This window comes from Haloarcula sp. CBA1131, assembly GCF_008728975.1.
In the GTDB taxonomy this organism is placed as follows: Archaea; Halobacteriota; Halobacteria; order Halobacteriales; family Haloarculaceae; genus Haloarcula; species Haloarcula hispanica.
This window is the reverse complement of the sequence record NZ_RPCY01000001.1, coordinates 1,828,713-2,282,357: the sequence shown is the minus strand read 5'-3', so window position 1 is coordinate 2,282,357 and position 453,645 is coordinate 1,828,713. Positions and strand designations below refer to the sequence as shown.

434 protein-coding genes, 7 tRNA genes and 7 pseudogenes (2 of these 448 running past the window's edge) are annotated in these 453,645 nt (G+C 62.8%); 219 read left to right on the top strand and 229 right to left on the bottom strand.

From position 1 onward, the window contains the following. From Har1131_RS11575 to Har1131_RS11550, 6 genes are all read right to left on the bottom strand, one after another. Positions 1–537, bottom strand: the 5' portion of a protein-coding gene (locus tag Har1131_RS11575; protein ID WP_023843219.1) for an ABC transporter ATP-binding protein. It extends 465 nt beyond the left edge of the window; the window shows 537 of its 1,002 coding nt (coding positions 1–537); it begins with the start codon at positions 535–537; the stop codon falls past the left edge of the window. Then, the gene (locus Har1131_RS11570) at positions 524–1,909 is read right to left on the bottom strand and encodes a nitrous oxide reductase family maturation protein NosD (protein ID WP_151146513.1); all 1,386 of its coding nucleotides are present in this window, start codon (positions 1,907–1,909) and stop codon (positions 524–526) included. The genes Har1131_RS11575 and Har1131_RS11570 overlap by 14 nt, the downstream gene beginning before the upstream one ends. After that, positions 1,906–2,706: a hypothetical protein gene (locus tag Har1131_RS11565; RefSeq protein ID WP_050037870.1), complete on the bottom strand. Its 801-nt coding sequence runs from the start codon at positions 2,704–2,706 to the stop codon at positions 1,906–1,908. Before Har1131_RS11565 ends, Har1131_RS11570 begins: the two co-directional genes overlap by 4 nt. Before the next feature lie 30 nt (positions 2,707–2,736). Continuing rightward, positions 2,737–4,719 (bottom strand): TAT-dependent nitrous-oxide reductase, encoded by a 1,983-nt coding sequence (nosZ, locus tag Har1131_RS11560; RefSeq protein ID WP_151146509.1) that lies wholly within the window; start codon positions 4,717–4,719, stop codon positions 2,737–2,739. A gap of 1 nt (position 4,720) precedes the next feature. After that, positions 4,721–5,233 (bottom strand): plastocyanin/azurin family copper-binding protein, encoded by a 513-nt coding sequence (locus tag Har1131_RS11555; protein WP_151146504.1) that lies wholly within the window; start codon positions 5,231–5,233, stop codon positions 4,721–4,723. A 242-nt stretch (positions 5,234–5,475) separates the two neighbouring features. Beyond that, complete coding sequence (locus tag Har1131_RS11550) at positions 5,476–6,201, bottom strand: hypothetical protein (protein WP_050037872.1); 726 nt, start codon at positions 6,199–6,201, stop codon at positions 5,476–5,478. A gap of 535 nt (positions 6,202–6,736) precedes the next feature. Between Har1131_RS11550 and Har1131_RS11545 the strand changes: the two genes are divergently transcribed. The 9 genes and pseudogenes from Har1131_RS11545 (at position 6,737) to Har1131_RS11505 (ending at position 16,036) form a co-directional block, all read left to right on the top strand. Beyond that, positions 6,737–7,543: an IclR family transcriptional regulator gene (locus Har1131_RS11545; RefSeq protein ID WP_014040113.1), complete on the top strand. Its 807-nt coding sequence runs from the start codon at positions 6,737–6,739 to the stop codon at positions 7,541–7,543. A 733-nt stretch (positions 7,544–8,276) separates the two neighbouring features. Beyond that, the gene (gdhB, locus tag Har1131_RS11540) at positions 8,277–9,560 is read left to right on the top strand and encodes a glutamate dehydrogenase GdhB (RefSeq protein WP_008309650.1); all 1,284 of its coding nucleotides are present in this window, start codon (positions 8,277–8,279) and stop codon (positions 9,558–9,560) included. A gap of 6 nt (positions 9,561–9,566) precedes the next feature. Continuing rightward, entirely contained in the window at positions 9,567–10,514 is a 948-nt protein-coding gene (rocF, locus tag Har1131_RS11535; RefSeq protein WP_049942903.1) for an arginase, read from the top strand. A gap of 176 nt (positions 10,515–10,690) precedes the next feature. After that, positions 10,691–12,012 (top strand): annotated as a pseudogene (locus tag Har1131_RS11530) (aspartate aminotransferase family protein). Positions 12,013–12,071: 59 nt separating this feature from the next. Continuing rightward, positions 12,072–12,860, top strand: coding sequence for a basic amino acid ABC transporter substrate-binding protein (locus Har1131_RS11525; RefSeq protein WP_151146501.1), 789 nt, complete (start codon positions 12,072–12,074; stop codon positions 12,858–12,860). A 4-nt stretch (positions 12,861–12,864) separates the two neighbouring features. Beyond that, positions 12,865–13,545, top strand: coding sequence for an amino acid ABC transporter permease (locus tag Har1131_RS11520; protein WP_014040117.1), 681 nt, complete (start codon positions 12,865–12,867; stop codon positions 13,543–13,545). Then, positions 13,542–14,294 (top strand): amino acid ABC transporter ATP-binding protein, encoded by a 753-nt coding sequence (locus tag Har1131_RS11515; RefSeq protein WP_014040118.1) that lies wholly within the window; start codon positions 13,542–13,544, stop codon positions 14,292–14,294. Before Har1131_RS11520 ends, Har1131_RS11515 begins: the two co-directional genes overlap by 4 nt. Continuing rightward, a complete protein-coding gene (locus Har1131_RS11510) occupies positions 14,291–15,277 on the top strand; it encodes an amino acid ABC transporter permease (protein ID WP_151146497.1) in 987 nt (328 codons plus the stop codon). Before Har1131_RS11515 ends, Har1131_RS11510 begins: the two co-directional genes overlap by 4 nt. A gap of 42 nt (positions 15,278–15,319) precedes the next feature. Further along, positions 15,320–16,036, top strand: a complete 717-nt coding sequence (locus Har1131_RS11505; protein ID WP_151146494.1) for a helix-turn-helix domain-containing protein — start codon at positions 15,320–15,322, stop codon at positions 16,034–16,036. Between the two features lie 352 nt (positions 16,037–16,388). Here Har1131_RS11505 and Har1131_RS11500 read toward each other — a convergent pair. Continuing rightward, a pseudogene (locus Har1131_RS11500) lies at positions 16,389–17,425 on the bottom strand (tyrosine-type recombinase/integrase). Further along, complete coding sequence (locus Har1131_RS11495) at positions 17,422–17,835, bottom strand: DUF5805 domain-containing protein (RefSeq protein ID WP_151103272.1); 414 nt, start codon at positions 17,833–17,835, stop codon at positions 17,422–17,424. Before Har1131_RS11495 ends, Har1131_RS11500 begins: the two are co-directional and overlap by 4 nt. Before the next feature lie 1,442 nt (positions 17,836–19,277). Here Har1131_RS11495 and Har1131_RS22540 point away from each other — a divergent pair. Together Har1131_RS22540 and Har1131_RS11490 are read left to right on the top strand one after the other, a co-directional pair. After that, a complete protein-coding gene (locus tag Har1131_RS22540) occupies positions 19,278–19,400 on the top strand; it encodes a hypothetical protein (RefSeq protein WP_004962120.1) in 123 nt (40 codons plus the stop codon). 597 nt (positions 19,401–19,997) lie between these two features. Further along, positions 19,998–20,594: a hypothetical protein gene (locus Har1131_RS11490; RefSeq protein ID WP_023843222.1), complete on the top strand. Its 597-nt coding sequence runs from the start codon at positions 19,998–20,000 to the stop codon at positions 20,592–20,594. Between the two features lie 174 nt (positions 20,595–20,768). Here Har1131_RS11490 and Har1131_RS11485 read toward each other — a convergent pair whose 3' ends face one another. The 3 genes from Har1131_RS11485 to Har1131_RS11475 are packed head-to-tail and all read right to left on the bottom strand — an operon-like array spanning position 20,769 to position 24,372. Further along, on the bottom strand, positions 20,769–21,191 hold the full coding sequence (locus Har1131_RS11485) for a hypothetical protein (RefSeq protein WP_050037879.1): 423 nt from the start codon (positions 21,189–21,191) through the stop codon (positions 20,769–20,771). A gap of 47 nt (positions 21,192–21,238) precedes the next feature. Continuing rightward, the gene (locus tag Har1131_RS11480; RefSeq protein ID WP_129755055.1) at positions 21,239–23,161 is read right to left on the bottom strand and encodes a HAMP domain-containing protein; all 1,923 of its coding nucleotides are present in this window, start codon (positions 23,159–23,161) and stop codon (positions 21,239–21,241) included. Positions 23,162–23,163: 2 nt separating this feature from the next. Next, on the bottom strand, positions 23,164–24,372 hold the full coding sequence (locus tag Har1131_RS11475; protein ID WP_064287930.1) for an ABC transporter substrate-binding protein: 1,209 nt from the start codon (positions 24,370–24,372) through the stop codon (positions 23,164–23,166). Positions 24,373–24,708: 336 nt separating this feature from the next. Here Har1131_RS11475 and kdgK1 point away from each other — a divergent pair, with 336 nt between their 5' ends. From kdgK1 to Har1131_RS11460, 3 genes are all read left to right on the top strand, one after another. Then, entirely contained in the window at positions 24,709–25,668 is a 960-nt protein-coding gene (gene kdgK1, locus Har1131_RS11470) for a bifunctional 2-dehydro-3-deoxygluconokinase/2-dehydro-3-deoxygalactonokinase (RefSeq protein WP_014040128.1), read from the top strand. A gap of 100 nt (positions 25,669–25,768) precedes the next feature. Then, positions 25,769–27,559, top strand: coding sequence for a pyruvate kinase (gene pyk, locus Har1131_RS11465; protein ID WP_014040129.1), 1,791 nt, complete (start codon positions 25,769–25,771; stop codon positions 27,557–27,559). A 52-nt stretch (positions 27,560–27,611) separates the two neighbouring features. Continuing rightward, positions 27,612–28,583, top strand: a complete 972-nt coding sequence (locus Har1131_RS11460; protein WP_014040130.1) for an ROK family protein — start codon at positions 27,612–27,614, stop codon at positions 28,581–28,583. 30 nt (positions 28,584–28,613) lie between these two features. Here Har1131_RS11460 and Har1131_RS11455 read toward each other — a convergent pair whose 3' ends face one another. From Har1131_RS11455 to Har1131_RS11440, 4 genes are all read right to left on the bottom strand, one after another. Beyond that, positions 28,614–29,789, bottom strand: a complete 1,176-nt coding sequence (locus Har1131_RS11455; protein WP_014040131.1) for a Cdc6/Cdc18 family protein — start codon at positions 29,787–29,789, stop codon at positions 28,614–28,616. Positions 29,790–29,851: 62 nt separating this feature from the next. Next, entirely contained in the window at positions 29,852–30,943 is a 1,092-nt protein-coding gene (locus Har1131_RS11450) for a hypothetical protein (protein WP_014040132.1), read from the bottom strand. A gap of 3 nt (positions 30,944–30,946) precedes the next feature. After that, entirely contained in the window at positions 30,947–32,479 is a 1,533-nt protein-coding gene (gene glpK, locus Har1131_RS11445) for a glycerol kinase GlpK (protein ID WP_023843226.1), read from the bottom strand. A gap of 128 nt (positions 32,480–32,607) precedes the next feature. Next, a complete protein-coding gene (locus tag Har1131_RS11440; protein WP_151146489.1) occupies positions 32,608–35,151 on the bottom strand; it encodes an extracellular solute-binding protein in 2,544 nt (847 codons plus the stop codon). 350 nt (positions 35,152–35,501) lie between these two features. Between Har1131_RS11440 and glpA the strand changes: the two genes are divergently transcribed. The 3 genes from glpA to Har1131_RS11425 are packed head-to-tail and all read left to right on the top strand — an operon-like array spanning position 35,502 to position 39,863. After that, positions 35,502–37,232: an anaerobic glycerol-3-phosphate dehydrogenase subunit GlpA gene (glpA, locus tag Har1131_RS11435; RefSeq protein ID WP_151146486.1), complete on the top strand. Its 1,731-nt coding sequence runs from the start codon at positions 35,502–35,504 to the stop codon at positions 37,230–37,232. Then, positions 37,222–38,496 (top strand): glycerol-3-phosphate dehydrogenase subunit GlpB, encoded by a 1,275-nt coding sequence (glpB, locus tag Har1131_RS11430; protein WP_050007398.1) that lies wholly within the window; start codon positions 37,222–37,224, stop codon positions 38,494–38,496. Before glpA ends, glpB begins: the two co-directional genes overlap by 11 nt. Beyond that, positions 38,493–39,863 carry an anaerobic glycerol-3-phosphate dehydrogenase subunit C gene (locus tag Har1131_RS11425; protein ID WP_151146483.1) on the top strand — a complete coding sequence of 457 codons (1,371 nt, stop codon included), beginning with the start codon at positions 38,493–38,495 and terminating at the stop codon, positions 39,861–39,863. Before glpB ends, Har1131_RS11425 begins: the two co-directional genes overlap by 4 nt. A 25-nt stretch (positions 39,864–39,888) precedes the next feature. On the opposite strand, the gene Har1131_RS11420 is transcribed toward Har1131_RS11425, so the two are convergent. Both Har1131_RS11420 and ppc read right to left on the bottom strand, forming a co-directional pair. Beyond that, complete coding sequence (locus tag Har1131_RS11420) at positions 39,889–40,341, bottom strand: universal stress protein (protein WP_008309612.1); 453 nt, start codon at positions 40,339–40,341, stop codon at positions 39,889–39,891. A 97-nt stretch (positions 40,342–40,438) separates the two neighbouring features. After that, positions 40,439–43,135: a phosphoenolpyruvate carboxylase gene (gene ppc / locus Har1131_RS11415; RefSeq protein ID WP_050037886.1), complete on the bottom strand. Its 2,697-nt coding sequence runs from the start codon at positions 43,133–43,135 to the stop codon at positions 40,439–40,441. 153 nt (positions 43,136–43,288) lie between these two features. On the opposite strand from ppc, the gene Har1131_RS11410 reads away from it, so the two are divergent. The 10 genes from Har1131_RS11410 to Har1131_RS11370 all read left to right on the top strand — a co-directional run bounded on the left by Har1131_RS11410 (position 43,289) and on the right by Har1131_RS11370 (position 53,896). Continuing rightward, positions 43,289–43,993 (top strand): helix-turn-helix domain-containing protein, encoded by a 705-nt coding sequence (locus Har1131_RS11410; protein ID WP_008309609.1) that lies wholly within the window; start codon positions 43,289–43,291, stop codon positions 43,991–43,993. Positions 43,994–44,101: 108 nt separating this feature from the next. Beyond that, positions 44,102–45,514, top strand: a complete 1,413-nt coding sequence (locus Har1131_RS11405) for an ABC transporter substrate-binding protein (protein ID WP_151146479.1) — start codon at positions 44,102–44,104, stop codon at positions 45,512–45,514. A 2-nt stretch (positions 45,515–45,516) separates the two neighbouring features. Then, positions 45,517–46,329: an ABC transporter ATP-binding protein gene (locus tag Har1131_RS11400; protein ID WP_151146475.1), complete on the top strand. Its 813-nt coding sequence runs from the start codon at positions 45,517–45,519 to the stop codon at positions 46,327–46,329. Next, positions 46,326–47,024, top strand: coding sequence for an ABC transporter ATP-binding protein (locus tag Har1131_RS11395; protein ID WP_151146472.1), 699 nt, complete (start codon positions 46,326–46,328; stop codon positions 47,022–47,024). The genes Har1131_RS11400 and Har1131_RS11395 overlap by 4 nt, the downstream gene beginning before the upstream one ends. Beyond that, on the top strand, positions 47,021–48,010 hold the full coding sequence (locus Har1131_RS11390; RefSeq protein ID WP_151146469.1) for a branched-chain amino acid ABC transporter permease: 990 nt from the start codon (positions 47,021–47,023) through the stop codon (positions 48,008–48,010). Before Har1131_RS11395 ends, Har1131_RS11390 begins: the two co-directional genes overlap by 4 nt. A gap of 139 nt (positions 48,011–48,149) precedes the next feature. Next, entirely contained in the window at positions 48,150–49,316 is a 1,167-nt protein-coding gene (locus Har1131_RS11385) for a branched-chain amino acid ABC transporter permease (RefSeq protein ID WP_146417327.1), read from the top strand. After that, the gene (locus Har1131_RS21765) at positions 49,313–49,465 is read left to right on the top strand and encodes a hypothetical protein (protein ID WP_186764073.1); all 153 of its coding nucleotides are present in this window, start codon (positions 49,313–49,315) and stop codon (positions 49,463–49,465) included. The genes Har1131_RS11385 and Har1131_RS21765 overlap by 4 nt, the downstream gene beginning before the upstream one ends. Further along, positions 49,462–50,316: an alpha/beta fold hydrolase gene (locus tag Har1131_RS11380; RefSeq protein ID WP_080510065.1), complete on the top strand. Its 855-nt coding sequence runs from the start codon at positions 49,462–49,464 to the stop codon at positions 50,314–50,316. Before Har1131_RS21765 ends, Har1131_RS11380 begins: the two co-directional genes overlap by 4 nt. Continuing rightward, positions 50,309–51,970, top strand: a complete 1,662-nt coding sequence (locus tag Har1131_RS11375) for an AMP-binding protein (RefSeq protein ID WP_050037891.1) — start codon at positions 50,309–50,311, stop codon at positions 51,968–51,970. Before Har1131_RS11380 ends, Har1131_RS11375 begins: the two co-directional genes overlap by 8 nt. Before the next feature lie 54 nt (positions 51,971–52,024). Next, the gene (locus Har1131_RS11370) at positions 52,025–53,896 is read left to right on the top strand and encodes a PAS domain S-box protein (RefSeq protein WP_151103283.1); all 1,872 of its coding nucleotides are present in this window, start codon (positions 52,025–52,027) and stop codon (positions 53,894–53,896) included. Positions 53,897–53,974: 78 nt separating this feature from the next. Here the strand turns inward: Har1131_RS11370 and Har1131_RS11365 are convergent, their stop codons facing one another. The 3 genes from Har1131_RS11365 to Har1131_RS11355 all read right to left on the bottom strand — a co-directional run bounded on the left by Har1131_RS11365 (position 53,975) and on the right by Har1131_RS11355 (position 56,689). Further along, entirely contained in the window at positions 53,975–55,225 is a 1,251-nt protein-coding gene (locus Har1131_RS11365) for a mandelate racemase/muconate lactonizing enzyme family protein (RefSeq protein ID WP_014040150.1), read from the bottom strand. Between the two features lie 212 nt (positions 55,226–55,437). Beyond that, positions 55,438–55,508: transfer RNA gene (locus Har1131_RS11360), tRNA-Pro, on the bottom strand. Between the two features lie 95 nt (positions 55,509–55,603). After that, positions 55,604–56,689 (bottom strand): nitrous oxide reductase family maturation protein NosD, encoded by a 1,086-nt coding sequence (locus Har1131_RS11355; RefSeq protein ID WP_151103289.1) that lies wholly within the window; start codon positions 56,687–56,689, stop codon positions 55,604–55,606. A gap of 108 nt (positions 56,690–56,797) precedes the next feature. On the opposite strand from Har1131_RS11355, the gene Har1131_RS11350 reads away from it, so the two are divergent. Then, positions 56,798–58,132 carry a DEAD/DEAH box helicase gene (locus Har1131_RS11350; protein WP_064288200.1) on the top strand — a complete coding sequence of 445 codons (1,335 nt, stop codon included), beginning with the start codon at positions 56,798–56,800 and terminating at the stop codon, positions 58,130–58,132. 90 nt (positions 58,133–58,222) lie between these two features. Further along, on the top strand, positions 58,223–59,800 hold the full coding sequence (locus tag Har1131_RS11345; RefSeq protein WP_151146466.1) for a DUF790 family protein: 1,578 nt from the start codon (positions 58,223–58,225) through the stop codon (positions 59,798–59,800). Between the two features lie 79 nt (positions 59,801–59,879). Here the strand turns inward: Har1131_RS11345 and Har1131_RS11340 are convergent, their stop codons facing one another. The 4 genes from Har1131_RS11340 to Har1131_RS11325 all read right to left on the bottom strand — a co-directional run bounded on the left by Har1131_RS11340 (position 59,880) and on the right by Har1131_RS11325 (position 63,150). Continuing rightward, positions 59,880–61,103, bottom strand: a complete 1,224-nt coding sequence (locus Har1131_RS11340; RefSeq protein ID WP_151146463.1) for a nucleotidyltransferase family protein — start codon at positions 61,101–61,103, stop codon at positions 59,880–59,882. Continuing rightward, positions 61,097–62,011 (bottom strand): hypothetical protein, encoded by a 915-nt coding sequence (locus tag Har1131_RS11335; RefSeq protein ID WP_151146460.1) that lies wholly within the window; start codon positions 62,009–62,011, stop codon positions 61,097–61,099. Before Har1131_RS11335 ends, Har1131_RS11340 begins: the two co-directional genes overlap by 7 nt. A 424-nt stretch (positions 62,012–62,435) precedes the next feature. Beyond that, positions 62,436–62,873: a lasso peptide biosynthesis B2 protein gene (locus Har1131_RS11330; protein WP_023843230.1), complete on the bottom strand. Its 438-nt coding sequence runs from the start codon at positions 62,871–62,873 to the stop codon at positions 62,436–62,438. Next, the gene (locus Har1131_RS11325; RefSeq protein WP_023843231.1) at positions 62,854–63,150 is read right to left on the bottom strand and encodes a PqqD family peptide modification chaperone; all 297 of its coding nucleotides are present in this window, start codon (positions 63,148–63,150) and stop codon (positions 62,854–62,856) included. The genes Har1131_RS11330 and Har1131_RS11325 overlap by 20 nt, the downstream gene beginning before the upstream one ends. Before the next feature lie 150 nt (positions 63,151–63,300). Here Har1131_RS11325 and Har1131_RS11320 point away from each other — a divergent pair, with 150 nt between their 5' ends. Next, the gene (locus tag Har1131_RS11320) at positions 63,301–65,109 is read left to right on the top strand and encodes an ABC transporter ATP-binding protein (protein WP_014040157.1); all 1,809 of its coding nucleotides are present in this window, start codon (positions 63,301–63,303) and stop codon (positions 65,107–65,109) included. Between the two features lie 31 nt (positions 65,110–65,140). Here the strand turns inward: Har1131_RS11320 and Har1131_RS11315 are convergent, their stop codons facing one another. Then, a complete protein-coding gene (locus Har1131_RS11315; protein ID WP_014040158.1) occupies positions 65,141–65,641 on the bottom strand; it encodes a hypothetical protein in 501 nt (166 codons plus the stop codon). Next, on the bottom strand, positions 65,638–66,549 hold the full coding sequence (locus Har1131_RS11310; RefSeq protein ID WP_014040159.1) for an RsmB/NOP family class I SAM-dependent RNA methyltransferase: 912 nt from the start codon (positions 66,547–66,549) through the stop codon (positions 65,638–65,640). Before Har1131_RS11310 ends, Har1131_RS11315 begins: the two co-directional genes overlap by 4 nt. A gap of 51 nt (positions 66,550–66,600) precedes the next feature. Here Har1131_RS11310 and Har1131_RS11305 point away from each other — a divergent pair, with 51 nt between their 5' ends. The 4 genes from Har1131_RS11305 to Har1131_RS11290 are packed head-to-tail and all read left to right on the top strand — an operon-like array spanning position 66,601 to position 70,286. Continuing rightward, complete coding sequence (locus Har1131_RS11305; RefSeq protein ID WP_079980829.1) at positions 66,601–67,374, top strand: proteasome assembly chaperone family protein; 774 nt, start codon at positions 66,601–66,603, stop codon at positions 67,372–67,374. Next, positions 67,374–68,369 (top strand): signal peptide peptidase SppA, encoded by a 996-nt coding sequence (gene sppA / locus Har1131_RS11300; RefSeq protein ID WP_050037941.1) that lies wholly within the window; start codon positions 67,374–67,376, stop codon positions 68,367–68,369. Before Har1131_RS11305 ends, sppA begins: the two co-directional genes overlap by 1 nt. Before the next feature lie 40 nt (positions 68,370–68,409). Next, positions 68,410–69,531 (top strand): DUF373 family protein, encoded by a 1,122-nt coding sequence (locus Har1131_RS11295; RefSeq protein ID WP_014040162.1) that lies wholly within the window; start codon positions 68,410–68,412, stop codon positions 69,529–69,531. Between the two features lie 35 nt (positions 69,532–69,566). After that, positions 69,567–70,286, top strand: a complete 720-nt coding sequence (locus tag Har1131_RS11290; RefSeq protein WP_151146457.1) for a diphthine--ammonia ligase — start codon at positions 69,567–69,569, stop codon at positions 70,284–70,286. Between the two features lie 28 nt (positions 70,287–70,314). Here Har1131_RS11290 and Har1131_RS11285 read toward each other — a convergent pair whose 3' ends face one another. Beyond that, the gene (locus Har1131_RS11285; RefSeq protein WP_151146454.1) at positions 70,315–71,283 is read right to left on the bottom strand and encodes a sugar phosphate nucleotidyltransferase; all 969 of its coding nucleotides are present in this window, start codon (positions 71,281–71,283) and stop codon (positions 70,315–70,317) included. Positions 71,284–71,367: 84 nt separating this feature from the next. Between Har1131_RS11285 and Har1131_RS11280 the strand changes: the two genes are divergently transcribed. Beyond that, on the top strand, positions 71,368–72,015 hold the full coding sequence (locus Har1131_RS11280) for an NUDIX hydrolase (protein WP_050037944.1): 648 nt from the start codon (positions 71,368–71,370) through the stop codon (positions 72,013–72,015). Positions 72,016–72,040: 25 nt separating this feature from the next. Here the strand turns inward: Har1131_RS11280 and mce are convergent, their stop codons facing one another. Both mce and Har1131_RS11270 read right to left on the bottom strand, forming a co-directional pair. After that, the gene (gene mce, locus Har1131_RS11275) at positions 72,041–72,430 is read right to left on the bottom strand and encodes a methylmalonyl-CoA epimerase (RefSeq protein WP_151146451.1); all 390 of its coding nucleotides are present in this window, start codon (positions 72,428–72,430) and stop codon (positions 72,041–72,043) included. An 81-nt stretch (positions 72,431–72,511) separates the two neighbouring features. Then, entirely contained in the window at positions 72,512–74,194 is a 1,683-nt protein-coding gene (locus Har1131_RS11270; RefSeq protein WP_050037945.1) for a methylmalonyl-CoA mutase, read from the bottom strand. Positions 74,195–74,322: 128 nt separating this feature from the next. On the opposite strand from Har1131_RS11270, the gene Har1131_RS11265 reads away from it, so the two are divergent. After that, positions 74,323–74,796: a peptidylprolyl isomerase gene (locus tag Har1131_RS11265; protein ID WP_014040168.1), complete on the top strand. Its 474-nt coding sequence runs from the start codon at positions 74,323–74,325 to the stop codon at positions 74,794–74,796. A gap of 19 nt (positions 74,797–74,815) precedes the next feature. Here the strand turns inward: Har1131_RS11265 and Har1131_RS11260 are convergent, their stop codons facing one another. Further along, the gene (locus Har1131_RS11260) at positions 74,816–75,400 is read right to left on the bottom strand and encodes a GNAT family N-acetyltransferase (RefSeq protein WP_014040169.1); all 585 of its coding nucleotides are present in this window, start codon (positions 75,398–75,400) and stop codon (positions 74,816–74,818) included. Positions 75,401–75,508: 108 nt separating this feature from the next. Here Har1131_RS11260 and Har1131_RS11255 point away from each other — a divergent pair, with 108 nt between their 5' ends. Next, positions 75,509–76,213: a helix-turn-helix domain-containing protein gene (locus Har1131_RS11255; RefSeq protein ID WP_014040170.1), complete on the top strand. Its 705-nt coding sequence runs from the start codon at positions 75,509–75,511 to the stop codon at positions 76,211–76,213. A 28-nt stretch (positions 76,214–76,241) separates the two neighbouring features. Here Har1131_RS11255 and Har1131_RS11250 read toward each other — a convergent pair whose 3' ends face one another. The 5 genes from Har1131_RS11250 to Har1131_RS11230 are packed head-to-tail and all read right to left on the bottom strand — an operon-like array spanning position 76,242 to position 81,180. Then, positions 76,242–76,979, bottom strand: coding sequence for an ABC transporter ATP-binding protein (locus Har1131_RS11250; RefSeq protein ID WP_014040171.1), 738 nt, complete (start codon positions 76,977–76,979; stop codon positions 76,242–76,244). Next, complete coding sequence (locus Har1131_RS11245) at positions 76,972–77,727, bottom strand: ABC transporter ATP-binding protein (RefSeq protein WP_014040172.1); 756 nt, start codon at positions 77,725–77,727, stop codon at positions 76,972–76,974. Before Har1131_RS11245 ends, Har1131_RS11250 begins: the two co-directional genes overlap by 8 nt. Position 77,728: 1 nt before the next feature. Next, positions 77,729–78,877, bottom strand: coding sequence for a branched-chain amino acid ABC transporter permease (locus tag Har1131_RS11240; protein ID WP_151146446.1), 1,149 nt, complete (start codon positions 78,875–78,877; stop codon positions 77,729–77,731). After that, complete coding sequence (locus tag Har1131_RS11235) at positions 78,877–79,821, bottom strand: branched-chain amino acid ABC transporter permease (RefSeq protein ID WP_151103296.1); 945 nt, start codon at positions 79,819–79,821, stop codon at positions 78,877–78,879. Before Har1131_RS11235 ends, Har1131_RS11240 begins: the two co-directional genes overlap by 1 nt. A 9-nt stretch (positions 79,822–79,830) precedes the next feature. Then, the gene (locus Har1131_RS11230; RefSeq protein ID WP_151146443.1) at positions 79,831–81,180 is read right to left on the bottom strand and encodes an ABC transporter substrate-binding protein; all 1,350 of its coding nucleotides are present in this window, start codon (positions 81,178–81,180) and stop codon (positions 79,831–79,833) included. A 245-nt stretch (positions 81,181–81,425) separates the two neighbouring features. Here Har1131_RS11230 and Har1131_RS11225 point away from each other — a divergent pair, with 245 nt between their 5' ends. Both Har1131_RS11225 and Har1131_RS11220 read left to right on the top strand, forming a co-directional pair. Beyond that, entirely contained in the window at positions 81,426–82,295 is an 870-nt protein-coding gene (locus Har1131_RS11225) for an SDR family oxidoreductase (protein ID WP_050037951.1), read from the top strand. A gap of 143 nt (positions 82,296–82,438) precedes the next feature. After that, positions 82,439–84,460: an AMP-binding protein gene (locus Har1131_RS11220; protein ID WP_151146440.1), complete on the top strand. Its 2,022-nt coding sequence runs from the start codon at positions 82,439–82,441 to the stop codon at positions 84,458–84,460. Here Har1131_RS11220 and Har1131_RS11215 read toward each other — a convergent pair whose 3' ends face one another. Further along, positions 84,461–85,651, bottom strand: a complete 1,191-nt coding sequence (locus Har1131_RS11215) for an MFS transporter (RefSeq protein ID WP_151146437.1) — start codon at positions 85,649–85,651, stop codon at positions 84,461–84,463. It lies immediately after the preceding gene. Between the two features lie 702 nt (positions 85,652–86,353). Next, a complete protein-coding gene (locus Har1131_RS11210; protein ID WP_005534748.1) occupies positions 86,354–87,331 on the bottom strand; it encodes a phosphoadenosine phosphosulfate reductase family protein in 978 nt (325 codons plus the stop codon). A 136-nt stretch (positions 87,332–87,467) separates the two neighbouring features. Between Har1131_RS11210 and Har1131_RS11205 the strand changes: the two genes are divergently transcribed. Next, positions 87,468–88,085, top strand: a complete 618-nt coding sequence (locus Har1131_RS11205) for a stage II sporulation protein M (protein ID WP_008309491.1) — start codon at positions 87,468–87,470, stop codon at positions 88,083–88,085. Positions 88,086–88,158: 73 nt separating this feature from the next. Here Har1131_RS11205 and Har1131_RS11200 read toward each other — a convergent pair whose 3' ends face one another. Further along, entirely contained in the window at positions 88,159–88,761 is a 603-nt protein-coding gene (locus tag Har1131_RS11200; protein WP_008309489.1) for a hypothetical protein, read from the bottom strand. A gap of 195 nt (positions 88,762–88,956) precedes the next feature. Continuing rightward, a complete protein-coding gene (locus tag Har1131_RS11195; protein WP_014040180.1) occupies positions 88,957–89,289 on the bottom strand; it encodes a 2Fe-2S iron-sulfur cluster-binding protein in 333 nt (110 codons plus the stop codon). 183 nt (positions 89,290–89,472) lie between these two features. On the opposite strand from Har1131_RS11195, the gene Har1131_RS11190 reads away from it, so the two are divergent. Further along, positions 89,473–90,891: a geranylgeranyl reductase family protein gene (locus Har1131_RS11190; protein ID WP_151146434.1), complete on the top strand. Its 1,419-nt coding sequence runs from the start codon at positions 89,473–89,475 to the stop codon at positions 90,889–90,891. A 243-nt stretch (positions 90,892–91,134) separates the two neighbouring features. Next, positions 91,135–91,587 carry a type IV pilin gene (locus Har1131_RS11185; RefSeq protein ID WP_079980830.1) on the top strand — a complete coding sequence of 151 codons (453 nt, stop codon included), beginning with the start codon at positions 91,135–91,137 and terminating at the stop codon, positions 91,585–91,587. Between the two features lie 5 nt (positions 91,588–91,592). Here Har1131_RS11185 and Har1131_RS11180 read toward each other — a convergent pair whose 3' ends face one another. Both Har1131_RS11180 and Har1131_RS11175 read right to left on the bottom strand, forming a co-directional pair. Then, positions 91,593–92,864, bottom strand: a complete 1,272-nt coding sequence (locus tag Har1131_RS11180) for an amidohydrolase (RefSeq protein ID WP_151146431.1) — start codon at positions 92,862–92,864, stop codon at positions 91,593–91,595. A gap of 64 nt (positions 92,865–92,928) precedes the next feature. After that, positions 92,929–93,261: an uS10/mL48 family ribosomal protein gene (locus Har1131_RS11175; RefSeq protein ID WP_008309480.1), complete on the bottom strand. Its 333-nt coding sequence runs from the start codon at positions 93,259–93,261 to the stop codon at positions 92,929–92,931. 95 nt (positions 93,262–93,356) lie between these two features. Between Har1131_RS11175 and Har1131_RS11170 the strand changes: the two genes are divergently transcribed. The 3 genes from Har1131_RS11170 to Har1131_RS11160 all read left to right on the top strand — a co-directional run bounded on the left by Har1131_RS11170 (position 93,357) and on the right by Har1131_RS11160 (position 95,908). After that, positions 93,357–93,788, top strand: a complete 432-nt coding sequence (locus Har1131_RS11170; protein WP_008309479.1) for a bis(5'-nucleosyl)-tetraphosphatase — start codon at positions 93,357–93,359, stop codon at positions 93,786–93,788. 367 nt (positions 93,789–94,155) lie between these two features. Beyond that, positions 94,156–94,821: a DUF4013 domain-containing protein gene (locus Har1131_RS11165; protein ID WP_225306753.1), complete on the top strand. Its 666-nt coding sequence runs from the start codon at positions 94,156–94,158 to the stop codon at positions 94,819–94,821. Positions 94,822–94,861: 40 nt separating this feature from the next. Continuing rightward, the gene (locus tag Har1131_RS11160; protein WP_050007300.1) at positions 94,862–95,908 is read left to right on the top strand and encodes a DUF5787 family protein; all 1,047 of its coding nucleotides are present in this window, start codon (positions 94,862–94,864) and stop codon (positions 95,906–95,908) included. Between the two features lie 23 nt (positions 95,909–95,931). On the opposite strand, the gene Har1131_RS11155 is transcribed toward Har1131_RS11160, so the two are convergent. The 3 genes from Har1131_RS11155 to Har1131_RS11145 are packed head-to-tail and all read right to left on the bottom strand — an operon-like array spanning position 95,932 to position 98,400. Next, positions 95,932–96,411 carry a DUF5797 family protein gene (locus tag Har1131_RS11155; protein WP_151103303.1) on the bottom strand — a complete coding sequence of 160 codons (480 nt, stop codon included), beginning with the start codon at positions 96,409–96,411 and terminating at the stop codon, positions 95,932–95,934. Positions 96,412–96,457: 46 nt separating this feature from the next. Next, positions 96,458–97,693 carry an ABC transporter permease gene (locus tag Har1131_RS11150; RefSeq protein WP_014040187.1) on the bottom strand — a complete coding sequence of 412 codons (1,236 nt, stop codon included), beginning with the start codon at positions 97,691–97,693 and terminating at the stop codon, positions 96,458–96,460. Further along, positions 97,693–98,400 carry an ABC transporter ATP-binding protein gene (locus tag Har1131_RS11145; protein WP_151103305.1) on the bottom strand — a complete coding sequence of 236 codons (708 nt, stop codon included), beginning with the start codon at positions 98,398–98,400 and terminating at the stop codon, positions 97,693–97,695. The genes Har1131_RS11150 and Har1131_RS11145 overlap by 1 nt, the downstream gene beginning before the upstream one ends. A 116-nt stretch (positions 98,401–98,516) precedes the next feature. On the opposite strand from Har1131_RS11145, the gene Har1131_RS11140 reads away from it, so the two are divergent. Then, entirely contained in the window at positions 98,517–99,536 is a 1,020-nt protein-coding gene (locus tag Har1131_RS11140) for a hypothetical protein (protein ID WP_014040189.1), read from the top strand. Positions 99,537–99,560: 24 nt separating this feature from the next. Here Har1131_RS11140 and Har1131_RS11135 read toward each other — a convergent pair whose 3' ends face one another. From Har1131_RS11135 to Har1131_RS11125, 3 genes are read right to left on the bottom strand one after another with little or no spacing between them, the layout of a single operon-like run. Then, positions 99,561–100,025, bottom strand: coding sequence for a Mut7-C RNAse domain-containing protein (locus tag Har1131_RS11135; RefSeq protein ID WP_023843238.1), 465 nt, complete (start codon positions 100,023–100,025; stop codon positions 99,561–99,563). Continuing rightward, a complete protein-coding gene (polX, locus tag Har1131_RS11130) occupies positions 100,018–101,754 on the bottom strand; it encodes a DNA polymerase/3'-5' exonuclease PolX (protein WP_151146428.1) in 1,737 nt (578 codons plus the stop codon). Before polX ends, Har1131_RS11135 begins: the two co-directional genes overlap by 8 nt. A gap of 1 nt (position 101,755) precedes the next feature. Continuing rightward, positions 101,756–102,208 carry a DUF5788 family protein gene (locus Har1131_RS11125; protein WP_008309469.1) on the bottom strand — a complete coding sequence of 151 codons (453 nt, stop codon included), beginning with the start codon at positions 102,206–102,208 and terminating at the stop codon, positions 101,756–101,758. 226 nt (positions 102,209–102,434) lie between these two features. On the opposite strand from Har1131_RS11125, the gene Har1131_RS11120 reads away from it, so the two are divergent. The 5 genes from Har1131_RS11120 (at position 102,435) to Har1131_RS11100 (ending at position 108,798) form a co-directional block, all read left to right on the top strand. Beyond that, a complete protein-coding gene (locus tag Har1131_RS11120) occupies positions 102,435–104,519 on the top strand; it encodes a caspase family protein (protein ID WP_151146425.1) in 2,085 nt (694 codons plus the stop codon). Positions 104,520–105,131: 612 nt separating this feature from the next. After that, entirely contained in the window at positions 105,132–106,076 is a 945-nt protein-coding gene (locus Har1131_RS11115; protein ID WP_064287970.1) for a response regulator, read from the top strand. An 86-nt stretch (positions 106,077–106,162) separates the two neighbouring features. After that, positions 106,163–107,107 carry a rhomboid family intramembrane serine protease gene (locus Har1131_RS11110; RefSeq protein ID WP_050037963.1) on the top strand — a complete coding sequence of 315 codons (945 nt, stop codon included), beginning with the start codon at positions 106,163–106,165 and terminating at the stop codon, positions 107,105–107,107. Positions 107,108–107,109: 2 nt separating this feature from the next. Further along, a complete protein-coding gene (locus Har1131_RS11105) occupies positions 107,110–107,931 on the top strand; it encodes an endonuclease V (protein WP_174878658.1) in 822 nt (273 codons plus the stop codon). A 42-nt stretch (positions 107,932–107,973) separates the two neighbouring features. Next, a complete protein-coding gene (locus Har1131_RS11100; protein ID WP_050037964.1) occupies positions 107,974–108,798 on the top strand; it encodes an SDR family oxidoreductase in 825 nt (274 codons plus the stop codon). 32 nt (positions 108,799–108,830) lie between these two features. Here the strand turns inward: Har1131_RS11100 and Har1131_RS11095 are convergent, their stop codons facing one another. From Har1131_RS11095 to mct, 6 genes are all read right to left on the bottom strand, one after another. Further along, positions 108,831–109,919: a TRC40/GET3/ArsA family transport-energizing ATPase gene (locus Har1131_RS11095; protein ID WP_151103310.1), complete on the bottom strand. Its 1,089-nt coding sequence runs from the start codon at positions 109,917–109,919 to the stop codon at positions 108,831–108,833. Positions 109,920–109,970: 51 nt separating this feature from the next. After that, positions 109,971–110,132, bottom strand: coding sequence for a hypothetical protein (locus Har1131_RS21760; protein ID WP_004516852.1), 162 nt, complete (start codon positions 110,130–110,132; stop codon positions 109,971–109,973). A 75-nt stretch (positions 110,133–110,207) separates the two neighbouring features. Then, positions 110,208–112,655: an ATP-dependent DNA helicase gene (locus Har1131_RS11090; RefSeq protein ID WP_151103311.1), complete on the bottom strand. Its 2,448-nt coding sequence runs from the start codon at positions 112,653–112,655 to the stop codon at positions 110,208–110,210. 146 nt (positions 112,656–112,801) lie between these two features. Continuing rightward, positions 112,802–113,362, bottom strand: a complete 561-nt coding sequence (locus Har1131_RS11085) for a TATA-box-binding protein (protein ID WP_004516850.1) — start codon at positions 113,360–113,362, stop codon at positions 112,802–112,804. A gap of 203 nt (positions 113,363–113,565) precedes the next feature. Next, positions 113,566–114,006: a TRAM domain-containing protein gene (locus Har1131_RS11080; protein WP_014040201.1), complete on the bottom strand. Its 441-nt coding sequence runs from the start codon at positions 114,004–114,006 to the stop codon at positions 113,566–113,568. Between the two features lie 70 nt (positions 114,007–114,076). After that, positions 114,077–115,267, bottom strand: a complete 1,191-nt coding sequence (gene mct, locus Har1131_RS11075; protein WP_050037966.1) for a succinyl-CoA:mesaconate CoA-transferase — start codon at positions 115,265–115,267, stop codon at positions 114,077–114,079. A gap of 121 nt (positions 115,268–115,388) precedes the next feature. Here mct and glmS (Har1131_RS11070) point away from each other — a divergent pair, with 121 nt between their 5' ends. The 5 genes from glmS (Har1131_RS11070) to citE are packed head-to-tail and all read left to right on the top strand — an operon-like array spanning position 115,389 to position 120,659. After that, positions 115,389–115,829 carry a methylaspartate mutase subunit S gene (gene glmS, locus Har1131_RS11070; RefSeq protein ID WP_050037967.1) on the top strand — a complete coding sequence of 147 codons (441 nt, stop codon included), beginning with the start codon at positions 115,389–115,391 and terminating at the stop codon, positions 115,827–115,829. A gap of 2 nt (positions 115,830–115,831) precedes the next feature. Continuing rightward, entirely contained in the window at positions 115,832–117,295 is a 1,464-nt protein-coding gene (locus Har1131_RS11065; protein ID WP_050037968.1) for a methylaspartate mutase subunit E, read from the top strand. After that, positions 117,285–118,553: a methylaspartate ammonia-lyase gene (locus tag Har1131_RS11060; protein ID WP_050037969.1), complete on the top strand. Its 1,269-nt coding sequence runs from the start codon at positions 117,285–117,287 to the stop codon at positions 118,551–118,553. The genes Har1131_RS11065 and Har1131_RS11060 overlap by 11 nt, the downstream gene beginning before the upstream one ends. Next, the gene (gene mch / locus Har1131_RS11055; protein ID WP_050037970.1) at positions 118,546–119,622 is read left to right on the top strand and encodes a 2-methylfumaryl-CoA hydratase; all 1,077 of its coding nucleotides are present in this window, start codon (positions 118,546–118,548) and stop codon (positions 119,620–119,622) included. The genes Har1131_RS11060 and mch overlap by 8 nt, the downstream gene beginning before the upstream one ends. Next, positions 119,619–120,659 (top strand): L-malyl-CoA/beta-methylmalyl-CoA lyase, encoded by a 1,041-nt coding sequence (citE, locus tag Har1131_RS11050; protein ID WP_014040206.1) that lies wholly within the window; start codon positions 119,619–119,621, stop codon positions 120,657–120,659. The genes mch and citE overlap by 4 nt, the downstream gene beginning before the upstream one ends. A gap of 15 nt (positions 120,660–120,674) precedes the next feature. Here the strand turns inward: citE and Har1131_RS11045 are convergent, their stop codons facing one another. Beyond that, complete coding sequence (locus Har1131_RS11045) at positions 120,675–121,793, bottom strand: pyridoxal phosphate-dependent aminotransferase (RefSeq protein WP_050037971.1); 1,119 nt, start codon at positions 121,791–121,793, stop codon at positions 120,675–120,677. A 38-nt stretch (positions 121,794–121,831) separates the two neighbouring features. Then, the gene (locus Har1131_RS21755; protein WP_004961837.1) at positions 121,832–121,975 is read right to left on the bottom strand and encodes a hypothetical protein; all 144 of its coding nucleotides are present in this window, start codon (positions 121,973–121,975) and stop codon (positions 121,832–121,834) included. Positions 121,976–122,054: 79 nt separating this feature from the next. On the opposite strand from Har1131_RS21755, the gene Har1131_RS11040 reads away from it, so the two are divergent. Both Har1131_RS11040 and Har1131_RS11035 read left to right on the top strand, forming a co-directional pair. After that, positions 122,055–122,564, top strand: a complete 510-nt coding sequence (locus tag Har1131_RS11040; RefSeq protein ID WP_050037972.1) for a CinA family protein — start codon at positions 122,055–122,057, stop codon at positions 122,562–122,564. A 36-nt stretch (positions 122,565–122,600) separates the two neighbouring features. Further along, the gene (locus Har1131_RS11035; RefSeq protein WP_050037973.1) at positions 122,601–123,107 is read left to right on the top strand and encodes a metal-dependent hydrolase; all 507 of its coding nucleotides are present in this window, start codon (positions 122,601–122,603) and stop codon (positions 123,105–123,107) included. On the opposite strand, the gene Har1131_RS11030 is transcribed toward Har1131_RS11035, so the two are convergent. Beyond that, on the bottom strand, positions 123,104–123,865 hold the full coding sequence (locus Har1131_RS11030; RefSeq protein WP_064287981.1) for a PHP-associated domain-containing protein: 762 nt from the start codon (positions 123,863–123,865) through the stop codon (positions 123,104–123,106). The genes Har1131_RS11035 and Har1131_RS11030 overlap by 4 nt on opposite strands. Positions 123,866–123,980: 115 nt before the next feature. Here Har1131_RS11030 and Har1131_RS11025 point away from each other — a divergent pair, with 115 nt between their 5' ends. Continuing rightward, complete coding sequence (locus Har1131_RS11025; protein WP_004516837.1) at positions 123,981–124,280, top strand: hypothetical protein; 300 nt, start codon at positions 123,981–123,983, stop codon at positions 124,278–124,280. A gap of 126 nt (positions 124,281–124,406) precedes the next feature. On the opposite strand, the gene Har1131_RS11020 is transcribed toward Har1131_RS11025, so the two are convergent. The 7 genes from Har1131_RS11020 to Har1131_RS10990 all read right to left on the bottom strand — a co-directional run bounded on the left by Har1131_RS11020 (position 124,407) and on the right by Har1131_RS10990 (position 132,973). After that, positions 124,407–124,844 carry a transcription elongation factor Spt5 gene (locus Har1131_RS11020; RefSeq protein ID WP_004516836.1) on the bottom strand — a complete coding sequence of 146 codons (438 nt, stop codon included), beginning with the start codon at positions 124,842–124,844 and terminating at the stop codon, positions 124,407–124,409. A 4-nt stretch (positions 124,845–124,848) separates the two neighbouring features. Continuing rightward, positions 124,849–125,028: a protein translocase SEC61 complex subunit gamma gene (locus tag Har1131_RS11015; RefSeq protein ID WP_004592944.1), complete on the bottom strand. Its 180-nt coding sequence runs from the start codon at positions 125,026–125,028 to the stop codon at positions 124,849–124,851. A 147-nt stretch (positions 125,029–125,175) separates the two neighbouring features. Next, positions 125,176–127,629, bottom strand: coding sequence for a methyl-accepting chemotaxis protein (locus Har1131_RS11010; protein WP_014040210.1), 2,454 nt, complete (start codon positions 127,627–127,629; stop codon positions 125,176–125,178). Next, positions 127,626–128,864, bottom strand: coding sequence for an ABC transporter substrate-binding protein (locus tag Har1131_RS11005; protein ID WP_225308108.1), 1,239 nt, complete (start codon positions 128,862–128,864; stop codon positions 127,626–127,628). The genes Har1131_RS11010 and Har1131_RS11005 overlap by 4 nt, the downstream gene beginning before the upstream one ends. Before the next feature lie 128 nt (positions 128,865–128,992). Then, the gene (ftsZ, locus tag Har1131_RS11000) at positions 128,993–130,153 is read right to left on the bottom strand and encodes a cell division protein FtsZ (RefSeq protein ID WP_004592941.1); all 1,161 of its coding nucleotides are present in this window, start codon (positions 130,151–130,153) and stop codon (positions 128,993–128,995) included. A 103-nt stretch (positions 130,154–130,256) separates the two neighbouring features. Continuing rightward, the gene (locus tag Har1131_RS10995) at positions 130,257–131,612 is read right to left on the bottom strand and encodes a D-aminoacyl-tRNA deacylase (RefSeq protein ID WP_151146422.1); all 1,356 of its coding nucleotides are present in this window, start codon (positions 131,610–131,612) and stop codon (positions 130,257–130,259) included. Beyond that, a complete protein-coding gene (locus Har1131_RS10990; protein ID WP_007190461.1) occupies positions 131,612–132,973 on the bottom strand; it encodes a sodium:calcium antiporter in 1,362 nt (453 codons plus the stop codon). Before Har1131_RS10990 ends, Har1131_RS10995 begins: the two co-directional genes overlap by 1 nt. Before the next feature lie 133 nt (positions 132,974–133,106). Between Har1131_RS10990 and Har1131_RS10985 the strand changes: the two genes are divergently transcribed. From Har1131_RS10985 to Har1131_RS10965, 5 genes are all read left to right on the top strand, one after another. After that, complete coding sequence (locus tag Har1131_RS10985; protein WP_050007128.1) at positions 133,107–133,904, top strand: shikimate dehydrogenase; 798 nt, start codon at positions 133,107–133,109, stop codon at positions 133,902–133,904. Positions 133,905–133,954: 50 nt separating this feature from the next. Then, complete coding sequence (locus Har1131_RS10980; RefSeq protein WP_151103321.1) at positions 133,955–134,569, top strand: helix-hairpin-helix domain-containing protein; 615 nt, start codon at positions 133,955–133,957, stop codon at positions 134,567–134,569. Positions 134,570–134,639: 70 nt separating this feature from the next. Further along, positions 134,640–136,109, top strand: coding sequence for an aminodeoxychorismate synthase, component I (pabB, locus tag Har1131_RS10975; protein WP_151146418.1), 1,470 nt, complete (start codon positions 134,640–134,642; stop codon positions 136,107–136,109). Continuing rightward, on the top strand, positions 136,106–136,855 hold the full coding sequence (locus tag Har1131_RS10970; RefSeq protein WP_014040216.1) for an aminodeoxychorismate/anthranilate synthase component II: 750 nt from the start codon (positions 136,106–136,108) through the stop codon (positions 136,853–136,855). The genes pabB and Har1131_RS10970 overlap by 4 nt, the downstream gene beginning before the upstream one ends. Beyond that, positions 136,840–137,712, top strand: coding sequence for an aminotransferase class IV (locus Har1131_RS10965; RefSeq protein ID WP_050037980.1), 873 nt, complete (start codon positions 136,840–136,842; stop codon positions 137,710–137,712). Before Har1131_RS10970 ends, Har1131_RS10965 begins: the two co-directional genes overlap by 16 nt. A gap of 75 nt (positions 137,713–137,787) precedes the next feature. Here the strand turns inward: Har1131_RS10965 and Har1131_RS10960 are convergent, their stop codons facing one another. Further along, positions 137,788–139,089 carry an alpha-amylase domain-containing protein gene (locus Har1131_RS10960; protein WP_014040218.1) on the bottom strand — a complete coding sequence of 434 codons (1,302 nt, stop codon included), beginning with the start codon at positions 139,087–139,089 and terminating at the stop codon, positions 137,788–137,790. A 259-nt stretch (positions 139,090–139,348) separates the two neighbouring features. After that, on the bottom strand, positions 139,349–140,407 hold the full coding sequence (locus Har1131_RS10955; RefSeq protein ID WP_050007126.1) for a trans-acting enoyl reductase family protein: 1,059 nt from the start codon (positions 140,405–140,407) through the stop codon (positions 139,349–139,351). 217 nt (positions 140,408–140,624) lie between these two features. Between Har1131_RS10955 and Har1131_RS10950 the strand changes: the two genes are divergently transcribed. Then, on the top strand, positions 140,625–141,041 hold the full coding sequence (locus Har1131_RS10950) for a Rieske 2Fe-2S domain-containing protein (RefSeq protein ID WP_050037982.1): 417 nt from the start codon (positions 140,625–140,627) through the stop codon (positions 141,039–141,041). A gap of 36 nt (positions 141,042–141,077) precedes the next feature. On the opposite strand, the gene Har1131_RS10945 is transcribed toward Har1131_RS10950, so the two are convergent. Then, positions 141,078–141,368 (bottom strand): transcriptional regulator, encoded by a 291-nt coding sequence (locus tag Har1131_RS10945; RefSeq protein WP_007190454.1) that lies wholly within the window; start codon positions 141,366–141,368, stop codon positions 141,078–141,080. Between the two features lie 131 nt (positions 141,369–141,499). Between Har1131_RS10945 and Har1131_RS10940 the strand changes: the two genes are divergently transcribed. Next, positions 141,500–142,366, top strand: coding sequence for a universal stress protein (locus Har1131_RS10940; RefSeq protein WP_151146415.1), 867 nt, complete (start codon positions 141,500–141,502; stop codon positions 142,364–142,366). A gap of 71 nt (positions 142,367–142,437) precedes the next feature. Here the strand turns inward: Har1131_RS10940 and Har1131_RS10935 are convergent, their stop codons facing one another. Then, positions 142,438–143,073 carry an FAD-dependent oxidoreductase gene (locus Har1131_RS10935; RefSeq protein WP_050037984.1) on the bottom strand — a complete coding sequence of 212 codons (636 nt, stop codon included), beginning with the start codon at positions 143,071–143,073 and terminating at the stop codon, positions 142,438–142,440. Between the two features lie 205 nt (positions 143,074–143,278). Between Har1131_RS10935 and Har1131_RS10930 the strand changes: the two genes are divergently transcribed. The 4 genes from Har1131_RS10930 to Har1131_RS10915 all read left to right on the top strand — a co-directional run bounded on the left by Har1131_RS10930 (position 143,279) and on the right by Har1131_RS10915 (position 148,411). After that, positions 143,279–145,039 (top strand): 2-oxoacid:acceptor oxidoreductase subunit alpha, encoded by a 1,761-nt coding sequence (locus tag Har1131_RS10930; RefSeq protein ID WP_151146412.1) that lies wholly within the window; start codon positions 143,279–143,281, stop codon positions 145,037–145,039. Further along, complete coding sequence (locus Har1131_RS10925; RefSeq protein WP_014040224.1) at positions 145,036–145,899, top strand: 2-oxoacid:ferredoxin oxidoreductase subunit beta; 864 nt, start codon at positions 145,036–145,038, stop codon at positions 145,897–145,899. Before Har1131_RS10930 ends, Har1131_RS10925 begins: the two co-directional genes overlap by 4 nt. Before the next feature lie 256 nt (positions 145,900–146,155). Next, positions 146,156–146,941 carry a methyltransferase domain-containing protein gene (locus Har1131_RS10920; protein ID WP_151146409.1) on the top strand — a complete coding sequence of 262 codons (786 nt, stop codon included), beginning with the start codon at positions 146,156–146,158 and terminating at the stop codon, positions 146,939–146,941. Between the two features lie 99 nt (positions 146,942–147,040). Further along, positions 147,041–148,411: a deoxyribodipyrimidine photo-lyase gene (locus Har1131_RS10915; RefSeq protein ID WP_151146406.1), complete on the top strand. Its 1,371-nt coding sequence runs from the start codon at positions 147,041–147,043 to the stop codon at positions 148,409–148,411. 22 nt (positions 148,412–148,433) lie between these two features. On the opposite strand, the gene Har1131_RS10910 is transcribed toward Har1131_RS10915, so the two are convergent. The 3 genes from Har1131_RS10910 to Har1131_RS10900 form a co-directional block, all read right to left on the bottom strand. After that, positions 148,434–148,919, bottom strand: coding sequence for a metal-dependent hydrolase (locus tag Har1131_RS10910; RefSeq protein ID WP_014040227.1), 486 nt, complete (start codon positions 148,917–148,919; stop codon positions 148,434–148,436). Beyond that, positions 148,919–149,467: a hypothetical protein gene (locus Har1131_RS10905; RefSeq protein ID WP_064287993.1), complete on the bottom strand. Its 549-nt coding sequence runs from the start codon at positions 149,465–149,467 to the stop codon at positions 148,919–148,921. Before Har1131_RS10905 ends, Har1131_RS10910 begins: the two co-directional genes overlap by 1 nt. A gap of 68 nt (positions 149,468–149,535) precedes the next feature. After that, complete coding sequence (locus Har1131_RS10900; protein WP_014040229.1) at positions 149,536–150,702, bottom strand: hypothetical protein; 1,167 nt, start codon at positions 150,700–150,702, stop codon at positions 149,536–149,538. A gap of 111 nt (positions 150,703–150,813) precedes the next feature. Here Har1131_RS10900 and Har1131_RS10895 point away from each other — a divergent pair, with 111 nt between their 5' ends. From Har1131_RS10895 to Har1131_RS10880, 4 genes are all read left to right on the top strand, one after another. After that, a complete protein-coding gene (locus Har1131_RS10895) occupies positions 150,814–152,049 on the top strand; it encodes a digeranylgeranylglycerophospholipid reductase (RefSeq protein WP_064287994.1) in 1,236 nt (411 codons plus the stop codon). Positions 152,050–152,103: 54 nt separating this feature from the next. After that, positions 152,104–152,817: an NAD(+)/NADH kinase gene (locus Har1131_RS10890; protein WP_064287995.1), complete on the top strand. Its 714-nt coding sequence runs from the start codon at positions 152,104–152,106 to the stop codon at positions 152,815–152,817. 41 nt (positions 152,818–152,858) lie between these two features. Then, positions 152,859–153,320 carry a hypothetical protein gene (locus Har1131_RS10885; RefSeq protein WP_008309394.1) on the top strand — a complete coding sequence of 154 codons (462 nt, stop codon included), beginning with the start codon at positions 152,859–152,861 and terminating at the stop codon, positions 153,318–153,320. Between the two features lie 233 nt (positions 153,321–153,553). Next, positions 153,554–153,730, top strand: a complete 177-nt coding sequence (locus Har1131_RS10880) for a UPF0175 family protein (protein WP_023843247.1) — start codon at positions 153,554–153,556, stop codon at positions 153,728–153,730. A gap of 39 nt (positions 153,731–153,769) precedes the next feature. Here Har1131_RS10880 and Har1131_RS10875 read toward each other — a convergent pair whose 3' ends face one another. The 8 genes from Har1131_RS10875 to Har1131_RS10840 form a co-directional block, all read right to left on the bottom strand. Next, the gene (locus tag Har1131_RS10875) at positions 153,770–154,039 is read right to left on the bottom strand and encodes a hypothetical protein (RefSeq protein ID WP_004517812.1); all 270 of its coding nucleotides are present in this window, start codon (positions 154,037–154,039) and stop codon (positions 153,770–153,772) included. A gap of 10 nt (positions 154,040–154,049) precedes the next feature. After that, positions 154,050–154,349, bottom strand: coding sequence for a hypothetical protein (locus tag Har1131_RS10870; RefSeq protein WP_014040232.1), 300 nt, complete (start codon positions 154,347–154,349; stop codon positions 154,050–154,052). A gap of 110 nt (positions 154,350–154,459) precedes the next feature. Beyond that, positions 154,460–155,224 (bottom strand): cytochrome bc complex cytochrome b subunit, encoded by a 765-nt coding sequence (locus Har1131_RS10865; protein ID WP_014040233.1) that lies wholly within the window; start codon positions 155,222–155,224, stop codon positions 154,460–154,462. Between the two features lie 4 nt (positions 155,225–155,228). After that, positions 155,229–156,032, bottom strand: a complete 804-nt coding sequence (locus tag Har1131_RS10860; protein WP_008309387.1) for a cytochrome bc complex cytochrome b subunit — start codon at positions 156,030–156,032, stop codon at positions 155,229–155,231. Positions 156,033–156,035: 3 nt separating this feature from the next. Next, entirely contained in the window at positions 156,036–156,902 is an 867-nt protein-coding gene (locus tag Har1131_RS10855) for a Rieske 2Fe-2S domain-containing protein (RefSeq protein ID WP_151146403.1), read from the bottom strand. A gap of 1 nt (position 156,903) precedes the next feature. Continuing rightward, on the bottom strand, positions 156,904–157,323 hold the full coding sequence (locus Har1131_RS10850) for a hypothetical protein (RefSeq protein WP_014040235.1): 420 nt from the start codon (positions 157,321–157,323) through the stop codon (positions 156,904–156,906). Then, complete coding sequence (locus Har1131_RS10845; protein ID WP_151146400.1) at positions 157,323–157,979, bottom strand: halocyanin domain-containing protein; 657 nt, start codon at positions 157,977–157,979, stop codon at positions 157,323–157,325. The genes Har1131_RS10850 and Har1131_RS10845 overlap by 1 nt, the downstream gene beginning before the upstream one ends. Positions 157,980–158,043: 64 nt before the next feature. Further along, positions 158,044–158,949, bottom strand: coding sequence for a hypothetical protein (locus tag Har1131_RS10840; RefSeq protein WP_014040237.1), 906 nt, complete (start codon positions 158,947–158,949; stop codon positions 158,044–158,046). Between the two features lie 87 nt (positions 158,950–159,036). Here Har1131_RS10840 and Har1131_RS10835 point away from each other — a divergent pair, with 87 nt between their 5' ends. Continuing rightward, entirely contained in the window at positions 159,037–159,519 is a 483-nt protein-coding gene (locus Har1131_RS10835) for a hypothetical protein (RefSeq protein ID WP_008309382.1), read from the top strand. A gap of 90 nt (positions 159,520–159,609) precedes the next feature. Beyond that, positions 159,610–160,116, top strand: coding sequence for a universal stress protein (locus tag Har1131_RS10830; RefSeq protein WP_050037992.1), 507 nt, complete (start codon positions 159,610–159,612; stop codon positions 160,114–160,116). Positions 160,117–160,131: 15 nt separating this feature from the next. Here Har1131_RS10830 and nth read toward each other — a convergent pair whose 3' ends face one another. Then, a complete protein-coding gene (nth, locus tag Har1131_RS10825; RefSeq protein WP_151147247.1) occupies positions 160,132–160,815 on the bottom strand; it encodes an endonuclease III in 684 nt (227 codons plus the stop codon). 117 nt (positions 160,816–160,932) lie between these two features. On the opposite strand from nth, the gene Har1131_RS10820 reads away from it, so the two are divergent. Then, positions 160,933–161,451, top strand: coding sequence for a GNAT family N-acetyltransferase (locus tag Har1131_RS10820; RefSeq protein WP_044951813.1), 519 nt, complete (start codon positions 160,933–160,935; stop codon positions 161,449–161,451). A 55-nt stretch (positions 161,452–161,506) separates the two neighbouring features. Further along, on the top strand, positions 161,507–162,046 hold the full coding sequence (locus tag Har1131_RS10815) for a GNAT family N-acetyltransferase (protein ID WP_151146394.1): 540 nt from the start codon (positions 161,507–161,509) through the stop codon (positions 162,044–162,046). On the opposite strand, the gene Har1131_RS10810 is transcribed toward Har1131_RS10815, so the two are convergent. Then, positions 162,047–162,502, bottom strand: a complete 456-nt coding sequence (locus Har1131_RS10810; protein ID WP_014040242.1) for a redoxin domain-containing protein — start codon at positions 162,500–162,502, stop codon at positions 162,047–162,049. 285 nt (positions 162,503–162,787) lie between these two features. Here Har1131_RS10810 and Har1131_RS10805 point away from each other — a divergent pair, with 285 nt between their 5' ends. After that, the gene (locus Har1131_RS10805; protein ID WP_008309371.1) at positions 162,788–163,087 is read left to right on the top strand and encodes a PRC-barrel domain-containing protein; all 300 of its coding nucleotides are present in this window, start codon (positions 162,788–162,790) and stop codon (positions 163,085–163,087) included. Here the strand turns inward: Har1131_RS10805 and Har1131_RS10800 are convergent. Next, on the bottom strand, positions 163,084–164,547 hold the full coding sequence (locus tag Har1131_RS10800; RefSeq protein ID WP_023843248.1) for a DHH family phosphoesterase: 1,464 nt from the start codon (positions 164,545–164,547) through the stop codon (positions 163,084–163,086). The genes Har1131_RS10805 and Har1131_RS10800 overlap by 4 nt on opposite strands. A 255-nt stretch (positions 164,548–164,802) precedes the next feature. Here Har1131_RS10800 and Har1131_RS10795 point away from each other — a divergent pair. After that, a tRNA-Lys gene (locus Har1131_RS10795) sits at positions 164,803–164,876 on the top strand. A 433-nt stretch (positions 164,877–165,309) separates the two neighbouring features. Here Har1131_RS10795 and Har1131_RS10790 read toward each other — a convergent pair. Both Har1131_RS10790 and Har1131_RS10785 read right to left on the bottom strand, forming a co-directional pair. After that, entirely contained in the window at positions 165,310–166,101 is a 792-nt protein-coding gene (locus Har1131_RS10790) for a YihY/virulence factor BrkB family protein (RefSeq protein WP_050037994.1), read from the bottom strand. Between the two features lie 136 nt (positions 166,102–166,237). Continuing rightward, positions 166,238–166,678, bottom strand: coding sequence for a GNAT family N-acetyltransferase (locus Har1131_RS10785; protein WP_050037995.1), 441 nt, complete (start codon positions 166,676–166,678; stop codon positions 166,238–166,240). Between the two features lie 87 nt (positions 166,679–166,765). On the opposite strand from Har1131_RS10785, the gene Har1131_RS10780 reads away from it, so the two are divergent. Beyond that, a complete protein-coding gene (locus Har1131_RS10780) occupies positions 166,766–166,990 on the top strand; it encodes a hypothetical protein (RefSeq protein ID WP_014040247.1) in 225 nt (74 codons plus the stop codon). A 205-nt stretch (positions 166,991–167,195) separates the two neighbouring features. On the opposite strand, the gene guaB is transcribed toward Har1131_RS10780, so the two are convergent. Further along, entirely contained in the window at positions 167,196–168,680 is a 1,485-nt protein-coding gene (gene guaB / locus Har1131_RS10775; RefSeq protein WP_050037996.1) for an IMP dehydrogenase, read from the bottom strand. Between the two features lie 413 nt (positions 168,681–169,093). On the opposite strand from guaB, the gene Har1131_RS10770 reads away from it, so the two are divergent. The 4 genes from Har1131_RS10770 to Har1131_RS10755 all read left to right on the top strand — a co-directional run bounded on the left by Har1131_RS10770 (position 169,094) and on the right by Har1131_RS10755 (position 171,470). Then, a complete protein-coding gene (locus Har1131_RS10770) occupies positions 169,094–169,981 on the top strand; it encodes a DUF5794 domain-containing protein (RefSeq protein ID WP_014040250.1) in 888 nt (295 codons plus the stop codon). Positions 169,982–170,022: 41 nt separating this feature from the next. Next, positions 170,023–170,250, top strand: coding sequence for a DUF5795 family protein (locus tag Har1131_RS10765; protein WP_004961693.1), 228 nt, complete (start codon positions 170,023–170,025; stop codon positions 170,248–170,250). 54 nt (positions 170,251–170,304) lie between these two features. Next, positions 170,305–170,485, top strand: a tRNA-Trp gene (locus Har1131_RS10760). A 304-nt stretch (positions 170,486–170,789) separates the two neighbouring features. Then, entirely contained in the window at positions 170,790–171,470 is a 681-nt protein-coding gene (locus Har1131_RS10755; RefSeq protein ID WP_151146391.1) for a carbonic anhydrase, read from the top strand. Between the two features lie 5 nt (positions 171,471–171,475). Here the strand turns inward: Har1131_RS10755 and Har1131_RS10750 are convergent, their stop codons facing one another. Together Har1131_RS10750 and Har1131_RS10745 are read right to left on the bottom strand one after the other, a co-directional pair. Further along, positions 171,476–171,769, bottom strand: a complete 294-nt coding sequence (locus tag Har1131_RS10750) for a chorismate mutase (protein WP_008309354.1) — start codon at positions 171,767–171,769, stop codon at positions 171,476–171,478. Continuing rightward, positions 171,766–172,644, bottom strand: a complete 879-nt coding sequence (locus Har1131_RS10745; RefSeq protein WP_014040253.1) for a shikimate kinase — start codon at positions 172,642–172,644, stop codon at positions 171,766–171,768. The genes Har1131_RS10750 and Har1131_RS10745 overlap by 4 nt, the downstream gene beginning before the upstream one ends. A gap of 140 nt (positions 172,645–172,784) precedes the next feature. On the opposite strand from Har1131_RS10745, the gene Har1131_RS10740 reads away from it, so the two are divergent. After that, positions 172,785–173,222: a hypothetical protein gene (locus Har1131_RS10740; protein ID WP_014040254.1), complete on the top strand. Its 438-nt coding sequence runs from the start codon at positions 172,785–172,787 to the stop codon at positions 173,220–173,222. Positions 173,223–173,322: 100 nt separating this feature from the next. Here the strand turns inward: Har1131_RS10740 and Har1131_RS22535 are convergent, their stop codons facing one another. Further along, positions 173,323–173,457: a hypothetical protein gene (locus Har1131_RS22535; RefSeq protein ID WP_014040255.1), complete on the bottom strand. Its 135-nt coding sequence runs from the start codon at positions 173,455–173,457 to the stop codon at positions 173,323–173,325. Positions 173,458–173,589: 132 nt separating this feature from the next. Between Har1131_RS22535 and Har1131_RS10735 the strand changes: the two genes are divergently transcribed. Next, positions 173,590–174,273, top strand: coding sequence for a TrkA family potassium uptake protein (locus tag Har1131_RS10735; RefSeq protein WP_151103339.1), 684 nt, complete (start codon positions 173,590–173,592; stop codon positions 174,271–174,273). Position 174,274: 1 nt separating this feature from the next. Further along, positions 174,275–175,969: a potassium transporter TrkG gene (locus Har1131_RS10730; RefSeq protein WP_151146388.1), complete on the top strand. Its 1,695-nt coding sequence runs from the start codon at positions 174,275–174,277 to the stop codon at positions 175,967–175,969. 16 nt (positions 175,970–175,985) lie between these two features. Here the strand turns inward: Har1131_RS10730 and Har1131_RS10725 are convergent, their stop codons facing one another. Continuing rightward, entirely contained in the window at positions 175,986–176,345 is a 360-nt protein-coding gene (locus tag Har1131_RS10725) for a hypothetical protein (RefSeq protein WP_014040258.1), read from the bottom strand. Positions 176,346–176,418: 73 nt separating this feature from the next. After that, entirely contained in the window at positions 176,419–177,954 is a 1,536-nt protein-coding gene (locus Har1131_RS10720) for a TrkH family potassium uptake protein (protein ID WP_050038002.1), read from the bottom strand. A 272-nt stretch (positions 177,955–178,226) separates the two neighbouring features. Between Har1131_RS10720 and Har1131_RS10715 the strand changes: the two genes are divergently transcribed. Together Har1131_RS10715 and Har1131_RS10710 are read left to right on the top strand one after the other, a co-directional pair. Then, entirely contained in the window at positions 178,227–178,667 is a 441-nt protein-coding gene (locus tag Har1131_RS10715) for a universal stress protein (protein WP_050007113.1), read from the top strand. Beyond that, entirely contained in the window at positions 178,664–180,928 is a 2,265-nt protein-coding gene (locus Har1131_RS10710) for an amino acid permease (protein ID WP_050038003.1), read from the top strand. Before Har1131_RS10715 ends, Har1131_RS10710 begins: the two co-directional genes overlap by 4 nt. 12 nt (positions 180,929–180,940) lie before the next feature. Here the strand turns inward: Har1131_RS10710 and Har1131_RS10705 are convergent, their stop codons facing one another. From Har1131_RS10705 to Har1131_RS10690, 4 genes are all read right to left on the bottom strand, one after another. Continuing rightward, a complete protein-coding gene (locus Har1131_RS10705) occupies positions 180,941–181,363 on the bottom strand; it encodes a hypothetical protein (protein ID WP_151103343.1) in 423 nt (140 codons plus the stop codon). Positions 181,364–181,385: 22 nt separating this feature from the next. Continuing rightward, positions 181,386–182,132 (bottom strand): cell surface protein, encoded by a 747-nt coding sequence (locus tag Har1131_RS10700; protein ID WP_050038005.1) that lies wholly within the window; start codon positions 182,130–182,132, stop codon positions 181,386–181,388. A gap of 45 nt (positions 182,133–182,177) precedes the next feature. Beyond that, positions 182,178–184,844 (bottom strand): alkaline phosphatase PhoX, encoded by a 2,667-nt coding sequence (locus Har1131_RS10695; RefSeq protein WP_151146385.1) that lies wholly within the window; start codon positions 184,842–184,844, stop codon positions 182,178–182,180. A gap of 289 nt (positions 184,845–185,133) precedes the next feature. Further along, positions 185,134–185,421: a hypothetical protein gene (locus tag Har1131_RS10690; protein WP_014040264.1), complete on the bottom strand. Its 288-nt coding sequence runs from the start codon at positions 185,419–185,421 to the stop codon at positions 185,134–185,136. A gap of 87 nt (positions 185,422–185,508) precedes the next feature. Between Har1131_RS10690 and Har1131_RS10685 the strand changes: the two genes are divergently transcribed. Continuing rightward, a complete protein-coding gene (locus tag Har1131_RS10685) occupies positions 185,509–185,799 on the top strand; it encodes a PadR family transcriptional regulator (RefSeq protein ID WP_023843250.1) in 291 nt (96 codons plus the stop codon). Between the two features lie 87 nt (positions 185,800–185,886). After that, entirely contained in the window at positions 185,887–186,141 is a 255-nt protein-coding gene (locus tag Har1131_RS10680) for a hypothetical protein (RefSeq protein ID WP_151146382.1), read from the top strand. On the opposite strand, the gene Har1131_RS10675 is transcribed toward Har1131_RS10680, so the two are convergent. Together Har1131_RS10675 and Har1131_RS10670 are read right to left on the bottom strand one after the other, a co-directional pair. After that, entirely contained in the window at positions 186,138–187,286 is a 1,149-nt protein-coding gene (locus tag Har1131_RS10675) for an acyl-CoA dehydrogenase (protein WP_050038008.1), read from the bottom strand. The two genes, Har1131_RS10680 and Har1131_RS10675, sit on opposite strands and share 4 nt — an antisense overlap. Positions 187,287–187,391: 105 nt before the next feature. Further along, on the bottom strand, positions 187,392–188,249 hold the full coding sequence (locus tag Har1131_RS10670) for a 3-hydroxyacyl-CoA dehydrogenase family protein (RefSeq protein WP_014040268.1): 858 nt from the start codon (positions 188,247–188,249) through the stop codon (positions 187,392–187,394). Positions 188,250–188,518: 269 nt separating this feature from the next. On the opposite strand from Har1131_RS10670, the gene Har1131_RS10665 reads away from it, so the two are divergent. Beyond that, positions 188,519–189,394 (top strand): class 1 fructose-bisphosphatase, encoded by an 876-nt coding sequence (locus Har1131_RS10665; RefSeq protein WP_151103345.1) that lies wholly within the window; start codon positions 188,519–188,521, stop codon positions 189,392–189,394. 16 nt (positions 189,395–189,410) lie between these two features. Here the strand turns inward: Har1131_RS10665 and Har1131_RS10660 are convergent, their stop codons facing one another. After that, positions 189,411–191,411 (bottom strand): PKD domain-containing protein, encoded by a 2,001-nt coding sequence (locus Har1131_RS10660; protein WP_151146379.1) that lies wholly within the window; start codon positions 191,409–191,411, stop codon positions 189,411–189,413. Positions 191,412–191,518: 107 nt separating this feature from the next. Here Har1131_RS10660 and Har1131_RS10655 point away from each other — a divergent pair, with 107 nt between their 5' ends. The 5 genes from Har1131_RS10655 to Har1131_RS10635 all read left to right on the top strand — a co-directional run bounded on the left by Har1131_RS10655 (position 191,519) and on the right by Har1131_RS10635 (position 196,962). Then, a complete protein-coding gene (locus Har1131_RS10655; RefSeq protein WP_151146376.1) occupies positions 191,519–193,282 on the top strand; it encodes an acyl-CoA carboxylase subunit beta in 1,764 nt (587 codons plus the stop codon). A gap of 128 nt (positions 193,283–193,410) precedes the next feature. Continuing rightward, entirely contained in the window at positions 193,411–193,794 is a 384-nt protein-coding gene (locus tag Har1131_RS10650; protein ID WP_050007112.1) for a DUF5658 family protein, read from the top strand. Between the two features lie 308 nt (positions 193,795–194,102). Further along, a complete protein-coding gene (locus Har1131_RS10645; protein ID WP_014040272.1) occupies positions 194,103–195,359 on the top strand; it encodes a Glu/Leu/Phe/Val dehydrogenase in 1,257 nt (418 codons plus the stop codon). Between the two features lie 63 nt (positions 195,360–195,422). Beyond that, complete coding sequence (locus tag Har1131_RS10640; protein WP_014040273.1) at positions 195,423–195,908, top strand: SRPBCC family protein; 486 nt, start codon at positions 195,423–195,425, stop codon at positions 195,906–195,908. 151 nt (positions 195,909–196,059) lie between these two features. Next, the gene (locus tag Har1131_RS10635) at positions 196,060–196,962 is read left to right on the top strand and encodes a DMT family transporter (RefSeq protein ID WP_050038012.1); all 903 of its coding nucleotides are present in this window, start codon (positions 196,060–196,062) and stop codon (positions 196,960–196,962) included. A 17-nt stretch (positions 196,963–196,979) separates the two neighbouring features. Here Har1131_RS10635 and Har1131_RS10630 read toward each other — a convergent pair whose 3' ends face one another. Further along, positions 196,980–197,774 (bottom strand): RIO1 family regulatory kinase/ATPase, encoded by a 795-nt coding sequence (locus tag Har1131_RS10630; protein ID WP_014040275.1) that lies wholly within the window; start codon positions 197,772–197,774, stop codon positions 196,980–196,982. An 83-nt stretch (positions 197,775–197,857) separates the two neighbouring features. On the opposite strand from Har1131_RS10630, the gene Har1131_RS10625 reads away from it, so the two are divergent. Then, complete coding sequence (locus Har1131_RS10625; RefSeq protein WP_014040276.1) at positions 197,858–198,997, top strand: acyl-CoA dehydrogenase family protein; 1,140 nt, start codon at positions 197,858–197,860, stop codon at positions 198,995–198,997. 15 nt (positions 198,998–199,012) lie between these two features. Here the strand turns inward: Har1131_RS10625 and Har1131_RS10620 are convergent, their stop codons facing one another. Further along, positions 199,013–199,429 carry a universal stress protein gene (locus Har1131_RS10620; protein ID WP_014040277.1) on the bottom strand — a complete coding sequence of 139 codons (417 nt, stop codon included), beginning with the start codon at positions 199,427–199,429 and terminating at the stop codon, positions 199,013–199,015. 55 nt (positions 199,430–199,484) lie between these two features. Further along, positions 199,485–200,948 carry an RtcB family protein gene (locus Har1131_RS10615; protein ID WP_151146373.1) on the bottom strand — a complete coding sequence of 488 codons (1,464 nt, stop codon included), beginning with the start codon at positions 200,946–200,948 and terminating at the stop codon, positions 199,485–199,487. 222 nt (positions 200,949–201,170) lie between these two features. Between Har1131_RS10615 and Har1131_RS10610 the strand changes: the two genes are divergently transcribed. The 4 genes from Har1131_RS10610 to Har1131_RS10595 all read left to right on the top strand — a co-directional run bounded on the left by Har1131_RS10610 (position 201,171) and on the right by Har1131_RS10595 (position 203,649). Continuing rightward, positions 201,171–201,695: a DoxX family membrane protein gene (locus Har1131_RS10610; protein WP_007187815.1), complete on the top strand. Its 525-nt coding sequence runs from the start codon at positions 201,171–201,173 to the stop codon at positions 201,693–201,695. 14 nt (positions 201,696–201,709) lie between these two features. Next, entirely contained in the window at positions 201,710–202,006 is a 297-nt protein-coding gene (locus tag Har1131_RS10605) for a hypothetical protein (RefSeq protein ID WP_004961612.1), read from the top strand. 191 nt (positions 202,007–202,197) lie between these two features. Next, positions 202,198–202,890 (top strand): metal-dependent hydrolase, encoded by a 693-nt coding sequence (locus tag Har1131_RS10600; protein ID WP_004961609.1) that lies wholly within the window; start codon positions 202,198–202,200, stop codon positions 202,888–202,890. 72 nt (positions 202,891–202,962) lie between these two features. Next, the gene (locus tag Har1131_RS10595) at positions 202,963–203,649 is read left to right on the top strand and encodes a protein sorting system archaetidylserine synthase (RefSeq protein WP_050038016.1); all 687 of its coding nucleotides are present in this window, start codon (positions 202,963–202,965) and stop codon (positions 203,647–203,649) included. A gap of 25 nt (positions 203,650–203,674) precedes the next feature. Here the strand turns inward: Har1131_RS10595 and Har1131_RS10590 are convergent, their stop codons facing one another. Next, on the bottom strand, positions 203,675–204,451 hold the full coding sequence (locus tag Har1131_RS10590; protein ID WP_151146368.1) for an alpha/beta fold hydrolase: 777 nt from the start codon (positions 204,449–204,451) through the stop codon (positions 203,675–203,677). Between the two features lie 147 nt (positions 204,452–204,598). Between Har1131_RS10590 and Har1131_RS10585 the strand changes: the two genes are divergently transcribed. Together Har1131_RS10585 and Har1131_RS10580 are read left to right on the top strand one after the other, a co-directional pair. Continuing rightward, on the top strand, positions 204,599–204,844 hold the full coding sequence (locus tag Har1131_RS10585; protein WP_008309302.1) for a hypothetical protein: 246 nt from the start codon (positions 204,599–204,601) through the stop codon (positions 204,842–204,844). Further along, entirely contained in the window at positions 204,844–207,117 is a 2,274-nt protein-coding gene (locus Har1131_RS10580; RefSeq protein WP_050038018.1) for a CDC48 family AAA ATPase, read from the top strand. The genes Har1131_RS10585 and Har1131_RS10580 overlap by 1 nt, the downstream gene beginning before the upstream one ends. A 77-nt stretch (positions 207,118–207,194) precedes the next feature. Here the strand turns inward: Har1131_RS10580 and Har1131_RS10575 are convergent, their stop codons facing one another. Continuing rightward, positions 207,195–207,947 (bottom strand): TrmB family transcriptional regulator sugar-binding domain-containing protein, encoded by a 753-nt coding sequence (locus Har1131_RS10575; protein ID WP_050038019.1) that lies wholly within the window; start codon positions 207,945–207,947, stop codon positions 207,195–207,197. A gap of 131 nt (positions 207,948–208,078) precedes the next feature. Here Har1131_RS10575 and Har1131_RS10570 point away from each other — a divergent pair, with 131 nt between their 5' ends. Continuing rightward, positions 208,079–209,614: a histidine kinase dimerization/phospho-acceptor domain-containing protein gene (locus Har1131_RS10570; protein WP_050007108.1), complete on the top strand. Its 1,536-nt coding sequence runs from the start codon at positions 208,079–208,081 to the stop codon at positions 209,612–209,614. Positions 209,615–209,675: 61 nt separating this feature from the next. Continuing rightward, positions 209,676–210,236, top strand: a complete 561-nt coding sequence (locus Har1131_RS10565) for a DUF420 domain-containing protein (protein WP_014040288.1) — start codon at positions 209,676–209,678, stop codon at positions 210,234–210,236. An 85-nt stretch (positions 210,237–210,321) separates the two neighbouring features. On the opposite strand, the gene Har1131_RS10560 is transcribed toward Har1131_RS10565, so the two are convergent. The 5 genes from Har1131_RS10560 to Har1131_RS10540 all read right to left on the bottom strand — a co-directional run bounded on the left by Har1131_RS10560 (position 210,322) and on the right by Har1131_RS10540 (position 213,885). Next, a complete protein-coding gene (locus tag Har1131_RS10560; protein WP_044951824.1) occupies positions 210,322–210,882 on the bottom strand; it encodes a GNAT family N-acetyltransferase in 561 nt (186 codons plus the stop codon). Positions 210,883–210,943: 61 nt separating this feature from the next. Next, on the bottom strand, positions 210,944–212,386 hold the full coding sequence (gene purF, locus Har1131_RS10555; protein ID WP_050007107.1) for an amidophosphoribosyltransferase: 1,443 nt from the start codon (positions 212,384–212,386) through the stop codon (positions 210,944–210,946). 14 nt (positions 212,387–212,400) lie between these two features. Next, a complete protein-coding gene (locus Har1131_RS10550; RefSeq protein WP_004517916.1) occupies positions 212,401–212,574 on the bottom strand; it encodes a 50S ribosomal protein L37e in 174 nt (57 codons plus the stop codon). Then, the gene (locus Har1131_RS10545) at positions 212,571–212,753 is read right to left on the bottom strand and encodes an LSM domain-containing protein (protein ID WP_004517917.1); all 183 of its coding nucleotides are present in this window, start codon (positions 212,751–212,753) and stop codon (positions 212,571–212,573) included. Before Har1131_RS10545 ends, Har1131_RS10550 begins: the two co-directional genes overlap by 4 nt. Before the next feature lie 73 nt (positions 212,754–212,826). Then, positions 212,827–213,885: a M20/M25/M40 family metallo-hydrolase gene (locus Har1131_RS10540; RefSeq protein ID WP_151146365.1), complete on the bottom strand. Its 1,059-nt coding sequence runs from the start codon at positions 213,883–213,885 to the stop codon at positions 212,827–212,829. Between the two features lie 114 nt (positions 213,886–213,999). Between Har1131_RS10540 and Har1131_RS10535 the strand changes: the two genes are divergently transcribed. Then, a complete protein-coding gene (locus Har1131_RS10535) occupies positions 214,000–214,281 on the top strand; it encodes a hypothetical protein (protein WP_050007106.1) in 282 nt (93 codons plus the stop codon). A 97-nt stretch (positions 214,282–214,378) separates the two neighbouring features. Beyond that, positions 214,379–215,329 carry a zinc-dependent metalloprotease gene (locus Har1131_RS10530; RefSeq protein ID WP_014040293.1) on the top strand — a complete coding sequence of 317 codons (951 nt, stop codon included), beginning with the start codon at positions 214,379–214,381 and terminating at the stop codon, positions 215,327–215,329. Positions 215,330–215,365: 36 nt separating this feature from the next. Here the strand turns inward: Har1131_RS10530 and Har1131_RS10525 are convergent, their stop codons facing one another. Next, complete coding sequence (locus Har1131_RS10525; protein WP_023843253.1) at positions 215,366–215,896, bottom strand: Rrf2 family transcriptional regulator; 531 nt, start codon at positions 215,894–215,896, stop codon at positions 215,366–215,368. A 76-nt stretch (positions 215,897–215,972) separates the two neighbouring features. After that, positions 215,973–217,517, bottom strand: coding sequence for an alkaline phosphatase family protein (locus tag Har1131_RS10520; protein ID WP_151146362.1), 1,545 nt, complete (start codon positions 217,515–217,517; stop codon positions 215,973–215,975). A gap of 121 nt (positions 217,518–217,638) precedes the next feature. On the opposite strand from Har1131_RS10520, the gene Har1131_RS10515 reads away from it, so the two are divergent. Then, entirely contained in the window at positions 217,639–218,064 is a 426-nt protein-coding gene (locus Har1131_RS10515) for a DUF5796 family protein (protein ID WP_050038025.1), read from the top strand. Positions 218,065–218,105: 41 nt separating this feature from the next. Here Har1131_RS10515 and Har1131_RS22530 read toward each other — a convergent pair whose 3' ends face one another. Then, entirely contained in the window at positions 218,106–218,240 is a 135-nt protein-coding gene (locus Har1131_RS22530; RefSeq protein ID WP_004517924.1) for a hypothetical protein, read from the bottom strand. Positions 218,241–218,325: 85 nt separating this feature from the next. On the opposite strand from Har1131_RS22530, the gene Har1131_RS10510 reads away from it, so the two are divergent. Then, positions 218,326–220,443: a CDC48 family AAA ATPase gene (locus Har1131_RS10510; RefSeq protein ID WP_064288019.1), complete on the top strand. Its 2,118-nt coding sequence runs from the start codon at positions 218,326–218,328 to the stop codon at positions 220,441–220,443. Between the two features lie 255 nt (positions 220,444–220,698). On the opposite strand, the gene Har1131_RS10505 is transcribed toward Har1131_RS10510, so the two are convergent. The 5 genes from Har1131_RS10505 to Har1131_RS10485 form a co-directional block, all read right to left on the bottom strand. Continuing rightward, positions 220,699–221,718 carry a DUF4349 domain-containing protein gene (locus Har1131_RS10505; RefSeq protein WP_151146358.1) on the bottom strand — a complete coding sequence of 340 codons (1,020 nt, stop codon included), beginning with the start codon at positions 221,716–221,718 and terminating at the stop codon, positions 220,699–220,701. 78 nt (positions 221,719–221,796) lie between these two features. Continuing rightward, entirely contained in the window at positions 221,797–222,615 is an 819-nt protein-coding gene (locus Har1131_RS10500) for a carbon-nitrogen family hydrolase (protein ID WP_151146354.1), read from the bottom strand. Beyond that, positions 222,612–223,043 carry an SRPBCC family protein gene (locus tag Har1131_RS10495; protein WP_008309269.1) on the bottom strand — a complete coding sequence of 144 codons (432 nt, stop codon included), beginning with the start codon at positions 223,041–223,043 and terminating at the stop codon, positions 222,612–222,614. Before Har1131_RS10495 ends, Har1131_RS10500 begins: the two co-directional genes overlap by 4 nt. Positions 223,044–223,110: 67 nt before the next feature. Continuing rightward, the gene (locus tag Har1131_RS10490; protein WP_004592831.1) at positions 223,111–223,338 is read right to left on the bottom strand and encodes a hypothetical protein; all 228 of its coding nucleotides are present in this window, start codon (positions 223,336–223,338) and stop codon (positions 223,111–223,113) included. A gap of 63 nt (positions 223,339–223,401) precedes the next feature. Further along, a complete protein-coding gene (locus tag Har1131_RS10485; RefSeq protein ID WP_004961543.1) occupies positions 223,402–223,605 on the bottom strand; it encodes a hypothetical protein in 204 nt (67 codons plus the stop codon). A gap of 114 nt (positions 223,606–223,719) precedes the next feature. Here Har1131_RS10485 and Har1131_RS10480 point away from each other — a divergent pair, with 114 nt between their 5' ends. Continuing rightward, positions 223,720–224,907, top strand: coding sequence for an LEA type 2 family protein (locus Har1131_RS10480; RefSeq protein ID WP_050038029.1), 1,188 nt, complete (start codon positions 223,720–223,722; stop codon positions 224,905–224,907). A gap of 24 nt (positions 224,908–224,931) precedes the next feature. Here Har1131_RS10480 and Har1131_RS10475 read toward each other — a convergent pair whose 3' ends face one another. From Har1131_RS10475 to Har1131_RS10450, 6 genes are all read right to left on the bottom strand, one after another. Then, positions 224,932–225,162 carry a HalOD1 output domain-containing protein gene (locus Har1131_RS10475; protein ID WP_151146351.1) on the bottom strand — a complete coding sequence of 77 codons (231 nt, stop codon included), beginning with the start codon at positions 225,160–225,162 and terminating at the stop codon, positions 224,932–224,934. 143 nt (positions 225,163–225,305) lie between these two features. Beyond that, a complete protein-coding gene (locus Har1131_RS10470; protein ID WP_004592822.1) occupies positions 225,306–226,340 on the bottom strand; it encodes a phosphate uptake regulator PhoU in 1,035 nt (344 codons plus the stop codon). A 106-nt stretch (positions 226,341–226,446) separates the two neighbouring features. Then, positions 226,447–227,517, bottom strand: a complete 1,071-nt coding sequence (locus Har1131_RS10465; RefSeq protein ID WP_050038031.1) for an ATP-NAD kinase family protein — start codon at positions 227,515–227,517, stop codon at positions 226,447–226,449. Positions 227,518–227,713: 196 nt separating this feature from the next. Then, positions 227,714–228,409: a molybdopterin-binding protein gene (locus tag Har1131_RS10460; protein ID WP_008309260.1), complete on the bottom strand. Its 696-nt coding sequence runs from the start codon at positions 228,407–228,409 to the stop codon at positions 227,714–227,716. Between the two features lie 80 nt (positions 228,410–228,489). Continuing rightward, positions 228,490–228,564: transfer RNA gene (locus Har1131_RS10455), tRNA-Glu, on the bottom strand. Between the two features lie 140 nt (positions 228,565–228,704). Next, positions 228,705–229,916: a hypothetical protein gene (locus Har1131_RS10450; protein WP_151146348.1), complete on the bottom strand. Its 1,212-nt coding sequence runs from the start codon at positions 229,914–229,916 to the stop codon at positions 228,705–228,707. 319 nt (positions 229,917–230,235) lie between these two features. On the opposite strand from Har1131_RS10450, the pseudogene Har1131_RS10445 reads away from it, so the two are divergent. The 4 genes and pseudogenes from Har1131_RS10445 (at position 230,236) to Har1131_RS10430 (ending at position 234,205) form a co-directional block, all read left to right on the top strand. Continuing rightward, positions 230,236–231,350: pseudogene (locus Har1131_RS10445) on the top strand (branched-chain amino acid ABC transporter permease). Further along, positions 231,347–232,630 (top strand): branched-chain amino acid ABC transporter permease, encoded by a 1,284-nt coding sequence (locus tag Har1131_RS10440; protein ID WP_151146345.1) that lies wholly within the window; start codon positions 231,347–231,349, stop codon positions 232,628–232,630. The pseudogene Har1131_RS10445 and the gene Har1131_RS10440 overlap by 4 nt, the downstream one beginning before the upstream one ends. Then, the gene (locus Har1131_RS10435) at positions 232,623–233,453 is read left to right on the top strand and encodes an ABC transporter ATP-binding protein (RefSeq protein WP_064288027.1); all 831 of its coding nucleotides are present in this window, start codon (positions 232,623–232,625) and stop codon (positions 233,451–233,453) included. The genes Har1131_RS10440 and Har1131_RS10435 overlap by 8 nt, the downstream gene beginning before the upstream one ends. Continuing rightward, on the top strand, positions 233,450–234,205 hold the full coding sequence (locus Har1131_RS10430; protein ID WP_014040306.1) for an ABC transporter ATP-binding protein: 756 nt from the start codon (positions 233,450–233,452) through the stop codon (positions 234,203–234,205). The genes Har1131_RS10435 and Har1131_RS10430 overlap by 4 nt, the downstream gene beginning before the upstream one ends. Positions 234,206–234,229: 24 nt before the next feature. Here the strand turns inward: Har1131_RS10430 and Har1131_RS10425 are convergent, their stop codons facing one another. The 3 genes from Har1131_RS10425 to Har1131_RS10415 form a co-directional block, all read right to left on the bottom strand. Further along, positions 234,230–235,597 carry an ABC transporter substrate-binding protein gene (locus Har1131_RS10425; protein ID WP_014040307.1) on the bottom strand — a complete coding sequence of 456 codons (1,368 nt, stop codon included), beginning with the start codon at positions 235,595–235,597 and terminating at the stop codon, positions 234,230–234,232. A gap of 188 nt (positions 235,598–235,785) precedes the next feature. Continuing rightward, on the bottom strand, positions 235,786–236,397 hold the full coding sequence (gene sod / locus Har1131_RS10420; RefSeq protein ID WP_008309249.1) for a superoxide dismutase: 612 nt from the start codon (positions 236,395–236,397) through the stop codon (positions 235,786–235,788). Positions 236,398–236,579: 182 nt separating this feature from the next. Next, entirely contained in the window at positions 236,580–237,977 is a 1,398-nt protein-coding gene (locus Har1131_RS10415) for a deoxyribodipyrimidine photo-lyase (protein ID WP_151146342.1), read from the bottom strand. Positions 237,978–238,020: 43 nt separating this feature from the next. On the opposite strand from Har1131_RS10415, the gene Har1131_RS10410 reads away from it, so the two are divergent. Further along, positions 238,021–238,878 carry an enoyl-CoA hydratase/isomerase family protein gene (locus Har1131_RS10410; RefSeq protein WP_014040309.1) on the top strand — a complete coding sequence of 286 codons (858 nt, stop codon included), beginning with the start codon at positions 238,021–238,023 and terminating at the stop codon, positions 238,876–238,878. Positions 238,879–239,027: 149 nt separating this feature from the next. Further along, positions 239,028–239,546 (top strand): Lrp/AsnC family transcriptional regulator, encoded by a 519-nt coding sequence (locus Har1131_RS10405; protein ID WP_151146339.1) that lies wholly within the window; start codon positions 239,028–239,030, stop codon positions 239,544–239,546. Between the two features lie 61 nt (positions 239,547–239,607). Here Har1131_RS10405 and Har1131_RS10400 read toward each other — a convergent pair whose 3' ends face one another. Beyond that, positions 239,608–239,889 (bottom strand): UPF0058 family protein, encoded by a 282-nt coding sequence (locus Har1131_RS10400; protein WP_004517945.1) that lies wholly within the window; start codon positions 239,887–239,889, stop codon positions 239,608–239,610. A 71-nt stretch (positions 239,890–239,960) separates the two neighbouring features. Continuing rightward, positions 239,961–240,176 (bottom strand): ribbon-helix-helix domain-containing protein, encoded by a 216-nt coding sequence (locus tag Har1131_RS10395; RefSeq protein WP_004517946.1) that lies wholly within the window; start codon positions 240,174–240,176, stop codon positions 239,961–239,963. Positions 240,177–240,443: 267 nt separating this feature from the next. On the opposite strand from Har1131_RS10395, the gene Har1131_RS10390 reads away from it, so the two are divergent. Both Har1131_RS10390 and menD read left to right on the top strand, forming a co-directional pair. Beyond that, entirely contained in the window at positions 240,444–241,781 is a 1,338-nt protein-coding gene (locus Har1131_RS10390) for an isochorismate synthase MenF (RefSeq protein ID WP_151146336.1), read from the top strand. Beyond that, positions 241,778–243,556: a 2-succinyl-5-enolpyruvyl-6-hydroxy-3-cyclohexene-1-carboxylic-acid synthase gene (gene menD, locus Har1131_RS10385; protein ID WP_151146333.1), complete on the top strand. Its 1,779-nt coding sequence runs from the start codon at positions 241,778–241,780 to the stop codon at positions 243,554–243,556. Before Har1131_RS10390 ends, menD begins: the two co-directional genes overlap by 4 nt. Positions 243,557–243,560: 4 nt before the next feature. Here menD and Har1131_RS10380 read toward each other — a convergent pair whose 3' ends face one another. Beyond that, positions 243,561–244,514, bottom strand: a complete 954-nt coding sequence (locus Har1131_RS10380; protein ID WP_151146330.1) for a J domain-containing protein — start codon at positions 244,512–244,514, stop codon at positions 243,561–243,563. A 58-nt stretch (positions 244,515–244,572) separates the two neighbouring features. Continuing rightward, entirely contained in the window at positions 244,573–244,887 is a 315-nt protein-coding gene (locus Har1131_RS10375; RefSeq protein ID WP_044951827.1) for a hypothetical protein, read from the bottom strand. A gap of 95 nt (positions 244,888–244,982) precedes the next feature. Between Har1131_RS10375 and Har1131_RS10370 the strand changes: the two genes are divergently transcribed. Then, a complete protein-coding gene (locus tag Har1131_RS10370; RefSeq protein WP_050038039.1) occupies positions 244,983–245,900 on the top strand; it encodes a 1,4-dihydroxy-2-naphthoyl-CoA synthase in 918 nt (305 codons plus the stop codon). A 39-nt stretch (positions 245,901–245,939) separates the two neighbouring features. Here the strand turns inward: Har1131_RS10370 and Har1131_RS10365 are convergent, their stop codons facing one another. Genes Har1131_RS10365 through Har1131_RS10345 form a run of 5 tightly spaced genes read right to left on the bottom strand, consistent with a single transcriptional unit; the run spans position 245,940 to position 250,628 of the window. Next, positions 245,940–246,290 carry a hypothetical protein gene (locus Har1131_RS10365; RefSeq protein WP_004517952.1) on the bottom strand — a complete coding sequence of 117 codons (351 nt, stop codon included), beginning with the start codon at positions 246,288–246,290 and terminating at the stop codon, positions 245,940–245,942. 27 nt (positions 246,291–246,317) lie between these two features. Next, positions 246,318–247,055, bottom strand: a complete 738-nt coding sequence (locus tag Har1131_RS10360) for an NRDE family protein (protein WP_151146327.1) — start codon at positions 247,053–247,055, stop codon at positions 246,318–246,320. A 51-nt stretch (positions 247,056–247,106) separates the two neighbouring features. Further along, the gene (locus tag Har1131_RS10355; protein ID WP_151146324.1) at positions 247,107–248,633 is read right to left on the bottom strand and encodes an AMP-binding protein; all 1,527 of its coding nucleotides are present in this window, start codon (positions 248,631–248,633) and stop codon (positions 247,107–247,109) included. Further along, complete coding sequence (locus Har1131_RS10350; protein WP_151146318.1) at positions 248,626–249,672, bottom strand: mandelate racemase/muconate lactonizing enzyme family protein; 1,047 nt, start codon at positions 249,670–249,672, stop codon at positions 248,626–248,628. The genes Har1131_RS10355 and Har1131_RS10350 overlap by 8 nt, the downstream gene beginning before the upstream one ends. Further along, positions 249,669–250,628, bottom strand: a complete 960-nt coding sequence (locus Har1131_RS10345; RefSeq protein ID WP_050038043.1) for a 1,4-dihydroxy-2-naphthoate polyprenyltransferase — start codon at positions 250,626–250,628, stop codon at positions 249,669–249,671. The genes Har1131_RS10350 and Har1131_RS10345 overlap by 4 nt, the downstream gene beginning before the upstream one ends. Positions 250,629–250,762: 134 nt before the next feature. Between Har1131_RS10345 and Har1131_RS10340 the strand changes: the two genes are divergently transcribed. Beyond that, positions 250,763–252,382 carry a long-chain-fatty-acid--CoA ligase gene (locus Har1131_RS10340; protein ID WP_151146315.1) on the top strand — a complete coding sequence of 540 codons (1,620 nt, stop codon included), beginning with the start codon at positions 250,763–250,765 and terminating at the stop codon, positions 252,380–252,382. A 162-nt stretch (positions 252,383–252,544) separates the two neighbouring features. Beyond that, positions 252,545–254,791: a PAS domain-containing protein gene (locus tag Har1131_RS10335; protein WP_151146312.1), complete on the top strand. Its 2,247-nt coding sequence runs from the start codon at positions 252,545–252,547 to the stop codon at positions 254,789–254,791. Positions 254,792–254,941: 150 nt separating this feature from the next. Here Har1131_RS10335 and Har1131_RS10330 read toward each other — a convergent pair whose 3' ends face one another. From Har1131_RS10330 to Har1131_RS10315, 4 genes are all read right to left on the bottom strand, one after another. After that, entirely contained in the window at positions 254,942–255,376 is a 435-nt protein-coding gene (locus Har1131_RS10330) for a hypothetical protein (RefSeq protein ID WP_014040323.1), read from the bottom strand. 225 nt (positions 255,377–255,601) lie between these two features. Then, entirely contained in the window at positions 255,602–255,904 is a 303-nt protein-coding gene (locus Har1131_RS10325) for a hypothetical protein (protein ID WP_050038046.1), read from the bottom strand. Further along, positions 255,897–256,913, bottom strand: a complete 1,017-nt coding sequence (locus tag Har1131_RS10320) for a PGF-CTERM sorting domain-containing protein (protein ID WP_129755760.1) — start codon at positions 256,911–256,913, stop codon at positions 255,897–255,899. Before Har1131_RS10320 ends, Har1131_RS10325 begins: the two co-directional genes overlap by 8 nt. 77 nt (positions 256,914–256,990) lie before the next feature. After that, positions 256,991–257,773, bottom strand: a complete 783-nt coding sequence (locus Har1131_RS10315) for a DUF2797 domain-containing protein (protein ID WP_151146310.1) — start codon at positions 257,771–257,773, stop codon at positions 256,991–256,993. A gap of 48 nt (positions 257,774–257,821) precedes the next feature. On the opposite strand from Har1131_RS10315, the gene Har1131_RS10310 reads away from it, so the two are divergent. Then, positions 257,822–258,277 (top strand): YbhB/YbcL family Raf kinase inhibitor-like protein, encoded by a 456-nt coding sequence (locus Har1131_RS10310; RefSeq protein WP_023843259.1) that lies wholly within the window; start codon positions 257,822–257,824, stop codon positions 258,275–258,277. Between the two features lie 8 nt (positions 258,278–258,285). On the opposite strand, the gene Har1131_RS10305 is transcribed toward Har1131_RS10310, so the two are convergent. Further along, positions 258,286–259,212 (bottom strand): NAD-dependent epimerase/dehydratase family protein, encoded by a 927-nt coding sequence (locus Har1131_RS10305; protein WP_151146305.1) that lies wholly within the window; start codon positions 259,210–259,212, stop codon positions 258,286–258,288. Between the two features lie 117 nt (positions 259,213–259,329). Here Har1131_RS10305 and Har1131_RS10300 point away from each other — a divergent pair, with 117 nt between their 5' ends. The 13 genes from Har1131_RS10300 to Har1131_RS10240 all read left to right on the top strand — a co-directional run bounded on the left by Har1131_RS10300 (position 259,330) and on the right by Har1131_RS10240 (position 269,003). Continuing rightward, positions 259,330–259,992: a thioredoxin domain-containing protein gene (locus Har1131_RS10300; protein WP_151146302.1), complete on the top strand. Its 663-nt coding sequence runs from the start codon at positions 259,330–259,332 to the stop codon at positions 259,990–259,992. Then, complete coding sequence (locus Har1131_RS10295; RefSeq protein ID WP_050007209.1) at positions 259,989–260,528, top strand: tRNA (cytidine(56)-2'-O)-methyltransferase; 540 nt, start codon at positions 259,989–259,991, stop codon at positions 260,526–260,528. Before Har1131_RS10300 ends, Har1131_RS10295 begins: the two co-directional genes overlap by 4 nt. A gap of 58 nt (positions 260,529–260,586) precedes the next feature. Continuing rightward, on the top strand, positions 260,587–261,939 hold the full coding sequence (locus Har1131_RS10290; RefSeq protein WP_151146297.1) for a sulfatase: 1,353 nt from the start codon (positions 260,587–260,589) through the stop codon (positions 261,937–261,939). Continuing rightward, complete coding sequence (locus Har1131_RS10285) at positions 261,936–262,490, top strand: dihydrofolate reductase (protein WP_151146293.1); 555 nt, start codon at positions 261,936–261,938, stop codon at positions 262,488–262,490. Before Har1131_RS10290 ends, Har1131_RS10285 begins: the two co-directional genes overlap by 4 nt. A gap of 96 nt (positions 262,491–262,586) precedes the next feature. Beyond that, on the top strand, positions 262,587–262,838 hold the full coding sequence (locus Har1131_RS10280; protein WP_151146290.1) for a hypothetical protein: 252 nt from the start codon (positions 262,587–262,589) through the stop codon (positions 262,836–262,838). Between the two features lie 192 nt (positions 262,839–263,030). Next, positions 263,031–263,561, top strand: coding sequence for a transcription factor E (tfe, locus tag Har1131_RS10275; RefSeq protein WP_151146286.1), 531 nt, complete (start codon positions 263,031–263,033; stop codon positions 263,559–263,561). Next, positions 263,561–264,235 (top strand): DUF2110 family protein, encoded by a 675-nt coding sequence (locus tag Har1131_RS10270; protein ID WP_151146282.1) that lies wholly within the window; start codon positions 263,561–263,563, stop codon positions 264,233–264,235. The genes tfe and Har1131_RS10270 overlap by 1 nt, the downstream gene beginning before the upstream one ends. A 10-nt stretch (positions 264,236–264,245) precedes the next feature. Continuing rightward, a complete protein-coding gene (locus Har1131_RS10265) occupies positions 264,246–265,028 on the top strand; it encodes a DUF5803 family protein (RefSeq protein ID WP_151146279.1) in 783 nt (260 codons plus the stop codon). 81 nt (positions 265,029–265,109) lie between these two features. After that, entirely contained in the window at positions 265,110–265,949 is an 840-nt protein-coding gene (locus Har1131_RS10260; protein ID WP_151146276.1) for an NOP5/NOP56 family protein, read from the top strand. Beyond that, positions 265,946–266,578, top strand: coding sequence for a fibrillarin-like rRNA/tRNA 2'-O-methyltransferase (locus tag Har1131_RS10255; protein ID WP_008309199.1), 633 nt, complete (start codon positions 265,946–265,948; stop codon positions 266,576–266,578). Before Har1131_RS10260 ends, Har1131_RS10255 begins: the two co-directional genes overlap by 4 nt. A 107-nt stretch (positions 266,579–266,685) precedes the next feature. After that, positions 266,686–267,765: a glutamate--cysteine ligase gene (locus tag Har1131_RS10250; RefSeq protein ID WP_146417233.1), complete on the top strand. Its 1,080-nt coding sequence runs from the start codon at positions 266,686–266,688 to the stop codon at positions 267,763–267,765. Positions 267,766–267,877: 112 nt separating this feature from the next. After that, complete coding sequence (locus tag Har1131_RS10245; protein ID WP_151146273.1) at positions 267,878–268,444, top strand: winged helix-turn-helix domain-containing protein; 567 nt, start codon at positions 267,878–267,880, stop codon at positions 268,442–268,444. 70 nt (positions 268,445–268,514) lie between these two features. Further along, positions 268,515–269,003, top strand: coding sequence for a phosphopantetheine adenylyltransferase (locus Har1131_RS10240; protein WP_014040340.1), 489 nt, complete (start codon positions 268,515–268,517; stop codon positions 269,001–269,003). Here Har1131_RS10240 and Har1131_RS10235 read toward each other — a convergent pair whose 3' ends face one another. Further along, the gene (locus Har1131_RS10235) at positions 269,004–269,312 is read right to left on the bottom strand and encodes a cyclin (protein ID WP_014040341.1); all 309 of its coding nucleotides are present in this window, start codon (positions 269,310–269,312) and stop codon (positions 269,004–269,006) included. Positions 269,313–269,398: 86 nt separating this feature from the next. Here Har1131_RS10235 and Har1131_RS10230 point away from each other — a divergent pair. Continuing rightward, positions 269,399–269,483, top strand: a tRNA-Leu gene (locus Har1131_RS10230). Between the two features lie 208 nt (positions 269,484–269,691). Then, the gene (locus tag Har1131_RS10225; RefSeq protein ID WP_014040342.1) at positions 269,692–269,919 is read left to right on the top strand and encodes a hypothetical protein; all 228 of its coding nucleotides are present in this window, start codon (positions 269,692–269,694) and stop codon (positions 269,917–269,919) included. A 266-nt stretch (positions 269,920–270,185) separates the two neighbouring features. On the opposite strand, the gene Har1131_RS10220 is transcribed toward Har1131_RS10225, so the two are convergent. Then, a tRNA-Leu gene (locus Har1131_RS10220) sits at positions 270,186–270,270 on the bottom strand. A gap of 130 nt (positions 270,271–270,400) precedes the next feature. Here Har1131_RS10220 and Har1131_RS10215 point away from each other — a divergent pair. The 3 genes from Har1131_RS10215 to Har1131_RS10205 are packed head-to-tail and all read left to right on the top strand — an operon-like array spanning position 270,401 to position 272,660. Then, positions 270,401–270,904, top strand: coding sequence for a multiprotein-bridging factor 1 family protein (locus tag Har1131_RS10215; RefSeq protein ID WP_014040343.1), 504 nt, complete (start codon positions 270,401–270,403; stop codon positions 270,902–270,904). A gap of 37 nt (positions 270,905–270,941) precedes the next feature. Then, positions 270,942–272,069, top strand: a complete 1,128-nt coding sequence (locus Har1131_RS10210; RefSeq protein ID WP_014040344.1) for an acyl-CoA dehydrogenase family protein — start codon at positions 270,942–270,944, stop codon at positions 272,067–272,069. A gap of 48 nt (positions 272,070–272,117) precedes the next feature. Continuing rightward, positions 272,118–272,660, top strand: coding sequence for an HAD family hydrolase (locus Har1131_RS10205; RefSeq protein ID WP_050038057.1), 543 nt, complete (start codon positions 272,118–272,120; stop codon positions 272,658–272,660). Here the strand turns inward: Har1131_RS10205 and Har1131_RS10200 are convergent. Continuing rightward, positions 272,639–272,866 carry a DUF5822 domain-containing protein gene (locus Har1131_RS10200; protein WP_005534398.1) on the bottom strand — a complete coding sequence of 76 codons (228 nt, stop codon included), beginning with the start codon at positions 272,864–272,866 and terminating at the stop codon, positions 272,639–272,641. The genes Har1131_RS10205 and Har1131_RS10200 overlap by 22 nt on opposite strands. 97 nt (positions 272,867–272,963) lie before the next feature. Between Har1131_RS10200 and panB the strand changes: the two genes are divergently transcribed. Then, on the top strand, positions 272,964–273,773 hold the full coding sequence (panB, locus tag Har1131_RS10195; RefSeq protein ID WP_050038058.1) for a 3-methyl-2-oxobutanoate hydroxymethyltransferase: 810 nt from the start codon (positions 272,964–272,966) through the stop codon (positions 273,771–273,773). A 27-nt stretch (positions 273,774–273,800) separates the two neighbouring features. On the opposite strand, the gene coxB is transcribed toward panB, so the two are convergent. Further along, on the bottom strand, positions 273,801–274,523 hold the full coding sequence (gene coxB, locus Har1131_RS10190) for a cytochrome c oxidase subunit II (RefSeq protein ID WP_151146270.1): 723 nt from the start codon (positions 274,521–274,523) through the stop codon (positions 273,801–273,803). 177 nt (positions 274,524–274,700) lie between these two features. Here coxB and Har1131_RS10185 point away from each other — a divergent pair, with 177 nt between their 5' ends. After that, positions 274,701–276,983: a DUF6789 family protein gene (locus Har1131_RS10185; RefSeq protein ID WP_050038059.1), complete on the top strand. Its 2,283-nt coding sequence runs from the start codon at positions 274,701–274,703 to the stop codon at positions 276,981–276,983. 3 nt (positions 276,984–276,986) lie between these two features. Continuing rightward, positions 276,987–277,511 (top strand): hypothetical protein, encoded by a 525-nt coding sequence (locus tag Har1131_RS10180; RefSeq protein ID WP_050038060.1) that lies wholly within the window; start codon positions 276,987–276,989, stop codon positions 277,509–277,511. Between the two features lie 22 nt (positions 277,512–277,533). On the opposite strand, the gene Har1131_RS10175 is transcribed toward Har1131_RS10180, so the two are convergent. Continuing rightward, positions 277,534–278,349: a heme-copper oxidase subunit III gene (locus tag Har1131_RS10175; protein ID WP_050038061.1), complete on the bottom strand. Its 816-nt coding sequence runs from the start codon at positions 278,347–278,349 to the stop codon at positions 277,534–277,536. Positions 278,350–278,454: 105 nt separating this feature from the next. On the opposite strand from Har1131_RS10175, the gene bioB reads away from it, so the two are divergent. Genes bioB through bioD form a run of 4 tightly spaced genes read left to right on the top strand, consistent with a single transcriptional unit; the run spans position 278,455 to position 282,631 of the window. Beyond that, a complete protein-coding gene (bioB, locus tag Har1131_RS10170) occupies positions 278,455–279,570 on the top strand; it encodes a biotin synthase BioB (protein WP_050038062.1) in 1,116 nt (371 codons plus the stop codon). 2 nt (positions 279,571–279,572) lie between these two features. Beyond that, entirely contained in the window at positions 279,573–280,676 is a 1,104-nt protein-coding gene (locus Har1131_RS10165; protein ID WP_050038063.1) for a transcriptional regulator, read from the top strand. A gap of 21 nt (positions 280,677–280,697) precedes the next feature. After that, entirely contained in the window at positions 280,698–281,900 is a 1,203-nt protein-coding gene (locus Har1131_RS10160; RefSeq protein ID WP_050038064.1) for an 8-amino-7-oxononanoate synthase, read from the top strand. Further along, complete coding sequence (bioD, locus tag Har1131_RS10155; RefSeq protein WP_050038065.1) at positions 281,897–282,631, top strand: dethiobiotin synthase; 735 nt, start codon at positions 281,897–281,899, stop codon at positions 282,629–282,631. The genes Har1131_RS10160 and bioD overlap by 4 nt, the downstream gene beginning before the upstream one ends. 198 nt (positions 282,632–282,829) lie before the next feature. On the opposite strand, the gene Har1131_RS10150 is transcribed toward bioD, so the two are convergent. Both Har1131_RS10150 and acs read right to left on the bottom strand, forming a co-directional pair. Then, positions 282,830–283,906 carry a phosphotransacetylase family protein gene (locus Har1131_RS10150; protein WP_014040355.1) on the bottom strand — a complete coding sequence of 359 codons (1,077 nt, stop codon included), beginning with the start codon at positions 283,904–283,906 and terminating at the stop codon, positions 282,830–282,832. Continuing rightward, entirely contained in the window at positions 283,903–286,008 is a 2,106-nt protein-coding gene (gene acs / locus Har1131_RS10145) for an acetate--CoA ligase alpha subunit (RefSeq protein WP_151146267.1), read from the bottom strand. The genes Har1131_RS10150 and acs overlap by 4 nt, the downstream gene beginning before the upstream one ends. Before the next feature lie 133 nt (positions 286,009–286,141). On the opposite strand from acs, the gene Har1131_RS10140 reads away from it, so the two are divergent. Together Har1131_RS10140 and dpsA are read left to right on the top strand one after the other, a co-directional pair. Beyond that, a complete protein-coding gene (locus Har1131_RS10140; RefSeq protein ID WP_151146264.1) occupies positions 286,142–286,531 on the top strand; it encodes a hypothetical protein in 390 nt (129 codons plus the stop codon). Between the two features lie 177 nt (positions 286,532–286,708). Beyond that, positions 286,709–287,242, top strand: coding sequence for a DNA starvation/stationary phase protection protein DpsA (gene dpsA, locus Har1131_RS10135; RefSeq protein WP_014040358.1), 534 nt, complete (start codon positions 286,709–286,711; stop codon positions 287,240–287,242). 135 nt (positions 287,243–287,377) lie between these two features. Here the strand turns inward: dpsA and Har1131_RS21750 are convergent, their stop codons facing one another. Further along, positions 287,378–287,527, bottom strand: a complete 150-nt coding sequence (locus Har1131_RS21750; protein WP_004961340.1) for a hypothetical protein — start codon at positions 287,525–287,527, stop codon at positions 287,378–287,380. A gap of 148 nt (positions 287,528–287,675) precedes the next feature. On the opposite strand from Har1131_RS21750, the gene Har1131_RS10130 reads away from it, so the two are divergent. From Har1131_RS10130 to Har1131_RS10120, 3 genes are all read left to right on the top strand, one after another. Then, positions 287,676–288,260: a hypothetical protein gene (locus Har1131_RS10130; RefSeq protein WP_014040359.1), complete on the top strand. Its 585-nt coding sequence runs from the start codon at positions 287,676–287,678 to the stop codon at positions 288,258–288,260. 79 nt (positions 288,261–288,339) lie between these two features. Continuing rightward, on the top strand, positions 288,340–288,819 hold the full coding sequence (locus tag Har1131_RS10125) for an HTH domain-containing protein (protein ID WP_050038069.1): 480 nt from the start codon (positions 288,340–288,342) through the stop codon (positions 288,817–288,819). 59 nt (positions 288,820–288,878) lie between these two features. Then, positions 288,879–289,019, top strand: coding sequence for a hypothetical protein (locus tag Har1131_RS10120; RefSeq protein WP_225306758.1), 141 nt, complete (start codon positions 288,879–288,881; stop codon positions 289,017–289,019). On the opposite strand, the gene Har1131_RS10115 is transcribed toward Har1131_RS10120, so the two are convergent. The 4 genes from Har1131_RS10115 to Har1131_RS10100 all read right to left on the bottom strand — a co-directional run bounded on the left by Har1131_RS10115 (position 289,020) and on the right by Har1131_RS10100 (position 292,601). Then, positions 289,020–289,400: a Zn-ribbon domain-containing OB-fold protein gene (locus tag Har1131_RS10115; protein WP_023843261.1), complete on the bottom strand. Its 381-nt coding sequence runs from the start codon at positions 289,398–289,400 to the stop codon at positions 289,020–289,022. Continuing rightward, a complete protein-coding gene (locus Har1131_RS10110) occupies positions 289,397–290,548 on the bottom strand; it encodes a 3-ketoacyl-CoA thiolase (protein ID WP_014040363.1) in 1,152 nt (383 codons plus the stop codon). The genes Har1131_RS10115 and Har1131_RS10110 overlap by 4 nt, the downstream gene beginning before the upstream one ends. Positions 290,549–290,612: 64 nt before the next feature. Further along, positions 290,613–291,440 (bottom strand): hypothetical protein, encoded by an 828-nt coding sequence (locus Har1131_RS10105; RefSeq protein WP_014040364.1) that lies wholly within the window; start codon positions 291,438–291,440, stop codon positions 290,613–290,615. Between the two features lie 6 nt (positions 291,441–291,446). Further along, positions 291,447–292,601 (bottom strand): ABC transporter substrate-binding protein, encoded by a 1,155-nt coding sequence (locus Har1131_RS10100; protein WP_151146261.1) that lies wholly within the window; start codon positions 292,599–292,601, stop codon positions 291,447–291,449. A gap of 142 nt (positions 292,602–292,743) precedes the next feature. On the opposite strand from Har1131_RS10100, the gene Har1131_RS10095 reads away from it, so the two are divergent. After that, positions 292,744–292,929, top strand: coding sequence for a hypothetical protein (locus Har1131_RS10095; RefSeq protein WP_008309156.1), 186 nt, complete (start codon positions 292,744–292,746; stop codon positions 292,927–292,929). Here Har1131_RS10095 and Har1131_RS10090 read toward each other — a convergent pair. The 3 genes and pseudogenes from Har1131_RS10090 to Har1131_RS10080 all read right to left on the bottom strand — a co-directional run bounded on the left by Har1131_RS10090 (position 292,926) and on the right by Har1131_RS10080 (position 295,563). Next, a complete protein-coding gene (locus Har1131_RS10090; protein ID WP_151146258.1) occupies positions 292,926–293,237 on the bottom strand; it encodes a hypothetical protein in 312 nt (103 codons plus the stop codon). The two genes, Har1131_RS10095 and Har1131_RS10090, sit on opposite strands and share 4 nt — an antisense overlap. A gap of 1 nt (position 293,238) precedes the next feature. After that, positions 293,239–294,818 (bottom strand): annotated as a pseudogene (locus Har1131_RS10085) (acyl-CoA carboxylase subunit beta). A 1-nt stretch (position 294,819) separates the two neighbouring features. Beyond that, the gene (locus tag Har1131_RS10080) at positions 294,820–295,563 is read right to left on the bottom strand and encodes a beta-ketoacyl-ACP reductase (RefSeq protein WP_014040367.1); all 744 of its coding nucleotides are present in this window, start codon (positions 295,561–295,563) and stop codon (positions 294,820–294,822) included. Between the two features lie 218 nt (positions 295,564–295,781). On the opposite strand from Har1131_RS10080, the gene Har1131_RS10075 reads away from it, so the two are divergent. The 6 genes from Har1131_RS10075 to Har1131_RS10050 are packed head-to-tail and all read left to right on the top strand — an operon-like array spanning position 295,782 to position 303,536. Further along, positions 295,782–296,945 (top strand): alpha-1 4-glucan-protein synthase, encoded by a 1,164-nt coding sequence (locus tag Har1131_RS10075; RefSeq protein ID WP_151146254.1) that lies wholly within the window; start codon positions 295,782–295,784, stop codon positions 296,943–296,945. 37 nt (positions 296,946–296,982) lie between these two features. Then, the gene (locus Har1131_RS10070) at positions 296,983–298,185 is read left to right on the top strand and encodes an extracellular solute-binding protein (protein WP_225308105.1); all 1,203 of its coding nucleotides are present in this window, start codon (positions 296,983–296,985) and stop codon (positions 298,183–298,185) included. 1 nt (position 298,186) lies between these two features. After that, positions 298,187–299,809 carry an iron ABC transporter permease gene (locus Har1131_RS10065; protein ID WP_014040370.1) on the top strand — a complete coding sequence of 541 codons (1,623 nt, stop codon included), beginning with the start codon at positions 298,187–298,189 and terminating at the stop codon, positions 299,807–299,809. After that, on the top strand, positions 299,809–300,939 hold the full coding sequence (locus tag Har1131_RS10060) for an ABC transporter ATP-binding protein (RefSeq protein WP_151146251.1): 1,131 nt from the start codon (positions 299,809–299,811) through the stop codon (positions 300,937–300,939). The genes Har1131_RS10065 and Har1131_RS10060 overlap by 1 nt, the downstream gene beginning before the upstream one ends. Further along, the gene (locus tag Har1131_RS10055) at positions 300,936–302,942 is read left to right on the top strand and encodes a glycosyltransferase family 39 protein (RefSeq protein WP_151146246.1); all 2,007 of its coding nucleotides are present in this window, start codon (positions 300,936–300,938) and stop codon (positions 302,940–302,942) included. Before Har1131_RS10060 ends, Har1131_RS10055 begins: the two co-directional genes overlap by 4 nt. Before the next feature lie 9 nt (positions 302,943–302,951). Beyond that, positions 302,952–303,536 carry a gluconate 2-dehydrogenase subunit 3 family protein gene (locus tag Har1131_RS10050; RefSeq protein WP_151146242.1) on the top strand — a complete coding sequence of 195 codons (585 nt, stop codon included), beginning with the start codon at positions 302,952–302,954 and terminating at the stop codon, positions 303,534–303,536. Positions 303,537–303,568: 32 nt separating this feature from the next. Here the strand turns inward: Har1131_RS10050 and Har1131_RS10045 are convergent, their stop codons facing one another. The 13 genes and pseudogenes from Har1131_RS10045 to Har1131_RS09985 all read right to left on the bottom strand — a co-directional run bounded on the left by Har1131_RS10045 (position 303,569) and on the right by Har1131_RS09985 (position 317,984). Then, complete coding sequence (locus Har1131_RS10045) at positions 303,569–304,282, bottom strand: dolichyl-phosphate hexose transferase (protein ID WP_014040374.1); 714 nt, start codon at positions 304,280–304,282, stop codon at positions 303,569–303,571. 49 nt (positions 304,283–304,331) lie between these two features. Then, positions 304,332–305,108: a winged helix-turn-helix domain-containing protein gene (locus tag Har1131_RS10040; RefSeq protein ID WP_014040375.1), complete on the bottom strand. Its 777-nt coding sequence runs from the start codon at positions 305,106–305,108 to the stop codon at positions 304,332–304,334. Between the two features lie 427 nt (positions 305,109–305,535). Beyond that, on the bottom strand, positions 305,536–306,588 hold the full coding sequence (gene trmB / locus Har1131_RS10035) for an HTH-type sugar sensing transcriptional regulator TrmB (protein WP_151146238.1): 1,053 nt from the start codon (positions 306,586–306,588) through the stop codon (positions 305,536–305,538). 179 nt (positions 306,589–306,767) lie between these two features. Next, positions 306,768–308,144 carry an ABC transporter substrate-binding protein gene (locus tag Har1131_RS10030; RefSeq protein ID WP_023843263.1) on the bottom strand — a complete coding sequence of 459 codons (1,377 nt, stop codon included), beginning with the start codon at positions 308,142–308,144 and terminating at the stop codon, positions 306,768–306,770. Between the two features lie 274 nt (positions 308,145–308,418). Further along, on the bottom strand, positions 308,419–309,486 hold the full coding sequence (locus Har1131_RS10025) for a glucose 1-dehydrogenase (protein ID WP_151146235.1): 1,068 nt from the start codon (positions 309,484–309,486) through the stop codon (positions 308,419–308,421). Positions 309,487–309,526: 40 nt separating this feature from the next. Further along, positions 309,527–310,603, bottom strand: a complete 1,077-nt coding sequence (locus Har1131_RS10020) for a Gfo/Idh/MocA family protein (protein WP_050038077.1) — start codon at positions 310,601–310,603, stop codon at positions 309,527–309,529. Positions 310,604–310,632: 29 nt separating this feature from the next. After that, complete coding sequence (locus tag Har1131_RS10015; RefSeq protein ID WP_014040380.1) at positions 310,633–310,836, bottom strand: hypothetical protein; 204 nt, start codon at positions 310,834–310,836, stop codon at positions 310,633–310,635. A 1-nt stretch (position 310,837) separates the two neighbouring features. After that, positions 310,838–312,034 (bottom strand): ABC transporter ATP-binding protein, encoded by a 1,197-nt coding sequence (locus tag Har1131_RS10010; protein WP_014040381.1) that lies wholly within the window; start codon positions 312,032–312,034, stop codon positions 310,838–310,840. Positions 312,035–312,038: 4 nt separating this feature from the next. Then, complete coding sequence (locus Har1131_RS10005; protein WP_151146231.1) at positions 312,039–313,040, bottom strand: carbohydrate ABC transporter permease; 1,002 nt, start codon at positions 313,038–313,040, stop codon at positions 312,039–312,041. A 1-nt stretch (position 313,041) separates the two neighbouring features. Further along, on the bottom strand, positions 313,042–314,022 hold the full coding sequence (locus Har1131_RS10000) for a carbohydrate ABC transporter permease (protein ID WP_151146227.1): 981 nt from the start codon (positions 314,020–314,022) through the stop codon (positions 313,042–313,044). Positions 314,023–314,100: 78 nt separating this feature from the next. Next, a complete protein-coding gene (locus Har1131_RS09995) occupies positions 314,101–315,624 on the bottom strand; it encodes an extracellular solute-binding protein (RefSeq protein WP_050007220.1) in 1,524 nt (507 codons plus the stop codon). Positions 315,625–315,857: 233 nt separating this feature from the next. Continuing rightward, positions 315,858–316,933, bottom strand: a pseudogene (locus Har1131_RS09990) (TrmB family transcriptional regulator). A gap of 61 nt (positions 316,934–316,994) precedes the next feature. Then, positions 316,995–317,984, bottom strand: coding sequence for an aldo/keto reductase (locus tag Har1131_RS09985; protein WP_014040386.1), 990 nt, complete (start codon positions 317,982–317,984; stop codon positions 316,995–316,997). 59 nt (positions 317,985–318,043) lie between these two features. Between Har1131_RS09985 and Har1131_RS09980 the strand changes: the two genes are divergently transcribed. The 5 genes from Har1131_RS09980 (at position 318,044) to Har1131_RS09960 (ending at position 321,911) form a co-directional block, all read left to right on the top strand. Continuing rightward, entirely contained in the window at positions 318,044–318,919 is an 876-nt protein-coding gene (locus Har1131_RS09980; RefSeq protein ID WP_151146224.1) for a hypothetical protein, read from the top strand. A 334-nt stretch (positions 318,920–319,253) separates the two neighbouring features. Further along, positions 319,254–319,892, top strand: a complete 639-nt coding sequence (gene gfcR, locus Har1131_RS09975; protein ID WP_014040388.1) for a transcriptional regulator GfcR — start codon at positions 319,254–319,256, stop codon at positions 319,890–319,892. 115 nt (positions 319,893–320,007) lie between these two features. Further along, positions 320,008–320,205: a DUF5800 family protein gene (locus tag Har1131_RS09970; protein WP_008309112.1), complete on the top strand. Its 198-nt coding sequence runs from the start codon at positions 320,008–320,010 to the stop codon at positions 320,203–320,205. Positions 320,206–320,361: 156 nt separating this feature from the next. After that, positions 320,362–321,528 carry a thiolase domain-containing protein gene (locus Har1131_RS09965; protein ID WP_151146221.1) on the top strand — a complete coding sequence of 389 codons (1,167 nt, stop codon included), beginning with the start codon at positions 320,362–320,364 and terminating at the stop codon, positions 321,526–321,528. Further along, the gene (locus Har1131_RS09960) at positions 321,525–321,911 is read left to right on the top strand and encodes a Zn-ribbon domain-containing OB-fold protein (protein ID WP_014040390.1); all 387 of its coding nucleotides are present in this window, start codon (positions 321,525–321,527) and stop codon (positions 321,909–321,911) included. The genes Har1131_RS09965 and Har1131_RS09960 overlap by 4 nt, the downstream gene beginning before the upstream one ends. 3 nt (positions 321,912–321,914) lie before the next feature. On the opposite strand, the gene Har1131_RS09955 is transcribed toward Har1131_RS09960, so the two are convergent. The 3 genes and pseudogenes from Har1131_RS09955 to Har1131_RS09945 all read right to left on the bottom strand — a co-directional run bounded on the left by Har1131_RS09955 (position 321,915) and on the right by Har1131_RS09945 (position 324,433). Next, positions 321,915–322,856: an alpha/beta fold hydrolase gene (locus Har1131_RS09955; RefSeq protein ID WP_014040391.1), complete on the bottom strand. Its 942-nt coding sequence runs from the start codon at positions 322,854–322,856 to the stop codon at positions 321,915–321,917. A gap of 100 nt (positions 322,857–322,956) precedes the next feature. Further along, the gene (meaB, locus tag Har1131_RS09950) at positions 322,957–324,015 is read right to left on the bottom strand and encodes a methylmalonyl Co-A mutase-associated GTPase MeaB (RefSeq protein WP_014040392.1); all 1,059 of its coding nucleotides are present in this window, start codon (positions 324,013–324,015) and stop codon (positions 322,957–322,959) included. Next, positions 324,012–324,433, bottom strand: a pseudogene (locus Har1131_RS09945) (cobalamin B12-binding domain-containing protein). Before Har1131_RS09945 ends, meaB begins: the two are co-directional and overlap by 4 nt. A 178-nt stretch (positions 324,434–324,611) precedes the next feature. Here Har1131_RS09945 and Har1131_RS09940 point away from each other — a divergent pair. The 4 genes from Har1131_RS09940 to Har1131_RS09925 are packed head-to-tail and all read left to right on the top strand — an operon-like array spanning position 324,612 to position 327,544. Beyond that, the gene (locus tag Har1131_RS09940; protein ID WP_014040394.1) at positions 324,612–325,286 is read left to right on the top strand and encodes a glycosyltransferase family 2 protein; all 675 of its coding nucleotides are present in this window, start codon (positions 324,612–324,614) and stop codon (positions 325,284–325,286) included. A 2-nt stretch (positions 325,287–325,288) separates the two neighbouring features. Continuing rightward, a complete protein-coding gene (locus tag Har1131_RS09935; RefSeq protein ID WP_050038083.1) occupies positions 325,289–325,675 on the top strand; it encodes a DUF2304 domain-containing protein in 387 nt (128 codons plus the stop codon). Further along, positions 325,668–326,525, top strand: a complete 858-nt coding sequence (locus Har1131_RS09930) for a polysaccharide deacetylase family protein (protein WP_064288079.1) — start codon at positions 325,668–325,670, stop codon at positions 326,523–326,525. The genes Har1131_RS09935 and Har1131_RS09930 overlap by 8 nt, the downstream gene beginning before the upstream one ends. Beyond that, a complete protein-coding gene (locus Har1131_RS09925) occupies positions 326,522–327,544 on the top strand; it encodes a lysylphosphatidylglycerol synthase transmembrane domain-containing protein (protein WP_151146218.1) in 1,023 nt (340 codons plus the stop codon). The genes Har1131_RS09930 and Har1131_RS09925 overlap by 4 nt, the downstream gene beginning before the upstream one ends. Positions 327,545–327,580: 36 nt before the next feature. Here Har1131_RS09925 and Har1131_RS09920 read toward each other — a convergent pair whose 3' ends face one another. The 3 genes from Har1131_RS09920 to Har1131_RS09910 all read right to left on the bottom strand — a co-directional run bounded on the left by Har1131_RS09920 (position 327,581) and on the right by Har1131_RS09910 (position 331,517). Continuing rightward, positions 327,581–329,368 carry a glycosyltransferase family 39 protein gene (locus Har1131_RS09920; RefSeq protein ID WP_050038086.1) on the bottom strand — a complete coding sequence of 596 codons (1,788 nt, stop codon included), beginning with the start codon at positions 329,366–329,368 and terminating at the stop codon, positions 327,581–327,583. A gap of 42 nt (positions 329,369–329,410) precedes the next feature. Then, positions 329,411–330,097, bottom strand: a complete 687-nt coding sequence (locus Har1131_RS09915; RefSeq protein WP_151146215.1) for a glycosyltransferase — start codon at positions 330,095–330,097, stop codon at positions 329,411–329,413. A gap of 70 nt (positions 330,098–330,167) precedes the next feature. Beyond that, the gene (locus tag Har1131_RS09910; RefSeq protein WP_079891635.1) at positions 330,168–331,517 is read right to left on the bottom strand and encodes an MFS transporter; all 1,350 of its coding nucleotides are present in this window, start codon (positions 331,515–331,517) and stop codon (positions 330,168–330,170) included. A gap of 74 nt (positions 331,518–331,591) precedes the next feature. Here Har1131_RS09910 and Har1131_RS09905 point away from each other — a divergent pair, with 74 nt between their 5' ends. Then, positions 331,592–331,819 (top strand): ribbon-helix-helix domain-containing protein, encoded by a 228-nt coding sequence (locus Har1131_RS09905; RefSeq protein ID WP_004518043.1) that lies wholly within the window; start codon positions 331,592–331,594, stop codon positions 331,817–331,819. Here Har1131_RS09905 and Har1131_RS09900 read toward each other — a convergent pair. Beyond that, positions 331,816–332,151 (bottom strand): hypothetical protein, encoded by a 336-nt coding sequence (locus Har1131_RS09900; protein ID WP_129755170.1) that lies wholly within the window; start codon positions 332,149–332,151, stop codon positions 331,816–331,818. The genes Har1131_RS09905 and Har1131_RS09900 overlap by 4 nt on opposite strands. A 40-nt stretch (positions 332,152–332,191) precedes the next feature. Next, entirely contained in the window at positions 332,192–332,737 is a 546-nt protein-coding gene (locus Har1131_RS09895; protein WP_014040403.1) for a hypothetical protein, read from the bottom strand. 216 nt (positions 332,738–332,953) lie between these two features. Here Har1131_RS09895 and Har1131_RS09890 point away from each other — a divergent pair, with 216 nt between their 5' ends. The 8 genes from Har1131_RS09890 (at position 332,954) to Har1131_RS09860 (ending at position 343,408) form a co-directional block, all read left to right on the top strand. Further along, entirely contained in the window at positions 332,954–334,573 is a 1,620-nt protein-coding gene (locus Har1131_RS09890; protein WP_225308103.1) for a hypothetical protein, read from the top strand. 2 nt (positions 334,574–334,575) lie between these two features. Continuing rightward, positions 334,576–335,193, top strand: coding sequence for a DUF4129 domain-containing protein (locus Har1131_RS22150; protein WP_225308133.1), 618 nt, complete (start codon positions 334,576–334,578; stop codon positions 335,191–335,193). Continuing rightward, positions 335,190–336,128 (top strand): hypothetical protein, encoded by a 939-nt coding sequence (locus Har1131_RS09885; RefSeq protein WP_151146212.1) that lies wholly within the window; start codon positions 335,190–335,192, stop codon positions 336,126–336,128. The genes Har1131_RS22150 and Har1131_RS09885 overlap by 4 nt, the downstream gene beginning before the upstream one ends. Continuing rightward, the gene (locus tag Har1131_RS09880; RefSeq protein WP_151146209.1) at positions 336,128–337,459 is read left to right on the top strand and encodes a DUF58 domain-containing protein; all 1,332 of its coding nucleotides are present in this window, start codon (positions 336,128–336,130) and stop codon (positions 337,457–337,459) included. Before Har1131_RS09885 ends, Har1131_RS09880 begins: the two co-directional genes overlap by 1 nt. Beyond that, positions 337,460–338,887: a glycosyl transferase gene (locus tag Har1131_RS09875; RefSeq protein ID WP_151146206.1), complete on the top strand. Its 1,428-nt coding sequence runs from the start codon at positions 337,460–337,462 to the stop codon at positions 338,885–338,887. A 108-nt stretch (positions 338,888–338,995) separates the two neighbouring features. Continuing rightward, a complete protein-coding gene (locus Har1131_RS09870; protein WP_151146200.1) occupies positions 338,996–340,204 on the top strand; it encodes a MoxR family ATPase in 1,209 nt (402 codons plus the stop codon). Between the two features lie 51 nt (positions 340,205–340,255). Beyond that, positions 340,256–340,651 carry a DUF2237 family protein gene (locus Har1131_RS09865; RefSeq protein WP_014040409.1) on the top strand — a complete coding sequence of 132 codons (396 nt, stop codon included), beginning with the start codon at positions 340,256–340,258 and terminating at the stop codon, positions 340,649–340,651. A 69-nt stretch (positions 340,652–340,720) separates the two neighbouring features. Further along, complete coding sequence (locus Har1131_RS09860) at positions 340,721–343,408, top strand: AAA domain-containing protein (protein ID WP_151146197.1); 2,688 nt, start codon at positions 340,721–340,723, stop codon at positions 343,406–343,408. Here Har1131_RS09860 and Har1131_RS09855 read toward each other — a convergent pair whose 3' ends face one another. Further along, positions 343,409–345,094: a PH domain-containing protein gene (locus tag Har1131_RS09855; protein ID WP_151146193.1), complete on the bottom strand. Its 1,686-nt coding sequence runs from the start codon at positions 345,092–345,094 to the stop codon at positions 343,409–343,411. It lies immediately after the preceding gene. After that, positions 345,091–345,552 (bottom strand): PH domain-containing protein, encoded by a 462-nt coding sequence (locus Har1131_RS09850; RefSeq protein ID WP_004961231.1) that lies wholly within the window; start codon positions 345,550–345,552, stop codon positions 345,091–345,093. Before Har1131_RS09850 ends, Har1131_RS09855 begins: the two co-directional genes overlap by 4 nt. Before the next feature lie 149 nt (positions 345,553–345,701). On the opposite strand from Har1131_RS09850, the gene Har1131_RS09845 reads away from it, so the two are divergent. After that, entirely contained in the window at positions 345,702–346,028 is a 327-nt protein-coding gene (locus Har1131_RS09845) for a hypothetical protein (RefSeq protein ID WP_014040412.1), read from the top strand. A gap of 63 nt (positions 346,029–346,091) precedes the next feature. On the opposite strand, the gene Har1131_RS09840 is transcribed toward Har1131_RS09845, so the two are convergent. Beyond that, positions 346,092–348,842 carry an ATP-dependent helicase gene (locus tag Har1131_RS09840; protein WP_151146189.1) on the bottom strand — a complete coding sequence of 917 codons (2,751 nt, stop codon included), beginning with the start codon at positions 348,840–348,842 and terminating at the stop codon, positions 346,092–346,094. A gap of 97 nt (positions 348,843–348,939) precedes the next feature. Between Har1131_RS09840 and Har1131_RS09835 the strand changes: the two genes are divergently transcribed. Next, positions 348,940–349,812 carry a dihydrodipicolinate synthase family protein gene (locus tag Har1131_RS09835; protein WP_151146186.1) on the top strand — a complete coding sequence of 291 codons (873 nt, stop codon included), beginning with the start codon at positions 348,940–348,942 and terminating at the stop codon, positions 349,810–349,812. A gap of 148 nt (positions 349,813–349,960) precedes the next feature. Next, positions 349,961–350,785 (top strand): winged helix-turn-helix domain-containing protein, encoded by an 825-nt coding sequence (locus Har1131_RS09830; RefSeq protein WP_050038099.1) that lies wholly within the window; start codon positions 349,961–349,963, stop codon positions 350,783–350,785. 23 nt (positions 350,786–350,808) lie between these two features. Here Har1131_RS09830 and Har1131_RS09825 read toward each other — a convergent pair whose 3' ends face one another. Beyond that, positions 350,809–351,423, bottom strand: a complete 615-nt coding sequence (locus Har1131_RS09825) for a class I SAM-dependent methyltransferase (protein ID WP_050038100.1) — start codon at positions 351,421–351,423, stop codon at positions 350,809–350,811. 273 nt (positions 351,424–351,696) lie between these two features. On the opposite strand from Har1131_RS09825, the gene Har1131_RS09820 reads away from it, so the two are divergent. Beyond that, entirely contained in the window at positions 351,697–352,455 is a 759-nt protein-coding gene (locus tag Har1131_RS09820) for an MBL fold metallo-hydrolase (protein WP_023843268.1), read from the top strand. Here Har1131_RS09820 and Har1131_RS09815 read toward each other — a convergent pair. The 9 genes from Har1131_RS09815 to Har1131_RS09775 all read right to left on the bottom strand — a co-directional run bounded on the left by Har1131_RS09815 (position 352,452) and on the right by Har1131_RS09775 (position 367,204). After that, complete coding sequence (locus tag Har1131_RS09815; protein WP_050038298.1) at positions 352,452–353,609, bottom strand: ATP-binding protein; 1,158 nt, start codon at positions 353,607–353,609, stop codon at positions 352,452–352,454. The genes Har1131_RS09820 and Har1131_RS09815 overlap by 4 nt on opposite strands. Positions 353,610–353,728: 119 nt before the next feature. Further along, entirely contained in the window at positions 353,729–354,796 is a 1,068-nt protein-coding gene (locus tag Har1131_RS09810) for an mRNA surveillance protein pelota (protein ID WP_151146182.1), read from the bottom strand. Positions 354,797–354,872: 76 nt separating this feature from the next. Further along, positions 354,873–355,571: a DUF4013 domain-containing protein gene (locus Har1131_RS09805; RefSeq protein WP_064288092.1), complete on the bottom strand. Its 699-nt coding sequence runs from the start codon at positions 355,569–355,571 to the stop codon at positions 354,873–354,875. A gap of 149 nt (positions 355,572–355,720) precedes the next feature. Beyond that, positions 355,721–356,752, bottom strand: coding sequence for an AIR synthase family protein (locus Har1131_RS09800; protein WP_151146174.1), 1,032 nt, complete (start codon positions 356,750–356,752; stop codon positions 355,721–355,723). Positions 356,753–356,797: 45 nt separating this feature from the next. After that, positions 356,798–358,951, bottom strand: a complete 2,154-nt coding sequence (gene rqcH / locus Har1131_RS09795; protein ID WP_151146166.1) for a ribosome rescue protein RqcH — start codon at positions 358,949–358,951, stop codon at positions 356,798–356,800. A gap of 36 nt (positions 358,952–358,987) precedes the next feature. Beyond that, positions 358,988–360,022, bottom strand: coding sequence for an NAD(P)/FAD-dependent oxidoreductase (locus Har1131_RS09790; RefSeq protein WP_050038104.1), 1,035 nt, complete (start codon positions 360,020–360,022; stop codon positions 358,988–358,990). Between the two features lie 71 nt (positions 360,023–360,093). Beyond that, entirely contained in the window at positions 360,094–361,590 is a 1,497-nt protein-coding gene (locus Har1131_RS09785; RefSeq protein ID WP_151146148.1) for a hypothetical protein, read from the bottom strand. A gap of 114 nt (positions 361,591–361,704) precedes the next feature. After that, positions 361,705–365,202 (bottom strand): CARDB domain-containing protein, encoded by a 3,498-nt coding sequence (locus tag Har1131_RS09780; RefSeq protein WP_225308102.1) that lies wholly within the window; start codon positions 365,200–365,202, stop codon positions 361,705–361,707. Between the two features lie 346 nt (positions 365,203–365,548). Then, a complete protein-coding gene (locus Har1131_RS09775) occupies positions 365,549–367,204 on the bottom strand; it encodes a tRNA uridine(34) 5-carboxymethylaminomethyl modification radical SAM/GNAT enzyme Elp3 (RefSeq protein WP_151146136.1) in 1,656 nt (551 codons plus the stop codon). Positions 367,205–367,311: 107 nt separating this feature from the next. Between Har1131_RS09775 and Har1131_RS22525 the strand changes: the two genes are divergently transcribed. Together Har1131_RS22525 and Har1131_RS09770 are read left to right on the top strand one after the other, a co-directional pair. Next, positions 367,312–367,446, top strand: a complete 135-nt coding sequence (locus Har1131_RS22525) for a hypothetical protein (protein ID WP_014040429.1) — start codon at positions 367,312–367,314, stop codon at positions 367,444–367,446. A 148-nt stretch (positions 367,447–367,594) separates the two neighbouring features. After that, entirely contained in the window at positions 367,595–369,487 is a 1,893-nt protein-coding gene (locus Har1131_RS09770; protein WP_050038108.1) for a methyl-accepting chemotaxis protein, read from the top strand. Between the two features lie 4 nt (positions 369,488–369,491). Here Har1131_RS09770 and Har1131_RS09765 read toward each other — a convergent pair whose 3' ends face one another. From Har1131_RS09765 to glmS (Har1131_RS09740), 7 genes are all read right to left on the bottom strand, one after another. Then, the gene (locus Har1131_RS09765) at positions 369,492–369,980 is read right to left on the bottom strand and encodes a cupin domain-containing protein (protein ID WP_014040431.1); all 489 of its coding nucleotides are present in this window, start codon (positions 369,978–369,980) and stop codon (positions 369,492–369,494) included. A 40-nt stretch (positions 369,981–370,020) separates the two neighbouring features. Then, positions 370,021–372,219 (bottom strand): DHH family phosphoesterase, encoded by a 2,199-nt coding sequence (locus Har1131_RS09760; RefSeq protein WP_050038109.1) that lies wholly within the window; start codon positions 372,217–372,219, stop codon positions 370,021–370,023. Positions 372,220–372,283: 64 nt separating this feature from the next. After that, complete coding sequence (locus tag Har1131_RS09755; protein ID WP_004592637.1) at positions 372,284–372,547, bottom strand: hypothetical protein; 264 nt, start codon at positions 372,545–372,547, stop codon at positions 372,284–372,286. A 26-nt stretch (positions 372,548–372,573) separates the two neighbouring features. Beyond that, complete coding sequence (locus Har1131_RS09750) at positions 372,574–373,221, bottom strand: YIP1 family protein (RefSeq protein WP_050038110.1); 648 nt, start codon at positions 373,219–373,221, stop codon at positions 372,574–372,576. A 90-nt stretch (positions 373,222–373,311) separates the two neighbouring features. Then, on the bottom strand, positions 373,312–373,890 hold the full coding sequence (locus Har1131_RS09745) for an NADPH-dependent FMN reductase (protein ID WP_050038111.1): 579 nt from the start codon (positions 373,888–373,890) through the stop codon (positions 373,312–373,314). Positions 373,891–373,999: 109 nt separating this feature from the next. After that, a complete protein-coding gene (locus Har1131_RS21745) occupies positions 374,000–374,161 on the bottom strand; it encodes a hypothetical protein (protein ID WP_162470422.1) in 162 nt (53 codons plus the stop codon). Between the two features lie 134 nt (positions 374,162–374,295). Next, complete coding sequence (gene glmS, locus Har1131_RS09740; protein WP_014040435.1) at positions 374,296–374,742, bottom strand: methylaspartate mutase subunit S; 447 nt, start codon at positions 374,740–374,742, stop codon at positions 374,296–374,298. A 248-nt stretch (positions 374,743–374,990) separates the two neighbouring features. Between glmS (Har1131_RS09740) and Har1131_RS09735 the strand changes: the two genes are divergently transcribed. After that, complete coding sequence (locus tag Har1131_RS09735; protein WP_014040436.1) at positions 374,991–375,530, top strand: GNAT family N-acetyltransferase; 540 nt, start codon at positions 374,991–374,993, stop codon at positions 375,528–375,530. A 21-nt stretch (positions 375,531–375,551) separates the two neighbouring features. On the opposite strand, the gene Har1131_RS09730 is transcribed toward Har1131_RS09735, so the two are convergent. The 3 genes from Har1131_RS09730 to Har1131_RS09720 form a co-directional block, all read right to left on the bottom strand. Further along, a complete protein-coding gene (locus tag Har1131_RS09730; RefSeq protein ID WP_014040437.1) occupies positions 375,552–376,559 on the bottom strand; it encodes a sodium:calcium antiporter in 1,008 nt (335 codons plus the stop codon). A gap of 47 nt (positions 376,560–376,606) precedes the next feature. Beyond that, positions 376,607–377,542 carry an A/G-specific adenine glycosylase gene (locus tag Har1131_RS09725; RefSeq protein WP_050038299.1) on the bottom strand — a complete coding sequence of 312 codons (936 nt, stop codon included), beginning with the start codon at positions 377,540–377,542 and terminating at the stop codon, positions 376,607–376,609. A 126-nt stretch (positions 377,543–377,668) separates the two neighbouring features. Further along, the gene (locus Har1131_RS09720; protein ID WP_050038112.1) at positions 377,669–379,534 is read right to left on the bottom strand and encodes an ATP-binding protein; all 1,866 of its coding nucleotides are present in this window, start codon (positions 379,532–379,534) and stop codon (positions 377,669–377,671) included. Between the two features lie 158 nt (positions 379,535–379,692). Here Har1131_RS09720 and Har1131_RS09715 point away from each other — a divergent pair, with 158 nt between their 5' ends. Both Har1131_RS09715 and Har1131_RS09710 read left to right on the top strand, forming a co-directional pair. After that, on the top strand, positions 379,693–380,019 hold the full coding sequence (locus tag Har1131_RS09715) for a hypothetical protein (protein ID WP_050007613.1): 327 nt from the start codon (positions 379,693–379,695) through the stop codon (positions 380,017–380,019). Positions 380,020–380,589: 570 nt separating this feature from the next. Continuing rightward, positions 380,590–382,644: a histidine kinase N-terminal 7TM domain-containing protein gene (locus Har1131_RS09710; protein ID WP_151146130.1), complete on the top strand. Its 2,055-nt coding sequence runs from the start codon at positions 380,590–380,592 to the stop codon at positions 382,642–382,644. Between the two features lie 119 nt (positions 382,645–382,763). Here Har1131_RS09710 and Har1131_RS09705 read toward each other — a convergent pair whose 3' ends face one another. Next, positions 382,764–383,039, bottom strand: a complete 276-nt coding sequence (locus Har1131_RS09705; RefSeq protein WP_004518082.1) for a PadR family transcriptional regulator — start codon at positions 383,037–383,039, stop codon at positions 382,764–382,766. A 209-nt stretch (positions 383,040–383,248) separates the two neighbouring features. Here Har1131_RS09705 and Har1131_RS09700 point away from each other — a divergent pair, with 209 nt between their 5' ends. Further along, the gene (locus tag Har1131_RS09700; protein ID WP_191907478.1) at positions 383,249–383,590 is read left to right on the top strand and encodes an amphi-Trp domain-containing protein; all 342 of its coding nucleotides are present in this window, start codon (positions 383,249–383,251) and stop codon (positions 383,588–383,590) included. Positions 383,591–383,767: 177 nt separating this feature from the next. On the opposite strand, the gene Har1131_RS21740 is transcribed toward Har1131_RS09700, so the two are convergent. After that, on the bottom strand, positions 383,768–383,914 hold the full coding sequence (locus Har1131_RS21740; RefSeq protein WP_004961170.1) for a hypothetical protein: 147 nt from the start codon (positions 383,912–383,914) through the stop codon (positions 383,768–383,770). A 59-nt stretch (positions 383,915–383,973) separates the two neighbouring features. Between Har1131_RS21740 and Har1131_RS09695 the strand changes: the two genes are divergently transcribed. Beyond that, a complete protein-coding gene (locus Har1131_RS09695; RefSeq protein WP_151146123.1) occupies positions 383,974–384,693 on the top strand; it encodes a TFIIB-type zinc ribbon-containing protein in 720 nt (239 codons plus the stop codon). Between the two features lie 4 nt (positions 384,694–384,697). Here the strand turns inward: Har1131_RS09695 and Har1131_RS09690 are convergent, their stop codons facing one another. From Har1131_RS09690 to glyA, 4 genes are all read right to left on the bottom strand, one after another. Then, the gene (locus Har1131_RS09690; RefSeq protein ID WP_151146121.1) at positions 384,698–385,180 is read right to left on the bottom strand and encodes an NUDIX hydrolase; all 483 of its coding nucleotides are present in this window, start codon (positions 385,178–385,180) and stop codon (positions 384,698–384,700) included. Then, positions 385,181–386,074, bottom strand: a complete 894-nt coding sequence (locus Har1131_RS09685; protein WP_151146113.1) for a bifunctional methylenetetrahydrofolate dehydrogenase/methenyltetrahydrofolate cyclohydrolase — start codon at positions 386,072–386,074, stop codon at positions 385,181–385,183. Positions 386,075–386,149: 75 nt separating this feature from the next. After that, the gene (locus Har1131_RS09680; protein WP_064288114.1) at positions 386,150–386,737 is read right to left on the bottom strand and encodes a hypothetical protein; all 588 of its coding nucleotides are present in this window, start codon (positions 386,735–386,737) and stop codon (positions 386,150–386,152) included. A gap of 83 nt (positions 386,738–386,820) precedes the next feature. Beyond that, positions 386,821–388,068 (bottom strand): serine hydroxymethyltransferase, encoded by a 1,248-nt coding sequence (gene glyA / locus Har1131_RS09675; RefSeq protein ID WP_050038115.1) that lies wholly within the window; start codon positions 388,066–388,068, stop codon positions 386,821–386,823. Between the two features lie 153 nt (positions 388,069–388,221). Here glyA and Har1131_RS09670 point away from each other — a divergent pair, with 153 nt between their 5' ends. From Har1131_RS09670 to Har1131_RS09660, 3 genes are all read left to right on the top strand, one after another. Next, positions 388,222–390,309, top strand: a complete 2,088-nt coding sequence (locus Har1131_RS09670) for a hypothetical protein (protein WP_014040447.1) — start codon at positions 388,222–388,224, stop codon at positions 390,307–390,309. Positions 390,310–390,680: 371 nt separating this feature from the next. Further along, the gene (gene tbsP / locus Har1131_RS09665; RefSeq protein ID WP_008309020.1) at positions 390,681–391,499 is read left to right on the top strand and encodes a transcriptional regulator TbsP; all 819 of its coding nucleotides are present in this window, start codon (positions 390,681–390,683) and stop codon (positions 391,497–391,499) included. A gap of 31 nt (positions 391,500–391,530) precedes the next feature. Further along, positions 391,531–393,240 (top strand): YcaO-like family protein, encoded by a 1,710-nt coding sequence (locus Har1131_RS09660; protein ID WP_050038117.1) that lies wholly within the window; start codon positions 391,531–391,533, stop codon positions 393,238–393,240. Positions 393,241–393,282: 42 nt separating this feature from the next. Here Har1131_RS09660 and Har1131_RS09655 read toward each other — a convergent pair whose 3' ends face one another. The 3 genes from Har1131_RS09655 to Har1131_RS09645 form a co-directional block, all read right to left on the bottom strand. Continuing rightward, positions 393,283–394,431 (bottom strand): DUF63 family protein, encoded by a 1,149-nt coding sequence (locus Har1131_RS09655; RefSeq protein WP_014040450.1) that lies wholly within the window; start codon positions 394,429–394,431, stop codon positions 393,283–393,285. A 102-nt stretch (positions 394,432–394,533) separates the two neighbouring features. Then, positions 394,534–395,373, bottom strand: a complete 840-nt coding sequence (locus tag Har1131_RS09650) for an inositol monophosphatase (protein ID WP_151146110.1) — start codon at positions 395,371–395,373, stop codon at positions 394,534–394,536. Between the two features lie 72 nt (positions 395,374–395,445). Next, positions 395,446–395,646 (bottom strand): hypothetical protein, encoded by a 201-nt coding sequence (locus Har1131_RS09645; RefSeq protein ID WP_004518094.1) that lies wholly within the window; start codon positions 395,644–395,646, stop codon positions 395,446–395,448. A 119-nt stretch (positions 395,647–395,765) separates the two neighbouring features. Here Har1131_RS09645 and Har1131_RS09640 point away from each other — a divergent pair, with 119 nt between their 5' ends. Further along, complete coding sequence (locus Har1131_RS09640; RefSeq protein ID WP_129755198.1) at positions 395,766–395,945, top strand: hypothetical protein; 180 nt, start codon at positions 395,766–395,768, stop codon at positions 395,943–395,945. Positions 395,946–396,540: 595 nt separating this feature from the next. Further along, the gene (locus tag Har1131_RS09635) at positions 396,541–397,755 is read left to right on the top strand and encodes a glycosyltransferase family 2 protein (protein WP_014040453.1); all 1,215 of its coding nucleotides are present in this window, start codon (positions 396,541–396,543) and stop codon (positions 397,753–397,755) included. A gap of 28 nt (positions 397,756–397,783) precedes the next feature. Here Har1131_RS09635 and Har1131_RS09630 read toward each other — a convergent pair whose 3' ends face one another. Then, positions 397,784–398,770 (bottom strand): hypothetical protein, encoded by a 987-nt coding sequence (locus Har1131_RS09630; protein WP_050007609.1) that lies wholly within the window; start codon positions 398,768–398,770, stop codon positions 397,784–397,786. 226 nt (positions 398,771–398,996) lie between these two features. On the opposite strand from Har1131_RS09630, the gene Har1131_RS09625 reads away from it, so the two are divergent. From Har1131_RS09625 to Har1131_RS09615, 3 genes are read left to right on the top strand one after another with little or no spacing between them, the layout of a single operon-like run. Beyond that, positions 398,997–400,442 (top strand): DUF58 domain-containing protein, encoded by a 1,446-nt coding sequence (locus tag Har1131_RS09625; protein ID WP_151146107.1) that lies wholly within the window; start codon positions 398,997–398,999, stop codon positions 400,440–400,442. Beyond that, positions 400,439–400,939 (top strand): hypothetical protein, encoded by a 501-nt coding sequence (locus Har1131_RS09620; RefSeq protein ID WP_050038120.1) that lies wholly within the window; start codon positions 400,439–400,441, stop codon positions 400,937–400,939. Before Har1131_RS09625 ends, Har1131_RS09620 begins: the two co-directional genes overlap by 4 nt. Further along, complete coding sequence (locus Har1131_RS09615; protein WP_050038121.1) at positions 400,936–401,892, top strand: hypothetical protein; 957 nt, start codon at positions 400,936–400,938, stop codon at positions 401,890–401,892. The genes Har1131_RS09620 and Har1131_RS09615 overlap by 4 nt, the downstream gene beginning before the upstream one ends. Before the next feature lie 14 nt (positions 401,893–401,906). Here the strand turns inward: Har1131_RS09615 and Har1131_RS09610 are convergent, their stop codons facing one another. From Har1131_RS09610 to Har1131_RS09580, 7 genes are all read right to left on the bottom strand, one after another. Continuing rightward, positions 401,907–402,917, bottom strand: a complete 1,011-nt coding sequence (locus tag Har1131_RS09610) for a MoxR family ATPase (RefSeq protein ID WP_050038122.1) — start codon at positions 402,915–402,917, stop codon at positions 401,907–401,909. Further along, on the bottom strand, positions 402,910–404,004 hold the full coding sequence (locus tag Har1131_RS09605) for a DUF4350 domain-containing protein (RefSeq protein WP_151146103.1): 1,095 nt from the start codon (positions 404,002–404,004) through the stop codon (positions 402,910–402,912). Before Har1131_RS09605 ends, Har1131_RS09610 begins: the two co-directional genes overlap by 8 nt. Further along, a complete protein-coding gene (locus tag Har1131_RS09600) occupies positions 404,004–404,279 on the bottom strand; it encodes a hypothetical protein (RefSeq protein WP_014040460.1) in 276 nt (91 codons plus the stop codon). Before Har1131_RS09600 ends, Har1131_RS09605 begins: the two co-directional genes overlap by 1 nt. 88 nt (positions 404,280–404,367) lie before the next feature. Next, positions 404,368–407,433 (bottom strand): FtsX-like permease family protein, encoded by a 3,066-nt coding sequence (locus tag Har1131_RS09595; RefSeq protein WP_151146099.1) that lies wholly within the window; start codon positions 407,431–407,433, stop codon positions 404,368–404,370. A 7-nt stretch (positions 407,434–407,440) separates the two neighbouring features. Continuing rightward, positions 407,441–408,142, bottom strand: coding sequence for an ABC transporter ATP-binding protein (locus Har1131_RS09590; protein WP_050038125.1), 702 nt, complete (start codon positions 408,140–408,142; stop codon positions 407,441–407,443). A gap of 99 nt (positions 408,143–408,241) precedes the next feature. Continuing rightward, positions 408,242–409,924 (bottom strand): hypothetical protein, encoded by a 1,683-nt coding sequence (locus Har1131_RS09585; protein ID WP_050038126.1) that lies wholly within the window; start codon positions 409,922–409,924, stop codon positions 408,242–408,244. 157 nt (positions 409,925–410,081) lie between these two features. Next, a complete protein-coding gene (locus tag Har1131_RS09580; protein WP_151147238.1) occupies positions 410,082–412,160 on the bottom strand; it encodes a hypothetical protein in 2,079 nt (692 codons plus the stop codon). 209 nt (positions 412,161–412,369) lie between these two features. Between Har1131_RS09580 and Har1131_RS09575 the strand changes: the two genes are divergently transcribed. Together Har1131_RS09575 and Har1131_RS09570 are read left to right on the top strand one after the other, a co-directional pair. After that, positions 412,370–413,383 carry a DUF1616 domain-containing protein gene (locus Har1131_RS09575; RefSeq protein ID WP_014040465.1) on the top strand — a complete coding sequence of 338 codons (1,014 nt, stop codon included), beginning with the start codon at positions 412,370–412,372 and terminating at the stop codon, positions 413,381–413,383. A 115-nt stretch (positions 413,384–413,498) separates the two neighbouring features. After that, positions 413,499–414,035 (top strand): metal-dependent hydrolase, encoded by a 537-nt coding sequence (locus Har1131_RS09570; protein WP_370455090.1) that lies wholly within the window; start codon positions 413,499–413,501, stop codon positions 414,033–414,035. 474 nt (positions 414,036–414,509) lie between these two features. On the opposite strand, the gene Har1131_RS09565 is transcribed toward Har1131_RS09570, so the two are convergent. From Har1131_RS09565 to Har1131_RS09555, 3 genes are all read right to left on the bottom strand, one after another. Further along, positions 414,510–416,174, bottom strand: a complete 1,665-nt coding sequence (locus Har1131_RS09565; protein ID WP_225308100.1) for a PGF-CTERM sorting domain-containing protein — start codon at positions 416,172–416,174, stop codon at positions 414,510–414,512. A gap of 326 nt (positions 416,175–416,500) precedes the next feature. After that, positions 416,501–417,778, bottom strand: a complete 1,278-nt coding sequence (locus tag Har1131_RS09560) for a hypothetical protein (RefSeq protein ID WP_044951851.1) — start codon at positions 417,776–417,778, stop codon at positions 416,501–416,503. A 623-nt stretch (positions 417,779–418,401) separates the two neighbouring features. Then, positions 418,402–418,485, bottom strand: a tRNA-Leu gene (locus Har1131_RS09555). Between the two features lie 206 nt (positions 418,486–418,691). Between Har1131_RS09555 and Har1131_RS09550 the strand changes: the two genes are divergently transcribed. From Har1131_RS09550 to Har1131_RS09535, 5 genes and pseudogenes are all read left to right on the top strand, one after another. Then, entirely contained in the window at positions 418,692–419,174 is a 483-nt protein-coding gene (locus tag Har1131_RS09550) for a DUF309 domain-containing protein (protein ID WP_014040469.1), read from the top strand. A 45-nt stretch (positions 419,175–419,219) separates the two neighbouring features. Continuing rightward, complete coding sequence (locus Har1131_RS09545) at positions 419,220–420,008, top strand: succinylglutamate desuccinylase/aspartoacylase family protein (RefSeq protein WP_014040470.1); 789 nt, start codon at positions 419,220–419,222, stop codon at positions 420,006–420,008. A gap of 147 nt (positions 420,009–420,155) precedes the next feature. Continuing rightward, positions 420,156–420,269, top strand: a pseudogene (locus tag Har1131_RS22650) (IS200/IS605 family transposase); the annotation flags it as partial. A 57-nt stretch (positions 420,270–420,326) separates the two neighbouring features. Next, entirely contained in the window at positions 420,327–420,806 is a 480-nt protein-coding gene (locus Har1131_RS09540; protein WP_151146090.1) for a YbaK/EbsC family protein, read from the top strand. A gap of 211 nt (positions 420,807–421,017) precedes the next feature. Beyond that, the gene (locus tag Har1131_RS09535) at positions 421,018–421,584 is read left to right on the top strand and encodes a hypothetical protein (protein WP_050038131.1); all 567 of its coding nucleotides are present in this window, start codon (positions 421,018–421,020) and stop codon (positions 421,582–421,584) included. Positions 421,585–421,636: 52 nt separating this feature from the next. Here the strand turns inward: Har1131_RS09535 and Har1131_RS09530 are convergent, their stop codons facing one another. Beyond that, positions 421,637–422,404: a hypothetical protein gene (locus tag Har1131_RS09530; RefSeq protein WP_175055158.1), complete on the bottom strand. Its 768-nt coding sequence runs from the start codon at positions 422,402–422,404 to the stop codon at positions 421,637–421,639. A 58-nt stretch (positions 422,405–422,462) separates the two neighbouring features. Then, complete coding sequence (locus tag Har1131_RS09525) at positions 422,463–422,984, bottom strand: metal-dependent hydrolase (RefSeq protein ID WP_050038132.1); 522 nt, start codon at positions 422,982–422,984, stop codon at positions 422,463–422,465. Positions 422,985–423,353: 369 nt separating this feature from the next. Here Har1131_RS09525 and Har1131_RS09520 point away from each other — a divergent pair, with 369 nt between their 5' ends. Further along, a complete protein-coding gene (locus tag Har1131_RS09520) occupies positions 423,354–423,593 on the top strand; it encodes an antitoxin VapB family protein (protein ID WP_050007776.1) in 240 nt (79 codons plus the stop codon). Positions 423,594–424,304: 711 nt separating this feature from the next. On the opposite strand, the gene Har1131_RS09515 is transcribed toward Har1131_RS09520, so the two are convergent. After that, entirely contained in the window at positions 424,305–424,892 is a 588-nt protein-coding gene (locus Har1131_RS09515; RefSeq protein ID WP_050007777.1) for a hypothetical protein, read from the bottom strand. Between the two features lie 1,351 nt (positions 424,893–426,243). Between Har1131_RS09515 and Har1131_RS09510 the strand changes: the two genes are divergently transcribed. Beyond that, positions 426,244–427,461, top strand: a complete 1,218-nt coding sequence (locus Har1131_RS09510; RefSeq protein ID WP_129755206.1) for a Cdc6/Cdc18 family protein — start codon at positions 426,244–426,246, stop codon at positions 427,459–427,461. Positions 427,462–427,555: 94 nt separating this feature from the next. Here the strand turns inward: Har1131_RS09510 and Har1131_RS09505 are convergent, their stop codons facing one another. Further along, positions 427,556–428,695 (bottom strand): glycosyltransferase family 4 protein, encoded by a 1,140-nt coding sequence (locus Har1131_RS09505; protein WP_151146083.1) that lies wholly within the window; start codon positions 428,693–428,695, stop codon positions 427,556–427,558. A gap of 134 nt (positions 428,696–428,829) precedes the next feature. Here Har1131_RS09505 and Har1131_RS09500 point away from each other — a divergent pair, with 134 nt between their 5' ends. Both Har1131_RS09500 and Har1131_RS09495 read left to right on the top strand, forming a co-directional pair. Beyond that, the gene (locus Har1131_RS09500; protein WP_151144778.1) at positions 428,830–429,465 is read left to right on the top strand and encodes an IS6 family transposase; all 636 of its coding nucleotides are present in this window, start codon (positions 428,830–428,832) and stop codon (positions 429,463–429,465) included. A 199-nt stretch (positions 429,466–429,664) separates the two neighbouring features. Beyond that, positions 429,665–430,789 carry a glycosyltransferase family 4 protein gene (locus Har1131_RS09495; RefSeq protein ID WP_151146081.1) on the top strand — a complete coding sequence of 375 codons (1,125 nt, stop codon included), beginning with the start codon at positions 429,665–429,667 and terminating at the stop codon, positions 430,787–430,789. Positions 430,790–430,797: 8 nt separating this feature from the next. Here the strand turns inward: Har1131_RS09495 and Har1131_RS09490 are convergent, their stop codons facing one another. From Har1131_RS09490 to Har1131_RS09475, 4 genes are all read right to left on the bottom strand, one after another. Then, positions 430,798–432,396 carry an alkaline phosphatase family protein gene (locus tag Har1131_RS09490; protein WP_151146078.1) on the bottom strand — a complete coding sequence of 533 codons (1,599 nt, stop codon included), beginning with the start codon at positions 432,394–432,396 and terminating at the stop codon, positions 430,798–430,800. A 126-nt stretch (positions 432,397–432,522) separates the two neighbouring features. After that, complete coding sequence (locus Har1131_RS09485; protein WP_151146074.1) at positions 432,523–433,923, bottom strand: sulfatase; 1,401 nt, start codon at positions 433,921–433,923, stop codon at positions 432,523–432,525. Between the two features lie 513 nt (positions 433,924–434,436). Beyond that, positions 434,437–435,321, bottom strand: a complete 885-nt coding sequence (locus Har1131_RS09480) for an IS1595 family transposase (protein WP_151146071.1) — start codon at positions 435,319–435,321, stop codon at positions 434,437–434,439. Between the two features lie 154 nt (positions 435,322–435,475). After that, positions 435,476–436,615: a glycosyltransferase gene (locus Har1131_RS09475; RefSeq protein WP_151146069.1), complete on the bottom strand. Its 1,140-nt coding sequence runs from the start codon at positions 436,613–436,615 to the stop codon at positions 435,476–435,478. A 134-nt stretch (positions 436,616–436,749) separates the two neighbouring features. Here Har1131_RS09475 and Har1131_RS09470 point away from each other — a divergent pair, with 134 nt between their 5' ends. Then, the gene (locus Har1131_RS09470; RefSeq protein ID WP_151146065.1) at positions 436,750–438,633 is read left to right on the top strand and encodes a hypothetical protein; all 1,884 of its coding nucleotides are present in this window, start codon (positions 436,750–436,752) and stop codon (positions 438,631–438,633) included. 196 nt (positions 438,634–438,829) lie between these two features. Continuing rightward, positions 438,830–439,732, top strand: a complete 903-nt coding sequence (locus Har1131_RS09465; RefSeq protein ID WP_191907477.1) for a glycosyltransferase — start codon at positions 438,830–438,832, stop codon at positions 439,730–439,732. A gap of 50 nt (positions 439,733–439,782) precedes the next feature. Here the strand turns inward: Har1131_RS09465 and Har1131_RS09460 are convergent, their stop codons facing one another. Continuing rightward, the gene (locus tag Har1131_RS09460; RefSeq protein WP_151146059.1) at positions 439,783–440,676 is read right to left on the bottom strand and encodes a glycosyltransferase family 2 protein; all 894 of its coding nucleotides are present in this window, start codon (positions 440,674–440,676) and stop codon (positions 439,783–439,785) included. A 203-nt stretch (positions 440,677–440,879) separates the two neighbouring features. On the opposite strand from Har1131_RS09460, the gene Har1131_RS09455 reads away from it, so the two are divergent. Both Har1131_RS09455 and Har1131_RS09450 read left to right on the top strand, forming a co-directional pair. Continuing rightward, positions 440,880–442,325 (top strand): flippase, encoded by a 1,446-nt coding sequence (locus Har1131_RS09455; RefSeq protein WP_151146056.1) that lies wholly within the window; start codon positions 440,880–440,882, stop codon positions 442,323–442,325. A 107-nt stretch (positions 442,326–442,432) separates the two neighbouring features. Next, on the top strand, positions 442,433–442,903 hold the full coding sequence (locus Har1131_RS09450; RefSeq protein ID WP_151146053.1) for a dTDP-4-dehydrorhamnose 3,5-epimerase family protein: 471 nt from the start codon (positions 442,433–442,435) through the stop codon (positions 442,901–442,903). 7 nt (positions 442,904–442,910) lie between these two features. Here Har1131_RS09450 and Har1131_RS09445 read toward each other — a convergent pair whose 3' ends face one another. Then, complete coding sequence (locus tag Har1131_RS09445) at positions 442,911–444,242, bottom strand: sulfatase-like hydrolase/transferase (RefSeq protein WP_151146050.1); 1,332 nt, start codon at positions 444,240–444,242, stop codon at positions 442,911–442,913. A gap of 101 nt (positions 444,243–444,343) precedes the next feature. Between Har1131_RS09445 and Har1131_RS09440 the strand changes: the two genes are divergently transcribed. Both Har1131_RS09440 and Har1131_RS22695 read left to right on the top strand, forming a co-directional pair. Continuing rightward, the gene (locus Har1131_RS09440) at positions 444,344–445,417 is read left to right on the top strand and encodes a glucose-1-phosphate thymidylyltransferase (RefSeq protein WP_151146047.1); all 1,074 of its coding nucleotides are present in this window, start codon (positions 444,344–444,346) and stop codon (positions 445,415–445,417) included. A 2-nt stretch (positions 445,418–445,419) separates the two neighbouring features. Next, the gene (locus Har1131_RS22695; RefSeq protein WP_151146044.1) at positions 445,420–445,599 is read left to right on the top strand and encodes a hypothetical protein; all 180 of its coding nucleotides are present in this window, start codon (positions 445,420–445,422) and stop codon (positions 445,597–445,599) included. On the opposite strand, the gene rfbD is transcribed toward Har1131_RS22695, so the two are convergent. Next, positions 445,596–446,510: a dTDP-4-dehydrorhamnose reductase gene (gene rfbD, locus Har1131_RS09430; protein WP_151146041.1), complete on the bottom strand. Its 915-nt coding sequence runs from the start codon at positions 446,508–446,510 to the stop codon at positions 445,596–445,598. The two genes, Har1131_RS22695 and rfbD, sit on opposite strands and share 4 nt — an antisense overlap. A gap of 56 nt (positions 446,511–446,566) precedes the next feature. Between rfbD and rfbB the strand changes: the two genes are divergently transcribed. Beyond that, positions 446,567–447,493, top strand: coding sequence for a dTDP-glucose 4,6-dehydratase (gene rfbB, locus Har1131_RS09425; RefSeq protein ID WP_151146038.1), 927 nt, complete (start codon positions 446,567–446,569; stop codon positions 447,491–447,493). Between the two features lie 64 nt (positions 447,494–447,557). Here rfbB and Har1131_RS09420 read toward each other — a convergent pair whose 3' ends face one another. Both Har1131_RS09420 and Har1131_RS09415 read right to left on the bottom strand, forming a co-directional pair. After that, positions 447,558–448,010, bottom strand: a complete 453-nt coding sequence (locus Har1131_RS09420) for a UPF0179 family protein (protein WP_151146035.1) — start codon at positions 448,008–448,010, stop codon at positions 447,558–447,560. A 32-nt stretch (positions 448,011–448,042) separates the two neighbouring features. Continuing rightward, positions 448,043–448,420, bottom strand: a complete 378-nt coding sequence (locus tag Har1131_RS09415; protein ID WP_151146032.1) for a DUF5820 family protein — start codon at positions 448,418–448,420, stop codon at positions 448,043–448,045. A gap of 612 nt (positions 448,421–449,032) precedes the next feature. Here Har1131_RS09415 and Har1131_RS09410 point away from each other — a divergent pair. The 3 genes in view from Har1131_RS09410 to Har1131_RS09400 are tightly spaced (each overlapping or abutting the next) and all read left to right on the top strand, a layout consistent with a single transcriptional unit that may run on beyond the window. Next, complete coding sequence (locus Har1131_RS09410; RefSeq protein ID WP_014040494.1) at positions 449,033–451,105, top strand: PrkA family serine protein kinase; 2,073 nt, start codon at positions 449,033–449,035, stop codon at positions 451,103–451,105. After that, positions 451,105–453,387 carry a PrkA family serine protein kinase gene (locus Har1131_RS09405; protein ID WP_151146029.1) on the top strand — a complete coding sequence of 761 codons (2,283 nt, stop codon included), beginning with the start codon at positions 451,105–451,107 and terminating at the stop codon, positions 453,385–453,387. The genes Har1131_RS09410 and Har1131_RS09405 overlap by 1 nt, the downstream gene beginning before the upstream one ends. After that, a protein-coding gene (locus Har1131_RS09400; RefSeq protein ID WP_151146026.1) for a YeaH/YhbH family protein crosses the window boundary here: on the top strand, positions 453,378–453,645 show its start. The gene runs 1,049 nt beyond the window's last position; the window shows 268 of its 1,317 coding nt (coding positions 1–268); the start codon lies at positions 453,378–453,380; the stop codon falls past the right edge of the window. The genes Har1131_RS09405 and Har1131_RS09400 overlap by 10 nt, the downstream gene beginning before the upstream one ends.

Sequence of the window (453,645 nt, the reverse complement as noted above, 5' to 3'; positions counted from 1 at the left end):
CAGGGATTCCACGACCTCGTGGAACGCCCGGATGCCGTCGGGGTCGAGCCCTGCCGTCGGTTCGTCGAGTATCAGCACGGCCGGTTCGCCGACGAGCGCCGTGCCGAGTCCGAGCCGACGGTTCATCCCGTTGGAGTAGCCGCCGACGCGGCGGTCCGCGGCGTCCGCGAGTCCGACGGTGTGCAGGATGCGCTCGACGTGGTGTGCCCGGTCTTCCCGGGGCACCGAGCGCATCCGGGCGTGGAAGCTGAGTATCTCGCGGCCGGTCAGGCTCGGCGGGAAACCGGCGTGCTCCGGCAGGTAGCGCACTCGCTCGCGGACGGTGGTCCCGTCGGTCGGGTCCGCGCCGGCGACGGAGACGCTGCCAGCGTCCGGTCGGTTCAGCCCGACGAGCAGTTTGAACAGCGTCGTCTTGCCGGCCCCGTTCGTGCCGAACACGCCGAGGGTGGCCCCCTGTTCGACAGACAGACTCAGTCCGTCGAGCGCCTGCACGTCGCCGTACGCTTTCGATACGTCGTCGACATCAATCACGTTCATAGTAGCTCCTCCAGTTCTCGTGGGGTGGTTCGGTGAGCGGGCGGGCGTCGACGACACCGGGCGACTGGACGACGGGCACGGACGACTCGGCCAGCCGAACGGCGTCGAAGGCCGGGCTACTGGCGAACACCCGCGCGGCGGGCTTTTCGGCAGTCACTTGCTGGACGGTCCCGGCCGGCTGGTAGCGGGTGTCGCCGACGCCGTCGTCGTCAACATCGGTCGGGTTCGCCCGGGACCAGTAGTTCCCGACGCTCTCGTTCCAGTGGACCTGGTCGCTCATCACCGCGAGCACCGGCCGGTTGTTGCGGATGAAACTGTTCTCGGTCACGGTTCCGTCGGTGCTCCCCGCGGCGATGTGGACACCGATATCGTTGCCGACGACGAGGTTGCCGACGATGCGATTGCTGACGGAGTTGTAGACGAACAGCCCGTTCTCGTTGTCGACGAGGTGGTTGCCGCGGATGTCCGTGTCGTCGATGCTCTTGACGAGGATGCCGTGGCCGGACTGCCCGCTGTTGTTGACCGCGACGTTGTCCTCGATGACGAGGTGTTTCGACACCATCAGCGCGTACCCGACGTCGTTGTCGAAGGCGGTGTTGTCCCGCAGGTGCGAGTCGTCCGAGTACATGTAGTGGACCCCATACCGGAGGTCCCACATCGTGTTCTCGCTGGCGTTGACGTCTTTGGCCCAGTTGAAGTACAGTCCGTCCCGGACGGTGGTGATGTCGTTGTTCCGGATGACGCTGTCCTCGGTCTTCCAGATCTGGACGCCGTTGCCGCGTTTGGTCAACTGCGTTATCTCCTCGCGGCCGACGATGGTGTTGTTGCGGATCTCGGCGTCGTCGACGCCGTCGAGCCAGATGCCGAAGGTCATGTCGGTCACGCGGCTGTCGCGGACGGTGACGTCGCTTCCGTTGACGAATATCGCGGCGTCGTTCGTCGCGGCGCTGTAGCCGCTGTTGCGGACCCAAAGGTCCGCCACGGTGACGCCCTGCGCTTCGACGGCGAGCACGTCGCCCTCGCCGTCGCCGTGCAGCAGCGCTGACCCGGGACCGTTCCCGGACAGCGTGACGTTCCGCGTCGTTACGACGAGAGTCTCGTCGAAGCGACCGGCAAGCGTGACGGTGTCGCCGGGGTCCGCCGCATCGACTGCCGCCTGTGCGCTGTCGTAGGTCTCGCCGTCGACCGTTGCGGTGCCGTCGGCCGACGGGGCGGTGAACGAGTCAGTCTCGGGCACGTCGGGGTTGAAGGCGAGGTCGTCGCTGCCGGTCGGGCCGGCGCTGGCCATCCCGACAGCCACGACCGACAGCACGAGCAGGACCGCGGTAGCGACGGCGAACACGCGCTCGAAATCGTGGGACAGTGGGCTCATGAGTGGGTTTCTGGTTGGTCAGATTTGACCGCGGTGGTCGTGGGGCGGTGCGGGGCGTCATCCTCGTCGTCGGTGTCGCCGTCACGGCCGAGGCGGTCCCGAACGGCGTCGGGAAGCCCGGTGAGCCCGCTACGGAATCGGGCCGGGAGTTCGCTGAACGTCGCCGCCTGGTCGCGGTAGTAGTACGAAACCGCGAGCAGTCCAACGGCAGCTGCGGCCATGTACGCGCCGAGGCCGAACCGGGAGACGCTCGTGATGTTGGCGACCTGATACTGGCCCCACAGCGGCGGCGTGAAGCCGTCGACGCCCATCACCGGCGCGCCCGGGTCGAGCGTGTGGCCGGCCTGCCAGAGCCGGTACTGGATATCGGCCAGCATCACGGTGAACACCAGCACGGTGCCGCCGAACTGGTATTTCAGGCCGCGCTTGAGCTTCTCGGTGGTCGGTGCGATTGCGACGAACACCGACAACAGTGACACGCCGATGAACGCGACCGGTCCCAGCGCCCACTCGGGCACGTCGATGGCGTTCTCCTCGACGGGGAAGTTGGGCTCGACTAACACCGGGTCGGGGAAGTAGAACCCGACGTAGTGGTTCAGCCGCGCCATCTCGATGAAATCCCCAGTCAGGTGGGGGTAGGCGTACAGGGAGACGTGCAGCGTCGTGCTCGGATACTGGACCGCGTCGACGCTGATGTGCCACATCGGGAACGCGAGCGCCGCGACGAACAGCAGCGCCGCTCCCACGGGGAGGCCCCGTCGAATCTCGCGGAAGTCGTCGATAGTGGGTCGTTGCATGGCTGAACACCTCCGAAATGGGTTGTGTCGCTACCCCTCCGCCGGTTCGACGATCATCCGGCTGCGCATCTCAAGGTGCAGGGCGCTACAGAAGTACGTGCAGTAGATCCAGTACACCCCGGGGTCATCGGCCGTGAAGGTGACCTCGCGAGTGTCCTGCGGGGCCACGGCGTAGTTGATGTCGTGCTCGGGGATGGCAACGCCGTGGATGATGTCCTGGATGCCCTCGATGTTGGTCGTGGAGAGTTTCACCTCGTCGCCCTCCTGGACCGTGAAGTCCGGCAGGCCGAACTCCGAGCGCTTGGTCGTCATCTTGACGTGGACGCTGTTGTCGCCCGTGCGCTCGACACCGGAGTCCTCCTCGGTGATGTACGTTTCCTCGTAATCGTCCTTGTCGTACACCTTCTTGGCGTCTATCTTGTCCTTGTGGGCGAACACGCAGTCGTGTGGCTCGGGGTAGGCCGGGTGGTCCGCGACCAGTTCCATCTCCTCCTCGCCCTGCCCGATGTGGATGAGCTGGTCGTTGTCGGGCATAATCGGGCCGACCGGAAGGAACCGGTCCTTGGACAGCTTGTTGAGGCTGACGAGCCACTCCCCGTCGGGGTCGGTCGTCATCGCCTCCAGCGCCTGAATGTGGCCCGGGTTGTAGTGGACGTCCTGCTTCTCGATGATGGGGTCCTCGGACCCTTCTTCGGCCTCGACGGCCGCCTCGATGTCCCACTTGACGGCCTGTGAGTCGATGAACAGCGACGTGTAGGCGTGTCCGTTGCCGTCGAAGGTCGTGTGCAGCGGGCCGAGCCCGACGCGCGGTCGCCCGGCGACGACATCCTCCGGGTCGGAGGAATCGGCCAGCGCGTTCAGGTCGATCATCGTCACCGTCGGCGAAAGCTTCCCCGCGACGAAGGCGTAGTCGCCGTTCGGGCCGACCTCGACACAGTGGGGGCTTTTCGGTGTCGGGATGTACTTCACGATGGGGCGGTCGCCCTGGTTGAGCGGACTTTCTTGCGTCCCGTCGACGACGGGGATGCCGTTGACCTCCTCGTAGTTCCCGTTCTCGACGGCCTGCTCGATGGCCGGGATGTCGAAGGCCTTGACGTTGTCCCGGTCGTCTTTCGTCATGCCCTGGATGTCGGTGGCCTCCTCGCTGTTGTACGCCGAGGAGATGGCCCACCGACCCTCTTTGCCGGTGTCGACGATGTCGAGGTTCCCGTCGACCTTGACCTGCCACTGGGTCTCCATCGACTCGGGGTCGACGGCGACGAACAGCGACGTGTAGTTGTCTGGGTTCTTCGCGTCGGTCCCGTCGTTGGGCAGCGGCACGCGGAACTCGCCGTTGCCCAGCACGTACTTCGTGTCCGGCGAGAGGACACAACAGCCGTGGATGGCCTGCATGTTCGGGACGTCCGTGATGGCGTCCGTTTCGAAGTACGTGAGATTCACGCGGGCGATGCGGCCGTTGGCCTTGTCGTTGACGTACAGGTATTCGCCGTCGTAGTCACCGTCCGTCTCCGAGAGGTTCGGGTGGTGATTGTCACCCCAGCTATACCCGCCGCCCTCTTCCAGCATTTCCTGAGTCCCGTCAGTGAACCCATAGCCCGACGCACAGTCGGTGTTGAACACCGGAATACGGGTGAGTTCCCGCATCGACGGGATGCCGATGACCCGCAGTTCGCCGGAGTGGCCGCCGGACCAGAAGCCGTAGTATTCGTCGTGTTCGCCCGGTTCGACCGTGTGGCTCGCGCCGCTGCCCGAGGGTGTCGACTGGCTGCCGGCACTGCCATCGCCACCGCCGGTCAGCGCTGAACAGCCAGCGACGGACCCCATCGCACCGGCGGCGACGCCGGCCTTCATGAAGTCTCGGCGACCGAGCGAGAGGCCGGGCAGTCCCAGCGAGAGGTTGTCGTCCGCAGTCGATTCGTCGGGGGACTCGACCTCCGCCAGTACCGAGTCGAGGGTTTCTTCGTACTCTTCGAGGACTTCGTTCGGATCGCGTGGGGTTTCGTTTTTGCTCATATCAGACCACCTTGATTGTGCCGACCATCCCGTTCATCTCGTGGGGGATGCAGTAGTACTCGTAGGTCCCCGTCGTCTCCAGCGTAACCTCGTAGCTCTCGCCTTTCGGAATGTTGCCTTCCTGCCCGTTACTGTAGCCGTCTTTCGCGGCCTGCAGGGAGTCGAACCCGCCGGACGCGAAGTAGTCCGCGCCGTCGGGGATCTCGTCCTCGTAGGCCGTCACCGTGTGGCCGATGCTGCCGACGTTCTCGAACGTGACCGTCGTGCCTGCCTCGACCTGGATTTTCTTCGGCTCGTATGCCAGTTCGTCCGTCATTTCGACGGTGCTCGTCTCGGTCCATTCGGACTCGCTCCCGCCGTCACTGGACTCGGTCTCGCCGCCGTCTGATCCGTCACCGCCGCTACCTGAGTCGCCGTCACCGCTACTGTCGGAGCCGCCGCCCGATGAACAGCCAGCTAGCGCGACTCCAGCCGCGAGACCCAGACCGCGAACGAATGTTCTACGCGTTTCCATGGTAGCTCACGGCTGCAACTCGAAGACCAACCTGTATATATAGGGAACCGCACTCTCATCTCGCAGGAAGCGGGGCGAATATGTTCGCCCGGAGATAGTGAATGGTGTCCTCTCGTGACGGTTGCCGCGGAATACAACGACTGTGTACTCGTCTCAGTACTCCTCAAGTTGGGAGGGTGTGCCGGCGTCCAGTTCACCGCGCTTCAGTGACGCCTACACCTGTCTGCCAGAGAGCCGCCCGTTCAGCTGTCCACAGATTCCTGTAACCGCGCGAGACTGGTCAACACCGGATACGTCCAGAGTTGCTCTTCGTACATGTACGTACAGAACTCGTGTGTCTCGAACCGGTAGACGCTTGAGTGGAGCTGGTCCTGGCGCTCCTGTAGAAGCGCAGTAACGTCACTCTGGAACGTCTCGCGATACCACTCGGGCACGACTGTGCTGTCGAGCGTCTCGATGATCTCCTGCAGACTGCTGCGGTACTCCAGCATCGACTCCTGTTCGATTTTGACAGCGCGGTCCAGCGAGGTCCGTTCGTCGATTGCTTGCTCGGTCGCTGCCACCAGCGAGCGTTTGAGCGGCGGCGAGAACCCGACGTTCGTCTCGGGGTGAAACAGCGCTGCGTAGTCCGGCCCAAACTCGATAGCGACGTTCTCGACCAGCGATTCGTCGTACACTGACTCGTAGTGGTCGACAGCCAGCACCGTGTCGGCGTAGGCGTCCCGTAGCGCTTCGACGGGGTCTGATGCGGACTGTCGACCTCGCGCACCGACGGGGGAGGAGGGCTGGTCGGCGGGGTCGACGGCACGCAGGCGCTGGAGGAAGTCTTCGAGACCACCTTGCTCGGCCGCGAGCTCCGTTTCCTCCACGTCAAGCACGGAGAGAGCCGTCTCGATCGGCTCGAGAATGTGGTCTCGCCATGTATGCAGGAACCACTGCGTGCCGTCCTGCGCAGGCGTCGTTGACATACTAGTGTCTCGTTCAGTAACAACAATAAGTGTTTTAGTTACCGGACAACACCCCCGTGTTCTGGACGACTATTTATATATCCTTGTCGGCTAGCACCACCGTCTCCGGGACCCATCGTGCGGTTTCGATCTAGCAGCGATTACGGTACTGTAGAACAGCAGCAGATTCCATCAGAGGTAATTATATCTGTATTCATCATTTCTGGATAGAAAAACGGACTATATTAGAGACGGTTCCGAACTTTCAATCTAGAAGTGCGATATACGATATTAAAATTGATAGCTCAAGGATAAATAACTCAATAGTAGGTGCAAATTGAGCGTTAATCTGAACACCTCGATAAGACAGCGCCCTACGGCTCACAGCACAGACACACTCACAGCTCGGCTGTTACCGATTCTGTCCGCAATGAGTCGGACGGTCATACTGTGCGTGGCATTACTCCCTGTCGGTCGGTAGCGTCCAAGCGGGTGTTCCGGTCGCTCATCGCTCACATCCGGGTTTTTAAATAATGACGGCAACTCTACTGGGGTAATGACCGACGACGCCGACACACAAAACACGGGCCGGCGGATACAGTCCGTGGAGAACGCCTGCGAGATCATCGAAGCCGTTCAGGAGTCAAACAGCGCGACGTTGCAGGAACTGAACGAGCGAATCGAGCTCTCCCAGGGAACGCTTCACACGTATCTTGCGACGCTGACCGACTGTGGCTTTCTCACGAAGGACGACGACACGTACCAGCTCGGTTTTCGGTTCGTCACGATGGGCGAACACGTCCGCAACGAGACGGAACTCTACACCGCTGGACAGGAGGAAGTGGACAAACTGGCGGACAGGTCCGGCGAGTACGTCCATCTGGTCGTCGAAAACGACGGGCGCGAAGTCGCCATCTACGAGCGGCGAGGGGAACACGCCGTCGGGATGGACTACCACCTCCAGTTGCGGGAGGCCCCACAGCACCTCCACGACAGTGCTTCGGGGAAGGCGATCCTCTCGTGTCTCCCGTCCGAACGCGTCGAGGAAATAATCGACCGTGAAGGGCTCTCGCGACAGACACAGCACACGATTACGGACCGAGAGACGCTCTGCGACGAGCTAGAGACCATCCGGGAGCGAGGGTACGCGACGAACGACGAGGAAGAGATTCGGGGCCTTCGGGCGGTCGGTGCGCCGATTCTGGACAACGACGGGACCGTCGTCGGCGCGGTCAGTGTGACTGCACCGACCAGCCGTCTGAAAGGGACCCGTTTCGACACCGAAATCCCAGAGATGGTGATGGAGGCCGCGAACCTCATCGAAGTCAATCTCGAAATGACCTCGTTTGACCGGGGCACGTAACAACGGCGTCGTACACTCGTCTCCATCTGTCGGCGACGACCACGAAACGACGACGGCGTCCGGTCTCCGACATTTGGATAGCTCAAATCTCGGCTGTGCTACTGTGACCGTCGAACGGAGCGATTCACCCGGCAAATGAGCCACAATAACAGTCGTACCATCGTTAGTAAGTGGTCGAGGTAGCGTATCAGGCCCGATAGCCATGCCTACAGGCTGTTTCCGGCGGGTCGCCGCGGGAGTTATACCTGTCGTGGGTGGTCTCTCCCAGTACAGTGCTCCGACACTGCCGTGCCAAGTCTATTTTTGAGATAGTCAAAACACTGGGCGATTCTCTGTTCAGTACTAGGCCATGGTATAGCACGTCTGCGTCGATATTCTGCTATCCGGCGTGGCTTCATCTGACCAGTGTGGCCTCGCCTATGTTGAGCATATCAAAGCTATATTTATCGGATATTCTGCAAATACGCCACTAATCTGGCCCATAATACTCTATAAGCGACGAATGAAGATGTCTGCTTGGTTTTGCTATGTTCAAACTATTTGTCCCGCAGACAGTCCCAAATATTTATTAACAATACCGGTATTGGTGCCGATACACTGTCTCACTCCAGCCGTCGGATGTTGACAGTCAGGACGGAAGCAGCGTGCTGAACGACGCAGCGTACTCGCCCCATTGGTCCCGAAGCGAACGGGCGTACGCACCGGAACCAAGAGCCGAATCCACCAACCAATCATGAGCACACAGAAGGAGCCATCAGAACAAGCACCAGACGACGATGAATCGCCAATCGCGACAGCCCGCCGCCAACTGGAGCGGGCGGCCGAACACCTCGATCTCTCCGAGGGGCTGCTTGAGCAGCTCCGTCACCCATCGAAAACCGTCGAGGTGTCTGTCCCGATCCGCCGAACCGACGGGAGCGTCGAGGTGTTCAACGGCTATCGCGTCCAGCACTTCGAGGTCAGAGGGCCGTACAAAGGCGGCATGCGATACCATCCGAGCGTCTCCGCCGAGGAGTGTACGGCGCTGGCGATGTTGATGACGTGGAAGTGTGCGGTGATGGACCTCCCCTTCGGCGGCGCGAAAGGCGGCATCGTCGTCGATCCGTCGACGCTCGACGCACAGGAGACCGAACAACTGACCCGTCGGTTCGCCGAGGAGCTCCGCGAAGTCGTCGGGCCGACGAAAGACATCCCAGCACCCGATATGGGGACCGACGAACAGACCGTCGCCTGGTTCATGGACGCGTATTCGATGCAGGAAGGCGAGACGGTCCCCGGCATCGTGACCGGCAAACCGACAGCGGTCGGCGGGACACACGGCCGCGAGGAAGCACCCGGCCGGAGCGTCGCCATCGTCGCCCGCGAAGCGCTCGACTACTACGACGGAACCGTCGAGGGTGCCACTGTCGCCGTACAGGGCTTCGGTGCTGTCGGCGCGAACGCCGCACGCCTCCTCGACTCCTGGGGCGCATCCGTCGTCGCTGTCAGCGACGTCGACGGCGGCATCTACGACGAATCCGGCCTCGATATCGAATCGATTTCGGCTGACGGCGACGAACACGGCCAGCTAGGGGACGTCGACGCACCACGGCAGATATCTAACGCCGAGCTGCTGGAACTCGATGTTGACGTCCTCATTCCCGCGGCAGTCGGGAACGTCCTTACCAAGGAAAACGCTGCAGACGTGCAGGCGAGCATCGTCGTCGAAGGGGCGAACGGCCCGACAACGACAGCAGCCGACGCTGTGTTCAAAGAGCGCGACATCCCAGTCATCCCGGACATCCTCGCCAACGCCGGTGGCGTCACTGTGAGCTATTTCGAATGGCTCCAGCACATCAATCGCCGGAGCTGGTCCCGCGAGGAGGTCAACGAAGAACTCGAAGCCGAGATGCTCGATGCCTGGGAGGCTCTCCGGACCGAAGTCGAGGACCGTGACGTCACATGGCGAACGGCTGCCTACATCGTCGCGCTCTCACGAATCGGTGAGGCTATGAACGCCCGCGGGCTATGGCCGTAGCAACGGATGTCCCTTCAGTCTACCCACTCGCGAGACCACAGTCGTTCCGTGTCACCTGTCGCGGTGCTCGGTGTCCCCTTCGCGCTCGGTGCCGACCGGCGTGGCGTCGACATGGGGCCGTCGGCGATTCGCTACGGCGGCCTCAGTACCGCCCTCGATACGGCCGGCGTCGAATACACTGACGCTGGGGACCTCGCACTGCCGACGCTACAGTCGCAGTCGGCGACCACCGACGACGGCGCGAAGTACCTCGATGCGATCGCCGAAATGACCGACACCCTCGCCGACCGGGTGGCGACGGAAATAGCCGACGGGAGCGTGCCGCTGGTGTTAGGCGGCGACCACTCTATCGCGATGGGCACGATGCGTGGCGCGGCCCAGACGGACGAACTTGGCGTCATCTGGTTCGACGCCCACGGCGATTACAACACCCCGACTACGTCGCCTAGCGGGAACGTCCACGGTATGCCGCTTGCGGCCGCCCATGGCTACGGCGACTTCGCAGAGATGCCGTGGGCGACCGCCCCGAACGTCGCCGAGGAGAACACCGCCATCGTCGGAGCGCGGAGCCTCGACGCTGACGAACGAGCGGTCCTCCGTGAGAGCGACATCTCCGTCTTTACCATGGAAGATATCGACAGGCGCGGTATCGGACCGGTCACCGACGAGGCGCTCGACATCGCGACCGACGGCGTCGACGACATCCACGTCAGCCTCGACCTCGACTGGCTCGACCCGGACGACGCGCCGGGGGTCGGGACGCCAGTCCCGGGCGGCGTCACCTACCGGGAGGCACATACGGCGATGGAACGGGTCGCCGACCGCGACGCTGCCGAATCGGTGCTGCGCTCGCTCGACGTCGTCGAGGTCAACCCTATCCTCGACCAGCGCAACACGACGGGCGAACGAGCGGCCGAACTCGCCGCCAGCGCGTTCGGCAAGCGGATCCTGTAGCGTATCGTAGCCATTGAAAATCAAGGCACACCTGATCGCATGACGGCAGTGCGATCAGTGTGTAACTCGTTTCAATTGTTACTATAGCTTCGAACCGCGGCACGCACCCAGTTGTGTGGCCGGCACGCGGGGCCGGAACACAGTGATTTATTACCAATGATGGCGATTGTGATAACATGGACCGCAATACTGCGGAGCCGCGTGTCGATAGCCTTCCCGGCCCACAGAGCAGCGAGTGGGTCGAGTACCACCACGAAACCGCCGCGCCGAGCACGTACGTGTACGATTTCGTCTGGGACATCACTGAAGACGCAATCGGTCCGTTCTGTACCGATGCGGACGGCAACGTCCTGCTCGATTTCACCTGCCACGTCGCCGCGTCACCGCTCGGCTACAACAACCCGAAAGTGCTCGACCGAGCCGACGAGTTCGACATGGTCGACCCGCTGAAAATAGCCGGCCAGGACTTCTACGTTAGCACCGGCGGCTCGCCCGACGAAACGTCGCTGCCGGGTCCCGCCCACCTGATGGATAGGCTGACCGACATTACCAGCCACTACGACTTCGACACCGTCTTCCTCTCGAACTCCGGCGCAGAGGCCGTCGAGAACGCGATGAAGATCTGCTACGACAACTGCGAGACGCCGAAGTACGGCATTACCTTCGACGGCGCGTTCCACGGTCGGACCCTGGGAGCGCTCTCGCTGAACCGTTCGAAGTCCGTCTACCGCCGGAAGTTCCCCGAACTCAGCGGGATCCACGACGTGGAGTACTCCGAGGCCGGGGTCAAGCGCCTCCGTTCGAAACTCGACGCAGACACCGGCCACATCCCGCCCGAGGAAGTCGCATTCCTCATCTTGGAGCCGATACAGGGCGAAGGCGGCTATCGCGTCCCGAGCCCCGAGTTCCTCTCGGCCGTCGACGACCTCTGCCGGGAACACGACATCCCGATCATCGCCGACGAAATCCAGTCGGGAGCCGGCCGCACGGGCGAGATGTGGGCTGTCGACCACTACGACATCGAACCGGACGTCATCACGAGCGCGAAAGCGCTCCGGGTCGGCGCGACCATCTCCCGCTCGGACATCTTCCCGTCCGAAACGTCGCGGCTCTCCTCGACGTGGGGGCCGGAGACATCCTCGGCTCCATGCGCGGCGCACTGACACTCGCCGCTATCGAGGACCACGACCTGCTGGACAACGCCGCCGAGAAGGGGACGTACTTCATGGATCGGCTCCGCGAGGTTTCGGCGGACCGTCAGCTGGTCGAGGACGTTCGCGGTCTCGGCCTGATGACCGCGCTGGAGTTCGACACGGCTGACCGACGCGATGCCGTGATGGAAACCGCGCTCCAACACGGCCTTCTCACGCTCGGCTGTGGCCAGAAATCCCTCCGGCTCCTCCCGCCACTCGACGTCACCGAGCGCGAACTGGAACTCTGTCTCGACATCCTCGATTCGGTGTTTACCGAGGTTGCAGACCCTGTCGCGTCGGCCTGACCCTCGCGACTTCTGCGGTAACCGAAATGTTAAAATATGATTGATTCGACTGTGGGACTATGCCACGAGAGGCACGCGTAGACAGACGGAGGTATCTGCAGGCAATCGGTGGCACTGTCGCGACCCTGTCGGTCGCTGGCTGTCAATCGGGCAGCGGGGACTCACAGACGCTCACCGCGGGAACAGCGCCGGGCTTTCCGCCGTTCGAGATGAAGCAGGACGGCGAACTCGTCGGCTTCGACGTCGAGTTGCTGGAAGCTGTTATCGCGGCGTCGGAGTACGAACTGAGCGGGTGGGAAGAACTGGAGTTCAAATCACTCATTCCGGCGCTGAACAACGGGAACGTCGACGTCGTCGCGGCAGGCATGACGATCAACGACGACCGCGACGAAGCGATCGACTTCTCCGACCCGTACTACAGTTCGAACCAGGCCATCGTCGTCCGCGAGAGCGGGTCGTTCTCGCCGTCGTCGTTAGACGACCTCTCCGGAGCGACGGTCGGTGCACAGAAGGGGACGACCGGCGAATCCGTCATCAAGGACCAGCTCATCGAAGCGGGAACGGTTCCGGAGTCGAACTACAACGCGTACGGCAACTACGTGCTCGCCGTCGAGGATTTGCTGAACGAAAACGTCGACGTCATCATCATCGACGTCCCCGTCGCGAACTCTTTCGTGGCAGACCGCCCCATCGAATCCGCGTTCGTCCACGAGACCGGCGAGCAGTTCGGCTTCGGGATTCAGTCCGGTAACGACGAACTCGCGGGTGCGCTCAACAGCGGGCTGACTACCGTCGAGGACGACGGGACGTACCGGGACCTGACCGAGAAGTGGTTCGGACAGAAGTGAGGCCATGGCAGCAATCCTACTCCAGACCGCTGACTGGCTGTTCGTCGCCAACAACTGGGGCCTGTTGCTCGGCGGGACAGCTGTCACCATCGCGCTCACCGTCTCCAGTATTCTCCTGGGATTCGTCGTCGGGTTCCCGGCCGGTGCGATAGAGGTGTACGGCTCGGACAGGGCCCGGCGGTTGGTCGAACAGGTCGGGGTCGTCCTCCGTGGCACCCCGCTGCTGGTCATCATTATGATTCTGTACTTCGGCCTCTCTATCTCCAGTAGCGCGTTCGTCACGGCGACCATCGCGCTCGGTCTCCGGAGCGCCGCCTACCAGTCACAGATCTTCCGCGGTGCGCTCCAGAGCGTCGACGACGGACAGCTGGAAGCGGCACGCGCCGTCGCGATGTCCCGATTCGAAGCGATTCGACACGTCGTCGTCCCGCAGGCGCTCCGCCGGAGCGTCCCGGGGTTCCAGAACGAGTTTACCATCGTCCTCAAGGACACAAGCATTGCCATCGTCATCGGAATCGGCGAGCTGCTGACGACGGGACAGAACCTCTACGAAGGCGGGCAGTCGACGGCGGCACTCGAAATATTCCTCGCCGTCAGCCTCGTCTACTTCGTGCTGACGTTCGCGACGAATCGGTCGCTCGACAAGCTCAGTGACTACTACGCCGTACCGGAGGGAACGACATGACACAGCCACTACTTTCAATCGACGACTTGCACAAGTCCTACGGGAACGAAGAGGTACTGGAGGGCGTGGGCCTCGAGATGGACCAGGGCGACGTGACGGTCCTCATCGGCCCCAGCGGCTCGGGCAAGTCCACGCTGCTCCGATGTGTGAACCGACTGACGGAGATCAACAGTGGCCGGATCGCCCTCGACGGGCAGGACGTGACCGGAGCCGACACTGACGTCAACGAACTCCGAAAGGAGGTCGGCATGGTGTTCCAGGATTTCAACCTCTTTGCGCACCTGACGGCGCTCGAAAACGTCACGCTCGGCCCGAAAAAAGTACTCGGCATGGACGCTGCTGACGCCGAGGAAGCCGGCCGGACCCATCTCGAACAGGTCGGATTGCTGGAGCAGGCCGACTCCTACCCCGCTGAACTCTCCGGCGGACAGAAACAGCGCGTCGGTATCGCGCGCGCACTCGCGATGGACCCGGAACTGTTACTGTTCGACGAACCGACCAGCGCGCTCGACCCGGAACTCGTCGGCGAGGTTGTCGAGGTGATGCGCGACCTCGCCGCCGAAGGAATCACGATGCTCGTGGTCAGTCACGAGATGGACTTCGCGCGGTCGGCCGCGTCGGACATCGTGTTCCTCGACGACGGTGAAATCGTCGAACACGGCCCACCGGAGCAACTGTTCCAGAACCCGACAGCGGACAGAACCGAACAGTTCCTGAGCAGATTGCACGCACACGAGGAGACGGCATGAGCACGGCCGAATCGACAACGTCGCCGAATCCGGGGCTCCGTGACCGCGTGGAGACGGTCTTCACCGTCCGCCCCCTCACAGTCGGCCTGGCACTGTTCTGGGTCTGGGTTCTCGCCCGCTGGACCACTGATTTCGTTCTCGCGGGGGTATTCGGGCTCGACCGCGGGGCACCGTTCGTCCCGGCGGCCCCGTTTCTGACGACAGCGGACACTGTCGCCTCGCTCGCCGCGTCACTCGGTGTTGCCGGAGCGCCGCTCGTGTGGTTCGCCGACGCGCTCCGGTTTGTCGCCGACGCGACGGCGTATCTGCCGGCACTGGCCCACGGCGTCTGGACGACGGTGCTACTGACGGTTTTCAGCGTCTGTCTCGGGTTCACGCTGGCGCTCCCGCTCAGCGTCGTCCGCGTGTACGGTGGGCGGTGGGCCCGCTGGCTCGCCCTGTCGTACACTGAACTCATCCGTGGGACGCCGCTGCTCGCCCAGTTGTTCGTGCTCTACTTCGCGACCTCACTGACGCAGGTTCTCAGAGGCGTCCCGGGGGTCGGCGTCGGATTCATTCCCGCGCAGGCGTTCTGGGTCGCTGTCATCAGTTTCACGCTGAACAGCGCCGCCTACCAGTCCGAGTATCTGCGCGCGTCACTGGAGTCCGTCGACGGCGGGCAGTTGACCGCTGCACGCGCCATCGGGCTCTCGAAGCTCGAAGGGATACGGTACGTCGTCGTTCCACAGGGCCTCCGACTCGCGCTTCCCAGCTGGACGAACGAACTCGTGTACCTCATCAAGTACTCCTCGCTGGCGAGTTTCATCACCGTCCAAGAGCTGTACGGCCGGACGAGTACCATCGCTAACGAAACGTACCAGTATACCGAACTCTTCGTGCTGGTGGCGATACTGTATCTGGCTCTGGTCGTGTCGGCATCAGCACTGATGGACCGTGTCGAATCGCACACTGCAACCGCCGGTGTCGGACACACCAGACAATGACCACTCTCTTAGGATCACCAACCAAAGAGTTCAGCACATCCCATGAGTCACGCTGAAAGCGCCGGAGCACGACTGACGCTCGACCTGTGGCACCCGAACTGCTGGGCTATCGAAGCAACCGACCACACCGATGGCGGTATCCTGGCACATACGGTGCAACAGACCGTCCAGTCGCCGACAGCATCGGTCAACGGCGTGTTTACGGCGTACGGAGCCACGAAGTCGGCTGTCGAGGACTGCCTCGACGCAGTCCGTGCGTCACCTCACGCCGGAGAGATACAGGAACTTCAGGCACGCATCGGACACAAGCGCGATGCACCGGGAACCGTCGTCAGACAGTTCCTGCTAGAGTACGACCCAGAAGAGTTAGTCTGCCCAACACTCCTCGAACACGGATTCGTCCACAGCGCGCCCGTTCGTATCGAAGACGGGCGCGAACGGTGGCAAGTGAGCTTCACCGGAGAGCGGCCCGAAATACAGTCCGCACTCGATGCCGTCGAAGCCGACGCCGACGCTGACGTGTCGGTCGAGTCCATCGTCACGCCTGACAGCGACTCCGAGCGGTCGGTGGGTGGGCTCCGAACCGACTCGCTAACGCCGGCCCAGCGGCGCGCGTTCGAAGCGGCCCGCGAGGCCGGCTACTATCAGTGGCCGCGTGGGATTTCGGTCCGCGAACTCGCCGACCAGATGGATATTTCGAAGACCACGCTCCTCGAACATCTCCGAACTGCGGAGTCGAAACTTCTGGACCCCGAGTAGCCCTCCCAGGGACCTGCATCCGGAAGGGTCTACGTCTGAGACGTGCGTGATCCCGGCATCTGCAGCCACCAGTAGGACGTTCCATTTCGAGCCGGTATGATCTCTTGTAGTCCGGTCGGGAGTCCCCCAACAAGCGCGTGCCAGAGCGCTGCTCGGTCGAGCTACCTGCTGGGAGGCCCCGCAGTGTAATCCGGCCGCACCTCCTGTCTCGTATGCGGCTATCGAAATCGTCCATTGAGACAACACAGCTGAGAAGCAGAATCCGCCCAGTTCTATATAGCGCTATATGATTTATTAGTTCAGCAGCCACCACCCGGAGTGCGGCAATAGTGTTGAATAGACAACAATAAAATCACAGTAGCGAGTAAATTTCGGCCTCGTACACATCCCTGACCCGAGTTCCCCATTCGTGGGTGTAGGTATCGATGACGTCCTGTGCCACGTCGCCTCTGAGGTATTTGACGACGCCGCGATCACCGGTCCGATCCCGAAGGTGTGTCGTGAAGAAGTGCCGGAAGTAGTGCGGCGTAACGTTCTCTTCGGCTCCCCCACCGTCCGAGTACCAACCGAACTCGCGCGCGTGGGATTCGACGATGTGGTGTACCATATTCGGCGTGAGTCGCTCCCCCAGCTGTCGCTTGTAGACACAAACAGCGGCGCTGCTGGGGACTGTGTGTCCGGCCGAATTGCGAGCCAGTGCCGCAGCACTGATGCCAGTTCGGCGTCGACAGGGATCGTCGTCTCCCGTTTCCGCTTGTTGGACGCTGTCCGCTCTTCCCCGTTACTGGCCTCGCCACGAGCCGTGTCTGCCGCGACGAACAACGAGTCCGGACGCCCGTCGAGCCCCGCTCGGACCGGGATCTCCGGTCTGGGGCCGGGGGTTTCGAGGTTGAGGTCACGGATATCGAGGTTACACAGTTCGCCGGCCCGCATACCCGTTTTCAGCAACGTCACTACGATAGCCCGCTCTAGCGGATGTGGGACGCTGTCGACGAACGTCCGCATCGACTGGAGGTCGATTTCGCGGCGGGTCGGGTCGGTATTGATGGACTCGTCCATCTCTTCCATGACCAGCGTCATCGGGTTCGATTCGAAGACACCTACCTGTGTCATGTACGCGAAAAACCGGTGTAGATAGGAGGCGTACGTCGCGACTGTACTTTCTTCGACGTTACCGCGGAGGCTGTGAACATATGCCATGCAGTCCCGGTGGGAGGCCTCCTGGACGGGAATGGGCTGGTGGCCGTCTGCCAGATAGGACTCGAAGTCCCGAAGGACGCGCTCGTAGGAGGCACGAGTTCGGTCGCTCTTTCCGTGGTACGTGATGTCATCGAGGAAATACCCGACCGGGTCCGACTCGGCGTCCGGCGTGGTCGTATCCGTGCTCATTCGTCCCGAACGTACCCTCCGTGTCGCCCGCTGTACTGCACTTCGTTGTTGGACTGCAGTTCCTGCAGCGTCTCTTCGAGGCGTTCCTCGATATCGTCGGTCAGTCCGGCGAGCAGGTCGTCCCACTCGTAGTAGTCTCCGTCAGCCAGAATCTCTCGGACCCGGTCTTCCAGCCCGTCACCCCCAGGGGTAGCGTCCGGAGAACGGGGTTCCTCGCTCTCGCTCTCAGCGGCGTCCGACTCGGTTGTTTCGGATGCTACTGGCTCGAACCCGCTTCGGCCCGCCTGTACCATCGTCCGGACGAACTCGCTTTGACTCATATCCAGTTCCTCGGCGTGGGCCTGCCACTGTTCTTTCTGGTAGGCCGGAATGTACGTCCGAACCGTCGTTCGTTCACTGTCACTGGACACATTTTACCCTGGGACGCCGGGGACTTCAATGTAGTCCCATACTCAGGGATAAACACACTTATTTGGGTGCGTGGTACCCTATTTGCGGGAGTTATGCGCCGATACTGATAGTAGTCTGTCATTTTAGCAGTAGATAAGGTCAGATACACAAATACAAAATGGGCGTAGATTTCTGTCCCTCATCTGATCGGTCCATTCCATTACCCGGATAAAGTGCTCTGTTGAATAGCGGTGTTGGTTGAGGTGGTCGGAATTTGAGTCGGCTTGTTAGTAGCTGACGCTAGTGGTCTCAAGACCGGGGTCGTCTCAGTGTAGCTCAGATGCCGCTATTCAACAGAGCAGAGTAGACTGCTGTGTTGAATAGCGGTGCTGGTCGGGACAGTGGAAATTTGAATTGACTTGTCAGGGGCTGATGCCGGTAATCTCAAAATCGGTGCCGCCTCACCGTGGCTCAGGAGACGCTATTCAACACAGCAGGATAAAGACGTATGGTAGCACAGTCACGGATTGTCAATACGAGGCAGTGTCGTTCTGATCTAGTGAGAGACCACTTCGAGTGGGTCCGAGACTATTCCGGCCTGGTTCAGCTACTCACCAATACTCAAACCAGTGGACCGGACAGTCTGTCGCAACCGCTCAGGTGTCGCAGACCCTTCCTGCATACTGTCCCCTTGCTCTCTCACGCTGCATACCGACAGCCGCGACTTTCCCGGATGACACGCGCGTCAGTTCTGGTGACGCGCCTGTTGGCGCTGTTGCCAAATGGAGAGGCCGTCTATGTCCCGCCGTAATCGCCATATTACGACTTTATTGGGGGAAGCCGTCGTTGCCTAAGTATGCCGGGACTGTTCTCTCTCGGACTCAAGGCCCCAAAGTGTACTCCACAAGCTGCTAAAGCGCGTACCCGTCGCTGCTACAGTGCCAGTCTTGGCGACCCTCGCTATCGTGACCCTACACACCACTGGTTCGCTGCAGTGGCCGAAAAGCGCCCTCTCGCCACGAGAACACGATTTGGTTCTGTTCCGTCGTGACTCGGTTGGGAAACACAGATCGCCATTAAAATACCCTGTCGACGGTTCCGTAGCCAAATGCAGAATGGCCTTCCTCAGAAGCGACCGCTGCGTACCGGTGACTTCGGTTACGGTCAGCCATATTCGATATTTCCGCTCCCGACTGAGCGGAATGTCCCGCTTTCCACCACCGTCCCTGAACGCTCTGTTCAGTGCAAGGTATAGGACGCTGTCAGCAACCAGATACGTGACCTACTCGAGCCTTGCTATCCCTTTTCCACATGGATCACCCAGGTATATCGAAAGTGGACCCAATATAAACCGCGAGTGCCAGAGAATGTCGGACTGAAACCCTACTTCATTAGCGTGTCCAGGCTGAAGCTAGCGACATGCGCGTTCGACGATACGCACTTTCTCAGGCGGGTGGGTCCGATGGCTAACGACGCACTTGTCCTTTTGTTCATGATTGCGATTGTACTCGTAGTCATGGCTGTTACCCTTATTGGTGGGTTCTATCTGGTCAAATACCTCGTCGAGCGGACGTTCAATTCGTGATCTCGTTTCCTCACCAGTGCGTGTCGGAAGTCTGTGGAGCTAAGTGGCTGAGATTACTGTCTGTAGTCCATCTACTGTCCTCGGACTCACCATCACACGGTCTGTTCCGAACACATAAACTGTATGCAGCTATATCGAATGGGGGTTGGTGGTCGAAACGACGTGAATTTAGCGGGCATGTCCCGGTCTCGAACACCTCGCTGGTTATGCCCGAGAGCGTCGTTTCACAGATATCCGTCGAGAAGTCGTCGATATGGCTGACGACTCGATCAACCGCGATCTCTTTGAGGAAACAGCGGCGGCTCGCCACTGGTTCCACAGTCAAGGGTAATCCTATTGCTCGTCGTCCGTGTTCGAAGCGCCGGAGCGACGGTCGTCAATTTGGTTCGTCTCGTCGGACGTAGGTGGTTCAACCTACTCAGTCTCACATGGAATCAGCCGATCCAACAACTACACTTCTGAATAGCGGGAACTCTCTTTATCTCTCGGCCACCGCATTTCAGAAGCTACTGATGAATTTGGTTCGTTCTGTGGCACTTTGCGCCCAAATGTCAGCATAAGATTATATATAGTGGGGACTTGGATGGGAAACGGAGTATGGGTGAGGTACAAAGTCAAACCGGTGGTGGACTGTCACCACTTCGGTTCATGGTACAGAAGTACAATGAAGTGATTGACCGCGTCGTCGAGGGCATACTAGTGCCGTACGGGACACGCATAGCATTCCTCACGTATGCCTTCGTTTTTTCATATTATGGGTTTCTGAAGGTCCAGGCACTGTTTAGCGGGCTATCGACACCAGTCCGTGGTGAGGTCCATGCGGTGGTCACTATCCTTGGTCTTCCGGAACTAGGGATCTCTCTGACCGCAGTGATGGTGTTCATTGGAGTGTATGAGCTGACGATCGGGCTGTTGTTCCTCCTCCAGAAAATTCGGGCCATATTTTTCCTGTTCCTTGGCCACCAGTTTGTCACCCTCGCGACGCTCGTGATTGCCCGATCCGCGTACTTCCAGGAACCGTTTCTACTAGGGACAGTTCCGTGGCTGTTTGACGCGTTCGCGGCGTACATTCTGAAAAACACGATATTCATCGGTGGCTTTCTTGTACTGGCTGCTGTGGAACTCGGACAAGGAAGCCCCGAGGCTGCGACAGCTAAATCCGCTAAGATGGAGTCAGCAGTGTCGACTGATTGACCGCTGGCGCTAAAACGGTTTAGCACGGTGAACGCGGTGGGGGTAGTTGTTGCCCCACCTCAGTGATGTCGAATGTTGTACCAGCGCTGGGTCGTTGCCGAACCGCAGTTGCCACCAGCCCCGGCGCTGTAGAGCAGCCTGTCTGTGGTGCAGAGCGTCCTGTAAAATAGACTACTACTTGTCTTCTCCAGTCGCCACTCCCAGAATCGTTGTCTCGGCGTCGAAATATGTCGGGGCATCGGTATCGATTTCGAATTCAAGAACGGTTTCAAGATCACCGGACCCCTCAGTGAGTTGCTCGGCGAGATCCGTATAGCCCTCTGCGAGCGTCCGGTATTCGTCGATTTCGTCCTGTTTCGCCTGCGCTCGCTTCTGCTTGGCCTCGATGTTTTCGACAGCGGCTTCCGCATCGGGTTCCGGTCGGCCTGAACTTTCAGACAATGTCGCACGAGCGTCGGCGGTGTCCTGTTCGATTTCTTCGAGCAAATCGGAGAGCTCCGCACTGCGCTGGTCCAGATGGCCAGCAAGAATCGCAGCCTGGGTTCGACAGTACTCGGCGAGTTCCGCCTGCGAGATTTCTCCTGCGTCGTCGCTCATTGAAAGAAGTACGTCGCCAGCGCGAAAATCGGTTTCGGTGAACCGGATTACTCTTCTTCCTCTTCGCCCAGACTCTGTGACGGACCGCCCGAGAAGACGAACTCGTGCTCGGCTTCGGTCTCGAAGCGGTTCAGGATGTCACCGAGTGGCTTCGCGTAGCGTTTGAGCTGTTCGGCACGCGAAGACACTTCGTTGAGCTCTGCGGCCTGCTCTTCGGCTGCGCCGGCCACGGTCTGGGTTTCGGCCATCATCTGGTCACTTGTCTCGGCTGCCGACTGTAGCGTCGTCGCCACCGTCCGGAACCGCTCGAGCGAGTCACCAAGGTCGATGTCCGGATTGTCCGCTTCCAGTTCTTCGAGCGTGTCCACGAGGGTATCGAGGTCCTCTGAGATGGTCGCGAGGCGGTCCTTCTGGTCGTAGGCGTCGTCGGAGATTTTCTGTGTCGATTCGGCCACCTGCTCGGACGCGTCACGGACGGACTCCGCACTCGACAGAACGACGTCTCCGGATTCCGCGACTTCGTCGGCGAAGCTGTTGAGCTGACCGATCGTCTTTTCGAGTTCGTCGACCATGCCGTTGAACTCGCTGGCGATCCGGTCCATCGACTCGTTCTCGCCGTCGGTTGCCATCCGCTCGGTGAGGTTTCCAGCGGCCGTCTCCTCCATCACGTCGGAGAATTCTTCGGCCTTCTTCTGGAGGTATTTGTTGACTTCAAGGGCTTCCGCGCGGGAAACCTCTGCCTCTTTCTGTGCACGCTCGGCCTCGTTGATCTGTTGTTTGAGCGCGTCGCGCATATCAGCGAACCCGCTGTACAGGCGGCCGATATTGTCGATACGACTGGTGGCGATCTCGACGTCGAGGTTCCCCTGTCGCATCTGGTCCGTCTTTCGGGTCAGGCGGTCGATGGACGTTGCCGTGTTGTACCCGAGTATCGCACCGACACCCGCGATGAGCAACACCATCAGTGCCGTGCCGATAAGTCCGTACTGCTGGACGTTCTGGACGAAGCCAAAGACCGCGGAGTTGGGTGCGTGTACGAGAACGACCCAGTCAGTGCCCTGAATCGGTGCATAGCCGACAGTGTAGCGCTCGTTGAGTACGTCAGTCGCCGGCATGTCAGCGGTGACGCCGGACTGTTGCTCCGACGAGCGGAGGTCATCTGCCGCGTCGATCGGTTCCGTGGCAGGGCTGTTCGAGCTATACGACTGCAGCATGTTTTCGCCGAGGCCGCGGCTCCCGTCTCTGGGTTCGTCGATCATGACGACCGCCGACCCGTTGACGACCTGCGTGAATCCGCCTTCGGCCCTGTTGTTCCCCTGAAGCGAGTTCGCGATTTCGTCGAGCGAGTACTCGATGAGGATATACCGGTTCTGTGAGGCATCGACAGGACTGGCGAAGCCGACGACCGGGCCGGAGTTCGTCTGGTACACGTCGGAGACGGCGACATCGCTTGCCGTTTCGAAGTTCGCACCGGTAAGCCAGGCCCTGCTCGTCGATTCGAGCGCCGAGTTAGTTAGCACCTGTGAGTTAGATGTGCTGGCGACAACCTGGGATTGGCCGGCATTCCGTTCGACCAGATGGATGTCGGCAGCATCTGCGGACAAGGCGGCTTTCCGATTGTTGAGTTCGATATTGATATCGTCTGTCTCACTACTGGCCCAAACGTCGTCAGAGGAGACAAACTGTGTTGACAACCTATTCCGGTCAACCCACTGTGACAGGATGTCAGCTTCCTGTGCGGCGGCGTTTTCGTAGTCGCTCAGAACCTGTTGTTCCGTGTAGTCCTTGACTTGCTCTGTCGCGGCAAGGCCGATGAGCCCAACCGACAGCGCCATAACGAAGAGGACGATACCGAATTTGAGTGCGAAGTTTCGCCGGATGAAATCCGGGACGACTGTTGCAAGAATCCCACCGGAGGCGTTCGAATCGTTTTCTGAACTGTCTGGTATCTGTGTGTCTCCTGAACTCATAGCTAGTTCCCTCCAAGCGAGCAGTTAGCCGCTGGACCGCTGTCGCATGCGTACTGTACATCCGCTGGTTCCCCAATCAGGCCGTAGTAGGTGCCGTAGGACTGCTGAACCTCTGGCTTTCCTTTCACGACTGGCACCTGGCGCATCGCTTGGTGGTCACAGGCTCGGAGCGTCTGCGGTCCGAGACCGGCGTCGTACTCGTGTCCTTCGAGCGCTCCGATGACATCGATCGGATTGAACGTTCCCACCCGCTCGGCTGCACTGGCGTATTGTAGCGTTTGCGTGTATGCGATGTGGGCTGCTCCTGATGGGGACGCCGATTTCGAGGTCCCCGTCGAACTGCCGTACTCCTCACGGAACGATTCTCGGAAGGTATCAGACAGCGGCGAGTTGATTGCCGGGCTCCAGGCGACCGTCCCGATAACACCCTCTATCGCATCGCCTGCGGTCCGGGCAATATCTTTCGAGGCTATCGGAAGGACGATATTCGACTCCGGGAACTCCTCCCGGAACGCTCTGAGTGCGTTTACTGCGTCGAGGCCCCCCAGTCCGAGCACTATCACGTCGAAATCGACCGACTTGATGTCTTCTGCGTACTGAGAGTAGTCGGTCGTCCCGACCTGTGCAGTTGTGTCCCAAACAGGTGCCCAGCCGAGATTCCCGAGGGCTGTATCCATCTCATCCCGGAGCGTCTGTCCCCACTCATTGTCCTGGGAGATCTTGACGTAATTGACGTCGTCTCCGAACTCGTTACTGAGGGCCGGAGCCAGCGCTTTGGCCGCCATGTGGTTGTTGTACATCTCGCGGAAGGAGTACCGGTTGCAGTCGATACCCGTCAGCGAGTTCGCGTTGGCCATCGTCGCCATGTACACGACCTGGTTCTGTGCGGCGACCTCCTGATTGGCCAGGCCGGAATTGCTGGACGTTCCGCCAGCAAGCATAATCACCTCCTCGCTATCAACAAGCCGCTGTGCGTTGCTCCGGGCGGTCTCCGAATTACCACCCGTGTCTTCGACAGCGAATTCGACATCCTTATCGAGAAGTCCGTCACCGTCTAGCGGTGACTCGTACTGCTCGCTCGTTACCCACCCACCACCGTTGTTAATGTGCTTGACCGCGAGTTTGAAACCTCGGAGCTCCTGCTTGCCGGCCGTTGAGTATGCCCCCGAGGAAGCGACGTTGAAACCGAACGTCACCGAATCCCCGGACACCGGAAAGTTTCCAACTGGCGTTGGGGTCGGCGTCCCGTCCCCATCTGTCACTCCCTCGCTGCCACCACAGCCTGCAAGTCCGGCCAGTCCGGCCGCACCAATCGAACGGAGTAGGTTCCGCCTAAAGACGGACGGCCCACCACCATCTCTCCCTGAATCCATACTGGCGTGTCTAAATTAGTATAGCACATAAACTTTTGGAGAAAACTTATACTGTCCATAACCCATGACGAAAAATACGAGCTAATGCCCTCCACCCCAGTAAGGTGTAATTAACAGGTCCGTTAGACGACGGGTTCTCCGGGATTTATACCCAGCCAGTGAGCAACGTCGGATATGACGGAGTTAGTTACGTTCGGTGAGACGATGTTGCGGTTGTCGCCACCTGACGACGAGCGACTGGAGACTGCAGACCAGTACACCGTCAGGGCGGCTGGTGCGGAGTCAAACGTCGCGGTCGCTGCTCAACGGCTTGGGCTCGATGCATTGTGGGCCTCAAAGCTCCCCGACTCACCGGTTGGTCGCCGAGTCACGGGAGAACTCAAACACCATGGCGTATCGGTCGATGTCGCCTGGGACGACTCAGACAGCGCCCGACAGGGAACCTACTATCTGGAGCAGGGTAGTCCACCGCGGGGCAACGATGTTATCTACGATCGCCAGAGCGCCAGTGTCACGACCGCCACACCGGGGGAGCTTCCGACGGAGACCATCGCGGACGCCGCGGGATTCCACACCTCGGGTATCACACCGGCGCTCTCAGAGACGCTCGAATCGACCACTGCTGACCTCCTCTCGCTCGCACAGGACGCGGGCACGACCACGAGCCTCGATCTGAACTACCGCTCGAAGCTCTGGACGCCGGCGGAAGCCCGCTCGGTCCTGACCGGGCTATTCCCGTCTGTCGACGTACTCGTCGTCGCCGAACGCGACGCGAACGTCGTGTTGGACCGGACCGGTGATGCGGAAACGATTGCCCGGGACCTCGCCGCCGAGTACGGGTTCGAAGCAACAGTAATCACCCGTGGCAGCGACGGGGCGCTCGCGCTTGCCGACGGGGCTGTAACGGAGCAACCGACGTTCGAGTCGACCGACGCCCATCCGGTCGGGACCGGCGACTCCTTCGTCGGCGGCTTCCTCTCGCAGTATCTCTCCGGTGGCAGCGTCGCGGACGGGCTCGCCTGGGGTGCTGCGACAGCCGCACTCAAACGGACGATTCCGGGTGACATTGCCGTCGTGTCACCCGACGAGATCCGTTCGATTCTCAGTGGCGACACGGAAGCGATTTCCCGGTAGCTACGCCGTCCAGCAAGGTTCTTATCCCTTCGCGGGGAACGGCAGGGTATGATTAACTATGAACGCTGTAAACTGTGGCTCCCCAGAGACGGAGGTCACAATGCGTAGCGCAAAGATTGTCTGTACCCTCGGCCCTGCGTCGGACTCGGTCGACGACATCGCGTCACTTGCAAAGGCCGGGATGTCTGTTGCCAGACTGAACGCGAGCCACGGTTCGCCGGAACACCGCCGTGAAATGATCGATCGCATCCGCGAGGTAGACGAGGCGGTCGAGGAACCGGTCGCGGCCATGCTCGATATGCCTGGGCCGGAAGTCCGGACCGCGGAGATCGACGAGCCGATTCAGCTCACGGAGGGGTCCACCATCCGCTACGTCGTCGGCGACGACGCGACGCCCGAGGAGGTCGGCCTCTCGCAGTCGATCACGGCGGTCGAGCCGGGCGACCGGGTGTTGCTTGACGACGGACGCATCGAGACGACTGTCGAACGTGTCGAGGACGACACGGTGTTTGCGACCGTCGAGAACGGCGGTGAACTGGCCGCCCGCAAGGGTGTCAACGTTCCCGGCGTCGAACTCGACCTGCCGACGATTACGGCAAACGACGAGCGAGAACTCGACGTGGCCGCCGAGAAGGAGCCGGATTTCGTGGCCGCGTCGTTCGTCCGTGACGGCGAGGACATCTACGAGATCAGCCAGGCGCTCGAAGAGCGCGGCGTCGACATCCCGATCATCGCCAAGATCGAACGGGCTGGGGCCGTCGAGAACCTCGACTCGATCATCGACGAGGCCTACGGCGTGATGGTTGCCCGCGGTGACCTCGGCGTCGAGTGCCCGCTCGAAGACGTGCCGATCATTCAAAAGCGCATCATCCGCCGGTGTCACGAGGCCGGCGTCCCGGTCATCACGGCCACCGAGATGCTCGACTCGATGGTCCACTCCCGGCGGCCGACCCGCGCGGAGGCCTCAGACGTAGCAAACGCAGTGCTTGACGGCACCGATGCAGTGATGCTCTCGGGCGAGACGGCGATCGGTGACCACCCGGCTCGCGTCGTCGAGACGATGGACCGGATTATCCGCGATGTCGAGAGCAGCGAGGAGTACGCCGAGTCCCGGGAACAGCGCGTGCCAAACGCCGGTGACACCCGGACAGACGCGCTCGCGCGCTCCGGTCGGTTCCTCGCTCGCGACATCGGGGCGTCGGCGATTGTCGCCGCGTCCGAGTCCGGCTACACCGCTTTGAAATCGGCCAAGTACCGGCCCTCGATCCCCATCGTCGCGTCGACGCCGAGCGAGCGCGTCCGCCGGAAGCTCGCGCTCTCGTGGGGTATCACACCCGTAACGACCGAGTACACCACCGAAGGCGCTGATGCCGTCATCCAGACGGCAGTGCAGGCGGCTCTCGACACCGAAGCCGCGGACAGCGGTGACACGGTCGTCGTTCTCTCCGGGATGATGACTGAACTGGAGGGGATGAACACGGCGAACATGCTGAAAGTCCACGTCGCGGCCGAAACAGTCGCTAGCGGTCGGTCCATCGTCGACGGCCTGGTGACCGGCCCCGTCCACCGGATTTCGACAGCGCCGCCCCGGGAGTCGCCGGGCGACCTCTCGAACGTCCCCGACGGGGCTATTCTGGCAGTGCCCGAAGGGTTCGACGGCGAGTTCGTCGGCGACACCAGCCGCATCGGGGGCATCATCGACGCCCACGAGGGCGTCACGAGCTACGCGGCCATCGTCGCCCGCGAGCTTTCGATTCCGATGATCTCGAACGCGGACTTGCCCGATGCTGTCTCCGACGGATCGACCGTCACGCTAGACTCCGAGCGCGGCGTCGTCTACGAGGAGGCCGTTGGCCGAGAGGACATCTCGGGCAGGGAGCGAGACTACTGACCGCGGTAGAATCTGTGTAGTTAAGTATCGGTGGGGCAACCCTTCGACCAGCATGGGCGCTTACGCAGGGGTCGACCTCGGAGCGACACATATTCGGGCTGTTATCGGTGACGAGACGGGTTCGATACTCTCGTCACACAAAACTGAGACACCGCGTGGACCGGCAGGTATCGCGGTCACGGAGGCGGTCCTCGACGCGATCCGACAGGCCTGTGACGCCGCCGATATCGCCCCCACAGACGTGGTTGCCGCCGGTATCGGGTCCTTCGGTCCGATGGATCTGGCCGAAGGGGTCGTCGAAAACCCCGCGAACCTCCCCGACACCATCGACCGGATTCCGCTGACCGGGCCGGTGGAAAATCTCATCGGCAGCGAGCGGGTGTCGCTGCACAACGACGCCAACGCCGGCGTCATCGGTGAGCGGTTCTACTCGGACCGGAGCCCCGATGACATGGTGTATCTCACAATCTCCTCCGGGGTCGGTGCCGGGGTCGCTGTCGACGGGAATATCCTCTCAGGCTGGGACGGCAACGCTGGAGAAGTCGGCCACTTGACGATCGACCCACATGGGTTCATGACCTGTGGCTGTGGGCACGACGGCCACTGGGAAGCGTACTGTTCGGGCGAGAACATCCCGCGGTACGCCACACAACTGCACCGGGAGGACCCCGTCGAGACGGCGCTCCCGATCGAGACTGAGGAGTTTTCCGCGGCGGATATCTTCGAATATGCCGGCGAAGACGAGTTCGCGTCCCACGTCCTCGACCAGATCTGTCACTGGAACGCGATCGGCGTCGCGAACATCGTCCACGCGTACGCGCCCCTCGTCGTCTACGTCGGTGGGGCCGTTGCGCTCAACAACCCCGAGCAGGTGCTAGACCCGATCCGAGACCGGCTCGACGACATGGTGATGTCGAACATTCCGGATATCCAGTTGACGCAGTTCGGTGACGACGTCGTAGTCCGTGGCGCACTGGCGTCCGCGCTGACTGGCGGCACAGGTGACCCGTCACAGCGCGTTTGAAAAGCGTCGACCTGACCGCGAAACGTCGGCCTACTGTTGCAGGTCGTACAGCCGCCGGAAGGCCGTCGGGGGGAACCGCGGTTCGACACGGCTCGGCGGGCGGCCCTGTCCGTTGGTGGTCGTCGCCTCGACACGGTCGACGACACCGGATTCGGCCATTTCGTAGAGGAACCGTTTGACCGTCCCGGCCGAGAGATCGACTGATTGTGCCGACGCAATCGCCTCCGTCGTTGCCGTTACCGAGGAGCGTTCGCTCTCCTCCAGGTCGATGAGTTCCCTGAGAACGGCCTGTCGGTTCGTCGGCAGGGAGAGGACGACGCCCAACGAAATGCAGGGGTCGGGCACCTCCGCGATGGCCGCGTCGACGTTGGCCTGTGTGATGCGGTCCTGGCCCCGTTCCTCGGCCAACTCCGCAGCGATAAACAGTGCGGCAAGGGCATCGTGGGCGTTTCCGTCCGCCCAATCGGCGATATGCCTCGCCAGACCGTGATCGAGTCCCTGCTGAGCCAGCCCGTTCGAGGTTCTGGTCATCAACACGTCGACGAGCATCTGCCGCTGATAGCGGTCGATACTGATCGACTCGGCGGTGTACCGCGTCAGTTCCGTTGTCGACGGGTCGTCGCGACCGATAGCGAGCCAGCTGACGTTGCTCGGTAAGCCAGCAAACAGGTCAACGAGGGCCGGGGCCTGGATGCTCTCCGGTTCGCTGATGTGGTCGACTGCAATGACGATGCCCGTACGTTGCTCTCGTACCAGTTCGTGGAGTCGGGATTTGAGCGTCTCCGTCCCGATCCCGTGTTCCGGCACCGATTCGTCCACGAGCGAGTCCAGCACTGCATGGTAGAACGCGAACTCGCTTGCGGTCTCTCGGGCGTTCACGTAGACGAACGACGGCGAGGTCGGTGGCTGTGCACGGGTCGTCGTGTGGATAATCGCCTGTTGTTCCGTCGGGAGCTGTTCTAAATTGGCGAACAGCGCCGTGATAACTGCGGACTTCCCTGAACCACGGGGGCCGTACACGTACGCGTTCGGCGGAAGCTGCCCATCGAACACCGGATCGAGGTGGTCGAGTAGGCGCTCGAGCACCGGACCGCGGTCAGCCGGCTCCTCTATGTGGACGACCGGTGAGATCGACTCGTAATCCTGAATGAGCCGTGGCTCACCGTTCCGGCGTTGTCGACGCTTGATTCTCGCTTCGATGTCCATGCTTGGAAATTAGATCGTGTGTATATTCGATTGGACCTGTAAATAAAAAGCCGTATGAGTTCTTACGGCAGGGGGATCGCTGCGGACGTCGTGAACACTCCAGCCAGTGCCAGAATGCCCAGGATGAGGGTCGTCGTGATGATCGAGGCGGCTGGCGGGTCAAAGTGCGTATCCGAGTGCGCGTAGAAGATGCGCTGGTAGACCTCACCGAACAGCGCACCCAGGATACCGAAGAATGCGCCCAGTCCGAGCGCGACTAGGACGCTCGCTCCATCCGTCATCGCCATACTAGCGACGAACGTTGCTGGGAGCGTCATGTGGTGTGTGACCGGGAATTTCTCCACGCCGAGGTTCAGGAACAGCAGACTCGCTGCTGAGATACCGAACGGGAGGAAGAGACTTCCAGTCTTCGCGAAGATGTACGCACCGAGGATGCCGGTGATGAGCCCGAGCATTGCGACGTGTGTCCACTTGTACTGGTGTGGCAGCCACGGCTCGACAGCCGGTCGCTCGGCAGCCATGGCTCCGCCATCCGTTGCGACTTCTTCACTGTTGCTCGACCGCATCTTTCCGCTCTCGAACGGCGACATATCGAGCAGGCCACTTCCGCGGGCACGGCCGATAACCGGGTAGCCGAAGACCAGACGGGCGATAACAGCCGTCAGGATAACGCCTGCTGCAGGCGGGTCGATTGGAATCCCGAGTCCGCCGGACGTCTGCCGGATTGCCATCCCCAGGATGCCGAACACACCACCGACGGCGAGGACGTCCGGTCGGGTACCGAGGGCGTAGGCGATGTCCTTCGCCGGGTGGTAGTCACCGTCGTCCGGCTCGTACATTCCGTCGTACTTCGCAGCGTAAGCGGCTGCTGCCACACCACCAGCGAAGGCGACGTGTGGCCCGAACACGGGACCGAAGGCCAGCGGGCCGACGATGCCGGCTCCGTACCCACCGGCGCCACCCGCGATGACGTCAGGAGAACCGCCGACGAACGACTCTGAGACGACGTTGCCGGCTTCTCCGATAAGCACCATGAAGCCGGTGAAACAGAACGCCGGGAGTGCACCGATAGATGCCCCGAACGCGCCGCCCGCGAACGCCGCGATGGCGAGGACGAGCATATCGACTGCCGTGAGTCCGAATGCGATTGCCATCTGTTATTCCTCCTGTGCCCAGTCGCGGGAACGGTCGACGGCGTCGTCCCAGCGATCGTACATCTTGTCTGCCTTCTCGGCGTCCATCTCCGGCGAGAACTCCTTGTCGACCTGCCAGTTGTCGCGGAGCTCGTCGACGGTGTCCCAGTACCCGACGGCGAGACCGGCCGCATAGGCCGACCCCAGTGCGGTGGTCTCGTCGACCTGCGGGCGGGCGATATCCGTCTGGATGATGTCCGACTGGAGCTGACAGAGGAAGTTGTTCTTGACTGCACCGCCGTCGACTCGCAGCGTCGTCATCTCGACACCGGAGTCTTCCTCCATCGCCTCCGCGAGGTCGCGGGTCTGGTATGCGATGGATTCCAGGGTCGCACGCACGATGTGCTCCTTTCGCGTTCCGCGAGTCATACCGACAATCGTCCCGCGGGCGCGGCCGTCCCAGTGCGGAGCGCCGAGACCCGTGAAGGCCGGCACCATGTAGACACCGTCGGTCGATTCGACCGAGCGGGCCAGTTCCGCTGTCTGGGCGGCGTTGTTGATGAGGTCGACGTCTTCGAGCCATTCGATTGCCGCGCCGGCGATGAAGATGGAGCCCTCCAGCGCGTACTGGACGGGTTCACCGGACATCTGGAAGCCAATCGTCGTCAGCAGGCCGTTATCGGAGGCGACTGCTTCGGAACCGGTGTTCATCAGATAGAACGCGCCGGTACCGTAGGTGTTCTTCGCATCACCCTTGTCGAAGCAGGTCTGGCCGAACAGCGCGGCCTGCTGGTCACCCAGCGCGCCCGCAACGGGGACTTCCTCTTCGAGGAAACCGTCCGCGTCGGTGTGACCGTACAGGCTCTCGTCGGAGGACGGGCGGACTTCCGGAACCATGGACTCCGGGACGCCGAACTCTTCGAGGAGTTCGTCGTCCCACTCCATGTCGTGGATGTTGTACAGCATCGTCCGCGATGCGTTCGAGACGTCCGTGATGTGGTTGCCGGTGAGCTTGTAGATGAGCCACGCGTCGATGGTCCCCATCAGGAGTTCACCGTCTTCGGCCCGCTCGCGGAGGTCAGCGCCGCGCGAGCTCTGCATCTTGAGTGGCTCCGCGTTGTCGAGGATCCACTCGGTCTTGGTTGCCGAGAAGTAGGCGTCACATTCCAGCCCGGTCTTCCCCCGGATCCACTCGACCTTGTCTTCCTCTTGGATCTCCTCGACGCGGTCGGTGGTTCGGCGGTCCTGCCAGACCAGCGCGTTGTGAACCGGCTTGCCGGTCTCTTTGTCCCAGACGATCGTCGTCTCACGCTGGTTCGTGATGCCGAGTGCCTCCAGCTGTTCGGCACCGACACCTGCATCCGCAAGCCCCTTGGTCACGACTTCCTGCGTGTTTTCCCAGATTTCGACGGGGTCGTGCTCGACCCAGCCGGGCTCCGGATAGATCTGTTCGTGCTTCTCGTAGGCGTTCGCAACGACCTGGCCGCTATGGTCGAATACCATGAAGCGAGTGCCAGTCGTTCCCTGGTCGATCGCGCCAACGTATGTGTCTGCCATTGTTGTGTTCTCCGTGGTGGAGGTAGCTTATTTATGAAAGCTACCACCTTGACAGTAAACAACATAGTGAACCATTATAAAGATTACTAATGGTGATGTTTGGCTAGTAAAGAAAGGACGGGGCGGCGCTACCGGTCAGATTCGTACCGCTCAAGCTGTTTCGTGACCTGTGTGTCGAGTCGGTCGAGCGCGGACGGGATCGAGTCGGGCCCGTCCATACTGTCGACCGCGTCTTCGATGATCGTTCGCACCGTATCGAACGGACCGATCTGTGCGCCCCGTGTCGCCGTGGTGTCGCGTGTGTCGACGAGCTGGTCGAACGCCGTTCTGTAGTGTGGGTTCTGTTCGAACCAGTCCGCCGACCGGAGCTGTGGAATCGCATCGGCGTGCACTGGGAAGTACCCGGTTTCCTGATGCCACCGACGCTGCTGGGCCGGTTCGGTGAGCCATGTGAGGAACTCGCCGACCGCGTCGTGCACGGCCTCGGAAACCGCATCACCGACCCAGAGGGACGCACCGCCGACGAGTACGCCGGTCCGGTCGTCGAGGACGGGGAACCGGCCGGTTCCGACGTCGAAGTCAGCGCTGCTTTCGATGCTGTTCAGCGACGATGTCGAGCCGATCAGCATCGCAGCGTTCCCCTCGGCGAAGTGGGTCCGAGCGGCTCCTCTGGCTTCGATGCCGGGGTCGTGGTACAGTCCGTCCGCTTCGAGGCCTTTCCACCACTCGAATAAGTCGTGGGCGAACTTCCCGTCGAGATGGCTCTCCGTTGGCGACCCGGACCGCCCGTTGTTCTGGTCCACGAGGAGCTGGTCAGCCTCGGCAAACCACTGTTCGACGAACCACGAGTAGTTCGCGAACGTGATACCTGTATCCACGCCTCTCCCGTCGACGAGCTGCTCGGCCGCGCTTCGTACGTCAGCGAGGGTTTCCGGCGGTGAATCGGGATCGAGCCCCGCCTCCCTGAACGCGTCGCGGTTGTACGCCATCACCGGGTTCGACGCGTTGAACGGGAGCGAGTGGAGCGTCCCGTCGAAGCGGTAGTAGTTCGTCACCGGGTCGAGCAGCGAGTCGATGTGGGTTGCGGGGAGGAGTTCCTCGACTGGCGTAAAGTGTCCACTGTCGCGCGCACGCGTAGTGCCGATCTCGAAGATCTGTGCGATCGCGGGCGGGTCGCCGTTTTCGGCGGCGTTCAGCGTTGCATCGAGGGTCCCGCGGTAGCTCCCTTTCGACCGCAGTGTGAGACTGATACCCTCGGTCTGTGATTCGAACTCGCGGACGAGTTCTTCAAGCAGTAGCGCTTTCTCGCCGCCCATCGCGTGCCAGAACTCGACGACGGTTCCGTCCGTGTTCGCCGCCGCCGAACCGGTCGCAAGTTCGAAGGAATCCAGCGACGCGTCCAGTGATTCGGCCCGCTCGGTGAGCGTCGACACCCGCGTCGAGACCTCTGCGAGTTCCGTCGTCTGGTCCGCTGCGGCGTCGGCGGCGATAGCCGCCTCTTCGGCCGTCCGGGCGCTGATGTCCTCGACGTCGTCGACCATCGACACGACTTCTTGCGTGGAGTCGGCCTGCGTATCCGTCGCATCGTCGATCTCCTGGACGCTCGAATCGACCTCCTCGACCATCGAGACGACAGAATCCAGTTCATCGAGCGCGCTGGCGACTGACGAGCGGGTGTCTTCGACACTCTCCCGCGTATCGTACATCTCCGAAACCGTCGTGTCGGCCTGTTCGTGGACCTCCTGAATGGAGGCTGCGATCTCGTCGGTCGCCTCCTTCGTCTCGGTCGCGAGCGATTTGACCTCCTCTGCGACGACGGCGAACCCGTCGCCGGATTCGCCTGCTCGGGCCGCTTCGATGTTGGCGTTCAGCGCCAGCATGTTGGTCTGGTCCGCGACGTCCGTGATGAAACCCACAATCTCCTCGATGTCCGACAGCAGGTCGTTCAGTTGCTCGACCTTGTCGACGGTCGCTTCGGCGTTGTCGGTCAACCGGTCGAGCGTCGTCATCGCCGAGGACGCCGACTCCAGTGCGGATTCGCCTCGAACGCTGGCTTCGCCTGACGTGTCCGCGACCTCGTTTGCGGCGCTCGCTATCTCCTCGATCGTCGCCGAGAGGTTCCGCATCTCGTCGGAGATCGACTGTATCTCGTCGCGTTGCTCGTCCGACCCGGTCGAAATCTCTCCGACAGCGCCACTCACGTCCCGGCTGGCGGACTTGACCGACCCGAGACGGGTGTCGACCTGTTCCGTTGCGGCGGTCACCTGCTCGCTGAACGACGCCATCCGGTCGACGGTGTCGGTCCATTCCCGGAGCAGTTCACTGTATGCGTCGTACAGCGGCTCAGCTGCCTCAGCTGGTGGCTGCCCCGGTTTCGCAGTGAGGTCGCCGTCGGCGTTCGCCCTGGCAACAGAAGTGAGACGGTCGACAGCGGTTTCGAGCGCTTCACGTTCCGCCCGCTCTTGTTCGAGTTCCGCCGCCAGTTGCTCACATCGTGCTTCCAGCTCCGCCTGTTCAGGACCGTTTCCGGTCTCTGTGTCCTTCTGGAGGGCTTCTGCTGACGGCGGTTCAGTCTCCGACTCGTTTCCGTCCCGCCCCTCTGTGACGCCGCCGTCGGTGCGTTCCCCGTCGGGCGGCTCGTCTTCTGAATCAAGTGGGTTCCATTTACTCATTGTCGCTCCCGTTGGCCGAACGGCCAACACGTTCTCGGGAATAGTCCACTATCAAAATATATAATAGTTACTGTCGAAACGGTAGGAGTGATAATTAATCCGTGAGCGCGGTTTCTATCCTGCAACGTCGTCTGTAGTACGTCAGTAATTGAAAATGTGGAGTTATCTCTCGAATTTGAGAGAATATGTTCAACCACTGCCTTGACCAATCAGTAAAAAATAATGTGGTGTGCGTTTCCGATTAACAGTGGGTGTCACCGGGATTCCTCATGATTACATAGAAAATTTACTGCCCAAGCACCAGCAACGGTAAAGTGAAGTGTATGCGCTCCAAACCCACGGAAAGATAGATGGGACCGACACCACACATCGCCGTCATCGGTGGCGGCTCGACTGGGGCGGGCATCGCGCGGGACCTCGCGATGCGCGGGCTCGACGTGACCCTGGTAGAACAGGGAAACCTGACCCACGGGACCACGGGTCGGATGCACGGGCTGCTCCACAGCGGCGGGCGATACGCCGTTTCGGACCAGGCCAGTGCGACCGAGTGTATCGAGGAGAACCGCGTCCTCCGAGACATCGCCAGTCACTGCGTCGAAATGACTGGCGGCCTCTTCGTCAAGCGGCCGGAGGACTCCGAAGAGTACTTCCAGAAGAAACTGAGCGGCTGTGAGGAGTGCGGGATTCCCGCGGAAGTCGTCTCCGGCGAGGAGGCTCGGGCGATGGAACCCCACCTGGCGAAAGACATCGACAAGGCAATCAGCGTTCCCGACGGGGCCATCGACCCGTTCCGGCTAGTCGTCGCGAACGCCGCGAGCGCACAGGAACACGGCGCACGCATCGAGACACACTCCAAAGTGACCGACCTCCTCGTCGAGAGCGGCGAGGTTGTCGGCATCGAGGTCGAACACGACTCCGGCCCCGGAAAACGCGTCCACGGCACGGAGGGCGGAACCGAACAGATCCGCGCCGATTACGTCGTGAACGCGACGGGAGCATGGGCCGGTCGCATCGGCGACATGGCCGGACTCGATATCGAAGTCCGCCCCTCCAAGGGCGTCATGACCATCATGAACATCCGCCAGGTCGACACCGTCATCAACCGCTGTCGGCCCAAGGGCGACGCCGATATCGTCGTGCCCCACGAGACCACTGCGATTCTGGGCACGACCGACGAGGAAGTCGAGGACCCCGAGGACTACCCCGAGGAGCAGTGGGAAGTCGACATGATGATCGACACCCTCTCGGAGCTGATTCCGATGCTCGACGAGGCGCGAACCATCCGCTCGTTCTGGGGCGTTCGCCCGCTGTACGAACCGCCGGACGTCGGCAGCGACGACCCGACGGACATCACGCGTGACTTCTTCCTGCTCGATCACGACGAGCGCGACGACCTGCCCGGCATGACCAGCATCGTCGGCGGGAAGTTCACTACCTACCGGATGATGGGCGAGCAGATCGCCGACCACGTCTGTGGGAAGTTCGGCATCGACGCCGACTGCCGGACCGCCGACGTGCCCCTGCCCGGCAGCGAGGACTTCTCGGTGCTGCGGGACTACATGGACGAGTTCGGGCTCCGCTCGCCAATCGGTCGCCGGAGCGTCGAACGGCTCGGCTCCCGGGCCGACGAGGTGCTCAAGACCGATGGGCCGAACCCGACGGTCTGTGAGTGCGAGGGCGTCACCCGGGCCGAGATTCAGGACGCCATCGAGGGGTCCGGCTCGGACCTCAACGCCGTCCGTATCCGTACCCGCGCGTCGATGGGGAACTGTCAGGGTGGCTTCTGCTCGCACCGGATGGCGAGCGAACTCCACTCGGAGTACGACGAGCCGGTCGTCCGCGAAGCCTGGGACGAACTGCTACAGGAGCGCTGGAAGGGCCAGCGACACGCCCTCTGGGGCGAACAGCTCTCCCAGGCGGCACTGAACTACGCACTGCACGCCACCACGCAGAACCGCGACCAGGACCCGGCTGACGGCGACCCGGTCGATTTCTCGGCGTTCGATTCGGGCCGCGGACAGACAGGCGGCAGCGTCGACAGCGCGGACGTAGCCGCCGACGGAGGGACAAATGGCTATTGAGTCGGAGGTACTCGTCATCGGCGGCGGCCTCGGCGGGCTGACCAGCGCGCTGGCGGCCGCTCGTGAGGGAGCCGACGTGCGATTGGTCTCTTACAAGCAGAGCACGCTCCGGCAGGCGTCGGGCCTTGTCGACGTACTCGGATACACACCGGACGGCGACGGCCCGCTGACTGACCCGTACGAGGCGATTCCGACCCTGCCGGCGGAGCATCCGTACCGGAAAGTCGGCGTCCAGACAGTCAGGGACGCACTGTCGCTGTTTGACGACGCTGTCCCGACTTACGAGGGCGAACACACGGACACGAACGCGCTGCTCCCGACCCACGGCGGGAGTATCAAACCGACCGCCCGCTACCCGGCCGGGGCCAGCGCCGGCCTCGCCAGCGATACCCGGGACACGCTGCTAGTCGGCATCGAGGAAATGGTCGACTTCGACGCCCCGCACGTCGCCGCCCATCTCGACGCAACGGGCGTGCCATTCGATGTCCGCGGCGAGACCATCCGGTTCCCGGGCGACCTGCGCGCGGACGCGAAGGTCACGCGGTACGCAAAACTGCTCGATACTAACAGCGAGGTCGCTGTCCGCGGGCGAATGGTCCCAGCCCGCGAGGCGCTTGCCCAGCGCGTGAACCCGTTGCTGGAGGACGAAGAGCGGGTCGGCTTCCCGGCGATTCTCGGCGACGACAACCCCGGTGCGATCCGTGATGCACTGGGCGACCACCTCGGCGTCGACGTGTTCGAGGTCCCGATGGGGCCGCCGTCGCTACCCGGCCTCCGACTGGAGGACGCGCTGTTCTCGGCGCTGGACGAGGCCGGCGCAAGCATCGAAACCGGTAATCCGGTCGTCGATTTCGAGGGCGATGACCGTATCGAGAAAGTGTTCATCGAGAAGAACGGCGCGAAGATACCCAACAGCGCCGACCAGTACGTCCTCGCGACCGGCGGCTTCGTCGGCAAGGGCGTCGAATCCGACCGCGAGGGCGTGTACGAACCGGTGTTCGACTGCCACATCCCCCACGCCGCGGACCGCTATGACTGGTTCGAGGGTGAACTGTTCGGCGACCACGAGTTCGCCCGCTACGGCGTGGCGACCGACGACGACCTGCGGCCCCTCGATGCGAGCGACGACCGAGAGTTCGAGAACTTACGCGCCGCCGGCTCAGTGCTTGGCGGCTACGATTTCGCCGCCGAGAAGTCCGGCAGCGGCGTCTCGATTGCGACAGGCTACGCGGCGGGCCAGCGCGCCGCACAGGAGGCACGATGAGCGACGCTGAAACCCCACCAGACTTTGACCCGGTTGCACCGAACACAGGCGAGGAGTTCGAACCCGTCGATGTCTTCCCCGACAGCGACGACTTCGACCTCCGACCCGGCGCGGACTCCTGTTACAAATGCTCGACTTGCGACACGAACTGCCCCGTCGCGGAGGTCGACGACGACTTCCCCGGCCCGAAGTTCCAGGGCCCCGAGCAGTGGCGGCTCAAGCAGTCCGACGACGATCACGAGATCGACGACTCGGTGATGGACTGCTCGAACTGCATGCGCTGTGACAACGCCTGCCCGTCGGGCGTTCCGCTCAGCCAGATGCACAACACCGCCCGCGGGGAGTACGTCAGCGAGCAGATGGACAAGCTCTCCGTCGAGTACATCCGCAACCGCATCCTCGCGAACTACCGCACCTCCGCGTTCTTCGCGAGCAAAGTGCCGCGACTCGCGAACTTCGCCATGAACTTCGGGCCGGCCCGCTGGGTCATGGAAAAGACGATGGGTATCACCAGCGAGCGTGACTTCCCTGCCTTCGCAAAACAGACCTTCCGCGACTGGTGGGCCGACCGCGGCGGCCAGGTCCAGTCACGGGAGAACGCGAGAGCCGCCCGCAAGCGCCGCGGCCTCCCCGAGGACGCCGAGAAGAAAGTGGCGTACTTCCACGGCTGCTACTCCAACTACAACACGCCGGAAGTCGGCAAGGCGACGGTCCGGGTGTTCGAGGAGTTCGGCTACGAGGTCGTCGCACCCGAGCAGAAGTGTTCGGGGACGCCGATGTTCGCAAACGGGATGCTCGACGACGCCCGCCGCCACGCCGAGACGAACGTCTCGTCGATGTCCGAACTCGTCGACGAGGGATACCACGCCATTGCCTCCTGTACCTCGTGTTCGATGGCGCTCCGACAGGAGTACCCCGAACTGTTCGACATCGACGGCATCGACAAGGTCGCCGAGAACACCTTCGAGGCCGTCGAGTACCTCCGCATTCACGAAGACCTCAAGGGCGAGGTGCAGGCGGCCGACGTTGACGGCGACCTCGCCGAGGAGTTCGCCTACCACGCGCCGTGTCACTCGCGCAATCAAGGACTAGACCGCCAGGCCGTCGAACTATTCCGCGATCTCGACGGCGTCGAAGTCGAGGACGTGGGCGACTCCTGTTCCGGCATCTCGGGGACCTACGGCTGGAAGGAAGAGAAGTACGAGAAGTCCATGGAGATCGGCGAGGAGATGTTCGAGCACATGGACCACGCCGAGGGCGAAACCGGTATGACCGAGTGTCCGACCTGCGCGATGCAGATGGAACACGGCAGCGGCTACGAGATCCGGCATCCGCTCGAACTGCTCGAAGCCGCGCTGGTGGAGTAACTGAAAAAACTCAGTTTCTGCGGTCTTAGTCCTCGCCGCGGACGAACGTGACCGGACACGGCGCGTTCAGCATGACTTCCTGTGCGGTGGAACCGAAGACGGCCTTCCCGGTCGGCGAGCGCTTGCGGCCGCCGACGACGACGAGGTCCGACTGCGTGGCCTCGGCGAGGCTGACGATCTGCTCGCCGTGGTTGCCCACGGCACCGCGCACCTGTGTCGACAGCCCGGCGTCGTCGAACCGCGAGACGAGTTCCCGGACGGTTGTGTGGCGGTCGGCGACCTCGTCGGGGTCGGCTTCGCCGGTCGATTCGAATTCGAGCCTGTCGACGACGCCGTCGTACTGGTCGTCGGTGAATACGTGTGCGACGATGACTGTCGCGCCGGCCGGGCTCGCGATATCGAGCACGGCGTCGGCGAGTTCGTCGATTCGGTCGGCGTCGTTTGGTCCAACTGCAAGAAGAACAGTTTCGAGTGCCATACCGGCTACTCCGGGGGAAGACGCCTAAATCCTTCGATGGGTACTACTTTTGTAGTAAGTCGTTCGCACGATGCCGCACCCAGTGTCGATCAGTGCCTCACCCGGTGTTTTTCATCCCGGCCGCGATACCTTGGACGGTCAGCCGCAGCGTCCGGCGCTCGGTATCGGTTCGGTGGGACTGTTTGAGCAGGCGGACCTGCAACAGGTTCAGCGGGTCGACGTAGGGGTTCCGGCGCTCGAGGTTCTCCTGCAGCCACTCACGCGAGAGCAGGCCGTCCTGCCCGGTGATTTCGAGCACCTTCTCGACGGTGTCCTCGTACTCCTCGACGATACGCGGGTAGATGCGCTCGCGGAGTTCGGGGTCGGCCAGGTCGGCGTACTCCTCGGCGATTTCGAGGTCAGTACGGGCGAGCGCCAGCGACGCGTTGTCGAGCTTCGTCCGGAAGAACGGCCAGTTCTCGTACATCTCCTGTAGCGTTTCCATGTCGCCGCCGTTTTCGAGGTAGGCGTCCAGTCCGGTCGCGATAGAGTACCAGCCGGGGATGATACATCGGGCCTGCGTCCAGGAGAACACCCACGGGATGGCCCGGAGATCCTCGACACTGCGGTCCTCGCTTCGGGAGGCCGGCCGCGAGCCCATGTTGAGGTTCTCGATGACGGTGATCGGCGTCGCCTGCTCGAAGAACTCGACGAAGCCGTCCGTTTCGAGCAGGTCCTGGTACTCGTTGCGGGCGGCGTCGGACGCTGTCTCCATCGCCTCCTCCCACTCGTCGGGAATCTCTTCGACGGGCTCCTCGATTGCGTTTTTCCGCGCCCGGATCTGGGCGTTGAGCATCTGTTCGAGGTTGCGCTCGGCGATGTCGTGGTTGGCGTACTTCTCGGCGATGGCCTCGCCCTGCTCGGTGAACTTTATCTGACCGGTCACTGTCTCGTTCGGCAGGGCCAGCATGGCGTCGTTCATCGGGCCGCCGCCGCGGGAGATGGAGCCGCCGCGGCCGTGGAACAGGCGCATCTCCACGTCGTAGTCATCGGTGATGTCCGCCAGTCGTTTCTGGTTGTTGTACAGCGACCAGTTGGCGGCGAGGAAGCCGTTCTCCTTGTTCGAGTCGGAGTAGCCCAGCATGATCTCCTGGATGTTGTCCCGGGCCTCAAGAGCCTGGGAGTAGGCCTCGTTCTCGAACAGCGTGCCCATGATGCGGCGGGCTCCGGAGAGGGCGTACTCCGATTCCAGCAGCGGCACCACGTCGAACCCGCAGTAGCCGGGCAGGTCGACGATGTCGACCTGGTCGGCGAGAAACAGGACCTCAAGGGCGTGGCTTGGCTCCTCACACCAGGAGATGGCGTAGGTGTCGATAGCGTCGATTCCGAACTCGTTTTGCCAGTCGGCGGCCGCGCGGAAGCGGTCGAGGACGCGGGTGGCGTCCTCCGAGAGCCCCTCGGTGTCTTCCATGTCGATGACGGGGTTGTCCTGGAGGATAGCCTCGGTCAGGAACTCGACGCGCTCGTCTTCGTCCATGCCGGCGTAGTCGATGCCCTCGCGCTCGACGGATTCGGCGATGGCATCGGTGTGCATCTTCCGGTGGTCGCGCAGGTCGAGGCTGGCGAGGTTGAAGCCGAACGTCTCGACCTTGCGGATCAGCGGGTCGACGTGGGCCTCGGCGATGACCTCGGCGTCGTTCTCACGGAGACTGTCGGCGATGACGCGGAGGTCGGTCAGCAGTTCCTCGTCGTTCTCGTAGCCGCCCTGGCGAACGTCGCTGACCCGGATGACGGACTCGCGCATCAGCCGGAGCTTCTGGCGGTAGGGCTCGTCCGGATACCGTTCCTCGGCCTCTGTGGCAATTCCGGGGAGCCTGGACTTGTGACGGTCCAGTCGCTCGTTGAACAGCGCGTCGGTCGCGATGTTCGAGGCGTCCTGACTCAGCACCCCGGAGAGTTCCTTGAGCTTGTTGCGGTACAGCGGCAGCACGGTGTCACGCTGGCGCTCCAGCGTCTCCTCGGTCACCTCAGTGGTGACGAACGGGTTGCCGTCGCGGTCGGAGCCGGCCCACGAGCGGAACTCGTAGAGTGTGTCGATATCGATGTCCTCGTCGTACACGTCTTCGAGGGTGTGTTCGAGTTCGTCGTACACCTCGTCGATAACGTCGAACAGGACGTTTTCGAGGTACCACTGGACGTTCAGCGCTTCGTCGGTGACCTCCGGGCGGCGGTCTCGGACCTGCGGGGTCTGCCAGAGACTCGTCACTTCAGCGTCGAGGTTGCGCTCGATGCGTTTCTGCTCGCGGTCCGTGAGCCGCCGCTCGTCGAGTCGTTCGATGTCACGGGCGACCGACCGGAGCTTCGCCTTCACCGTCTTCCGGCGGGCTTCGGTGGGGTGAGCCGTGAACGTCGGCTGGATGAGAACGTCTTCGAGCACCTGCTCGAACTCCTCCGGGTCTGCGCCGCGTTCGGCCAGGTCCCGGACGGCTTCCTCGACGCTGTCGGCCAGTACACCCTCCTCGCTCCCCTCTCGGATTTCGCGGACCCGTTCGCGCTCCTCGGCGAGATTGATAAGTTCGAAATAGGTCGTAAACGCGCGTGCGACGATATCCTGGGTCTCCGGGTTCAGTCGGTTCAGTGCCCGGTGGACTTCGTCCCGCGTCTCGGCGTCACCGCGCCGGTAGTCGATACACGACGTTCGAATGGTTTCCACCGTTTCGAACGCCTCGGTCGAGGTTTGTGCTTCCAGCACTTCGCCCAGGAGCGCACCCAACTCCCGTACGTCCTGGTTTATCTCTCTGGCGTGCAAAGTCATACCACTTCCTCCAGAACCGAGCCCTAAAACACTATTGAAACGGTGTATCAGGGATAGACGTTCGTGAAGAACCCGGTTTCGGGAAATAGCTATTATTAATCGTGGGGTTCTTTACCGTATCACACGAATCACACAGGATACAGTGGACTGCCAATGATAGATATCGCCCTGGACATGGAGCAGTACGACTGTCCCTTCATCGACACGACGGCAGACCACGACGTCGCCTTTGCAGCGGTACACTGGGACTTCGACCAGCGTGCGCGGGAGTTGGAGACGCGGATGGTTGTCGAAGCCGAGGACGCGGGGATACTCGATACGGGGCTGGACAGTCTGCAGGCCCACGAGAACATGAACGACTGTGCGCTGTTGCGCCGCGAGGACAACGCCGCCCACATCCGGACGACTATCGAGGAAACGGCGGCGATGCAGACCATCCGGGACAACGGCGGCTACATCACCGGCCCGTTCCACATTGAGGCGGGCAGCGAAACCTGGCACGTCGGATTCGACCGCGGCCGGGACGCCGATACGACGCTCTCGGAACTTGACCGCGACAACGAGTACGACGTGGTCGAACGCACGTCGACGACGCTCCCACAGCTCCAGGACCTCGTGCAGAACGCCGGCGCGGCGATGACGCTCGTCGACGGCTGCCGGGACCTCTCAGACACCGAACGCGAGACGCTGGAAACCGCCGTCTCCGAGGGCTACTTCGAGTCGCCCCGGGACGCGACGTTGGGGTCGCTTGCCGAGGACTTCGGCGTGTCCAAACCCGCCGTCTCGAAGAATCTCCGACGCGGCGAGCGGAAGATGATCGAGCGCGTCGTCGAGGCGCTGGACGACATCGAGGACTGATTCTGGCCGTGGCCGTCAGTCCAGTTATCTTATCGCACGAGAGAGTCGTCTCGCGTTAACATGTTAACTCAGCACACTATGTGGCCAGCGAGTCTACGATTATTTGTTATGCAGAATACGGCTACACGGAGGCGCGTTCTCGGCGCGCTCGGTGCCGGCGTTGTCGGGCTCAGCGGCTGTGTCAGTGACGACTCATCCATGACTGAACAGGACGATTCGGACGGCGGCACGACGGACAGTGGCACGAACGGCGAATCGGGCGGCGGTGACTCGACGCAGACGGTCAGCATCGGCGTGCTTCAGCCCCGCGCCGGCGACCTGAAATACTACGGCGACCAGTCGCTGTGGGGCTTCCTCTCCGGGCTGGCGTACAAGGGTGAGACCGATCCGCCGACCGACCCCGGCAGCGGCGAGGTAACCATTACCGCTGGTGACACGGAGTACCGCCTGCTAATACGGGACACGGAGTTCTCGGCGGACACGGCTCAGACGGCGGCGACGAACCTCGTCGAGAACGAGAGCGTGGACATGCTCGCCGGCTGTGCGTCCTCGGCGGTCGCCAGCCGGGTCGTCACGACGGTCGTCAATCAGGCGCAGGTCCCCATCATGCTCGGTCCGGCGGCGTCGGCCGACATCACGTCCAACTCCGAGACCTGTAGCGACCTCGTCTACCGAGCGAGCGAGAACACCGCGATGGACGCCCGCTCGGGCGGGAAGTACGTCGCCAGAGAGACGGACGTTTCGACCGTCTACCTGTTCGGCGCGGACTACAGTTTCGGCCGCGCGGTCGTCAACAACTACCGAGACGTGCTGGAGGCCGAAGGCGTCGATATCGTCGGCGAACGCTTCGTCGAACAGGGCTACGCCGAGTGGGATGGGCTGCTTGACAACGCCGAGGAGGCCGGGGCCGAAGGCGTCGTCGGCGGGTTCACCGTCGCGACACTCCCGGCGATGTTCAACGCATTCCTCTCGGGCGACTACTCCTATCGGGTGTTCGGCGGGTTCGCCACCAGAATCACCAACAGCGTCGTCGGCGGGACGATGCAGAGCGTGCTCGGCGAACCCCTGACCGAGGAAAAGATCAGAAACTCACAGCTCGGGCCGTTCACGACTCGCTACCACTGGAACCAGTACGACAACCCGATCAACGACGCGTTCGTCGAGAGCTACACCAACGCCTACGGCGTCGTCCCGGACCTGTTCTCAGCGGGGACCTTCACCGGCGCGTCAGCGATCCATCAGGCGGTTCAGGAGAGCGGGTCGACCGAGGGTACGGACATCGCCGATGCCCTGAAGGGGATGACAGTCACCGACACGCCGAAAGGCGAGAACGGCTACACCTTCCAGGAGTACAACAATCAGGCACAGTCGGCGATGACCGTCGCGAACCCGATTCCGACGACCGACGAGTGGGCCGACAACTGGGGAGCCGCCATCATGCCCGGCGAACCGCTCGCTCGCATCAGCGCCGACGAGACGACCATCCCGCAGGACAGCGACCAGATGGACTGTTCACTGTAGGTATGCTCAGAACACAGGGACTGACCAGAGAGTTCGGGGGACTCACTGCTGTCGACAGCGTCGACTTCGAACTCGACGCGGAACTGTGCTCGCTCATTGGCCCGAACGGGGCCGGCAAGACGACGTTCTTCAATCTGCTGACCGGGAGCCTCTCGCCCACCGAGGGGACGGTCGAACTCCGGCGTGACGGACAGTGGGAGGACATCACCGACGCGTCGCCCCACGAGACGGCCAGCAAGGGCATCCATCGGTCCTATCAGGTGACGAATGTCTTCCCCAACAGCACGGTGCTTGAGAACGTCCGGGTCGCCGAACAGGCCCACAGCGACGACGCCACGACGTTCTGGCGCAACGTCGACCACTACGACGAGTTCACGGAGCGCGCCCACGAAATTCTCGACCGGGTCGGGCTTGCCCACCGGGCCGAGGACCTCGCGAGCACGCTGAGCCACGGCGCAAAGCGCAAGCTCGAAGTCGCTATCGCGCTGGCCGGCGACCCCGCGGTGCTCCTGCTGGACGAGCCAAACGCCGGCGTCTCCTCGGAGAGTGTTGACGAAATCCGGGACCTCATCGAGGCGGTGGCAGAGGACTACCCAGTCCTGCTGGTCGAGCACAACATGGACATCGTGATGGGCGTCTCCGACCGCGTCGTCGTCCTGCATCAGGGCGCGGTCATCGCAGACGGGCCACCAGCAGAGGTGCGAGCTAACCCCGACGTACAGTCGGCGTATCTCGGTGGCTACGAACCGGGCAGCTTGGACGATGACACGACAGCGACCGGGTCCGGAACGGACTCGGAGGAGGGGACGGCGTGAGCCTGCTCGAACTGAGCGGCGTCCACACGTACTACGGCGACAGCCACATCCTCGAAGGCGTCGACCTCTCCGTCGAGGAGGGTGAGGTGGTCGCGCTGGCCGGCCGCAACGGCGTCGGTAAGACGACCACGCTGCGGACGATTCTGCAGCTGACGCCGCCCCGCGAGGGGTCGATCACCTTCCGCGACGAGTCGCTGGTCGGGCTGGAGACACACGAGGTCGCCGAGCGCGGACTGGGATGGATTCCGGAGGACCGTCGGATGTTCAGCCAACTCAGTGTCGAGGAGAACCTTCGGGCGGCGATACCGGACCCGGACGACGTGAGCGACGGCCTCCGCCTGGCCTTCGACTCGTTCCCCATCCTCGAAGAGCGGCGGGGGCAGGACGCCGGCACGCTGTCGGGCGGCCAACAGCAGATGCTCGCCATCGCCCGCGGGCTGGTCGGCGACAACGACCTGCTGCTGGTCGACGAACCGAGTGAGGGGTTAGCCCCCCAAATCGTCGCCGACGTGGCCGAGGCGCTGTCGAAAGCAAGCGAGGATGTGACGATGCTGCTGGTCGAGCAGAACCTCCCGCTGGCGCTCGACTTGGCCGACCGGTTCTACATCCTCGACAAGGGCTGCGTCGTCGACGACGGCGACACGGCGGCGGTGACGGCCGACGACGAGCGGTTCAGGAGGTATCTGTCGGCATGATACTCGAAGCGCTCGTGGAGTTCCTGACGCTCGGCGAACTCGGCGGTGTCATCGTCAACGGGCTCGCCAAGTCAGCGCTGTACGTGATGATTGCCAGCGGTCTGACGCTGATTTTCGGCCTTATGGGCGTGTTGAACTTCGCCCACGGGTCGCTGACGATGGTCGGGGCGTACCTGGGCGGCCTCCTGATGGTCGTGACGGTCACCGGCGGGACAGCGCCGCTTACCCGCCTCGGCCTGTTCTTCGTCGCCATCGTCGTCGTGTTCGCGCTGCTGACGGTGCTTGGCGGCGCAATCGAGACGACCATCATCCGGCCGCTGTACGACCGGCCGCCGATATACCAGATTCTGCTGACGTTCGGCCTGACGCTGGTCATTGAGGAAGTCGTCCGCATCGTGCTGGGCATCTACGACCTCCAGCCGCTGTCGGACTGGCAGGCCGCGCTGGCGACCAAGCCCCAGTTCCTGCGCGAGCCGGTCGCGCTCGGTCCCGTTAGCGCCGGCTGGATGTCGCTGTTCCAGATACTCCTTGGAACTATCACGGTGGTCGGCATCTGGGCGTTCCTCACAAAGACCCGCTATGGCCTGTACATCCGGGCCGGGAGCGAGGACACGGAGATGGCATCGGCGCTTGGCATCGACGTTCGTCAGGTGTTCACCGTCGTGTTCGCGCTGGGTATCGGGCTGGCCGGCGCGGCCGGAACGCTGCTGATGTGGGACCCGACGTGGGGCGCGAGCGTCCCGCTGGCGGCCGAGACGCTGCTGCCGGCGTTCATCGTCGTCATCGTCGGCGGCCTCGGGACGTTCCGGGGCACCGTCGTCGCCGCGCTGGTCGTCGGGATGGCCGACGCGGTGACGACCTGGTGGTTCCAGAACGTCATCGAGTTCACGGGCCTGCCGGAACTCGTCCTGTTTCTGGTCCTCGTGGTGACGCTCATCGTCCGCCCGCAGGGCCTGTTCGGCGTCGAGGAGGTGGGGGGCCATTAGCGCCGAGACCGAGGCCGACGCCGAGGCGGCGTCCGAGCCACAGACCCCCACGACTGTTGAGACGGGCTGGCCCCGCGAGTACCTGCGGGACCACACCGCTCACATCCTCGTTATCGCCCTGCTGGCGCTGTACCCGCCGGTGTATCACACGCTGTTGAACTCGCCTGTCGGTGCCGAGACGCAGATGCTACTGCCGACCGTAGAGACGATGGTCGGCGTCCTCTATTTCGGCCTCTTTGCTATCTCCTTTGACTTCATCAGCGGCTACACCGGCTACCTCTCGTTTGGCCACGCGGTGTTCTACGGCACCGGCGCGTACACCGTCATCCTCATTGCTAACGGGAAGCTGCCGTTGCTTGGCCCCGGGACGCCGTTCATGCTGTCCCTGCTGGTCGGCGGTCTCATCGCCGTCGTGCTGGCGATGCTCGTCGGCCTCGTCTCGTTCCGCCTCTCTGGTGTCTACTTCGCGATGATTACGCTCGGCTTCGCGCAGGTGTTCTACGTGTTCGTCCGCGGCTGGGACTACGTGGCGACCAACCCCCGGGACGGCCCCGCGGTCGGGCCGAGCCACGCCGAAGGCTTCCAGATTGGGGTTCCCGGCATTGACCAGCTATCCCTGTCAATCGGCGTACTCACCGGCGACGAGGTGGCCCTGCTTGGGTCGACGCTGTCCGGGACGGAAGTGTCCTACTACATGATCGGCCTCGTCGTCCTCGCATGCTACTTCGCCATGCAGCGAATAATCCACTCCCCGTTCGGGCGGGTGCTGATTGCCATCCGGGAAAACGAGGAGCGCGCTATCGCCATCGGCTACAACACCTACCTCTACAAGCTCGGAGCCTTCGCCATCAGCGGCTTCTTCGCCGCCGTCGCCGGCGGACTGTTCGCCGGCTTCAAGCGGTCGGCCAGCCCGGAGAACTCCTTTTACTTCCTGGTGACCGGCGACGCCCTGCTGGCGAGTATCATCGGCGGCTTCGGGACGCTTGCCGGTTCGCTGTACGGGCATCTATTCGACGAGACCGTCCGAGAGTTCCTCTCGAAGGCCGGGCAGGGTGGCGGCCTGTTGCCCTATCTCCGCGCCCTGCTGGGCCAGGAAACGCTGGACGCGACGCTGGTCGGCGAGACGACCATCGGCGGCCTCATCGACCTGCTGTTGAACGGCCACGCGAGTCTCTACGTGGGTCTCGTGTTCGTGCTGTTCGTGCTCTACGTCCCCGACGGGCTACTCGGAACGTTACGAGCGCGTCTCGGCGGGACGTTCGCCGAGGCGCTGCCGGAGAAACTCTGGGGTGATTCCGACCAATGAAATCTGTGCAAACGACCATCGAACGGCCGTCCCGAATCACGACTTGGGCGTGGGGCGGCCGCTTCCGACCCGGCTACCCCACGGCGGTGCATCGCCAGCGAAACGACACGCAGTGTGACAAATCGAACGCAGAGCCAGCAGAGCAATGACCGCGGAACCGGACCACTTGAAGGATATCCAACCAGAACCTGCCAGTATGCAATACGCGACTAACGACGGCGTCTCGCTCGCCTACGAGCACGAGGGGCCGTCAGACGCCGAGACTGTGGTCTTCGTCGAAGGCATCGGCTACGGCCGCTGGATGTGGCTGTGGCAACAGGAGGCACTCGTCGACGAGTACCAGACCCTCGTATGGGACAACCGCGGCACCGGCGACTCCGAGGAGCCCGACGGGCCCTACACGATGCGCGAGATGGCCAGCGACCTAGAGGCCGTACTCGACGACGCCGGCGTCGAGCAGGCCCACGTCGTCGGGGCCAGTATGGGCGGGATGATCGCCCAGCAGTACGCACTGGAGTACGATCGGGCGCAGTCGCTGACGCTCATGTGTACCTCGCCAGGCGGGCCGGAAGCCAAGGCGGTCCCCGAGGAGACCCAACAGCGGATGTTCAACGTACCCGAGGACCTCGACAAGCGCGAACTCCGGCGGTACAAAATGCAGCCCGCGCTTTCGGATCGGTTCATGGGCACCCACGAAGACCTCATCGAGCGCATCATCGACTGGCGCATCGACAGCGACGCCAGCGACCAAGCCCTCGAATGGCAAGGCGCGGCTGTGCAGGCCCACGATGTGTCGGACCGCCTCCAGCAGATTACGGAGCCGTGCCTGGTCATCCACGGGACCGCTGACGAGGTCGTCCCCTACGAGAACGGGAAACTGCTGGCGCGGGGCTTGCCAAACGCCGACTTCATCACCGTCCACGGCGGTCCGCACCTGTTGTTCATTGAGGAGTACGACCGCGTCAACACACAGATACGGGAGTTCATCGACGATGTCTGAGGGGACGCCACAGGAGTGGGTCGGTGCCTGGAGCGAGCGCCGGGCCGCGCTCACGCCGGACCGCGAGGGATTGGTGGATGCGACCACCGGCGAGCGGTTCACCTACGCCGAACTGGACCGGCGAGCGAACCGGACCGCTCGCCTGCTCCGGCAGTACGGGGTCGGTGCGGACGCCGACGCCGCCCGCACTGCGACGGACGCCACGGCGGCAGCCGGCACCGTCGCCGTCGTCTCGCGGAACCGCCCCGCCGTCGTCGACCTGTTCTTCGCCACGGGCAAGACCGGGAGCCGACTCGCCCCGCTGTCCCATCGGCTCGCGCCCCCTGAACTCGCCGAACTCCTTGACCGCGTGGACCCTGAAATCCTCGTCGTCGAGTCCCCCTTCGCAGAGACTGTCTCGACCGCTCTGGAGACAGCCGACGCGACTGCGCCCGAAATCATCCAGCTCGAAACCACCGACGGCGCGTCCTCGGATTCCACGCTCGACAGCACGCTCTACGCTTCGGCCCTCCCCCAGGATGACGCGCCCGTCGAGACGGCGACTCCCGCCCCCGGCGACACCCACCTCCTCCTCCACACCGGCGGGTCGACGGGGACGCCCAAGGAGACGGAAATCACGCATCGCGGCATCGTCTGGAACTCCCTGAACACGATCACGGCCTGGGGGCTGCGGGCCGACGACGTGACGCCGATGGTGTTCCCGATGTTCCACACCGGGGGCTGGAACGTCCTCACCGTCCCGCTGTGGCATCTGGGCGGAACGGTCGTCATCGCCCGCGAGTTCGACCCCGGCGACGTGCTGGAGACCATCGATACTGAGGGTGGGACCGTCCTCGTCGCCGTCCCCGCAGTGCTGCGAATGATGACGGACCACGACCGCTGGACGGAGACGGACCTCTCGACGCTGCGCTTCGCCAAGTCCGGCGGCGGCCCCTGCCGCAAGAGCGTGATGGAGGCGTGGTGGGACCGCGGTGTCGACCTCTCACAGGGCTACGGCCTCACCGAGTGCGGCCCGAACAACTTCGCGATGCCGGAGGGCTGGCCCCGAAAGAAGGCCGATTCCGTCGGCAAGCCGGCGATGCACGTCGACGCCAGAGTCGTCGAACCCGACGACGGTGACAACGGCGATGGTCCCTCCGACGCGCGAAAGACGGTCGACCCCGGCACCGTCGGCGAACTCCAGTTGCGCTCGCCCCACGCCGCGACGGGCTACCTCGACAACCCCGAGGCCACCGCCGAGACGTTCGGCGACGGCTGGGTGTCGACTGGCGACCTCGCCCGCGCCGACGCGGACGGCTACTACTACATCGAGGGTCGAACCAAGCATATGTTCGTCAGCGGCGGCGAGAACGTCTATCCCGCGGAGGTCGAGGACGCTATCGCCGACCATCCGTCGGTCGGTGAAGTCGTCGTGATTCCGGTGCCCGACGACAGGTGGGGCCAGGTCGGCAAGGCCGTCATCGAACCTGCGACCGATAGCACGACAGGCGGGGCCAGCGACCGGTCGCTGACACTCGACGGCCTCCGGACGTTCCTCGACGACCGACTAGCCCGGTACAAACACCCCCGTGAGATTGCGTTCGTCGAGGCGATGCCGACCAGCGGTCCGGACAAGATCGACCGGGGTGCAATCTTGGACCGGTTCGGGGCGTAATCCGTCAATGCAGGCGTATCTTCAAGAGGGGTGATGCAGTTCCACTTACACAAGATGGCTGACACATATGCGACGACGGATTCGATACATGTGTTGCAGGTGGACGACACCCCGCTACTCGACGAGACTGTCGAGTTCCCGGATGGACGAGACCCGGACTCGCTTACCCTGACTACGACTGACCGGGCTGACAGTGCGCTCGAACGTCTCGAAGACAACGCTATCGATGGTATCGTTACCGCGGACGACCTCCCGGACCGGTCCGGCCGTGAATTCGCTGAGATAGTCCGCGAGCGGGATAGCAATGTCCCGGTACTGCTGCTGACCGAGTCGGAATCCGTCGCCAGTGACGCGGTCTCGAACGGAGTCACCGACGTTTTCAGCAGAGACACGGCTCTCGGGCGTGGCGATCTCCTCGCCAATCGGATTCGGCTGCTCGTCGAACACCACCAGTCGACAGAAATCGCTAGCCGGACCAGACGGCGACTCACGGAGCTGGCGGAACAGTCGAACGAACTGCTGTGGGTGTTCTCCGGGGACTGGACCGAGATACAGTTCGTCAATTCGGCATACGAAACGCTCTACGGCCGCTCCGTGGAGTCCCTGCAGGCTGACCCCGCAGAGTTCATGACAGCGATTCACCACACGGACCAGGAGAGAGTCATGCAGGCGATGCAACGCGTGTCAGCCGGCGAATCCGTCGACCTCGAATTCCGTATTACCAAACCAGATGGCGAACAGCGCTGGGTGCGGGCCGAGGCGCAACCGATCGTCGACGACGGCACAGTCACCAGAATCGTCGGGGCCTCGTGCGACATCACCGAGCGGAAGCGACGCGAGTCCGAACGCGTCACGGAACTGGATAGCCCCGACGCGCCGGTCGATGCAGTGCCGGATCTGTTCTATGAACTCGACGAGAACGGCGATCTGGTTCGCTGGAATGATGCACTGGCGGCAGCCACCGAGCACGAAGACGCTGACCTCGAGTCGATGGCTCTGACAGCCCTCTTCGCCCCGTCCGACCGCGAGACGGTTCGTCAAGGTATTGAGACGGCGTTCGAGACCGGTGAGGCGTCGTTCAAAGCCGACCTGCTGACCGCCGACGGAACGACAGTCCCGTACGAATTCACTGGCGGCCGGATAACGGCTGCTGACGGCTCGACGCTCGGCGTGGCCGGTATCGGACGGGAGATCTCTACCCTCGACAGCCGTCAACAGGCTCTCGAACAACAAAACGAGCGCCTCGACGAGTTCGTCAGCGTCGTCAGTCACGACCTCCGGAACCCGCTTGACGTCGCCCGGGGCCAGCTAGAACTCGCACAGATGGAACACGACAGCGAGCATCTCGATGCAGTCGAGCGAGCCCACGACCGTATCGGCCAACTCATCGAGGACCTCCTGTCGCTGGCCCGGAACGGCGAGGCCGCGCTCGACAGCGAGTCAGTGCCGCTCCAGACCGTCGTCGAGCAGTGCTGGCAAACCGTCGAGACCGGCGACGCGACACTGGAGCTACGGACCGCTGCCGTGGTCCGCGCGGCCCCCAGCCGGCTCCGGCAACTGTTCGAGAACCTCATCCGCAACAGTGTGGAACATGGACAAACGCCACACACCGAGAAACAGGGAGACACCGGCGAGCAGCGTGCGACAACCTCGATATCACAGTCGCAGGGAGCGGCCACCGACCTGACGATAACTGTCGGCGAACTGAACGACGGCTTCTACGTCGCGGACGACGGCGTCGGGATTCCGGCCGACGAGCGCGAGGACGTGTTCGAGGGCGGGTACTCGCTGGCTTCGGGTCCCGGGTTCGGCCTCCGAATCGTCGATGAGATCGTCGACACCCACGGCTGGTCGATAACGGTCGCAGAAAGCGACGCCGGCGGTGCTCGCTTCGAGATCACCGGCGTCGAATTCGATGCGGCGTAACTGTGCCGCCGTGATATCGGGTGACCACCACGTCACCCGGTGCCGTCCCAGTCAACACCAACAGATGGGGGGCTGAACTTACGCTTCGTCGAAGACGGTGTCGCCCTCGACGACGTGCTCTTCGACGGCGTCGAGATCGAGCGTCAGACCGAGACCCGGCTCTTCCGGAATCTCGATGTAGCCGTCCTCGATGACGGTCTCCTCGACTAGGTCCTCCCACCAGCCGAGTTCGTAGGAGTGGTACTCGACGGCGAGAGAGTTCGGGACAGACGCCCCGACGTGGGCGCTCGCCATCGTCGCAATCGGCGAGGAGACGTTGTGCATCGCGACCGGGATGTAGTACTGGTTCGCCACATCGGCGACCTTGCGCGTCTCGCGCATCCCGCCGACCTTCGGCATGTCCGGCGCGATCATGTCGACGGCCTGGTTCTCGATGAGCCGCCGCTCCTCGGTGACGCGGTAGCGGTTCTCGCCCACGGTAATCGGCGTGGTCGTGGACTTGGTGACTTCCTCCTGCACTTCGAGATTCTCCGGCGGAACGGGGTCTTCGAGCCACCAGACGTCGTACTCCTCGATGGCGTCGGCGAGGCGCTTCCCGGAGCTGCCCGAGAACGTCCAGTGACAGTCGAAGGCCACGTCGGCCTCGTCTTTGACCTCCTCGGTGACCTTCTCGACGATCTCGGCCTTGTGGCGGATTTCGCCCGGGCGGAGGTGGCGGTTCGCGCGGTCCTTTTCGAGGCCGCTCGGCACGTCGAGATCGAACTTCAACGCGTCGTAGCCCAGTTCGTCGACGACGCGGCGCGCCTCCTCGGCGCAGGCGTCGGCGTCAGCCTCTTCCTCGGTATGGCAGTCGCAGTACACGCGCATCTCGTCGCGGTACTTGCCGCCCAGGAGCTGGTAGGCCGGCACTTCGAGGATCTTGCCCGCGAGGTCGTGCAGTGCGACCTCAATGCCAGCGATGGCCGTCACGGTGACGCCCTCGACGCTCCCCTCGCCGCTCATCTTCTGGATGAGGTGCTCATAGAGGCGGTCGATATCCAGCGGGTTCTCGCCGACGACGAACGGCTTCATCCGCTCGATGAGTTCCGGGACGCCCGCGCCCCAGTATGCCTCGCCCGTACCGACGATGCCTGCGTCGGTGTAGATCCGGACGAGCGTCCACGGGAAGTTCCCGTCGACCATCGTCGTCTGAACGTCTGTGATCTCCACGTCACGGCCGCCACCGCGCTTGGCGGTGACGCCCATTGTCTCCGCAGAGAGCTCCCGCATGGTGTACTCTGCGTTCGGGTCGTGCAGGTCAGCGTAGTCTACGTCGTTTGCCTTTCCCATACCCCTCGCTTGCTATCGGCATTACAAAAGTGTAGAGGAAATCGGTCTCGTTCTGGCAGGGCCGCACAAATCACAATTTGGCTGTCAGCCTTCCTCTGCTTCCGCCTTGGGTGTCTGATTGATGCTTCCGTCAACCACTGTGGCAGCGCAACCCTCGCGGCCCGTATGAAACCGCTGCTGTCCAGTTGTATTCCTTGCACAAAGCCTTGAAGTGGGACCGCCGAGATTCGAACTCAGGTCCGACGGACCCCATCCGCCGAGGATACCGCTACCCCACGGTCCCGCACTCTGGGAGAAGAGGGTGTTTTAATTAAGGGCTTCGCTTTGGTGGCGAGAGTGCCATCCCGTGACGGGGTAGGCAATGCCGGCGTGTCTGCTTCACTCGGCGACTTTGATATCGGGGCTGTCGATGGTGACGTTCTCAAGCGACCAGCCCTCGCTCGCGGAGCGGGCGTCGACACCGATGGCATTCTGCTCGGCGGTCACGGAGACGGTCGATTCAGAGACAGTCCACGACGCGTTGGTCTTGACGGCGTGGATTCCCTGTTGCCGGCTTTCGATGGTCGTATTCTGGATGGTCCACGCGCCGGTCGTTCGAGCGCTGAAGACCCCGATATCCCGGGTTTCGAGGGTGGCATTTTCGAGCGTCCACGCACCGCCCGAGAAAGCGGTCACGAGGCCGGTGTCGCTCCGCCGGACCGTCAGGTCGGCCACCGACCAGTCGCCACCGCTGTCGATAGCTTTGACGCCGGTATCGCTTCGGCGGACCTCCGTGTTCTGGACCGTCCAGTCGCCAGTTGTCCCGGAGGCGTCGACGCCGTCCGCGCCGGACCGGTCGACGACGACCGCTGCGACCGCCCAGTCGCCGGAAGACCTGCGGACGTCGGCGCCGTCGCCGCCGACAGCGACGAAGCGAGTGTCGCGAATCGTCCAGTCGCCGCTGGTCTCGCGGGCGAACACGCCGCTGTAGGTCGTGCTGGCGACGGCGGCGTCCTCGATAGTCCAGTTCCCGGACGAATTCGGCGCGTAGACGCCGACGTCGGCAGCGATAACGGTCGTATTACTGACCGTCCAGTCGCCATTGGTCCCGTTGGCCATGACACCGAAGCGGTAGTTCCGCACGGTAAATCCGGTGACGGTCGGTTCGGCTGGGCCGGCCACCGTAACGCCGGTACCGTTGACGAACCGCGAGCCGTCCAGTATCGCCCGGTCGGGTGCGACGAGGGAGATGTTCTCGTTGATTCGGACTTCTTCGTAGTAGGTGCCCGGCCGGACCTCGACGGTGTCACCGCTATCGGCGGCGTCCACGGCGGCCTGTATCGACCGGTAGTCGGCACTCCCGTCTTTGTCGACGGTTAGTGTCTCCTGTGCCGTCTGTGTTCCTGCTACGCTTGCCGGTACCACGGCGAGGGTCAGCACTGCCGACAGCAAGAGGGCAATTACTGCTGCTCGTGCGTCGTCCATACTAAGAATAGTGGGTGCGAACGGACGTAAACTGTATTGGTATTTTACCCGGTGGTGCCCGCAGCGGCCCGCGAAAGCGTTATCGGCCGGACCGGCGAACCCCGGAGTGTGCTGGAGTTGACGTACGAGTCGGGGACCATCCGCGTGACGGGGGACCCGCCGTCGGACCTGCCCGGCGTCGAGTACGACGAGCGCTCGCAGACAGATCGAGCGCCGGCCTACCGGTACGCCGAACTCCGGGCCGCGCTCGACGAGCGCGGGCTGGCATACGAGGACCACGTCAGTTCGCTCCCGTCGCTGTCGCTCTCGACGACGTACGACCTCAGAGCCTACCAGCAGGCAGCGCTGGACGCTTGGCGAACGACCGGCGATAGAGGCTGTCTGGAACTCCCGACGGGGAGCGGCAAAACCGTCATCGGCATCGCGGCGATGGTCGCGCTGGGGACGCCGACGCTGGTCGTGGTCCCGACTATCGACCTGCTGGAGCAGTGGCAGCGCGAGCTACAGCGGGAGTTCGACCAGCCGGTCGGCCGCATGGGCGGGGGCGAACAGCGCGTCGAGGACATCACGGTGTCGACGTACGACTCGGCGTACCTGCGGGCCGACGAACTCGGGGACCGATTCGGACTCGTGGTCTTCGACGAGGTCCACCACCTCGGCGGGGAGGGGTACCGGGACATCGCTCGGCTGCTCGCCGCGCCGGCACGGCTCGGGCTGACGGCGACGTTCGAGCGCCCGGACGGAGCCCACGAGGTTATCGAGGACCTCGTCGGGCCGCTCGTCCAGCGAGTCAGCGTTGACGACCTGGCGGGCGAGCACCTCGCGGACTACGATATCAAACGAATCGAAGTCGCGCTCACGCCGGACGAGCGGGACCGCTACGAGGAGTCTCAGAGGACGTTCACCGACTACCTGAAGCAGTCCAACATCCAACTCCGGTCCGGCAGCGACTATCAGGAACTCGTGAAGCGGTCCGGCAACGACCCGGCGGCCCGCGAGGCGCTGCTGGCGAAACAGCGCGCCCGCGAGGTGATGATGAACGCTCAGCGGAAGGTCGACCGGCTGGCGACGATTCTGGACCGCCACCGCGAGGACCGCATCATCGTCTTCACCGCCCACACCGACCTCGTGTACCGCCTCTCCGAGCGGTTCCTCATCCCGGCGATAACACACGAGACCGGCGCAAGCGAGCGTCGAGAGATCTTAGAGCGGTTCCGCGACGGGACCTACTCCCGGGTCGTGACGGCGAACGTCCTCGACGAGGGTGTGGACGTACCCGACGCCAACGTCGCCGTCGTCCTCTCGGGCAGCGGCTCCGAGCGGGAGTTTACCCAGCGACTCGGCCGGATTCTGCGGCCAAAAGCCGACGGCGGTCGGGCACTGCTGTACGAACTCGTGACCGAGGAGACCGCGGAAGAGCGCGTCGCCAGGCGACGCAGATAGCGGGCGTCGCAGCGTCGAGGTGCCCCTGAGCGTGCTGAGTGGGTGCCCTGACTCCCCGTGTTTTTGTCGCTCCGTCGCGGAGACGCATCTGTGCTGACGAAAGACCTCCTGCGGGTGTCTCGGGCGGGCGGCGGCTATTACCTGCAGTTCGCCGATGCCGATGTGGAGCGACTGGCGGCCCGCGTGCTCGGTATCTACCAGGGCCACGTCGGTGAATCCCGCGAGACGCTGGAGACGGCGCTCGCGGACGTAGAGCGAGAGGCCGACGATTTCAAACTGGTCCGCGGGCTGGCGAAACTCGTCGAACGGGAGGCTACCTTCGAGACGCAAGCTCCGGTCGACCCCGTTCGCGCCCGTCGTCGGGTGTTCGAAGCCGCCGCGGACGTTGGCGTCGTGACCGAGGCCGAGCGCGAGCGAGCACTCTCCGAGGCGGCCGACCACTTCGGCACGGACGCCGAGACGCTGGCCGACACACTGTACGCCGACCGCGACTCACGACAGATTCTCACCGATGTCGACTCGCGCTGGGGGCCGGCCGAACTGCGGACCCAGTACGACCTCTCGCTGGCGCAAACGGCGCTGTTCGACGCCACCGAGGTACGGGTCCGCTCCTCCGACCCGAAGGCGCTCGTCTCGGCAGTCAAGCGCCTCCGGCTGATGTACGAGATTCGACAGACTGCGAACGGTCGGGAGGTCATCGTCACGGGGCCGGACGCGCTGTTCTCGAATACACGCCGGTACGGCACCCGCTTCGCTCGTCTCCTTCGGACGGTCGCGGCCGCGAGCGAGTGGGAATTGACGGCGACCATCGATGACCGGGGTACCGAGCGGGAACTCACCCTTTCAGATGCGGATGTCTCCGTTCCCGGCGTCGAGCCCGTAACTGAGGTCAGCTACGACAGCGGTGTCGAAGCCGACTTCGCCGGGCGGTTCGCCGCGCTGGACCTCGACTGGGACCTGATCCGGGAACCGGAGCCTCTAGCGGCAGGGGAACACGTCATCATCCCGGATTTCGCCTTCGAGTGGCGACCCGGCGCTGATACCGGCGTTCGGGACACCGGGCGCAGTGGCGGGGGCTCGGACGGGGCTGACGGGGCCGCCAGTGACGCTCCCTTCCGGATTTTCTTCGAAATTATGGGTTTCTGGACGCCGGAGTACGTCGAGAAGAAGCTCGCCCGCCTCGACGCGCTGGCGGACGTGGAGATGCTGGTCGCCGTCGACGAATCGCTCGGTGTCGGGGACGAAATCGAAGCGACGGATAACCGAGCGATTCCGTACGCCGGGACGGTCAGCGTGAAAGACGTGCGGGATGCCCTGCGACCCTACGAGGAGCGGCTGGTGCGCGAGAGCGCCGCGGAGATACCCGATGAACTCCGGCCGGATGCCGACGTTACCTCGCTCGCTGACCTCGCCGCGGAGTACGGCGTCAGCGAGGATGCGCTGGAAGACGTGGCCTATCCGGCCCACGAGCGCGTCGGGCGCACGCTCGTTTCCCCTGCCGTGTTAGACGACCTGGCCGAGGAGATCGAGCCCGGAATGGCGTACGAGGCGGCGAGCGACAGACTGGCAGACTACGGTATCGAGGATGACAGCGCCGCCCTCGCACGCCTTGGCTACCGCGTTGCCTGGGAAGGGCTGGGTGAGGGGACAATCCAGCCACGGGAGTGAGCCGCCTGTGGGATACCGCTGAGAATCAGCCCCCAGATACAGCGAATCGTCGCCGGAACGAAGCGAGCGACTCGGCTGTTCAGGTCGCTTCGTCAAGTGGCTCTTCGGACCGCTGTCGCTGCCACTGTGGCACTTCGAGGAGGAGTCGGAGCGGCCAGATGACGTAGTACAGCGGATGCAGCGGACCGGGGAGCGGGCAAAACTGGTACTCCGAGTAAGTCGGGTGAAGCGACGAATGCAACAGCAGGAGCGGCACCAGCGCAGTTGCCGAATCGCTGGCAGCCAGGTGAAACTGAGCGGCCTCGAACTGCGTGGGTGCCTGTGGCGTCCCAGCGGCCAGCGATTCGACGACGGCCTCGGTTAACTCGGTGACGCGGTCGTCCGTGCGAAGGCGATCCAGTATCGGCGCTGGGAGGGCATACCCGAAGACAGTACGGGCGAGCGCGGCCCCGAGCAGTAGGTTCCGCTGGACGCCAGTTTCCCGCGCCCGAGCGAGGACGTGTGACCAGTCGGCTTCCGTCGACTCCAGCGCCGCAACGAAATCACAGAGCCACTTCAGGAGATACCAGCGGTGCTTGGTTCCGTGGAACGCTAACACGAGTAGCCGGTCTGGCTGTGCAAGCGCCGGAAGCGGTTGGCCGCCGACCGCGACTGTGTCGCGGCGGTCCCAGAGTTCACTGAACGGTGTGGTGAACGGTCGCTCGGCGTCGCCCACGCGCCAGCGGAGTTCCACGTCGAACTCCGGACCTCGCATCTCGTACTCGTGAACGATTGCCTTCGTCACGGGACCGCCCAACAGCGCGGCGTCGTCCAATCGCGGCGTGCCCCCGCGCCACTCGTAGCCTCGCTCTTCCAGAATATCCGCGGCGACGGTGATATCTTCAGGATGGACGAGCAGATCCAGATCGTTGTACTCCCGCACCGTTGCGTCGTCATAGGCGGCGGCGGACAGCGTCGGTCCTTTGAACGGTACCGCGCGTACACCGCGTGTCTCAAAACTCTCGATTATCTCCTGTAGCTCGGTCGTGAACGCGAGATTCCGCATCCGCTTTCCCTGTACTGTGCTGTTAAGTCGTGTCAACACGGACTCTGGCACGGTGAACTCATCACCGCTCTCGCGTGCTATCGGTTCCAGCCCCTGATAGAGGAGTTGCACGACGCCATGATACTGAGCGAGTTCAAGGACGCGGTCCCAGTCTGGCGTGTCATCCAGCGCGGGAAGCTCGGGGGAAGCGTCGGTGACGATTGCGGTACGAACACAGTCGACTACCAATTGGAGCTCGGGTTCAGCCTCCGTTAGCATGGCTCACTCTCGAGATCAGACTGAATCCGGTCTACGACCTCCGGGAGCATATCGAGATCGAACGGCCGGCGGAGCCATTTTATATCTGTCATATCGACGATCTCCCCGCAAGCACTGAAATTGGCCACGGCCTGGCCGTCGGCATCCAGCGCGCCCAGCGTGTACGTGTTATCGACGAGCGCCATGACCTGTTCGTCCGGCCTGACTGAGTCCACCCCGATAGATTCACCGTCTTCGAGCAGATAGATGCGTTCTAGCGGCACCGGAGTCGCGGGCTGGTCGTGTCTGAGCCCGTAGAAGTGTCGCGGGCGCCCGCTGTGGACCTGTTCCGGCGGCTCGACCGGGGGGTCAAACGCCGCAACTGCCTCCGGGTCGAGTTTCATCGATGGGTAGCCGCTCCGAACGACTGGTCCCGCATTATCCAGCGTTATCGCAGCCACGTCGTCGCTCAGGACACGGTGCCCGTCAAGCAAACAGGCCATCGCAGTCGTCGTTTTTCCGACCCCGGACTCCCCGACGAACGCCACTGCACGCCCGTCGATGCTGACAGTACTGGCGTGCAGTACGAAGTAGCCCCGCTGGTCCAGCAGGTGGTTCAACGCCGGGCCGACCAGTACGTGGCGGAGGACTTCGCTTGGCACGTCCGAGGCCGGGTCTACAGCGATGGACGTCCCGTCGAGAATTCTGACCGTTGCGGCGTCGTATAGAAGGTAGTATTCGCGCTCGTCTACCGCGTGAAAGGTCGATTCGGAGTCAGCCGACAGTGGGCGAGGGAGCCGTTCTTCAGTGATGGTGACGTCGGCCCGCCCGTCGGGCTCTGTCTCAGCGGGCGGAAGCTCCGGTATGTCGAATGCCGAGCGGACTGTCAGTCCAAAAGCTTCGTACGTGGCTGTGCTTACTGTTGCCATCCTGCTAGGTCCCTCCCTGCGTAGTTGTCCATCGATTCCGTCCGTGCTGAAACACACCCCATCTACGACACCCCTGGTTCATACCAGATCGCTTGACTGCTGTGGTGGATAAGAATGCGCTCTCTACTTCCGACACACAGCCACGAAACCGTCACGACGTAGCCATTGACCGGTGCCAGTGTCGAGGATCAATAAAGGAGGGATCAGTTAGATACGTGAACCGACTGCGGACTTTAACTCCACTTCCCGTATCCGTCGTCGTGGTCCCACCAGTTCGTCTTTTCTTCGACAGTTCCATACGTTTCGACCGACGGCGTTTCGTATTCCTTCATGGGTTACCCCCGCCTCTGGTTTCAGATGTAGGTGTATTTGTTATAGTATCCATTACCGTTGAATTCACACAGAATAGCGTGTTTACTATCCGTTAGCCACGTACTTCGCGTTCCGTGAGTGTGCGGAAGCGCCCGAAGTCGTCGACATCCCCGATAAGGACAGCCCCGTTAGACTCGATCCAAGCGTGAGCCTCGAACGTCTCGGACTGGGTGTCCACGCCGAAGCGGAGACGATGCGGCAGGTTGTTGGCTACCAGCAGTGTGCTACCAGTGAGCGCTCGGTCAAGACAATCGTAGGTACCCGGAAGACGTGATCCCGCTGTCAGAACCGCCCACCGCACTGACTCTGGTGACCCGGACTGACGATGACACGGGAGGTACTGAGAGACTATACCGAAATATCGCTCTGCGTCCTCCAGCCCAGCGACTGCAAGCAATACCTTGCTCGCAACGATCAGTACCACAGCTTCACAGAGCAATAGCTTCTGCGCCCGTGGCAACGCCCTGAACTCACGGAGTCGGGCTCGCATCGATCTTGACGAGTTGCTCCGCGGCAAGCGTTTCCAGGAATCGTTCCACGTCAGTTGCCACTCGGTCTCTGTCGACATCGTACTCCTCGACTAGCGTTGAAACGATAGCCGCTGGTTCCGTCGGTTCCTGGATTCGGTCCCAGATGTCCGGGCCGACGCCCGACAGGCCCTGGTACCGCCCCGTCTCGTTGTTGAGCAGCACGATCTCGCCGTCGATAGTCGTGGTCACACAGTTATCAGTTGCGACGACAGTCGATCCAGAATCTATCGCGACCATATGAGGACTCCAGGGATACTCGCACTATTTGTTATGGCCTCTTTTCGTCGCCGTCACAACCCAGACAGGTGGTAGACGCTCCCTTCGCTCCCGTACTGCCCAACCGTAGTGAGTCGGTAACTATGTTACATAGCACTCGCATCCGGAACAATGACTGATACTCCCTCCGTCAGTGAAAAATACGCATCGCTGCGCCGTGTGGCACTGTATCGTCCGGCGCTGACGGGGAGTATCGTCGCCGCCAGCCTCTTCGTGATGCTGCTGGAGGGCGTTGGCCTCTCGTTCCTGTTTCCCATACTCGACGCTGCACAGGGCGGGCAAGGCCTCCCACTGCAGGCGGACGGCGTCACCGGCCAGTTCCTGTCCGCGTACGCCGCCGCCGGACTGCCGCTCACGCTCGAATCCCTGTTACTCGGTCTCGCGTGCGTGATGGTCGTCCGGTTCACGGCATCGTTTGCGGTGAAGTGGCTCGCGGCGAAGCTTACACAGACGTACGAACGCGATCTCAAGAACAGGGCCTATGAACTGGCGATGGGCGCGTCGGTCGCCTACTACGACGACAAGGGCTCCGACGACATCATGAACACGATTCTGACACAGACCCGGTACGCTGGCCGTGTCATCGGCCGGATTATCCAGTTCTTCCAGCAGGCAATCCTCTGTCTAGTGTATATCGGGATCGCACTCGCTATCGCTCCGGTGCTGGCAGTCGGTGCAGCTGTCGCTCTCGGCGGTGTCACGGCGATCATCAGATACGGCATCGAGCCCGGGTACGCCGTCGGCGACCGTGTGGCGACGGCAAACGAACGGCTGCAGGAGACAACACAGGCGGGGACACAGGGTATCCGTGACGTGAAGCTGTTCGGTATGCGCGACGGACTGCTTGCCGAGTTCCGGGCCACGCTCGACCGATACACCTCGACCAGCATCGCCGTTCGCCGGAACGAGGTCGCAATCGGTAGCTTCTATCGGCTCTCGGTCTCGCTGCTCCTGTTTGGGCTCGTCTACGTCGCAATCAGTTTTCGGGCGCTGTCTATCGCGGAACTCGGCGTGTTCCTGTTCGCGATGCTCCGACTCGCGCCCCGACTGAGTTCGCTCAATTCTACCATCTACGCCGTCGAGGGAGAGCTCCCACATCTGGTTCGCACCCACCAGTTCATCGACCGCCTCGAAACCCAGCAGGAGCCCACTGGCGGGCAGCCAGTCCCGGACTGCATCGAGGAAGTCGCGTTCGAGAACGTCTCGTTCGCCTACGAGGACGAGCCAGTGCTCGCGGACTTCTCGATGGCTGTCGAGCGAGGCGAGTTCGTCGGTATCGTCGGTGAGTCCGGTGGTGGCAAATCGACAGTCGTCTCGCTGCTCACTCGGCTCTATGCGCCGGATAGCGGTGACGTTCTGGCGAACGGGACGCCGATTTCGACCTATGCCCTCGACGAATGGCGTGACGCTGTTGCGATGGTCCGACAGGACCCGCATATCTTCAACGACTCCTTGCGGTACAACCTCACCGTCGGCAGGGATATCTCCGACGAGACGCTGTACGAGGTCGCCGAGAAGGCCCTCGTCCTCGAATTTCTCGATGACCTTCCGCAGGGGCTCGACACGGTGCTGGGCGACGACGGCGTGAAACTCTCCGGCGGGCAACGCCAGCGCGTCGCACTGGCCCGCGCGCTGCTGACGGACGCAGAGATACTCGTACTCGATGAAGCCACCAGCGACCTCGACTCGAACCTGGAACGGCAAATCCATCGAACCGTCGAGACGCTCGACGGGGACCAGACCGTGATCGCAATCGCCCATCGGCTCTCGACCGTCTCTAACGCCGACCGAATCTACACCGTCGAGGACGGGCAGGTCACAGAACGGGGCAGCCACGCCGAACTGCTTGACGACGACGGCACGTACGCGGAGTTGTACGCGATGCAGGGAACGGCAGCCGCACAGTCTTCCAGTGGCTAATGGTTCTCAGTGGGACGGGTGGGTCCTCGGGTTAGACCTCTCGGCGACGTCCTTTCGGCACCTGGGACCTGAGTTCGCCGTACACGTACAGGCCGACGCCGACCGGTTCGGCCTCGCCGGCGAGGTCGTGGGTGACGACGAGATACCCCCAGTCGCCGTCCCAGTCGAGTTCCTGATCCTCGCCCGCGACGAACGCTCGGGCAGTGTCCTCGTCGAGGTGAATGACGTTCTGGCTGGCGTGCTCGCCGAATCGCTGGACGGCCTCCAGCGTCGGCTTCCAGTGTTCCTGGCGCGTCCGCAGGAACGTCATTCCAAGGCCCTCGATGTCGACAGGCGATGGCGGACTCCCCTGATACAGCCACAGTTTGCCAGCGCCGCGTTCCCAGAACGTGTATCCCTCGAAAGTCTCCGGCGGGACGCCGAACCGCTCGGTCCAGAAGTCGAGGACTTCCTCGCGGGTCGCCCGCTCGGGGTCTTCTCGCTCTTCGTCTGTCTCTGGGAGCCGTGTGAACTCCGTGCTCTGGTCGCTCATTCCGCGGGTACCTCCAGTTTCGCACAGAAGAACCCGCCCGTGTCGTTGTGATGCGGGTAGATGCGCTTGGCGTCGGCGACGCTGGGGTCGAATGTCTCGTCCTGCCACTCGGTGATGCCGGGGGCGTGGTCGAGTGGGAGGTCGTAGTCCACAATTTCGCAAGCCGTCTCGCCGAGAACGTAGTCCAGTACGGCCTCGTTTTCCTCCGGGGCGAACGTACAGGTAGAGTAAACGACGGTTCCGCCGGGTTCGGTCACTTCGACGGCTCGCTTGAGAATGCCTTTCTGGACGCCGGAGATGCCTTCGACGTGCGAGAGCGTCCAATCTTCCAGCGTATCGGGGTTCTTGCGAATGGTCCCTTCACAGGAACAGGGGACGTCAACGAGTGCCCGGTCGTATCCCTCGCCGCCGAAGGGCTTGAGCGAGTGGTTGCGCCCGTCCTCGTGGGTGACAGCGACCGTGGTCGCGCCCAGCCGCTCAGTGTTGGTCCGTAGCGCCGAAATCCGTCCGAGGTTGTTGTCGGTCGCGACGACTTCGCCGGTGTCCTCTATCAGCGCGGCGAGCTGGGTCGTCTTGCTCCCCGGTGCCGCACAGGCGTCCCAGACTCGCTCGCCAGGCTGGGGGTCCAGTACGGTCGCCGGAATCACGGACACTTCCTCCTGCCCGTGAATCCAGCCGTGGAAGTACGGCCAGTTCGCGCCGGGGGAGTCCTCGGGCAGGACGAACAGGCCGTCGTGCCAGTCGACGGGTTCGTAGGCGATGTCCGCGTCCGCAAGCGCCGTTCGGACCCTCTCGACGGAAGCTTTGATGGTGTTGACCCTGACAGCCGACGGTAGCGGGCGTTCACATGCGTCGATGAACGCCTCGAAGTCGTCGATGATGGGTCGGTAGCGGTCGAGTGGTTCCATTGTCCGGCGTTCGCTGGCGGTCGGTTTGTGGGTTTCGAACGGCACCGGCCCATGGCTTTCAAGCCGCCGGCGGCCGATACCACAGACATGGCACACATACAGGTCCACCGCGACGACATTTCGCTCGATTCCCCGACACTGGTCGAGGGGCTCCCGGGCGTCGGACTCGTCGGCAAGATAGCCGCCGACCATCTCGTCGACGTCTACGATATGGAGTACTACGCGTCAGCCCACTGCGAGGGACTGCCAGAAATCGCCGTGTACGGGACGGACGATCCGGACGTTCGCCCGCCGGTCCGACTGTACGCGGATGAGGGCCGTGACCTGCTCGTCCTCCAGAGCGATGCCCCGATCTCCCCGTCCGGCGCGAAGGAGTTCGCCGGCTGTATGGTCAGCTGGTTCGAGGCCAACGACGCGACGCCGATCTACCTCAGCGGCCGTCCTGCCGAGAAAGACGGTGTACCGGACGTGTACGGCGTCTCAACCGGCGACGGGGCGGCGATGCTGGAGGAGGCGAACGTGGACTCGCCCTCGGAGAACGGCGCGATCACCGGGCCGACCGGGGCGCTGGTCCACGAATCACAGCGGGTCGGGCTGACGAGCATCGGGCTCATCGTCGAGGCCGATCAGCGCTTTCCTGACCCGGAAGCGGCGCGGGCGCTCCTGCAGACGGCGATAAGCCCGCTGGCCGACTTCGAGGTCGATACCGAGGCACTGGTCGAGCAGGCCGAGGAAATCGGTCGAGCCAAGGCGCAACTCGCACAGCAGCTTCAGGAAAATCAGGAGGAGAGCACGAGCGCACAGCCGCTCGGGATGTATCAGTAATGGCGGGCACAGACGACATCGTTCGTGGGTTACTGGTCGTAATTGTGGTCGGTATCGGCACGGTCCTGGGCTGGGTGCTGTTCGTCAGAACGCCCGACAACCTCGCCCAGTTGCTCGGCGTCCTGCTGGTCGTCGCTGTCGCCGTCGCCACCGCCCGTATCGGCAGCAACATCGCCGGTTCCCTCCTCCCGGCACACAACGTCGCGGAGGTCGCCGTCGAAGGGCCGATCAGCCGTGACGGCGGTGGCGGCATCACCAGTCCACCGGTGGGCGCGTCGGCCGACGACATCGTCGAACAGATAGACCGTGCCGACGCGGACCGGGGCTCAGAGGCGCTGCTCCTGAAACTGAACACGCCGGGCGGCGAAATCGTCCCCAGCGAGGACATCCGCATCGCCGCCGAGGAGTTCGACGGCCCGACCATCGCCTACGCCACGGACGTCTGTGCCAGCGGCGGCTACGACATCGCCGCCGGCTGTGACGAGCTCTGGGCGCGCGAGGGCTCTATCGTCGGCTCGATCGGCGTCGTCGGCTCGCGGGTCAACGCCAAGGAACTGGCCGACCGGCTTGGCCTTTCCTACGAGCAGTTCACCGCCGGCGAGTACAAGGACGCCGGCGTGCCGTTGAAGGAGATGACCGAGGACGAGCGCGAGTACCTCCAGGGTATCGTCGACGACTACTACGACCAGTTCATCGACACCGTTGCCGAGGGCCGCGAGATGGACGCTGAGACGCTCAAAGATACCGAAGCGCGCATCTTCCTCGGCGACGAGGCGGAAGAACGTGGGCTCGTCGACCGGCTCGGCACGCGTGATGACGTCGAGGCGAGCCTGGAGCAACGGCTGGGCGAGGCTGTGACAATCAAGGAGTACGAACCCGAGCGCGGCCTGACCGGCAAACTCCGCGGAGGCGCACAGCAGGTCGCCTTCGCCCTCGGCGCGGGTATCGCCGGCGTCGCCGACGGCGATATCGAGGGCCTCTCCTTCCGGCGATAGCTCGGGAGGTTTTTTATTCGGGGACCGCCTTCGCCGTAGTGTGACTACGCTGGTGGTGTGTATCGACAGGGACAGTCCGGCCGCAGCGGCGTGTCCCGTCGTCGGCCGCGACGCCGTCGAGTCACTCATCACGCAGACGGGCGTCGTAGACCCGGAAGACAGCCGGGTCAACTGTTTGCTGGAAGGGCTCGCGGTCGCGGACGAACTCGAAGCCGAGGGGTCCTCGCCGGTGCTTGCCGTCGTCGGCGGCGGGAGCGACAGTGTCGGCTCGGACCGGGAGATCGCCAGCCAGATCGACGACCTGGTCGCCAAGCACGACCCGGACTCCGCGGTCGTCGTCGTCGACAGTGCCGACGACGAGCGGCTGGTTCCCATCATCGAGAGTCGCGTCCAGGTCGACGCCGTCGACCGGGTCGTCGTTCGTCAGGCCCGCGACATCGAATCCACGTACTACCTGCTCAAGCAGTTCCTGGCCGACGAGGAACTGCGCAAGACGGTGCTGGTCCCCGTCGGGATCATCATGCTCGCGTTCCCGCTGTTGCTCGTCGTCACCAGCCCGACCATCGCCGTCGGCGCTATCGCGGCCGCCATCGGCGTATTCCTCATCTACAAGGGACTGGGTATCGACGCATACCTCTCCCGACTTCCCAGCCAGACCCGGGAAGCCCTGTACTCGGGACAGGTGTCGCTCGTGACCTACGTCGTCGCCGCCGGCCTCTCGCTCGTCGGCATCTTCGCCGGCGTGCTGGGCGTCTCGGCGGTCGGCGATATCAGCCCCTTCCTGCTTGCGAACCGCTTTGCCTTCGCGTCCGTGCCGTGGCTGACCGGCGCGGCGCTGGCCGCTTCGCTCGGTCGCCTGCTGGACGAACTCATCCAGCAGGAAGGGGTCCGGAGCGCGTACGTGAACCTCCCCTTCGGTGCGGTCGCGGTCGGGCTGGTCGTTCGCGGCTTTTCTGCGTACTTCCTCGAACGCGGTGGCGTGTTCGAGCCGTTTCAGGTGCCGGAGACGAACCTCGGCATCGTTCAGGTCCAGGGGTTCATACTGGAGGCGGGGACCCGCCTCGGGCTGTTCATCCTCGCAGGTATCCTCATCAGCATCGTCGGCGTCCGGGTGGCGACCTACGTCAGCCACACCGATATCGAGGACGAACTGGTGGAATAGACAGCGATTTACGCCGCCGCCGGCTACCGGCGGCTATGACAGACGGCGCGTGGGTTTCGCTGTTCTCCGGCGGCAAAGACTCCTCGTGGGCGTTGTACCGGGCACTGGAACGGGGCCACCCTGTCGAACATCTGGTGACGGTCCACCCGGAGGGCGACTCCTACATGTACCACGTTCCGGCGACTCGACTGGCCCGCTTGGCCGCCGAGAGTATCGGTATCCCACTGGTGGAAATCGAGCCCGATGACTTCGAGGCCGACGACGTGCTCAACTCCGGCGACCAGGGCGACGCCGAACTCGAACCGCTGGAGGCCGCGCTACGCGAACTCGACGCCGAACTGGACGGCGGCATCACCGGCGTCACCGCTGGCGCAGTCGAGAGCGAGTACCAGACGACCCGCATCGAATCGATGGCCGACCGGCTCGAAGCCAACGTGTTCGCGCCGCTGTGGCAAGAGAACCCACGCGACCTCGCCGACGCGATGCTCGACGCCGGCTTCGAGATACGGATCATCCGCGTGGCCGCCTACGGGCTCGATGAGTCCTGGCTGGGTCGCACGCTCGATGCCGACGCGCTCGACGAACTGGAGGCGCTCAACGAGGAGTACGGCGTCCACATTCTCGGGGAAGGCGGCGAGTTCGAGACGCTCGTCACCGACGGCCCCCACATGGACCGCCGGATCGAACTTGAGTACGAGACGGAGTGGGACGGCAGTCGCGGGACGCTACAGATCGAAGACGCGTGGCTGGCGTAATCGGGAGAATCAAGACGGCTAGGCGGAGTCAGTCGCCGTTCGTCAACTGTGTGTGTGCACCGATGAGCGCTCCGGCGAGGTCCAGACTCTCGACCTGCGTATCCCGGTCGATAATCGACTGGCGGATGTCCGAATCGAGGATAGTCGTATCCGGGAACACGATGGCCCGGTCGAGACTGGAGTTGACGACCTCGGCCCCCGAGAGGACGTGTACGTTCTCGCCGAGCGTGGTGTTCTCGATGGTGGCGTCCTCTGCGACGACGTTGTCGCCGTCGAGTTCCCACGCGACGGCCTCCAGATAGCTTTCGGGCGTCCCGATGTCGTACCAGGCGTCGTCGAAGGTGAACGCCCGGACCGGACCGTCGTCGACGAGCCACTGGATGAACCAGCCGGGTTCGTCGGGGTTGTTTCCATCTTCGAGATACTCGTTGAAGCGAATCGCATCGGCCGGGAACGCGTAGCAGGCAATCGAGACGAGCGTGCTGTTGGGGTCGTCGGGCTTCTCTTGAAAGTCCATGACTTCCTCGCCGTCCAGTTCGATGAGGCCGTAGGAACTCGCCTTCTCCCGCGAGCCGACGTCGTAGGCGGCCAGCGTGGGGTCGTCGTACTGCTCGAAGTAATCGACGAAATCGGCGATGTCGAAGCTGATGAGGTTGTCGCCAGCGATGACCAGCAGGTCCTCGTCGCCGAGCCCCTCCCGGTCGACCAGTTGGGCGAGCGCGCCGACGACGCCGAACTTCTCGTCCTCTTCGGCGGTTTCCTCGACGGTCAGGGACGGCTTCTCGAAACTACTCGCGGCGATGTGGTCCCGGAAGTCGTCGGCAAAGCGCTGATTCGTACTGACGAACACGTCCGAGATGCGATCGTCCTTCTCCAGTTCGCCCAGAATCCGGTCGATGACAGTCGTCTCACCGACTGGAAGCAGCATTTTGGGCCGGTTCTTGGTGACAGGCCAGAGCCGGGTGGCGTACCCGCCTGCGAGGACAATCGCTTTCATGTCCGGAAGCAGACAACCAGAATACAAGTTCTTTTTCATCGGCTGGACCGCGGCACTTATCGGTGGCCCGCAGTATCACCTCGTATGACTGGCGACGACACCCCGGCCGACGCGGAGGCCGGCGACGCGAACCTCACAGAGAAAATCAACCAGACGAACGTCGACAAGCGCATTGCGAGCCTGGAAGCGGCCTACGACGAGGTTCCGGTCACCGAGGAGGCCTTCGAGCTGTCGCCCGACGAATACGCTAACGTGTTCGCTGCGACACGCGGGACCGGCTACTCCGGAAACAGCGTCGTGTTCGTCACTCGGGACGGCTCCGAGTTCCCGGAGCTAAGCGACCAGATACCCGATCAGGCGGCCGGCGACACCCGCAACCGCGTTCTGCTGGTGCTGGGCCGCGGCGCTGATATGTGGGCGCTGCCGGGCGGCGGCAAAGGCGACGAATACGAATCGGTACAGGGGACCGCCGTCCGCCGCGTCAACGAACAGACCGGCATCCGCTGTACGGTCACCGGCGTCGCAGAGGTCGTTCACTCGAAGTACTATCCGGATACCGACGCACAGGGATCGGTACACACGCTAGACATCTACCTCGAAGCGGAGTACAAGAAGGGAAGCCTCGATGTGGACGAGTCGGAACTCGTTGGAGCGGCGTGGTTCGCGGAGCCGCCCGAGCGGCTCACGCCCGGTGCCGAAGAACGGTTTGCAGCGTTGCTCGACGACGAGTGAATCCGGGCCCGGGACGAGAAGCCGATTAGTGTTCGACTAACTCCACGAGCACCCCGCCGGTCGTCTTCGGATGGAGAAAGGCCACGTCGTGTCCCCACGCGCCGGGCCGCGGCTTCTCGTCTATGAGGTCGATGCCGCAGTCACTGACTGTCTCTAGCGCGGCAGCGATGTCGTCTGTCTCCAGGGCGACGTGATGGATTCCCGGGCCGTTGCTGTCGAGATATCTGGGAATCGCGCCGTCGGCGTCCGGCAGCGGTTCCAACAGTTCGAAGTACCCGTTGCCCATCTCCAGAAACGTCACCTGCAGGCCGTCGAACGTCTCCTCGTGGACGACCGGTGCTTCGAAAGCCTCGGCGAACAGTTCCACGAGCGGAGCGGCGTCGTCAGTTGCGATACCGGCGTGGTCGAATCGCATGGACGGCCGTACACCGGGGTAGCTTATAATTCTGGAGCACAGATGGCTCGAAAACAGGACGGTCCCGCGTTTCGACCGACCTTACATCGACGAACCGGGCTGATACTCGCCGAACACGTCCCGGAGCACGTCACACACCTCGCCGGTCGTGGCGTACACCTTCACGGCGTCGATGATGTAGGGCATGACGTTCTCGTCGCCCTCGGCGGCCCCCCGGAGCGCGTCGAGTTTCGCCTCGACGGCCTCCTCGTCGCGCTCCTCCCGGACGGTGGCCACGTTGTCTTGCTGGGCCTGTTCGACGGCCTCGTCGACCTCTTCGATGTCCTGTTCTCCTTCTTCTTCGACCTGATACTCGTTGACGCCGACGATGATGCGCTCGCCGGCCTCCTGTTCGCGCTGGCGCTCGAAGGCCACGTCCTGGATCTGGCGCTGGACCCACTGCTCCTCGATGGAGCGGCGCATCCCGCCGCGGTCGTCGACCTCCTCGATGAGGTCGCGGGCCTCGGCTTCGAGTTCGTCGGTCAGCGACTCGACGTAGTAGCTGCCGGCTAACGGGTCGATTGTGTCGGCCGCGCCGGATTCGTGGGCGAGTATTTGCTGGGTCCGCAGCGCAGTCCTGACAGACTGCTCGGTCGGCAGGCCGATGGCCTCGTCCTTGCCGTTGGTGTGGAGGCTCTGGGTCCCGCCGAGGACCGCCGCGAGTGCCTGGTAGGACACGCGTACGACGTTGTTCTCGATCTGCTGGGCGGTCAGCGTCGAGCCGGCGGTCTGAGTGTGGAACTTCAGTTGCTTGGACTTGGGGTTCTGGGCGTCGAAGCGCTCGTCCATGATTTTCGCCCAGAGGCGACGCGCGGCCCGGAACTTCGCCACCTCCTCGAAGATGTTGTTGTAGGAGGCGAAAAAGAACGACAGTTGCGGGGCGAACTCGTCGACATCGAGGCCGGCCTCGATGGCTGCCTCGACGTACTCGATGCCGTCCCCCAGCGTGAACGCGATTTCCTGAGCAGCCGTCGAGCCGGCCTCGCGGATGTGATACCCCGAGATGGAGATGGTGTTGAACTTCGGCGTCTCGGCGGCGCAGAACTCGAAGATGTCGGTGATGAGCCGCATCGACGGCTCCGGCGGGTAGATGAACGTGTTCCGGGCGATGTACTCCTTGAGAACGTCGTTCTGGATGGTCCCGCGGAGTTCCTCGCGGTCGACGCCCTGCTTGTCGCCGACGGCGATGTACATCGCCAGCAGCACCGACGCGGGGGCGTTGATGGTCATGCTGGTCGACACCTCGTCCAACGGGATGCCGTCGAACACGGTCTCCATGTCGTCCAGCGAGTCGATGGCGACGCCGGTTTTGCCGACTTCGCCGGCAGCCATCGCGTGGTCGGAGTCGTAACCCATCTGCGTCGGGAGGTCGAACGCCATCGAGAGCCCAGTCTGGCCCTGGTCGAGTAGGTAGTTGAACCGCTCGTTGGTCTCCGTCGCAGTTCCCATCCCGGCGTACTGGCGCATCGTCCAGAGTCGGCCTCGATAGCCGGTCGGATACACGCCGCGGGTGTACGGTTCCTGGCCGGGGAAGCCCAGATCCTCTTCGTAGTCGAGATCGGAGATGTCTTCAGGGGTGTACAGACGGTCTACTTCGTGTCCCTCGGTGTCCGTGGTGAACGTCTCCTTGCGTTCGCCAAAGCGGTCGACGGTGGGCTGGACGTCGTCTTCCTCCCACTGAGCCTTCGACTCCCGTATCTCTTCCAGCTCGTCGGGGTCAAACATGGACGGATTGTCGGACGGCGGAGGCTTAAGGGTTCTTAAATCCTTCACGGTTTGTAATGCATCCCGTCACGATACGGCAGCGCGCTGTTCCGAGGTGGGTTTATATCGTCGGTATCTATCGAGGACGTATGCCAATCGAACCGGGAGACGGCGTCACCATCGAGTACGTCGGCCGCTTCGAGGACGGGAGCGTCTTCGATACGTCACGTCCCGAAGTCGCCAGAGAGCACGGACTCATCGAGGCACAGGGCGTCGAGGCGAGCGAGTACGCACCGCTTTCCTTCACCGTCGGTGCAGGGGATATCATCGAAGGGATCGACGAGGCCATCGTCGGAATGACTGCGGGTGAGGAGGCCACTGTCACGGTGCCTCCGGCGAAAGCCTACGGGGAGTTCCAGGCCGACCGCGTCCGCGAGTACGACCCCGAGACGTTCGAGGGTATGGTCGGAAAAGAGCCGGAGGTCGGGCTCCACGTCGAGGCCGAGAACGGCCTGCACGGGGACGTGACTGCGGTCCGTGACGACGCTGTCGAGGTGGATTTCAACCACGAACTGTCCGGCAAGACGCTCGTGTTCGATATCGAAGTCGTCGACGTCAGATAATCCGTCCGTCGTCGGATAATCAGTCGCCCGTGTCGTACTTGTAGGTCGCTTCGTCGGGATCGATGCCGAAGTCCTCGGGTCCCTCCTCCGGCTCGGGTTCCTCGGACTCGCCGGCACTGGCCTGCTTGAACCGTTTGCGGAGGTGCCCCGGTACTTCGAAGCGGTCGATGGCCACCCGGAGCGGCACCGCGTCGGGCTGGATGTTCTCCTGTTTGGTCGCGAGCCGGTCCCGGAGCCGGTCGGGGAGTTGCGCCGGTTCGATGCGCTCGAAGCCGAACTGGGAGAGATACTCCGAGGCGTTCGTCAGCGAGTAGACTGTGTCGAACCCCTCGTCGCCGGCGTACTCGACCAGGCGCTCGATGACGTGTGCGCCGACCCCCTGGTTGCGCCACTCCGGCAGCACGCCGATACTGGTCAGTTCACAGACGGACTCCTCGTCGCCCTTGTGGATACGGATACGACCGAAGCCCGCCTTTTCGTGGCTCTCCTCGTCGATAGCGACGACGTAGTCCCGGGATCTGAAAGCCGTCTCGTCCAGCCCCATCTCCTCGATACGGTCGAGCAACCAGACTTCCTCTCGGTTTTTCGCATCCCGGACGTACATACTCGAAAGTTAACTGCCGCAGTCAAAAGGGTTTGCGGCGTAACTGGCACGGTCGAGTTACGTAGCGGATAGGCAATCACTAAGAGAGTTCAACATGATTGATTACTCATGATCTCGCTCGAGATGGACATGGTCCAGTACGACTGTCCGTATATCGACACAACACGGGACTACGAAGTGTCGTTTCTGGCCAAGCAGTGGGATTTCCACCCTGTCGAGCGGGAGTTGGAGACGCGGATCATGGTCAACGGCGCAGACCGGGAGGAACTGGATCGCGGGCTGAACGCGCTCGAAGCACACGACCACATGGAGTCCTATCAGCTCCTCCGCCGGAAAGGCGACCTGGCGCTCATCCGCTCACGAATCGACGAGACGAACGCGATGAGCGTCATCCGCGACCACAGCGGCTACATTACCGGGCCGTTCCGCATCCGGAACGGGTCGGAAATCTGGCACGTCGGCTTCGATACCGAACGCGTCGCGGAGGGCACCCTGTCGGAACTGGAGCGGGACAACGACTACACCATCCGGTCCCGCGAATCGGTCGATCTGGAGGACTACTACGACCTGCTGCAGAACATCGACTCGGCAAAGCGGCTGGTCGATGGCTGCCGGGAGCTGTCGGATGTGGAGCGGGACACGCTGGAGAAAGCCGTCGAGGGCGGCTACTTCGACACGCCGCGGGACGCCACCCTGTCGTCGCTCGCCGAGGAGTTCGATGTCTCTAAGATGGCTATTTCGAAGAATCTGCGCCGCAGCCAGCGGAAAATCCTCGACCGCGTCACGACGGCGATGAACGACGTGACCGAGTAGGCCACCGATCCGGCGCTCCGGTTTTCCGCTACTCCGTACCGCTCCCCTGCATCAATTTCTGGATGTCTTCGTCGGCCGCCAACTCCTCCGGGTCGCCGCTGGCGACGATGTCGCCCCGTTCGATGACGTACAGGCGGTCGACGACATCGGGGACGTGCGTGACGTTGGACTCCGCGATGAGCACCGCGATGTCGCGGTCGTTAATCTCCCGGATGTAGCGTTTGAGGCTCTCGACGACGACCGGGGCTAGCCCCTCTAGCGGTTCGTCGAGGATGAGCAGGTCGGGCTGAAGCGCTAGCGCCCGGCCAATAGCGACCATCTTTGCCTGGCCGCCACTGAGGTTCTGGACCTTCGCGTCCCGGCGGTCGTCGAGTTCGGTCAGCACGTCGTAGACGCTCTCGATGACCGCGTCCTCGTCGTCGATACCGCGGGCCTTCCCACTGGTCCAGATGGGGAGCCGGAAGTTTTCGTCGACAGTCATCCCGGTGAACAGCTTCCGGTCCTCGGGCTGGTAGCCGATGCCCCGCTTGGGAATCAGCTCCGATCGGATGTCGGTCAGCTCCTCGCCGCGGAACCGGACCGAGCCGCTCCAGACTGGCGTCAGGCCCATGATGCCCCGGAAGGTACTCGTCTTGCCGGCCCCGTTCCGGCCGACGAGGCCGACCGCCTCGCCGGCGTTTACGTCGAGGTCGACGTCCTCGGTCACCTGAAACCCCTCGACGGCGGCGTTGAGACCGCGGACGGACAGCAGGGCGTCGCTACTCATCGTCACCCACCCCCAGGAGGAGCCGTCGGAGTTCGTCGTCCGTTTCGAGCATCGTCGGCGGACCGACCCCGTGGACGGTCCCCTGATGGAGGGCGACGACGCGGTCGGCGTACTCGGTGACGATGTCCATGTCGTGCTCGATGGTGACCGTCGTGACGCCCTCGGCTCGGCCGACCTCGACGATGGTCTCGATGACGTACTCCTTCTCGCGGGTCGACACCCCGGAGGTCGGCTCGTCGAGCAGGAGGTAGTCCGGGTCGAGACCGAACGACATCGCTACGTCCAGTAGCTTCCGGTCGCCGTGGGGCAGTTCCTCGGCAATGGTATCGGCCGCGTCTTCGAGCCGGAACTTCGCAAGCAGTTCATCGACCTGTTTTTCGACCTCCTCGTGACCGTCGGCCATCGAGAAAAGGCTCCAGGTCTTGCCCTGTTCGGTCAGCACCACCGTCCGGAGGTTCTCCCGGACCGTCATCTCCTCGAACACCTTGACGACCTGGAAGCTCCGGGCGATGCCGGCGTCGACGCGCCCGTTTGCCGACATGCCGGTGATGTCGTCGCCGTCGAGGACGATGGAGCCCTCGTCCGGCGAGAGAAAGCCGGTCAGCAGGTTGATGAACGTCGTCTTCCCGGCCCCGTTCGGGCCGACGATGAAGACGAGTTCGCCGTCCTCTTTCCCGAACTCAAGCGTGATGTCGTCAGTTGCGACCAGTTCACCGAAGGACTTCCGCAGATTGCGTGCTTCGAGCATATCAGTCGACTCCGAAGAGGATTATTCGCAGGCTGGTCAGCGACTCGGCCACCTTCTGCTCTATCGATTGCACGGCGGTCCGGCCCCACGATGACAGGACGGAGGGCTCTCGACGCAGTTCATTGAGCCGCGTGTTGACGATGCCGCCGGACCGGAGCGAGCCGACGATTCCCCGCGGGAAGCCGTACACCAGGATCAGGAGCACCACACCGGTCAGGAACTCGTAGTACTGGGTCACGTCTTGCCCCACGTCCTGCAGGAAGACGAGCACGACACCGCCGATGAGCGGGCCGGCAAGCGTCCGGAACCCACCCAGAATCGCCATGAACAGGATGTCACCGGACCGGAGGAAAAACAGCGTCCCCTCCGGACGGACGTACTGGCGGACGACGGCGTACAGCCCGCCCGCGACGCCGCCGTAGATGCCCGAGATGACGAACGCGGCCCAGACGTAGCGGCGGACCGGCAGGCCGATGAACCGCGCCCGGGTCCGTTCCTGCCCGATGGCGTCGAGGGCGTTTCGGAACGGCGACTGCGTGATGCGGTACATCACGAACAGGCCGATGAGGATGACGACCACTGTCAGGTAATACGTCAAGATCTGGTACACGTCGGGGCTAAACGCGGTCCCGAACAGGAGCGGCTGGTTCGCCGGCCCCGGCCGGATCGGGAGCCCGTCGCTCCCGCCGAGCGCGCTCTGGCCGAGCGCGATGGCGTACAGGAGCTGGCCGAAGGCCAGCGTCAGGAGGGCGAAGTACAGCCCGGTGTGTCGCAGGGATAGCACTCCGATGATGGCCGCCATCACCGTCGCGGCGGCGATGGCCCCGAGCAACAGCAGGCCGACGCTCTGGACGCCGGCGTAGCGGGCCAGCACTGCGGTCGCGTACGCGCCGGTGCCGAAGAAGGCCGCGTGGCCGAACGACGTGAGCTTCGTGTGGCGAAGCAGGAGGTTCAGCCCGACCGCCGCGAAGCCAAACAGCAGGCCCTGGTGGATGACGCTGAGCTGGAGGCTGTCCGAGAGGCTCGCGACGTCGGGAATGATGAACAGGAACACCACCCCGAGGGCGAGGAAGGCCGCCTCCCGGCGAGTCACTTCGACCCCGAGGAAGCGGTACGCCGGCGTCCCGTCGCGGTCGACGCGCTCCGGCATCACGCCGTCTCACCCCACGTCCCGAACAGCCCTTCGGGCTTGACTAGCAGGATTAGCGCCATGATAGCGAACGGGGCGGCGATCTCGCCCGGCGGGTACAGCGTAATCATCCAGCTCCGGATGACACCGACCAGGAGCGCGCCGACGAATGCCCCCCGGAGGCTGCCGAGGCCGCCGATGACGATGACGACGAAGGAAAGCACCAGCGGGTTGGTGCCCATTTCGAGCGTTGCCGACGTGGGCGGGACCGCCATTGCACCGGCGAAACCGGCGAGGAAGGCTCCGAGCGCGAACACCAGCGTGAACACGCGGTCGGTGCTGACGCCGATGGCGGTGGCCATCTCGCGGTCGATGGCCGTCGCGCGGATGATGCGCCCCGTCTTTGTGCGCTCGAAGAACCAGAACAGGCCCACGACGACGACCGAGCCGACGAGGATGACGAACACGTTGTAAGTCGGGTAGTTCAGCCCGACGAGTTCGCTCGTCGGAATCGTGTTGATGGCGCTGTACACGGCGTCGGTCCGTATCGAACTGTCCCCCCAGATGAACTTCTTCACGTCGAGGAGGATGAGCAAGAGGGCGAAGGTCAGCACCAGCTGGTACACCTGGTCGCGGTCGTAGATCTGCCGGAGGAACACCGCCTCGAAGAGGGTCCCGACGGGGAGGAGGATGGCTGCTGTCACCAGAACGGCTGCGAGAACCGCGAGAACGAACACGGCGGTACCGACGACGCCGCCGCCCGGCGGGCCGATAACGCCGATGATGAACCCGAACACGCCGATGGCAGTGTACGCGCCAAGCGAGAACAGCTCTCCGTGGGCGAGGTTCAGCACGTCCAGAATGCCGAGGATGACGGTCAGTCCCGAGGCGATCATGAACAGGATGAACCCGAACTGGATGCCGTTGAGCGTCTGGACGAGCGCGGCTGTGGGTGTTACGGCCATGGCTCGGTATCAGGCGCTCCAGCTGTCCAGCCAGTCGCTGCCGGTGACGCCCGGCGGCGGCGCGGTCTCGGTCGCCGCGTAGGTGTTCACGTCGTCGAGCCTGGCCGCGCCGAGGTCGTCGTCGTACACCATCTGGCCGGCGAAGGAGTTCGACGCGCCCTGGTGGTCCTCGGCCATGTTGTGGTAGCCGGCCGGTGTGAAGAAGCCGTGACCCTCCAGAACCTGCGCGATTTGCTCCTGGCTCGGGTAGGTGCCCAGCAGGTCGATGGCCTTCTCAACGGCCGTCGCCCACGCGGTGACCGCGCCGTAGCCGCTCATGTAGTGAGCCGTCGGGACCGTCACGCCCTCTTGCTGTGTCGCGGCGTCGAACAGCTCCCGGCCGGGCTGCCAGTTGCCCAGCGCCGGCTTCCCCCAGTAGTAGTTGCGCGACCCGGAGTAGATATCCGCCCCGGCCAGCGCGTCGCCCGGTACGTCGCCGGCCGCGCTGTACAGCGTCGTGCCGAACACCGTCGTGTTCTCGAACATGTCGTTGGCGTTCGCTTGTCGCACGAATGTCGTCACGTCGCCGCCCCACAGGCTGGAGAAGGTCACGTCCGGCTCCTCGTTGTTGATCGAGGTGATGTGGTTCGACATGTCGCTGGCTCCGAGTTCCGGGAACCCCTCGTAGACGATTTCGGCGTCCGTGAGTTTCTGGATTGCCTGCGTGAACACCCGCATCTCGTCCTCGCCGAAGGAGTAGCCGGGGTTGACCCCGGCGACGGTCGAGATGTTGTCCGCACCGATGCGCTCGACGGCCTCGCGGGCCATCGTCACCACCTCCATGATGTCGTAGTTCTGGAAACGGAAGGAGTAGGTCGGGTCAGGGACGGTCTCCTCGTAGAGCGTCGTCACCGTCCCGTCGGTGCTGACGTTGATGATCTCGTTTTTCTCGACTTCGGGGGCGATCTGGCTGTGCGTGCCGCTGGAAATCGGGCCGAACGTGACCTCTTTTCCCTCCTCGATGAACTGGTTGTAGCTGTCGAGCGGGTTCGACCCCTCGTTGACGACGTCCAGTTCGATTTCGCGTTGTCCACCGACACCGCCCGCTTCGTTGATGCGCTGGACGGCGAGTTCGGCCCCGCGCTGGGCCTGGATACCGAGTACGCCCGGTGCGCCACGCGTGAACGTCAACAACCCGGCCTGTATCGGGTCGTCGGAGATATCGCCACCGGACTGCCCGCCCTGGTCCGCTGTTTCACCGTCGCTCAGCAGCGTCGAGCAGCCAGCGAGTGCTGCGGCGACGGCCGAGCCGCCGACGGCGGAGAGCAGTTGTCGCCTGCCGATGCCACCAGTGTCATGGTCCGTTGTCGTTTGTTCCATAGGTGTGTCCCAATACGCCCCGGATGAGTCCGGGATGTCTGGTCACGCGGTGTGTGCCACGCTCACAGGGATGACTGATTCTTCCGACGTAACCCCCGAATAACGGGAGGTTTACACGTAAACCACGTCGTCGGTGAGACAGCGGAGCAGCGTTCTCGCGCCGGGCTGTGACAGCACCACACGGTCAGTCGGGTATACATGTCAACCCGCCCCTATTCGGACATGTCTAGAGAACGTGTGACTGAATGGCATCCAGCACCTCTCACGAACGGCTCGAAGTCGAGCCCATCGACGAGTCCTCGATCCTGTTCGTCGACGACGACCACTACACGAGCGACACGGTCTGTCTGGTGACCGGCGGCGGATCGGGCATCGGCCGGGCGACAGCGCTGGCGATGGCCGCCAACGGGGTGACTGCCGTCGCCACGGATATCGACGAAGACGGTCTCGCTGAGGTCGCGGACACGGCGGCGGACCTCGACCTTGATGGGGCCGTCGAGACCGTGGCCGGCGACCTCGCAAACGACGCGGATATCGAGTCCATCGTCGAGACCGCGGCCTCCCACGGCACCATACGGTATCTCGCGAACATCGCCGGCCTCCAGCACATCGACGCCATCGAGGACTTCCCGATGGAGACGTACGACCAGATGCACGACGTAATGCTTCGCGCGCCGCTCGCGCTGTCGAAGCGCGTCATCCCTCACATCCGCGGGACCGACGACGGCGTAGGTGCCATCGGGAACATGGCATCGGTCCACGGCCATTACGTTACCTCGGATAAGGTGGCCTACAACGTCTCGAAGTTCGGCCTGCGGGGACTGACACAGTCTATCGCCGCGGAAGGCGGTGACGGGCTCCGTGGGTTCTCTATCAGTACCGGCTACGTCAAGACGCCGCTGGTGGTCGACCAGATTCCCGACACCGCCGAGCAACGTGGCATCAGCGTCGACGAGGTCATCGACGACGTGATGCTGGGCCAGGCGCGGGTCAAAGAGATGATGGACCCCATTGACGTGGCGAACCTCTTCGTGTTCGGGCTCTCGACACACGCCGACCATCTCAACGGCGGGGACCTGCTGTTCGACGGCGGCATGACAACGACCTACGAGTGAGACAGTGGTGTGTGGACATGCACTGTCCCTGCGCCACACACAAGCGACGCGGAGTCGGGCTACCCCGACCGACCAACGGACGCACGGGGCAGCGGCGGTACGAGTTTATACCAGACGGCCAAACACTACGGAATACTGACGCTATGAGCGAACAAGACCACGTAGACTCCATCGTCCACGAACCGAGCCACGCGTTCGTCGAGTCGACGAACGTCTGGGAGTTCATGCAGGAATACGACATCGACAACTACGACGAACTCATCGAGCGAACGACCACAGACCTGCCCGAGGAACCCGACTCGGGCGTCGAGTGGTTCTGGGACCTGCTCCCGGAGTACCTCGACATCGAATTCTTCGACGCATACGATCAGGTCCGGGACAACAGTGAGGGTCCGCAGTTCACCGACTGGTACGCCGGTGGGACAATCAACGCTGCCCACAACGTCCTGGACCGCCACGCAGCACGGGACAGTCCGACACGAAACACAGTCGCGCTCATCTGGGAGGGCGAGCCCGGCGACGTGCGGGAGATTACGTACCACGAACTGAATCGACAGGCCAGCAAGGTAGCGAACTATCTGGAATCCGTCGGCGTCGGCACCGGCGACACCGTCGGCCTCTATATGCCGATGGTCCCCGAAGTCGCGTCGATACTGTACGGCTGTCTCAAAGTCGGCGCGATTGCCGTGCCGATTTTCTCCGGGTTCGGCGTCGACGCGACGGCGACCCGCATCGCCGATGCCGAGTGCTCCGTCCTGTTCACTGGTGACGGCTTCTATCGCCGGGGCTCCGGTGTCCACCTCAAGGAAAGCGCCGACGAGGCCATCAAGCAGGCCGGCGAGGAACTCGGGACGACACCGGTCGAACACACTGTCGTCTATGACCGCCTCGGTATCGCGGACGACCCCGACGAGACCATCCGCTGGACCCGCCGCGACGAGTGGTGGGACGAAGCGATAGAGACCGCCAACGACGAGTACGCGGCGAAGGAACTCCCGAGCAACCAGGAGTCGATGCTGCTGTACTCCTCCGGGACGACCGGGAAACCGAAGGGCATCGTCCACACGCACGCCGGCGCACTCATGCAGGCGGCCAAGGAGATCTACTTCGGCTTCGACCACAAGCCAAGCGACCGTTTCTTCTGGGTAAGCGACATCGGCTGGATGATGGGGCCCTGGACGCTGCTCGGGAACCACGCCTTCGGCGGCACCGTCTTCATGTACGAGGGTGCGCCGGACCACCCCGAACCGGACCGCTTCTGGGAGATGATCGACCGCCACGACATCACCACCTTCGGTGTCTCGCCGACCGCGATTCGGGCGCTCCGAAAGAAGGGAGACGAGTGGCTGGAGGGCCACGACCTCTCCAGCCTCCGGTTGCTGGGCTCGACCGGCGAACCCTGGGACCCCGAGAGCTGGCTGTGGTTCCACGAAAACGTCGGGAACGAGGACTGTCCAATCATCAACATCTCCGGCGGGACCGAGATAATGGGCTGTTTCCTCATGCCGATGCCGATTCAATCGCTCAAACCCTGCACACTTGGCGGTCCGGGACTGGGGATGGATATCGACATCGTTGATTCCGATGGCGAATCGATAGCCGACACCCACGAGCGCGGCTATCTGGTCGCGAGAAACTCCTGTCCGTCGATGACCCGGTCGCTCTGGTCGGGCGACGACCGCTACCTGCATGAGTACTGGTCGACCTGGGACGACGTCTGGGACCACGGCGACTGGGCGCAGAAAGACGAGGACGGTCTCTGGTTCCTCCACGGCCGGGCCGACGACGTGCTCAACGTCGCCGGGCGGAAGGTCGGACCGGCGGAGGTCGAGGGTGCGGCGATGGAACACGACGCCGTCAATCAGGCCGCCGCCGTCGGTGCGCCGGACGACACCACCGGCACTGCCGTCGTCCTCTACGCCGTGCTGGAACCCGGCTACGAACCCGACGACGACCTCCGGGACGACATCCGCGCCGCCGTCGGCGAGGAACTCGGCAAGCCGTTCCGGCCCCGAGAAGTACTGTTCGTCGATGAGTTCCCCAAGACCCAGAGCGGGAAAATAATCCGCCGGGCAATCGCCGGCGTCTACCGCGGCGAGGACCTGGGCGACATGTCCAGCATCGAGAACCCGGACGCACTGGACGAGGTCCGCGAGGCGTCGTAGTCAGCCCCCGACGGCGTCCTCGGCCGGCTTCTCCAGCCGGAGCAATCCAGGGAGCGCCAGCACCGCGAGGACGACTTCTGTCCCGCCGGCGACAAAGAACGCGACTGCGTAGCCGAAGGCTCCCGCGACGGTACCGCCGATGAGGATGCCGGCGAGGAAGCCGACGCTACCGAAGATGTTGAACCCGGCCATAGCGGTCCCGCGCTCCGTCTCGCCGGCGAGGTCCGAAACGAGCGCCATTGTCGCCGGAGCCATCAGTGCGCCGATGACACCGGTCAGTACCATCCCCGCACCGGCGATGGTCACCGTCGGCGCTTGCCCGACGCCGATAACGGTGAGCCCGTACAGTACCGATCCGGCGACGATGGGTGCGGTTCGACCGATGCGGTCCGAGAGCACGCCGAAGGGGTACTGCAGGAGGGCGAACGGCGCGAAAAACAGCGCCAGCATGACGCCGGTTTCGCCGGGTCCCAGTTGGAACGTCTCCCTGAAGTACAGGGTTCCGACAAGCGCGAAAAATCCCGCGGTGAGCCGGTCGATGAACCCGAAGGCGTACGGCACGCCGAGGGTCGGTCGCTGTTTGAGCCCGGACACGGTCGCAGCCAGGCCCGACCGCCCGTCCGACGGTGCGCGGTCGGTCACGAGCAGGGCGGCCACTGCGACGACGAGCGACAACGCGCTCGCCACGTACAGCGGGAGCGTGGTCTGGATTTCGTACAGTTGGCCGCCCAGTGGCGCACCGAGCGCCGTTCCACTGCCGATAGCGATGCCTGCCGCCCCCATGTTCTTGCCGTGGCCGCCGCCGAGATCCATCAGCATCGTCATCGCCAGCGAGAACGCCGCGATGGTGGCTCCGCCCTGAAGCGCTCGCAGGACCAGCACGCCGGCAAACGGGAGCGAGACAGCGCCGGGGAGCCACGCGATGAGGGCGTACAGCACTGCGCCGGCGCCCGCCCCGCCGATGATGAACGGCGTGCGCCGTCCGGTGGCGTCGCTGAGCACGCCCCATACGCCAGCGAAGACGACGAAAGACCCGAACTCAGCGGCCAGGAACCACATGCTCGCGTTCAGGTCCGTCGTCGCACCCAGCGACCGGACGAGCCTGTCGACACCCGGATACAGCAAGACCTGCGCCAGTAAAACGGCGAAGATAACGCCCGCGAGAACGCCCCGGTCTGTGCGGTCCGTCACAGACAACGGATACAGCGAGCCGAGAAAAATAGATGTCGACCCGAATACGTGACGCTAATCGTAGGATTCCACAACTATCTACCACAGAACGTCGCAGCCGCTAACTCGGGCCAAACCGCCTTACTCAGCGCTATGCGGCGGAACGAACCCGCAGTTCGAACAGCCGTTGTGCTTCGTCGTCTGGTAGCTCAATTCCGCCCCGCAGTTCGGACAGTTGTACTGGTCTGAACTCATTCACCTACTCGTATTGTTCGACAGTACCTAAACCTTTTCTCGACAATCGTCTATAACGTTTTTTCGGCCGCGTTACGGGACGTAGCGAGGCTTAGACTGCAATCAACCGGCTTGTGGGACGGATAATTGCATCGTTCAGAAAGGATGAACAAGGGTCTAAAACGGGTATTGGTCGCCGCCTGTAGCCGTTGCCGCGCACATAACGGCAGCCGTGTCCACTCTGTGCGTTCGACCACACCGGGTCCGGGATTGCTGCCGGCGCGGAATACATCGACTCCTGTCGAAGTGTTAGAGTGACAATATTCAGTGCTGATAGGGGCTTCTGTGCTCCGGGGGTCAGCTACCGGCGACCACTCGTCTCGGTCGACAGGCGGATTCGGCCGTGTATTTACTGTTTGTCGTGGCGAACGTCGCTACTGAGACAGCAAGAGAAACAGCGATACGGAACCGGCGTCGTTCCGTGGCCGTTTACATGTAGCCGAGGTCGCGCAGGCGCTCCATCAGGTCTTCCTTGTCCTGGGCGCGGCCGGCGCGCTCGGTCGTGTTCGCCATGTCCTGCAGCCAAGCGGGCTCTTCGGCGGACTTGTCGGTGCTGACCTCGCTCCCGAGCGAACGGAATCCGGCGAAGTACTTCGGCGAGACCGGCACGTCTTCCTTCTCGATGCCCTCAGGCAGGTCGTCCTGTCCCTGCGGGACGTAGCCGTCGTCCGGGTAGCCCTCGACGGTGTCCGGGACGACGAAGTTCCAGAAGGCCTCCCACACGTCGGCTTCCGCGAACTGGAGAATCGACTGGATGCGGTCGTGCGGCGGGTAGATGTCCGGGTCGTGACGCGGCGAGAAGAACGTCTCGTCGGCGCGGGACTCCTGCTCGTCCCAGCGGATGCCCGACAGGATGCCGTCGACGTCGTGCTCCTCGATAGTGTCGTTGAGCGCCACCGTCTTCAGGAGGTGGTTGCCGACGTAGGTGTCGAGCAGGAACGGGAACGTGTCCTCCTCGTATTCGAGGATGTTCCGAATGTGGTGCTGGTTGTGCTCAGAGAGTTCGTCGACGGGGATGTCGTCACCCGGTTCGAGGCCGTTTTCGTCGACGTAGTTGCCCACGTCCTCGTTGCGCGCCCAGATGACGTCGAGGTCCCACTCGTCGGCCCAGTGTTCGACGAAGTCGATGAGTTCGTCGAAGTGCTGATAGTGGTCGATGAAGACGACCGGGGGTACTTCGAGGTCGAAGCGCTCGGCGACTTCCTTGACGAAGTACAGCGTCAGCGTCGAGTCCTTGCCGCCGGTCCACATCACGACAGGGTTCTCGTACTCTTCGAGGCCGGTCTTCGTGACCTCGATTGCCTTCTCGATCTTGTGGTTGACAGTCGGGTACTCTTCGGGGTCTTCGCCTTCCCCGTCAGTGTAATCAACGTCCAGATAGTCCGGGAACTCTGCTGATTCGGACATAGTGTAATGAGATATAATTACGAGTGCCAAGTACTTTTTGGATGGCCGACAGGTGTGTGAGGCGGTGGCAAATAAAACGGCGGCCGCGCCCGTTCAGGTCACTCGGGTTTTTTGCTGCCGGCGCGAAAGGCGTGGTATGGACGACCGCCCAACCCTCCCGGCTCGCCTCTTTCACCGCTGGCTGTTGCGCTATGTCCCTGTAGCCGCGCTGATCCTGATAGTCAGTGGACTCCTCGGGTACGGACTCGGCAGTCAGGTACCCGCCGAGTGGCTTCAGAACCCCGGAACGACCGGCGAGAATCCCTTCATGCCGGCTGAGCTCACGACAGTCTCTCTGACCGTTAACAACCTCGGGGCGTTGCTCGTGATGGCACTCGGCGCTATCTCGCTCGGTTCGATGACGGTCCTGTCGCTCGTCTTGAACGGACTGCTCATCGGGGTCGTCGTCGGTATCGCACTCAAGCAGGTCTCGCCCGTCGTCGTCGCCGCGCTCATCGTCCCACACGGCCTCATCGAGATCCCCGCACTGCTCATCGTCGCCGCCGTCGGGCTCCGGTTCGGGTGGCGCACGATACAGTACATCCGCGGCCGCACAAACGAACTGGTTACTGGACAGGATCTCCGGGAAGCCGGCTGGCTGCTTGCGACGGCCGCCGTGCTAATCGTGATTGCGGCCTACATCGAAGCGAACCTCACAATCGAAATCGCGTCACGGTTCACGGACGCCGATCTCTCGGGCATCACGCCAGCGTAGCGGTTCGGACCGTCCGCTATTCTGTGTTGAGCTACGGCTCAGCAAAATTGAATCCGTGACCGGACTACGCGCGTTACGAGATGAACTCGTTGTCGCGCCAGTTGACGCCCTCTTCTTCCTCGCCGTCGCGGGGTTCCTCTGCAACGTTGATCGCGGCGGGTCGCTCTTCCCCATCGACGATGCGGACAGCTTCGAGTTCCTCGTCGACCGCCGCAATTGCCGTCAGCGTGCCCTTTTCCGCGACTTTCGCGACCTCACACAGGACCTCGAACATCGCGTACTGGAGCGCTGTGTTCTGGAGCACGGTCTCGCGGTCGCCCTTGAAGCAGGCGTACTCAACGAGTTCGGACTCGATTTCTTCCTCTTCCTCTTCGAGTGCGCCCCACTGGGGGCCACCGCCGGAACTCCCGGTACTTGCGGCCCCGGGCGGTCCCATCTCGTCGGGGTCTTCCTCGTACACCCGATTCTCCGTGACGCTGGCCTTGAGCTGGGCCGTCGGGGTGTACTTACTCATGGAGTCGTCTTTGGCGACAGCGCTGACGATTAGCGTATTGTTTCGACGGGTGATGTCGATGTCAGCGATTTCGGGGGGAAGGTCCGGATCCTCGAAGAAATCGTAGGCGTCTTCCAGTGGCAGTTCAAGTGTCGAGTGAAGTCTGTATACGCGGCTGGTCATGGTTGGGGAAGCGTGTATCAGTCGTCGAAGGCCGTCCGCTGACGCTGTAGTCACTACTCTATAGGGGCCACTTGCTTATATGACCTGTCCTTCATTCGCGGTTTCACCGCTCTATATCAGGCAATATATCAGGCGTATGTTAAAGGTATTTACAGACCTTCTAGCAGGCTATATGGTAGTGGTATTCAGTGCCTACTAGTCGTCCGCAGGCGTGGGATCGCCGTCCTCCAGGTCGACATCCGCTTCAATACTGGGCGGGTACTTCCCGCGGTCGAGTTTCAGGTCCGACTGCGGCCGCGCCATGCAAGTCAGTGCGTAGTCCTCCCGTTCCCGGTCGGTCAGTCCGCGGGCGGCAGGCTGGGTAACCGACCCCTCGACAATCTTCGCCGAGCAGGCCAGGCACATCCCCACGCGGCAGGAGTACTCCTGGGCGATACCCTCCTCGATACACCGCGAGAGAATCGTCTCCTTCTCGGAGACGGTGATTTCCTCGCCCGTCCCCACGAACGTCACCGTGTACTCGGTCATGCTCGGCCCTTTGACACCCCCCAGCAAAACTCTTTATCACCGCTGTCCCGGAGTGAAACGGACCGCTGTCCGTCAATGCCGCATGACGCACCCGTAGTCGGCTGTGCATCGCAGAAACAGTTATAGCAGTGCGTAAAACCGATAGTCGGAATAATTTTCTCTCTCCGGGCAGGACGGGAGTGCATGACCACACACCAGGACGGCAACGCCGGCGGAGCGTCGGCGACTGCACGGACCGTTTCCGTGGACGTTGTCGTCGTCGGGGCCGGGACATCCGGCTGTTACGCCGCAGCGACCATTGCGGACGCGGGCTACGACGTCGTCATCGTAGAGCGCAAAGACGAAACCGAGGCCGGCCACATCGCCTGCGGGGACGCACTAAAAGGAGCCAGCGACTTCCCTGAAGCGATTCCGAAGTCACAGCTCGAACCGGCGTTTACCAACACCGATGTCGACCACGGCCGGTTCGAGATTCCACAGGAGGACACCGTTCTCGAAATTCCCGTGCCGGGCGAACTCGCCGTCATCGACCGCTGGGAGTACGGTCGCTGTCTCATCGAGGGTGCAAACGACAGCGGTGTGGAGTTCCACTACGACACGGTCGTTCAGGACGTGTTGCAGGACGACAGCGGCCGCGTGACAGGCGTGAAAGCCATGCGGAAAGGCGACCCCGTCACATACGAGGGTGACATGGTCATCGACGGGGCCGGCGCGCTCTCGATTCTGCAGGACAAGACCGACCTCGAAGACGCGACCTTCGACACGAACGTCCAGTACTCGCAGTTTTGCTCCGCCTACCGGGAGATTATCGAGGTTGACGAGCCGGTCGAGTGGGACGACGCGCTCGTGTTCAAGCCGACCGAGCGCTCCGCCGGCTACCTCTGGTACTTCCCGCGTACGGACACGGAGATCAACGCCGGCCTCGGTTTCCAGATGAACGAGGAGCCGATGGAACTGGTCGACGACCTCAAGCGCGACCTGCAGGGCCGAAGCGAGTTCAAGGGCGCGGAGGTACAGGATAAACTCGGCGCTGCGCTGCCGACGCGCCGGCCATACGACTCCGCCGTCGCACCCGGATTCATGGCCGTCGGGGATGCCGCTGGACACGTCAATCCAACCACCGGCGGCGGTATCGCCGGTGCGGCCTACGCCGGGACCTACGCCGCCGAACAGGCAATCGAGGCTATCGAATCCGGCCGGACGGACGACGAAGCCGCGCTCTGGGAGTACAACGAGCGCGTGATGGAGCACTTCGGCGCCCGGTACGCGGCGCTTGACGTGTACAACATCTTCACCACCGCCTACGACGTCGACGACCTGATGGCGCTGCTGGCCGCGTTACCCGGCGAGAAGCTCGCCGAGGCGCTGTACGGCGGCTCGACCAGTATCGGGCTCGGACTCAAAATCAAGATGGCAGTCAAGAGCATCGGCCACTTGGGGACCATCCGGGACCTCTACCAGACGAAAAAGGCTGCCGACCGGCTGCTGGACCATTACCAATCCTACCCCAGCGACCGCAGCGGCTTCGAGGCCTGGCAGCGCGAGCGTGATTCGATTATGGACGATATCTACGAAGTCACTGGCGCAGAGCCCAAGTACTGATTCCGCGGCTCGTTGCGTTTTCCGTTTGATTCTGATATTCTGGCGCGGGGTTGCCAGCAGCAGCGACGGCGTTTCGAACAGCTATTCGGATAGTAGTTGCTGAAATCATGAACTATAGTTCTGAACAACAAGTTTTATTATTTAACAACATGATATCAAAATGAAGTCACACTGGGGTCGGTCGACCGGGGGGTCACCGAGACGGAGACAGCGTGTCGACCGTCGCCCGAGTGGGGGTCAATCATGCTAGCACGCAGATTCCAATCCGACGATAGTGCAGTCTCGCCAGTTGTTGGTGTCATTCTAATGGTTGCAATAACAGTGCTGTTGGCGGCGACAGCAGCGACGTTCTTCCTCGATTTCGGTTCTGGAAGTCTCGGCCAAAGCGCGCCACAGGCGGCGTTTACGTTCGATTACGACGCGGGTAGTCCCGACAGCCTGACAATCGAGCACCGGAGCGGCGACTCTATTCAGGCCGGGAATCTGTACATCACCGTTAGCGGGGCTTCAACCGCCAACGGACAGCACGATTTCCCGAGTCTCGGCGGTGCACCGGCGGCCGGTTCGGAAATCACAGCCGGGTCGAAGGTGACGTTTTCGAAGGCCGCTGATCTCTCGGATGCGACGGTCACGCTGAACTGGAAGTCGCCGGATAGCGGCAAATCGATCCAACTCGCCAGCTGGGAAGCGCCGTAGCGTATTCACTCACTCAGTTGGCTAATCGCTTTACTGACGACATCGATACCGATTGCCAGTGAATTCTCGTCGACGTCGAACGTGGGCGTGTGGTGGCCGCCGGGGTGGTCGGTCCCGATACCGACGAACGTCGCCGTCCCGCTGCGGCCCTGGACGCGGTCCATCAGATAGGTCGCGTCCTCGCTCCCACCGAGGTCGTCGGTCCGAAGGCGGCTTGTGACGCCGGGAACTGATTCTGCTGCGTCGTACACTACACCCGCAAGCGCGTCGTCGCTCACCGCACTCGGCGCTTCTGCGGTCGTCTCGACAGCGACTTCGCAGTCGTGCATCTCGGCCGCGGACGACATGACGGTGTCCGCCCGTTCGCTCATGTATTCCTTGAGCGAGGTCGTCTCACCCCGGACTTCTCCTTCCAGCGTCGCTTCCTCGGGGACGATGTTCGTGGCTGTGCCACCCTCGACGACCCCGGCGTTGACCTGGGTCGCGCCGTCGCCGTGCCGTCGAATCGCGTGAAGGTTCTGGACGGCAGTCGCCAACGCTTGTACGGCGTCCCGTCCCTGTGCGGGATGCCCTCCAGCGTGCGCCGTCTCGCCGGTGAACGTCGCCTCGAACTGCCGAACCGCGAGGAAGCCGCCGACGCCGGCGACGATCTCACCGGTCGGATGATCGAGACCGATATGTATCGCCAGCAAGTGGTCCACGTCATCCAGATGTCCACTCTCGGCGACGGCCTTCCCGCCGCCGATGACCTCTTCGGCCGGCTGGAAGACGACTTTGAACGTCCCCTTGAAATCACTCTCTTTCACTGCCTCCAGCACGCCAAGGCCAATCGTCGCGTGGGCGTCGTGCCCGCAGGCGTGCATGTACCCCTCGTTGGCTGAGCGGAACTCCTCCATCACCGGGGCATGTGCCACGCTGTCTGACTCCGTTATCGGAAGCGCGTCGATGTCGACCCGGAGCGCGACGGTCGGCCCATCGCCCTGTTCGAGCACAGCGAGGGCACCGGTGAATCCCCCAGTGGCGGCCTCCAGCACGTCCTCACGGGCCCCGGCCTCTCGGGCCTTCGCCTGCCAGTCTTCGAGTTCATCAGCGTCCGGGACTGCCATCCGCGCGTCGCCATCCACGACATCCTGACCGAGATGCAACTGGTCGACGCCGATCCGTTCGAGTTCGTCGACGATGCGACTGGTGGTGTAGAACTCCCGCCACGCGGGTTCGGGATAGCTGTGTAAGTCGCGCCGAACGGACCTGAGCCGTTCCTGTTGAGACTCGTTCATGCCGGCGAAACGGGGCACAGCTACTTATACGAATCCACAGGAGCGGACGACAGTCACTCCAGGGCTACGACCCGCTGCCGACCTGCGTCCGCTGTTCGACGCCGGCCTCGACGTGGATGGCGTTCGGGAAGGTTCGCTGAGTAACGTTCCGAGCGAACTCCTCGTACCCGACGATCTCTATCGTTCGGGTGTAGACGGTGTGAGTCCAGGACTCGAAGCGGCCGCCGCTTGGCCCCAGTGACTTCGACTGAGGAACCCGCAGCTCCTGTGGCTGCTTCGGATGCGGGCCTTTCAGTTCGACCCCCTTCTGTTCGGCGCTCTCTTTGATCTCTGTGACAATGTCCTCGAGGCGGTGTCGGTCCCCACTGGTGAAAGTCAGCGTCGTGACGAAGGGCATCTGTAGACGAACACTCAGCCGCGAGTGACAAAAGGCCATCTGTTTCCGTTGTGTCTCCGATATTCTCTTAAGTAGCGGTGTCATAAAATCCGATAATGATAGAGGCCACGAGCGCGGGAGCCATCCTCTTTCGCGATACGCGTGGCCGGCGGGAGTACCTCCTGCTCAAGAGCCGACCCGGCGATTGGGAGTTCCCCAAGGGCGGCGTCGAGGGCGAGGAAGAGCTCCAGCAGACCGCCATACGCGAAGTGAAAGAGGAGGCCGGCATCGGTGATTTCCGGCTTTTAGACGGGTTCCGCGAAGACTACGACTACGTGTTCGAGGCGAACGGCAACACCATCCACAAGACGGTCCACCTGTTCGTCGCGAAATCGTTCGAAGCGTCAGCCGAACTGTCCACAGAACACCGCGACCTGCAGTGGCGCGACTACGAGCAGGCCATCAACACAGTCACGCAGGACGGCCCCCGCGAGATACTCGAACAGGCAGACGAGTTCCTCGACGAACGAGCGGACGACGAGGAGTAGAGAGAGCGGCGACACTCGGCCGGATTCATCCAGCACCGACGCGGCGCTCTGGATAGCTACCGCTCCGTCGTCGCTTGCTGACCGGCTCAAGTGACCTCACCGGATAACCAGCCCATGAACACAGATCCCCTAAACTACCATATAAATTAAAATACAGAATTACATTCGATAGTAAAATGCACGACTGCCCACCCCATATGTAGCCTAACCTTTATTTCCGCGATATCATCTGCCGTTGAGATAATTACGAATTGGGATTTATTTTATAAACAGTATTTCCCCCAATACTAACAGTATTTTTAAATAGGATAAGATTACAGTTTTCAAAGAGGCGTCTAAAATGTTAGAAGACGGACTATCGTACCCAATGCAAGGCGACAGTTGGATAGCACAGATGTTGATCGGCGGCGTACTGCTGGTGTTCTTTTTCCTCCTGATCCCAGTGTTCGCGTTCAACGGCTACTTGCTTCGTGTGATCGGAACGACCGTCGAGGGCGAATCCGAACCACCTGCCTGGGACGACTGGGGTGAACTCATCATCGACGGAGTCAAGTTCAGTATCGTCGGTCTCGTGTACTCTATCGTTCCCATAGCTGTCATCTTCGGTATCGGGAGCGTCCTCCTCGGATTGGGTGGTGCTGCTGGGAACTCTGGCGGCGGAATCATCGCCGGCTTCGGGCTCATGACACTGCTCCTTCTGATTCCGGTAATGTTTCTCATTTACTATATTGTCCCGGCAGCACTCGCCAATATGGCGGTCGAAGGCAGCCTTGGAGCAGCGTTCGACTTCTCGCTGCTGAAAAATGTCGTCCTTACGAGTGACTACTTCATCGCAGTCCTGATGCCGATTGTCGTTGGCATTATTACGAACCTCATCAGCAATATTCTGGCGTTTACTGTCATCGGACTCGTTCTCGTTCCGTTCGTCACCTACTACGGGCAGGTCGCCGTCTTCCGTATGTTCGGAACGGCATTCGCAAGCCAGACGAACAAGAGCGCACAGCAGGTAACAGGTCCGACCACGTCAGCCTAACCCAGCAGTTCTTACGCGGCCGGCTATTTTTTCGAGATACGTGACATCGAGTGGTGGAGCCGATTCAGACTCCGAGTTCGCCTTCGAACTGGCCGTCTGTCAATGGGCCGAGCGAGCGTGGTCGCCGTCCGACGATGCGGCGGTGCTGATCGCCAGACAGTTCGGGACGAAACACCGACGCTGGGACACGATTGTACTGGAGTGTGACCCCGACGGACTCCGCGAGCGAGCGACGTTCGGCGGAGACGCGTTCGACTCGGACCTCCTGCACGTCCTGCAGAACGCGCCGGCCGACTGGACGTACTACCGCGACGCGCTGCCTGACCCGGGCTATCCGTGGCGGTACGTCCGAGAGTCGATTCACGAGGCGGCCGACCGGGACGCCATCGAGACCCGAAAGCGGGGCAACCGCATCGAAATCCGTCGGGTGCGACCCTATCCCGACTGGCTCCGTCGGGTCGTCGCCATCGAGAACAAGCCCGACCTGACGGCCAGCGCCGCCAGGAATCTCGTCCCACAACTGGAGCGGGACATCGCGCTGTCGCTGGCCGACGAGGTGTGGGTCGCGACGGCGACGACCGACGAGCGCGTGGAACCGGTCCTGCTGGCGGACCTGCCCGCGGCCGCCGGCGTGCTGACTGTCGATCCCGAATCCGGCACAGCCGAGGCGGTCTGGCAACCGCGGTCGCTGTCAGTGACCGACCCCGGAACGCGCATTCTGGACCGACCGGACGACGACACCAGCGCGGCGCGGTTCGAGTACGCGAGTCCTGATTGGAAGCAAGAGCGGCGGCTCGCCATCGCCGAACGGGCATACGATCGCGGCTGGCGCGCGTACGCGGACACGATGCGCCCCGACTGCAGGCACTTCCAACTCAGCGCCGACGAAACTGGCGTCTATCCACACTGCGCCGCGAAAGGGTGTCTCCCGACGGCGGCGGAGTGTCGGGGGCAGTGTCCGTCTTACGAGCCGGAACCGCCGGCGTGGCGGTCGAAGGACTGGCCGCTCGACGGCGGGCCGGGCAAAGCAATAAAACGGGTGTTAGCGCGGCGACGCCGCCGCCAGCGGCCGGGGCTGTCGGAGTAGCGGACCGACACCGCGACCCGGACTTATTCTTCGGATAGCTCGATGTCGAGTTCGTCCCGGGGAACGGCGAGCCTGAACGTCGGCACCGTCTTCTCGACCGTCTCCACGATACCTTTGTCTGCGAGGCTGCGGAGCGCGGAGCGAACATCGTCGGTGTCGCGGTCCTCACCGACCTCACGGAGGGCGTGTAACACGGCGACGACGCTCTGGCTCTCCTCGTCGGGGCCGGCAATCACGTCGACGATAGCCTGCTGAAGCGTGGTGACCGTCACCGTCTGTATCCGTTCGGAGTCCTCCCCGTCGATGAGCGTCGTCGCCTCCGGCGTCGCACAGATGAGGCTGTTGTCGTTGCGGTAGTAGTACTCCTTGAGTTCGGATTCGAGGTACTGGTGCACCTCGCTCCCGCTGTCCATGTCCCAGCGCTCCTGCAACTCGCCGTTTTTCGTCGGCTGGAGTTCGACGATGTCGGCGAGTCGCTCGCGGGCCTCCTCCGAGAGGGTCATGGCCCGTCGGTACGACGACCACGTATTTCGGTGTTCTGAATCCCGATCACTCGTGCCTGAGTGCGTCGATGGGGTCGACCCGCGCCGCTCGCCACGCCGGATAGAGACCGGCCACGACGCCGACAAGGACGCCCACGCCGACCGCGAGCGCCATCCACAGCGGCGCAAGCGAGAACGTGACCTCGGCGTACTGGGTCGCGCCGTAGCCGACGAGCAGTCCGAGCGGGACGCCGAGCAGCGAGCCGATAGTTCCGAGCAGTGCGGCCTCGACGAGGAACACCTGCATCACGTCGCGGTTGCGCGCGCCGACGGCTTTCATGATGCCGATTTCGCGGGTCCGTTCGGTCACGCTGACGAGCATCACGTTGGCGATACCGATAGCGCCGACGACCAGCGCGATGACGGCGATGCCGGTGACGAAGCGCGTGATGCGCTCGATGACGTCACTGATCTCCTCGACGAAGTCGTTGCCCGAGCGAGCGACCAGTTCCGTGTCGTCGGCCGACAGCGACCGCGCGTCAGAATTACCGGAGAGGTACGTCTGAATCGCCGACTGCGTTTCCGGGATCGCCCGAGGATCGACGACGAGGGTCACCTGCGGATACGCACGCTGTCGCACGCCCGCCGAAGGACTCTCGACGACGGAGTCGTAGAACGGGTCGATGGGGACGTACACCCGTGGCTGACGAGCGAACTCGCTGACCGGGACCTCGCCGCGGGTCCCGTTGACGACGCCGACGACGGTGACGTTCCGTTCGCTGCCGTCGGGCATCGTCATCGTGAGCCGCTCGCCGGTCGTGAGGTTCTCGGAGAACGATCCGGCCATGCGCTCGTTGACGACGACGGCTTCCTCGTCGGCCTCGAAGGAACGCCCCTCGACGAGGACGCCGTCGGTGATGCTGGCCGGCCGTGTCGCCGTGACCTGCTGTCTGGCGAGCGTCCGATTCCCGTGCTGTATCGATTGTGTCTGGACGATCCCGCGCGGGAGCACCGCCTGTACGCCCTGGATTCCTTCTAACTGCTGAATGTCGTACTCCGTGAACACCGGCTGGAGCGTCCGGTCGAAGTCGTCGTCGCCCGACGGCGTCCCGAACACGTAGATGTTGCCCGCGTTTGACGTCTCGATGTCACCGACGATCTCGGCCTCGACGCTGGCCCCGAACGTGGCGAAGGTGATGACCGACGCGATGCCGATGACGACGCCGACGACAGTCAGCGCCGACCGGAGCTTGTGCGCCCTGATAGATCGGAGCGTGATGCGGACACTCTCGCCGGTGTCCATCAGTGCTCGCCTCCGGAAACGTCCTCGACGGACTGGATGTGGCCGTCCTCGACGTGGACGATGCGCTCGGCCCGCTCGGCGACGTGGCGCTCGTGGGTCACCAGCAGGAACGTGTTGCCCGCCGCGTGGAGGTCGTCGAACAGGTCGAGTATCTGCGCGCCGGTGTCCGTGTCGACGTTACCGGTGGGCTCGTCGGCGAGCATCAGCGCCGGGTCGGTCGATAGTGCGCGGGCGATGGCGACCCGCTGGCGCTGGCCGCCGCTGAGTTCCGAGGGGACGTGGTCGGTACGGTCGGCGAGCCCCACCTCCGAGAGGAGCGACACTGCCCGTTCGCGGCGACGGTCGCGGTCCCAGCCGTCGAAGACGAGCGGCAAGGCGACGTTCTCCACCGCGGACAGGCGCGGCATGAGGTTGAACGTCTGGAAGACAAAGCCCACCTCGGTGCCGCGGATGTCAGCCCGTTCGGCCTCGCTAGCCGACGAAACGTCCTGTCCGTTGACCACGACCTGCCCCGACGACGGCGTGTCCAGCCCGCCGATGAGGTTCAACAGGGTGCTCTTGCCGGAACCGCTCGGACCCATCACCGCCGTGTACGACCCCGCCGACAGGTCCAGGCTCACGTCGTCCAGCGCCGTCACCGTCCCGCCGAGGTCGTACTGCTTGCTGACGCCGTCGACGCGGACAGTCGTGTTCGCTGACTCGCTCACAGCCCGGCGTACGGACTGGACAGCAATGAGGGGTTCGCCGGGTGCAGATTCCGCCGGATACAGTCCGTTTTCTGACAAGAGGAACCCACTTACCACTCCAGTCCTAAGCCCGGACAATGACAGCCGATACCGGACGGAGACTAGCTATCGTCGCGGTGTTCGTCACCATTGGACTACTGGCTGCTGGGGCGGTCGCCGGCGTGTCCGGCCTCAGCGAAATGGGGCAGCCGTCCGGCGACGACGTGCTCGACCGAACCGAGCAGCGCTACGATGCGGCCGAGACAATTACCGGGACCGCGACAGTGACCGTCACGAACGACTCGGAATCGAAGACTGCGACGGTGGAGTACGCTGCCGCTGAGCCGAACAAGACGTGGGCCGCCGTCACGAGTGAGAACCGGTCCTACGAGATGGGGACGAACGGAACCGTCGTCTGGGCGGTCGGCGAGAACCAGTCCTACGGCCGCGAACTGCCCGAGGAAGCCGCGGCGATGAACGACACTACGGACCCGGTTCCCGAGGAGAACGTCACTGCGACGCTCCGCGGGACCGCCGAAGTCGACGGCGAGTCGACGTACGTCCTGGACCTCGAACCGACGAACGAGAGCATCGACGCGCCGAACACGACGCTATGGGTCGATACCGAGGACTACCGGGTCCACAAGCTGACCACCGACGACGGGACGAACCGGACGGAACTCACCGTTGAGGAGACGAACTTCAACGTCAGCATCGACGACAGCCAGTTCGCTCCACCGGCTGACCGGGTCGCCGTCACGACCGTCGAGAGGTACGACTCCTACGACGCGGCCCAGTCCGCGACGGACCTGGACCTGCCGAAGTACGAGAACGGGACGTTCGAAGAGGCACGGTACATCAGCCGGCCCGAGAGTACGGCTGTGGCCCAGCAGTACGACGCTGACGGGGAGAACGTGACAGTTCTGACCGCTACCGGCGCGTCGAGCTATCTTGACGACGTGGAGAACGGGACGGCAGTGCAGGTGAACGGGCAGAACGCGACCGCAATCGAGCGCGACGACAGTGCTGTCGTCTACTGGACCGAGGACGATGTCACGACCGGCGTGGTCGTCGAGGGGACGACCGAGGAGGCCGTCGCCGCGGCTGAAGAACTGTAGCGACGCCCGCTGACTTTCTACGTTCTACAGGCCGTCCAGCGTCGCCTGAACTGACGCCCAGTGGCTCCCTTTCCAGAAGTGCTGTCCACAGTCGGTACAGCGCCAGACCGTCTCGTCGTCCGCGTTCGGTGCGTACTCCGGCGTCGGTGCCACCGGATCGACCTGTTCGACCGGCCCGTTGCAGACGCCACAGTGGGCCGGCTCCGGAGCGAGTGAAAGATGAAAGCCGGCATCGGCGAGTTCCCGCAACTGGTCCTCGACTGCCCGCTCGGTGAGGAGCACGCTCTCGGGTGCGCGGGCGGCGAGGTCGCTGTCCCGAGTAATCACCAGCCGGTCCTCACGTTCCGCTATAGCGAGGAGGTCGTCATCAGCCTCGGCGTCCCGGTCCAGCGCGTACGCCGTGTCGTAGCCACACATCCGCAGATAGGTGGCGAGCTTGCCGAGCATCGCATCGAGCACGAGCCGGTCGCTTGGGGAATTCTCAGGCATCGAGGAACTCGCGGAGGTCCTCGGCGTCGCGGGTGTTCAGCACGTCGTCCGTCTCGACCCAGCCCCGCCGCGCCGTGTGGACGCCGTAGCGCAGGAGTTCGAGATCGCGTGGGCTGTGTGCGTCCGTGTTGATGGCGATTGTCGCCCCGGCTTCGAGGGCCTGCTTGACCGCGCCGCCGCCGAGGTCCAACCGGGCGGGGTTGGCGTTTATCTCCAGCGCTGTGTCGCTGGCAGCGGCGACTTCCGCGAGGCGCTTGATGTCGACGTCCAGCCCCTCACGACGGTTGAGATACCGGCCTGTCGGATGGCCAATGACGTTCACGTCGGGGTGTTCCGCTGCGGCGACGAGGCGGTCCGTGCCGTCCCCGTCCAGCGCGGCATGTGGCGAGGCGACGACCACGTCCAGTTCCGCCAGCAAGTCGTCGGCAACGGAGATACTGCCGTCCGCGGCGATGTTGGCCTCGACGCCGGAGAACACGTCGATGTCGGCGTCCGCCGCGACCGATTCCACCTCGGCCAACTGTTCGCGGAGTTTCTCGTCCGGGACGCCGACGCCGCCGACCATCCCCGGTCCGGTCGCGTGGTCCGTGACAGCGAGGTAGTCGTGGCCGAAGTCGGCCGCGCCCGCGACCATTTCTGCGATGGTGTTGCCGCCGTCCGACCAGTTCGTATGGGTGTGGATATCGCCGCGGACCTCGCCCTCGGCGAGGAGGTCGGGGAGCGACCCGTCGGCGGCGGCTTTGACCTCACCGCGGTTCTCGCGGAGTTCCGGCGGCACCCAATCCATGCCCAGCGCGTCGTACACTGCGTCCTCGGTCTCGCTGGCCACCAGTTCGCCGGCCCGCTGGCCGTCGTCCTCGACGCCTTCGACATCAAACACGCCGTACTCGTTGACTTTGAGGTCCCGTTCGATAGCGCGGTTGCGGACCGCCACGTTGTGGTCCTTGCTGCCGGTGAAATACTGCAGCGCCGCGCCGAACTCCGATGGGTCGACGATCCGCAGGTCGACCCGAACGTCGTCCGCGTAGGCGCTCGCTTTCGTCTCGCCGGACTCGATGACCCGGTCGAGTCCCTCCCAGTCGGCGAACCGCTCGACGACGGCCTCGGGATCGGTGCTCCCGACGAGCACGTCCACGTCGCCGATGGTCGGTCGCCAGCGACGAATCGATCCACCGAGCGCGCACTCCTCGACGGCGTCGCCGCCGGTCATGTACTCTCGAATCCGGTCGCCGTACGGCCGCGCCTCGCCGAGCAGCGACCGCTCGTGGGCCTCGCGGGCGAAGTCGATGTTGTCGAGGATGTTCTGCTCCGTTTTCGCCCCGAAGCCCGAGACTTCCTGTATCTGGCCGGCTTCGGCAGCCGACTCCAGTTCGTCGAGAGTGGTGATGCCAAGCGCCTCGTACAGCGAGCCGACGGATTTCGGTCCCACGCCCTCGACCGCCGTGAGAGCATCCATCTCGACGGGGAGTTCCGCGCGGAGTTCGGTTACCTCCTCGATTTCGCCAGTGTTGACGTATTCAACGACCTTCGAGGAGATAGCGTCACCGACGCCGTCGATCTCGCCGACGCTGTCCTCGCCCTCGGTGGCCAGCCCCTCGATCGCCCCGGGGAAGTCCCTGATGTTCTCGGCTGCCCGGCGGTAGGCTCGGGGCTTGTACTCCACCCCTTTCGCGTCCAGCAGGTCGGCAAACTCTTCGAGCAGTGTCGCGATTTCGTCGTTCCGGCTCATGTTAGTAGCTCCGCCCGGCACGACCCGTGCCGGAGTCCGCGTCCTCGTGACCCAGTGCTTTCTGGAGGAACTTCATCCAGCGCTTCCTGTCGGCCGTCTCCTGGGTCTGCGCTTCCTGTTCGATGTTGGCCGCACCGAGCTGTTCGAGCGCGTTGAGCGCCCGGTCGATACCGATGATGGCCGTGGCAAGCTCTTCGCCGCGCTCGTAGCTCACTTTGTTGTCCTCGATCCGCTGCTTGCGCTGGAGGCGCTCGCGCCGCAGGTTCTTTTTCGCCTGCTCGACGCGTTCGCGCTCGCCCCGCGGAATCGTCTCCCGACGCTTGATTTCGAAGACGAACGACTGGAGTTCGATCTCCTCGCCCTGCACGGTGATCTCATCGGGGATATCCGCACCGACGGTCGCGCTGTCGCGTTCGATGCGCTCCAGCAACTGTTTGCGCTCGAACTCTTTCACTACCTGAGTGTTAGACCGGGGTGCCCTTACCCGCTTCGCCCATCGGCTACCAGGGTTTACACGGGAGTGCCTGCTTCGCACCACCCGACTGAGCCCGGTCAGCGCCCTGTTTCAGGCGACCCTCGTGGGCGGCCCCGACCGATAGAAAACGAAGTCGGCGATATCTTTTTCATGGTTTCTGTCGTTCTCATTGTACGAGAGTAATACCGTCCCCCTCGCTTATTACATGACTCTAACGTTCGAACCGCTTGACGACCGCCCTGGACTTGCGGTTATTGATCAGATCGAGCGCCAGCGCTACCGGATACACACGCCGACCCCCGTCGCGCTCCGGGAGGCAGCGACCGACGTGTTTCAGTACCCGGTCGGGGACGCTGTCCGGATCCGAACGCGCGCTATCGAACTGCCGACAGTGGTCATGGTGTACGTCCGTGACGATGCCGGCGCGATAGCCGCCGAGGTTGCCCAGTTCGAGTCTGAGACGCTGCCGGCGGATGACTACGTGCTGGACCCGCTGACCCAGATCAAGACGTATATGCGGGTCGAAGACACCGCGATGGAGGTCACCGTCGACTCGGACCGGACCCGTATCGAGTTCGACGCTCCGACAGACCTGCTCATCGGCGCTCGCTCCCAGCACGACCGGCCGGCGGCCACGGTCACGACGACCGAGCAACCGACCGACGTGATGGCCGCGGTCGAGACCTTCGGGTCGGCGCTCAAGGCCTACGACCCCGAGCGCTCCTACCCGACGCTTCGCGGCCATCCACCGGCGCTTGAGGTCGGAGACAGTCTGGACATCCCGACGGATATCGACAGGCCGGACACTGGTGTCACGCTCGAACTGCCGCCTGACCTCGCTTCGATCTTCGTCGCCGCACCGCTGTCGTACTACCTCGGGGCTTCGCTCGTTCCCGCGTCCGAGCCGCGGCTCACAACCGACACAGGATTCACGTACTCGCTCGATACCGCACGGGGTTTCGAATCCGAGGTCGGACGCACGCTCAAACGCCTCTTCTTCCTCGATTGTGTCACGCGCACCGAGGGATTCCACCAGATCGACTTACACGAGCGAGCGGCCATCGAACCGTACGTCGACCTCAACTTCCAGTCGCTGTATCAGCAGCCGCTGGCGGAGCAGGTCGCTACCTATCTGCAGGTCCCGTACGACGTCATCGAGGACCACATCCCGAAGTGGCGGTTGACGACGCACATCGACCCGGTGCCGGCGAACGCGGAACAGCTCCCGTACGTCGTCGACGACCTGGCTATCGTCCGAACGCATCAGCAACAGCGGCTGAATCAGGCGAGCGTTCCGGCGGAGGTCGAGGCCGAATTCACCCGGGACGACGTCATCACCCGCGCCGCGAGTTCCGACGCTGCGACCGCTCCATCTGAGGCGGACTACGTCGAACCGCAGGCCGAGGACTCATTGGAACAGGCCTGGATCGGGGACAGCATCCCGATCGGTGCGAGCAAGCTGACCAAAGCGGCGTTCGAACACCGACTCGACCGTGACACGAACGCCGAGGACATCACGATTCGCGTCGTCCAGAACGACGCCCGCATGGACGAGGAACGGCAGGTCGTCGACGACGTGTACGGCACCCGCGACGACTTGCCGTTCGATGTCACGGTCCACGACGACCTGACGACGGCGGAGCTCAGGACCGTTCTCACGACCGACGCGGAGTTCTTCCACTACATCGGCCACACCGAACACGACGGCTTCGTCTGCAGCGATGGCAAACTGGACGTGACGGCGGTCGACTCTGTAGGGGTCGATACGTTCCTGCTGAACGCCTGCAACTCCTACAACCAGGGGTTAGCGCTCGTCGAAAAGGGTGCAATCGCTGGCATCGTCACGCTTAACGAAGTGCTGAACGACGGCGCGGTTCGCATCGGTCAAGCGGTTGCTCGACTATTGGATTCTGGCTTCCCCCTCCGAGCAGCGCTTACTATCGCACGCGGTGAGAGTGTTCTTGGCGGGCAGTACATCGTTGTCGGCGACGGCGGTGTGACAGTTGCACAAACAAATGGCGGGATGCCGAACCTGCTAGAGGTTCAAACCAGTGAAACCGGCTATAGCGTAGAGATGAAGGTTTATTCTACAGATGATAAAGCGTTAGGGGCCATTATTTTTCCACACATTACGAGTTCTGAGAAGCATTACTTAGTACCGGGTAGAATAGGTACATTCAATCTTTCCAGTCAGGAGCTAGAAGAGTTTCTGCAGATGCAACAAATACCGGTTAGAAATAGTGGGAATCTGTATTGGAGTGATTCGATAGATCTGAGCTCTATACATTGAGTATTTGCGCCAACCAATAATTCCGTTAACACGAAGGGGCCGCTCGATTGGAATAACTTGCTCTACCTTTATGGACCAGGGTATGCACTATTATTAGCTGCTGCAGTCCCCGCCTGTGACAGTAGCATCAGGAGGGTGAACAGTGCGCCGGCCATTTTCGGGTGCTCTGCGAGGTATTCGCGCATGGTAGTATCGGACATGATACGATTTTGATGTAGTCGGGGAAATAATTAAATTTATCTGAAGTGTGCCTACATATTATATATTGTATTAAGTATAGAATTAAAAGATAAATCCAGAAATCAACACAGACAGAGCGTTTATCGCCCGTCTAGCGATTAAATAGCACGGACGGGTCGAACGTTCTCAAGAAGGCCCACAGCGATACACCCCATCAGTAGCGTTTAGTAGACTGGTATGTAACTACGGCCAGGATTAGGTATTGATGCCTAGATGGAACTCGCCTGACTATTATTTGAAATATATACGTCCTGCTGGCTCGCTTCGGGGACCAGACGTGGTGGGATCGGGGTATAGAACAATCACTACCAGCCTGACTGGATGGCTGATTGCGTTCGTCTTCTGTAGTATCGACAGCACCGGGGAAAAAAGATGACCTCTGAGGAGGAGTGGCGGCTCGGAGACAAGATAGTGGAACTCTCCAGCGAGGCCATCAGTGGAAGTCGCCGCGCGACGACGCGTCACACACCGCTTCTCCGGACCGAATCAGCGGATCAACACGACGAAATGCAGACAGAGGTACCGATTCCGCTGGCGAAAGTCGAGCAGTCCCAGCAGTGTACCGTGTTGCACGTCGACGACGATCCACAGGTGGGTGAACTGGTCGAGGTGTATCTCGAACGCATCAACGACGACTTCGACGTCGTGACGAAGACCAGCGCCGTCGCCGCGCTCGATTTCCTCCGGACCGAGCAGGTCGACTGTATCGTCAGCGACTACGACATGCCAAACACCGACGGGCTGGAGTTTCTGGAACTCATCCGCGAGCAGTACCCGGACATCCCGTTCATTCTGTTCACCGGCAAAGGGAGCGAGGAGATCGCGAGCGAGGCCATCGCGTCGGGCGTGACGGACTACATGCAGAAGGGAGGCCGGTCAGATACGTACGACGTCCTCGCCAACCGAATCGAAAATGCTGTCGAGCAACACCGCACCGAACAGCGGTTCTGGAACGCCCTCTCGTGGTATCAACGGCTCGTCGAACAGGAGCTCGCGGGTGTCTGTATCATTCAGGACGGGACGTTCGTCTACGTGAACCAGAAGCTGGCCGACATTTTCGGCTACGACCAGAGTGAACTCATCGACGAATCACCGACTATACTCACTCCAGAGGGCGACGAAAGCCGATTCCCCGGCGCACTCCGAACGGCAGAGTCAAACGAGCTTGATACGTTCCATTCGGAATTTGCGGGGCAACAGGCCGACGGCGAAACGCGCACCATCGAGGTGTCCGGCGGGTCAATCGAGTACGACGGCGAACCGGCGTGGATCGGCGTGCTCCGGGACGCTGAAAGCAACCCTGACATCGGCGAATAAGCCGCTGCGTCGCGAAACCCGTCACAGACTGACAGCCGACAGTATAAGCACAATCCCTTTCCACCGCCCACTCCTACCGTAGGACAATGTCGGAGTGCGATGCCTGTGGAAAGCAGGAGAACATGCCGTACCAGTGTGGGCACTGTGGCGGGACCTACTGTGCGGAACACAGACTGCCCGAGGCCCACGATTGCCCCGGACTGGATAACTGGAGCGATCCGGGCGGCGTGTTCGACAGCGGGTTCGACGAGAGTGTAAACACTGGCCAGACCTCCGGGGGCGGCGGCGTCGCCGACCGGCTCGGTATCGACACCGGACCCGGCGGGCCGCTGGCGTACTTCCGGGGGAACGTCACGTACCTGTTCCTGGCGATCATGGGTATCGTGTTCATCCTCGAACACGTCGTCATCCTTTCCCTCGGTCGCGAAGCCTTCCAGACGCTGTTCGTCCTCCATCCGAACAATCCAGAGTACGTCTGGACCTGGGTCACGTCGGTGTTCTCACACGCCCCATTTGGATTCTACCACATTTTCGGGAACGGGATTATCATCTACTTCTTCGGCCGACTCGTCGAGCAGCAGATCGGGTCGAAGAAGTTCGCGATTTTCTTCCTCGTGTCCGGCGCGCTGGCTGGCCTCGGACAGATCGCAATTCAGACCGTGCAGGGAACGTCCGCCGGCGTCCTCGGAGCCAGCGGTGCGGCGCTAGCTATCATGGCGTTCCTGACCGTCCTGAAGCCTGATCTCCGCGTGTACCTGTACTTCTTGATCCCGGTCCCGATCTGGGCGATCACCGGCTTCTACTTCCTGTTGAGCATCTTCGGGTCGCTCAATCCGATGGGGGCCGGCCTGCTCGGCGGGAACGTCGCCCACCTCGCCCACCTCATCGGCCTCGTCATCGGCCTCTGGTACGGCCAGAAAATCAAGGGGCAGACCCGGATGCCCGGCCAGATTCAGTTCGGCGGTGGCGGCGGCCCAGGCGGCCCCGGTGGCCCGGGCGGTCCCGGCGGTCCGGGCCGGCGTCGTCCGTGACGATGGACCCAGTTCGCCCCGATTTCATCCCCGACCCGTCGCTATCTCAGGCGGAGATGGAGGCGCTGCAACGCGACATTGCCGAGGTCGCGCGGTTCGAGGACGACCTGGATGTCTCGCCAGCGGCCATCGCGTCCGCTGGGGATGCACCGGACGACGACCAGACGACGCTGAGCGCCAGCACCGACGACACAACGAACCCGCCGCTCGTCGCCGGCGTCGACCAGGCGTTCGTCGACGACAGAGCCGTCTCGGCTATCGTCGTACTACGGAACGGCGAGGTCATCGAGCGGGTCAGCGCCGTCGAGCGAACCGAGATTCCATACATTCCCGGCCTGCTGTCGTTCCGCGAAGGCGGCGCAATCCTGGCCGCGTTCGCGGAGTTGGAGGCCGACCCGGACGTGGTACTCGTCGACGGCAGCGGTCGAATCCACTTTCGGGAGGCCGGCCTGGCGACACACATCGGCATCACACTGGACGTACCGACCGTCGGTGTCGCCAAGAGCCTCCTCTGTGGCGCGCCGGAGCAGTCCCTCGACGAGACGTACCCGGAAGGGACGCGGATTCCGATTGCAGCCGACGACAGCGTCGAGACCTGTCCCGACGGGACGGTCATCGGCCACGCACTCCAGACGCGGCAGTACGACTCGCCGAACCGGTATATCAATCCACTTATCGTCAGCCCCGGCCATCGCGTCAGCGCAAGTACGGCGGCGGACATCGTCGAAGCCACCGCCGACGGCTACAAGCTCCCCGAGCCGACCCGGGTGGCCGACAGCTACGCCGACGAGGCAAAGGCAGCCGTGAATAATCCGTCCGAATAACCGACAGTATAACTTCCCGGGGTGTGTTCTCCCGGCCAACACATGGCGAAGACGGTGCTGATTACGGGTGCGTCCTCGGGTATCGGGCGGGCGAGTGCCGAGGCGTTCCTGGCCGACGACTGGACTGTCTGGGCGACCGCCCGCGAGGAATCGGACATCGAAGACCTCGGCGAAGACGGCTGTGAGACTGCCGAACTCGACGTGACGAACCCGCGCGAATGCGAGCGGGTCGTCGAGGCGCTCATCGAGGCCGAGGGACGGCTCGACTGCCTGGTGAACAACGCCGGCTACCCGCAGTTCGGCGCGGTCGAGGACGTGTCGACGGCGGCGCTCCACGAACAGTTCGACGTGAACCTCTACGGCCCGCACCGACTCATCCGCGAAGCGCTCCCGCATATGCGTGCCCGGGAGAACGGGACCATCGTCAACGTCTCCAGCGTCGCAGGCCGTATCGCGTTCCCGAATCAGGGTGGCTACGCCGCTTCGAAGTTCGCCCTGGAGGGGCTCAGCGACGCGCTCCGGATGGAGGTCGAGGAGTTCGGCATCGACGTGGTGCTCGTCGAACCCGGACCGGTGGAGACCAACTTCGACGACCGCGCCGAGGAAGAACTCGACGAGCTCGACAAGTCCGGCGCGTACGACTGGCTGTACCAGGCCCACGAGGATTCGAACCTCGTCGGCATCCAGGACGCGCTGTCGGTCACGCCCGGCACGGTCGCGCTGACTATCCGTGACGCCGCCAGCGCCAGCGACCCCGAGCCGCGGTATCCCGTCGGTCAGGGCGCACAACTGCTTCTCATGCTCGATTACCTGCCGGCGCGGTGGCGCGACGCGGCCTTTGGCGTCATCCGGAAACTGACGAGTTAAGCAACGACTGCCGCCCGATACACCAATCCGTCTCAGTCCAGACAGGCCGCCACAACCGACAGCAACCGCTCGCCGCGCACTTCCTCGGCGAACAGCGGGACGCGGCGCACATCGTGGCCGCGGAACATGTCCTGTGACCGGGCCAGCGCGTCCTGCTGGACCTGCCAGCGCCGGGCACAGAACTCGCAGTCGGCGTGGTTCGGGCCGGCGATGTCTACGTCCTCGCCGAGCACTTCGCTCGGGTCCTGCATCACCCGGTTGACGACGACGGTGCTGACGGGAATGTTGAACTCGCCGAGCTGGGCGAGCAGTCGCTCGGACTCGACGACTGAGAGTTCTTCGGGCACCATCACGATGCGGAAGTCCGTCTTCCGGGGGTCCTGCAGAATCGACCGCAGGTGCTCGATCCGGTCCGACAGTTCCTGCAGGTCTTCGATGCCGGCCTCAGCATCCACGTCTTGGTCGTCGCCGAACATGCCGGTGAGATTGTCCATCATCCCCGAAAACCGCTCGCGGAGCTGGAGAATCTTCCCGACCATCGAATCCATCGTCTCGGGGAGTTCCAGCAGTCGGAGTGTGTGACCGGTCGGGGCGGTGTCGATGACGACGCGGTCGAAGCGGTCGTCGTCGACGTAATCCAGCAGGAGGCGGAGGGCCGCGGCCTCGTCAGCCCCGGGCATCGACCCGCCGAGGAGTCCCTCTTCGCCGCCGATGGGGTCCTCGGCCTGACCTGCGCCTGCTGCGCCGCCTGCGCCACCGCCGAACATGCCGTCGCCGCCGAGCAGTTCGCCCACGCCGCCGAGTGCGTCCTCTTCGACGCCGAGCGGCCCTTCACCGACAGCGGCCTCCGGGTCGATCTCCGCGGCGTACAGCGGGATGTCCTCGCGGATGCGCGTCGGTGTCGCCGGGATGTCCGCCTCCAGCGTGTCCGACAGCGAGTGTGCGGGGTCCGTAGAGACGACGAGCGTCGCCGTGTCGTCTCGCGCGGAGGCAAGCGCTGTGGCGGCGGCACACGTCGTCTTGCCGACGCCGCCTTTCCCGCCGTAGAGGACGTACTCCGCCGCGTCGATTCCCGCGGGTGCGTCGATGTCGTCGACCGCCTCGACGTCGAGTTCGCTCATGCCAGAAGCTACGCTCGTCCGGCCTTGAGTACTTCCCGAAAAGGAGTTGTCCTACTGCCTCGAGGAACGCGCTTCGCGGACATCCGCGCCGTCCCGGAGTTTGTCCTCGCAGTTCGGACAGACCCGGGGGCCATGGCCTTCGACGGCTTCTGGTGTAAAAACCCGTACGTACTGCTCGGTTACGAACTCGCCGCAGTTCTGACACTCGGGCATCTATAGGTACACTCGTTCCACGATGTAAATGCTTTCCGCTGACAACGAAATCTTCCGGTTAATCAACAGGCGGCACTACTGGTGGTCGGCCCAGAACGAATCTAGTTGGCTCGCGAGGAAATCGGGTGTCATCCGGGTGAACTCCTCACGCTCGCCAGCGGGCAGGTACTGATACACCGAATGGCGCGCGTCCGACGTGTATCGGCGGCCGACTAGCGCCCGCACGCCGACCTCGTCGACACCGCGGATGACGCGACCGATGGCCTGGCGCGCGCGCCGCACGGCCGGCACTGTCAGGGCGTACTCGAAGGCGTTGTCCTCGCCGAAGGCGTCGCCGTATGCTCGCTGGACACCCCGGACGCGGGGCGACCCGATATTCACCAGCGGGATGCCCACGACGGCACAGGTCGATAGCTTCTCGCCGTCGTAGTCGACACCCTCCGTCAGCGTTCCGCGCGTCGACGTGACCATGACTTTCCCGTCGCCGCTGAAGAACTCGCGTTTCAGCCGTTCGGTCTCCTCGTTGCTCGATGACTCGTCCACGAGGACCGACTTCTCGACGGCTTCTTGCAGGTATGCGCCGGCCCAGCGCGCTTCCCGATAGTTCGGCATCGCTATCATCACATTTCCGGGTGAGCGACCCAGCGCGCGCAGCGCCTGGGCGTACTCATCACGCGTCGGGTTCCAGCTGTCACCGAGCGGCCGCATCGTCTCGGGATCGCCGCGGTTGCGCGCGGTAAACGGCGTCGCATCGACGAGATACGACGCCCGGTTCTCGGACGGGAACGGCAGATCGTACGTGGTCGTGCGGACCGGTCGTCCGTCGCCGGAATCCTCGTCGGGGGCCGTCGACCCCGTCTCGGCCATCGAGTCCAGCCCGGAAACGCGGGTGAACACGTCCAGCGGCTCCAGCGTCGCGCTCATCAGGATACCGCCCCCGAGGTCGTCGAAGACGTTCCGCAGGGCCGTCGCGGGCATGCAGTTGTAACACAGCAGGCCCGGCGTGTACACGGTCTGGTAGTCGGCGTCGAGGCTCTGCCCGTGATTGGGCGAGTGCTCCAGTTCGATCTCCCGGAGGAACGTCGCGTGGTCGCGCTCCCACCACTGCCCGGCCAGCACGCCGACGGCGGCACAGACCGGCTGGCGGGTCAGCCCGAGCTGGTCGATCGCGTCCTCGACGGCGGCCCCGACCTGGGACAGCGAGCGCCAGAGCGACCCGTCGTAGCCCTTGCGCTCGGCCCACTCGGTCAGTTCGTCCTGCTCGACCGTGTCGGGGTCCCGCAGCGGGATTTCGCGGTCGTGCTCCGGCAGGGTCGACGGGTCCGCACGCCACCCCTCGTGTTCGGCGTCGAGAAACGCCTCGACGCGGTCGTCGAGCCACCGCACGAGGTCATCGTAGAACTTCCGGGCCTGGTCGACTGCGTCCAGCGGGACCTCGCGGGCCGACAGTACCTCGCGGACCTGCGCCTTGTGGTCGGCGCTCTGCTGGGCGCGCTGGATGAGCGTCGTGCAGTCGTTGCGCGCCTGGACGATGGTCTGGCGACCCAGGCGGTCCGACAGGAGGTCCCGCACGCGCTCTTCGAGTCGGTGGGCCTCGTCGACGATGACGAGCGTCTGGTCGTCGAGCACGTCCGACAGCAGGGGTCGAGAGCCCGGGTCGAACAGGTGGTTGTAGTTCCCGACGATCACGTCGGCCTCAGAAAGCATGACGCTCATGACCCGGTGCGGGCAGGTCCCGCGCTCCGTCGCCGCCGGGAGGTAGTCGTCCATCGTTACGACGTGTTCCTCGCCGGCCGAGAAATCGACAGGCGACCCCTTGTTGCGGGCGTACCAATCGGCTTCGAACGGACAGTACAGCGGCGGGTCCGATCCGTCGGCCATCGACTCCGGGGCGGTCGGCTGGGCCTGTCGGTACGGCGAGTTCGCACCCGCTGTCGAGAGCGTGTTGTCGCCCAGCGTCGCCTGGTCGGCGGCGTCGGGACGCGCGACCGCGGCGAGGTCCTGGCCCTTCCGCGGGTCCCACCACTGGTCGTCGTCGGCCTCACCGGCGATTGCGGCGTCCGCGACGGCTGCGCCGTCCGAGCGCCCGCCGTCCTCGACCAGCCGCGCCGTCGCCTCCCTGAGGTCCTCACAGCGGTCGTGCGTGCTCACGTCGTCGGGGAACTGCCCTTCACGACCGTACGGGCAGAGGTCGCGCTTGCCGACCAGCGAGATACCGTCGAAGGGCTCCTCTATTCCAGCGTTGAGCGTCCGAAGGTCGTCGACGAACTGCTGGAGCTGCTGTTTGACCGGGGTGACGACGACCATCCGTTCGTACAAATCCGTATCGCGGACCAGCGTCGCGCCGGCGGTGAGCGCGGCCATCGTCTTGCCGGTCCCGCAGGGCCCCTCCATCGCGAGAAAGCCGCGCGCCTTGCCCGCCTCGATGGCTCGTTCGACGGCGTCAGCCTGGTTCTCGTATGGCTCGTCGAAGCCGAAGTACGTGCGCCAGGACTCCGTACCCGTCGAGGCGGGGTCTGCCATTGGGCCGGGATTAGTCGTCCCGGTATTTGAACCGCGGGGTTCGAGTCCATCGCCGTCGCTCCCGCTCTGTGTGAACAGTGTCGAGACCGCAATGAACGGAAAAACGGGCAGTGACTGACCGCCGCCCAGTCACTAGCACCGAGCCGTTAGTCCAGCAGGCCGAGATCGCTGAGTCGCTCGACGATAGTGTCGACGGCTTCCTCCGCGTCCTCCTTTCGCTTCCCGCCGGTGACGACGAGCTTCCCCGAACCGAACAGCAGCGCGACCACGTCGGGCTCGTCCAGTCGGTAGACGAGGCCCGGGAACTGCTCCGGCTCGTACTCGATGTTCTCGAGGCCGAGGCCGATTGCGATGGCGTTGAGGTTGAGCGAACTCCCGAGGTCCGCGGAACTGACAATGTTCTGGACGACGATTTCGGGGTCGTCGTCGACCTGGATGTTCAGGTCGCGGAGTTTGTCGAAGACGATACGCAGGCTCTGGTGGACGTCGTCCGTGGATTTCGCACCCGTGCAGACGATCTTGCCCGACCGGAAGATGAGCGCGGCGGATTTGGGGTCCTGTGTCCGATAGACGAGGCCCGGGAACTGCTCGGGGTCGTAGTCGGCCCCCTCCAGGTCCATCGCGACGCTCTCGAGGTCGAGTTCTTGTCCGATACCGGTCGAAGCAACGACATTTTCGATGTCAATGCTCTCTTTTGGGTCGACCATATAGTGTTTTAAATACCGGATTTAAATCATATAAACGTTTGTGATGCTGTGATTACTAGTCGTTCTTCGACCTCTACCGCGTCCGACAGATTCCATTCAAGTAGGGGCACGTCGGCCGAGCGACCCGCTGTGACTGTTTGTTCCGGCCCTGTAAGGACTGCCAGCCCGGCGGTCACTGGGCCGCTGAAAACGGAACTGTTCCGCTATACGGTCCGTCCGTCGTTGTCGACGACGCTCGCAAACGCCACGTTCTCCTGTACGGTCTCGATCTCGACGGTCGGCGAGTCGCCCGGTTCGCCGTCGGGGACGATGACGACGTAGCCCCGCTCGACCTTGGCGATGCCGTCGCCCTGGTCGCCCAGCGATTCGATGGTGACGTTTCGGATCTCGCCCTCGTCGACCGGTGGTTGCGGGACGCCGGTGTCGGCTCGCTCCGGGTCGGTATCCTGTGTGGGCGTCTGTGGCTGGGCTGGCGCCGACGAACCGGCATCGACCTGTGATAGCAGACCGACGCGGTAAGTCTCGCCCGGCGAAATCGCGCCGTGGGACACTTCGCTTTTCGGAATCTCGACAATATATCGGTCCCCGTCAGTCTCTACTCGCGCACTGAACAATGTACTGAGTGCATCTGGAACTTCGACCATAGCCTATTCTACGGCTCATGATAGATAATGGTCCTGCCCTGATGTGGTGAAAATTGCCGGCAGTTGGCGATCAGTCGTCGCTTTCGACGCGATTGGTGCCCGTACCGACCCCGGCCTCGTCAAGCAGTTCCGCCCTGTGCTCGTCTAGCAGCGGCGCGCGACCACCGGGCGAGGGCATGGTTTCGGTCATCTTTATCGGACTGCCGGCGATGGTTATCTGTTCGTCGGCGCCGGGCTGGTCGACATCGGTGAGCATCTCCCGGTCGTGGATGTGGGGGTCGTCGAAGATGTCGGCGGTGTTCTGGACCGGCGCGGCCGGCACGCGCCCTTCAAGCAGGTTGAGGAGCGTCTCCGAATCGATGGTGGCTGTCCAGTCGGCGATTTCGCGGCGCAGGGACTCGCGGTTCGCGATCCGACTGCCGGCGTCGGGGTAGTCCGCGGCGAGGTCTGGACGCTCCATCGCCTCGCACAGCGTCTCCCAGTGGCCGTCGGCAAACGCCGCGATGACGACGTGGCCGTCGGCGGCCTCGAAGGAGTCGTACGGGAACAGCGTCGGGTGAGAGTTCCCCTGCCGGGTCGGCGACTCGCCGTCACAGGAGTACTGGTACACCGTTCGCTCACACAGCGACACCATCGAGTCGTACATCGCCGTATCGACGTACTGCCCCTCGCCAGTGCGTTCGCGGTGATGCACGGCCGCGAGGATACCGACGGCGTTCAGCACGGCAGTGAAGAGGTCGCCGACGCCGGGGCCGACCTTCGTCGGCGGGCCGTCCGACTGCCCCGTGATTTCCATGACCCCGCCCAGCGCCTGCGCGATGAGGTCGAACGAGGGCTGGCCCTGCCGGTGGGTTTCGCCCGTCCGCGGGTCGCCAAAGCCCCGGATGGAGGAGTAGATGAGGTCCGGGTTGTGTTCCCGCAGCGTCTCGTAGCCGCAGTCGAACTTCTCCATCGTGCCGGCCTTGAAGTTCTCGACCACCACGTCTGCGCGCTCAACGAGCGAAAGGAACGCCTCGCGATCTTCATCGGTCCCCAGATCGAGTTCGAGCGAGCGTTTCCCGCGGTTGACGCTCTGGAAGTAGCCGCCGTAGGCTTCTTCGTCACCGTCGCTCACGAACGGCGGGTTCGACCTGATGAGGTCGCCGCCGGGGCGTTCGACCTTTACCACGTCCGCGCCCATGTCTGCGAGCAACATCGTACAGTACGGTCCGGCGAGGACCTGTGTCAGGTCGAGCACACGCAAGTCGTCAAGCGCACCCATGGGAAAACCACGACGGGGCGGCCGCATAAACCTTCTTGAATGTCCGTTATAAATTCCTTAAGGCCATATTATCATGAAAGACCATTAGGTTTATCACTACCCGCCGATGACGGGGTAGTACATGCCCCGGACCGTTATCCTCGGCGTGATTGGCTCCGACGCGCACGTCGTCGGCATCACGATTCTAGAGCAGGCGCTCTCGGCCGCTGGCTTCGAGGTCATCAACCTCGGCGTCCAGACGTCACAGGACGAGTTCGTCTCCGCCGCGAAATCTCACGACGCCGAGGCAGTACTGGTATCCTCCCTGTACGGGCACGCCCGTCAGGACTGTGAGGGGCTTCACGACGAGCTCGACGACGCCGGGCTCGACGTGCTCACCTACGTCGGCGGGAATCTCGCTGTCGGACAGTCCGACTTCGAGGAGACGCAGGCGACCTTCCGACAGATGGGTTTCGACCGCGTCTTCGACGCGGAGACGGACCCGGAGGAGGCAATCGAGATGCTCCGCGAAGACTTGCAGCTATCCACAACAGAGGCGGAGCAGATCAGGGTTGACGGGTGACTATGCCAACTGACGAGCGACTCAGCGACGACCAGCTACAGCGCATCGCAAACGAACTCAGGGACAACTGGCACACGGGCCGGGAAGTCGACTTCGAGGAGGCCATCGCCTTCCACGAGTCGCTGCCGGCCTCGAAGCAGTTCGCCCAAGTGCTGGAGTCCGCCGACCAGCCGCTCCTCCAGCCGCGAGCGGGCGTCCCTTGCCTCGAAGAACAGATCGACCTGCTGCGGTATCTACAGGACGAGGGCGGTGCGGACCTCCTGCCGACGACCATCGACTCGTACACGCGCGACAACGAGTACGAGAAGGCCGAGGAGGGACTGGCCGCCTCCCGCGGCAGCGACGAGAACGAACTGAACGGCTTCCCCGCGGTGAACCACGGCGTCGAAGACTGCCGGCGGCTCATCCGGGCGCTCGACGCACCGGTCGAGGTCCGGCACGGCACGCCTGACGCCCGGCTACTGGCGATGGTCACGCTTGCCGGCGGCTTCCAGAGCTTCGAGGGCGGGCCGATTTCATACAACATTCCGTACACGAAGCGGCACGACCTCGCGACGACTATCGAGCACTGGCAGTTCGTCGACCGGCTCTGTGGGGCCTACACCGAGCGTGGCGTGACAATCAACCGCGAACCGTTCGGCCCGCTGACGGGCACGCTCGTCCCACCGAGCATCGCCATCGCGGTGATGCTCGTCGAAGGCGAGCTTGCTGCGACACAGGGCGTCCGGTCGCTCACGCTGGGCTACGGGCAGGTCGGAAACCTCGTGCAGGACGTGGCGGCGCTGCGCGCCCTGCGGAAGCTCGGTAACGAGTACCTCCGCGACGAGGTGACCGTCACGACCGTCTTCCACGAGTGGATGGGCGGCTTCCCGCCGGACGAGGCCCGCGCTAACGGCGTCATCAGTCTCGGCGGCGCGACGGCAGCCGTCGCCCAGCCGGACAAAGTCATCACGAAGTCCGCCCAGGAGTTCCAGGGCGTGCCGACGAAGGAGGCCAACGCGGCCGGGTTGCGGACGACGAGACAGCTTATCGATATGATGATCGAACAGGATATCGACCTCGGGGGTATCGACGAGGAACAGGCGCTCATCGAACGGGAGACACGGGCGCTGATGGACGCTATCTACGAGGCCGGCGACGGCGACGTTGCACAGGGGGTCATCAACGCCTTCGACAGCGGCGCGCTGGATGTTCCCTTTGCGCCCAGCGACGCCGCCAAGGGCGCGGTGCTGCCGGCCCGAGACGATGACGGCCGGGTCCGCATCTTCGAGTTCGCGGACCTCGCGCTCCCGGACGACATCAAGGAGATCCACGCCGCGCGGCTCGGCGAGCGGGCCGAGACCGAAGGCCGCGACCAGTCGTTCCGGATGGTCGCCGACGACGTGGACGCCATCAGCGACGGGAAGCTCATCGGCCGTCCGACCGGCGACAACAGCCCCGCAGGGGGTGCCAGCGATGCGGATTGAGGACGTTCGAACGGTTCCGGGCCTCTCCGGGTTCTTCTTCGACGACCAGCGGGCCATCAAGGACGGGGCGACCCAGAGCGGGTTCGCCTACGACGGCCAGCCGGTTACAGAAGGGTTCGACCGCATCCGCGAGGCCGGCGAGGCGCTCATCGTGGAAATCGAACTCGCCGACGGCTCCATTGCGACAGGCGACTGCGCCGCAGTCCAGTACTCCGGGGCCGGCGGGCGCGACCCGCTGTTCAGGGCCGAGAAGTACCGCCCCGTCGTCGAGGGCCCGGTCGCCGACGCGCTCCGCGGACAGGACGCGACGCAGTTCGGGGCCAACGCGACGATGCTTGAGGAGATGGACGCACAGCGGTCGGGCGGCGACCAGCTCCACACTGCGGTTCGGTACGGCGTTTCGCAGGCGCTGTTGAACGCCGCCGCGCAAGCGCGGGGAGTGACGCCGACGGACGTGCTCGCAGACACCTACGACACCGAGCCGGCGACCTCGCCGGTCCCGGTGTTCGGGCAATCGGGCGACGAGCGCCGTATCAACGCCGAGAAGATGCTCATCAAGGGCGTTCCGGTCCTGCCCCATGGCCTGTTCAACAGCGTCGAGAAGGTCGGCGAGAACGGCGAGGGGCTGCGCGACTACCTCGCCTGGCTCTCGGACCGGGCCACGGCGCTCGGGCCGGAGCCGTACTCGCCGCGCTTCCACGTCGACGTGTACGGCATCCTCGGGAAGGTGTTCGGGCCGCCGTACGACCGGACCGAAGTTACCGACTACTTCGAAACGCTGCGGGAGGCTGCCGCACCGTACCCCCTTCAGGTCGAGGGGCCAATGGACGCTGGCGGCCGGCAGGCACAGATAACCGCGATGGCCGAACTCCGCGAGGGACTGGCCGACGCCGGCGTCGATGTGGACATCGTCGCCGACGAGTGGTGCAACACCTTCGAGGACGTGCAGGCGTTCGTCGACGCGGAAGCGGCCGACTTGGTCCAGATTAAGACGCCGGACCTCGGCGGCATCCAGCGCTCGGCCGAAGCGGTGCTGTACTGCGATGGCACGGACACCCGGGCCTACGTCGGCGGGACGTGCAACGAGACCGTGACTTCCGCGCGGGCCTGTGCCCACGTCGCACTGGCGACCGATGCCGCCCAAGTGCTGGCGAAACCCGGAATGGGCTTCGACGAGGGGTTCATGGTCGTCACGAACGAAATGCGGCGGGCGCTTGCCAGGCGAGACGCCGCCCGGGAGGTGCCAGCCGATGACTGACTGGTCTGACCCCGACGCGCTGGACCTCTCGGACGGCGAGACGTTCGACTCGCTGCTTGACCGGGCCGATACCAGGGAGAAGGGCCACTTCTTCGAGTTCTTCGCGGAGGGCGACGAACTCGCTCACGACCCCGGTCTCCGACTCTCCCACCACGGCAGCGAGCAGTGGATGGGCCAGACACTCAATCACGACCCGGCGTACTGGCGGGCAGACACCGCCCGCGAGCGCGGCTTCGAGGAGCGCCCGGTTCACCCGGACTACCTGCTGGCGTGCGTGATGGGCATCACCGTCGAGGACCTCTCGGAGAAGGGCGGCTACTTCCTCGGCCGAGACGACGTGGAGTTCCACCAGCCCGCGACGGCCGGGACGCCGCTGTCGGTCACCTCGACCGTCGTCGACACCCGAACGTCCTCCTCCCGGCCGAAGTACGGCATCGTCACCTGGGAGACGGAGGGTCGGGACCGCGAGACTGGCGAGACGCTGGTCTCCTACCGGCGAACGAATATGATTCCGCGCCGCGAGCCTGCGGCGACCGACGGCGGCGCTGTCGGCGAACAGGACGAGGGCGGACCGGCAATGCCTGACACTCTCCTCTCGCCCGACGGCGAACGTTTCGGGGATTTCCAAGCGGCACTCGACACCGCCCGCGAGGAGAACGCCGCCGTCGCCTACCGCCACGAACGCGGGCGGACGATGGACGACCAGCTGGTCGCCGGCCTGCCGCTTTCGACGCTCAACACCGCTCGCCAGCACCACAACCGCGACGAGATGGCCGACTCGCCGTCGGGCGACATCGTCGCCTACGGCGACGTGACCCGCTCGATTGCGCTGGCCCACGCCCGCTCGGACGAGGCGACTTACCGCGAACAGCGGTTTGCTGACGAGCGGTTCCACGATTTCGTCACGCTGGGCGACACCGTCTACGGCTTCACCCGCGTCCTCGACTGCGACCCAGACGCCGGGCCGGAACGAGCCGGCGCGGTCACGTTCGAACACGTCGCGTTCAATCAGGAGCAGACCCCGGTCTACTCGGGCCGGCGAACCGCACACATTCAGCGACACCAATGACACGACTCTGCCGAACCTTCCAGACCGCACCGGCCGCGATACCGAACGACAACAGCGCGAAGTTCCTCGTCTCGGGACTCACCAGCGAGGGATTTCAGGCCCCCGACTGGCTCGTTCCCGACATTGAGGACGGCACCGCCCCGTCGATGAAAGACGAGGCCGTCGACAACATCGTCGAGCACGTCCCGGACCACGCCGACGACTTCGCCGGGGACATTCTCCCGCGGGTCGAGTGGGCCTACGACGACGCCGACGCCCGCGAGCGCGGCATCGAGCAGGTGACCCGCCTCGCGGCCGAGGTCGGCGAGGAACTGGACGGCTTCGTCTTCCCGAAGGTCGGCCGCCTCGACGACGTGCGCGACGCCGCGGGCGTCGTCGCCGACGCGGAGCGCGATGCCGGGCTTCCCGAGGGGACGCTGGAGATGGCGATCATTCTGGAGACCGCTCCCGGTCGCTCGGACCTTCGCGAGATCTGCCAGTACGCCACAGACTCCCGGCTCTCCGGGCTCGTGTTCGGGCCGGTGGACTACACAGCGGAACTCGGCGGCCGCGCGCTCAACGGCGAACGGCCCCGCTGGGACGGCCTGCTCGAAGCTCTCTCGAACGAGACGAGCGCCGCTGACATCGTCGCCATCGGCGGCCCCTTCGACCAGTTGTTCCACGAGCGCGCCGGCGTTACCTACTACAACGCCGAGGGGTACGCCGACCAGGTGGAACACGAGGCGACCATCGGCATCGACGGCTCGTGGTCGCTGCACCCCAAGCAGACCGAGCAGGCGAATCGCATCCACATGCCGACGGTGGAGGAACTGGAGCGAGACCTCCACAAGATCGAGTCGTTCAACGAGGCCAAGCGCGAGGGGACCGGCGCAGTCGTCGTCGACGGCCAGATGGTCGACGAAGCGACCTACAAGAACTTCGCCAACACCGTCAAAACCGTCCGGGCTATCGACGAAACCCATCCCGCCCAGACCGAGGAGTACTACGACGACGACCTGCTGGCGCGGGCGAAAGACGTCGAACTGATCTTCGGCTAAGCCGGCAGTCGCTTTTTACTCGAAATAGTTCGCCAGCCGTTGGGCTGCCTCGTCCACCCGAGGCGTCACGAGTGCGAATCGTATCCAGTCACGCCGAGACTCGCCGAAGGCCTCGCCGGGCATCCCGGCGACGCCGGCCTCGTCGATAAGTTCGTACACGTTCTCGAAGGAGCCCGGGAAGCCGGGGAACCGCGCCATCACGTAGAAGCCGCCATCGGGGCGGTTGTACTCGGCCCCGACTTCCGCCAGCGCAGCGCAAAAATCGTCGACGCGGTCTTCGAGTCGCCGTCGGCACGCGGCGTAGTAGTCGGGACTCGTGGTCTTCAGCGCCCGCAGGACGGCGTACTGCGCCGGCCGGCTCCCGGTAACGTTCGTGAGCATGTGCTGGGTGCGAGCGCGTTCCAGAAGTGCGCCGGTCGGGCCGTCCTCCGGCGGGAAGATTGCATAGCCGACCCGGAAGCCGGTGATCGCCATCGTTTTCGAGAGGGAGTTGGTGGCGACGACGTGGTCGGAGTCGGCGTGCAGCGCCGAACTGAACCGGCCCGCGTAGTCAAAGTGGTCGTACACCTCGTCGCTGAGCAGCAGCGCGTCGTACTCCTCGGCGATGGCTGCGAACTCGGCCATCGCGTCGGCGTCGTACACCGCGCCGGTAGGGTTGTTCGGCGAATTGACGACGATGACCGCCGTCTCCTCGCTTGCGGCCGCCCGAACGTCCGCGGGGTCCAGTCGGTTGCGCTCGTCGACTGGGACGAAGGAGATGTCCGCGCCGACGAAGTTTGCCCGGCCGGCGTAGTAGGGGTAGACCGGGTCCGTCAGGAGAATCTCGTTTCCGTCGAAGTGGTGGAGTCCGCCGGTCATCGCGAGGTGGTTTGCCTCACCCGCGCCGTTCGTGATGAGGACTCGGTTCCGGTCCACCCCACGCCGAGCGGCGATTTCATCGCGGAGGGGCGTCAGCCCGACGCTGGGCGGATACTGGTAGTCGTCGGCCGGAGCCTCGGCGTAGTCTCTGAGCCCGTCCCGAAGCCCCTCGGGCGGGTCCCAGTCGGGGTTGCCCGACACCATGTCCACCACGTCCCGGTCGGCCCGGGCCGCATACTGCATGACCCGGAAGAACTGGGGTTCCGTGTAGTCCATACCCGGTCTCGGGCTGCCGGCCCCGTTTGCTTTTCTGTCTACTGGCGGATGTACAGCGTCAGTCCGCCGAGGACCAGCAACAGCATCCCCCACAGGAGGTCCGACCCCGGCAGGACCCAGAGGAATAGCGTCACGAGACCCGAGGTAACAAGTGACCAGCCAAGCGTCGTCTGATAGCTCATACACGCAGTTGTGTCTCCGAACTGAAAGTATTCCGGCCCGCCCTGAACGCTTATTCGCCCATCGCGACAACTACCGCTAATGACAGACGATACAGCGGACCCAGTCGAGAAGCGCGTCGGCAAGCGTCTCCGAGAAGCTGATGCCACAGTCGCTACCGCGGAGTCCTGTACCGGCGGCCTTGTCGGGTCGAAAATAACGGACATACCCGGTTCGAGCGACTACTTCGACCGCTCGCTGGTTACCTACTCCTACGAGGCCAAGCGAGAGCTGCTCGCCGTCTCGCGGGAATCGCTGGACGCCCACGGCGCAGTCTCAGAACCGGTCGCTGTCGAAATGGCTCAGGGCGCTCGTGATACCGCCAGGACAGACTGGGGCGTCGCCACGACTGGCGTGGCCGGGCCGAGCGGCGGCTCGTCGGAAACGCCCGTCGGGACGGTGTACATCGCCGTCGCCGAGGCCGCCCCGTGGGGGACCAACGAGTCCGGCGTGACAGTGTCCCGCTACGAGTTCGATGGCACCCGTCGCGAGGTCAAGGCGGCCATCGCGACACAGGCGCTCCGGGACCTGGAAACCACCTTACAGGAGTAGTAAGCTCTTTCAGTTGGGACACGGACGGTCAGGTAGATGAACAAACGTGGGCACGTCCTGAACGCCGTCCTCTTGAGCATCGGACTGGGATACGTTCTTGACCCCTCGGGCGACGTGACGACCTTCGCAACAATCGCGGAAGTGTTCCTTCCCATCGTCTTGGGCGCACTGTTTCCCGATGTCGACACCGCCTTCGGCAAGCACCGCAAGACCCTGCACAATCTCCCCGTCCTCATCATATTCTTGGCCCATCCGCTGTATCACGGCGGCAATCTCCAGTGGGTGTGGCTCGGCGTCCTCACCCACTACGTGCTGGACTACTTCGGTTCCCGCCGGGGCATCGCGCTGTTTTACCCCATCTCGGACAAAGAGTACGGGTCACCGACGGGTGTGACGACTTCCAGTGAGTATGCGGAGGTTGTCACCGTCGCGATTACCATCTTCGAACTGGCCGCGGTCGGGCTGTTGATACATGTGCTCCCACAGTACCTGCCGCCGTCGGTCCGTACCTTCGTCGTCGAGAACAGCGCGTTTCTGGTTTAGTACACTTTCACGTCGTCGAACCGACCGCTGTACGCGACGTGGTCCGGATGAGTCGGCTCGGTCCCCTGCAGCATCAGCCGGTCGAACTTTCCCCAGGTGTTTTCCAGCCCCAGATGCGCCCACTCGACTGCCCGGCGGATGTCGTGTGAGATGCCGTCGCGATGGAACAGCGACCGCTCCACGTCGTCTTTCAGCGCCGCACTGAGCGCCGCCACGTCCTCGAACGCCTCGGTAAAGGTCACGTACGCCTCGCCGACGGTACCACGGACGTGGGCATACGACGAGACGAACGGCTCGTGGCCGGTCTCCGACGTGAACGACTGCGCGCGGTCTCGGTGGTGGGACAACTGCTTGGGGTTGTACACTTCCAGCGCGTCGATGCTGTCGTCGTACGCTTCGATGTCGTCCAGTCCGAGGCTCACGTTGAGAAATCCGGGATGGGGGACGAGCACAGCTGCGTCCTGACGGTCCAACTCTCGCATCGCGCCGTCGAAGGTAATGAAATCCGGGATCGGCTCTTCGAGTCCAATACCCAGTACGTGCCGGCGCTGTTGCCAGGTGCCAGTAAATATCTCTCTGGCTGGAAACACAGTCAGCTCTTCGTCGGAAAACGCCTCTGCTTGCCGCCGTATCTCCGGTAGCCGCGTGAAATGCGGCGCGTACACCAGCGCGTCGAGGCCACATGCCTTCGCGCGCTCGACGACCCCGTCGTCGAGCACTTTCACGTGGAGATCAACGGCGTACCCCTCGGGTTGCACGGTGAACGCTAACTCCGTACTGCCATTAGGGGTTTCCGTTTTGGCAGTCTGAGAGACAGACTTCTGACAGGTGGCAGCCAACGTTTTTAACCCCGCGTCGCCTGCCACTGAGCAAATGCCACGCTGGGAGTGCGACATCGAAGGGGACGACAGACAGTTCGACCGCGTCGAGGAGCTTATCATCCACCAGTCGGTTGAGCATGACCGCATCGAGTGCAAGGTCTGCGGTGCCGTCGTCCCCGACGGCTACTTCGCTATCAAGCACGCCTTCGACGAACACTCCCGCGCGGAGTACGTTCGCGCCTACGACGCCTCCGCCGCCGAGGTCCGCCGTCGTGAACAGATAAAAGAATCCGTTGAGGCCGCCGCCAACATGAGCGAGGTCATCGACCGATTGGAAGGCGGCGAAGCGTAGCAACTACCGCTGTTTTACGACGGTGCCTGACTTTGCTCGACAATGATTGCCAACTAGTCTGAAAACGCTTGATTGCTCCCTTGCGGGTCGCTACGCATCCGTTCGAATTGCACGAGACCCGTTCGCCTACCGCTCTTCGGAGTCGAGAACGCGAATCTGGTCGCCACGCACGGTGACCGGAATCGGGACCGTTGCCTCGTACAGTTCGACGGTGACCTGGTCCTTGCCCTCGTCGATGCGCTGGACCTGCGCCTTCTCGCCCTTGAACGGGCCGGCGATGAGTTCGACGATGTCGCCCTCCGCAATGCCTTCTACGTCCGGTTTCGGCGAGAGGAAGTGCTCGACTTCCGCCATCGAGGACTCCCCCTGCACGACGCCGTTGGCGTGGGGGATCTCGTCGAGGATGCGGTCGAAGACGTTGTGATCGTCCGCTTCGACCATCACGTAGCTCGTGAGCGAGTCCGGCGCGAGCGCGGCGTGGATCTCGTCTTCCTCGCGGGAGATGATCATGTCCGCGACGGTGCGTTCCTGGCTGGCCGTGGTTTTGACTGCGTAGATTCCCATCGGTTTACACCGGCTTGCTGCCAGGGATGAAGGTCATCACGGCGAAGATGATGAACCCGAGCAGTCCGACCAGCGCGATGCCCGCGCCGGCGATTTTCGCGATCTGGGAGAACTCCTCCCACGACGGCGTACTCGCCAGTTTGAGTACGCGGATGTAGGAGGTGAGATCGTATGGAACGTCCATAGCGGGTCGTACCCACTGGTGGCTTTTCTATATTGTGGTGCGCGGCGACGAGTCCGAACCCGTCACAGAGCGAGCTGTACAGCGTCACAGAAAAAAGTAGCCGACAGAACGGGGCGATAACCGGGACGAGCGTTCCCGAACGTTCGGTTAGTCGTCGGTCAACGCAGTCCCGTCCGATCCGTGTGTCCCCAGGTCGCTACCGTCACCGGCATCGCCGGTTTCGAACTGGTCGATGAGGTCCTTGAGGTCGGTCGCCTGACTGGAGAGCGACTGTATCTTCTCGGTGACCTCCGTGATCGACGCCGTCTGTTCCTCGGCGGACGCGGCGACGTTCTCGGCCTCTGCGGATGTCTCCTCGCTGATCGAGCCGACTTCCTCGGCCATCGAGACGACCTCTTCCATCGAGGCCGCCTGCTCGTCGGTCGCGTCGCTGATAGCCTGCACGCCGTCGTTTGCCTCGTTGACCTGCTGGACGATACTGGTCAGCGAGTCGGTCGCGTTTTCGACCGTTTTCTTCCCGGTGTCGACGCTCTCACCCATCTCCTGCATGTCCTCGACAGTGGTGTCGGTCCGGGACCGAATGTCGTCGATCATCGACTCGATATCGGTCGTCGCTTCCTGGGTTTCCTCGGCGAGCGTCTTGATCTCGCGGGCCACGACGGCGAACCCTTCGCCCGCCTCACCGGCCCGAGCGGCTTCGATGTTCGCGTTGAGCGCGAGCATGTTCGTCTGCTCCGCGATTTCGTCGATGAGCGTCGTGACTTCGCCAATGCGCTCCATCTCCTCTGCGAGGGACTCCACCTGTTCGATAGCTTCGGTGGACTTCCGTTCGAGCGCCTCGATTTCGGCGGCGGCCTGCTCGGCGTATTCGCGGCCGGACTCGCCGTCGTTGACGGCCTGCTGGGACTTCGACGCGACTTCGTCGGTCGACGAGGTGATTTCCTCGACAGTCGCCGACAGGTCGGTCATCTCGTCGCTCACCTGCTGGATGTTCCGGTTTTGCTCGTCAGCGCCTTCGGCGATCTGTTGCACCGACTCGCTCACCGACTCGCTAGCCGACCGCACTTCCTGTGCGCTCGCGGAGATCGTTTCCGTCGAACTGTCGACGGTTCCGGCGAACCCTTCGATGCGGTTGACCGTCCGTTCGAGCTCCGTGATCATCTCGTTGAAGCTCTCTGCGATGTCGACCATCGCGTCGTAGTCGCTGTCGGTGGCCATCCGCTGGGTGAGGTCCCCGGCCGCCGACTTGTCCATCACGTCGCTGAACTCGGCCGCCTTCGCTTCGAGGGCGGACGCCATCGCCTCGGCGTCTTCCTTCGCCGCCTCCGCCTCGTCTCTGGCGGCTTCGACGTCGGTAATCAACGTCTGGATGTCCTCGCCCATCTCCTCCAGCGCCGCGCCGAACTCACCGGGGATGCTCTCGTCGAGCGCCGGGTCGTCGAACCGCTTGTCAGCGAGCGCGTCGGCCTGATTCGCAGCGGTCGTCAGGTACGCCTGCATCGACGCGAATGAGTCGTACAGTTGCCCCATCTCGTCGACGCGCGTGGTCTCGGGGAGGGTGCTGTTGATCTCACCGGCGGCGATGTCCTCGGCGCTTTCGGCCACGCGGGAGAGCGCGTTCGCGGTTCCGCGCCCGATTGTCACGCCGACGACGAACAGTGCCCCCACGGCAAGCGCCAGGAGGAGCGCGATGTTCTCGGAGACAGCCGACTGCAGGGCGAACGCGCGGTCCTGCGGGACGTGATACAGCAACGCCCACTCAGTGCCGGTGACCGGCGTGTACGCCATCACGTACTGCCCGTCTTCCATGCCCGTTCTGGCGGAGACGGACTTGTAGCCGGTTTCGCCGTTCAGTGCCGCTTCGACGCTCGTGTCGGTCGCGTCCCCGGTTGCCGCGTACTCTTCGAGAATCGAACTCTTCCGGTTGTCGAGAATGATCTGTCCGTTCGACCCGACGACCTTCACGTCGCCGGTCGCAAACGGTGACGTGAACTCGTGGGAGCGCGCTTCGAGCGACGCCGTCAGCACGACGTATTCGTCGCTGCCGGAGACAGGCTGGACGAACGCAATAACCGATTCGTTACTGCTCTTGTACGCTTCGGACGTGCCCGTCGGACCCGACGAGACGACTGCACCACTCGCGTCGGTCCACGGATCGTCGACGTTGCTCAGTGCGACGCCGTTCAGTTCGTCGTCGGTGCTGGCGGTGACTGTACCGTCAGCGGCGTCGACGTAATGAAGCGCCCGGACGTCTCCCGGTAACCCAATGAGCTTCTGTTCGAGCCACCGCTGGTGTTCTCTGTCAGAGGTGGACTCGGACCGATCACCGATAGACGCCGCGAGAAACGACGCTGTCGACTGCTTGTTCGAGACCCAAGTTGAGACGGAACTCGATTGGGACTCCGCGACACCGCGGATTTGATCCTCTGTCTGTGACTCAACTAGCGCCCCCGTTTCGAGGTTGATGGCTGCCCCACCGAGTGCGAGCAAGACGACCACGCCGAGCAACAGGACGCCGAACTTCGCCGCGTACCGACGCCGAATGACGTCAGGGAGCGCACGCTCCGTTGCCTGAACCAGCCGGCTCGGGAGCGAACTCATCGGGACCCTCCCGATTTGAAGAACTGTGGTTGCAATAGCTCCAGCGACTCGACTGACCCGTTAGTGACCCGCTCGATCAGGTACGAACTCAGCGGTTCGAGGTCAGCCGTCAGGTCGACGCTGCCGGACGCACCCTGGTAATTCACTGCCCGGCCTGCTTCAGTGAGTGACCGAACACGACCGAAGTCGCCGACAGAGACAGTGTGTCCAGACCCGCCGGAGACTGACTGAATGGTCTCGGCGATTGCCGGACCGCTGCTTTCGCCGGCCTGTTCGGCGGCACACGCCATCAAAAACAGCGCGTCGTACGCGTTGACCGAGTACGCTCGGGGATCATCGATATCCGGGAGCCGGCGGACCAGTTCGAAGTACGCCTGCGTTCGCGCAGAGGACAGCGACGCGCTGTAGAACCCGTCGTAGTACGACGGGAGGTCACCGCCGAACATCCCCGCAGACAGCACCCATGGAACGTCGTACTCCGACTGGTTGTACGCATCAAGGATACCGCGCTCCTGGCCGGAGACGCTGGTGAAGCTGACGGCATCAGGGTCGTTCTGGAACACGTCTGCGAGCGTGTCGTCGAACGATTCCGACGACGGGTCATATCGGATATCGGCGACGATATCGGCGTTCAGTGCCTCACGCTGTGCGTCCGCCAGTCCGGCACCGAAGGAGTTGTCGATGCTCAGTAACGCGACGGAGTCCGCATCGATGTACAGCGGGTCGTCGACGGCCTTCGCCATTACCACCGCTTGCGTCCCGTCGCTCGGCACTGTTCGGCCGAAGTATTTCCGGCCGTTGGCCCGGCCGGCAGTCGATAGCTGCGGGGCAGTACTGGCGGGGCTGACCTCCATGATTTCGTCGCTGGCTGCTTCCGGAGCGAGAGCGAGCGACGCATCACTGACGAGGCCGCCGACGAAGCCGATGACACCACGGTCGACGAGTGATCCGTACTGCTCTACCGCGGTTTCGGCGTTCGCCTCGGTATCAAGAATGGTCACTTCGACGTCGTTACCGCCGATACCACCGACGGCGTTGACGTCGCTTGCTGCCTGCTCGACCATGCGCTTGCCGTGTTGTCCGAGTGGGGCGAGCGCACCACTGAGTGGGAGGAGTGCACCAAACTGAACAGTGTCACTGCCTCCGCTCAGAGAACCGAGACAACCGGATGAGAGTCCCAAGCTCCCAACGGCCAGACACTTTTTGAGAACATTACGCCTCGAATCTGAGTACATGCGAAGAGAGTTAGAATTTCCGGATAAACGCTTTTCGGCGAGAGTATCATTTATGATAGCAAACGTGTGGAGATAAATTCATTTACTGGCAGCTAGGGAGAGTCAGAAAACTGAGACAACGAGGCAGTTCAGTCGACGTAGTCGATGTCTTCACCGAGTTGCTGGGCGGCCTTCTCCTGTTCGGCCTCGCTCTGGCCGTATATCTGCGGGCTCTCGACGCCGGTGACGACGATCATCGTCTCCATCTTGCCCTCGAACTCGTTGTTGACCGACGCGCCCCAGATGATGCGAGCGTCGGGGTCGATGCGGTCGTAGATCTCCTCGACGACGCCCTCGGCTTCCTCGATGCTCATGTCGGGGCCGCCGACGACGTTGACGAGCGCGGAGTTCGCACCGTCGAACTCCACGTCAAGTAGCGGCGAGCGGAGCGCCGAGCGGATGGAGTCCTGTGCCTTGTTCTCGGAGTCGGATTCGCCGAGGCCGATCATCGCGACACCGCCGTTCTCCATGATGGTCCGAACGTCGGCGAAGTCCACGTTGACGAGGCCGGGCTTGGTGATCAGTTCGGTCATGCCCTTGACCGAGCGCATCAGCACACGGTCGCAAATCTTGAACGCGTCCTGCAGCGGCATCGACGGCGCATAGTCCAGCAGGCGGTCGTTCGGCACGACGATGACCGTATCGGAGACCGAACGGAGTCGTTCGAGGCCAGCGTCGGCGTTGGCACGGCGGCGTTCACCCTCCGCGGTAAACGGAATCGTGACGATAGAAATGGTGAGTGCGCCGGCTTCCTGCGCGGCCTGTGCGACGACCGGGGCCGCGCCGGTGCCGGTGCCGCCGCCGAGACCTGCGGTGACGAACACCATGTCTGAGCCGTCGATAGACTGCTGGATGTCCTCGATGTCCTCCTGGGCGGCCTCCTCGCCGATTTTCGGGACCGAACCCGCGCCGCGGCCGCCGGTGCGCTTGCGGCCGATGAGAATCTTGGTGTCGGCGGCCACCTCGTCGGCGAGGTGCTGTGCGTCGGTGTTTGCGGCGACGAGTTTGGCCCCGTGGATGCCCTCCTCCATCATCCGGGTGACCGTGTTCCCGCCAGCACCGCCACAGCCGACGACCGTGATCTTCGTTTCCAGGTCCTTGACGACGCTTGCCAGTTCCTCGTCGGACATCGTCCCGGACGTGGACATGTCTTGAGACGGCGTCGATGTCGTTTCGTCGACAGTTCCGCCAGCCGCGTCCTCCCCGTCTTGTTCTGCCTCGTCGATAGCGTCGTCAATTATCGAATCCATAATTTAAAACCCCCTTGCAGACGAACAGTTATTAGTTTTCCCCCTACGTCTGACGCACGTCTGACGTGTTGAGTCATAGTTTTACCGGCTGACGCGCCAGTGTTCACAGCGTATATCGACGTATACGCTCGCGCTGGAACCGCTCCGGGTCAATCTCTTCGCCGTCGATTTCGACGGATTGGCCCGAGGCGAGTTTCCCGAACTTGGGCCCTTCGGGGATACCGGCCGTTCGTGCGAGGTCCGGGTCGAACGCCGTCTCCCGGGCGACCAGTTCGTCCGCGGTCCAGTCGACGCTGTCGAAGCGCCGTTCGAGGATTTCGACCAGCGGTTCGACGACCGCTTCTATTTCTGTCGCCGCCGGACAGACAATCGGTCCGGTGAGGACAGTCCCGTTTTGCTCGGTCGCGTACGCGATGGACTGGCGTTCGATAGTCTCACGCAGTGCCTCGCTATCGACGCCGCGCACGTCGGAAATAAGCTCGTTCGGGAGGTCGATTACGGTCCATTCCCCGTCGTACCCGGACGCAAGCTCTCCGAACCTGAGACCATCGTCGACCGGCCGGACAGCGTCTTCCAGCGTCTCGACGAGGCCCAGGTCGACACCGGTCGTCTCCCGAACGAACGTCTCACTGACGACGCGGTAGCCCAGCGACTCGATGGCGGCCGTGAGGTCCGGCCGGTCGCCCTCCATGAGAGCGTAGTCGGCCGCGCTGGCCCGGAAGGCGCGGTCGAGCACTGTGTCGCGCTCCTCGTCGCTGTCGGCCCACTCCGCCAGCGCGTCCAACGACCAGTTGGCGGCGATGTGGCCGACCGCCCAGTCCGTCTCACGAACAACTCGCTCGAACCGCGGGGCGTAGTGGCCGCCGCCGACCCCGAGGAGGTGGCGGCGCGTCCCGTTCTCACGCGGCCTGTCAGCCGGTTCGTCGGCGAGGTCCAGTATCGCTCTGGCAGCGGCCTCGGCGGCGTCGGGGTCCTCCCACTGTGGCTCCGCACTGCCGACCTCGACAAACATCGACGGGACACCGACTGCTGTCGGGCCGTGGTGCGTACACTCCATCCCGACTTCGTAGTCCGGCGGAGCGTGGCGCTGGAGTGCCGACACCACGGCCTTGTGAGCCCCGGGACAGGCGCGGGCGAACTGCCCGTCTTCGCCGCCGTACTCCGCGGCACCGAAGTTTCCGGTATGGTGGGCCGTCAGGAGCTCGTCCGTCTCGCCGGCGTGTTTTGAGGCGAACACCAGCAGGTCCGGATCGTCGAACGCTGCCGCGACGTTTTCGATGTCCAGATGTAACGCCTCGAACTCGCGGAGTTCCACGCTGTCAATCTGGTACACCGTACCGCCGCCTTCGTCGTCGGGCCGCGTTTCGTCGCCGCTCGTTTCCCAGTCCCGCAATGAGCGCAGGTGCTCTCCGATGTGCATCGATGCCGCGTCGGCGTGTGAGACAACGATTCCGAGCATCAATCGGCGTTCTCCAGATGGACCGGTTCACGACCCACCGCGGACCGGACGGCGTCACCGGCCAGCCCAAGCAGGTGTTTCAGCGCTTCGCGGCGCTGGACGAACAGTCCGACCCCGAGGAGGACGTACAGCCCTGTATACGCCAGCAGAAGGTCGTGACTCGATATCGGCAGAGCGAGAAGGTCCCTGATGATGGCGAACTCCAGAACCACCTGCGAGATGAACAGCGCGAACAGCCCGATTGCTTCCCGGATACTGATCTCGAAGTTGACCAGAATGGCGAGCGCAAAGAAGGACTGGGCCGCTGTAATCCAGATCTCCGCGCCCTGTCTGGCGTCGAACGGCAGGACGCCGTACCCGCCGAGTGCGATGGAGTACACCACTGCGATGGTCCCGATGAGCAGCGTCCACTGATTGAGTTTCGAGGAAATGAGGGCGTTGAACCCCGCCGTCGAGCGGGCCTTGTTGACCAGCACGGCGACGACAATGAGCTCAGGTGACTCACTGGCCAGCGGGGCGACCCACTGGATCATGAAGAACTCGGGGATGCCGTTCGCGACGCCGATCTCTTCGAGGCCGTGGGCGAACGGCTCAACCGCGGTGAAAATCATTGCGCCGGAGTAGCCAAACAACGCCAAGACGACGAGTGGCCGCCACGGCAGCGACCACTCCTGGAAGTACTTTGGGACGCCGACGGTGTGCTCGCTGTGTTCGATATCGGACTTGAGCACGAGGCCGATGTACGCGACGTAGAGGCCGACCAGAAACAGCGTATCGAAGATACCGATACCGCCGCCGAGAGGGACAAGAAACGCCCACAGCGTCGCCAGAAAGAGGAAGGAGATCTCGGTTGCGATGTCGGTGTCCAGCTGGACGGCGTCTTTCAGGAAGCCGTCGCGTTTCGTGACTGCGGGGTCCCGTGTCTTTGCGGCGCGCCAGACGGTGAACACGGCGATACCCGCCCAGCCGATACCGATGAGGATGCGGTTCGCGCCGGTCATGTTCGCAATCGCGAGGTTCGCGTCGTGACAGGCGCGAGCGAGCCCCCCGCTTGCGGACTCGATTTCTGCCGCCGTGAACTGGCGACAGGCCTCCGTCGTCGCCCCACCAGCCCCGGCGTTCCAGGCGTACAGCGCGTCAACGGCGTACTCGGGAGCCACGGCGAGAATGGCGAGGACGGCGATAGCGAACGCCCTCGGTACGTCTTTCTCGGCGGTTTCAGCGCCCCAGGCCAAGAGGAACGACGCCCCGAGGACGGCGAGCCCACTGACCGCGACGGTGGTCACGTTCCCGACCTCAATGCCGGAGATAAATAGGTAAATCCAGCCGACAGTCAGGGCCAGCGCGACTGCGACTTGCATCAGTGGATGGCGAAAACGACTCACTGTCGGAAGTGTGGCTGGGTCTGGCTGAAAAGCTTGCGAAAGTGTCGGCTGCAGACCGTGCTTCCCACAGAGCGTGGCGTTCATACGACCGGGGCGCGCTGGCGTTGGTATGGACGTTTACGGACTCATCGGCAACCCGGTCGGGCACTCGCTGTCGCCCCCGATGCACGAGGCGGGCTACGAGGCACTGGGACTTGATGCACGCTACGTCACGTTTGAACCACCAGCGGATGCTGGTGCCGAAGCCATCGAAGCGGCAGAGACGCTCGGAGTCGACGGCCTCAACGTCACAATCCCGTTCAAGCAGGACGTGCTAGACGCCGTTGACCCCGCACCGCTCGCCGAGCGCATCGGCGCGGTCAACACCGTTGATTTCACCGGTGGGACGCCGACGGGCTACAACACCGACGCGGTCGGCGCGGTCCGAGCACTGGCACACCACGACGTCTCGCTGTCCGGCACTGCTGTCGTCGTCGGGGCCGGCGGCGCGGGACGCGCAGTCGCGTTCGGCCTCGCCGACGAGGGGCTGTCGGTGCGGATAGCAAACCGAACCGAATCTAAGGCGCACGCGCTGGCCGAGGACGTCCCGGACGCGACGGGCCACGGCCTCGATTCGCTCGCTGACCTGCTCGCAGACGCCGACATCCTCGTCAACTGCACCAGCGTCGGCATGGAGGAAGACGAGACGCCGGTCCCCGCTGACGCGCTGCACGGCGACCTCGCGGTGCTCGATGCGGTGTACACGCCGATTGAGACCCGTCTGCTACAGGACGCGGCGGCCGCGGGCGCAACGACCGTTGACGGCGCGTGGATGCTCCTGTATCAGGGGGTTGAAGCGTTTGAACGCTGGACTGGCGAGGACGCACCTGTAGACAGGATGAACGGCCGATTGCGCGAACACTTGTAACGGAGCGGTCACCAGCAAGAGATTTGTGTTGGGGATAAATACGTTCATGTATGGGTCTGCTTCAGAAATTGAAATCCGCCCTCGGGCTTGACGGGACTGGGTCATCCACGTCGGGAACCAATCGCGACGTGGACGTGACCGTCGAGCGAGAGCCCTCTACTGAAGACGAAGACGCTGTCAAGGGGACGAACACCGCGACGACTACCGAGACCCACACATCCGATACCGCGGACGGGGCCGGGACTGAATCAGGGGATGGGAGTGCAACATCTGCTCAGACGGCCGAGTCGGAGACTACTGAGTCACCGACTACCGACGACGAATCGACATCTGCGACCGATGACTCTACCACGGAGGCCGAACCAGAAACGGCGGGCGACGACGAGGACAGCGATTCGGCGGCCACCGCTAGCGAGGACTCGACCGAGGCTGATGCGGAGCCAGCCGCATCCGACGAAGAATCGGCTGAGGCCGACGATGATGGAAGCACTGCCCCAGTCACGGAAATAAAGGGTATCGGTCCCGCCTACGCCGACCGACTCGCCGATATCGGTATCGAGACGGTGGGCGAACTGGCCGCTGCGGATGCAGCAGCCATCGCCGCGGACACGGACCTCTCAGAGAGCCGCGTTTCGGGCTGGATCGAGCGGGCCGAAGACTTCTGAAACCGTTGACGTTCCGTCTTTTTGCGCCGAACCGCAAGGGAATTAGTCGCCGCACTGTTTTCGTTCGGTAATGCAATCGGTCGAAACCGACCGGACCACGTTCACCGACCTTGCGGCCGACGCGCATCCAGCGGCGCGCGTCCTTGTCGAGGTTCGAGTGGACGTCGATGACCCGTTTCTCGCCTATCGTCGGGCGCGCGACGAAACTGGCGGCGTGTATCTGGCGACGACCGGCGGCCAGTCGGGGTGGGGTTACTTCGGGACCGCTCCGGCGGACTTCCGCGAGGTCGACCCCCGAGCTGGCGGGACCCTCGCCGCACTGACTGAGTTTCTCGACGGCGAGCGGCTGGTCCGTGGTGACTGCGACGTACCGTATCCCTGCGGAGCCGTTGGATGGCTCTCCTACGACGTGGCGCGGGAACTGGAGTCACTGCCCGACAGCGCCGATGCCGACCGCGCGCTCCCAAACCTGCAGGTGGCCCGCTACGACCGCTTCGCCGCTTGGGAGGAACCCCGCGGTGAGTCGGTGACGCTGCGCGTGACAGCCTGCCCGCGGGTCGACGACTTTGAGACGCCCGAACTGGCCTACGAGTTCGGCAAGCAGCACGCGCTGGACTTGGCGCGGGCAGCGGCACAGGGCGACCCCAGTGTCGAGGATCCGCCGGTCGAGACCGATGAAGCAACCTTCGAGAGTGACTGCACGCGCGAGTCATTTGCTGACCGAGTCCAAACGGTCAAGCAGTACATCCGCGACGGCGACACGTTTCAGGCGAACGTCTCACAGCGTCTCCGCGCACCCGCCGCAGTCCATCCCGTCGAGGCGTTCGACGCGCTTCGAACTGTGAACCCCGCACCGTACTCTGCCCTGCTTGAGTTCCCTGGCGTTGACCTCGTCAGCGCCAGCCCGGAACTCCTCTTGCACCGCGACGGCGACCGTATCGAGACCGAACCCATCGCTGGCACCCGCCCGCGGGGCGAGACGCCCGACGCTGACGACCGACTGGAAGCGGACCTGCTCGACGACGGGAAGGAGCGGGCCGAACACGCGATGCTCGTCGATCTGGAGCGCAACGACCTGGGGAAAGTGAGCAAATTCGGGAGCGTGGAAGTGTCTGACTACCGCCGCGTCGACCGCTACTCAGAGGTGATGCACCTCGTCTCGGTCGTCGAGGGCCGACTCCGTGACGGCGCGTCCCTGCAGGAAGCCATCGCCGCGGTGTTCCCCGGCGGCACCATCACCGGCGCACCGAAACCCCGGACGATGGAGATCATCGACGAGGTTGAGGCCACGCGACGGGGGCCGTACACCGGCTCTATCGGCCTGTTCGGCTTCGACGGCCGGGCGACGCTGAACATCGTCATCAGGACCCTGGTCCGGTACGCCGAGGAGTACCACCTCCGCGTCGGCGCGGGCATCGTTCACGATTCGGACCCGGACAGCGAGTATCAGGAGACGCTTGACAAGGGCTGTGCGCTGGTCAACGCCGTCGACGAAGCGCTGGGGAGACGCGTCGACCTGGCGATGGAGGACCAGCAATGAGCGGCTCCCGTGGTAGCGACGGCAGCGACGATAGCGACACCAACGCCGCGGGTGGCCCGACGGCGGACTCGCTGGCTCCGACCGTGCTGGTCGTCGACAACTACGACTCGTTCGCGTACAACCTCGTCCAGTACGTCGGCGAGGTGGTCCTCCGACTCGGCGGGACTGAGGACGACGTCATCGTCCGGCGCAACGACGCCATCGACATCGAGGGTATCCGCGAACTGGACCCCGACGGCATCGTCGTCTCGCCGGGGCCAGGGACGCCCGAAGAGGCGGGCGTCTCGATGCCGATCTTCGAGGAGCTGGACTACCCGACGCTGGGCGTCTGTCTCGGTCATCAGGCGCTGTGTGCGGCCAACGGCGCGCCAGTCGGCCACGCCGAGGCGGTCGTCCACGGCAAATCGTCGTCGGTTACCCACGACGGAACAGGCGTGTTCGAAGACCTGCCGGACCCCGTCGAGGTGGGTCGGTACCACTCGCTCGCGGTCGACCGCGAGGACCTTCCCGACGTGCTGACTGAGACGGCGTACACTGTTGGCCACGACGATGCCGACGGAGCCACAGAGACGCCAGACTCGTCCGAACCTGCCACCGCCGACGGCACGGACGAGTCCCAGGTCGTCATGGGCGTCCGCCACAGCGACCGCCCGCACATCGGCGTCCAGTTCCATCCCGAAAGCATTCTGACCGACCACGGCAAGACCATGATCGAGAACTTCTGCCTGCTATGCAATACCACGTAGACGGCGACCTCGTCCCCGAAGACGAGGCGACGGTGTCAGTGCGCGACCGCGGGTTCATGTACGGCGACGCGGCGTTCGAAACGCTCCGGGCCTACGGCGGCGAGCCGTTCCGGTGGGACGCCCACCGCGAGCGCCTCCAGCGGACGGCCGAGACGCTGGGGTTTGCCGACGCCGTGCCTGGTGACCTCCGGGAGCGCGTCGACGAGACGCTCGCGGCCAACGACCTCGACGAGGCGTACGTCCGGCTGTCGGTCACGCGGGGCGTCCAGCCCGGGAAGCTCACGCCGGGGAGCGATGTCGACCCGACGGTCGTCGTCATCTGCAAGGGGCTCCCGAGGGGCGGGCTCAACGGCGAGTGCGTCTGGGACGAGCCGGCGTCGGTCCAGACGGTCCGGACCCGGCGGATTCCGAGCGAGGCCGTCCCGGCGGACGCGAAGACCCACAACTACCTCAACGGGATTCTCGGCCGGCTCGAACTCCGAAAGGCCGCCGCTGGCGGCGAACCAGCCGACGAGTGTCTCATCCGGGACACGGACGGGAACCTTGCAGAAGGGGCGACGAGCAACCTCTTTTTCGTCACGGACAACGGCCTCCGGACGCCGAGTACGGATCTGGACCTACTGCCGGGGGTCACCCGCGACGTGGTAATGGACATCGCTCGCGGCGAGGATTTCCCTGTCGAGACCGGTCACTATTCGCTCGATGCCCTGCGTGACGCCGACGAGGCGTTTCTCACCAACTCGACGTGGGAGATCCGCCCCGTTTCGACCGTCGACGGTATCTCCGTGGGGAGCGGGCCGATGACGAAGCTCCTTCAGCGGCTGTTCGACGAGCGAATCGAGGAGCGGTACTACTGATCGCGCTGAAGGTAGTGGAAAGCGAGCCAGCGCGGGTCGCTGGCGTGCCAGCTTACTGGTGTCCGCGTCCGCGGTCTACTCGGGTGCGTAGCAGACCCAACTTGTCGCGGGAACGGTGATCTGGACCCAACTATCGCCGTTGGTCGAGATATTGCCCGCGTTGCCGCTGTAATCGTTGAGTGTCTGGTTCGTCCAGCTCGTGGGGACCCACTTGCTCCGCTGGCCGCTCGCACGGTTCAGGCCGACGAGGAGGTTCCCCTCTCGCTCGTAGACGTACAGGTCCTGGTCGACGTGGCGGGTCTGTGAGCCGCCGCTCGCGAGGTTGTTCCGGATCCAGAGGAGGTTCCGGATATCGTCGTCGTCGACGCTGATACGGTTGCTGTACACGCGTGGATACCCCTCGTACGTGAGGATGTAGGCGTACGCGAGTTTCTCGTAGTCCGGCGGCCCGCTGTCGTGGTTTGAAACGAACGTAAACGCCTGGAACGGCGACTGATTCACCATGCCGGCGCCGTCGAGCGCCTGCATGTTGCCGTCGCTGTGGAACGCCTCCTCTTTCATCGTGTAATAGAGCGGGTAGTCGGTGACGGACATCCCCGTGTCGGCGTACCCTTGGCAGACGCCGATATCGCCGTCGAGCACCTCACCCACTGTCCAGAGATCGAGGTCGTCGGCCCACTGGTTCGCGTAGTCGGCGAAAAACGACTCGGGGACGTGTTTGGCGGCGTCCCAGCGAATACCGTCGACGCCGAGGTCCGCGTACTTCTGGACGTAGGCCTGCAACTCGCCGCGGACGTACGCGGACTCCTGTTTCAGGTCCTTCAGCCCGACGAGCCAGTCGTCCTCGACCGATTCCGGGTTGTCGTAGTTAATGTCGTCTTTCGGGTGGAAGTCGCGTTCGCTGAACCGGGGGAGGTCCGCGAAGGTAATGCCCGGCGCGTCCCGGAAGTCGTCGTTTGCGGCCATGTGGTTGATGACCGCGTCGGCGACGACGTCGAGGTCCTGATTGTGGGCCTCCTGCACCATCGCCTCGTACTCGTCCTCTGTGCCGAACACGCTGTTGAAATCCGTCAGGTCGACGGGCTGATAGCCAAGCGGTGGGTCGGTGACGCCGTTCTGATGGCTCCGGTCGAGGCGGCTCCGCTGGGCCGGTGGGACCTGAATCGCGTCGTAGCCCTGTTGTGCGACTGTTTCCAGCGTCGCTGTGATCTCTGTCCAGTCTGTGTGGTAGTACTGGTACACCGCGCTATCGCCGACAGCCGCGCTACTGCCGACTGAGGCGGCGGTGCCGAATACTGCGGCACCGAGCACTCCGATTCCTTTCAGAACGGTTCGCCGAGACGCCTGCTTACTGCCGGTAATTCGGGGTCGATTCATTTGCTCTCCGAGGTATGTCTCATGTTATCTACCATGCTTTTCCGCAAAAGATGATGAGATTCTACATCACAATAAATAGTTGGCATATATGATTTGTTACATATCGGAAGTCAATCACACCTGAACAGTAATATAGCGATGATACGGGGACTGAACCACTATCTCTACCGCGTTTCCGGCTCCCGGAAGACACACTTCGACGCTCCTATTTTATTTGTGATATATACCCGACTTTCTCACCAACCTCGAAGTAGTCCGTTCACACCACGTCTTCGCGCTCGACACCGTCGACAGCGAGAATGAGGTCGGGACCGTACGCGCCGGCGGGCGTCTGGAACCCGGCGGGCGCGTCACCGCTCAAGACCCGCTCGGTGATTTCGACCGCTGTCGCCGCCGTGAGATCGTAGGTGTGTGGCCCTCGCAGTCGGGACTCGACGCGGTCGCCGTCGTCAGTTCTGGCTTCGCCCCAGACGAAACTGGGCACAGTTGCGCGCTCTTCAGCGTCGGGTCCCTCGGTCGTCTGCTCGATAAACCACTTGAGCGTGGCTTTCACCGGTGGGAGACCGAGTACGGGCGCGAACAGCCCCGCAAACCGCTGCTGTCGGGCCGCCGACGGCGGCATCGACATGTACACGGTCACGTTCGGTATGCCGGTGGTGTGGTACGCCGTCGACACGTCGCCCCACGGGATCGAGACGGTGTTCATCCCATCGTGTCCCCAGCCGAAGTCTATCTCGCGCGATTCGCTCCCGACGGTCACTCGCTCTATGCGGCCGTCGCGGCGCACCGCCCCGCCTGCGTCGATGTGTTCGACCATCGTCTTCGCGGTTCCCTTCGAGACGCCCATCTCCGCGTGAAACGCCAGCGCCAGCGTGTCGGCGTCGGGCAGCCGGTCGGCGAGGTGTGCAGCGAGGCAGTCCGTCGGGACCACGTCGAAACCGACACCAGGCAGGAGCATGATCCCGGCCTCCCGTGCTTCGCTGTCCCGCTCGTGGATGGCCTCAAACACGTCGAGCTCCCCGGTGATGTCCAGGTAGTGCGTCCCGGTTCGCAGGCAGGCCTCGACCATCGGCTCCCACGTCCGGCTGAACGGGCCGGCGCAGTGGACGACGGCGTCGGCGTCGTCGAGCAGCACGTCGAGCACTTTGGGTTCATCCAGCCCGACGACTTCGGACTCACAGCCGAGTTTGATCGCCTGCGTCGAGAGTTCGTCCCGGTTCCGGCCGGCCAGTACGGGCTCTAATCCCCGGTCGATGGCCGCCTGTGCGATGATGTTGCCGGTGTAGCCGTACGAGCCGTAAATGACGACATCTCCCATAGCGTCGCGTTCGCAGCGTCCCCCGATAACAGTTGACACTGAATCGACAACCTGACCAGTGACCGCTGGCTACTCACTTCACGAGAGCTTTGGCCGCGCTCTGGCCTCGCTTCTTACTGCACGGTGCCGTTTCCGTCTGAATAGCCCGTGGCGCTTCACGCGGTTACTCGCCGGGATCGGCGGTTTGAAACGGGTTACGTCCGTACGGATGCGTAGTATGGACGAGGACAGCCGTATCGTCGCGCTGGACGAGGTGCCCGCTGACGGAACCTTTCTGTTCACTGTTCGCGACGGCTTCGACACGAAGGAGGCGATTATCGTCGAGTTGTCCGACGCGGTCGTCGCGTTCGAGAACTACTGTCCACACTGGACAGACGTCCGACTCGACAAAGGCAGTGGGGCGACTGTTCGGAATGGGGAACTGGTGTGTGAGAAACACGGGGCGACGTTCGAATCCGATTCGGGGCTGTGTAACTACGGCCCTTGCGAAGGAGCGGTTCTGGAGGAAGTTTCGATTACCACCGAGGACGACGTCGTCTACCTGACCGACGAGCGCTACGAGTTCGAAAACCAGGGGCCGTCCGGCGACCACGACCTCTCTTCGCGCGGTCGCATCGGCTTCTCCGGGAACTGAGCGGCTGGAATCGGCTTCTCCGGGACTCCGTACCGGTTAGCTGATCCGGTACGCCGGCTCTGAGACCGCTTCGCATTTACACTCCGGACACCGGCTTGGTCGGTTTGTCAGGTCGTCGAAGTCCGTGAAGCCGCACTCCTCGCACTCCGGCGGCGCGACGAGGAGCTGTTCGTCGGTCGATTCCAGGGATTTCGAAATATGCTCTACGTGCGTGAGCGCGTCGCTGGTCTGTATTTCGAACTCGTTTGCGATTGTCCCGGCGGCCATCGCTTTGTCGCGTAGTTGGTCAGCGATGCGCTGGCGCGTCGTCCGACTTGCCTCGCGCATGGGAAAAATTGGCATCCGACTGTTATAGGCTTTGTTCTGTTCTCGTGGCGCCACCGTTGCCGCCTCCCGGACAGTTCCTCGCTCCGTCACGGTACTTTATCACCGACGGCGGTGAACAGCGAGACCAACCGATGTTCGATAGTATCCTTGTGCCGACAGACGGAAGTCCCGGTTCCGAGCGTGCGTTCGAGGCTGCCGCGACGCTTGCACGCACTCACGACGCCACCGTCCACGTCCTCTCGGTCGTTGACGAGCACGGACCCACGGACGACTGGGACTACGACGGCGACTCTCCGGCGGAAGCCTTCATCGAGTCCCAGGCCGACCACGTCGACACCGAGGGCCTGTCCATCACCGCCGCCGTTCGCGAGGGAGTCGTCCACGACGCGGTCCTCGACTACGCCGACGAGACCGGTATCGACCTCATCATTATGGGAACGCACGGGCGAACCGGCGTCCGGCGGTTCCTCCTCGGGAGCGTCACCGAGAAAGTCGTCCGCCTCGCCGACGTGCCCGTCCTTTCTGTCAAAGCCGACGCGGAGCCGGGAACCATCTCATTCAACGACATTCTGCTCCCGACTGATGGCAGTAGCGGCGCGGAGGCAGCTATCGAGCCGACGGGCACACTCGCAAGCGAAACCGACGCGACAGTCCATCTCGTTTCGGTGGTGGACACGCGGTCGCTCGGTATCGATGTGGGGTCCACCGTCATCGTTGACGAACTGGAGTCGGTCGCGACGGATGCCGTCGAGGATGGCTCCGATCAGCTCACTAAGATGGGAGTCAAAGCCGTTGAGACAGCAATCACTCACGGTATCCCGTATCAGGCCATCCTCGACGCCATTGAGGACACTGATGCCGACCTCGTCGTCATCGGGACCCACGGTCGCACGGGTGTCGACCGCTACCTGCTGGGCAGCGTTGCCGAAAAACTGGTCCGAACCTCGCCGGTTCCGGTGATGACCGTTCGAGCGTCGGACGTCGGCGAGGAAAGCTAACACCGCTCCCAGCGGTGTATCGTGGAATTATAGCCAGCCGGCGAGACGACGCTCGGACGGCACTCGACCGCCTATCCGAAGTTCTCGACTTTCGCGTCGTCAGTGCTGACGCCGGCAGCTTCGAGCGCTTCCGTGGCGGCGTCGAGGAAGTCCGCGAAGCCGTAAATGAACACCTGGCCGCCGTCTTCGATGGCGTCGGCGACTGGCTCAGTCAGGGATTCCTCGCTGTCGATGACCGAGACGAGCGCCCCGGCCTCGGCGAGCGCGTCCAGTCGGTCCTCGTGGACCGGCGCATCGTCCTGATACACGACTGCAGCCTCGTTGCCGTCGTCCAGTGCGCGCTCGGCGATACCCACGGCTGGACCGACGCCGGGCCCACCGGCGAGGACGACAGCGCGACTCTCGCCTTCGTAGTAGTCCGACCCGAACGGCCCGGCGATGCGGACACCGTCGCCCGCTTCAAGCGCGCCGAGTTGGGGGGCTAGCTCGCCGTCGGGGTCGATGCCGACGGTAATCTCGAACGCCTCGTCGACTGTCGGCGAGGAGATTGTGTAGAACCGCGAGATGTCCTCCCCGTCGACGCCCAGCGTCAGCTTGACGAACTGCCCCGGCTGTGCGTCGAAGGCCTCCGGTGTCTCGAAGTCGATCGCCACGGTGTCCGGTCCGACATCTCGGACGGCAACCACGTCGAGGACTCGTTCATCCATACCTGAGAGTTGCCGTGACTGGGCAAGGGGGTTACGGTCGCGGAGTTTCACGTTAGCCAGCATATGTTGCCGGTGTTTTCCCACATACGGGGGATTATGCCGGTATTCCCTCGAAACTACGGCGGAATTCACTCGAAACCGAGTAGTGCGCGCGCGGGCGGTTACGGAAGGCTTTTCCTGCCACGCTGGCTACCCGAGGGATATAATGCCAGAGGACCTGAACTGGGCCATCGGCGGCGAAGCCGGCGATGGAATCGACTCCACCGGGAAGATTTTCGCGCAGGCACTCTCCCGGGCTGGTCGACACGTCTTCACCTCAAAGGACTTCGCCTCCCGCATCCGCGGCGGGTACACTGCCTACAAGGTACGGACGTCAGTCGACCGGGTTGAGAGTGTCGTCGACCGCCTGGACATCCTGATCGCACTCACCGAGCGCACGATCCACGAGAACGAGGACGAGCTCCACGAGGACTCCGTCATCATCTACGACGGCGAGCGCTCGACGATGCAGGACGTGGAAGTGCCCGGCGACGCGACGGCGCTCGAAGTACCGCTGAAACGACTCGCCGAGGACGCGGGTGGGGCCATCATGCTCAACGTCGTCGCCCTCGGTGCGGCGTGTGAGGTCACCGGCTTCCCCATCGAGAACCTCGACGAAAGCCTCGAAAAGCGCTTCGGCGACAAGGGCGAGGCCATCGTCGAGAACAACAAGGAAGCCGCCCGGAAGGGACAGCACTACGTCCAGGAGGAGTACGGCGAGTTCGACTACGACATGGAGACCACCGACGAGGACTACGTGCTCCTCAACGGCGACGAGGCCATCGGCATGGGCGCTATCGCCGCCGGCTGTCGCTTCTACGCCGGCTACCCCATCACACCGGCGACGGACGTGATGGAGTACATGACCGGCCGCGTCGACCAGTTCGGCGGCAAGGTCGTCCAGGCCGAGGACGAACTCTCCGCCATCAACATGGCCCTCGGTGCGGCCCGCGCCGGTGCCCGAGCCATGACCGCTACGTCCGGTCCGGGTATCGACTTGATGACCGAGACGTTCGGGCTTGTCGCCACCAGCGAGACGCCGCTGGTCATCTGTGACGTGATGCGTTCCGGTCCCTCGACCGGGATGCCGACCAAGCAGGAACAGGGCGACCTCAACATGACGCTGTACGGCGGCCACGGCGAGATTCCGCGCTTCGTCGTCGCGCCGACGACCGTCTCGGAGTGCTTCTGGAAGACCGTCGAGGCGTTCAACCTCGCCGAAAAATACCAGACGCCGGTCTTCCTCGTCTCGGACCTCGCAATGGCCGTGACGGAACAGACCTTCTCCCCCGAGACCTTCGACATGGACGAAGTCGAAATCGACCGCGGGAAGGTCGTCGACGAGAACGAGATCGACGCCTGGCTGGACGAGAAGGGGCGCTTCCAGGCCCACTTCGCGGCCGCAGACGGGGTCTCGCCGCGTGCGTTCCCCGGCACGACCGACGGCGCGCACATGACGACCGGCCTCGAACACGACGAACTCGGCCGGCGGACCGAAGACACGGACGTGCGTATCGAGCAGGTCGACAAGCGCCAGCGGAAAGTCGAGACCGCCCGCGAGCAGGAGGACTTCGACTACCGCGAGTTCGGCGACTCCGACGCCGACACGCTCGTCATCTCGTGGGGCTCCAACGAGGGGGCTCTGCGCGAGGGACTGACGCTGCTGGAGGAGGACGGCTACGACGTGCGGTTCCTCTCGGTACCGTACATCTTCCCGCGACCGGACCTCTCCGAAGAAATCGAAGCCGCAGAGGACGTCATCGTCGTCGAGTGTAATGCCACCGGCCAGTTCGCGGACGTCATCGAACACGACGTCCTCGAACGGGTCCAGCGCATCAACAAGTACAACGGCGTGCGGTTCAAAGCAGACGAACTGGCAACCGAGATCAAGCAAACGCTTGACACACCCCCGGAGGCAACACAATGAGTTCCGACGTTCGCTTCACAGACTTCAAATCCGACAAGCAACCGACCTGGTGTCCCGGCTGCGGTGACTTCGGGACGATGAACGGCATGATGAAGGCACTGGCAGAGACGGGCAACGACCCCGACAACACCTTCATCGTCGCCGGTATCGGCTGTTCCGGCAAGATCGGGACGTATATGCACAGCTACGCCCTTCACGGCGTCCACGGCCGCGCCCTGCCGGTGGGCATCGGCGTGAAGATGGCCAACCCGGACCTCGAAGTGATGGTCTCGGGCGGCGACGGTGACGGGTACTCTATCGGTGCCGGCCACTTCATCCACGCCGTCCGCCGGAACGTCGACATGAGCTACGTCGTGATGGACAACCGCATCTACGGGCTGACCAAGGGGCAGGCCTCGCCGACGAGCCGCGAGGACTTCGAGACCTCGACCTCGCCCGACGGGCCGAACCAGCCGCCGGTCAACCCGAAGGCGCTGGCGCTGGCCTCCGGTGCGACGTTCATCGCGCAGTCGTTCTCCTCGAACGCCCAGCGCCACGCCGAGATCGTCAAGCAGGCCGTCGAACACGACGGCTTCGGCTTCGTGAACGTCTACTCGCCGTGTGTGACGTTCAACGACGTGGACACCTACGACTACTTCCGCGACGCCATCGTCGACCTCGACGAGACCGACCACGACCCGTCCGACCGCGACCAGGCCAAGGACAAGATCCTCGAAAGCGAGAAGGAGTACATGGGCGTCCTCTACCAGGATGAGGACTCCGTCCCCTTCGAGGAACGCGAAGGCGTCGAAGGCTCGATGGCCGAGATCCCCGACGGCGCGCCCGAGGGCGCGATGGACCTCGTCCGCGAGTTCTACTAGTACCTTTTTCGACGGGGGGTTCGCGCTCGCCACTGGCGAGCGCTCAACCCCCGCCCAAAAATCTACGCTAAAAAGGCGACTTCGCGGCGCGCCGCGAAGTCGTGAAACGGCGGCCTGCGGCCGCCGTATACTGGTGGTTCTATTTGAACCGGTAACAGTGACGGTTTCTCAGTAGTAAATCCCAGGGCCGAGTTGAGTCGAGTGCAACGCTACCGAATGGTTTTATTTATGACAGCTGAATGGGCAGTGTACGGAAATGGGCGGCACACTCGACTACGACGAGGCGGAAGCCCGGCAAGAGGAAGCGATATACAGCACGCCGGCGGCCGTGGCGCGACGGGAGCGAGTACGGGACCTGTTCGCGCCCGAACCAGGCGACAAGGTTCTCTCTATCGGCTGTGGGCCGGGCTTTGAGCCGGCAGAGATCGGCTGGACGGTCGGCAATGCGGGACACGTTCACGGTATCGACCGGAGCAAGGCGATGCTCGAACTCGCCCGAGCGCGCTGTGCCCCGCTACCGCAGGTGACTCTAGCACAGGGAAACGCCGATGACCTCCCAGTGGCCGATGGATCGGTTGACGCGGCCGTCGCAGTACAGGTGTTTGAGTACCTCGAATCGGTTGATTCAGCGCTTTCGGAACTGGCCCGCGTCCTCCGACCCGGCGGGTCTGCCGTCGTCTGTGACGCCGACTTTTCTTCGCTGGTGTGGCGCAGCCCTAATCCCGAGCGAATGGCGCGCGTTCTCGATGCCTTCGACGACCACTGCCCGCACCCGCGGCTGGGCTCCCGCCTCGCCCCGCACCTCCGCGGGGCCGGACTGACGATTGACCGGGTCGAACCGAACGCCATCGTCAACACCAGCCTCGACGACACCTTCGCGGCCCACCTCATGGCGTTCATCGAGGACTACGCGGCCGACCACGAAGCTATCGGGCCAACAGCGGCACAGGCCTGGGCCGATGACCTCCGAGAACAGGCGGCCCACGGGGAGACCTTTTTCAGTTTCACGCAGTACTGCTACCTCGTTCACAAGCCCGCGTAGCGGTCTCAGTGTCCCGACCACAGACTGTGCTGTGGCCTTGACTCACACACACAATAGTATCGGGTTCGGACCCATATGCCGGTATCCCCAATGTGAGGTATGTACGTCTTCTGGCACCAGCGTGATCTCCGGATACCGGACAACCGGGGGTTGACTGCCGCCGCCGCAGACGACGAGGTGTTGCCGGTGTACGTTCTCGACACGGACCTGCTGTCAAGCGCCGGGAAGCGACAGCGGGCGTTCCTCCTGGCCGGCGTTCGAGCGCTGAAACAGGCCTATCGGGACCACGGTGGGGACTTGCTCGTCAGGAAGGGGGCCGCCGTCGATGTGCTTTCGGACGTCGTCGAAGAGTACAACGCTGACCGCGTGTACTACAACGAGCATTACCGTCCCGCGCGACGCAACCGCCAACGCCGCGTCGACGACGCGCTCTCGACGAAATCGCTGACCGACCTCGTGCTGGTCGACCCGGCCGGACTTGACCGCGAGTACGAGAACCACAGTCGCTTCTACGACGACTGGCAGGCCCACCACAAGCTACCGCCGGTCGGGAGTCCGGACTCGGACTCGCTCGTCGATGTGTCGGACCCGACGACGGCCCCGACCATCGATACGGATATCGACCTGCCGACGCCCGGCTACGAGGGCGCACGGCAGCGGTACGACGACTTCCTCACCGGCGGTATCGAGACCTACAACGACACCCGCGACGACATGCGGGCCGCCGTTGAGCGGCCCACCAGCGCCGTCTCGCGTATGTCGCCGTATCTCGCAGCGGGGATGATCGGCATCCGCGAGATGTGGCGCGACGCGTCCGACCGCCACGCCGAAGCCACCGGCGACGCCCAGCGGAACATCCAGAAGTACCGCTACGAACTCTCCTGGCGCGAGCAGAACTACCATCTACTGTACTACAACCCCACATTGCTGTCGGAGAACTGCAAGGCGTTCCCGAACCCCATCGAATGGGAAAACGACGCGGATGACTTCGAGGCCTGGAAGCGTGGCGAAACTGGATATCCGTTCGTCGACGCTGGCATGCGCCAGCTCGAACGGGAGGGATACATCCACAACCGACCGCGTCAGAACGTCGCTTCCTTCCTCACGAAGCATCTCCTCGTGGACTGGCGCGAGGGGGCCCGTCATTTCCGCCGGAAGCTCGTTGACCACGATCCCGCCAGCAACGCCGCGAACTGGCAGTGGACAGCATCGACCGGGACCGACTCCGTGGACGTACGTATCTTCGACCCGGTCGCACAGATGAGCAAGTACGACAGCGGGGCGGACTACGTCACGGATTATGTGCCAGAGCTTCGCGACGTTCCGGCGAACATGATCGTCGACTGGCCGACGCTCTCGAACGGCGAACGCGAGGAACTGGCACCGGAGTACCCACATCCAATCGTCGACCGGAACGCCGCCTACGAGCGAGCCCAGCGCGTGTTCGAGACAGCGCTGGGGAAACGCTGAGGGAGGGTCGAGGGAAGTGGCGCTACGCTCTGTACTGCACAAAGAGATAGGCCGCCACTGCAACGGACCCAGTGACGCCGGTGAGCCAGATATCCGTACTCAGATACAGCCCCGGCGTCGGCGGGTGGTACTGCGTCAGTGGCCACAGCACTTCGTAGGACCGCCCAGAGGCTTTCAACAGGAGCGCATCGGCAAACAGATGGCTGGTGGCTCCAAGCGACAGCAGACCGAACACGCGCCGTCGGTCGGAGCGGTTCACGACGACCACGCCAACGAGGACGGCGACGAGAGCGCCGCCGAGCGTATGGACGCCCAGCCAGTCGAACGGGATATCCAGTGTTGCCTCGACGGTTGCAGCATCCACGAGAAGCTTGATCTTCGCCATGTCCGGGATGAACGCGCCGGCCATCCCCACGGTGACGTACTCTCCAGAGAGCCAGTCGTACCGCAGTGACAGGAGGGTACAGATGGTGAACGCGATGAAAGCGTGCGAGAGCAGATCCGGCATCAGGCACGCACCTCCCGCATCATCGTAAGGAGCGCTCGTATCGGCCTGAGCGGCTCTTCACGCCGGCACAGTGCCCCCGTTTGCCAGTCAAGCCGCCAGCCACAGATCAGTCGCCCGAGGGTCCACAGGCCAGCGAGGGCGGACACGAGGTACATCGCAGCGTAGTTCATCGCCGGGACGCTCACACTGTTCTCCGCGGTGATAGTCCGGTCCGGGCCGAGCGTGCCATACACTTGCAGTGACTGGCCCTCGGCGACGGCTGTGTCGACGTTCCGGACCGTGACTGCGAGCGTCCCGCTGTGGCGCTCGCCGCCAGTAGCGTACTCGTACTCGACGGCGATTTCGACGGGGCTGGTCCCACTGACCGTGCCGGTCACCTGAACGTACTCGCCGACGTGGCTGTCGTAGTCCTCGGCCAGTGCGTCCTCGGCTGGGTAGTCACCCAGCGCCGGAGCGGGCGTGGCCGCCCCCAGTCCGACCATGAGCGCGAACAGCACGGCCAACAGTCCACAGATAGCGACGACCCTGCCCACCCACGAGTGAAGCATTCAAATCCCGGTGCGGGCGGCGGGATATAAACTCTGGCGCTTGGGTCGAGTCGCTGTCGTTCGTGCGCCTACTCGGGCTTGCCGGGTAGGACGTCCGGCTCGCCGGAGCGGTAGATGTACTCGACAGCGACGCCGGTCAGCGGCGAGTCGGCGACCGTCGCGTACGACTTCGCGAGGTCGAGATACTGTTCGGTCACGTCGACGACGCGCCGATAGGCGGCCTCGTCGTCGGGTGCGAGCAGGTACTCGGCGGTGACTGGCGTCAGTTGCCCCTCCGCGCGGTCGTCGCCGTAGTCGTCCACGTCGTCGAGCCACACCTGCGCGCCGATGATGGCGAGGACGATGGCCTTCGCGAACTCGTCGTCGATATCGAGGCCGGCGAGTCGGTAGAGGTCTAGCATCCCGTCGTAGAGGACGCCGACGCGCGCGTACTGGGTCTTGCTGTAGGGGAGTTCCTTTTCGGTCTCGGTGAGTGTCGCCGGCTCCTCGTCGTACTCGGCGAACTTGTACTCCTCGCGGATATCTGTCAGAGAGTCCTCGTCACCGTCCTCAGCCGCGGTCATCAGTTCCCGGAAGTAGCCGTCGCGGTCCTGATGGGCCTCGCTGTAGTCGACGGCCCACTGGTAGGCGTTCTCGACAACAGGCGGCATATCCTCCAACAGGCCGTCGAGGTGGGACTGGAGCGCGGATTGGGCGACCTCGGCGACGCGGCGGCGGTCGGCTTCACTCGCGTCAAAGTCGACCTCGAAATCTTCGAACTCGTCGTCGTTGATCGCGTCACGCATGTCGCCGTCGATAAGCGCCTCGATGGAGAGGCGAGTCATCTGCTCGGCGCGGACGACCATCTCGCGGGGGGCGAGGTCCTGTGCCGGCCCCTGTTCCAGTGCCGTCTCGTCGACAGTCGGCACGCCGTCGGCGATAGCGTCGATAACGGGGTCGCCGGGTGCTTGCTGACGAGCGTTGCGGTAGACGTAGCCCAGCGTTAGCTGCGCGGGCAGGATGAGCTTCGTGTCATAGGAGAATTCGACCGGACGGCCGAACTCGTCTTCGAGGGCGTCCTCGATGCGGTCGGTCACGTCGTCGACCATCGCCTCGGTGCGGTCGTCGATCTCGGATTTCAGCGAGAGGCTGCCGGCGTCGAACACGCCGGTGTCCGCGTAGTATCCCAGCACTGCCCGTAGTGCCGTGGGAAGCCGCCGCCTGTCCGCGAGCACGCCCGCGCCTGTCTTGAACATTGTATGTCGCCCCGGGTGTTCCCGTCATGGTAGTGGGGCCGTCTTTACCCTTTCGAGACCGCCCTCGGTGTATTCGGAAAGACTGATTACCGACAGGGAATACCCACAACCATGCGCGAGCGCTTTGACGTGGTGATAGCCGGAGCCGGGCCCGCTGGAGCGCAGTGTGCCCGTGATCTAGCGGAGCGAAACTACGAGGTGCTCGTTCTCGAAACCGAGTCCGAAGACGAGTTCCCGCGTCAGAGCAACAAGTCCACCGCCGGGACGTTCATGTCGGCGATGACGGGCTTTGCGATTCCCGATGACGTGGTGATGAACTACACGGACGACGTCGTGCTCGAATCCCCCAACGACCACTACGTCCGCAATCAGACCGGAGCGGTCCTGGAGTTCGCGGAGTTCAAACAGTGGCTCGTCTCGGAGGGTCGGAGCAAGGGTGCGACCTACCGCTTCGACGCCCGTGTCTCAGCACCGATCATGGAGAACGGGGAGATCGTCGGCGTCCGGTACGACGGCGACGAGGAGGTGTACGCCGACATCGTCATCGACGCCACCGGCCCTGCCGCGCCACTGGCGAAGAAACTCGACGTGTGTAACCTCAAGCGGGATCATCAGGCTATCGGTGTCGAGTACGAGTTCGAGGGCGTCGAAGTCAACCACGACGACTACGCCGACCTCCGGGACGCGATGATGCTCCGCCTGGATCACGACCTCGCCCCGGGCGGCTACTCCTGGATTTTCCACACCGGTGAAGACACAGCGAAGGTCGGCCTCTGTTACATCCAGAACGGCTCTCACCAGAAGTACGCGAAAGACGGGATGGGCATCGACGACTATCTGGAGTACTGGCTCGACTCGGACCCCAGATTCGACGACGCCGAAAAGATCGAGGGTACGCAAGCCCACCGCGGGTCGGCCCACATCCAGCCCCCCGATTCGATGAGCACGGACAACTTCATGGCTATCGGCGACACCGTCCCGACCGTCGACCCGCTGTGGGGCGAGGGCATCCACAAGGGGATGAAGTCGGCCCGCGCCGCCGCCGCGACAGCCGATTCGGCGCTCAAGCCCGACGAACCCGACACCTCCGCGGAGAACCTCTCTGTCTACGATCAGCTCTGGCACAGCGAGGTGGCCCCGAAACACAACGCCCGCCTGATGATGACGGAGCTGCTGTATCTCGCTCCTAACGAGCGGTACGATCAGCTGATGGACGACCTCCGGAGCACCGGACAGGACACCCTCAGGCAGATCAACGGCGGTGACCGTCGGGCGATTGCGAAGCTGACCCACCTTTCGGATATGCCGATTCTCATCGAATACGCGCGCCGTCGCCTCGATATTTGAAGTGACCGCGCGGAGTGCGGCAGGTTTTTTTCCGCCGGCCCGGAGTTTCAGATGATGGGAACCCCCGTTGGTGTGGTCGGTGACGACGCCATAGCAGACGAACTTCGAGACGCTGGCGTGGCTGTTGAACGGGGTAGTGACGGCACTGTTCCGAAGACCGACCGGGTCGTGGCAGTCGGTGAGGACGCCGTCGCTGCCGCGGCGCGGGTTGACGGTGACCCGCTCGTGTTGCCAGTCGCGGCTGGTCGCGGCGTCCGATCAGTACCGCGAGACGACGCCGTCGCCGCTGTGTCAGGGCTTGCTGACGCCCGGGTTGAGACGCATCCGGTCCTCCGCGTGGCGATGCCTGACGGAACGGTCGAACAGGCGTTCTGGGACGTGACTCTCGTTACCGCCGACGCGGCCCGCATCTCCGAGTTCACTATCGCGTCGACGGCCGACCGCATCGGCCAGTTCCGGGCTGACGGCGTCGTCATCGCTACGGCCGCCGGCTCGCCGGGCTACGCCCACCGCGTCGGCGGCCCGATTCTGGCACCGTCGGACCAGGCGGTGGTGGCACCGATTGCGCCGTTTGCGACTGATCCGGACCACTGGGTGTTGCCTGTCGCCGGACTCAGTGCTTCGGTGGAACGCGACGAGGCGACCGTCGAGTTACTCGTCGATGACCGCGTATCGCAGCCCGTGGGCTATCAGGAGAGTATCGCGATCTCGCTCGGCTCCCCCGTTCGGACCGCCGTCGTCGACGAGAGCCAGTCCAGGTTCGAGTGAGATTGGAAAGACACTAATGGACGGTGGACAGAGCTTTGCATATGCAGCCATCCGTAACGTTCTTTGGGCCACTGGATACCATTCTGGGGAGCCCCACGGTCGGCGGCGCGCTCCTCATCGAATACGTCATCTTCGGAGTGGTAATCGTCAACTTCCTGACCCGGCAGCTCGCCCACAGAAGCCACGTCAAACAGTACGAAAACGATGGCGCGGACGCGGTCAGCCGCCACCCGGCGCACACGTTCACCAACATCGCGCTGGTCGTGCTGTCGTTTTTCTACATGACGCTCCACCATCACGGCGGGATGGTCTTGTCGGTACTCGTCCTCGGCGCAGTCATCACTGACTTCTTCGAGTTCGAATCCCGGAAAGTCGAGGCGCGCCGTGACATTCCGCTGGAACGGCCGAAAGGGGCCATCGTCGCTGCCCTCGTAGTGTTCATGTACGCGGGCTACCAGAGCCTGTTCTGGGTCATCAAGGGTCCCTGGAGCGCCATCATCTAAACACGGTTTCTCGTTCTGTCGTCTTCGAGTGCCTATAATCCGCTAGTCGCGCGTACTGATAGCCCTACGTGTGTGGTCGGCAAGCAATACTGGGTTCAATATCTTACCTTTTACACATTCTTTCCTTTATTGGCCTCATATATTCACTTTTCTCCGGATAGCTTGGCCGATTGGCTTAGAAGTAGGCGAAATAGTTTAATACTCGCACTGTATTTGTATCGGTGTAGACGAAGATGTCACACAGGTCCCTCACAACGGCGCTGACACTGTATCGCGGGGAAACACTCACACTCGAAGAGGCGGCGACGTACAGCGGGGTATCACCGACAAAATTCGCTACGGCGCTTCGCTCGCGCGGCATTCAGGTGCGTGACGAAGACGGCGCGCCAGTCGACCGGACTCCGAACTGAGAGCGGCGTCGGTCCCGCAGAAAAGGCTACTGCGTACTGTTACGCCGACCGCTCGTTGAGATACGCCTGGAATTCACTGATCAGCGGAAGCACGACCCAGAAGGTCAGCGCGCCCAGCACCGCGAACCAGAAGAACGCGTCGCCCATGAACAGGGCGATCTGATCGAACGTGGTCGGTTCCTCGATAGTAAGTTCGCCGGTGAGCTGTGCCCCCTCGAAACTCGGCGTGTTGTACCAGCCCTTGATGGTCATCCAGCCCAGTCCGCCGACCATGAGGCACGCGAACCCCTTCATGAACTCGTCAGCCATTATCCGAACGTTAGGTAGCGTCGTCTTTAGACTTTCCCATTTCCTCGGTACGGAAGCGCGTCGAGAACGCATAGACGACTGTGCCAGCGAGGATGCACGCGATCCCGGCGATGCCGACCGGAACGTCGATCTCCGAGGCGGGCGCCGAGGCCCGCTGTGTCGCCACGTCGACGAGGATGAATCCGGCGACGACGCTGACGACCGCAAACAGCGTCGAAAACACCGTCACGGCCTTGTACACGCGCAGCGGCACCACAACGTCCCGCCGCTCCGAACCGTCCTCAGCCCCCGCTGACTGGTCCTCTGTCATCGTCGCTAGTACGGGCGGGAGCCACTTTACTGCGGCGAGATGCAGTCGCAACGCTCGCGGTAGTAGTAAGCAGAGAATGTAAAAACCGACGGAGAAATCGACCGGTCAGATTACTTCGGCGGCCGCAGCCGGTAGTACCGACGGTTGAGGTCGAACATGTAGCCCTCGCGCATCGTCTTGAGCACCGCGTAGGTGATGGTCGCGCTGACGATAGGGACGAGGAACGTCAGGTCGAACAGCAGGTGTGAGTCCATCGGGACGAGGTTCTTGATGGACAGCGCGGCGATGGTCAGGCTGAAGATGACGCCGGACATCCCGACCGCAGCCCAGAACGGCTGCTCGACGGGACGGCGCGCGGACCCCTTGTTCAGGAAGGGGACGATGGCAACGAAGCCGACGACCACGACGTTTGCCAGCACACCGTAGGTTCGGTCAGCCATGAGCTTCGAGCCGCCGAGGATGCTCAGCTCGGGGTTCAGCGGGCCGAGCTTGAGCAGGCCAAAGGACCAGTAGAGATACCAGTCCGGCAGGATAATTGCCGGCGTCACAGCGGAGTTAGCGGGGTTCGGCATCTCTGGCGGTAACGTCGCCGAGACGAACAGGATCATGCCCACGAAGAACGACGTCAGCGCGATGTTGCGCATCATCTCGTGGGGCCAGGCCGGGAACGCGAGCACGTCACGCTCGACGTAGTCCGACTGCTGGCGAAGGTCCTGGTCCTCGCGGCGCGCCCGCTCGAAGTACTCGTAGGTCAGCCGGGAGAGCCCCTGGGTCCGCTCCTTTCGCTCGGACCATGCGGGAGTCTCGTCGTCCGGCGAGACGATACCGGTGCCGGAACCGTCCGTGCGAACGTCGTCTGTGTCGTTGTCGCTCATAGTATTAGTGTGGCTCAGCGATCCCCTGCATCCAGACGATGCCGATGTGGACCGCGATGATGGCAGTCGTGATGAACGGCAGGAAGAACACGTGCAGGATGTACATCCGCTGTAGCGTGGCCTGCGAGAGCGTGAACCCGCCGAACATCAGCTGTGCGACCCACTCACCGATAAGCGGGATGGAGAGGGACATCTCGACGCCGATCTGGCCGGCCCAGAACGAGAGCTGGCTCCACGGCAGCAGGTAGCCGGTGTACCCGAACACTAGCGTCAGCGAAATCAGGACGATGCCGATGAGCCAGTTCAGCTCCCGCGGCTCCTTGTACGCTCCGGTGAAGTACACGCGGAGCATGTGGAGGAACACGGCGGCGACCATGATCTGTGCGGCCCAGCGGTGGACCGAGCGCAGGAAGTAGCCGAGGTTGAGCTGGCCCATGATGAGCATCACTGAATCGTACGCGACCGTCGGCGACCCATCGGCAGCTGCGGCGGCCGGTGCGTAGTAGAAGCCCAGCAGCGCGCCGGATATCGCGGCGACGACGTACGCAACTGTCGAGAACGATCCGAGTGCGTACAGTGGGTACCAGTACCAGAACTTGTTGTCGAGATTGTACTGTTCCGTGTGGCTCTTTGGCATCTGCATGTTGACCTTGTAGTAGAGATCTTCGAGGATCTCTAGGTAGTCAACGACGCGCAGTCGCCTGTCGAGCCAGATGAGCACGGTCAAGTACACCGATTCCACCGGCGTCAGCTCGCGCGATTCCATCCAGCCTTTGTGGTCGTGTTCGTCTTTGCGTTCGAGACTCATTGATTACTCCGTTTTTGGTGGGCGTGGCAGCGCCACGAACGTCGATTGCACAGGACTGAACGGGTCGTACACGGACTGGTGGCACTGACAGTAGATGTCGTTGGCTGCGGCGAAGTTAGCGCTTCCCTCCTGTGTCTTGAACCCGGGCACACAGCAGAAGTGTGTACATTTGTTCAGCCAAGCGATGAAGCCCTGGTCGGTTGCCTCGGAGACGAACGACTGGACGTTTCCGGGAAGGTTCGCGTACTCGCCCTCGCCGTTGGCCATCTTCTCGACTTCGACTGACCGGATTATCTGCACTGGGGCGCCGTTCTTGCCCTCGCTGTTGGTCCGCCAGACGACGCTTGCGGGCTTCCCGACGCCAGGGTCGCCGATGCCGTTGCCCCACTCCTGGTAGTCGTCGAACATGTCGACCGTCATCGGCTTGCCGGACTCGTACTCCCCTTGCCAGGAGAAGGATCCAGTACTGTTGAGGAACGTGTTGTTCCGTTCGGATTGCGGGTAGATAGCCGCAGTACTCTGGATACCGCAGTACTGGAACCACTGCGAGGAGTAGTCGATACCGCTCCCGCCGAAGTCGGATGCGACCGCCGCACCGGCGTTCTCGTCGTACTCCGGCCAGAGACCGCTGATTTCGCCGCCGTTGATCTCGATGGGAATGATCGGCATTCCCCGCGGGGCCGGTCCAGCGGTATTCTCGACAGCGACGAACGGCGTCGTCCCGCCACCTTCGCCGGCGGCGTCCGTCGTCGCGTCGACGGCTGCGGCGCCACCGACGCCGACGCTGGAGAGTGCCGCACTCCCGACGACGCCCTTTACGAAGCGACGACGGCCTGTTTCAGCCGGGTATTTGTCTTCATCAAGTGGCATATTATTTCTTGTAGTATGGGTACACTGCGCGTTTGAATGTCTCTGCGAACTTGTCGCCGTCCGCCATCGTCGTGCCGTCGACGTCTTCCTGACGGATATAGAGGTCTTCCCACTTGCGACGGCGCTTCTTGACGATCATTACGTCGGGGAGGAACTCCTTTCGGTACAGCAGCATGATGAACGCCAGGTCGATGAAAATCGCCGTCAGCACGCCGCCCATGAACATGTTGGCCTCGATGAGACGGACCGTCAACACCGTGCCGATGCCGGACGCCCATCCGGCGATCATGCCGTAGGTGAAGAGGCCGACGAGGCCGACCTGAATCACCGTCAGAAGTACGATACCGACAGCCGCTGCTGTGCTCTCGCGCGGCGGTTCGTACCGGTGGATATCACCGTACGTGGAGCCTTCGGACGCCATTAGTTGTTCCCTCCGCTAGTGTGGGGCGACTCGCCGTACTTCAGCTGGAAGAACGTGAATATCAGCGGGATGATGACTGCGAGGCCAGCGCCGAACCCGACGTAGTGTGGCTGAATCGGGACGCCGGCGTAGTGCGGGTCGACTTCGACCGGGCCGCCGCCACCGATTGTCTGCGTCGGGTACTCCTCGCCGACGACGATAGCGCCCTTCATGTTGAGTCCCTCGTGGGGGACACAGAGGTACGGGTAGATGCCGTCCTCCTCGAAGGTGTGCTCGTAGTTGACGCCGGCACTGGAAGTCGTACTGCCGGAGTCCAGCGGCCCGTCGCCATCCGAGACGACGTTGTGGCCGCCGCCGTTGCCCGTCCACTCGAATTGGACGGTCGCGCCGTTATCGACGTGGACGGCTGGCGGACCGAACCCGTACGCGCCGCCGTTGGCCTGCACGCCGACCTCGACAGTTACTGTATCCTGCCCGGTCGCGTCGACGGTCGACCCGTCGAAGTTCCCGACCGAATCCAGGAAACCGCCGTAGTCCGGGACGGTTTCGCCACCGTCACCGCCTTCCTCCTGTGCGGCGGCTGCGCCGGTGGCACTGAGGGTCGCCGCAGCACCGGCGGCCCCCCCTGCTGTCCGGACGAACTCCCGTCTGTTCATATACACTCTGGAATCAGGACTGAGTTTGTATAAACCCACCGAATACCACCCGCAGGAACCGTCATTACCCGGCTTCGTCAGTCTCGGTCGCCCCGTCTTCAGACCCCGAATTCTGTGGGTCGAGCTCCGGAACGAACTCCGGTCGTTCGCCGTCCTCGAGTCCGATAGCCCGGAGTCTGTCCCGGTACTCTTCGGCGCGGAACGTGTCCGAGAGCCTCGCGTTTGCGACGGTGAAAAAGAGGACGAGCGACACACCGATGAAGGCAGCGCCAGCCACGACCAGGAGCGCAATGCTGGTTCCCCTGTTGCCGATGACGCCAGCGGTCGCGAGCACTGCGCCCCCGAGCAGGGCAATCCCGGCCAGGAGCTGCGCCCCGGCAATCGCCTGTAACATCCAGTTACCGAGTTCGCCGCCACCCTCGGGAACTGACTCCGGTTCGGGAAGGGGCCTGTCGGGGACGTTCTCTGGCACGTCGTAGGAATCCATGGAACACAGCGCGACCGTGGGCTTCACGTCACGCATGACAGTCCCCTCGCCTTCGAGGCTGCCGTCCGGATAGACAACCGCGTAGCCTTCGTCGGAGTACGCGAGAACTCGCGGCGGGTCCCGATGGCGTTCGATGCGGGCGAACACGTCGCGGTTTGCAACGCGGTTCCGCAGGTCCCGCGTGACCCGGTCGAGCAGGTCGTCGCCGGTGATCCAGGAGTCCTCGTCGAAGGCAACGTCCCATTCCTCAGCAGTCATCTCGGCCATGTCCGCCGGGCCGAAGTTGTCGAAGTCGTACTTCTCTTCGACCTGCTTCCGGAGTGCCTCCGTGTCGAGTTCCTCGCCCGACTCTCCGTCGTCGGCCGTCTCGCCGCCGTCATCCTTGGCCCCGTGTTCGCCGGGCTCGGTTTCGGCAGCTACCGCGTCCGCAGGGGTGTTCCCGCGCTCGTCCTCCGTGGGAGACGTCGAGTCCGGGTCGGCCATTGCCCGGGTGTACGGACCGCGACGGCTTACAAGTTCTGACCTTCTGCATCCGGCAGTCTTTAGCGAGCACTGTCCCTAGGTCGGCCTATGGTGTCGGACGGCCTCGTGGCCACAGTCGTGTTACTGTCGGTGAGCCTCAGCCTCCCCTGTTTCCTGTACGGCGCGTATTACATCATCGAGACGGAGCCGGTCACCTGGGACGTGCTCGTGCACCATCTGAAGTTCGTCACGACGGGGCTGGTGTTGACCACAGTCCCGATGGTGTTCTGGATGATTCCACGCCTGCCGGACCAGCTCGGTGGCTTGTCCGCCGTCCACGCGATGCTCGGCCTGCAGGCCTACGCGCTGCTTGCCTTCGGCGGAACCGGAATCGTTCGCATCTTCCGCGCAAAGCGGGAACACGACCTCTACAACGAGTACGACGAAGACCTGTTACTGGACGAAATCGGGGACGAGACGTTCAGCCACTGGCGCTCGCGGCTCCGTATCGGCGTGTTCGGATACGTCATCTTCTGGCTGCTGGCGTATCTGGTCGGTATCGCTCGGTACGCCCTCCGCTACGTGGCGTGAGCGCCGTCGATAGCGGATCTGATTCTCGGAATCTGCGAACGGACTAGATGTTTCATTAGCATTGCATGTCCATCGCTAGCTGTGGTTCCAATGTACGAACACATCCTCTTTCCGACGGACGGTAGTTCCGGAGCAGAAGCCGCGCTGGCACACGCACGCACTCTCGCCGAAACGCACAACGCGACGTTACACATCATGACCGTCCTCGATACGTCGTCGCCGCATATCGGGATGACTGCCGCAGGCCCGGAAGGGGCAACGACCGGCATGACTGCGGAGGAGCACGACGAGTCGGAGTCGGGGATGGTCAACGAAGAACACAACATCGAATCGTCGCTGCGGGAGCGGTCACAGGCCATCGTCGACGCGGCGGCAGACGAGGTCGACGGAGTCGACACCGTCACCGCCGTCGAACACGGCCCACCGCACAGCGCGATCCTCGACTACGTCGACGAGAACGACATCGACCTCATCGTTATGGGGACCCACGGTCGAACAGGAGTCGAGCGATATCTCCTCGGTAGCGTCGCCGAAAAAGTCGTCAGAACGTCCGATGTGCCTGTTCTCACGGCGCGCCTCGGAGAGGACGACAGCTGAAGCCCTCGCGCGGGGCTACCACGCCTCGCCGCTAGCGAGGTCGACGTCGCTGTCTCCTTTCTCGGAGGGACAGATGTCCGCGAGCACGCACGCTCCGCACTCCGCGGAGCGCGCGCCACACACCGCTCGCCCGTGGTCGATAAGAAGGTGCGTGAACTGTTGCCACTCGTCGCTGGGCACCACGTCGAGCAGGTCCTGTTCGATGGCTTCCGGACGCTCTTCTTCGGTAAGGCCCAGTCGCCGCGACAGGCGCTGGACGTGCGTATCGACGACGATGCCTTCGACAATGTCGTGGCCGTGCTGGAGGACGACGTTCGCCGTCTTCCGGCCCACGCCCGGGAGGTCGGTCAGCGCCGACATCGTGTCAGGCACCTCGCCGTCGTGTTCCTCGGCCAGAATCTCACCGATGCCCTGGAGGTAGCCGCCCTTGTTGTTGTGGAACGTGATACCGTAGATGTCCTCGGCCAGTTGCTCCTCGGAGGCTTCGGCGTAGTCCTCGGCGCTCTGGTACTTCTCGAACAGGTCCGCCGTGACCTCGTTGACCCGCTCGTCGGTACACTGCGCGGAGAGGACGACGGCGATCAGCAGTTCCAGGCGGTTGCTGTAGTTCAGTGAGATAGCCGAATCGGGGTATTCTTCGTGGAGGCGGTCGACGACCTCTGTTGCCTGTTCTTCGCGTGACTCCAGCAGCGTTCCCATACCGCAGAGCAGTGCTGGGTTCCCTTTGGCGTGTCGTTCTTCGCTGTCTGGACTACAAATGGTATCATTACACATACCACGGCAACACCCTTGTGTCAACTATGAGTACTCTTGTACGTGCCAGGACCAGTGTTCATCCACGGCGAGCAGGTGACACTCCACCCACAGCAAGCAACCGACAGCGACCTGCTACAGCGACTATTAAACGAGCCGCAGGTCCGGCAAAACATCGGGTTCACCGAGCCACTCTCCGAGCCAGCCGCCGAAGACCTCGACAGCCGCGATGCCGACACGCACTTCGTCGTCTGTGTAGACGACGAGCCGGTGGGGACGTGTTCGCTTCACGAAGACTACCACCCGTGGGGGTTTGGTGTGCTCGGGTACTCGATGTGTCCGGACCGCTGGGGCAACGGCTACGCGACTGACGCTGTCGACTGCCTCGCACAGTACGCGTTTCAGGAACTGCGATTGAACAAACTCGGAGCGGACTGCTATGCCACCAACCCGGCTTCCGCGCGTGTGCTGGAAAAAGTCGGGTTCCAGCAGGAGGGTCGACGCCGCGACCACGCCTTCGTCGACGGCGAGTACGTCGACCTGCTGGAGTATGGCCTGCTCGCTGACGAGTGGTGTCCTTGAAAATATCTCACACACCTACCGAAGCTTCTTTCACCATCCCTTCGTCGGCTTGTGTATGCCCGGACCAACATTCCTCCGGGGCGAGACAATCACGCTCCGAACGGTCGAAGACGAAGACGTGTCGTTCCTGCAAGAGACCATCAACGACCCGGATGTCAGACACGGCCTCTCGGCCACGGAGCCGATCTCCGAACGGGCTGAACGCGAGTGGGTCGAATCCGTGGCCAGCGGCGAGTCCGATGACGTCCACCTGCTCGTCTGTGCTGACGGCGAGGCGGTCGGTATCATCGGGCTGAACGACGTCACGGACCGAATGGGTATGGCCGAGGTCGGCTACTGGCTCACGCCGGACGCGTGGGGCAACGGCTACGCGACCGACGCCGTCCGGACGCTCACCGAGTACGCCTTTCAGGAGCGGCGGTTCCACCGGGTGTACGCGAAGGTCTTCGCCGGCAACGAGGGGTCCCAACGCGTGCTCGAAAAGGCGGGGTTCAAGCGGGAGGGGACGATGCGGGACCACTGGTTCCGCGACGGCCGCTACGAGGACGTGTATCTCTATGGACTGCTAAAGGGCGAACTGGACCGCGGTGAGTAGCTACAACTCGGCGAGGCCACGCAGAACCGTGTCGAGGTCCGGTACAGTCCCGTCCAAATCATCGAATGCTGTCGCCGCCCGAACGCGACATCGCTTGTCAACGACGAACGCCGCTCGCTGCATGCTCCCGTCCTGTTTTCGGACGCCGAACTGCGCAGCGACGCCGTGGGTGTCGGCCAGCAGGGGGTAGGGAAGCGACAGCGCCGCCGCGAGTGACTGGCAGTCGTCGATACCCGCCGGGAGAACGCCAAAGACTGCTACAGCGTCCGAGACGCCTGCCCAGTCTGTCTCGGCTAACTCGGTGAGGAGGGTCCGCGAATCGGAGGCGTCGCCGGGAGCGAAGGCGACGACCGCCGGCGCGCGGTTCGTTGCGGCCGACAGCCGATAGGTACCAACACCTCCGCCAGCGGTCCCCTGCAGGTCGAAGTCCGGGGCCGGATCGCCAGGGCTGAGCATACCGAGCGAACGGGGAAGCGGGACAAAAGTCCCGCGACCTATAGTAGCCATTGAAAATCAGTGCACACCTGCTCGCACGACGGCAGTGCGATCAGTGTGTAATTCGTTTCAATTGTTACTATAGACAGGCGACTGCTCCCTGTGTAGGGACGCTGGCAGCGGCATCAGAGTGCGGCCAGCAGTCGTTGTCCGGGGGCATCTCGTAGCATTTGCTCCCCCGAGCTGGAGACGTTTCAGTCGCAAAGAAGCTTTATAAGCCGTCCGACCAACCACCGTCGTATGGGAATGGAGAATCTACCACAGGAGATTACAGCCCTCGTGGGTCGCGAGGTGTATTCGAAAAACGGCGTGTTCGTCGGCGAAGTCGAAGACCTTCGGCTGGAACTCGACCGCAAGGAAGTGACGGGGCTGGCACTCACCCAGCTCAACACGGAACTGTTCGACGAAGAAGTGAACACAGCCCGGGGCGTCATCATTCCGTACCGGTGGGTCCAGGCTGTCGGCGATGTCGTCATCGTCAGCGATATCGTCGAACGGCTCCGCCAGCCCGAGGCCGGCGACGAGGAAGAGGAAGTCCCCGCCTAGTTTCCGTTCGAACTCTCGCTACTGCTGTCGACACCCATCGCTTCGAACAGTTTCCGCTTGACTGCTTCTTCAGTGAGTTCTAGCAGGGTGTCTCTGTTGTCGTCGCTCGTATCTAAACCGGTGAAGATGCCGAGCGGTATCTCGACGCTGGCGTCCGTGGAGTGACCCGCCGTCTCGCCCATCCCGCCGAACGCGTCCGACAGCACTTTGCCGATGTTCATCCGGATATCCTTCGAGCGCGCGGCGAGGTAGATGGTGTCGTCGGCGATGGCAAACACGGCTGTGGTCGTGATGCCCTCCAGATTGAGGAGGTGCTGGGCCGCCTGCGCCAGCGCATCGCGATCCCGGATGAATCCGGCGTTGGAGACGAGATGGCTTCCCTGAACCTCGCGGTTCCGGATCGCTTCCGCGAGCACGTCGAGCGTCTCCGGACTCATCGACGGCGATTCGACCTGTTCGAGCGTGTCGTGGTCGGCGAAGGGATACAGGTACGCCGCGGCGGTCAGGTCCGCCGGCGTCGTGTCCCGTTTGAAATCCAGCGTCTCGGCGCGGATGCCGTACAGCAGCGCTGTGGCGACGCTCTGGTCGAGATTGAGGTCCAGTTCCTGAATGTATTTCGTGAGAATCGTCGACGTGGCCGAGATGTTCGGCCGGATATCGGAGAAGGCGGCGTCGTGTTCCAGTTCGTGTTCGTGCTCGTAGTGGTCGACGACGATGTCGACCGAGTCGATGGCCGGTTCGCCGCCCTTGGCAACGTCCACCAGCGCGAACGTGTCGTATTCGTCGAGGTCGACGTCCTCGTTCGATGTCAGTTCGATACCGAGGAGATTGACGAACGCGCGGTTCTCCTGGTGGCCAATCTCGCCCTCGTAGATGATGTCGGCCTCGACGTCGCGGCTCGCAGCGATGGCCCGCAACGCGGCCGCTGAAGCGATGGAGTCCGGGTCCGGCGACCGGTGGATAAGTATCGCCATGCGTTCCTCGGTCCCGTCGATGACGTCCCCGAGCTGTGAGGCCTTGTACTCCAGTTCCCCGGTTTCCAGCGCTCGAAGCGCCGAATCGGCGATGACCGCCGAGGGGTTGATGACCACGTCCGCACCGAGCTCAGTGAGGTCGTCGGCCGACACCGGGTCGTCGGCGCGGGCGACGATGAACTGCTCGCCGCCGGACTCCCGGATGTTCCGGACTGCTTCGGCGTTGGCGTTCACGTCCGGGGACATGATGAGCACCACGTCGCGGTCGGCGACCGTCTGGGCGACGTCAGTCTCGCAGATGTCTGCCTGCTGTGCGTTGAGGTCCTGATCGCGGAGCGCCTCGACTCGCCCCTCGTCCGCGTCGAGGATGAGTACGTCTTTCCCCTCCTCGACGAGTTCTTCCGCCACGGCGTGGCCAACACTCCCACACCCGAGGATGGCGTAGGTCGACATAGAGGCCATCGTGATGCCGCTGGCTGTACTCATTAGTGTCTGTATCGCTTGGCGTCAAGCCTCTTTAATGCCAGCTATTTCTCCAACAACTGGGAACGGCTCCCCGAAAGATCGGTTCGAGAGGGCGTCAAAGGGCGTCTAGTGTGGGCATAGTCGGACCCTGTGCGATTGGTCTCTCAGTTCAGCACCGCTAGCTGACTGGTGTGTACAAGAAACGTGAGACCGACCGACACGAGGCGTCCGAATGAAAACCTATTTTACCGGGCCGTCCAGAGCAATGAGTGCACTGGGCCGGTAGCTCAGTCTGGCAGAGCGACGGCCTCTTAAGCCGTCGGTCGAGGGTTCAAATCCCTTCCGGCCCGCTTTTGCGACGAACACTTCGTGAGGAGCAAAGCGGCTACGAAGCGGTTTTGAACGATGGAGCGAGCGACCTGTGGGAGCGAAGTTCCGGTGGTTCAAATCCCTTCCGGCCCGTATTCTTGCGCCGCGAACGAAACCGTGAGCGGCGCGAATTCGATAGGAATGGGTTTGAATGACGGCACGAGTGAGTGTCAACGAGCGAAGTGCAGGTAGTTCAAATCCCTTCCGGCCCGTTTTCCTGCGAACGACGGTGAGAAGTGAAAACTCCAGAAGGATTTGAAGTAAGGAGGGCGTGCACAGCGAAGCGAGCACGTCCGACCGTGGTTCAAATCCATTCCGGCCCGTTTTTGCGACGCCCTCTCTGTGAGAGCGAAGCAGCTACCGGGCGGAGTGAACGATGGAACGAGCGGCGGAAAGGGGGCGACGTTTACAGACTCAGCCACTCACGTCGTACAGGTCGTCAGTGTCGGTTGCGAGCACTGCGTTGACGACGACGCCGACCATCAGGACAATCGCGGCCACGTACGTGCTCGTGAGGATGAGGATGAGCCCGCTGAGAACGCCGTAGATGGCGTACTGTCCGGCGTTGGCGGCAAAGAACTGGATTGCCGCGTGGAGAGCGGTCCAGCCCATTGCGGTCGTCATCGCGCCGGGGAGGGCATCTTGTGGCGAACTCGCGACGCGTGACGGGACGAAATACAGGGGCAGCAGCGTAACGGTCAGCGCGACGAACAGGACGGCGAACCCGACGAGTACGCTCAGCGGGCCGGTAGCAAAGAGAGCCAAAAACACGCTCTGGACAAGTATCACCAGAACGGCGGCCGTAAGCGTCCCGAGGACAGTTGCGGCGTCACACACCTGCCGCGCGAGTGGCTGCTCTGTCACCGCCTCGATACGCTCGACGACGGTCAGGACGCCGACGGCGACGTTGGCACCGCTCCACGCCAGCACGACCACGGAGAGGACAGTCGCCGCTGTCCGGCCCGTCGCCGCCGTCAATCCCTCGTACAGCAGTTGCTGTGTGTCAGGGGTGAGAAACTGCGCGCCCGTGACTGAAACCACGCCGGCCAGTTGCCGGCCGAAGACGATGAAAACGAGCAACAGCACCGGCATGAGCGAGATGAACGCGTAGTACGCCAGCGACGTCGCGATGTACCTGATGTCGCTCTCGTACGCGATGCTGGCGACTGTCTTCGCAGTTGCCACCCACTCGGCTCGTCGCGCCATATCCCGAAAAGGGTGGAAGCAGGGAAACATGTTTGTGCTGAGATAACTGTGGTCGAGGGACAGCTACGACTGGTCGTCCGCAGACCGTCCTCAGCCCTCACGACGTACTGCGCCTGCAGGGCCACGTATGGTTAGCTCAGCCGTCCAATCGCTTTCGCATCTCGACGTGTGGGATGCCGGCTTCCTCGAATTCGTCGCTAACCGTTTCGTAGCCGAGTTGCCCGTAAAACGACTCGACGTGGGTCTGTGCGTGGAGTGTGAGCGTAGTCGCGCCGTCGTCGCGAGCGGCGTCTTCGACGGCTCGCATCAGCGCTGCGCCGACGCCGTCGCCCCGATAGGGCTTGCGGACCGCGACCCGTTCGACCTTGCCGACCGTGGACTCGGGGAACCGGAGCCGGGCGGTGCCGACAGGATACTCGCCGTCACGGGCCAGAAACTGGACGGCGTCCGAGTCGTTCCCGTCGAGTTCTTCGTCCTCGGAGACGCCCTGTTCCTCGACGAACACCGCTGTTCGGACGGCTGTTGCCGCGTCTTCGAACTGGTCCCAGGTCCCAACCTCGACAGCGTAGTCGCTCATGACCGCAACTTCGAGCGGGTCCCCTGTATGTGCTGTTACTGGGAATCGCCGAAACCATCAACACAGACCCGGGTGTAGCGGGCATGCATGACGTACGACTACGCTCGCGACCACGAGCACGAACTGTCGGCGGAGTATCTGTACGCCTCTGACGCAGAGGTTCTGGGAATCTACGACTCCGATGACTCTCTACAGGTCGACGTGGCCGTCATCTGCCCCGAATGCAGCGAGACACTCTGCCTGGAAACGACCGTCGACAAAGTCACGTCGTCCGGGACGGATCTGCCACTGGACGAAGACTACTACGACTAATCGACGTATCCGCAATAATTTTTTCCGCGGCGCGAGTACGGCCGTCCGCTATGTCCGACTTCGACACGTTCGAGTGTTCGAGCTGTGGTGAGTCGTTCAAAGCGTACCCCGACGCGAATGCAGCACGGAAAGAAGCGTGTAGTCCGACCTGCGAAACCGCGGTATAATCAGCTGCGGCTTTTTACATCCCCTTCGGTTGTCAGCGTTAGCTGTCGGGGCTGTAGTTGGGCGCTTCGTCCGTAATCATCACGTCGTGCGGGTGGCTCTCCTGCTGTCCGGCCGCGGAGACCCGCACGAACTCGGCGCGTTGCTTGAACTCGGGAATCGTCTCGGCCCCGACGTAGCCCATCCCGGACTGCATCCCGCCGACGAGCTGGTGGAGTTCGGAGGCCAGCGAACCCTTGTACGGCGTCGCGGCTTCGACGCCCTCGGGGACGAACTCCTCGCCCTCCTCGTCGTCCTTGAGGTAGCGCTCGCCGCCACCCTCGTTCATCGCGCCGACGCTGCCCATCCCGCGGTACTGCTTGTACTTCTTGCCGTTCATCGTGATGACGCGGCCCGGAGCCTCGTCGGTCCCGGCGAAGTACGAGCCAAGCATCACCGCGTCCGCACCCGCGGCGATGGCCTTGATGGCGTCCCCGGAGTAGCGGATGCCACCGTCGGCGATGACCGGCACGTCGTGCTGGCTCGCCACGTCAGCGACCTGCGCGACGGCGGTGATCTGGGGCATTCCCGCACCGGTGACCACGCGGGTCGTACAGATGGAACCGGGACCGATACCGACCTTGACGCCGTCGGCGAAGTCGACGACGGCCTCGGCGGCTTCCCGGGTGCCGATGTTCCCGACGACCACGTCGGCGTCTACTTCGGCCTTGATCTCGCGGGCGCTCTCGATGACGTTCGCGTTGTGGGCGTGCGCGCAGTCGATGAACAGGATGTCGACGCCGGCCTCGTCTGCGACCTGCGCGCGGTCCATCTCGAAGGGACCGACGGCGGCACCACAGCGGAGCGAGCCGTCGTCCGCGCGGGCGGCCTGGTCGTACTCGCGGCGCTGGAGGATGCCCTGCATCGTGACCAGCCCGACGAGCCGGTTCTCGTCGTCGACGATGGGGACGCGCTCGATCTTGTGGTCGTACATCAGTTCCAGCGCCTCACGGGGCGTCACGTCCTCGGGGGCGGTGACGACTTCGTCGGTCATCGCGTCCGTGACGGCGTCGTCCTCGCCGACCTCCAGATACGGCCGGATGTCCGTCCCGGAGATGATGCCCAGCACTGCGCCGTTGTCGTCGTCGACGACCGGCGCGCCGGAGACACCCTCGTGTTCCATCATCTCGTCGACCTCACTGACGGTCTGGTTCGGGCTGGCCGTCACGACGTCGCGGATGATGAGCTCGTCGGCGCGTTTGACTCGCTCGATCTCGGTCGCCATCTCGTCGGCGTTCATGTTGCGGTGGAGGACGCCGATACCACCCTGTCGCGCCATCGCGATCGCCATGTCGCTCTCGGTGACGGTGTCCATCGCCGCGGAGAGGACGGGAACGGTCAGCTCGACGGATTTCGAGACCCGCGTCGTCGTGTCTGCCTCGTCTGGTTCGACCCGGGACTCCTTGGGTCTGAGGAGTACGTCGTCGAACGTCAGCGCCTCCGGCACTCGGAGCTTCTCTGAGAAAGGCTCGGAATCGTTCGCCATGTAAATCGTCCACGACGGCCCGGCAAAAACGTTGCGAGACTCGGCGCTACGTGGGGTTCGATGCCACACTTGTCTCGGGAAGCCCGTTCCAGAAATACGCCCGTGATGCCGCACTTGTCATTCCCTGCTCTCGAAGGTGAGACATTCGTCCACAAACATCGAGGTATTTCGGAGAATCGGTGGCGTATGTGCGCAGTTCTCACGCAACGGTTATGTGGGAATGAAGGATAATTAAAAACATGCGACTCACCGAACCCGCACGGAACGGTACTGCCCGCCAGATGACGCCTACAGCGTCGGGCAACACAGCGTTCGCGTGGTTCGGTACCAAGTTCTGGCAGTTCTGTCGTGTTTGTCAGGACCGAGTGAGAACCTCCCGACGGGAGTTGGGTTACGCTCGACCGTAACACGACATGAGTATCTCCAGACACCCGATTGCACTCGACATCGAGCAGCAGGTCGGCCGCGGTGGCCGGCTTCTAGCGACAGTCATGGGTCTGCCGCTCGTCGACGGCATCTTCCCGGTGCTCGTCCTCGCGGGGGCACTCTCGACCTGGATGGGCGTCCTCGAAGTAGGCTTGCTGGTCTTCGGCGGGTCGGCCACCGTCGCCGTCGTGCTGGCCGAGCTCGAAGGCGGTCCCCGCCAGCAGGCCCGCGCGGTACTCATCATCGGAGCCGTATTGATGCCGATTGCGCTCATCGAAGCAGCGCTCGCACCGACGATTGCGGGGGTTGTCAAACTGGGCACCCTCGAACGATTCGCCGGCCTCGTCATCCTCGCCATCGCCGCACAGACCGCAAGCGCCCGGATCGGCGAGTACCTGCCGCGTCCAGCCGTCATCGTCGTGCTCGGCCTGCTGGCCAGCCTCGACCCCGCCGGCGCGACGCTGGTCACCGCCATCGAACCCGGCGTCTTGCTCCGGGCGGCCGCTACCACTGGCGTCGGTATCGGCTTCGCCCTCGCCGTCGCGCTGGCGAGTCCGTGGCTCCGCAACGCCGTCGACATAGACCGGTTCCGCTTCGGCAGCGCTGTCGCGCTCGGCGTGCTCGCCCTCTCCGTCCTCGGCGTGATGCCGACCGACGCACCAGTCGCGCTGGCCGTGCTCGCCGTCACGGCGCTGCTGTCGTTCGATCCGGAGAACGCCCGCACGCGCCACACGGAATACCGCCCCGACGCTGTGGACCTCACCGCCGCCTTCGCCGACGGCGGCGCGTCCCAGGGCGTCGCAGCCGACGAACAGACCGACGAAGGGGCCGCGGTCGAGTACGAACCGGATCAGGAACGCGCCCCGTGGCTGTGACGAGGGAGAACTTTTAGGCCTCTCAGGCCCGGTCGTCCGGTATGAGCGACAATCGCGTGGTCCAGGGTCGGATGCAGACCCCCGAGAGCCTGGCCGAACTCATCGAAGGAGACGGTGTTATGGACGCAGAGCCTATCGAAGACGCCGATGACGACTGCCCGGAATGCGGCGAGAACGTCATCTCCGTGGGGTACATGCCCTCTGCGCTGGAGTTTGTTACTGGATACAAGTGCCAAGAGTGCGACTGGTCCGACACCGACCGCGACTGAGCGCCGTCTGCCAATCGAAATCCCTTTAATGCGAGTCGGCTTACGCCGGAGTGCGGGGTCGTGGCCTAGTCCGGGAAGGCGGCTGACTCCAGAGGCCACGCGCCTGGGACGACACTTCGAGGGCTGATATACTGAGCGGCCGGCTGATCACCGGTTCGCGACGATGACCCTCTGGAGTTCCGAGGCGCAGGACGGAGATATCAGCCGATCGGGGGTTCAAATCCCTCCGACCCCATTTCCTGCCGCGAGCTATAACGCGAGCGGCAGAACTGTTGAGAGGTGGATTTGAGCCACGCGAGACGAACGAAGTGAGTCTCGCAGTCAGGTGAATAATCTCCGATCCCATACTGTTACTCTTCCGGATCCGTCTGTTCGTTTGTTTTCGCCGTAGTCGTACGTCTAAGCCCCTTCAGTCTCGGTTTTCACCCTCTCGACGCAGCCAGAGCGTTCCGAACACGGCTCCGAGTCGGCGTCAGGTTTGGGAGGGCAACACTGCCCCAGTCCAATGAGTTTACTTCATGGCGGCTATCTGCCCACGCATGAGCCAGTTATTACGCGATTTACTTGCCGGAAACGCCGACCACGCGGCGGAGTTCCGGGACCGGTTCGACCAGGTCCAGAACTCGCAAACGCCCGACGCCGTCACGGTCTGTTGCTCCGATTCGCGGGTGCTCCAGGACCATATGTGGGGCAACAGCGAGCCGGGACATCTCTTCACCTGTAGCAATATCGGAAACCGAGTCATCCAGCGGACCGCGTCCGGCGAGGCGGTCTCGGGTGACGTGTTGTACCCCATCGAGCACACGATGACCGAAACCGCCATCGTCGTCGGCCACACCGGCTGTGGAGCGGTGACGGCGACCTACGACGACCTGACGGACGGCCTCGATGAGCCGGCCGGGATCGAGCACTGTCTCGGCGTTCTCAAACCGCATCTCGAGCCCGCGCTGGAACACCTTCCCGAAGACATCGAGCGAGCGGCGGCTGTCAACCGACTCGTCGAGTACAACGTCGACAGGCAAGTCGAGTTCCTCCGCAGCAGCGACGACGTTCCCGACGCCGTCGAGGTATTCGGCGTCGTCTACGACTTTCAGGACGTGTACGGCGGCCGACGGGGAGAAGTCCACGTCATCAACGTCGACGGTGAAACCGATGTCGACGCACTCCGAGCGGCCCATCCCGATATCGACTCGCGGATTAACCGCCTCTGGGAGTACTAGTCCCGCTATCGACTCTCTCTTTGTTCGACCTTGTTCAGTTCGATCAGGAGTCGGAAAATCGCTTTCACGAGGTTCTCGTCAACGTCGAACTGCTCCGCGTTGTCGCCGGCGCGGTCCATGACGGCTTGCTCCTGTTGCTCGTCGGTCGTCGGCAGCCCCTTCTCGTCTTTGACCTGTGCGATGGTGTCGGCCACGTAGGTTCGCTGTGCGATCTTCTCGACGATCTCCTGGTCGATAGTCCGGATTTCGTCGCGCAGTTCGTCCAGCGACATGTCCTCTGGGTTCGGGTTCGTGCTCATACTGTGTGTGTTCCCTTGGTCTGTGTCGTCGTCAGCCAGGTCGCTCCGGGTCGCTCGTCCCAGGCGTCCTGTACGGCTTCGAGTGCGGCCCGCTCGCCAACGGCAGTGAACGACGGCCCCGTCCCCGACAGCGAGACGCCTTCGACGTGCTGGAGCGCGTCGAGTACCGGGTCCGTCTCGAAGTCCAGCGCGGCCGAGAACGCGAGGCCGTTGACCGTCATGGCCCGCTGATAGTCGCCGTCGAGTGCGAGGTCCTCGACGAGGCGGGCCATCGGTGCGATCTGGCGGCATCGCTCGACATCCGCGTCAGCACTGAACGACTGTTCCGGCGGCGTCCAGACGAGCACGTCCCAGTCGATTTCCTCGCGGGCAAGGAGCGCGTCGTCCTCGTTGTCGGTGACGGTGACACCGCCGAGCATCGACGCCGACGCGTCGTCGAAGGCCCCGGTGACGGTGACGCCCACGTCGCGGGCGGCCATGACGCCGAGGCGGGCCATGTCCTCGCGGCTCATCCGCTCAGTCGCGTCGAGTGCGTCGAGCGTCGCCATGACGGTCGCGTTTGCGGCCGCACTGGAGCTTTTGAGCCCCGACGCCATCGGAACCTCGCTCTCTGTGCGGACAGTCCCGCCGGAGACCGCCGGGACGCCCACGTTCTGTGGGCCGCCGTGGGCGTCGATAACGTACTCGACACACCGTTCGATGAGCCGCGTGTCGGCGTCCGGAGCACCATCCACCTCGCCAGTGACACCGTCGGTCTCAGTCGAGAGCGTGACGGTCGCTGTCGTGTACTCGTCGATAGCAAACGCCGCACCGCGGCCGGTCGCGAGCGCGTTGAGGACCGTCCCTGCTGCGGGCGCTGCTGCCTTCCCTTCCATCGACGTGTACTCCCTCGCGGACCTATTTACTAACTGCGATACCCCTGTAGCGGTCACGTTGACCGCAGTACGAAGCGATAGCGTCGCAGTAAGACGGGCAACACTATACCGATCAGTTCGAAGGGAACCAGCAACGGGAAATGAGCATCGGGAACGCACTCCGGGGAGTCACGGCAGGCATCGCGGTTCTGGGCTACGTCAGCCTGTTTCTGTTGTTGCAGGTCCGGGCGGCCTCAGTGTCAGTGCTGGCGGGAATTGCGGTACTCGCTACTGCTGCACTCGCCGTCGCTGGCGGCCGGCCCGCAGTTCGCCAGGTTCTGGGTCGCGGGTCGTCATCTCAGGAGGACGCGACCGGGTGGTGGCTCGCTCGCGTCGAACCCGCGCTCGAAGACGCCTGGAACACGTATGCGGACCTCGTGCTAACGGTCGGCCTGTGGGGCATCAGTATCGGCTCCTTCGGCGGACTCGTAACCTATCCCGGCGACGAACCGCCGTTTGGCCTCGCTATGACCGGGTTCCTGTCGATGGTCTGTGGACTCATCTCGCTCGGATTTCTCATCGATTCGAGGTACGAGTAGCGGCCGGTGGGACGGCTTCGACGCATACGGATTGTTTGCGCGATGTCCCGGTCTGTTCCGACGCCGGGAGCTACCCGGAAATAATCTACACTGTCCCGTCTCAGGCCGGGAAGAGGAGGTACGGGACGATGAACAGTAACAGAAACATGAACAGAAGGATGAGGCCGTAGCCGGCGAGTGTCCCGGCGGCTGTCAGCCAGGCCGGATGGTCGAACTGCTCGGTGATGTTTGCCATACCGAGCAGTTCAATCGGGGACAGTATAGTGGTTTGGGAGGAGAAGGCACTGACAGACCGAACTACCCGCAATGTCCTGCTTGTGATTGATAACGGTAGTCTTTCAACCATCGGTTCAGTACACTGGCAAAAATGTATATCGTCATCGTCGGCGCCGGTGATATCGGGTCGCCGTTGCTTGAAATCGCGACAGCAGGCGGCAACGAGGTCGTTGCCATCGAAAGGGACGAGGAGCGAGCGGAACGTGCGTCGAGACAGTACGACTGTCTCGTTATCAACGACGATGCGACGTCGAAAGACACGCTAGAGGACGCCGGTGCGGACCGTGCCGATGCGCTCATATCGACGACCGATCAGGACGCGACGAACATCATGGTCTGTCTGCTGGCACAGGAACTGGAAGTGCCGGACATCGTCTCGGTCGTCCACAACCCCGAGCACATGAACGTGTTCCGCCAGATCGGCGTCAACACGATGCAGAACCCACAGCGGCTCATCGCCGAGTACCTCTATCGGGCCGTCAAGCGGCCGTCTATCGTCGATTTCATGCGTATCGGCGACCAGGCGGAAGTATTCGAGATCACTGTCACACCCGGCGCACCGATTGCGGGTAAGACGTTGCAGGAGGCCAATACGGAAGGCCTCATCGGCGGCCAGACGCTCATCGTGGCCATCGAGCGCAACGGCGAGGGCGACCCGATAACACCCCGCGGCAATACACGTATCGAGGCCGACGACCTCCTCACGGTCTACTCGGGAGACGGCGCGACGCCGGAGGTGACCGACATCTTCGGTCACGCCGAGGACCACGGCTGATATGTCACAACGGAACGGTGGGCTGTTCCCGACGGACCTGCGGACCATCGCCCGCGATATCGGCTCGCTCCTGCTGATGGAGGCCGGGCTGATGACGATCACGGCCGCCATTGCGCTTGGCTTTCGGGAGTTCCACGCCGCTCTTGGGTTCTTCACCGCGGCTGGGATGACCGCCGCTGTCGGCGGTCTCGCGAACCGTGGGTTCACCGACGCGCCGGCCCCACAGATGAAACACGGCATGGTCATCGCCGCCGGCGGGTGGCTGATGGTCGCCACGTTCGGCTCGCTCCCGTTCCTGTTGACCGCGTGGTTCACGCCCCCCGCCGTCATGGATACGTTCGTCCCAGTCGGGACGGACACGAGTACATGGGAGCCGATCAGAGTCGGTGGGACGACGACGCTCTCCAGTCTGGCGTACTTCCGGAACCCGCTCCACGCCTTCTTCGAGAGCATGAGCGGGTGGACCGGGAGCGGCCTGACGATGGCGATTCACGAGCCGTCGCTTCCCCGCGCAGTGCAGTGGTGGCGGTCGTTCATCCAGTACGTCGGCGGCGTCGGCGTCATCGTCCTGACCGTCTCTATCCTGTCACGGCCCGGCAGCGGCAGTTACGCGCTCTACCAGAGCGAGGCCCGCGAGGAGAAGATCCACCCGAGCGTCGTCTCCACCGTCCGAACGGTCTGGAAACTCGTCGTCGGCTACACGGTGCTCTCGTTCGCGCTCCTGTTCGGTGCCATCCTCGCCAGCGATAGCGAGTACGCCGAGTCGCTCCCCCTGTGGGAGGTCGCCTGGCAGGCGCTCAACCACGCCATGACCGGGCTCACGACTGGCGGGTTCTCGGTCACGGACAACTCGATTGCGACGTACAACTCGCCGCTCGTCGAAACCGTTCTGTTGCCGATCATGATTCTCGGTGCGGTCGCGTTCCCGGTCCACTACGTCGTCTTGCACGACAGGCAGATTCGCGAACTGGTGTCGGACTTACAGACTCGCTGGCTGTTCATCCTGCTCGCGCTCGGCGTCGTCGCGCTCTCGGCACAGAACGTATGGTCCGTGCCCGCGACGACTGAGGCGTTTGCCACCCAGTCGTTCCTGCCGTTTTCGGTGCCGATGCTCGACGCCGCACAGCTCGATGCGGTCCGGGACTCGACGTTCCAGTGGGTCAGCGCCCTCAGCTGTACCGGGTTCCAGTCGGCCCCGATCGGCCGCTGGCTCGCTGGCGGGAAAGTGCTCGTGGTCGGCGCGATGGTGCTCGGCGGCGCTGCCGGGTCCACCGTCGGCGGCATCAAGATCATCCGTGGCTACACCATCGCTCGCGGCATCATCTGGCAGTTCTCGCGGGTGTTCCTCCCGACGAACGCGGTGATTACGGCCCGCATCGGGGACCGGACGCTTGACCGCGAGTCGATGGAACGGGAGTTCAGCGAAGCGGCCATCGTCACGCTGCTGTGGCTCATCATTCTGGTGACCAGCAGCGTCGTCCTCACCAACGTCGCGGGACCGGAGTTCGGCTACGCCGATGCCCTGTTTGAAGTCGCCAGCGCGCAGGGGAACGTCGGCCTCTCCTCGGGCATCACCGGCCCGTCGATGCCCCCGCTTGCAGAGGGGATGTTCGTGCTGAATATGTGGGTCGGCCGGCTGGAAATCATCCCGATACTCGTGTTCATCCGCGCTGGACTGTACGGGCTGGAACCGTAGTTGAGCGGGCGGCCCCTTACTCTCCGTCGTCGGGATAGACCTCGCCGAGGAACATCCAGCGTGCCTTCGTTCCACCCTCGGGCCGGGATTCCTGTTTGACGTGGTAGAGATACGGACCGTGGGGACAGTCGTCACAGCCCTGAGCACAGGAAGCCAGCTTTACCACCTCAGTGTAGCCGTCGCGTTCGGTTGCCCGGATGATGTCTTCGTTGGGACCCGGTTCTATCGGCGACGCCGTCTCGTCGTGGAACTGCAGCAGTTCCTGCGCGTAGATGATCGTGTTGCGGAGTTCTTCAGGCGTCAACTCCGGTAGGTCCGTCGCCACCCGGTCCGGAACCCCCTCAGGTGGTGTCGGTTCGTCTGCAGGACTGGTCATACCGAAGTCTCCGTCGGGTAGGTACATAACTGAACTGCCAGCTAGAACTGCCGACGGAACGAGTCTCCCGGACTCACTCGTTCCAGAACGCGCCGGTGAATATCACGAACACCGGGATGATCTCCAGTCGACCGATCCACATCAGGAATATCATCAGCAGTTTGCTGGTCTCCGGGAAGAGTTCGTAGGTCCCGAACGGCCCCAGAAACCCGAACCCGGGACCGATGTTCCCGATGGTCGCCAGGCTTGCGCTGATGGCTTCGAAGACAGTCAGGTCGAGCCCGACACGGCCCGCATCGAGGAGGAGAAACACTGTCGCGACACCGAACGTGAGCAGGTACAACAGCGTGAACCCGTATATCGCGTTGATGACGTCCTCGTCGATGACCTGCCCGCCGAGCCGAACTGGTTTGACAGCGCTGGGATGAGCTGTCGTGAACAGTTGGCGTCGGATGCTCTTGAGCACGACCAGCCATCGGACTATCTTGACACCGCCACCGGTCGACCCTGCGGAGCCACCGATGAACATCGCGAACAACAGGACTCCCTTTGCGGTGTTACCCCATTCGGCGAAGTTACTGGTCGCGTACCCGGTCGAGTTCAGCAGCGAGGCGACCTGGAATGTGGCTTGCCGGAGCGAGTTCTCCAGTGCTCCCTGTGTCACACCGCCGAGTTCGAGCGGCGGCGCGGACCCGGTAAAGAGCAGTCCCCAGAGGATGACGGCCACGCCGGCGTTCGCACCGAGGTACGCCTGGAGTTCGCGGTCCTGAAGGAAGGCGGCGTACTCGTCCTGTAACAGGAGGTAAAACAGCGCGAAGTTCATCCCGGCGATGAGCATGAACGGGATGACGACCCACTGGACGGCCGGTGAGAAGTAGGCGATGCTCTCGGCCTGGGGGGAGAACCCGCCGGTGGGCAGCGTCGTGAACCCGTGTGCGACGGCATTATACGCATCCATGTTCGGTGCGTAGCCCGTGTAATGGAGGCCGAGCAGAATGAGGATATACAGAACGGTAAAGCCCAGATAGAACAGCCAGAGGAGCCGTGCGGTTTCGGCTATCTTCGGCGTCAGCTTCTGGAGTTCGGGGCCGGGCGCTTCGGATTCGATCAACTGCGCCCCGTTGACGGCCGCTTCCGGAAGAATGGCGACCATCAGAACGATGATACCCATCCCGCCGAGCCACTGGGTGAGCTGTCGCCACATCAACAGCGCATGCGAGTGGCGGGCAAACGAGATTTCGTTGGTGACAGTCGCCCCGGTCGTCGTGAAGCCGGACATCGACTCGAACAGCGCGTTCACGGGTTCACCGAGCGCTGATTCGGTCCCGTACCCGGCGATAACGTAGGGGATCGCGCCGATAACCGCGACAGCACCCCAGGAGAGGCCGACGAACAGCAGCGCCTCGCGTGGCCCGAGTTCGTGACTGTCGCTGGCTTGCTCCAGCGCTATGCCGAGCGTGATGGCGATCGCGATAGAAATCAGGAAGACGACGGTATCTTCTCCGTACAGAAAACTGATCCCGAGCGGGACCAGCATTGCGACGGCGAGATACTTGATTACTGTGCCGGTCAGGGCGACACTCTGTCGCCAGTCGACGCGAACCGACATCACTGATCACCGACCATTAACTGACGCTCACACTCCCGATATGAAAAAGCCCCACGTTCCAACAGCGCTGCTTCTGACGGAGATACTCGGGAACAGCGCTGCTGTAGGGTTTTCCCTTCCGCCACGGAACTCGCTATATACTGACAGGTACCGATCCGAGTGTTCCGTTGACGACGATTGGTTTTCCGAATTCGAATATCTATATTTAAATAAGGTTCGAATATACGATATAAGTAGACACATTCTTACCGACCTATCTACTCCGTCTGTGTATGAACAGTAGCACCAACGAGACAACCACGGACATTCTTGCACATGTCTTGCTACCGGTTGCCAACGAGGACGACGGGCTTACGACGGCGACTGCGCTCGAACCGTACGAGCCGGAGCAGGTGACGGCGTTACACGTCGTCGAAAAAGGCGAGGGTGTTCCGGACAAGACGCCAGTCGAGCAGTCAGAAGAGCTGGCGGCAGAGTCGTATGCGGCCGTCAGGACGGTGTTCCCTGACGCCGACGACCGCACCGCGTACGCTCGGGACGTCGTCGAGGCTATCTTCGATGTCGCCGAGGAAGTCGAGGCGAGCGCCATCGCATACCGGTCCCGCGGTGGTGGTCGCCTCATGCAGTTCCTCTCCGGTGATCTCTCGTTGAAGCTTGTGACGAACGCGGAGGTACCGGTGATTGCACTTCCACAGGCGGACTCGAAGGAATGAGCGACGAAGAACTGGCGAAAGACCTCGGGCTGGTGTCGGCGATGACCATCGGCATCGGGACGATGATCGGTGCCGGTATCTTCGTCCTGCCCGGCGTGGCCGCGAACGCGGCCGGTCCCATCGTCGTCGTCTCGTTCGTCGTTGGTGGACTGATTGCGATGGTGAACGCGCTATCGGTCTCGGAACTCGGCACGGCGATGCCGAAGGCGGGCGGCGGGTACTACTACATCAACAAGTCACTCGGGCCACTGTTTGGCTCGATAGCCGGAATGGGTGACTGGATGGGCTTGGCCTTCGCCTCGGCGTTCTACTGTATCGGGTTCGGCCAGTATCTCGCCGTCTTCGTCCCACTCCCTGAAATCGCCTTTCTCAATCCCATTCAGATAGGGGCGCTCATCGCTGGGGCGATATTCGTCGCCGTCAACTACATCGGCGCAAAGGAAACCGGTGGCATCCAGACGGTGATTGTCTTTATCCTGCTCTCTATTCTCACCGTCTTTGCCATTGCGGGCTTCTTTTCATTCGACTACGCGACCCTCGCCGGCGAGGACGGGCTCGCCCCGTTCGGGACCGGCGCGATTCTCCCGGCGACGGCGCTCGTATTCGTCTCTTTCCTGGGGTACGCAAAGATTGCGACCGTCGCTGAGGAACTCAAAAACCCGGGTCGGAACCTGCCGATTGCTATCATCGGAAGCGTCGGCATCGTGACCGTCATCTACGCCATCCTCGTGTCGATGATGCTCGGCGTCGTTCCGTGGCCGGACCTCAGTCAGGATGCCCCGGTCGCACAGGCCGCGGAGGTCGCGTTCCCGGCATCTATCGGACCGATAGGCGGCGTGGCCGCCGGTGCCGCGGCGATTATGACCGTCGGCGCACTGCTGGCGACAGCGTCCTCCGCGAACGCGTCGATTCTCGCCTCGGCCCGGATCAACTTCGCAATGGGCCGGGACAAGATCGTCACGAACTGGCTCAACGAGATCCATCCCAACTACGCCACGCCCTATCGCTCGATTCTGGTCACCGGCGGGCTCATCATCGTCTTTATCGCGTTCCTCGGACGGGACATCGAGGTGCTGGCGAAGGCGGCCAGCGTCCTCCACCTCATCGTCTACGCCCTGATGAACGTGGGACTCATCGTCTTCCGCGAGGCCGACGTGCCGGAGTACGACCCGGATTTCACCGTGCCGCTGTACCCCATCACGCCGATACTCGGTGCGGTACTCTCGCTCGGCCTCGTCGCGTTCATGGACAGTATCGAGATTGCGCTGTCGGCCGGATTCGTCCTTGTCGCGGTCGCATGGTACTTCGTCTACGCGCGCGGCAAAACCACACAGCAGGGTGTGCTCTCCGACTACATCAGCAACCGCGAGGAGCAGCTCCCGGACCAGGTGGTGAACGCCGCCGACGCGGTCGCACCGAACGGAACCGGGGGACCGACGATCATGGTGGCACTGGCGAATCCCCGCACCGAGAGCGCGCTCATCACCCTCGCAGGTGCGCTGGCGAAACACGAAGGCGGACGGGTGCTCGCGACCCACATCGCGACGGTGCCGGACCAGACCGCGCTCGAAACCGCCGCCGCGAACCGGAACCAGATAGACGCTACCTCGGAAAGCCTTCTGGACGCCGCCAAGGCCGACGCGGAGGCCTTCGACGTGCCGATAGAGACGAAGACGATCCTCTCACACCGCGGCATCGGGGAGGTGTTCGACGCGGCCCGGACGAACAACGCCGACACCGTCGTGATGGGCTACGGCGGCACCCAGTTCGCCGGCGGTCGCGCCGAAGGCACGCTGGACGAACTGGCCCACGACTTGCCGTGTGACTTCCTCGTGCTGGACGGGCAGGACCTCGACCTCAGTGACGTCCTGGTTCCGACCGCTGGCGGTCTCTCGTCGGACCTTTCCGCGGAGGTCGCCAAAGCGCTCCAGGAAACTGTCGACGTAGCCGTCGACCTGCTCCACGTCGTCGACCCCGGTGCAGAAGAGAGCGGTCGCACGTTCCTGCGCGAGTGGGCGGCGGAACACGACTTGACCGACGCCGAGATACGCATTGAAACCGGTGACATCGAGAGGACCATCGAACGGATCGGCCGCGACTACAGCCTCGTCATCGTCGGCGCGACGGAACGAGGCCTGCTATCACGCATCGTTCGCGGCTCGCTAGTGTTCGACGTCATCGAGACGCTCGATACGCCGGTCCTGCTGACCGAGCGCCCGTCGTCGCGGTCCCTCCGAGAGCGGCTGTTCGGTCGGGAGTAGCCACACGGCGTGTCAGGCGTGGCCCTGTTCTTTCGCCCCTTCGCGGATTTTCTTCGACCGCTTGCGGACGCGTGAGACGTACCGTTCGATTTTCTCCGGTTTCTCGCCGTAGAACGACGCGGCCCAGTGAACGTCGACGCCGTCCTGCGTGAGGAAGTACGCCACGAGCGTATCACGGCCAGCCTGTATGACTGTCGGCGGCACGCCGCGGTCGCCGGTCCCGGCCTCCTGGAAGCCGTTCACGTCGAAGTACACGTCGGCGTACAGCGTCGCCATCTCGGGGTCGGCGAACTCGACCTCCTGGTGGTCCGGGGCCTCGAATCGGTAGCGCGTGTCGCCGTCGCCTGTCGTTCGCTCGACGATACGTACGTCGAGGATGTACTCGCGGTAGGTCGAGCTATCCGTCGGTGCAGCGGTGGTGTCTGGTTGTGGCATGATAGGTTGGACTGGTCTACGGTCATCGGCTCGTTCTGGCTGCGAGCGCCGCCACCGCGGCGAGTGCGGCAATGGCCAGCGCTATCGGGAGTGGACCGTTCGCTCCGGTCGTCGACTGGTCGCCGCCGCCCGCGGAGTCGTCCTCTGTGGCACCTGCAGCGCTCGCGGCGCCGGCTGACTCGGCTGTGGACTCGCTGGCGGGTGACGATGCTTCGGTCACGGCGGCCACTGTCTCCGTCGTCGCGCCCGGTGACACTGCGAGCGCCGCCGGTTCGGTCGCTGGCTCGACTGCGCCGCCGCCGTCGGCGTCGACCTGGTTCGATGCGACGGTCACCTGCGTCTCACCGCCGTCGACGCCGGTAAGCGAGACCGTCGCGAGTACCACGTCGCTGGCTCCGGGCTCGATCTGTCCGTCGAGGTCCGCCGCTTCGAGCGTGACCGTCCCGCCGTCTGAACTGACAACGGGGTCGGTCGTGAGTCCGAACCGGTCGGGGTAGCTCGCGTTCTCGAACCGGGCGACAGCGGGGTCGTCGACGGCGAGTTCGAGCTGGTAGCCGGCCAGTCCGTCCGGCGCGCTCGTCAGGACCACTGGAACGGTCGTTGTCTCGCCGGCGGCGACGGAGCCGGCCTCGATGCTGATTGTCGGCGTGCTCTGCCCTGTGGCGAGCGCGGGGACCGTCCCCGCGAGGAGGACGAGCGCGACGAGCGCGAGGGGGCGACTGGCGGTTCGGACGCGACCGCGTATCGAACAGGTGGTGTCGTCGGTCATTGTGTTGCTGTATCGAAAGATGGGAGGATGGCTCGGTCGCGGCAGTCAGTTGACCTCTTCGTAGAGCGCTGTCACGTCCGCGAAATCGATCTTGCCGTTCTCGTTGAAGTCGTACGCGCCGGTGTTCAACTGGATGCTGTCGGAGTCCATGTTCGAGAACAGCACCTGCACGTCCTCGTAGTCGAGACGGCCATTACCGTTGAGGTCCTCGAAGTGGCCGTCGCCGTCGGGATCGGTCGGCGCGGCGTCGCCGACGACCGTCTTCGGGCCGCCCACGACGATGCCGTTTCGGACCTCTGCCTCGATGGCGTTGCCGTTCTCGTCGTCCATCTGCTCGATGGAGACGGTCAGGTCGGTCGTGCCACCGCCGTTGGCGCGGACGTCAAGCGTTGCGAGTGGCACGTCCATCGCACCGGACTGGACGTTCGTGTTGACGTCGGCAACCCGGATTGTCGCCGACGAGCCGTCGTCGCTGATGGAACTCTCGGTGAGTCCGAGCGCGTCGGGGAAGGAGACACCGGTGATAGACGCGATTTCGGGGTTCGAGACGCTGACGGTGAGCCGAGCGCCGGAGAAGCCAGCGGGGAGCGACGAGGCGGTCAGCGGGACGCTACCCGTCGACCCGCTGCCGACCGCGGCGGAGTTGGCGCTGACGACGACGTTGGGCTGGTAGACATAGAGGCCATCGTTCGGATACGAGCGGGCGGGGCCGCCGAAGCCGTCTTCACAGCAGATGACGCGGCCGTCGCGCATCGTGTAGACGTTGTCGATGTTCCGGAGCGCGTCGTTTGCGTCTTCCGGCGAGTCGGTGAAGTCGGGGCCGGTGATGACCGGTTCGAGCGTCGAGACGTTGTAGTCCGATTCCAGCACCCCGCGGTAGACAACGCCGCCGTCGACGCGGTCCATCTGGATGTCGCCCTCGTCGTCCGCGAGCGCGTCGTTGAACTCCGAAATGCCGAAGTAGATGAAATCGCCGGGCTGGGAGTCGTCGACGCTGTCGACGCCCTCGGCCTTGTTGAACTCGATTGACGCGCCGATTTCCTTGGCGGCCGCGCGGGTCTCCAAGAACGGGACGCGCCGGAGGTCCTCGTCGACGCCGTCGGGACCGTTGGCCTCGTACTGCTCGGCCCACTTGACGATGTCCTCGTTCGTGATGTAGTTCTGATTCCCGTTCTCGATGACGGAGAGATCGGCTTCCTTGATGGCCGCTTCGGTCACCTCGTCGCCGTCTTCCCAGTCAGCGTGTGCGCTGAGGTAGTCGGCCTGGGTCACGTCGTCGTACTCGGCGACCCAGGACTCGACCTCGCCGTTCGTGGCGTGGCCGAGTTCTATCCACTCGATTTCGAGCGGGGTCTGTGCGGGGGAGTTCCGCTCCCCGGCTTCGGCGGCGTTGGCCGCGTCGTTCGTGATCTTCGGTGCGTACAGCGTCCCGGCGACGTCCATTGGGTCGTCGTACTCCGGAATCGGCTCGTCGGCAACGAACTTGTAGATGCCCTTGCTGTCGCCGTCGGAACAGCCGTAGACGGTCCGCTGGTCGCCTTCGATGTCGGGTGCCTCCCACGAGGCCCGCCCCATCACGTAGTACTTGACCGCTTCGGGTTCGTCGGCGGTCGGTTCGCGGAAGTCGACGAAGTAGCCGTACCGGTACGGGTTCGGATACACGTCATCGAGCAGCGTCGTTGCGAGGTTCTCGCCGTCGCCCTGGTCATCGCGCTCCGCGCCGAGGTAGTACGCGAGGAACTCGACACCGGTCAGCGCCCAGTAGCCCTGCGGGCCGAAGTTCTCGTCGAGGTCGCCGCTCTCGGCGTAGGACTCGATCGCGCCCGATATCTCGCTCGGGTTCGGCCGGTTCCAGAACTGACATCCGCCGATGAGTCCCTCGCCCGACCCCGCCTCGACGATGTCGCTCACCGTCGCCGTCAGACTGACGCGGGGGTGTGCGTAGTTCTCCTCGGCGGAAATCATCGTCTCCCACGGACTGAGGTCCCCGTAGCAGTTGATCCGCGTCCCGCCGTGTTCACGGAGGGAGTCGGTGTTGGTCAAGTTCATTGCGTTCCCGGTGTCCGCACTCCACTCGCCGTTTTCGTCCTGGCTAAGGGGGACCCGCGAGACGCATCCGGGGCTGTTCTCCCAGTTCGTGAACAGGTATCCCTCGGTCCCCTCGTCGTTGGTCGGGACGAACTGATTACAGTCGGGGTTCGTCGCCGCACCGCCGTACTGGGTGCCAGCGAAGTTCTCCTGGGTGATATCCGTCCCGTCGGGCGTCTGGACTACACCGAGCCGTTCCGCCCCACCGTTGATGGGTTCGCGTCCCTGCACGAGGATTTCGTAGTCGCCGGCTGCGGACCGGACCTGACGCTGTTTCTCCTCGGTGTCCGGAACCCCCACCTCCGGGAAATCGTCGTTACTCCCGTCGAACTCGAACTGGAAGCCGCTGAAATAGCCCACCGCAGCCCGTCCAAACGGTTCGGGGTTCTCCCCTTCCGGGTGCTGGAGACTGTACAGTAGTGACCCGTCTTCGAAGACGAACGGGCCGGTCACCTCCGCACCGAACGCCGTCGTCGAGAAGCGTTTGAGACTCCCGGCGACGCTCGGAGCGCCCGGTGTGTCTGTCTCTTCGACCTCTTCCCCACTTGCCACGCCGATGACGCTGGCCCCAAGCGCAGCAGCCACCGACTGTGAAAGCACCTGCCGTCGAGTGAAATCGACCATGCGAGTGAGGGGTAGCAGTGATTATTAAAGCAAGTTTATAATATTCGTATGATGTTTTTAGAGCGGTCATATTGCCTCGGTTCGATACGTACTGCTAATGAATTAGACGTATCAGAAATAGTGCTATTTTGTCGGGATGGGTACTGAATAGCTCTGATTGCAGTCGTTCACGCACTGATTCGTCCTCACCTACGTACCAGTCCGCTTCGAGTAGCTGGCACAGTGTCGCCCCACTCCCGACCGAGTCACGAGTCAAACAAGTAGTCGCTGTGGCGGGCGAGCCGGGTGGCTACATCCCCATGTCGGCAGCCGGCTCTGGGACCGGAAGCACATTCGGGGATACGCCCAGCAGTTCCGCCGCGTGGTCGAGCGCCATGTCGAAGCCGTAGTATCGCTCCAGTTCGTCGCCGTCCGCGGTCGGTCGGACCTTCAGCATCGCGTACCCCTCGATGTTCTGTGCGACCGCGGCGCTCCCGCCGTCGCTCTCGAATGTCAGCAGCCGTTCCTCGTCGGTCTCTCGATAGGTGGCCGTGATACCGTCCGCTGACGCCTCGACGGGGAGTTCGGAGTCGGTCATCGGCGGCTCTAGGGAGCGGGGGTATGCGAACCTGGCGGTCCGCTCGGAACCGCAAACGCGAAACCGGACGGCTGTGACGAGACACATATGGCGAAGTGGCTTCAGAGCGGCCGTCGGCGCGATATGTGCGTCCTGCTGGCCGCCGCCGAGGACGGCGAACTCTCCGGCCAGCGGCTGAAGACGCGGCTCGAACGCCGCTACGACACGCGAATCGAACCGAAGAGCTTCTACGGCGCGCTCGACGCGCTGGAATCGGCCGGGTTCGTTACCCACCGCGAGGACGGCATCGCTGACAAGTACTCACTGACCGACGCCGGTGAGCGGCGGCTTCGAGACCAGTTCGAGTGGATGCGCGAAGCGCTTGGTGAGGACGGTTGACGGCGCTGCTTGCCAGCCTCTGCTGGATTTCGTTGCGCCGCCGTTGATGGGGTACCCTTTTTGTGACCGCTCCCACAGAACACAGGTATGTCCCTGTCCCGCTCGCTCCTCCTGGCAGGCTTGGACGCCCTCCCGTTCGCGGCGCTCGCCAGCGTCGCAACGTACGTCTTCGCACGCACAGCTGTTCAGCCGTCGGAAATTGTCGGGATGCTCGCCGGGACCGTCGGCGTGGCGGTACTCCTCGCGCTCGGAACAATCAGTGCGAACCGCTACCGTGCGGACGGAAAGCCGTTTTACTTCACGCGTGCGGTGGTCGTCGAAGCGCTCCTCTCGTTTCCCTAATCGAGAAGCTCGCTGGCAATCGTATTACGGAGGACCTCGCTGGTGCCCTCGTAAATCTCGTTGAGTTTCGCGTCGCGGTAGAACCGCTCGGCCGGGAAGTCCTTCGTGTAGCCGTAGCCGCCGTGGACCTGAATGCCCTCGTTCGCCACTTCACGGGACACCTCTGAGGCGTACAGTTTGGCCTGGGCGGCCTCTTTGACGAACGACTCGCCGGCCATCTTCTTGTCGGCCGCCTGATGCATCAGCAGGCGGGCGGCCTGCGTTTTCGTGTCCATGTCGGCGAGCTTGTGCTGGATGGCCTGGAAGTCGCTGATGGGCTGGTCGAACTGCTCGCGGTCCTGCGCGTACTGCAGCGCCTCGTCCAGTGCGGCCTGGGCGATGCCGACGCCGCGGGCAGCGATAGTGATGCGGCCGCCGTTGAGCGTCTTGAGCGCGTGGACGAACCCGCGGCCTTCCTCGCCGAGCATACGGTCGGCGGGGATGCGCATATCGTCGAACCGCAGTTCGGCGGTCGGACAGCCCTTGTCGCCGAGTTTGTGCTCGGTCCCTTCGACGATGAAGCCGTCGTCCTCCTCGGGGCGGACGATGAACGAGGAGATACCCTTGTTGCCGGCCTCGGGGTCGGTCTTCGCGAACAGGACGACAGTGTCGGCGACGGAGCCGTTGGAGATCCAGAGCTTCCCGCCGTTGACCAGATAGGCGTCGCCGCCGTCGACCGGTTCGGCAGTGGTATCCATCGCCGGCACGTCACTGCCCGCGCCTGCTTCGGAGAGGGCGAACGCGCCGATTTCCTCGCCTTCGGCCAGCGGCGTGAGGTAGGTCTCTTTCTGAGCCTCGTTGCCGAACTCGTAGATCATGTTGCAGGCCAGCGAGATGTGGGCGGCGACGATTGTGCCGAGCCCGCCGCTTCCCCGCGAAATCTCTTCGAGGGCCATCGCGTAGCTGTGGTAGTCCAGTTCGGCCCCGCCGTACTCCTCCGGAATCGGCATTCCCATCAGGCCCAGATCAGCCATCTCGTCGACGAGGTCCCACGGGAACTCGTCGGTTTCGTCGATCTCCGCCGCCCGCGGCTTGACCTCGTCGTCGACGAACTCCGAGACCATTTCCTGTATCTGGCGTTGTTCCTGTGTGGGGCTAAAGTCCATGACAGATTCTAACGCGGGTTGGGTCTTTACTGTTGGCCAACGCGCGGCCCGTTGCCGGGTATGGTACTCGGCTCGCTACTATCTGTGCTCGCCACCGCAGATCTATCAGTCGTAGTCGTAGAAGCCCCGCCCGGACTTTTTGCCGAGGTCGCCGGCCGTGACTTTGCGTTTGAGCAGGTATGCGGGCTTGTAGCGGTCGCCCAGTTCCTCATACAGCGTTTCGGAGGCATCGAGGACCACGTCGAGGCCGATGTGGTCGGCCAGTTCGAGCGGCCCCATGGGGACGTTCGTTCCGAGAGTTAGCCCGCGGTCGATGTCGGCCTTATCCGCGACGCCCTCGTCGTACGCCCGGATGCCCTCGTTTATCCAGGGCATCAGCACCCGGTTCACGACGAACCCGGGCTTGTCGTCGGCCTCCCAGGTCTCCTTGCCGATGTCGTGTGCGAACTCGCGGCCCAGCGTCACCGTCTCGTCGCTCGTTTTCTCACCGACGACGAGTTCGACGCCTTTCATGATCGGTACAGGGTTCATGAAGTGCAGTCCGAGGACCTGTTCTGGCCGTTCGGTGACGCTAGCGATGGTCGTAATCGAGAGCGTGCTCGTGTTGCTGGCTAGCACCGTGTCCGGCCCGCAGACGGCGTCGAGCTCCTCGAACACGGACTGCTTGATGTCCATGTTTTCTGTTACGGCCTCGACGACGAGGTCGGCATCCGCGAGGTCCTCCATCTCTGTGGTTCCGGTGATGCGGGCTGTTGCCGCTTCTGCTTCCTGTTCTGTCACTGTGTCGCGCGCAACGAGCGTCTCGAAGCTCGACTGGATCTCCTCGAACCCGGCGGCAACCAGTTCGTCTGTTACATCGCGCATGACGACGTCGTAGCCGGCCGTCGCTGTGACCTGTGCGATACCGTTACCCATCGTTCCGGCTCCGACGACGCCGACGGTGTCGACTGTTTCAAGATGCATACCCGCGCCTTCGTCCGGCGGTCGTGTAAGTCTGCCGACGGTATCGGATCGGCATGGCGGCCCCAATCCGACCGAGTCAACCTGTCACAGGCTTACCGGCAAGCACTGCCCCGCGGCTGAATATTCACTCGAAATGTAGTAAATGTCAGCAAAAAGATACTTATGGTGTGCCGGGGAACCTACTGGTGATGAGAGACCCTGCGGGCAGCAGGCTCGGAGAAAAATTCGACTGGTCACCGGATGGCCAGTCCCTGCCCCTAATCTGACAAATGAGTAAGTCACTCGACATTTCGACCACCGAAGCCGAGCAGACAGTCACGGCAGTCATCGAGACCATCGCCGCGACGACACCGGACGTCCGCCGCGCCATCGCCGACCACCGTGGCCAGAGCAACTCGGTCAACCCCACCGGCGACGACCAGCTCGCGGCTGATCTGCGCGCCGACGAACTGTTCGAGGAGCGGGTGCTTGACATCGACGGTGTCGCCTCCTACGCCAGCGAGGAACGCGCGGACGTGAAAACGACAGACGGTCGCCTCCACGTCGCCATGGACCCGCTCGACGGGTCGAGCAACCTCGAACCCAACAGCGGGATGGGGACGATTTTCGGCGTCTACAGCGAACAGCCGCCGACGGTCGGCACCAATCTACTCGCCGCCGGGTTCGTCATCTACGGCCCCATCACCTCGATGGTCGTCGCCCGGGACGGCAGCGTCCGCGAGTACATCCTCGAAGACGGCGACAAGCGGGTCGTCGACGACGACGTGACGGTTCCGGAGGACCCCACAGTGTTCGGGTTCGGCGGCGGGGTCGACTCCTGGACAGACGAGTTCGAATCCTACGCCGAGGACGTCCGTCACGAACTGAAACTCCGATACGGCGGAGCGATGGTCGCGGACATCAATCAGGTGCTCACATACGGCGGTATCTTCTCGTACCCCGCACTGGAGTCACGCCCCGAAGGAAAGCTCCGGGTCCAGTTCGAGGGACAGCCGATGGCCTACATCCTTGAGTCGGCCGGCGGTCGGTCCTCCGACGGCGACCAGTCGCTGCTCGAAATCGAGCCCGACAAGCTACACGAGCGGACGCCGCTGTATCTCGGGAACGACGACCTGATCGACCGGCTCGAAGCGACTATCGACTGACGGCTCGGATATTGTTTCAGTAACCGAGATATATCGCCAGCGCTTTGAGAACGCCGTACAGCCCGACAGCGACGCCCAGGAGCCCGCCAAGAACGGTGCCGACGATGCCGTCGGGCCACAGCGAGAGCGGGTTCGGAATCCCGATGGACGGCAACGCGGGAATCGGCAGGCCACCGCTGCCGCCTGTCACGTTCCCGATGCGTTGCCCGTCGACCATTAGCTCACCAGTCTTGTTTGCGGGTACCGAGCGAGCAAACTCCGTCGTTCGTGTCTCACCGGCAGGGACCGTGACCGTCCGCGTCGTCAGTATCGAGGTGTTGAGCGCGACGATCACGTTGTGGTCCCCGCTCGCAGTTCCCCGGTTTTCAAGCTCGACGGCGATGACGGTTCGCTCGCCGGGGCCGAGTTCCGATGGAACTGCCGTGGCGTTCGTGACCACGATATCCGGCTGTCCGGGTTCTTCTGTCTGTGTCTCGGGTTCGGCCGTCGACGTTTCCGAGTCGGTTGTCGCCGCCTCCGCATCCATGTCTGTCGCTGCTGTCTGTTCGACTCCGACGACGAACGTCGAGAAGCCCGAAGAGTCAGCCCGGTAGACGATGTGTGACTCGCTCCGGCCGGCGATGTCGGTCGCTAACGGCGTCCACCCGTCGTCTTTCCGGAACAGCGTCACAGCATCGGGTTCCGCGTCGACCGCCGCCAGCGCGTCACGGTCAACAGTAAACGTGAACGTCGCGTCCTCGGCCGGAACGGAGCCGTGGTCGATATCGAACCGGCTGACGCCGGTGTGCCCGGTGGCAGTCGTAAACGCTGGCGTGGGCTGGCGGGAGCGGACGGTGAGTGTGGCGGATTCGTTACGCGGGAACGACGCGGCAAGCCGCTCCAGCGTTCCGTTCTCACTGGTGACGAGTGGCCCCTCCGAGGGCCGAATCTGCTGTGTCTGGCCGGATCCGTTCACCGAGACGTTCGCCACGGTCGCGTTCGGCTGCCGCACAGTCACGTTCCCGGCGGTTCCATTGCCCGTCACAGACACGACTCTGGTCACAATTTCCGTGTTCCCGAGCGGATCGGCGGCGGTCACTGTGACTTCGTGACTGCCGGGCGAGGCGAAGGCCACGGTGATGTTCTCGCCGGTCAGGATCGTATCGCTCCCCACCTGCCACCGGACCGACTCGACGCCCTGATCGTCTGTCGTCCCCGCCGCGGAGAAAGTCACCGACTCGCCGACCGTCGCGTTCTCCGGCCCGGCAACGGTGACGTTCGGTGCGGAATCGTCATAGAGGAACGTCCGCTGTCGGCCAAAGGAGTTCTCGTTACCGTTCTCGTCGGTCACCGACATCAGCAGCAGCGAGTACTCACCCTCCTCCGGGAACGTGTACTTTCGTGTGTACGTGATCGTGTTACCGGTGCGTTCGGTGAATCCCGAGATATTGAGTGTGTCTAGCGATGGGCCGCCGACGGAGATTCGAAGCTGCTGTATCGGTTCGTGAATCCCAACAGAGATGCGGGCGGTGGAGCTATTGACGCGGCGTACCTCGAACGACTGATACTTCGGCACGACGGCGTCCATCCCGGTGACGGTGACCGACTCGTGGGGAAGTTCGTTCCCCGCTTCGTCGGTGATACTGGCGGTGTCACGGAGGCTGACGGTGACGTTGTCTGTGTCGACTTTTCTCTCTAGCAGCAGGGAGACGCGCACCCCGGTCCTGTTTTCGCCGGAGGCGTTGATCGATGCGACCGAGACGTTCTCCACTCGACCCGCGGTTAGCTCAAAATCCGCTGCCTGAATCGTGCTCGTGTCCACCGACCCACCGTCGTCGTACAGGGACACCTCGATAGTCGTCGCGTTGCCCCGCGTCGCATTGCCCCACTCCGGCGACTCGGTGTCTTCGGCCGCGACCGTGCCAGAAGCGACTGCAATGAGCAGCGGGAACAAAAGGAATACCGCGAGAAGCAGGAGCCACCGGCGACGACGCCTGGCCGACGGCGGCGTCTCTCGGGGGTGGCCGGTGGCACTCATGGTACATGAGTAGTCCGGCACCCGATATCAATGGTGCGCCACCATTACGAGAGGTGATAATCGCACGCGGGGTAACTACTGTGATCCCCGGGTCCGTTGGGTGTGGTATGAAAGTGCATATCGCGGCCGAGGCCACGCGCGACGAGGCGTCGGCCATCGCGGCCGCCGTCGCCGAACACACCGGCCGAACTGTGGAAGTGTACGTCGGCGACGATGAAACCCCGACGTTAGTCCGCGAGGTGACCGATGAAGATGGGGCCGAAGATACAGCCGTGGACGGCGATTCGGCGGACGCTGCACCGACGGAACGAGAGAAACGCCTCCGTGAAGAGATCGCCGACATCGAACGTGGCGGGCCGCAGAAGTACCGCGACCGCCTCACCGAGCAGGGGAAGCTGTTCGTCCGCGACCGACTCGAACTCTGGTTCGGCGACGATGGCCTGGACTTCGAGGACGGCCGGTTCGCGAACTTCGACTCGTGGCATCCCAGCAGTCCCGACGTGGACGACGAGGACGACCGGCTGCCGGCTGACGGACTCATCACCGGCGCGGGGACCTTCGAGGGCAGACAGGTACACGTCGCCGCCAACGACTTCACCGTCAAGGCAGGATCAATCGCTCGCCACGGCGTCGAGAAGTTCCTCCGACTGCAAGAGCGCGGGCTGAAGAGCGGACAGCCGTTACTGTATCTGGTCGATTCCTCGGGCGGCCGTATCGACCAGCAACGAGGCTTCTTCGCCAACCGCGAAGGGATCGGGAAGTTCTACTACAACCACTCGCTGCTATCTGGCGCGGTTCCACAGATATGCGTCCTATACGGCCCGTGTATCGCTGGCGCGGCCTACACACCGGTGTTCGCCGACTTCACCGTCATGGTCCGTGGCATGAGCGCACTGGCAATCGCATCCCCCCGAATGGTCGAGATGGTCACTGGCGAGGACATCGACCTCGAAACGCTCGGCGGGCCGGACCTGCACGCCCGTCACTCCGGCAGCGCGGATCTGGTCGCCGACGACGAGGACCACGCCCGCGAGCTCGTGGCGCAACTCATCACGTATCTGCCCGATAACGCTGACGAGAAACCGCCACGGACCGACGGGACCGCGCCGGCAGTTGACCCTGCGGGCCTCGACTCGGTCATCCCCGCAGAACCGAACAAAGGCTACGATATGCACCGAGTTATCGAACACATCGTCGACGCCGACTCCTTCTTCGAACTGCAGTCGGAGTACGGGGCCGAAATTCTGACTGGATTCGCCAGAGTCGACGGCCGGCCCGTCGGTATCGTCGCCAACCAGCCGAGCCAGCGGGCCGGCGCAATATTCCCTGATTCGGCCCGCAAAGCGGCCGGCTTCGTCTGGACCTGTGACGCCTACAACATCCCACTGCTGTACCTCTGTGACACGCCGGGGTTCATGGCAGGCTCCTCGGTCGAAAAGGAGGGCATACTGGAAGCCGGGAAGCGGATGATCTACGCTACCTCGCAGGCCACCGTTCCGAAGCAGTGCGTCGTCGTCCGGAAGGCCTACGGCGCGGGCATCTACGCCATGTCAGGTCCCGCCTACGACCCCGAAGCGACCCTCGCGCTCCCGGGCAGCGAAATCGCGATTATGGGTCCCGAAGCCGCGATAAACGCGGTGTACGCGAACAAACTGGACGCAATCGACGACCCGGAAGAGCGGGCCGAGCGCGAGCAGGAGCTACGCGAGGCGTACCGCGAAGGCATCGACGTCCACCGGATGGCGAGCGAAGTCGTCATCGACGAGATCGTTCCGCCGGGTGACCTCCGAGACGAAACCGTTGCCCGGTTTGACCTATACGAGGACGTCGAAAAGGACCGACCAGAGAAGAAACACGGGACGATTCTCTGACTGTATTCGTGGCGGCCCATACACCCGTGTTTCTCGGGAGTAGACAGCCCCTACCCCTTCCGTTTCAGTAGTAAACACTGTGTATTTAATACACTGGGTGAAAACAGGATAACAGACCACGTGGGGGCGTGGTTGCGGAGGGTGACGTGTTCACAACGGACCGAACGGTCCCGATAGGGATCATCGACAGGTGGTGTAGCGCCCTGCTTGACGAACTAGCGGCCGTCGAGCGAGAGCTATGGCTGGTAGTCGCCGTGACGCTCATCGTCGACGTGTGGCTGACACACGTCGGCCTCCAGCACGGCCTCCACGAGGGAAACCCCGTGATGCGGGCCGCGATAGAGACGTTCGGGATCGCCGTTCTCGGAGCGACGAAAGTCGGCGTTCTCGGGCTTGCAGGGCTGACCCGCCAGCTGCTGAACGAGCAGCGCGGCGTCGTCGTGCCGCTCGGGCTAGCGCTCCCGTGGGTGGCGGCCGTCGTGATAAACGCGGTCCTCTTGATTAGCCTGTAGCCGTCTCGGGGTTTCCGTCCTCCGATTTCAGTCGTCTGCACGCTGGACAAAGGCCGTCCGCTCGAACGTACAGACGAGCGTGTCGCCCTTGCTGCAGCGTCGACCTGCATCGTAGCGATACCACGACTTCGTCGCCGGTCAGTCGCTTGTACAGGACCGCCGTTTCCGCACGGATCGTATCGCCATGGACGACCGTGCTCAATCGCCAGCAATCCATGTGGCCGACTAGTGCCGTTGTGGGTATCGCTCGTCTAGAGAATCCCATGGACGGCGGTACTCTTTTGCCCACAGTCTGAGACATTCCGCGTATGTCTCCAGAGGTAAACCCGTTTGAGAGTTTACAGGAGCAGATCGACGACGCGTCGGACTATCTCGAATATTCGACCGACGTGCTCGAACGGCTGAAACACCCCGAGCGAGTGCTGGAGACGAACCTCTCCGTGGAGATGGACGACGGCTCCGTCGAGGTGTTTCGAGCCTATCGCTCACAGTTCAACGGCGACCGAGGGCCGTACAAGGGCGGAATCCGCTATCACCCGCAGGTCACACGCGACGAGGTCAAGGCGCTGTCAGGCTGGATGGTGTACAAGTGCGCCGCCGTTAACATCCCCTACGGCGGCGGGAAAGGCGGTATCGAGATCGACCCGCGCCAGTACTCGGCCGACGAGATAGAGCGGATAACGCGGTCGTTCGCGAAGGAACTTCGCCCGATCATCGGCGAGGACCGGGACATCCCCGCGCCCGATGTCAACACCGGACAGCGCGAGATGAACTGGATCAAAGACACATACGAGACGCTGGAGAACACCACCGAGCCCGGCGTCATCACCGGCAAGGCCCCGGAGTCGGGCGGCAGTGCGGGCCGCGTCGAGGCGACGGGTCGTTCCGTGATGCTCACCGCACGCGAAGCGTTCGACTATCTCGGCAAGGACATCGAGGACGCAACCGTGGCCGTGCAGGGCTACGGGAACGCCGGCTCCGTCGCGGCGAAGCTCATCGAGGACTTGGGCGCGAACATTGTCGCAGTGTCCGACTCCTCCGGTGCCGTCTACAACTCCGACGGACTCGACGCACGCGACGCGAAGGCGTTCAAAAGCGAGACCGGGTCGCTAGCCGGCTACGAGGGCGCGACGGAAGAGCTGACGAACGAGGAGCTGTTGACGATGGACGTGGATCTGCTCGTTCCGGCGGCGCTCGAAAACGCCATCGACGGCGACCTCGCACGCGACGTACAGGCCGACATCGTCGTGGAGGCGGCAAACGGCCCGCTGACACCGAACGCGGACGACGTATTCACGGAGCGCGACGTGGCCGTGTTCCCTGATATCCTCGCCAACGCCGGCGGCGTCACGGTGTCGTACTTCGAATGGGTCCAGAACCGCCAGCGGTTCTACTGGTCCGAAGAGCGGGTCAACGACGAACTGGAGACCATCATTACGAACGCGTTTGACGACCTCGTCGAGACCTACGAGGAGACCGGCGCGCCGAACTTCCGGACGGCGATGTACGTCGTCGCCATCCAGCGCGTCGTCGCTGCCGCAGAGGAAGGCGGTATCTGGCCCTGACTCCGTCCCGGCATCGGTCGTGGCTATCGCGGGTGTTTTGCCGGCGCTTCCCCTACTGCGTGTATGAACGTTTACGAGCGGCAGGTTCGCGTCGAAGCCCCGCTGTCAGAAGTCTGGAAGTTCCACGCGACGGGCGATGGGCTGGTCGCGCTGACTCCCGACTGGATGAACATCCGCATCGAGGCGGAGCGGGGACCGGATGGCGAGCCGAATCCCGAGGAACTGACCGCCGGGTCGGTTGTCGAATCCTCAATCAAGCCGTTCGGCGTGCCGCCGCGCCAGCGCTGGGTCTCGAATATCGTTGCGCGGGAGGAGGGCGAGGACGAAGCGATGTTCCGCGACGTGATGGAGGAAGGGCCGTTCCCCCACTGGGAACACACGCATACGTTCAAAGCGCTGAGCGACAGGGAGACGCTCGTCCACGACCACGTCGAGTTCGAACTGCCTGGCGGACCGCTGGGCCAGGCGCTCGGCCCCTTCGGCTGTCTGGGGATGGAGCCGATGTTTCGGTATCGCCATCAGCAGACGAAGGAACTGCTCGAAGGCTAGCGTATTCGGGTCCGCGGACGGCACGGTCCCGACTATGGTCTCCGGTGTTTCTTTATCCCCGTGTCGGATACTGCCAGAGGATGAGTAGACGCGCCGTCGCGGTAACTGATGAAGTCGTGGTGTCTCCGCGCCACAACGGAGCGAAACGGACGTGACGGAGCCGCGAGTCGACCCGCGAATCGCGCTGGCTGTCGCCGTGCTCGCAGTCAGTACGAGCGCAATTCTCGTCCGCTGGAGCGCGGCAGCGGCGTCGGTCGCGGCCTTTTATCGCGTCCTGCTGACGACCGCGCTGCTGGCCCCGCTGGCGCTGGGCCGGCATCGGTCGGCGTTCGGACGGCTCTCCCGGCGGGATGTACTGGCGGCTGCGGCGACTGGCGTCGCGCTCGCGGTTCACTTCGCCGCGTGGTTCGAGAGTCTGGCGTGGACGAGCGTCGCGGCGTCAGTCACGCTGGTCCAGTGCCAGCCGCTGTTCGTCGCCGTCGGGGCGTGGGCGCTGCTGGACGAGCGCGTCACGCGCGGCACGACGGCGGGCATCCTCGTCGCTATCGGTGGCATCGTCGTGATGTCCGTCGGCGAACTGCTCGGCGGCGGAGCCATCGGCCCGCGTCCGCTGTACGGCAACGCGCTGGCCCTCGTCGGCGGTGTCATGGCCGCCGGGTACGTGCTCGCCGGGCGTTCGCTCCGCCAGCGGTTCCCCCTCATCCCCTACGTGACCGTGGTCTACGGCGTCGCCGCGATATGCCTCCTCGGCTTCGTCGTCGCGTCGGGCCACCCCGTGACCGGCTACCCGCCGCAGGAATGGGCCCTGTTCCTGGCGATGGCCATCGGTCCCGGCGTGTTCGGCCACACCGTCCTCAACTGGGCACTGGCACACGTCGAATCCAGTATGGTTAGCGTCTCGCTGTTGGGTGAGCCAGTCGGGAGCGCGCTGCTGGCGCTGCTGTTACTCGCGGAGATACCCGGGCCGTCGACCGTCGCCGGCGGGGCCGTCGTGCTCGTCGGTATCGGCGTTGTCGCAAGAAGCCGGGCGGTCGGGGCAACGCCGGCGGACTGACACTGTTCCGAGCCAGTCTATGCGCGTTTTTCCACGGCTCCACGGATTTCTGCGGCGGCGAAGTCGTGGTCCGGGCGGATGTTGACGAAGTCGAGGAACTCCTCCGCGGCCAGCAACTCGGACGTATCGTAGTGGCGTGCGGCGGCGGAGACAGCCGGCGGCGCACCGATGAGCGGCTCCAACGCGCCCAGCGCACAGGCAAGGTCGTAGGCGCGAGCGTCGCTGATCGCTTCCTCGCGCACGCTCGTGGCGTCGATGAAGTACAGGTCGTCGTGGGCCACGAGCACGTTCTCACACCGGAAATCGCCGTGAGCCAGGCCGTCCTCGTGCATCCGGTGAAGAAAGTCAAACACCGTCGGGCTGTGTCGCTCGACGGTCTCGGCCGGGAGGTCGTCCAGCGGTTCGAAGTCTGGGATGTACTCCAGCACGAGTACCCCCATCCCGTCGTATTCGAAGGCCTCTATCGGCTCGGGGGCGTTGACGCCGATCTCCCGCATCCGCCGGGTCGCCGCCAGTTCGTGTTCTGCCATCTCGTAGGGCGTCCCGAAATGCTCGAAAAAACCCTCGGTCCCTGACGAGAACGCGCCGATGTTTCGGCCGGCGGTCAACAGTGTATGAACCAGCGAGTTCTGCCCCGTGATGACTTTCACGAACCACTGATCATTGACGACCAGCGGAGTCGAGAGCCAGTTGTCCGCCTCCAGAAACGCCACATGGGCCGCGGGCTCGTCGTACCGCTCCATTACCGCTCGCACCACGCCTTCGAGTTGCTCCCAGGGGACCGTCCCGCGGAGGAGTCGCCGGAACGCCATTCCACCTGAGAAAAGCCGTGGACGGGCAAATGGCTTGTGTCTGCCTCCGTGTGCTATTTAATAACACAGGACATAGATTCGGTATGGAGTTCGACGTTCCCGGCGAACACCGGATGATACGGGATTCGGTCCGCGAGTTCTGCGAGAACGAGATTCAGCCGATAGCCCAGGAGATAGAGGACGAGCACCGGTTTCCGGCGGAAATATTCGAGGAACTGGGCGAGCTTGATGTCATGGGTGTGCCGATCAGCGAGGAGTGGGGTGGTCTGGGCGGCGATACGTTGATGTACGCGCTCGTCGCCGAGGAACTCGGGCGCGTTTCCGGGAGCATCGGGCTCTCGTACGTGGCCCATACCTCGCTCGGAAGCAAGCCCATAGAGTTGTTTGGCACAGATGCACAGAAAGAGCGCTGGCTCACACCGCTCGCTTCCGGCGAACACCTCGGCGGCTGGGCGCTGACTGAACCGGGCAGCGGGAGCGACGCCAGCGACATGGACACGACGGCCGAGCGGGACGGCGACGAGTACGTCATCAACGGCACCAAGCAGTTCATCACGAACGCCTCCGTCGCCGGGTCGGTGCTAGTCAAAGCCGTCACCGATCCTGAGTCCGGCTACGACGGCATCTCGACGTTCATCGTCGGTCCCGATGACGACGGCTGGGAGGTGACGACCGAGTGGGACAAAATGGGGCTGAACGCTTCACCGACCTGCGAACTCCAGTTCGACGACTGTCGGATTCCCGCGGACCGACTGCTCGGCGACGAAGGCGACGGCTGGGAGCAGACGCTGAAGACGCTCAACGGCGGCCGCATCTCTATTGCTGCGCTCTCGACGGGGCTCGCACAGGGGGCCTTCGAGGCCGCGAAGTCCTACGCCACCGAACGCGAGCAGTTCGACCGCCCCATCTCGAAGTTCGACGCCGTCCGGGACAAGATCGTCGAGATGGACCGCAAAATCGAGCGCGCCCGCCTGCTGACCCACAAGGCGGCGACGATGTACGACCAAGGCGAGGACGTGACGCGGCTCTCCTCGCTGGCAAAGCTCGACGCCAGCGAAATCTGTCGTGAGGTCGCCGAGGACGCCGTCCAGGTGCTTGGCGGGTACGGCTACACGACTGATTTCGCGCCACAGCGGTTCTACCGGGACGCGAAGCTCATGGAAATCGGCGAGGGGACAAGCGAGATTCAGCGAATGGTACTCGGCCGGGAACTGGGTCTGTGATACTCAGAGCGACGCTTACACGTCGGACGGGCGTTCGGGGACGATAGTAACGGGCACGTCGGCGGCGTCGATGACAGCGACTGCGGCGTCGCCTTCCCGGAGTCTGCCGGCCAGCCCCTTCGGCTCGTGGCCCATGACGATGTGCCGAACATCCACGTCGGCTGCGAGTTCCAGTAGTTCGTTGCCGATCCGCGTGCCCGAACGCATCGCGGACCGACCGACGTGTTCGATGGCGACCGTCGCCACGATGGTGGCGTCGCGGAACCGCTCGCGCATCTCGTCCCGGAGTTGCATGGCCGTGCCGTCGGCGGTGTCCTCGTCGACGAGGTGGACGACGTACAGTTCCTCGTCGAGCCCGTCAGCGAGTCGAACTGCCGTATCGATGACCGCCGGAGAGACCGAATCGTTGGCGATAGCCACGAGAATGGTCATACAGGACACAAGGCCTTCGCGTGCAAATCACTTTCTGCCGAACTAACAGGTCCGCTCACTCAGTCGCCTTCAGGTTGTGGACCGCGTCGACGTACTCGACGACCTCGGCAGTGGGCTGGATGGCGGAGAGAATTTCGTCGGCGTCCTTGTACGCCATCGGCGCTTCGTCGCGGACACCTTTGATGACGGACTCCGAGTAGACGCCGTCCATCGCTGCGGTGAACTCGTCCATGTCAATCTCGCTGTGGGCCTGCCGGCGGCTCATCACGCGGCCCGCGCCGTGTGGCGCTGTCTGGTGGTACTCGTCGTTGCCCTTCCCGCGGGCGATAATCGACCCCTCAGCCATGTTGAACGGAATCAGTAGCCGCTGGCCCTCGCGGGCTGGGGTCGCACCTTTTCGGATGGTCAGGTCCCTGAAATCTATATAATTGTGAATCGATTGAAACTGGTCAACGGGGTCGATCCCCAGCGCGTCGCAGACGGCGTCGCTCATCAGTTCGCGGTTCCAGCGGGCGTACTGCTGGGCGAACAGCATGTCGACGAGGTAGCCGTGAGCCTCGCGGCCTTCGAGCCAGTCTAAGTCCGTGTTGCGGTCCTCGTCGTCGCTGCTGTGGATGGCGTCCTGGACCTGTCCCAGCGCGTCGAAGGCGTCCTCGATTTCCTTGCCGTCGAGTTCGCGCCGGAGGCGGTCCTTCCGGATGTAGGACTCGCCCATGCCGCCGGTGACCCAGGCGTAGAGGTCCCGCGATTCGACTGTATCGGGGTCGAACTTGAGGTACTCGACGTACTCGTCGGGAATCTGCTCGCGGATCTCGCCGATTGTCCGGCGGTCCGTCGCCGTCGATTGCCAGTACTCGGCGACAGACTTACCCAGATACCGGGACCCGCTGTGGATGACCAGCCAGTAGTCGCCCGATTCGCGTGCCTTGCCGAACTCGACGAAGTGGTTCCCGCCGCCCAGCGTCCCCGCACTCTTGATTATGTACCCCATTCCCTGACGCTGGTCTGCCAGCACGCGGTCACAGAGCGACTCGAAGTACTCCTCGTCGTAGCCGTCGAAGTCGAACTCGACTGGGTCGATGTGCTCGCCGAACCGCTCGGCGTAGGCCGCGTCGAACTGCTCGAAGACGCGGTTGGCCCGCTCGAACGGGAACTCCTCGACGAAGTGGACCGCGTCGTCGTAGTCGTGAACCGACCGCCCCATCGGGACCGCCTCGCGGACGCGTCGCTCGCGTTCAGCGTCTTCTAGCGGGAGTTCCGGGCCAAGGTTCGTCGCGGCCATTCCACACCCCACGTCGACGCCGACGATGTTCGGCACGACGCGCTCGCTCAACGGCATCGTAAAGCCGATAGGTGCGCCGGCCCCCCAGTGCGTGTCCGGCATGATTCGAACCGGCTCAGTGAACGCCGGATGGTCGATGAGCGTCTCGATCTGCTCCCGACACCCGCTCTCGACGAGCGATTCGTCGTCGACCATCACCCGTGCTGTGGTGTGTTCGCCCGTCAGTTCGAGTACCATTGGTGTCGTACCGTAGTTGCATGGAGGGTTTGAACCTCACGGTGGCCCGTGGGTGGATCTCATCCCCGCGAAAGCTCCTAAAACCCACAGCCGAACAGGGCCCAATACACCCAGCCGCTGAAATCTGCCTTCTCAGCCGCTGAGATGGGTTTTCACTCTGTGGGAACACCCTCTCCCTTATATGCCACCGTGGTGCGGAACTCCATATGTGAGGTGACACAGATGTCCTATCAAGCGGCGAACCCCCTGGCAGACGACTTCGAGCTCGAGCTCGGCGGGGCCTGGACCGCATACTGGCTGGCGTTCCTGCGTGTCGTAACCGGCTGGTGGTTCTTCCACGCAGGCGTAACGAAGCTCATCGAAGACGGGCTGGCCTACAGCTACGGGCCGATGTATCTCAAGCAGATGACTGGCACGGCACTCGGTCCGATCCCCGTGCTGATGGGCGAACACTTGGGCTGGCTCATTCAGGCGATGGTTCCGCTGGGCGAGACGCTCATCGGGCTGGGACTGATGGTCGGCGCGCTAGTCAGGCTCGCATCCGTGTTCGGGGTCTTCTTCATGTCCCTGTTCTGGATCGGCAACGCGGGCTTCGGCCACGGGCTGGTCAACAGCGACTTCATGGGCCTGCTGCTGTTCATGACGATGATCGTGCTGGCCACCGGTCGCTACTACGGCCTCGACGCGATCATCGAGAAGACCAAACTGGTCAAACGACACCCGAAACTCAGGTACCTGCTCGGCTAAGGAGGTGACCACCAATGCAACAACACACCACCGTCATCGACAAAGCGGCGATGGCACTCAGCGGCGGACTGATGCTGCTGGGAGTCGTTGTCCTCGGCATCGTGGAGATACTGGCGGGTAAGCCCTACAGCGCGGCACCGCTGACGAACGACGCGGGCGAGATCATCGCGACCCCGATGGTCGATCCGACGCTCCGGACCGGGCTGGTCTTGGCCGGCCTCCTAGTCTTGGCCCTGTACGGGGTCTACAGGCTCGTCGCCCCAATGAAGACTGAGACGGCCACGACACAGCAAGAAATCACGGCAGACTGAGCAGTCCTCGTTTTCGCTGTTTTGACCCGACGTGTCGCTCTTATCTACAGAAATGATAGTGGGTGCCGTTCCACCCCACCGATTCCCCACTAACAATGTATTTACTGTGGCTATATTAATCAAGTGGGGTAGTTTCTAATTCTGATAGAGCCCACCACAACGCTCATTTCTGTGGTGGTAGTGATTATTATATGCCTTCGCTGGTGGTCCACTACGCTTTTGTTGGGTTACTCGCCGCAACGCTGCTGGGTGCTGCATTCGATAAGCGGTCGTTGCTCCTGTCGATACTCGTCGTCACGTTTCCCGATGTAGACGCGTTCCTCGGTCTCTACTGGCAGGCCGGTCACCGGGCCGCGACGACGAACCTCGTCATCCCGGCGGTGCTGGCGCTCCTCATCGGAGCCGACCTGTACCTGCGCGACAAATCGTATATTAAGCGCCGCTGGGGGGCGTACGGTGTTCGAGTCAGCTGGTTCTGTGTTGTGGTGTATGCGGTGGGTCACGTACTGCTGGACTTGATTACTGGCGGTGCGAACCTCTTCTGGCCGCTGTACGACCAGTTCTATCAGCTCAGCGGCCATCTGGAGCTGTCGAGCCAGCGCGGTATCGTCCAGACGTTCGTCGAGCTACCCGAGCCGCGCGCTCAGACAGCCGGTGGCACCGGTACGGGCGGGAGCGGTGGCTCGACCACGCAGTCGATGGGCAACTCCAGCGAGGTGCAGATGAGTACCGGTATCGACCCCAACCCGGGCCAGCCGGAACCCGAGACTGTCGACCGTGTGTTCCCAATCGCCCGGAGCGGCTGGGAACTGGTCGTCCTCGTCGTCGGGACGCTCGCCACCGCCATCCGTCTGCGCATCGGCCACGACCTCCCGGAGGAGTGATGGGCTGCCGGTCGGCACTGTGGAGCGTTCGCTTTCGAGTCCTTCATATACGCCGTGGCCAACCGGGGAACCATGGGCTTCGAGGTACGCCGACGACTCAGTGTCGCCGACACGGTGACGTTGTTCAACGCCGTCGTCGGGTTCGTCGCCGGAGCCATCGCCTTCACCGACCCGCATCTGGCCGCTCGGCTCATTCTGCTGGCTGTTATCGCCGACGCTATCGACGGGATCGTCGCCCGGAACGGCGACAGTTCGGCGGTCGGCCCGCTGCTCGACTCTGTGACTGACGTGGTCTCCTTCGGCGCGACACCGAGCCTCTTTCTGTACGTGCTGTTGACAGACGCCTACGGCGGCATCGAGTCCGCCCACCCGGCCGTGTTCATCGGCCTCGCCCTGCTCGCCTCCGCGTACGTCGTGTGCTCTATCGTCCGGACCGCGTTCTACTCGACGTACTTCGATTCTCCCGACGAGCGGCCGGGTATGCCGAACACGCTCGGGAGTATCATCATCGCGACGGCGTATCTGAGCGGCGTCACGAACCCGCTCGTGCTGAGCGTCGGCGCGCTCGGCCTCTCGCTTGCGATGATTGCGCCCTTCGACTACCCCAAGCCAGGGCCGAAACACGCCATCCCGATGGGTGTCGTGCAGGCCGTCGCCGTCGTCGCACCAGCGGCGTTCTTCCGGGCTGGGCCGCGGGCGATGCTCGCCATCGCGCTGCTGTTTTTCGCGCTCGGGCCGTGGGTCTACTCCGGAGAGTAACCCCTCTCCAGCCGCTCAGGCCCGCTCAGACCGTGTCATCGATGAACTCCTCTAGGACGTCGTTGAACGTCTCGGCCTGTTCGACCATCGCGAGGTGTGCAGCGTCGGGAATAAACGACACCGCTCCGTCTTGGACCTCGCGGGCCAGTGTCTCGTGATACGCACGCGGGGTCAGTTTGTCGTGTTCGCCACAGACGGCCAGCAGGGGCACGTCAATCTCGCCCAGTCGCTCGCGCACGTCGAAACCGTGACACGTCATGAAGTCGCGGCGGGTCACCGCCTGCCCGACCGCCGCCATCTGCTCGTGGGAGCGCGACACGGCCTCGTAGTCGGTGTCGTGGAACAGGCGGTCCCGTTCGTGCAGGAACTCGACGGCGCGGTCCCAGTCGTCCGCGAGCCACTCCTGTAATCCTTCGAACACCGGGAGTTCGGGGCCGGTCCCCAGCAACACTATCGCCTCGGGCGTCCAGTCCCGCTCCAGGGCGACCCACTGGGCAACGGCCCCGCCAAGCGAGTTCCCGACCAGCACCTCCGCGTCTGTCTCCCGCCCCACAGCGACCACGTCGTCCGCGTAGGCGTCGAGTGTCGTGGTCCCGGCGCCGGTGTCGATATCGTCCGAATATCCGTGCCCTGACAGGTCCAGTGCGACGGCGGGATGGGTCGGTCCGGATGGCGCGTACTGGCGACCCCACACGCGGTGTGTCGCCCCGCTGCCGTGGACATACAGCGCCGTCGGCCCCGATGCCGCAGGCTGTGTCTGTCTGTACGCCGTGACTCGCCCGTCGTGACTGACCCGTTCCATGCGATACCGTTCGGAAGCGGTGTGGATAAAAGGTTGGCGCGCTCAGATGAGGTGTGAACCGCATTCAAGCAACTACACTCATTTTTCCGCCGTACAGCGTATTTCAGCGATAGGTTTATATACTTATCACGCTTACTTTGAGTTAGCATGACTTCAGAACAGCAGTTGTTCGACGAGACGCCCCTCCGCCGATTCGAGTACGACGACAGCGTCGTGTTCGCGGCGGACGTGGGACCTGCCGCCGATGCGAGTGTCGATGTGGTCGACGGGACCGTCATCGTCGTCGCTGACGGCCACCAGTACGAACAGGAGATTCCCGCGAGGGACGCACGAGCGTTTATCAATCACGGGGTTCTCACTATCGAAGTGTCAGACGGCGAGGGAGATAACTAATGAGACTTACAGTTAAACCACTCAAACAGAAAGACGCTGGCCGTGGCCTCGCGGCGATTGACCGCGCCGCGATGGATGAACTCGAACTCGAGAACGGCGACTACATCGTTCTCGAGGGGAAACAGGACAGCCGCGCTGTCGCCCGGGTCTGGCCCGGCTACCCCGAGGACGAGGGGAAGGGCATCGTCCGCATCGACGGGCAGCTCCGCCAGGAGGCCAACGTCGGTATCGACGACCCCGTCAACATCGAGAAGGCCGACGTCAACCCCGCGACCTCGGTCACCGTCGCGCTGCCCCAGAACCTTCGGGTCCGGGGCAACGTCGGTCCGATGATCCGCAACAACCTCAGCGGCCAGGCCGTCACGCAGGGCCAGACGGTTCCGGTGAGCTTCGGCCTCGGACCGCTCTCCTCGATGTCCGGCCAGAAAATCCCGCTGAAGATCGCCGAGACCGAGCCCTCCGGCACGGTCGTCGTGACCGACTCCACGGACATCCAGGTCAGCGAGATGCCCGCCGAGCAGGTCCACAGCGGCGAGGGCGCACCTGAAGCGAGCGACACTCCCGACGTGACCTACGAGGACATCGGCGGGCTCGACCGCGAACTCGAACAGGTCCGCGAGATGATCGAGCTGCCGATGCGCCACCCCGAACTGTTCCAGCAGCTCGGCATCGAGCCGCCGAAGGGCGTCCTCCTGCACGGCCCGCCCGGCACGGGCAAGACGCTGATGGCCAAGGCCGTCGCCAACGAGATCGACGCGTACTTCACCACTATCTCCGGGCCGGAGATCATGTCGAAGTACTACGGCGAGAGCGAGGAGCAACTCCGTGAGGTCTTCGAAGAGGCCGAGGAGAACGCCCCCGCTATCGTCTTCATCGACGAGATCGACTCCATCGCCCCGAAGCGTGGCGAGACCCAGGGCGACGTGGAGCGCCGCGTCGTCGCCCAGCTGCTCAGCCTGATGGACGGGCTCGAAGAGCGCGGACAGGTCATCGTCATCGGCGCGACCAACCGCGTCGACGATATCGACCCCGCCTTGCGCCGTGGCGGCCGCTTCGACCGCGAGATCGAAATCGGCGTCCCGGACAAGAAGGGCCGCAAGGAGATCCTGCAGGTCCACACCCGCGGGATGCCCCTCTCCGAGGAGATCAACATCGAGAACTACGCCGAGAACACCCACGGCTTCGTCGGCGCTGACCTCGCGACCCTCACGAAAGAGAGCGCGATGAACGCCCTCCGGCGCATCCGCCCCGAACTCGACCTCGAATCCGACGAGATCGACGCCGAGGTGCTCGAACGCCTGGAGATCAGCGACAAAGACTTCCGCGAGGCGATGAAGGGCATCGAGCCCTCCGCGCTCCGGGAAGTGTTCGTCGAAGTCCCGGACGTCACCTGGGACTCCGTCGGTGGACTCGAAGACACCAAGGAACGGCTCCGGGAGACCATTCAGTGGCCTCTGGAGTACGAAGACGTGTTCGAGTCGATGGACCTCGAAGCCGCGAAGGGCGTACTGATGTACGGCCCGCCCGGCACCGGGAAGACGCTCTTGGCGAAGGCCGTCGCCAACGAGGCCCAGTCCAACTTCATCTCCGTGAAGGGGCCGGAACTCCTGAACAAGTTCGTGGGTGAGTCCGAGAAGGGCGTCCGCGAAGTGTTCAGCAAGGCCCGCGAGAACGCCCCGACCGTGGTGTTCTTCGACGAGATCGACTCCATCGCCGGCGAACGTGGCGGCGGCACGACCGACTCCGGCGTCGGCGAACGCGTCGTCTCCCAGCTCCTGACGGAACTGGACGGGATCGAGGACATGGAGAACGTCGTGGTCGTCGCGACCACGAACCGGCCGGACCTCATCGACGACGCGCTCCTGCGCCCCGGCCGACTCGACAGGCACGTCCATGTGCCCGTCCCGGACGAGGAAGCGCGCCGCGCCATCTTCCAGGTCCACACCCGCGACAAGCCGCTGGCCGACGGCGTCGACCTCGACGACCTGGCCAGCCGCACGGACGGCTACGTCGGCGCGGACATCGAAGCGGTCGCCCGCGAGGCGTCGATGGCCGCGACCCGGGAGTTCATCAACAGCGTGGACCCCGAGGACATCGGCGACAGTGTCAGCAACGTCCGCGTGACGATGGACCACTTCGAGCACGCGCTCTCCGAAGTCGGCCCCAGCGTCACCGAGGAGACCCGCGAGCGCTACGACGAAATCGAGCAGCGCTTCGACCGGGCCGAACCCGGCGTCACTGACGAGAGCACGGCCAGTCGCACCTTCCAGTAGCGACGGTCGGCACTCGATAGCGACGGTCGACACACCGACGCTGATTGTTACGTCTTACAGGCGATTTTCTCGCTGCGTTATTCGTCGTCAGCCCTGTCCAGCGTGATCTCGCGACACTCGTAGGCTTCCTTCGTCGCACCGGCCCCGCCGACAGTGACCGGTCCGGCATCGGTCTCGATAGTGAGTGACCGTTCGGCCGGGTTCGTGCTCGATGCGGGATAGACGACGCTCTGCCGGACGTTTATCACCGGTCCCGATATCGTCGTCTCCGTCCGGTCCGCAGTCGAGATGACCCGAGCGCGAGCAGTGATCGCCGTCCCCGCGCGCAACGCCAGCGCCGCCATGAGTACCGCGAACTGGAACGCGGAGAACGTCCGCGGGAACGCACACACGCTAGCGATGTAGTGTTCCGTCCCCATCAGCCAATGAGTGCCGAGAAACATCGCGAATTCGTCGTGAGCGAGGTTTTCGTTGTCGAACTCGGTCGCCTGATATTCTGCTATCGAGTCGGTCAGCAGTCCGGAATGCCCAGTGAGTCCGCGCTGGATATCTGCGGTCACGAGCAGTGGGGTAATACCGCTCTCGATTGTCCTGACCGCCGTTGCGATATCCTCGTATGCGGGCGTCGGTGCCGTCGCATCGCCGTGGACCAGTAACAATACCAGTACATCCCGCTCGATAGCGGCGCTGAGTTGCGGGACAAACTCCGGGAGGGACGATTTCGGGACCGCAACCGTGAGGCTCTCCTCGGCACTGTCGATAAGAGATTGTATCGCATCGATGACTGCCGACTGGGTCCGATGGATTTCCAGCCCCGGTTGTGCCATCATCAAAGGATACGGTGCCGTGTGTATAAATCGTCCCCTGAAATGGGCAATAGCGTCGCTGAGATGGTAGAGGTGTCAACAATGGAGTATTTCGTGGTGTAACTTCTTTATGCGTGTGTCTCCTCGGAAGGGTGATGAAGTCACAGCCCACCGTCCTGTTTGTCCGTAGTCCGAGCCAGGACAGGGCCGCGATTTCGATGCTCCGGGACAGTGATCTCACCGTCCACGAATTCGACGGTGTTCGCGATCTGGAGTGTGCGCTCGGCGACTACGACACGGACTGTGTCGTCACGAACTGCGAAGTGGAGAACCCGGACGGGACACAGTATCTCGGTGGGTTGACCCTTATTGATCGACTGCAACGAAATCACCCCGAACTCCCGGTCGTCCTCTTTGCCGAGGTGACAAACGGCGACATCGCCCGCGAGGCCTACAGCCGCGACGTGTTCGGCTACGTTCCGAGCACAGTGAGCGACGCTCACCAGCGGCTTCTGGCGCGGGTCGACGCCGCCGTCGCTTCCAGCCCGGCCCGTCAACGGGCGAACAAGCGAAAACAGCTCAACGAGGCCGTCCGGCTGGTCAATCAAGCGCTCGTCCGCTCACAGTCGCGGGTGGATATCGAACGCGACGTCTCGGCGGTTCTGGCGGGCACAGCCAGATACAGCGAAGCCTGTACGGTGACCTGTCAGCACGACAGGCCGGTCGTTCGAGCGCTGGGTTCACAGCGGGACCGCGTCTCCATCACCGTGCCGGAGCCGTTGTGCCGCGCCGAGTCGGAGGACCGACTGGTCGTTGCGGATATCGACCCAGCAACGTTCGCAAATGACACAGACGCACTGGAAACGGACTGCGCCCGAGTTCTCGCTGTCCCACTGGTGTACGATGGGACATCGTACGGCGTCCTCGGAGTGTACGCCGACCGCGTCGATATCTTCGACACGGAAGAACAGGACACGTTCCGGGAAGTCGGCCACAACATCGCGCTGGCTATCGACGCGAGCCAGACGAAAGACGCGCTCCAGCAGCGGACGACGGAACTGGAACGACAAAAAGAGCGACTCCGAGAGCTCGCACAGATAATCTCACACGAGCTCCGGAACCCGCTTCAGGCGGCGATGGGACGAGTCGAACTGCTAGCCGCGGAACACGCCGCCGAGGAGTTCGACGCCATCCAGCGCAGCCACACCCGCATGTCGTTTCTCATCGACGACCTCATGGAAATCGCCCGTCAGGGTGGCCGACAGTACACCGTCGAGCCGGTAACACTCTCAGACGTGATGGCGAACGCCTGGACGACGGTCGACACCGACGGGTCGACCATCGAAATCGACTGTACCGAGACGATACTGGCCGATAGTGGCCGACTGTGTCAGCTCGCGGAGAACTTCTTCCGGTTCGCGACGGAGCAGGGCAATACCGAGAAGATAACGATCACGGACACGGTCGACGGGTTCGCCCTCGAACACGACGGCACCCCGTTGGAGACGGGAAACGAGAAACCGTTTGAACTCTACTACGCCTCCAGTGACGAAGGGGTCGGGCTCCACCTCGCCGTGATCCGGGAAATCGCACACGGTCACGGGTGGGAAACCGCCCTCTCCAACGACTCGACCGGACGGGTCCGACTGGACGTAACCGACGTCGAGCGGCCGGCAGCGAAAACCACGTAGCGACCCCGCCTCGCCGTACGTGACTCGAAACCGTATTTTGCGTCCAGTCCGGAGTTGTGGTATGGATCTTCAGGCTCGGTATCGCGTGCCAGCACTCACTGGCCTGTTGACGGTCGTGTCGCTCGCGCTCGTGTTCGGGGCCGTTCTCGGGGCGATTCCACAGTCCGCTCTCCCGGCTGCACCCGCGAGCGTACTCGGGGCGATCCCCCACGCCAACGCCGTGGTCAGCGCCCTCGCTATCGGAACAATCGTCGGCGGTATCCGAGCGATCCGCCGCGGCGATGTCGCCCGACACCGGAAGCTGATGCTCTCCTCGTTCGGCCTGTTCGCTCTGTTTCTCGTCCTGTACCTCTACCGGATAACGCTTGAAGGGCCGACGGACTTCACCGGCCCGGCAGTCGTCGAGACGTACTTCTATCTCCCCTTCCTCGCTATCCACATCCTGCTTGCCATCATCGCCATCCCGGCGGTGTACTACGTCCTGCTGCTGGCCTACACGTACCCCGTCTCGGAACTGCCGTCGACGAACCACCCGCGGGCCGGAAAGCTGGCCGCGGGGCTGTGGCTGATCTCCTTCTCGATGGGGATCGCCGTCTACGCGATGCTGTATCTGGTCTGGTAACGTCATAGTGATTATTGCGAGTCAGTACCACATCGACCGCACGACAGCGTGCGGTCGGAGCGGCAACCAGTCGCAATACTCACTATCAGTCGCTCTCCGTTCGGAGCAACCCAAACCACAACATGTCACGCCACGCGCCGTCGAGATACCACTCTTCGCGGTGTGTCCCTTCCTTCGTGAATCCAAGCCGTTCGACCACCGCGACGGAGCGGTCGTTCCCGCCCACAATCTTTGCCGACCACTTCCGGAGCGCCCGCTGGTCGAAGCCGTACTGGACCAGTCTGCCCGCCGCCTCAGTGGCGTACCCCTCGCCCCAGGCGTCCGGGTCAAGCCAGTAGCCCAGTTCGGCTGTGCCCCGCTCCGGGTCGTGGTCAGTCATGGCGACGAGCCCGACCGGTTCGGTTCGGTCCTCGACCCGTCCGGGACTCCCGGCCGGGTCGACACAGACCAGCAGATGAACCGAGTCCTCATTGGAAAGTGTCTCCTCATAGAACGTCTCCAGTTGGTCGGCCGTTGAGGGTTTCGCGTACGTCCCCAGCCCCCAGACCTGTTCGTGGTGGAACACCTGCCGTATCCAGTCGAGGTCGTCGCGGTCTGGTGACCGGAGGGCTGTCCGCTCGGTTTCGAGAAACGCGGGACCAGGCATGGCTGGACGCTCACCCGGAGGCAGTAAAAACGTGATGCCCTTGTGGCCGCTCACAGCCGCCTTAGTCGTCAGCTGGGCGCGACTGCGTGCCGATGTCCGGGCGGGCCACGTCGCGGTCCGTCGCCTCGCCATCAATGTCGTAGGGGTATTCGCCGGTGACACAGCCGAGACAGAGGTCAGACCGGCTCTTGTCCAGCGTTTCCGCGATGGCATCGATAGAGAGATACGACAGCGAGTCCGCCTCGATTTCCTCACGGATTTCCTCGACGGACTGGTTCCCGGCGATGAGTTCATCGCGGGAGGCCATGTCGATGCCCATGTAGCACGGGGCGACGATGGGCGGCGCGCCGATGCGGACGTGGACCTCCTCGGCACCGGCGTCTTTCAGCAACTGAATCAGTTGCGTCGAGGTGGTCCCGCGGACGATAGAGTCGTCGATGATGGTGACGCTTTTCCCCTCGATGGTCGATTTGATGGGGTTGAGTTTCAACCGGACGGCCCGTTCGCGCTCGTCCTGAGTCGGCATGATGAACGTCCGGCCGACGTACCGGTTTTTCATCAGCCCCTCTGCGAACTCGATGTCCGAGCCGTCGTCCTGTGCGGCCTCTGCGTAGCCCGAGGCAAACGCGCGCCCGGAGTCAGGAACCGGGAGCACGACATCGGATTCGACGCCGGACTCCTCCCAGAGTTTCCGGCCCAGTTCGCGCCGGACCTCGTAGACGAGGTTCTCGTCGATGGTCGAGTCCGGTCGCGCGAAGTAGACGTGCTCGAAGAAGCAGTGGGCCGTGTTCTCGGGCTCGACGAGCTGGTAGGTGTCGTAGCCGGTGCCGTCGGCGTGCAAGACGACGAGTTCGCCGGGCTTGACGTCCCGGATGAGTTCGCCGTCGAGCGTATCGATGGCGGCTGATTCGGAGGCGAGGACGTAGCCGTCCTCGAGTTCGCCGATACACAGCGGCCGGTTCCCCTGCGGGTCGCGCACGCCGAGCACCGTCTCGTCGTGCATAATCGTCAGCGAGTACGACCCGTGGATACGGTTCATCGTTCGCTTGACAGCCCGAACCAGGTCCTCCTCTAAGAGATTACGCGCGAGGTCGTGGGCGATGACCTCGGTGTCGCCGTCTGAAGTGAAGGCGTGGCCGAGGTCGGCCAGTTCGTCGCCGATCTCGTCGGCGTTGACGAGGTTCCCGTTGTGGGACAGCCCCAGCGACCCCGACTTGAACGAGACGGAGAACGGCTGGGCACAGCAGGCGTTGACGCTCCCGGCGGTCGGGTATCGGACGTGGCCGATACCGTTCGCGCCGTTGAGCGATTCCAGGTCACCGGGGTCGAAGGCGTCACCGACGAGGCCCATCTCGACGTGGCTGTACTGCTGGAACCCGTCGTGGGTGACGATACCGGCTGATTCCTGACCGCGGTGCTGGAGCGCGTACAAGGAGTAGTAAAGCGGTCGGGCGGCGTCACGGTCCTCCAAAGAGATGCCAACAACGCCGCACTTCTCGTGCATTTGTGTTGAGTGTGTTATTCGCCCGCTTTCGACTGCCACTCGTAGTCACGCCGCTTGGCCGACTTGCCGAAACCGCACGACGAGCAGACCTTCTTTTTCGTGTGATACGACTTTTCGCCACACCGTCGACACTTCGTGTGCGTCGTGGTGTTTTTCTTGCCCTGACTCGGAGTTCCTGCGCCAGTCATGGAGTAATTGAGACGACGTTATCGCCGCGTATAATCGTTGTGTCTTCATCCTCGACGACGAGGTTCATGTGTTGATCGTAGCCGGTGAGTTCTCCTTCAAAGAGTTCGCCACCTTTCAGCTGTACGGTGACTGTCTCACCGAGGGACGCTTCGAGTACATCCAGCGGTCGTCCACTCATGTACGGTTTGGATAGTGACGGGCGCTTAAACGTACCGTTTGTATGGTGGCACGCGCGAGGCCGGTCCGCTTCCCTACACGTCGACGCTAAAGGGCGCTCGGTCGGCCGCTCGGACGGCGAAGCCGGCCAGCAGGTCCGCGAGCGCGTCGAGGTCGTCGGGATCGATGACCTCGACCGGCGTGTGCATGTAGCGGTTCGGAAGTCCGACGTTGACCGACGGAATCCCACCCCGAGAAGTGTAGAAGGCGTCCGCGTCGGTTCCGGTCCTGCTGCCCGTCGCCTGCAACTGAATGTCGATGTCCTCCTCTTTGCCGGTCTCTCGGAGAGCGTCGACGGCGACCGGATGGTTCGCGCTCCCGCGAGCGACGACCGGCCCCGCACCGAGTTCGACGCCGGTGTCGGCTTTGCCCGGCGAACCCGGCGAGTCCGTCGCGTGGGTCACGTCAACGGCGATAGCGACATCCGGCGCGAGATCGAACCCGACCATCTTCGCCCCCTGGACGCCGACCTCCTCCTGCACCGTGGAGACGGCGTACACCGTCGCGTCCGCCCCGGCCTCCGCCGCGCGCCGAAGCCCCTCAGCGGCCGCCCAGATGCCGATACGGTTGTCCATTCCTCGGGCCGCGAGGCGGCCGTTCTCCAGTTCGCTCAGCGTCTGGACGAACGTCACCGGGTCGCCGCGGTCGACGAGTGATTCCACCTCGTCACCGTCCTCGGCCCCCACGTCGACGTGCTGTTCGGCGATCTCCGGCACGGAGTCGTCGTCCGAATCCCGGAGGTGAATCGCGGTCTGGCCCACGACGCCCGATACCGGCCCGTCGGCCGTGTGAATGGTGACGTGTTGCCCGCGCGAGACGGTCTTGTCCGAGCCGCCGATGCGGCCCAGTTTGACGAAGCCGTCGTCGGTGAGGTCCCGGACGATGAAGCCGATTTCGTCGCCGTGGCCCGCGAGCGCGACGGTCGTGTCGCCACCTTCGACCTTCGCGACGGCGTTGCCGTAGTCGTCCGTTCGGACCTCGTCGGCGAACTCGCTGACGTAGTCGAGCCACACCCGCTGGCTGTCGGCCTCGTACCCCGACGGGCCGGGCGTCGTCAGAAGCGATTCCAGGAACTCGCGTCGTCGTGTGTCCATACGCGGGATAATCGCCCCGTGGTCATGAAAACAGCGGACGGCACGCGGTCTGGGACCGTCCCACCGTGGCTCTGGTACCGCCACGGCTAAGAGTCACGGCGTCGAACTGTCAGTATGGCCGAATTCACTCTCCTCGAACTGCATCTGGACGGCGCTGAGTTCACTGCGAACGCCCCGTTCAGTGCTCCCGACGATGATGACGAGTCGGACAGCAAATCACGGTGGTCCCGGTCCCGGACGAGCGAGACGACCAACGAAACGGACGCTGAGGCTGACGGTGGCCGTAACGTCGGTCGCCTCGCGCTCGCGGTACTCGGTGCCGTCGGGCTCGTTGCGGTCGTCCTGCGTCTGTACCTCGGCGGGTCAGACGGGGACGACCGCGACGAAGCCCTGTAAGGGACAGCGTCCAACTCCACAGCAAGGCCACGAACCGAACGCCGGTGGTCGTTTTCACAGGGAGAAGGCCTATTTTCTCCGGCCACATTTCAGACGTATGGGAATATACCACAGCGTTCAGGCTGTCGCCGGTGCGACCGGTGACGGCCCCATCGACTGGAGTGCCGTCGCCGACGCCGCGAAGGGCGCGACGGACACGGGCGACCTCACCGTCGAGACGCCCGAACGCGACGGCTACGCCACCGACGTTCGGGACGCCAGAGATCGCGTCCGGGAGGTCGGCGAACTCGCCTTCGACCTGCCCGAAACCGTCGAGATCCAGAACCGCCACCACTGGATTGACGCCAACGTCGCCACGTTCAGCCGCGTGATGGAGCCGATTGAACAGCAGGCCGAGTACATCCCCGGCATCGCCCGCGTCGTCAACACCGGATCGATGGCCGTTGCGCTCTCGTTTCTGGGGAACAACGTCCTGGGTCAGTACGACCCCGTCCTGCTCGCGGACAACGACGCCCACGCGCTGTACTTCGTGCGCCCCAACATCCATCGGGTCGCCGACCAGTTGAACGTCGAGCGGGACCGCTTCCGCCGCTGGATCGCGTTCCACGAGGTCACCCACGCGGCGGAGTTCGGCGCGGCCCCGTGGCTGTCCGACCACCTCGAAACGGCGATGGAGGACGCCATCGACAACCTCACCGACGGCAACATCGACCGGACGACGCTGGGCGAACTCGACACCACGATGACCGCCGTCGAGGGGTACGCGGAACTGCTGATGGACCGCGCCTTCGACGACGAGTACGACGACCTGCGCCGGAAAGTCGACGAGCGCCGGCAGGGGCGTGGCCCCATCGCGTCGCTCATGCGCCGACTGCTCGGCCTCGGAATGAAACGCCAGCAGTACGAACGCGGGAAGGCGTTCTTCGACACGGTCGCCGACGCCCGCGGCGTCGCTGCGGCCGGGCGCGTCTGGGACTCGCCGGACACCCTCCCCACCGAAGACGAGATAGAGACGCCGACGCTGTGGATAGACCGCGTCGACCCCTGAAAGAGCTACGACACGCCGCGTGGCCGCACGGACCGCTTATTTCTCCGGTTCTTCCACAGGCGCTTCGATCTTCGCGACGTCGAGGAGGATTTCGCTGTTCGATTCGTCGACGGCGACAACCGTCCCGGCGACGACGAGCTTCGAGATTGGCGTCGGCCCGAGAATGACGGCCTGTCCCTCGCTGAAGTCCTGCACCGAGCTCTGGAGGTGGAACCGGGCACGGCACTTCTCCGGGTCGTGGACGTTCGTGAAGTTGATTTCCTCGACGGTGACGTCGACGCGCTCGTAGTCGTGGGCAACGACGACGCTCTCGGCCTCGTCTATCTGTTGGCGGTCGATTGCGTCGAAGGCCTCGGACGTCGGCTTGTACCCGCCCGTCGGGCCGGGAATGCCTTCGACGAGTCCCAGCGAGGTCAGACTCTGCATCTGGTTCCGTACCGTTCCGGGGTTCCGGTCGATCTCCTCCGCGATTGTCTCGCCGGTAACTGCCTCACCGGTCTGTTGATACCTGTTTACCAGCGTCGTAAGCATTGTTCGCTGGCTGTTGTTCAGATCGATGCTAACCATACCGGTGTGTATCGGGAGCGGCTACTTATCCCATTGGGTTCACTCATTTGAACGCCGGTCGAACTCATAGACGGACCTACTCCATGTATCCCAGTTGTTTCAGCCGGTCTTCGACGGCGTCGCCGTCGTCGCTTCCGAGGGCGTCATCGATACCGAGCGGGTCGCGTTCGCCGACAGCAGGGTCCTCGGGGAACACCGGGAGCACTTCGCCACGCATGTCCGTCGGCACCGCACAGCCGTGGGCGGCCAGCACCGTCGGCGCGATGTCGAGGATGCTGATTCTGTCGAGTTCGCCCTGCGGCTCGAAGTCCGGCCCGCTCGCGGCGAAGATGCCGTGGGGCGTGTTCTCGGCCGCCCAGCGGTCCGGCCCGCTCTGGATAGTCCCGCCGCCGATGCCGTCGTTGACGTGGACGCCCGGGCGCTGGTCGACGACGACCTCCGGGCCGGCGTCGACGTAGGGACCGTTGTACACGTCTTCGCCCTTGTACACGTCAGTGAACAGCGGGCCGTGCTCGTCTTCCACCTCGCGGAGGTCGGCCATGAGCGACTCACGGACCGACTCCACGTCGAACCGGGGGTTGATGTACACCGGTCCCTGTCCGCTGGCGACGACCTTCGTCTGTTCCAGGTCGATGGCTTCGAGCTTTCGGTCCCGTTTGACGCCGTCGCGCTGCGGGACGAGCTGCTGGATGGATTCGGGGACAACGCGGGCGAGCGTGTCCACCAGTCCAGCCCGCTTTGCGACCGCAAGCAGGTTCTCGCGGTCGAGCCCGATTCGAGTGAGCACGGCGTCGACGCTCGTATCCCGGACCTGGTAGCCGTTCTCGGCCAGCCACTCGTTGATGTAGAACTCCGTCTGGGTCGCGTCACAGCCGTGGTCGGACATCAGGACGAGGTTCAGGTCCTCGCGGTCGTCGAGCCGGCCGACCCACTCGTCGACCAGTTGCCACGCGCGCAGACTGGGCTCGTCGTCCCAGAAGAAGTGATGCAGGACGTTCAGATAGAACAGCGTCACATGGACGAAATCGAGGTCCCGCTCGTCCAGTAGCGTCGTCGCGACCTCAAAGCGCTTCTCTAGCAGGTCCAGAATGGCCTCGACCTCCGCGCCGCGCTCGTCGTTCGAGGACAGCAGCGGGTCCGGGTGGACGCTGTAATCGAACCGTGATTCGAGTTCGTCGGCCAGTTCCGGCGGCGAGGTGTAGCCGGAACTGATCGAGCGGTACTCCCCTTCAACGGCGTCCGGGCCGCCGGCAACCACGAGGTCGTCGATGTCCCGCGGCGGGTACATCGTCGGCATGTTGACGACGCCGGCCGACTGCCCCTCGTCGTTGAGGTAGTCCCACAGCTCAGCGGTGTCGTAGTCGCCGCCGTTCATCACGTTGATCTCGCCCGCGGCGAGGTCGACGTTCTCGAACCAGAAGACGCCGAACCCGCCCGGGTCTTTGCCCGAGGAGTAGCACTTCCAGTTCGGGAACGTCACCGGCGGCAGACAGCTCTGCGTCCCCGCCCAGGTGCCGGTGTCCCGCAGCGCGGCCAGGTTCGGGAGCTCGCCGGCCTCGATCCACGGGTCGAGCAGTTCCCAGCTCGCTCCGTCGAGTCCGACGACGAGGGTCTTCGTCATGTTGCGACGGAGACAGGCGAGTCACTAGTCCCTTTCGCACCCCGTCCAAGGGGTTGGGAACCGACCGGTCGGCTGAAACGGACAACGCGTCACTTTTGAGCGCGCCGCCGGAAGGGCCGGTATGAGCAACCGGTCGGACATCGCACCGGACACCGTCTCGGTCGAGTTGACCGAGGACGGCGTCGTCGTGGAGTACCTCGACGGCCGCCAGGCGTTCTATCACGGCGTCCCAACGGCGGTCGAAGGGAGTATCCAGACTGCGCCGGGAAAAGACACACACGTCCTGATTACCGACGAGACGGAGACGTCGGGCATCCTCGTGTACGTCAACGACCTCCGGACCCACGACGATATTCTCGAAGAGACAGGCGTCGGACGGGTCATCCTCGACGACGGCGAGGAGGACGAACTGTTCCCGGGTGTTACGGTCCGAGACAATCAGATGCGGACGGAAGTAGACGTGGACTACGACGTAACGAACGGCCGCGTGTTCGTCTTCGAGGAGGACGAACTCGGCGAGCGGAGCTTCGAGATCGTCGAGGCGTGATGCCTGTGGTGCGGGTGGCGTGACTGCGAGGGCGAGGGCCGCTACTGGATGTAGGACGGGTCTTCGTCGTCACAGTTCTCCTCGTGCTGGCGCGCGTCGCTCTGGTCGTCGAACATCAGGCCACAGGTCTCGCACTTGTACCAAGTGACCTCGTCTCGCTCGGTTTGGACAACCATACCTGAAATTCCGACGGCCGACCGTATATTATTTTCCCGCAACACAACGGGAACCCTCAAGGGAGTCGGATTGCAAGAAGGCGGCATGAGCGGGTCCACTGACGCCGGTGTCGAACTCACCGTCGAGGGTGCGAACAAGCGCGACGCCGGGCGCGGTATCGCACGACTACCGGAGTCCGCACGGACCGAACTCGGGGTGTTGAGCGGGTCGCCCGTCATCATCGAAGGCGACGACAGAACCGTCGTGAAGGTCTGGCCCGCGGACGACGACGGCTCCTTCGTCCGCATCGATTCAGACACCAGAGCGAACGCCGGGGTCAACATCGGCGACACGGTTACAGTGACCAGCGGGTCGGTCTCCGAGGCCACTGAGATCGCCGTCCAGTCGGTCGAACCGATACCGGGCAGCGAGGACTACGAGAGCCTGGTCAGGAAGCGGCTGGTCGACCAGATAATCCAGGCCGACGAGCGGACCCACATCGAAGGGCTGGGCACGTTCCTCGTTCGCAAGACCTCTCCCTCGGGGCCGGTTCGCGTCACCGGCACGACGGCAGTGACTGTGCTGCCGGGCCTCGACGGTGGCAGCGATGCGGGCCAGTCGTCGTCCGGTGAGGCAACAACGGCGAACACACCGACCGCCGAGACGGAATCGGGGGTGAGCTACGAGGACATCGGCGGCCTCGACGAGGAACTGGATCGTATCCGTGAAATGATAGAGATGCCCCTCTCGGAGCCCGAGGAGTTCCGCCGTCTGGGTATCGACCCGCCCAGCGGCGTCCTCCTGCACGGCCCGCCCGGGACGGGGAAGACCCTCATCGCGCGAGCGGTGGCAAACGAGGTCGACGCCTACTTCGACACTATCTCCGGCCCCGAAATCGTCTCCAAGTACAAGGGCGAGAGCGAGGAGCGGCTCCGGGAGGCCTTCGAAAAAGCCGAAGCGAACGCGCCGGCTATCCTCTTCGTCGACGAAATCGACTCCATCGCCGGCTCCCGCGACGAGGACGCCGACATGGAGAACCGGGTCGTCGCCCAGTTGCTCACACTGATGGACGGCCTCGAAGACCGGGGCCGGGTCGTCGTCATCGGGGCGACGAACCGCGTCGACGCCATCGACCCGGCGCTGCGCCGGGGCGGACGCTTCGACCGCGAAATCGAGATCGGTGTGCCCGGCGAGCACGGTCGCCGCGAGATTATGGACGTCCACACGCGGGATATGCCGCTGCACGACGACGTGGACCTCGACCGCATCGCCGCACAGACCCACGGCTTCGTCGGGGCGGACCTCGCGTCGCTGACCACCGAGGCCGCAATGGCCGCGCTCCGGGCCGACCGCGACGACGGCGACGTCCACCAGGACGACTTCGAGACCGCGCTCGCCACCGTCGACCCCAGCGCGATGCGGGAGTACGTCGCCGAGTCGCCGACGGCGACCTTCGACGACGTGGGCGGGCTGTCCGAGGTCAAGCAGACGCTGACGGAGGCCATCGAGTGGCCGCTGTCGTACACTGAGCTGTTCACCGCGACCAACACCGACCCGCCGAGCGGCATCCTGCTGTACGGCCCGCCGGGGACAGGCAAGACGCTGCTGGCTCGGGCCGTCGCTGGCGAGAGCGACGTGAACTTCATCCACGTCGCCGGCCCCGAAATCATGGACCGCTACGTCGGCGAGAGCGAGGAGGCGGTCCGGGAACTGTTCGAGCGCGCCCGCCAGACCGCGCCGAGCATCATCTTCCTCGACGAGATCGACGCCATCGCCAGCCATCGCGGCCAGGGCAACGAGGTCACCGAGCGCGTCGTCTCGCAACTGCTCGCCGAACTGGACGGCATCACGGAGAACCCCAATCTGGTCGTACTGGCTGCGACTAACCGCCGGGACATGATCGACGATGCGCTCCTGCGACCGGGTCGCCTCGAACAGCACGTCGAGGTCCCGAACCCCGACCGTGAAGCCCGCGAGGAGATTCTCGCCGTCCACACCGACGGAAAGCCGCTCGCTGATGACACCGATATGAGGGACCTCGCCGAGGAGACCGACGGCTTCTCGGGTGCAGAACTGGAGGCCGTCGTCCGCGAAGCGTCGATGCTGGCCATCCGTGAGGTGGCGTCCGCCTACGGGCCGGAAGAGGCCACCGAGAACGCCGACGAAGTGGAGATCACGCCAGAACACTTCGGTGAAGCGCTGGAGCGGGAACGGACGCGGTAGCTCGCAGGATATCTTCGTCGCAGTAGCTGCTGAGTGGACGTTTTAGATCGATAGTATCCGAAAGACGAGGAGAGGCGAAAGGATCGACTCCGGGAGAGGAGTGAAAAGGCTGTCCGGACAGCCTTGGCGGACGAGCGACGCCGAGTGGCCGAGCAGCGAGACGGGCGTTAGCGCCGGCATCGACGTGAAAAGCGCCTTGCCGGCAGCTACTCGTAGCGAGTGCACACGCAAAAAAGGCCCGGTGTTCGGTTCCGGCTACGCGTCCCTGTCTGGCGACTCCATGTCCGATTCCTCAGTGGATTCCTGCTGTGGGGCGTCGCTTTCGCCTCCACCGGCACTGTCTTCTGTGGCGGGTTCCGACGCGCCACGTCGGCCCAGCAGCGGGACCGACCGACCGCGAAGGAGCCGTCGACCACCGACGACTGGGACGGCGAGGACGACGATCCACGGCGCGAGACTCGCAGCGGTCACGAGCAGCCCACGAGTGAACACGTACACGTCGGTCACTGACGAGAGGAACGCAGCGACAAGCGACCGCTCGTGGTACGGCACTTGCTGGGCCGACGGCTCGGGCGCTGGCTCGTGAATCTCGACGCGCAGCGTCGAGTAGGCGACCCGCTGTTCGAGCGAGCGCTTCTGTGCTTCGAGGCGTTCGATGTCGCTCTGGACCGACGAGAGTTCCTCTTCGATGCGGAGCAGTTCCGCCGTGCTGTTTGCCTGCTCGTAGAAGGTCCGCAGTCGGTCGCGGCGCTCCCGGAGGTTGGTTAGCCGCGCTTCGAGGTCGACCAGTTTGTCGGTCACGTCTTTCGTGGTCGTTTCCTCGGAGCGCACCGTCCCCTGCTCGCTCACCATCGACTGCGTCGGTTCGTACTCCTCGCTTGGCACTCTGACCACGATGTACCCGGTGTACCACGCCTCGCCGTCGCTGCGGTGGAGTTCGCGGTTGGAGTCGCTCACGTACCCGCCGGACGTGCGCGCCCGAGCAGCGATTGCGTCGGCTGTCGTGGAGTAGTTCTCCACTTCGACCACCATCCGACCGTTGCGGATGATGGCCCGGTCAGCCGCCGCGTCGCCGGCCTGAATATTCCCGCTATCCGCGGCGTTCGCCTCGGAGTCCGCTTCGACGGGTTGGCTCGACCCGCCGTCGCCGCTGGACATCTGTGCGCCGTCACCGCCGCCCTGTGCCTCGCCCGCATCGCCGCTCCCACCCATACCGGTACAACCGGCAAGGAGGAGGAGACCGACGACAGCGAGGACCCTGATTCGCGAAGCCATACGGGTCGTACTCGTCCTGAGAGCGGCATAACGACGGCGAACGCTCAAAAACCGCTTTTTGTAAAACAGCGACTGCAGTTACGGCCAGTCCGTCCGGCGGTCGGCGAGCGCCGGGAACTCCTCGCGGACCTGGTCGACGCGAGCAGGGTCGAGGGTGGCAGTCACCAGCGCCGGGTGGTCGTCGGCGCTGGCGAGCGTCGTTCCCCACGGGTCGTACACCGTCGACCAACCCAGCAGTTCCGCGTCCTCGAACTGGCCGACACCGTTCGCTGCGGCGACGTACAGCTGGTTTTCGACGGCGCGGGCGCGGCCGAATAGCTTCCAGTGCTCGACGCGGGGATAGGGCCACGCGCTCGGGACGAGCGTCAGCGTCACCCCCTCGTCGACGAGATGGCGATACAGCTCCGGGAACCGGAGGTCGTAGCAGGTGGTAATGCCGACGGTGAACCCCTCGAAGTCGACGGTCGGAATCCTCCGGCCGGCTTCGAGCAGTTGGGACTCCGCCGAGTCGTAGCCGAACAGGTGATGTTTGCGGTACACCGCCTGTCGCTCCCCATCGCGGTCGAAGAACACGGCGGTGTTCGCCATCCCCTCCGGAGCCGGCGTGTCGAAGCCGCTGTCGGCGCTGGCTTCGAGGTCCTCGACGATACTTCCGGCGAGCACCGCCACGTCGTTGTCCGCGGCGACGCCGCGGATTCGGGTGAGTGTCTCGCCCTCCAGCCCCTCTGCTTCGCGGGCGTAGCGGTCGAACGCGAAGTAGCCGACGTTGAACAGTTCCGGGAGCACGACGAGGTCCGCGCCGTCCGCGGCCGCGTCCTTGATGGCGGTGGTTGCGCGGCCGACGTTCTCTGCCACCGCGTCCGACGACACGTCTATCTGGGCAAGCGTGAGTCTCATGCTTCGACTTCGAGGTCGTCCCGCAGCGCCTGTTCGAGGTTCTGCATCTCGTCGTCGAGGTTCCGCTTGAAGAACCGCTCGACGCCCGGGAGCTTGCCGTCGACGATGAACCGGTTGGTCAGTTTCGTGCCGCCGTCGGCCGTCTCTTCGAGTTCGTGTTCGCCCTGGACGGTCATCACTTTCGAGCGACCGATGAAGCGGGCGTACTCCGGGCGGCGCTGTTCGACGTCCTCGGTTTTCACCGTCATCGTCTGGCTGACCACTGGAATCGGGAGTTCTATCGACCAGTTCGCGTGTGTGTCGTCGATGACTTCCCAGTCTGTGACGACGCTGATCGGCCGGGCCCGTTTATCCGGGTCGGTGATGAATTCCCAGACACGCTCCGGTGTGGCCGGCACAGTCATCGTTCGCTCGGCCCGGACAGTCATGGAAGGTACTCGGGACTACTGGCCGATGAATCCACCGATTGTCACAGTGCGTAAAACCCGGCAGCGGCTATCCCGTCGGTGTGACGCGCCACGTCGTCGACCGCGCTCGGCCCCACTTCTCGATTTCGACTTCGTCGGCCTCTTCAGCTAAGCGTGGCAGCCGCGCTCCCACTTGCTTCGAGGAGAGGCCGAGCTGCTCAGCGATGTTCTTCGCGCGGAAGTAGCTCTCTCCACGCGAGACGCTGTCCCGGAGATATTCGAGAATGCGTCGGTCTTCCTCGCTGTAATCGGCCATACAAGAGATACGGTCTCTGCGTTTTTAACGGTTCCCTTCACAGTCTTGCGGCTGATACCAGTATCAGGCGTCGTAGGCGTGAATCGCCACGATAGCCACAGCCGCGGCCAGCATTGCGAGCCCGAACGCGCCGCCGGACGTCACGAGCAGATTGCCGGTCTCAAGCTCCTGTGCGTGCAGAATCGCGTAGTTGTAGCTGTTGGTTGCTGTGACTACGGCCGCGCCGACCGAGACGAGTCCGAACAGCAGGGCCAGGCCCGTCCCCATGTCGCTTTTGGACGCCTTGGAACTCATGTACGACGCTTTCGGTGTTGCCCACTTAGTTCATTCGGGCTGGGGCCACAGGACATATACCGGCCCGTCGAAGATGGGTGTACAACTATGGGATGGTTGAAAATAGTTGGTGTACTGGTCGTCGCGGTCGCCGCTGTCGCAGGGGGCAGCGTCGCGCTCGGCGTTCTGGGCACACCCAGCGTCGCGTCCGTGGACAACCACTTCGCGGACGTCTCGAACCAGACGACCGCTGTGGCGACGAACCTGACCGTGACCAACCCCAACCCAGTCGGTGTCCAGCTGGGCGGTGTCGGACTCAATTACACCATCTCGATGAACGGCGTGGAGATGGCACAGGGCGACAGGCAGGGCATCGGCCTCGGGACCGGCAACTCGACGCTCGCGTTCAGCACCGAGATGCAAAACGACCGTATCCCGCCGTGGTGGGTCACCCACATCGACAACGGCGAGACGACGACGGTCGGTATCGACGCTACCGTCACCTCCTCAACGCTCGGGGGCCGGTCAGTGTCGTTCAGCCAGGAGCGGACCATCGAGACGGACCTCCTCAGCCAGTTCAACTCCACCGAGACGCGCCCCGTCGAGGCGGACCAGCCGCTTGTCTCGGACCCCGTCATCTACATCAACGAGACCCGCGGCGCGTGGGACCAGGAGAACCTCACCCAGTCCGAGACGCCGCTGAACCTCGCGTTCGACGTGTACAACCCCAAGCCGTACCCCTACACGATCACCAAAGTCGGTTACACCATCCGGATGAACGACGTGACCGTCGGCGAGGGCGAGACTGACCGTGGCTACGTCCTCAGCCCCGGCCAGGAGACGACACTCGAAGCGAACACCGCTATCCAGAACGGGAACCTCGACCGCTGGTGGGTGACCCACCTCCAGCGAAACCAGCGGACGGACCTCTACATCGATTTCTACCTCGTGCTGGAGGGCGGCGGGGAGCAGTTCCGGGTCGATCTGGACGCTATCGATTACCAACAGGAGATCCAGACGGATATCTTCGGCAACAAAGCGCAGTACCCGACCGGCAACGGAACGAGCGCTGAGCCCGACAACGGGTCGGCCGACGAGTCACCGGACGGCGACGAGGAAACTGAAACCCCGACGCCGACACCGACGGAGACCGAGACGGATGACGGGCTACTGGGTGGCGACGAGTCTGAGACGGAAACCGCAACGCCAACCGAGACGGAGACAGAATCGGAAACCGCGACGCCGACGGAGACAGCGACTGAGACCGAAACCGACGACGGCGGCCTGCTCGGGTAGCCAGCACTGCCAGTTTACTATCCCTCAGTTCTCGACACAGAGCGTCCCCGTGTCATCGACTGATACCGTGTAGCCACAGTACTGGAACAACATCGGCAACTCCTCTGGCGGGGCGTCCAGCACCGCGTCCAGTCGTTCACCGTCAACGACCATCTCAAGGCTCCCAAGTTGTGTAGGGTGGCAGTCCTCAAGTGCCGCGATGGTCTCTTTGACGGCGATATGAATGGGTGTCGATGGGTCGACAGGCCGCTTCATACTGGACCGTTCACGATGTCCGATGAAAGGTGCAGGTGTTTTTCACAGCAACCGATCGTGGTAGTGAAACTGCCAAATTACGTGGTAGAGTCGGAAAACAGGACTGTCGCTGCGAACCGCAACTGCGGGCAGCGGGAGCCGCCTCACTCGATGGTCGTGTGCTCGGACTCCTCGTTGAGCGCGAGGTTCGTCGCAATCTCGGCGCTCCGGACCGCGAACTCGGCCGTCTGCTGGAGGCTGACGAGCACTTCGCGCACTTCCAGTAGCGCCTCGTTGTCCATCTCCGGCAGGTCGTCGAGGATTTCGTGTTCCTTGTCGCCGATGTCCTTGTACAGCTCTCGGACCTGAATCGCGGTGTCGTAGTTGCGGTCGACAGCTGCCTGGACCGCAAGTTCGGTGATGTCGTTGACCTGGTCGGTGAACTCGCGGATGCGACGCATCGTCGAGCTGTCGACGTTGAGCGAGTGATCGTCGGTCTCTAGCGCGATCTCGGCGATGTCCTCGGCGTTGTCCGCCGTCAGTTCGAGGTTCTTCGCAATCGAACGGTAGCCGATGAGCGGGAAGCCGTCGTTGAGGCCGATAGCCCGCGCGAGGTTGGGGTTCTGGTAGGCCGTGAAGATGAGCCGTAGCAGGAGGACGAATATCTTGTTGGCCTGTCGCTCGCGGTTGAGCGCCCGCTGAGCGAGGTCGGGGTTGCCGTGGGCGAGGGATTTCACCGCCTCGTTTCGCATCGTCGAGCCGGTGGATTCCAGCCGTTCGAGGAGGTTGTTGAGCGTGAAGTCCTCCGGGTCGACGGAGCAGCGAATCGCGATTCTGTCCGGCGTCTCCTCGATGACGCCGAGGCCCATCAGTTGGGTTTCGGCGTTGTAGACGGCGTTAATGTGAGAGGATTCCAGCGTCTCGCCTTCCGGGGCTTCGACGTGGATGACGCGCCGTCCGAGCACGTACTGGGCGACGATGGCCCGCTCGACAGACGCGGCATCGAGGTTCTCTGCGTGGATGATAGCCTCTGATTCCTCGGTCTGGACGGACTCGGGCATGACTGTCAGCGTGCCTTTGCCGCCCATCCGTAGCGACACCTCGTCGCCCTTTTCGACGTCGTGCGCACTGGCCCACTCCGCCGGCAACGTCATCGCGAGCGTCGACGGCCCCAATCGCTGGACTTTCCGAGTTTCCATATGTCCTTTGTGGGGCGTGAGATACCTTAATCTTGACTATACATGATAAAATACCGGAGCCGATATATCATGGCTTACGTCTCTCGGCTGGGGAGGCCCATACAGATTAGACGACTTCGACGAGTCGACGCTCGTGACGGCCGATACGGACCCGCAGCCAGCCGCGCAGTTCCTCGTCGAGGTCCGAGTCACCGGTGTCGACCCGGAGCGTCCCGATACCGTCCAGTTTCCGCCGCGAGGCGACGACTTCGAGGTCACACTGCCTGATGACCGCCGGTGACAGTTGCTGATTCCCCCGGCCGAACACGAACCCCTGCCCACCGATGGGCGAAACCACGATGACGTTTCGGTCGCCGAGGGCGTCGAGAATGTCTGACTCGGCGGCGTCACGGGCAAGCACCTCTCCGTCGCGCCACACGTCCACGCCGAGCGTCGTCCCGTCGAATCCCAGGTGTTCCTTGATAGCGCCGACAGTGCTCCCCGGACCAAGGACGTACGTGACGCCCCCCTCGACGGCGTCGGCGACGCTCTCGGCGAGTGACTCGACGCTGCCGCCGCCCAACTGCTTGGCCGACTGGCGCTGGTCGGCAACGGGGACCGTCGCGACAGCCCGGAGTTCAGTGACCACTTCCCCGCCTCTGAAGGCGTCCTCGTCGATATCGTTGACCTCCGCACGCTCCGTCTCGGAGAAGCGGGCCACAATGCGCCCGGCCGCGCGCGGCGACACGCCGAACACGGAGGAGTACACCTTGACGCCCGCCGGGACGCCCAGAATCGGGATGTCGGCGTCCAGGTCGTCGAGGGTCGTCGCCACGTCGACGGCTGTGCCGTCGCCGCCGACGAACAGGATCGCGTCCACATCCGCCTCGGCGAACGCCCGGACCGCAGCTCGGGTGTCCTCGTTGGTCGTCTCGTCGGGAGTCGCCGGGGAGCCGACCACCGTCGGGTCGAACCCCGCCACACGAGCGATACCCTCCCCCATCGGGTCGCCGTAGGTAAGCAGTTTCACGTCCGTCCCCACATCGGCGAGTGACTCCAGCGCAGTCCGTGCGCGATCCGGTGCGCGTTGCTCCGCGCCGCGGCGGCGCGCCTCCGCGACTTTCCCGTCAGTGCCCTTGAGGCCGACGCGGCCGCCCATCCCGGCGATGGGGTTGACCACGACACCGATTCGTCGCATTCGCTTCCTCTTGGCGACCCCGCGGCAAAAGGGGCCCGGGAGCGTGCCTTTCAAGCCACCCCACGAAGAACGCACAGCTATGTCAGTCCTACTCCAGAGCGGCGTTCAGACAGGGATCATCAACGCGTCCGGCGCGGTCATCACGCTCGGTGGCCTGCTCCTGACGTTTCTCTGGCTGAACCACCTCTACCGGTAGTCACTCCGCCGTCGGTGACTCGACGCGTTCGCCGAACCACGCGGCCGCGTCCTCGACTAGCTCCTCCTCTGTTCCCTCGAACCGGACGGTTACGTGGTCGCCGGGATAGCTTCCGACCTTGACCGGGAACTGCTCCTGTACCTCCGCCAGTCGATCCAGCAGCGCGCTCTCGGGCTCATCGGCGTCGACGGTGCGAACGTACCGCTGCTCGCCGGCGAACTCACCCGCAATCTCCTCGAACATCCGCTTCATCTCGGCCGGCACGCCCGGTAAGACGTAACAGCTCTCGACGACACAGCCGGGCGCGACGCCCTCGTGGTTGGGCAGCACGCGGGACCCCTCCGGCACCTCGCCGGTTCCGTCGGTCAGATCCTCGCGCGTGTAGCCGCCGTGTTCCTCCAGCCACGCGATGGCGTCCTCGCTCTCGACGACGTCCCGGCCGAACGCCGCGGCGACGGCCTCGATGGTTTTGTCGTCGTGTGTCGGTCCAAGGCCGCCGGTGACGATGACGGCGTCGAACTCCGCATGGTACTCGTTGACCACGCGGGCGATATCCGATATCTCGTCGGGGACGACCGTCGTCCGGCCGACAGTGACGCCACGCTGCGCGAGCTGTTGTCCCAGCCACGCGGCGTTCGTGTTGACCGTCTCGCCACTGAGCAGTTCGTCTCCGACGGTGACTACCGCGACGCGCATACCGCCCGGTTGGACTGGGAGACACAAATACTGTCGGTCACAGAACGTGGTGACTGTGTATCCGTCGAATCGGAGAGAAATGCTCCGTCAGGGATTTGAACCCTAGTCATCACCGTGAGAGGGTGATATGATTGGCCGGACTACACCAACGGAGCGTACACAAATTCGTAGCGAGGAGATACGTATAATCATTGCGTTTCGGCCCCGCCCTGTGTTGGTTCCTCATACTGTTGGCTGTAACTATGGCACGGTATTCACAGTGGGAGAGTTCTGTACAGACGTACAGCCGGCGGTCTCACTCGTCGTCGAACGGTGAGCCAGCGGCGTCGGGCTCCTGACCGGCGAGGCTGATGATGTTCTCGCGGCCGACTCTGAGCTTCGAGATGTCGCCGTCGTCCTCCATGTCCGAGAGGAGCATGCTGACCTTCGACTTCGACCAGTCGGTACTGTCGACGATGTCGACCTGCTTCATTCGGCCGCCGTTTTCCTCAAGCAGTTTGCGGACGCGGTCGCTGTCGGTGAGCAGTTCCTCGTCGGGGACGGCCGGTTCGTCTGGTGTGTCGGTGGCCGCCGCATCGCCCGGCGGAGCCGTCGACGACTGCTCCGTGTCCGTAGCGGCCGACGGTGACGCAGCGGGCGGTTCGTCGTCGTCGGTTCCCAGGACCTGTCCCAGTGCGCCGGACCGCCACGCGGCCACACCGCCAGCAACGACAATGAGACCGACGATGGCGGCCGGGAGCATCCACGACGGCCCACCGGCGGCCTCGGAAGGTGTATCACCGCCAGCCGTGGTGCGCTGCTCAGTACCAGCGCTCTGCCCGGTTTCGCGCGGTTGCAGTTCCACGTAGGGCCGGCGGTCGTTGAACGACTGCTCGCCGTTCCACGTAACGCTCTCGCTGTTTTTGAGCGAGTCCGGGGTACTCTGTGAGTCAGGTTCCGGCTTGACATTGACGAATGCCAGTTCGGGGCCGCGCTCGAAGACGAACGACTGGCTCGACCCGATGTAGAACCCGCCGTCGAACACGTCGCTGACCACGATGGAGTCGCCCTCGACGACAGCGAAGTTATGCCAGCGGAACGACATCCGAACCGTGCCGGTGTTCTGGAGCGGGTCGACCGATGCCGACCGGTCGTAGTTGGTCGCACTCATGTTCCGGCCAGTCACGTTCGTCCCGTACTGTGTCAGCAGCGTCGACTGCTCGACGAAATTCTGGTACAGCGGCTGCTCCGATCGCTCGAACTCCGCGGCGAACTCCTCGAACTGCTGTTGCTCGGTGTCGTTTTCGAGCGGGGTCCTGTGGACGATTGCCCACTCGGCTGACCCGTTCTGATACAGCGTGACCTGGAACGTCGTCCGGTCGAACCTGTCGGGCGTCTGGACGCCGACGCTCTCGTCGGCCGGCTGTGACATCGCCAGCGGCGCGGCACCGCTCCCCAGCAGGAGAACCAGCACGAGACTGGCGACGACCAGGCGTACCATCTGTCGTATATCATCGATGGACCGCATAAAAGCGCTGTGAATAGCACCGTTCTCAGCCAGTATCCGGCCGGTGTCCGGTGATTTCTCGGTACGGGTACGACTCGAAGCGGTGGTGACCGAAACTGGTGGCGCGCGCTCTGCGGGCGCTCGAATTCATGATCCGCGCTGGGTTCGAAGTGGCGCTATTCGCCAGGTTGTACCGTGGTATCACTAATCTCTCGCTCGACACGCGACCATGGGAGGGGGCGATTCCTGTTTTGACAGCGGTGTCCTGGCTTCTACACGGTTATTTCGCACGAATTTCCGGTGGGTTATTTACACAGGAGGGTCCAACGAACGGTAACCTATGGGAATTGCTGAGTTCGCAAGAGACGGCCGCGTGGTGATGGGTGACCGGCCGGGGGCAGCGGTGGTGGCCGCCGTAAGTGGCTTCCTCTTGCTGGATTTAGTTGCAAAGCTCGCTGGGACAACCGTGTTCTTCCTCGGGACCAGGTTACTGGGGGGTCCCTCACCGTGGGCTCGTTGCTCTCGATGGTGGTGGACGGACTGCTCGTCGGACTGGCGGTCGGCCTCGCCGGAATCGGCCTGTCGATGACGTACAGCATCCTCGACTTCGCCAACTTCGCACACGGGGACACAGTGACGGTGGGGGCGTTCCTGGGGTGGGTCGCCGCGTACATCACCGCCGGTCTCGGGACCGGTGCCCCGATCGCAGAACTGTTCATGCTCAACTCTGGACGGCAGTTGAGCACCGTTTCGACGTTCGCTCCGGTGCTTCTCGGTCTCGTCGTCGCCGGGGTCGGGTCAATCGGTATCGTGTTACTCATCGACCGACTCACCTATCGCCCCATGCGCGATACGGACAACATCTCCTTGCTGATCGCGTCAATCGGTGTCGCACTCGCATTGCGATACCTCATCGCGTTCGTCTTTGGCACGCAGACCAGCGGGGTCGCAAGCGGCGGGCTCCGAGTGACGGTGTTCTCGATGATCTCGGTCACCGACAACGAAATCACCCTGCTGGTGGTGTCGCTCCTGTTGATGCTCGGCGTCCACCTGCTGCTACAGCGGACGAAGCTCGGCAAAGCGATGCGGGCGATGGCCGACAACGAGGACCTCGCACGCGTGACCGGGATTCCGACCGAGCGCGTGATCCGGCTCACCTGGATTCTCGGTGGCGGTCTGGCGGGCATCGGTGGCTACCTGCTCGTGCTGGAAAGCGGCACGATATCGTTCAACTTCGGCTGGATTCTGCTCCTGCTCATCTTCGCCGCTGTCATCGTCGGCGGTATCGGCTCGATATACGGGGCGATGGCCGGTGGGATCCTCATCGGGCTGGTCGATAGCCTGGCCCTGATCTGGCTGCCGTCCGGGCTGACGCGGGCCTCCGCGTTTCTGGTGCTCATCGTCGTCCTGTTGTTGCGCCCGTCCGGCATCTTCGGGGGGGTGTCGACAGCATGAGTACTGTTGACACTGTTCGAGACCGTCTGGACGCGCTCCCGGACGTGGGGCTGGTCGTCGGCTTCATCGCCAGTATCTGGGCCGTTATGCTCGTGCTGGCAATCGCTGTCGGCGGGGCGAACTGGGCGAACCTCGCCGCCGGCTTCATCGGCAGCGTGACCGTACTCATCGGCGGCTACGCAATCCTCGCGCTGGCACTGAATCTCCAGTGGGGGTACACTGGCCTGTTCAACATCGGCATTGCGGGGTTCATGGCCGTCGGCGCGTACACCACGGCGATTCTCACTGCGCCAACTGACCCGGCCGCCGGGGCGGTCCCTGGGCTCGGCCTCCCGCTGTGGGTCGGCCTCATCGGCGGTATGGTTATGGCCGCTATCGTCGGCGGTCTTGCGGCGCTCCCGGCGCTCAGACTGAAAGCGGACTACCTCGCTATCGTGACAGTCGCGTTCTCGGAGATAATCCGACTTGTCGTCAACTGGAGCGGCCTCTCCGAGTTCTCACTGTTCGGGGTGCCGGTCGGCACCGGCGGCGCGACCGGCATCTCGTTCAAGTCCGCGAACGACGTGGCGGCGACGCTCATCAACGGCGTCGGGCAGCCGATCGTAACCGCCGCGGAGGGCGTCGGCGTCTCCGGGCCGAACCTGGCGAATCTCACGTACGGAATACTCCTCCTGCTAGTCGTGGCCGGGAGCTACTGGGTGCTCGCCCGCATCACGAACTCGCCGTTCGGTCGCGTGCTGAAGGCGATCCGCGAGGACGAAACCGTGACTCAGTCACTCGGCAAGGATACCCGCCAGTTCAAAATCAAGACGTTCATGATCGGCTGCGCGCTGATGGGGCTGGCCGGCGTCCTGTTCCGCGGACAGGCGGGCTACGTCAGCCCCCAGCAGTTCAGACCGACGATCACGTTCTACGTGTTCGCGGCCCTCATCATCGGCGGCTCCGGGTCCAACACCGGCAGTATCGTCGGGGCGGCGACGTTCTCCGGACTGCTGTTCTATCTGCCGGCGCGGCTGGGGGAGAACGTCTCGCTGGGCGGCACTCGCGCACCCGGCAACATCGTCGACGCGGTCGCCGGGTTCGCGTCACTTGACCCGCTCCCCCTCCTCGCATACACCATTAGCAACGTCAGCACGCTCCGGTTCGTGCTCATCGGCGTCGTCCTGATATACATCATCCAGAACCAGCCAGACGGGCTGCTCGGCCACCGGAACGAACCCGCAACGAGCGTGAGTCTGGACAGACCGCAGTCCGGGTCCGGAGGTGAGGCCGATGAGTGAGCCCGACGTCGCAGAGCAACGGGAAACGGCCGTCACGAGCGACACTATCGACTCTCCCCTGCTCGTAGTCGACGGCCTCCGCAAGGAGTTCGGCGGCGTCGTCGCGGTCGACGGGGCGACGTTCTCCGTGGCAGAGGGGTCGCTCACCGGCCTCATCGGCCCGAACGGGGCTGGCAAGTCGACGACGTTCAATTGTATCACCGGCATTCACGAGCCAACTGGTGGCCGGGTCACCTTCGACGGCCAGAACATTACCGGGCTCCCGCCGTACACACTCGCAAACCAGGGACTGGTCCGGACGTTCCAGATCGCCCGTGAACTGTCCGAGATGACGGTCCTGGAGAACGTGATGCTCGCACCGGGCGGACAGGTCGGGGAATCAGTCGTCCGGTCGGTGACGCCGGGACTGCGCGGCGATGTCATCAGAAGCGAGGAGGCCGTCCGGGACCGCGCGTGGGAGACGCTGGAGTTCTTCGAGATCGACCACCTCGCCCACGAGAACGCCGGCAATCTCTCCGGTGGTCAGCGGAAACTGCTGGAGATGGCGCGGGTCCTGATGACCGACCCCGAGATGATTCTGCTGGACGAGCCGCTGGCCGGCGTCAACCCGACGCTGGAGGAGAAACTGCTGGAACGGATTCACGAACTCCGCCGGGAGCAGGGGCTGACCTTCCTGCTCGTCGAACACGACATGGACGTCATCATGAACAACTGCGAACACATCATCGTCATGCACCAGGGGAGCGTCCTCGCCGAAGGGGACGCCGAGACTATCACGTCGGACGAGCGGGTACTGGAGGCGTATCTGGGAGGTGACGTATGAGCCAGCGCGCGACGGAGTCCGAGGCTGTCACGCTCCCTGACCCAGCCGAGCGACTCCTCGCCATCCGGAACCTCGATGCAGGCTACGGCGACCTGCAGGTCCTCAGCGACGTCCACATGGACGTTGCGGACGGCGAGTACGTCGTCATTGTCGGCCCGAACGGAGCCGGCAAGTCGACGGTGATGAAATCCGTCTTCGGCCTGACGACGTACATGGGCGGGGACGTCATCTTCGACGGGACCGACATCAGCCGGCGCAATCCCGACGAAATCATTTACGAGGGAATCAGCTACGTCCCCCAGACCGGCAACGTGTTCGGCTCGCTGAGCGTGCGCGAGAACCTCGAAATGGGCGCGTACATCCTCGATGAAGTCCCAGAAGACCGCATCGAGGACGTGTACGAGCGGTTCCCCATTCTTCGGGAGCGGTCCGACCAGTCGGCTGGGACACTGTCGGGCGGCCAACAGCAGATGCTCGCCATGGGGCGGGCGCTGATGCTCGACCCTGACCTGCTGTTGCTCGACGAGCCTTCCGCCGGGCTGGCCCCGGACCTCGTCGACGATATGTTCGACCGTATCGACCGCATTAACGACGACGGGACGGCGATTCTGATGGTCGAGCAAAACGCCAAGGAGGCGCTCCGGCGGTGTGACCGCGGCTACGTGCTCGTCCAGGGACAGAACCGCTACGAGGACGAGGGGACGGTTCTCCTCAACGACGAGCAGGTGCGACAGGACTTCCTCGGCGGATAAAACGGGACAGCGGTTGCGGCCCCGTTACTGGTTCATCGCGCTGTTGATTTCGGACGTGTAGGAGGACTGCTGTTGCTCGAAGCCGACCTGGTTGACGATGGTCCCGCCTTCTGCTTCGAACGCGCCGGCGAACGCCTCCTGCAGTGCCTGGCCGTAGCTGTTGTTCACGTACAGCGTCGATGCGGTTGCGGCACCGAGCTCGTCCACACCGACTTGCGCCAGAACCTGTCCCTGCAGCGCGTCGCTGGGCGGGGTGCGGAACATGTAGTCGTTGTCTTCGAGGTCGGTAATCGTCGGCGACGTGGACGCTGGCGAACAGCCGACGACACCACTGTCGACGAGCACATTTCTGGCGACCTGTATCGACGTTTCGGAGCTGGCCGCTCCGGTAATCGACGGATATCCATCGCTGACGAGGGAGTTGGCCGCGTCGATGCCCGCCTGTGCCTGGGTCTGGGTGTCACCGACCTGGTAATCGAACTCGAAGTCGACCTCGCCTTCGAGTTGCAGGGCCGGGAGGATCGCCCCGTCGCGGATCGGCCTGCCGAGCGGCCCGAGATCGCCGGTCTCGGGCATCAGCACACCGAACCGGACCGTTCGTCCGGGGTCGCTCCCGGAGCCGTTCGGTTCCGGCTGCGGGATGTCGTCGCCCGCGTCGAAGTCGACGGTGTTGAGCGTATCGACGCCCCCACCGTCCTGAAAGCCGAAGACTTGGTACTGCGCCGAGGCCATGTCCCCGTTTTCGTCGAAGTCGACCGCGCTCGAAGCCCCCTCGTACTGAATGTTCTCGCCCGCGGCGGCCGCTTCGACGGCCGCTGGCAGTTCGGAGGGGCCGTACGTGTCGCCGCCCGGATTGGCGACGACACGCATATGATCTCGGACGGCCTGTCCGTCGTTTTCCCCGGCCAGCAGGTTGGCGAGAATCTGGACCGCTGTCGCATCGTAGGCCTGTGATGTGAACACGCCGGCCTCGTCGTAGTCGAACTCGGAGGTGAACTGCTCCGTGAACGTATCGACTCCGGGACCGGCCGCCGACGGGGCCGTGCCGCGGACGTTCGACATATCGTCGCCGACGTTACTCGGTAGCTCGCCGTCCTGCAGTCCGTCGGTGACGAGGATGTCAGCAGCGTCGTCGCCGTAGTCGGCGTAGAAGTCCTTGAACAGTTGCACACCGCTCTGTGGATAGCCGACGACCATCAGCACGTCCGGCGATTCCGGGCCGCTGTCGCCACCCGAGTCGGTCCCGGTACCGGTCATCCCACCATCACCGCCGTCGCCGCCGCCACCGTCAGTCTGTTCGGTTGAACAGCCTGCCAACCCACCAAGCAGACCCACGGTGCCTATCGCCCCAGTGCGCTTCATGAACGCTCGCCGATTGGTATCGCGACTCATACCACTTACCACTGATTCACATCTTATAAAACTATATCCTCCCGTAACCTTGCTGTTCCGTAGTCTGCTCCAGTCACGCCGATATTTTTTGTTGTCGGCGTTAGATATTAACGCCGGAGAAACCGCTATCGGCCCAGACGTCGCTCGGACTCTCAGCACATCCGCGAAAAAACGTCGAGTGTCGCCCCTTATTCGACGCGGCCGACGACCTTGTCGTACTCTTCAGCGGCCTTGTCCCAGTCGACAACCTCGAAGAAGGCGTCGATGAAGTCGCCGCGAGCGGGGCCGTAGTCGTAGTAGTAGGAGTGCTCCCAGACGTCGAGCGCGAGGATTGGATGGGAGCCCCAGAGCGCGCCCTGGTCGTGTTTGTCGACCGGCACGTTGCGCAGTTGCTTGGCAACGGGGTCGTACACGAGCAGCGCCCAGCCGCCGGCGGCTGATGCGGCGGCTTCGAACTCGCCCTTCCAGCCTTCGTAGGAGCCGAAGTCCTCCTCGATGCGGTCGAGAAGCTCGCCTTCCGGCTCACCGCCGCCGTTGGGGTCCATGTTCTCCCAGAACAGCGTGTGGAGATAGTGTCCACAGCCGTTGTGGGTGACGTTGCCCATCGCGGCCGCGCTCGAACCGAAGTCACCGGATTCGCGGTTCTCGGCGAGTGTCTCCTCGGCCGATTCGAGGCCGTTTACGTACCCCTGATGGTGGGTGTCGTGGTGCCAGGTGAGCACCTGCTCGGAGATGTGTGGCTCCAGCGCGTCGTAGTCGTACGGGAGCGGTGGCAGTTCGGGATTGGAATGTTCGGGCATATGAAAACGCCTCCATCAATACGTGTCGCGCGGCTGCCTGTTAAACGTTTAGGAGGCATTTGGTATCACTCTACAAGGACAGCGGGACGGGACCGTAACTGTCCGTTGTTGCACTGCCACATCTCGGCTCCGGCGCTGGTGTAAGTGTTCAGAAGAGTCCAGCACAGCAGAATGTTCCCATCCTAGTCGTCACCCCTGGCCCGCTCGAACATCGCCAGCGCCTGCTCGCGACGGTCGCTGTGCTTGACAACCGGGTCCGGATACTCCGGCGCGGCATTGCGCCGCTGCGTGAGCGAGCAGTCGTTCCAGTCGTGGATAACTTCTGGCGCGGCATCCCGCAGTTCCGGGACGTACTCCTTGATGTACTCGGCGTCCGGGTCGTAGTCTTCGCCCTGTGTCATCGGATTGAAGATGCGGAAGTAGGGCTGGGCGTCGGTCCCCGTCGAGGCCGCCCACTGCCAGCCGCCGTTGTCGTTGGCCGTGTCGTGGTCGACCAGTTTCTCCCGGAACCACTCGTAGCCGTGCCGCCAGTCGATGAGCAGGTCCTTCGTGAGGAAGGAGGCGACGATCATCCGGACGCGGTTGTGCATGTACGCCTCTTCCCGGAGCTGTCGCATCCCGGCATCGACGATGGGATAGCCCGTCTCGCCGTCCTTCCAGGCTTGCAACAGTTCCTCGTCGTTCTCCCACTCGATTGGGTTCTCGTAGGACTTGTAGTTCGAACTGACGACGTGCGGGTGGGCGAACAGCACCTGCGTGTAGAACTCCCGCCAGGCTAGCTGGGACTGGAACTCCCGGACTGACTCCCGTCGGTCACCGCCAGTCCCCTCTTTGGCGTCCTCGGTGCGGTCGTACACTTCGCGGATGCCGATGGTCCCGAATTTCAGGTGAGCCGAGAGCCGCGAGGTGCACTCGTCGGCCGGGAAGTCCCGGCGCTCCTCGTACTCGTAGACGTTCTCCGCGAGAAAGTCATTGAGCAGGGCCCGCGCTTCGTCGGTCCCCGCCGCAGGCACGTCCGCCTCTGGCTCATCGAAGCCGAGGTCGGCCAGTGTCGGGAGCGCGTCGCCGTCGACATCAGCCAGTTCGTCGGCTGGCGGGGGTTCGTAGGGAGTCGCTTTCTCTCGGTCGTGCCACTTCCGACCGAAGTAGGTGAAGACGCTGTAGGGGTCGCCGTCGTTCGTCGTAATCTCGCCCGGTTCGTGCAACACGGCGTTCTGGACCGCCTCGCGCGCAACGTCCGCGTCGTCCAGCGCCTGCCGGACGGCGGCGTCGCGCTCTCGTGCGAGCCCGGAGTAGTCTTTGCCCCAGGTGACTTTTTCCGCGCCGTACTCGGCTGCCAGTTCTGGCAAAACGGATGTGGGGTCGCCCTTGGCAACGACGAGGTCACTGCCGCGGTCGCGGTACCACTCGCGCAAACTGTCGAGCGCGTCCAGCATGAACGCGACCCGGGGCGGGCCGGCGTGGTCAAGAACGTCCCTGTCGAAGACGAACACCGGGACAACGGGGTCGGACGGGGTCGCCGCGGCGAGGCCGGCGTTGTCCGTCGCCCGGAGGTCACGGCGATGCCAGTGCAGGCGCATACCTAGTACACGGACTAGCCCGGGCAAAAGGTACTGCCCAACGATGTTGGTCTGGCAGGCGCTGACGGACACCACTGTTATCTTTCCGCCGGTCGAGAGCCACCACATGGAAGATGCGACAGTGACGCTGTCTGTCGACGACGGGATTGCCACAGTGACGCTGAACCAGCCGGAGTCGCGAAACGCTCTGTCGGCGGAGTTGGCCGAAGCACTCACTGCCCAGTTCGAATCGGTGACCGACAGCGACGCCCGGTGTGTCGTACTGGAGGGCGCGGGACCGGCGTTCTGTGCCGGCGGGGACATCAATGCAATGCTACAGGGAGTGAAGCACGACCGACCACCGGCCGCACAAGTCGAACTGGTGGTCTCGTCGCTCCACGAAGCGATCCGGACCGTCCACAGCTGCCCCCTCCCGGTCGTCGCAAAAATCGACGGCCCCGCCTTCGGTGCCGGTGCCGGTCTCGCGCTGGCCTGTGATATACAGGTCGCGAGCACTGCCGGCCAGATCGGCTTCGGCTTCCGCCAGGTCGGACTGGCGAGTGACTCCGGCGTCTCCTATTTCCTTCCGCGAATCGTCGGCCCGAACAAGGCCAAGGAACTGCTGTTTACCGGCGAACTGCTGGACGCCGAGGCGGCCGGAAAACTCGGGCTGTTTACCCGGGTGTTCGACGCGGAGACGTTCGAATCGGAGTTTTCGGAACTCGTCACGGACATCGCCGCTGGACCGACGGTCGCGCTCGGCCACGCCAAGCGGCTGGTCAACCGGAGTCTGGACAGTTCGCTGGAACAGGCACTCGAAAACGAAGCCACCGCACAGGGCGTCGCTTTCACGACCGACGACCACGAGGAGGGCGCAACCGCGTTCGTCGAGAAACGTGACCCGGAGTTCACGGGTCAGTAAACTGATTGCTGTGACCAGCGTCAGGACTGGTCCACCCGGCCACCACCGGAAAGACAGATGCCAGCTACGATCCATCTCACACCGGACCGAGCATCGACCGGAACCACGACTACCCGCTCTTTCACCCACAAGTGGAGGGCGACTGTAGCATGACCGACGACCCCCCGGACTGGGAGTTCAGCGAGCGGGACATGTACATTCTGCGCGAACTCTCGGCGGACCCACAGCGGTCGTCCCGCGAGCTTGCGGACTTGCTGGAGTCCGAGTACGGCATCGACGTGTCCCATGTGACGGTCAGCGAATCGATCCGGGAGATGCGTGACGCGGGCGTCTTCCGGGAGACAATCGTCCCGAACGAGGAACTGTTCAATTTCGCGCTGTTCGAGTTCAAGTTCAACCCCGAGCATTTCGCCGACTCCTGGCACGACGCGATGGTCGCCATCCGCAACGACCGACACACGCTGTTTTACTTCCTCTCCGACGGCGAATATCAGTGGAAGTCAGTGATGATGTTCCCGAGTCGGACGGCCGAATCCCGCTGGATACACGACTTCTACAAGGACCACGGCGACGTGATTCAGAACATCCGGAACTCAGTCGTCCACAACGTCCTGAAATTCAAGACGGACCCGGAGCTGTTCACCGAACTCGACGGGGAGCAATCGTAGCCAAGCGGGAGAAGACAGCCGAAATAAAGACGAGAGAGACTGCGACTCGATAGCGTCGTGCTTACAGTTTCCGCTCGGCGTCCTCGGCCAGTTCCTTCATTCGCTTGCTGACCCGGCCCGCGTCCGAGAACTCGTCTTCGCTCATCGCCGTCGCCAGGGAGTTCCCGAGCACGAACACGGCGTGTTTGTGCTCGCTTTTTGACTTGTGTACGTCCGATGGCCGCACGTCGAGTTCCTGATACGCGTCGAACAGGTCCGGATCGACCGAGTCCATGTCGTCGCGGAAGTACTCCATGATCGTCACCATCTGCTCGTGTAGCTCGAGAAGCTCGTCTTTGTGCATAGCTACAGTATGCGGTGGCACGTCCATAAGAATTGCTTGAGAAGGGATACCAGACGCTCACGCCCGTATTTTCAGAAGACGTACTCGTCGTCGTGGCCCATCATGCCGTCTTCTTCGAACCCTGGCTCCTCGTCTTCGTCCTGTGGTCCGGAGGTTTTGTACGCCTTGAGCCCGGTCGACAGGAGGTCCTCGATGGCTTCCTCGCGGTTGAGGAACTCGCCTTTCTCGACGAGCTGCGCGATCTGCATCTCCAGGTGTTCCGGGATATTGATCTCTACCTTAGGCATCGCAACATAGGGGGCTTCGACTATGCCCTATTTAAACCTGACGGGGGTGTGTTCGCAGATTGCAGAATTACAATTGTAGAACCGTGAGAGGAAATTCGTAAACTCAGAGATTAATTTCCGCGAATCTGAACCAATAGCCGGCAGAGTACGTGGCGGGCCAGAACGGCGTGAAATCGACAGTTCCACCGTGTCTCTCTGATTGATTCCGACTACGCAGAATCGAGCGTATAGTTAGGCTCAAAGGTGCGCAATCCTAAGGCATTGCTGATGGAACCACTGCGTGGTGACGAGACGACGGTTGGTGAGACAACGGTCGTCGCACGCGGGTGTCGCCTCGACGATGCACCGGTGCGGGCGGTACTGGAAACGGACGCTCGCCCCCGGTTCTTCTGGGCGGCCGGTACAGAGTCAATCGCGGCCCGCGGGAGCGCGGCGACTGTGACTGCCGACGGGCAGTCGCGGTTCGACGACGTGCGGACAGCGGTCGAAGCGCTGTTCGCTGACTGCTCAGTTCCCGACGACCTCCCGAGCGTCGCTCGACCGCGAGCGTTCGGCGGGTTCGCTTTCCACAACGGAACGCATGAAGGAGAGGACTCTCCCTGGGATGGGTTCCCCAGTGCGGCGTTTTTCCTCCCCGAAATACAGGTAACCAGAAGGGACGACGATGCCTGGCTCACAACGGTCGCGACAGGACCTGAGGCCGCGACCGAAGCGGAGACGCTGCTTGAGGAGTGGCGCGACCGGCTGGTCGCAGACTCCGAGCGCAATCCGGGTACACCGCCGGGAATCTCACACCGGAAGCGCACGCCAACACAGGACGGCTGGCGCGAGCAGGTGGCGGCCGCCACAGAGAGTATCGACCGGGGCGAGCTCCAGAAGGTCGTGCTCGCCCAGAGTCTCAGCGCCACACTGGACGCGGAGCTATCGGTCCCGGACGTGATGGCCCGGTTGTCGAAGACGTACCCGGACTGCTACCGGTTCATGTTGTCGCCCGACTCCGGCGGCACCTTCTTCGGGGCTACGCCGGAGCGGCTGGTGTCGGTCCGCGGGCGAACCGTCCGCACGGAGGCCCTCGCTGGCTCGACGGGGCGGGGCGACACGCCCGCCGAGGACGAGTGGCTCGCCGCCGAACTCCTCGACAGCGAGAAGGACCGTCACGAACAGAAGCTCGTCGCCGACGCGATACGGGACCAGCTGAAACCGTTCGCCTCGACGGTCCGCATCGGCGACCGGACCGTTCGCCGACTCGCCACGGTTCAGCACCTTCGAACATCGATAACAGCTGAACTGGACGACGACGAGCACGTCCTCTCGCTCGTCGAGGCGCTCCACCCGACGCCAGCCGTGGGCGGACTGCCCCCGGACGCGGCGCTGCGGACTATCCGCGAGACAGAGGCATTCGATCGGGGCTGGTACGCTGCCCCGGTCGGTTGGGTCGACGCCGCCGGCAACGGCACCTTCGCCGTCGGCATCCGCTCGGCCGTCGCCACGGAGCGCGAGGCGACGCTCTTTGCAGGCGCGGGCATCGTCGCGGACAGCGACCCCGACCGCGAGTGGGACGAGGTCCAGCTCAAATACCGGCCGATACTCGACGAACTAGAATGACCGCCCCGAACGTCAACACGCTGTGGGCGGAGACGCTCGTTTCCGAACTCGCCGCGGGTGGCGTCGACGCGGTGTGTCTCTCGCCCGGCAGTCGCTCGACGCCGCTGACGGTGGCATTCGCCGAGCACCCCGACATCGAAGTGTTCTCCCACCTCGACGAGCGCTCGGCGGCCTTCTTCGCGCTGGGTCGCGCCCGCCGGACGGGTGAGCCGACGCCGCTGGTCTGTACCTCCGGCACTGCCGCGGCGAACTACCACCCGGCGGTCATCGAAGCGAACCAGTCAGGTGTTCCACTACTCTTGCTGACGGCGGACCGACCGCCGGAACTCATCGACAGCGGAGCGAACCAGACCGTCGATCAGGAAAAGCTGTACGGCGACGCCGTGCGCTGGTACCGGGATATGCCCGAGCCCGAGGCCGAGCCGCGGAAGGTGCGAATGCTGCGGACCACCGCGGCCCGCGCGCTCGCAGAGAGCACCGGCGCCGACCCGGGGCCGGTCCACCTGAACTGTCGGTTCCGGAAGCCGCTGGAGCCGACGCCGATGCCAGATGACGACCCGGCGGGCGTTCCCGCTGGCTGGGCGGGCGGCGACGACGCGGCCGAGGTTGGCCGCGACGGCCCGTTCGTCACGACGAGCCAGGGCGTCGCTGCGCCGGACGAGCGGACGGTGCGCCGGGTACAGGACACGCTTCGGTCCGCCGAGCGGGGCCTCATCGTCGCTGGGCCGGCCGACCAGGGACTCAGCGCAGAGTCGCTTGAACGGCTGGCAACAGCCACGGGCTTCCCCGTTCTGGCGGATCCGCTGTCGGACCTGCGGTTCGGCCCGCACGTCGACCGCCTCGACGTGCCGGTGTGTGGCGGCTACGACGGCTATCTCGGAAGCGACGGCGTCGACGAGTGGAGCGACCCCGATGTCGTCGTCCGGTTCGGTGCGTCGCCGACCTCGAAGCCGCTGCGTCACTACCTCCGGGACGCCGACTGCCAGCAGTTCCTCGTTGACCCGGCCGGCGGCTGGTCGGAGGCCGAGTTCACGGCGACGGACCTGCTCGTTGCTGACCCCGACGCCACCGCGGATGCGCTCGCGGCAGGGTCGCTGGGTAGCGTTGCGGCGTCGTGGCGCGAACAGTTCGCCAGGGCGGAACAGACCCACTGGGACGCCGTGAGCGAAACCGCCGCGGAAACCTACTGGGAAGGCGGCGTCCTCTCTGACGTGGCCGCGCTGGCCCCGGACCCGGCCACGCTGTTTGTCTCCAACAGTATGCCGATACGGGACATGGACCGCTTTGGCCGGCCCCGTGACGCCGACCTGACCGTGCTTGGAAACCGCGGGGCGAGCGGGATCGACGGCATCACCTCGACGGCGCTCGGGGCCGGGAGCGCGACGGCGGACCCGCTCGTGCTCGTCACCGGCGACCTGGCGTACTACCACGACATGAACGGCCTCCTCGCGCTCGGTCGCTGTGCGGTGGACGCGACGGTCGTCTTGCTCAACAACGACGGCGGCGGCATCTTCCACATGCTCCCAATCGATGACCTCCCCACCTTCGAGGACCAGTTCCGAACGCCACACGGGCTCGATTTCGAGCCGACGGAGGCGCTCTACTCGCTGGAGTTCGAGCGGGTGGCCGACCGCCGGCAGTTCCGCGAGCGGTTCGGCGAGTCGGTCCGAGCCGATGGGACACAAGTCATCGAGGTCCAGTTCGACGCGGGCGACAGCCACGCGGTCAGAGCCCGGCTTGCCGAACGGGTCGCCGAAACCCTCGCTGGCGACTGATTTTTCAGAGCCGCAACACGGACGCCGTCAACAGCGACAGTCCGAACGGGAGCCACGTCCCCGACAGTGCGAGCGCCCCGATGAGCGAGAACGCGCTGATGTTCAGCGTGACCAGCAGCACCGTCGTCGTCAGGCTCCAGCTCCCGAATACCATGATCGCGATAGTGGGCTCGGACTGGAGATAGCCGATCATGAAGAGGGTGCAGACCCCGATTGTCAGATTGACCCACAGCGGGAACGCCGGGAGCAGCGCGCTGAACAGCATTACCGGATAGAGCGCAAAGGTAATGGCAAACAGTGTCAGCCCCCGGCCGGTTGGCTTCTCCAAAAGCGATCCGCGGGAGGGAGTGTCGGTCTGGCGGACAGAGTACACGGACGACGAACTCCAGGTGGCACCGCCGCCGGCGTTGTCGCTGAAGCCACTGGTCGCGGTTGTTCCGGATTGCCAGCCCGAATCTGACTCAGACGCTGTCGCCGTCTCGCTGGTCGTTTCGCTCGATTTGTCGTCGCTCGACGACGCCTCGGTGTCGTCCGTCGAGCGCTCGTGTCTGTCCTCTGCGACGCGGTCCCTGGCGGCCCGTTCGCGGCGTGCCCGCTCCTGGGCACTCGTCCGAGATGTACTGCGGTCAGTGCTCGCTTCGGTCCGGTCGCCGGCCGACGCAGACCCGTCGTAGCCCGCGCGCCGTGCCGCTTCGGCCGCGTCACTGCCGCCGCCGTCCGCTATATCGCTCTCACCCGCGACGTAGGCGTCGTGACACACCCGGTCGTATCGCGCCCGCTCGTCCTCGTCGGTGAGTACGTCGCGGGCTTCGATGAGTCGCTGTGTCGCCTCGCCGGCGTCGGCCGCGTCGCTCACGTCGGGATGGGTTTCCTTCAGCCGCTCCCGGTACGCCGCTTCGATAGCCGCCGTCGAGGCGTCGGTTGAAACGCCCAGTACCTCGTAGAACGTCTCCGTCATGCCGGGCGTAACACCTGTAAGCGCGCGACCGACGTTCGCTGCCAGCTACCGCACTCAATCACTCGTTCTCGACGCCCCCTTCGGTCTCCGTACCGCGTTCGTACGACTCGGACGGTCGCTGGTAGTCTCCAGCGGATCCAGACCCAGCCGACTCCGACTCACGGGCGCGCGCTGTCGCAAGTCGTTCCAACGCCGTCGCGATCCGTTCAAGCGTGAGAATGAACCGTACGACCAGATACAGGAGCCAGGGGACCACAGCCACGATCAGTCCGAGCAGAATCTGCTGGACGATGATGAGACTGTACAGGACAACAACGATGGAGAGGCCCGCGAGTATCCCCACCATTGCTTTCTTGTTCGATGTGGAGGGCATCGCTAGTCGGTTCAGGTGCGCGACACCAAAGGGTTTCCTCCGCTGTGGTAGCACGTACGAGGAATCTTTTTGCGAGGGCCGTCCCGAGCCACGGTATGGTCTCTGAAATATTCGACCCGGAGCGGTGGACGGCCATCGACCGGTTCGACTTCGCCGACATCACCTATCACCGCTCGACCGACACGGGCGCGGTGCGTATCGCCTTCGACCGACCGGGGAAGCGCAACGCCTTCCGCCCGGAGACGGTCGACGAACTCGCGACGGCACTGGATCACGCCAAGCGCCAGACTGACGTGGGCTGTGTCCTCCTGACCGGGAACGGCCCCTCAGAGAAGGACGGCGGCTGGGCGTTCTGTTCCGGCGGGGACCAGAGCATTCGGGGTGAAAGTGGCTACGAGTACAGCGGGTCCGAAGAAACAGATGAGAGCGACGGCGTGGCAGACGACGCGCCAGAGAACGTCGGCCGCCTCCACATTCTCGAAGTCCAGCGTCAGATCCGCCACATCCCAAAGCCCGTCGTCGCCGTCGTCCCGGGGTGGGCCGTCGGCGGCGGCCACTCGCTGCACGTCGTCTGTGACCTCACGCTCGCCAGCGAGGAGCACGCGAAGTTCCTCCAGACGGACCCCGACGTGGGGAGCTTCGACGGCGGCTTCGGCTCGGCGTATCTCGCTCGGCAAGTCGGCCAAAAGAAGGCCCGGGAAGTGTTCTTCCTCGGCAAGACCTACGATGCCGACGAAGCCGCTGACATGGGAATGGTCAACGACGTGGTGCCCCACGAGGACCTGGAAGACACCGCCATCGAGTGGGCCAAGCGGATGAACGAGAAGTCACCGACGGCGATGCGGATGCTGAAATACGCGTTCAATCTCGACTCCGACGGGATGGTCGGCCAGCAGGTGTTCGCCGGCGAGGCGACGCGGTTGGCGTACATGACCGACGAGGCCCAGGAAGGACGGGACGCGTTCAACGAGGGCCGCGACCCGGACTTCGACGACGTGCCGTGGCACTACTAACGGGCGTGGGCAGTTGCGGGACGATACCGCCAGCGACGGTCAGTCCTCGTAGGCGAGGGTCATGACCCACTGCGAGAAGGTGTCGTCGTGGGGGTCCACCTCTTCGTCGCCGATGAACGGCGAGAGCTGGTCACCGGCCATCAGAAGCGAGAAGTCGAGGTCGCGGGCCGCGGGCGTCAGGTAGTACGTGTTGTGCCCCTCGTACACCGTCTCCTCGCGCTGGATGAGGTCCTTCTCGAACAGGGACTCGACGATGCGACTCCCCTTCCGCGAGGAGACGTCGAGTTCCTTCCAGAAGTCGCTCTGGTGGATGCCACCGGACTCCCGAATCAGTTCGAGCCCGGCCCGCTCGCCGTCAGAAAGGTCCGCCTCCGACGCTGCTGAACTCATGTATTGTGTACACCGTGAGTCGGCCGCTTAAATCTGACCTTCGACCGGGCGGTAGGGCGTCCGGCACGGTGGCCCATCTGCGTACCGGTACTCCCTGTCGGCACCCAGCGTGATGAGCGACGACGACCGCGTGCCGAACCCGTTGCCGTGGACGCAGACACCGTACTCGTGGTCGCTGATGGTGTCGCCCGCACGGTCCATCCATTCGCCGGCGGATTCACAGGGCTCCGGAACCAGCGCCTCGCGCAACCGCGTTGCATTGTTCGCTTGCTCCTCGCCCGCGTCGGGTCGGTGGGCTGGAATCCGGTAGTCGCCGTCCGCCCCGACGTTGACAACGACGTGAACGCCGGGCTGGAAGTTCTGGACCGCGAGCTGGCCGTCCCATTCCAGCAGGACGGCAGCGTTCTCGTCTGCCAGCAGAAGGTTGAATCCCGAGTATTCGGCGTCTCTGGTCGCTTGCTCGACAGCGCGGGCAGCTGACTCCGCGCTCTCGTGACTCAGCGCGTCCCGGACAAGCAGGCCGCGCGAGCGGTCGCCGGCCAAGTCAGCGTCGACCCAGCGGTTCGTCACCGCCGCCAGCAGGCCGTGTTCGTTGTAGCCGATCCACGTCCCGTCGGCCTCCTCGTCGGCCGGCGCGACGACGTGACTCCCCCAGTGGCGCTGTTGTGGCGGCTGCGATGGCCTTTCAAGCCGCTCGTCGCGGTTCGCCGCGACCGCGACCGGCGTGCCGTCGAAGACCTGCCACGCGAGGACGATTGTACACACGGGACTGCATAAACTGCGGACGTAGAAAACCGCTTGGCTCGGCATCCCGAACTACCGGATCGAGTCGCTCGGTTCGTCATCCTCGGAAAGAAGCGACCGAACGGCGGACCGGTCGACAGTCCCGGACGCCGTCCGCGGAAGCGCGTCGGCAATCCGAACCGTCTTCGGGACTTCGTACGGCGCGAGTCGCTCGGCGCAGTGGTCGCGAACCGCCGCGGGCGAGATGTCCCCGACGACCAGCGCGGCGACGCGCTGGCCCCATTCCTCGTCGGAGAGCCCCACGACGGCAGCTTCGGCAACTGCTGAATGGTCACGAATCGCCGCGGCGACCGTGCTCGCGTCGACGTTCTCCCCGCCGGTCACGATCTGGTCGTCGACACGACCCTCGACCCAGAGATGGCCGTCCGCGTCCCGGTAGCCGATGTCGCCGGTCCGGAACCCGTGGTCGCTGAACGAGCCGCCGTCGCCGTTCAGGTAGCCCGGTGTCACCGTCGGCCCGTCGACGACGATTTCTCCTCGCTCGCCGGAGTCGCAGGGTTCGCCGTCCGCGACGACCGTTACGTCAGTGAAAACGAGCGGCTGGCCGACGGTTCCGGACCGCTCGAATGCTGTTTCAGGCCGTGCTGTCGCTATCTGGGACGCCGTCTCGGTCATCCCGTAGGTCGGACAGACAGGAACGCCCCGCTCCCGACATCGCTCGATGAGGCTCTCGCTGGCCGGCCCGCCACCGAGCAGGACGAAGCGGAGCGAAGACGGCGGTTCCCAGCCAGCGTCCAGCAGCCGCGACAGCATCGTCGGCACCAGCGAGACGCCTGTCACCCCGTGCTCCGCGATGACCCGCTGGGTCGCGTCGGCGTCGAACGACTGCTGGACGACGGCCGCAGTGCCGTATAGCGCGCTCCGGATGAACGGAGCCAGTCCGCCCATGTGGTAGGTCGGTAAGCAGACCAGCCAGCGGTCATCCGGAAGCACGCCGAGGCGGTACGACGACGCGACGGCGCTAGCGACGAGGTTGCCGACGGTCAGTCGGACGCCTTTCGGCTCGCTGGTCGTCCCCGAGGTGAAGATGACCAGCTGGGTGTCCGCCCGGGAGAGGGCTGCCGGGGTCACGTCGGTGGCTGTTTCATCAGCCGAACCCGCCGCTGCTGTCTCGTCGGCGACGGCAGCCGCTGACAGTTCCCTGTGGACCGAAACGGTGGGACAGCCGTCGATGTCGGCCGCCAGCGACGCGGTGCTGTCTCCACAGACCAGCAGGTCCGCGTCAACTGTCGAGAGCTGGCTTTGGAGCGTCGCCGCGTCGAGTTCGACGTTCAGCGGCGCGAGTGTCGCCCCCAGTCGCATCGCCGCAAAGAGGAGCGTTCCGACCGCCGGCTGGGTTGGCAGGAGCGTCGCAACGGTGGCGTCCGGGGCGTCGACCCGCCGGTCGAGTTCGGCAGCCACCGCATCGACGGCAGCATCGAGTTTCCGGTAGGTGACCGCGTTCCCGGAGGCCGCCGCGACCATCGCCGTTCGGTCGGGTGTCGTGTCGGCGCGGTGCGTTACGAGGTCCTGTGTCGGCCAATTGAGGGGGTCACGCATCGGTCCCCACCTCTGTCGGATCGATTCCCAGACCGGTCGACTGGGGGACCGACATCGCACCATCCGTTACTGTCGTCGGGTCCGGCGCGAGGTCGGCCGCCAGTCGGTCGCCGGTCGCCAGACCGCAGGCCGAAACGTCGGGAATCGCGGCGGCGACGTGCAGCGCCGCAAGGCGGGCAACGACGGCGTCGATGGTCGTCGTGACGACCGGCTCGACACCCTGTTCGCGTGCCCGGAGTGCCAGCGTGTGGGCGTTGCCGGGGCCGCCCAGCACCATCGGCTTCAGTATCAGCACGTCGGCTGCGTCGGCATCGAGGACGCTGTCGACCCGGCGGTCGACGAGGGACTCGTCGAGCGCAACGCCGACCCCGTTGCCTCGAAGCCCGGCGTGTCCCGTGAGGTCATCGGCCGGGAGTGGCTGTTCAACGTAGGCCACGTCCAGCGGTGCGAGCCGGTCGAAGGCGTTAGCGGCCTCCTTGCGGGACCACGCGCCGTTGGCGTCGGCGCGAAGCGTCACGTCGTCGCCCACGCGCTCACGGACGGCCTGAACGCGCGCGACATCTTCATCAACGGTGTGCTTTCCCACTTTGAGCTTACAGCAGTCGTAGCCGGCCTCGACCGCCTGCTCGACGGCGTCGGCTGTCTCGGCCGGTGACCCGTCGCCGACCGTCGCGTTGACCGGGACCCGGTCGCATCGCCTGTCGGGCTCGAACCACTGGTACAGCGGCACGCCGTCGGCTCTGGCGTCGGCGTCCAGTAGCGCGGTCGCAAAGCCGTGTCGGGCGGCGGGGACGGACGCGGCGTCCAGCGACAGGAGAATGTCGGTGTGGCCGCCGTCAATTGCAACCGTGGCAGCGTCGTTGAGCCCGCGCTGGCAGTCGTCGACCGACTCCGTCCAGCCCGGAAGCGGCGTGGCTTCGCCGACACCCGTTTCGCCGCGGTGGTCGTAGCGGACGACGAACCCCGAGCGCTGGCTGATGGTCTCGCGGGCGGTGGCGAGCGGACTCGACAGCGGGAGCGAGAACGGGTCGACCTTCATAGTAGCTGTGGGACGGCGAGTCCCAGCGCGAACAGGACGGAGTGGACAAAGAGCGTCTGCCCGACCCGTTCGAGTGTCGGATTCAGTGCCTCGCCGTCGGTCTGTGTGAGGACTGTCTTCGAAATAGTCGCCGCCAGTGGGAGGGTCAGCAGCGGGGCCAGTGCGGGCAGACCGTACCGGCTGTTGAGGGCGAACACGACCGGGACGACGTAGGCCATCCCGACCATCAGGAGGAACTCGACGCGGCTCCACCCGTAGCCCAGATAGACGGCCAGCGTCTTCTTGCCAGCGGCGCGGTCCGTCTCGCGGTCTCGGATGTTGTTGACGACGAGAATCGCCGTCGACAGCCCGGCCGCTGGGAGGCTTGCCGTGATGGCAGCAGCAGTGACCGACCCCGGCGGGAGCGTCATCGGGAACGTACCGACGCCGCTTGCGCTCGCCACGGCCTGCACGTAATATGTGCCGGTCACAGCGACGAGACCGAAGTAAACGAACACGAACAGGTCGCCGAGACCGCGGTAGCCGTAGGGGAACGGACCGCCGGTGTAGAGAACCCCGGCGGCGATGCCCGAGAGGCCAACCACGACGATGGGGAGACCGCCGACGGCGACGAGATAAACGCCGATGACGACAGCGAGGCCGTAGGTCGCTATCATCGCCCGTTTGACCTCCTCGGCGTCGATGAGGCCGCCAGCGGTCACACGGGTGAATCCCTCACGCTCGTCGGTGTCGGCCCCCTTTACCGCGTCGTAGTAGTCGTTCGCAAAGTTCGTTCCAATCTGGATAAGCAGCGCACCCACCAGCGCCGCGACTGCCGGCAACAGAGCGAAGACACCGGCGTGGACTGCCAGGCCCATCCCAACGATGACCGGCGCGGCCCCGGCAGGCAGTGTCTGTGGCCGCGCGGCCATCACCCACGCCTGCCGCTTCGAAACGTCTGCCGTCGCTGTACTCATTGCTCAAAACTGGGGACGCTATCCTCAAAGCGACTGTGGTTCGACAGGCACCCTAAATATAACCGGTGCCGAGACAGCAAAATCAGGGGAGTATCACAACCACTTTATCATGATTAACCATACGATAGCCTGAGATGCATAAGCCACTGCTTACCACGGATTTTCTCGACCGTGCGCGGGAATACTACGGGGACAAAGAGGCTATCGTCGCCACGACCGGTGAGCGCTTCACGTACGACGAGTTCGGGGAACGAGCCGACGGGTTCTCGGCGGCGATGGCTGCCCGTGGCATCGAGAAGGGGGACCGGGTGGCCGTCTTGGACCCGAACACGCACTACCAGCTCGAAGCGGCCTACGGAACCATGCAGCTGGGCGCGGTCCACACGCCGCTGAACTACCGGCTCGTGCCGGACGATTTCGAATATATCCTCTCGGACGCCGAAGTCGACGCCGTTTACGCGGACTACGAGTACGCGGATAAAATCGAGCCGATTCGCGACGAGGTGCCCACTGATATCTTCGTCACCAACGACACGGATGCCGTCGACGGCGACTGGGAGTCCTTCGACGAAATCATCGAGGAGGCGGGAACCGACTACGAGCGGCCAGAGATGGACGAGGACGACCTCATCACCATCAACTACACCTCGGGAACCACCGGCGACCCGAAGGGTGTCTGTCGGACCCACCGGACCGAGACACTCCACGCCTACATCGTTGCGCTCCATCAGGAAATCTCGGACGACGATGTCTACCTCTGGACGCTCCCGATGTTCCACGTCAACGGCTGGGGGCACATCTTCTCGGTCACCGGGATGGGCGCGAAACACGTCTGCACCCGCGGTGTTGATGCCGAAGGCATCTTCGACGCCGTCAGGACTGAGGACGTGTCCTATCTCTGTGGCGCGCCGACGGTGTTGAACATCCTTGCGGATCGCTATGCGGCCCACGACGGGGAAATCGAGACGACCGGTGCGAACGACGTGCGCATCGCGACGGCCGGCAGCGCACCGCCGGAGGCCGTCATCCGAACCGTCGAGGACGACTTCGGCTGGTACCTGAAACACGTTTACGGCGCGACCGAAACCGGCCCGCTCGTCACGACCTCGGACGCCCGGCGCTTCTTCGAGGACGGGAGCAACGCCCGCTTCAGCGTCAAGAAGCGCCAAGGTATCGGCTACCTCGGGACCGATGTCCGGGTCGTCGACGAGGACGGCAACGATGTGCCACACGACGACGAGACGCTGGGGGAGGTCGTCGTCCGCGGCAATCAGGTGATGGACCGCTACTGGAACAAGCCCGAACAGACGGAGGAGGCCTTCTCCGACCGCGTCGAGGGCTACTACCACATGGGTGACCTGGCGACAGTCGACGAGGACGGCATGATCGCCATCCGCGACCGCAAGAAGGACATCATCATCTCCGGCGGCGAGAACATCTCCAGCATCGAACTGGAGGACACCCTCTACGAACACGACGCCGTCAGCGATGTCGCAGTTATCCCCGCGCCGAGCGACGAGTGGGGCGAGACGCCGAAGGCCTTCGTCGTCCCGAACTCCGGTGACCCCGACAACCCGGGCGTGACGGCCGAGGATCTCCGGAACTTCACCCGAGAGGAACTGGCAACCTACAAAGTCGTCCGCCGCGTCGAGTTCGTCGAGGAACTACCCACGACAGCGACCGGGAAAGTCCAGAAGTACGAACTCCGCGAACAGGAGTGGGAAGACGAGGACGAGATGGTCGGCCAGGGATAGCGGCGCACAGCACCATTCGCCACAAATATCAATTATATAAGACTTATCCTGAATCGCGCGATAGCAGACATTTCGGTCCGGCGACGTCGGTAGGCCGGTTCTTGCCTCCAGAGGCGATCTATTAAGTCACTGTGCTGTAATGTATGGTTAACGGGCAGAGTTATGACTGATATCGCTGAGACGATGCGTATTCTCCACGTCGACGACGAGCCGGGATTTGCCGACATGACGGCGTCGTTTCTCGAACGTGAGGACGACCGGTTAGACGTGCAGGCCGCGACGAGCGCCGCGGCGGGACTGGAAATCCTGGCCGACACCGCCGTCGACTGCGTCGTCTCCGACTACGACATGCCTGACCGGAACGGGATCCAGTTCCTCGAAACCGTCCGCGAGGAGTACGGTTCGCTCCCCTTCATTCTCTACACCGGCAAAGGCTCCGAAGAGATCGCCAGCGATGCGATTTCGGCCGGTGTCACCGACTATCTACAGAAACAAAGCGGCACCGACCAGTACGCGGTGCTCGCGAACAGAATCACGAACGCTGTGGAGTCTCAGCGCGTCAAACGCGAGCGCAACCGCCAACTCGACGCCATCGAGACCGCACAGGAAGGAATCAGCATTCTCGACGAAGACGGGACGTTCATTTTCGTCAACGAAGCCTACGCCGACCTCTACGGCTACGAACCGGACGAGATGGTCGGTGAGCACTGGGAGCTACTGTATCAGGCGGAGGACATCCCGCGAATCTACGACGAGATCGTCCCGACTGTCGATGAAACTGGGTACTGGAGTGGGACGACGACCGGGCTCCGTGCCGACGGGAGCACGTTCACGGAAGACCACGTACTCGCGCGGACCGACCGCGGTGAACTGGTCTGTACTGTCCGGGATATCTCCGACCAGCGAGACGGCGAAGAGGAACTTTCCCGGATCAAACGTGCCATGGACGAGGCACCGGTCGGGATCACGATTACCAGCCCCGAACAAGATGATAACCCGATCACCTACGCCAACAGGCAGTTTCTGGAACTGACCGGCTACACGGAGTCGGAGGTGTACGGCCATAACTGCCGGTTCCTGCAGGGCGAGGAGACCGAATCCGAGCCGGTCGACGCGATGCGAGCGGCCATCGACGCAGACGAACCCGTGTCGGTCGAACTCCGGAACTACCGGAAGGACGGAACGATGTTCTGGAATCAGGTGACTATCGCCCCGGTCCGCGACGACGACGGAACAGTCGTCAACTACGTCGGATTCCAGCAGGACATTACTGAACGGAAGGAACACGAACACCGCCTCAGAGCTCTCAGTGAGTCTGTACAGAACCTCCTTCAGGCAGACACACGCGAGGAAGTCGCCGAGATCGGCGTCGACACGGCGTGCACTGTGCTCGGGCTCGAAGCGAACACGATCCACCTCTACGACGAGGGCGACCGGACCCTCGAACCGGTCGCCGCGTCCGACGCGATATACGACCTGCTAGACGATTTGCCGACCTTCACGCCCGGAGGCAGCATCGCGTGGCGTGTCTACGAGTCCGGCGACGCGCTCGCCGTCGATGGCGTCCATGCCGACCCCGACATCTACAACCCGGACACGCCGATCAAGAGCGAGCTATATCTCCCGCTCGGCGAGCACGGAATCCTGCTGGCCGGTTCGGAGACGGCCGCGGCGTTCGACCAGCGGGACGTCGTCCTCGGTGAGATCCTGGCCGGACACGTCACCAGCGCGCTCAAGCAGGTCGAAGGGACCGAACAGTTGCGCGACCACCAGCAGGAACTCGAACAGCACAACGACCGGCTCGAAGCGTTTACCAGCGTCGTCTCCCACGACCTGCGGAATCCGCTGACCGTCGCCGAGGGACGACTGGAACTAGCACGCGAGGAGTGCGAGAGCGAGCATCTGGCCGCTGTCGAGCGGGCACACGAGCGGATGGACACGCTGATAACGGACCTGCTCACGCTGGCACAGGACGGGGAGACGGTGACCGACCGCGAACCGGTCGCGCTCGCATCGCTCGTGGAAGATTGCTGGACGAACGTCGAGACAGCCGATGCCACGCTCGTCACCGACATCGACCGGACCGTCCTGGCAAACGAGAGCCGTCTGAAGCAGCTATTCGAGAACCTCGTTCGGAACGCGGTCGAGCACGCCGGGGCGGACGTAACCGTGACGGTCGGGGCGGTAGACGACGGATTCTACGTCGCGGATGACGGCCCCGGCATCCCCGAAGCCGACCGCGACACCGTGTTCGAAGTCGGCTACTCGACGAGCACGGAGGGGACCGGGTTCGGGCTCAGTATCGCCCGGAAGGTCGCGGAGGCCCACGGCTGGGAAATCAACGTTCGCGATAGCGCGGACGGTGGTGCACGCTTCGAGGTTACCGGCGTCTCGTTTGACGAGGTGTAGCGACTGTCGAGGAGTCGTTTGCGGTTTTGCTGGCACTCACTGGGAGCCGGTCGTCGCCTCGCCACTGTTCGATGGTGAGCGGACGCGATCTATCTGGAGGAGATGTCTCTGCCTCGTTTGTCTGCAAAAACGTCGGCAAGTCGTGTTCCGTTAGTCTTCGAGCGCGTCGGCGATGCGGTCGAGCGAGCGTCGCATGTCGTGGACTTCGTCCCGGAGCTTTCGCATCTCACGGGTGAGTTCCTCGTTGTCGTTGCCGCCCGATTCCTCGTGCTGCCCTGGCGGGCCGCCGCCCATGCCGCCGGGGCCGCCCGGACCGGGGCCGCCGGGGCCGCCGCCCATCATGCCGCCCATCATCTGCGCGAAGGGGTTGCCCCCGCCCATGCCGCCGGGGCCACCGCCACCGCCCATCATCTCTTCCATGCGCTCCTCGCGGCTCATCTCTTTGCCGTCGCCCTCGCCTTCTTCGCGCTCCTCGGCGCGCTGCTGTCGGATCTCCTCGACCCGCTCGCGGAAGGACTTCTCCTCGCCGCCGTCCTCGGTCGCGTCCGCCGATTCGTCAGCGTTTTCGGGTTCATCGTCTGCCATACGCCCGGTTTTGGTTGGCCCGCTGAAAAGGGTTGCCGTCCAGAGATAGCCCGAGTAGACAGCTGGTCAGCGGGGGCGCTGGTCCGGAGAATCGCGCTGTCTTCGGGGGGTTCGTCGCCCCGGTACAGTTAGCCGAACTCATATCAGCGATGGCGCTGCAACTCGCCTGAGACCTCGGAACAGTGAAACGGCGACTGCGGGCGCTTGACATGGATGGTGCCGGGCTCAGGCGAGCCGTCGGACCAGCACCGAGAGGCCGAGCCCACAGGCGAGCACCACGGCGAGGTTGAACGCCGCGTTGAACAGTGGCCGGTATCGGTCAGTCACGAACGTATCAATCGCCGACGACGCGGAGAAGTAGAACTGCAGTGTCGCGATGAGCGCCACGAGCGTGAGAATAGCGAACACTGCCCACTGCGCGTAGATAGCTATCGCCGGACCAGAGTCGCCGTCTGGCTCGTCGACAGTGTCGCCGGTCTCCGCGTCGATATCCTGTGCCACTGTGTCGGTGTTGGAGGTATCACTCATTGGTCTGTCTCCGTGCGATGAGGAGCGCGCTTGCGAGGACCGCAATCAGTCCGGCCAGCGCCGTGAAGCCGGGACCTTCTTCAGCCATCGTCTGCTGTGGCTCGTCCATATCCTGGCCCTCCGGCCGGTCCTGCTCGAAGTCGCTGGACTGGAAGCCGACTTCCTGTCGTGTTTCGTTCTCCTGGAGGCGCTCCGTCGGATGGAGGTTCGCCGGGGAACTTTCGGTCCCGACGATGACGCCGTCGGAGAGCAGCATGCCGTCGAGCCAGTAGTTGTAGCCGTCAGGCACCGTCAGCTGGGTTCTGACGATTTCCGTCCGGCCGGGGCGAATCTGGCCGACCCGCACGGTCGACTCGTCGGCGATGACGTTCGAGTCGGCCTGCCGCGCCCGGAGCCGGAGCGAAAGGTCATCAGACGGGTCGTTGCCGGCGTTCGTGACGTACACTGAGACGTTCAGTGTCGTCCGGTTGTCCGAGACGCCGTCGATTCGGTAGGTGATGGAATCGAGCGGGACGCCGGCGTTCTCGAACCGCTGGAAGGTCACGCTACTCCGGGCGTACGCCGGCGTGAGCGCGTCGACGTTCTGGACCGATTGCTGACCGGTCTCGACGCGGTCACCGTCCTCGTAGACGATTGTGTCGATACGATAGCCGCCTGCCCGCTCGACCGTGATGTTCGACCGCACCGATACCTCTCGTTCCCCTTCGATTGTGCCGACTGACTGCCGCGTCGTCGTCGCGACGAGGCCGGTGTCCGCGTCGATGGCCCGCGTCTCGACGGTGACGTTCTCGGCGGGACCGCCGCGGTGCGAGAGCCGGGCGTCGATAGAGAGCGTCACTGTCTGGCCGTCGACCGACGCCGGTTCGATGGTCGTCTCGCGGAGGTCGAGATAGCTCTCGCGAACGTCGTCCTGTGGTTCGGAGAGCGCGCCGGGGACCGCTGTTGCACCGATGAGCATGGTCAGGACGACCACGACCACGCCACCGGTCAGGAGGGTTTCACGTCGCACACGAGGATGGGCAACAGCCGCCACTAAATGTCTTCTGCACGGACAAGTACGGATTACAGCGACGCCAGTCTCGCGTGTTACCTGAACGCACCGAGACTCGACTGGAGGTCGCGGTCCGTTCCGCCGTCTGTGAGTTCGTAGCCGACGAGCTGTCGGAGGTCGACGGCGTAGACGCTGCTGTTGTTCTCAAGCACGGCGACTCGCCCCTTCGTCCCCCGGACAGTCCCCGTCGCCAGGGTTTCGGCCATCGGACGGTCCGAAAGGGACAGGTCGTACTCGAAGTCGTAGGTCGCCAGCGGGTCATAGCGCTCACAGAGCGACGCCCACCAGTCCGTGTCGACGGACTGGTCGAATCCCGATATCTTCGTGGGAACTCTGACCCGGTCTCCCAACTCGACGGCGATGTCGGCCTCGACCTGCCGGGCGATTCGGCCGTCGGCGACGGTCCGGAGGTGGGCGGCCCTGTCAGCCCCCTGCTCACGGAGCCGTGTTTCCAGCCGCCAGGAGCGGGTGACGCCGACCTTGATGACATCCGGCGCGAACGCCGCCAGATACACCGCGTGTTCCTCGTCGCAGGTGTCGAGGGGCTTGTTGCAGTCACCGGTACAGCGGGCACACGGCCAGATGTCGGTGTGTTCCGGGCAGTACGGCGCAGAGTCATTGTCGCAGTGAAAATGTCGGTCGCCGTCGACCGCGCCGGCGCAGTGGCGCTCCCCGAGCGTATAGGAGAGTTCGGTTCCCGGGTCAAGTCGCTCAGTAGTGACGCTCCCGCCCTCGGCTAACAGGAGCGCGGCGTGTTCGTCGACCCGCGCATGGTAGCCCACGACCTGCACGTCCGGCGGTTCGGTGCGGAGCCGCAAATGGCTGCCGGGACGACGTTTTTGTGTTTGTCTGTCATATCTCCCGACATGGCAGACCTACAGCTCCGTAGTCCGGCCTTCGACGACGGCGAGCGCATCCCCGAGGAACACGGCTACTCGGCAGCGAACACGAACCCCCCGCTGGAAGTCGAGAACGTCCCGTCAGCCGCGTCGTCGCTCCTCCTCATCGTCGACGACCCGGACGCCGAAGAGCCGGCCGGGAAGGTGTGGGACCACTGGCTCATCTGGAACATCCCGCCGGATATCGACCGGATTCCAGAGGGATGGGCACCCGACGAGGCCACAGAGGGACAGAACGACTTCGGCGAGGTCGGCTGGGGCGGTCCGAGCCCGCCGGACCGGGAGCACACGTACCGTTTCCTGCTGTACGCGCTAGACACGACGCTCGACCTCTCCCCGGCAGCGGACAAGGACGACGTGTACGACGCGGCCAGCGGCCACGTCGTCGAAAAAGCACAATTAAACGGTACGTACCCGGCCTGACGCCGCGCTCAGAGTTCTTCGAGTAGTTCGCGGGTCGACTGCCGCACCGCGTCGTCGCTCGACTGTTCGGGCTCCCAGCCCAGTGCCGAGAGCTTGTCGACGGAGAGGCGCATTCGCGGCACGTCACCCGTCCAGCCGCGGTCACCGCCGGTGTACTCGTACTCGGGGTTGATGCCCATCTCGTCGGCGACGATGCTGGCGATGCGGTCGACTGACGTGGTGGTCCGCGTCCCGAGATTGAACACGTTGTGGTCCTTGTCGGCGTGTTCGACGGCGAACAGCATCGCGTCGATGCACTCGGAGATGTGCATATAGGACTTCTCTTGACGGCCGTCACCGAGAATCGTCAGCGTCGACGAGTCTTCGGTGAGCTTCTCGATGAAATCGGGAATGACCGCGCCGCGCAGGCGCGGGCCGACGATGTTCGCAAACCGGAACACCCAGGACTGGATGTCGTGGCTGTGGGCGTACGTCGAGACGAGCGACTCCTCGGCGAGTTTCGTCGCGCCGTAGACGCTGATCGGTTCGAGCGGCGCGTAATCCTCCGGGGTCGGCCGCGGCGCTTCGCCGTATACAGTGGACGACGACGTAAACACGAGGTTCTCGACACCGGTCTCCTGCATCCGTTCGAGGATGTTGTACGTGATGTCGCTGTTGTCCTCGAACTGTCGGCGGGGCGTGTCCGTGTCGACCAGTTTCGACGCCGCTAGATGGACGACGAGGTCAACATCGCTGGTGATAGCCTCGGCGACGGCGTCGGGGTCGGTGAGGTCACCATCCAGATAGGTCGCGTCCTCATGGACCCACTCGGATTGTCCGTTCGCTTCGTTGTCGACAACCAGTACGTCGTTATCCGGAACAAGGCGCTCAACCAGATGCGACCCGATAAAGCCCGCCCCGCCGGTGACGACTATTCGCTTCTCTGATACGTCCATAGTTGCGATGCTTCCTATGCGAGAAAAAACGTTGTGGTCGCGGCCGATTCCAGGGGAATCCGTACCCCAGTAACGGATGACAACGTCGTTTTATAGCTTCCCCTGTGAGAGTCGGCTATGACTCGATTCACTCGCCGCGGGCTGCTGGCGGCCACCGTCGGCACTGTCGGCGCGATGGCCGGCTGTGCCGGCGGTAGCTCGGAGTCGGAATCAGCCGGGACAACGGAGACGCCGACGCCGCTCCCGGGCCAACCGCTCTCAACGCCGGTTGCGGGCGACCCCGGGGCCGACGTGACCGTTGCGGTGTACGAGGACTACGCCTGTCCACATTGTGCGACCTACTCGGAGTCCGTTTTCCCGCAACTCCGCGACGACTACCTCGCTGACGGAACCGTCCGCTACGAGCACCACGACTTCCCGATTCCGGTCGACGAGGAAGTCTCGTGGCAGGCCGCAAGCGCCGCGCGCGCCGTGCAGGACAACGTCGGCGCGGCGGCCTTCTTCACGTATTCCAAGCGCCTATTCGCGAACCAGAACCAGCTGGGCCCGGACACCTACGCCGAACTGACGGAGGGACTGGACGTCGACGGCGAAACGGTTCGAGCGGCCGCGACGGGGGAACTGTACCGCCCGACAGTCTCCGGCGACCGCGATGCCGGTATCGACCGTGGCGTCCAGGGGACGCCGACCGTGTTCGTCAACGACGAGCGGGTCGAGTGGAGCGAAATCGCCTACGAGCCGGTTCGGTCGGCTATCGAAGCGGCACGGAGCGACGGATGAAAGAGTCGCCGCAGGTGACGGTGCTTCGACTGGGCCACCGGCCCGGCCGGGACGAGCGGATGACGACCCACGTCGGTCTCACCGCACGCGCGCTCGGGGCTGACAAAGTCGTGCTGGCCAACGCCGCTCGCAATCAGGCCGACACGGTGATAGACATCACCGACCGCTTTGGCGGCCCCTTCGACGTGGCCTCGACAGAGAAACCGAAGCGGCTCATCCGTGATTTCGAGGGCCGCGTGGTCCACCTGACGATGTACGGCGAACCGGTGCAAGATATCGAGGGTGATGTCCGCGAGGCCCACGCCGAGGAACCGCTGCTGGTCGTCGTTGGCGCAGAGAAGGTCCCGTTCGAAGTGTACGAACACGCCGACTGGAACGTCGGCGTCACCAACCAGCCACACTCCGAGGTCGCTTCCCTGGCCGTCTTCCTCGACCGCCTCTTCGAGGGCCGGGAACTGGACCGCGAGTGGGAGAACCCCGAGAGAGTCGTCGTCCCGCAGGAAACCGGCAAACGAGTCGTCGACCCCGACGAGTAGCGATACCCACGCAGTTGTGCCGCGGGCCTTTTATCGCTCGACGCTAACTGTGGTGCAGATGTCGCGTCATAACGTGTTGCTCGTCGTCGCCGACAGTCTCCGCGCCCGGAGCACCTCCGTACTGGGCTATCGCCGGGAGACGACGCCCTTCCTCGACGCTTTCGCCGAGGAGGCGACGGTGTACACGCAGGCTCGCAGCCCGAGCAACTGGACCGTCCCCAGCCACGTCAGCATGTTCACGGGCCACGAGACCCACGAACACGGCGTCGACCACACCGCTAGACTCGACGCCGGCCACACAATCTTCGAAGAACTGGCTGAAGCGGGCTATGACACGGGGCTGTTCTCCGACAATCCGTTCCTGACCGACCACGAGTCAGGGCTCGACGAGGTGTTCCAGACGGCGGTCGGCTCGCCCGAGCAGTATGACTCGGCCTACGAGACGAACGGCTCGCTGGGCGACTGGCCAAACGGCTTCTGGTACGCCGACCGGACGCTGGAGTGGATTGACGAGCGTGAGAACGAGTGGGCCGCCTGCATCAATCTGATGGACACCCACCGCCCGTACGAACCGCTCGCCGACTACGACGAGTGGAGCGACGAGCGCTCCCGCGAACTCCAGGAGTCGATGGGGTTCAAGTGGCACTGGGAGTTCCTCTCCGGGAACCTGTCGCTTGGCTTTGCCGGCATTCTCGAACAGATATACGACGGCGCGGTCCGGCAGGCCGACGCCATCTTCGAGACACTGATCCGCGGACTGGACGAACAGGGCGTCCTCGACGACACGCTGGTCGTCTTCGCCGGTGACCACGGCGAGGGCTTCGGCGAGCCAACGGCAATCCTCGAGGAACCGCCGGCCGTCAGCCACCGCATCGGGACTCACGACAGTATGTATCACGTCCCACTCGTCGTCCGTGCCCCCGGCCAGCGGGAGGGACACCGCGTTACCGATCTGGCGACGCTCAGCCGGTTCCCCGACGCCGTCCGCGCGATGGCACTCGGCGACGGCAACGCGGACGGCCCGGCGTTCGCCTCGCCGAACGGGACCGTCGTCGCGTCCCAGGCCCCCATCGGCCCGGCGATGCGCGAGGAGGCCGAACGGATCTGTGGCGACGCCGCACCCTTTGCGAAGCACGCCCGACTGGTCTACCACGACCGGCCCGGCGACGAGGTCCGAAAGCGGGCGGCGTGGGGCGACAGCGCTCACGAATCCGTCATCAAGGGCTGTGGCGGCACGGCCGAGGACAGCGATATCGCCGCCGCCGTCGTCCGGAACCACTTCGACAGCGACCGGTACGCCGACGTGGATATCGCGACGCTACTCGATGGCTACACCGAGTTCGAGGACGCGTCCGACACACAGTTTGCCGGGGCGCTCGACGACCGGCTGGAGGCACTTGGTTACAAATGACAGCACCCCACACCGAACTGGTCCTCGTAGTCGCAGCCGACGAGAACAACGTCATCGGCCTGGACGGCGGCGTCCCCTGGCACTATCCCGAGGACGTGCGCCAGTACAAGGACCGCATCGCGGGTCACCCGGTCATCCTCGGCCGCCGGACGTTCGATTCGATGGACCCGCTAACTGACTGCTACACCGTCGTCTTGACGAGTGACGACAGCCGGAGCGCCGACTCGGAGACGGTCGAGTACGCCACGACGCCGCAGATAGCCGTCGATGCTGCCGCCCGCGCCGGCGCGTCCGACGAGTTCGGCGGCGACAGTGCTGACGGGACCGACTCGCCACCGATCACCTACGTCATCGGTGGCGAGGCAGTGTACGACCTGTTTCTCCCGTTCGCCGGCCGAGTGTTCCTCAGCCGCATCCACGAGCGCAACGAGGGGGACCGCTACTTCCCGGACCTGGGAGCGGAATGGACGGAGTTGTCCCGGGAATCCCACGACGGGTTCGACGTTATCGAATACGAACAGGCGTCGCCGCGACCGCTCGACGGCCTCTGACAACTCGTCAGGGGAAAACCGACTAGAGTTGTCACTGTCTGGAAAATCACAGCTATTAAAGTAATACAAGTGACTAGTATATTGTAACAACTCGCGATGCTAGACAAAATCAAAGAATCCGTATCGGATGTCATTTCGGGTGGTAAGGGGCGGTCAAACGACGGTCCACAAGCCGGAACGAGGGCCGAGAAACGAGTCAAGGCCAGCTCTGCCGGCGATAGCGGTAGGGACGCGGCCGACGAACCTGAGTCGAATCTCTACGAGTGCCCCTCCTGTGACTCCGTCTTCGTCGCTATCGACAAAGAGACCTGTTCCTCCTGCCGGACCTCGGTCGAGAAAATCGAATAGCGGGGTTGTCCAGGTCGTCGCGACGGGTACCGGTGCTGGTGGTATCGGAAAAGGGACTGCTGTCCGTCGTTGTTGCCCGTCTGCAGGCACATCGGGAACTCCCCGACAGCATCATGGCCCCGCCCTCTGCGTCAGCGTTCGAGAGAGGACGACCCGATGGTTTTAACCACATGACTCCCGGATGTGCGGGTAATGGCTTTTGAGGAACTCTTGGAGGACCCCGTCATACAGAAGTACCTCCACGAGCTGGTCGGACCGAAAGGGATGCCGGTCGCCGCCGCGCCGCCGGACGGCGAAGTGACCGACGAGGAACTGGCCGAGGAGCTCGGGCTCGAACTGAACGACGTGCGCAGAGCGCTGTTTATCCTCTACGAGAACGACCTGGCGACGTACCGCCGGCTCCGCGACGAGGACTCCGGGTGGCTCACGTACCTCTGGACGTTCCAGTACGATAAGATCCCCGAACAACTGCAAGAGGAGATGCACCGCCTGCTCGACGGCCTCGAAGAGCGCCGCGAGTACGAGCGGGAAAACGAGTTCTACCTCTGTGAACACTGCGGCATCCGCTTCGAGTTCGGTGAGGCGATGGAGTTCGGCTTCGAGTGTCCCGAATGTGGCAACCAGGTCGAGACGATGGAGAACACCCGTCTCGTCACCGCGATGGAGAATCGCCTCGAGGAGCTCAGAGACGAACTGAACGCTGACGTGGACGTGGAAGCCTGATGGTCGTTCTCGGTACAAAAGTGTACGTCGCCGGCGACGCCCGGGACCGTACGCTCGACGGACTGCGCTCGATGGTCGGCAACGAACTCGGTGACCTCGACGTGGAGTACGACATCGGCCTCCGGGACGACGAGTTCCCGTCGGTGACCGTCGACGGCCCCGACGAGACCGTCGCGAAGAACCTGCTGCGCGAGGAGTTCGGCGAGATGGTCGCCGACCACGAGGACGGCGAGACGTACGTCGGAACGCTCGATAGCTGGGACGAGGACGGGTTCGTCCTCGACGTCGGCTTCGGGCAGACGGTCCGAATTCCGGCCGATCAGCTCGGTCTCGGGCAGGGGACGCCCAGCCAGATCAGGAAGCGGTTCGGACTGGTCCAGCACCTTCCGCTCCGGTTCGTCGCCGGCGACCCAGCACGCCTCGCGGAGGTCGAGCAGGACCGACTCTACGAGTGGACCCGTGGCGACAACGGTCGCATCAACGCGAACAGCGTCACGCGCTCCGAGGCGCGCGCGACGGTCAACCGCGCCGGCCACGCACAGGACATCGTCACTGTCGAACGCATCGGCCTGTTAGAACAGAGCATCATCTGCAACCCGGACACCGACCCGCCGGGGCTGCTCGCCGACATCGGGCAGTACATGCCGTCGGAGCTGCTGGCAATCGTGCCCTGACTTTCGAGCTATGAAACGCCGCCATCTCCTGTTGGTCGCCGTTCTCGCACTGGTCGCCCTTTCGGGGTGTAGCGGTTTCTTCGGCTCCGAAGAGGTCGACCCGGAGCGGCTGAACGAGAACGCGAGCTACGACTGGGACACCTCCGCAGACGGGACAATCGTCATCGAGGAGTCGAAGTACACTGCCGTCTACGCCGTCGAAAACGAAACGACGTTCGACGTGTACACCGTCGACGGCCTCGGGCGCGAGCGGAGCGTCCCCATCAGTGCGCTTCGGTTCCGGTACGCGAACGGGACAGTCGTTAGCGCCGCAAACTCCTCGCTGAGCGCTTCGGAGAGTCGCCAGCGAACGACAGTCAATCTCTCCGGGAACGTCTCCGGAAAGGTGGGTTACTCGGTCGCTCGGACTGGCAAGCGCTTTGGCTCACCGACGCTCGTCGAGGACGGTTCGTACACGGTCGTCCTTCCGCCTAATACCGGGGCAGGGATTCCGTTCCTCTCGCGGATCAGTCCCGGTGGCTACGAGTCCGAGACTGTCGACGGTCAGCAGGTCATCCGCTGGGACGAGGTGACCTCCGACCAGATCGTCGTCCGGTACTACCTCGACCGCGACCTGTGGCTGTTCGGCGGCCTGTCGGCCATCGCCACCGTTATCGGCGTCGTGGGGACGCTGTACTACTATCGGCAGTTGCAGGAAGTGATTCGCCGACGCAAGGAGGCCGGTATCGACCTCGAAGAGGACGACGGTGACGACGACCCGCGGGACCGTGGTCCGCCGCCAGGGATGCGTTGAGGCCGGATCGAAAGCGAGATCCGACGCGTTTCGCAGGCGCTAACCGGGTCACTTTTTCGCGTCGGGCGTACACACACGGCTATGAGCAACGGGTGGTTCGCCGGGCTGGACCCGGACGACGACGCGGCCGCTGTCGAACAGATAGAGGCCGGGCGAGCCGACACGCCGGAGGACTGGCCACAGCAGGCCGTCGAGGCAGGGTTCGCTGACGACGAAGCGGCCTACTACGACCGCCTGCACGAGGTGGCGATGGCGGCCACCAGCGCGGCGGTCGCCGAACAGGAAGGCGCTGACGATCAGCAGCTCGTCCATGCTGTCCGGGCGATGGCCGACTGCGAGCGGACGGCCAACGAACTCGCCGAGCGGGTCGCCGAGTGGGGCGGGAGCCGGCACGGTGACAGCGGGAGCGGCGTCGAGTACGCCCGCTCGCTGGCCGACCGGGACGACGAGGACGAGGGAGACACTGCCCTCCGGGCGCTCGCCGGGCAGACGGCCGAGCTGGCCGACGAGGCGGACTCGCTTCGGGCGTACATCGAACGGACCGCGCCCGCCGTCGCGCCGAACCTCTCGATGCTGGCCGGGCCGGTGCTTGCGGCCCGCCTGATTTCACTGGCCGGCGGCCTCGAAGCGCTGGCGAAGAAACCGAGCGGGACGGTACAGGTCCTCGGCGCGGAAGACGCGCTGTTCGCACACCTCAAAGGGAACGCGCCGTCCCCGAAACACGGCGTCATCTTCACCCACGAGTACGTGCGCGGGACCCGTCGTGCGGACCGCGGGTCTGCCGCGCGGGCGCTGGCCGGGAAGCTCTCAATCGCCGCTCGCGTCGACCACTACAGCGGCGACCGTCGGCCGGACCTGCAGGCGGAACTCGACGGGCGTATCGAGCGGATTCAGGCCCGGGCCGAGGAGGGCGACGAATGACGCTCCCGACTGGCGTCGAGCGCCACGACTTCGACGGCGAGACGAGCCTCGCCACGCAGGGTCAGCCGGTGTACGGCGAGCGGACCGACGGCGACTGGCGGCGGTGGGACCCGCACCGCTCGAAGCTCGGCGCGATGCTCGAACAGGGGATGGACACCGGTCTGGAGGGCGGTGAGACCGTCCTGTACCTCGGTGCGGCGGCCGGGACGACCGTGAGTCACGTTGCCGATTTCGGCGGCCCGACCTACGCCGTCGAGTTCGCGCCCCGGCCCGTGCGGGAACTGCTGGACGCCGCGGAGAGCCGGCGGAATCTCTTCCCGCTGCTCAAGGACGCACGCAAGCCTGAGAGCTACGCCCACGTCGTCGAACCGGTCGACGTCGTCGTGCAGGACGTGGCGACCAGGGGGCAGGCTCGGGTGGCGACGCTCAACAAACAGTTCTTGACTGACGACGGGCGGCTCCTCGCGGCTATCAAGGCCAGAAGCGAAGACGTGACCGCCGACCCCGACGCCGTGTTCGACAGTGTGCGTACGGAACTCAGCGCTGAGTACGAACTGCTTGAGACGGCGCGTCTGGACCCGTTCCACGAGGACCACCTCGGTATCGTTGCCCGGCCGCGAGAGGACTAGTTGGGATTGGTACTGCCCGCGATAATCGTCCGAGACGGAATCCAGTTGTGCGGGCTGAGCGGGCGGGGACGGAAGGCTTTACCGGGTCGATTCCGATGTGCTGAGTAATGGACGCGACGGGATCTGCCGAGCATTTTACCCGGATGGGGACGCTCGGCATCGAGGAAGAGTTCTACGTCGTCGACGAGTTCGGTCGCCCGACGTCTGGCACGGACGAACTCGTCTACGAGACGGAGCCGCCTGCGGTTCTCGACGGCCGGCTCGACCACGAACTGTTCAAGTGCGTTATCGAGACGCAGACGCCGCGTATCGACGACCCGGCGGACGCCGGGAAGCACCTTCGGTCAGTCCGGGATGCGCTGGTCGACCACGCCGAAGCGAACGGGTTCGGTATCGCCGCTGCTGGACTGCACCCGCTGGCGAAGTGGCGCGAACTCGAACACGCCGAGAAGCCCCGGTACAAGTCCCAGCTAGACCGAATCCAGTACCCACAGCACCGCAACACGACCGCAGGCCTGCACGTCCACGTCGGCGTCGACGACGCCGACAAGGCCGTCTGGGTGGCGAACGAACTCCGCTGGCATCTCCCGCTGATGCTTGCACTGTCGGCGAACTCGCCGTACTGGAACGGCTTCGACACCGGGCTGCAGTCCGCCCGCGGGAAGATATTCGAGGGCCTGCCCAACACCGGGATGCCGACAGCGTTCGATGACTACGACGCCTTCGAGACCTACGAACGGCGGATGCTCGAAACTGGTAGTATCGACGACCGCGGCGAACTCTGGTTCGACGTGCGACCGCATTCGGGCCACGGCACCGTCGAGGTACGTGCTCCGGACGGGCAAGCCGACCCGGACCGGGTGCTGGCCTTCGTCGAGTACGTCCGCGAACTCGTCGTCGATCTCGCCGAGCGCTACGAAGACGGGGAGTCCGGCCGGCGACTCCGCCGGGAGTTCCTCGACGAGAACAAGTGGCGTGCAATCCGCCACGGCCAGTCCGCAGAACTGATATCGCGTGACATCTCGACGACACGCTCGGTCGAGGAACTGGTCGAGATGGAGAGCGACCGGCTGGGTATCGACGGACTGTGGGAGCTGTACGACCGCGAAAGCGGGGCCGAGCGACAGCGCCGGCTTCGTGCGGAGGAGGGGGTCATGGCGCTCGCTGACTCGCTTCGCCTGTCCTGATCTGGGCTGTCGTCCGCGGCCGGACTTGCCTGCTCGATACTGCGGAGCGACAGGAGAGTCTGAGCCAAGGGTTTTTATCCAGCTGTAGCTTTTGTCCTCACAGAGACAACGCATGTCTGCAGACGACAACGATCACGACGACCCCGAGGACACAGGCGATGTCCGTGAACGAATCGAACAGGAGGCGGACCGCGCGGTCGAGCAGTTCGACGAAGGGATCGTCGACCTGCTGGCGTGGGTGCTCGACACGGAGACGCGGGCGCGGATCTACGTCCACCTAAGACAGCATCCCGAGAGCACCAGCGAGGAGATAGCCGAGGGGACCGGTCTGTATCCGAGCACGGTCCGCGAGGCTCTGGCGGCGCTCACCGAGGAGGAAGTCGTGACCCGCCAGAAGCGTGAGAGCGACGGCGCGGGCAACAACCCCTACGAGTACAGCGCTATTCCGCCGAGCGACCTCGTCAACACCATCGTCGGTGACATCCAGTCGGAACTGAACACGGTGTTCAACCTCGACGACCATATCGGCGGCGGCGAGACGACGCTGGAACCCGACGACGAGCCGGTAACGATTTCGGTCGAGGACGCGGACGACGGCACGAACGACGCCGACGCCAGCGAGGACACTGGCGACGAAGGAAACGGGTCCGAGGGCGGCGACGACGACGCCGACGTGTAGTCAAAACGGGTTCCTGCAAGCCGTTTCGCGAGTCGATATTACTAAACCTACCCGCGCCGTTGCCCGGGATATGAATGTCGCGCTGGGGGGAACGTTCGACCCGATTCACGACGGACACCGCGCGCTGTTCGAACGCGCATTCGAACTCGGGGACGTGACAGTTGGCCTCACCAGCGACGACCTCGCGCCGAAGACGCGCCACGACCAGCGCCACGTTCGGCCGTTCAGCGAACGGAAATCTGCACTCGCCGACGAACTCGCGACGCTCGCCGCCGACCAGGGCCGCGAATGGGCGGTCCGGGAACTCACCGAGCCGACCGGTATCGCCACGGAGCCGCAGTTCGACACGCTCGTCGTCTCGCCCGAGACGGAGACCGGCGGCCGCCGCATCAACGAGATCCGCGAGGAGCGGGGCCACGACCCGCTCGAAATCGAAGTCGTCCCGCACGTCCGCGCCGAGGACGGTGACATCATCTCTTCGACCCGGATCGTCGAGGGCGAAATCGACGAACACGGGAACCTCACGCCGAACCGCACCGGCCGTCAGAACATTTCGTAGCTACCAGCCCGGCGCTTCCAGCCCGGCCGTCTCCAGCAAGTCCTTCCAGCGCTGTTGAATCGTCAACCGGGAGACGCCAGTCGCCTCCGCGACAGCGGACTGGGACCGCTCCTCACCAGCGACCAGCGCGGCGACGTACACGCTGGCAGCCATTGTCGCCTGTTTCGACCGGTCTTCGTCCGGAACTGTCGAGAGAAACAGGTCGACCGCGTGGGACCGCGCCTCCGTCCCGAGGTCGAGCCTATCCGACGCGGCTTCGATGTCGGAGAGCCACTCGTCGTGCTCGATTCGGTCGCTGGCGCGGTACATACGAGTTCGTTGTTCCCCATCCTACCTAAACCTTCGTCGCCCGCAAGCGAAGGGTTCTTGATGCCAACGCGGATACCGACTGGTGCGCGCGGGTTGCCGAGCCAGGCCAAAGGCGTAGCGCTTAGGACGCTATCCCGTAGGGGTCCGCCGGTTCGAATCCGGTCCCGCGCATTCTTGCTGCGAGCAAACCGCGAGCAGCAGAATCGCCAGCGGATTCCGAACCCTGGGAGTCGCAGCGGCCGAGCAACGCGAGGCCGACCGTCTCCATCCGGTTCGAATCCGGTCCCGCACACCGCTCTACCCGAACAATTACTGGGGGGATAGCAGCCACCGCCTCTACTGACTGATTCCCACAGGGCAAGAATCACAACTGCCGCTTATGAGGAGTGTCCGCGTCGTTCCAAACGAGGGACTGACGATGTCGGTGTATGACCCACTCCGTGACCCGTCTGCTCGCCCCGCGGGATCGACTCGGTTTGAGTATGCGGTCGACGATGCGGACAATCCGACCGAGCTCACCGTCTTCAGCGATCAGGACGATGAGCTCCCCACCCACTGGATTTCGGTCGACATCGAGCACGCCGTCGCGCTCGACGAGATGCGGTGAGCGAGGAGTGGGCTCGCTCAGGGTCGTGTCTGTTTGTTTTTGACGACAGAAGGGACAGCGAACGCTCTGGAAGCGTTGTGTCCGAAGTAAGTTTGCGTGGGTGCAGTCCCAAGGGAATGCACCTGCACTCTGAGAGTGCGTGGGACCGGATTCGAACCGGAGCAAGAAATGCTCGCTCACAGCAGTTCGCTGTGCGTTCCTTGCAGGGTTCGAATCCGCTCTGTTCGATTAGCAGAGCGCTCACGATTTGTTCGCGCTCAAAGAAATGCGTGGGACCGGATTCGAACCGGCGGACCCCTACGGGACAGCGCCCTCAACGCTGCGCCGTTGGCCTGGCTTGGCTACCCACGCGCGCTCTTGCTGAGTGCATTCAATCGTTCCCGGTGGGATAATAAAAGCGCTTTCGTTTGGACCCGCCCCGGGAGGGTGTGTCACTCGCGCGAACCGGACGTTTGAAATATCACGAAACCGCTACGGGGGCATGGCCAAATACTCGACCGGCAGTAGTGGCGATAGCGCCGGCGGGAGCTGTGAGCTCTGCGGTAGCGACGGCGGCGACCTCCAGACCGCGAACGTCGCTGGTGCGACCCTCCAGGTGTGTGACAGCTGTGCGCGTGACCACGGGGAAAACGAGCGAACGACGGGCAGTGACAGCTCGCGCGACGAGCAGAACCGGAAACGCAAAGCCGCGCAGAACGCGGCGAAGATGCAAGACGCACAGCAGGCCGATGCCTCCCACTGGGAGGACGGCGCTGATTACGACGACGACCAGCTCCCGTATCTGGTCAGCAAGTACGGCGAGCGCGTGACGGAGGCGCGTCAGGGCGAGGGCCTCCAGACAGGTGAGTTGGCCGAGGAGCTCGATCTTGACGAAGCGGACATCCTCGCTGTCGAGCAGGGGCGCGCGACGCAGGCGAACGTCGGTGGGTCGACGATCAAGGCGCTCGAACAGTACCTCGACATCGACCTCGTCGAGTCCAACTGACCCCGAATATTTTCGTGACTCCGCTGTAACGGTCGGTATGGATCTCTCCGCTGCACAGCGAGCCATCCGTGACACCGTTCGAGAGTTCGCGGTCGAGGACATCCGTCCGAAAGCCGCCGATGCCGACCGCGAGCAGTCCTTTCCCGAAGAGTGCTGGGACGGGCTCGCGGATATCGACATCACTGGGCTGACGACACCGGCCGAATACGGCGGCTTCGACGCCGACAAGCCGACGTACGCGCTGGTCAACGAGGAACTCGCGTACGGGTCGCTCGCGGTCGCGACGGCGCTGTCGGTCCACTGTCTCGCGACCTCGTGTATCGCACAGTTCGGCTCCAAAGCAGTGCAGGACGACTGGCTCCCCGACATGGCCGACGGCCGCCCGGTCGGCGCGTTCGCGCTCTCGGAGCCACAGGCCGGGTCGAATCCGCGGGAGATGTCGACCACCGCCCGGCGCGACGGCGACGAGTACGTCATCGACGGCGAGAAGCAGTGGATTACCAACGGCAAGCGGTCGGGCGTCGTCATCGTCTTCGCGAAGACCGACCCCGACGACCCGGACTCGATAACGCAGTTTCTGGTGCCGAAAGACACCGACGGGCTCACCGTCGGCGAGAAAGAGGACAAACTCGGCCTCCGCGCGAGCGACACGACTCCGCTCCAGTTCGACGGCGTCCGCGTGCCCGAGCGCTACCAACTGACCGAGGAGGGCAAGGGACTGGCCGCGGCGCTGTCGATTCTGACGACCGGTCGGGTCGCCATCGCCGCGCAGGCCGTCGGACTCGCACAGTCCGCGCTCGACGAGGCCCTCGACTACGCGCAGGAGCGCGAGCAGTTCGACCAGCCGATCAGCGAGTTCCAGACGATTCAGCACAAGCTCGCGGACATGGCGACGAACGTGCAGGCGGCGCGGCTGTTGACGTGGGACGCCGCAAAGCAACTGGAACGCGGCGAGCGAGCGAGAGCGGCGGCGAGCATGGCGAAGTACTTCGCGAGCGAGACGGCGGTGGACGTAGCCAACGAGGCGATTCAGATCCACGGCGGCTACGGCTACACGACGGACTACCCCGTCGAGCGCTTCTACCGCGATGCGAAGGTGACGACCATCTATGAGGGGACCAGCGAAATCCAGCAGAACATTATCGCACAGGACTTGCTGGAGTAGGCTCGACGGGGCGAAGCGGTTTTGCGGGCGTCGGCCCTATCGCTTGGTGTGACACACGACGCCGTCATCTACGACCTCGACGGGACGCTCGTCAGGCTGGCCGTCGACTGGGCTACGGTGACCAGCGACGTCGCGACGGTCCTGCGGGAACGAAACGTCGACCCCGAGAACCGCGACCTCTGGGAGATGCTGACGCTGTCATCCGAGACCGGCCACCGTGACGCCGTCGAGGCGGCGATCACCGACCACGAGCGGACCGGGGCGCACGAGTCGGAGCGACTGACCCTCGCCGACGGCCTCCCACACAGCGTCCCCGTCGGCGTGTGCTCGCTCAACGCCGAGGAGGCGTGTCGGGCCGCGCTGGATGTCCATGGCCTCGACAGTCACGTTGGGCCGGTCGTCGGCCGTGACACCGTCGAGTCACCGAAACCTGACCCGGAGGGTCTGCTGGCGATTGCCGAAGAAATCGGGGTCGACCCCGGCGCGGCCGTGTTCGTCGGCGATTCAGAGAGCGACGCGACGGCCGCCCGGCGGGCCGGGATGGCATTCGAGTGGGCGAGCGAGTTCGATCAAGCCCGGTATCGCGCGTAGAGGTAGACGCAGACGGCCGTCAGGAACCAGATGAGCGCGCCGACGCGGACCGCGAACATCGCCCGCGCGGTCCAGGTCTGGAGCGTGACCGCGGTCGACGCGAGCACAACGAGTGGCGAGCCGACCAATATCGTCGTCACGAACGTGACCTGCATCACCCACCCGAAGTCCACGCCGTCCGGGTCCGTCTTCTCGACTGTTGGCACGACCTGTGGTACAGCTAGGTGCGGCAAGCACCTTGCGGTTTCCTGTGCGAACTGCGCAACCCGAACAGGTAAGGCGCAGGCGCGCCCCCGCTCGGATATGCCAACTGTCCGGGATCTGCAGGCGATGGCTGGTGAGGAGCCGATCACGATGCTGACAGCGTACGACGCCGTGACCGCGAGCATCGTTGACGACACCGGCGTGGACGTCATTCTCGTCGGCGACAGCATGGGGAACGCCGTCCTCGGCCACGACGACACGCTCCCGGTCACGCTCGACGAGATGGCCTCACGGGTCGGCGCGGTCGCACGCGGTGCGGACGACGCGCTGGTCGTCGCCGATATGCCGTTTCTCTCCTTCGGCGCGGACGAGAGTGAGAGCATCCAGAACTGCGGGCGGATGCTGAAAGAAGAGGGCGCAAACGCGGTCAAGCTCGAATCAGGGCCACATACGGTCGAACTGACCGAGCGGCTGACGGAGCTGGGCATCCCGACGATGGCCCACCTCGGACTCACGCCACAGAGCGTGAACCAGACCGGCTACACGAGGCAGGCGACCGGCCGCGAGGAGGCAGAGGAGATCCTCGACCTCGCGCGGGAACACGAGGCCGCCGGCGCGTTCGCGCTGGTGCTCGAACACATCCCGGCCAACCTCGCCGCCCAGGTCACCGAGGCCGTCGACATCCCGACTATCGGCATCGGAGCCGGCGGCGACTGTGACGGGCAAGTGCTCGTGTTCACCGATGTGGTCGGCCTCTCCGAGTCCAGCCCGCCTTTCGCCGAGCAGTTCGGCGACGTTCGCGGCGAAGTCGCCGACGCTGTCGACGAGTACATCGACGCCGTCGAATCCGGCGAGTTCCCGGCTGAGTCCCACAGCCACACCGAGGGCGAACTCGACGACCTGTACTGACGCTTTTCACGCCTACTCAGCAGTCCGCTAGTCGGCCGAAGCCGTCTGATTCTCCATCCAGGCGTCGTAGGCGGACTGATTCTTGACGACGACGGTGGCGTTCATCTTGCTGTGGCCGGACCCGCACATCTCAGCGCAGTACAGCCGGTACTCGCCGGGTTCGGTCGCGTGCGTTCGGGCCGTTATCGTCCGGCCGGGGAAGACGTCCTGTTTGACGCCTAGTTGCGGGATGTAGATGGCGTGGATCACGTCCGTCGTCCGCAGCCTGAACGTGACGTTCCTGTCCGCTGGAAGGACCAGCCGTTCCTCCGTCGTGACGTTCGCTTCGGCGTAGGAGAACTCCCATCCCCACTGGTAGGCAAGCACGTCTATCTCCGTATCCTCCGCGAAGGCGTCGCCTCCGCCGGCGGATGCCTCGGCCGCTGCAGGCGTGATGTAGGGGTTAGCCATCACCACGAACGCCGAGATCCCGACAAAGACAAGTATTGCGCCCGTCGCGGCCGTCCAGGTCACCTCTAGCGCCGGGTCGTCGACCGTCGGTTGCGGGTCGTCGTTGTTCCGGAACCGGTAGATCACGTACACGAGCGTGAGTTCGACGAACAACGTCAACGGCAGAGCGACGTACAGGAGCTGTTCGTTGAGGTCGTCGATAGCCGCCCTGTTGACCGACTGCGCTGTGGCCGGGGCAGCAAGTAGCGAGAGCCCGACCACGACAAGGCCCGCCTGAATCACGCGTCGTCGGAGACGCATTGTCACACTGTACCAATCGCCGTGTCAAATAACTTGCCCAAGGTGATGACAGCTGACCGGTGACCCGTACTGGTGTCGGGTTCCCAGCGTAGTTTTATGAATGTGGGCGTGTCAATTATTGGTAACGTGTAGCATGACGAGACGAGCAATCGTTCCGGGACGGCACGTTACACACAGATGCTAAACAGGGCTATCGTTGAGGGAACTGCCCTGGCCGTGCTGGCGCTGTCGGTGCTTCTTCTGTGGCTCCGGGAGCGGCAGAAAGCACGACCGGAGAGCGACGGCGGCTACACGACCCGAGAGGAGATCGAATTCGAAATCGGTCGACTCCAGTCTGAAGTGTCCCGCTGGCTGACGACGACGGACCACCGGGACATCGGTCTGCTCTACATCGCTTTCGGCACCGCCGCCGGTCTGTGGGGTGGCGTCGACGCGATGATGCTCCGGACGGAACTGCTGACGCCGCCGGCGGACATCTGGACGCCGGAGACGTACAACGCGCTGTTTACAACGCACGGGCTGACGATGCTGATATTCTTCGTCCTGCCCGTGTTCTTCGGCATCGGGAACTACGTCCTGCCGCTCCTCATCGGAGCCGACGACATGGCGTTCCCGCGGGTCAACGCTATCGGGTTCTGGCTCCTGCCGCCGGCACTCATTATGGTCCGGATGGGACTCATGATCCAGGTCCTCGGCCAGGTTCTGAATCTGGTGCTCCCGGCGAACGCTATCCGGTTTTTCCTCACGATGCGCGAAGTGAGCATCGGCTGGACACTGTACGCACCACTGTCCGTGCAACAGCCCAATCCGCAGATAGACCTGCTGTTGCTCGGGTTGCACCTGAGCGGCATCGCCACGACGGTCGGCGCTATCAACTTCATCACCACAATCGTCTACGAACGTGGCGAGGGCGTCACCTGGGCGAACCTCGACATCTTCTCGTGGAACATGCTCGTCACGAGCGGGATTGCACTGTTCGCGTTCCCGCTGCTGGGGAGCGCGCTCGTGATGCTCCTGCTAGACCGGAACCTCGCGACGACGTTCTTTGCGACGGAAGGCGGTGGTGCTATCCTCTGGCAACACCTGTTCTGGTTCTGGGGCCACCCGGAGGTGTACATCCTCTTCCTCCCGGCGACGGGGCTGATGAGCCTTATCTTGCCGAAGTTCGTCGGCCGGAAACTCTTCGGCTACCAGTTCATCGTCTACTCGACGCTGGGGCTGGGCGTCCTCTCCTTCGGCGTCTGGGCGCATCATATGTTCACGACGAGCGCGGACCCGCGGGTCAAGCTGTCGTTCATGGCGGTTTCCATCGCTATCGCCGTTCCGAGCGCGATCAAGGTGTTCAACTGGATCACGACGATGTGGGAAGGGAACATCCGCCTGACTGCGCCGTTTATCCTCTGTGCTGGCGGGATAGGGACGTTCATCATCGGTGGCGTCACCGGCGTGTTCCTCGCAGTTATCCCGATCGACATCCTCTATCACGGCACCTACTACGTCGTCGGCCACTTCCATCTCATCGTCGTCGGCATCATCCCGTTCCTGATGATCGCCGCGAGCTACTACTGGTACCCGCTCATCACTGGTCGGTGGTACGACACGCGGATGGCGAGATTCCAGGCGCTGCTGATCGTCTTCGGCTCGTTCGTGACGTTCATGACGTTGCTGGTCATCGGCGGGCTTGGGCTGCCGCGACGACAGGCCATCTACCCACCGGAGTACCAGTTCGCCCAGCAAATCGCGACCGTGGGCGGCTACATCATCGGCCTGAGCGCCCTGCTGTGGCTGTACAACATGCTCGTCTCTTACTGGCGGGGGACGCCCGTGTCGACGACGGACCCGTGGGGCCTGAAGGCGACGAGCCAGTTCACCCGCGAGTGGCAGTGGTTCGAACAGCACATGATGAACAAGTACGATATGGAGCCGACCGAGCCCGAGACGACACGGCGCTCCTACGCCCCTGAAGCCGAGCCGACCGGACTGGCCGGCGGCGTCGGTACCGTCGCCGAGACCGTCTCACGAAACGCCTGGATGGCCGCGGCTGGCGGGTTTGTCGGCACAGTCCTGATGAGCGGTGGGCTCATCACAGCGATACTCATCGGCGTCCTCGACCCGGTTTCCTTCAGTGAAATCGCCGAACTGGTCGGGCTGCCCGCGAGCCCGGCTATCGGGGCCGTGCTCTTCCTCGTCGGTGGGACCGTCACCTGGCCGCTCCTGTTCCTTGCGTTCTCCGACTACCTCCCCGGTCGCTTGCTGTTCGAGACCGGGCTGGTGTTCGCAACGCTGATATCCAGCGGGTTTGCTATCGCGTTCTACACCGGGCAGAGCGGGCTCGCGTTTGTCGGGTACCTCACCTTCGTACTCGTCTCTCACTGGGCCTACGGCATCGGGCTAACCGTGACCTTCCAGTACCTCAAGTCGGACGAGACGCTTCGGACCCGGACCGACGGGGGCGGCTGACAGATGAGCGACGGCGCTGATTCGTTCGTCTTTCAGTATCTCGCGCCCTTCGTCGGCGTCTTGCTCATCGCGGTCGGTATCGCCGGAGCCGTGCCCGGCGGCTACGCGATTATCGAGCCGGACCTGGAGAACTGCGGGAACCCGACAATCGGCGTGGAAGGGCCGGAGGAGACGGCCGAGCGGTTCGGCGGCGACGAGCTGGGGCCGCGGCTCCCGCAGTTGGCCTTCGAGGACCTCTCCGCGGACGAACAGACGGCGTTCCTGACCGCCGTAGACGACCCGGTCGGTGAGGAGCAGGTCGTGGGTGACGTGCCCAACGCCGACGCCTTCCGCCGCGGGGCTCTCGTCACCTACGAGGGCGAGCAGTACTACGTGACCCTCGTCGCCGAGAACACCTGCTTTGCGGCCGCGCCGCTACAGTTCCCGCTGGGGGTGTTCGCCATCGCGCTCGGGTTCCTCGGCGTCCTGGCCCCGCCGCTGTACCGGCGGCTGGTGCGGTTGGAACAGCGGGCCGGCCGGTCAGAGTAGCGGTCCCTCGCTCGGTGTTCGCTCAGAGCGCAGCGCCGACGTACAGCACGACGACGAGGAACACCCACACGAGGTCGACGAAGTGCCAGTACAGCGACGTGGTCCGGATGGCGGTGTCGCGTTCGGGTGCGTAATGGCCCCGGAGCGCACGAGCGAAGGCGATAGCGAGCAGGAGCACGCCGAGCGCGACGTGGAGGCCGTGGAGGCCGGTCAGGCCGTAGAACGCGCTTCCGAACGCGCCGGAGCCGATGCTGAATCCATCGACGGCGACGAACTCGTAGTACTCGTACACCTGTCCGGCGAGGAAGACGACGCCGAGCGCGAGCGTCACCCCGAGCAGGCCCAGGAACCGCCGCCGGTTCCCGCCTTCGAGCGCCTCGTGCCCGTAGTGGAGCGTCACGCTGCTGGCGAGCAGTAGCACCGTATTGATGACCACCAGCGAGCCAAGCAACGGTGGGAGGTGGGCTGGCGGCCACGACCCGGTCCGGATGAAGGCGTAGTAGACGAAGCCCGCCGAGAACGTCGCCACGTCTGAGACGAGAAACAGAATCATCGTCGTGGCGTACAGGTCGGAATCGCTGTCCCTGCGGTTCCGGACGTAATCGGCGATGAACGCCTCGTTGGCCCATCCGGCGAGTCCGGCCAGCAAGCCAACCGCACCAGCGCCGCCGAGTACAACTGGGACCACGGACGGGACCAGGTCGAGCCCGACAAACACCAATCCGACGCCCAGGTACAGCGACGCAGCACCGATTGCAGCTATTAGGGGCCACCGACTCCGGTGTTCGTGGCCATCGTCGGTGGCGTGTTCAGTTGCTGTCTCCGTCGAGCCAGCCATGTGAACGCGTAGCAGTGGGTCCGGTAAAACGGTACCCCCGCGATCTGTGTGTCGGTTGCGGGACCCACCCGAATCTTTATCAGACCGTCAACCGACAGCGAGAATGTGGTTTACGAGACGGGCAACCAAACGGTAGACGACGCTGTCGCACGCGTGCTGGACGGCGAACGCCTCGACCGACGGGACGGACTGGCTCTCATCGCACAGTCGGTCGACGACCTGGCGGCCGGGGCCGACTACGTGCGCACGCAACTGGGTGACGACACCGTCGACGCGTGTTCGATCGTAAACGCCAAAGCCGGGAACTGCGCGGAGGACTGTGGCTTCTGTGCCCAGTCAATCCACTTCGACACCGGCATCGACAACTACGGCTTTCTCGGCCCCGAGAAGATACTGGAGGCCGCAAAGCGCGCCGAACGCGACGGCGCACAGCGGTTCGGTATCGTCGTCGCCGAGAAGGGCGTCTCGAAGGAGAACCGCCCCGAGGAGTGGGAGGAAGTCCTCGAAGCCATCCGCCTCGTCCGCGACGAGACGGACGTGGAGGTCGACGCGAGCCTCGGCATTCTGACCGAGGAGGAGGCCGCGATTCTGGCTGATGAAGGACTCAACCACTACAATCACAATATCGAGACCTCTCCCCGGTATTTCCCGGAGGTCGTCCAGACCCACACGTTCGAGAAGCGGGTCGAGACGCTCCGGGTCGCCAAGGACGCCGGGATGGACCTCTGTGCCGGTGTCATCCTGGGGATGGGCGAATCCCCGACCGATAGAGTCGACGCGGCGATGGCCCTGCAGGACATCGGCATCTCCTCGCTCCCGGTCAACATCCTGAATCCGGTCGCTGGGACCCCCATGGCCGAACAGGGGCTGCCCGATATCACGACCGAGGAGGTCGTCAAGACCATCGCGGTGTACCGCCTGCTCCACCCCGAGTCCCGGGTGCGCCTCACCGGCGGACGCGAGGTCAATCTCGACACAGATGGACAGGTGGCCGCGCTGGAGGCCGGTGCTGACGGCATCCTCACTGGTGATTATCTCACTACCGAGGGACAGACGGCGGCCGACGACCTCGAAATCATGGAAGAGGCCGGACTGGAACCCAACACGGAGGCCAACGAGTTCGACCCTGAGGCGGTCAAAGAACGCGCGGCTGACGAGACAGAAACCGAGACGGCGGCAGGGACAGCACAGACGAAATCAGAACTCAAATCCGACGACTGACAATGGACGACATACGCTTTGCAGTGCTCGGAACCGGTGGTATCGGACGGCGGACGCTCGAAGTCTCACAGCACAAGGACGGCCTCACCGCGGTCGCGGCCTGTGACCGCAACGGCGTGGCTCTCGACCACGATGGCCTCGACGTAGACGAACTGCTGGCGGCGACGGAAGGCAATATCGCGAGTGGGCCGGCGGAACACGCATCCGACTCGACCCCCGCGGCACCCACGGACGACTACGCCTCGGACGGCGGGGCGGCCGCAGTCGAGGGTGGCGGCGTCAAACAACATGGCGATCAGTCCGGTATCGTCGCCAGCGAACAGGGCGAACCCACGGAGACACCTATCGACGACATCATCGCCGAGAGCGACGCTATCGACGCCGTGCTGTTGGCGCTCCCGAACCTCGAACACGACTTCATCCCGCGCGTGGCTGAGCGCTTCGCCGAGGCCGACTACGAGGGCGTCATGATCGACGTGCTCAAACGCTCCCGAGTCATCGGCATGCTCGACGACCGCGAGGACCTGCTGAAAGAGTCCGGCATCACGTTCGTCTGCGGGGCCGGCGCGACCCCCGGCTTCCTCACCGGCGCGGCGGCACTCGCCGCCCAGTCCTTCGTCGAAGTCGAGGAGGTCGAGATCTGGTGGGGCGTCGGCCTCAAGTCCGGCTACGAGGACAACCGGGGGACGGTCCGGGAAGACATCGCCCATCTCGACGGCTACGACATCGAGACGGCCAGGGAGATGAGCGAAGCCGAAATCGAGGCACTCATCGACGAGCACGACGGCGTGCTGGAGTTCCACGACATGGAACACGCCGACGACGTGCTGCTGGAGCGGGCCGGCATCTGTGACGCCGAGGACGTCCACGTCGGCGGCGTCCTCGACGTTCGCTCCGACGAGAAACCGACCACCACGACGGTCAGCGTGACTGGCACGACATTCGACGGGGAGACGGGGACGAACACCTTCGAACTGGACGACGTGACCAGCATGGAGGCCAACGTTAACGGCCCGGCGCTTGGCTACCTGAAAGCCGGCGTCCGGAACAACCGCGCCGGGCACTACGGCGTGTTCGGCCCCGCCGATCTGATGCCCGGCTTCTGAGACCGCCTGATTCTGCTTTTCATGACTCACGGCTTCGACTTGAACGACCGACTCGAACAGCGTGACGCACAGAACCTCCGCCGGCATCTGGAAGTCGCCGAGTCCGTCTCGGCTCGGACCCGCTTTGCCGACGACCCGAAAGGCGAACCACCGGAGTTCGGCGACGAAGCCGTCGTCTTCGCCTCGAACAACTATCTCGGGCTGGCCGACGACAGCCGGGTCCAGCGAGCGGCGGAACTGGGCGCACGGACCGTCGGCACCGGCGCGGGGGCTTCGCGGCTGGTCACCGGCGACACGCAGGTCCACCGGGCGCTGGAACGCGACCTCGCAGCCTCGAAAGGAACCGAGCGAGCGCTGGTGTTCTCGTCTGGCTACGCGGCCAATATTGGAACAATCGACGCGCTGTCACCAGACATTGTCTTTTCAGACGAGCTGAACCACGCCTCGATTATCGACGGCTGTCGCGTCGGAGCCAGCGAAACAGTGGTGTACGACCACTGCGACCCCGACGATTTGCGGGCGAAAATGGGCGCGCGAGCGGCCGATGTCGGCGGAGACGAACAGTGGCTCGTCGTCACAGACTCCGTGTTCTCGATGGACGGAGACATCGCGCCGCTATCGGCCATCTGTGACGCCGTCGACGAGTACGGCGCGTGGCTGATGGTCGACGAGGCGCACGCGACCGGGCTGTTCGGCGACACCGGCGGCGGTGTCGTCCAGCGCGAGGGGCTGAGCGACCGCGTCGATGTGCAGTTGGGTACGCTCTCGAAGGCATTGGCGAGCCAGGGCGGCTATATCGCTGGCGACGAGGTGCTTATCGAGTATCTGCTGAACGCCGCGCGGTCGTTCGTCTTCTCGACGGGGCTATCCCCACCGAACGCCGCGGCGGCCCGCGAAGCGCTGCGAATCGCTCGCGAGACCGACCGCGCGGCGGAACTCTGGGACACTGTGGCCACGCTCCGGGACGGACTGGAGACGATGGGCTACGAGGTGCTCGGCGAGACGCATATCCTCCCGGTCGTCGTCGGTGACCGCGGGGACGCGCTGGAACTGGCCGATAGACTGCGCGACCACGGTATCGTCGCCCCTGCGATCCGACCGCCGACGGTACCCGAAGGGACCGCTCGTATCCGGGTCGCGCCGATGGCGACACACACCGCCGACGACATCGCGCAGTGTCTCGACGCCTTCCGAACCGCGGGCAAAGAGGTGGGCGTGCTATGAGCGATACGAGCGAGGATTCGGGCCCTGACCGCGGGACCGGCCACATCGCCGAGGACGGTGTGTTCGTCGTCGGCACCGACACCGGCGTCGGCAAGACGGTCGTGACCGCCGGGCTGACGGGCTGGCTGCGGGAGCAGGGGACCGAAGCAGTCGCCGTCAAACCCTGCCAGACCGGGCATCCGCCCGATGACGACGCGGCGTTCGTCCAGTCCGTCTGCGGTACGACCGAGGCCGCGGTCTGTCTGAAGCGGTTGTCGCCACCGCTGGCACCGGACGTAGCTGCGAAGGAATCAAACGACGACGTCACGCTTTCCTACGAGTCGATTCGGGACGGGGTCGCCGATGTCGTGGCAGGAAGCGAGACGGCTGTCGTCGAGGGTATCGGCGGCCTGCGCGTCCCACTCGCGGACGGACGGGAGGTCATCGACCTCGTTTCGGATGTCGGGCTTCCCGCGCTGGTCGTCGCCCGTTCGGGGCTCGGAACGCTCAATCACACGGCGCTGACGGTTCAGGCGCTCCGTCAGAGAGGCGTGCCGGTCGTCGGTGTCGTTCTCAACGAGTACGAAGGCGCGACGACCGCAGAGCGGACGAATCCGTCGGTCATCGAACGGATGACCGGGTGCTCCGTCTGGCCCGTTCCGCCGCTGGACGTCGAGTCGTCAGACAGCGTGATTTCGGGGATCAGCACAGATCTCCCGCGGTCGGTGGTACGGCCAGCTATCGACCAGTAGCTGTCCATACGTGGCCGAGCAAAGGGGATAGAACGGGGGCAAAACCCCGTCGTGTGACACTACGGAGCCGGTAAGGCTCCATCTGATACTTGACTACCAACCACTAAAATAGTAAGGCACGTTTCATGTGGAGGTTTCGCCCTAGCGCGGGGCCATGTTCCGTTAGGAACGGACTAACGCCCAGCCGAAACGACGGTACTACAGATCGATTGACAGCAGCGCCTCGATATCGACACCGTCGTCCAGTAGCGACTGCATACGGTCGACTGTTGCCTCGTTGCGTGTCTGGCCGGTCCGGAGCACCTCCTCGACCCTGTCTATCGTCGTCCGCGTGTCCGATTGGACTGACAGCACTGGGACGTTTTTCTCGGCCGCCTGTCCGATGACCGCACTGGGGGGCTGGAACCCACCCGTGAGGAGTAGCGCCTTGATACCGGACGCTTCGAGAGCAGCGGTCTGGACCTCCGAGCGGTCGCCGCCGGTGACGACGACGGCATCGCGCGTCCGCCGGAAGCGTTCGAGTGCGCTGCTCCCGCTCATCGCGCCGACGCTGAACCGCTCGACGTGGACGTCGGTGTTGGCATCGCCAGTGAGGATGTCCGCGCCGAGGTTCCGGGCGAGGTCGGCAACGGTGACGCCGGCGAGCGAGCGGTCACGCGGCAGAATGCCGTGGACTGGAATCCCCTCGCCTTCGAGGAACGGAACCACGTCGTCGGCGAGTTCGTCCACCGTCGCGTCGGTGACGCCGTTGAACAGGACGCCGTCGAGTCGATCACCGATCGCCCGGGCCGCGGACAAAATCTCGTCCGTATCACTGGGCGTGTCGTAGCCGGTGACTAACAGCACGCGGGCGTCGAGCAGTTCCGCGATATCGATGTCCGTGAGGTCGACGATACTGCCGGTCGTCAGGTCGCTACTCCCCTCGACGAGGAGCAGGTCGGTCCCGTCAGAACACGTCTCGATGCCCTCTTGCAGTCGCTTGCGGAGGTCATCCGGGTCCTCACGCCCGCGGATGGCTTCCTGGATGAACGTCGGCGAGTAGACGATGGGTTCCATGTCGTGGAGGTCGGTCTCCAGATCGAGCAGTTCGCGGGCGAGCATCGGGTCCTCGTCCCGCGTCTTGCCGACCGCGCTCCGCAGGCGCGTCCCCTTGGGCTTCATGTAGCCGACGTCGTAGCCCGCGTCGTGGGCACGCGTCGCTAGCGCGAGCGTGATAGCCGTCTTGCCGATACCTTCCTCCAGTGACGTGACGAGTAGCGTGTTCGTGTCGGTCATAGTTTCTCCTGGTCGAGGGTGAGTCGCAGGTCGACCGCCTGCACCCCGTCGGGCGTCGCGACGAGGGGGTTGATGTCCAGTTCGACGATAGCGGGGAAGTCAGTGACGAGCTGCGAGAGCCGCTGGATGGTTTCGACCAGCGTCGCTTCGTCGACGGGGTCGCGGCCTCTCGCACCGCGCAACAGCGGTGCGGAGTCGATGTCGTCGAGCATCCCTTTCGCCTCGGTCTCGCTGACGGGGGCGACACTGACAGTGTTGTCTTCGAGCACCTCGACGAAAATCCCGCCGAGGCCGAACAACAGCAGCGGCCCGAACTGCGGGTCGCGGTTCATCCCGAGGATCGTCTCGACGCCGTTGTCGAGGTCGACCATCTCCTGTACCTGAACGCCGAGAATTGTCGCATCCTCCTGATAGTTGCGCGCTCTGACGACGAGGTCCTCGTAGGTGTCCCGGACGTCTTCGACGGGGACACCGACCTCGACACCGCCGATGTCTGACTTGTGCAGGATGTCCGGGCTGACGATTTTCATCACCACGTCGTCGCCGATTTCCTCGGCGATAGCCTCCGCTTCGACGGGCGAGGAGACGACATCGCCCTGCGGTGTCGGAATCCCGTACGCGTCGAGCAGTTCCATCGCTTCCACGCCGAGCCGGTTCGACCCGCGCCGGGCACCGGATTCGAGTATCTCGCGGGCCCGCTCGCGGTCCACGTCGAACGTCGTCGGCTCCTCGTACTCGGTCGTCCTGATCTCCCGATAGCGTCTGAGAGCGTCCAGACTCCCGACGGCGCGGGCCGGATCGAAGTAGTTCGGCACGCCGGCTTCGCTCAGGACGTTCGCACCGGCGTCGACGGACTTCCCACCCATCAGCGTCGCCGCGACGGGTTTTTTGAACCGCTCTTGCTGTTCGACGACGCGTTCCGAGAGTTCCTCGAAGGAAAGCACTGCCGTCGGACAGGCGACGACGACGGCCATCGAAACGTTGTCGTCCGCAAGGACTGTTTCGAGGGCTGTCTCGAAGCGCTCGGCGGGAGCATCGCCGATAATGTCGACCGGGTTGTAGATGTTGGCCTCATCAGGCATCTCTTCGCGGAGTCGGGAGAACGTCTTGTCACCGAACTGCGCGAGTTGCAGGTCCGAGTCACCGACGGCGTCGGTCGTCATCACGCCGGGACCGCCGGCGTTTGTGACGATGGCGATTTCGTCCCCGTCCGGGAGCGGCTGGCCGGCGAGAATCTGGGCGTAGTCGAACAGTTCCTGTACGGATTCGACGCGGAGCGTTCCGGCCTTGTCGAGGCCGGCCTCGTAGGCCCGCTCCGACCCGGCCATCGCACCGGTGTGGGAGGCCGCCGCGCTCGCACCCGCGTCCGTGCGGCCGGACTTGACCAGAACAATCGGCGTGTCCTGTGTCACTTCACGGGCTGTCTGTACGAACGACGACCCGTCGTTGATGTCCTCCAGATAGCCCAGAATGACGTCGGTATCGGGGTCGTCGCCCCACTCGGCGACGAAATCGCTCTCGTCTAGCACCGCTTTGTTCCCGAGTGAGACGATGTCTTTGAAGCCGACATCGCGCTCGGCGGCCCAGTCCAGCACGGCGGTGATGAACGCGCCCGACTGGCTCATAAAGGAGATGTCGCCATCGCTGGCCATCTCATTGCCGAAGGTGGCATTGAGCCCAACAGGGGTCGACATTACGCCGAGGCTGTTCGGGCCGACCAGATTCAGGTCGTATTTGCGGGCCGCCTCGCGGAGCCGCTGCTCGCGTTCGGCCCCATCACTGCCGGTCTCACCGAAGCCAGCGGTGATGACGACCACGTTTTCGATACCCGCTTCCCCGGCGTTCTCGATAACGTCGACCGCCACCGTCGGCGGCACGACGACGACAGCCACGTCGACCGACCCGGGGTCTTCCAGGCCGGCGAGGTTGTCGTAACACGGCAATCCAAGCACTGTCTCTTTGTTCGGGTTTACGGCCACGACCTCCCCTGCAAACGAATCGAGCAGGTTCGTGGTGACCGCGTGACCGACGGACCCCTCCGAATCGGTCGCCCCGACCACTGCGACACGTTCCGGCGCAAACAACGTCGATAATCGTCCCATGCCTCTACCTGGTGGTTACAGGGGGGCCCGAATATAGGTGTGGGGAACTCCCAGCGAGCGGGAATCTAGACGATTCATTACCGCGATTTCGGTGTGACGGTGTTTTTGTTCGTCACCCCCGTAGCGGCGTCCGATGACTGACGCAGCGCTCTTAGCACCGTTCGACGACGAAGTGGTCCGTGGAGTCGCAAGAGCAAACAGCGTCGACGAGGAACAGTTGCGGTCCGCGCTCGCCGACCACCAGCAAACGATGCGTGACAATCCCGGTGTCGAGGACCTCGTTTACGAGTGGCGAAAGCGATTCGACGACGCAGTGCTACACCGCACGCCCGAGACGTTCTTTATGACAGTCAGAGAATCCGTCTGGGAGGAGTACGGCACACATCTTGGCCTCGACGACTATCTCCTCGCCGCTGTCGTCGCAGTCCATCAGGAGCAAGTCCTTCGTGAAACAGCGGTCGACAGCAGTGCTATCGACGAAGACGCCGTTGCACTCGTCGTTTCCCGGCCGTCGTCGGAGTAGTTCTATCCCTTTTATATCAAGCGCCGAGTGCTGACTCGAGCGAGGGTTGGTGTCAGCGGATAATATTTCTGTTCAAGTAACCAGCCATTCTATCTTAGAACATATTTTTTGGGTTCCCGAAAACATATTTTCACAAAACAATCTTTAAGTGGCTTCCCCCTGTACAATAAGATGACTATGGCAACACAAGAGCATGTCCGACGCGAGTTCGGGAACGTCGAAGAGAACGAACTCCGCCTCGACAAGGAGAAGTCCGAGCAAGTAATCAACGCGCTGAATCAGGACTTGGCGGACACGTACACGCTGTACCATCAGGTCAAGAAGCACCACTGGAACGTCGAGGGCGCGGAGTTCCGCGACCTCCACCTGTTCCTCGGCGACGCCGCCGGCAACGCCGAAGAGGCAGCCGACGAACTCGCGGAGCGGGCCCAGGCCCTGGGCGGCACACCCGTCGCCGGCGGCAAGGCACAGGAAGAGCACGCGTCGGTAGAACCGGAAGGGCAGGACGTGTACGACATCCGGACGTCGCTCGAAAACGACCTCGAGATGTACGGCGACATCATCGAGTCGCTCCGTGATCACATCGACCTCGCGGAGAACCTCGGTGACCACGCGACGGCGCAGATCCTCCGGGAAATCATCGTGCAGACCGAGGAAGACGCACACCACATCGAGCACTACCTCGAAGACGACACGCTCGTCTTGGACTAACGTCGGCCCACCGCCTTCTGCCGAATTTTCTGTTACTGGTAGCGTCGCTACCCAGTTCAGATCGTGGAGAGACCCGCCTGTGAAGAAAGTAACTCAGGAGTCAGAGGAAAGAGAAACGCGGCGCGGACGAACGGACTACCGTCGAAGGTCGACGGTGACGTCGGTCGAAATCCAACCGTCTCGGTTCCCGTCTTCGGTAAACACGGTTCTGTCAGCACCGCTGTCCAGTGCTGCAACGTCCGGGCGGTCCTCGGAGGTCTCGACATCGTCCGTCTGTGATGGCATTACCTGAGTTAGGCACCCCTAAAGCTAAAAGGATTTTGGTTGGCCTAATCATCTGTGGCTGCCAGCCCCCACACCGGGGGCAGAGACGACACGAAACCGGCCGGCCACACGGCGCGGCCTTTAGTACCCGAGGCGACAAGAGAGAGGTATGAGCTCGGACGACGACCTTTCCGCCCTGATTACGGACCTCGTTACGACGCTGCAGGAGCTAGAGACGGAGGTCGAGCCTACGACCGACAGCGGCCTGCCGCGGCCGCCGACACCGAGCGAACTCCTCCGGTTCACCAGCGACGTGACCATTCCTGCGGTCATTCTGGTGTTGAAGACTAACATCGAGGCGCTGAAGATACTCCGTCGAGCCCTCCGGATGGCCGAAGGGCGGCCGACATCGACCGGGTCCGCCTCGGATGAGGTGCGACAGCGTGCGAGTGATCTGAGTCGGGCCACACTCTCTCGCCTTGACGGTGCGTTGACCGACCTCCAGCAGGCTGTCGAAGGGACACCGGAAGATGAAGAGGCCCGCGAGCTTATTCAGGAAGCCCAACAATTGCGTGGCCAGATCCAGGATAGATTAGCCAATGAACCAGGGGTGAGCGAGGAGGTCGACTCCGACCAGGTTACTGACGTCCCAGTGGACGTAGACGCCGAACTACGGTCGATAAAGGACGATATCGAAGGTCCAGACAGGGACGACACCGGTCCCGAAGACGGAGAGGGGAGCGACGAGGAGTAAAGAACTTCAGCGTAGTGTGAGATTTTCACCCCTGAAAACATAATGATTTATTATGTCACAGAGCTAGGTGCGAATACCGATGTCCAGCTCTACTGCTCCGGGCGGTCGTCGGGCGACCCTGTTCGTCCGGTCTGACCTCCCAGCGCTGTCACAGAAACGCTGTACCGCTATCGAACGTGAGCTACAGGAGCTGGTGTGCCGTGGCGTACTCGACGACGTCGACACAGTCGAGTGGGAGAAGCGCGTGCCGCTGCAGGGCTCCGGTAACGGACCTGAGCGGGACCTGTACAACGAGTTTGCGGAGTGGGCCCGCGAGGCTGGTGTCTGCCTCGCGCCGTTTTTCGACACCCGGCTCTGTTACAGTTCGACGGCGGGCGAGAAGCGCCGCGAACTCATCATGCCGGCCGTCTGCCTCGCAGTCTACGAGAGCGGTGACCTCGTACAGGTTGCCCCCTTCGCCGACAGAGGCCGAACTGAGTCCGTCGAAGAATGTATCGCCGAGCTGGCTGAGACGGGGGCCCTTCCCGACACCTATTCGACAACGATTTCGACCGTATAGCGCACTCACGTTCTGTTCGCGGCTTCTACGTCGTCTTCGGCGGCGCCGACGGGTACAGCATGCTCAGCGACGCAACTGTCCTCGTCTCGTCGAACGAGGGGGCACTCCTCTCTGACCACGTCAGCAACACTATCGAGGAACAGGGGACGATTTCGCCGACGACAGACGGTCGTATTATCCGACAGGGTGAGGAGAGCTGATCAGACCGGGTCCCAGCGGTAGCCGTCCCAGTCCTGACTCTCGGGCACTTTGATGCCCGCGTCGGGGTCGCGGAGTTCCTCGACGTAGACGGGTTCGACCGTGTCACCTGTTTCGACCTCGTCCGTGGTCACCTGCCCGAGCGCGCGGACGAACTCGTCGCTCGCATCGGAGACGTCCGTTATGTCGAACTCAACGATAGCCAGCGTGTTTGGCTCGCGGACGCCCGGCGGCGTCGCCGTCGAGTGGGTCCAAGTGACCACTTCGCCGGTCCGGTCCGCGAGGTCGAACGTCGCGTCCTGTGGTTCGCCACACTCCGGACACAGCGGATGGGTGGGGTACGAGACGTGACCGTTTGCGCACATGCCTGCTTCCAGCGTCATTCTGCGGCCTCCATGATGGTGGTGATGACACAGTTGCCAAAGCCGCCGACGTTACACGCCAGTGCGGTGTCGGCGTCGACCTGTCGCGGCCCGGCCTCGCCGACGAGCTGTTCGTAGATTTCGACGCCCTGCGCGACACCGCTTGCCCCCAGCGGATGGCCCTTGGACTTGAGCCCCCCGGAGGTGTTGATCGGCAGGTCGCCGTCCTTGGCAGTGGCACCGTCCATCGCCAGCTCCCAGGCCGTCCCTTGCTCGGCGACGCCGATACCCTCTAGCTGGAGGAACTCCAGAATGGTGAACATGTCGTGTAGTTCCGCCACATCGAGGTCCTCGGGACCGAGGCCGGCCATCTCGTAGGCCTCCTTGCTCGACTCGACGACCCCGCCCATGACCGTCGGGTCGTCGCGCTCGTGGACGACGTGGGTGTCGGTCGCCCCACCGATGCCGGAGACGAGGGCGTACTCGTCGGTTATCTCTTTGGCGCGCTCCTCTGTGGTGAACATGAGCGCGGCGCTGCCGTCCGTGATCGGACAGAAGTCATACAGACGCAGCGGGTCCGCGATGATGGGTGACTCGAGCGCTTTCTCCATCGTGATCTCCGTCTGGAACTGCGCCTTGGGGTTGTCCACGCCGTTTCGATGGTTCTTGACCGCGACCCGGGCGAGCGACTCCCGAGGGGCGTCGAACCGCTCCAGATAGTGCCGGGCGGTCATCCCGGCAAAGGACGGGAGCGTCACGCCGTGCTTGTACTCGTCGGGGTGGGTAATCGAGGCGATGATGTCGGTCGCCTGGCCCGTCGTCTTGTGAGTCATTTTCTCCCCGCCGACTAACAGCGTCATATCGCTGGCCCCGCTGGCGACGGACTGCCAGGCCTCGTAGATGCCTGCTCCGCCCGATGAAGAGGTCTGGTCGACCCGTTCGCTGTAGGCCGGAAGCACTCCCAGGTCGTGGGCCAGCAGATTCATGATTCCCGTCTGCCCTTCGAACTCGCCACTGGCCATGTTCGAGACGTACAGGTGCTCTACGTCGTCGGGCGCAACGCCGGCGTCCGTGAGGCATTCCTCGCCCGCCTGCGAGAGCAACTCGCGGATCCAGGCGTCGCGTTGCCCGAATTTCGTCATTGACGCGCCGATTACTGCGACTCCCATACCTGTGCCGTCACAGGGGTCTCGTGTATGTATTACGGTCCGACCTATAGATCGAGTGGAATGTTCAGGCAGTCGTCGTGACGACCGACAGCCCTTCGGCGGGTTGGTCACCGGCCAGTGAGACGAGCAGGCGCCAGCCGTCCGGGGTTCGCTCGGCTTCGGCCATCTGTGGCGTGATACTCGTCCGGCGCAGCAGTTCGACGGCAATCGGCAACACTGGGCAGCGGAGGTCCGACAGCGTCGGGCGATAGTTCTGTAATGTAATATATCTGGAACAGCGGCCGGGACCGACCGCGGCGGGTTCGATTGCTGTCTCGTCGACCAGCCCCGCTGTTTCGAGGTCGGCGACGGCGTCCCGGACCGGCTCAGGCCCGCTTGGCTTCCTCGGTAACTGGCCGGCGGCTTCGCGGAGGGTGTCCGCCTGTACTTCCGGGTCGAGATTGTCGGCGATCGCCGTGGCCATACTTTCGAGCATCGCCAGACAGAGGCGCTCGCGGTTCTCCGTCTCCTCGGCCGCTTCGAGGTAGCTGTCGATGACTGCCTGCTCGACGGAGCGATGACGGCCTGACAACACCTCGAACAGCGACCCGGCGACCGTGTGACAGTACTCCGGGAGCGATGACGGGCCAGTCCTGACGGCGTCGGTCCCCCACGGCGCTTCACAGACGATGAGGCCGTGGACGGTGACACGGGGGTCGTAGCGGCGGAGGGCACTCCGGTAGGCGGTCGCGACGCTGGCCGCTTCGGCAGCCGTCTCGCGGTCCGGGAACTGCATTCCCGACACCGGGAACGGCGGCGTTCCTGTCCGGGCGCTGACGACGCGATACGGCCCGACAGCCACGCTGAGTTCCGAGAGCCTGTCACGGATGTCCGCGAGTGTTCGTCCGACCATGGTGCCCTACAGCTCTCCGGCGACGATATCGGCGACACGCTGACGGTCGAACAGGTTCCGGTCCACGTCGTACACCTGCGACGCGGCCCGTTCCGTGAGGACCAGGCTCGTTATCGGCCCCTGGTACAGCGGGCCACCGCGATACACGTTCCCGTTCTGTACCGCCGTCAGTTCGCTTCCGCTCTGGTCCGATTTGAGGAAGCTGACGACCGTGTCCTCGAACTCCGAGCGCGTTTTGTTCTCCTGTCCGCGCAGGAGCAGGTACTCCGGATCGATGTCGAGCAGGGTCTCGAAGTCGACCTTGCTGCGGTCTGCGTGGAAGTCCCTGACATCGGTCTTCGCGAAGGCATCGCGTACCCCGAGGTCTCGCCACTGTTTGAAGCTGGTCCCGTCCTCGATGAGGTACGGTGAGAAGCTGGTGGGCTCGTCGCTGCCGGCCCATACGATAGCTACCTCGGGCCGTTCGGACTCCGAGTCCGGCACGAGGTCTTCCAGGCTCGTCTGGAATTCTTCGTGGAGAGTCCGGAACGCCTCGAACCGGTCGGTCCGCTGGAACGCCTGGGACAGTTTCTCGAAAGCTTCGTACAGCGTGTAGTAGGTGTAGTCGTGCCACTCGTAGCCGGTCGAGAAGATGCTGTTCCCGAAGAAGGGACCGACCTGGGTTTCGATTTCGTCGATATCCGACTGTTCCCAGGACCCGCGGCTCTGCAGGAAGTTCGGGTCCATGACGTGGATGTCGGCGTCTATCTCGTAGAACTGCTCTTTCCCGACACCGCTGTCCCCCCACAGCTTCTGGATCGAACTCCCGTCGACGCTGACGCCCGGGATCTCGTCGTAGTACTGAGTGTGGTATCGGGAGGGGAGCCAGACGCCCTCTGGTGCGTCGAGGCCGAGCGCGATCCCCATGTCGGCCCAGCTCCCGTTGTTCGCGACCCAGCCCTCCGGAACTGCCTCGAACGTGACCTCGCCCACCGGTTCCATCGCGACGGAGTAGCCCGACTCCGTCGGTTCCGTGGTCGCTGTCGCGGTCGTCGTACCGGAATCCGTCGCGTCATCAGTCGCGCCGTCACCACCGCTCCCGGCCTCGGACTGACCCGAGCAGCCGGCGACGACACCTGCCAGCCCGACACCGGTCGCAACGATGTACTCTCGTCGGTTCATATCTTTTTAGGCTTGCCTAAATGGTTTAAATCTTCCCATGTTTAGGTAGCCCAAAAACGCCATGAATCGACAAACAGCACCATAGCCCCGACAGTGAGAATCCACACAAAGTATATCCGTGTGTACTAACCACACACGAAATATGCAGGAGGCCTGGCTCCAACTACAATGTCCGGCGTGTTCAGTTGCCTGGGAAGAGCAAGTGTCCGACCTCCCGGCCCCGGAGACACAGTTCGTCTGTGACGACTGCGGGGCCGAACGGGCGCTGTCGGAGTTCATGCGGACCACCCGCGACCTCGAAGTGCTGCAGGAGTTTACGGACTCTTAGTATCGCGCTCGCGCCGCCGCCTTCCACTCCTCGCCTCGCTTGACGTTGTCCGGAGGGTGGCGCTTGCCCACGCTCGCCAGCCGTCCGGCCAGCGTCCACTCGTCGACGTACTCGACCGTCTGCCGCTGTGCTGTCGCCACAGCGGCCCGCTGACGGTCGGTCAGGTGAGCGCTGATCGCAGCGGCGATAGCCGCTGCTTCTGCCTGTGACGCGTCCGCCGGTATCGACAGCGACAGGTCCTCGGGGCCCTCGATATCGGTAAGCGGCGGCGTCTCCGCGTCCGACTGTGGTGTGTTGCGAGTCGCCATATTACAGCGGGATATTGCCGTGGTCTTTCGGCGGCGTGTCCTCGCGCTTGCGCTGCAGGAGGTCGAGGTCCTGAATGAGGCGCTTGCGCGTCTCTTTCGGTTCGATGACGTCGTCGAGGTAGCCCCGTTTCGCCGGCCCGTACGGATTGGCGAACTCGTCGCGGAACTCGTCCATCAGTTCCTGGCGCTTGGCGTCCGGGTCGTCGGCGTCTGCGATTTCGTTCCGGTAGAGGATGTTGACCGCGCCCCGGGGACCCAGGACCGCCATCTCCGACCCCGGCCAGGCGTAATTCACGTCGCTGCCGAGGAACTTCGAGGACATGACGATGTACGCTCCGCCGTAGGCCTTCCGCACGACGACCGACAGCAGCGGCACCGTCGCCTCGGCGTAGGCGTAGATCAGCTTCGCGCCCCGCCGGATGATGCCGTTGTGCTCCTGATCCGTGCCGGGCATGAACCCGGGTACGTCGACGAGCGTGAGGATGGGGATGTTGAACGAATCGCAAAAGCGGACGAACCGGGCCGCTTTCTCCGCCGCGTCGATGTCAAGCGTCCCCGCGCTCACGCGTGGCTGGTTGGCGACGACGCCGACCGACTGGCCGTCCATCCGGGAAAAGCCCACGACGACGTTGCGCGCCCAGTTGCCGTGGACCTCGAAGAAGGAGTCCTCGTCGACGATGGCGTCGATGACCTTCGTCATGTCGTAGGGCTTGCGCGGGGCCGACGGGACGATATCGGTCACGCCGGGAATTTCCCGGTCGGGGTCGTCCCACGGCTTGACCCGCGGCGGGTCCTCCATGTTGTTCGCCGGCAGGTACGACAGGAGGCGGCGGATGTTTTCGAGGGCCTCCTCCTCTGACGGGTACGAGAAGTGAGCGACGCCGGACTTGGTAGAGTGAGAGCCCGCACCGCCGAGTTCCTCCTTCGACACCTGTTCGCCGGTCACCGTCTCGATGACGTCCGGCCCGGTGATGAACATGTGGCTGGTGTCCTGCACCATGAAGGTAAAGTCAGTCAGTGCCGGACTGTAGGTGGCTCCACCGGCACACGGACCCATAATCGCGGAAATCTGGGGAATGAGGCCACTGGCCTTGGTGTTGCGCTCGAATATCTTGGCGAAACCCACCAGCGAGTCGACGCCTTCCTGAATGCGCGCGCCGCCGGAGTCGTTGAGTCCGATGACCGGGACGCCGTTTTCGATGGCCCGGTCCATCACCTTACAGATCTTGTCGGCGACAACCTCGCCGACCGAGCCCCGAGTACGGTGAAGTCGTGGGCAAACAGGAACACCTTCCGGCCGTCGACCTCGCCGTAGCCGGTGACGACCGCGTCGCCGGCGAAGCGCTTCTCCGCCATGCCGAAGTTCGTCGACCGGTGCTCGACGAACGGATCGACCTCGTTGAACGTGCCGTCGTCGACGAGGAAGTCGATGCGCTCGCGGGCGGTCATCTTGCCCTTCTCGTGCTGGGATTCGATACGGGCCTCGCCACCACCGAGTTCGGCTTCGGCTCGTTTCTGTCGCAACTCCTCGACCGCGTCGTCGGGCGCGGTCTCGTCTTCTGGTTCTTCCTGCTGACTCATGCTACCACTCCATCCCGCCGTTGACGCCAAGTACCTGTCCAGTCATATAACTCGATTCTTCGCTCGCGACGAACCTGACGATGCCGGCGATGTCTTCGACGCGTGCGAACCGGTCGAGCGGAATCTCCCGCAAAATCTTCTCTTGAACGCGTTCGGGCACCTCCTCTAACATATCGGTCTTGACAAAGCCCGGCGCGACGCAGTTCGCGGTCGAGCCCGTGTGTGCTAGTTCGAGCGCTAGGGTCCGCGTAAAGCCGAACAGTCCGGACTTCGTCGTCGCGTAGTTGGCCTGTCCGATGTTTCCCTGCTGGCCGACGACGCTAGAGATATTTATCAGTCGGCCGTGCTCGGCGTCGCGGATGTCGTCGTAGAACGCCTTCGTCCCGTTGAACACGCCGCCCAGGTTGACGTCGATAACCGTCTCCCAGTCTTCACGGGTCATGTTCTCGAATTTCTTGTCGATGGTGATACCAGCGTTGTTGACGAGCACGTCCGTGGGACCGAACTCGTCGGCCACCCTCTCACGCATCGCCCGGACTTCATCGAGTTTCGCCACGTCGGCCTGCGCCGCGATAGCATTGCCACCGCTTTCGCGGATATCCTCGACGACGGCACGGGCTTCCGCTTCCGAGGACCGGTAATTTACGACGACGTTGGCCCCGTGAGCACCGAGGTCTTTGGCGATTCCGCGGCCGATACCGCGCGAGGACCCGGTGACGACACAGGTCTGATTATCCAGGTTCATTTGTGGTTGATCGGAGCCCTGTTGCTTCGTACGCTCATCACCTAATCTGGCAAAGCACAGCCAGATAATAGTTCTCCTAATACAACATTAAACGTCAGATTTAGAATATAATGATGTTCCGATTTCGGGATACATGATGTCTGGAAAACAGATCTACGAGGGCAGCAAAGTGAGAACGCCAAATCTTTTAGGATGGCCTAAAGAGGTAGGGCCAGTACATGACAGCCGACATCTGCGTGATGGTGCCGACGATTCGAAACCACGAATGCATGCGTTCGTACTTCCAGAACGCCCGGAACCACGGGTTCGACCTGGACCGACTGTTCGTCGTGCTCATCACCGAGGACTTCTGTGACACCGACGCGATGGAACAGATGCTCGACGAAGAAGGCGTCGACGGGGCCGTCTACGACGGGACTGCTCGCGAAACCTGGTTTGAGAACCACGGCGCGAGCGAGTATTCGCACCTTATCCCCGAAGCGAGCCACGCGCAGACGTCGTTTGGCCTCCTCTACATGTGGGCCAACGACTACGAGTACGGTGTGTTTATCGACGATGACACGCTGCCACACGAGGACGCAGACTTCTTCGGGACCCACATGTCGAACCTGTCCTTCGAGGGCGAGATAGAGACGGTCAGCTCCGACGAGCAGTGGGTCAACGTGCTCTACCAGAACGAGGACGAGCACGGTCTCTACCCGCGCGGCTACCCCTACGCCGCGATGGACGAGGAACTTTCGACGGAAGCGACGCAGGTCGACGATGTGGTCGCCTCTCAAGGCCTCTGGACGAACGTACCGGACCTCGACGCCGTTCGTATCCTGATGGACGGCGACCTCCAGGGACAGGCCCAGACCCGGACGAGCGAGGCGGACTTCGGCGAGGACTTCGTCGCCGCCAAGGGCCAGTACCTCACCGTCTGCTCGATGAACCTCGCGTTCCGCCGGGAAGTGATTCCGGCGTTCTACCAGCTCCCGATGGACGACAACGAGTGGGACGTGGGCCGCTTCGACGACATCTGGTCGGGCGTGTTCCTCAAGCGGGCCTGTGACGTGCTCGGCAAGCAGATCTACAACGGCGACCCCCTCTGTGAGCACAACAAAGCGCCCCGCTCGACGTTCTCGGACCTGACCAACGAGGTCCACGGGCTCGAACTCAACGAGCACGTCTGGGAGATCGTTGACGAGGCCGGCGCGGACGCCGACTCCTACGCCGAAGTGTTCGACGCAATCGGGACAGCGATGGCCGACGGCGATTTCAGCGACTGGGAAAACGGTGCCTTCCTTAACTACTGCGGGGAGTTCATGCTCGACTGGCTGGAATGTCTCGACGAACTGGACGCCGCCGCGACGGAACAGGTCCCCGCGACCGCCGACGACTAGAAAGGCCTAAGTTGTTTAGGCAACCCTAAATCAAACAATGAGTGATTCTAACGATCTGACTGGACGTAACGCGACGCAGTCTCGACGGCGCTTCCTCGCTCTCGGCGGCGCGACTGCCGCAACAGCGCTTGCCGGCTGTTCCGGCATTCTCGGTGGTGGCGATGGCGGTGAGGGTGGAAGCAACGGTGGAACTGATACCGGCGTCGGGCAGATTTCCCTTTCGGACTTCCGTGGGTCCGGCCCACTGGTGGAACAGCGGGACGCTCCCGGCGGCACCTCCATCGAGGAGTTGCCGGACCTCAGCGGCGAACTGACGCTGTATCTCGGCGGTGGCGAGGGTGGACTGTATCTCGACCTCATCAACCTGCTCGAACAGCTGTATCCGGACTTCACGGCGAACCACCGGCTCGAAGCCTCCAGCGACCTCGCGAACACGATTATCGAGGAAAACGAGGCCGGCGCGAGTCCCGCCGACGTGTTCATGTCCATCGACGCCGGTTCGCTCGGTGCCGTGGCCAACGCCGGTGCGACCGCGAGTCTCCCCGAAGAGGCCCTTTCGACGGTCCCCGAAGCCTACCAGGACAGCGAGGGCCGCTGGGTTGGCATCGCCGGTCGCGCCCGGGCGATCCCGTACAACACGAACCAGATCTCCGAATCCGACATCCCATCGACAGTTCAGGAGTTCCCCGAGACAGCTGCGCTGGAAAACAGCATGGGCTGGGCACCGAGCTACGGCGCGTTCCAGTCCTTTGTCACCGCGATGCGGCTCATCCGCGGCGACGACGAGACGATGTCGTGGCTTCAGGCGATGCAGGACCACGGTATCACTACCTACGACGACGAGTTCCGCGTTTCCAACGCCTGCGCCGACGGTGAACTCACCGCCGGCTTCGCCAACCACTACTACACGCTTCGGGTCCAGTCCGCCCGCGACGACTCGCCCATCGGCCTCGCGTTCACCGAGGGCGACGCCGGCGCGCTCGTCAACGTCTCGGGGCTGGAAATCATCGACGGAACCGACAACGCGGACCTGGCGTCGAACTTCGTCCGGCACGTTCTCTCGGCGGAGGCCCAGGAGTTCTTCGCCACCCGGACGTTCGCGTATCCGATGATTCCGGGCGTCGCACCGGTCGGCGACCTGCCGCGCATCGACGACCTGAACCCACCGGACATCAACCTGACCGAACTGGCCGACGTGGCCGGAACCGTGGACTTACTTCGGGACGCTGGCGTCCTCTAATATGGGCACAAAAGACCGGTACGAGCGGCTTCGGGAGCAGGCGACGACGTCGGAACGAGACTCGTCGCCGCACACGCTGCTCGCAGTGGTCTCGCTGGCGATCTCGCTGCTGTTACTGGCACCGCTGGTTTGGATCTTTCTCAGGGCAGGTGAAATCGAGTTCGCGCGTGCGGTCGAATTGCTGACAAGCGACACGACCGTCTCGGTGACGCTGAACACGCTGGCGCTGGTGACTGGTGTCACTGTCGCATCGATTCTCATCGGCGTCCCGCTGGCGATTCTCACCGCCCAGACCGATCTGCCGTTCAAACGGTTCTGGACGATCACGTCCGCGTTGCCACTGGTCGTTCCGAGCTACATCGGGGCCTTCGCGTTCGTCTCTGCCTTTGGCCCCCGTGGCGTCCTCGCGGACCTGCTCTCGCCGCTCGGTATCGAGCAAATCCCGACGATATACGGCCTGCACGGCGCAATACTCGTCCTGACACTGTTTACGTACCCGTACGTATTTCTGACTACGCGCGCGTCGCTGCTGTCGTTCGACGGGACCGTCGTCGAGGCCGCCCGGACGCTGAATCACACTCGTTGGGAGGCGTTCCGCCGCGTCACGCTACCACAGATCGCACCAGGCATCGCCGCCGGCGCGCTGCTGGTGGCACTGTACGCGCTCTCTGACTTCGGAACGCCGGCGATTATGCAGTACGACGTGTTCACGCGGATGATCTACAACGAGTTCGGCGCGCGCCGACTGGACTACGCCTCCGTGCTCTCGATGCTGTTGCTCGTGATGGCGCTCGGCATCCTCGCCGTCGAATCGCGGCTCAGCGCGGGCCGGGACGGTGCCTACGTCAGCAGCGGTTCGCGCCGGCCCGGTCTCATCAGGCTCGGGTACTGGAAGGCCCCGGCACTGCTGTTTTGCGGTGCCATCGCGTCCCTGTGTCTGGTGCTTCCCATCGGTATCCTGCTCCAGTGGCTCCTCCGTTCCGGCACGGGCTACAGCGGCGGTGGCTTCGCGTTCGAGGCGTCCTATGCCTGGAACTCGGTCGGTCTGGCCGCCGCCGCGGCCGCTATCTGCGTCGTGGCGGCGCTCCCGATTGCGTACCTCGCCGCGCGGGGCACGTCGGGTATTTCGTCACTTCCCGAGCGGGCCACGTACGTCGGCTACGCGGTCCCCGGTGTCGTTCTCGGCCTCGCGCTGGTGTACCTTGGGCTCCGGTACGTCCCCTTCCTGTACCAGAGCGTCATCCTGCTGGTGTTCGCCTACGTGATTCGGTTCCTCCCGCAGGCCGTCGGGACGACCGAATCCTCGATTCTCCAAGTCGATCCGCAGTACATCGAGGCGGCGCGGTCGCTGGGCTACCACCCGCTCTCGGCGTTCCGGAAGGTCGTCTTGCCGCTCGTCGCGCCGGGTATCGCCGCCGGGGCCGCGCTGGTGTTCCTGACGACCATGAAGGAATTGCCGGCAACGCTGATGTTACGCCCGACGGGCTTCGAAACCTTCGTCACGTACATCTGGCTCGTCCAGGGTGCCGGCTACTACGGACAGGCGGCGGTCCCGGCCCTCGTGCTCGTTGGCCTTTCCGGACTCTCCATGCTGGTCATTCTTCGACGGGAGGACACAAGCTAATGTCTCGACAAACACGCACACAGCAAACATCGGACTTCGACGACGTGGACGCAGCAGTAGCGAACCCGAACCGGACCGTCCTGGAACTCGACGACGTATCCAAGGACTACGGGCAGGAAGTCGCCGTCGAGAACCTCTCGCTCGACGTGAAAGACGGCGAACTGCTGACGCTGCTTGGTCCCTCGGGCTGTGGCAAGACGACGACGCTCCGGATGATTGCCGGGCTGGAACGCCCCTCCGACGGACAAATCTCTATCGCCGACGAAGTCATCGCCGACGGCACCTCGTTCCGGAAGCCCGAGGAGCGCAACGTCGGTATCGTCTTCCAGGACTACGCCCTGTTCCCGCATCTCACCGTCGCCGAGAACATCGCGTTCGGCCTGACCGAGATGGAGGAAGACGCTGTCGGAGAGCGGGTCGACGAACTGCTCGAACTGGTCGACCTGTCGGCCCATCACGACAAGATGCCGAGCCAGCTTTCCGGCGGCCAGCAGCAACGCGTCGCGCTCGCGCGCTCGCTGGCCCCGGAGCCTGACGTCCTCCTGCTCGACGAGCCGTTCTCGAACCTGGACGTGCGCCTGCGCGTCGAGATGCGCGAGGAGGTCCGCAAGATCCTCAAGCGGGCCGGCGTCACCGCCATCTCCGTGACCCACGACCAGGAGGAGGCGCTGTCGATCAGCGACCGCGTCGCCATCATGAACGACGGGACCATCGCTCAGATCGGCGACCCCGCTGAAGTGTTCGAGAACCCCGAGAGCCGCTTCGTCGCGAGCTTCCTCGGCCAGGCGAGTTTCCTCTCGGCCCGGGTGACTAACGACCAAATCGAGACAGGGCTGGGCTCGTTCGACGTGGATCTGCTGAACGGGCCAGTTGCGGCGTACAACGGCGCAATGGTGGACGTGCTCGTCCGGCCCGACGACCTGCAGGCGATGCCGACGAACGAGTCCAAAGCCGACGGCTACGTCGTCCATCGCCAGTACAACGGCCCCTCGTTCGTCTACCGGGTCGAGCTCCACAGCGGCGACGTCGTCCACTGCATGCACAACCACGTCGAGACGTTCGAACCGGGCCAGCCCGTCGAGGTCGACTTGGTCGCGGACCACGACCTGGCCTGGTACCCGACGGAATGAATCGACTGCGCCGGCCGGGGGTACAGGCGGGACTGGTGGCGCTGCTGGGCGGGATCACCGTTTTCACGCTTGCCCACGTCGTTTTTCCGCACCACACCACCAACCATGACGAGGGCGTCTACCTCCAGCAGGCCGCGATGTTGCTGGAGGGGCAACTGTTCATTTACCCCCCGGTCGAGGAGTCGTTCCGGCCGTGGTTTTTCGTCGCCGACGGCGAGCGGCTGTATCCGAAATACGCGCCGGTTCCGGCGGCGATGTTCGCCGTCGGGAAACTACTCGGCGGCTACCGCATCGCGCTCGGCCTGATTTCGACCGGCGTGCTGGCGCTGACCTACCACACCGTCCGTGAGGCATTCGACGCTCGAACCGGCGTGGTAGCGACCATCCTCATGCTCGGATCGCCGCTGTTCCTCGTCGAGGCGTCGGTGTTCCTCTCGTACGTGCCGACGACGCTCTGGAACCTCGGCTTCGCCGCGGCGTATCTCCACGCCGACCGGACGGGGAGCCGGAAGACGGCGGCGTGTGCTGGGCTCGCGATCGGCATCGCCTTTTTCGCACGGCCGTACACGGCGGTGTTGTTTGCGACGCCGTTCATCGCCCACGCGCTGTGGTCGCTCCGGACGCGCGACCCGGCGCGGTTCACGCGACTGTCGCTGACTGCCGTCGGCGGGCTCACCGGCGTTGCCGCGACGCTTGCCTACAACCGCGTCGTCACCGGCTCCGCGCTGTTGTTCCCCTATGAGGTGTTCGCTCCACAGGACGGACTGGGCTTCGGCTACCGTGAGATTCTGGGCTACTCTCGGGAGTTTACGCCGGCGATGTCGCTGGACGCGAACGCCGAACTCCTCTGGAAACTCCTCACGCAGTGGGTCGTCGCCGGCCCGCTGGGGACGCTCGCTGCGGCTGTCGGTCTCGGGGCTGCCGTGCGCCGCGGGATAGACGGTCGCCAGGCGGCGCTTGCCGGCGTCCTCCTGACGGTCTCCCTCGGCAACGGCTACTTCTGGGGCACCGTGAACATGCTCGGAGACCTTTCGGACCCGACGGACGGCCTGGTCGCCTTCCTGGGCCCGTTCTACCACGTCGACATGCTCGTCCCGCTGACGGCTTTCGGTGCCGTCGGGGTCGTCGCCGTCGCCCGGTGGGTGCGCCGGCTGGTCACCGACCAGGTCAGCGCCGACCGGGTCCGCCCGGTCCTGCTCGCGGTGGCGCTGTGTGGCGCGGCGCTGGGCGGCGGCGCGGCCGTCGCGACGGCGGCCGAGCCGGTCTCGGACAACTACGCGGTGACCCAGCAGCTAGAGCAGGCCTACGAACCATTCGAGCAGCGTGACCTCGACAATAGCCTCGTCCTGCTTCCCACGCCCTATGGCGACTGGCTCAACCACCCGTTCCAGTCGGTTCGCAACGACCCCGGCTTCGACGGCGACACCGTCTACGCGATGCAACACCGCCAGTTCGAGGTGCTCGACGCCTATCCCGAGCGGGACTACTACCGCTACGTGTTCCGCGGGGAGTGGGTCCCGTATCTGGGGCTGCCCGTCGAGCCGCGACTCCAGCCGGTGTCGGTCGCGGAGGGCGAGACGGTCCAAACGGACGTGTCGGCGTCGGTTCCGGAGCAGGCCGCGCTGGTCTCGATCCGGCTCGCAAGCGAGGGTGAGAACGACTACGCGACAGTTACCGGAACGGACCGGCTGGATCTGCAGCTCTCGACCGACCGGAATCGGACGCGACTCACCGGCGACGGAATCGACGACCAGGTCAGCGTCCCGACGCCGGAAGACGGGACGGTGACGCTGATTATGTTCGTCGACTACGGCACCGGCGCGGGGTTCGAGTACCGCGCGGAACTCCCGGTCGAGCAGACCGACGAACGCGTCCGGGCGCTGACGCCGCGGCTCGAAATCTGTCGGGACCAGCGCCGCTGCGGCGGCGAAGCGGCCTACGTCCCGGGCACGCATCGCGATGGCATCAGCATGAACGCGACCACGACAAGCGAGAATACGTGAGACTCACCGATGACTGACTACGAACTCACCAGACGCGACGCACTGAAAGCACTCGGCGCGGCGGGTGTCACCGTCGCCGGCGGCGCGGCGGCGCTCGCCTGGGACAGGTCGACAAGCGACGATGCTGCCGAGTCAGCCGAGGCCGACGCTGCCAGTTCCGAATCGGGCTTCGGGGACCACGAGCGCGAGACGTACCGCGCCGTCGCCGCTATCGTCTATCCGAGCGAGGTGACGGGCGTCGCTGGATTCGTCGACAGCTACGTCGCCGGACGGGTCGAGGCAGACCCCGAGCGAGCCGAGGACATGGCGGCAGCAGTCGCGGATCTGGACGCGTACACCCGAGAGTGGGAAGACAGCAACTTCGTGGCGGTCGATGCTGCGACGCAAGAAGATACGCTTCGGGGAATGGGGGTCAAGGCCTCTGATCCGGACCCACATGGCGACCCGAGGCACCGCGTCCGCTACTACCTCGTCAACGACCTCCTGTTCGCGCTGTACAGTTCGCCGACCGGCGGTAAGCTCGTCGGCATCGAGAATCCACAGGGCCACCCCGGCGGAACGGGTAGCTATCAGCAGCCACCGAACGACCGATAAGCCGGGTCCCGTCGTCGACTGCTTCGGCGGTGTTACCGGAACCGTTCTTCGAGCGCAACGCGGACGATAGATTTCGCGATGGCGGCCCCGCCGGAGAACGGGTCGAGTTTCGTCTCGCCTTTCCGCTCGTCGTACGCGATGGGGCGCTCACGCACGTCGTAGCCACGCATCAGCGGCCGCATGAGCAGTTCGGCTGAGAGCCCGGTGTTCTCTGTCCAGACGATCTTCTGGAGGACCTCGCGGCGGTACGCGCGCATTCCAGTCGTCGTGTCGTGGACGCGCTTGCCCATGAGCACGCTCGCGAGTAGCGCGAACAGTTCGTTCCCCAGTTTGTTCATCGCCGGCATCTGTTCGGCCCCGTAGTACAGTCGGTCACCGCTGACGACGTCGGCCCCGTCGTTTATTTCCGCGAGGAAATCGGGCAGGCGTTCCATCGGATACGTGTCGTCGCAGTCCGTCGTGACGACGACCGGCCGGTCCGGTGTCAGCACGGCTTCGCGGACTGCCACGCCGTACCCCTGCGGTTCCTGTTGGATGACTGTAGCGCCGTGCTCGCGGGCGATCTCCGGTGTCCGGTCGCTGGACCCGTCGACACAGACGACTTCGGCGCGCCCGTCAGTCACTGCAGCGATGTCATCGAGCACGGTGCCGATTGCTTCTTCCTCGTTGTATGTGCCCATAACGACCGCGAGGTCGTCGAAGGTGTAGCCGGCCGGTTCGTCGCTCCGTGAACCCTGAATAGCCATTGCTCATCCGTCAGAACCCACGGTTCTTGAATGTTTAGGTTTGCCAAAATCAGCGGTCGGCGAGATACGTTTCTATCGGGGTTGCATCCGTCCAGAGGTGCGCAAACAGGTCCCGTGCCCACGAAATAGCGCTGTCCGTTTCGGAGACGATTTTCGCCGACGGCCAGGCTCCGTCGAGTTCTGGGAGCGTCAGGATCATCCAGTCGTCGGCGACGGCAAGTGCGTACGGGACCTCCGTGACACGAACGGTCGTCTCCTCGTATCGATTCATATCGAGCGAGACGGACTCCTTGCCGAGTATCTCGTCGATGACAGCACAGCTTACCACCAGTCTCGAGTCGGGGCTATCTGGCATCGCTTCCTCGTACTCTGGGTGGTAGACGGGCGAGACCACGTCGCAGTTCTGGACGCTTTCGACGCGGGTGACGACTTCGCGGACCGGGCGGTTGATATCGGTCTGCGTGCCACGGATGACCGTGTACTCGTCGAGTTCCGGGAGGCGACACCGGAACGGCTGTGGCAGAACTGATGTATCGTGGGACTCCCAGTACTGCGGGGCCACGGCGAAGAGTTCCTCGAGGCGTTGCTGGCGGTGAATCGTATCCGCGACGAGGCGGCCGGTGCCGGTGAGTCGCCAGCCGTCATCCATCGAGGTGACCAGACCGCGGCCTTCGAGGTTCGAGAGCGCATCGTATATCGCGGACTCGCTCGCAGTGACCGCTGACAGCAGTTCGTTGGTGGCCTTGGCTCCGGGACACAGCGAGCCGATGATGTCCGTCCGGACGGACGACGTTCGGACGTACTGAATAACTGATTCTACGCCCATACTGTCCCCATATACTGTAGCTCATATTTTTCGCACATATCAGTTTCCATTTGTAATGGAATTCTCTCCGGAAGCTGTACTATTCTCTCGGGCATTGGATATTATTGCAGCCAATGTGTCCATCTTTTTTACCGCTCGTGACACAGACACAGTTGCTGTCCACGTAAGACCACGTCCCCGCTGAACGCAATGGAGCACGTTGGTCTTGTGGAACTGCCACGTTCGGGCCAGGCGATATCGTGCCTCTGACATACTTCGCCAGCCCGAAGGGTCATGCAATCACCGTGGGTTGCCCGCCCACGGTGCTCATTGTCTCCGCTGTCGTCTCGTCCAGCCGCATCTGTTTACTTCGGACTCCGTCCGTCGGTTCCGTATCGACCGTCAGTAGTCAGGCGGTCACCGTGAGAAACAGCTACAGCCGACAGTGTCAGTTCTCGGGCGGTTCGTCCATCCCGATCCGGATCTCGTACGCCTCGATGTCCTCGAACGCAGCGACCTGTCCACCGACCTCGACCGGCCCCTCGGCCGTCTCAACGACCAGCGTCGCGACCTCGCGGTTCGAACTGAACGACGCCTGATCCACTTTGCCCTCGACGACCCGGTGGTCGCCCGTTTCCACGTCCCGCCCCTCGATAGTCGCGTAGAACTCCCCGTCCAATGTCACCAAGTCAGAGATACAGCGTCTGATCGTCCCGTAGCGGCGCGGGAACGGCAGCCCATCCCCGTCGCTGGCAATCGTTTCGGCCGTCGTCCATAGCACCGTGTTGAGGAACCCGGACACCAGAAACCCGAGTTCCGACCGATTGAAGATAACGCCGTACCGGTCCGTGTCACCGCGGACGCTCTCACGGGTGGCGTACATCGAGTAGTTCCCATCGGCGACGGCGACGACCGGTGTCGTGATACCGCGGCGGGCCTTCACCGTGGTCGCGATGGACTCGTAATCGAACCGCGCTGGGTCGGGAGCGTCCACACCCGGTGAAATGAGAATTTCAATAGCGATGCCGGACTGCTTCCGGGCCGCGAGTCTGTCTTCGAACCGCTCTAGCAGGGCCGGGGTCAGCGACAGCGTCAGTTCGTACTCGGCCGTCTCGATGATGTCTTCGAGGTACCGGAGTATCGTCGGCCGGGATTTGACGAGCGAGACGGCTTCCGGCTCCCGTGCGGGGGCCGTGTAGCGCGAAGACAGGTCGTCGACGAGGTCATCAAGCGAGTCTTGAATCCCCTCGAAGGCTTCCCGAGGATCGATAGCCAGGACCTTCATCGGCCGGGACTCCTTGAGTTCGACGAGTCCGACGTCGCTGAGGCTCCGGACCGTATCGTACACCCGCGGCTGTGGAATGTCCGTGTTCTCCGAGATCTCCGACGCTGTCAGCTCACCGTGTTGCAACACGGCCAGGTAGGCTGAAATCTCGTACTCGCCGAGATTGAACCGCGCAATTACCTGTTCGAGCGATGCTTCCAAGTCGTCACTAGACATAGTGGAGCGTTTGCGAGTCGAGTACTAAGAACTTCGGCACTCTATTCAGCAGCCAGTTTCAGAACCAGTCATGTGACTCTGTGCTACTGTTGGTTGTCCCGTCACAGCGGCTGCCTACTCCTGTGACTCCGATCGTTCGAGTCGACACGGCAAAAAAACTGCGTGCTGTCGCTGGGTTATTAGTAGGCGCTGGAAATCTGGGAGACGACGTCCGCGGGCGCAGCACCGGAGTTCAGCGATGAGATAGCGGATTCGAGCGAGGACTTGACTGCCGGCGGTGCGGCCAGACCGTGCGCGACGGACGGCGGCTGGGCCTCGCTGTTCTGGAAGTCCTCTATCTGGTCCTTGGAGAAGTCGTTGAACGGGTCGGTGTTGACGTCGGTCCGCGGCGGAATCGACCCCTTCTTCGGGTTGAAGATCTCCTGTGCCTCCGTCGTCCCGACGAACTGGCACCACAGCGTGGTCGCTTCCGGGGACGGGTTGTTGACCGGATACGGGAACGAGTCCATGTTGAGGGCATAGTAGCCGTCGGTTCCCGGGAATGTCACATGGTCCCACTCCTCGCCGTACGTCAGGTCGTTCGTGAGGTACGTTCCGGCCGCCCAGTCACCCTGGTGGAGGAACGCCGCTTCGCCGTTGATGACCTGATTGTTGGCCTCGGTCCAGGAAATCGAACCAGCGTCGCTCGGGATGTAGTCGAGATAGGACTGCGTCGTCTCGACTGCCGACTCGAGCGCGTCGCTGTTGGCGTCGACCTCACCGTCGACGAAGATAGCGCTGTAGGTCTCGGCGTCCGTTTCGCCGAGGAGGACAGTCGCGAACATCTGGAAGCTGGACCACGGCGACCCGGTCTGGTGTGCCATTCCGGTGTAGCCGGCATCGTTGACCGTCGCCATCGCGTCGACGAGGTCAGACGGCGTTTCGAGGGAGGCCGGATCGACCCCGGCGTCCTCGACGACCTCGACGTTGTAGAAGAGGTTGTTGATCCGGTGGATGTTGAGCGGCACCGTCACGTAGTTCCCAGCGGGCTGGGCCGCGTCCTTGACGCCCTGAAGGTAGGCGTCCTCCATGCTGTTCTCTGACCACACGGAGTCGCCGATATCCTTCAGCAGGTTCGCATCGGTGAAGGGGAGCAGATTGTTTCCGGGCCAGGCTTGCCACGTACTCGGGTGGTTGCCGTTCTGGACCCGTGTCCGGATGTTCGCCTGCAGGTTCTCACCCGCACCGCCGGCGATGAGGTTCTCGTCGAACGGGACGTCCGGGTGTTGCTCCTTGAACGCATCCATTACGGACTGAATCGCTTCCAGTCCGTCGCCCTCGCCCCACCAGTGGGCGACTTCAAGTGTGCTGTACTGTGTCCCGCTGTCAGTACTGCCGCCGTCGCTGCTGCCGTCACCACTGCTGCCGTCACTACCATCACCGCTGCTGCCATCGCCGCTGCTGCCGTCACCGCCGTCACTCCCACCGCAGCCAGCCAGCGAGGCCGCACCTGCTGCACCAGCAATCCGAAGAGCGTTACGCCGCGTCAACCGTCTGTTTGAATTGTCATCAGCCATGGTTGCACCAATACCTCATAATTCCTTATTGAAGATTCGCACTTAATACTTCTGTATAGCGAAAATCAGCATTTGACATTCGGGTCGGTCCCGATAAATCATCTATATCCCACGATTCTTCGGGTTTGAGTGGAGAAAGAAATTAATCGAATGCGAGTAAATACCTCACAATCTTACATCTACTATCTTACATATACCGACATATCCCCGTCTAAATGGGGGGTGTTCAGGCCAAACTGCCGTGAAAAAGCTCGGGCGCGGTCCGGCCCGAGGGTTACAGCGAATCGAACTCGACGACTGCCTTTATCTGGTCGTCCCCATCCTCGAAGGCCGCCTCGACGTGTTCCGGGTCGGTAACCGTCGTGACCAGATCATCGAGCAGCCACTCCGGAAGGTCCTGTAGGGTCTCGACGGCGTCCTCGAAGTGCGAGACGTGTGAGTTGACCGTGCCGATGAGACACTTGTTGTGCAGGACGATCTCGTTGTGTAGCGAACCACCGTCGACTTCGAACTCCCACGGCTCCGGGATGCCGAGCAACACGCCGACTCCGTTCTGGTCGAGCGCCTTGACCGTCTGGAACGCGTGCGGGGCGAACCCGGTCGCCTCGTAGATATAGTCCATCGCCTCGTAGGCCTCCGAGAGTTCGTCCACCGGCGTTTCGCGGGAATCGACGTACGTGCTGCCGATCTCGTCGATGATGTCGACCGTCGGGTCGGGTCGGTCACGCCGACCGACACAGTAGGTCCGGTCGTACTCCTGGTCGAGCATCCACAGCGTCAGCAGGCCGAGCGAGCCGTTGCCCAGCACGCAGGCGGATTCCGGTCGCCAGTCGAACGGTTCCCGCGTCGCGTAGGCGTGCTCGTTGGCCTTCTCGGTGATCGAGAGCGGCTCGACGAGGAAGCCGTGCTCCGCGACTGACTCGGGGACCGGGACGAGGAAATCCGCCGGCGAGGTGAAGTACTCCGCCATGAAGCCGTGGTCACCGACGATGCCGCGTTCCGTGTACTCGCCGTCCGGAGCCATATCAGGCTCACCTCGGCGGAAGTAGTCGTTCGTCTCACCGTTCGGTTTCCGTCGGACGGTCGGCGCGACGACCTGCCCCGCCTCGAGCCCCGTGCCATTGGGCTCTTCGACGACGCCGACCGCCTCGTGTCCGAGAACCATGTGGTCCGCCCCGTCGGGGAACCCGCCGTGGGACCCGTTCAGGACTTCGTGGTCTGTGCCGTCAACACCAACGCGGAGCGTCCGGACGAGTGCCTCGCCCGGGTCAGGCGACGGTCGCTCCCGCTCTAAGAGCTGTGGGCCGTCGTCGTCGTCCCGCGTAACACCAATCACTTTCATGCCAGGCAGAGAGTGAGAACACTGGGGATTAAGTCTTTCTTCAGGGTTCTGCCTCACCGACACTGACGGCCGTGCCAGTCTCGCTGGAGCGGTAGATTCCGTCCATCACACGCTGGACGCGAAGCGCCTGTTCAACGGTGTTCGTCGACGGCGGCGTCCCGTCTCTGACTGCGGAGACGAACCGCGCCTGTTCCCGGTGCTGTGGGTCCGACCGTTGCGTCTCGATGTCGGTCGTCCGGTGGTGCATCCGGCCGGTGTCGGCGGTTTCGAACAGCGTCAGCGACTGGTCCGCGAGGTCGAGTTTCGCGCCCGCCCCGGTCCCGCGGACGTAGTACTCCTGGCTGTCCGGCCGGTTCGTCGCCCACGCGACCTCCAGAGAGATCGTTGTCCCGTCGTCACAGCGGATGAAGGCGCTCGCCGAATCGTCGACGCTGAACTCGGCCGCACCGTGATCCTCGCCCCACATCTCGACGTACGCGTACTCCTCGTCGACGCCGAACTGAGCGCGGGTGTCGCCCGACACCTCGACGACCTCGGGATGGTCGGCGACGTGCAGCGCCAGGTCGATAGCGTGCGCGCCGATATCGATGAGCGACCCGCCGCCAGCCACGTCGCTGCGCGTGAACCACGACCCCCGGCCGGGGACGCCGCGACGCCTGATGTAGTTCGCTTCGATGTGAGACACCTCGCCAATATCGCCTGCATCGCGGTAGCCCACAAGCGTCTGGACCGGGTCGGCGAACCGGTTGTGGAAGCCGACCATGCAGAACCCGTCGGCCGCGTCGGCGGCCGCGGCGATCCGCTCGGCGCTTTCGAGCGTGTGGGCCAGCGGCTTCTCGACGAGCACGTCTAGCCCTGCCTCAAGGGCTGCGACGACGTACTGTTCGTGAAACTTGTTCGGTGTCGTCACCAGCACGGCATCCACCGTCTCGAACATCGCCGCGGCTTCCTCGTACACCGCCGCGTCGTACGTCTCGGCGAACCGGCGGCGCGCGTCGGCGTCGACATCGACGCCCGCCGCTATCGAGACCGGCTGGTCGAGCTGTCGGAGGTTGGTACAGTGGATGGCCGCGATGTTCCCCAGTCCGATGATGCCTATCCGAACGGTCTCAGTCATGTCTCTCGAAGTCTGCACCCGGTGTCGGGTTAATACAACTGCTTTTCACGCTCTTCGCGTTCCTCTTCCTGTTCCTGCTTTGCCTTCTCACGGCGTCGACCGCGCCGATACTGGATGATGCCGGGGACGATTTTGTTCTTCAGGTCCAGGATAAACGACACGATACCGTACGCCCAGAAGAAAAACAGCACGAGCATCCCGCTCCAGTACAGCATCGCGAGGTGGCTGCTCATATCAGTCGTCTGATTCTACTTCGCTACTGGATGCAGTGCCTTCGGCCTCGTACGGGATGAGGTCGTGGACGATCGCGTCGCCGGTGGCCGAGTCGAACAGGTGGACGTTCCGTCGGTCGATGACGACCCCGATCTCGTCGTCCTCTTCGAGGTCCGAGTCGGGATCGATGCTCATCAGCAACTGGTCGTTCGTCGCCAGTTCCTGAGACATCGACGTTTCGCCGTCGCCCAGCAGCAGGTAGGCGAATATCTCGTCACCCATCGGTTCGAGAATGTCGGTCGTCGCCGTAATCATTCCCGACGGGTCGGGGACCTCTGACTTGAATTCGCCCGGGTAGATGTCCTCCGGGCGGATGCCGAGTGTCACGTCGTCACCGACTCCGACGCCTTCGATGGACGACGGATTGAATTCGAGGGAGAAGTTCGGCGTCTCAAGTGTGGTCTCGGTGACTGTCCCCTCGACGAAGTTCATCGACGGCGAGCCGATGAACCCGGCGACAAAGAGGTTGTCCGGCTCGTTGTAACAGGTCAGCGGCGGGTCGATCTGCTGGAGCTGCCCCGAATCGAGGACAGCGATCCGGTCGGATAGCGTCATCGCCTCCTCCTGGTCGTGGGTCACGTAGATGATCGTCGTGTCCAGTTCCTTGTGCAGGCGCTGAAGCTCCGTCCGCATATGGACCTTGAGCTTCGCGTCGAGGTTCGCCAGCGGCTCATCCATCAGGAACACGTCGGGCTCACGCACGATAGCGCGGGCGATGGCGACGCGCTGACGCTGTCCACCGGACATCTCTTCGGGCATCCGGTTGAGCATTCCCTCTAGCTGGACGATGTCCGCGGCCCGCTCGACGCGGCGGTCAATCTCGTCTTGCGGGTAGTCCCGCAGCCGCAGCCCGAAGGAGATGTTGTCGTACACGTCCATGTGCGGGAACAGCGCGATGTTCTGGAACACCATCGCGATGCCGCGGTCCTTCGGCGGGAGGTTCGTCACCTCGCGGTCGCCGATATATATCTCGCCCTCGGTCGGGATGGTGAGCCCGGCGATGGTCTCCATCGTCGTCGACTTCCCGCAGCCCGAGGGGCCGACGAAACAGATGAACTCGCCGTGGTCGATGTCAAGGTTCATGTCGTCGACCGCGGTGACCACGTCACCCTGGTCGTCGTAGCGCTTCGTTACGTGTTCGAGTCGTACTCTTGCCATTGTGTTACTCCTTGAGTGCGCCTGAGGTCAGTCCGCTGACGATGCGTTCCTGTGCGACAATCACGAGAATGACGACGGGGAGGACCCCGACGATACTCGCCGCCGCCATGAGGTTGAACTGCGTGGTGTACTGGGTCTGGTAGCTGAGAATCCCGCCGACGATAGGCGACCACTTGGCCGCCTCCGGCGAAGTCGCCATGATCGAGCTGAAGAAGTACTCGTTGTAGACGGCGATGAACGTCAGCACGGCCGCCGTCGCCACGCCTGGCGCAGACAGTGGCATGATGACCCGGAACAGCGCTCCCAACCGCGTCGTTCCTTCGACCCGTGCGGCGTCCTCCAGGCCGTCCGGTATTTGGCCGTAGAACGTCGTCAGGATGAAGATGGACAGCGGCATGAACAGCGCGCTGAACGGCAGCACCATCGATCCCGGGGTGTTCAGCATCCGTGGTGGGGTAAACAGCGGGATGGATGTGAACGGTATCGTGATGGGGGCGTTGCCGGCGAACGCCTGGAACAGCGGGATGACGAACGCGGCCGGCGGGAAGTAGCTGATCGCCAGGATACCGAGCATCAGCAGTGCGCGGCCGGGGAACCGGAGTCGGCCGAACACGTAGCCGGCGAGGCTGGCGACGAACAGCACGATGACCGTCGTCGTGACCGCCAGCGCGAAGCTGTTCAGCATGTACAGGTGGAACGGCACCTGTTCGAAGACGGTGACGAACGCGCCCGGGTTGAAGCCCTTCGGAACCGGCAGCGGGAACGTCCCGCTGACGCCGAAGAGGTTCACTGTCGGGAGGAAACTGCCCGAAAGCAGGTTCCCATCGGGGGTCACCGCCAGCACGATGAGCCAGTAGAAGGGGAACAGCGTCGTCACCAGGAAAAACACCATCGCCGCGTAGAACAGCGCCCGGTACACTTTTTCCGGGTCCTGAATGGCGCTCTGGGTCCAGCGCTGTAGCGGTCCGTCGCTCGACTGCTCCTGGGTGTCGGTTGGCGCCGCCATGTTAGATCGCGTCCTCCCCTTGCCAGACGATGAGTCCCATTACGACCGTCCCGATGATGGCGGCCGTCACGAACGCGATGGCCGCGGACGTCCCCTCACGGGTGGTGAACGTCGCGACGACCATACACGACAGCGACGGCACGACGGTACAGCTCGACACCGTGTCGATGATGCCGTATACCCGCATCGCCTGCACCGACCGGAACAGCACGGCAACGCCGATAGTCGGCAGGATGAGCGGGAACGTGATGAGCTTGAACTGCTGCCACTTCGTCGCGCCGGCGACCTTCGCCACGTTGTACAGGCCCCGGTCGATGCTCTGCAGCCCCGCCAGAATGAGCAGGGCCATGAACGCCGACGTCTTCCAGATATCGGCGACGATGATGATAAACGTCGCACTTGCCGTGTCGTTGAGCGTGTTCGTCGGCGCGAGCAATCCAAGGTCAGCAAGCGGTGGCGTCAGGAACCCGACGTTCGAATTGAACATCAGGAAGAATATCATCCCCTGAATAACGATAGGGACAGCCCACGGGATGATGATGGCCGCGCGAATCCACCGCCGCCCGTAGAAGTCCTGGTCGAGGATGAGTGCCTGTCCGAGGCCGATGAGTGTCTCGAACAGTACACTCACGACGGCGAAGATTATCGTGACGACCAGCGCGCTGTTCAGCAATGCACTCGTGCCAACTCCTTCGGGAAGGAATGTCGTTCCGCCCGGCAGGTACCGGTTCTTTTCGCCAGTGAACAGTTCGACGTAGTTCCCAGCGCCGACGAAGGTAGTGCTTGAAAAGTCCGCCGAGAGCGCGAACAGCGACAGCTCGAAGGTGCGCAACAGCGGGTACAGCGCGACGATGCCCAGAAGGACGAACACGGGCACCAACAGCAGATACGCGTACTGCGTGTCGCTGAGGTTCTCCATCCACCGCATCACGCTGACGAGTGCCCCCGAGCGTCTGGATTCACGGCCGGTTTCTGTACTCATTCGGTTACCTCCGTCCGTCGTTTGAATGTGTCATGGTAAATAATCACAGGGGTGGTTTTGTAACGGTTGCCCGTGGCTTCAGGACTGCTCGGTCTCTTGCAGTGCGGACTCTAGCGTCGCCATCGCGTCGGCCGAGGAGGCTTCCTGCCCGACTGCGCGGTTCGCTTGCTGTGCGATTTTGCTGGACTGATCGCTCCAGACAGCCGTCACCGGGCGCGGCATCGTGTTGTTACCAGCGACCTGCAGCGTGTCCATGTACCGGCCAACGACGGGCACGTTCTGGGCCTCGCTGGAGTTGAACAGTTCAGGCCGCGGCGGCAGCCACCCCTGGACGGACAGCAGCGTGAGCTGGAAGTCCGGCTCCATGGCGGCGCGAATGACCTGTGTCACGGCGTCTAAGTCCTCGCTGTTGGGGTTGACCGTCATGTGCCAGCCACCGAGGGCGGCCGTGGTACCGCCCGTACCGGGCTGTGCCGCATCGCTCTCGGAGACGGCGTACGGAATCGGCATCGCGCCGAGGTTCTCGCCGAGCGCCGGGTCCTCGGTCTCCTCCGGGTTGCGGCCGCCGAGCGCCAGCGAGTAGGGCCAGTTCCGGTGGAAGACGGCGTTGCCGTTGACGAACGGCGCGCGAGCGTCTTCCTCCTTCCAGCCGAGGATTTCGGTAGGGGTGAAGCCGCCGCCGTAGCCCTCGAACTGCCCGTCGAACTCCTCGTCGTGAACGAACTTCCGCATCATGTTGAGGGAGTTGATGACTTCGGTGTTGTTGACCGTGATCGGCCGCTCGCCGATTGGGCCAAAGAGGTTGTCGCGGCCGCCGAAGTACGCGCCGCCCCACGAGGACATGACCTCGTTGAACGTACAGCAGGAGGTTCCCTCGTAGATATCCCACTGGGTCGTAAAGCCGAAGTCAACGTCGGCGTTGTCGTAGGTGTCCGCGGCGATGTTCGACCACTCCTCCCACGTCATCGGCTCGGTCGCCCAGTTGTTGCTTTCGGGACTGTAGCCGGCTTCCTCGACGAGGTCCTTGCGGTACTGCATCGTCGGGAAGTCCGGGAACACCGGGACACCGAACAGGTCACCGTTGCTCGGATTCCGGGCCGTGTCCGTAAACGCCGAGAAGTAGTTGTCTGACACGTCCGAGAGGAGTTCCTCCGGCAGCGTCTGCGAGAGGTTCTGGAGCTGTCCCCGCTGGATGAAGATGTTCGTCCAGCCGTTGTCCATCAGGAACATATCCGGGTTCGTCTCGCCGGCCGAGAGCAGTCGGTTGTAGTTCGACCGGGCCGCACCGGTGTCCTGGTCGCGCGGAACGAACTCTATCTCGATGTCGTCCGACAGGCCGTTGTCGTGCAGTGCCTGCTTGATTGCGTCGCCGTTGTTCTGGACGGCCACCGGGTCGAAGCCCCACTGGACCGTCGTCGTCTCGCCGCTGCTACCGTCGTCAGTCGAGCCACCGTCACTCCCGTCGCCGCCATCGCCACCACCAACGAAGTCCGCACAGCCTGCCAGTCCACCGACAACACCTGCTGCTCCGGCGGCACGGACAAACCGTCGCCGGGAGACGCCTGTCGAGTTCCGCTCGCCGCTTGTGCCATTGTCCGACATATCTATTCTGAGCTATCCCGGACACACCTTAAAGGTTGTCCATAATTAACCACAGGTGTTGTTAATTGTCGGCCTCAGCCTGGCAATCGTGATATATTATTGACTATTCGACATCGTATAAATCTTTCAGTATATATACGCAGGGATAGGTCAAACAGCTGTTTGCCACATAGAGGAGCTCAAACGCGAAAACTGAGGGAGAGTTTACTGATCCCGAAAAAACGGCGTCTGTGTCACTCGTACGTGACGTCCGTAATTGTAATCTCGGTCGCTTCGATTTCCTCGATGACGGCCCCCAGCCACCGACCTCGTACGTCCCGTCGTCGGTGACCAGCGTCGCACTGATTCGACCGGCCAGTTGTGCCAGTGGGACGGGGTCCTTCCGACCGATGCTACTCCCGGTGTAGTCGATGTCGGTAACGCGCCCTGTCAGCTCGACCGACTCCTTCGTTTCCGTGTCGTACCCCTCAATGACGGCCTCGATAGTCGCATCTTCGTTCAGCAGCGGTTCGATATCCCGGACGGCGTGGCGGAGGTCGACGTACGTCGTCGGGGTTTCCGGCGTCCGCTCGGTGTACAGTGTGTCCCAGATCTCCCAGAGACAGGTCAGGAAGAACCAGTGGAAGACGTAGGTGTGGGTCCGGTCCTTGACGAGCACGCCGTACTCGTTGACTGAGTCGTGGTGAGGCGCAAAACACGTCCAGGTCCGGTCGACCAGCACGAAAAACGGGGCCGGGATCTCCCGGTTCCGAGCCTCCGTACAGGTCCCCTCGATGTCGGAAAGCGGCGGTACTTCCTCGCCAGGACCCGTACAGATGCTGAGTTTGATGTTCACGCCGCGGTCGTGGGCGGCAATGAGTTCCTCACGAACCGCGTAGAACTGCTCCGGGTCCACACCGACCTGAATCTGGTTTTCGGCCGCTTCGATGAGCTCCCGGGCTCGGCTGACGACCGTTTCGAACCGCTTGACGATACTGACCTCGTGGTCTGATATCTCGGGCTGGTTCCAGCGTTCCTCGATCGTCTCTGCGGCGTCGAGGTACTTGCTCGACCGGGACCGCAGGTCCTCAAGCACTACGTCCGGATTGCGGGCGCGGGCGGTCAGGCTATCCTGCTGGAACGTCTCGATATACCCCTTCGTCTCCAGGTCCCGGAGCACGTCGTAGATCCGCGGGTCCGGAACGTCACAGGAGTCAGCGATGTCGGTCGCCGATGCGGTCCCCAACCCCAGCAACGCCACGTAGGCCTCCGCCTGATACGGGGAGAGACCGGCATCTTCGAGGACATCGGTTAGTTCGCTGTCGTCCATGTGTGTACAGGGAAACTGAGTACGCAGTTAACGTGCATGGTTATCTATCGAGGTCCACAGGTCAGTCCTTGCCCTCGACCGGCCACTGTGGCTGTTTCGGAGCCTCGATTCGGGCGCACTCCTCGTCAGTTAACTCGATGTCGAGTGCCTCGACGTTCTCCTCCAGATGGCCCATGGTCCGCGGGCCGATAATCGGCGCGTCGACGACGTCCTGATGGCAGAGCCACGCCAGACTGACCTGTGCCGGCGTCGCGCCCTTCGCGTCGGCAATCGCCCGCACCTCGTCGAGGACCGCCCAGTTCTCGTCGCTGAACCGGTTTGCTGTGTACTCGTCCGTGCTTGCTCGGCCCTCGGAGAGGTCGTCGTCGCGTTCATACTTCCCGGCCAGGAAGCCGCCGGCCAGGGGAGACCACGGAATGACACCGACTCCTTCCATCTCGCACACCGGCAAGAGGTTCGCCTCCTCGTGGCGGTCGACGGCGTTGTACTCCGGCTGCATCGAGACGAACCGCTCGTACCCCTCGATATCCGCCGTGTACAGCGCCTTCTGGAACTGCCAGTTGGCCATCGTACTCGCGCCGATGTAGCGGACCAGCCCCTCGTCGACCAGATACGTCAGCGCGTCCAGCGTCTCCTCGATGGGCGTGTCGTCGTCCCACCGGTGGATCTGATAGAGGTCCAGATAGTCGACGCCGAGGCGGTCCAGGGTGGCGTGACACTGATCGATGATGTGTTTCTTCGAGAGCCCGCTGCCGTTCGGGCCGTCGTGCATATCGAAGTATACCTTCGAGGCTATGACCAGTTCGCCGCGGCGAGCGGAGTCGATTGCACTGCCCAGAATCCGCTCGCTCTCCCCGTTCGAGTAGGCGTTGGCAGTATCGAAGAAGTTGATACCGAGATCGAGCGCCCGTTCGAGTATCCGGCGGCTCTCAGCCTCGTCGTTCAGCATCCAGGGCTCCGCGCTCCCGAAGTTCATCGTTCCGAGACAGAGTTGGGACACGTCGAGCCCTGTCGACCCGAGCGTGGTGTATGTCACCGGCGAATCACTCATGGCACTTTGTACCACAGCTGTTGTTAAAGAATTTTGGGACTGCATACCGATGTCCGAACATGAGCCGGGAGTCCGCACCGAAGGAAACAGATCCGATGGACGCACTCAGAACGCTCAGCGACGAGTCGCACACCGGAGAGAACAGATGCTGGCCGTGTACTGTCCTGAATCTGGGGCTCGTTGGAATCGGTGTTGTGTTCCTTCGCGCACGCAACCGCCCGCGGGCGAGCCTGCTGGTCGCCGTTGTCGGCGTCGCAGTGGTCTACCTTCGGGGGTATCTGGTTCCGTACACGCCCGAATTTGCCCCGCGGCTGGTGGCAGCGTCACCGGTCCCGGACGAGTGGTTCCACGGAAAGCCATCGCACAGAGAGTCATCCCGACAAGATGTGACTCGCCAGGAAAGCGAATCGCTGGCCGACGACGTGGGGATGGACGGCGAGACCGTTCTCCGGGAGCTATCGGCGGCTGGCGTCATCGAAGTCGAGGGAGCGCAACTGTTTCTCGCGACGGCCATCGACTCGGCGTGGCACGAGCGAATGGACGAACTGGCCGACCGCTCGCTCGATTCGCTTTCGACGGCGCTGCAGGCGTCGCTCCCGCGAGTCGACTACACAGAACCGTACGCCGACGACGCGGAGTGGGTCGCACTCGGCTCCGACCACAAGCAGCTCCTTCCTCGACCGGTCGTCGTCGCTGAGCTCGCGGCGTACGAGGTCCTCGGCGAGCGTCTCGACGACGAGCGGCTCAGAATCGCCGGTGCGGAGGCCTTCCGGATGTTTCTCGACAGGTGTCCGGTCTGTGGCGCCGAACTGGTCGAGTCGTCGTCGGTGTCGTGTTGTGGCGGCCATCTGGGACCACGGCAGGACCCCGACGAGACGCTCGTCTGTCCGACCTGCGAGCAGCGCCTCTACACCTTTGAAGTGAGCGACAACTGAAACGAGGTACAGGAACGGCCGAATCGGTGTCTGGTCCGGGATTCGAGACGCTAGCCGGGTTCTGTTCGGAGAGACGATGGACGGGAACGGTGGGAGAGTCCCGCCTGTACCGCTGGTGCGTGCGGTCCCGCGGACAACCATGCTCCGTGAGACGGTTGACGTCGGCCGGGTCGGAGTGGTGGGGAACATTGGTGACCCAACGGTGGTCCCACCTGGTCCCGGACGGCAGGGGGAGTGAAACCCAGCCGCTAGAGATATACAACTGATGTTGTAAATAAATTTTCGGTAAGTGAAGAACACTGCCTATTAAATCCTCGCACACGGAGATGGTGGTATGAAGAATATCGACGACCTCGTCGACAGCGCGTCCGACCTGGCACAGCGTGGCCTCTCTAAGGGCGAGATCGCTGACGAGCTCAACGTCTCCCGCGAGACGGCGAGTTGGCTTGTCGAACGCAGCGGCACCGGCACGGAACCGGAGACGAGCGACGACGGCGGTCCCCACGACATCCACGTCGACTGGTCCGCCGTCGGGCGGGACAGCAACCGGCTGTACCACGCGGGGGCGGCGATGGCGGACCTGCTCTCGAAGAAAGGCGACGACGTGGACCTCACCATCGGCATCGAGAAGGCCGGCGCACCGCTTGCGACGACTGTTGCCCGGGAACTGGAAACCGACCTCGGGACGTACGCCCCGACGAAACACCAGTGGGACGACGACGAGAGCGAGACCAGTGACGGTTCGTTCTCCCGGAACTTCGCGCAGATCCGGGACCGCGACTGCTACGTCGTCGACGACACTATCACGAGCGGCAAGACGATGGGCGAAACCATCGACGCGATCCACGAACAGGGCGGCAACCCCGTGGCCTGCGTCGTGCTGGCTGACAAGCGCGGCGTCGGCGACATCCGCGGCGTCCCGGTGTACTCCCTGCTGCAGGTCATCCGAGTCGGCAGCGACGGCGACTCGTAACAATCCTGACGGACTGACCGGAGCGCGTGTTACGTCGAGCGGCCGTCGAAGCACCTGAATCAGTGTGGCCGCGCGAGAGACTATCCTTTTATTCGTGCCGTGCGTAATCCGCGGCATGACTGTACTGTCGTTCGACGAACAGGGCGTAGATGTCGTCTACGAGGGGACGGAGTTCCGCCTCGAAAAGGCCCTCATCGAGGACGCCATCCAGAAGTCGTATCCCGACGTGACCGATCACGAAGTGCTGCAGATGGTCGAGCCGGAACCCGCGCTGTCGGGAGAACCCCAGCGTATCGCCGAGATCGTGAACTGAAGCGGGGATAGTTCCTTTCTGGGCAATAGATCCTTCGTGGGAGATAACCTCGATTAAGAACCCATACCCCGTTTTTAGGCGTTTATGGCCCCGAATATGCGCTAATTAAGCATCCGAGCAGTAGGCATTTAAGCCGTCAGCGCACACTGGGAGATAATGTCAGACCCACGTATCGCCGGGGCTAGCGTGACACATTTCGGGAAACACCCCGAGCGAACCGGCCGAGACCTGTTCGCCGAGGCCGGACTCGAAGCGCTATCGCAATCCGGAATCGACCCGGACGACGCTGAAGCCCTCTATTACGGCAACTTCATGGGAGAGCTCGCGGAACACCAGGGCCATCAGGGCCCGCTTATGGCCGAGGCCATTGGCCTGGACGTTCCGGCGACCCGCGTCGAAGCGGCCTGTGCATCAGCCGGTACGGCCGTTCGTGAAGCCGTCAAGACGATCCGGAACGGCGAAGCGGAGGTCGTCGTCGTCGGCGGCGCAGAGCGGATGACTAATATCGGGACGGCGGCGGCGACGGACGCGCTCGCTATCGCCGCCGACGACCTCTACGAGGTCCGCGCCGGGATGACCTTCCCCGGGGCGTACGCGCTGATGGCCCGGTCGTACTTCGACCAGTACGGCGGCTCCCACGAGGACCTCGCTCACATCGCCGTCAAGAACCACGAGCACGCGCTGGTCAACGAGCACGCCCAGATTCAGCAGGAAATCACGGTCGAGGACGCGATGGAGGCCCCGACGATTGCGGACCCGCTGGGCCTCTATGACTCCTGTCCGATTACTGACGGGGCCGCGGCTGCCGTCCTGACGACGGAGGCCTACGCTGAGGAACACGACCTGGACGCCCCAGTCGCCATCACCGGCACCGGACAGGGCGGCGACAATCTCGCACTGCAGGACCGCCCGCATCTGGCACAGACCCCCGCCGCCGACAAGGCCGCCGAAGAGGCCTACGGGGACGCCGGCGTCGGTCCAGACGACGTCGACTTCGCCGAAGTCCACGACTGTTTCACTATCGCGGAAGTACTCGCAATCGAATCGCTGGGCTTCTACGAGCGCGGTGAGGGCATCGCCGCGGCGCGCAACGGGGAGACGACCCGTGACGGCGACCTCCCGATAAACCTCTCTGGCGGGCTGAAAGCCAAAGGTCACCCGGTCGGCGCGACCGGTGTCGCCCAGTTGGCGACCGTTGCCTGGCTCCTCGATGGGTCGCACCCGCGGGCCGACGCCGTCCCGGACAGCACCATCGGCGTCGCGCACAACGCGGGCGGTACAGTCGCGTCTACGACCGTCCACGTCATGGAGGTGCAAGAATGACCGAATCCGCACGAGACGGCGAGTACGACGAGTGGCTCGACAGCATCGAATCGGACGACGGTTATTACCTCGAATGTTCGAACGGCCACGGCTGGCTGCCGCCCCGGCGAGTGTGTCCGCGCTGCCACGACCAGGAACTCTCGGCGGTCGATCTGCCAGAATCCGGTGAAATCGCGAGCCACACGACGATTACGGTCCCGACGCCGCAGTTCGAGGACGACGCGCCCTACGTCACCGCCATCGCCGACTTCGGACCGGTGTCGGTCACGGGACTCGTCCGTGACGTGGACCCGGACGACGTTGCCATCGGCGACGTGGTCGGGATCGACGTCGGCGAGCGCGTGACGACCGGCGACAGAGCCGTCGTGTTCCGGCCGCGCTAGAACTCAGTTCTCGACCGTTACCGACGTCACTCTGTCGCGGACCACGTCGACGAACTCACCGGGGTGTTCGACGTGGGGCAGGAGCAGCGAGTCACCGAACACGACGAGCATCGCGTCCGCCTGTTCGGCCAGGTCGCGACCCTCCGACAGCGGCGTGATGTCGGCGTCCTCGCCCCAGACCAGCGTCACGGGCACGTCGAGGCCGGCCAGCGTTTCACCGAGGTCGTCCTCCGGGTCGAGGAAGCCGGAGACGAACGACGCCGGTGCGAACCGCGCGCCGGGCTGGTGGCCGCTCTGCCACTCGTAGTCGACGACGTCCTCGGTGAGATTATCCATGTCGTAGTAGCCGTGGTCGGCGTGGAAGTGCCGGATGGAGGGTTTCGAGACGGTAAGGTTGTAGATGGCCTCGCCGATGACCGGCGCGCGGAGCAGCGAGCGGAGCCAGACGGTACGATTACCCATCGAACTGTCCGTCGGGCAGATGAGGACGAGTTCCTTGACGTCGACTTCCTGTGCCGCGCTGGCCGCGTAGGCCCCGGTCAGTGACGACGCGACGACGGTCGCATCGGTGGTGTTGTCCTCGATGAAATCGCGCACGAAGGCCGTGTACAGCGACGCCGAGTACAGCAGCGGCGGCCGGTCCGTGTGCCCGAAGCCCGGCAGATCCGGCGCGATGACGTGGTAGTCCTCAGCCAGCGTGTCGAACACCGTGTGGAACTCGTGATTGCTGGCAGCGGCGTTGATGCCGTGGCACAACACGAGGTCCGGGTCCGACGGGTCGCCGGCTTCAGTGTACGCAATATCGAACCCGCGCCAGCGGTACGTCCCCTGTTCCCCGTCGAGCATCGGTTCGAACGCGCCGGCCCGCGACTGCAGCACGCGGTTGGCAGCGGCTGTCGCGCCGACCGCACCAACGACCGCCCCGAGCGCCTTGCGGAGTCTCATACTGATATCTTGGGGCCCGGAGTGTGTTATACATGCTGGACGAGCATCAGGTGTCGATTGCCCGAGAGCTTTCTCAGTCCGGTGGGTGCCAGCCTCGTACTCAGGCCCCGTCGCGACGCTCGTCGAGACACGCACGGAGCGGCGCGAGGACCTCGTCGACGACGGTGTACGGGTCGGTGTTTCGCTCGATAACGGCATCGACGTACTGCTCGATGCCGCCGCGGCGGTCGAGTTCGTCGACCAGTAGTTCGTTGGCGTCCTCCCGAAGCAGGGTCCGAATCTCGGCGGCGAAGCGCTCCCGCGCCTGGCCCTCTCGGCGGCCGGTTCGGTCCAGGTAGTCCCCATGGTTGGCCAGCGCATCTAGGAAATCTTCGACGCCCTCGCCCCGATTGGCGACTGTCTCCACGATGGGGGGGTTCCACGTTTCCGACCCGTCGTCCTCGTCATCGGAGTCGTCGTCGGACGCGTCGCCGTGGTCACCGGCGAGTTCGGTCGGGCCGTGATGGCCGGAGTCCGGCCGTCCGCTCCGCCCCTGCAGCATCTCCCGGAGTTGCTGGACCGTCCGGTCGGCCCCATCGAGGTCGGCCTTGTTGACCACGAACACGTCCCCGATTTCGAGGATGCCGGCTTTGAGCATCTGCACGTCGTCGCCGCTGCCCGGCGGGACGAGCACGGCAACGGTGTCGGCGGTGCGGACGATGTCGACCTCGTTCTGGCCTGCGCCGACCGTCTCGACGATGATCTTGTCCTTGCCGAACGCGTCCAGCGCGGTCACGGCGTCGGTCGTCGCCGTCGACAGCCCACCGAGGGAGCCACGAGCGGACATCGACCGGAAGAACATGTCCATATCGCCGGCATTCGAGGCCATCCGTATCCGGTCGCCGAGCACCGCGCCGCCGGAGAACGGCGAGGACGGGTCGATAGCGATGACGCCGACGGTCTGGCCCTGCTCGCGGTAGGTCGCTGCGACCTTGTCGACCAGCGTGGACTTGCCCGCACCGGGGCTGCCCGTGACGCCGATAACGTCGGCTGTCCCGGTGTGCTGGTGGAGGTCGGAAATTATCTCTCGGTACCCCGACGAACGGTTCTCTATCAGTGTGATGACTCTGGCGAGGGCGCTGTGCTTGCCCGCAAGCAGGTCAGCGACGAGGTCGCTCATCGCTCGGGCGCGTTCTCGTGGATGTAGTCGATCATCTCCTCCATGGACGCGCCCGGGCCGAATATCTCGTCGACGCCCTGGCCGCGGAGTTCCTCCTGATCGTCATCCGGGACGATGCCGCCGACGAGGATGAGCCGGTCATCGAACGCGTCATACTCTCTTAGCCCGTCGAGAATCTTTGGGACCAGCGTGTTGTGCGCCCCGAGAGAATGGAGATGCCGACAACATCTACGTCCTCCTGCACAGCGGCCTGCACGACTTCGTCGGGCGCTCGATGGAGCCCTGAGTAAATCACTTCAAAGCCAGCGTCACGGAGCGCCCGCGCGATGACGTGTGCGCCCCGGTCGTGCCCGTCGAGTCCGACTTTCGCCACCAGACACCTGATGGTCCGTTCCGTCTGCTCCTGCTCGACACTCATGCCAGTACGTACCGCGCGGTGTGTTTTCATTCTTGCCCTATTCATCATGACCGATGTCGATTGCGAGTCCCCGCAGGGAACGAAATATGCTGCCGGGTCGAGTGCGGGCTCACAGACCAGAATAGGACCATTCCATAGAACGACAATTCTAAGTTCGCTGCTAGCGGCGTTTCCACCAGTGCGAACAGTCGCCGTCATCCCCGCGTACAACGAGTCGTCCACCATCGGGTCGGTGATCGACGGAACGAGCCGCTACGTCGACGAGGTGGTCGTCGTCGACGACGGGTCGTCGGACGACACCGCGGCCATCGCTCGCGAGCACGGCGCACACGTCGTCACACACGTCTTTAACACCGGCGTCGGCGGAGCCGTCAGGACGGGCTACCAGTACGCCATCCGCCACGACTACGACTTCGTCGTGCAGGTCGACGCCGACGGCCAGCACGACCCGGAGAAGATTCCGACCCTGCTTTCCCACGCCGAGGACGCGGACATGGTCATCGGCAGCCGCTACCTGAACGAGAGCATCGACGACTACCCGCTCATCAGGCGGCTGGGAATCACCTTCTTCACGACCGTCGTACGGAAGCTCGGCGGCATCGACATCACCGATGTGACGAGCGGCTTCCGCGTCTACCGCGTGTCGGCGCTACAGGACATCCTCCACCGCTCGGACAACCACTGGGCGGTCGAACAGACGCTCGACGCGGCCCAGCGCGGCCAGCGGATCGAAGAAGTATCGATAGAGATGCCGATCCGGGACGAGGGCGAGTCGCAGTTCAGCCTCGACACGCTCGTACTCTACCCGCTACGCATGACTGACACGGTGTTTCGCGTCCTCCTCTTTCGATAATCATGGTCTTTGGATTCGACTACTCACTGGTCAACCTCCTGTCGCTGGTCGTCGGCCTGGCCTTCCTCGCGAACGGGTACATCATCGTCAGAAGCGAACGCGAATCGCTGGAGCTGTTCGTGATGTCGCTGCTGCTCGGCGCGGGGCTCATCGTCGTCGCCATCGTCCCAAACGTGTTCGAGGTCGTGGCGCGGCTGCTGGGCCTGGAGTGGAAAGCCCGGGCCATCCTCGTCATCTCGAACCTGACGCTGTTCGTGGCGGTGACGTACCTGCTCAACCGCATCGGGCACATGTACGACCGGCTGTCGCGGCTGAACGAGGAGCTGAGCCTCCTCCGGAGCGAACTGGAGGAACACCAGCTACAAACCGAGGACAAGCAGGATGAGTAACCGCGCGGTGCTGTCGATAGATTTCGAGCTGTTCACCCAGACGCCGGCGTACCGGAGCGCGTCGGGGACGACGGACCGCGACGGCGTCGGTCTCGACGGCGGCCGGTTTTTCAGGGAGATATTGGCGGAGTACGACGCGACTGCCACCGCGTTCGTGGTGTCATCAGTCGCCCAGTCCCACCCCGACGCCGTCCGGGCACTTGCGGATGCGGGACTGGAAGTCGCGTCGCACACGCACACCCACCAGTTGCTCTCGGACCTCGACAGCGACGGGCGACGGGCGGAACTGGCCGAGTCGAAGGACGTGCTGGAGCGGGTCACCGGCGAGCAGGTCTCCGGGTTCCGCGCGCCCGCCTTCGACATCACTGACGACCACTTCCACCTGCTGGCCGACATCGGATACACGTACGACTCTAGCGTCGTCTCAAGCCGGTCGATTCCGGGGTGGTACGGCGGCGAGTACGACATCCACAGACCGGTTCCGGCGTCGGCGGTGCACCCGGACGCGCCGGACAGTATCACCGAGTTCCCGGCGAGCGTCATGCCGGGGCTGCAGTTGCCCCTCACCGGGACCTGGCTCCGGTTTTTCGGCCCGCGGTACACGATTCTGGGCATGAGGCTACTGGCCCGCCGGGGCATCACGCCGATGCTGTACGTCCACCCGTGGGAACTGGTGGACCTGCCGGCCGTAGAGGGGGTGCCGACGCGAGTGTACGTCAGGACCGGTGACTGGATGCGACGGGCCGTCGAGCGGATCTTACAGCAGGACTTCGAGTTCACGACCGTACAGGCGGTGCTGGCGGATGGCGAAACGGTCGCGACACGGCTACACAGGGGCGAGACGCCGTGACGAGCCGGGCTCGTGATCTGGGGATCACGGTCGCCCAGTACGGTCTCGCCGTCGTTGCGCTGGCATGGCTACTCACGCAGTTCGACATCGCCAGCGCTGTCGACCTGCTCGCCGGCGTCAAGATTCAGACGGTGCTCGCTATCGTCGCCGTCAGCACGCTCGGCATCTGTGGCCGGGTCTACTCGTGGTACGCGGTAATCACCCCGCTCGCACCGGTCCAGTTCCGGACCGCCGCCGGGACGACGCTCATCGTGAACTTCGTTAATCAGTTGCTCCCCTCGCGGCTCTCGGGACGGCTGGCCGCGCCGTTCGTCCTCCGGAGCCAGACCGGAATGGCCTACAGCGACGCCGCCGCGGCGTCGGCGCTTCACACCGGCATCTTTGCGATATACTACGGCGTCGCGGCGACCGCAGGGCTCGTTCTAGCGATTCCACTGCTCCGGCTCGAACTCCTCCTGCTGTTAGCGCTTGCGACGAGCCTCTACTTCGCGGCCGGCCTCGCCATCCTGTTTGGAGGCCTCAATCTCTCGTATCTGGACCGGCTCATCGGCTTGCTGTCCGGGGTCGCGGTCCGGGTTCCACGCTTCGGTGAGGGACTCGCGGCACGGCTCGACGGCCTGCTGGAGTTTACCGACAGTTCGACCACGACGTTTCGGTCGCTCGCGAGCGAGCCGGCAGTGTGGCTCCGCTACGCGGTCGGCTGGGCCGTCGACCTCGTGCTCGCACCCGGTGTCCGCGTCGGCCTGCTGCTGGGGAGTTTCGGCGTCGCGTTCGAACCGCTGGTCGCGTTGCCGCTGTATCTCTTGGTCGCGTACACCGTGACGCTTCTGCCGCTGACGCCCGGCGGCATCGGCATCACCGAGGCCACGGCGACGGCGGTGTTCGTCGCGCTGGGTATCCCAGCGGAGGTCATCATCCCTATCATCTTCGTCGACCGGTTCCTCAGTATTTACCTGCCCTCGCTCGCGGGCTGGTATCCCTCCGTTCGGCTCGACGTCACGTCATTGACGACGGAGTAGTCGGCGGAAAACGGAGCGGGAAGTCGAGAAAACGGCTCAGAACGGCGGATGCCGGCTCGTGTCGCACTCGCCGTCCCGTTCCAGAATGAGGGTGTACTGGTTCGCCGCGAGTTCTTGCTCGTCGGCGAACTGGTCCGTGTGCGGGACGACACCGAGCCGCAGCAGGTCGGTGAACGACCCGGGGGTCGGTCGCTGGGGAACGAAGTTCGGCGGCCGCTCCTCGAACTCGGCGACGATTCTGTAGTTGTACTCCTCGTTCAGGAGATTCCGGAGGTAGGTCGCCTGTGCGTCGCCGTTCCGGTAGTAGGTGTCCTCCTTGAGATACAGCAGATCCCGATACCCGACCTGGATGTACCGCGGGCAGGCCATCGCCTCCTCCGCCTCCGAGTCCTGACCGGCGACGTGTCGGGCAGTCATCGAATGCGGGACGGCGGTGTCCTGGATGTGGACGCGGTAGGTCTCCACCACGTCGCCCTCGTCGCTGTTGTCTTCGAGCCAGGCCGTCGCCTCGTCTCGGGGCATGGATGCGAACTGTGCCGTCCCGATACCGGCGTAGACCGCCGTCGTCACCAGCAGAACGGCCAACACCGGGCGAGCGAGACTGGTCGAGCGCTCGCGGAGCTGCACCAGTCGGCCCCCGACGAGTAAGGCGATGAGCGGGAAGGTCGGCAGGAGGTGGTGTACGCGGAAGTCGTGCCACTGGGAGAACATCGCTATGTAGGCCACCAGTCCCGTCAGAACGAGGACGGTGCCGTGGAAGGCAGAGCCGCGGTCACGGATGGTTGCGACGGTCGCCACGACGCTCGCTGCGGCCGCGGCAAACAGCGGTAGCCCCAGCGCGCTGAAGTAGCCCCGGAGGAACCACCACCACATCGGGGCGTCGGGGCCCGTCGGATGGCTCATCCGCGAGGTCGAGCCGCCGAAGACCCGCTCGATGAACGGTTCGGCTCCCGCCACGAGCGCGGTTGGGAACCCGAGGACAATCATGGCGAACCCGAGCAGTGCGCCACTCAGCAGGAGCTTCGGCCGGTACAGCGTCTCCGTCAGCGGCGCGTCAGCGGCATGGGCACGCAGCAGGAAGGCGACACCGATGAGGAGGACGACCGGCGCGGCCGTCAGTTTGAACGCGATTGCGACACCGCCGGCGGCGCTCGCCGCCAGAAACAGCGTTCCGTCGTCCGTCTGGACGTACCTGACCAGCAGGTACAGCGCGAGGAGGACGAACACCAGCGCCGGCATATCTTCGCCGGCCTCCTTCGAGATGGTGAGGAAGCCGAAGGTCAGCGAGAGCACGACGGCCGACAGCCGGCCGGCGTTGCGGCCCTCGAGTGCGACGCCGAGGCGGTAGGTGAGGTAGACGGCACAGATTGCAGCAACGACGTTGGTTAGCCGGATGAAGACCAGGCTCCAGGTCCAGATCCACTCTGGCGTGGCGGCCCAGACTTCGTAGTGGCCGAACTCCCAGCTAGGGAAGGCAATCGTGGTGAATGCGCCCAGGTCGCCGGTGATGGCGGCGACGAGCACGACGGGGAGGATAGCCAGCGCATAGAGGTACAGCGTCGCGCCGAAGGGGGCCCGGCCCCACTCGACGCCGGCCTTGAGCCCCTCGAAACTCGGTTCTTCGAGGACCGACCCGTAGACGACCATCGCGTCAAGGAGACGACTGTACTCGTCACGGGTCGCGAAGTTCGGGATGCGGTGCCAGAACCAGAACCCGACCATAACAGTCGACAGCAGGAGCACGTAGCGGAGATAGGGGTCGTCCCGGAAATCCGACCGTACCTGTTCGACAGCACGTCGGGACAGTGACCGCCAGCTACTCATCGTGTCACTGCTCCGGGGTGTGTGTTGAAAAGGCTGCCCTTCTCAGAAATAGTCGGCATCGAACTCCCGGCGGAGGATGTAGTGGTTCGCGTATCCGCGGACGTACTTCGCGAACAGCGAAAGATATCCCTCGTCGGCCTCTCGGCGGGCCGACGTAGCGACACAGGAGTCGGCGTCGTAGACGATTCGGCCGTACTCTTTCATCCGCAAGGAGAGCTCCGTGTCCTCCATGAACGGGATGTCCTCGTCGAAGCCGCCCGCGGCCTCGAACGCGTCGGCCCGGAAGCTACAGTTGAAGCCCGGTTGCTGGACGAAGCCCAGCGGCCAGGACACCCGATACCAGTAGTCCGACAGCAGTTTGAACAGCACGCGGTGTTTGAGGCTGTCTTCGAGCGGGCGTGCGGGGCCGCCGACCCCCACCACATCGTCGTCGGTGTAGTGCCTGAGATGCAGGCGGACCCAGTCCTCGGGGACGACCGTATCGGCGTCGGTAAACAGCAGTATCGGGGCTTTTGCGGCCGCCGCTCCGCGGTTTCTGGCGATTCCCGCCCCACCCTCGTCGCACCGGACGACAGTATCGACGAAGGGCGTGTCGCGGGCCACCTGCTCTGTGCCGTCGTCGCCGCCGACCACGACGACTAGTTCGACGGGCTGTGACTCGAAGGGAGCCAGGCAGCGGGCCAGCGACTCCGCCTCGTTGTAGGCCGGGACGATGACTGCGGCGTCCATCTGAGAGGCAGGTACATCGCACAGACAGAAATAGCAAGCGATGCGACGGCCTGTCCCCGGTCTCAGGCAGTCACGAACGCCGCGCGAGGGCGGTTCCCGCGAGGACGGCGACAAGGGCGATGCCGGCGAGCGTCCCGAACAGCGCCGTCGCGTTCGCAAAGGCCAGAATCGACCCGGCCAGCCCGCCGCCGAGCGCGCCGACGCCGAACACGCCCAGATACGTGTAGCCGTACGAGAGTCCGCGCGTGCCGGCGGGCGTGTACTCCGCGACTGCGGCCTGATACATCGGCTGAACGACGAAGAGGGCAACGCCCAGAAGCGCACCAAGCACCGCTAACGGACCGAATCCCATGGCAGACACCGGAACGAACAGCACTGCAAGGACGGCAAGCACCAGAAACGAGCCGGCGATACCGTACTCGACGGGAATTCGGTCGCTCAGTTTCCCGCCGGCGTACTGGCCGAAAACGCCGATGAGCAACAGTCCGGCGTAGAAGTAGTCCTGTGGCTTGAGCGTCTGGCCCGTCCCGGCCTCGATACCGAGCGCCGACAGGACGCTGGGAGGCAACAACGTCTCTATCGGGATGGGCTCGAAGCCCGGCAGGTCCCGCAGGAGTTCCGGGAGGAAGGTGAGGACGCCGCGGTAGTACAGCCCCGAGCACATGACGACGACGAACACGAGCAGGAAGCTCCCTGTCAGCAGGTGCTTGCTCTCCGTGAGGAACTCCCCGAGCGAGTCGATACCGCTGCTGGCCTTCGACCCGCCGTCGGTTGCAGTCGTCACGGCTGCCGTCTCGTCGAAACTCGCCCGCGAGGCGTAGACGGCGGCGAGCAACGCGGGAACGCCGAGGACGAGCGCGACCGTCCGCCACTCGGCGACCAGCAGGAGAATTGCGGCGACGAGTGGGCCGAGGCCGATACCGAGGTTCCCGGCAACACCGTGGTAGGCCAGCCCGGTTCCGCGCTGTTCGACGCCTTTGCTGATGAGCGAGAGCCCGGCCGGGTGGTAGACGCTGGCCGAGAGTCCCCAGAGGACGAGCGCCAGCGCGATAACGACCATACTCGGGGCCAGTCCGAGCAGAATGTACGAGCCCCCCATACCGAGCAGACAGCCCGTGATGAGCCGGCGGGAGCCGATACGGTCGACGACGATACCGCCCGGGAGCGCGCCGGCCCCGAACAGGCCATAGCCCAGCGTTACGATGACGCCCACGGTCGCCGTCGTCACGTCGAACTGGGCGATGCCGAGGTTGATGAGGTCGAACTCGGTGAGCCAGATGACGACGAATATCGGGACCGCCATCTCGTAGGTGTGGACCAGCCCGTGTGCGAGCATGACCAGCGCGGTAATCGCTCGGTCGTTCGCGTTCACACTCTGGTTCGTGTCGGCCGCCGGCAAGTGTGTGACGGTTCCGCGCATCTGCGCGTGCGCCTTTTTCACCCCTCCCAAAACCAGGGGTGGGTTTTTATGTCCGAACAGTATAGGCGGCAAGTGTGAGCAAGATCAAGGTGTCACTTCCGGACCAGGTGGACTCGGACATCCAGCGACTCGTCGAACAGGGCGAGTTCCTCAACCGCGACCAGGCCGTCGAAGACCTCCTGAAGCGAGGGATTTCGGCCTACAACACTACGACGGAAGAGACCGAGACACTCGACGAAGAGATTTTCGACCAGACGGCATCCGAACAGCAGGACCCCGCGATGCAGGACGATTTCCTCTAGTCGCGGTTCTGTGAGAGTCGGCCGTCGTCCTCGGATGCCCGCTGTCCGGAGCCGTCGTTTTCCTGCCGACGTTGCTTCATTTTTGCGCCGGGTTTCGGACCTCTGTCGACTGACTCGTACGGCGTTTCCGCGATGCTCTCCGGGATGATGTACCACGCGAGGCCACCGCCAACGACGGTTCCGCCAACAAACATTCCGGCGACAACCAGCAGTTCCGCACCGCCGTACAACGTCACCAGCCCCATCGAGACGCCGATGAGAAGCGCGAACCCGACCTGCGTGTATCTGAGGAAGCGTTTCCGGTCGGCGTCCGTCATCGAGGGACCGACCATTAGCGGCCCCCGAAACCGGTGGCGCGCGTCGGTTCGGCCATCAGTAGAAGCCCCGCGCTACGTCTTCCTCGATGACGTCCTCGAACTCCGCGTCGAGTAGTTCCTCCGCTTCCTCGAACGTCTCCGTGAGTTCGGTCATCTGGTCGGGCCGGTCGTGGTGGTCGAACTCCATCGGGCCGTAGGCCGGGGAGTCCATCGCGTCCATCATGTCCTCAAGCAGCGCTTGCGGCGACGTGGGTGCGTCCGCGTGGGTTTCGAGTACCGTTTCGAGGTTCTTGGCCTTCTCCTTGGCGTCGTCCTCGTCTTCCGGTCCCTGCTGGACGCCGAAGATGCCCGACCCGTCGTTCGGAAACAGCGGGTCGATGTCGTCGTCGATACGGCGGGCCACCTGTGACCCGACGCCCTGTACCTCGAAGGGGTTCTTCGCGTAGGTCTTGAGCTGGTAGACACCGGCGTCGGGGTGACCGAAGTAGATGTCCTCGCCGATACCGTTCGCGCGGTCGCCCCCGACAGCGCGCCAGTCCCCCGGATTGGCATTGCTCTCCATCACGTCTTCGAGAATGTCCTGCCAGTCGCGAACGCGCATTGTCAGTTTCCCGTTCGGCCTGGGCCAGAATGAACCCATCGGTCCTGACCGTCGCCGGGCGGAAGCAGGGAGGTCGTGGATACGGACTGGCCAGCATGCCCACACGACTGGCGTTGCTGTCGGCGACCATACCGGGGATTGATTATCTTTCACGCAGATATCCATGATAACAGCGTTGGGTGTCGCGGTACGGGCGTAAGTTACGAGGGGCGACAAGTGGGTACAGCATCCGAGACCGGCCATGGCGGCGTCGACTGGCGGCAGCTGGCACTGGTAAGTCTCTGCCTCGTCGGGCTGATCGTCGCCGCGTTTCTGGCCCCGCCACCGATCACTGAGAGCGGGACCAGCAGCGGGGGCGGTGACGGGAGTCACGGCACCGAGCCAGTCACGCAGACGCCAGCCGATACGCGGGAACAACGCCGCGACGGTGGCGGGGGCGGCAGCGTCACCGACACCCAGACACCTGCAGGCACACGGGAACAACGCCGCGACGGAGGTGGGAGCGGCGGCGTCACGGGAGGAACAGAGCCGATTCCGATTCCCGGCGATACCGCCCCGCCCACTGCGGACGGCTGTGGCGTCCTCGTCGAGTCAGAGCCGAAAGCCGGGCATCCCCTCACCGTTCTGGTGTATCAGGACCTCGAACCGGCGGCCGCGACCCGTGTCTGGTTCAACGACCGATACGTCGGCCGGACTGACCAGAACGGCCAGGTGACCGCACAGGTTCCGTACCAGCGCGAGCTGAACGTAACGGTCGAATCGCCGGGAACAGAGCCCTGTCAGTTCTACCGTCGACCGTACGAGGAATCGGATACTGAAACAGCAAGCCTCCTCGTGGAAGGAGATGTGTTGTCGCTTGGCGGGACTACCTCGGTCTCAAACGGGGACGGGTACGCACGAAGTACCCTTGGCGCATTTGGGACGGTTCCTGGCGCATCTGGGATGGTCGATTCGACGGCCCCACGCCAGCAGACCGCGGCCGACAACGACACCGGTCAGTACCGTGTCGGCGGGAGCGTCAACGTGACACTGCTCGGCGAGCCGTACCCCGGGTCGACCGTCCCGCTCGTCGCAACGGTCGACGGCGTGCCAGTCCGAAACGCGACCGTGACCCGCAACGGCGACATCGTCGGTCGAACTGACACCGCCGGCCGGTATCAACTGACAGTCCCCGACAGCGATACCGCCGCAGTAACGGTGTCCCGCGGCGAGTTCGAGGGGTCCGCGCGCGTCGACGTGCTGAACTTACACGTCCGCGTCGTGCCTGCGAAGGCCCTCCCGGTACCAGGTGACAGGGCCGCTGTCAACGCTACGATAAACGGAAACCCGGTCGAGAACGCGACTGTCACGCTCGGCGACCAGCGCCGGGGAAAGACTGGCGCTGACGGCGCTGTTGCCGTCTCGCTCCCAGCAAACCCCTCGCTTCCCGTCACAGCGGCAACAGACAGACAGACAGCGAGAACGACGCTCTGGGGCGCGTACACCGGGACCATCGTGGTAAGTTCGATACTGCTGGTGGCAACCGTCGTGACCGTCGCTATCGCCGCAGTGATGTACTCCCCAAGGTCGCACGCGGCGTCGGTATTCTCTGGACAATCTTCGATTCGCTGTTTGTCATCGGCGTGCTCTGGGAACGGGACGGGCTGGTCGTCGCGCTCGCAGTCGTGGGCGTCGCCGCGCTGTACCACTATCGGACGGCTGCTTTCTCGGGCGGACAGGCGGTCGCATACGCGGCCAAGAACGGCGGTGAAACGGCGGCTGGCTTCGTCGCCCGCGTCGTTCAGTGGACCCGGCGAACGGCACTCTGGCTCGTCGGCCGTATCGAAGCCACGCTGAACATGGGCCGCCGACTGGCCGCCCGTCTGGCGACGTGGCTCTCATCGCTTCCGCTAACGCTGTCAGGGCTGTGGCGTCGCTTCCAGCGGTGGCTCCGGTCGGCCGGGTATCGAGCGGTCACTGTGGCCAGGGCTGAAAGCACGCCACGCAGGGTTGCAACGCTCGGCGGCTCGTGTGTCATCGTGACAGTGAGCTATGTTCGCTGGGGCACGACCGGTACCGTCGTGGCTGGGGCCGGGGTGGCACTGGGTGCGGTCGGTGTCTACATCGCTGGCCAGGTCGGCGATACGGACCGCCCGACTACGGCGTCTAACCCCGGACCGAGCGGGTCGGTCACTGACTCGTCGGGCGGCGGCGAATCGGCTCTCCCATCGATTCGCGACCTCTGGCGTGCGTTCGCCAAGCATGTCGTCCCCGGGCGCTGGCGGACGCGGACGCCCGGCGAGGTGTCCCGGGCCGCAATCGACAGCGGCCTCCCGAGGGCACCCGTCGAAGCACTGACAGAGGCGTTCCGGGACGTCGAATACGGCGGCCATTCGAGCGACAGCCGGCGCGAGCAGGCCCGTAGCGCGTACGATGCGCTGGTGGGTGCGAGCGACGAGCAGGAGGACGAAGGGTGAATCGCCGTCGCGTCGGGCTGGGAATCGCCGTGTTGTGTGGCCTGCTACTCGTGGCTGCCGGCGCGGTCCTCGGGCTGACAGGGACGCCAGAGCCGGCGGATTCCGGGCCGAGTGCGGCGGGTGTCCTCGTCCTCTTCGTCTGCGTGCTCGTGGCCTCCTGGAAGCTCTTCCGGACGCCCGACGACCCCTCGGTATCACCGTCGCCGTGGACTGCTGACGACAAGTTCACCGAGGGGTTTCTGGAGACGACACCGACAGACGACGCTGTCTCCGGAACCGAACTCGCGGAACGCGTCGAAGCGGCGGCTGCACAGGCCCGCGACGACGGGCCGGTCGCCGAGAGCGTCGGCCCCGTTCGGGAACCACTTCGGGCGGCGCTCACGGAGGCACTGGTCCAGGGCGGCCACGACCCCGACTCGGTGAAAGCACAGTTAGCCGCGGGGACCTGGACGGACGACCCGGTTGCCGCCGCGGTACTGGACGAATCCGTCACGCCACCGGACCGACCGTTTCGCACGCGCCTGTGGGCCTGGCTGTTTCCCGAAAAAGCCGTCCGGAAGCGGTGCGCACGGGCGATGACGGCAGTCAGCGTCGCGGCCGACGACGCGTTGCCGACAGTGGTCGGCCAGCAGGCGCCGCGTCCGGTGCCAGTCGTCGCCCCAGCGGTCGCCGACCTGCAGCGGGCGGCTGACGGGAGCCTCCAGCGGGCCGTCGACGGGTCGATTCCCGAGCGGGAAGCCGTCGGGACCAGCGCAGACGGCGCGTCTGACGGTGCCCACGTCGACGGAACCGCCACCGAGGGCGCAACTGCCGCGGACGGCCCGGCTGACTCCGAGTCGGAAGCTGGCGGGACAACGCCGGTTGACGAGGACGGAACGGATACCACAGCGACCGACGGGGCCGACTGGGGCGATGTGACGGAGGTGCAGGACTGATGGGCCGACGAGCCATGCGGTGGCGCGGCGCAATCGTCGCCGCACTGACACTCGCCGGAGCGGGCATCTGGGAGGGGAGCGGGACACTCCTGCTGGCCGCCACACTCCCGCTCTCGTATCTGGCCTACGGAATCCTGTCGACTGCTGCTGTCCCGGCAGCACTCGTCGTGTCACGGGCTGTCGACCCGACTCCAGCGCCGCCGGGGCACCCGGTTGCAGTCCAGTTGACGGTGACAAACAGCGGCCAGCAGACGCTGTCGGACATCCGGGTCGTCGACGGCGTTCCGACTGACCTCGCAGTGCTGGACGGGGCGCCACGCGGCGGCGAGACGCTTGCGGCCGGCGAATCAGTCACGCTCGAGTACACGCTCATCGCCCGCCGAGGCGAACACGACTTCGGCGAGCCGCGGCTCCGCGTCCGGGGTACGGGAGCCGGCGAGGTCGCGACTGCGAGACAACAGGCGGAGGGCGATGACAGGCTGGTGTGTCAGCTTGACGCCCAGGCACCGCCGCTGTCCGACCAGGGGACCGACCGCGTGGGCCAACTCACAACCGACGACCCCGGCGATGGCTTCACCTTCCACTCGACGCGGGAGTATCAGCGCGGGGACCCGGCCGGCCGCATCGACTGGCGCGGGTACGCGAAGCGGGGAGCGCTGTCGACGGTCAACTACGAGCAGTGGGTGTCGACGACGGTCGTGTTCGTCGTCGACGCCCGCTCGCCGGCGCGGGTGACCGCCGGCCCCGGTCGCCCGACGGCAGTCGAACTCGGCGCGTACGCGACGACGCACGCAGTGACCTCGCTGCTGGATGCCGGTCACGAAGTCGGGCTGGCAATCGTCGGCATCGACGGCGATGGCCCTGCGGGACTGACGTGGCTCCAGCCGGGCGACGGACCCAACCAGCGGTCGCTGGCTGTCGAACGGCTACGGGCCGCTGCTGATGCTGCCGAGAGCGACCCGGCTGGTGGTCCAGAAGACGAGGGCGACACACAGCGGCAGTTCCGGAAAGTGATGGAGGTAGCCGGACCGCGCTGCCAGCTGGTGCTCGTGTCGCCGTTGCTCGACGACGCGCCGGTCGCCGCGATGGAGTCCTGGGCGGCGTTCGATTGCCAGCGAACCATGCTCTCGACGGACGTAACCGCGGCGAGCACCGTCAGCGGACAGTACGAGCACGTCCGCCGTCGGACCCGTCTGGCGCGGTGTCAGGCGTCTGGGGCCCGGACAATCGACTGGCGGCGTGGGACACCGCTGCCGCTCATCCTCGATTACGCCTTCGCCGTTGCGGCGCACCAGCCGCGTGGCAGCGTGCAGCCGGGAGGTGGAGCGTAAATGATCGGCGGGCCGCGACTCGATACACCATCGGCCGTCGGCGACGAGGGGCGGCCGCGGGCGACCAGCCTAACTATCGTCGCGCTCATCGTCACTGCGTTCGCCCTGGCGACAGGGGTTCTGTCCGGCGACCCGCGACTGTTCAGCGGTATCGCACTCCTCGCCGGCATTGCCGTGGCGGGGTTATCGCTACTGGACCGGGACGGACTGGGACCGACGGTCATTGGCCACCTCTGTTTCCTGCCGGCAGCGACTGGCGTCGTTGCCTCGGTCGGGCAGGTGTCAGTCGCCCCGCTCATCGCGTTCGGTGTCGCCGTCGCAATGGTCGGCGTCGCGACCGCCTGGACCGACGTGCTCGACAGAGAGACCGTTTCGGAAGCGACAGTGAGCAGCGTCGTTTCGTATCTGTTCGCCGTGGTGGGCCTCGTCGTGGGTACGGTCGTCGTCGCGCTCGCGTGGCTTTGCTGGAAGGTGGTAAGCGCTGTCGCCGGTGGAGCGTCGCCGATAGCCACCACGGTCTGCCTCGGTGTACTCGGCGTCGCCGCGTCGGGCTGCCTGTATTTTGCTGTGACACAGCTCCCGCTCTTGCAGTTGACAGCTCGGAGCCGCCGCGACGCGATGGCGAACAGACTGAAACGGGGTACCCAGTCGCTCAAACTGGTCGCACTCGGTTCGGCAGCGTTCAGTGTAGTCGTTCCGCTGGCGCTTCTGGTAACGCCGTTTGGCCAGCTTGTGGCGTCCCCCCCGTTCAGTCTCGGTATCCGGCTGCTGTCGTCGTGGGTCGTTCTCGCGCCGCTTCTGGCAGTCACAGCCGGCGCGTTGCTTGCTGGTAGCGGTGCGATTGTCATCCGAAAGTTCACGACTGAGTTCGACGCCGCTTCGGTGCGGACTGTCGGGGCCGCCATCGCGGCCGCTGGCTACGTCGTGTTGCTAGCCCCGTTCCTCCTGCGAATCGGTATCTTCGGGTTCGCCTCGCTCCCGGCGGTGTTCTTCGGTGCCCTCCTGCTCCCACTGGTGGTGTATCTGCTTCTCGTTCTCGTCATCGGGGGACTCACGTTTGGCCTGTTGCCGGCGCGTGCCGGCCCCGCGGCACTGACCGCTTCGGGACTCATCTGTGCGAGCACCGGTGCGGCACAGGCCGACCTGTCATCGTTACTGGTGTTTGCTGGCGTCGTCGGCGGCCTCGTTGTCTGGGACGTTGGCACGTTCGGCCTGGGGCTGACAGCGGAACTGGGGCATCGGCCGGAAACGCGCCGGCTGGAGCTGTATCACAGCGTGTTCGCCGTCGGCGTCGGCCTTCTCGGTATCGCCGCCGTCGGTCTCGTCGATACAGCGCGTCACGCCGTCGGTGCCGCCATCGGATCGCCGGAGACAATGGCACTCGCCGCGATCGGTGTGTTACTGCTGCTCGCCCCGCTTCGTGGCTGAGGGACTGCTTCGCTGCTGGCCCGTCCAGAATGTGTCAGTAGCCACTGTGGCTCGACAAACGAGGGCTAATGGTACACATTGATACTTCCCCAGTGTAACGCATGGGGCATGGCCGGGTTAACGGGGGATTTGAGCGTCGAGGCTGCGTCAAACCACTGCCTCGACATTGTGGAGCGAGTTGAGGAGGCTGTCGTCGTCGAACGCCGGGTGCTGTTCGAGACACTGGCTGGCGTCATCGCCAGAGGCCACGTTCTGGTTGAGGACGTGCCGGGAACGGGGAAAACAGTTCTGGCGCGGGTGTTGGCGGAGTCACTTGGACTCGAATTCAACCGGGTACAGTTCACGCCGGACCTGCTGCCGGCGGACGTGACCGGGTCGAACGTGTACAACGAACACGAGCGGGAGTTCGAGTTCGCACAGGGGCCGGTGTTCTCGAACGTCGTGCTCGCGGACGAGATCAACCGCGCGCCGCCGAAGACCCAATCTGCGCTGCTGGAATCAATGGAAGAGCGGCAGGTCAGTGTCGACGGGACGACGCATCCGCTCCCGACGCCGTTCGTCGTTATCGCGACCCAGAACCCCGTCGAGCAGGAAGGGACCTTCCAGCTTCCCGAGGCCCAGCGGGACCGCTTCAGCGTGAAGACGTCGATGAACTATCCCGATGTCGAGGGAGAAATGGGGCTGCTCGACCGGCGGGCCAACCGACGAACAATCGCACCGTCGGTCGATCCGGTAGTGGACCCAGAGACGGTACGTGCCCTGCAGGAGTGTGCGGAAGACATCCGCGTCGACACCAAGGTTCGTCGCTACATCGTCGATCTGGCGCGGGCGACACGCGAAGACGACCGGACAGAAATCGGCGTCTCGCCGCGGGGCGTCCAGCGGGTCTTCGAGGCAGTCCGAGCCAGTGCAGTCATCGCCGGCCGGCGGTATTCCACCCCGGACGACGTGAAGCGGCTGGCGAACGCGACGATGAGTCACCGACTGGTCCTGACGACGGAGGCGACTATCGAAGGGACGGAGAAGGCCGACGTGATTCAGGCCGCTCTGGACGCCGTCGACGTGCCCGCAGTCTCACCGAATGCGCCGGATACGGACGACACGCCCAAACAGACGACAACAGGCGGGTCCGAACGCGCTGACTCACCATCGGAGGCGACACCAGACGGCGATTCTCGCGGGCAGCGCCCCGAACGGAGTGCTGGTGAAGCAGCTGAGAACGAAGCTACGCAACTGGACGGAGATGACGGTCAGCCCACCGACTCGTCAGGTGACAGTCGGGGCCGGAGTGATGATGACAGCGGACACGGACAGTGAGCGCAGGCGGGTAGCCGAACGGCTTTACTCCACGGAACAGCCAGACGTGGTATGGAAAGCGAACGCAACGTCCTCGGCGGGGAGCTGGCCCCCTGCTCGATGGACCCGGAGACCGGATTCATGCGCGACGGCTACTGCTACCCGCTCCAGCGCGACCCGGGTCGGCACGAAATCTGTGCCGTGATGACGGCCGAGTTTCTAGAGTACAGCAAGGCCCAGGGCAACGACCTCGTGACGCCGCGGCCGGAGCTGAATTTTCCGGGTCTCGACCCCGGTGACAACTGGTGTGTCTGCGTCCCGCGCTGGATAGAGGCCCACGAGGCCGGGCGCGCACCGCCGGTGAACCTCGACGCGACGAGCGAGGACGTGCTCGAAGACGTGTCGCTGGAGACGCTGCAGGAGTTCGCTGCCGATGGTGACTCGAATGCTGATGCGACGACTGAATGAGCCGCGGCGCGAACGACTTTTGAGGGGGCGTCCCGTCGCTTGGGTCGTGCAACAGGGGAGGGCCAAACGATGAGCGTCGACCGCGTTCGTGGCGTCGTCGTCGACATCGAGGAGCCGAAGACGGTGAACACCCAGTACGGCGAGAGCGACCTCTGTGAGGTGACTATCCGGCCGGACCGCGGGGCCGGCGAGCCGACGACGGTGACGCTCTGGGGGAAGTGGACCGAGAACGCCGCCGTCATCGAGACGGGGATGGAGGTCGCCGTCTACAACCCCGACGAGCGGGAGTATCAGGGCGAGCAGCAGTACTCCGTCGGCGGCGACGCCACCCTCGTCGTCCAGCCTGATTTTCTCGTCGACGTGACCGACATCCGGGCGTGGGTACAGTGCCCGCGGATGTACTACCTCCGGAAACTCGACGGCGCAGAGCACGCCTACCCGCTGGTGAAAGGGACCGTCGTCCACGAGGTCTTTGGCGACTTACTTCGGGGCCGGGACCTCGATACCGCTATCGAGGAACAGGTCGACGCCGCCGGCCTCGACATCGGACTGCTCGGCCGGGAGGCCGACGAGGTGGCCGGGGACGTGCGCGACCACGCGTCGGCCATCCAGGGGTGGCTCCAGCAGGGGACGCTTACTGAAACTGATGAGTGGCGCTCCGAGATGACGCTCATCTCCGAGCGGTTCGGGATGAAAGGGCGGGCCGACGCCGTCCGGCGGGGGATGCCCGTCGAACTCAAGACCGGCAAGAACACCAAGCGGGAGCCCCGCTTCCAGGACAAGATTCAGGCGACAGCGTACGCGCTGATGCTGGGCGAACGCGCTGCCGGCGCGGGCAGCGCCGTCGACGCCGCGCCGGACACAGGCACGCTTCTCTACACGAAAAACGCCGCCGTCGACCGCAACGAGGAGAGCGGCGACCTCTCGCCGGCCAAGGAGTTCTCTATCGGGAGCGGCCTGCTGAACTACGTCGTCCGGACCCGCAACGCGATTGCGGCGATGGAGTACGATTCGGGCGTGCCGACGGGCTACGAGGCAAACGCGAAGTGCGAGTACTGCTTCGAGCAGGACACCTGCATGGCCGTCTCCGGCCGTCTCGATCAGGAATCCAAGGCCGGCACGGTCGGCCGAGCGGTCCCGGAGGAGGAACTGGAGTACTTCGAGGAGTTCTACACGGCAGTCGAGGCCGAGCGCCGTGCTGTCCACCGGGAGTACGCGAAGCTCTGGGAGCAGACGCCCGAAGAGCGGGCCGACAACGACCGGGCGCTCATCGGTCTCGAACCGACCGGCCGCCGGGAACTCGACGGCGGCCGCTGGGAACTCCGCGCGACAGGGACCGGTGCCGTCTCGAAGATCCGCGAAGGCAATCTCGTGCTCGCCAGCGACGGCGACCCGGTGACCGGCAACGCCGAACTGGCCCGCGTGGAACGTCTCGGCGAAGAAATCGTCGTCACGGCCGACGAGCCGCTGGACCTCCGCCGACTGGACGTGTATCCCTCCGAACTGACGACCGACCGGCTCCAGAACGCGCTCCACGACGCCGTGCTCCTCCAGTCGCCCGAGCAGAAAGACGTGCTGTTCGGGCGGCGCGAGCCGGAGTTCAATCCGGTCGAGGAGACGTTCATCGACAACAACGACGCGCAGAACGAGGCCGTCCAGCTAGCCGTCGGCGCGGCGGACTTCGCGCTCGTCCACGGCCCGCCTGGCACGGGCAAAACGTACACGCTGGCGCGGATGGTTCGGGCCCTCGTTGCTCGCGGTGACCGAGTGCTGCTCTCGGCGTTCACCAACCGCGCCGTCGACAATCTGCTGGAGGCGCTGGAAGAACAGGGCTACACCGATATCGTCCGAGTCGGCACGGAGAGCGGCGTCCGCGATGACATGCAGAAATACCGACTGGAGACCAGCGGCGACCCCGGCGAATGTGCGAGTCGGCTCCAGGGCGCGCAGGTCGTCGCGGCGACGACGGCCACCTGCGGCGGGAGCACGCTCCAGACCCAGGAGTTCGACGTCGCGGTCGTCGACGAGGCCGGCCAGCTGACCGAACCGGGGACGCTCGCGGCGACGACGCTCGCCGACCGATTCGTGCTCGTCGGCGACCACCAGCAGCTCCCGCCGGTGGTCCAGTCCGAGGACGAGACGCTGACGACATCGCTGTTCGAGCGGCTCATCGACGCCCACCCGGACGCTGGCGTGATGCTCGACCGCCAGTACCGGATGGCCCAGCACATCCAGGCCTTCGCCTCGCGGGAGTTCTACGACGGTCAGTTGCGGCCGGCGACCGGCGAGGTGGCCGCCCAGCGACTCGACGACCTCGACGGCGTCTCGACGGCAAGTTTGCCCGAGTGGCTCCGGGACCGCGTGGCCTTCGTCGACCCGGACGGAAGCCAGGTCGGCAACACCAACCCCGACGAGGCCGACCGGATCGCCGACATCGTCGCGTCGTATCGGTCCGCGGGGGTTCCGGCCGACGACATCGGTGTCATCGCGCCGTACCGCGCCCAGGTCGCGGAGATTTCGAAACGGCTCCCGGACGTGACCGTCGACACGGTCGACCGGTTCCAGGGGTCGAGCAAGGAGGTCATCGTCATCTCTTTCGTCGCCACCGGGACGCTCGACAGCCCCATCTTCGAGGATTACCGGCGCATCAACGTCGCGCTCACGCGAGCGAAGAAGGCGCTCGTCCTCGTCGGCGACGGCGACGCACTGGCGACCGACGAGGTGTACGGCCGAATGGTCGAGTGGGCGCGGGGCTGACTACGCGTCCGCGTCGCTAGCCCTGTCGCCCGTCCGCAGCCCTGCGACGTGTGCGGTGAGGCGCTCCCGAAGCGTGTCTCTGAGTTCTTTTGCGATGTCCTCGTCGATGTCGTACACCCGGGCGATACCACCGAGAAGGCTCGACGAACTCGCCGTGTCGGCCCCCACAGTCGCCAGGTCGCGACGGCGCTGGAACGGGGACCGCGTGACGAACACCGTCTGAAGCCGGTAGTACGGGACGATTCGCGTCGTCCGCCGCCAGAACCCGCTCCGGGTCGCCAGCACGGACTCGTCTAGGTCGTACCCACGGTGTCGCCAGCGAAGGTGGGCTGCCGGCACAACTGTGAGGAAGAGGAGGGCGGCGACCCACCAGTAGCCCGTCTCCAGCACCAGCGAGTCCACGGCGTAGGCGACTGCAGTGAGCCCGGCCGCGGCCAGTGAAAAGCGCGCGAGATACCGTCTGCGGGCGCGCTTCGGCGACCGGTCGAAGTCGAGGTCACCGAACGGCTCTATGTCACGGGCCAGTTCGTACACTTCTTCGCGGGGCGCGAGCGGGACGGCGACGCCCTGCGTGGACTGCTGGTTCCCGCCGCTGTAGCCGGCCGTCTCGACGGCCAGCGTCGCGTAGCCGAACCGCCGCATCAGGACGTTCTCTCGAATAGTGACCGTCTGGACCTTCTCCAGCGGGATGTTGCCGCTGTAGCGGCGCAACAGCCCCCGCTCGTACCGGAGGTCGCCGTCGGCCTGCGTGAGCTGGAAGCCGTAGTACTCGATGACGGTCAGCGCCACGCTGACGACCAGTGCGAGTAGGAGGAACTGGACGACGGAGAGTACGGCAAAGACGGCGAGCCGCGTGGTTTCCGGTGAGCCGGTCAGCCAGCGAACTACCGGCCCGCTCAGCGATGCGCCAGCAAGGGTCGCATTGAACCGCAGAACCGCCCAGACGACGTCCATCCCAAGCGGGAGTGACGCCAGCGTCAGGACCGGCGCGGCCGGCCGAACGGAGACGAGCGCGTACGTCAGGAGTTCGCGCTGGTCGAACGCGAACAGCAGCGATCCGTCCGGCTCGTCGCGTTCCGCCGTGTCCGATTCGGAAACCGGTTCCCCGAGGTCATTCCTCGACTGAGTGTCGCCAGCGTGTGTCGGTTTGGGGCCGGTCACGCCGGGCAGATCGGCGTGGGCCGACCGGCCAAGTGTCGCAGCTTCGGACACCGCGTCGGCGGTGGCTGTCTCTGCCTCGGCGGCCTGGTCCCGGTCGTGGGTCCGCACGTAGTTCCGCAGGCGTTTGACCTCGGCCTCGTCGACTGCGTCCAGCGTAGCCTCCGTCGCGCTGCCACCGGCCGTCTCGAAGCGGACGATTGCGAGTCCGAGCAGGCGGTTAAGGATGTTCTGCTCGACGTCTAAGTTCTGGACGCGGCCCAGCGGAATCTGGCGGGACTGCCTGGCGAAGACGCCGGATTCGACAGTAAGCGTGTCGCCGTCGAGTTCGTACTGAAAACGGAAATAGCGCGCCAGCGCGTAGCCGCTAAACGTCAGCGCGCCGAGCAGGCCGAGTAACGGAACCGCAAACGCTGGCAGTCCGAGCATTCCGGTTCCCAGTGACCCGCCAAAAAAGCCGAAGAAGCCGCCTTGCAGCGCTGCTCGGGTGACTCGCAGGACCGCACTTCGCGGGTGGAGCCGGTTCATACCGCGTCCGTGGCCTCGCTCTCGTTTGCGAGGTCACGGAGCTGCTCGCGCAGTTCAGTGGCTCGTTCGGGCCGCAGGCCTGGAATCGTGATGTCCGCGCCGCGGGTCCCAGCAGTGTAGACGACGACACTCGCCAGCCCGATAGCTCGCTCTACTGGGCCGCGCGTGGTGTCGACGTGCTGTACACGAACGTACGGGACCGACGTGTCGGTCCGGGTGACGACACCGCGAAGGAGAAAGAGCGCGTCGTCCTGTAGGTCAAAACGCCAAATCCGGTGGGCAGCGATGGCATGGGCAACACCCAGAAGCACCAGCACAACCCAGCCGCCGACGACCACCGTCTGTGGCAGTGAAACCGCGAACCGGTCGACAAGATACGCGATGACACCGAGCACCGACGCCTGGATAACTGTCGACAGAACCCACAGCAGTCTCACTCGCGGGTGAAGCGACTCCATGTCTCACCCGTGGGGCCGGCCGCGGATTAACGGTTTGGCTCAGGGGCGAAATTGGAAGAGTTCCGGTCCACACACGGACCAAACTATGGGCGGAATCGTCCGAGACTTCGAAAAATCTCCTTGTATAGCCCCGACGCCGGACAAAGCGTATGTCACGAAGCCGACGGACGTTTCTGACGACGCTCGCCGCTGCAAGTGTCACGCTCCCGCTCGCTGGCTGTGCCGGCGGCGACGAGCGATCCGGAGACGAGGGGACGGATACAATGAACGACGGGGCGACTGGTTCGATGGAGGATGAAGGGATGACTGACTCCATGACGGGCGGCGAAGCGAGCGGCTCGATGGAGCAGGTGAACGAAACGGAGTCGATGGGACCCGGCGCAATGACCGAGTCGATGACGGAGTCCACGGCTGGCGAGTCGATGGGTGACGACGTGACGAACGACACCATGGCCGAAAACGAGACGGCGTCGTGAGTCGCGCGGTGACGACCGCAACAGACTCCGCCGGCCTACACGCGCTCGTTGACCTGGTCGGCCTCAGTCGTCGGTCGCAACGGCGCTGTCTTCGGCGTCTCCATCTTCAATCTCGCTCAGCACCCGCTGGTGGAACTCCTGTAAGACGGCGGACTCGTCCTCGGCGAGGACCACGTCGCTGGCCATCAGCGTCGCGAGGCCGAAGGCGCGCGGTGACGGCGAGTCAACGCGAGTCCGGACCACGCCCACGTCGCCGTCCTGCATCGCACGCAGGACGGTTTCGATACCGTCGACGTTGAGTTTGTCCTCCAGAATCTCGCGGTAGGTCTCCTCGACGACGGCGAAGTCCCCGAGGTCCTCGGCGAACCCCAGCAGCATCTCCGAGGAGACCTGCTGTTCGCTCGCGGACTTCTCGTAGCCCTTGTAGCGTTTGAGTATCATCAGCGACCGCGTGGCGTTGATACGGAAGTACCGCTGGAGCAGGTCTGTCCCGTCGAGGCTAGCCCGAAGGTCCGCGCGGGCCGTGTCCGGGTCTAGGTCGCCCACGATTCGGGCGATATCGACTTTGCGGTTCAGCGGCATCGAGAGGGTAAAGCCGTTGTCGGCGACGGCGACCTGCACGTTCGCGCTGGCCGCCTGGGCGATGTGGTAGGCCAGCAGCCGCGAGAAGCCGTCGTTGAACCGTCGGCCGTAGTTCGAGTGGACGTGGTAGTGACGCTCGTACTCGTCGTGGTCCAGTGTCTCCTCGATGACGAGCCGGTCGGTCGTAGACACACTGTCCGAGCCGGCATAGGCTACCTGCTCGCGGAACATCCTCGCGATGGCCCGCACGCTGTTCTCGTCGATGGGGAACCCCCGGAGCCAGTTGCGGACCTCCGACATCCCGCCATCGGCCAGCCGGTCCAGTAGTTGGCCCTGGAAATCGAGTATCTCGCGGCCGAGGTCGTAGGAGAGGGGGAGCCGCTCGGAGAACCACGACGGGACCGTCGGGCGGGCGGCGGTCCGGTCGACGTACACCTTCGACCCGCGGCGGTAGCGGTACTCGAAGTTGTTCCCGCCCAGCACGAACACGTCGCCTTTCTCCAGCGTGTCCAGATACGACTCGTCCAGTTGGCCGACCCAGCTGTCGTCGCTCCGGGTGACCACGTCACACGTAAAGGAGTCCGGAATCGTCCCGATGTTGGTCATGTAGATGACCCGCGCGAGCCGACCCCGTTTGCCGATGAGGTGCTCACCCACGTCGTACTCCTCGTAGTGGTGCTCCCCGTCGGGCGCGTCGTTCGTGTCCCGCCAGATCTTGGCGTAGACGTTCTTGTCTTCCATCCCCGGGTAGTCGGCGGTCATGTACCGCATCAGCTGCTCCCAGTTCTCGTCGTCGTAGTCCCGGTACGGGTAGGCCCGACGGAGGACGTTCTTAAACGTCGCCTCGGGACGGACGTCGTTGATAGCCATGCCGTAGACGTGCTGCGTGGCCACGTCCTGTGCGTTCTCAGGGATGAACACGCGGTCGACGAAGCCCCGCTCGGCCTTTTCGAGCATCACCGCACACTCCACGAGTTCGTCGCGGTCCAGCGCGATGACGCGGCCCTCCACTGTTTCGCCCAACTGGTGGCCCGCGCGGCCGATACGCTGGAGCAACGCGGCCACGGATTTTGGCGAGCCGACCTGCACGACGAGGTCGATATGAGGCATGTCGATGCCCAGTTCCAGGCTCGTCGAGGTCGTCACCACGTCCAGCGTCCCGGCTTTCAGCGATTCCTCGATGTCCCGGCGCTTCTCCTTCGAGAGCGAGCCGTGGTGGCAGCCGGAGTTGGACTCATCGTAGTCGTCGAACTTCTCGCGGAGGTTGTGCAGGACCCGTTCGGCCCCCGAGCGCGTGTTCGTAAACACGAGCGTGTTGGTGTGGGACTGGACGTGGTCGTGGAGCTGGGTGTAGAACCGCTCGGTGACGATGTCCCGCGGCGTGTTGATGAGGTCGTCGGCCGGACAGGACAGCTCCATGTCGAAATCGCGGGCGAAGCGCGTGTCCACAATCTCGTAGTCCCGAGGGTCGCCGCCGGGTTCTGCGCGGCCGACCAGAAACTCCGCGACGGTGTCCAGCGGCTCGACGGTGGCCGAACAGCCGATTCGCGTGGGCGATTCCTCGACCATCTCCTCTAGCCGCTCCAGCGACACGGAGAGGTGGGTCCCGCGCTTGTTCTCGGCGAGGCTGTGGATCTCGTCGACGATGACGTACTCGATGGTTTCGAGCTTCTTCTTGAACTTCGGCGAGTTCAGCAGGATGGCCAGCGTCTCCGGCGTCGTATTGAGGATATGCGGCGTCGTTTCGAGCATCGCCTGGCGCTCGCTGTCGCTGGTGTCGCCGTGACGGATGGCGTGTCGGATTTCCACGTCTTCGCCGCGCTCCTCAAGCTTGGCCGTGATGCCGTCGAGGGGCTGTCCGAGGTTGCGGTGGATGTCGTTGGCCAGCGACTTCAGCGGCGAGACATAGAGGCAGTAGACGGAGTTCTCAAGCTCGTCTTCGCGGGCCTTCCCGAACAGTTCGTTGATGATACCGGTAAAGGATGCGAGGGTCTTGCCGCTCCCAGTGGGCGCACAGATGAGGGCGTTCTCGCGCTCGTGGATGAGCGGGATAGCCTCTTTCTGTGGCGGGGTGAAGAAGCCGCCGTTGCCGGGAACGAACTCGCCGAACTGCTCGACCCACCACTCCTGGACGACGGGCGCGAGGCGGGAAAGCACCTCGGCGTCGTCGATGTCGACCGCCTCCGGGTCGAAAGTCGGGTCCGTCGCTGCGAGACGCTCGCGTCCTCCCATTGTCGGCTCTTACCGACCAGTAGGACCGCCGCGGCAAGTGGGTTCCGCCCTATCGACGGGGAAAACGCCTAAGCGACCACCGTGTCTGGCCTGGGGCATGGCCGAATCCTTCGACGTACTGACGCCGCTGGTGACGCCGTTCGACGCCGACGGCGACCTCGATGTGGATGGCCTGAAATCACTGGTCCGGCACGTCGCCACGACCGGCGTCGACGGCATCGTCCCCTGCGGGACGACCGGCGAGTTCGAGACGCTCTCACCCGGGGAGTACCGGACCGTCGTCCGAACCACGACAGAGACAGTGCCCGAGGACTGCCGCGTCATCGTCGGGACAGCCGCCACCGACGTTGCGACCGTCCACGAGCGGATGGCGTTCGCCGCCGAGCAGGGCGCGGACAGCACACTGGTCGTGCCCTCGTACTACGGCGGGCGGGCCAGCGGGGCGGGCAACGAGGCGTTCTTCGACGCGGTTCTGGCCGACGCGCCGCTACCGGTCTACCTCTACAACATCCCCGGGGCCGTCGGACAGGAGCTATCCGTCGAGACGGTCGCCGCGCTCGCCCAGTCAGACGCCGTGGCGGGACTGAAGGACTCCTCGGGCGACCTCCCGTACGTCACCGCAGTCCTCAACCGGACGCCGGAGGCGTTCACCGTCTATCAGGGCCACGACGGCCTGTTCGTCCCGTCGCTCGTGCTGGGCGGCGACGGCGGCGTCAGCGCGCTCTCCCATCTATTGTACAGCGAGCTAGAACGAGCGGGCACCGCCGTCGCCAACGGCGACGTGGCGGAAGCCAGAACGGTCCAGCGGAAGATCCTCTCACCACTCTCAGAAGCGTGTGCCGAGTTCGGTTTCGCGCCCACCGTGAAGGCGTTGCTTGCCGACCGCGGCATCATCGACCACGCGACGGTGCGACCGCCCCGGGATTCACTCTCACCGGACGCAGTGGAGTTCGTGACCGAGCTGTTGTAGTGGCAATCAGAAGCGCTGTCCTGTATATCGAGCGTCCCGCTGTCGTAGATGGTTGTTGTTCGTCACCTCCGATAGCGCGCTCTGAGACTCAAATGGCCCTGTGAGGTTCCACGAGATTCATTACGCTGGGCGGCAGTGAACGCAATATATGTCGTTGCTGCCCTCCCGCGGTCCCGACACGAGCACCTCACAGGACGGGGAGCTACAGGTCGTCGGGGTCGACGAAGACGTCTCAGATGTCCTCGATGCCCTCTCCTCGGAAACGGCCAGAGAGATCCTCAACACCGTCTACGACGAGCCGGGAACACCCTCTGAACTTGCCGACCGGCTCGATATGTCGATACAGAAGGTCTCCTATCACCTGGAAAAGCTGGAAGACGAAGAGCTGATCACCGTCGCAGGGGTCCAGTACTCCGAAAAAGGCCAAGAGATGAAGGTGTACGAGCCCCCGGAGGACCCGCTGGTGTTGTTCGTCGGGACGCAGGAGCGCAAGCAGTCGCTCCGGTCGCTCGTTCGCCGGGTCCTGCCTGTCATCGGGGTTCTCACCGCGGCTAGCGTCATGCTGCAACTCCTGCTCGGGCAGTTCCCGATCCAGCTCGGGAGTTCCGGGGCCGGCGGCGACGCGGGAACCACCGGTGACGGTGCCCAGGGCGGGGACGCCGAGAGTCTCGAGGCGGCGAACGAAACGGCCGCGACGGCCGAACCCACGTCAGCCCCGACGGAGACAGACGACAGCGGGTTCCAGATAGCCGAGGCGACGGAGACGCCGGAAGCCACGCCGGCCCCGGAAAGCACTCCGGTGCCAGAAGCCGACACCCCGGTCGAAGCGATGACCGAGGAAGCGCGTAAACTGACGACCGACGCCGCGGCCAGTGGTGGCATCGACCTCGAACCCGGCGTGGCCTTCTTCCTCGGTGGGCTGCTGGTCCTGACGCTGTACGTCTCGTTCTGGGCGTACAAGAACTACCGCTGAGCCGGCTTAGCGGTCCAGTAGATTCAGTCCGAATCGATCCGTTCGGCGACCAGCACGCCAGCCTGCTCGGTGACCATCTCGACGGCCGTCAGCGCGTAGCCGGCGTCGGTGAAGGCGTCAGCCAGGACACCGACCGTCGCCGGGTCGTCGACTTCGGGGCTGTAAAACGGCGCATCGGGGTCGTCGTCGCCGAACAGCATCACGTCTCCGAGGACGATTCGTCGCGGCCCCAGATCGGCGATGGTGTCGATGGCGTCGCGCTTCTCGTCATCGCCGAGGTGATGCATCGCGAAGTTCGACGTGACGATGTCCACCGGGCCGTCGACGTTCGGAGCGCGGAAACGGCCATCGCCGAAGCTCACGTTCTCGACGCCTCGCTCGTCGGCTTTCTCCCGTGCTTTCTCCAGCATCCCGTCGCTGATGTCGCGGCCGATAACCTCGCCCGCGTCGGGCGCGAGTGCGAACGCAATCGCTCCGGTCCCCGTGCCGAGGTCGAGGACTACGTCGTCGCTTTCGGGGGCCGCGTGCTCGACAGCGAAGTCGACACAGGCGCGATACGCCGCCGAATCCTGGTCCTCGTCGTACGCGTCGGCGTGTTCGGAGAAGCGCTCGGCGTGTTCGTCGAGTGATTTCTTCATACTCGCTTCTCGTCGTGCTCGCACAAGTGTCTCCCGCTCCGTTTCGCGGTTTTGTCGCGGCTCGGGTTCACTTAAAACGCGTTTTGAGCCACAGGTGGGCTTTTGCTATCCCCGTCCAAAGCATGAACTGCGCCGTCGACGGGTGACCTGCCCCCGAGCCGCCCTGACCCCGTCCCCGCCGACGGCCACCGCCCTCACTCCGCTGACGCTCCCTGGTAGTCTCCCCGCCCCCACACGCCAACGCCTTTGTCCGTTCGCTCGCTGTCGTCCGGTATGCGTCTCACGTTTCTCGGCACCGGAAGCGCCATGCCCACCGGCTCTCGAATGCAGTCCGGCTATCTGCTGGAACGCGACGGAAAACGGCTGCTCGTCGACTGTGGCAGCGGCGTGTTGCACTCGCTGGCCCGAACAGACGCGGGCTACGAAGGCGTCGACACCGTGTTACTGACCCACCACCATCTAGACCACGTTTCCGACCTCGACGTGCTGATGAAGGCCCGCTGGCTGGCCGGCGAAACAGAGCTCACGATAGCGGGTCCGCCGGGCACGTCCGACCTGGTTCGGGACCTCCTCGAAACACACGACTACATGCAGGACCGACTGGACCTGACGCTCAGGGACCTCGATGGCGGACCGTTCGAACTGGCTGGGTTCAGCGGCGACACCTGCGAGACGCGCCACTCGATGCAGTGTTTCGCCTACCGACTCTCAGTCGATGACGGACCGGCGATAACGCTTGGCGCAGACTCAGAGGCGTTCACGGACCTCGTCGAGTTCGCCGAAGGGTCGGCAGTGCTCGTCCACGACTGCTCGTTCCCGGATGACGTGGACGTGTCGAACCACCCGACGCCGACGACGCTCGGAGCGACGCTCCGCGATGCCGACGCCGAGGTCGGGCGTGTGTATCTCACCCACTTGTATCCACACACGGAGGGACGACACGAGGAGATGCTGGAGTCGATAGCGGACAGCTACGACGGCGACGTGCAGTTCGCCGAAGACGGCCTGACGATAACCGTCGACAGGACCTAAACGCGTTCGAGCGTGACGCGGAACTCGGCTCCACCGGCGTCGCTTTCTGCCACGCTGACCCTGCCGCCGTAGGACTCGGTCAGCGCCCGAACGAACCCGAGGCCGAAGCCGGTCCCCGAACTCTTCTGCCCCTTCACACCCATTTCGAAAATATTCTCGCGCAGGTTTGGCGAGACACCCGCCCCATCGTCGGCGAAACAGACAGTGACCTCGTCAGGGGTGGCTTCCGCCGGAGCCACTCGCATGTGTACCTCGCCCTCGTTGTGGACCGCCGCGTTGGACATGATGTTCGTGAACACGGAGTCGAGCAGGTCGCCGCCGTACACCTGATACTCGAACGCTGACGGCTCGAAATCGACAGTCAGTGACCCGTAGTTGGCTCTGACATCCCGGACTGTGTCCCCGAGAACCGTCGCGAGGTCCTGTGGCTCCGGGTTGTCCTGCGATTCTAGCGTCGAGACGAGGTCGCCGACGCGCTGGATGAGGTCGGCGGCGCTCTCGGCCGCGCGCTGTATCTTGCCGGCGTACTCCTCGGTCTGGCCGTCGACCTGTCCCGCGACGACATCGGCGAACCCGGCGATGACCTGAAGGTCGTTGCCCAGGTCGTGGCGGAGAAGCCGGTCGTACATCTCGATCATCTCCTTTCGCCGTTCCAGGTCCCGGTGTGCCCGTTCTAGCCGTTCGCGGGAACGGATGTTGGAGATGGCCGTCGCGGCGTGGGTCGCGAGAATCTCCATTGGTCTGACGTACTCGTCCCCGAACTCCTCGACGGTTTGTGACCGTGTGACCAACACCGCTGTCACCTCGTCACCCATCCGGGCCGGGACAGCCAGCGCACCCGTCACGTCCGAGTCGGCCGTGACAGCGGCGTCAGCGCCCTGTTCGACGAGCGTCTCGCCGGCCTCCTGCGCCCGTCGAGCCAGGTCACTGGGTGGCTCGCCCTGCACGAGATTCGGGTTCGTGCTGTGGACGACCCGGAGGTCGTCGTCACGAACTTCGACGAACGTAGAGTAGGAGAACTCGAACAGCAGCGACATCGCTTCGAGCGTGAGGGAAACGACCTCGTCGACGGACTCACACCGATTGAGCGCCTGCCCGTACTTGTTCAGGTCGGCGACCTGTCTGGCAAAGTCCTGTTGTTCTTCGAACGACATATCACCCACTCCTCGCAGACATTGGAACTACGTAGCAATAGTGAGCGGGGCAAAAAACGGTTTCGGGAGACTCACCGGCGGAATGAAAGACGGCAGACACGTATCGTGGGTACGCGGTCTCAATCGAGTCGGTACCGAAGTAGCGCGGCGATGCCACCGAGGTTCGAGAGCTGCTGGCCGGGCGCGAACTCCGCGGAGAAGACGGTCACGTCGCCGCCTTTCTGCTCTGTCGTCTCGATGATCTGGTCGACGTCGATGTCCCAGTCGCCCTCGCCGGCCCGCTCCAGTCGGAGCCGCTCGTCGAGCACGAGCAGCGTCTCGATAGCGCCGTAGTCGGCCGCCTTGGCGACTTCCTCCGGGCCGTAGGCCCCCTCCGAACCCGACCCGATGCGCTCCATCAGTTCGTCGATGTAATCCGCCTCCTCGGCGATGCGGGTCTGCTGTTGCACGTCCTCGACAGCGCCGCGTTTGAGTACTTCGTGGACGCCTCGGTCGCCGACAGCAGACGTGTCTACGACGGTAATCTGCTCGGCGATATCGGGAATCTCGTCCTGAAAGTGGTCTAGCGCGTCCTGTTTGGTGAAGCCGGGACCCGCGAGGATGTAGGCGTCCACGTCCTGGCGTTTGAGGACTGACGCCAGTTCGTCGAACAGTTCCTTGCGCGGGCGGGCATACTCGCCCTTGCCAGTCGTCGAGGTGATGGTCGCCCGCTCCTCTGTGCCGTACTGGGCGACGGTGTGGACGTGGGCCTCACCCTCTTCGACGGTCGCGATCGCCACATCGGGGTTCTCCGTGGCTTCGACGGCCTCCTCCAGGCGGTCGGCCTGGTCCGGTTTGAGATGCTTTTCGATGGTGAGTTCGGTGTGTTCCTCGACGTTGAGCGTGTGGTGAAAACCCAGTTGGTCCTCCCGAGAGCAGTCGACGATTTCGCCGCCGACCCGGAGGCGGTTGGCGAACTTCGCGAACTCCACGTCGGTGACCTCGATCTGAATCCACATCGGCTCTCGCTCGCCGCCTTTGTCCCGGAGGTTGTCGTCGTTGCGCTGGATGCGACGGGTCGTGTCGCCGGAGACGAGGTCCCCCGGCTCGATGACGTACGAGAGATGCCAGAGGTCGTCCAGCGTCTCGGGGACCACCTCGATGCGCTCTGCCCCTTCGGCGGTGGTCTCCTGACTCTGTATTTGCATACTGAAGCGTCCGCTTCAGGGACACAAGTGTTCTGCCATTCGACGCGCTGGGACAGGAAAACCGTGACCGAACTAATCAGGCGACCGAGCCTGCAGCGGGCGTCGCGGGTTCAGAGGCGATTTCCGGCATCTCCCTGACAGCGGTCCCGATAGCGTAGGCCCCGGCCACGTAAGCGTAGAACACTACGAAGGGTGTCAGGACGGAACCCACGACGGTGGCGCTCAGGACGCTGACGACGACGCCGGCGAGGAGGCTGATACCGAACGCGACGACCCAGCCAGTAGCGTAGGTGCGGCTGAACAGGAGCGGGCGGAGGTCACTCGGCGAGAACGCCGCGGCGACGCTGTCGGTCCGAACGTAGGCGACGACGGCGGCCGGAACAATGTACACTGCGGCCAGGGAAATCGCGAGCATTCCGAGCGCGGCGACTGTGAGGAGCAATCCCGTGATTACGCCACTGAAGACGGTCTCGCTGGGTCCGAAGGTGGCAACAGTGAGAAACAGTGCTGTCCCTGTGATCACCGTCGGGACCAGCGAGTAAACGAATCCGATAGCGAACGCCTTCAGCCCGTCTATGCCCAGGTCGCCCCATTCGTCGAACTCCGGCGGCGTCGTCTCCCCGTTCATCACGGCCCGGAGTGACCGGACGACGTACCCGAACACGAAGAACAGCGGAACGACGAGGAAACTCAGGAACAGCAACGCACCCCCGATAGCGATGGTTTTCACTGCGCTGTCGCCGTCCTGCGGATACGATATGGCTTCTTTGAACATGATGACGCTCCGTGACAGTAGCCTGGCTGGCGTGGCCGCTGCCACGTCAGTCACGACGATGTGTCACATTGAATTATAATACGTCTTACAAGTACATATAGCAGTAGGTGTTACGTGCTGTCAGTTCGCGTCGGGAGAGTCTCCGTGTCTCACCGCTGGTCTGTGTCGCCCTCGGCAGCCGCCTGCAGGCGTCCAAAGGCCTCCCACGACGGGTCCGCCCCGGGGTGCGATTGTCGGGTGCCGTCGACGTAGAGCCCTGAACCGTTGGTCACTTCGCCGACGACGGCGGCTGGCGTCCCGCGGTCCCTGAGCGCGTCGACGACGCTATCAGCGTCTGCAGGGTTGACGGCAGCCAGAAGCGTCCCGCAACTACTGACGTGCCAGGGGTCGATGTCGAGCGCGTCACAGAGCGCGCCGACGCCGTCAGCAACCGGCATCGCCTCGCTATCCACGTCGAACCGGACGCCCGCACCGTCGGCCATTTCGATGAACGCACCGGTGATACCGCCCTCCGTCGCGTCGTGCATCGCCGTCACGTTGCCGGCGTTTGTCGCGGCCATCGCGTCCTCGACGAGCGCGGTGTCGGCCAGTCGCTCCTGTGCGATGGCGGTTCGGTCGGGCGACAGCCCGATCTGTTCCGGAAAGAGATTGGCGAACAGGCCAGTGACTTCGGCCCCGGGGCCGGTGCCGACGACCAGTTTGTCGCCCGCCCGAGCGCCGTCCGGCCGGACGATGTCGTCGTGGGACCCGACGCCGAGCACCGTCGCACCACCGACCCAGGAGTAGTCGACGCCGGCGTAGCGGGCGGTGTGGCCGGTGACGACGCTCACGCCGACTTCCTCGGCCCGCCCGGCAAAGCCGTGCCACATCGCCGCCAGTTCGTCGTCGCTCATCGCCGGTGGGAGGGTGAACGTTACGGAGAGATGCGACGGCGGGAGACCGGAAACGGCAACGTCGGCCAGGACCACGTCAAGCGCGAACCGACCGGCCCGCTCGAACCCCAAATCGGGGAGGACCGACAATGGGTCGGTGGCCGTGACGAGGGCGTCGCCGCCGACGTCGATGACGCCGAAATCGATACCGTGGGTCGGCCCCAGCGTCACGTCCTCTCGGTCCGCGCCCAGTTCCGGGTAGATGACGGTATCGAACAGTTCGCGGTCGATTTTTCCGAGATCACTCATGCAGGCAGTCACCTCCGGCTCGGTGTGCTCTCTGCTCCGACATCGTCACTCCTCGGTCATCCGACTGCCGCCGGGCGGCAGGAACTCCTGTATCTGGTCCGGACTGGCGACCTTGCGGACGAACGTCTCGTCGGCGAAGCGATCCTTGAACTCCCGGTACAGTCGTTTAGCGATGTCGTTCTGGGCGTACTGCCCCGGTTCGACAGTGATGCTCGTCGCGGCCTGTCCCTCGATAGCCGCTGGCGGGCCACCGATGACCCGCGTCTCGTCGTCGCAGGTGATACCGACGGCGACGCCGGCCGGCGTGCCCTCGAAGTACGTCCGGTCGCCGCGGACGGCGAAGCCGCCCTTCTCCAGATACTCGCCGCTTTCCGGCGTTTTCGACACCTGGTCGGGGTCGACCATGTACACGTCGCCGGCGAACTTCCCGTCTTTCCAGACAGAGGAGTACGAGACAGCGAACTGTGCGGCTTGGTCCAGTGAAGACTGCGGGAAATCCACCTCTTTGGACGGTTCGCTGGGACCGGTCGCTTTGAGCACCGTGACCGGGCCGCCGTGGGCCTGCGCGTGGAAGAACTTGTCACCGCCCTCCAGATACTTCTGGACGAGTTCTTCGTTGTCGTCGGCGTCGCGGCCGCCGATGACGAGGAAGCCGTCCGAGGTGTGGAACCAGCGGAACTGCTCGTACCAGCGCTCGGTCGACCGGGTCGGAATGGACTGCATCGAGAGCCAGTCCGTCGGTTCGTCCTCGGCCTCGTCGTTATCGGCTTCGTCCTCGCCGTCGTCGGCCTCCCACTCCTCGCGCCGCTCTTTGACCGCTTCGAGGTCCTCGCGGGTGTTCTCGATGGCAGCGAGCGCGCCCTCCTTCTTCTCCTCGATGCGTTTGGCCTCCTTGTACAGTTCGTCGGCGTTCTTCTCGACGCCGGTGAAGGCGTCCACTGTGACCCGCGTCCCGTCGATGTCGAGGGTCACCGTCCCCTCGCTCCCGTCAAGCGAGACAACTGCTTCGGCGGCCGCGATGCCGCGGTCGGCCCCCTCGTCAAACTTCGCCTCGATGTCGTCCCAGGACACGTCGTCCTGGCGGGCGGCCTGCACCGTCGAGAGCACGTCGTCGACGAGGTCGTAGTTGGCGTACAGCAGCTCGGCCTTCTCCCGTTCGACCTCGGCGTCGGCTTCGAAGTCCTCGATAGCCTGCTCCTGTTGCTGGATGATGCGCTGCTGTTTCTCTATCTCGGCCTCGAAGTCCGGGCGCTGTGTCTCGCCGCCCTCGACTTCCTCCTCCCGCTGGAAATTGAAGAAGTAGTCGTCCAGCGCGGGGTTGAACTCCGTGAAAGATTCGCTGTAGAGTTCTTCGTACTCCGCCAGCGGAATCGGCGTCACGTCGATGCGCCGGCGGTCCGGGTCATCGCCGGATTCCCCGTTGCCTGCACCGTCACCGTCGTCGAGCGTTTCGTAGTACACCCGCGGGTCGACATCTCCCTCACGCAGGCGCGTCCCCATCTCGTCGATGAGTTCGTACAGCCGCTCGAAATCGGACTCATCGAGGTCGTCGACGGCGACGTTGTAGTCGATGCCGGCGCGGGTACACAGTTCCTCGCCGTAGAGGCCGCCGAAGTTCAGTTGCGTCGCCAGCGTCCGCACGAGGTCAGCGTCGGATTCCTTGATGCGAGCGACAAACCCGTCGTAATCGACAGTCATCGGGTTGAACCGCGCCGACGGGAATTCGTAGGGCGTCCCGGGTGCGACGGTTCGGGATTTGAGCCTGACCGTTTCAAGACAGTCGATGACCTCGCCGTATTCGTCCAGCACGGCGACGTTCCCGTCGCCGAACAGCTCCGCGACGATAGTCGTCGACGCGTCCTCGCGGTCGAACTCCAGTTCGATGATGCGGTCGAACTCGAACTGCTCGACGCGGACGAGGTCAGCGCCCGACAGCCGGTTCCGGAGCATCATCGCGAAGTCCGGCGGGCGGCCCGGTGCGTCGGGGACGTGACTCTGGTCGGCAGCGTGGGCGCGCTTGACGTCGCCGACTTCGATGAGGAACTCGACGCGCCCGCGGTCGAAGTCCCGGAGCTTCAGTCTGACGAGGTCGTCCTCGGGGTAGAGGTACGCCTTGTCGAGCTTCGCGCCCTCGTAGCCGGCGAGTTCGCCCTCCAGGGCGGCGAGGTCGACGCTCGTCAGTTCCCGCTTGTGGTCCATGTCGGTGGCTGTCGGCGGGCACCCAAAGGCGTTCCGTTACCCGCTGTCGGCGATTGCCTCGCCCGTCTCCAGTCCGTTCCGTAACGCCGCGTGGAGTCGCCCCTCGCCGGCCACCCAGTCGCCGGCGAAGTACAGGTCGTGCTCGGCGGCACACGCCAGCAGATCGTGGTCGACCTTGCCCTCGGGCTGGGAGTAGCGCCAGTGCTGATGGTCGGTCCAGTCGGGGTCGGCAAGCCGGTCGTCGTCCAGCAGTCGAGCCGTCCGCGTCGCGATGTCGTCGACGAGCGTATCGGGGTGTTCGTCGTAGTTCGCAATCGACCACGGTTCGTTCATCTGCACCAGCAGCAGGGACTCGCCGTCGGGGACGTGGCCGTCCTTGCACTCCTCGCGGCCGACCCAGCCGATGTCGTGGTCCTTGTCGCTGTTGACCGCGGCATACCACGGCACGTCGATTTCGAAGGGATAGTGCAGCACCCCCGCGATGACCGTTCGATAGGGGACCGAAGCGATTTCCTGCCGAAGCGCCCGGCAGTCGTCGTGATCCCACCGCGACTGTCCCAGCAAATCTGCTGTCTGGGGGGCCGGCGGTGTCAGCAGCGCGGCGTCGAAGTGCCCCAGGTCCGCTCCGTCGTCGTCCTCGAGCCGCCAGCCGTCGCGCTGCCGCTCCAGTCGTTCGACCCGGACGCCGTTCTCTACTTCGGCGTCGGTCTCGTCGAACAGTCGCTTTGCAAGCTGTGTAATGCCCGCCTCGTACGTCCATTTGTGTTCGTCAGCGTCCCGTCCAGCGTCGATTTCCCCGGTCCTGTCGAACGCGTGCACCGGTTCCTCGATATCGACGAGTCCCTCGGTCGAGAGCGCCTCCGTGACCAGTTCCGTCACGCGCCCGTCGTCCGCCTTGAGATAGTTCGCCCCGTACTCGTACGTGCAGTCGCCGTGCCGCCGGGTCGCGGCGCGCCCGCAGACGCCGCGGCTCTTCTCGAACACTGTTACGTCGACTTCCGCGTCGTGGAGCGCGTACGTTGCCGCCGCACCGGCACCACCGGCACCGACGACTGCGAGGTTACGAGCCATACGTGCCAGTCGGACGGTGTGAGTAAAAATCCACCACACAACCAGTTCGGACCGCCCGCCAGTGGTCCGGTTCAGCGGTCCCGCTGGCGTCGGAGACCCCGACGCGTCCAGCCGACCACGGCGAGTATCGCGACACCGACGCCCACTTGGCGGAGTGAGAACCCGGGGCCCTGTGCCGCGGTCGTTGCCCTGTCATCGCTGTCAGTGGCCGGAATGGATTGGTTTTCGACTGTGAGTGGGCCCGCCGTCTCGCCGTTGACCCGAACGGTTCCGTTGACCGCCTCGAACTCTGTCTCGACGACCGTCTCCTCACCGGGCTCAAGCGCCACTTCGTCCGTCGTCACCGGTTCGCCGTCGACCGTCACCGTCAGTGTCTCGTTGACTGGCCGCGGACGGGCGTTCTTTACTGTCGTTCGCACGGTCGTATTGAACCCGGCCCGAACCCAGTCAGCCGACAGTGAGGCCTCCCTAATCTGCAAATCGGCGTTCCCCTGACCTTCGGGAGTGGGTTCCCCATCGGTACCCACTTCGGTTCCGAATCCGGCGGTTTCGTTTCCGTCGCCGGTCGTGTTGCCGGCAGGCGCGCCCCCGCCTGTTGTTCCGTTCCGCGCGGTTGCGTTCGTCCCATCGGTCGACGTCCCGTTTTCATTGCCATCCAACCCCGTGATCTCGTCATAGATTCCACCGTCAGACTGGGAGTCATCGTCGTTGTCCGAGCCGTCAGAGTCCTCGGAGCCGCTATTGTCGGAGTCGCCTGAGTCGTTCGAACCGTCTCCACTGGAGTCGGTATCGTCGTCGGAGTTGCCACCTGAGTCGTCAGTGTCGGCAGCGCCGACATCGCTATCCGCCTCAGTTTCCTCCTGTGTACCGTTCTCAGTTCTTTCACTGTCCGTCGGTGCCTCGGTCTCCTCACTGTCCGTCGGTGCCTCGGTCTCCTCACTGTCCGTCGGTGCCTCGGTCTCCTCACTGTCCGTTGGTTCTTCAGTTTCCTCACTGTCCGTTGGTTCTTCAGTTTCCTCACTGTCCGTTGGTTCTTCGGTCTCCTCACTGTCCGTTGGTTGCTCAGTCTCTCCATCGTCCGTCGGTTCCTCGGTCTCCTCACTGTCATTCGGCTCTTCAGTCTGGGTCTGTGTCTCGGTATGTTCTCTTTCTGTGGGGTTCTCGGTTTGCGTCGGCTCCTCCGTTTCTTCGTTTTCGGTCGATTCCTCCGTTTCCTCGCTCTCAGTCGGTGTCTCCGGGCTCTCCGTAGGTTCCTCCGTCTGGTCGGTCGGGTCTTCGGTTTCTTCGGAGTCTGTCTGTGGCTGTTCCGTCGGCGTCTGTTGGGCCTCCGCAGTCTGCTCGCCGTCGGTCGGTGCGTCCGTTTCGTTTACCTGCCCGAGCAGTCTCTCAGAGTCGGATTCGATAATAGATTCGACGGCGGCTCCGGGTGTGCTCACTGCGGCGTCCGATACACCGTTCTGGGGGCCGGCGCCGGAGGCACCCACGCTGCCGACAGCGAATACGGACGCGAGCGCAGCGGTGCCGAAAACGATAGTGACAGCAGCAAAGAGTTGTTTGACCTCGCTCATACAGGGAGGTACGCGAGTAAAGGATTAGTTACCCAGCAGCCAAACCCTCGGTAAGGTCGTCCTTCGTACACAGAACCGGTAGTGTGGCCGGAAAATCCGCCGTCCGTACGACCTCTACACCCTACGATGGACTCGGACGAGACCGCCGATTAACGCCAGCACAAGTGTGACTAACTGGACAGTAAATCCGGGCCCGGAGGCCGAGACCGTCTCGGAGGCTGGCTCCGCACCGCCGCCGCTTTCACCAGTCTCGGCAGTCCCGGACCCGCCCGTACTCGGGGCCGAGTTCGAGCCAACGCGGAGGTCACCGGCACTGACGCCGTTGACCGCGACTGCGCCGTCGACAGCTTCGAACTCCATCGTCACGGTAGTTTGTTCGCCGGCGTCGAGTCGAACGGTCCGAGAAGCGACCGGGTCGCCGTCGACAGTGACCGTCAGCGTCTGTTCGACGGTTTCGTCGGTCGGGTTCTCGACGGTCGCTCGCGCTGATGTGTTGAAGCCGGCCCGGACCCAGTCAGCCATCAGGGATGCATCGGCAACAGTGAGTTCTGCGGGCGTCGGCGTCGATGCATTCGTATTCGAGGAGCTGGCTGTCGTCGTCGGGGTGGACGTATTAGCGACCGGGGAGACGACAGCGATGGTCGAGAGGTTGGACGATGACGCCTGGATAGACGTATTCGTCGCGTTGGCGCTACTGGGTAGCTGACTCCAGGACCCGTTGTGGTACTGGAACACCCGGACGGCGTCCATCGATCCGTTGGTCGGCAGCGCCGATTCGTTGAGCCGCAGGGTGTACCTCACCCGGCTGATGGCAGACGCATTTGCGCCGGAAGTGACGGTCACGTACCCACGCACACCGTCTGCCTGAACTTCGGTCATGTTGTTCGGCGTGGCCTGCGGGCCGAGCATCGTCGCGTTGAACCCATCACTGTCGTTGGTCACGTCGAGCGAGAGTGCAGAGAGGGTGAACGCCGGCGCGGTCTCGGACGGCCCGGAGCGGTTCAGCGATTGGGTGACCGTCGAGTTCGCGGCGTCGGCAGTCACTCGGACAGTGACTCCGTTGTCGATCTGGGACTGCGAGATCGCGGGCGCCTCTGCGCCGCCGCCGTCGTCGGTCTCGTCCGACTCGTCGTCGAGATCGAAGCCGCCACCGCCACCGCCTCCGCCGCCGCCACCGCCTCCGCCACCGCCGTCACTACTGCTTTCGGCTTCGACAGCAAGCGTTTCAGTGGCGGCGTTGCCAATAGCGAGCGAGCGGTTGCCCTCGTTGTCGAAGGAGATACTGAAGGAGACAGTTACTGTTTCACCGCCGGCAATCGGGCCGATAGTTCTGGACTTGAGCGTCTGGTTGGTCTCTGTAAGCGCCGCGGTGTAGTTCCCACTCTCTGTCCCGACGTTTGCGACAGTCGCTGTCACGTCCACTGACTCGCCGGTTTCGGTGGACGAATTACTCAGTCGGGCGTCGCGAACCTCGAACGTCGCGGGTTGGGTCACTGAGATGTTTCCGCCGGAGTCACCGTTGACCGCCACGTCGTACTCTCCGCCGCTCTCGAAGACGTAGACGAAGGAGACCTCGGTCTGTTGACCGCCCGAGAGCGTGACGTTCCTCGTGTCCACGATGTCGTCGTTGGTCTGGAGGCGCACCGGGGAGGTCCCTGTCTCGTCGCCGTTGTTGACAACGGTGGCAGTCACCTCAATCGGTTCGCCTGTCCGAGCGCTCGTCCGGTTCAGGTCGACGCTAGTGGTTTCGAACGTCGTCGCCTCGGAGACTCGAACTGTTCCGACCCGCTCGCCGTCGAGGTCGATAGGGTACGTGCCGACGGCGGTGAACGACTCCGTGAACGAGACAGTCGTCGATTCTCCAGGGCCTAATTGCAGTTCCGTGGCGTTCACCCGCTCGTCAGCGACTGTAAGCGGGACCTCGTAGGTACCGGTCTGGTCGCCAGTGTTCGTAACCGTCGCGGTCACCGCGACGCTCTCGCCCTCGCCCACCCTCGTCGTGTTCAGCGCCCTTTCGGAGACTTCGAACGTCGCTGGCTGCTCCACCGTGACGGTCTGAGTCTCGCTACCGACCGTGAACTGGTACGTGCCGGGCTCCTCGAACGTGTGCACGTACGTGTCCGTATCGGATGCATCGGGTTCCAGATCGAACGAGACGGCGTCGACGGCTTCATTCTCCGTTTCGACCCAGAACTCCTGCTTCGCGGTCACGGTCCCATCGTTTCTGGCCGTCACCGTCAGTTCTGCCGCGTCGCCCCGGGTGACCGTTGTTCTGTTCCACTTCGCGTCGGTGACCTGAATATCGGGCTGGCCGACAGTCAGGGTGCCGGCGATGACGCCGTCGACCGTGACCTCGTGGTCGCCCTCGTCAACAGCTCCTTCGAGTCGATAGAGGAGTGTCTCGTTGACTGTCTCTCCGGCCGGGACCGTTACCGACTCCTGGCCAACCTGTGTGCCGCCAACTTCGATAGGCAGCGTAATCGTTCCGGTCTGTCCGCCAGTGTTCTCCACCGTCACCCACAGCTCCGGCTCGCGGGTCCCGATGCCACCCGTGTCCGTGTCAGTATTGACCTGGGTGTCGATGAGCCCGGCGTCCTGAATCTGGAGCGAGCCCTCGTCCGCAACGTCGACAGTCCCGACCGATTCGCCGTTTATCGTCAGGTCGTAAGTACCCTCGCTGTCGAAGCTCGGTGAGAACTCCAGCGTCTCCGTATCGCCGTTCTCGATTTCGACGGTCCGGGTGGCGATTTCGGAGCTGTCAGTCTGCAGAACGACGTCCTCTGTCGCCGACCCGTCCCCGCCTCTGGGGTTTTGTATCCAGACCGTCAGGTCGACGGGCTCGCCGGTGACCGTCGAGTCGTCACTTAGCCGCGAGTAGTCGACGGTGAACCGCCTGGATTCCTCCACGGTGATGGTCCGGGTCTCGCCCGTGGTGCCGAACTCAAACTCTCCAGTGTTCTCGAACGTGTGCACGTACGTGTCCGACGCGGACTCATCGGGCCCTAAATTGAAAGACATAGCGTCGACGGACTGTCCATCAACGGTAGTGAAAACATCTTGCTGTCCGGCCACGGCTCCTGTGTTCTCCGCCGTAACGGTCAGTTTGACGGCCCCGCCTTCGCTGACTGTCGTCGTGTTCCAGGCGTGGTCCGTGACGGTGATGTTCGGCTGCCCGACGACCAGCGTCCCCGCGGACTCGCCGTTGACCGTCACCTCGTGTTCTCCGTTCTCGATATAGCCGCCGTCCGTGGTCTCTAACACGTAGGTCGTGGTCAGGTTCCTCGTCTCACCTACCCCGACGGCCACTTCATCAGCGCGGGTGACCGTCACTTCCTGGCCGCCGACCTCGACGGTGAGCGGGACGCTGCCTTCCGCATCACCCGTGTTCTCGAACGTAACCCAGAGTTGTGGCTCCGGCGTGTTCTTCTGTCCAGTGTCCACGCGCGTGTCTATCAGTCCGGCATCCTGTGCCTGGATGGCCGGTCCCTCGGCGGTCTCTGTATTGTGGTTGGACGCGGCTGCGACACCCGGCCCGAACACCGGGGCCGTCGACACCGCAACCACAGCCAGTAGCGTCATCGCTGATAGCCACAGGCCCGTAATCTTACCCATGGGAGGGGCGATGACAGTATGGTAATTAGTTAGCGGGAACGAATCGCAGAGTAAGGTACTATTATCGCGTATACCGTCCGCTACCGCCGGTTCTATCCTAATAAGGGCTGAAAGGTGGCATTACAAGTAATGGCTCACTCGGCGCACCCGGCCCACAGGGCTGGCACGTCGGTATACATATAGTACCTCAAACGGCGGCTGTTCTTTCGGTCAGCGCCCGTCACTCGTCGCGCGATGAAAGCATCTCTCGCTGGCGGGATCCACAACAGCGCGGCTGTAATCTATCGATGAGACGCTCAGGGGCGCACCTGAGGCCGGTAAGAATTAGACTGAGGCTGTGAGGCTATCAGAGACGCTTGCTCACGTATGGGCCGTCCTGCTTGTACCCCAGCTTCTCCCGGTAGTACTGCCGGACGCCGATACCGGAAATAACGGCCAATTTCGGGTAGCCGGCGTCCCGTGCCAGTGTTTCCGCTTTTTCCAGCAGTTTCTTGCCGTAGCCTTTGTGCTGGTGGTCCTCGTCGTCACCCTCTTGACCGACGCCGACGGCGTTGCCGTAGACGTGGAGTTCGCGCACGATTGCGGCGTCCTGTAGCTCCCGGCGTACCGGATCGTTCGGGAACCGGAGCCGACAGAACCCGACGAGCACGTCGTTGTCGAAGTCTTCGAAGGAGATGAAATGCTCCGTGCCGCCACAGGCCTCGTAGGTCATCACGTCGAGTTCGATGTTCTCGGCGGCATCGTCGCTGTGTCCGGCCTCCCGACAGCGGATACAGTCACACGTCCAGTCGTGCTCTTCCATCCGCTGCCAGGCGAGCTGGCGGAGGTTCGACTTCCAGACGCCGCCCTCGATGAAGTCCGCCGGGATGTCCCGCTGGACGCGCTGGAGGCGGGTGTAGCGGGGAATCATGTCCTTGATTTCGGCGACCAGTTCGGCGGCCTCGTCGTTGGAAAGCGGGTCGAACTCGTCGTTGCGCCACCAGTCGTATGTGACGGTTCCCTCGACAATCAGCGTCGGGTATATCTTGAGGTAGTCGGGCCGCCAGTCCGTCTGGTCGAAGATGCGCCGGAAGTCCTCCAGACACATCTCCTTGGACATCCCGGGCTGGCCTGGCATCATGTGAAAGCCCACCTTGAACCCGGAATCGCGCAGGCGGCGGTTCGCGTCGATGGAGGCCTGCACGCCGTGGCCGCGGTGCATCTCGCGGTTGATCCGCTCGAAGGTCGTCTGGACGCCGACCTCGACTTTCGTCCCGCCGAGGTCGAGCATCCGGTCGATCTGTTCCGGATCACACCAGTCCGGCTTCGTCTCGAACGTGGTGGCGACGTTGCGGACGTCAGCGGTCTCGTTTTCCGCGATGACATCTTCCAGATACCGGAACTCGTAGTCGTCCTCGGCGAAGCTCACGTCCTCCGCGGGCGTCGGTTCTCCGTCCACGTCGAAGTCGTTCATCGCCTCCAGGGCCCGCTTGACGAACCACTCCTGGTAGTCGTGGCTCCGGGCCGTCATCGTCCCGCCCATCACGATGAGTTCGGCCTTGTCGACAGGATGGCCGATCTCCCGCAGTTGGTTGAGTCGGAGGGTCACCTGGCCGTAGGGGTCGTAGTCGTTCTGTTCGCCGCGTGCGGCCGCGGGCTCGTGGCCGGTGTAGGACTGCGCGGAGGAGAACTCCGAATCCGGGCCGCCCGGACAGTACAGGCACTTCCCGTGAGGACACCGCTCGGGTGAGGTCATGATAGCGATAGGGGAGACACCCGAGGCAGTCCGAACGGGCTTGCGCTGGAGGACCTCCTCCAGCACCTCGCGGTGCTCCTGTGGCGCGTAATCGAGCAGTTCGGAGTTTTTCGGCACTTTCGGCGCGGAATACTCTCGACAGACATCTATCTTGGCCGATTCGACGTCGTCGCGCTCGACCTCGCCTGCGAGAATCCGGTCGACCAGCTCCGCACACACCTGCTGGAAGGTCTCTGTCTCGTCTGGGTCCGGCGTCTCCGTGCTCATCGGCGTTGTGCGAAATCGGCGTCTCGGCCGAATAAGCGTGTCGCTCGGGTATCGTCAGCGACGGGGGTGGCCGTGGGGTTCATTGTGCTGTCACACCAAAGAGAGGTATGAGAAGCGAAACGGACGACACCAGGAGCCCCGACCGACCGACCTTCCGCGGCTGTGTGTTCTGTTACAGCGCGGAGTGGGCGTACTACGGTGCGAAGAAGGCAGCCAGGTCCGTCTCGGCGACTGATACGTAGCGGGACCCGGGTCGCAGTCGGCAGCGAATGAGCTGTCTGAAAACAACTCCAGAGTCGTTGAAGCCCCGTCTCAGGCGCTCTACCCCGTTATTTCGAATGATACTGCCAGGGGAGTCTTTTAGTCATTGCTCTCCTCGACTGTGTATATATGCCAGACACGACCAGTGGGTCTGCACAAACTCGCTCCCGGGAATTGACGCCGACGGAACGGTTCCAGGAGTTCATTGCATACATTCCGAGTGGCGATACGATCCCCGACGAGACATGGCGCGGCCGACACCGTAATATCCTCATTCTGCTGCTTGCGCATGTGCCGTTCCTGCTGGCACTCGGGCTGTATTCGGGAACTGAGTCGCTCGTCACGGGCGCGACGCTTCCCGAGATAGACACGCTCCACGTTCTCGCAGAGGTCGGGGTCGTCGTCGGCCTCGCCGTGTTAGCGAGGTTGCCCTGGTTCGGTCGGCGAACGCGAACCGCGCTGGCGACGATGGGACTCGTCACGACGTCCGGGTTCCTGGTCCACTTCTCCGGCGGGTACATCGAGGCTCACTTCCACTTTTTCATCGTGATGGCTGTGGTTGCCGTCTACGAAGACTGGCTGCCGTTCTTCCTCGGCATCGGGTACGTCTCCGTCCAGCACGGGATTTTCGGCATGATCGACCCGAGTCGGGTGTACAACCACTCGGCGGCGATCAACAACCCGTGGGTGTGGGCGTTCATCCACGCGGGCTTCGTTCTGATGCTGGCCGCGGCGCTGATGGCGCACTGGTCGTCGACCGAGCGATCCCGTGAAGCGGCGGAACAACAACTCGAACAGGCCAGAGAGAAGACCCAAGAGGTCGAAAACCTGGAGGAGAAGAAAGCCGAGATGGAACAGGCTATCGCCGAAGCCGAGGAGGCAAAAGCCGAGGCCGAGGCCCGACAGCAAGAGGTCGAAGAGTTCAACGAGCACCTCGAAGCCACGGCCGACGCTTACAGCGCGGCGATGTCCCGGGCGGCCGACGGAGACCTCACGGTCCGGATTGACCCCGACAGCGAGAGTGACGCGATGGCACAGATCGCCGAGTCGTTCAACAAGATGATGACGGAGACGGAGTCGGCGATGGCCGAAATACAGACGTTCTCGCAGGAGGTCGCGTCGACGAGCGACCAGGCCACGGCCGGTGCCAACGAGGCAACGGGGGCCAGCGAAGACATGAGCGAATCGATTCAGGGCATCGCCAGCGGGGCGGTCGACCAGCGTGAGATGCTCGAAACCGTCTCAAGCGAGATGACCGACCTGTCAGCCACCGTCGAGGAGGTCGCCGCTTCGGCCGAAACCGTCGCGGAACGGTCCCGCGAGACAGCCAAGATCGCGGACGACGGCGAGGAGACCGCACAGGAAGCGATAGCGGGCTCCCGAGAGGTCCAGACGGCCATCGATTCGACCGTCGAAAACGTGGAGCGACTGGACGAGAAGATGGCAGAGATCGGTGAGATCGTCGATCTCATCGGCGACATCGCCGAGCAGACGAACATGCTGGCCCTGAATGCCAACATCGAGGCCGCACGGGCCGGAAACGGGTCGGGCGGCGATGGGTTCGCCGTCGTCGCAGACGAGGTCAAACAGCTGGCAGAGGAGACCCAGGCATCGGCGACCGAAATCGAACAGCTCATCGCGGAGACCCAGGCCCAGACCGAAACCACGGTCACAGAGGCACGGGGGGCAAAGCAGGATATGCAGGAGAGTACAGAAGCCGTCGAAGACGTCGTCGACACGTTCACGCAGGTGGCCGAGAACGCCGAGGCGACCGACGACGGGATTCAGGAGATCAGCGACACGACCGACGACCAGGCCGCCACGACCGAGGAAGCGGTGTCGATGGTCGAGGAGGCCGTGGACATCAGCGAGGCGACCGCCGCGGAGACCGAGACCGCCTCCGCGACCGCGCAGGAACAGGCCGCGTCCATGTCGCAGGTCAGTGCCAGCATCGAATCACTCGCCGAGCAGTCCGAACGGCTCCAGACGATGCTGTCGGAGTTCGAAGTCGACAGCCGATAGCGGCTCACTCCTCCCAGTACTCTTTTTCCGCGTTCCTGTCGAGATACGTCGACAGCGTTCGGTCCGCTTTCTCGCCGCCCGGGGGTGACCCGGCGTACAGCCCGACCATCTCCCGGTCGGGGTACACGGTGATATCCGGTTCTTCCATCGTCGAAACCATCAGCAGTCGGAGTTCAGACTCGCCGGCTTCGATTTCGTGCGCACTCTCCTCGCCGGCCGGAAGCGCGACGAAATCGCCCGGCTTGAGTGCGTGTTCCTCAGCGTCGGGGCCGAGCCAGAGCGTGCCGGTCCCGGCCTGGACAAATATCGCTTCCTCGTTGCCTTCGTGGTAGTGGCGCACCCAGAGCCGTTTCCCCGGTGGGACGGCATAGAGGCTCGCGCCGAGTTGTTCGCCCCCGGCGGCGTCACCAAGCTGCTTGCGCCTGAACGTCCGGTCGCCGTGGTCGTGGTCGGTCCAGTCGAGGTCGGCTTCGTTGACGGGGCCGTCGCTCATGCCCGGTCAGACTGCCGGCGGATAGAAAAAGTCCTCTGCGCTACAGTTCGTCGGCCAGCACGTCGAGCGTGGCGTCGAGGACGGCCGGGCGCTCGCCAGCCAGATAGCGGATGGTCCCCTCGCGGACGCTCCGCGTCGCGACGCCGCCTTCGGGAACTCGCTCGCTGACTTCGCTGACTAGCTCGTGCAGGTCCAGGTCGCCGTTGGCACGGACGTACATCGTGTCCGTCGAGATGCCGAGCACGGCGTCGCTCTCGTCGCGGACATCCCGGTGGAGTTCATCCAGCAGGAGCGACTCCGGCGGGAACTCGTACTGGTGGGTAAAGGCGTCCGTGTCGAGCACGGCGATGTCCACGTCACCGACGGTCCGGTGGTCGAGGTTGGCCCGGGCGGTGGACACCTCTTCGTCGACCTTCTCGCGGAACTGCTCGGCGATGTGGCCGGCCAGGCCGCCCACGTCCTCCTCGTCGTCGCCGAACACGAGGTCGGTGATGAGTTCGCGCTTGTCCTCGTAGGACTGGTAGTGGGCTTCGAGCGCGACGGCTTCGCGGAGTTCCGACACGGCGGTCTCGTCGTAGCCGGCCTCGCTGGCGGCCTCGACGTACGGCTCGGGGATGTCCTCCCAGAAGCTCACGGCCGGAAGGTGTTGCAGGTCGTCACGAACGTCTTCGTTGACGTGTGCGGCGACGTTGGCCGCAAGCGCCGTCGAGGTGGTCTCGGAAACGGCGTCAGCGGAGGGGGAGACAACGGCGTCGACCGTGTCGACGACCGCGCCGTCGACGTCGATGTCGTCGATGACGACGCTCGGCGCGCCGTAGACGTTCAGCAGGTCGAAGCCGTCAAGGCTCTCGCGCGTGCCGCCGGCGGCGACGAAGACGAACAGCGGGAGTTTCTCCTCGTGGCGCTCCCGGTTGTCGAGCATCGTCGTCGTGTCCTTCGTCGCGTCGTCCATGTCGTAGACGCCGCCCTCGATTGGTCGCCGGTCGAAGTAGTGGTACTTCGCGTCGGCGCGGCGGTGCTGCTCGGTGACCAGCGGGAGTGCGGCGCGTTCGAGCGCGCTGCCGGCGAGATAGCCGTCCGCGGTGTTGGCGTGGCGGACGATGACCGGACGGTCCGTCAGCACTGCCTTCCGGATCTGGGTCGCCGCTTCGACCAGATCATCGGAGAGGGCCGCAACCGCCGTATCATCGGCGAGCGGTTCGGCCGTGTCAGGTCGGGCCTCGTCGTCGAGGGCGTCGGCGAGCCGCTGTTCGACTTCCTCGCGCTCCTCGGCTTCGAGGACATCGAGCTCCTCGGTCTCGACCTGCAGTTCACCGCGACGCTCGCGGACTTCGCCCGAGAGTCGGACGTAGTCGTCTTCTTCGACCTCGGGGTAGGCGCGGACGCCTGCCTCGACGAAGGCCGCGCAGTCGACAGTGCCGGTCTCGTCCTGCAGTTCGAACACCGTCGGCCCGGAGGTCTGTCGGATGCCGACGACTTCGCCTTCCAGTCGAACGTCCGCACCGACGTGGTCGTCGAGATCGCCGATAGCCGCGGCGACCGGTTCGGCCGTGGTCGCCTCGTCCGTCTGCTCCTCGCTTTCGTCGCTCTCTGCGTCGGCTTCCTCGTCGGACTCGGTCATGACGGCGGTGTTCGACCCGCTGTCGTTGCCGCCGACGGCCGCAGTGCCTTCGACGCGGTCGTCATCGCTGGCCCGACTGACTGCGCCGGCGTTCGTGGCGCTGCTGTCGTCGGATTCGGTGCCTTCGTCCGCGTCCGATTCGTCGTCGCTTTGTCCCGCTGACTCGTCAGTTGAGGGTCGAGACGCCTCCTCGTCCGAATCGTCGGACTGTGTCTCGTCTTCGTCGTCTTCGTTCTCAAGCAGGACGGAGTGACCGATTTCCGGGTCGTCGACGAGGACGCCGCGGAACTCGCGTTCGGACTGGCGGATCGACCAGCCGAGGTCGACGTTGCCGTTGTCCCGTACGTTCTTGACCTGGACGTAGACGGTGTCGCCCGAGTCCCAGTCGAGGGAATCGAGCCGCTGGTCCAGTTCGCTCCGGTGGAGCAGCCCCGTTACGCTGTCGCCGATGTCGACGAACACGCCGAACTCGGCGAAGCCGTCAACACTGCCGCGGTAGTAGCGGTCGACCGATAGCTGGTCGGCACGCGAGCCACGGAACTCGAACAGGGCGTCCTCCTCGTGGAGGTCACAGATGCGTCCTTCGACAGATTTGCCGCAGATGATACACGAACCCATTACACGGTGCAAGCATGTCGGGCCTAAAACGGTTGTCGAATTCCGGACGAACCAAACGGGGCCGCTATTCGAACATCTCGCTCTCTTCTTCCAGTAGTTCGAGCCCTGAAGCGACCGCTTTCGCCTGTTCAGGGAACAGAGCGACCTCGATTTCGCTTCCCTGTTCGTCTTCGAAGGCAATTTTCACGCGCTTGTCGCCGTACTCGCGAACGTCGACGCCCTCCACATCGTACATCTTGATCGTCGCTTCCTTGTTCGACGGGCCGACGCTCTTGAACGCTCCATCTTTGAGTTCCAGCATGAACTGGTCGATGTCGATACTGAGCATCGTGTGGAAACGCACGCCGGCGGACCCTAAAACCCGTAGTCAGCGGCCAGCACCGAGACGGCCTGAAAGCCCCGGAAGCCGTAGCCGAAAATAATTGCGGCGGGGACGGCTCCGACGATTGCGGCCACGGGGAGCCGGATATTGTGGACGACGGCAGTGCCGAGCAGGTACAGGCCCGCGCCCCAGGCGGTGACGAGCACCCGGACTTCTGCGCTGGGCAGACCCGCCAGCAGACAGGGGGCCATCGCGTAGCACATCACTTGGACGGTTTCGCTCACGCCGCCGCGGTCCGACGCGACGGGGAGCAGTCCGAGGGGAAGCAACAGCAGCGTCTGTAGCGCCGCCGTCAGATGCACCGTCGCCGGCGTGACGAACACGAGAATAGCAAACAGCGCCAGTACCGCGACGCCGGGCGAGAAGCCACCGATAGCGGGGTAGTCGAACGGCCCCGTAGACAGCAGTCCCCGCTGGGCCAGCTTGACGACGGCGTAACGGCTCACCTCCTCGAAGAGGACTACTGTCGCCGCAAACACCAGCCCCGGGGCCTGGTCACCCGGCGCGACGCCGGTCCGGAAGAACCGCCGCGGACGGCGGAGTATTTCCACCCACGCACGCACCAGCGCGGCTGGCCCGCGGTCCCGGCCACCGGTCGGATTCTCGACCCACTGAGTCACGCCTGAAACTTGGGCGCGAGCCGGTTTGACCGTTTCCTTCTATCCGTCAGCGATCCCCTTCGGCTCGGACACGCACAGCGGTCCTCACGGCTAATCGTCCGCTCCGACGTTCTCCGTACTCTCGAAACACGCCGAGTCCGGCTCGATGTTCGCGTACTTGACTGCTTCCTCACCGAGCGACGTCACGCGTTCCTCGATATCGGCGTCGACTATCTGACCGTCAGCGATGTGATTGTGTGCGTTCGGAACCGCGGCCTGATGCGGGATGACCCAGCAGTTCAGCGCCCGGCAGACCGAGCGGAGGTGTTCGAGCGCGGTGATGGGAAAGCCCCCGCCGGCGACCGCTAGCAATCCCACGGTTTTGTGTTCGAACTCGTCGAAGCCACAGTAGTCGAGTGCGTTCTTCAGCACGCCGGAATAGGACCCGTGATACACCGGCGTCCCCAGCAGAATTGAATCAGCCGCGTGAACTCTATCGGCGAACTCGACAGCGTCGCCGACCTCGCGATGGTCGGCATCGAACACCGGTAGGTCGAATTCCTGAAGATCCAGCAGTTCCGTGGTCGCCCCCAACTCCTCGGCGGCGACGAGCGCGCGCTCGATACCGACCCTGGTGTAGCTCTCCTCTCTGAGACTGCCGACGACACCGACGATGTGTGGTTCGGACATGTCGGGTCTATGGAGTGGGGCCGGTATATCGATGGGGGAGACGAGGCGCAGCGCTAGTCCCTTTCCGGCTGTCGGTTTGTCAGGCCATGAAGGTCGCTCTGGCCGACGCTCAGTTGTCGTGGTAGACGTAGAGGAGGTTCGGATACGGGATGTACGCGACACGTTCGAGCCCGCCACTGCCGACCTCCTTCTTCAGATGGACACCGTTCGACCCCTCGACCACGTCGTGAATGTTCTTGATTTCGGTGCCGTCACTCAGCTCAGCTGTCATGTGTGACATTATACTCCATAGGGACCCTGGTCGTAAAGCACCCCGGGCTGTGCGTGGTCGACGACAGCAGTCGATGAGTGGCTGGCGGATTACGCATGTTCGCTACGCTAACGGCTGCAAAAGGAGTCCGTGGCTCAGGAGCCGAGCTGAACCTTCTCGGACGACGCTTCCTCACGGGAGCGGTGGCCGAGGTCGGCTTTCAACGCCTCGATAGCCTCCTCAGGGTCGGTCTCCGAATCGAAGACCCGGTCGAAACCGAGCGCTTTGAACGTCTCGCGCGTCTCCTCGAAGGAGTCCTGCCCGACAGCGAGGTTGCCGCCGATGTAGGTCGTCACGTCCAGACCCGCCTCGTTGATCTGCTGCTGGAACCCCTGACAATCCTGCTCGGCGTGGCCGTACAGCGACGAAACGAGTATCGCTTCGGCGTCGTGTTCATCCGCGGCGTCGATGAACTCCGACTGGGACGACTGGACACCGAGGTTGACTACGTTGAACCCTGCCGCTTCGAACGCTCGTTCCAGAATGGTAATCCCAACGACGTGCGCGTCGGAGCCGATGACACCGAGGATGACTGTCCTCATACAAGACCACCAATGGGTGTCAACTACATAAACCTAATGATAAACCATGATAGATTATGGGAATGGTTCACACACCGGGGAGAGGATATTAGCCATGATAGCCCAAACGAACCGATAGACACAGCATCTATGGTACGCGACACGATTCAGCATCTGGCAGATCCCCGGGTACTGCGCCGCCTATCGCGTCAGTCCACCCACTGTGGCACCCGCTCGGAACAATCTGTCTGTCCGTCGTCGGGACACGCATGACGACCATCCGCCGAGCCTTCGACGCCGACGCCGACGGCATCCGCCGGGTCGCACGGGCGGCGTGGCACGACGCCTACGACTCGCTGGACTCCGACGTCATCGACGAGACGATATCCGACTGGTACGCCGACCCGCTGGGCAGCGCGCTCCACGGGTGGGCCGGCGGCGTCCCCGCCAACGACCTCGACGACATCGAGGCGACGTTACTGGTTGCCGAACAGGACGGCGAAATCATCGGCTTCACCCAGGGCATCACCATGCATACGATGGGGACGATGCTGCGGCTGTACGTCCACCCGGACTACCACGGGGAGGGTGTCGGGACGGCGCTGTACGACCGGCTCGAAGACATCTTTCTGGAACACGGCGTTGAGCAGTTCCGGGCGCTCGACCTGGCCTCGAACGACCGGAGCCGGGAGTTCTTCGAGAACCTCGGCTTCGAGCGGACCAAGACTCGGACACTCACTATCGGCGGCGATCCCTACGACGAGGCCGTGTATTCCCGCGAGCTGTCGCCCGAAGAAGGCGACGAGTAGCGTCAGCAAACGCGATCCGTCTCAGATACCACTGACCGTCTCGATGAGCCCGACCGATTCGAGGGCCATCCAGCAGACGAACACCACGTACAGACCAAGCAACGTGTACGCTTCGCGGTCAGAGAGTTCGAGGTCCGTCCGGATGAACACGATGAACACCAGCGTCACGAACCCCAGAAACCCCATCGTCGGAATCGCCACGAGAAAGTCGATTGTCGCCCGCCCTGCAAGGAGGACGCCGACGGGAATCGCCACCAGCAGATTGAACGTATTGCTTCCCAGAACGTTCGTCAGACTCGTGACGCTGTCGTCGTTTTTCGCGGCCCGGACGCTGACGAAGGCATCAGGGAGGCTCGTCCCGGCGGCGATGACGGTCAACCCCCAGAGGAACGTCGGCGTGTCGAAGATGACACCGAGGGCGAGCGCGCCCTGAACCATCCCCTCGACGCCGACCGTGATGACGACGAGTCCGACCCCCAGCATTCCCCACTCCCGTCCCGGACGGACGCTGTGGGTTTCGTCTGCGACGTGCTCGCTGGCGTCCTGCTGGTGCAAGAAGACGTAGATACCGTAGGCCATGAGCGGAACGGCGACGAGCGTCGGGGTCAGGATAGCCGCCCGATTGGTCCCGCCCGGAACGTACGTCGCCCCGAGCGCGAACACGATGAACAGGATGAGGACGCTGATGACGTAGAACTGGGCGTCTTTGTGGACGATGTCACGCGTCGACCGGAGTTCTTCGCTCGACAGCGCCGCGAGGGCCGGAATCACGAGCAGATTGAATATCGCGCTCCCGACGATTGCACCGACGCCCAGCGAGAACTCGTCGTGGACGACGGTGCTGATAACGACCGAACTTATCTCGGGAAAGCTCGACCCGACGGCGACGACGATTGCGCCGTGAACCGCCACCGGTAACCCGTAGTACTTGCTCAGCCGTTCTGCGGCCCGCTCGAAGTACGCGCTCCCTTTCCAGATGACAGCGGTTGCGACGACGATGAGAGCGACCGAACCCAGCAAGCCAGCCATTGTGGACGTATTGACCGCACGGGTTCAAGGGTGTATGCCACTGGCGGTCAGCGCTGGAGGCGCGCGACCGCCTCGCCGTCGCTGTTCTCGACATCGACTAGCCCGTCGTCGGCCAAATCCTCCAGAAGCCCTCGGAGCCATTCGCGGCCGTACTCCCCCTCGGGCGCGTAGTCCACGCGCACACGCGGCCCCAACTGGTCCAGTTGTAGCTCGTCGTACTCCTTGAGCGCCGAGATGACGCGGCCGCGCATCTGTCGACGGCTCCCCTCGAACTCGGGCTGGGTCGGGACGTCCGGCGCGGTGAAATCGCCCGTTTCGTAGGCCGAACACCACTCACGCCACGGGCACTGCGCGCCGTCACAATCCGGCGTCTTTTCGCAGGCAACCCCGCCCAGTTCCATGATGGCGTTGTTCCAGACTCGCGACTGGCCCCCGGGCATGAGTTTGCTTGCGGCCGCTTCAAACTCTGAATCGTCGTCCGGCACGTCGAAGACGCGGTACAGGACACGCTTGACGTTCGTATCGACGACGGCGTTCCCGTTGTTGAACGCGAAGGAGGCGACGGCGTTGGCGGTGTAGGGACCGACACCCATCAGGTCGCTGAGGCCGTCCGGGTCGCGGGGCCACTCGCCGTCGTAGTCGTCGACCACTTGGCCGGCCGCCTCGTGGAGGTACTTCGCACGATTGTTGTAGCCCAGCGAGTGACTGGTCCAGAAGCCCACGACATCCGAACGGTCGGCCTCGGCCAGGGCCGCCGCAGTCGGCCAGCGGTCCAGAAAGTCCTCCCAGGCGTCGACGACCCGGTCCAGTTGGGTCTGCTGGCTCATCACTTCGGAAACGAGAATCTCGTAGGGGTCAGTCGTCTCCCGCCACGGGTACGAGCGGTGGTCCGCCTCGTACCACTCCACGAGCGCGTCCTGGACAGCCGACGGGTCCGCGGGCACGGCCCCATGACGGTCCGTCGCTGTCGACTGGTCGGTCATACCCCCGTTTAGCCCTGTCCCGATTTGTGCGTGGCGGTCGTTGCCGCCCATCCCGTCGGCTGTACGTCTGGAAAGAATCGCCGCCCTGAGATGGCGGATATCTTACAGTAGTTACAGCCAACAGTATCAGTCGTCGACTTCGGACCGTCCCCACTCGAACTCGGTCCCGTACCAGTCCGGCTCGTCCTCGCTGAACACGTCCGCGAACACGAACATCGCGCCGTCGGGGTAGGTCGTATCGATGTACAGCCGCCAACCGTGGGCCTCCGCGATGGTCTTGACGATAGAGAGGCCGAGCCCGGTACCGTCCGCGCTCGTCGTGTGACCGTACTCGAAGATGTTGTCGACCGCTTCGCTCGGAATCCCCGGCCCGTCGTCGGCAACGTAGAAGCCGTGTTCCGTCAGCCCGACCGTGACGGTCACCTTCGGGCCGACGTGGTCGAGGGCGTTGCGAAACAGGTTCTCGAGGGCTCGCAAGAGCCGCGTCCGGTCGGCGTCGATGGTTCGACTGCCCGCGACCTCGATGCTGGCGCTTTTGTTGTCGATGTTGTCCCACGCATCGGTGACGACGGCCTCCAGCGGAACCGGGGCCGTCTCCTCGACGCTTGCGCCCTTTCTCGTCAGCGTCAACACGTCGTCGATTATGGACTCGATACGGTCGTGTGCGTCTTCGAGTTTCTCGATGTGTGACTGGAGGTCGGTCGAATCCGTCTCCGGGTCCGACAGCCGCGTCGCAAGCAGTTCGACGTGGCCCCGGGCGACCGTAAGCGGGTTTCGGAGATCGTGGCTCAGTGTCGACGCGAACTCGTCCAGCCGCTCGTTCTGACGTTCGAGTTCGTGGCTCGACCGCTCGGCCTCCTCGCGGGCCGCCTGGGCCTGGCGGATCTGACTCCGGAGTGTGTCCCGCATATTTCCGAAGGCGTCGTACAGCCTCCCGATCTCGTCCTGCCGGGCTGTCGAGATGTCAACGCCGAGGTCACCCTGTTCCATGGCCTGCGTCCGGTTACGGAGCTGTCTCAGGGGCCGAACCGTATGCCGTCCGAAAAGATATCCCGCGATGCCCAGCGCGGCGACTGCCGTCCCGATGACAGCGAGGAAGCCCCAGCGGACGAGCCGACTCGTTCCGTACAGTGTCTCTTGCGTCGCACTCGTCGTGACCACCCACGACGTACCGTTGACGGGCGTGTACGTCGCGACATGGGACCCCGTTTCGATAGTCGTCGTTCGGCCCGCTGTTGCGGCCCGGAGACCGTCCTGACTGATGGGCACGGAACCACCCTGGCCCCCGATAAGCGGGTCTCCGTCCCCAGTGAGCAGTTGCGTCTCGAACCCGTCGCGCCCGTCCTGAAACTGCTCGACCGGGACCCGGGCAACCAGCACTAGTGCTCCATCGCCATCGGAGACGGGAGTCACGAACGCCATCGAGTGGTTGTCACCGTCCGCGTATGCTGTCGAGTGGATCACTGTGCCAGTGTCGGTGGAGCCGTTCATCGTCGCCATCACAGGGGACTCCCACGCGGGTTCGACCGCCCGCGGTGGCCGGCCTTCTGTGTTCGTTCCGGTGCTCGCGACGACTATCTGAGAGTTGTCGACGGTGGAGACGTAGTGAAGCGAACGAATCTGTGACGACTCTGCCGTGGCTGCTGTCGTAAGGTACTGTCTGATATCTGCGGGCGTCCCAGTGACGTACACCCCTGCGGCTGCGATAGCGATGGCCTCCGTCTCGGTGGTCGTCCGCCACTGCCCGATACTGTCGGCGCGATGCGTGGCCGACGTTTCGAGGTCCGTCACCGCGTCGCTGACGACCCGGTCCTGTATCTGCAGGTAGCTGCCGAAGCCGACGGCTGCGAGTACGACGACGATTACCGCCAGCGCGACAGCGAACTTCGCCACGTAGTTACGCGTGTACACGTCCGGGAGGACTGCGTGAAGCCGCTCTAGCAGCCCGTCGGGCTGGCTGGACGCTGCTGTCTCGTCCCCACCACCTGTCATTATCTAATCTGAATCCTTCGGTAGTTGACCGCTACCAACCGTTATGTTCAGTCCATGATATAATTTATCATATGTTATAATCGTAGACATCCGTGTTTCGAGGGAGCGGTCCCAGACGAGTCGTAAGGGGTTTCCTCGCGCTCACCGTCCCCGTTCGTATGAGCCTCGACGATCTACAGGATGATATCGAAGCGGCGTACGGCGACTTCGACGACGAGTTCGAACTGTCCATCGACCGCGAGACGCGCAACGAACTCGCGATGCTGTCAGTCGCACTCGACCCGGACGACCCGGACGAACTCGTCAGGCGCGCGGTCCATATGCTGTTTCAGTCGACCGTCGACCGCGGGACGCTGGATTTCCACCTCCGGTCGAGCTACGACTGTACGTACGACGAGTACCTCTCGGGGATGACCTTCGACCAGATGACCGGGAACGACTTCCCTCAGCAACAGGACAAGGACGACCGGCGCTACCAGTTTTAAACGAAGAGCCCAAGCGCCGGCACCGTTACCGTACCGAGGACGACCGAACGAAACATCCCGAGCGCCCCGCAAGCAGAATACGAAACACGGTCGTCTGAATCGGCTCCAGGGATCGCTGCAAGAGGGCCGACATAGCTCCCATATACATGAGATTAGTTAACAGTTAGTGGTGCTATAGAGTCTTTCCTCGCTACTTGTACGGCGAAGATATCCGCGACACGGCAACTGCCTCACCCAGCTATCCGTCAGGACAGCGTCTCTGCCGGGAACCGCCCCTGGGTTGAGAGCCCCGCTGACACGAAATAGGCAGTGCGTCCCAACAATGATCGGGGTCGAATCGCGTACCCCACTCACCACCGCCCATAGCCAAGACAGACTACCATCTGTTTCCGATAGTCTTTGCCAAAATATCAATAAATGAAACAGATGTTCCGAGCTACTGTCTTTTATCTTCCGTTAAATACAGCACAAACGGCCGATTCTAACACAATATGTGAGGTGTCGAACAGACTTATTCAAGTTTGATAGTTGGAGGGGAATTATAAAACGACCCTAAATCAACGCTGACGTGTGGGATTATCGCCAGGCATACCGACGTGGGTTCTCCTCATCGCGTTCGGCATAAACCTGGGAATTGCCGGTATTGCCGTTCGTCGGCGGAGTGTACGCGGGGCAGTGCCGCTCGCCGCGATAATGATCTCTGTCGCACTTTATTCGCTCGGCAACGGCGTTCTGTCGGCAAGCACGACAATGCCGACGTACCGGACCGGTCTCGTTATCAAATACATCGGGGCGGTCGGGCTCGGGCCAACACAGTTCTGGTTCGGGCTGACATACAGCGGCCGGGAATCACTCCTGACCCGCCGACGCTGGGCGCTACTGCTCGCTCCCCCAGTCGTCGTTTTCGGGCTTGTCGTGACTGCACAGTCACACAACCTGCTGTGGACCCTCGACGGGTTCGTGCAGGGACCGCCGCTCGCGAGTCCGGAGCGCGTGAACGGCCCCGTCTTCTGGTTCAATCTCCTGTACCAGTACATTCTGATAGGGACGACGTACGTCATCGTCGGGCTCTTCGGACTCAAGCGAAGCGGTCGGTATCGAACACAGGCGACGTTGATGTTGCTTGGCGGCATTATTCCGCTGATTGCGAGTTTAGTGTTCGTCTTCGGCAGTGATCCGATGGGGTCCGCTGACCCGACAGCGTTCGCGTTCACGTTTACGGGGGTTGTCTTCGCTATCGCGCTCTTTCGCTTTGACCTCCTCGACCTGATGCCCGTCGCGAGACACACGCTCGTTGAAGAGATGTCTGATCCCGTCTTCGTCGTTGATAAAGACGGGCGGCTTGTCGACGTAAACGAGACTGGCACAGACCTCCTCGACGATGAAGGGACGGCGATTGGCCGGTCTGCGTCGGAAGTCATGCCGTCCTACGACTCGCTACCAGACGACGACGGCAATGCCGACGCCGATGTCGTCATCGAAGCTGACGGCGGACCACACTACTTTGATATCAACCGTTCAACGCTCACCGACCAAACCGGCTCAGTGATCGGACAGCTGCTCATCTACCGTGACGTGACTGAGCGCCGTATCGCGGAAGAGCGCTTCCAGCGCCTCATCGAACGGTCTTCGGACATGGTGACGGTTCTGGACGAAGACGGGGAGTTCACGTACGTCAGCCAGCCAGTTAAGAAGATACTCGGATACGAACCTCCCGAGTTGGTCGGTGAGAACGCCGTCGAATACATCCATCCCGACGACAGACAGCGCGTTGTTGAGGACCTGGCCAGATACGTCGACGATTACGGCTACTCCGGCACGTACGTCGTGCGATTCCGCGACGCAGCGGGTAACTGGCGTTTCATCGAAGCGCACGCAACAAATCTGCTCGCCGACCCGTTCGTCGAGGGGATCGTCCTCAATTCCCGAGACGTGACCGAGCAACTACAGCGAAAGCGGAAACTGGAACGGCAGAACGAACGGCTCGACCAGTTTGCGAGCATCGTTGCGCACGACCTCCGGAACCCACTGAACGTCGCGAGTGGACGACTTAGCCTACTTGAGAGCGATGTCGCTAGCCACGACGCGTCGATCGGGACGATTCAGGAGCAACTCGAGCGCATGGAGTCGATCATCGACGACTCGCTCACGTTGGCTCGCTCAGGAGAAACGGTGACTGAGACCGACGAGGTAGACCTCGAACTGATCGCATACGATGCCTGGCAGAGCGTCGAGACTGGCGGGGCGACCCTCGTCGTCGAAACAACGCTCCAGATCGATGGCGACCGTAATCGGCTCCGGAATATGCTCGAAAACCTGTTCCGAAACAGCGTCGAGCACAACGAGTCGGCTGACCTGACCGTCAAAGCCGGGTCCTTACCCGACGCGGTCGGGTTCTACGTTGAAGACACCGGGGCAGGTATCCCCTGCGAAGAACGTGACGCAGTGTTCGAACAGGGATATACCACAAACGCGGAGGGGACAGGATTCGGCCTCGCTATCGTTAAAGACATCGTGCAGGCCCACGGGTGGGACATATCAGCCACTGAGGGCGAGAGCGGCGGAGCCAGGTTCGTGATCGAGTGCCACGAGTCACCTATGGTGAACCAACCCGACACCACATGACGCTGAACGACTCCAGCGACGAATGCCGTTATTGTAGCGTTACCCGCTCCCATCACTGAAGACGGACCCACCGCTACCGGCGAAACGACGGCCTCAGCACAAGGGGCGGTGCGACACTCTTACAGGTCGACGTACTGGTCTTCCCATTCGCGGCGGGCGTCGATCTCACGACGCCCGCGGCGCGTAAGCGTATAGAAGTTGGTCCGGCGGTCGCGCTGGCCCTTCTCGACCAGTCCCTTGTCGACCAGAGTGTCGAGGTTCGGGTACAGACGACCGTGATGGATCTCCTTCTCGTAGTACGCTTCGAGCTCCTCCTTGATAGCTAAGCCGTGGGGCTCTTCCCTGCCAGCGATCACGTAGAGAAGGTCACGCTGGAATCCTGTCAAGTCGTGCATCGGTTTTCCTATGTAATGATTTAGTATCTATACTGTTAAATATATCGGCCCAGAGAACTTGATGTTGTTTCGGTAGTCCAGAGTGTCGAATTTTCTGTATTTAGGCCCTCAGTCATCGTTTTGTTCAAATGGTAAATACAGTCAGTATATCATCATTCTTCGGAAACTGATGGCGACAGTATTATTTGTCACTGGAGGGCACTGAGAGGTTGGTAGAAACAGTCCTGCTCGAAAGCGAGCAAGGACTCGACCACAGCGCCGTCGCAGCATATCTCAGAACGGTGGTCGACTCTCCGGGAGATAGATCTGAGATCACGCTCAGCGCAGGGAGGGGTCGGGGCCACGTCGCGCCGCCATCACAGGCGGAGTTCGAGGTGAACGCCGAGCGCGCGAGTCCGGAGGGGGCGACGGTAACTCAGTATCGGAATCGAACCGGAGTGGCCCGAGAACGCGACAGACACAGAGTGGTCTATCGAGTACGTCGTATCGTCCAGCGGTTCCTTTTCGGATGTACAGCAATCGCTCGTATCCGGTCGTTAGCAGCGAAGTAAGTGGAAAGCGGTCGCGAAAAACGCGACCGCTTGCCGCCCTGAATTGGTCCCCGCTGACGCTTCGGCCCTCCAAGCGAAGCGTCACTTGGTCGAATGGGGCAGAATAACTTAAAAGTACCGGCCCCGTCCAGCAGATGTTAGTTATCGAATTAGAAGCGAATGTAAGCTGTAACTAACCTAGATATGTTCCTCCTCGAGCACCCATCCAAGTGCCCGCTTGTAGTGGGTGAACATCATACGGACCCGCTCGTGATCCATCTCCTCGTCGTCTAGCTGTTCAGCAAGGAACTCGTACTGCTCGCGGATCTCGTCTTCCGAGCGCATACGTTGGCGTAGACAGCCCTCACGGAACAATCTTGAGGGCTGGCCTCTCAGCATCACATATGAAAGTCCGCGGGGAGCGCGAGTGCCAGGACTGTGGCACGCGATGGCGGTACTACGAGACGGGGAGCATCGCCTGTCCGGACTGTGGCAGCATCCACAGCGTCGGCATCGACGAGCACACCGAACACACGGACGCACCGGCCACGCTCGACCTGACGCCGGTCCGGAGCCGGATCGACGCGGATCCGACCCGGGAGCTCGCTGACGCGGCCGCCGAGCGCTGTCGGGAGTACACACGTAAGCGGGGGTTCATCGACGCGGGCGAGCTTCGCTCGCTCGACCCGACGTTCGTCGCCGCGGTCGAACTCCAGCACGTCGGTGCACACCTCTCCCGGGAGTTGCGCAGCGGCGACCCGGCGGAGCGGTACTTCTACGAACTTCTCGGCGGTGCTGACGACGGCGACCGTCCGGCTGTCGAGTCAGTCCCGTCGGAGCTTCGAGTGCCATACGGCCTGGCGATGGCGGCCGCCGTCGATAGCTATCAGCGCGACGTACGGACGTATCTGGACGCCAATTCGGATCCGACTGCACGACAGCTCTCCGGACGGATTCGCGACCATCGAAAGCGGATCGAGGCGCTGGACGGCGATGTCGACCCCGCGGACGCCAACCGTCTCGTTCACGCGGCGCGGGACCTGGGGTCGTACATTACCGGCGACGAGAGCGCCTTCGTCAGAGCCGAGAACTGGCTTGCCGGAATCGAGAACGACACGGTCTAAGCGGTCACTGGAGCCGCCGTACGAGGGTTTCGTCCAGACAGTTTTCCGGAACCGCATCCCGCCACGCTACGGTCTCTATCGACTCGCCGTCGAGTCCGGGGTCCGACGCGAGGTCCGTGGAGTCAGCCGTCGCGCGATAGGTCCCGAAAAAGAACGTCGCCTCTCGGCCGCCATCGGTCACCGTGACCTCGGTGACGGCGGCCAGTTCGTCGACCGTAATCTCGACGCCCGTCTCCTCGCGTACCTCACGGCCCACTGCTTCCTGGCGCGTCTCACCGGCTTCGACGCCGCCGCCCGGGAGCTTCCAGATGTCGTCCTCATAGACGAACAGCAGGCGGTCCGCCGGGTCGGTGACGAGCGCGCCGACCGCCCAGCGAAGGCCGCGGTCAGCACGGGCGCGGACGCCGTCTACGCCCGCCGTGTCAGTCTCTCTGGTTACTCGGCGGGTGTGCACGTCGCGGTCCGCAAAATCCGCAAGCGACGGCATTCAGGGCAGGTCGACGTCGATGTCGTGTTGCAGGCCCGTCGCTTTCACCGTGTTGTACAGGAGCATTGCGCGGGTCATCGGGCCGACGCCGCCGGGAACCGGCGTGATCGCGCCCGCGGCCTCCTTCGCGCTCTCGTACTCCACGTCGCCGACGAGTTCGTAGCCCTTCTCGGTGTCAGCGTCGACGCGGTTGATGCCCACGTCGATGACCGTCGCGCCCTCCTGTATCATCTCGCCGTCGATCATCTCCGGGACGCCAGCCGCGGCGACGAGGATGTCGGCGTTGCGGGTCCGCTCGGCGAGGTTCTCGGTGCGGGAGTGACACACCGTCGTCGTCGCATTACCACCGGGTGCCTTCTGGATGAGCAGGTTCGCCATCGGTTTGCCGACGATGTCCGACCGGCCGACGACGACGGCGTCCTTGCCCTCGGTGTCAACGCCCGCGCTCTCGATGAGCTTCTGGATACCGTGTGGCGTACAGGGCTTGTAGCGTGCGTCACCGGCGACGAGCCGACCGACGTTTTCCGGATGGAAGCCGTCGACGTCTTTCATCGGGTCGATGGCGCGTAGGACCGACCTGTCCTCGACGTGGTCGGGGACCGGCATCTGGACCAGAATACCGTTGACGTCGTCGTCGGCATTGAGGTCCTCGATAGTGTCGTACAGTTCGGCAGCGTCCGCGTCGGGGTCGATGTCGATGTCGATTGCCTCGATACCGACCTCCTCGCAGTCGTTCTGTTTCATCGAGACGTAGGTCTCGCTGGCCGGGTCCTCGGACATCAGGACCGTCGCCAGCGACGGGCGCTCGCCCGCGTCGGCGAGGCGGTCGATAGACGCGACCAGATCGTCCCGAATCGACTGTGCGACGGCGTTGCCGTCGATAATCTCTGTCATTGGGTACAACGGCGGCGCGGGGCGGTATGAACGTCCCGGATTTCGGCCGGCCGCGACAGGCAGGCGCGCGCTCGCTCAGGGACAGTCCGATTCGGTGACTGACTGGCGCTCCGCACCCTGCTCGACGGCCCGCGTTTCGCCGTCCGGGACAGTTACGGTCATCGCCTGGCCGCCGTAGCCGTGGGTCTGGTCGTGGCCCCGGACTACGACACAGGTCGTATCGTCGGGAACAGTAATGGTCTCCGACCGGGTGAACGGAGCCGTCGAGTGAGCGTGCCGGAGATCACGGCGACCAAGTCGGTCGCCCGCCAGCGTTTCGACCTGCCACCAGTTCGCGTAGCCGTCCTCGCCGTCGTCATCGTGATAGAGTGTTACGTCGAAGCGGTAGTCGTCGCCTTCGTCCGTGAGTTCGACCCCGACGACGTTGGCCTCCCGCAGGTCGAGTTCTGTGGCTGTTTCGGTCTGTCCAGCAGTCGACTCCTGGCCTGTGGGGGTAGCGGCGTCTGTCTCCGCCGCCGTGGCCGTCACTGTCGGCTCGCTCGCGCCGCCGTCGCTTTGCCCGGTTTCCGCCCCTGACTCGCTCTCGAACTGCGTACAGCCAGCGAACACCGACAGGGAGGCACCCAGTGCATAGAGCGTCCGGCGTCGGGTTGTGCGGGGCATACCAGTCGTATCGGAGAGAGATGCCAAAAAGGAGGATGCCAGTGGGCGGACAGCAGAATCCGCGCTCCAGGGCTAGCCTGTCGCTACTCGTACAGCGTGTACTCGTCGGTCATCTCGTCCACGCGGTCGCTGACTTCCGCCACGACATCGTCGTCGTGGGGGGCGTCGACGACCTTGTAGATGAGATCGGCGACCTCGCGGCAGGCGTCCTCGTCGAAACCACGGGTGGTGAGCGCGGGCGTGCCGGCGCGGATGCCCGAGGGGTTGAACGCCGAGCGGGTCTCGCCGGGGACGGTGTTGGCGTTGAGGACGATGCCGGCCTCTTCGAGCGCTTCCTCGACTTCCTTGCCAGTCGTATCCGGATGGGACGGACGGAGGTCGATGAGCACGAGGTGGTTGTCCGTGCCACCGGAGACCAGGTCCAGGCCGTGTTCCTTGAGTCGGTCACCGAGGGCGACGGCGTTGTCGACGGTCTGCTGGGCGTATTGCTCGAACTCAGGGGCCAGCGCCTCGCCGAAGCCGACGGCCTTGCCGGCGACGTTGTGCATCAGCGGGCCGCCCTGGGAGCCGGGGAACACCGCGCTGTCGATGTCGTCGGCGTACTCCTCGTCGCACATGATGATGCCACCGCGGCCGGCGCGGATGGTCTTGTGCGTCGAGCCGGTGACGAAGTCGGCGACGCCGACCGGCGACTCGTGGACGCCAGCGGCGACGAGGCCGGTGATGTGGGCGATGTCCGCGAGGTGGTACGCGTCGACCGCGTCGGCGGCTTCCTGAATCCGCTCGAAGTCGACTTCCCGGGGGTACGCGGAGTAGCCCGAAACGATGATGTCCGGCTCGAACTCCTCTGCGTGGTCGTGGAGGCCCTCGTAGTCGATGTAGCCGGTTTCCTCGTCGACCTTGTACTGTTCGACCTCGTACACCTGGCCGGCGAAGTTCGCTGGGTGGCCGTGCGAGAGGTGGCCGCCGTGCGTCAGGTCCAGCGAGAGGATCTTGTCGCCGGGTTCGAGCACGCCGAGGTAGACGCCCATGTTGGCCTGGGAGCCGGAGTGTGGCTGGACGTTGACGTGGTCCGCGCCCCACAGTTCCTTCGCGCGGTCGATTGCCAGTTCCTCGACGTCGTCGGCGTACTCGCAGCCGCCGTAGTAGCGCTCACCGGGGTAGCCCTCGGCGTACTTGTTCGTCAGTTCGGAGCTCTGTGCCTCCATCACAGCCTCGCTGACGTGGTTCTCACTGGCGATCATCGCCAGCGTGTCGTTCTGCCGGCCTCGTTCGCCCTCCAGGGCGTCTGCGACTGCCGGGTCCGCTTCCCGTACGGTTTCGTAGCTCATGTATCCGAGTCAGGACCGATACGACAATAATCTACCCTTTGGGCCACGTATGTGCTATGTTATCACACATTGTCCGGTGCCGCGGGTACAGTTGGGGAGACGACATCCTGACACCCGTACGTATATATCAGATGACGTTCCACATGTCTATGCATGGTCACCTGGGGGGTGGCAGGCGAGCGGGTGGACCGGAACAGCAGTAACACGCCGGAGTGGGATGGAGAAACGGTCGACCCGAGCGCACTGGTGCGCCAGTTACACGATCGAGAAGTTACGGACGGCGAACAGTTACCACATCGTGTCGACGACTGCTACAGCGGGTCCGTCACCGAGTTAGCACTGCCGGCGGTGGATGCCACGGTAACCCGAGTCGCTACTGACACGAATACTGGAGCAGTTGATTCACCGACGACCCTAGAGGAGGGGGAGTACCTGCTGACGATGGAGGCCCGTGCTGCGGATAGCGACCGAGGGTCGCCGTTGGGCGTCGTTGACGACATTCGGATCCACGTCCGCTTCGACGGGCCGGCGTCGCTCCACTCGGCCGGCATTACCTCTGTCCTCGGTTTCCAAGAGCCGACGAGTATTACCGTCGGGTTCGTCTGGGAGACGAGCGCGGAGCGGCCGCATCTGCAGGTCCCCGCGACACCTGCCGGACTCGCAACGGCGATTACCCATCTGAGTGGGGCCCATCATACGATGCAGCCGTCCCGCTCACATCCGGAACTCCGCGGCCATCCGCCGATAGTCACGACCGGCGAGACGACCCGTATTCCCGAACCGGTTCGGCAGAACCGTCCGGAGACTGGCATCACGCTCCGTGTTCCGGAGTGCGAGGCGGAACTGCTCGTCAGCGCCCCGCTGGCGTACTATCTCGGGGCCGAAGTGGTAGTCGAGTCACGGGATGCAGCACTGTTGACGGCCGACGGCACGTCGGTACACCGCTCTTTCGACGCGTGGCCGTCGCTACAGGCCGGCGTCGCGGCGCTGCTCCGGAAGGTGTTCTACCTCGACTGTCTGGTCAGACGCGTCGATCCAGCCGAGAGTGGCGCTCGTATCACGTCCGCGCTCTCGCTCGACCCGGACACAGTTCGGTCGCTGTCGCCGGCTGGACGGCTCGAGCGGTACATCGATGTCTCCGACGAGGCCGTGAACTCGATTCTGCCGGAGTGGCCACTCTCGACGTACGTCTCACCCGAACCGGAACGGGTCCGATGCCTGCCGTTCCTGCTCGACCGACTCAGTCTCATCTACCTGCCGGACAGCTCCCGGCTCGACCAGGATGAGCTTCTCGACAGGACGCTGTCGGATTCGTATCTGAGCCGCGGTTCGGCCGAGCGCCCACCGGTCATCGAGCCGAACCTACGCGAGGGCCAACTGCACTCGTGGCTCGCTCCGGGGAACCCGATAGACGCCTGTAAAACGCCGGCGGAGGCGTACGTGAACCGCTACCGGAGTCAGAACCGGGATGCCGACAGCCAACGGGTCGCGGTCGTCCTCAACGACGAGGAGATGGCCGGCGAACACACGGAAGTCACAGAGATATACCGGGCCGCGGACCTGCCGATGGACGTCCAGGTCAGCGAACTGCTGTCGGTCAACGAACTGGCCGACGTGTTCGAACAGCCGGCCGATTTCGTCCACTTCATCGGCCACTGCGACGAGGAGGGACTGCGCTGTCCCGACGGCAATCTGGCGCTGTCGTCGCTGTCGGAAGCCCGAACGCAGACGTTCTTCCTGAACGCCTGTGGCTCCTATGACGAAGGGCTTGACCTCGTCAAACAGGGCGCGGTCGCCGGTGCGGTGACACTTACCGACGTGCTGGACAAACACGCCGCCCTGGTCGGGACCGCCTTCGCGCGCCTGCTCAGTAACGGATTCAGCATTCAGCGAGCGCTGGAACTCGCTCGCCGACGGATAATGATGTGCAAGGACTACGCGGTCGTCGGCGACGGGACCTACTCTATCGTTCCCAATCCCGCACACCCCGCGGTCGTCTGGGTCTCCAAAGGGGAAACGGGATTCGACGTCCAGTGTACGGTCGTGTCCCCGGAACGGCCCGGTGAGAGCTACCGCCTGCCGTTCGACGACAGCGCCGCGCTGAACGGCGAACAGACGAGCCACTCGCTCGGCGCTACGGAGTTGGCCGACGCGCTGGGCCAGACCTCACTGCCCGTCATCTTCGACGGGGAGTTTCACTGGTCCGACGACCTCGCTGCGCGTCTCCGGACGGACTTCTGACGAGCGCGAAGCTGTCAGACTCCGTGACGGAAGCCGAGACGGCCGTCATCTATTTTCGAACCGGCCACCCGAGGAGCCGTATTGATGCGACACTCTCCGTACGCACTCAGGTACAGATTTGATACTGTGCTCCAGTCGTGGCTTCCGGCGGGTAGGAGACAGTGACAGTAACCACTGATTCGAGCGAATTCGCGTGACGACGACGAGCAGAACAGATGGTTCAGTCCGTGAGACGAACGGCTTCTGCTTAGGACAGTTGACCAATATTTTATCGCCTCTCATCGGTGGGTGTTGTCGGATTGTTGGCGAAATCAACACAGTATGGCCGGTAAAATTAAATATAATAATACACTATATACTTGGAAGGGACAATGACTGAAAATCTCCTGCAAGACGACGTTGGGTCTATGTTGACCACGGTGTTTGGGGCAACTGACGAGCCGGTGTACGTCGTGAACCCGTCGCGGCGGACCATCTCTGAGCTTGTATCGACACTGGACGCGGATTCGGGCGCTCCCGAAGTTCGGCTGCTCGCCGACGAGCGCGCACTGAAAGACGTCATGGACGACTTCCTCGTTGCGAGCACCGCGGCCGACCTCATCGACGAGGAGCGGCTCACGATGCGACTGCTCGACGACGTGCCGAACCACTCGGTCGCGGTAACTGTCGATACGGTGTACGCACTCGTCACCATCAGCGACACGGTCGGCGGTCTCGGGACCGACGACGCGGCGTTCGTCGACAACGCCTACGACTACTACGGCTCGACCTGGGAAGACGCCGACGAGTACTCGCTCCGGACGCCGCCGCTCAACCGCGTCCAGAGCACGCTGGAAGCCGACATCGGCCCGGAAACCGCGTCGGACTTCAACGACGTTCTCAGCTCTCTGTCGACGGCTCGTGGCGACGGCGACGGTCTCGACGAGGTCACCATCAGCCTGCTCGTGGCCGCACGGAACGGCGAACTGCTGTACGACATCAGCAAATGGGGCGAAGACGTCGGACTGGCGAGCAAGGCGACGTTCTCGCGGACGAAGACGAAGCTCGAAGACATGAACCTCATCGACACGGAGAAGGTCCCGATCGACGTGGGCCGACCGCGGCTCCGCCTGATGCTCGGTGACGACCGGCTCAAAGACGCCGAGCCGGACGAGCTGGCCTCCGTGGCTCAGTCGATCCTCGCCGCGTAGGTTTTTCCCGCTCCACCGCGAGGGGTTCGGCATGCAAACTGTCGAAGTCGTCGGGCGTGGACCGGCCGTCGACGCACTCACTGCGTTTCTCGCTGATATCGACGTTACAGTAGCACAGCCGTCGACACCGGCGAACAGTAGTGGCGACCTCGCCGTCGTCGTCGATACTGTCGGGTCAGAGACGTTTGCGGCGTGGAACGACCGAGCGAAAGGCGATGACGTCCCGTGGGTCGCCGTCGAACTGGGCGGCGTCGGCGGCGTCCCGGTGACTGACGCCGCGATCAGCGGCTTCGGACCCGAAACGGGCTGTTTCGACTGTCTGCGGACTCGGGTCGAGGCGACGGTCGACGAGACCGAGGAGATCACAGAAGCCCCGGCGGCGGCCACGCAACGATTCACGGGAGCGCTGGCGGGCCGACTGGTAACCCAGTTTCTCGACGGCGACACTGCCCTCTTCGGGACAGTTACGGAACTCCCACATACGCAGCGCCGGTTCCTCCCCGTCCCGGGCTGTGACTGCAGTGAGACGCCGAGCCGTACCCTCGGCGACGGTCGCCGAACGGCCCCGGACAGCGAGGCGCTCTCGCGGGCGGAACTGGGCCTCGACGACCGGGTCGGTATCGCCACGGAGGTCGGCGAAGTCGAGTCGTTCCCCGCCCCGTACTACCTGTCGACGCTCGCCGAGACTGCCGGTTTCAGCGACGTATCGGCCGCCGCCAAGGCCGCCGGTGTTGCCATCGACTGGGACACGGCGTTCATGAAAGCGCTGGGCGAGAACTACGAGCGGTACGCGGCCGGGGTCTACCGAGAAAGGAATCTGCGGCACGGGACGGTCGTCGATGTTCCGGATGCCGTCGCACCCGACGCGTTCGTCAGGGACGAGGCCGAATGGGACGACTCGACGGCGCTTCCCTGGGTCCCGGCCGAAAATCTGCTGACCGACGAACGGCGGTCGCTTCCCGCCGAGACCGTCCACTATCCGCCGCCATCGAACGTGGTTAGACCGGCAACGACGACCGGGCTCGGGCTCGGAAACACCGTCACCGAGGCGCTGCTGACCGGGCTCTACGAGGTCATCGAGCGCGACGCCGCGATGCTGTCGTGGTACTCGACGTTCGAGCCGCTTCGAGTTGCCGTCGACGACCACGAGCGGTACGACACGCTCCGGCGTCGCGCGGCGTCCGAGGGGCTCGAGGTGACGGCGCTGTTACTGACACAGGACGTGGACGTGCCGGTCATCACCGTCGCACTGGAACAGGACGAGTGGCCTCGCTTCGCACTCGGCACCGATGCGGATCTGGACCCGGGTACGGCCGCCGTCGGTGCGCTGGAAGAGGCGCTCCAGAACTGGATGGAACTCGACAGCATGGGTCCCGAGGCGGCCATGGACGCACAGGGTGCAATCGGGCGCTACGCCGAATCACCCGGCGAGGGGGCCGACCTGACGGCCACCGAGACGGCGGTCCCGCTGGACTCGCTCGGCCCGGACGCAGACCTCTCCGGCGAGGCGGAGCTAGAGACGTTGTGTGACCGGGCAGCTGACGCGGGACTCACGCCCTACGGAGCGCGGCTGACGACGCGCGACCTCGAACAGCTCGGGTTCGAGGCCGTCCGTGTCGTCTGTCCGTCGGCACAGCCGCTGTTCTTCGGTGATTCGTTCTTCGGCGAGCGGGCCGAAGCCGTGCCTGCTGACCTGGGCTTCGAGCCGCGGCTCGACAGGGAGCATCATCCGTTCCCGTAGCAACAGCCGACGAGCGAGAGTCAGATACCGGACAGTCCGTATTCAGATGCCGAACGTCGCCCGCAGCATGTCCCGCGTGCCCGGCCCGAGGCCGACCGCGGTAACGGCGATGAGCAACAGCAGCGCGTACCGCGGGCTGTCGTCGATGAACTCCTGGTTGAACAGCGAGACGACCAGCGAGGCGACAGCGAGCTTGACAATCAGGAACGGCCACGACGTGCCGATAGCAGCAGTCAGACCGGCTGACTGGAGAGATTCGGTGGCTTCAATGATGAATGCGTTGGCCGGGTGTTTCGGGTAGTACGTCAGCGGGACGTTGAGCGCGTCAAGCCAGTCAGCCAGCAGGACGTTCGCGACGCCGTCGATGGCGTGGCCCCAGATGACCAGCAAGCCGATATAGCCGGTTCCGTCGTTCAGCGCCGGTCGATAGGACTCGAACAGGCGGTACAGACCGTACGACAGCGCCGATGCCAGTGCGACAGTCGTGATGAGGACTGACGGGTACAGCGTCGCGTACTCGCGTGTGAGCGCGACAAACGTAAGATAGAGTAGCGTCACGGCGACGAAAATGCTACCAACAGCGCCAGTCGTCCGGTAGTAGCTGTCGACGATGCCGCGCTGTTCGAGGTCCACGCAGACGACGAGGACGAGCAGCGTCAGCAGGAACACCGTGCCGTAAATAACGGGACTGATGATGAGCGAACTCAGCGGGTACTCGACGATAGGTGAGACGCCGGCATCGACCGCGCGGTCGGTTGCATCCTCGACAGTCCGCAACGCGCCGCCGAGCAACATGAACGGCACGAACGCGAAGTAGAGCTTCGGGTCCTCGGCGATGTCCAGTCGCTCGAGGAGGAAGTAGACGCCGACGAGCATATACACCAGAATCAACATGTAGCCGATCTCGGAGACGATAGTGTATCCCGGCTCGGCGATGAGCCGTCCCTCCTGAATAGCCGCCCTACAGCCATCGTACAGCGGTTGTGGCCCGGATGCAGTCATCTCGGCACAGCTGGCCGCCTTGGCGTCCGCGTACACTGGCCCCCAGAAGTACTGCCAGAGGAACCGATCCCAGACGGCCTGTGGAGCGGCCATAACGGCTCCGACCGCGACGAGGAGGACGGCAGCGAAAGAGCCCACCCAGAGCTGGCCGGGCCCGTACTCATCGACGGCTCGCTCGAACGTTTCCATGGCCGAGTGACCGGTGGCAGGCGGTTTTAGCGTTCCGGTCCCGTGTGCGTGGAGCGGACTTCCGCGAGCCAGACGCGGCGCGGTTTGATGGCGAAACTGTGTTCAATCCTCAGCGAGTGCCTCGTTGCCGGCCGCCACGAAGGCCTCGTGTGCCTCGCCGTTGGAGGCGACGACGGAATCGCTGTCGTGGGTCCAGGGCTCGCCATCGAGGTCAGTGACCGTGCCGCCAGCCCGTCTGACCATATGGACGCCAGCGAGCGTGTCCCAGGGGGCCATCGGGCGCGTGCAAACGAGCCCTTCGAGCGCCCCGTCGGCAACGTGTGCCAGCGTGGCCTGGAACGAACCCAGACGCCGAATGTCGCCGAAGCGGTCGCCGACAGCGCTACACAGCCGACCGAACTCGTCCCTGTCGTCGCGATCCCACCAGCCGACAGGAGCCACGGCGAACGTCTCCGGGTCGGTTCGACCACTTATCGACAGTTCGGTCCCGTCTCGTGTCACGCTTTCGGGGCCAGCCGCGTAGAGATCGCCGTACGAGGGGAGATAGGTCACCGATGCGACCGGCTCGCCGTCGACAACTGCGCTGACGGCCGTCCCCCACAGACGCATCCCACGGACGTAGTTCGCCGTCCCGTCGATTGGGTCGATGACCCACACAGAGCCGCTATTTGGGATGCTATCGACCGCTTCAGGCTCGGAGTCAACGTCCGGGCCAGCTAACGTTGAGAGGTCCTCCTCACAGAGGAACCGGTCACGGGAGAACTCCGCTCGAATCGTGGCGACGACTTGCCGCTGGGCGTCACGGTCCGTCTCCGTGACGAGATCGTTTTTGTTGGCCTTCGACTCGACACTGAGGTCGCCCCGGAACTGCTCCCGAGCAACGACACCGCCAGCGCGGGCCGCTCGCTCGGCGACCGCCGCCCGGTGGCTTGCATCTGTCATACCTGACGCTGGACCTCCCTTGTTCAAACCATCTCGCCTTCCAGCAAAACAGGGCCGACGGATGGCGATGGGTTACTCTTCTTCGACAGCCTCGTCAACAGCGTCGAGAATGGCTTCGGCGATGTCCCGCGCCTCATTGGGCGTGTACAGGACCTGGTTCCCCAGTGACTGTTCAATACGGACGTAGCCGTCGTCGTCCTCAATGGAGAAAAACGCTGTATTCTCCAGCGGTGGCACATGCAGGCTCGCCCCCTCGGACTGATCTGTGGCCATGTTATCGTTTAGCACATAGGGCGGCTTAAATCTACGGCTCTGGACAACAGCGGCCGCCCAGTTACAAATATTAATAATCAGACCCCAACGGCTTATACTCAGTCCAGGTATGTACGTATATGGCATCGATACGTGGGGCACTTCGGTTCAGCAAGGACATCTCGGTTATCATGCTTTTGGGAGTCGTCTACGTCCTTGGGCTGAGCGTCGCAACGCTGATCAGTGCATCGGAGGAGCGACTGCCGCGGATACACGCTGTTAGTGGCGAGATACGGAGTCGGCTTCGTCGCCCAGTGTGAGACGCTCAGCAACCATGACGCCAAAGCCACCGACCGGTACATGGAATCAGGTGGCTGTACCCGGAACGCGCTACTCGAATTGACGCATTTTCCCGATTACAGACTATCCGAAACGACTGCCCAGTGCCTCTCGTAGTAGTTTCCCGGTGTAGTTCGACATTCGCAGACGTGACTTCCTAGTGATGGTTCTCGTTTTATCACCTTGCTTGAGATATCCGGCGCTGAAACCGCGGGAGACATAGTCTACTAGTCTGATAGATATCTGCTTCACAACGTACATTAGTGCGTGAATAATGTGCTTTATTGATAGATGGCACGCCACACTGTGGTCATGGGTCGAAGAGATCGTGTACAATCAGGGGAGGAGAGGGATTCTCATGACAACTATTGTTATTAATGATGGATTATCCCACCCGACAGCTTTATTATATGCTGCTTTGACATGACACTCTGTGTGGAAGCCGTGCGGTACATATCAGAAATTCGGCATTGAACTCAGATAAAATGGGGCCTACTAGCCGTGTTCATCGGAAGCCGCTCAGGGGAGTGGAGAGTGTATGCTACCAGACGCACCAGCGATAGCCGAGGTACGGGAATGACGATACAAGCAAATCAGGCAAATCAAGCGGGTCAACAGGGGATCACGAAGGCTGTAGACGAGTTTCTCGTCACGCCGGAGAGCGAAGTCACGCCGGTTTTGAGCGTCGTGATGCCCACCCTCAACGAGGAGAAAGGGATCGTCGAATGTATTGATCGGATCAAGACAGCGATCTCGGAGTTACGTGTGCCGACCGAGATCATCGTGAGCGACAGTTCGACCGACGCGACTCCGGAGTTAGCTCGCGAGCGGGGTGCGACAGTCGTGACACCTGATGAACCGGGCTATGGCTATGCGTATCGCTACGCGTTCGACAAGGCACGGGGAGAGTACATTGCGATGGGTGATGCTGACACGACGTACGATTTCGAGATGATTCCCCAGCTCCTCGAACCGGTCCAGAACGGCGACGCGGACATCTGTATGGGGAGCCGACTGGAGGGCGAGATCCGGGACGGGTCGATGCCGCCACTCCACAAATACGTCGGAAACCCGCTGTTGACGCGGTTCCTGAACACGTTCTATGGAGCCGGTGTAAGCGATGCACACAGCGGCTTCCGTGTGTTCACCAAGGACGCGCTCGAAACGCTAGAGCTAGAGACGACCGGGATGGAGTTCGCCAGCGAAATGATCATGGAAGCCGGTGCGAACGACCTCACCATAGAGGAGGTCCCGATTATCTACCACGAGCGGGAAGGCGAGGAGACGCTCGATAGTTTCAGTGACGGCTGGCGACACGTCCGCTTCATGCTCGTGAACGCGCCGGACTACCTGTTCTCGTATCCGGCTCTGTTGCTAGTGTCGGTCGGGGCAGTGTTGATGTCGCTATCAATCGCTCGGCTGTCGATCGGTGGCGTCAACTTCGGCATACAGACGATGGTCGGCGGGTCGTTGCTGGCAATCGTCGGGTATCAGGTCTGGACGCTCGCGCTGTTCAGTTCCATCGCCGCGAACCCGATAAACAAGCCCGAGGGTGTGCTTGTCGGCATGATACGGGAGCGGTTCCAGTTGGAGCACGGCGCGTCCATCGGCATTCTCGCGGCTGCAGTCGGGATTCTGTACCTCGGGAGCGTGTTCGGACAGTGGCTGCTCGCCGGCGAGGCGGCGTTACCGTCAGCTACAGCGACCCTTCTGGCCTCGACAGTCGTAGTGCTGGGGCTACAGACAGTGTTCGGGTCGTTCTTCATGAGTATGCTAGCAGACAGCAGCTAACCGTTGACAGTCGCTTTAGCGGAATTGGTCAGTTCTGCGTACACCTGCTAGGGCACGTTCCGTTCTCGACGCAGTCGATGTCGGGCTGTGTTCGGTTCTCGGCAACGAACTGCCACTCGTTTCGGCCTACACTGTCGGTGCCGTTGGAATAGGAAAGTTGTCTGTACAGCCCGTTGTAGTTCATCACGCTGTCGTACTCTGTCTGGGAGTACCGCTCCTCGTCGATACCGTCCTGATGGGCGTCGAGCCCCATCGCGTGCCCGAATTCGTGCATGAACAGCGAGGCGGTGATCTTCGGTGAATCGAACCGCTCCATCGCCGCGATTTCAGGTCGGCCCGCACCGACGAAGTAGTCGTCCCCGTTGTAGGCGACGTCGTCAGTTAGCAGGACGTAGTAGTAGCCGTCAGCACGGTGCTCGGAGTGGTTGGCCCGGAAGTCATAGATGTCGTTCCCGGCACCAGCACGGGATTTCGAGTGTACCGTCCCGTTGGCCGAGAGGTTCGTATCGTCTGTGACGAGATGGATATCGATCCCGGTGGAGCCGTCGGGGTTCGAAACGGGTGCATTCTCAAACGTCTCGACAATAGATGTCCGGACCGGGTCGCTGAGCGTCGTTGACTGTGTAGAGTCGACTTCGACGTAGATGTCCGTTCGGAGCGGGTCTGCATCCGGAAGAGCCTGCTCACAGCGGACTTCCATGCCGTCCGGATAACCGTCGCCGTCCGTGTCCGGGTCCGTCGGATCAGTGCCGTAAACGGAGCGCTCTAGCGAATCCGCCAGCCCGTCTCCGTCTGTATCAGTGGCGTTCGAATCGGCCTGAGCCTGCTGTACGTCCGGAGTATCGGCCCCGCCACCGCTAGCAGTGTTCACCTGCGGCGACGTCCCGGCGACTGGAAACACGACACCGGCGAGAAGCAGCGCCACGAGGACGACGGCACCGGCGCGAACCGTCGGCAGGCGACAGAACCAGTTGTTCGCGAGACGGCGGGCGCCAACTAAGATGTCTGTGAGCATAGTGCTAATATTAATACTGATTCCAATAGCTACATTTAGCTGAGTTCTCGAATTCCGATCTCTAGTGAACTCAGACCATCCATGACTAAGGATTTTTGAGTGACGGTTAAGTAGGTAATCCCCCAAATATCAATATCAATTTCGATATTAACGATAGATGCGAACTCCCAGCACTCGGCTGTGTCTGTCGGTATCTTCAATGGGCTCGGTTCAGTAACCGAAGCTAATGCGTGTCACCCGGCGGTTCTGGCTCACGATCACTGCTATCGGTAGTCTCGTCGTGAGTGGTGGGCTGCTCGATGCGCCCCTGTTAGTCGTCGGGGCCGTCGGGCTCGCAGGCTGGCTGCTCGCAATGCAGTTTGCGTTCGTCCGTGGCGTTTCACGACTCGAGGACGAACTCACCGTCAGCCAGTCGCTCGACCGGTCCCGAATACGGACCGACGCCGAAACGAAGTACACTCTCGAGGCATCAGTTGCCGCCGCCGGCGATCACCTGCCGCTCTCCGTCGAGGCAAGGATTCCACTCGCAGCGCGGATGGAAGCGGGTTCCTCTCCGGATATCCATCTCGATACGTCGATGCAGTCCTCGTCGGTGACGCTTCCGCTCACCTGGGAGACTGTTGGTAACTACACCGTTCCCGGAGCCACAGTAACCGTCAGTGACGGCACCGGGCTGTTTACCCAGTCGTTCACGACGGCTTCCGGCCCCGAACTGGCAGTCGAGTCCCCGTCGGTCGGTCCGATTCACGTTGGCCAGAGCGGGAAACAGTTGCTACGCGGTGTCGGCGAGCACGAGGCCCGGGGGCGGACGGGTGGCCTGTCAGCTGAGGAGATTCGAAAATATGTCCCGGGTGACGCATTGAAATACGTCGACTGGAAGGCGACTGCCAGACTAGACGAGACGCACGTCCGCAACTACGAGGCTGAGAGTAACCGTAGCGTGGTGCTCGTCCTCGATCACCGGCAGACTCTGGGTGATGGGACACCTGGCGAAACGAAGCTAGATCACCTCAGAGCGGTCGCCGCAGCGTTCCAGCAACGTGCCGAAACGATCCGTGATCCCCTGGGCTATCTCACTATTGACGACGCGGGCGTGACGGAATCGAGAATCCCTGTGGCGAGAATCGAGGCCTACAGGTCGTGCCGGCATCGGATCAACGACCTCGACACCGAAACTGAGACGCCGGCAACAGCTACCACGACAGCGTCTCACACCGGCAGGATGACAGGGACGGTGAACCCGACGGCGGACACACAATCACCGATGGAAACGACGTTGCTCGCGTATCGAGATGCCGCCGGATCAAAACGACACCTTCCCAACCAGCCGCTGTACAACGGGCTCCAGGCGGCACCACACGAGATACGCAGCGCGAACCTGCTGGTCATCTGTACTGACGACAGCAACCCGAGTGAACTACGGAACGCGGTTGGACTGGCGAGACGCAACGCAACGGAGGTCGTCGTGTTTATCGCCCCATCAGTAGCCTTCGGTACGGACCTCCTCACCGATCTCGATACCGCATACGAACGGTATCGAACCTTCGACCAGTTCCGGCGTGAACTGAACGAGGTCGACTCGGTGACGGCCTACGAGGTTGGGTCCCCGGACCAGATCTCGGCTATTCTGTCCGGCAGCCCAGCGAACACAGACCGGAGGGAGTACGCATGAGCGTCGCACTGAAAACGGCACGCTCGCGCCGATCACTACCCACCGTGCTCGGCCTGCTGGGCATCGTCGTAGCTACAGGCGGACTCGTCTGGGGCGGGCCGGTATGGCTTGGTTTCGTCGGTGTTGTCCTCGGCGGTCTCTACCTGTCCGGTACACCCGTTCTCGCGGTCGTGCTCGGACAGGTAGCGCTCGTCACAGTCGATACACCATCACTGCTACCGCTCGTCATCGTCGAAGGCGGCCTGTTCCTTGCGTTGCTTTCGGTACCTATCGAGACACCCGACAGGCGAGTCGCCGGCAGCCTCGTCGTACTTGTCGTTCCGCTGCTCGGCAGTCTCGCCTGGCTGTCGCTCTGGCGCTGGGACTTGGCCCCCCTCAGCGTCGGGGCCACCGCGGTCATCGGAATTGCCATCGTCGGCTATCTCTTCCATCGCTATCTGCTGATAGAACTCGACATCGTGACTGAAGACGCAGCTTCGGACCGTGATTTCCTATGAGCCAACCCGAGCCTACGCAACCGGACGCATCAGCCGATGACAGCACCCGACAGACGGATATTGTACACGACCGCCAGACACTCGAAGCGGAGCTGGAAGTGTTACGGGAGGAGAACCGCCGGTTGCGCGACTCCTACGCGCATGCGAAGCGGGCAACGTTCAGACGGACCGCAGTGGGCTTCTTTGCGGTCGGTGGACTATCCCTCATAGCGGCACTCCTCTTTCCAACCCTGCAGACCATCTTCGTCGCGTTCGCAGGAACCGGTGTGTTTGCGGGCATCGTCACGTTCTATCTCACTCCCGAGCGGTTCGTCTCGGCGTCGGTCAGTGACACGGTGTTCGACACGTTGGCCGATGTCGAACAGCACCTCGTCAGCGAACTGGAACTCCAGACCGAGACGGTGTATGTCCCAACGGCATCCCGTCCGGAGACGAATGCGCGCCTGTTCGTCCCCCAACACGTCGAGTACGCGGTGCCCGATCCAGACCAGTTGGGAGACCTGTTCGTTACGAGCGGTGCCGAGGCGGAACAGGGCATATCGCTTCCCCCGACCGGAGACCGTCTGTACACCGAGTTCGAGCAAACGATCTCCGGCAAATTCGGTAACGACCCCGATGCAATAGCGGCGCAACTGACCGCAGCCCTGTCCGAGCAGTTCGAACTCGTCGATGACACAACAATCGAAATCGATGGCGGGAACCGAACTGCTACTATTGCCATCAGCAATCCCGCGTTCGGCGACGTTCACCAGCTAGATCACCCAGTGGTGTCCTTGCTCGCGGTGGGGTTTGCCACGGGACTTGATCGACCGGTTACTGTCGATACGCGCGATGACGACCGGTTCAGCGGTGTCGTGACCGTTTCGTGGAACGCACTCGAACAACCATCGGCGCAGTCCAATGGCGCGGCGACCCGAGAACGAGAGACGACACCAGCCCCGGAAAACAGCTAACTGCGGTCCAGTCGCTACTCGAACTCCCGTTTCGTTCCGCCGTCGCCGACCGCTGTCTCGACACCCGTACTGTGGTCGGTGTCGGACCCGGGCGGCGTAATCGACTGAAGGATTTCTTCGATAACCGTTTCGGCGCTGATCTGGCTTAGTTCGGCATCGCTGTTCATAATGAGACGATGCCGCAACACCGGGAGCGCCATCTCTTTGACGTCGTCCGGAATGACGTACTCCCGGCCGTTCAGACGAGCGACTGCTTTGGCCGTATTCTGCAGGGCGATTGTCGCCCGCGGTGAGGCCCCGTGAACGACGTTTCGGTGGTCCCGTGTCGCGCCGACGATAGCGAGAATGTACTCCTTGATGCTGTCTTCGATATGCGTCTCGGGGATGACTGACCGGGCGTCCAGAAGTTCGCTCCGGGAGATAACCTGCGAGATAGAGTCCGCGTCAAGCGTCGGGTTCGCGTCGAATCGGTCGAGGATCGCGCGCTCCTCCTCGGAGTTGGGAATCTCGGTGACGAGTTTCATCTGAAACCGGTCGCGCTGGGCCTCCGGGAGTTTGAACGTCCCTTCCATCTCAAGAGGGTTCATCGTCGCAACGACGGTAAACGGCGTCGGGAGTTCGAGCGTCGACCCTTCAATGGAAACCTGTCCCTCCTGCATCGCTTCGAGGAGTGCGCTCTGTGTTTTCGGCGGGGCGCGGTTGATCTCGTCGGCGATGACCAGATTGGTAAACACTGGGCCTTTCTGCAGCTCGAACTCGCCGTTTCGCTGGTGATACACCGTTGTTCCGGTGATATCCGCAGGGAGGAGGTCGGGCGTCATCTGGACCCGGGAGTGCTGGAGATCCGTCGCGTTGGCGACGAGCGTGGCGATCGTCGTTTTCGCGACACCGGGGACCCCCTCCAGAAGCACATGACCGCGTGTAAGCATGGCGACAGTAATGTGTCGGAGAACTTCCTCGTTACCGATAAGAACTGTCTCCGTCTCCTCCTTGAGACGGTCGTACAGCACCGACGGATCAGTCATTGCGTTGACGTTCGGCCCGCTGTTTAATAATGGCTTCCGTTACTCGCTCTACCTGTGCGGTCTCCCAGTCTGGATGACTGGCTCTGAGATACTTCTCAACGCCGTCCCTGGAGAGATTTGGGTCCGGATCGCCGCCACTGTATTCCCGGAGGCGATCCCGGAGATGCTCGTCGAGACGGCGGTCGTACGCGAGCAGCGCCCCGACCAGCACGACGCCACAGAGCAGTAACAGCGCGTCTGACCGCTGGACGGCCAGGACGGCAGCGGCCACCGGCGGGACGCTACTGGCGTGTGAGTAGTCCAGCAGTGCGTCGTCGTGGCTGGCGACGAGGTTCCGGACGAACCGTCGGTTGTCACCGCGTTCGAGCATCGCGTTCACGAAGATGCTCGGGTCACTGACGGCGATAACCCGGCCGTCGCCGACCGGTTCGCTCGTGACGACGGGTCGGGACGCTAACTGCTCCTCGCCGTCGAGTTCGCCGTTGCCGTTGGTGTCGAGGTAGGCGTATTCGGAGGTGTTGACGAGCGTCGTCGCGTTTCCGGCTCTGACAGTCGTCCCGTAGTTGAGGACGACAGTATCGACGCCGGCAGTCTCCGGATAGTCGCCGGCAGGCGTCGCTTCCGGGAGCGAGGAGTTGCGGTAGTAATTTCGGTTGTCGTACACCGGGCGACCGTCAAAACGCGCGTCAGCACCGACGGCAGCGAGCAGGGCATTCCCTTCTGGGCGGTAATCCTCGGCAACGACGAGTGTCCCACCGCTTCGAACGAACTCCGCGATTCGTGCCCGCTCGCTCGACGAGTACGGCTCCGCCGGCGAGAGAACGACCGCAACGGTGGTGTCCGTGTCACTCGTCGGATACTGACTTACGTTCGTTCCGACGGTCACGTTTGCACCGGCGTCAGCTGCGACGGTTCGAAGTTCGCCCGCCCCGTCCCACTGGGAGTTATACGCACCGAACGCTGCTGAGGACGTGCTTGCGGCGTAGACGAGCGCGATGATCGTGAGGACGGTGTAAGCGGCCAGCAGGAGCTGCGGGAGAGTGAGCGACGGTAGCCAGGAGTCCTCGGAGAGCGGTGTCAGCGCCATCAGACCAGCCCCGGCGGTAGAATCTCGAGGATCCGTTTGATGACCACGTAGGCAAAGCCAACCAGTCCGAGCCCGATGAGCCACCAGAGCCGCCGTCGCCAGCGCGGCGACACGGCCTGCGGTGCGACCAGTTCGACAGTCACGAGAAACCCGATCAGCGAGACGACGAAAAACAGCTCCAACGTCAGCGCATCCAGGAGGGTCAACACGAGGATGGTACCAAGCACCCACATGAGATGCCCGTAAATGAACTGTTGGCGCTGTCGGGTCGCCATGGTACGGCGTTCTCCTCGGCAGACAGTCAAAGTTCCGACCGACAGCTGCTGACTGAGCCATGGGTAGCGGCTAACCTAGCAGTTCGGTTCAGTCGTCGCTAGGCTGTCTCGAATCCGCCGACTCCTCGTCGGGCGTTCGCGTTCGGTCGCCGCTCGGGAGCAACGAGACCGGTGACGCCGTCAGATACGGCACCGTTGCGACGAGGGCACCGAACAGGGCGAGTGAGACGCCGCCGAGGAATATCGCTGCGAGGATAGCTGGCGGCGTCCGCGCGGAGAGGCGGAAGCCGAAGAAGACGAGCCAGCCAGCCCGCTCCAGCAACTGTAACGCGACGACCGAGAGGCCGAGAGCGAGCGCCGTCGCTGGGATCGCGATACGAGCGATGTCGGCCAGAATCGTCCGCAGGACCCGCCACTGCGTCGCGCCGGTCGAGCGATGGATGCCGATGGCCTGCCGACGCGCGTGGACCCCCTGGGCGAACGTCGCCGTGGTACTGCCGACGGTACTCAGCGCCGAGAGGACGACGAGGACGCCGAGGATCAGCTGGACGTTCCCGAACACGCCCTCGACGGAGCGTTCGATGGGCGTTCCGGACGCGTACGACCCGCTACTTGCCACGGCAGACGCCAGCCGACGATCCCCGGTCACCTCGTACTCCGCCGTGGTGAGGGTGGTCCCGTTGGCCGTCACTCGGTAGGTGTAGGTTCCAGGCTGACTTCGTCCGCCGTCCGGGGAGAACCGCGTCTGTGTGACGTTTCCGGGCGGCATGTAGACGGTCCGGTTCCGGGAGACACCGGGGCCGATGACACCGACATTGCGGGTGATCGGCTCCTGCCAGGGGTTTGCGAGCCCGATCCTGAGGGTTGGCGTCGTCAGGACCGAGCCCGAAGACGGCGATATCGACAACTCCCCGTACAGTTCCCGCTCGGTACCACGGACGATCTGGATATCGTGTGTCGCCGTCTGGTCGCCCGAACGAGCTGTTATCGTGTAGTTCCCCGGCTCGCGTGGCAGGGGAACGACGGCGACACCGCTCGATCCAGTTCTGAGCGACGGCCCGTTCACCGTGACGGTGGCGTTCGAAACGCGGTCCCCCGTTTTGGTGACGACAGGAACTGAGAGACCCGATCCGGGCGGGGCCTGTGACGGCAGCTGGCTCGGAATCTCGATAGCGTTCGGCGAGACGACGGTCACGGAATGGGTGTACTCCCCGGCAGTGGCGTTTGCAGTCCCCAGTTCTGTCGCGGTAAAGGAGACGGTCTCGGTCCGCTCCTGTCCCGGCGGGACGGCGACCGTCGTGGTTTGCTGCTCGCCCCGATATCGGACTGTGACCTCCCGGTCAGCCCGCTCGGTACCGACGTTTCGCACGGCGACAGTGAGGTTGACTGTGTCACCTTTCGTGACGCGTTTCGGACCCGATAACCCCGTCACGACAGCGCCTGACCGGTTGGCAGCGACGCCGTCGGCGCCGTCAATCTCCGAAACGGACCCTTTCACGCGGATCATGTGGACCTCCCCTGGTCCGGTCGCCAAGTCGGCCGCGGAGTCGAGCGGCAGAATGAGCAGGTCATCGAGCGTTCTGGGGGCGTCGTACCGCCCGACGATAGTGACCCGTCGAACCCCGGGCTTGACGCTCCCACTGACAGTCAGTTCGTCACCGACCTCGACATCGAGCGTCCGCGCGAGGTCGCTCCCGATGACGGCCTCGTCGTACCGTTGCGGTCGCTTTCCGTCGACCAACGTGGCCCCGGTGACGTTCGCGAACGCGTCGTACTCCGCTCCGTGGGCCATGTACGGCTGGCCGTCCGACACCTGGGCGTAGATGATTTCCGGGCTGGCTGGCGTCCCGTCGGCCCGCAGGGCTGCGGCGTACTCAGCGTCGAGGCGACTGTTCAGCGGATGGGGCGCACCGGCTTCGGTGATGGTCCCGGAGCCCCCTCCCCCACCCCCAAGCGGAGACGCGAGACCGGCCAGGGAGACGACCAGCAGGAACGTGATGCCGAAGACGGTCAGCGTCGCCGCCGTCGGCACGACCGAGCGCCACGACAGGAACGTCGGCGCGACCCAGTTTCGGATCCTCCCAAGCGTCGACTGCTCGGACTGGCCGGACCGGGCGTGACGGCTCCCGAGCGCGGCTGGTGGGCGGGTCGCCGCGGGGTAGGCCGCGAGCGCGCCGGCAGCGAGGCCCATCAGAACGAACACACCGGCGACGCCACCGACGACGGTCGCGCTCTGGCCCGTGACGGTAACGTCGAGTGCGATGGGGAGACCGACGTAGATCGCGACGTTGACCAGCGCCTTGATGAGGATCAGTCCGACGGCGTAGCCCAGCACCACGCCGGTCGTCACGAGGAGGCCGGCCCGAAGTGTAAACAGGAGTCCCACGCGCCACCCCGGTGCGCCGGTCGAGCGGATGACCCGTATCGCGTCGAGTCGGTCACGGACGCTCATCCGCGTGACGTTGTAGACGACGATGAGGACCAACAAGCCACCGGCGGCCGCCGCGATGCCCAACGCCCAGAGTACCTGCTCTAAGCCGCCGAGGACGTACAGGAGCGCGCTGACCAGCGGTGCCCCTTCGCTTGGGAGGCTTCCCAGCCCGGTCCCGCTCGGACTGTGGTCGATGACGAAGTAGCCGGTGACGCCGACCTGCTGGGCGGTCGAGGCGTTCGTCGCGTACCACTGATTGGAGAGGAACGTCGTCCCCCGCTCCTGTGGGACAACGGTAAGCGAGACGGTCCCGTCCGACCCGCTCACCGTCCGGGTCCGCTGCTGTGAGACCGGTCCCCGGCCGTCAACGCCGTCGGGAATCGTCGGTAATCGTCCCTCCTGCCACTGGGCCGACCCCTCGATGAGCACCCTGGGCGTATCGGGCGGGATGCCAACGAGCCGAACATCAGTCCCGCTTGTGGTCGCCGTCGCTGTCGGGAGCACGGTGACGTCCCCACCGGTTTCGGGCGGGCCGTTTTCCGCGTCGTGGTAGGTGACCGTCCCGGAGTTCGCGAGCGGCTCTGCGAACGTTTCCGAGTACGTGACTGCGGTGAACAACAGCAAGACCGTACCGATGAGAAACGCGGCCGTCACGGCGACGACGACGACGGTGAGCCGGTCCCGTCTGGACCAGCGAAACAGGAGGGCGTTTCTGTATCCCATCGGTTCGTTAGTTCGTCTCCGTGGACGGGCTCGCGTCCGGCGTCGAGGCGGCATCGGAGACGAGCATGCCGCCGCGGATGAACAGCCGCTCGTCGAACCGCTGGGCCAGTTGGGGGTCGTGGCTGATGACGACGAGCGCGGTTTCCGTCGATTCCTTCATGCTGAACAGAAGGTTCAGCACCGACTCGGCCGTGTCCGGATCTAGCTGCCCGGTCGGCTCGTCGGCGAGGATCACCTCGGGGCGGTTCGCGAGCGCCCGTGCGATGGCGACGCGCTGTTTCTCGCCCCCGCTCAGCGTCGCAGGGTACTGGTGTTCGAGCCCGGCGATACCGAGGCGGTCGAACAGCGTGTCCAGCCAGTCTGGGTCGCGGTCGCCCGCGTGTTCCTGCGGGAGCGACGCGTTCTCGCGAGCGGTCAGATCGCCGATGAGCTGGAAGTCCTGAAAGACGAACCCGAGCGTCGTCCGCCGCAGGCTCGCGCGCTGGCGTTCGGACAGGGTACTCGCGTCCCGACCGTCGATCTCCAGTCGACCGCTAGACGGTGATTCTAGCAATCCGAGGACGTTGAACAGCGTCGACTTGCCGGCCCCGCTAGGGCCCTGAACGAGCATCGCCGCATCGGACCCGACCGAGAGTGAGACGCCGTCGAGAATCCTGGTGCCCCGTCGTGTGACACACAACTCCGAGCCGACGAGGACGGGGTCAGTCATTGTCGGCCTTTCTGCCGGCCCCGTATTGTATGCCACGGTTACATACCCGGGAGAGGTGAGGATGGGAGAGACCGTCGAACCGGGTCCGTTCAGAACTCGTCAACAACTCGTTCGGTTCCCGCCGGGCCGAACGAGGTACACGGAGTCGAGGCCGCGCGTGTCATAGACCACGTCGTTCTCGTAGCGCCACTCCGCCAGCGCCGCGGGCGTGGTCTTCTCGCTCGCTGCCGGGAACAGGTGCGCCCCTGTCGTCCCCCACGACGCCCGCGACAGCGTCGGGCAGTTGGGTTCCGTCCCACCACCGAGCCACCGGGCGGTCGGCTGGTACGTTCCGTTGGACGCGCTCGGATAGTACAGATCGACGATACGGCTGAACGGGTGGTCGGACGCCCACTGCTCGTCGACGTGGTCCGCGGTAAACGTCGCGGCCGCGAACTGCGATTCGGTCGCCCCGGTCGGGAACGCGAGCGTGTCGAGATTGACGAAGGCGATAGGCATCGTCGCAACTGCGGCAACCACGACGACGACCGTCAGGACTGTTGCGAGTCGGTGGCTGTGAGTCTTCGGCGTTCCAAGCCCGCCGTCCGGCGACCCCCGGTAGGCGACCGACGCGACGCCGATGCCGGCGAGGACGAACACGGGCAAGTGAACGAACGTCTGGCCGCGGAGCGCGGTCCCGTAGTACTCCGGCGTCAGCGAGGCGGTCAGCGAGAAGTACACGATGACAATCGGCGCCAGCAGCAACGCCAGCACGACCGGCCCGATCAGCCGGCGGTCGCGGCTCGCAAGTGGGAGGCCGACGACTGCAAACACAACCGGGACAGCGAAAGCCGCGACGAGGACCAAGAGGCCGGCTGGCGTGGTCTGTGTCCCGGGAAACACGGTCTGTACCGCGTTCGCACCCAGCGTCAGGAACCAGAGACCGACCGCGCCGCCGATGGTCACCCGCTGCAGGCGAGCGCTCGTCCGCTGGAACCAGACCAGTGTCGCCACCAGAACGACGACCCAGGCCAGGAACAGCCCCGGATACGCACTGACACGGTCGACGTACGGGACCTCCAGAAGCGAGCGTTCTGCAATCCGGTAGTACCCCCACATGTACACCCAGAAGCCCGCGACGGCGACGAGCGCAGTGACGGCGTCACGACGCGACGGAATCCTGGCGAGATGGGCGGCTAGCACCCCCGTCAGTACCAGCGCAGCGATGAGCGAGCTGAACGTATGCAGGAGCGGGAAGGCAGCGAACAGGACGACCACAACTGCGCCCCATCGACGCCTGTATCGCTCCGTCGTGAGCAACCGATGGACGGCAATCGCAAACAGCGGCAGCAAGAGAAACGCCAGCGCTTCCTCGTCCGTTTGTCCGGTCCGCCGGAGATAGATGCCTTCCACCGCGAGCCCCATCCCGACCACGCCCATCGCCAGCGTCGTCCGCGAGTGACGCCACCGACTCGACTGTGCGAGTCGTTTGACCAGCGCCATCGCCGTCAGGCAGGACGCTGCACCGGTGACCGCGACGACCAGCTGTGCGATGTACAGTGGCCGCTCGCCGGTGAGTGCGCCGACGACGGTCAGAACAGCGGTAAACACGATGTTGTCAGCGCGGAAGCGTCTGAGCGGAAACGTCCCCGTTTCGAGCGTGTCCCTGGCCAGAGCGACGTATCCGAATCCGTCTAGCGTTGAGGGCAGCGGCGTCCAGTGGAGCGTCGTCAACCGGGCCGCGACTGCCACGGCCAGCACAGCCACGATGAGCAGCAATCGCCCCTTCCGGCCGTCACTCATTGGCGGGTCCTACAGCGGGTGGGTGTAAGATAGTTACCGCATTTCGACGGCCGACTCGGGAGCCCTGACAGTCTCTCGGTCTACCGCTAGCCCTGTCGAAAATCCGGGATTGCTGCCGGGCTCTAGACACACCTGGAGTGTCCATGACGATTGGCGGTCACTGGTCCCCGTTCGACTTGATCTTGCGGGCGCGTTCGACGGCCGCCTCCGCGCGTGACGGATCAACCGATGTCGGTGCGAACGCCGCCGTCTCGAAGGCTTCGACCACCGTTTCGATATCCGCCATGCGTTCCTCGGGAACGCCGTGTTCCTGGCTCTGCTGGAGGAGTTCCCAGTGTGTCGCCCCCTCGTCAATACCGTTTTTCACCGCTAGCTCATCGTGGACTGCAGTGTACGCTACCATCGCTGCGGCGTCGTAGTCCCCGCCATCCAGATATGTATCGACGCGGTCCGCAAACGTCGGACTCGTCGCGTTCGATGGCGTCGTCGCCTGGTCGGGTCCACTCATCGATACCTCAGTTGCCTCCACTGAGGAAGTCGCGTTCACATCCTGGGATTGGCGGCGCCGCGACACGATAAACCAAGCCCCGACGACAACTGCAAGCGCTACCCCGCCGCCCAGGACGGGCAGCCAGCTGTATCCGATGATCCCGTTCCCAAAGGCTACTTCCGGGTTCTCGTCAGAGCCGAACAGTATCGCTACCAGGGTATCGATAAGCAGATCTCTGTCCGAATCGGAGCCGACCGGTGGGTTTCCGCCGCCGGCTCCTGCGGCCAGCGTTGTCGTTGCGGTCGCGTTACCGAGGTTCGAACTCGGTTCGTCGTACGTAGCGGTAACGGTAACTGTCTCGTTTTTCTGCGGATATTCGAGGACGGTCTGGAACGACCCGTTCCGGTTCGTCTCGACGAGTTGGGTGCCGCCAGCACCGACCTGCAGGCGTACCGGGCGACCCGCGACAGGGTCCCCGGCAACGGTCTGGAGTTGCCCCCTGGCAAGGGCCCCATCATCCGTGCGTGACGCACTCACGGAGAGGGTCGTCTGAGTCTCGACGACGACAACAGGGGTCTCCGACTGGACGCCCGCAATCGCTCGGTTTTCGTACGGAACCCGAGCGACAACTACACGCTCACCGTCGTTTACCGACGCTGGGGCTCGGGTCGATGCTGTCGCCGTTCCGTTCGGTCCGGTCGTCGTTCGTGCAACGACAGTATCACCAACGGTGAACTCGACCGGTACTCCGTCGACACCTCTCGACTCGACTGTCACGGACGCCGTGGCGTCGAGTCGGTCGCCGTACCCCACCGTCCCCGGTGCGATTTCGCTCGTCGCGTTCGGCGTCACCTGTTTCACATCAATCGTGAACGTGGTGTCGTCGGACAGGTACACCGAGTCGGTATCCGGGACGTACTCGACCGGGACGGACTGCGACCCGAGTCTGGCTGAGCGTGGCCGGTACTGGGATTCGAACACACCGCTGGCATCAGTTCGAACAGTTTGTGTCCGGTTCCCGATCCTGAGTTCGACCACCTCGTCTGCGATGACCGAGCCGTTCTCAGTCCGTATCTGGCCGGAGACCGTTCCGGGATCGCTGAACGATGCAGTCGAGTCTATCGCCTGAACTGTGAGCGTCGTCCCAACGAGTGTCTCTTCGCGGATAACCGCCTGCGTCGTCGTAATGTTCTCTGTCGTCTCATTGATCTCGGTCTGTCCCGAAGAGAGGTCGACAGACGTGGTGTTCTCTATCCGTTCGAAGTTCCGGTTCAGTTCTCGGCTCCTATCGCTGATGTTCGACGCCGTTCGCTCCATCGCACGCGCAGTGATGCGGGCCTTGCTTTCGTTACCGCGCTCGCGTGCCGCCTGATACGCCGTATATTGCTGGCGGTACCGCTGTACCTCGTTCGTGAGATTCCGCTGGTTCTCGCTCGCGGCCTCGAACTCCCTTGCAGCGGTGTCGTCCGTAGCCGAGGACGTGTCACCGGCAACGTCGACGTACTGCTCTAGACGCTTGTCGTAGTCGTCGCCGAGGACCGACCGAGCCTGGTCGTACTGGTCGTTCGACAGCGCAATACTGCTGTTTTCCAGCCGCCCCCCCATCGTCCGAGCTAACCAGGCGGCCGTTTCGTCGCTGTACTCGCCGTCCGATACCGAATCCGGGTTTTCCTGTTGCGTCTCGTTGTCGTCCGTCGGCGTCTCCACCTGCCGGTTCAGAGCCGGACCCCCATCGTCGGTCCCCATCGCTGCCACCCCACCAGCACCCGCTGTAAGTCCAAGTATTGTCAGGGTGACGAACACGGCCCACGACTGGCTCCGGAACACACCGAGTTATTCCGCTGGTTTGATAAAATGCGTTCGGTTGACTCACCGGAGTCGGTCGCAGTCACGTACCGTGGCAGAGAGGGACGCAATCAGCTATTTTTTTACCGTGCCGACATGACTCATTGCCAATGGCTGAAACCCAGACGTGGAAACTACTCTTGCCACGTCAACTCCGCCACCTCCCGGCCGATCTGGCAGGCGTTATCGGCGTGGTGATTCTGACGAATCTGGCTGCCCTGCTGCCGGTCATCTCCGACACGCCGGTCCGCATCGTCGCCGGGCTCGTGTTTGTCCTCTTCATTCCCGGCTATGCGTTCATCGCAGCGCTGTTTCCGGAGGCCGGGAGCGGACCCACGGCCGACGACGAGACCGTTTCGGATCCACGAGCCGACGGAATCGACGGTATCGAACGGGTCGCACTCTCGTTCGGACTCAGTATCGCCCTCGTTCCCTTGGTCGGCCTGGTATTGAATTTCACGCCGTGGGGTATCCGCCTGCTTCCGATTCTCGTGTCGCTCAGCGGGCTGACGCTCGTGTTGACCGCTGTCGCGGCTGTTCGACGCTGGGCGGTACCCGCTGACGAACGGTTTCGTGTCCCGTATCGTGCGTGGCTCAGTGCCGGACGTGCGGAGTTGTTCTCGCCGGCCTCACGGACGGACGCGGTCCTGAACGTGCTGTTGGTCCTGAGCATCCTGCTTGCGGCCGCCAGCGTCGGCTACGCGGTCACGGTACCAAAGGACGGCGAGCGGTTCAGCGAGTTCTACCTGCTGACCGAAGACGAAGACGGGGAACTCGTCGCTGACGGCTATCCGACGGAGTTTCAGCAGGGCGAAGGTCGCTCGTTGATCGTCGGTATCGGGAATCAGGAACACGAACGGACAGAGTACACCGTAGTCGCCGAGTTACAACGCGTCGAGCGCGTCGGCAACGAAACCCAGGTCCGGGAACGGTCGGAACTTCGGCGCTTCCAGCCGACCCTGGGCCACAACGAGACCTGGCACCGCCAGCACGAAGTGACGCCCGAGATGACTGGGGAGGGGCTTCGGCTCCAGTACCTGCTGTACCGCGGGTCACCACCTGAGACCGTGGACCAATCGACTGCGTACCGGGAAGTCCACCTCTGGGTGAACGTAACCGGCTGACCCAGGTTCTCGTAGCGAGCAGCGCTCCCCCAGGTAAAACAGGGACCGACTTACTGCCCATTCTTTTGAGATCTAACCCGGCAAACAGCTTTTCCTTGCCTGGATCATTGGTTTCATCGTGTACCCCGCAGGCCACTTCCTCCTCGCAGCCGTCCCGCTGACGGCATACATGGTGGCTCAGTGGCGTCGACTCCCGTCTGGGCCGATGGTACTGCTCTTGCTTGTTGCGACGCAACTCCCGGACGTAATCGACAAGCCGCTCGCGTGGACGGTCGCTATTCTTCCGAGCGGGCGTATGCTTGCCCATTCGCTGGTCGTCTCGCTACCCGTCCTCACCATCCTTGTACTGCTGGCTGCACGCCAGAGCTACGGACGGCACGCAGTGGTGTTTTCCGCCGGCTACCTCTCACACATCGCCGGCGACTTCTATCCGATTGTGCGGCTCGGGACGGACTACTACTTCTTTCCGAACCTGTTCTGGCCGCTGTTGTCGGCAACCCCCGATAGAACGCCGTCGTTTGCGGCGCATTCGCCCGACAGTCTACTCTCGCTTGCCGTCCCTGTGATCGTCTTCGGACTGGCCATCAGCTACAGCCTCGTGACGGTGTACTGGAGATACGAGCAGGTCTCAGCCGAAATACCACAACGGTAAAGCGTTCGCGGCCAACGGTCGTTGCTACTGAAGCAGTGGGTCTCAAGCGGCGGATTTCGAACTACCCGTCAGATATCAAAGCTACCGTTCCCGCCTCTGGAGATCGCGGAGTGAAGCTGAAACGCCTGTCTCAAACTGGGGTCGCCGATTCGATCGGTGCTTCGCCGCAGCTGACACAGATATACTCTTCGTCGACGGTGAGCACGACCGGTGAGTTACACTTGATGCACTTGATTTTCGCCGCACGGGATGGCTTTGCGTAGTCCCCCATTGTATGTACCTTACATAGCAATGTTATATGTAAAATGACATAAAATTACCCCTTTCAGCAATATTGTATCCGCAGCCGCTAGGAGGGGATAACTCAGTTATGCAGGAAAGCTAGCTCCGGCTAGTACACAACAGGAGAGAAATCCGTCAGAGAAAGAGATTCGTCAGAGAATAGACAAATGCCGCGTAAACTGTGGAAGTTCCTCAGTCCCGACGTGCCAAGAATCCAGCGCCTAGCAATGCTAGCACCGCGACGAGGACGGTGAAACCGGGGCCGCTCGAACTCGTGGTCTCGACCGAGCCCTCCGTTCCGGTTGTGTCTGTCTCATCAGGTTGCTGTGCCCCACCACCTGCGGTCGTGGCTGCTTCCGTTGGCACCTCTCCGTCTTCAGTCTCGACTGTCTCAGTGTCGTCGGTGTCGGTCGTAGCTTCGTCCTCAGTGTCTTCTTCAGTCCCCTCGGTATCGGAGTCGTCGTTCCCACTATCGTCATCGCTATCTCCGCTATCGCTGTCATCGCTCCCGTTATTGTTGTCGTCGTTGTCGTTGTTGTCGTTGTCGCCGTCACCGTTGTTGCCATCACTCCCGTCGTCGCCGCCGCCGTTGTTGCCATCACTCCCGTCGTCGCTATCGTCATCATCGTCGCCGGAATCGGTTTCATTCGACTGTGATAGCGTGACTGTCCCGGTCGCGGAGTTGATATCGTTTGAGTCTTCGCCAACAGCGACGTGAACGTACGTGTACGTCCCGTTTGGCCAGGAGTCGAGTGTTTCGACATCGACAGTGGTATCAGAGGTATCGGATACCGTCGTCGCCGAGGCGTGCATCACGTCGTCACCGGTCGAATCCGGCGATGCTTCGGAGAGAACGAACCCGAACAGCCCGATCAGTCCCGCTGACGGCATCGCTCCTGCTGCCGTCGAGTCCTCACCGGTGAGGGTAGCGTCATCGTCGGCCGACGAGACGCCGTTGACGCCGTCGAAGGAGTTCTCGACCGTGACCTGGTCTTCCGAGAAATTCTCATCGATTTCGCCGGTCACACGGACGGTGCTCGTCCGCTGTTGGAGTTCGTCCTCGTCGAGTAGCAACACAGCGTGCGTGACAGAGTCGTCCTCCAGTTCGGTCTCGATATCGAGCGAGACGTTATCGCCAGCGGTGATATCGTCGGAGGTCGCATCGACCGTCGACGGGCTTTCCTGAACCAGCGTCTGTTCGACGCCGACGACGGTCACGTTCCCATCGACCGAGACATTGTTGTCCGAAACGGACATGCCCTGTCCGTCATCGACAGTGACCAGGACGAAGCCGTAGGCACCGCCCGAGTCAGGCGTGTACGAGGTTTCGAGCGCACCGTTGTCATCTATCGAACCGACACCGTCCCCGTCGTCTAGCAGTTCGACCGAGTTGGCGTTGGAGTCGTTCGTAAAGATACTGGCCAGATCGGTTCTGATGCTACCTTCGCTAAACCCTGCTGAAGATGGGTTCTCAGAGAGTCTGACAGCGAGCAGTTGCGCCTCGTCACCAGCAAGTCCCGTCGTTCCAGCCCCAGTCGTTGATTCGAACCGAAGGTCTACTGATTCGCCCGTCTCGTGAATCGTGTACTCCTCCCTGTTGAGAGGGACGTCACCTGTCTGGGCAGACTCGATGTTGATGTACGTCTCCGGGGCTGCTATCGCCGTTGGGCCGGTGGAGGACGTCCGAAGCGGGAGCAGCGACCGTTCCCAGACATCCACGTTTTCCGTCACCGCTGTCGTTTGCCCTTCATCGACTGGCGTTGCCGCCGCCGACGTTACCGACAGGGGGGCGGCTAACACCAGCAGCACTGTGATCGCACAAATTACAGTGCGTTTTCCGTTTGTTGTTTTATACATTACTGAATTTTTTCGGAGGGGTGCGGTATAATTCTTATGCAGTGACATTCGACGCTACACAGTGTCATATGACGGTTACAAAACACGTACCTGCTGTCCGGGGATTTACAGCGCGAATCGTGAGTCGTGTCTCGGTAAATTACCTATTCGCATTCATGACAGGTTCCCGAGTTGATGGATTCCTTATAGTAAATGCTCGACAGCGGACCCGGGTTTAACAGCAATCGGCCAACAGTCGGCCGTGTCATCGAGTAGAATCTGCACACGTCGGCGCACAAAGAGGTGCTGTGTTCGGTGAACACCACCAGTAAAGGCCGCCCGATCAGTTACTCTCCGTCCTCTTCGTCGTCGTCCCCAGCATCACTCGGTCCGCCAGCGTTGTCCGGGGGACCGCCACCGTTGCCCGGGCCACCACCATTATCAGGGCCGCCGCCCGGACTCACTGCCACCGTGCCGGTATCCGAGTTGAGAGTCCCGGTTTCGTTACCGACTGCGACGTGGACGTACTGATACGCACCGTTTGGCCAAGAATCCAGGGTCTGGACCGTCACGTTGGCGTCAGCGTCACCGCTGACAATCGTTGCAGAGGCATGGATAACGTCCCCGCTAGCGTCCGATTCGGCCTCGGAAACCACCGTGCCGAACAGCCCCTGCAACCCGATTGCAGGTATCGACTGGTTCTCGGAGAGGGTGAAACTCCCCAGTCCAGTGTTGCTCTCAACCGTCCCAACACCGCTGATGTTATCGAAAGAATTCTCGACGGTGATCTGGTCAGCCGAGAAGCTCTCGTTCAGTTCGCCCGACACAGTCACCGTGCTCGACTGCCGCTGGAGTACGCCCTGTCGGACCAGCAGGACCGCGTGGGTGGCGTTTTCGTCTTCCATCTCAGTGTCGACAGCCAGCGTGACGTTGTCGCCGGGGTTGACCGGGTTCTGGGTCCGCTCGACGTTCGAGACGTTGTCCTGCACCACGGCCTGTTCGACACCGACGACGGTCACGTTCCCGTTGACGGAGACGTTACCGTCCGATACCGATAGCCCTTCATCGCCCTCGTCGACAGTCACCAGAACGAAGCCGTATGCGCCGCCCGATTCGGGGGTGTAGGACGCCTGCAGTTCGCCATCCTCGTCTATCGTGCCGACGTCTTCCGCGTCATCGAGTAGCTCCGACGACGTAGTGTCCGAGTTATTTGCGAAGACATCTTCGAGGGAAGCGCGGGAGATGTTACTGGCGTTTGTCTCTGCCGTAGTCGGTGCTTCATCCAACTTGACAGCCAGCAGTTGCGCCTCGTCGCCGGCAAGTGCCCTCGTTCCGGCACCGATTCTGGGTTCGAAGGACATGTTTATTGACTCGTTGCGCTCGTGGATCGTCATCGTCCGCTTGTTGAGCGGCAAGTCGCCAGTCGCAGCTGATTCGACGTTGAGGAACGTCCGCGGTGCCACTATCGTGGTCGGCCCTTCTGACGTCGTTCGGAGCGTGAGCGGGGACCGGTCCCACACGTCGACGTTTTCGGTCACCGAGAGCGACTGGCTCCCAGCGACGGGGGTTGCCCCAACAGTGGTCGTCACTGATAACGGACCAGCGAGTACCAACGCGACTGCCATGACGAAGATGACAGCCGGCGTTATTATTGGTGTTTTTATCATTACTGAAACATTACTGAAGCCTGTGGTATATTTCTTGTGCAGTGATACTATTCTGAGGCCTTTAGAAGCCTTCTGGGCCGAGATAGTACATGAACTGAGGTATAATTGATTGTTTTCCTGTAGTTATTGGTTTTTGATATATATTCACAAATAAGATGGTAACTAACCGATGCTAAAAGAGCCTAAATAATGTCTCAGTAACTGTAGTCCGCGTTTAGAGCGGTACTTACTGAACTGATCTGGGGCAATTCACGGGAGAGCCAGCTTCATCGGGCTGGTGTCACAGGGTGCCACATCGCTGAGACACGTCTCTAGCAGATCGGTTCGGAGAATTGCGAGGGAAGATCGCTCCGTGCGAGTCTTCCGGCACCGGTCGGCCGTCGTCTTCAGAGCGAGACACCATCGGGGTCGATGGCGTACTCGCGACCGTGACGATGGCCGCTCACTGTTTGCGAGGGACCGCGTCGGTCCAACAGTGCGAGGGAAGGGATTTGAACTACGCGGAGACGGGCAACCGCCTTCTCTCGTTCAAACCCTTCCGTGTGCATCCTTCGGCGCCGCGTTGTGCGGCCCCTATACGATGCGAGGGAAGGGATTTGAACCCTTGGACCCCTACGGGAGCGGATCTTGAGTCCGCCGCCGTTTCCTGGCTTGGCTACCCTCGCACGCGTAGTGCATTCGGTACACATGGCGGTACGGTATAAATGTCGTACGGAAGCGACTCAAGGCCGGTGGGACAGTATGTCAGTAATTGAAAGCGTTTGCGTACTGGCCGCACTGCCGCCGCGCGATCAGGTGGGCATTGCGTTCCAATGGCGACTGTCGCCGATAGAACCGGTGGTTTGACCCACCGTGAACAAGTAGCGTAGGCATGGACGACCACACGCGCGACCCGACCGTCGAGGCCCCCGACGGGAACCCTTCGGGCTGGCGAACCGACGGTCAATGGGAACACGAGACGCTCAGGCGGGCCGTCGTCCACGGCGTCCGTCTGTACAACTCCGGGGAGTTCCACGAATCACACGACTGTTTCGAAGACGAATGGTACAACTACGGCCGCGGGAACACGGAGAGCAAGTTCCTCCACGGGATGGTGCAGGTCGCCGCCGGCGCGTACAAGCACTTCGACTTCGAGGACGACGACGGGATGCGATCGCTGTTTCGCACATCGCTGCAGTACTTCCGTGGCGTCCCCAACGACTACTACGGCGTCGACCTGCTAGATGTGCGGACGACGGTGACGAATGCGCTGTCGGACCCGTCAGCGCTCCAGGGCTGGCAGATCCGTCTCGACGGCGAGTATCCGACGTGTCGCCCGGAGGACATCGAGTTCGCTGAGTCGCTCGAACATTGACCGAATCCGGATAATTCTAAAGGCTGGAAGCGTTAGCACGGACAGATGCGAATCGAGCAACTGGGAGACGGGGTTCCGGAGGTGGCCGTCGTGGGAAGCATCCACGGCGACGAACCGTGCGGTCGGGACGGCATCGAAGCCGTCCTTGCCGACCCACCGGAGGTCGAGCGACCGGTCAAGTTCATCATCGCGAACGAGGCCGCCCTCGACGCAAACAAGCGATATCTCGATACGGACCTCAACCGATCGTTCCCAGGCGACGCTGACAGCGAGTCCCACGAGACACGGCTGGCCGCGGCTCTCGCCGCAGAACTCCACGATTGCACCGTGCTTTCGCTGCACTCCACACAGTCCTACGACGGAATGTTCGCCCTCGTCGACGACCTCACGCCGGAAATGGAGGCACTCTGTAGCGCCCTCTCCGTGGACGCCGTCGTTCAGACGAAAGGCGCAAATGAGGGGCGATTGTTCGCGACGGTGGACTCAGTCGTCGAAGTCGAATGTGGCTATCAGGGCTCCGCGGAAGCCGCCGAGAACGCGGAGCAGGTCATCCGGGAGTTCCTCGCTGCCACTGGAGTCACCGCGGAGTCACCTCAACAACGGGAGACGTCACTCCCAGTGTTCCAGCTTGGCGAGCCGATTCCGAAGGCAGCAGCAGAACAGTACGAGGTGTTCGTCCGGAACTTCGAGCCGGTGCCAGAGGGTGACCCTGTGGCAGCAGCCGACGACGAAACTGTCGTCGCGGAGGAGGCCTTCCACCCGGTGTTGCTCTCAGCCTACGGCTACGAGGACGTGTTCGGCTTTACCGCGGATCAGATCGGGATGCTTGACTGAGACGGGTTTGCCGCGGGGTTCCGGTCCGGTCGTGACTTCACCGTCGGATTAGTCATCATTCTGGGCGACGACTTCGTACGAGGTGTACTCGATCTTGTCCGAGTCGCCCGAAAGCACCGGATCGAGTAGCTCGTCCTCACAGCATGAGAGATGCGGGAACAGCACGAACCGTTCTTGCAGGGGTATTTGTGGGGCGGTTGATTCTGGGAGGAATCGTGCTACGTTAGGACGGCAGGCGACGTTTCGACCGATACGATTGAGCTATCGTCCTGTTCGTCTTCGTCCCCGTTTTTACAGAGAGAGGTGTACAGAAGAGGTATGCACGAACGCGCTTCGGAATTTGCGGACCGGGCCCGTGACCGATACGGGGTTGACCTCGATGTCTCGGAATTCGAGTCGGGAACGGAAACAGCCGCAGCGGCCGCCGAGGCCATCGGCTGCGAGACGGCCGCCATCGCATCGACCATCGTCGTCGCACTTGCAGGCAGCAATCGCGACGGTGACCTCGTCGCCGCAATCACGAGCGGTGCGAACCGTCTTGACCTTGACGCGGTCGCGAACCACTACGGTGCAGAAACCGCGTCGATGGCCGACCCGGGCGACATTCGGAGCGTCGTCGGCTGGAGCATCGGCGGCGTCCCCCCGATCTGTCACGATACGGCCCTCCCGACCACGGTCGACCCGACACTGACCCACTACGACGTTGTTCACGCTGCCGCCGGCACGCCGAGCGCGGTGTTTGCGGTCGAACCGGACCGGTTGGTGGACCTCGCCGACGTCGTCGACCTCACAGAGTAGCGCCGACGGTGCGACCATCCGTCGTTTCAGGCTTGTTGGCACTCAGACCGGGGGTCGAGTACTGGCCGCGGAACCGGCCGGTCAGTACCCGGGGAAACAGCCGACAGACGGACGAAACACAGCAGGAGCGGTTGTATCGCCAGCTGCGATGACAGATCGCGAACATACAGAAGAGGTTTACAACCGCAGATGAAACCGAGAAGACGCTACTATGCCCTCCAAGCAAGCCGTTAGTAGTCTCGGGAGTCTACTCGCCGTACTCGGACTCTCCGGGGTCGCAACAGCACAGCCTACAGCCTCGGGTGGGAGTCTTAGCCCGGCGCTCGAAGTCGTTCTCCGATTCGGTGTCGGGTTCGTTATTCTTGCAGTATTAGGTGCTGCAGCCGCCGCTATCGGCCCGAAGTATACGACTAACGCCGTGCGGGAGATTCAGGACGACCTCGGCGGCGCAATCGGCTGGGGAGTTCTCGTCGGCATTTTCCTCCCCATCGGGCTGGTGATACTCGCGCTGACGGTTATCGGCGCTCTGATCTCGATCCCCGGGCTGCTTCTCATCGGCATCCTGGGTATCATCGGTACCGGCATTACTGCCGTCTGGGTCGGGAACTCGGTTATCGGCGATGACGGGACCGTGAGCGCAACAGATGGCGTCGCTGGCGGACTGTTACTGGCCGTCCCGTTCGCAATTCCGGTCGTCGGTGGCCTCCTCCTCAACCTCATAACGCTCGTCGGCCTCGGTGTCGTCGGCCGCGGGCTGTACGAGGACTGGACGGACTGAGCGAGTTTCTCGCCCACCGTTCAGCGGTTTCTCTCTGTTGCTGACGAGTGGGTCAGCTGGCACCGGGACAGCCGAGTTCGTAGGGGTCGTCGTACACCTCCGGTGGTACCGAGATTTTGGTCGGTTCGTCGAAGTCAGTGTACCTGAGCGTAATTGTCGCGGTTGCGGTCGCGCCTCGCTGTGAGATTTGTAGTCGGAGTTCCGATTTTACTGGCCTGTTTGTTTCCGGGTCGAGCCAGAGTCGCGCCGTCGCGTTCTCAAGCGAGCCGCGGTTGAGCGCCATGTCGCCAGCCTGTCGGCGATTCATCAGTGACTCGATGGTCTCGGCGCTCGGGGACGCCGTGACGAGGACAGTCCGGTTGCCGTCGAGCGTCTCGTTGCCCCGCCAGTAGACGTTCGAGCGTTCGAAGAGCAGTACTTGCCGATGGAGCGGTGTCGCGGTTGCCCACGGCTCGGAGCGCGAAACGTTCTCGACGCCGTAGCCGTCCCAGGGTTCCTGACAGCCCTGGTACGCTTTGTACCCATCGACGAAGGACTCGACCGTCTGGTCTTGCATCCGTGTCGTCGCCTGCATCCGTTTTTCCGAGACGTTCACCGCACCCTCACCGTCGACTCTCACGGTCCGTGACTGCTCACCATCCGACGCAGTTACGTGCATATCCATTCCGAATCGGTACGCTTTGACGGTGGCGACAGTGCTGTTCGCCTCCTCGACGGCCGCGACGGCTCGTTCGTCGCTCGGCGGCGGACTATCTCCCACGAATGTGCCACACCCAGCGAAGAGGGCAACGAAGCAGACGGCGAGGACCAATCGTCGCATACAATACCGTCGTTCGCCCGTCGGTCTAAAACGTCATGGATCCGACTTGTGATACCCCTCAAAACAATCTGAAGTCAAGTTGGGTCTGCAGGTCCATTACTAGAATATACGCCGCCAGTGCGAGAACGAGCACCGAAAACCCGGTCCAGAGGTGGAGATTTACTGCACCCTCGCCGACCCACTGTGGGACCGCCGGGCGCACAACGGGCGGCTGGAGCGGCCAGAGCAAGTCCGACGACACGTACGGGTCCGGGCGAAGGAGCTGTCGGTTATCGGCCACCAGATGTGAGAGATGGGCGAAGGCAAACGCCGCCCCAAGTCTAGTCCGATCCGTTCGGACCGCGTATGCGACGACGGCAATCGAGAGCGGAATCGCGAACGGAAGCGAGTGCATAAATACCCGCCCGGAGGGGATCAATTGGAGTTCGTACGCCAGTGGCTTGTCGATGAGATCCGGGAACTGGCTGCCGAAGAACGTCACTGCCAGTAAGTGAAGCGTTGGGAGCTGTCGATCGCGGAGGAGGGCGTATACTGCGACGGGAAGGAGGGCGATGATGAAATGTTCGATTGGGAGGACCATTCTCTGACTCGGTAGTAGTGCTACGTTGATGTGGGAGGAAATACCTTGTGTGGGAGGGAAGACTGCGTGTCACATGGCATTCTATTAACGAACAGCCAGTGCGCCCGCTGTAGTGATTCCCCACCGTGTCGAGTGCTTTCCAATTGATTCATACGGGCCTCGTGGGAAGCGGTACTCTATCGCTCTCCTACCCAGTCGCCGTCTCGTCGAGTGTCTCGAATGTCCTCTGTATTGGTATCTGAACCCGGGACACTCGACGTAGCGTAGTACTGCAATCACAACCTTGTTGCAGGATATCAGGTCCCTCAGCCAACTCCACGACAGTACACAGTCGCCCAAATAAATAGATACACAGAAAGTCAGACACAGATGCCGAGTAAAACAATCAGTCTCAAAGAGGAAACATACGAGCGGTTGCGTCGTAAGAAAGGCGAAGGTGAGAGCTTTAGCGACGTTATTGATCGTATCCTTACCGAAGAGGAACATCCACTGTATGGATTGGTCGGGTTGGCAGAAGATGACGAAGTAGCGCAGATTCAAGAGAAATCCCGCTCATTCCGTGATGATGTCGATAGACGCATCAACGATGAGAGCCAGATTGAACAGTGATTCTCGATGTATGCTTTTTGACTGATTTACTCGCTGAGGACGCCGGAGCAGTTGCAAAACTCGATGAGATCTCCGATGAACTACTTGTTGTCCAACCCTAGTCTATACCGACGTCGGGATCGGTATCGACCCAACGACAACGACTGGCCAACAGTTCGATGAGATTCTCGACGACAGTCCGTTAGTGCCATACGATAGCGAAGCTGCGCGTCGTGCCGTGGACGTTCAACGTGATCTTGCTCGCTCCGGGGAACAGATTGGTGCTGTCGAGGCAATGATCGCGGGGATTGCTGTTGGCCGTGATGAACCAGTCGTCACGCGCAATGCCGGTGAATTTGCTCGGACGCCTGTTCGCGTCTCGCCGTACTGAGGATGTGTTTAGATTTCGAACGACGGCCGCAGAGAGACAGAAAGCCCTGGCTGGTTGAGGTCGGGGGACTTGCTCAGTACAGTCGTGATGGTCAACAAGCGCAGGTTCGAACACCAGATTTCCGGAGTGTTCTGGTAGCAAATATACCCGATCTGATGGCTGGAACTAGCTCGATAGCACCAGGGATATCCATTGACCGTTGAGACACACACCCGATTCGGAGTTAGTTCAGTTCTCAACTTCGTGAGGCAGGGCTATGCTTCAGCAGCTATCTTTGTAGACATCTGAGTGTCTAACTGGGTGTCAAGTGTGTCTCTGGGCACAGGAATTGAACTGAGGAGTTACGTGTCCTTCTGAATCGAACCGCCGAACTCCTCTTCGAATCCCTCGACGAGACGCGCGACGCCCGACTGAAGCGAGAATTTGGCGTCTTCTTTCGCTTCACGGAGGTGCTTCGCCTGCGTCCCCGACGTTTCCCCTGCCATATCGTCAAGTTCGATGACAAGCGCTTCCAGTGTCTCCTCATCGTCAAGCGCGTCGTAGGTTCGAAACACGTCTTTCAAGCCACGCTTGGCCGCTTGTCTAACACGGCCATCGTCGTCCGTGAGCGCCTCTAGTAGAAAGCCACACAGTGCATCTGTCTGGTCTTGGAAAGTTGCTTCGTCGATAGCGATAGATCGGTCGTCATTGTCGAGTGCCGCTACGATCGGAAGTCCAGGTACAAGCTGGTCTGCGACGCGGACAACTGACTGCCGGACGTATCCATCGTCGGCCGCCTCATACAGTTGGACTACCTCGTCGAAGCAGCTGTTGAAGAGTTCGCTCCGCTCGCTGAGACTCATATCGCTAATATCGTCAATAACGTCGTTGACGCGGTCCGATTCACCGGATTCGAGTTCTGGTGCGAAGTCTGACCACCGCTGGTGCATGGTTAGTGTTACTCTTTCCACTTACTAACACCTAATCAATAAGGCGTCAAGCGTCTCCGTGTACGAGTCAGCCGTGGGTTATGAACAGCTATAGTAGCCATTGCAAATCAATGTACACCTGATCGCACGATGGCAGTGTGATCTGTGTACATCGTTTCAATTGTTACTATAGGGACAACCGGAGCAGTACGTTGCAATCACATACTGGCTCGAAAAGCGATAACGGTCCGTATGACACATGGCGACCAGAAGCCTGTTCCTGCTACCACATGTCCAGTGTCTTTTGTAGCAGTTGGACGACCTCGTATCGAGGACAGCTCAGTGACTCCGATCAAGACGCTGTTGTACTTCCTTGAAGATACCCATGTGGCCTACCGTTTTGCTGATTGTCTCGATACAGGGAGTGGATTCGCAGCAAGAGCGTACTCGTAGTACCGTCCTCCAACGTCGTCTGTATCCTACTCAACCCAACTGGTGATTCCCAGCATGGCGAGCTCGTGTAGGTAACCTTGCATCCACCGAGGGAAGAGTGCACCTGTCACCGCCCGGTGGTGAATGACGTCGTACCGCGCTCGAATCGCTCGTGTCCGGACTGTCGTATCGCTTCCCTCGTGAGCTCTCATATGGACTACGCGGCTGCTGCCGTGGGTGGTGCTTTGGGGTTGATCTGCCGTTGGTACAGGTGTGCTGGTCCTGCCTGACTGGCGGAAAGCTTGTCCCGGACACACCTGATACCGAGTGTACTGGCTGGTTGTCATTGTCTGTCCGATAGATTCTCGTCTCAGACACACCCCACACCGAGTGAAAGATCGGATCTCCACAGCGTCTCTGATGAGCGGCAAGTAAGCGGGTTTCGGGACGAAAAGCGGACTGAGACAAAAGCCGCGAAGTTGCGGGTTGCATCGAATATGCAACCCGACTGCGTTTTATAATAGTCCACAAATGGATCTCGCAGGCACGCACCAAGTACCGAGTGTACTGACCGCTGATCGTCGTTGACAGAGAGATACTCGTCATGAGCGGATCATGAACCGAACGTAAGCTGTGTATTCTCGGCCAGTCGTTCGGCGTTTACTGTAAGTAGACGCTGCGCCAGTGGTGAAATGAGGGTAAGGGACTCCGATCTAGATATAGTCCATCGTGGACTGCATGCCTTCCCGCGCGTGACTTCAAGTAGCCTAGTGTGGGCAGTAGGCGATTACACTCGGTAGAGGGTGTGTGACACCCCACTCAGACATATATAAATTTATGTGAAAAGCTACTAAAATGGTTTTAGACGGGTTTTACTAAACTTCACTCGTTGCTTGGTCGCTGCACTTATCATACAGGGACGGATTTGATAGAGTAAATAATGTCAGACTCAGATGAAGATGATAATATCTTCAAAACCGGCGGAATATTTGCTAACAGGGAACTGGTACGCGTCGGCCACGTCCCCGATCTGGAGCGAGTCGTTGGGCGGGACGACGAAGTCAGCGCTATCGGGCAAGCACTCGGTCCAGCAACGGTCGGCGGCCCACCGGAGAGTACGATCATATACGGCAAGACCGGAACCGGAAAGTCACTCGTTGCGAGGTGTGTGTCTCGTGAGGCTCACTTCGAGGCACAGGCAAACGATATCTCGTTTCAGCAGGCGTACGTCGACTGCTCCGATTATCAGACCGACGCAAAGGCAAGCCGGGAGATGGCACGCAAACTAGTGGCGAGCCTCGACGCAGATATCGACGTCCCGCGTGTCGGGATCGGAGCCACCGACTACCGTGACATCACCTGGGACCTACTTGAGGAGTACAACATTAACTCACTGGTCGTCATTCTCGATGAAATCGACAAGTTAGACGATGATGAACTGTTACGCAGCCTCTCTCGGGCTCGCGAGAGCGGGAAAGCAGAGACACACGTCGGCGCCATCTGCATCAGTAACAAGATCGAATATCGCGAGCGCTTGAGCGAACGCATCGACTCAAGTCTGCAGGAGAACGAACTCGTCTTTGACCCGTATGATGCCGGCCAATTACGGGCAATTCTAGACAACCGGACGGATGCCTTCGAACCAGACGTGTTGGAGCCCGATGTGATCCCGAAGGTGGCGGCTCTCTCAGCCAAAGAACACGGGGATGCACGGAAAGCGATCGATACGCTATACGAAGCTGGCCGTCTCGCTGAGAAACAGGGGACGGAGACAGTCACAGTCTCGCACGTCGATGACGCCGTCCAGCAAGCAGAGGTGAACCGCTTCGAGAAACTCGTGCGTGGGACGACGCCGCATGTGAAATACATCCTCCGAGCGCTGGCGCTACTTACCGTCGACAACCCAGCTCAGGAAGCTTTTCGAACTCATCAGATCTATACGCTTTATTTAAAGGTCGCTGAGCAGGCTGGAGCGGATCCACTCTCCGAGGATCGCGTGTACCGGCTGCTGAAAGAACAGTCGTTTCTCGGGGTGACTGAGTCGAATCACACAGGGGGTGGACAGGGTGAAGGGAGCTACCTGGAACATCGACTGCTTCGGGATCCAGAGGTTGTCATCCAAGCCATTGAGAGCTCAGCGACGGGCGGGGACCCATGACGATGTTTCACTCGTTACGAGGTGTGTGGGTCGGCTTCGATATTAAACCGCAGAGGGGAGCCAAAGCGCAGTTCCGTTTCCGCTAGAGTTCCTGTTACCACGACCCGTCAATAGCTCGCTGATAGACGGTTTCGGCCTGATCTGCAACCGCATCCCAGTCGTATTGCTGTGCACGTTCGACGGGATCCGTCGCTGGGCGGTCACCACCTAAAATATCATCGAGCGTTTCTGTGAGCGAGGCAATGGTAGGTTCTACGAGGAAGCCGGCGCCGTCGATGACCTCGTCTGCCGCCGAATCTGGGTGGTCAGCAGCAATCACGGTGCAGTCGGCGGCCATCGCCTCGACGAAGGTAATTCCGAATCCCTCTCTTGTTGAGGGAGACGCGAATATGTCTGCGGCCCGCATATGGCCGAGAACATCCTCGTACTCTTCGAGAAAGCCTAACATCGAAACACGGTCGGCGTGTGTCAGTGATTCGCGTTTGGTATCCAGCCGGTCACGCTCCGGGCCGTCACCGATGATACCTAGCGTGACGTCATGCCTGTCGGCGACTGCATCGAATGCCTCTAGCAGAATGTCGACGTTCTTGTGCTCGATCAGTCGACCTGCGAAGACGATGTCGTAGCCGGTGTCGTGGCGGGGGGCCGTCTGGACCTGCTCGGTATCGAGCCCGTTTGGCACGACTTCGATGTGCTCACGGCTCGGGCCGATGGCAGCGAGGTTGTCCGCTGTGATGCCTGAAACCGCGATCGGATGCTGGGGCGTCTTGGCCGTGAGTTGTTCGACGAGTTTGCCACCCGGAGCGAGCGGGCCAAGGTACTCCTCCCAGTAGTCGCCCCAGACCTCGTGCCAAGTCGTGACCACTGGTGTGCTAGTCCCGAGGCTAGCAAGCTTCGTCGAGAGAACTGGAAAATACGGGAAGACGCTAGCGATCGCAAGGTCGTGTTCATCGTTGCTGAGACGTCGACGGAGCGGAGGGAGTGCGCGAGCCGCAAAGTCGATGGCCTCGGTGATGGACCGGCGGTCGTCTTCGTAGAGCTCTGCTTCGGGGGCGACCGCACGGAGGGTCATTCCCTCGTGTGTGGTCTCTGCCGGTCCGTCCCAGAAATGTCGGCCGTAGATGGTGATGTCGTGGCCCTCGTCAGCGAGGCGAGTGCCGATTTCGTGGATTCGCTTTTCTGCACCCCCGGTGATGAACGGATATATTACATTACTTACAAAGCAGACATCCATCACTATGTGAATGTCATTTCCCATAGGGCCATCTTGAATACTCTGTTTCAGTGGAGAGAAATATACAGGTCCGGATTAGGCGGTCGTGTTTAGTTAAGCATCAAAAGTGAGGCGGGAGAATTTCTTGGTGGTTCATGCCAGAAATCGCCCGCCTCAGCGGTAGTAGAGACTGGATTGATTTGGATTTTGTGGAGCGCAAGCGGACACCCGAGCGTGCGATGAAGCTCGGTATTCAGATGCATATGGCTGGACTATCACTTTCGAATACCATATCTATTCTTGATATTTTGGGTGTCAAACGCTCTCGAAAAGCTATCCACGATTGGGTACAGAAAGCCGATCTACAGCCAGTCAGCGGTAAATCACCGAATCAGGTTGCGGTCGACGAAACGGTGATTCGAATCAACAACCAGCAGTTCTGGCTGTACGCCGCTGCAAATCCACAGACAAACGAAATTCTCCATTTGCGGTTGTTTTCGACTACTACAACCGCTCTTACCGAGATATTTCTCAAAGAATTGCAGCAAAAACATGACGTCGAAACCGCCGTTTTTCTCGTCGATGGCGCGAAACATCTCCGAGCTGCACTGCAACGATTCGGGCTCCGATTTCAGACAGAACGCCACGGAAATCGGAATGCTGTCGAACGTGTCTTCCGAGAAGTAAAACGACGAACTTCTTCGTTTTCAAACTGTTTCAGTCACGTCGAACCGAAGACAGCTGAAAATTGGCTCCAGAGTTTCGCTCGCTGGCACAATGCTCCAAACTAAACACTACCGGAAGAGTCAAGTTATTTCACAATTAGCATACCTTTATGTCAGAAATACTTAGAAGTGTCACTTTTTTCACTATCTATGGTCACCCTAAGGAAGGTCACTCAGCTTACGAGTCTCTTTGGAAAACTATGCTTTTGAACAGTCAAATCCCTTGTGATCAGTACAAATCAGTCCACGAGACTGGGAGGATTGTATGAAGCTCGCAATGATTATCGATGACTGGTGGCCCGAAACAGGTGGGGGTCCAGTCCATGTACGGGAACTCTCATCTGCGCTAGCTACGTATCACGACTGTACTATAGATATCTACACGCGTGCACTAAAGAAAGACGGCAAGCATTATACTGCCAATAAAGAACTTGAGTCAGGAAAGGTACAACTGTACCGTCTCGGACCCTGTACAGAGTACTGGAATGGTTTCGGACGTATTGCTTCGATGGTAACTCCCCTACCTAATCTTCTGTCCAACAATTACGATCTCATTCATGGACATACGTTTCTTCCTGCGGTTCCGACACGTCTCACTGGTGCATTAGCTGGGACTCCGACGGTGTTCACTATTCATGGGACAGCACTAACGACTGGGGTCGGCCGTGACGAATCAATGCTTGCGGGCGTCAAGCGATTGATTGAGAAACAGTTCGTTTTGGGCTTTGATTACGACTCCGTTATCTCAGTCAACAACGAACATGTCGACTTGCTTGAAAACCATCACCCCTCTGTTCACACCATCCCAAATGGGGTGGATTATGAAAAATTCTCAATTGACACCAAACGGACTGACGATATACTCTATCTCGGTCGTCTAACCGCCAGAAAGCAAGTCTCAGATCTGATTGAGGCGTTTTCGATTGTACGCGAAGAGCATCCGGACGCTAATTTACGAATAGTGGGTGAAGGCCCAAAACGGGGCGACTTGGAGGATCAAACAACCTCACTTGGGCTGGAAGAATCTGTCTCATTCGAAGGCAGGGTACCTGATGAGGCGGTTCCGAAACATTACGCCTCAGCGAAAATGTTTGCTCTCCCCTCAGCCTGGGAAGGTCATCCGCTAACGCTGCTTGAAGCGTGGGCCGCAAGCACACCGGTTATCGCATCCGAAGTTGAGGGTATTGAGGAGTTTATCGACCACCGTGAAAACGGATATCTCGTTTCACCAGGATCTCCAGACGATCTCGCCGAGGCCATACGCTACGCTTTAGAGAATCCCAGTCAGACTCGAGACTGGGGGCAAAGCGCCCGTAAATTGGTTGAACAAGAGTATTCGTGGGAAGGGGTGGCTGATCGCACTTTCAATCTCTATCAAGAACTCGTGTAATTGCCCGACTACTCCATGTATCCGAGATCCGCGAGACGGTCCTCAACGCTTGACGTATCACCATCTGACTGGGTATCGGTATAGTCTCCAGCGATTTTATCCCAGTCAGCTTCTTCCACCTCTTCGGTCTGTGACGTGAGAACTTTCCCATCGGTTTGTGTGTCGATGGGAATCCCCAATTCTGCCGCTATCGTCGGGGCAATATCGTATATCTGTGCTTGATCAATCGAACCGAGCGAACAGTTCGTGAGCAGGATGCCGTTCGGTTTGTGGTTCTTGTGGGAATATCGACGGAACGTATCCAGAATTGACCCACTGACATCATACCGGTAATCACGTGGGAACAGTGCAATATCGGGTGCATCCTCCAAATGTGATCCCTCATACACATTTTCCCGGGGACGTACGTCGTCGAACACGAGGTTCCCCTCAGGATCCCTAACCTTGCTTAGCTCTTTCATGAGTTCAGAACGAACATCTTTGTAATCGTCTTGCGGAACGACCCCCTCGCTGTCACGCCCTTCCACGTTAAGGTGAACACCGAGGCTGTTGAAATAGAGTTGAAATGCCTCGGAGTTCGGATGATCAACAACTTGGTTTTGCGCAGCGACTAGCGCGTCTTCCGGGAGAATACGTTCAACGTATTCAGCAGCCCCGACCAGATCAAGCGCACGGTGAACACGGCGCGGTGAGATTCCTACCTTTGAGACAGTGTTTACTCCAGTTGAGATTGCAGTCTCTATTAGTCCGGGGCCGGACTGATCTTTGTCCTTCAGTTCTCCTTGTTTTTGTTGGCGGAAGTACTGTGGATCACCTTCCTTTGACTCACAGTAGCCATGTTCAGCTAGCCAAGAGTTGATGTAGAACGTCCAATCGTAGTCACCCATACCGTGATCTGACACGATAAACACGGTCGGATCATCTTCTCCAAGGTCAAGAATATCTCCAACGAACTCATCGACTTTTATCAAAATTTTGCGAATAGCGTCTCTGTTGTCGAGATCGTGGAAAATCGAGTCTGTAATCTGAAATTGAACTGCCATTAGATCCCAGTTGAAACGATCGTCGAGGAGGTTTGCCATATCACGGCGTTGTTTAGCAACACTTATGTACTCCTCAATCGCGTCGTCTTCGGTTCCGTAATCTGGATAGATCTTATACTCGCCAAACTGCTCTTCGTATTGTTCTCTAATATCCTTCGGATGGAATTCAGAGTCTTCGCGAGCAAGATATCCAGGCACGAGAGCTCCGTGATCAAGTTCTGAGGCTGGGTGGGTTACAGGATAGTTGATTACGATCGGGGTTAGATCGCTCTGATCCACAATATCGTAAACATACGGGGAGTCTACATCCGGTCGTTCTATAAGTCGTTTATCGTAATCTTCGCGCGCGTAAAAATCAAACACGCCGTGTTTCCCGGGGTTGCGTCCGCTCAGGAGAGATGGCCAAGCACACGGCGTCCATGGAGGATGAGTGCTCATCAACTCAGCAGCGCTTTTTTGGTGGAAATATGAGAGTGTAGAGAGTGTACCATCAGCGATCCACTCTCCGATTTCGTCTAGCCCCAATCCGTCTAACCCAATGAGAATAACGTTATTCTTCTTCATGCTTATTCGAAATATCTCCCTGTGTCATCTGAGGTTTCTCTTCTAATCATATATCTGTTGAATGACTATTTGGCTGAGTAATGAAAAGACTCTGGATTGATTTCTCAGTAGTGGTTCATGTAACCATCACATTTTATATCCGAGATCCTGTAATTGCTGTTCCATATCAGGATCAAAGCCTTCCCCTACTGTTGAGAGAGATTCGGCAGCCGTAAGTAGATCAGCGGCTTGAGTTCGAATATCGCTATCTGGTTCTGTTCCATCACGTTCCTTTGGATCAGATAGATAGTTGAATTGTATGGGTTCCTGAAAGTACCGGTAATCTGGCTTTGAGTCGTTATCTGTGCCTTTACGATGATGAATTACTTTGCGGCTTTCGGTTCTAACTGCAACACTATGTCCCGAACTATCGAGAGTATCTGAGACCACATACTCTATATCCTGGGATCCAGTATCGTTGATCCAATCGGTATTGCTTTTTTCGGGGAAATTACCGCTGTTTACGTCAAGGAGTTGGCTGATCAAATCTGGGATCCAAGCCAAGGAGAACGGTTTATTTATTCGTTTGTGGCTGCCTTCAGGGGTACGCACAAGAAGCGGGACATGCAGCAGGTCATCGTAGAGATGATGCCGAGGATGTCCATAGATTTGATCTCGGTCCCACAGTACCTCGCCATGATCCCCTGTGATAATCAAGATTGTCTCGTCCCAGAGCGACCGGTTCTTGAGTTCCGAAATAAGTACGGAGAGTTGCTGGTCAACATAGCGAATAGCACTATCGTACATCGTATCATATCTTGGTTCGTGAATCCTAGAAGCACGGGCAGCATCCCAAGAAAATTGGCGTAAGTTTGATCCTTTCGGCATTAATCCGCCTTCACGAGCTCTCTCAGGATTGATTGGTGCATGTACGTCCATCAGATGTGTCCAACCAAAGAATGGCCGAGAAGTACTTTCAAGATCGCTCAAGAAGCCTGTAACTACGTCCTCGCCGCTAACCGTAGGCCAATTAGACAATTGCCTATATCGATAGAGGATGAACGGTAGGGTATATGGGTTTATCAGAGAAGAGTATCGTCTCATATAACTCCGAATATTATACATACGCCCTGCCCACCCGGTGTTGTCACCTCCCTGTTTAGCATTGTCCTTTCCTTTTGTTCGTAGATTCCGAAACCGGTCGAACCCCAGATCGAAGTTCCGCGTTTTAGTAAGGTGGGGATTTGAGAGAGTAGCTACGGTACTGTACCCAACATCGGACAAAGACTTAGCAAGAGTCGTATCCTCTTGTTCAAATGCTTTCCACGCAGGATCATCCCCGAAGTAACACCCATTGTATGAATGTTGTCCACCAATAATTCCGGGAAAAGACTCTGTGGTATATGGTCCTGTAGAATACGCTCGATTAAACACAATCGACTCCTTTGCAATAGAATCCAACGTGGGTGTTGTATCACGATGATGTCCGTTAAACCCACATCGATCGTGCCTCCAACAATCAACGGTTACCAGTATTACATTCTGCATGTTATATGTATATGAACGGACACGGCAAACTGCAACTTATTAGTTTGGAATAGTACATTACCACTTTGATGAACAGACAGACAACGTGGGAATTGAACTGTTTAAATTGATGTGTCTCTAGTCTGGATCAGGACAAAAATACCATTGGTGTAGGTATACACCGAATCGCCTTGGGAATAAGCAACAGGTTGAACGGTATATCGGATAACTGCGTCCTCACCGACTTGAGTCGCCGTCTTTGTTTGATTCCATGAATCAGCTTTTATTCGCTCTCTTTGTCTCAGAAGCCGAGTCAGCAATCAGGAATAAAAGAACAATTTCCCTCAGAAAACCGGTTATTGAATCCTCTACGTCGAAGCAGAGTCATAACCGGACACGATTTCGAGGCCCTGTTAAACATTTCAGGGAGAGCGTTGGGATGTTTTGAGTTTCTTGAACGACCGGATCTTCCAGACAAGAATTATTATTTAAACGGAATTTGGAAGAACGCTCATGCGTAGCACATTGTTGATTTCACAGCGTCGCTCGAACAGCGTGTTTGAGAGCAGCTCGGCCTGGTTTCCGAAACAGCTCTCGACGTAGCTGAAACGCTCTGAGATACTGTGTTAGCTTGTCTTTGGAGATACCTCGGTGGGGCGAGAGCCACCGTCGCACCTGCGACGCGTGGCTCTCGCAGGTGTTGACGTGTACTTCGTCGTCGGCGTATTCTCCGTCGCCGTGGACGACGTATTCGCGGTCGAATGCGTCGTCGTCTTTGAGCGGTTCGTACGCTCGAAAGCCGTCAGTATAGACGGTCAGCGACTCCTGCTGACGGTCGGCTAGCAGGAGTTGAATCGTCGATTCGTCTGCGGCTTTCGCCGGGATCGCGTACCGGCGTCCGGTACCGCGGTCCGCGATGATGAAGATCGGCGGCTTGTCGCCGCTATACGAACCACGCCCACGCGTGGACAGGCCACGCGAGCGCGACTCCCGGTCGCGCTCGCGGCCTTTCTTCCCGGCAGAGACGTACACTTCGTCGATTTCGACCGGTCCGACAAGTTCGAGGGAAGGCGCATCGAGCGCTCTAACGAAGCGCTCGATGCGCCGGTGCATGGTTTTGTGTGTGACTTCGATCTCGCACTGTAGTTGGTGGAGACTGGTGTTAAACCGGAGAAACGCGTAGATCGAGAACAACCACCGGCGGAGCGCAATCTTCGAGTGAGCGAAGATTGTCCCAGTCTTGTCGTTGAACGTGCGGTCGCAATTCTTACAGAGATACCGCTGAAACTCTCTGTAGCTGCCGTTTCTGACCGTCCGGTCAGAACGGCAGCGAGGACAGGTAACACCGTCACGCCAGCGAACCTGTTCCAGCAGGTCCGCCGCGACCGATTCCGATCCAAACACATCTAGCGGAATCATTCGTGTCGGGCACCGCTGACGCGGTGCCCTTGTCCTCTTCGAATCCACAGCTGCCGCTCAACAATATCCACAATCTCCTACGCAAGAGCGTGGAAGAAAAGGGTCCGGCAAAATCTACGAGATCTACTCCCTGAAACACAATCCCACAGTGAGCTCACTGACTATTCTTCACTGAAGAGATGATATTCAAGTATTCATCTGCAATAGAGTCTACTGAGAAATTATCTGCACGAGCCCGTATTTTTGTTTCGTCAATTGGGTTGGACAGAGATTCTTCTATTGCATCAGATAGTAGCTCTGGACTTCCGACGGGTACAAGTTCACCGTATTTTCCGCCATCTAGGATCTCACTGGGGCCGCTTGGACAGTCGGTTGAAACTACTGGACAACCACAAGCCATAGCTTCTACTAAGACATTCCCGAAACCTTCCCAAACAGAAGAAAGGACAAAGACTGATGAATTTGCCATATACGGGAAAGGATTTTCAACCACCCCAGGGAGATCCGTTTTTGACTCAAGATCTAAATCTTGTATTAACGATTCAAGATCATCCCTTTCCTTACCTTCCCCTAAGATAAGCAGCCTTGCATCAAACCGATCATCAACCAGAGAAAACGCTTTGATCAAAGTTTGAAAATCCTTTTGAGGATGTAGTCGGGCTGCACTAAGAACTACTGGCACATCTGGATCATCAAACCATTCGTGATCCAGATCTTCTTTTGATTTCTTTTTTAATTCAGGAGTGACAACCGGATTGTAAATCGTAGAGACTGGAAGTGGTTTATTTAGATAACTTTCGATATCTTCGGCAACTCCAACAGATGTTGCAATGATGTGGTCTGCGGATGGATACAAAATCTTCATTAAATTCCGAAAGGCGATTTCACGACGCCAAGGCTCGTTTTCTAATGCTTTAGAGAGGTGATTTCGTTCACCTATAATAACAGTAGTGTCTATCATTGATATCTTCTGAGCTAACAACGATGTTATATTAGCATGCTTCATAAATGAGAGGAGGACGTCTGGTTCCTTGTGAAATAAATACTTGGATAAACTAGGGACAGCGGACAAAAGTGAGAACCGCGTTGGATCAGGCGCATCCAGTATTTTGATCGATATGCTCTCAGGTACTTCATTCATTAGTTCTCCTGCATCCCGAGCAAGAACGATTGTAACATCAATACCTCGGTTCAGAAACTCTTCTGCCAGATTGAGCGTCATCCTTTCGACACCTCCGATCTCAAGAGCTGGGAGAAATACTACTACCTCATCTATCACGCTATTATCCTTCATTATAGGTTCTTATGTGAAGTTCAACTGGTTCCCCCAAATGCTTTAATATCTCAGCAATAATATTGTAAACAGCTTAGATTGAACTCTGCCAGAACCACGAGATATTTAAAACCAGCCAATTCAAGAGGGGTAAGATGAAAGAGGTTGAACAGCGAAGAGATTTAATTCAAAGTCTCTTCTACCCCTGTATAATTGTCTCGACAATCTTATTAACTTTAGTAATATCAGAATTTGGGGGTATACCCACGGGAGTAAAGTACAGCTATCCGGTCGTGGCTATTTTGGGGATCTACTTAGTTGATAACTACTATCTATCTAGTTATGAAAATAATAGGTTAAAGGAATTTGACAGATCTATGTTATTGGTGAAAATTGCATTGATTTTGGTAGTTGTTTCAGTTCCAATCTCTCTTCTCACATATGACAGAGTTCTTAGTATGATCGTATTGTTATTCGGTGTCGTCCTCTTACTTAAAGAAGTTCCAAATAAGTATGTTGCATATAGCCTACCACTCTTCGCACTAGGATATATTGTTATTACATACCTGTCATCTGGGATGTATTATGGTAATGTCGACCCGCTATGGCAACATTATGAGTTTGTGAGAAATGTAGGGGAGAGTGGCCTGATTGCAAGCATTAACAGCTCTTATTCAAATTTCCCGGGACTACATGTTACTGGTTCCATGATAAAGATCGTGGGAAGCCTTAGTGGGTACCCGGCTTCTTTATTGACTCTATTTCCAATCATATCTGGAATTTACCTATTTGTTTTCCTTAATGCAAAAGCCATAGCTATCAGTCGGTACGCAAGGTATGTTATTATCTCATTTCTTTTGTTGTGGACTACTTTGTTCTTCAGTGGTGTTTTCTTTCCTCAGAACGGGGGATTTCTCTTCTCACTCGCCCTTACATATACAATCTTAAAAACTGAACAAAGCTTGGAAATAACTATAATTCAATCTGTGATTATCTGTGGTTTCGTTGTAACACACCATTATTCTGCCTTTATTTTTATGATGGTCTTAGCCGCCTTTATCCTGATCCCTGCCCCTCGAATATCTGGGTTAAAATCAAGTGTTCGAAGGTTAACTCTTCTATTTATAGTTTCGTTCTTGTTCTACTGGAGCTTTTTAGGTAACACGTTCTTGAGTTCTATATTTTCACTTGTGATTACCTTAACTCAGGCCGCGAGCCCTTCCTTGGCATCAGGTGGCATCATCCCTATGGGAGTGGAGACCACTGAGCCAACTATCAAGGAAAACTTGCGGTGGCTTTTCGGTCCGATCGGAGTATATTTTACTGGACTGGTCGGGCTTGGTATTTTGGGAGTCCGTTCACTATTAGAAGATACGTTCATCAGGAGATCCATTCTGCTGCCGCCCTATATCATTGGAATACTTGGCATAGCTTCAGCTATCCTTTCTTATCCTTCTCCTATTTCGTTTAAAACGGACATACGTGTGTCGGCCCTCCTAAGTCTATTTTTAGCATTGCTTCTGGGCATTGCTCTTTGGTCAATAGAAAATAGAACAGAAAGGAATAGTATCTTGTCCCTTTTATTAGCTATCTTGGTCATTACAGCTCCAATTGCTGCGCTTAAATCAGATCCGAGCTATCGTCCCACTCAAAAATTCGACAGACAATCTTCATATACCGTCGAAGAAGTTTCCTCTCTCAGTAATACCGGCAAATTTATTTCGAGAACCGATGCAAATGTTACTACTACTTGGGTAGATAGAGAATTTTTGGATTATCAGGGAGTCGTAACCTATCGGCCAAACAATGTAAATCAATCCGGTGTATTTTCTTCGACAGATTTGTTCCTTTATCGAAAGGGTTGGTCACTATCTTATGTATCTGTGGACACTCGACCCTTCTTAAAGAAGATTGTATTGTCTGAAGAATATCTCAGTCGGAGCACAAACACTTGTAATAACATTTTTGATAACGGTGAGGTAGGAATACTCTATAATACCGAAAGGCAATTCCTTAGTAGGTCCAATTGCTCAGCATAATTCAATGTGTACTTCAGTGTTATATCTGGGAGACAACCCAAAGAATCCTTATGTTAAACTACTTCTTGAAGCGTTAACGGAAGAAGGTCTGGATGTTACTCAAATTGATTGGCCTCTTGCCTTCCCGTTAACTCGTTCCGCATTATCTCATCGGAATGCAGATGTTATTCATGTTGGTTGGCTTTTCGGATTCTATATGACTGATGACTTCACTGGTTCTAAAATCATCGACAGTCTCATCACCTTGGGCCGGGCTAGCGTATTTATCTTAGACATTATATTTGTGAATTTATTATCCATAAGTGTTGTTTGGACAGTTCACAACACACATCACCACGAAAATAAATATGAGAGATTTGAGAGAATTATTAATGAAATTGCATTCGTACTGTTTGATTCTATTGTTGTTAAATGCGAAGAGGCTGCGGAAATAGTATGTAAAGAATATGCATATTCAGACAGAGAGAAGATGGAGGTAATAGGAGATGGAAATTATATCTCCACCTACGAGAACAACGTATCCAAGGCAGAAGCACGTGATTGGTTATCAGTCGATGCGGATTCTTTTGTCTACTTATATTTTGGCCTGATACGAGAGTACAAAGGAGTTCCTGATCTAATTGCAACGTTCAACGATGCTAATATTGATGATTCGGAACTTTATATCGTAGGACAACCTTGGACTGAGGAAATTGCTTCAGAACTCAAATCACAATCAAAAGAACTCGACGAAATACAGTTAGTACTCAAATATGTTGATGATGAACAGATACAGTATTACCTAAATATGGCGGATGTCCTCGTTCTTCCATATCGAAATATCCTCAATTCAGGGTCTGTTCATTTAGGCCTCTCTTTTGGAGTTCCAATTATTGCACCAAAGACGGGGTGCATTCCAGCAACAATTCCTGAAGATAACCCATTTCTCTATGATCACTCTGATCCAGACGGGCTACGACGACAGCTTGAGACGGTTCATGAGCATCCTAATCTGACAAACATAGGAAAGGCAAATTACGACTACGCGAAAAAACAGGATTGGAAGAGTACTGCTCGTGAATTTAAGAATGTTTATGAAGGATTAGAGACGGACAATTGAGAGTCATTACATGGTTATAGTCTGTCTCGAGACGGTTCTAATTGAGAGATTTAAGGATACGGTCCTTTTCCTGTCTTATTTCGAAGACCATCCGTTATTCCTCGATAAAGGCTGAATAGACCGTCAATTCTCCAATTATAAATTCTCAGAGTGGTCTCTTTCAGAATAACTTTAAAGTACCAAAGGAGATGAAACGGGCTCATTTTCTCATTGAACTCACGTATTAGTATTCGCTGGTTTCGTGCTAGATAGTAAGATGATATCGGACCCAAACGATTTCCGGAACTACCACCACGTTTATGAAATATTGTAGTGTCAGTGAGAGTCACTAAGTCGTAGCCACTTTCAGCTAATTGTACGGAATAGTCTACATCCTCATAATAAAGAAAGTATTTTTCGGGTAGAAATCCTACGTCAGAGAAAATTTCTGCGGGAAATAATGCGCAGCAGAGCGGAACATAATCGTTTTGTATATTCTTTTTCGGGACGTGATCTGGAGGAGTGGGGTGATAGCCTTCTCCAGTATTCCAATCAATAGACCCTTTCCAAAACCAAATCTCCTCTGTATCTGGGTAGCTGTATATAACTGGAGAGACAACACCTATTGAAGCATCTTTCTTAAGTGAATCAACTAATTCTTTTAAAACGGAATTTTGCTCTATAATCACGTCATTATTTAATACCCATATATATTCTGAACCATTAGAAAGGGCCTGTTCAATTCCGATATTCATTCCACCACCGAAACCGCGATTCTCTCCAAGTTGGATTAGCTCAACGTCAGGAAAATCATCCTTCAGTGATTCTGCTGACCCATCCGTTGATCCATTGTCCACTACAATAATATCCAAGTTTGGATACGAGACTGATTTTAACGAGTTCAGGCAATTTGTAGTGTCTTCGTAATTGTTCCAATTTAAAATTACTGCCGATACTTTCTCCATTGAGATGTTTGATTGGTGGACTGTCCATCGGTATAAATATTCCGTCAGCCCTACAAACCAGGTTGTCGTTACTGAGTGTGCCTGAAGCAATATTCAATTAACTATGCCAGTCCTCTCCATCTACGATACTAGATCAGGTTTCTAAGGAACAAGTTTCACAAGTTATTATATCTCTCTATGAGATGGTAGCTGACACTTGCTAAATGAATATCGCTAAATCAAGCTTTCAAATAATTATTGCAAAAGTTGTAGGATCTTTATCCGGGTTTCTGGCCATCGTAGTCTTCTCAAGAGAACTCGGCGCCTCTCCACTTGGCACGTACTATCCATTTTTAGCACTTCTTGGAATGTTGGCTATACCAGCTGATTTCGGTATTCGAGGTGCGACTGAAAAACGCATCAGCGAGGGAAATGATGTTCATCGTTATCTTGCCACAGCTATTCTACTTAAACTTCCTCCGTTACTTGTCATCGCGTGTTTTCTCCTACTTATTAGAGGATATTTAGTTCAATATCTTGGGACAGATCTAGTACTTCCATTAATTGTTGCTCTTTTCATCAGAGAAAGTGGAAACTTTTCCATAGCTGTACTTAGAGGGGAACTCCGGGCCGGTGAAACAGCAATTCTCCAGATTTTCCGTCCACTTGGATGGCTAATTGTTGGATATTTCTTGTTTATGAGAGGACATGGAGTTCATGGACTTGTCTACGGTTACATTGCAGGTTCGGTCGCGATGATGATTGTCGGTTGGTGGAAAGTATCGATTCGACCATCGAAACCATCGGTTGAACACGCCCGTTCTCTACTTGACTACGGCCAGTATGGGATTATTTCGTCAGTTGGTGGATATTTCTACAGTTGGATGGATGTTGCAATTTTGTCTGTATTTGTCGGAGCCGGAATCGCCGGAACGCGTGTCGGGATTGGTGCCTACGAAAATGCGTGGCGAATTTCTTTGTTCGCTATGATGGTAAGTCAGGCCATCGCAACGACGATATTCCCTCAAATAAGTCGTTGGGATGCTGAGGAAGCCACCGGTCGCATTGAGAATATCATTCCGACAGCGATTCTCCCTGCTCTCCTCATCGTGATTCCGGCGTTTGTTGGAACGGCAATCCTTGCGAAAGATATCCTTCGAATTTTATTCACTCCGGAATTTGTCGTAGCCTGGCTAGTGTTAATCGTATTGATGGCTGAAAAGATTCTTCAGGCTATCCACGTTGTTCTCGGTCGCTCACTCCAAGCGATAAATCGTCCGGACCTTGCCGCATATGCGACGGTAGTCGCTGTAATTATCAACCTCGTATTGAACGTCATATTAATCTGGCAGTTTGGGATCGTCGGTGCAGCCATTGCGACGACGGTATCATTCGCTGCAAACACTCTTCTCCATGCCTATTACCTCAATCAGTTCATAAATATACAGTTCCCATTTATTGAGGCGGCCTGGAGCACCGGTGCCGCATCTGTGATGGGAATAGCTGTCTACATCCTGCATTCAGTGATGCAGATTCAAACAATTATCGACTTGTTTGGTGTCGTTCTATTCGGAGTCCTTGTCTACATTCTTGTCATACTCGTATCCCCTACTATTCGGACGAGACTCTGGAATCTCGCGGGTCCAGCAATCATAAAACGGATTGCCTAAGAGTAAGAATCCGTTCGCAAGTTCATCAGAATCAATCCTCCGTGTTGAGCACGGTAGCGGAATACATGACCGGTACCTTCAAGAATTCTCTCTGAGACGGACTCCTTATGCCGACTATTCACGATGTCGAAGTCAGAGATCTCCAAGTAAACGCCGACGAACGAGGCCACCTTGTCGAAGTGTTCCGAGAAGACTGGGCCGAGTATGATATAGATCCGGCTATGTCCTACTACTCAATGACGTATCCAGGCATCGTCAGGGCCTGGCACCGACACCTTGAAGGACAGATCGATCACTTCGTCTGTCCACAGGGCCGAATTAAGATTGGTGTCTATGACGAGCGTGAGGACTCACCTACGAAAGGCGAACTAGACACGTTCGTCATAGGCGAACACAATCAGCAAGTTGTTCGTATTCCAGGAGACTGCTGGCACGGGTTCAAAGCAATCAGCACTGACCCCTCGATATTGATTAACTATCCGACTGAGCTCTACGATTACGATGATCCCGATGAAGAACGCATTCCCTACGACGCCGAGAGGGTTCCTTTGGACTGGAATGAACCTCCTCATGAGTGAATCTCCGTTATTCTGTGTATCCCAGATCGGAGAGTTGCTCCTGAGTATCTGGCGAAATATCAACGGAGGTTCCTGTCTCCCGTTCTCGTGGAATATACTCCAATAGTTGCTGTTCCAGTTCCGGATCTGTAGTGACCTCTCCACTCTCGAAGTCGATCAGGACAGACCGGTCATCCATTGGGACATATATGAGATGGTCGTCGCCATCGGTGACGCTGATCTGATTTGGTCCATAGGCAATCTCTTCAGAGAGGACAGGTTCACCTGCTGCCGATCTATCCTGAAGTGGATGCCCATCAAAATTAATCGACAAATTCGCTTCTAGTTCGCGGAAAATCGTCGGTACGATATCTGTCAGGCTCCGCCGTGACTCCAAAGTCGGAATTCCTTCGATATTCGTCGCAATTGGAACTTCGATAACGGGCGGTACGAGTGCATGACCGTGACCGACGCCACTGATACCGCGTGAGTCTTCAAAATATTCCTCCTCAAATGATTTGTACTCCCAAAACTCTTCCCCGTGATCGCTGGTCACAATCACGACGGTTTTCTCTATGTCGATTAATTCCTTGAACGTCTGTTTAATCTGCTCGTCAACGTACCGCACGAGCGTGTCGTACAGAAGTCCACGGGCGGAACGGTAATCCTCGAATTCCTCACTCTGTGTGTCCCCAGCAGTAAATCTCCACCTATCAATCCCCTCAATATCTGGAACTTCATCAAAATACATCTGCTCCGGTTCGTGGAGCGGTTCGTGAAGGTCCCCTAATTGAACGTACCCGAACTTCGGCCCTGCTTCGCTGTTCCACCACTGCTGAAGTTCCGACAACATTGTTTCAGCATCGACATCGTGATGTTGTTCCATGAACTTGAACCGACCCTGGATCGGAACCGCAGCGGTCCCGATAGACGTTATGAACTTCGTCTCATAACCACTCGCACCCAGCAACTCTGCCACAGTATACACGTCATCTCGAACACCATTGGGTGGGTTCGTGAGGTCTTGGTTTCGGGAGGAATCATCAGTATATGTAGCACCGTGGTGGTGTGGATATAGCCCGGTGAGGATTGACGGTACCGAACTAAACGTCCACGGTGCAGCAGCAATAGCTGGAGTAAAGGAGTTCATTGAGTCAAGAAAGGGCGTCGTCTCTCTCTGGTATCCAGTCCGAGAGATTCGGTCATTACGCAAGCAATCTACGGTGATGATGAGTACATGCTGATGCTGGCCCAGATTCACTCCTGGGACTTTTCTGCATCTAGATTCGTATGCTATCCGATTTCGGAGTCGCTGAAAGGTAGTAAGACCCTTCTTTGCGAATTGTTTAACTATTGTCATAGGTGGCTATTAGAGATATTTATGATGGTTTCTTGGCTCTGTCGAAGTCAGTAATCCGGACAAGCGAACAATACTTTAATCAGTAAGATCATATCGGTGCTGTGAAAGGTGTCTTACTATCTGGAGGGACGGGATCACGGCTCCGCCCGATCACCCATACTGGTCCAAAACAACTCGTTCCGGTTGCTAACAAACCTGTTCTCGAGTACGCAATCGAAGACTTCAAACAAGCCGGCATTACAGAGATAGGAATTATTCTCGGCCACAAGGGCCGCGATGAGATTCAAGAGCTCCTGGGAGATGGCTCCGAATATGGGGTTGAGATTACGTACATCGTTCAGGGGAATCCGCTAGGTCTAGCTCATGCCGCAGGGTGTGCGCGTGATTTCGTTGGCGACGACGATTTCGTGATGTACCTTGGTGATAACATCCTCAAGTCAGGGATCACGGACCTTGTCGAGAGTTTTGAGGCCGGTAACTATGGCGCAGGGATCGCCTTGCAAGAAGTCGACAACCCGCAGGCGTTCGGAATTGCAGATGTCGACGATGCTGGAAACGTGACGGAACTTATCGAGAAACCGGATGAGCCACCAACCAACCTCGCTCTCATTGGGATGTACGTCTTCTCGCCCGCGGTTTTCGATGCCATTGATGACCTCGAACCGTCCTGGCGAGGAGAGCTTGAGATCACTGATGCCATCCAGTCGTTGCTCGATACCGGACACGAAATCGATTCGCATGTCGTTGAAGGCTGGTGGAAAGACACTGGAAAACCAGAGGATATCCTGGAAGCCAATCGACTTGTCTTGGAAGATCGAGCGCTCGAAATTCAGGGTACAGTAGAGTCCGATGCCACAGTCGAAGGCCGTGTTGAACTCGATAAAACATCGACGATCAAAGATGAAGCCGTGGTTCGTGGCCCAGTGTCGATTGCCGAAGATACGGTGATTGAATCCGGGAGTTACGTGGGTCCGTACACGTCAATCGGTCCGAACTCCACTCTCGAAGGAGTCCATGTTGAGAACTCCGTCATCATCGGCGACTCAGAAATTACAACCTCGGGGAAGATCGTCGATAGCTTGCTTGGACGAGGTACAAACATCGGAAGCGGCGATTCACTGCTCCCAGAGGGTCGTAGACTTGTTGTGGGGGAGAACTCGCAGCTCAAACTCTAACCATGCGCATCATCACTCATACCTGCACGGAGTGTGGCACGATCGTCTCAGCGAACGAAGTTGAATCGAATCGCGTAATGAAATGTCCGGGTTTAGGGTGTGAGAACGTCCTCAAGTTCGAAGAGCTTCCCAAAGAGGAGCAGCAGCACTTCCTTGAGAACAAGGACCAGTACGAGATCTAGCGATCGTTTGGTCTCGATTCCGAATCGAACCAATCAGAAATCGCCTCTAAATCCACTGAGAGAGTTGGCTGTCGTCGACCGAGTTGGTCTTGCGTTTTCGTTACATCAAGGCATGTGTGAGCGGGGCGAGTCGCCGTCCGTTCGATATCAGATTGTGAGCCTTCTTCGAGCAGTGACTTTGCAGCCCCCATCCGGTCACAGATAGCTGCTCCAAACTCGTACGGTGAAACACATGATCGACACGCAACGTTGTATGTTCCGCTAGCCTCGGCTTCTATCAGTTCCAACAGTGTCGAAGCCGTGTGACCAGCACGCGATGGAGTGATATGCTGGTCGGTGAACAGAGGGATCTCATTTTCTGCCCGGAGCTGATCACGAACCCACGCTGGGAATCCCGTTAGCTCATCTGTGCCGCGGTGAACACCGTAGACGAACGATAGTCGGGTGATAAGAGCTTCCGACATCGCCTCCCGAACCGCTTTCTCTCCGTCTAATTTGGATTGACCATAGACCTGGACGGGGTTTACCGAATCACCCTCTGAGTACGACACCCTGGACTTGCCATCGAACACGTAATCCGTAGAGACCTGGAGAAACTCACACTCAGCTTGACTGCAGTGTGCAGCCATCTCACCGGGCGCTTGAGCATTCACATCGTGTGCACGGTCTGGGTGTTCCTCACAGCCATCGACATCTGTCATCGCGGCACAGTTCACAACGGAGTCAGGGTCCGCTGATTCGATAATCTCCGAGGCGGTGCTGGAATCTGCGATATCGAGTTCGAACAACGGGATATCGAAGTGCGGTGCCGTTGAATGGTATGTGCCCGACACCGTCCATCCCTTCTCCAAACCGGCTTGTACAACGTTCGATCCAAGTAACCCGTTCGCGCCGAGGACCAAGAGATGCATCACCGGCTATTCATCGTATGGAAACCTAAATACGCACGACTCATGTCTAGTGTCGTATGCGCATACTCGTCACCGGCGGGGCGGGCTTTATCGGATCCAACTTTGTGGAGCACATTATCGAAACCAGTGATGACGAGGTCGTTACACTTGACACCCTCACGTACGCTGGGTCAAAAGAGAACCTCGAAGGGGTTCTTGAGCATCCTCGACACGAGTTTGTTGAAGGAGATATACGAGATGCTGACCTCGTCGGCGACCTAGTGTCCGATGTTGACGCTGTCGTGAACTTCGCGGCAGAGTCACACGTCGATCGGTCGATAGAAGGTGCAGAACCCTTCGTCTCAACAAACGTCCAGGGAACTCAGACACTGCTCGATGCAGCGAACGATTCAGAAATTGACCGGTTTGTCCAGATCTCGACAGATGAAGTGTACGGACAAATCGTCGACGGATCCTTTTCAGAAGAGGACCCGCTTAACCCCAGGAATCCATACTCCGCGACCAAAGCCAGTGCTGATCTGCTCGCACAGAGCTACGAGACGACCCATGGGCTGCCAGTTGTAATTACGCGTACGTGTAACAACTACGGACCGAATCAACATCCCGAAAAACTGATCCCGAAGTTCATCACGAATGCAACGCAGGGCAAATCACTCCCTGTCTATGGAGATGGATCAAACATACGAGAGTGGATTTACGTCGAAGATAACTGTCGAGCACTTGACTTAGTGCTCCGCGAGGGAGACGTGGGTGAAGTGTACAATATCGGGACGGATGAAGAGAAGACGAATCTCGAGGTAACACAGGCTATCCTCGCAGCCGTTGGCGCATCCGAAGACCTCATTGAGTTTGTCGATGACCGGGCTGGTCACGACCAGCGGTATGCGCTTGACTCCTCGAAGGTCGAATCACTTGGCTGGGAGCCACAGTACTCGTTCGCAGAGGGGCTTGCGGAGACAATCAATCACTTTGTTGAGAACTAATTCCTAGTCTATCATAGATTGAGTGCTTGTTTCCGGTCAAACTAGCAGAAAAGTTGAGGCAGGTTTAGCTATCCTCAGCCGCCTCCAACTCAACCAACGTCAAGTCACGATCTAGCATACAGTAGTCGTGGGGCGGATCGCCGATAATCTCGTCAATCCGGTACTCCTCGTCGAAGTCAGCACCGGCGGGCTCACAGTAGGGATGGCTCGGACACTCGGTGTGTGGACAGGGGCCCGGCAGCGACGCCTTACTCCCAGCGTACGCACCCTTCGAGGGGACGTTGGCCTGAATCGGTGCGGGCTCAACCTCGACGGCCCGAACGCCGTTTTCATGCACGGCACAGTCTAGCGTCTGGCCGCTCTGTCTGACGTTGGTAATTCGGTATCGGTTTCCGGTCGTCAGATTGAGGCATTGGTCGCGGTAGGGACAGCCCTCACAGCCGCTGGCTTCGCCGCGGTAGACGAACTCCGCGCCGGCCTCGGCGAGGCGCGTCCCGACGAGCGTGACAGTGGTCATACCGGGCTATAGAACGCCGCCACGGTAAAGCATCATGTCCGCCCGGTCAGGTCGTCCAGTTTATCCAGATACGCCTCGCGGGGCACCTGATACAGCGAGCGGTAGTCCAGTTCGCCGTCGGCGAACCGAGTAGCGAGTGCGACAGCGCCCTCAACGGCAGCGTCGCGGCCCTCGTAGGAGTTGGCGTCGCGCTCGACTTCGGGCTCCAGATAGAAGGTGACGTACCAGCGCTCCCCGGTCCGGTCAGCGCCGGGGCGTCGGGTTCGTTTCCCGCGCGTGAGATAGATCGTCGGGAGACACGGCGCTGGAAACTGCTCGGAGTCGAAGATGTCCGGGCGGTACGCGAGGATGAGCTTGTCGTCGGTCTCGTTCCACACCGTCCAGTCTTCGGGAAGGGCCGACAGGTCCATACCGTCGAATTGGCGTGGACCGGCAAGAATCCGCTGGTCCGTCCCGAAATCCGCCGGGCCCGGATACCGACACTCGTGCTGACGGCGGCAACGTCGATACGTCAAGCCACAATATCGTGTGGGCCGTTCTCAGTCGCCAATCAAACCAGCAACAGATTCACATCAATCCAGCGCTAAACACTGGCCGACACACCGAAGAGAACAGTTGACAACCGACACAGTATATAAATCCAACTCGAAACCAATGATGCACGCTAACATACATATGGCCCACCATCCCCGTGTTCGGCCTATCACGGCGTCGGAATTTATCGGCGGTATACCCACAAGAGGGCAAAGTTCTTATACGAACAGAGTTCGTACGGTAAATAGTATCGGAAACAGTTCCACACTGTCTCCCGTTACCACAGCAGGTCGGAGCAGTCCCCGTGTTCCGCCCGGCAGGTCAGCCATGGAAGGGCACACGCGTCACCCTGCAGCGAAGGGTGATTCGGCGGCTGTACGCGGTCACATCTGCAGCGGACAGCACCGACGACGAGTAGCCACACAGCCCCGGGACCGTCCCGCAACAGTCGGCGGTCGCCTGCAGCCACGACGAACTACTGAGATAGCATGAGCAAGAACAAAGAGACACTCGAAGCGCTGAGCAAGGAGTACCGTGACACGATACCGGCGGACCTCCGGAAGACGAACACGTTCGACTGGTATCTACAACAGTTGTACGACGAACCGAAGGTAGCCCGCAACGCCCACCAGCGCGTGGCGGACATGTTCGACTACTACGGCAAGACCTACGACGAGGAGGCCGGCGTGGTCGAGTACGAATTGGCGAGCGAAGATCCGCTCAACGACGGCGAGAACACCTTCTACGGGCGGGTCATCCACGAGGCGATCCACGAGTTCGTCAACAAGGTCAAATCCGGCGCTCGCGGACTCGGCCCCGAGAAGCGCATCAAACTCCTCCTGGGGCCGGTCGGGTCGGGCAAGTCCGACTTCGACCGGCAGGTCCGGCGCTACTTCGAGGATTACACCAGCCGGGACGACGGGCGGATGTACACCTTCCGCTGGACGAACCTCTGTGACGTCATCCACGACCAGGACCCCGCCGACGACGTGGTCCGGTCGCCGATGAACCAGGACCCGCTCGTGCTCCTCCCACAGGAGCAGCGGGACAAGGTCATCGAGGACATCAACGCGGAACTCGATGCGCCTTACACCATCCGGAACGAGCAGTCGCTTGACCCCGCCTCGGAGTTCTACATGGATCGGCTGCTGGCCGAATACGACGACGACCTCCAGTCCGTTCTGGAGAACCATATCGAGATCATCCGCTTCGTCGCCGACGAGAACCAGCGCCGCGGGATCGAGACGTTCGAGCCCAAAGACAAGAAGAACCAGGACGAGACGGAGCTCACCGGCGACGTCAACTACTCGAAGATCGCCATCTACGGCGAGAGCGACCCGCGGGCGTTCGATTACTCCGGGGCGTTCTGTAACGCCAACCGCGGGATATTCTCCGGTGAGGAGCTGCTGAAGCTCCAGCGGGAGTTCCTCTATGACTTCCTCCATGCCAGTCAAGAACAGACAATCAAGCCCAAGAACAACCCCCGCATCGACATCGACCAGGTCATCGTCGGCCGGACGAACATGCCCGAGTACCGGGACAAGAAGGGCGACGAGAAGATGGAGGCGTTCAACGACCGGACCAAGCGCATCGACTTCCCGTACGTCCTCCAGTACGAGGCCGAAGCCAACATCTACCAGAAGATGCTACGCAACGCCGACCTGCCGGACATCCAGGTCGAGCCACACACCCTGGAGATGGCGGGCCTGTTCGGCGTCCTCACCCGCATCGAGGAGCCGGACAACGAATCCATCGACCTCGTCCAGAAGGCGAAAGCCTACAACGGTGAAATCGACGAGGCCGACGACGTCGACGTGAAGAAGCTCCGCGAGGAGGCCGAGAAAATGGCCGACATCGGCGAGGGGATGGACGGCGTCTCCCCGCGGTTCATCGGCGACGAGATCGCCGAGGCCATCATGGATTCGATGCACCGCAGCCGGGACTTCCTCTCGCCGCTGACGACGTTCAACCACCTCGAGGGCAACCTCGAGAACCACGGCTCTATCGACGAGGAATCGTTCAGCAAGTACTACCGCTTCCTCGAACTCGTCCGCGAGGAGTACAAGGAGCGGGCCATCGAGGACGTGCGCCACGCGCTGGCCTACGACATGGACGAGATCCAGCGCCAGGGCGAGAAGTACATGGACCACGTCATGGCCTACATCGACGACGCGACCGTCGAGGACGAACTCACCGGCCGCGAACAGGAGCCGGACGAACAGTTCCTGCGCTCCGTCGAGGAGAAGCTCAACCTCCCCGAGGACCGCAAGGACGACTTCCGGCAGGAAGTGTCCAACTGGGTGTCCCGGCGTGCCCGCGAGGGTGATACGTTCAACCCACAGGACAACGACCGCCTGCGCCGTGCCCTCGAACGCAAGCTCTGGGAAGACAAGAAACACAACATCAACTTCTCCGCGCTGGTCTCCAGCTCGGAGATGGACGACGAGGAGCGCAACCAGTGGATCGACGCCCTCATCGAACAGGGCTACTCCGAGGAGGGCGCCAAGGAAGTCCTCGAGTTCGCCGGCGCGGAGGTCGCCAAAAGCGAGATGGAAGAGTAATGACCGGCGAGGAGTACATCGACCGCGCGGACGAGTCACTCGACGCCGCCTACGAGGCCCCGATGAGCCTCGCGGAGTACGTCGACACCGTCCTCGAAACGCCCCAGGTCGCAGCCCACGCTTCGAAGTACCTGCTCGATGCAATCGAGGACGCCGGAACACGGATCGTCATCGAGGAGGGCGAGGAGAAGGAGCGCTACCGCTTCTTCGACGACCCGCACAACGACGGGGAACACGCCATCCTCGGTAACACCGAGGTCCTGAACGCGTTCGTCGACGACCTCCGCTCGATTGCGGCGGGCCGCGGGAAAGACGAGAAGATCATCTGGCTCGAAGGACCGACGGCGACCGGCAAGTCCGAGCTCAAACGCTGTCTCATCAACGGCCTGCGGGAGTACTCGAAGACGCCCGAGGGGCGGCGCTACACCGTCGAGTGGAACGTCGCCGGGGCCGGCGGCAACGCCACCAGCATGACCTACGGGAACGCGGCCGTCGAGGACGAGGACGACTGGTACGAGAGCCCCGTCCAGGCCCACCCGCTGACGGTGTTCCCCGACGACGTCCGCACCGATCTGCTCGCCGAGGTCAACGAGCGCCTCGACGACCACATCCCGATCCGCGTCGACGGCGAACTCGACCCGTTCTCGCGGGAGGCCTACGACTTCCTCGAAGAACAGTACCGCCGGCAGGGCGAGACGGACCTGTTCTCGGCGGTCACCCAGCCCGCCCACCTCCGGGTGAAGAACTTCGTCGTGGACGTGGGCCACGGCATCGGCATCCTGCACTCCGAGGACGAGGGGACGCCCAAGGAGCGGCTCGTCGGCTCGTGGATGCACGGCATGCTCCGCGAACTGGATTCGCGGGGGCGCAAGAACCCACAGGCGTTTAGCTACGACGGCGTCCTCTCCCAGGGCAACGGCCTGCTGACCGTCGTCGAGGACGCCGCCCAGCACGCTGACCTGCTCCAGAAGCTGCTGAACGTGCCCGACGAGTCTCACGTCAAACTCGACAAAGGCATCGGGATGGACGTGGACACCCAGCTCATCATCATCTCGAACCCGGACCTAGAGGCCCAGCTCAACAAACACGCCGACCGGGAGGGCCAGGACCCGCTGAAGGCGCTGAAACGCCGGTTGGACAAACACGAGTTCACGTACCTGACGAACCTCTCGCTCGAAGCCCAGCTCCTGCGGCGGGAACTGACCAACGAGACGCAGGTGTGGGACCCCGAGACCTGGGACGAACTGGAGACGTGGATCCAGGAGCCCCTGACCATCTCGGTCCGTGACCAAGTCGAGACGGCGACCGACAAGGAGCTGGCCCCACACACAATCGAGTCCGCGGCGCTGTACGCCGTCGTCTCGCGGCTCGATAGCGCCGAAATCCCGACCGGGCTGGACCTCGTCGACAAGGCCCTGCTGTTCGACCGGGGCTACCTGATGGAGGGCGACGAGCGCGTCGACATCGAGGACTACGACCTGGAGACCACCGCCGAGGACGGCGACCACGGCATCCCGGTCACCTACGTCCGAGATATCGTCGCCGACCTGCTGCACGAGCCACAGGACCGACACCATCCCGACCTCCCGGTCGAACACGTCCTGATGCCCCGGGACGTGCTCAACGCCGTTGCCGAGGGGCTGGCGGACGCCCCCGTGTTCTCGACCGGCGAGGCCACCGAGTACGAGGAACGCGTCGTGACTGTCAAGAACTACATCTTCGGCCAGCAGGAACAGGACGTGCTCGACGCGATGATGCGGGACAAGCGTGTCGACGAAGCGACCGTCGAGGAGTACATCGAGCACGTCTACGCCTGGGAGTCCGACGACCAGATAGAGAACGAGCGGGGCGAACTCGTCGACCCGGACCCGTTGAAAATGAAGGTGTTCGAGATCGAGCACCTGGGCCGGTTCGACGAGAAGAACTACGACGGCAACGAGCCCGACCACGCCGTCGAGCAGTTCCGGACTGACAAGATCATCACCGCCTTGAACCGCCACGCGTGGCAGCGCCGCGACGAGGAGTTCCGCGTCGGCGACGTGAACCCCAAGGAGATTCCGGTCATCAACACCGTCCTCGGCAGCTACGACTGGGACGACATCCAGCGCACCTACGCGGACTTCGAGCCCGGGCAGTGGGACAACCCACCGTCCGGGACTGAGACGGCCCGCCTCAAGGCGAAGACGCTGGACAACATGGTCGAGATGTTCGACTACACTGAGGCGTCGGCCGAGTTGACGAGCCGGCACGTCATGAGCCAGGTGAGTTACAGATGGGACTGAAAGACGACCTCGAACGGTACCGCGACGTGGGCGAGGAGCGCCGCCAGGACCTCGCCGAGTTCATCCAGTACGGCGACCTCGGCCAGTCACGCGGGGACTCGGTCCGCATCCCGATCAAGATCGTCGATCTGCCCGAGTTCGAGTACGACCAGCGCGACCAGGGCGGCGTCGGCCAGGGCGAAGGCGCCGAACCGGGCGACCCGGTCGGCCAGCCACAACCCCAGCCCGGCGACGGCGACGGTGACGAGGACGGCGAAC

Bases quoted from the DNA above. Each gene is read 5' to 3' on its own strand.
- Har1131_RS11570 (WP_151146513.1), bottom strand. From the start codon at position 1,909: ATGAGCCCACTGTCCCACGATTTCGAGCGCGTGTTCGCCGTCGCTACC.
- Har1131_RS11565 (WP_050037870.1), bottom strand. From the start codon at position 2,706: ATGCAACGACCCACTATCGACGACTTCCGCGAGATTCGACGGGGCCTC.
- nosZ (WP_151146509.1), bottom strand. From the start codon at position 4,719: ATGAGCAAAAACGAAACCCCACGCGATCCGAACGAAGTCCTCGAAGAG.
- Har1131_RS11555 (WP_151146504.1), bottom strand. From the start codon at position 5,233: ATGGAAACGCGTAGAACATTCGTTCGCGGTCTGGGTCTCGCGGCTGGA.
- Har1131_RS11550 (WP_050037872.1), bottom strand. From the start codon at position 6,201: ATGTCAACGACGCCTGCGCAGGACGGCACGCAGTGGTTCCTGCATACA.
- Har1131_RS11545 (WP_014040113.1), top strand. From the start codon at position 6,737: ATGACCGACGACGCCGACACACAAAACACGGGCCGGCGGATACAGTCC.
- gdhB (WP_008309650.1), top strand. From the start codon at position 8,277: ATGAGCACACAGAAGGAGCCATCAGAACAAGCACCAGACGACGATGAA.
- rocF (WP_049942903.1), top strand. From the start codon at position 9,567: ATGTCCCTTCAGTCTACCCACTCGCGAGACCACAGTCGTTCCGTGTCA.
- Har1131_RS11525 (WP_151146501.1), top strand. From the start codon at position 12,072: ATGCCACGAGAGGCACGCGTAGACAGACGGAGGTATCTGCAGGCAATC.
- Har1131_RS11520 (WP_014040117.1), top strand. From the start codon at position 12,865: ATGGCAGCAATCCTACTCCAGACCGCTGACTGGCTGTTCGTCGCCAAC.
- Har1131_RS11515 (WP_014040118.1), top strand. From the start codon at position 13,542: ATGACACAGCCACTACTTTCAATCGACGACTTGCACAAGTCCTACGGG.
- Har1131_RS11510 (WP_151146497.1), top strand. From the start codon at position 14,291: ATGAGCACGGCCGAATCGACAACGTCGCCGAATCCGGGGCTCCGTGAC.
- Har1131_RS11505 (WP_151146494.1), top strand. From the start codon at position 15,320: ATGAGTCACGCTGAAAGCGCCGGAGCACGACTGACGCTCGACCTGTGG.
- Har1131_RS22540 (WP_004962120.1), top strand. From the start codon at position 19,278: ATGGCTAACGACGCACTTGTCCTTTTGTTCATGATTGCGATTGTACTC.
- Har1131_RS11490 (WP_023843222.1), top strand. From the start codon at position 19,998: ATGGGTGAGGTACAAAGTCAAACCGGTGGTGGACTGTCACCACTTCGG.
- Har1131_RS11485 (WP_050037879.1), bottom strand. From the start codon at position 21,191: ATGAGCGACGACGCAGGAGAAATCTCGCAGGCGGAACTCGCCGAGTAC.
- Har1131_RS11480 (WP_129755055.1), bottom strand. From the start codon at position 23,161: ATGAGTTCAGGAGACACACAGATACCAGACAGTTCAGAAAACGATTCG.
- kdgK1 (WP_014040128.1), top strand. From the start codon at position 24,709: ATGACGGAGTTAGTTACGTTCGGTGAGACGATGTTGCGGTTGTCGCCA.
- pyk (WP_014040129.1), top strand. From the start codon at position 25,769: ATGCGTAGCGCAAAGATTGTCTGTACCCTCGGCCCTGCGTCGGACTCG.
- Har1131_RS11460 (WP_014040130.1), top strand. From the start codon at position 27,612: ATGGGCGCTTACGCAGGGGTCGACCTCGGAGCGACACATATTCGGGCT.
- Har1131_RS11455 (WP_014040131.1), bottom strand. From the start codon at position 29,789: ATGGACATCGAAGCGAGAATCAAGCGTCGACAACGCCGGAACGGTGAG.
- Har1131_RS11450 (WP_014040132.1), bottom strand. From the start codon at position 30,943: ATGGCAATCGCATTCGGACTCACGGCAGTCGATATGCTCGTCCTCGCC.
- glpK (WP_023843226.1), bottom strand. From the start codon at position 32,479: ATGGCAGACACATACGTTGGCGCGATCGACCAGGGAACGACTGGCACT.
- Har1131_RS11440 (WP_151146489.1), bottom strand. From the start codon at position 35,151: ATGAGTAAATGGAACCCACTTGATTCAGAAGACGAGCCGCCCGACGGG.
- glpA (WP_151146486.1), top strand. From the start codon at position 35,502: ATGGGACCGACACCACACATCGCCGTCATCGGTGGCGGCTCGACTGGG.
- glpB (WP_050007398.1), top strand. From the start codon at position 37,222: ATGGCTATTGAGTCGGAGGTACTCGTCATCGGCGGCGGCCTCGGCGGG.
- Har1131_RS11425 (WP_151146483.1), top strand. From the start codon at position 38,493: ATGAGCGACGCTGAAACCCCACCAGACTTTGACCCGGTTGCACCGAAC.
- Har1131_RS11420 (WP_008309612.1), bottom strand. From the start codon at position 40,341: ATGGCACTCGAAACTGTTCTTCTTGCAGTTGGACCAAACGACGCCGAC.
- ppc (WP_050037886.1), bottom strand. From the start codon at position 43,135: ATGACTTTGCACGCCAGAGAGATAAACCAGGACGTACGGGAGTTGGGT.
- Har1131_RS11410 (WP_008309609.1), top strand. From the start codon at position 43,289: ATGATAGATATCGCCCTGGACATGGAGCAGTACGACTGTCCCTTCATC.
- Har1131_RS11405 (WP_151146479.1), top strand. From the start codon at position 44,102: ATGCAGAATACGGCTACACGGAGGCGCGTTCTCGGCGCGCTCGGTGCC.
- Har1131_RS11400 (WP_151146475.1), top strand. From the start codon at position 45,517: ATGCTCAGAACACAGGGACTGACCAGAGAGTTCGGGGGACTCACTGCT.
- Har1131_RS11390 (WP_151146469.1), top strand. From the start codon at position 47,021: ATGATACTCGAAGCGCTCGTGGAGTTCCTGACGCTCGGCGAACTCGGC.
- Har1131_RS21765 (WP_186764073.1), top strand. From the start codon at position 49,313: ATGAAATCTGTGCAAACGACCATCGAACGGCCGTCCCGAATCACGACT.
- Har1131_RS11380 (WP_080510065.1), top strand. From the start codon at position 49,462: ATGACCGCGGAACCGGACCACTTGAAGGATATCCAACCAGAACCTGCC.
- Har1131_RS11375 (WP_050037891.1), top strand. From the start codon at position 50,309: ATGTCTGAGGGGACGCCACAGGAGTGGGTCGGTGCCTGGAGCGAGCGC.
- Har1131_RS11370 (WP_151103283.1), top strand. From the start codon at position 52,025: ATGGCTGACACATATGCGACGACGGATTCGATACATGTGTTGCAGGTG.
- Har1131_RS11365 (WP_014040150.1), bottom strand. From the start codon at position 55,225: ATGGGAAAGGCAAACGACGTAGACTACGCTGACCTGCACGACCCGAAC.
- Har1131_RS11355 (WP_151103289.1), bottom strand. From the start codon at position 56,689: ATGGACGACGCACGAGCAGCAGTAATTGCCCTCTTGCTGTCGGCAGTG.
- Har1131_RS11340 (WP_151146463.1), bottom strand. From the start codon at position 61,103: ATGCTAACGGAGGCTGAACCCGAGCTCCAATTGGTAGTCGACTGTGTT.
- Har1131_RS11335 (WP_151146460.1), bottom strand. From the start codon at position 62,011: ATGGCAACAGTAAGCACAGCCACGTACGAAGCTTTTGGACTGACAGTC.
- Har1131_RS11330 (WP_023843230.1), bottom strand. From the start codon at position 62,873: ATGCGAGCCCGACTCCGTGAGTTCAGGGCGTTGCCACGGGCGCAGAAG.
- Har1131_RS11325 (WP_023843231.1), bottom strand. From the start codon at position 63,150: ATGGTCGCGATAGATTCTGGATCGACTGTCGTCGCAACTGATAACTGT.
- Har1131_RS11320 (WP_014040157.1), top strand. From the start codon at position 63,301: ATGACTGATACTCCCTCCGTCAGTGAAAAATACGCATCGCTGCGCCGT.
- Har1131_RS11315 (WP_014040158.1), bottom strand. From the start codon at position 65,641: ATGAGCGACCAGAGCACGGAGTTCACACGGCTCCCAGAGACAGACGAA.
- Har1131_RS11310 (WP_014040159.1), bottom strand. From the start codon at position 66,549: ATGGAACCACTCGACCGCTACCGACCCATCATCGACGACTTCGAGGCG.
- Har1131_RS11305 (WP_079980829.1), top strand. From the start codon at position 66,601: ATGGCTTTCAAGCCGCCGGCGGCCGATACCACAGACATGGCACACATA.
- sppA (WP_050037941.1), top strand. From the start codon at position 67,374: ATGGCGGGCACAGACGACATCGTTCGTGGGTTACTGGTCGTAATTGTG.
- Har1131_RS11290 (WP_151146457.1), top strand. From the start codon at position 69,567: ATGACAGACGGCGCGTGGGTTTCGCTGTTCTCCGGCGGCAAAGACTCC.
- Har1131_RS11285 (WP_151146454.1), bottom strand. From the start codon at position 71,283: ATGAAAGCGATTGTCCTCGCAGGCGGGTACGCCACCCGGCTCTGGCCT.
- Har1131_RS11280 (WP_050037944.1), top strand. From the start codon at position 71,368: ATGACTGGCGACGACACCCCGGCCGACGCGGAGGCCGGCGACGCGAAC.
- mce (WP_151146451.1), bottom strand. From the start codon at position 72,430: ATGCGATTCGACCACGCCGGTATCGCAACTGACGACGCCGCTCCGCTC.
- Har1131_RS11270 (WP_050037945.1), bottom strand. From the start codon at position 74,194: ATGTTTGACCCCGACGAGCTGGAAGAGATACGGGAGTCGAAGGCTCAG.
- Har1131_RS11265 (WP_014040168.1), top strand. From the start codon at position 74,323: ATGCCAATCGAACCGGGAGACGGCGTCACCATCGAGTACGTCGGCCGC.
- Har1131_RS11260 (WP_014040169.1), bottom strand. From the start codon at position 75,400: ATGTACGTCCGGGATGCGAAAAACCGAGAGGAAGTCTGGTTGCTCGAC.
- Har1131_RS11255 (WP_014040170.1), top strand. From the start codon at position 75,509: ATGATCTCGCTCGAGATGGACATGGTCCAGTACGACTGTCCGTATATC.
- Har1131_RS11250 (WP_014040171.1), bottom strand. From the start codon at position 76,979: ATGAGTAGCGACGCCCTGCTGTCCGTCCGCGGTCTCAACGCCGCCGTC.
- Har1131_RS11245 (WP_014040172.1), bottom strand. From the start codon at position 77,727: ATGCTCGAAGCACGCAATCTGCGGAAGTCCTTCGGTGAACTGGTCGCA.
- Har1131_RS11240 (WP_151146446.1), bottom strand. From the start codon at position 78,877: ATGCCGGAGCGCGTCGACCGCGACGGGACGCCGGCGTACCGCTTCCTC.
- Har1131_RS11235 (WP_151103296.1), bottom strand. From the start codon at position 79,821: ATGGCCGTAACACCCACAGCCGCGCTCGTCCAGACGCTCAACGGCATC.
- Har1131_RS11230 (WP_151146443.1), bottom strand. From the start codon at position 81,180: ATGGAACAAACGACAACGGACCATGACACTGGTGGCATCGGCAGGCGA.
- Har1131_RS11225 (WP_050037951.1), top strand. From the start codon at position 81,426: ATGGCATCCAGCACCTCTCACGAACGGCTCGAAGTCGAGCCCATCGAC.
- Har1131_RS11220 (WP_151146440.1), top strand. From the start codon at position 82,439: ATGAGCGAACAAGACCACGTAGACTCCATCGTCCACGAACCGAGCCAC.
- Har1131_RS11210 (WP_005534748.1), bottom strand. From the start codon at position 87,331: ATGTCCGAATCAGCAGAGTTCCCGGACTATCTGGACGTTGATTACACT.
- Har1131_RS11205 (WP_008309491.1), top strand. From the start codon at position 87,468: ATGGACGACCGCCCAACCCTCCCGGCTCGCCTCTTTCACCGCTGGCTG.
- Har1131_RS11200 (WP_008309489.1), bottom strand. From the start codon at position 88,761: ATGACCAGCCGCGTATACAGACTTCACTCGACACTTGAACTGCCACTG.
- Har1131_RS11195 (WP_014040180.1), bottom strand. From the start codon at position 89,289: ATGACCGAGTACACGGTGACGTTCGTGGGGACGGGCGAGGAAATCACC.
- Har1131_RS11190 (WP_151146434.1), top strand. From the start codon at position 89,473: ATGACCACACACCAGGACGGCAACGCCGGCGGAGCGTCGGCGACTGCA.
- Har1131_RS11185 (WP_079980830.1), top strand. From the start codon at position 91,135: ATGCTAGCACGCAGATTCCAATCCGACGATAGTGCAGTCTCGCCAGTT.
- Har1131_RS11180 (WP_151146431.1), bottom strand. From the start codon at position 92,864: ATGAACGAGTCTCAACAGGAACGGCTCAGGTCCGTTCGGCGCGACTTA.
- Har1131_RS11175 (WP_008309480.1), bottom strand. From the start codon at position 93,261: ATGCCCTTCGTCACGACGCTGACTTTCACCAGTGGGGACCGACACCGC.
- Har1131_RS11170 (WP_008309479.1), top strand. From the start codon at position 93,357: ATGATAGAGGCCACGAGCGCGGGAGCCATCCTCTTTCGCGATACGCGT.
- Har1131_RS11165 (WP_225306753.1), top strand. From the start codon at position 94,156: ATGCAAGGCGACAGTTGGATAGCACAGATGTTGATCGGCGGCGTACTG.
- Har1131_RS11155 (WP_151103303.1), bottom strand. From the start codon at position 96,411: ATGACCCTCTCGGAGGAGGCCCGCGAGCGACTCGCCGACATCGTCGAA.
- Har1131_RS11150 (WP_014040187.1), bottom strand. From the start codon at position 97,693: ATGGACACCGGCGAGAGTGTCCGCATCACGCTCCGATCTATCAGGGCG.
- Har1131_RS11140 (WP_014040189.1), top strand. From the start codon at position 98,517: ATGACAGCCGATACCGGACGGAGACTAGCTATCGTCGCGGTGTTCGTC.
- Har1131_RS11135 (WP_023843238.1), bottom strand. From the start codon at position 100,025: ATGCCTGAGAATTCCCCAAGCGACCGGCTCGTGCTCGATGCGATGCTC.
- polX (WP_151146428.1), bottom strand. From the start codon at position 101,754: ATGAGCCGGAACGACGAAATCGCGACACTGCTCGAAGAGTTTGCCGAC.
- Har1131_RS11120 (WP_151146425.1), top strand. From the start codon at position 102,435: ATGACTCTAACGTTCGAACCGCTTGACGACCGCCCTGGACTTGCGGTT.
- Har1131_RS11115 (WP_064287970.1), top strand. From the start codon at position 105,132: ATGACCTCTGAGGAGGAGTGGCGGCTCGGAGACAAGATAGTGGAACTC.
- Har1131_RS11110 (WP_050037963.1), top strand. From the start codon at position 106,163: ATGTCGGAGTGCGATGCCTGTGGAAAGCAGGAGAACATGCCGTACCAG.
- Har1131_RS11105 (WP_174878658.1), top strand. From the start codon at position 107,110: ATGGACCCAGTTCGCCCCGATTTCATCCCCGACCCGTCGCTATCTCAG.
- Har1131_RS11100 (WP_050037964.1), top strand. From the start codon at position 107,974: ATGGCGAAGACGGTGCTGATTACGGGTGCGTCCTCGGGTATCGGGCGG.
- Har1131_RS11095 (WP_151103310.1), bottom strand. From the start codon at position 109,919: ATGAGCGAACTCGACGTCGAGGCGGTCGACGACATCGACGCACCCGCG.
- Har1131_RS21760 (WP_004516852.1), bottom strand. From the start codon at position 110,132: ATGCCCGAGTGTCAGAACTGCGGCGAGTTCGTAACCGAGCAGTACGTA.
- Har1131_RS11090 (WP_151103311.1), bottom strand. From the start codon at position 112,655: ATGGCAGACCCCGCCTCGACGGGTACGGAGTCCTGGCGCACGTACTTC.
- Har1131_RS11085 (WP_004516850.1), bottom strand. From the start codon at position 113,362: ATGGTCGACCCAAAAGAGAGCATTGACATCGAAAATGTCGTTGCTTCG.
- Har1131_RS11080 (WP_014040201.1), bottom strand. From the start codon at position 114,006: ATGGTCGAAGTTCCAGATGCACTCAGTACATTGTTCAGTGCGCGAGTA.
- mct (WP_050037966.1), bottom strand. From the start codon at position 115,267: ATGGGTGCGCTTGACGACTTGCGTGTGCTCGACCTGACACAGGTCCTC.
- glmS (WP_050037967.1), top strand. From the start codon at position 115,389: ATGCCCCGGACCGTTATCCTCGGCGTGATTGGCTCCGACGCGCACGTC.
- Har1131_RS11065 (WP_050037968.1), top strand. From the start codon at position 115,832: ATGCCAACTGACGAGCGACTCAGCGACGACCAGCTACAGCGCATCGCA.
- Har1131_RS11060 (WP_050037969.1), top strand. From the start codon at position 117,285: ATGCGGATTGAGGACGTTCGAACGGTTCCGGGCCTCTCCGGGTTCTTC.
- mch (WP_050037970.1), top strand. From the start codon at position 118,546: ATGACTGACTGGTCTGACCCCGACGCGCTGGACCTCTCGGACGGCGAG.
- citE (WP_014040206.1), top strand. From the start codon at position 119,619: ATGACACGACTCTGCCGAACCTTCCAGACCGCACCGGCCGCGATACCG.
- Har1131_RS11045 (WP_050037971.1), bottom strand. From the start codon at position 121,793: ATGGACTACACGGAACCCCAGTTCTTCCGGGTCATGCAGTATGCGGCC.
- Har1131_RS21755 (WP_004961837.1), bottom strand. From the start codon at position 121,975: ATGAGCTATCAGACGACGCTTGGCTGGTCACTTGTTACCTCGGGTCTC.
- Har1131_RS11040 (WP_050037972.1), top strand. From the start codon at position 122,055: ATGACAGACGATACAGCGGACCCAGTCGAGAAGCGCGTCGGCAAGCGT.
- Har1131_RS11035 (WP_050037973.1), top strand. From the start codon at position 122,601: ATGAACAAACGTGGGCACGTCCTGAACGCCGTCCTCTTGAGCATCGGA.
- Har1131_RS11025 (WP_004516837.1), top strand. From the start codon at position 123,981: ATGCCACGCTGGGAGTGCGACATCGAAGGGGACGACAGACAGTTCGAC.
- Har1131_RS11020 (WP_004516836.1), bottom strand. From the start codon at position 124,844: ATGGGAATCTACGCAGTCAAAACCACGGCCAGCCAGGAACGCACCGTC.
- Har1131_RS11015 (WP_004592944.1), bottom strand. From the start codon at position 125,028: ATGGACGTTCCATACGATCTCACCTCCTACATCCGCGTACTCAAACTG.
- Har1131_RS11010 (WP_014040210.1), bottom strand. From the start codon at position 127,629: ATGAGTTCGCTCCCGAGCCGGCTGGTTCAGGCAACGGAGCGTGCGCTC.
- Har1131_RS11005 (WP_225308108.1), bottom strand. From the start codon at position 128,864: ATGTACTCAGATTCGAGGCGTAATGTTCTCAAAAAGTGTCTGGCCGTT.
- ftsZ (WP_004592941.1), bottom strand. From the start codon at position 130,153: ATGGATTCGATAATTGACGACGCTATCGACGAGGCAGAACAAGACGGG.
- Har1131_RS10995 (WP_151146422.1), bottom strand. From the start codon at position 131,612: ATGCTCGGAATCGTTGTCTCACACGCCGACGCGGCATCGATGCACATC.
- Har1131_RS10990 (WP_007190461.1), bottom strand. From the start codon at position 132,973: ATGCAAGTCGCAGTCGCGCTGGCCCTGACTGTCGGCTGGATTTACCTA.
- Har1131_RS10985 (WP_050007128.1), top strand. From the start codon at position 133,107: ATGGACGTTTACGGACTCATCGGCAACCCGGTCGGGCACTCGCTGTCG.
- Har1131_RS10980 (WP_151103321.1), top strand. From the start codon at position 133,955: ATGGGTCTGCTTCAGAAATTGAAATCCGCCCTCGGGCTTGACGGGACT.
- pabB (WP_151146418.1), top strand. From the start codon at position 134,640: ATGCAATCGGTCGAAACCGACCGGACCACGTTCACCGACCTTGCGGCC.
- Har1131_RS10970 (WP_014040216.1), top strand. From the start codon at position 136,106: ATGAGCGGCTCCCGTGGTAGCGACGGCAGCGACGATAGCGACACCAAC.
- Har1131_RS10965 (WP_050037980.1), top strand. From the start codon at position 136,840: ATGCAATACCACGTAGACGGCGACCTCGTCCCCGAAGACGAGGCGACG.
- Har1131_RS10960 (WP_014040218.1), bottom strand. From the start codon at position 139,089: ATGAATCGACCCCGAATTACCGGCAGTAAGCAGGCGTCTCGGCGAACC.
- Har1131_RS10955 (WP_050007126.1), bottom strand. From the start codon at position 140,407: ATGGGAGATGTCGTCATTTACGGCTCGTACGGCTACACCGGCAACATC.
- Har1131_RS10950 (WP_050037982.1), top strand. From the start codon at position 140,625: ATGGACGAGGACAGCCGTATCGTCGCGCTGGACGAGGTGCCCGCTGAC.
- Har1131_RS10945 (WP_007190454.1), bottom strand. From the start codon at position 141,368: ATGCGCGAGGCAAGTCGGACGACGCGCCAGCGCATCGCTGACCAACTA.
- Har1131_RS10940 (WP_151146415.1), top strand. From the start codon at position 141,500: ATGTTCGATAGTATCCTTGTGCCGACAGACGGAAGTCCCGGTTCCGAG.
- Har1131_RS10935 (WP_050037984.1), bottom strand. From the start codon at position 143,073: ATGGATGAACGAGTCCTCGACGTGGTTGCCGTCCGAGATGTCGGACCG.
- Har1131_RS10930 (WP_151146412.1), top strand. From the start codon at position 143,279: ATGCCAGAGGACCTGAACTGGGCCATCGGCGGCGAAGCCGGCGATGGA.
- Har1131_RS10925 (WP_014040224.1), top strand. From the start codon at position 145,036: ATGAGTTCCGACGTTCGCTTCACAGACTTCAAATCCGACAAGCAACCG.
- Har1131_RS10920 (WP_151146409.1), top strand. From the start codon at position 146,156: ATGGGCGGCACACTCGACTACGACGAGGCGGAAGCCCGGCAAGAGGAA.
- Har1131_RS10915 (WP_151146406.1), top strand. From the start codon at position 147,041: ATGTACGTCTTCTGGCACCAGCGTGATCTCCGGATACCGGACAACCGG.
- Har1131_RS10910 (WP_014040227.1), bottom strand. From the start codon at position 148,919: ATGCCGGATCTGCTCTCGCACGCTTTCATCGCGTTCACCATCTGTACC.
- Har1131_RS10905 (WP_064287993.1), bottom strand. From the start codon at position 149,467: ATGCTTCACTCGTGGGTGGGCAGGGTCGTCGCTATCTGTGGACTGTTG.
- Har1131_RS10900 (WP_014040229.1), bottom strand. From the start codon at position 150,702: ATGTTCAAGACAGGCGCGGGCGTGCTCGCGGACAGGCGGCGGCTTCCC.
- Har1131_RS10895 (WP_064287994.1), top strand. From the start codon at position 150,814: ATGCGCGAGCGCTTTGACGTGGTGATAGCCGGAGCCGGGCCCGCTGGA.
- Har1131_RS10890 (WP_064287995.1), top strand. From the start codon at position 152,104: ATGGGAACCCCCGTTGGTGTGGTCGGTGACGACGCCATAGCAGACGAA.
- Har1131_RS10885 (WP_008309394.1), top strand. From the start codon at position 152,859: ATGCAGCCATCCGTAACGTTCTTTGGGCCACTGGATACCATTCTGGGG.
- Har1131_RS10880 (WP_023843247.1), top strand. From the start codon at position 153,554: ATGTCACACAGGTCCCTCACAACGGCGCTGACACTGTATCGCGGGGAA.
- Har1131_RS10875 (WP_004517812.1), bottom strand. From the start codon at position 154,039: ATGGCTGACGAGTTCATGAAGGGGTTCGCGTGCCTCATGGTCGGCGGA.
- Har1131_RS10870 (WP_014040232.1), bottom strand. From the start codon at position 154,349: ATGACAGAGGACCAGTCAGCGGGGGCTGAGGACGGTTCGGAGCGGCGG.
- Har1131_RS10865 (WP_014040233.1), bottom strand. From the start codon at position 155,224: ATGAGCGACAACGACACAGACGACGTTCGCACGGACGGTTCCGGCACC.
- Har1131_RS10860 (WP_008309387.1), bottom strand. From the start codon at position 156,032: ATGAGTCTCGAACGCAAAGACGAACACGACCACAAAGGCTGGATGGAA.
- Har1131_RS10855 (WP_151146403.1), bottom strand. From the start codon at position 156,902: ATGCCACTTGATGAAGACAAATACCCGGCTGAAACAGGCCGTCGTCGC.
- Har1131_RS10850 (WP_014040235.1), bottom strand. From the start codon at position 157,323: ATGGCGTCCGAAGGCTCCACGTACGGTGATATCCACCGGTACGAACCG.
- Har1131_RS10845 (WP_151146400.1), bottom strand. From the start codon at position 157,979: ATGAACAGACGGGAGTTCGTCCGGACAGCAGGGGGGGCCGCCGGTGCT.
- Har1131_RS10840 (WP_014040237.1), bottom strand. From the start codon at position 158,949: ATGGCCGACCCGGACTCGACGTCTCCCACGGAGGACGAGCGCGGGAAC.
- Har1131_RS10835 (WP_008309382.1), top strand. From the start codon at position 159,037: ATGGTGTCGGACGGCCTCGTGGCCACAGTCGTGTTACTGTCGGTGAGC.
- Har1131_RS10830 (WP_050037992.1), top strand. From the start codon at position 159,610: ATGTACGAACACATCCTCTTTCCGACGGACGGTAGTTCCGGAGCAGAA.
- nth (WP_151147247.1), bottom strand. From the start codon at position 160,815: ATGGGAACGCTGCTGGAGTCACGCGAAGAACAGGCAACAGAGGTCGTC.
- Har1131_RS10815 (WP_151146394.1), top strand. From the start codon at position 161,507: ATGCCCGGACCAACATTCCTCCGGGGCGAGACAATCACGCTCCGAACG.
- Har1131_RS10810 (WP_014040242.1), bottom strand. From the start codon at position 162,502: ATGCTCAGCCCTGGCGATCCGGCCCCGGACTTCGACCTGCAGGGGACC.
- Har1131_RS10805 (WP_008309371.1), top strand. From the start codon at position 162,788: ATGGAGAATCTACCACAGGAGATTACAGCCCTCGTGGGTCGCGAGGTG.
- Har1131_RS10800 (WP_023843248.1), bottom strand. From the start codon at position 164,547: ATGAGTACAGCCAGCGGCATCACGATGGCCTCTATGTCGACCTACGCC.
- Har1131_RS10790 (WP_050037994.1), bottom strand. From the start codon at position 166,101: ATGGCGCGACGAGCCGAGTGGGTGGCAACTGCGAAGACAGTCGCCAGC.
- Har1131_RS10785 (WP_050037995.1), bottom strand. From the start codon at position 166,678: ATGAGCGACTACGCTGTCGAGGTTGGGACCTGGGACCAGTTCGAAGAC.
- Har1131_RS10780 (WP_014040247.1), top strand. From the start codon at position 166,766: ATGACGTACGACTACGCTCGCGACCACGAGCACGAACTGTCGGCGGAG.
- guaB (WP_050037996.1), bottom strand. From the start codon at position 168,680: ATGGCGAACGATTCCGAGCCTTTCTCAGAGAAGCTCCGAGTGCCGGAG.
- Har1131_RS10770 (WP_014040250.1), top strand. From the start codon at position 169,094: ATGAGTATCTCCAGACACCCGATTGCACTCGACATCGAGCAGCAGGTC.
- Har1131_RS10765 (WP_004961693.1), top strand. From the start codon at position 170,023: ATGAGCGACAATCGCGTGGTCCAGGGTCGGATGCAGACCCCCGAGAGC.
- Har1131_RS10755 (WP_151146391.1), top strand. From the start codon at position 170,790: ATGAGCCAGTTATTACGCGATTTACTTGCCGGAAACGCCGACCACGCG.
- Har1131_RS10750 (WP_008309354.1), bottom strand. From the start codon at position 171,769: ATGAGCACGAACCCGAACCCAGAGGACATGTCGCTGGACGAACTGCGC.
- Har1131_RS10745 (WP_014040253.1), bottom strand. From the start codon at position 172,644: ATGGAAGGGAAGGCAGCAGCGCCCGCAGCAGGGACGGTCCTCAACGCG.
- Har1131_RS10740 (WP_014040254.1), top strand. From the start codon at position 172,785: ATGAGCATCGGGAACGCACTCCGGGGAGTCACGGCAGGCATCGCGGTT.
- Har1131_RS22535 (WP_014040255.1), bottom strand. From the start codon at position 173,457: ATGGCAAACATCACCGAGCAGTTCGACCATCCGGCCTGGCTGACAGCC.
- Har1131_RS10735 (WP_151103339.1), top strand. From the start codon at position 173,590: ATGTATATCGTCATCGTCGGCGCCGGTGATATCGGGTCGCCGTTGCTT.
- Har1131_RS10730 (WP_151146388.1), top strand. From the start codon at position 174,275: ATGTCACAACGGAACGGTGGGCTGTTCCCGACGGACCTGCGGACCATC.
- Har1131_RS10725 (WP_014040258.1), bottom strand. From the start codon at position 176,345: ATGACCAGTCCTGCAGACGAACCGACACCACCTGAGGGGGTTCCGGAC.
- Har1131_RS10720 (WP_050038002.1), bottom strand. From the start codon at position 177,954: ATGTCGGTTCGCGTCGACTGGCGACAGAGTGTCGCCCTGACCGGCACA.
- Har1131_RS10715 (WP_050007113.1), top strand. From the start codon at position 178,227: ATGAACAGTAGCACCAACGAGACAACCACGGACATTCTTGCACATGTC.
- Har1131_RS10710 (WP_050038003.1), top strand. From the start codon at position 178,664: ATGAGCGACGAAGAACTGGCGAAAGACCTCGGGCTGGTGTCGGCGATG.
- Har1131_RS10705 (WP_151103343.1), bottom strand. From the start codon at position 181,363: ATGCCACAACCAGACACCACCGCTGCACCGACGGATAGCTCGACCTAC.
- Har1131_RS10700 (WP_050038005.1), bottom strand. From the start codon at position 182,132: ATGACCGACGACACCACCTGTTCGATACGCGGTCGCGTCCGAACCGCC.
- Har1131_RS10695 (WP_151146385.1), bottom strand. From the start codon at position 184,844: ATGGTCGATTTCACTCGACGGCAGGTGCTTTCACAGTCGGTGGCTGCT.
- Har1131_RS10690 (WP_014040264.1), bottom strand. From the start codon at position 185,421: ATGACCGACTCCGAACTCCCCGTCGAGGCGTCAGCGGACGGTATCACG.
- Har1131_RS10685 (WP_023843250.1), top strand. From the start codon at position 185,509: ATGGCGAAGTGGCTTCAGAGCGGCCGTCGGCGCGATATGTGCGTCCTG.
- Har1131_RS10680 (WP_151146382.1), top strand. From the start codon at position 185,887: ATGTCCCTGTCCCGCTCGCTCCTCCTGGCAGGCTTGGACGCCCTCCCG.
- Har1131_RS10675 (WP_050038008.1), bottom strand. From the start codon at position 187,286: ATGGACTTTAGCCCCACACAGGAACAACGCCAGATACAGGAAATGGTC.
- Har1131_RS10670 (WP_014040268.1), bottom strand. From the start codon at position 188,249: ATGCATCTTGAAACAGTCGACACCGTCGGCGTCGTCGGAGCCGGAACG.
- Har1131_RS10665 (WP_151103345.1), top strand. From the start codon at position 188,519: ATGAGTAAGTCACTCGACATTTCGACCACCGAAGCCGAGCAGACAGTC.
- Har1131_RS10660 (WP_151146379.1), bottom strand. From the start codon at position 191,411: ATGAGTGCCACCGGCCACCCCCGAGAGACGCCGCCGTCGGCCAGGCGT.
- Har1131_RS10655 (WP_151146376.1), top strand. From the start codon at position 191,519: ATGAAAGTGCATATCGCGGCCGAGGCCACGCGCGACGAGGCGTCGGCC.
- Har1131_RS10645 (WP_014040272.1), top strand. From the start codon at position 194,103: ATGTCTCCAGAGGTAAACCCGTTTGAGAGTTTACAGGAGCAGATCGAC.
- Har1131_RS10640 (WP_014040273.1), top strand. From the start codon at position 195,423: ATGAACGTTTACGAGCGGCAGGTTCGCGTCGAAGCCCCGCTGTCAGAA.
- Har1131_RS10630 (WP_014040275.1), bottom strand. From the start codon at position 197,774: ATGGCGTTCCGGCGACTCCTCCGCGGGACGGTCCCCTGGGAGCAACTC.
- Har1131_RS10625 (WP_014040276.1), top strand. From the start codon at position 197,858: ATGGAGTTCGACGTTCCCGGCGAACACCGGATGATACGGGATTCGGTC.
- Har1131_RS10620 (WP_014040277.1), bottom strand. From the start codon at position 199,429: ATGACCATTCTCGTGGCTATCGCCAACGATTCGGTCTCTCCGGCGGTC.
- Har1131_RS10615 (WP_151146373.1), bottom strand. From the start codon at position 200,948: ATGGTACTCGAACTGACGGGCGAACACACCACAGCACGGGTGATGGTC.
- Har1131_RS10610 (WP_007187815.1), top strand. From the start codon at position 201,171: ATGTCCTATCAAGCGGCGAACCCCCTGGCAGACGACTTCGAGCTCGAG.
- Har1131_RS10605 (WP_004961612.1), top strand. From the start codon at position 201,710: ATGCAACAACACACCACCGTCATCGACAAAGCGGCGATGGCACTCAGC.
- Har1131_RS10600 (WP_004961609.1), top strand. From the start codon at position 202,198: ATGCCTTCGCTGGTGGTCCACTACGCTTTTGTTGGGTTACTCGCCGCA.
- Har1131_RS10595 (WP_050038016.1), top strand. From the start codon at position 202,963: ATGGGCTTCGAGGTACGCCGACGACTCAGTGTCGCCGACACGGTGACG.
- Har1131_RS10590 (WP_151146368.1), bottom strand. From the start codon at position 204,451: ATGGAACGGGTCAGTCACGACGGGCGAGTCACGGCGTACAGACAGACA.
- Har1131_RS10585 (WP_008309302.1), top strand. From the start codon at position 204,599: ATGACTTCAGAACAGCAGTTGTTCGACGAGACGCCCCTCCGCCGATTC.
- Har1131_RS10580 (WP_050038018.1), top strand. From the start codon at position 204,844: ATGAGACTTACAGTTAAACCACTCAAACAGAAAGACGCTGGCCGTGGC.
- Har1131_RS10575 (WP_050038019.1), bottom strand. From the start codon at position 207,947: ATGATGGCACAACCGGGGCTGGAAATCCATCGGACCCAGTCGGCAGTC.
- Har1131_RS10570 (WP_050007108.1), top strand. From the start codon at position 208,079: ATGAAGTCACAGCCCACCGTCCTGTTTGTCCGTAGTCCGAGCCAGGAC.
- Har1131_RS10565 (WP_014040288.1), top strand. From the start codon at position 209,676: ATGGATCTTCAGGCTCGGTATCGCGTGCCAGCACTCACTGGCCTGTTG.
- Har1131_RS10560 (WP_044951824.1), bottom strand. From the start codon at position 210,882: ATGCCTGGTCCCGCGTTTCTCGAAACCGAGCGGACAGCCCTCCGGTCA.
- purF (WP_050007107.1), bottom strand. From the start codon at position 212,386: ATGCACGAGAAGTGCGGCGTTGTTGGCATCTCTTTGGAGGACCGTGAC.
- Har1131_RS10550 (WP_004517916.1), bottom strand. From the start codon at position 212,574: ATGACTGGCGCAGGAACTCCGAGTCAGGGCAAGAAAAACACCACGACG.
- Har1131_RS10545 (WP_004517917.1), bottom strand. From the start codon at position 212,753: ATGAGTGGACGACCGCTGGATGTACTCGAAGCGTCCCTCGGTGAGACA.
- Har1131_RS10540 (WP_151146365.1), bottom strand. From the start codon at position 213,885: ATGGACACACGACGACGCGAGTTCCTGGAATCGCTTCTGACGACGCCC.
- Har1131_RS10535 (WP_050007106.1), top strand. From the start codon at position 214,000: ATGGCCGAATTCACTCTCCTCGAACTGCATCTGGACGGCGCTGAGTTC.
- Har1131_RS10530 (WP_014040293.1), top strand. From the start codon at position 214,379: ATGGGAATATACCACAGCGTTCAGGCTGTCGCCGGTGCGACCGGTGAC.
- Har1131_RS10525 (WP_023843253.1), bottom strand. From the start codon at position 215,896: ATGGTTAGCATCGATCTGAACAACAGCCAGCGAACAATGCTTACGACG.
- Har1131_RS10520 (WP_151146362.1), bottom strand. From the start codon at position 217,517: ATGACGAAGACCCTCGTCGTCGGACTCGACGGAGCGAGCTGGGAACTG.
- Har1131_RS10515 (WP_050038025.1), top strand. From the start codon at position 217,639: ATGAGCAACCGGTCGGACATCGCACCGGACACCGTCTCGGTCGAGTTG.
- Har1131_RS22530 (WP_004517924.1), bottom strand. From the start codon at position 218,240: ATGGTTGTCCAAACCGAGCGAGACGAGGTCACTTGGTACAAGTGCGAG.
- Har1131_RS10510 (WP_064288019.1), top strand. From the start codon at position 218,326: ATGAGCGGGTCCACTGACGCCGGTGTCGAACTCACCGTCGAGGGTGCG.
- Har1131_RS10505 (WP_151146358.1), bottom strand. From the start codon at position 221,718: ATGGCTTCGCGAATCAGGGTCCTCGCTGTCGTCGGTCTCCTCCTCCTT.
- Har1131_RS10500 (WP_151146354.1), bottom strand. From the start codon at position 222,615: ATGAGACTCACGCTTGCCCAGATAGACGTGTCGTCGGACGCGGTGGCA.
- Har1131_RS10495 (WP_008309269.1), bottom strand. From the start codon at position 223,043: ATGACTGTCCGGGCCGAGCGAACGATGACTGTGCCGGCCACACCGGAG.
- Har1131_RS10490 (WP_004592831.1), bottom strand. From the start codon at position 223,338: ATGGCCGATTACAGCGAGGAAGACCGACGCATTCTCGAATATCTCCGG.
- Har1131_RS10485 (WP_004961543.1), bottom strand. From the start codon at position 223,605: ATGGGGACGGGCCTGGCCCTGCTGTTCGGACTCGTCTCGGTCGGCGCG.
- Har1131_RS10480 (WP_050038029.1), top strand. From the start codon at position 223,720: ATGGGATGGTTGAAAATAGTTGGTGTACTGGTCGTCGCGGTCGCCGCT.
- Har1131_RS10475 (WP_151146351.1), bottom strand. From the start codon at position 225,162: ATGAAGCGGCCTGTCGACCCATCGACACCCATTCATATCGCCGTCAAA.
- Har1131_RS10470 (WP_004592822.1), bottom strand. From the start codon at position 226,340: ATGGAAACTCGGAAAGTCCAGCGATTGGGGCCGTCGACGCTCGCGATG.
- Har1131_RS10465 (WP_050038031.1), bottom strand. From the start codon at position 227,517: ATGCGACGAATCGGTGTCGTGGTCAACCCCATCGCCGGGATGGGCGGC.
- Har1131_RS10460 (WP_008309260.1), bottom strand. From the start codon at position 228,409: ATGCGCGTCGCGGTAGTCACCGTCGGAGACGAACTGCTCAGTGGCGAG.
- Har1131_RS10450 (WP_151146348.1), bottom strand. From the start codon at position 229,916: ATGCGGTCCATCGATGATATACGACAGATGGTACGCCTGGTCGTCGCC.
- Har1131_RS10440 (WP_151146345.1), top strand. From the start codon at position 231,347: ATGAGTACTGTTGACACTGTTCGAGACCGTCTGGACGCGCTCCCGGAC.
- Har1131_RS10435 (WP_064288027.1), top strand. From the start codon at position 232,623: ATGAGTGAGCCCGACGTCGCAGAGCAACGGGAAACGGCCGTCACGAGC.
- Har1131_RS10430 (WP_014040306.1), top strand. From the start codon at position 233,450: ATGAGCCAGCGCGCGACGGAGTCCGAGGCTGTCACGCTCCCTGACCCA.
- Har1131_RS10425 (WP_014040307.1), bottom strand. From the start codon at position 235,597: ATGAGTCGCGATACCAATCGGCGAGCGTTCATGAAGCGCACTGGGGCG.
- sod (WP_008309249.1), bottom strand. From the start codon at position 236,397: ATGCCCGAACATTCCAATCCCGAACTGCCACCGCTCCCGTACGACTAC.
- Har1131_RS10415 (WP_151146342.1), bottom strand. From the start codon at position 237,977: ATGCGCCTGCACTGGCATCGCCGTGACCTCCGGGCGACGGACAACGCC.
- Har1131_RS10410 (WP_014040309.1), top strand. From the start codon at position 238,021: ATGTTGGTCTGGCAGGCGCTGACGGACACCACTGTTATCTTTCCGCCG.
- Har1131_RS10405 (WP_151146339.1), top strand. From the start codon at position 239,028: ATGACCGACGACCCCCCGGACTGGGAGTTCAGCGAGCGGGACATGTAC.
- Har1131_RS10400 (WP_004517945.1), bottom strand. From the start codon at position 239,889: ATGCACAAAGACGAGCTTCTCGAGCTACACGAGCAGATGGTGACGATC.
- Har1131_RS10395 (WP_004517946.1), bottom strand. From the start codon at position 240,176: ATGCCTAAGGTAGAGATCAATATCCCGGAACACCTGGAGATGCAGATC.
- Har1131_RS10390 (WP_151146336.1), top strand. From the start codon at position 240,444: ATGGAACCACTGCGTGGTGACGAGACGACGGTTGGTGAGACAACGGTC.
- menD (WP_151146333.1), top strand. From the start codon at position 241,778: ATGACCGCCCCGAACGTCAACACGCTGTGGGCGGAGACGCTCGTTTCC.
- Har1131_RS10380 (WP_151146330.1), bottom strand. From the start codon at position 244,514: ATGACGGAGACGTTCTACGAGGTACTGGGCGTTTCAACCGACGCCTCG.
- Har1131_RS10375 (WP_044951827.1), bottom strand. From the start codon at position 244,887: ATGCCCTCCACATCGAACAAGAAAGCAATGGTGGGGATACTCGCGGGC.
- Har1131_RS10370 (WP_050038039.1), top strand. From the start codon at position 244,983: ATGGTCTCTGAAATATTCGACCCGGAGCGGTGGACGGCCATCGACCGG.
- Har1131_RS10365 (WP_004517952.1), bottom strand. From the start codon at position 246,290: ATGAGTTCAGCAGCGTCGGAGGCGGACCTTTCTGACGGCGAGCGGGCC.
- Har1131_RS10355 (WP_151146324.1), bottom strand. From the start codon at position 248,633: ATGCGTGACCCCCTCAATTGGCCGACACAGGACCTCGTAACGCACCGC.
- Har1131_RS10350 (WP_151146318.1), bottom strand. From the start codon at position 249,672: ATGAAGGTCGACCCGTTCTCGCTCCCGCTGTCGAGTCCGCTCGCCACC.
- Har1131_RS10345 (WP_050038043.1), bottom strand. From the start codon at position 250,628: ATGAGTACAGCGACGGCAGACGTTTCGAAGCGGCAGGCGTGGGTGATG.
- Har1131_RS10340 (WP_151146315.1), top strand. From the start codon at position 250,763: ATGCATAAGCCACTGCTTACCACGGATTTTCTCGACCGTGCGCGGGAA.
- Har1131_RS10335 (WP_151146312.1), top strand. From the start codon at position 252,545: ATGACTGATATCGCTGAGACGATGCGTATTCTCCACGTCGACGACGAG.
- Har1131_RS10330 (WP_014040323.1), bottom strand. From the start codon at position 255,376: ATGGCAGACGATGAACCCGAAAACGCTGACGAATCGGCGGACGCGACC.
- Har1131_RS10325 (WP_050038046.1), bottom strand. From the start codon at position 255,904: ATGAGTGATACCTCCAACACCGACACAGTGGCACAGGATATCGACGCG.
- Har1131_RS10310 (WP_023843259.1), top strand. From the start codon at position 257,822: ATGGCAGACCTACAGCTCCGTAGTCCGGCCTTCGACGACGGCGAGCGC.
- Har1131_RS10305 (WP_151146305.1), bottom strand. From the start codon at position 259,212: ATGGACGTATCAGAGAAGCGAATAGTCGTCACCGGCGGGGCGGGCTTT.
- Har1131_RS10300 (WP_151146302.1), top strand. From the start codon at position 259,330: ATGACTCGATTCACTCGCCGCGGGCTGCTGGCGGCCACCGTCGGCACT.
- Har1131_RS10295 (WP_050007209.1), top strand. From the start codon at position 259,989: ATGAAAGAGTCGCCGCAGGTGACGGTGCTTCGACTGGGCCACCGGCCC.
- Har1131_RS10290 (WP_151146297.1), top strand. From the start codon at position 260,587: ATGTCGCGTCATAACGTGTTGCTCGTCGTCGCCGACAGTCTCCGCGCC.
- Har1131_RS10285 (WP_151146293.1), top strand. From the start codon at position 261,936: ATGACAGCACCCCACACCGAACTGGTCCTCGTAGTCGCAGCCGACGAG.
- Har1131_RS10280 (WP_151146290.1), top strand. From the start codon at position 262,587: ATGCTAGACAAAATCAAAGAATCCGTATCGGATGTCATTTCGGGTGGT.
- tfe (WP_151146286.1), top strand. From the start codon at position 263,031: ATGGCTTTTGAGGAACTCTTGGAGGACCCCGTCATACAGAAGTACCTC.
- Har1131_RS10270 (WP_151146282.1), top strand. From the start codon at position 263,561: ATGGTCGTTCTCGGTACAAAAGTGTACGTCGCCGGCGACGCCCGGGAC.
- Har1131_RS10265 (WP_151146279.1), top strand. From the start codon at position 264,246: ATGAAACGCCGCCATCTCCTGTTGGTCGCCGTTCTCGCACTGGTCGCC.
- Har1131_RS10260 (WP_151146276.1), top strand. From the start codon at position 265,110: ATGAGCAACGGGTGGTTCGCCGGGCTGGACCCGGACGACGACGCGGCC.
- Har1131_RS10255 (WP_008309199.1), top strand. From the start codon at position 265,946: ATGACGCTCCCGACTGGCGTCGAGCGCCACGACTTCGACGGCGAGACG.
- Har1131_RS10250 (WP_146417233.1), top strand. From the start codon at position 266,686: ATGGACGCGACGGGATCTGCCGAGCATTTTACCCGGATGGGGACGCTC.
- Har1131_RS10245 (WP_151146273.1), top strand. From the start codon at position 267,878: ATGTCTGCAGACGACAACGATCACGACGACCCCGAGGACACAGGCGAT.
- Har1131_RS10240 (WP_014040340.1), top strand. From the start codon at position 268,515: ATGAATGTCGCGCTGGGGGGAACGTTCGACCCGATTCACGACGGACAC.
- Har1131_RS10235 (WP_014040341.1), bottom strand. From the start codon at position 269,312: ATGTACCGCGCCAGCGACCGAATCGAGCACGACGAGTGGCTCTCCGAC.
- Har1131_RS10225 (WP_014040342.1), top strand. From the start codon at position 269,692: ATGAGGAGTGTCCGCGTCGTTCCAAACGAGGGACTGACGATGTCGGTG.
- Har1131_RS10215 (WP_014040343.1), top strand. From the start codon at position 270,401: ATGGCCAAATACTCGACCGGCAGTAGTGGCGATAGCGCCGGCGGGAGC.
- Har1131_RS10210 (WP_014040344.1), top strand. From the start codon at position 270,942: ATGGATCTCTCCGCTGCACAGCGAGCCATCCGTGACACCGTTCGAGAG.
- panB (WP_050038058.1), top strand. From the start codon at position 272,964: ATGCCAACTGTCCGGGATCTGCAGGCGATGGCTGGTGAGGAGCCGATC.
- coxB (WP_151146270.1), bottom strand. From the start codon at position 274,523: ATGCGTCTCCGACGACGCGTGATTCAGGCGGGCCTTGTCGTGGTCGGG.
- Har1131_RS10185 (WP_050038059.1), top strand. From the start codon at position 274,701: ATGCTAAACAGGGCTATCGTTGAGGGAACTGCCCTGGCCGTGCTGGCG.
- Har1131_RS10180 (WP_050038060.1), top strand. From the start codon at position 276,987: ATGAGCGACGGCGCTGATTCGTTCGTCTTTCAGTATCTCGCGCCCTTC.
- Har1131_RS10175 (WP_050038061.1), bottom strand. From the start codon at position 278,349: ATGGCTGGCTCGACGGAGACAGCAACTGAACACGCCACCGACGATGGC.
- Har1131_RS10165 (WP_050038063.1), top strand. From the start codon at position 279,573: ATGGACGACATACGCTTTGCAGTGCTCGGAACCGGTGGTATCGGACGG.
- Har1131_RS10160 (WP_050038064.1), top strand. From the start codon at position 280,698: ATGACTCACGGCTTCGACTTGAACGACCGACTCGAACAGCGTGACGCA.
- bioD (WP_050038065.1), top strand. From the start codon at position 281,897: ATGAGCGATACGAGCGAGGATTCGGGCCCTGACCGCGGGACCGGCCAC.
- Har1131_RS10150 (WP_014040355.1), bottom strand. From the start codon at position 283,906: ATGACCGACACGAACACGCTACTCGTCACGTCACTGGAGGAAGGTATC.
- acs (WP_151146267.1), bottom strand. From the start codon at position 286,008: ATGGGACGATTATCGACGTTGTTTGCGCCGGAACGTGTCGCAGTGGTC.
- Har1131_RS10140 (WP_151146264.1), top strand. From the start codon at position 286,142: ATGACTGACGCAGCGCTCTTAGCACCGTTCGACGACGAAGTGGTCCGT.
- dpsA (WP_014040358.1), top strand. From the start codon at position 286,709: ATGGCAACACAAGAGCATGTCCGACGCGAGTTCGGGAACGTCGAAGAG.
- Har1131_RS21750 (WP_004961340.1), bottom strand. From the start codon at position 287,527: ATGCCATCACAGACGGACGATGTCGAGACCTCCGAGGACCGCCCGGAC.
- Har1131_RS10130 (WP_014040359.1), top strand. From the start codon at position 287,676: ATGAGCTCGGACGACGACCTTTCCGCCCTGATTACGGACCTCGTTACG.
- Har1131_RS10125 (WP_050038069.1), top strand. From the start codon at position 288,340: ATGTCCAGCTCTACTGCTCCGGGCGGTCGTCGGGCGACCCTGTTCGTC.
- Har1131_RS10120 (WP_225306758.1), top strand. From the start codon at position 288,879: ATGCTCAGCGACGCAACTGTCCTCGTCTCGTCGAACGAGGGGGCACTC.
- Har1131_RS10115 (WP_023843261.1), bottom strand. From the start codon at position 289,400: ATGACGCTGGAAGCAGGCATGTGCGCAAACGGTCACGTCTCGTACCCC.
- Har1131_RS10110 (WP_014040363.1), bottom strand. From the start codon at position 290,548: ATGGGAGTCGCAGTAATCGGCGCGTCAATGACGAAATTCGGGCAACGC.
- Har1131_RS10105 (WP_014040364.1), bottom strand. From the start codon at position 291,440: ATGGTCGGACGAACACTCGCGGACATCCGTGACAGGCTCTCGGAACTC.
- Har1131_RS10100 (WP_151146261.1), bottom strand. From the start codon at position 292,601: ATGAACCGACGAGAGTACATCGTTGCGACCGGTGTCGGGCTGGCAGGT.
- Har1131_RS10095 (WP_008309156.1), top strand. From the start codon at position 292,744: ATGCAGGAGGCCTGGCTCCAACTACAATGTCCGGCGTGTTCAGTTGCC.
- Har1131_RS10090 (WP_151146258.1), bottom strand. From the start codon at position 293,237: ATGGCGACTCGCAACACACCACAGTCGGACGCGGAGACGCCGCCGCTT.
- Har1131_RS10080 (WP_014040367.1), bottom strand. From the start codon at position 295,563: ATGAACCTGGATAATCAGACCTGTGTCGTCACCGGGTCCTCGCGCGGT.
- Har1131_RS10075 (WP_151146254.1), top strand. From the start codon at position 295,782: ATGACAGCCGACATCTGCGTGATGGTGCCGACGATTCGAAACCACGAA.
- Har1131_RS10070 (WP_225308105.1), top strand. From the start codon at position 296,983: ATGAGTGATTCTAACGATCTGACTGGACGTAACGCGACGCAGTCTCGA.
- Har1131_RS10065 (WP_014040370.1), top strand. From the start codon at position 298,187: ATGGGCACAAAAGACCGGTACGAGCGGCTTCGGGAGCAGGCGACGACG.
- Har1131_RS10060 (WP_151146251.1), top strand. From the start codon at position 299,809: ATGTCTCGACAAACACGCACACAGCAAACATCGGACTTCGACGACGTG.
- Har1131_RS10055 (WP_151146246.1), top strand. From the start codon at position 300,936: ATGAATCGACTGCGCCGGCCGGGGGTACAGGCGGGACTGGTGGCGCTG.
- Har1131_RS10050 (WP_151146242.1), top strand. From the start codon at position 302,952: ATGACTGACTACGAACTCACCAGACGCGACGCACTGAAAGCACTCGGC.
- Har1131_RS10045 (WP_014040374.1), bottom strand. From the start codon at position 304,282: ATGGCTATTCAGGGTTCACGGAGCGACGAACCGGCCGGCTACACCTTC.
- Har1131_RS10040 (WP_014040375.1), bottom strand. From the start codon at position 305,108: ATGGGCGTAGAATCAGTTATTCAGTACGTCCGAACGTCGTCCGTCCGG.
- trmB (WP_151146238.1), bottom strand. From the start codon at position 306,588: ATGTCTAGTGACGACTTGGAAGCATCGCTCGAACAGGTAATTGCGCGG.
- Har1131_RS10030 (WP_023843263.1), bottom strand. From the start codon at position 308,144: ATGGCTGATGACAATTCAAACAGACGGTTGACGCGGCGTAACGCTCTT.
- Har1131_RS10025 (WP_151146235.1), bottom strand. From the start codon at position 309,486: ATGAAAGTGATTGGTGTTACGCGGGACGACGACGACGGCCCACAGCTC.
- Har1131_RS10020 (WP_050038077.1), bottom strand. From the start codon at position 310,603: ATGACTGAGACCGTTCGGATAGGCATCATCGGACTGGGGAACATCGCG.
- Har1131_RS10015 (WP_014040380.1), bottom strand. From the start codon at position 310,836: ATGAGCAGCCACCTCGCGATGCTGTACTGGAGCGGGATGCTCGTGCTG.
- Har1131_RS10010 (WP_014040381.1), bottom strand. From the start codon at position 312,034: ATGGCAAGAGTACGACTCGAACACGTAACGAAGCGCTACGACGACCAG.
- Har1131_RS10005 (WP_151146231.1), bottom strand. From the start codon at position 313,040: ATGGCGGCGCCAACCGACACCCAGGAGCAGTCGAGCGACGGACCGCTA.
- Har1131_RS10000 (WP_151146227.1), bottom strand. From the start codon at position 314,022: ATGAGTACAGAAACCGGCCGTGAATCCAGACGCTCGGGGGCACTCGTC.
- Har1131_RS09995 (WP_050007220.1), bottom strand. From the start codon at position 315,624: ATGTCGGACAATGGCACAAGCGGCGAGCGGAACTCGACAGGCGTCTCC.
- Har1131_RS09985 (WP_014040386.1), bottom strand. From the start codon at position 317,984: ATGAGTGATTCGCCGGTGACATACACCACGCTCGGGTCGACAGGGCTC.
- Har1131_RS09980 (WP_151146224.1), top strand. From the start codon at position 318,044: ATGAGCCGGGAGTCCGCACCGAAGGAAACAGATCCGATGGACGCACTC.
- gfcR (WP_014040388.1), top strand. From the start codon at position 319,254: ATGAAGAATATCGACGACCTCGTCGACAGCGCGTCCGACCTGGCACAG.
- Har1131_RS09970 (WP_008309112.1), top strand. From the start codon at position 320,008: ATGACTGTACTGTCGTTCGACGAACAGGGCGTAGATGTCGTCTACGAG.
- Har1131_RS09965 (WP_151146221.1), top strand. From the start codon at position 320,362: ATGTCAGACCCACGTATCGCCGGGGCTAGCGTGACACATTTCGGGAAA.
- Har1131_RS09960 (WP_014040390.1), top strand. From the start codon at position 321,525: ATGACCGAATCCGCACGAGACGGCGAGTACGACGAGTGGCTCGACAGC.
- Har1131_RS09955 (WP_014040391.1), bottom strand. From the start codon at position 322,856: ATGAGACTCCGCAAGGCGCTCGGGGCGGTCGTTGGTGCGGTCGGCGCG.
- meaB (WP_014040392.1), bottom strand. From the start codon at position 324,015: ATGAGCGACCTCGTCGCTGACCTGCTTGCGGGCAAGCACAGCGCCCTC.
- Har1131_RS09935 (WP_050038083.1), top strand. From the start codon at position 325,289: ATGGTCTTTGGATTCGACTACTCACTGGTCAACCTCCTGTCGCTGGTC.
- Har1131_RS09930 (WP_064288079.1), top strand. From the start codon at position 325,668: ATGAGTAACCGCGCGGTGCTGTCGATAGATTTCGAGCTGTTCACCCAG.
- Har1131_RS09920 (WP_050038086.1), bottom strand. From the start codon at position 329,368: ATGAGTAGCTGGCGGTCACTGTCCCGACGTGCTGTCGAACAGGTACGG.
- Har1131_RS09915 (WP_151146215.1), bottom strand. From the start codon at position 330,097: ATGGACGCCGCAGTCATCGTCCCGGCCTACAACGAGGCGGAGTCGCTG.
- Har1131_RS09910 (WP_079891635.1), bottom strand. From the start codon at position 331,517: ATGCGCGGAACCGTCACACACTTGCCGGCGGCCGACACGAACCAGAGT.
- Har1131_RS09900 (WP_129755170.1), bottom strand. From the start codon at position 332,151: ATGGTCGGTCCCTCGATGACGGACGCCGACCGGAAACGCTTCCTCAGA.
- Har1131_RS09895 (WP_014040403.1), bottom strand. From the start codon at position 332,737: ATGCGCGTTCGCGACTGGCAGGACATTCTCGAAGACGTGATGGAGAGC.
- Har1131_RS22150 (WP_225308133.1), top strand. From the start codon at position 334,576: ATGGGCCGCCGACTGGCCGCCCGTCTGGCGACGTGGCTCTCATCGCTT.
- Har1131_RS09880 (WP_151146209.1), top strand. From the start codon at position 336,128: ATGGGCCGACGAGCCATGCGGTGGCGCGGCGCAATCGTCGCCGCACTG.
- Har1131_RS09875 (WP_151146206.1), top strand. From the start codon at position 337,460: ATGATCGGCGGGCCGCGACTCGATACACCATCGGCCGTCGGCGACGAG.
- Har1131_RS09870 (WP_151146200.1), top strand. From the start codon at position 338,996: ATGGCCGGGTTAACGGGGGATTTGAGCGTCGAGGCTGCGTCAAACCAC.
- Har1131_RS09865 (WP_014040409.1), top strand. From the start codon at position 340,256: ATGGAAAGCGAACGCAACGTCCTCGGCGGGGAGCTGGCCCCCTGCTCG.
- Har1131_RS09860 (WP_151146197.1), top strand. From the start codon at position 340,721: ATGAGCGTCGACCGCGTTCGTGGCGTCGTCGTCGACATCGAGGAGCCG.
- Har1131_RS09855 (WP_151146193.1), bottom strand. From the start codon at position 345,094: ATGAACCGGCTCCACCCGCGAAGTGCGGTCCTGCGAGTCACCCGAGCA.
- Har1131_RS09850 (WP_004961231.1), bottom strand. From the start codon at position 345,552: ATGGAGTCGCTTCACCCGCGAGTGAGACTGCTGTGGGTTCTGTCGACA.
- Har1131_RS09845 (WP_014040412.1), top strand. From the start codon at position 345,702: ATGTCACGAAGCCGACGGACGTTTCTGACGACGCTCGCCGCTGCAAGT.
- Har1131_RS09840 (WP_151146189.1), bottom strand. From the start codon at position 348,842: ATGGGAGGACGCGAGCGTCTCGCAGCGACGGACCCGACTTTCGACCCG.
- Har1131_RS09835 (WP_151146186.1), top strand. From the start codon at position 348,940: ATGGCCGAATCCTTCGACGTACTGACGCCGCTGGTGACGCCGTTCGAC.
- Har1131_RS09830 (WP_050038099.1), top strand. From the start codon at position 349,961: ATGTCGTTGCTGCCCTCCCGCGGTCCCGACACGAGCACCTCACAGGAC.
- Har1131_RS09825 (WP_050038100.1), bottom strand. From the start codon at position 351,423: ATGAAGAAATCACTCGACGAACACGCCGAGCGCTTCTCCGAACACGCC.
- Har1131_RS09820 (WP_023843268.1), top strand. From the start codon at position 351,697: ATGCGTCTCACGTTTCTCGGCACCGGAAGCGCCATGCCCACCGGCTCT.
- Har1131_RS09815 (WP_050038298.1), bottom strand. From the start codon at position 353,609: ATGTCGTTCGAAGAACAACAGGACTTTGCCAGACAGGTCGCCGACCTG.
- Har1131_RS09810 (WP_151146182.1), bottom strand. From the start codon at position 354,796: ATGCAAATACAGAGTCAGGAGACCACCGCCGAAGGGGCAGAGCGCATC.
- Har1131_RS09805 (WP_064288092.1), bottom strand. From the start codon at position 355,571: ATGTTCAAAGAAGCCATATCGTATCCGCAGGACGGCGACAGCGCAGTG.
- Har1131_RS09800 (WP_151146174.1), bottom strand. From the start codon at position 356,752: ATGAGTGATCTCGGAAAAATCGACCGCGAACTGTTCGATACCGTCATC.
- rqcH (WP_151146166.1), bottom strand. From the start codon at position 358,951: ATGGACCACAAGCGGGAACTGACGAGCGTCGACCTCGCCGCCCTGGAG.
- Har1131_RS09790 (WP_050038104.1), bottom strand. From the start codon at position 360,022: ATGGCTCGTAACCTCGCAGTCGTCGGTGCCGGTGGTGCCGGTGCGGCG.
- Har1131_RS09785 (WP_151146148.1), bottom strand. From the start codon at position 361,590: ATGAGCGAGGTCAAACAACTCTTTGCTGCTGTCACTATCGTTTTCGGC.
- Har1131_RS09780 (WP_225308102.1), bottom strand. From the start codon at position 365,202: ATGGGTAAGATTACGGGCCTGTGGCTATCAGCGATGACGCTACTGGCT.
- Har1131_RS09775 (WP_151146136.1), bottom strand. From the start codon at position 367,204: ATGAGCACGGAGACGCCGGACCCAGACGAGACAGAGACCTTCCAGCAG.
- Har1131_RS22525 (WP_014040429.1), top strand. From the start codon at position 367,312: ATGAGAAGCGAAACGGACGACACCAGGAGCCCCGACCGACCGACCTTC.
- Har1131_RS09770 (WP_050038108.1), top strand. From the start codon at position 367,595: ATGCCAGACACGACCAGTGGGTCTGCACAAACTCGCTCCCGGGAATTG.
- Har1131_RS09765 (WP_014040431.1), bottom strand. From the start codon at position 369,980: ATGAGCGACGGCCCCGTCAACGAAGCCGACCTCGACTGGACCGACCAC.
- Har1131_RS09760 (WP_050038109.1), bottom strand. From the start codon at position 372,219: ATGGGTTCGTGTATCATCTGCGGCAAATCTGTCGAAGGACGCATCTGT.
- Har1131_RS09755 (WP_004592637.1), bottom strand. From the start codon at position 372,547: ATGCTCAGTATCGACATCGACCAGTTCATGCTGGAACTCAAAGATGGA.
- Har1131_RS09745 (WP_050038111.1), bottom strand. From the start codon at position 373,890: ATGTCCGAACCACACATCGTCGGTGTCGTCGGCAGTCTCAGAGAGGAG.
- Har1131_RS21745 (WP_162470422.1), bottom strand. From the start codon at position 374,161: ATGACAGCTGAGCTGAGTGACGGCACCGAAATCAAGAACATTCACGAC.
- glmS (WP_014040435.1), bottom strand. From the start codon at position 374,742: ATGAGGACAGTCATCCTCGGTGTCATCGGCTCCGACGCGCACGTCGTT.
- Har1131_RS09735 (WP_014040436.1), top strand. From the start codon at position 374,991: ATGACGACCATCCGCCGAGCCTTCGACGCCGACGCCGACGGCATCCGC.
- Har1131_RS09730 (WP_014040437.1), bottom strand. From the start codon at position 376,559: ATGGCTGGCTTGCTGGGTTCGGTCGCTCTCATCGTCGTCGCAACCGCT.
- Har1131_RS09725 (WP_050038299.1), bottom strand. From the start codon at position 377,542: ATGACCGACCAGTCGACAGCGACGGACCGTCATGGGGCCGTGCCCGCG.
- Har1131_RS09720 (WP_050038112.1), bottom strand. From the start codon at position 379,534: ATGACAGGTGGTGGGGACGAGACAGCAGCGTCCAGCCAGCCCGACGGG.
- Har1131_RS09715 (WP_050007613.1), top strand. From the start codon at position 379,693: ATGAGCCTCGACGATCTACAGGATGATATCGAAGCGGCGTACGGCGAC.
- Har1131_RS09705 (WP_004518082.1), bottom strand. From the start codon at position 383,039: ATGCACGACTTGACAGGATTCCAGCGTGACCTTCTCTACGTGATCGCT.
- Har1131_RS21740 (WP_004961170.1), bottom strand. From the start codon at position 383,914: ATGCGCTCGGAAGACGAGATCCGCGAGCAGTACGAGTTCCTTGCTGAA.
- Har1131_RS09695 (WP_151146123.1), top strand. From the start codon at position 383,974: ATGAAAGTCCGCGGGGAGCGCGAGTGCCAGGACTGTGGCACGCGATGG.
- Har1131_RS09690 (WP_151146121.1), bottom strand. From the start codon at position 385,180: ATGCCGTCGCTTGCGGATTTTGCGGACCGCGACGTGCACACCCGCCGA.
- Har1131_RS09685 (WP_151146113.1), bottom strand. From the start codon at position 386,074: ATGACAGAGATTATCGACGGCAACGCCGTCGCACAGTCGATTCGGGAC.
- Har1131_RS09680 (WP_064288114.1), bottom strand. From the start codon at position 386,737: ATGCCCCGCACAACCCGACGCCGGACGCTCTATGCACTGGGTGCCTCC.
- glyA (WP_050038115.1), bottom strand. From the start codon at position 388,068: ATGAGCTACGAAACCGTACGGGAAGCGGACCCGGCAGTCGCAGACGCC.
- Har1131_RS09670 (WP_014040447.1), top strand. From the start codon at position 388,222: ATGGTCACCTGGGGGGTGGCAGGCGAGCGGGTGGACCGGAACAGCAGT.
- tbsP (WP_008309020.1), top strand. From the start codon at position 390,681: ATGACTGAAAATCTCCTGCAAGACGACGTTGGGTCTATGTTGACCACG.
- Har1131_RS09660 (WP_050038117.1), top strand. From the start codon at position 391,531: ATGCAAACTGTCGAAGTCGTCGGGCGTGGACCGGCCGTCGACGCACTC.
- Har1131_RS09655 (WP_014040450.1), bottom strand. From the start codon at position 394,431: ATGGAAACGTTCGAGCGAGCCGTCGATGAGTACGGGCCCGGCCAGCTC.
- Har1131_RS09650 (WP_151146110.1), bottom strand. From the start codon at position 395,373: ATGACAGATGCAAGCCACCGGGCGGCGGTCGCCGAGCGAGCGGCCCGC.
- Har1131_RS09645 (WP_004518094.1), bottom strand. From the start codon at position 395,646: ATGGCCACAGATCAGTCCGAGGGGGCGAGCCTGCATGTGCCACCGCTG.
- Har1131_RS09640 (WP_129755198.1), top strand. From the start codon at position 395,766: ATGGCATCGATACGTGGGGCACTTCGGTTCAGCAAGGACATCTCGGTT.
- Har1131_RS09635 (WP_014040453.1), top strand. From the start codon at position 396,541: ATGACGATACAAGCAAATCAGGCAAATCAAGCGGGTCAACAGGGGATC.
- Har1131_RS09630 (WP_050007609.1), bottom strand. From the start codon at position 398,770: ATGCTCACAGACATCTTAGTTGGCGCCCGCCGTCTCGCGAACAACTGG.
- Har1131_RS09625 (WP_151146107.1), top strand. From the start codon at position 398,997: ATGCGTGTCACCCGGCGGTTCTGGCTCACGATCACTGCTATCGGTAGT.
- Har1131_RS09620 (WP_050038120.1), top strand. From the start codon at position 400,439: ATGAGCGTCGCACTGAAAACGGCACGCTCGCGCCGATCACTACCCACC.
- Har1131_RS09615 (WP_050038121.1), top strand. From the start codon at position 400,936: ATGAGCCAACCCGAGCCTACGCAACCGGACGCATCAGCCGATGACAGC.
- Har1131_RS09610 (WP_050038122.1), bottom strand. From the start codon at position 402,917: ATGACTGATCCGTCGGTGCTGTACGACCGTCTCAAGGAGGAGACGGAG.
- Har1131_RS09605 (WP_151146103.1), bottom strand. From the start codon at position 404,004: ATGGCGCTGACACCGCTCTCCGAGGACTCCTGGCTACCGTCGCTCACT.
- Har1131_RS09600 (WP_014040460.1), bottom strand. From the start codon at position 404,279: ATGGCGACCCGACAGCGCCAACAGTTCATTTACGGGCATCTCATGTGG.
- Har1131_RS09595 (WP_151146099.1), bottom strand. From the start codon at position 407,433: ATGGGATACAGAAACGCCCTCCTGTTTCGCTGGTCCAGACGGGACCGG.
- Har1131_RS09590 (WP_050038125.1), bottom strand. From the start codon at position 408,142: ATGACTGACCCCGTCCTCGTCGGCTCGGAGTTGTGTGTCACACGACGG.
- Har1131_RS09585 (WP_050038126.1), bottom strand. From the start codon at position 409,924: ATGAGTGACGGCCGGAAGGGGCGATTGCTGCTCATCGTGGCTGTGCTG.
- Har1131_RS09580 (WP_151147238.1), bottom strand. From the start codon at position 412,160: ATGGGGACCGACGATGGGGGTCCGGCTCTGAACCGGCAGGTGGAGACG.
- Har1131_RS09575 (WP_014040465.1), top strand. From the start codon at position 412,370: ATGGCTGAAACCCAGACGTGGAAACTACTCTTGCCACGTCAACTCCGC.
- Har1131_RS09565 (WP_225308100.1), bottom strand. From the start codon at position 416,174: ATGTATAAAACAACAAACGGAAAACGCACTGTAATTTGTGCGATCACA.
- Har1131_RS09560 (WP_044951851.1), bottom strand. From the start codon at position 417,778: ATGGCAGTCGCGTTGGTACTCGCTGGTCCGTTATCAGTGACGACCACT.
- Har1131_RS09550 (WP_014040469.1), top strand. From the start codon at position 418,692: ATGGACGACCACACGCGCGACCCGACCGTCGAGGCCCCCGACGGGAAC.
- Har1131_RS09545 (WP_014040470.1), top strand. From the start codon at position 419,220: ATGCGAATCGAGCAACTGGGAGACGGGGTTCCGGAGGTGGCCGTCGTG.
- Har1131_RS09540 (WP_151146090.1), top strand. From the start codon at position 420,327: ATGCACGAACGCGCTTCGGAATTTGCGGACCGGGCCCGTGACCGATAC.
- Har1131_RS09535 (WP_050038131.1), top strand. From the start codon at position 421,018: ATGCCCTCCAAGCAAGCCGTTAGTAGTCTCGGGAGTCTACTCGCCGTA.
- Har1131_RS09530 (WP_175055158.1), bottom strand. From the start codon at position 422,404: ATGCGACGATTGGTCCTCGCCGTCTGCTTCGTTGCCCTCTTCGCTGGG.
- Har1131_RS09525 (WP_050038132.1), bottom strand. From the start codon at position 422,984: ATGGTCCTCCCAATCGAACATTTCATCATCGCCCTCCTTCCCGTCGCA.
- Har1131_RS09520 (WP_050007776.1), top strand. From the start codon at position 423,354: ATGCCGAGTAAAACAATCAGTCTCAAAGAGGAAACATACGAGCGGTTG.
- Har1131_RS09515 (WP_050007777.1), bottom strand. From the start codon at position 424,892: ATGCACCAGCGGTGGTCAGACTTCGCACCAGAACTCGAATCCGGTGAA.
- Har1131_RS09510 (WP_129755206.1), top strand. From the start codon at position 426,244: ATGTCAGACTCAGATGAAGATGATAATATCTTCAAAACCGGCGGAATA.
- Har1131_RS09505 (WP_151146083.1), bottom strand. From the start codon at position 428,695: ATGGATGTCTGCTTTGTAAGTAATGTAATATATCCGTTCATCACCGGG.
- Har1131_RS09500 (WP_151144778.1), top strand. From the start codon at position 428,830: ATGCCAGAAATCGCCCGCCTCAGCGGTAGTAGAGACTGGATTGATTTG.
- Har1131_RS09495 (WP_151146081.1), top strand. From the start codon at position 429,665: ATGAAGCTCGCAATGATTATCGATGACTGGTGGCCCGAAACAGGTGGG.
- Har1131_RS09490 (WP_151146078.1), bottom strand. From the start codon at position 432,396: ATGAAGAAGAATAACGTTATTCTCATTGGGTTAGACGGATTGGGGCTA.
- Har1131_RS09485 (WP_151146074.1), bottom strand. From the start codon at position 433,923: ATGCAGAATGTAATACTGGTAACCGTTGATTGTTGGAGGCACGATCGA.
- Har1131_RS09480 (WP_151146071.1), bottom strand. From the start codon at position 435,321: ATGATTCCGCTAGATGTGTTTGGATCGGAATCGGTCGCGGCGGACCTG.
- Har1131_RS09475 (WP_151146069.1), bottom strand. From the start codon at position 436,615: ATGAAGGATAATAGCGTGATAGATGAGGTAGTAGTATTTCTCCCAGCT.
- Har1131_RS09470 (WP_151146065.1), top strand. From the start codon at position 436,750: ATGAAAGAGGTTGAACAGCGAAGAGATTTAATTCAAAGTCTCTTCTAC.
- Har1131_RS09465 (WP_191907477.1), top strand. From the start codon at position 438,830: ATGACTGATGACTTCACTGGTTCTAAAATCATCGACAGTCTCATCACC.
- Har1131_RS09460 (WP_151146059.1), bottom strand. From the start codon at position 440,676: ATGGAGAAAGTATCGGCAGTAATTTTAAATTGGAACAATTACGAAGAC.
- Har1131_RS09455 (WP_151146056.1), top strand. From the start codon at position 440,880: ATGAATATCGCTAAATCAAGCTTTCAAATAATTATTGCAAAAGTTGTA.
- Har1131_RS09450 (WP_151146053.1), top strand. From the start codon at position 442,433: ATGCCGACTATTCACGATGTCGAAGTCAGAGATCTCCAAGTAAACGCC.
- Har1131_RS09445 (WP_151146050.1), bottom strand. From the start codon at position 444,242: ATGACAATAGTTAAACAATTCGCAAAGAAGGGTCTTACTACCTTTCAG.
- Har1131_RS22695 (WP_151146044.1), top strand. From the start codon at position 445,420: ATGCGCATCATCACTCATACCTGCACGGAGTGTGGCACGATCGTCTCA.
- rfbD (WP_151146041.1), bottom strand. From the start codon at position 446,510: ATGCATCTCTTGGTCCTCGGCGCGAACGGGTTACTTGGATCGAACGTT.
- rfbB (WP_151146038.1), top strand. From the start codon at position 446,567: ATGCGCATACTCGTCACCGGCGGGGCGGGCTTTATCGGATCCAACTTT.
- Har1131_RS09420 (WP_151146035.1), bottom strand. From the start codon at position 448,010: ATGACCACTGTCACGCTCGTCGGGACGCGCCTCGCCGAGGCCGGCGCG.
- Har1131_RS09415 (WP_151146032.1), bottom strand. From the start codon at position 448,420: ATGGACCTGTCGGCCCTTCCCGAAGACTGGACGGTGTGGAACGAGACC.
- Har1131_RS09410 (WP_014040494.1), top strand. From the start codon at position 449,033: ATGAGCAAGAACAAAGAGACACTCGAAGCGCTGAGCAAGGAGTACCGT.
- Har1131_RS09405 (WP_151146029.1), top strand. From the start codon at position 451,105: ATGACCGGCGAGGAGTACATCGACCGCGCGGACGAGTCACTCGACGCC.